This window comes from Lentzea xerophila (assembly GCF_051094245.1).
Taxonomy (GTDB): domain Bacteria; phylum Actinomycetota; class Actinomycetes; order Mycobacteriales; family Pseudonocardiaceae; genus Lentzea; species Lentzea xerophila.
Map to the genome: position 1 here is coordinate 619,891 of NZ_CP194934.1, position 451,918 is coordinate 1,071,808.

A 451,918-nucleotide genomic window follows, 5' to 3' on the forward strand; every position below is an offset into this window, starting at 1 on the left:
AACTGTCGGTGTCGGCTGGGATAATTGAAATCAGGGGTCCCCCTGGGCGGGGGACCCCTGCGAAGCGTGTGGTGTCAGGACTTCTTGGCCGGTTGCGGGCGGGTGAGCTTGGCCGTGGGGCCGTCGACCTGAGGCTTCTGGGCCTGGGGCGTCTGGCCGGGCTTGCTCGGTCCCGCGGGCGTGGCCTGCTGGGACTGGGGAGGAGTGGCCGGCGCCTTCGGAGCGGCCTGCGCCGGAGCAGTCTGTGGGGCCTGCGCGGGAGCAGCCGGACCAGGCTGGGCCTGAGTGGACTGCGCCTGGCCAGGCTGCGCCGGACCACGGCCCTGCGCGGCGGCAGCCTGAGCGGGCTGGCCGGGAGCGGGCTGGGCCGGAACCGGGCCGCCACCCTGAGCCGGGCCGCCCTCCTGAGCCGGGGCGCCATCCTGGGCCGGGGCTGAGGCGCCACCCTGAGCCGGGGCCGTGGACGCCTTCTCCTCCTCCACGGGGTCGAGCAGCGGCACGACGTCCTGCAGCGCCGTCCGCACGTTGTGGAGCTGGTGCGAGAGGCGGTTGCGGAGGTTGCGGAGCTGTTCGACGCGCTGCGTGGCGGCGGCGGTGCGGCGGTTGGCTTCCTCGGTGGCCTCGCGGACTCGGCGGTTCGCCTCGTCCGTGGCTTCCTGGATGCGGGCGGTGGCCTCGGTGATCGCGTCGTGGCGGCGGCGGTTCGCCTCTTCGGTGGCCTCGCGGACTCGGCGTTCGGCGTCGGCCTTCGAGGCGGTCTGCTCGGCGGCGATCGCGGCTCGGACGCGGGCGGCTTCCTCGGCGGCCTCGCGCAGGCGGCGGTCTGCCTCGGACTTCGAGGTGGCCTCCTGGGTGGCCAGGGTGGCCATCGCCTCGGAGCGGCGGGCGGCCATCGCGATCTCGAAGTCCTCTTCGACGGTCACGCGGCGCTGCTCGGACTCGTCGGCGATCTTGCGGGCGGCGGCCTCCGCCTCGGAGACGATCTTCTCGGCCTCGGCGCGCGCGGTCTCCAGCACGCCCTTGTGCTCGGCTTCCATCTGCGCACGGCGCTCGTCCAGCTCGACGATCAGCTTCTCGTAGCGCTGGCGCAGCACACCCGCGTCGGCTTCCGCCTTGGCGCGGATGTGCCCGCCCTCCGCTTCGGCGCGGGCCTTGATCTCGTTCGCCTCGTCCTGGGCCAGCCGCAGCATGCGCTGGAGGCGCTCGGAGAGCCCCTCCAGCGTCGTCGGCGGCAGCGACAGGCGCTCCACCTGGTTGCGCAGCTCGGTCATCTCCGAGCGTGCGGCTTCCAGCTGGCGCGCCAGATCGGACGTCTGGGACACAGCGGCATCGCGGTCCGCGGCGAGCAGCCGCAGGTCCGAGTCGAGGCGTTCGAGATGATCCTCGACCTGAGCGCGGTCGTAACCGCGCTTGACGATGTCGAAGCCGGATCCCAGTGGGACGAGGTCACGGTCGTCGGCGAGGCCCATGCCCCTCACGCTACCCGTTCGGGTAACCCCGGAAGGTCACACACCCCGGAATCGATTGATAGCTGTGAGGTGCTTCGCGCGCAGTTCGTGATCGAGCACACCAAGACCCTCTTCCGGCGCAAGGCACAGCACGCCGACCTTGCCCTGGTGCGCGTTGCGGTGCACATCGAAAGCCGCCTGACCCGTTTCGTCCATTGAGTACACCTTGGACACCGTCGGGTGGATCTTTCCCTTGGCGATCAAGCGGTTCGCCTCCCACGCCTCGCGGTAGTTCGCGAAGTGGGACGAGAGGATGTGCTTGAGGTTCATCCAGAGGTAGCGGTTGTCGTACTGGTGCATGTACCCGGACGTCGAGGCGCACGTCACGATCTTGCCGCCCTTGCGCGCCACGAACACCGACGCGCCGAACGTCTCGCGGCCGGGGTGCTCGAACACGATGTCCGGGTCCTCGCCGCCCGTCAGCTCGCGGATCTTCGCGCCGAACCGCTTCCACTCGCGCGGGTCCTGCTCGTGCTCGTTCTTCCAGAACTTGTAGCCCTCGGCGGAACGGTCGATGATCAGTTCGGCGCCCATCGAACGGACGATCGCCGCCTTCTCCGGCGAGGAGACGACGCAGACCGGCGTCGCGCCACCGTTCAGCGCGAACTGCGTCGCGTACGAACCCAGACCGCCGGACGCGCCCCAGATCAGGACCGTGTCGCCCTGCTTCATGTTCGCGCCGTTGGTCGACACCAGCTGCCGGTACGCGGTGGAGTTCACCAGACCCGGCGACGCCGCCTCCTCCCACGTGAGGTGCTTCGGCATCGGCATCAGCTGGTTCGATTTCACCAGCGCGAGGTCCGCGAGGCCACCGAAGTTCGTCTCGAAGCCCCAGATCCGCTGCTGGGGGTCGAGCATCGTGTCGTTGTGGCCGTCCGGCGCCTCCAGCGGCACGTCCAGGCAGTGCGCGACGACGCGGTCGCCCGGCTTCCACGCGGTGACGCCGGGACCGGTGCGCACGACGACGCCGGCCAGGTCCGATCCCACGACGTGGTACGGCAGGTCGTGGCGGCCGCCCAGCTTGCGCAGGAAGCCGAACGTGGACACCGGCTCGAAGATCGAGGTCCACACGGTGTTGTAGTTGATCGCGGACGCCATGACGGCGACCAGCGCCTCGCCAGGACCGAGCTCCGGCGTGGCGACCTCGTCGACGTGCAGCGACTTGCGCGGGTCCTTGTCCCGCGTCTCGAGACCGGAGAACATGTCGGCCTCGTCCGCGTGCACTGTCACGCCCCGATAGCTCTCCGGAACGTCCAACGAACCGATCGCGTCCAGCTCTCCGGCCAGGATCGCATCAAGGATCTTCTGCACGGCGGCATTCCTTCCCAGTGAGGGATAGTCGCAGGTTGCCGGAGGTTACTCATCAGTAAACGATCCAGAATCACGCCTGTGAGGGATCCCACCCAGATTTCTTGACCGGGCGGCCAACCAAGGAGGACGATGGAGGGCGTCCGAGAAGGAGGAGGTGTGTGGAGATGACCAAGGCGTGGACCAGGTGGCAGGACTGGGCCGAAGTTGCGATCGGCGTGCTGGTGCTGCTCTCTCCGCTCGTCATGGACACCTCGAACGCGGCCATGTGGACGATGATCGTGCTCGGCGCGCTCATCGCGATCGACGGGCTCGTCGATCTCGCCAGGCCCGCGATGATCTACGGCGAGTACCTGCAGATGGTGCTCGGAGCACTGCTGTTCATCTCGCCGTGGGTGATGGGCTACACCGACATGATGGCGGCCTCGTGGGTCTCCTGGGTCGGTGGTGTGCTCACCGTGGCCGCGGGGGCGCTGGCGATGCCCGCGGCGAACGCGGCACACACGGCCGCGGCGCAACCGCACTGATCAGTCAGGAAAGCTGTGGGCCCAGGAGTGTTCCCGGGCCCACACACCCGTGGAGGAACGCGTGGACGATTCGGCCAAGGAGCGCATCCTGGCCGCGGCCGAGGAGTTGTTCGCCGACTCGGGCTTCGACGCCACCCCGACCTCGCGGATCGCCGAACGCGCCGGCGTGCCCAAAGGCCTGGTGCACTACTACTTCAACCGCAAGAAGGACCTGCTCGCCGCACTGGTCGCGCGGTTGCCGGACAGCACGGTCGACCAGCGCAGGGTCGTCGTCGCGGGAGACGTCGCCGAGTCGTTGCGAAGGCTCGTCGCGGCACTCGACGCGCGCTTGAACGCCTCACCGCTGCTGTCACACCTGTTGTGGCGTGAAGCGGATACGCATTCGGCGGTGCGTGACGCGATGCAGGCGCGCTACGACAACGTCGCCGCGCAGATCAAGCAGGTCATCCTCGCCGCGGGCGGTGCCGCCGTCGCGATCAAGGACGTCGAGGCGGCCGCGGCTCTCCTCGCGCTGGCCGTGAGCTACCGGCACTCGGTGGCGCGGCACAGCGACGAGGACGACCCGATCGACCGGGAACTGACGTTCGTGGCCAGTGCCCTCGTCGCTAATGCTTCGCCGCGGGTTCGACCAGCTCGATGAGCACGCCGCCCGCGTCCTTGGGGTGCACGAAGTTGACCCGGCTGTTCGACGTGCCGCGCTTGGCTGCGTCGTAGAGCAGGCGCAGGCCCTTGGCCCGCAGCGCGTCGGCCGCGACGTCCACATCGGACACCCGGTAGGCGAGCTGCTGCAGGCCGGGCCCGGAGCGGCCGATGAACTTGGCGATCGTCGAGTCCTCGTTCAGCGGCGCGAGCAGCTGGATCGCGGTGCCGCCGTGGTCGCCGGGCGCGTGCAGCATCGCCTCGCGCACGCCCTGTTCCTCGTTCACCTCTTCGTGAGCGACCTCGAGGCCGAAGTTGTCGCGGTAGAACGCGATGGCGACGTCGAGGTCGGGCACGGCGATGCCCACGTGGTCGATCGCGGTCACGAATCGAGCGAGCTCTGCGTTCATAGCGGGGAAGGGTATCCACCTGATCGGTGCAGGTGCTCCTGTGCGGGGTCTCACACGATTACCGCCCGGTAGCCCCAGGTATGGTGCTTAGTTAACGACCGTTCGCTCTTCCAGCCGTTCGCTCTTTCAATGGAGGCAGTTGTGTCCGGTTCCGTGATCGTCGCCGGGGCGCGTACCCCGATGGGCCGACTGCTGGGGTCGCTCAAGGACTTCTCCGGCGCCCAGCTCGGTGGCGTCGCGATCAAGGCCGCACTGGAGCGCGCGGGCGTGGCGCCCGAGCAGGTGCAGTACGTGATCATGGGTCAGGTCCTGACCGCCGGCGCCGGCCAGATCCCCGCCCGCCAGGCCGCGGTGGCCGCCGGCATCCCGATGAGCGTCCCGGCGCTGACCATCAACAAGGTCTGCCTGTCCGGCATCGACGCGATCGCCTTGGCCGACCAGCTGATCCGCGCCGGTGAGTTCGACGTCGTCGTGGCCGGTGGCCAGGAGTCGATGACCCAGGCGCCGCACCTGCTGCCCAAGTCGCGCGGCGGGTTCAAGTACGGCGACGTGACGATGGTCGACCACATGGCGCACGACGGCCTGTTCTGCGCGTTCGACCAGGTCGCCATGGGCATCTCGACCGAGAAGTACAACGGCCGCTACGGCGTCACGCGCGAGGAGCAGGACGCGTTCTCCGCGCGTTCGCACCAGCTCGCCGCGAAGGCCGCCGAGAACGGTGTCTTCGACGCCGAGATCGCGCCGGTCGCGATCCCGCAGCGCAAGGGCGACCCGATCCTGTTCAGCACGGACGAGGGCGTGCGCGGTGATACGACCGCCGACACCCTCGGCAAGCTGCGCCCGGCGTTCGCCGCGGACGGCACCATCACCGCGGGCTCGGCGTCGCAGATCTCCGACGGCGCTGCCGCCGTCGTCGTGATGAGCAAGGCCAAGGCCGAGGAACTGGGCCTGGAGTGGATCGCGGAGATCGGCGCCCACGGCGTCGTCGCGGGTCCCGACGCCTCGCTGCACGAGCAGCCGTCCAACGCCATCAAGGCCGCCTGCGCCAAGGAGGGCATCGAGCCCGCCGACCTCGACCTGATCGAGATCAACGAGGCGTTCGCGGCGGTCGGCATCGTCTCCTCCCGTCAGCTCGGGATTCCCGAGGACAAGGTCAACGTCAACGGCGGTGCCATCGCACTAGGCCACCCGATCGGCATGTCCGGCGCCCGCATCGCCCTGCACCTCGCTCTCGAGCTGCAGCGGCGCGGTGGCGGCGTGGGTGCGGCGGCGCTGTGCGGTGGTGGTGGTCAGGGCGACGCTCTGATCATCCGTGTTCCCTCCAGGGCCTAGTGTCCTCGGCTGTGGCCACAGCTGTTGACGTGAAAGGACTGGTCGACCGCGCGCGTGACGGCGAACCGCGCGCGGTCGCCAGGCTGATCTCGCTGGTGGAACAGGGAAGTGCGCAACTACCGCAGGTGGCTGCCGCTCTCGCTCCCCACACGGGTCATGCGCGGGTCATCGGCCTGACCGGAGCTCCCGGTGTGGGCAAGTCGACCTCCACCAACGCACTCGTGCGCGCCTTCCGGGAGGAGGGCAAACGGGTCGCGGTGATCGCCGTCGACCCGTCCAGCCCGTTCTCCGGCGGCGCGCTTCTCGGCGACCGCGTGCGCATGGGCGACCACGCCACCGACCCCGGCGTCTTCATCCGCTCGATGGCCACCCGCGGCCACCTCGGCGGCCTGTCCTGGGCCACCCCTCAGGCGTTGCGCGTGCTCGACGCCGCCGGTTTCGACGTGATCCTCGTCGAAACGGTCGGCGTGGGGCAGTCCGAGGTCGAGATCGTCGCACTGGCCGACACGACGCTCGTCCTGCTGGCCCCCGGCATGGGTGACGGCATCCAGGCAGCCAAGGCGGGCATCCTGGAGATCGCCGACGTCTTCGTCGTCAACAAGGCCGACCGCGACGGTGCCGACCAGACCGCGCGCGACCTCAAGTACATGATCTCCCTGGGCCGCCGCGACCGCTCCGGCCCGCTCTGGCGCCCGCCCGTCGTGAAAACCGTGGCCGCACGGATGGAAGGCGTGGACCGCGTGGTCGGGGCGATCGCCGAACACCAGTCGTGGATGGCCGAACACGGCGAACTGGAGGAACGCCGCCTCCGCCGAGCCGGCGCCGAGATCGAGGCGATCGCCGTGGAACGCGTCCGGACCCGCTTCGCGCCCGTCGACCAGCTCGCGAAGCGCGTGGTCGAGGGCGAGCTGGACCCTTTCGCCGCCGCCGAGTTGCTGATCAGCGGTAACCTGCCCCAATGACCGCTTGGGGAGCGCCTCCACCTGTCGTCATCGACCTCGGTAAGAGCGACACCCGCAAAGTCCTGCTGGGCGGCAGCGTGGCCGGCGTTCTGGGCATTCTCGCCCTGGTCGGCGCCGTCACCGCGTTCATCGACGGCGAACCGGTCGGCGGCAGCATCGCGGCCGTCATCGGCGTCGCGTTCACCGGCATCGGCGCGATGGCCGTCGTCAGGTGGAAGACCATCTCCCGCCCGCGCAAGCTCGTCATCGAGCAACAGGGCATCCGGCTCGACGATCCGCAGGGCGTGCCGTGGGCCGTCGCCTGGCAGGACCTGGGCGCCATCTCGATCTCCCGCACGCGGGAGCGCGCCGTCCAGCTGGCCGACGCCCTGGTCCGCCGCACCCTCGTCCGCGTCGACCTCCACCCGCGCGACCCCCGGCAGTTCCGCCCCGCGCACCCGGCCATGGAACCCCTCTGGGAGTTCCACCACGTGCAGAACGGGTACCGGCTGCCGCTCGGCGACTCCGCCGGGTTCATCGGCCCGATCGACCACGCGTTGCGGACGTTCGCTCCCCAGATCTACCGCGGCGTGATCGACGAGGGCTTCACCGTCGGCCTGCACTAGCGTGACGAACCTCTACTCTCAGTAGTCTCGAATTTCACTGCTTGCAGTGATGGTCTCCCCGTTGACTACTGAGGGGAGTTACCCTCAGTCGTTCGTACGGTGTCACTTCTCTCCCCCAAAGGGGTGAAGCCGTGGGCGGCAACGTGAGCACAGAACAGCGAGTGCTGGACGTCGTACTGTCCTTCGCCGACGACGACACCCTCCCCGACCTGCTCCACCACGTGGTCGAGTCCGCCTGCGACCTGATCGACGCCCCCTACGGCGCCCTGGCGGTGATCAACGGCCACAAGGAGCTCACGGAGTTCACCGCGCATCACGACGGCCAGGTGCACATCACGTCCGGTGACCCGCGCTCCCTCGGCGTGGCCGACTTCCTGGGCGCGCCGATCAAGGTCCACGACGAGACGTTCGGCAACCTCTTCCTGAGCGGCAAGGCCGAGTTCACCCGCCGGGACCGCGACGTCCTCACCGCCATCGCCACCGCGGCGGGTTCGGCCATCGGCCACCTCGACCGGTATGAGAAGACGCACGAACGTGAGGTCTGGCTACGCGCGGCCGCCGAGGTGACGACCAACCTGCTGACAGGCACCAACGGCCGTGATGCGCTCTACCTGGTAGCGAAGACGGCACGCCAAACAGCCGACGCCGACTTCACGGCCGTGGTGCTCCCGGACCACAACGGCGACCTCGTCATCGAGGTGACCGACGGCGGCTCGTACGACGCCGAGGGCATGCGGGTGCCGAAGGAGGGCACGGTCAGCTACCGGGTCTACGAGTCGGGCCAGGCCGAGTGCCACGACGAGGGCACGGTGCCGATGGTGCCGGGGCCGTGCGCGGTCGTGCCGCTCACGGTGGGGGACAGGACGATCGGCGTCCTCATCCTGGCCCGGCCGCAGAACGAGCCCGGCTTCGACTCGCCCGAGCTCATCGAGGCCTTCGCGGCGCAGGCCGCGCTCGTCCTCGAGTTCACCAAGGCGCAGGGGGACACCGAGCGGATCGCGGTGCTGGAGGAACGCGACCGCATCGCGCGGGACCTGCACGACCTGGTCATCCAGCGGCTGTTCGGCCTCGGCCTCGGGCTGCAGGGGCTGACCGGGCTGAGCGGGCGGCCCCAGCTCACCGAACGGATCAGCGGGTTCGTGGAGGAGGTCGACCACACGATCCGCGAGATCCGCCGCACCATCTTCTCCCTGCAGGAACCGCCGTCCGGCGGCACGAGCCTGCGCGGACAGCTGCTCAGCGCGGTGCACGAGTCCGCGCGGCTCCTCGGCTTCGAGCCCGACGTGTCACTGGAGGGGCCGCTCGACTCCGTCGTGCCGGACGAGGTCAGGCCCGATCTTCTCGCCACCCTCAGAGAAGCGCTCACGAACGTCGTGCGCCACGCACGGGCGAGCCACGTGGCTGTCACCGTCAGCGTCGACCGGACGGTGACGAGTGTCGAGCTCATGGTGAAGGACGACGGCAGAGGCTTGCCGTTGGCTGACGATTCGCCGGGAGTGCCCCATCACGCGGGCGGACTCGCGAACATGGCGGCTCGGGCGCGGCGTCACCACGGCGACTGCGCGGTGGACTCGATCCCCGGCGCGGGGGTGAGCATCACCTGGTTCGTCCCACTGGTGCTGCAGGAGGCGAGATGGCGATAGCGGTGCTCTTGGTGGACGACCACGAGATCGTGCGGCGCGGGCTGGTGCAGTTGCTGGCACAGGCCGACGACATCATGGTCGTCGGGCAGGCGGACAGCGCGACGGCCGCGGTCGCGCAGGCACCCCGGCTCAAGCCGGACGTGGCGATCATCGACGTCCGGTTGCCCGACGGCGACGGCGTCACGGTGTGCCGGGAGATCAGGAGTCTGGTGCAGCCGCCGCCCGCGTGCCTGATGCTCACGTCCTATTCGGACGACGAGGCGCTGTTCGGCGCGATCATGGCGGGCGCCTCCGGCTACATGCTGAAGGAGGTCTCCGGCAACGACCTCGTGGCCGCGGTCCGCACTCTCGCGTCCGGCGGCTCACTGCTGCACGCCGGCGTCACGGCGACTGTGCTGCAACGGCTGAGGGGCGGGCCCGAGGAAGACCCGCGCTATGCCGCGCTCAGCCCGCAGGAACGCCGCATCCTCGACCTCATCGCCGAGGGCATGACGAACCGGCAGATCGCGAACCGCCTGTTCCTCGCCGAGAAGACCGTCAAGAACTACGTGTCGAGCCTGCTGCACAAGCTCGGCTTCGACCGCCGCACCGAGGCGGGCGTCTACGCGGCCCGGCGCAGACGCGCCCACCCCGGCTCGTTCTGAGCCCCTGGCGGTGAGGTTGATGGGGGGAGCTTTCCTAAACCTCAGGTTTAGGAAAGCTCCCCCCATCAACGTTGTTTCGCGGTGGGTGTCACCAGCCGAGCTGAACCGCCAGCCTCCGCGCCTGCTCCAGCGGCCCGGCCTGCTGCGTGCCCGGTTCGGGCAGCGGCACGCCGGGGCAGGACAGGTCCTTCGCGGGCGTCACGCGGTCGACGAGGTAGCGCTCGACGACGTCGTTGACGCAGGCGTTGTCGAACCCGTAGATGCCGTGGTCACCCTCGTCCTTCACGGTCAGCATCCGCGAACCGGCGAACCCGGCGTGCGACCTGCGCGCACCCTCGATCGGCGTCGGCGCGTCCCGCTCGGACTGCACCATCAGCGTCGGCGTGACGCCGATGCCGGTGGGGCGCTTGAGGTTCACGTCCGGCCTGTCCCAGTACGCGCAGGGACCCATGATCTGGTAGTAGCCCATGAGCGGCCACTTGGCGCCGTCGCGGGCGGCGTCGCGCTCCAGGTACTTCCGGCCACCGCGGAACGGCGTGTCGTTGCACAGAATCGTGTTCAGCGTGGCGGTCTGCGCGTCCGGGTAGCTGGCCTGCGCCGTCAGCTGTGCGGGCACCGCCCCGGCCAGTTCGGCCAGCTTGCGCGCCGCGCCGTCGAAGGCGTACTTGCTGTACTGGCCCTGGATCAGCACGAGGTCGAGATTGACCGGGTAGTACGTGCCGTCCGGCAGGGTGACGGGCTGCTGTCCGAGCTTCGCCCGCGTCCGCTCGTAGGACTGGCGCACTGCCTCCGCGGTCTTGCCGAGGTGGTAGACGTCGTCGTACTTCGCCACCCACGGCAGGAAGTCGACCCGGAACCGCCGCTCGAGGCCCATGCCGAAGTCGTCGAACACCGGTTGCCACGTGCCGGTGAAGTCGACGTTGGAGTCGAGCACGATCTTGTCGAGCGTCTTGGGGAAGTAGGTGGCGTAGTACGCGCCCATCCAGGTACCGCCCGAGTAGCCGATCCAGTCGACCTTCTTGCGCCCCAGCACCTGGCGCAGCAGGTCGAGGTCCTTCACGGTCTGCTCGGTGGTGACGTACTTGCCGAACTCGCCGGACTTGGTCTGGCAGAACCTGGCCTGCAGCTCCATGCCGCTGTAGATCAGGTCGAGGTTGGCCTTGCTGCGGTCACGCGGGTCCGTCGCGCCGAGCGTGTCGAACCCGCCGCAGGTGATGTTGCTGCTGGCACCCGTTCCGCGCACGTCGATGCCGTAGATCTCGGCGTTCTCGCTGAGCTTCGGACGGCTCTGGTAGACCAGCGGCAGGGTGCGCCCCGCACCGCCGGGCCCGCCGGGGTTGGTGAAGACGGCGGTCTTCGCCTTGCCGTTGACCGGTTTGGTGCGGCTCACGGCGATGGTGATGGTCTTGCCGTTGTTCTGGTTGTTCCAGTCCATCGGCGCGGTGAAGCTGCCGCACTCCAGGCGTTCCGCGCCGGGCGGTACCGGGTCGAAACACTTCTGCCAGCTGATCTCCTGCGCGGCGAACGTACTGGCCTGCGCCTGTGGCGCGATCAGCAGTGATGTCGCCGTGGCGACGGCCAGGGCCGCCGCGATCTTCTTGCGATGCATCGGTTTCCCTCCTTTACCAGCCGAGCTGGGTGGCGAGCTTGTGTGCCGTGGTGAGCGAGTTCTGCGCGCTCTGCTCACCGGGAGCGGGCAGCGGAACACCGGGGCACTTCAGGTCCTTGGCGGGAGTGACGCCGTCGACGAGGTAGCGCTCGACGATGTCGTTCACGCAGGGGTTGCCGAACCCGTAGATGCCGTGGTCACCCTCGTCCTCGACGGTGAGCAGCACGGAGTTCCGGAAGTTCCGGTGTGCCCGTTGCGCCTGCTCGATCGGCGTCGCCGGGTCGCGCACCGACTGCACCATCAACGTCGAAGCGACGCCGACCCCGGTCGGCTGCTTGAGTTTCACGTTCGGCCGGTCCCAGAACGCGCACGGGCCGGCGATCTGGGTGTAGCCGACGAGCGGCCACCGGGCGCCGTCGCGGGCGGCGTCGCGCTCCAGGAACTTCCTGCCACCCTGGAACGGCGTGTCGTTGCAGATGATGGAGTACGCGGTGCCGGTCTGGGCGTCCGGGTAACTGGCCTGTGCCGTCATCAGCGCGGGCACCGCACCGGCCAGTTCGGCGAAGATCTGCGCGCCGCCGGCGAAGTTGTCCTTGCTGTAGAGCGTTCCTCGCAACAGGAGGTCGAGCGTCACGCCGTTGTACACGCCTTCCGGCCGCGTTACGGGCTGCGCGTTGAGCTTGGCGCGCGTGCGCTCGTAGGACTGACGAACCTCCTCGCCGGTCTTGCCGAGGTGGTAGACGCCGTCGTACTTCGCCACCCACGGCAGGAAGTCGACGCGGAACCGGCGCTCGAAGGCCATCCCCCAGTCGTCGAAGATCGACTGCCACGACGTGGTGAAGTCGACGTTGGAGTCGAGCACGACCTTGTCGAGCGTCTTCGGGAAGTAAGTGGCGTAGTAGGCGCCCAGCCAGCTGCCGCCGGAGTAGCCGAGCCAGCTGACCTTCTTCTTGCCGAGCACCTGGCGCAGCAGGTCGAGGTCCTTCACCGTCTGGTCGGTGGAGACGTACCTGCCGAACTCGCCCGACTTGGTCTGGCAGAACTTCGCGAGCAGCTCCATGCTGCCGTAGAGCAGGTCCAGGTTGGCCCTGCTGCGGTCACGCGGATCAGCCTGCCCCTCGGCGTTGAAGTTCCCGCACGTGACGTTGCTGCTGGCGCCGGTGCCGCGCACGTCGATGCCGATGATCTCGGCGTTCTCGCTCAGCTGGGGCCGCTCGAGGTAGAGCAGCGGCATCGTGCGGCCGGCACCACCCGGTCCGCCGGGGTTGGTGAAGACGGTGCTCTTCGCCGTGCCGGTCTTCGGCCTGAGCCGGCTGACCGCGATCGTGATGGTCTTGCCGTTGTCCTGGTTGTTCCAGTCCATCGGCGCGGTGAAGCTGCCGCATTCGAGGCGTTCCGTGCCCGGCGGAGCTCCCGGTGGCGGTGTCTCGAAGCACTGCTGCCACTCGATGTCCTGCGTGGCGAACGTCGACTGTGCCTGGGCCTGCGGCGCTGTCAGCAGACTCGCGGAGATGGCGGCGGCCAGTGCCGCCGTCAGTTTTCTGCGGTGCATTCGGTTGTTCCCCCTTCTGCCGGTCGAATACGACCGGCACCACAGCTCATCGCTTCGCGGGGCTGGGAGCATCGGCCTTTGGGAGGCAACCGGGTACAACTCTGGTCTTACGCCGACCTGGGCAGGCCCTGATGACGTTCGTCATGCGACGCAGTTGGGGCCGCCCTGAGGACCGCCGACAGCACGGAGGGCCGTCCCCGCACCGGGAACGGCCCTCCGCGAACCAGACCTCAGCAGGACTGCTTGTAGAAGTACTTCGAGTTGGCCTGCGCGTCGTCCTTAATGATCGCCACCAGGTCCGTCTCGATGTCGCGCTTGGTCTCCTTGCCCTCGATCGCGGCGATCGCCTGCTCGACGCCCTGCTTGCCGATCGCGGCCGGGTCCTGCGCGATCAGGGCCTGCACGGTGCCGGCCTGCAGGTCCTGCACCTGCTTCGGCGAGGCGTCGAAGCCGACCAGGTTCACCGCGCCGGTCTTGCCCGCGTTGCGCAGGCCGGTCGCCGCGCCCTCGCCGGAGTTCAGGTTGGTCGCGAACACGCCGATCAGGTCCGGGTTCGCGGCCAGGGTCGCGGTCACCTTCGAGGCCGCGGTGGCGGGCTCGTTGTCGGTGTACTGCTGGCCGATGTACTTGAGGTTCGGGAAGTTCTTGATGGCGTCCTCGAAGCCCTTGGCGCGGGCGTCGGTCGTGGACGTGCCGGCCTTGGTGTTCAGCACCAGCACCGAGCCGGTCTTGCCGGCCGTGAGCTTGTTCAGGGTCTCGGCGGCGAGCTTGCCGCCCTGCTCGTTGTTGGACGAGATGGAGGACACGGCGATCGAGGTGTCCTGCAGCTTGGTGTCGACCTCGACGACCTTGATGCCCGCGTCCTTGAGCTGCTTCATCGGGCCGGCCATGGCCTTGTCGTCGGTCGGCGCGATCAGGACCGCGGCGGGCTTCGAGGCGAGGATGCCCGTGACGATCGGGGTCTGCTGGGCCGCGTCGAACTTGGCGGGCGCCTGCGTGTCGACCTCGTAGCCCGCGGCCTTCGCGGCCTCCTCGAACCCGCACTGCATCGAGATGTAGAACGGTTCCGCGGTGATACCGGGGATCAATACCAGCTTCTTGTTCGTGGCGGAGTCGCCCGAACCCGAGTCGCCGATCTGCCCACCCCCGCCACACGCGGCGAGCAGGAAAGCGGCTGAGACTGCCACTGCGGAGCGGATCTTCATTGGTCCGGCACCTTTCCCTAACGTTGGTTGCGCGCCCGCCGCCGTGTCTGGTCCAGCCACACGGCGGCCACCAGCACGATCGCCACGGCGATCGGCTGCCAGAACTCCTTGACCCCGATGATCACGAGGCCCTTCTCCAGCACCGCCGGGATGAACACGCCGAAGACCGTGCCCAGCACCGACCCCATGCCGCCGAAGATGCTGGTTCCTCCCAGGACGACGGCGGCGATCGCGTTCAGGTTGTCCGTCTCGTGGCCGGTGACGACCGCGACCCGGAAGAACGCGTTGCCCATGAAGCCCGCGAGGCCCGCCAGGGTGCCCGCGAGCAGGTACACCTTCGTCAGGTGGCCGCGCACCGAGATGCCGACGCGGCGCGCCGCCTCCTCGTTCGACCCGACCGCGTAGGTGTAGCGGCCGAAGCGCGTGGTGGACAACAGCAGCGCGCCGAGGGCGGTGACGATCGCGGCCACGATCACGATGTTCGGGATGCCGAAGTACGTGCCGGAGCCGAAGGTGCGGTTCAGCTTGTCCGGGATGCCCGAGACGTTGGAACCGTTGTTCAGCAACAGGGCCGCGCCCTGCGCCGCGCCGAACGTGCCCAGGGTGACGATCAGCGCGGGGATCTTCGCCCGCGAGATCAGCAGGCCGTTGAGCAGGCCCCAGGCCGCGCCGCTGACCACCGCGACCAGCAGGCCGAACCCGATCACGCCCCAGCCCGCGTTCGTCGCGTCGCCGCCGGATACCGAGTTCATCGCCATCGCGGAACTGACGCTCGCGAACACCAGCACCGAACCGACGGACAAGTCGATGCCGGACGTGATGATCACGAACGTCATGCCGACCGAGAGCACCAGCAGCACGGCGGTTTCCGCGAGCAGGAACTGCAGCGTGGTCACCTGGAAGATCGCGTCCGGGCGGATCGCGCCGAACATGCCGACCAGGACCAGCAGCACCAGGCCGATCCACAGCGTGTTCGCGCCGGTCAGACGTTTGAGCAGCGGTGTGCGCTGGTCGTCCGGCAGAGCTGACATCGTTGTCTTCTCGTCCGTGGTCATTACGCCGCGTCCTCCTGGGACAGTGCGCCGGTCATCGCGCCGACGAGTTCTTCGACGCTGGTCTCGGAAGCCTTGAACCGGGCCACGCGACGGCCGAGGCGCAGCACCTCGACGCGATCGGAGACCGACAGCACCTCGGGCATGTTGTGCGAGATCAGCACCACCGCGATGCCCTCGTCGCGCACGCGCTTGATCACCTCCAGCACGCGTTCCCGTTGCACCACGCCGAGTGCGGCCGTCGGCTCGTCCATGAACACGAGCTTCGACGCCCAGGCGACCGAACGGGCGACCGCGACGGACTGGCGCTGACCACCGGACAGCGCCGCGATCGGCACGTCGATGCTCTGCAGCGTCGCGCCGAACCGGGTGAAGTGCTCGGCGGCCTGCTTGCGCATGGCCTTCTTGTCGAGCACGCCCAGCAGTCCGAGGACGCCGGGCTTGAGGATCTCCCTGCCCAGGAACATGTTCGCGGCCGGGTCGAGGTCGGGCGCGACCGCGAGGTCCTGGAACACGGTCTCGATGCCGCGGTCGCGGGCGGCGTTGGGGGAGTTCAGGATGAGCGGCTCGCCCTCGAACAGCAACGTGCCGCCGGTCGGCTGCTCCACCCCGGAGAGGCACTTCACCAGGGTGGACTTGCCCGCGCCGTTGTCGCCGATCAGCGACACGACCTCGCCGGGGTAGGCGGAGAAGGAGGCACCGCGGAGAGCTTCCACGGTGCCGTAGCTCTTCGTGAGATCCCGAGCCTCGAGCAGGGGCCCGCTCATGGCGATACATCCTCCACAGTGGACAGAACGGGTGGTCGGCAGCGGATCGCCACCAGGTCGCCGGACAGCCCCAGCTCGCCGGCCGCGTGCGGCACGACGACGGTGCTGCCCTTGCGCACCTCCAGCTCACCGAGCTGGCCGGCACCCTCCAGCACCACCAGCACGGCGAACGACGGCTCCAGCGCGAAGGAGCCCTCCACGTGCAGGCGGTCGGCCTGGAAGAACGGGTCCGCGTCGGGGCCGAGCAGGTCGACCGACGGCGCCCACTTCTCCGACGTCTGGCGCACCAGCCGGTCGAGCTGACCGCTCCAGCCCTGCCGGTCGACGCAGTCCAGCGCCACGTCGTAGCCGAGACCGAGGTGACCGGCGTCGTCGTTGGCGAGGAAGCCCTGCCACTCCAGCGTCACCGAGAAGTCGGTGGGCTGCTGTAGCTCGACGATGAACACGCCTTCACCGATCGCGTGCGGCACACCGGCGGGCACGAAGACCGTGTCACCGGGCCGGACGCAGACGGGGTTGAGCGCGTCGAGCATCGCCTTCGTGTTCTGCGTGGCGACCCACTCGGCGACGGTGCCGGCGGGCACGTCGTCGCGGAATCCGATGTAGACGGTCGGGTCCGGTCCGGTCGTGCCGACGACGATCCACGCCTCCGTCTTGCCGTGACGGCAGTTCAGGTGCGAGGACGCGAAGGCGTTCGACGGGTGGCAGTGCACGGGCAGGCGCTGGCCCGCGTCGAGCAGCTTCACCAGCAACGCCGTGTCGGCGCCGAACTTGGCCGCGTGGTCCGCGCCGAGCCATCCGGTCGGGTCCGCCGTCACGGCGTCGCGCAGGAGTACGCCGTTCGGCAACGTTGTCAACCCGGCGTCACTGCGTCCGAAGAGCGTCGTCGTCGACGCCACCCAGTCCTCGGGGCCGAAGTCGCCGCTCGTCCCGCCGCGCAGCGCGGCGATCGCCTCCCCGCCGCGGTAGAACTGCTTCGGTTGGTTGGCAGGCAGGTTGACAGGCTGGTGGAGAACACCAGAACTCACGCGTGGACCTCCCCGGATCCTCGTGGCACCAAGCGCACCGGCAGCACGACGCGGCGCGGTGGTGAGTTGTCGCCGTCCAGTCGGGCGAACAACAAATCGGTGGCCGCCTTGCCGAGCGCGCTCGCGTCGTGCGCGATCACGGTCACCGGCGGCGACAACAGGTCAGCGAGTTCGAAGTCGTCGAAGCCCACCAGGGCAGGCCGTTCCGCGACCCCCGCGAGAGACCGCAGGATGTACACGGTGATGCGGTTGTTTCCGGCCACGACCGCCGTGGCGGGCTCACGCATGCTCTGCAACCGCCGCAACGTGGTCGCCACGCTGCTCTCGTCGTGCGGCCCCATCGCCACGAGTTCCTCGTGGTAGCCGATGCCCGCCCGCACACACCCCTCGCGGTACCCGCGCAGGCGCTCGTTCGCGGTGAAGATGTCCGGCGCGTCCCCGAGGAACGCGATCCGCCGATGCCCGTGCGCGGCCAGGTGCGTGACCGCCTCGACGGTCCCGCCGATGTTGTCCACCAGCACGGTGTCGGCCACGACGTCACCCGCGGGCCGGTCCAGGAACACCACCGGCGTCCCCGCGCGCATCTCCGGCACCAGGTAGCTGTGCTGCAGCCCGGCGGGCACGATCAACAGCCCGTCCACGCGCCTGCTGCAGAACTCCAGCGCCAGCTCGCGCTCACGTCCGGGATCCTCGTCGGAGGACCCGGAGATCACCTGTCTGCCGCGCAGCCGGGCGATTTCCTCGACAGCACGGGTCACGCCGGAGTAGAACGGGTTGCCGACGTCCTCCAGCACCAGCCCGATCGTGCCGGTGGACGACCCCCGGCGCAGGTTGCGGGCACTCAGGTTCCGCCGGAACCCGAGCTGGTCGATGGCCGCGAGCACGCGCTCGGCGGTGGACGGGTGCACACCCGGCTCGTCGTTGACCACGCGTGAGACGGTCTTGATGCTCACGCCCGCGAGCCGCGCGACGTCGTTCATCGTCGCGCGACGTACCTTGCGTTGACCGGCCACGGGCCCGCTGGGGGACAACGTTGTCATAGTGGCCGTATCTCACCTCGGCTTTACGTCCTTGTCAACAGTTCCGGACCGGTCAAGCGCCGTTCCGTTCGGCTGCCTGATGTCCGAAACCGGACAAGTGAGAGCGCTGATCTTGACCTGGCCCGTGTGCGCTCCGCGATGATCAGGTGACGGACAGCGTTGTCAGCCCGAGGGTGGCTTCCGGCTCCGGCGACAGACCCCCGGGCCGGGGTGCGCATGCGGCGGCGGATGCACCCCGGTCCGGTCCCTACACCGCTGGAACCCGACGATCCGCCACACCACCCGACCGGACCATCCGGCCATCCCGCCGCGGCCCGGAATCCCCTCTAGGGTGAAACCCGTGGACGCACTGGATCCGATCGAGTCGGTAAACACGTTCATCGGCACCAAGGACGAGGGCAACACGTTCCCCGGCGCGTCCATGCCGTTCGGCAAGGCCCACAGCAGCCCGATCGGCTCCCACTACGCCGGTTACCGCTACGACGACCAGCGGATCCGGGGCTTCGGCCACTTCTTCCTCTCCGGCGCGGGCTGCTGGGAACAGGGCGGCCTCGTCCCGATCCTCCCCGTCACCGGGCTGCCGCAGGCCTTCGACCACAAGCGCTACGCCAGCGGCTACACGCACGACGGCGAGATCGGCAAACCCGGCTACTACAAGGTCAAGCTGGACCGTGACATCACCGTCGAGTGCACCGCCACGACGAGGGCGGGGGTGGAGCGGTACACGTTCCCGGGCGGCGTCGGCGGCACGCTGCTCGTCAACGTCGGCCAGGCCAACGACAAGGAGCCGGTCAGCGCGAGCTCCGTCCGGGTCGTCGACGACCGCACGATCGTCGGAACCGTGGAAACGCAGGCGTTCTGCGGCGGCCGCCCCTACCTCACCCACTTCACCACCAGGTTCGACCGCCCGTTCACCCGGTTCGGCACCTGGGGCCCGGCCGGTCCCAAACCGGACCACCGCGAGTCCGCAGGCGGCGCGGGTCTCCGTGGCGCCTGGGTGACGTTCGAACCTGGCCCGGTCACGGCCACCACGGCACTGTCCCAAGTGGATGAACAGGGCGCCACGAACAACCTCGAGGCCGAGACCACCGGCAAGACCTTCGACGACATCCGCAACGAGGCCCAGGCGGCCTGGCGCGCCGAGCTCGGCTGCATCGAGATCGACACCGAGGACTGGGACGAGCGCGCGGTCTTCTACACCGCGCTCTACCACGTGCTGCTCCAGCCGCTGACCGGCAGCGACGCGGACGGCAGGTACCGCGGCTTCGACAACCAGGTCCATCTGGCCAAAGACTGGACCTATTACGAGTACTACTCGCTCTGGGACACCTACCGCGCGCACAACCAGTTGCTCGCGCTGATCCGCACCCAGCGGTCGAAGGACATCGCCAGGAGCATCCTGGCCATCCACGAGCAGGGCGGCTGGCTTCCGCGCTGGGCGTACGCGAACCAGGAGACGAACTGCATGACCGGCGACCCGGTCACGCCGTTCCTGGTCGACCTGTGGCGGTTCGGGCACCTCGAAGGCCTGGAGGGGAAGGCCTACCAGGCGCTGATCCAGAACGCCGACGGGATTCCGCCGCAGGCGTCCCGTTTCCAGGGCAGGTCCGGCAACCCGAGCTACCTCGCCCAGGGGTTCGTCCAGTACGACAAGCGCTTCCCGAAGAAGGGGCAGGACACCGATCCGCACCACGGCGCGTCGGCGACCCTGGAGTACGCGCTGGCCGACGCCACGCTCGCGATCATGGCTGAGGCGCTCGGTCACCAGGAGGACGCGGAACGGCTCAGGGCGCGGGGACTGAACCACCGCGGCCTCTGGGACCACAGCGTCATGGACCGCGGCTTCACCGGATTCCCTCGGCCCAAACTGCAGAGCGGCGCCTGGCTGGACCCGTTCACGCCGCAGGGACCGGAGGGGTTCCACGAGGGCACGGCCTGGCAGTACCAGTGGCTCTGCCAGCACGACGTCACCGGGCTGATCACCGCGCTCGGCGGGAAGGCGGCGGCCGAGGCGCGGCTGGACGACTTCTTCGCGTACCCCGACCTCCTCCAGGATCCCGCGAGGACGGTCCGCGAGAAGTGGGTTGTCGGGCCGTACGACTACTACAACCAGTTCAGGTACAACCCGAACAACGAGCCGGACCTGCACGCCCCGTGGATGTACGCGCTCATCGGCAAGCCGGAGAAGACGTCGGTGGTCGTCAGGGCCGCGCAGACGTTGTTCGTCAACGGACCGGCGGGCGTCACGGGCAACGACGACCTCGGCACCATGTCCGCCTGGTACGTGTTCAGCGCGCTCGGGATGTACCCCGTGGTGCCGGGAACCGGCGAGTTCGTGCCGCACGCGCCCAGGTTCAGGAAAGCCGTGGTCCACCTGGAGAACGGCAGGGACATCGTGATCGAGGCAGAAGCCGCCGACGTCACCAGGCCGCAGGCCGTGCAGCGGGTGCGCAGCGGCTGGCTCGCCAAGACCAAGGACCGGATCGAGATCGCGCAACTGTGGTCGGGGACCACTCTCGAGGTTGACCTCCACACACTTTCCATTTGAGACGCACAAACGGTCGTACGCTCCTGCGATGGGGACCTGCGCGAGCTGTGGCACGGTTTTCGCGCCCATGCCGTCGCGGGCGCGGTACTGCTCGAACGCGTGCCGTCAGCGTGCCTACCGCCGGCGTTCCGCGGGTACGTCCACTGTGGTCGCCGAGCTGCCGGTCTACGACGACGCGTTCGTCGGCAGGGAGAGTGAGCTGGCGGAGCTGCTTTCGTTGCTGCGCGGGCGCAGGATGCTCACGCTCGTCGGGTCGGCCGGGGTCGGGAAGACGCGGCTCGCGTCCGAGCTGGCCAGGCGGGCGAAGAAGGCCGAGGTGCGCACCGTCGAGCTGGGCAGGCTGAGCAGGCCCGGTCAGGTGGTGCAGGCGATCGCGGAAGCCGTTGGGGTGTACCAGCACGCGGGCGTCGCGCTGCGGACGACGTTGCTGCAGGAGCTGGCCGGCCGCCGGATCCTGCTGCTCGTCGACAACTGCGAGCATCTCGTCGAAGAGTGCTGCGACATCGTGGACGCGCTCCTCGCACGGTGCCCGCACGTCCAGGTTCTCGCCACGAGCCGTGAAGCGCTCAGAGCTATCGGTGAGGTCGTCTACCCGTTACGTGGCATGGAGGACGACGCGGTCCGGCTCTTCACCGACCGCGCCGGGGCACAAGGCGACCAGGACGCGATCACGGCGATCTGCGCGCGGCTCGACGGTGTACCGCTCGCGGTGGAGCTGGCCGCGAAGCTGTCCAGGTCCGTACCGCTGACCGAGCTCGCGAACAACCTCGACCACCGCCTGGACCTGCTCAGCGACTCGGGCGAACAGGCACGGCACCAGAGCCTGCGCGCGGCCATCGCGTGGAGTCACGACCTGCTGACCACACCGGAGAAGCAGCTGTTCCGCCGGCTCGCGCTGCTGCCGGGCGGGTTCGGGGTGGAGATCGCCAGGGTCGTGCACGACGGCCCGGTGATCGGCCTGCTCACGGCGTTGCAGGCGAAGTCGTTGGTGGTGCGGGAGAACGACGGCCGGTTGCGGATGCTCGAGTCGGTGCGCCTCTACGCCGAGGAACGGCTCAGGGAGCACGGCGAGCACGAGGTGACGGCGGAGCGGATCATCGCGTGGCTCTGCGAAAAAGGCGAACCCGGCGTCTCGTCGTCGATCCTCGCGCCGGAGCAGGTCAAGGCGCAGCACCACGAGTACGACAATGTGGTGTACGCGTTCGCCCATCTGGTGGCACCGCAGGACGATCGCCGGCTGATGCTCGCCACCATGCTGCTCCGGGTGTGCTTCGACCGCGGCTACTTCACCGAGGCGGGCTCGGTCCTGCTGCAGGTGCTGCACCAGTCGCCCGCCGATGCGCGCTACCGGATCCTCGCGCTGGAGTACGCGTCCCTGCTGGCGGGACACGAGGAACGGCACGACGAAGCGGTGAAGTACGCCGTCGAGGCGGTGGAAACGGCGGTGGCGGGCGGGCAGGACCACATCATGTGCCGGCTGTTCCGGACGTTAGCGAACGCTTACGACGCCATGGGCGATGTGCCGAACACCGCATGGGCGTTACGCCAGTCGATCCAGCACGGCGTACGTAACGGCAACGACGTGAGTGTCGCTGTGTCGAGCCAGAACCTCGGCTGGCTGCTGCTCGTCCAGGGTGACGTCGACGGCGCCGCCGGCCTGGTGGAGACGGCGTTGCCGGTCCTCAGAGTCCATGCACGGCAGGACGTTGTCGCCGTCGCGGTGCACACGTCGGGCTGCATAGCGCTGGAGCGGCAGGATCTGGCGACGGCCGGCGCCCGGTTCGCCGAGAGCGCGCGGATGATGGCGGACACCCCGCGTGCCGTGCTGGAGTCGGTCGAGGGCCGTGGCCTGGTCGCGATGCTGTCCGGACGGCACGAGCTCGGCGTGCGCCTCCTGGCCGCCTGCCAGCAGATGCGCACGACGTGGGTCGTCCCGTCGGATCCCTGGTGGCGGAGCAAGGTGGTCGCGGCACTGGACCTCGCCCGGGAATCCCTGTCCAGGAAGGCTTTCGGCAGAGCCCTCAACGCGGGCCGGGCGATGGACGTGCGGCACGCCCTGGAAACCGCGCTGGGCGAGGAGATCGTGCAGGACCCGGTGCTCAGCGACCGGCAGCGCATGGTCGTCGAACTGGTGGCGCAGGGTCTGACCAACGCCCAGGTCGCGGCGAAGCTCGGCATCTCGCATCGGACCGTGGAATCCCACGTGCACAACGTGAAGACAACGTTGAACCTTTCGTCTCGCGCGCAGCTCGCCGCGTGGGCCCAGTCGAACTGACATGTCCAACTGAGACGTAACGCTGTGCTCTATCCGGATGACTTCCGGCCGCATGCCGTTCATCGTGAGGACAAGAACGCCGAAGAGAGGTGACGTGGAGCCGTTCCGCTTGCTGCACCCCGATCTCGTGCCGCAGCAGCGCGAGTCGCTCCAGCACGCCGCGTCCGTGCTCGTCCAGATGGGGCTGGACGACACCGTGCTCTCGGCACCGGCCGTGCACCAGCGGCTCGCCAGGGTCGTGCTCGCGAGCAGCGGCGTGATCCAGTGGGCGCCCGGCTGCTGGGTCCCCGACACCGGCCAGGACGAACGCTTCGGTGTCGTCCGGGTCGGCGGCGACCGCGGCGGCGTCTTCCTGTCCGGCATCCTGATCGCCTACCTCGACGTGCTGGAGAACGCGGCCAGGATGGACACCTCGATCAGCGAGGACTCCTGGCGCACGCTGCTGTGGGCGCCCACCGCGCTCTTCGACCACGTGCTGCGCCGTCCCCAGGTCGGCATGACGGTCGTGACGCCCGGCCCCGGCGCCGAACACCTCCCGCACGAACGCGCCCTGGCCGGCCAGCGCCTCCACCTCGCGCTGATGCAGGCAGTCCGGTTCGCCATCGCCGGTGTGCTGCGGGAACAGGACGACCGCACGCTGGTCGAGGACTGCGTCACCCTCGCGACGGCCTGCCTGCGCGCCGCGGCGGTGGCGCTCGTGTTCGCCGCCGACATCGGGGACCAACCGGCGCCGCCGCTCATGGAGACCGCCGAGCACCGGTACCTCTGGCAGGTGGTCGGCGAGGTGCGGGCGGCCGTTCCCCGCGCCAGGTTCGACCAGTTCGCCGCGGCGCTGCGCAGGCTGAACGACCTCTACGCCACGAGCCCGCTGCTGGCGGCGAACTACTGACCGCTTCCGCGTCTTCGGCTGGGAGAAACAGGACATACCTGACAGCCCCGGTGGCCGTGTGCTCTCCGTCACGGTTCATGATGGTGAGCCATGACGTTCTCCAGCGTGGTCGGACGGTTCCGCATCCTCGCCCTCGCCGAGGCGATCTCCTGGGCGGGCCTGCTGCTCGGGATGTTCTTCAAGTACGTCGTCGTGCAGAACGAGATCGGCGTGAAGATCTTCGGCCCGATCCACGGCATCGTCTTCGTCGGCTTCATCCTCGTCACCCTGATGACGAAGGAGCCGCTGAAGTGGGACGGCCGCACGCTGGTCCTCGCGCTGCTGTCGAGCATCCCGCCGTTCGGCACGGTGATCTTCGAGCGCTGGGCCGCGAAGACCGGCCGCCTCGACGAGACCGCTACCGCGCGAGCTTCCGAACAGCCCTGAGCTCCGCCTGCGGATCACCTTCGTGGTAGATCCGCTCGGAGGCCTCGATGTTGTCCAGGAACGCCTGGTACTTCACCGCGTTGTGCAGGTGTGCCGCGCGGCGGGCGACGTCGAGCGCTTCGAGCGGCCTGCTGTCCGGGCGGTGTTCCAGCCACGCCTCGCTCCACACCCGCCGGATGTGGTCGTGCAGCGCGGGTTCGCTGTACTCCAGCACCCGGCACGCGTCGAGCGCCGGGTGGCCCCACACGGCGTCGGACCAGTCGATGACCTCGCCGCCGCGGCGCCAGTTGCCGGGGTGGAAGTCGCCGTGCGTCAACGTGTCCGGCAGTCCGAACGACGGCATCGGCACGGCGGTCGGGCGCAGCCGTGGCTCGCCCGCCAGCGCGTTCTGCACGGCCACCCAGCGCGGCACGATCAGGTCGACGTGATCCGGTGTGACGGGCCAGCACTTGTCGCCCGGTGCGTCGGCGAGCAGGACCCGTTGCGGTGCCGCGGCGATCACCTCCGGGACCAGCGTCGGGTCGTGCGCCGCGACCATCTCGATCACCGCGCCCTCGTCGGCGAAGAACGGCGGGATGGCCTTGAGCCACACCGGGCCGTTCGCCGTGGGAAGCCGGTGCACGGTCGAGAGGTTCCAGGTGCGGACCTGGACGGCGGGCCCGGTGCGGTCGATCTCGGTGTCGGCCCACGCGACCAGCTCGGCCGGTCCGCCCATCCGCGCGTACGGCAGCCGGAACTCCGCGTCGGCCTCGGGTTCCCGAGCCGGGCGGAGCCGCGTGCGGTCGGGTTCCCCGAGGGCCTCGACGTGGTAGGTGACGAGGCCACCGCGGAAGGAGCTCCCGCCGCCCTCGACGGAGATCAGCCGCAGCACGTGCGTGGGCACGCCGAGCAGCTGCTCCAGCACCTCGTTGACCGGCTCGACGTGGTTCCAGTCGAGTGAGTCGACCCCGATCGCCTCGGTGCGGCCCGCGAACCCGCTCGGCGCGCTGACCAGGGCGATGATCGTCCGGCCCGTCATGCGGTCACCAGCCGGAGAGCGGCCCTGAGCTCCTCCGCCGGGTCGTCGCGGTGGTAGATCCGTTCGGATTCCTCGATGTTGTCGAGGAACTCCTGGTACCGCACCGCGTTGTGCAGGTGCGACGCGCGGCGGGCGACGTCGAGCGCTTCGAGCGGCCGGCTGTCCGGGCGGTGTGCCAGCCACGCCTCGCTCCAGACGCGGCTGATCACCTCGTTCAGGTCCGGGCTGAACGACATGAGCCGGCACGCGTCGAGCGCCGGGTGGCCCCACACCGCGTCGGACCAGTCGATGACCACTCCGCTGCTGCGCCAGTTGCCGGGGTGGAAGTCGCCGTGCACCAGCGTGTCCGGCAGCCCGAACGACGGCATCGGCACGGCGGACGGCGGCAGTTGAGCGTCGCCTGCCAGCGCGTTCTGCACGGCGACCCAGCGCGGCACGACGCGCTCGACCAGTTCGGGCGTCAGCTGCCAGCAGTTGCCGCCCTCGGCCTGGCTGAGCAGCACCCGGCCGGGTGCGGAGGCCAGCACCTCTGGCACCAGGGTCGGATCGTGCGCGGCGACCATCTTGATCACGGTGCCCTCGTCGGCGAAGAACGGCGGCACGGCCTTCAGCCACACCGGGCCGTCCGCGGTGGGCAGGCGGTGCACGCTGGAGAGGTTCCACGTCCGCACCTGGACCGCCGGTCCGGTGCGGGTGACCGCGGTGTCCGCCCAGGCGACGAGCTCCGCCGGTCCGCCGAGCCGTGCCCACGGCAGCCTGTGCTCGGCGTCCGGCTCGGGTGCGTCGGCGGGCTTGAGGTGCGTGCGATCCGGTTCACCGTGTGCTTCGACGTGGTAGGTGACGACACCGCCGACCGGCACCCGGCCGCCCTCGGCCGAGACGAGCCGGAGCACGCTCGTCTCCACGCCGAGCAGGTCCCGCAGAGCCGCGTTGACCGGCTCGACGTGGTTCCAGCTCGGCGTCTCGACCGCGATGGCCCCGGTGCGGCCCGCGAACCCGCTGGGGGCGCTGACCAGGGCGATGATCGACCGTTCCGTCACGCGACCATCATCGCGGCGCGCTCAACCGGATTTCAGTCCTCGAAGTCGCCGCTCGCCCGGCGGACCTTGGCGAGCAGGTCGGTGAGCTGCTCGGTCTGCCGGTCGGTGAGGCCCTTCAGGCCCAGGTTGACCTCGACGACCGCCGCGGTCGCGCTCTCCCGGCGCTGCAGACCGGCGTCGGTGATCTCCACCAGCGTGGTGCGGCGGTCGGTCGGGTGCGGCGTGCGGCGGACCAGGCCGTCGCTCTCCAGCCGGTCGACGATGTTGGTCACGCTCGTGGGGTGCAGTTGCAGGCGCTCACCCATGACGCGCATCGGCAGCGCGCCCTTGCGGGAGAAGTAGAGCAGCACCAACGCCTCGTAGCGCGCGAACGTGAGTCCGTGCGGCTTGAGGGCTGCGTCCACGGCGGACTGGATGATTTGCTGGACACGCATGACGCTCGTGACGGCGGCCATCGAGGTGGAAGAGCCCACCCGGTCGTCCCACAGCTCGGCCGCGCGGGCGATCGGATCGAACGGCAGCGGTGTCATGTGCACGGAAGCTACCAGTCAGTACAACTCGTGGATCAGCAGGAGGCACGTGTGCTTGTCGCGTTCAGCGTCGCTCCGTCCGGTTCGGACTCGTCGGGAAGCGTCGCCAAGGCCGTCGCCGAGGCGATCCGGGTCGTGCGGGAGTCCGGCCTGCCCAACGAGACGAACGCGATGTTCACCTTGATCGAAGGCGAATGGGACGAGGTGATGGCGGTGGTGAAGAAGGCGACCGAGGTCGTGCAGGCCAGCGCCCCACGCGTGTCGCTCGTGCTCAAGGCGGACATCCGGCCCGGCTACACCGGGCAGCTGAAGGCCAAGGTGGACCGGATCGAGGAGCACCTCACCGACATGCCCTGACGCCGCCGGTCTCCCCGGATGGCCGAACGTTCTACGCCGCCCCGGTGAGCGCACCCGTGCGGCGGCGCCCGCTGGGTTAGCGTGTCGGGCGTGGACGCGAGGCAGCTCTGGTTGAGGTTCGAGCCCTACCACGACGTCACGTACTTCACGCCCGAATCGCGCGCGGCGACCGACGCGCTGGGGTGCAAGGGCGGGTGGATGGGCTACTTCGGCATGCGCGCCGCCCCGCTGGGCGCCGCGTCACCCGAACTGGTCACGGCGGTCTTCTACAACTTCGCGCCGCGCAAGGTCTCGCGCGCTCTCCCGGACGCGTGGGCGGTCGCCTCGCCGGCCACGTATCTGGAGGCGCGGCTGAAGGGCGTGGACGGGGCGCTGCGGCGTCTGCTCGGGGAAGTGGGCACACCCGAGATCGCCGAGGCCGCGTCGCTGGCGCGTGCCGCTGCTCTGGCCGCTCCCGTGGCCGGGCGCCCGCTGGCGGCCGCGAACCGGTCGCTCCCCTGGCCTGCCGAGCCCCACCTGCAGCTTTGGCACGCCTGCACGATCCTGCGCGAAGCCCGCGGCGACGGCCACGTGGCCGCGCTGGTGGCACATGGCGTGGGCCCGTGCCAAGCGCTTGCGCTCTACGCCCGTGAACATTCCCTCGATCCGGCATACATGCGCGCCGCGCGTGGTTGGACCGTCGAGGAGTGGGAAGCCGTCTCCGATCTGCCCGGCGACCTCCCCGCGGTGGAACGTGCGACCGATGCGGCCGCGCTGGCCCCGTGGGAAGCGCTGGGTGCGGCCGGAACGTCGCGGTTCATCGACCTGATGACACCGCTCGCTCTGCGCATCGCTTCGGCCAACGAGGCGATGCGCGTCAACCCGATGGCCCTGGACCCGGTCCGGGAACTAGCCGTGCCAGGATGGAACACGTGACAAGGCCTGATCCTCGCAAGACCGCCGCACTGTCCGCCGCGCTCTCGGGCGCCGTCGATCTGGGCGCCCTGAAGGCCCGGGCCGACGCGGCCCGCCAAGCGCCCGCAGCCGCCGCCGGTGCCGCTCCGGCGCCCGACAACGGCTCCACGCCGTGGATCGTGGACGTCACCGAGGCCTCCTTCCAGGCCGTGGTCGAGCAGTCCCTGCAGGTGCCCGTCGTGGTCCTGCTCGGCGCCTCCTACAGCCCGGAGTCGCAGCAGCTCGCCGCCTCCCTGACCCGCTTCGCCTCGGCGTCCGGCGGCGCGTGGATCCTGGCGCGCGTCGACCTCGAGTCCGCACCCCGGATCGGGCAGGCCTTCGGCGTCCAGTCGGTGCCGACGACCGTCGCCGTCGCCGGCGGCCAGCCGATCGACGCGTTCGCCGGCCCGATCGCCGACGCGGAGCTGTCGCAGTGGATCGCCCGGTTGCTGGACGCGCTGCGCGACCGGCTTCCCGGCATCCGCGCCGGTGAGGCACGGGCCGGTGCCGCCCCCGTGGCCGAGGAGGAGGTCGTCGAGGACCCGCGGATCGTCGCGGCCGAGGAAGCCTTCGAGCGCGGCGACTACACGGCCGCCCAGGGGTTCTACGAGCAGATCCTGGCTTCCGAACCCGCGCACGAACTGGCCAAGGAAGGCCTGGCGCAGGCGCGGTTCGCCGAACGGGCCGAGGGCGTCGACCCCGCGGTGATCGCCAAGGCCGACGGCGCGCCCGAGGACATCGACGCTCAGCTGGCCGCCGCCGACGCCCAGGTGGCGGTGCAGGACGTCGAGGCGGCGTTCAAGCGGCTGGTCGACACCGTGCGGCGGGTCTACGGGGACGATCGGGACCGGGTTCGGCAGCACCTGGTGGGGCTGTTCGAGCTGTTCCCGGCCGATGATCCTCGGGTGGCGGCGGCTCGGCGGAACCTGGCTTCGGCGCTGTACTGACCCGGTCGCACCGGGTGCGTTCCCAGGCGTCGGTGGTGGCTCACCGTCCAGCGGGGCCGTCTCTGGTGCGCCAGGCGGGAGTCACCACTTGGCTTGTTCTCGACGCGATGACTCCGCGGCTGCCTGGGATGATCCGGTCTTCGGCGCGCGAGAGGGGAAGCTGTGCACAGCCCGTCCCTCCGGCTGCCGTCCCCGATCGAGGAGTTGCGCGACGAGCGGCTTGGCCATCGTGGTGTGCGGCTCTACCTCAAGCGTGATGACCTGATTCATCCGGAGCTCATCGGCAACAAGTGGCGGAAGCTGCGCTACAACCTCACTGCCGCCAAGGAGCAAGGGCACTCCCGGCTGCTGACCTTCGGCGGCGCCTACTCGAACCACATCGCCGCGACGGCGGCGGCAGGCCATCATTTCGGATTCGAGACCGTGGGCGTGATTCGTGGTGAGGCCCACGTCCCGCTCAACAACGTCTTGGCCTTCGCCACCGGCAGGGGAATGGCGCTCAGGTACCTCGACCGGGCCACGTACCGGCGCAAGACGGACGTGGAGCTGCTCGATCGGCTGCGCGCCGAGTTCGGTGACTTCTACCTTTTGCCTGAAGGCGGCAGCAACGCGCTGGCAGTCAATGGGTGTGCCGAACTGCCGGCTGAGATCGACATCGAGTTCGACACGATCTGCTGCGCCTGCGGTACCGGCGGCACGCTTGCGGGCATCGCGAGCGGCCTGCGGAAGAACCAGACCGCGATGGGGTTCGCCGTCCTGAAGGGCGGAGACTTCCTCGTTGAGGACGTCGAACGCCTGCAGCGTGAGGCGTTCGGTGTCGTGAGTCCCAACTGGACGGTCCGCACGGAGTTTCACTTCGGTGGGTTCGCGAAGCGGCGCGGTGAACTCGAAGCGTTCATCGACGACTTCGAGGCGCGCCACGGCATGCGCTTGGAGTGGGTGTACGTCGCGAAGATGATGTACGGCGTCTTCGCCCTGATCGAGCAGGGAGTTTTCCCTCCTGGCAGCCGGATCGTGGCCGTCGTGACGGGTGCGGATCAGAGCTTCAGCTCGTAGGCCTGCTGAGCGTCCTTCGAGACATCGCTTTCGCACCACTCCAGTTCCCAGCGACCGCTGTTGATCGAGAACTTGCGGTTGAAGCCCAGCCACATCCCGTGCATCCGCCGGCAGGACGGGTCCACCACCAGCTGCATCGTGCCGTGGTACTCCGCGCCCCGGTAATAGCCGGTCGGCGAGGTCGTCTCGCGCCACGTGCCAGTGACGACCGAGGCATCGGTGATCAGGTCGAGCAGCATGCTCGAACCTGTGGTGTGCCTAAGGCTTCGCGCGGTGATTCGGTTCTTCTGTTGGCGAAGGACCACGTAGTGCTTGCCGACGAACTCTTCGTTGCGGCCTTCGCTGTGGTAGTGGTACCGGCTCAGCCAGATGCCATCGAGGCGTCGGGGAGTTTCGCTGCCGTCAGCCGGCTGGAAGGCGAGTGCGTCTTCATCGCCGGCGAGGCTGGAAGCCGTCGAAGTCAGGGCTGAGGAGGCTTTCAACAGCACAGCGCGTCCGAGTTGGTCAACCAGGTCGGCGACGTTCAGGTCGGATCTCGCGTTCCCGATCAGCTCCAGTTGCCGCGCGGTGGTGAACGCGATGTCGGACGATCGGAAGTCGGCGCAGTCCGAGACGAGATCGCTCGTGCTGCACTCGTACAGTTCGGCGAGCCGGTTCAAGATGCCGATCGATGGCTCGTGCCCTGTTGGTGCGGGCCAGGTCTCCCAGTACGAGAAAGTCTTGGACGACTTGGGGTCGGCGGGCCACCTGGCGTTCCACCGCTCGGCTGCTTCGCGCTGGCTCCACCCTCGCGCGTGGCGGAAGGCGACGCGCATGTTGACGTTGTAGCGCTGGGAGAAGTCGCGTGCGATCTCGCACCAGGTCTTGTGCTGAGCTCGTGCCGCCGCGGACAGTGCAGCTTGTTCCTGGCGGAGACTTCGAAACGACGGTGACACCTCGCCGAATTTACAGCTTCTCCCTCTGAAACAGGGAGAAGTTGTAGCGCAAGATCAGTGTCCAGCAGGGTTCCTGAGCATTCTGACGTGCGGTTTTCTTGTGGCATGCCAAGGAGAGTCTCCACGGCGCGGGGGGACGAGTTCCTGAACGAGATCAGTTCGGATGCGGAGCTGTCCAAGCTCGTGATCGCTCGCCTTGCGGACGGGTGACGGCAGCCACCACGTCGAACAGTTGCGGATTCACGCGGGCCGAGGAAAACCGCACGAACAAGGAGAAGCAGCATGTCCACTGCAGTGACCCTGCGCGACCCGCGGACCTGTGTGCCGGCTGAGGTGTGGGACCGTGAGGTTCGCCTGATCATGCGCGACCACGACAGGGACCGCGCCATGGCCGAGCGGATCTTCGGTCAGGCCGTCGCTTACCTCGTGGTCGCGGGCGAAAACCCGGAAATCCCGATGGGGCCGACGCCGACCGTCGACGAGGGTGTGCACAGCTTCATGCTCGACACGCCCAATTACTTCCTGTTCTGCGACGAGAACAACGACGGCCGCTACATCCACCACATCCCCCACTTGCCAGAGGACGGCGCGGAGGGACCAATGGTGCTGAACAGCACGATCAGGGCCATCCGCATGGCCGGGTTCCCGCTCGACGTCGAGCTCTGGAACGCGCAGTCCGTCAATTGCAACCAGTGTTACGCGGGTTGTCACGACAGCCCTGGCCGCAAGTAACCCGCGCCCCGCGCGACCGCTGATACCGTCCCTCGTTGCGCGTTCCCGAACGCGGAACGAGGGACTTTCCACCGGAGGGATCGCTGATGAGCAGCTCTCCCGCTGCGATCTGGGAACGGTACGCCGCGAAGTACGAGCCACGCCGCTCCATCAACGCGGCCGGCGCGACCACCTGGCTCAACTGGACCCAGTATCCCGATCACGGACCCGACGAGACCGTGCTCGGCGACCTGCGCGGCAAGCGGGTGCTGGAGCTCGGCTCCGGCGCCGGGGCCAACCTGGCCCACCTCGCCACCCTGGGGGCGATCTGCACGGGCATCGACGTCGCCCCCAGCCGTGCCGGCCTCGCCCACCGGACGTGGGGGCATCTCGGCAGCCTGGAGTTCGTCACGGCCGACGCGCTCGACTACCTCACCGGCACGAACGCCACGTTCGACATCGTCTACTCGATCTTCGGGGCGGTCTGGTTCACCGACCCGGAAGCCCTCTTTCCGCTGGTGCGCAACAGAATGAACGACGGCGGCGTCTTCGCCTTCTCCCAACCGCCCGCCACCGAGCGGCAGGACGGGCCCGGTCAGGTCGTCCGGCAGCGGCACCTTCCCGTCCGTCAGTGGACCGAACAACTTGCTGCGGCACGGTTCGACGAGATCGTGGCGGAGGCCATCGAGGCTCCCGAACCCGGCAAGGCCGGAACCGTGCTCGTCCACGCCCGCGCCGCGTGAGTGTTACGGGCGGCGGCGTTCCAAAAGGACGGTGTCCCGCCATTCGCCGTGGTGCTGCGCGATCCGCTCCCGCAGCCCCACCGTGCGGAACCCCGCCTTGTGGTGCAGGGCGATGCTGGCCCGGTTCTCCGGGAAGACGACCGCCTGCAGGGTCCACAGGCCGTCGGCGTCGGCGGCGGCGACCTGGTGGTGCAGCAGGGTTTTGCCGACGCCGCGGCCCTGGGACGCGTCGGCCACGTAGATCGAGGTCTCGGCGACGCCGGCGTAGCACTCGCGGGCCGAGATCGGGGTGGCGGCGGCCCAGCCGGCGATGTCGCCGTCCACCACGGCGATCCAGCGGTGGTCCGGCAGCCACTTCGATTCCAGGGTTCGGCGGGACGGGACCTCGGTTTCGAAGGTCGCGTTGCCCGACGCTATGCCCTCGCCGTAGATGCGGCGGACGTCCGGCCAGTCGGTGGCGGTCATGGGCCTGATGATCACACCGGGGGCCGGGCGGAGGGAGCCGGTGGACAGGGCGCCCATCACCGCGTCGGCCGCGTGGGGGAGGCCCGTGCAGCACGCCGGGTTGACGGTGACGAGGGTGGTCGTGCCCTCGCGCTGGATGTGGAGGAAGCCGACCTCCGCCAGTTTCCGGACGTGGTGCGAGCAGGTGGACTGGCTCACGCCCAGCAACGACGTCAGTTCGCCGACCGTGACCGGCGCCGGAGCGGAGGCCACGTGGTGGAGCAGGCGGACTCGGGTCGGGTCGGACAGGCTCGAGAACCACGAGGCATAGGTCACGGCTTCATCGGTCAGCACCGAGCAAGTATCGACGAGTGTCGATGATCAGATCAAACCGAGTACTTCTTCACGCAGAACGAGAGACCCCGGAAGAAGCCGTCGCCGAACGCCTCGACCCTGGCGAAGCCGGAGGGGACCGCCTTGCCGTTCACGTCCGCCGCGATGAGGCTGTCGTCGGCCAGGAGCTCGGCCACGGCCTCGTCGAGATCGCCGGGGGACAGGCGCAGGCCCGCCGCGGCGTTGGGGCGGTTGGTGAGGCCCGCCCAGGCTCCGGTCAGGCAGGCGGTGCGCTGGCCCGCGGCGTCGTCGTCGAGCTTGAAGCCCGTGGCGTGCTGGATGGAGAGGGAGAAGCGGGAGGCGACGACGGCGAACGCGGCGAAGTCGCCGATGCCGCCCTTCGAGCCCTTCTTCGGGGGTGTGCCGATCTTGACCAGTGACGGCAGGTCGAGCTGGAGCTGGTTCACGGCGGGGCAGTAGGAGGCCGGGGACGTGGTCTGGGCGTCGGTGCAGGGCTTGATGCCGCCCCGGTCGAACGCGGGGAAGGCGGCGCCGCTCGACTTGTAGGCGTCGCGGAGGGACTCCTCCAGGGCCCTGAGGTACTTGTCCTCGTCGACTCGGGCGTTGCCGCGGCCGTGACCCTCGTCGGTGTCGGAGAGGTCGAAGGGGCGTTCGGTGATGCGCTTGGCGATCTCGGCCTCGTTGATCTCGGCGCAGCGGGCGGCGCCGCGGACGAAGCCGAACTGGAAGGCCGAGACGCGGTCGAACGCGCTGCCGTGGGCGCCCTGCTTCTCGAACGACGTGCCGGCGCTGTCGCGGATGAAGAACATCGTCTGCAGCACCTGGTTCAGGCCCTCGCCGGTGGAGAGCTCGAAGTGCTTGGACTTGTTCTCGGCGATCCAGCGCATGAAGACGCCGGTGTAGCAGTCGGCCTGCTGTTCCTTCACGATCGACGGGGTGTTGGCGCCGATGTTGGAGGTGGGGCCGAGCTTGTACTGCACGGCGTGGCCCATCTCGTGGGCGAGGACCGTCACGACGGCCATCGGGCCGAAGGAGTCCTCGAGCATCGGGAGCAGTTCGCCCCGGTCCCACGTGATGCTGTCGTCGAGCGCGCAGTAGAACGCGTTCGCGATGCCGGTGGTGTTGAGCTTGCAGACCTCGACGCCCTTGCCGTTGGAGTCGTAGGAGATCAACCGCTTCACCGGCTCGAAGGTCTTGCCGGGGAACGAGTTCGGGATCTCGGCCTTCCAGAACTCCTGCACGTCGGCGAGCGTGTTGATGGCGAGGCGGTCCATCTCGCCGCCGTCGCCGTTCTCCACGCTCAGGTCCGCGTCGGGCACGCCCTGCTTGGGGCCGGACGGGCCGTTGGAGATCTCGAGGCCCGCGACCTTCGTGGGGTCGGGTCGCTCGCCCTTCGGGTCGCCCTCGACCACGGAGGCGCACGCGGTCAAGGCTGCGGTCACGGCCAGCGCGACGGCGATTCGTCCGAATCCCATGAGGCCGAACCCTACTAAGCGGCGTTCGGCCACGTGCAGCAAGTACCAGAGGCCAAACGTGAAAGTTCCTCACTCGCTGGGGTGATTTCAAGACTGCGCGGACTCGCTTTCGTTGTCCCGCCGATGTTTCCGGGCGCACAGTCGCCCACGCAAGCCTTCAGCGTGGAAGGAGTCCGGGGGTATGGGTAGAACGCGCTGGGCACGGTTCGTCGGGGTGCTCGGGATCGGTGTCGTCGGTGCCGGAGCCCTCCTCTTCGGCATGTCCCAGGGAGCGCTGGCCGCCTCGTTCGCGGTGTCCGGCACCAATTTCAAGGTTTCCGCCGACAACCTGACGGGCCAGGGGTTCGTCCAGTTCGGCGGTGTGGACGCAGGTGCGGGCAAGGTTCACGTCGTCGCGGTCAGCGGTTTCAAGACGGCGCGGCTCGACAGGTTCTGCCAGTCGGTGTTCGTCGGCAACATGCCGATCGTCGGCGACGTGACGATGCGCATCACCGCGGACGGTGTGGGCGGCATGTCGGCCGACAACCTGGTCGTCAACCTCACCGACCTCAACGGTGACCTGGTCCTCGGCAACCCCGAGATCGGCATCGACGCCAACAAGGTGACCAAGGGACCCGAGAACCTCCGGGGCCTGCCGGGCTCGTTCGGTCTGCAGGCCGACTCGGCGAACATCACCTCGCTGCGGCAGACCGCCTGGGCCACGACGGCTCAGACCATCAGGTTCAAGGGCATGAACCTGACGATTCGCCAGGGGAAGCAAGAGTGCTTCTGAGGTTCTGGCGCGGCTTCACCGCGTGGCGACGTGGCCGGCCCTTCTGGGCCGGCCTGTTCGTGGCCGCGGGAGCGTTCGTCATCCTGTTCCCGCCGTTCGTCGGCGTGCAGCTCGGCGACATGGTCATCTCGATCAGGACGATCGGTGGCGTGTCCGCGTTGCTGGTCGGCTCGCTGCTGGCGATCTGCGCGGTCTCGCTGTGGGTGCAGCCGAAGTTCCGGCTGGCCGCGGGCATCGTCACGGTGCTGCTGTCGCTGGTCGCGCTGGTCGTGACCAACCTCGGCGGCTTCCTGGCCGGCACCATCCTGAGCCTGCTGGGTGGCGCGCTCGCCGTGGCGTGGACGGACGAGCCCAAGAAGCCCAAAAAGCCCAAGGAACCCAACGACACCGACGCGGAGAAGGAGCACACGCAGAGGGTTCAGCCCACATGACGCGACCTCAGCCGCTGGCCGCGGTCGCGCTGGTCGCGCTGCTGGCGCTGCAACCGCCGTCGAGCTCGGAACCCGCACCCACGTCCGCTCCCGGCACCAGTTCACCGGCTCCGACGAGCAGCGTTTCGGAGCCGCCACCCGCGTCGAGCACGAGCGCCACCCCACCGCCGACGTCTTCCTCCGTGCCGACGCTTCCGCCCGGCACGGAGCCCCCTCCGACGTCGGCGCCCCCGCCACCGGTCCCTGCTCCGGTGGCGGGGGGAGGGCGCGAGTGGACCCTGACGGCCTCGCGGCTCGACCTGGGCGGCCTCGACTTCGTCGGCGTCGTCGACGTGCTGCTGGGCGGGAAGGTCGTCAAGGTCCTGAAGTTCACGGCCGGCGACATGAAGATCAAGGACCTGGTGCAGACCGCCGAGGTCGCGCCGGGCGTCAAGCTCGTCACGGCGGCACGGCCGGGCAGCACGTCCACGGTGTCGCCGGGACGGATCGAGCTGTTCACGGTGCAGCTCAAGGGCAACCTGGACGTGCTCGGGGTCAAGATCCCGGTCGACTACACGGCCGCGCACCCGCCGTCGCTGAACGTGCCGTTCGTGACGTTCACCGAGGTCACGATCCGCAACACGGACCTGGTCGGCGGCACGTTGAGGATCCCGGGCGCGCGGATCTCCATCGTCTCCGACCAGGCACCGGTCACGCGGCGCTGACCAGGAAGGCGCGGTCTAGAGACCGCACTTCTTCGGGCCCTCGAACACGCCCTCCCGGAACCGCGCCACCCGCGCGAACCCCGGATCCACCGCGTTGCCGCCCCGGGCGTCACGCGCCGCGTAGTCGAACTGCAGCAGCACCGTCACGGCCTCGTCGAAGTCACCCGGCGAGAGCCCGAACCCATCCTTGCGCTGGAACACCTCGCCCGTGTACGCGCCGGCCAGGCACAGGGCGGCCGCGGAGGCGTCCTCGCCCTCCGTCGCCCTGCCCAGCACGGCCAGCTCGGCCATCGCGTACCGCGTCGCGATCAACGTGCCGGTCGCGTAGTCGCCGAGCTCCTTGTGCAGCGCCGGCAGCTCGTCCTTGGTGTCGATCTTGATCGACTTGTCCGACGGGCAGTACGCGACGGGTCCCTGGTCGCCGGAGCAGGTCGGTTCGGTCTGGGCGGCCTCGGCGCGCGGCGACGGCCAGGTCTTGCCCGCGGCCGTCGCGAGGCCCTTGAAGTAGCCGTCGAGGTCGGGCGTCACGGACTCGAGCATCTCCGAGAACGGCAGGTTGCCGCCGTTCGCGCGGTCCTTGACCGTGGTGAACGCGCGCTGCGTGAACGTGCGGTTCTGCACGCTCATCTGCGCGCAGAACTTGGTGCCCTGCTCGTAGCCGTCCTGGAAGGCTGCCACGCGGTCGAACGCGCTGCCGTGCGCCTGCTCGTCCTCCGGGGAGGTGCCGACCGGGTCGCGGAACGTTATCAGCGCGCCCAGCGCCTTGTCCAGGGCGTCCGCGCCGATGTCGAGGCGCTGCGACTTGCCGTCCGTCACGTTGCGCACGAACGCGCCCGCGAAGCAGTCGGCCTGCGCCTCGGTGAGGATCGTCGGGTACTTGTCCGGGTCGCGGCGCTCGGCCTCGGGGGTGATGCCCATGCGGTTCTGCACCGCGTGGCCGATCTCGTGCGCCAGCACCACGACCACCGCGGCCTCGCCGAAGCGGTCCTGCAGCACCGGCAGCAACGACGCGCGGTCCCAGGCGATCGCGTCGGCGGCGGGGCAGTAGAACGCGTTGCCCTCCACGTCCGCGGCCTTCTGCGTGCACGGCGGCGGCTTCGCGGTGGCGTCGGCCGTGTCGACCGAGAAGTAACCGCCGGTCAGCGGCTTCCACGGCTTGTTGAACGTCGACGGGAACGACTCGGTCCAGAACTCCTCGATGTCGGTGAGCGCGGTGGCGGCCAGCTTGTCGATCGGGCCGTTGTCCGAGCCGCGCACCTGGACGGTGGGGCTGGACGCCTCCTTCTTCACCACCTTGGCGGCACGAGGGCGCCCTGGGATCTCGGCGGTGCAGCCCACCGCGAGCAGGGCGGTGGCGACGATCAGCGCGATGCTCCGGTGCCGCATGGACCCATTGTGCCTGCCGGACGGCTCGGCGGGCGTCCTACTCGGCGAACTCAGGCGCATACAGAGGCCAACGTGTGACGGCCTGATCGGGTTCACCGGCCTGGGCGCCCGTGACGATCTCCGGCAGCGCTCCGCCGGAACGGAGCGCTGCCGCTGAGGTCAGTCGGTCGCGAGCTCGATCTCCGGCGCGAGCGCCGGCTCGGTCTCGGCGGCGGGGTCCGGAACCAGCCACAGCACACCGGCCGGCGGCAGCTGCAGCACCGCGGAGAACGGACGCCCGTGCCACGGCCTGGCCTCGGCCTCGACGCCACCGAGGTTGCCCACCCCGGAACCGCCGTAGTGCGCGGCGTCGGTGTTCAGCAGCTCCTTCCACCGCCCGGACGACGGCAGGCCGACCCGGTAGTCGTGGTGCGGCCCCCCGGAGAAGTTCGCCACGCAGGCCAGCGTCGATCCGTCCTCACCGATCCGCAGGAACGACAGCACGTTGCCGCCGGAGTCGTTCGCGTCGATCCACTGGAAGCCCTCGGGCGTGACGTCGTGCGAGAACAACGCCGCCGCCGTCTTGTAGACCGAGTTCAGGTCACGCGTCAGCGACTGGATGCCCTGGTGCAACGGCTCCTGCTCGACCAGGTGCCAGTCGAGCGACCGCGACTCCGACCACTCGTCCCGCTGCCCGAACTCGCCACCCATGAACAGCAGCTGCTTGCCCGGATGCGCCCACATGAACGCGAGCAGCGACCGCACGCCGGCGGCCTTGTTCCAGTCGTCGCCCGGCATCCGCGTCCACAGCGAGCCCTTGCCGTGCACCACTTCGTCGTGCGAGAGCGGCAGCACGAAGTTCTCGCTCCACGCGTAGACCAGCGAGAACGTCATCTCGTTGTGGTGGAACGAGCGGTGCACCGGCTCACGCGACAGGTAGTGCAGCGAGTCGTGCATCCAGCCCATGTTCCACTTGAACCCGAACCCGAGCCCGCCGAGGTGCGTCGGCCGCGTGACGCCCGGCCACGCCGTCGACTCCTCGGCGATCATGACCACGCCGGGGTGCCGCCGGTAGACGGTCGCGTTCAGCTCCTGCAGGAACCGCACCGCGTCGAGGTTCTCGCGGCCACCGAACTCGTTGGGCAGCCACTGGCCCTCAGGCCGTGAGTAGTCGAGGTAGAGCATCGACGCGACGGCGTCCACGCGCAGACCGTCGAGGTGGAACTCCTCGATCCAGTACAGCGCGTTGGCGACGAGGAAGTTGCGAACCTCGTTGCGCCCGAAGTCGAAGACGTACGTGCCCCAGTCGAGCTGCTCACCGCGCCGAGGGTCGGCGTGCTCGTACAGCGGCGTGCCGTCGAACTTCGCGAGCGCCCAGGAGTCCTTCGGGAAGTGCGCGGGCACCCAGTCGACCAGTACGCCGATGCCGCGCTGGTGCAGCGTGTCCACGAAGTGCCGGAAGTCGTCCGGGGAGCCGAACCGCGAGGTCGGCGCGTAGTACGAGGTGACCTGGTAGCCCCACGAACCGCCGAACGGGTGCTCCGCCACGGGCAGCAGCTCGACGTGCGTGAAGCCCATGTCCTCGCAGTAGTTCGCGAGCTCGGTCGCGAGCTCCCGGTAGCCGAGCCCCGGCTTCCACGAGCCGAGGTGCACCTCGTAGATCGACATCGGGGCGTTCGCCCACTGCGTGGCGGAGCGCCGGGCGTCCCACTCCGCGTCCTGCCACTGGTACTCGGACCGCGTGACGACCGAGGCGGTCTGCGGCGGGGTCTCCGTCGCGAACGCCATCGGGTCGGCCTTCTCGTGCCACACCCCGTCCTGGCCGAGGATGCGGAACTTGTACCGCGAGCCCACCACGACGTTCGGCAGGAACACCTCCCACACACCGCTGGAACCCATGGAGCGCAACGGGTTCGCGCGCCCGTCCCAGCCGTCGAAGTCGCCCGTCACGCGCACCCCGCGTGCGTTCGGCGCCCACACCGCGAACGAGACACCGGTGACGTCACCGGCAACCGTTTCGTAGCAACGGACGTGTGCGCCCAGCACGTCCCACAGCCGTTCGTGCCGGCCCTCGCCGATCAGGTGCAGATCGAGCTCGCCGACCGTCGGCAGCCACCGGTACGGGTCGTCGACCTCGACCGTGTGGTCGCCGTAGGACACCAGCAGCCGGTAGTCGCCGGGCGCCTCCGGCAGCTCGCCCTCGAACAGGGCGTCGGCGATGCGTGGCAGGTCGACCTGCTTGTCACCCCACGCCACCGCGACCGATGTCGCGCCTGGCCGCAGGGCCCGCGCGATCACCTGGTCGCCTACGGTGTGCACGCCCAGCACCGAGTGCGGATCGTGGTGGGCACCTGACAGGAGCCTGTCCAGGTCGGCCTTCACGGCTACTCTCCTCCAGAAGTCATCCGGGCGATCGACGACAGCGGAACCGTCAACCACTCCGGCCTGTTGGCGTGCTCGTAAGCGACCTCGTAGACCGCCTTGTCCAGCTCGAACGCGCGCAGGAGGTGCGCGTTGTCCCGCGGGTCGGCCGCCACCTCGGCGTAGCCGTCGCAGAACGCCGCCCGGTTGCGCTTCGTCCACTCCATCGCGCGGTAGGCGAGCTGGTCGTCGTCGGGCTGGCCGACGAGCAGCTGCCGGGCCGCGTAGTCGAACGACCTCAGCATCCCCGCCACGTCGCGCAACGGCGACCGCAACGTGTTGCGCTCCTCGACGCCCGCGGCCGGCTCGCCCTCGAAGTCGATCAGCAGCCAGCCGTGCACGGTCCGCAGCACCTGCCCGAGGTGCAGGTCGCCGTGGATGTGCTGGATCGGGATCTGCCCGATGTGCCTGCGCGCTTCCTCGAACGTGGCGCGCAACGGCTCCTCGTACCTGGTCAGCTCCGGCACGGCCGCCAGCACGGTGTCCAGGCGGCGCTGCATGCCCGCGATCGCGCGCGAGATCGCGTCGTCGTCGGCCAGGCGCGTGCCCAGCGCCTCGGCGAGGTCGGCGTGCACCTTCGCCACGGCGTGGCCGAGCCGCTGCGCCTCGCCGGCGAAGTCGCCGCCTACCTCGAACGCGTGCAGGTCGGCCTCGGCCATCAGGTCGCGGACCGAGGTCTTGGCCATGTCCCAGCCCTCGACCGCGTCCGGCAGGAACTCCTGCAGCATCGCGAGCGTGACCGGGTCGCCGTCGAGCTCGGTCGAGATCGAGCCCAGCGGCAGCGCGATGTGCTCGCAGCCGACCGACCGCAGCGCCCGGTGCAGCACCAGGTCGCGGTTCTCGCCGCGGGCGAGCTTGCGGAAGATCTTCAGGATGTACTGCTGGCCGTAGATCAGCGACGTGTTGGACTGCTCGACGCCGATCGGCCTGCCGCGCAACGAGGTGCGCAGCTCGACACCCTCCTCGTGCGCGAACGTGATGCCGTCGACCTGGTCGCCGGAGGCGATCTTGGCCAGCAGCACCCCGTTGCGCTCGGGGTCGGCCGTGGCGTCGTGGCCCTCGGAGTGCTCGCTGATGAACAGCTGGTACTCGTCGGTGCGGCCGGGCTGCTCGACCTCGACGATCACGTGCACCAGGTCGTCGGCGAGCGGTGTGGTCCGCAGTGGACGGACGGCGTTGATGGGGCGGTCCTTGCCACCGAACCAGCGCAGCGCGGGCAGAACGTCCGGCAAGGTGGTGACCAGCTTGTCGGTGAGCTCGTCGGGTTCGATCACGCGCGATTCACCTCATCTCGCTGTCGTCGCCCGCCTCTACCAGCTGGAACCAGTAGAAACCGTGACCGGGAAGGGTCAGCAGGTAAGGGAGTTCCCCGATCGCGGGGAATTTGACACCTCCGGTGAGCTCCAGCGGCGTGTAGTCGCGGTGCTCGGAGAGGTCCAGCTCGACGGGTTGCGGGAAGCGGGACAGGTTGTTCACGCAGAGCACGATGTCCTCGCGCCCGTCCGGCCGCTTCCACAGCCGCTTGTAGGCGAGCACGCTGGGGTTCGAGCCGCCGAGCTCGCTGAAGTCGCCCTCGGCGAACGCGTGGTGCTGCTTGCGCACCTCGATCATGTGCCGGGTCCAGTTGAGCAGCGACGACGAGCTGTTGAGCTGCGCCTCGACGTTCAGGCCCTGGTAGCCGTAGACCGGGTCCATGATCACCGGCAGGTAGATCCGGCCGGGGTCGCAGGACGAGAAGCCCGCGTTGCGGTCGGGCGTCCACTGCATCGGCGTGCGCACGGCGTCGCGGTCGGCGAGCCAGATGTTGTCACCCATGCCGATCTCGTCGCCGTAGTACAGGACGGGCGAACCGGGCAGCGACAGCAGCAGCGCGGTGAACAGCTCGTGCTGGTTGCGGTCGTTCTCGAGCAGCGGGGCGAGGCGGCGGCGGATGCCGATGTTCGCCTTCATCCGCGGGTCCTTGGCGTACTCCGAGTACATGTAGTCGCGTTCTTCGTCGCTGACCATCTCGAGCGTGAGCTCGTCGTGGTTGCGCAGGAAGATGCCCCACTGGGCGTTCTCGGGGATCGCCGGCGTCTGCGCCAGGATCTCCGAGATCGGGAACCGCGACTCGCGCCGCACCGCCATGAAGATCCGCGGCATCAGCGGGAAGTGGAACGCCATGTGGCACTCGTCGCCGCCGATCTCCGGGTCACCGAAGTACTCGACCACGTCCGACGGCCACTGGTTCGCCTCGGCGAGCAGCACCCGGCCCGGGAACTCGTCGTCCACGACCTTGCGGCACTTCTTCAGGAACTCGTGCGTGCGCGGCAGGTTCTCGCAGATCGTGCCCTCCTCTTCGAAGAGGTACGGCACGGCGTCGAGGCGGAACCCGTCGATGCCGAGGTCGAGCCAGAACCGCAGGATGTCGAGCATCGCCTCCTGCACTTCCGGGTTCTCGTAGTTGAGGTCCGGCTGGTGGCTGAAGAAGCGGTGCCAGAAGAACTGCCCGCGCACCGGGTCGTACGTCCAGTTCGACGTCTCCGTGTCGACGAAGATGATCCGCGCGTCCGCGTAGCGCGAGTCGTCGTCGCTCCACACGTAGTAGTCGCCGTACGGGCCGTCCGGGTTCTGCCGCGACTCCTGGAACCACGGGTGCGCGTCGGAGGTGTGGTTGAGGACGAGGTCGGTGATCACGCGGATCCCGCGCCGGTGCGCCTCCTCCAGCAGGTAGACGAAGTCCTCGACGGTGCCGAACTCGGGCAGCACCGCACGGAAGTCGCTGATGTCGTATCCGCCGTCGCGCAGCGGCGAGGCGTAGAACGGCGGCAGCCAGAGGCAGTCGACGCCGAGCCACTCCAGGTAGTCGAGGCGGGAGGCGAGGCCTCTGAGGTCGCCCGTGCCGTCGCCGTTGGAGTCGCTGAAGGCGCGGACCAGCACTTCGTAGAAGACAGCGCCCTTGAACCAGTTCGGGTTCGCCGATGCAGGTTTGGCCGACTTGAAGTCCTCAGCCTGAGGTTCGACCAGGAAGCCGTCGTCGTCGATGGCTTCGCCGGTGTGTGGTGTTCCTTCCAGCCCGAGCGCAGCGTCGGGACGGGAGTCGTCGGCCATGTTCCCACCTCGTCGGGGGTTGTGCGTGGTTGAGCGAGCTGAAGCGTGCCCTACGAGAAACGTCGTTGCAGGCTCACGACGTGCGCGGTGGCACGCCACGGCTCGAGGCGGACGTAGTTGGCCTGTCCCCAGTCCCACGTCTCACCGGTGACTTCGTCGTGCGCGATCACCCGCTCGTGCCAGTCGAACCCGAGCGCGGGCAGGTCGAGGTAGAGCGTGCCCTCCTGCGAGTTGTGCGGGTCGAGACTGACGACGACCACGACCGTGTCGCCCGTTTCCGGGTCACGCTTGGAGAAGGCGACCAACGCGTCGTTCTCGATGTGCTGGAACTTCAGCGTGCGCATCTGGTGGAGCGCCGGGTGCGCCCTGCGGATGTGGTTGAGCTTGCGCAGCCACGGTTCGAGGCTTCGCCCGTCCGCCAGTGCACGGGCGAAGTCGCGGGGCCGGAGCTGGTACTTCTCGGAGTTGAGGTACTCCTCGCTGCCGGGCTTCACGGCCTCGTGCTCGAACAGCTCGTAGCCGCTGTAGACGCCCCACGTGGGGGAGAGCGTGGCCGCGAGTGCCGCGCGGAGGCCGAACATCGCGGGGCCGCCGTGCTGCAGCGACTCGTGCAGGATGTCCGGCGTGTTCACGAAGAGGTTCGGCCGCGACTCGTCCCAGTGGTCGCGGATGTCCTCGCCGAACTCGATCAGCTCCTGTTTGCCCGTCCGCCACGTGAAGTACGTGTAGGACTGGGTGAACCCGAGCTTGGCCAGGCCGTAGAGCCGCGCGGGACGGGTGAAGGCCTCGGCCAGGAACAGCGTGTCCGGGTAGGCCTCCTTGACCTTCCAGATCAGCCAGTGCCAGAAGTCCGGCGGCTTGGTGTGCGGGTTGTCGACCCGGAAGATTCGCACCCCGTGCTCGGCCCAGTACAGGACGATCCTGAGCACCTCGTGGTAGAGGCCCTGCGGGTCGAGGTCGAAGTTGATCGGGTAGATGTCCTGGTACTTCTTGGGCGGGTTCTCGGCGTACGCGATCGTGCCGTCCGGCTGCGTCGTGAACCACTCCGGGTGCTTGAGCACCCACGGGTGGTCCGGCGCGCACTGCAGTGCGAAGTCGAGCGCCACCTCCAGGCCGAGGTCCTTCGCCCGTGCCACGAGCGCGTCGAAGTCCTCGATCGTGCCGAGCTGCGGGTGGATCGCGTCGTGCCCGCCCTCGTCCGCGCCGATCGCCCACGGCGAGCCGGTGTCCTCCGGGCCCGCGACGAGCGTGTTGTTGGGTCCCTTGCGGTTGACCCGGCCGATCGGGTGGATGGGCGGGAAGTAGACGACGTCGAAGCCCATCGCCGCGACCCGGTCGAGCTCCTTGGTCGCGGTGGCGAACGTGCCGTGCACCGACTGGCCGGTCTCGTCGATCCCGCCGGTGCTGCGCGGGAAGAACTCGTACCAGGAGCCGTAGGCGGCCTTCTTGCGGTCGCACCAGATCTTGTGCGTCTTGCCCTTGGTGATCAGCTCGCGCACGGGGTGCTCGAACATCACCTTCTGGACGTCGTCGGCGAGGGCCGGCGCCACGCGTTCGCTCAGCGGCCGGTCCACGTCCCGCAGCGCCGCCGCCGCGGAAGTGAGCAGTGCTCGCTCTTGCCTTCGATCGGGTCGCCTTGCCACTCGATCGAGTAGCAGTGCACCGATCTCCAGGTCGTTTGCGAGATCGCCGGGACCCTGTCCCGCCTCGATCTTCACCTCAACGGCGTGGTTCCAGGTGCCCCAGGGGTCACTCCACGCATCGATCCGGAACGTCCAGGCGCCTTCCTGGTCCGGAACCACCGTGGCGGACCACCGGTCGAGGCCGATGCCGACCTCGTACATCCGCGTCTGGCGTGCGACTCGGTCGTTCGGTCCTCTCCACGTGACTGTCGCCGCGAGTTTGTCGTGTCCCTCGCGCCACACCGTGGCTGAGACCGGAATGTGTTCTCCCACAACGGCTTTGGCTGGGTATCTGCCAGCCGACACCACCGGGGATACGTCATCGATACCGAGCCGTCCGCTCATCGGCAGTGCCCTTCCGCCGTGTCGCTCCGCGTTGCTGCATAAATCCTGCCTTGCTCGATAAAGCCGCCCAACAGCGGGTTACCCCCACTAGATCCGTACCCCGTCGCTCTCGATCGCACACCTTGAGCCGCTCGTGTGTCCAGGGTCTCTCGGCCACGTTGTGTGCACTTCGCGTCCATATCCAGTGGACCCTTCGCGTACAACTCACCGTGTTACAAGCGCGCTACGGGTACCGTGCCCGCGTGAACAAGCTTGGCGACCGCTACGTGTTGCTCGACCAGTTGGGCGCGGGTGCGATGGGCGTCGTGTGGCGCGCACGCGACGAGTTCCTGCACCGTGACGTCGCGGTCAAGCAGCTGCTTCTCACCGACGTCGAGTCGAACGAGTTCCACGAGGCCGTGCAGCGCGCGATGCGGGAGGGCCGCATCGCCGCCCGTCTGCAGCACCCGAACGCGATCGCGGTGTACGACGTCGTGGTCGAGAACGGCAAACCGTGCCTGGTCATGGAGTACCTGCCGTCGCGCAACCTCTCCGCGATCCTGAGCGAGCGCGGCACGATGCCTCCCGCCGAGGCGGCGCGGATCGGCTCGCTGGCCGCGTCGGCGCTGGCCGCGGCCCACAGCGCCGGGATCGTGCACCGCGACATCAAGCCCGGCAACGTCCTCATTGGACGTGACGGCACGGTGAAGATCACCGACTTCGGCATCTCGCGCGCGTTGGGCGACGTGGCCGTGACCAAGACCGGCATGCTCGCCGGCACGCCCGCGTACCTGGCGCCCGAACTGGCCCGCGGCGCCGAGCCCGCGCCGCCCTCGGACGTGTTCTCGCTCGGCGCGACGATCTACGCGATGACCGAGGGCGAACCCCCGTTCGGCAAGAGCACCAACGACCTGGGCCTGCTCTACAAGGTCGCGCGCGGCGAGACCCGCCCGCCGATGCGCTCGGGCCCGCTCACCGGCCTGCTGACGCGACTGCTGGCGAACGAGCCGGCGCAGCGTCCCACCGCCGCCCAGGCCGCCGAGGAGCTGAAGGCGATCGCGGCGGGCGTCCCGGTCCCGGTCACCCGCGTGATCCCGCCCCGACCGATGACGCCCCCGTCCGGCACCGCCGTGATGCCGTCCTCCGGCCCCGGCACCCAGGGCCCGCGCCCCGTCCCGCCCCCGGGCCCGCGCACAGGACCGCCGCAGCAGCCCCCGCGCACCCGCCCGCCCGCACCGCTGCCGGAGCCCGACCCGTACGACGACTACGAGCCGGAACCGAGGAAGAACCGCGGCCTCGCGATCGCCGCCGCCGTCCTCGGCGTGCTCCTGATCGCCGGCGTGGCCTACGCGATCGTCGACGCCAACAGCGGCGACGACAACGTGGCCAACCCCGGGACGTCGACCCCGAAGACCTCGGAACAGACGCAGGAGCCCACCAAACAGCAGACCACCCAGCCGACCGCGACCAAGACCCAGCAGACCACGTCGTCGCAGAACTACCCGACCCAGCAGACCTCGTCGAAGCCGCTGGCCACCAAGTTCACGGGGGCCCAGGTGGCGTCGTTCGTGGACCAGCACTACGGCAAGCTGCCGGACAACGTCGAGGGCGCCCGCGGTGACTGGGCGAAGGGCCAGGCGCCGAGCCTCGCCTCCGAAAAGGAGTACTGGGGCAAGTACGGCAAGGTCGCGATCAAGGGCAAACCGCTGGTCCAGCCCGGTGACGACGGCGTCTTCACCGTCACGACGACGCTGGAGCTCACCGAGGCGGAGACCGAGAAGGTCACGACCGCGGAGCACATCCTGGAGATCTCGGGCAAGAGCGACAAACTGCTCATCACGGGCGAGCAGAAGGGCTGACCGCTGCCGCGCCCGCGAACCGGGGCGCGCTGGTCGTTCAGTGCGGTGTGGACTCCGGCGGCGTCTTGGCTGGCCGGCGCGTATGGGCTGCTCAGGGCCTGTCCCCGTCTTGACCGGTTCTGCAAGTCGTTGCAGGTCTGACCGGGAACGTTGTCAGCCCCCGAGGGGTGGCAGGTAAGTTGCCTCGTCATGCGAGCACTTCGCCGGTTCACCGTCCGAGCCAGCCTGCCGGAGCCCCTGTCCGCGCTGAGCACGCTCGCCACCAACCTGCGCTGGACGTGGCATCCGCCCACGCAGGAACTCTTCTCCTCGATCGACCCCCGCGTCTGGTCCGAGGTCGGTGGCGACCCGTTGCGCCTGCTCTCCGTCGTCGACGCCGGAAAGCTGGAGTCACTCGCCAGAGACGAGCAGTTCCTGCTCAAACTCCGCGCGCTCGCCGCCGACCTGGAGCGGTACGTCGGCGGGGCGCGCTGGTACCAGCGGCGTCAGGACGAGATCAGCCAGCGGCGGGAGCACGGAGCACCCGACACACCGCTGCCCACGAGCGTCGCCTACTTCTCGATGGAGTTCGGGGTGCACGAGGCGCTGCCGAACTACTCGGGTGGCCTCGGCATCCTCGCCGGCGACCACCTCAAGGCGGCCTCCGACCTGGGCGTTCCGCTGATCGCGGTCGGCCTCCTCTACCGGTCCGGGTACTTCCGCCAGTCGCTGTCGCTCGACGGCTGGCAGATCGAGCACTACCCGGTGCTCGACCCGCGCGGGCTGCCGCTGGAGCTGCTGACCGAGCCGTCCGGGCTGCCGCTGCTGGTGCACGTGGCCATGCCGGGCGACCGGATGCTGCGCGCCAAGATCTGGAAGGCGCAGGTCGGGCGCATCCCGTTGCTGCTGCTCGACTCGGATGTCGAGCAGAACGACGAGGACCTGCGCGGCGTCACCGACAGGCTCTACGGAGGTGACCAGAACCACCGGATCCGCCAGGAGATCCTCGCGGGCATCGGCGGCGTGCGGGCCGTCCGCACGTTCTGCGAGCTCACCGGGCACGCGCAGCCCGAGGTGTTCCACACCAACGAGGGCCACGCGGGCTTCCTGGGCCTTGAGCGGATCCGCGAGTACATCACCAACGACGGTCTCGACTTCGACCAGGCGCTCACGGCCGCGCGCGCCGGTGCGGTGTTCACCACGCACACGCCCGTGCCCGCCGGTATCGACCGTTTCCCGGTCGACCTGGTCCAGCACTACTTCGGCGCCGAGAACCTCGTGCCCGGCGTGAACACGCAGCGGATCCTCGCGCTCGGTGCCGAGGACAACCCCGGCATGTTCAACATGGCCCACATGGGCCTGCGGCTCGCCCAGCGCGCGAACGGTGTGTCCAAACTGCACGGTGAGGTCAGCCGGGACATGTTCCGCGGCCTCTGGCCGGGCTTCGACACCACCGAGGTGCCGATCGGGTCGGTCACCAACGGCGTGCACGGGCCGACGTGGGCCGCGACCGAGATGAGCAAGCTGCTCGGAGCGTCCGAAGCGGACACCCAGACCAGCTCCGGCCTCGGCATCGGCTCGTTCGAGCCTGTCACCGACGCGGGCCTGTGGGAGCTGCGCAGCACCCTGCGCGGCCGCCTGGTCGACGAGGTGCGCCGCCGGCTGCGGGAGTCGTGGCTGCAGCGCGGCGCGTCGGCGCTGGAGCTGGGCTGGACCGACTCGGTCTTCGACCCAGGCGTGCTGACGGTGGGGTTCGCACGGCGCGTGCCGACGTACAAGCGCCTCACGCTGATGCTGCGCGACCCGGAGCGTTTGCGTTCGCTGCTGCTGCACCCCGAACGGCCCGTGCAGCTCGTGGTCGCGGGCAAGTCACACCCGGCCGACGACGGCGGCAAGGCGCTGATCCAGCAGATCGTGCGCTACGCCGACGACGCGGGCGTGCGGCACCGGATCGTGTTCCTGCCGGACTACGACATGTCGATGGCCCGGTACCTGTACTGGGGTTGCGACGTGTGGCTGAACAATCCGATGCGTCCCCTCGAGGCGTGCGGCACGTCCGGCATGAAGGCCGCGCTCAACGGTGGCCTCAACCTGTCCATTCGAGACGGCTGGTGGGACGAGCTGTACGACGGTTCGAACGGCTGGGCCATCCCGACCGCGGACGGCGTCAACGACCCGGTGCGCCGGGACGACCTGGAGGCCAACGCGCTCTACGACCTGCTCGGTTCGCAGGTCGCGCCGCTGTTCTACGACCGCGGCGAGGACGGCGTGCCGACCCGCTGGATGTCGATGGTCCGGCACACGCTGGCCTCGCTCGGCCCGGTCGTGCAGGCCTCGCGCATGGTCCGTGAGTACGTCGAGACGTACTACGCGCCGGCTGCCGCGTCCGCGCAGAACGTCGTCGGCGAGGGCTACCGGGGCGCGAAGGAGCTGTCCTCGTACCGGCACCGGCTGCGCGCGTCGTGGACGCGGGTGCGGGTGCTCGACAGCGACCTGGTGCTCGGCGGTTCGTCCGTGCCGGTGCTGGGCGCGCCGGTCATCGTGCGGGCACGCGTCGAACTGGCCGGGCTGGAACCGTCCGAAGTGGACGTCCAGGTCGTGCTGGGCAAGGTGTCGCACGACTCCGACGAGCTCAAGGACATCGTGTCCGCGCCGATGAACTACGCGGGCAACGGCAACTACGAGGCCGAGGTGCCGCTGCCGCACGCCGGTGCGCTCGGCTACACCGTGCGCGTGCTGCCGCGCCACGGCCTGCTGGCGTCCCCCGCGGAACTCGGCAGGGTCGTCCTGGCCAGTTGATCGCTGGACCGTCAGCGAGATCCGGGTAGCGACACAGGGCATTCAGTTCGCCTTCAAACGGCCGGACTGGATGCCCTGATGCGTTCTTCTTCCCTGTTTGCCGGTCACTGCTCGTAACGAGTGTCAGGCGCGTACCCCGCTCTGTCTCTACCTCAAACGACTGAGGCCTTTTTCGAGTGGGTGAATTCACGATCTCCGCTGGTAGGGGTCTGTGCGCGGCCTTACTCTTCGTCACATGGAATGAACCGCACCGAATTTCCTGGCAGGCATTTCCGGCGCGGCTCCAGTGAATTGCGCATTGAGGAAGAAGGTAGCCGTGAAGAAAACGATTGCCGCGTTCTCGCTCGTCGCAGCCCTGTTCGCCGCCTCCACGATTCCGGCCTCCGGCACGTCGGCCGCCGCGCCCGAACTGCCCGCCGCCTGCACCGGTCTCGTCACGGACCTCGCGGCGAAACTCAAGAAGACCATCGACAGTCTGCTGCCCCTGCCCAACGTGGGCGCCGTGACACCGTTGATCGGGGACATGCTCGGCATCGTGACCGCGATGCAGAACGCCGGATGCCTGCCGACACCTCCGGTGAGCGCGCCGGCCGTGCCGCTGCCGGCGAAGGCCGCCGAGTACGCCGGCCCGGTCGACCAGTGCCTGCCCGCCGTGCTGAACCTGATCTCGGCCGTCGCCGGGCTGGGCGGCGCGATCCTCGGTGCCGCGGGTGGCACCCCGCCCGACGCCGGCAAGGTCACCGCTTTGCTGACGGCGGTGCACAAGGCCGTCACCGACCTGTTGAACAAGTGCGGCCTGCCGGCGCCTCCCGGTGGCGTGCCCGCACTGCCCGCCCCGGCGCTGCCGGTGGAGCAGAGCTGATCTGTCCGCGGGGTGCGAAAGGTCCCGTCACCGGTCTCGGTGGCGGGACCTTTCCCTGTGTGCGCCGCGCTCAGCTGATCTGCAGGCGAGCACGGGTCGCCGCCACCCGCGGACTCCAGCCCGCGAGTTCGTGCGCTTCGGACGCGAGTTCGCGGGCCTTGGCGTTGTTACCGTCCGCCATCCACGCCCGTGCGATGGTGATCAGGTCGTCGGCACGGCCCTGGGCGTTCTCGCTCGACTCGGCGGAGTAGCCCGCGAGCTGCCTGGCCTTCGCGGTGTCACCCTCGACCAGCGCCATGATCGCCAGCGTCCCGTTCGCGCGGTGCTTGGGGTATCCGGCCTGGTAGGCGTTGTCGAACATGCTGCGGGCCGTCTCCAGCCCGACCTCTGCCGGGAACTGTCCCGCCTCCACCGCCAGCACGGCGACTCCGGCGGCGGTGGCCATGACGAACGCCAGTTCGCGCGTGTCGAGGTCGTACCGCTCGTTCAACCCGATCACGGTCCGCAGCGCGTCGAGGTAGCGCTCGCGGGCGCACGACGTGACGACCTTGAGCCCGACGATGGTGAGCAGGTCCGGGTGGTCCCGCGCCAGCTCCTCGTAGATCCGCTCGGCCTCGTCGAGGTCACCGCGGTGGTAGGCGTCCATGCCGGCGAGGAGCCGCGGCCGCACCTCCATCTCGGCGAGCGGCCGTCCGGTCAGCCTCGGCAGGGAGAACACGAACCAGCCGACGCTCGTGTGGCCCGGCTGCTGGAACGGCAGGAGCTGCAGCAGCAAGCAGGCCGTCGCGGCGAGCGCCATGCCCTTGCCGAACGCCGAACCGGTCGCGAGCCAGGCCGCCGCCGCGATCGCCGCGCAGAAGACCACCGTGAACGTTCCCGTCAGGACGGTCCGCGTGCGCACGCCCGGCTTCAGCCCGGTGATCCCGACCGTGGCGAGCACCGGGATCCTGCGCAGCACGATCCGCCGGTGCGCCGACGTCCACGACCTGAGCTCGCCGCCGAACCCGATGATCAGGTGCGTGATCCGGAGTCCGAACAGGACGGCGCCGAGCGCCAGGCCCGCCTGGACCGCGGTCAGCTCCACCAGCAGGCCGACCAGTGCGCCGGCCAGTCCGAGGTGGAGCTCCGGGAGGGTCCAGGCGATCGTCGCGGCCACCACGAGTGCCGTCACGACCCAGCGCACAACTGTCACGATCTCCAGACGCTACCGCCGTGGCAGCGGTTCCACGCCCGAGGTCCTCGATGCTCAGACCACCGGCTGCGAGCCGCCCGGCCTGACCGGCAGCCCGGCCGCGCGCCAGCCCCGGTATCCGCCGACGAGGTCCGTCGCGTTGGGCAGCCCGATCCGTTGCAGGTCTCGTGCCGCCAGCGACGACGCCCACCCCTCGTTGCACACGACGACCACGGTCGTGTCCGCGGTGACGCCCGGCAGCCGCCAGTCACCGGCCGGGTCGAGCCGCCACTCCAGCACGATCCGCTCGACCACGACGGAGTTCTCGATCTCGCCCTCGGCCAGCCGGTTGTGGGCCGGGCGGATGTCCACGACCAGCGCGTCCTCCAGCGCCAGCACCTCGTGCGGGTCCAGCCGCTTCAGGTGCGACCGCGCCTCGGCGAGGATGGTGTCGAGGTTGCTCACGGGCCCTCCTGGTCGGCCAGCTGACGCAGTTCGGACAGGGGAAGGCGCCGGGCGGGCAGCGGCGGGATCGAGTCGGGGATGTCGAGCAGCGAGGCGTACTCGCGGGTCGGCACGAGCGGCGGCGAGTAGGCGTGCACGGTCGCGGCCGGCGCCTCGGACGCGTTCGTGACCTGGTGCGCCCGCCCGGAGCCGAAGCCCAGCGCGTCACCGGTGCCGCGCACCGCGGACCGGATCGGCCCGGCGGGGTAGCGGTAGTCCTCCCGTAGCGTGCCGGTCAGCACCGTGAACGACCCGGCGGCGCCACCGTGGTCGTGCGGCTCGGTGCCCTGGCCGGGCAGCCACGACAGCAGCCACAGCTCCACGCCCTCGGTCAGCCCCAGCCGTGCCCACCAGCGGCGTTCGGGCGTGTAGTCGAGGATCCCCAGCAGACCCGTGGTCAGTTCGCTCGCCACGAACGAGGTCAGGTCGCGCAGCTCGCGCGGTGTCCACAGGGATCGGGACGGGTGGATCACGTCACGCAGCAGCCCGCTGTCCAGCGCCGGGTGCAGGTCGAATCGTTCTTGCTCGGCGTACGTCGAAGTCACGCACTCGCTCCTGAAGGCCGCGTCGGTACGGGGTAGCGATCAAGACGCGACGCAGGGCGCTGTCAGCGCGTGCGTCGCGTCGGGCTACACCCGCACGACGCCACGAGCACGAGGTCGATCGTGCGGTCGGTCCAGCAGTAGACGACCACGCCCGAGATGGTGCCAGACGCTCTCGGAACGTGGCTAGAGCGTCCACTGGCCGGAAGAACATCGGACACAGAGTCAAGTAGCCGCAAGGGATTCAGCGCGGAATGCGGAGCAGCAGCAACGAGCGTGCTGCCACCGTCACCTTCTCCCGCGGTGCGATCGAGCCGGGGGCGGCGGGAGAGCCGTCGGTGGTCGTCGTGTCCAGGAACGGTTCGTACGACGGCCCGTACCGCTCGTGCGGCAGCGTCACGGTGATCGGGTCCGCACCGGCGTGCATCAGCATCAGCCACGAGTCGTCCGACACCAGTTCGCCGTCCCGGGTGCGCGAGAGGCAGTTCGAGCCGTCGATGAACATCCCGAGCGTGCGGCGGCCCTCGTCGAACCAGTCGGTCTCGGCCATCTCCTGCCCGTCCGGCCGGAACCACACCAGGTCCGGGTTGCCGCTGGGCGTGGTGCGGCCCTCGAAGAACTGCGGCTGGCGCAGCGCCGGCGACGACGCGCGCAGGTCGATCAGCCGCTGGGTGAACCCGAGCAGCGCCTCACCCGCGTCGCTCGTCGTCCAGTCGACCCACGAGACCTCGTTGTCGAGGCAGTAGGCGTTGTTGTTGCCGCCCTGGGTGCGCCACATCTCGTCGCCCGCCGTCATCATCGGCGTGCCGGTCGACAGCAGCAGCGTCGCGAGCAGGTTCCGCGCCTGCTTCGCCCGCAGCGTGAGGACCTCGGTATCGGACGTCTCACCCTCGGCGCCGCAGTTCCACGACCGGTTGTCGTTCGTGCCGTCGCGGTTGTCCTCGCCGTTCTCCTCGTTGTGCTTGCCGTTGTAGGACACCAGATCGCGCAGGGTGAAGCCGTCGTGCGCGGTGATGAAGTTGATCGACTGCCACGGCCGGCGCAGGTCGTCCGCGTACAGGTCGCTCGATCCGGAGAGGCGGTACGCCAGGTCGCGCACGGAGGTGTGCCCACGCCAGAAGTCGCGGACCGTGTCGCGGTAGCGGCCGTTCCACTCGGCCCACTGCATCCCGAAGTCGCCGACCCGGTAGCCGTCGCCCGTCGCGTCCCACGGCTCGGCGATCAGCTTGGACCGGCACAGCACCGGGTCCGTCGTGATGGCCGTGAGCAACGCCGAGTCGCGGTCGAAGAACCCGCCGCCCGGCCTGCCCATGGTCGAGGCGAGGTCGAAGCGGAAACCGTCGACGCCCATCTCGTCCGCCCAGTACCGCAGCGAGTCCGTGACCAGCCGCACGACCTGCGGCGACCCGGCGTCCAGCGTGTTGCCGCAGCCCGTGATGTCGACCGTGCTGCCACCGCCGGCGTGCAGGTAGTAGCCGGGGGCGTCGTACCCGCGGAAGCAGATCGTCGGCCCGTCCGGCCCGCCCTCGCACGTGTGGTTGTAGACCACGTCGATCAGCACCTCGATGTTCGCCGCGTGCAGGGCCGCGACCATCGTCCGGAACTCCTGGACCTCGTTGCCCGGCTCGCTCGCATAGGCCGCGTGCGGCGCGCAGTACCCGAGCGGCGAGTAGCCCCAGTAGTTGCTCGCGCCCCGGCGCAGCAACGACGGCTCGTCCTGGAACGCCTGCACGGGCAGCAGTTCGACGGTGGTGACGCCGAGCCGCGTGAGGTGCTCGATCGCCGCCGGGTGCGCCAGGCCCAGGTACGTGCCGCGCAGCTTCTCCGGGATCTCGGGATGCTTCTTCGTGAAGCCCCTGACGTGCATCTCGTAGACGACGGCCTCTTCGAACGGCACTTCGGGCTTCACGCCCGTGTTCGCGCCGCCCGGCGAGCTCACGACGCTCAACGGCACGCTGCCGAGCGAGTCGACCGCGGACGGTGGCCCGTGCATCGGGTCGCCCACGTACCCGAGCGCGGCCTCCAGGTCCGTGATCCGGCCCTCGACCTGCCGCGCGTACGGGTCGACCAGCAGCTTCGCCGGGTTGCACCGCAGCCCGCGCCCCGCGTCGTACGGCCCGTGCACCCGGAACCCGTACCGCTGGCCGGGCGTGACGCCGGGGACGAGCCCGTGCCAGACGCCGAACGTCCGTTCGGTCAGCTCGACCCGTTTCTCCGTCCCGTCGTCGTCGACGAGGCAGACCTCGACCGCGTCGGCGACGTGCGACGTCACCGCGAACCGGACACCGCCTGCTTCGGCGTGTGCCCCCAGTGGGAACGGTCGGCCTGCCAGCACCTCGGACTCGGGTCGCGTAGCCATGCCCCCGATCTTGGCATCCGGGACCGACAAAAAACTTGAGAGTTCACACAGGAGGCGCAGCGGCCTCACCCGGCCCGAGGGACACCCCGATGGAGCACCCGTGGGTGGCCGTTCGGAAGAATGGAGCCGTGGCGGACGTCGACGTGACAGATCTGGTCGTGCACATGGCGGGCGTATCGGTCCGTCGCGGGAAGAACACGCTGGTCGGAAACATCGACTGGAGCGTGGAGCTGGACGAGCGCTGGGTGGTGCTGGGCCCGAACGGAGCCGGCAAGACGACCCTGCTACGGCTCTCCAGCGCCGACCTGCACCCGACCAAGGGCAAGGTCCATCTCCTGGGTGAACGCCTGGGCAAGACCGACGTCCAGGAGCTCAAGCCCCGGATCGGCCTGTGCTCCGCGGCGCTCAACGGCCGCGTGCCCGGCGACGAGACGGTCGTCGACCTGGTCGTCTCCGCGGGCTACGCCGTTCTCGGCCGGTGGCGCGAGGAGTACGGCAAGGAGGACACCGACCGAGCCCGCGAGCTGCTCGGCACGCTCGGCATGGCGCACCTCGCCGACCGCCTGTACGGCACGCTGAGCGAGGGCGAGCGCAAGCGCACGCTGATCGCCCGCGCGTTGATGACCGACCCCGAGATGCTGCTGCTCGACGAGCCCGCCGCGGGCCTCGACCTCGGTGGCCGCGAGGACCTCGTGGCGAAGCTGTCGGAGCTGGCGCTGGACCCGGACGCGCCCGCGATGGTGCTGGTCACGCACCACGTCGAGGAGATCCCGCCGGGCTTCACCCACGCCTTGCTGCTGCGCGAGGGCTCGATCGTCGCGCAGGGGCTCTTGGACGACGTGCTGACCGAGGAGAATCTGTCCAAGACTTTCGGCCAGGACCTGGAGCTGCAGAAAGCGGGAGACCGCTTCTTCGCCCGCCGCAAGGTCTGACAAGCTACCGCTAGGTAATGTGACGGCAGGCGGACGGAACCGCGAGTTCGCGTCGGTCGTCCGGCTGCCTCTTCGGGTCAACCGCCGCAGGCGATTCGGCCCGAAGCGGCAGCCGGGCGACCGACTCCCCGGCGAACTCGCCGCCGTCTGCGAAGCAGCGGCAAAGGAGCACAGTGGCTGAGTTCGTGAGGCTCGAGGTCGAGGACGGGATCGGCACCATCCGCCTGGAGCGGCCGCCGATGAACGCCCTGAACCGGCAGGTGCAGACCGAGCTCCAGGCCGCCGCGAAGGAGGCCTCCGAGCGCTCCGACGTCTACGCGGTCATCGTCTACGGCGGCGAGAAGGTCTTCGCGGCCGGCGCGGACGTCAAGGAGTTCGCACAGATCTCCCACGCCGAGATGACGCTGCGGGCCAAGGGCCTGTCCGACGCCCTCGGCGCGCTGGCCTCGGTGCCGAAGCCGACGGTCGCCGCGATCACCGGGTACGCGCTGGGCGGCGGCTTCGAGGTCGCTCTCGGCTGCGACCGCCGCATCGCCGGTGACAACGCGAAGGTCGGCCAGCCCGAGATCCTGCTCGGCCTGATCCCCGGCGGTGGCGGCACGCAGCGCCTCGCCCGCCTGATCGGTCCGTCGAAGACCAAGGACCTGCTCTACACCGGCCGGTTCGTCGGCGCCCAGGAGGCGCTCGAGATCGGCATGGTCGACGAGGTCGTCGCGCCGGACGACGTGTACGCCGCGGCCGTGCGCTGGGCCAAGCAGTTCGTCGGTGGGCCGGTGCTCGCGCTCGCCGCGACCAAGGCGGCCGTGGACGGCGGCCTCGACACCGACCTGGAGTCGGGCCTGAAGCTCGAAAGCCACCTCTTCGCGGCGTTGTTCGCGACGGAGGACAAGAAGAACGGCGTGGAGTCGTTCATCGCGAACGGTCCCGGAAAGGCGAAGTTCAGTGGCAACTGATCCGGCACCGAACCCGCACGCGACCGCGGAAGAGGTCGAGGCGGCCTACAAGGACACCAAGCTCGCGCAGGTGCTCTACCACGACTGGGAAGCGGGCACGTACGACGAGAAGTGGTCGATCTCGTACGACGACCGCTGCATCACCTACGCGACGGACAGGTTCCGCGCCGCCGCGGGTGACGTCGGCCCGTACGAGCACGCGCTGGAACTGGGCTGCGGCACCGGTTTCTTCCTGCTGAACCTCATGCAGGGCGAGGTGATCAAGAAGGGCTCGGTCACCGACCTCTCGCCCGGCATGGTCGAGGTCGCGCTGCGCAACGCCGAGCACCTCGGGCTGGACGTCGACGGCCGGGTCGCCGACGCCGAGCGCATCCCGTACGACGACAACACGTTCGACCTCGTCGTCGGCCACGCGGTGCTGCACCACATCCCCGATGTGGAGGCGGCGATGCGCGAGGTGCTGCGCGTGCTGAAGCCGGGCGGCAGGTTCGTGTTCGCGGGCGACCCGACGAACATCGGCAACTTCTACGCCCGCAAGCTCGGCCAGGCGACGTGGTGGCTCACCACGAACATCACCAAGACCGTGCCGGTGCTCGGCGACTGGCGGCGTCCGCAGGAGGAGCTCGACGAGTCCTCCCGTGCGGCCGCTCTCGAAGCCGTCGTCGACCTGCACACGTTCGACCCGGACCAGCTCGAGGCGACGGCTCGCCGCGCCGGTGCTGTTTCCGTTCGCGCGGTGACCGACGAGCTGTCCGCGGCTCTGTTCGGCTGGCCGGTGCGCACGTTCGAGGCCGCCGTGCCGCGCGAGAAGCTGGGCTTCGGGTGGGCCATGTTCGCCTACCGCACCTGGCAGAACCTGTCGTGGGTGGACCAGAACGTGCTGTCGAAGGTCCTGCCGCGCGAGGTCTTCTACAACGTGTCGATCACCGGCGAGAAGTCTTCCTGAGTTGGGCTACGCGTTCACCTCCGCCGACGTGGCGTTCCTGCGCTCCGCCGCCGGAACCGCCGCGTTGGCCGAGGTGGACGCGCTGCCCTTCTCTCCCACCTCGCACCTGCAGGACGTGGGGACCGCCCGCCGGCTGCTGGGCGCCTCCTTCGCCCCGGTCGTGGAAACCGTGCTGCTGCGGCGTCGCGCGGTGTCCAAACTGGACTCGCCGAGTTCCTGGCTCTTCACCGACGACGCCCTGCAGCAGGCGACCCCGTCCGCCGTCGCCCGGCATCGCGCCGCGCGGCTCGCCGGTCGCGACGTCCACGACGTGACATGTTCGATCGGTGCCGACCTTGCCGCGTTGAGCGCGGTGGCCGCTCGTTGTGTCGGCTCGGACCTCGACCCGGTCCGGCTCGCCATGGCACGCAACAACGTTCCGGGCCAGCTCGTCGTCGTCGCCGACGCCCTCCGTCCCGTTTCGCGGGCCGGCGCCGTCACCGCGGACCCGGCTCGCCGTGACTCGTCCGGCCGCCGCAAGTGGAACCCCTCGGACTTCGTGCCGCCGCTGGACGAGCTGTCCGAGGTGTACTCGGGCGTCGACCTGGCCGTGAAGTGCGCCCCCGGCATCGACTTCGCCGTCGCCCCGTGGGCCGGCGAGATCGAGGTCGTCTCGCTGGACGGCGCCGTCCGCGAGGCCTGCCTGTGGACGCGAGGCCTGGCCACGCCAGGGGTGTCGCGCCGCGCCTCGGTCCTCGGCGGTGGCTCGTCGTGGACTCTGACGGACGCCGAACCGGACGACTGCCCGGTCGCGGCACCGGGCGCGTGGATCATCGACCCGGACGGCGCCGTCGTACGGGCCGGCCTGGTGCGGCACTACGCGGCGCGGCACGGGTTGTGGCAGCTGGACGAGCGCATCGCCTACCTGAGCGGAGACGTGCCGCCTCCGGGCATTCGCGCGTTCCGCGTGCTCGAACACGGGCACTACACGGAGAAGTCGCTCAAGTCCCTGCTGAAGACGCGCGGGGTCGGCCGGTTGGAGATCCTGGTGCGCGGCCTGGACGTCGACCCGAACACGTTGCGCAAACGCCTCAAGCTCTCCGGTTCCGCCGAGGCCACGGTCGTGCTGACGCGGATCGGGTCAAGGCCGGTCTTCGTGCTGTGCGAGGCTGAGCGCACCTAGCAGCAGGTCGAGGCGGATCACGTCGTACTCCGGCCGCAGCCTCCCGCCCTGCACGAGCGTCGCGATGCCGTGCAGCGAGCTCCAGAAGACCTCCGTCAGCGGCTCCAGATCTCGTTCGCCTCGAACGGGTTCGACCGCGGCGACCAGTTCTCCGAACGCGTCGAGAAGTTCTTGTGGCACCTCGTCCGTGCCCCACGGGATGTCGGACTGCTGCACGAACATCGCGTCGTAGAGCGCGGGCCTCTCCCTCGCGAACTCCAGGTACGCCTCCGCCGCGGCCCGCAGCCGTGACTCCCCTCGGGAGGGACGGGCCTTCCGCAGCAGCCTGGCCAGATCACCGCACCCCTGGATGGCGACCGCGCGCACGATCGCGTCCTTGCCCTTGAAGTGGCTGTAGAGCACCGGCTGGCTGTACTCGACCTTCTCGGCGAGCCGGCGCGTGGTCACCGCGTCCCAGCCCTCCGCCTCGGCCAGGTCCCGCGCCGCGTCGATGATCAGCTGATGCCGCTCCGCACGCTCGCGTTCGCGCCGGTTCTGAATGCTCACGCTCCCGATTCTAGCACTGCTAGACATTCGAGCGTCCCTAATGTTAGCGTCGCTCTAGTAGCTAGCAACGCTAGAACCCCTTGGAGGACGCAATGAAGCTGACCCTGACCACCGTCATGTCCTGGCTCGTCGTGGCGGCGGGGCTGTACTTCGGCCTGGGCTACCTGCTCAACGGCGACGGCTCTGCGGCGGGCTTCGGCATCGTCGACCCGACCGGCTACTACGTCGTGAAGGGGGTGCGCGACATCGCGTACGCGCTGACAGCTTTGATTTTGCTGCTGATGAAGCAGCGCCGAGCGCTGGGCTGGGTGGTCCTCGCGGACTCGATCATCCCGATCGGCGACTGCCTGGCCGTGATCACCCACGGCGGAACCGTGGGCTACGCGCTCGCGGTGCACGGCTCGGCGGCCGTGCTGGTGCTGCTCACGGCCGGCCTGCTACTGCGGGAGACGGCGCCCGCGCGGCCTCAGCCCGTGCCGGCTCAGTGAACGCGGCGAGCAGTCGCCCGGTGATCGCGTGAGCCACCACCTCCCAGCGGCCCGTACTCCTCGCCCTCGCGCCACCCTCGCGCCGTCGCCACCCTCGCGTCCTCGCAGCCGAGGACGCGCTGCGACCCACCACCGATCCCGCAGCGTGCCGGGGCTGCTCTCCGCCGCGCTACCGCTCCGCAGACCGGCTGCCATTACCCACCGCATCACCGCAGCGCGTCCCCAGCGCCGTCACCCTGGCACCGTCCCCACGCTGCTCAACGCGGCGCCCCCACCCCAGGCGACAACGCCCGAACAGTCTCCCGCAACTCCGGCTCGTCGATCTCCCCGAGCAACAGCCCGGTCACCACATGAAACGCACGAGCCAGCTCATCGGGATGCGTGGACGACACCAAAGTCCCCGCGAACGCGCCGGCATCCCGCAGGTCGTCCAGCCCGCGCCCCTGCACCGCGTTCACGCCCTCCCGGAGGCACCACAGCGACATCACGTGGTCGCGCATCCCGTTGATCATGTAGACCGCCTGCCACCCGCGGCCGCGCGCGATGGACGACCGTGCGTGCAACCCGTGCAGCCAGGCCAGCCCGATGAGCTCGGCGCGGTCCGGCTGACCGGCCGGCGGCAACTGGTTGGCCTCACCGAACAGCAGGCGGAACGTGGGTCCCGTCGCACCGAACTCGGTGGACGGCCAGAACGCGATGTCCGCCTGCAGCGTCGAACGCATCAGGAACACGCGGAAGAGGACCTTGCCATGCCGCACGTCGAGGTGGCTGACGGCGCCGCACGTGTACATCAACGCGGTCCAGTCCGCGACCACGGCGTCGATCTCGCGGTCGACCGACAGCGCGAAGTCGAGGTCGGACCAGCGGTCTTCCCGGCCCACGGCCGTCGATCCCGTCAGCGCCGCCCCGACCACGCGCGGGTCGGTGCCGGCGGCGTTGACGAGGTCACGGCGCAGCTGGTCACGTTCGGAAACTGCGAACACCACCCAACCTTATTGGCCGCGGCTCGCGGGATCGACGCGGGCGAACGTGAGCAGGTCGACCATTCCGAACTGGCCGGCGGTCCGCGACGGCAGCGTCGGCTTCCAGTTCGGCTGCTGCCTCAGGTACGACTCGGGATCCAGCTGCAGCAGGCCGATGAACACCTCACCGACCAGCCGGGCGGAGGCGCCCGCGAGCGAGATGCCGTCACCGAGCGTCTCGGCCTCGCGCAGCGTGTAGTACCAGAGCGGTGTCGAGCGGTCGAAGCCGAACTCCCGCAGCTCCGGTACCGAGTCCAGCACCGGGATGCCCATCGCCCGAGCGATCTCCTGCCCGGACGGCAAGGACCACGTGAGGTGCCTGAGCAGGTTGCGCTGCGGTAGCGCGACAGGCGGCGAACCGTCCGGGATCGCCCCGAGCGGCAGCCGGAACAGCGGCGTCGAGATGTGCGTGTCGACTCGCTTGTTCGGCCGCACCTCGCCGTCCCCGAAGTCGAAGAACGTCTGCCACCCGATGAACCTCCGGCGTGCCCGCCGCCCGCCGCGCAGGTCCACAGGATCGCTCTGCCCCTCGGCCGCGGGGTCGAAGATGAAGCCGAAGAACGGCTGACCGTTGTCCCCCTTCAGGTTTGCGCGGTACGACGGCCGCACCTGGCTGTGCCCGAACCGGTAGCACGCGCCCTGGAACTCCACCGGCATGAAGTGCTCGCCCTGCGCCGGCCGGTAGAAGCGCCGTCCGTGGGCGAGGACGTCCTGCGTGACCCCGAACCCGATGATCTGCGGCAGGAACTCGTGCACCACGATCCACTGGTAGTGCCACACAACGGTTCTCTGCGCGTCAGCGAAGACCCGATCGCCGGGGACGCCGCCGGCGCGCAGCCGGTCCACGACCCGGTTGTGGAACAACAGGAACGCCGCGTGCAGCCCGGCGATCATCAGGTTCTCGTCGTTGCGCGGGTCCCCGATGATCGCCACACCATCGGAGCGCCGGGGCAGGTCCTCGAACAGCCCGCCGTTCTCCACCCGGAACTTGGCCCGGTCGCCGGAGTCGTACAGCTGGGGCGACTGGACGGGACCGCCGCCATACACGGAGTCCAGCGACAGCGTGGGGTTCCGCGTGTTCGGACTCTGCTCGGGCACGGCCGGCACCGCGAGCCGCGAGCCGAGGTCGAACGTGAAGTCGTGATCGATGAACTGCCCGAGGAACGTCGTTCCCGCGGTGTTGAAGGGGTTGTCGAGGTTGCCAGGACTCAGCTCCGGATTGGTGATGAGCCGGACAGGCCCTTCGTGCAACGGATCCTTGGCGTCCAACGGCCCGCCCGGTGCGCCCATCGCACGCAACGCGTCCTGAACGCGCGGCGTGTTCTCGGCGAACGGGGGCAGCCCGGGGAACATCCGCCCGAAGAACCGGGGCGAGGTGGCCGCCTCGGCGGCGACCACCCTCGCGGCGGCAGGGGAGGGCGCCAGTGTCACCGCACCGGCGCCCGCGACGCCTCCCAGAAATCCACGTCTGGTGAGATTGCCCATGTCAGCGCAGTGTTCTGCAAGATCACTCGCTTCCGCACGGACGAAGAACCATGCAGGGGACGCGAAACAACTACGTGAGCAGCCCGAGTCGCCGCGCCTCCGAGAGCGCCTGCGCCCGATTGTGCACTCGCAGCTTGAAGAACAGCTGCCGTTGCTCCGACTCCACGGTTTTCACCGCGATCCCCAGCGTGTGGGCGGTCTGCCGCACCGACTCACCCCGCGCGATCGAGTCGAGGATGTCGTGCTCCCGATGGGTGAGCGCGGGGACGTTCTCATGAGCGGCCGGGACCGAGCAGGACGAGCGCACCAGACCGAGCCGTGAGACCACCGCGGCCGCCTGAACCCGGCTCTGCACACCGAGTTTGGTGAAGATGCGGCGCTTGTAGTTGACCACCGTGTGCGGGGAGAGCCGCAGGACGGCCGCGAGTTGCGCGGCGGACAGTCCGGAGCAGACGTGGGCGAGCACTTCCATCTCGCGGTCGGTCAGCGCACCCGGCCCGCTTCGGCGCAGAGGCGGGAGCGAGATGCGTTCGAGTTGTGCGCGCAGAGACGCGAGCCCGCGGGTCGGGTACAACCGGACAAGTGGAATCTCCGGTAAGGATTCCGGTTCGAGCTGGCCGACGACGACGTCAGGAGGTCGGAGACGGCAGAGCAGCAGGAGATCGTCCTGTGAGCAGGCGGTGCCGACGACGAGCCAGCCGGGCAGCGCGTCGAGCCAGTTCGCGACGGCATCGGTGGTGAGCCGTTCCCGCGCGTGCACTGCGATTCTTGTCGATCGCACGCAGTTGGGCATGGCGCCTCACGCTCAGAGCGAGGCGGCGGCACTCGGGCTGGTCACACCATACATCCGGCTCAACGCCGCGCCAGTGGCCCGAGGGCGCGTCCGCGAGTACCACCGACCGCCGGGTCGGTAGTACTCGCGGACACCCGAACCCGCTAGGCGGTGGCGATGGCGAAGACGTGCATGTTTCCATCCTCCGGAAGTGTCACGCCCTGCAGCGTCTTGCCCTCCGGAGCCACGTACGTCTTCGTGGCGAAGATGTGCGTGGCGACCTTCTCGTTACCGCCGCCCAGCTGGTTGCGGTACGGCGTGGCCGCGACGATCACGTTGCCGTAGCTGGGGGCTGCCCCGCCGCCGCCGAGCGTCCAGTCGCTGAAGCCGATCTCGACGGTGGCGGTGGTGCCGTCCGTGAACGTCACCGTGGCCGGCTTGGTGCGCGCCCCGTTGGCGGCCGAACCCACGAACGCTAGCCGGGTTCCGGACAGGGCGAGCGTCTGCTTCGCGGCGGTCGCGTTGTCGGGGCGGCCGGGAGGTGACGACGGCCAGGTGAACGTGAGGCCGTCGACGGTGCCCGTGCCGCCCGGCGGGAGGCCGGCCGTGGCCAGTGCTTCCCGTGAGTAGCTGTAGCCGCCGCCGTCGAAGTCGCCCTCGCCGGTGGCGTCTGCGGAGGCGCCCACGTTGTTCACGGCGGCGAGCATGCTGCCCGCCGGCGCGACCTTCACCGTCTGCGGCAGCACGACGGGTTTCCCGGCTCCCTCGACGTTGATCGTCACCGTGATGTCGTAGAAGCCTTGCGCGGCATCGGCTCCGGCGGCGACCGTGAACTCCGCGGGCACCGTGCCGGTCGTCGGCGTGAACGTCAGCGCGTCCGATCCGGTGATCGTGTACGTCGCCTTCGGGTCGCCGTCGTAGAGCTTGACCGCGTTGATCTTCGCCGTGACCGACTTGCCGGGCTCGACCACGAGCTGGCGCGGCTCGACCGTCAGGTAGTACGGCTGGTCGTGCCTGATCGGCTGCTCGCCGTCGCGGAACGACGGCGGAGCGTCGGAAGCGCCTGTGCCCCAAGAAGAAGGCGACTTGCCCAGCACGAAGTCCAGCCTGCCGCCGCGCTGCACGAACGACTCCGGCAGCCAGGTCTTCGTGGTGGACCGGCCGTTGACCTTCAGCGACTGCACGTACTTCGTGGCGGTACCGGCCTGGGGCGCGTTGATCGTGATGTCCTTGCCGCCACCGCGGTTGATCTTCACCGACGTGAACAGCGGGGCGCTCAGCACCAGCTCGGCGCGCGACGGCACCTGCGGGTAGATGCCCATCGCGGTGAACACGAACCACGACGACATCGCGCCGAGGTCGTCGTTGCCGGGGATGCCGCCGGGGGCGTTCTTCCACAGCGTGTTGACCGTCTCGCGCAGCGTCTCCTGCGCCTTGGCGGGCTGGCCGGTGTAGTTGAAGAGCCACGGCACGTTCACCGACGGCTCGTTGTCCAGTTCGGACTTCGCCCCGCCGCGACCGGTGAGGGCCCAGCTGCCGTCGGCGTTGTGGAAGAAGTCGTCCAGCCGCTTGTTGGCGCGCTCACGGCCGCCCAGCGAGTCGACGAGCCCGGCGACGTTGTGGGTGACCATCCACGTGTACTGGGCGCTGCTGCCCTCGACGAACCCGTTGCCGGTGTCGGGCGTGAAGTCCTTGACCCACGTGCCGTCGGCGTTGCGGTTGCGGATGTAGCCACCGGTGGAGTCGGCGACCGGGTCGAAGTTGTTCTGCCACCACTGCGCGCGTTCGGCGAACGTCTTCGCGGTCTTCCGGTCACCCGTGCGCTCGGCGAGCTGGCTGATCGCGAAGTCCGCCGCGGAGATCTCCAGGGTCTCCGCCGCGCCACCCCAGGCGTTCGACACGGACGGCATGTACTTGTGCTTCAGGTACTTGTCGAGCGACGGCCGCTGCCCGACCGACATCACCGCCCAGCCGTCCTTGCTCAGGTCCAGCGGCGTGGGCACGGTCGCGGCCTTCACCAACGACTTCAACGACGACCTGATGTCGTACTGGTCGCCCCCGAACGCGGAGATCGCGGCCAGTGCGATGGGCGCCGGGTCGCCGTTCATCACGTGCGTGCCGCCGCCGTTGTGCGTCCAGCGGTCCCAGACGCCGTTGTTCTGGTTGGCCTGGTTGAGCAGCGACTGCGCGATGTCCGAGCCGATCTGCGGTTCGAGCATGGTGAGCAGCTGCAGTTGCGAGCGGTAGATGTCCCAGCCGGAGAACGTGCCGTACTGGGCCTTCTGCCTGCGCTTGTCGATCTTGTGCGTCTTGCCGTCGAACCCGGCGTACTCGCCGTTGACGTCGCTGTACAGGTTGGGGTGCAGCAAAGAGTGGTACAGCGCGGTGTAGAACTTGGTCCGCTCGTCATCGGAGCCGCCGCCGACCTCGATGCGCCTGAGCTGCTTCTGCCACGCGATGTACGCGTTGTCCCTCATGTCCTCAATGGACTGGCCCTTGTTCTCGGCCCTGAGGTTGGCCCGCGCGTTGTCGAGGCTGACGTAGGAGATGCCCACCTTGACGCCGACCTGCGAACCGGGCGCGAACCCGAGGTAGGCGCCGGAGCCCTTGCCCAGCACCGGCCAGCCGTTCGTCCCGTACGTCGTGCCGCCCTTGGAGGTGACGCTTCCGGGCGTGACAACGTTGTCCTGGTACGTGCCGACCTCGGTGAACTCCTGGTCGAACTCCGCCACGAAGTGCAGCGTGTAGTAGCTACGGCGGCCGACCTGGTTGATGTAGCCGCAGAAGTTGCCGCTCGTGACGCTGCCGGTGATCGTCCGCTTGTTCTTGTCGATCACGGTCTGGGCGTCGCTGGAGCCGACCTGCGACTTGGAGGTGTTGATCAGCACCGTCGCCGGCTTGTCGGCGGGGAAGCTGAACCGCGCCGCACCGGTGCGTTCGGTGGCGGACAGCTCGGCCTTCGCGCCGGACTTGAGCGTCACGTCGTAGCGGCCGGGCTTGGCCACCTCGTCGGCGTGCGAGAACTCGCTGGCGTAGACCGCGTCGGTCGCGTCCGTCGTCGGGCTCGTCGTGACGGTCCCGACGTGCGGGAAGATCGGGATGTCACCACTTCCGCCCGCGCAGCCCGTTCCGGACATGTGGGTGAGGCTGAAGCCGCGGATCTTCGTGGCGTCGTACCGGTAACCGCCGGGAGCCGCGGCGCGCAGGGTGTTGCCGCGACTCGCCTCCGGGCTGAAGGAGAACATGCCGAACGGCACGACCGCGCCGGGGAAGGTGTTCCCGAGGTTGGTCGTGCCGATGAACGGGTTCACATGTGCTGCCGGGTCCGGCACCACCTGGATCTGGGGCTGAGCGGAGGCAGGGACCACTCCGAACGTCATGGCCACCGCCACCGCAGCTGTCGTGAGGACTCTTCGCTGCATGCTCGCGGACCCTACTTTCCGTGCCCGCCCAACCCCAGAGAGCGACACGAAGTTGTCGTCAAACGGACAAGCGCTGCTCCATGAAGGCCCTCAGCGCGGGCCAATCGCAGTCCTCGGCGACCTCTACCTGGTGCTTTCCCTCGACCAGCGCACCCTCGTCGTCGATGTCGAGGTTGTGGGTCTTCAGGTGCAGGGTTCCGGGCACGATCGCCTCGGCCACAGCCACGGCGTCGTGGATCAGGATGCCCTCCTCACGCTTCGAGAGGTTCTGCTCGGAGTGCCGGGCGAGGTATGCCCGGTAGGTGCCGGTGAGGTTGCTCAGCACCGGGTCGACGTTCGCGAGGAACTCGGTGTCCGCGATGCACCGCTGGGTGAGGTTGAGCGGCACGATGATCGGGTTGCCCCTGCGGATCACCGTCTGGGCGGCCCGGGCGTCGGCCCAGAAGTTGAACTCGGCGCGCGCCGTCGTGTTGCCCAGCCCGAGCCCGCCGCCCATGACGATCAGCCGCGGGAACTCGATGCCGGCGTCGAGGGCGGCGGCGATGTTGGTGAGCGGCCCGATGGCGGCGACCACGGTGTCCGGCGTCAGGTTGTCCGCGAAGAACCGCACGGGGTCGTCCCCGCGGACGCCGGCGGGGTTCTCCGGCAGCGTGCGGCCCTGCCCGCCGAGCCCGTCCTCGCCGTGCACGTCCGCCGCGCCGGCCGGCCCCTCGAAGCCCCTGACCACGGGCACGTCGGTGCGGCCGAGGTGGGCGAGCAGGCGCAGGGCGTTGGCCGTGGTGTGCTCGAGCCCGACGTTGCCGAACACCGTGGTGAGGCCGACGAGGCCGACCTCGGGGCTGCGCGCCGCGAGCGCGATCGCGAACGCGTCGTCGACGCCGGGGTCGGTGTCGATGATGAGAGGAGTCGCCATGCTCCTCAGCCTGCCTCAAGGCCCCCGGCGCGCGCCGGGGAAGGTGTCGAGGTGCACGGCTCGTTGGTCAATGTCCCCAGGAGCACGTCCGACTCGGCCAGATACAGACGCCCAAGATCCATGAGCAGTACGCCAAGTTCCTCGAAGTGTCTTGCCCGCTCGAGATCCGGAACCGCACTGCACGTGCGCATCATGTGCTGTGTCAGCGGCTCGCCGAACTGGGGATACGTTTTCATGACCTCTCGCGACAACCGCATCAGCGAAGTGCGCAGCAGCTCCGCACTCAGGATTTCTGCGGCCACGACGAAGTTCCTTCCTTCTCAGTGCCCGTCCAACCCGCGTGCCAGCCGGTCCTCACGGTCCGCCCAGTACAGGGCTTCGTGGTGGTGGCCACGGTCCAGGTCAGCCACCCGCCGGTACACCGCCGCGCTCTTCTCGTGAAACCGCCGCAACCCGGTCAGATCCTTCTTGTCTGGCATCAACCGAGGCAGTACCTCGTGTGCCTCGCTGAGCCGCACGATCCGCTCAGCCTGAGCCCATGTGGCCTCACGACGCGCAGCTACCGTCACGTCAACCTCCCCGCTCCGGTTTCGCCATAGGTGTCGTGGTGCGACAACCGTTCGCGCGACTCCGCCTGGTGGTCGAACATCTCAGCGGCGTGCAGTGCAGCCGCCTTGGCCCACCAGGGCGTCTCCGCGTGACCGGCCAACTGCCGCCAGCACCACGCCACCTGTCGATAGGCGGGTGCGATCCGGGCAGTGGCCTCCAGATCATCAGCACTCGCGTAGCGATTCGCCTCGTCGGCAACCGTGAACCGCTGGTAAGCCTTCTGCCACTGCTCACCCAACGTCTGAAGATCTGCCACGGCTTACGCTGCCTTGGAGGCGTCGGGCGTGGCGTTGCCCTGCAGCTTCGCGCCACGGTTCGCCGACTGCGGAGCCAACATCTCGTCCGCCCACACGGTGTAGCTCACCCCGCCGTCCCGCACGTACGGCGTGACCTTCAGGCCGCAGAACACTGCCGGGCGGAATGGCGTGCCAGGCAGCACCTTCGGCGGGACGGGCTGGTACTCCGACGCGATCTTGACAACCTGTGCCGTGTTCTTGCCCTTCGCGGACGAGCCCGTGCCCTGGACAATCAACGCCGGGAGGCCCTTCAGCTTGTCCACGGCCGGACGAGGCTGCTCGCCCTCCGAGTACTCCGTCGCCCGCTCCACGCTCAACACGAAGAACCCCTGCGGGAACAACTCATCGAACGTGATCGGGAACCGATGGCCAGCGGGGATACCCACGTGGTTCTCCTTCTGTAGGACCGCTTAATCGCGGCTCGGCGCCACTTCTCGAACCTGCCTACCTAGATTCGATGCCGATTCGTCCCGTCCGCGTTCCGTCCCTGTCTCGTCTGACGCGCCGAGCACTCAGATAGTCTCGTCTTGGTCTCATGAGGTGCTACGTTGAGTCTGACTCGCACCACGGGGGAGAGGTCATGCCGACCGAATCGACGCTGTTGAGAGTGCTGCTACGGCAGCGCCACATGCAGGGTTACATGACATTCCGCAAGGAATACGACCGCGTCGCGAGGCAGCTCGACGGCGATCTTGTAGGCCAGTGGCCGAGCAAGGCGCAGTTCTACCGGTGGATGTCCGGTGACCTGTTGGGCCTGCCGTATGCGGACCATTGTCGCGTCCTGGAGAAGATGTTTCCGGGCTGGACCGCGCAGCAGCTCCTTGCGCCCCACGAGGGCGATGGCGAAAGCCTCGTGACTCCGCCGCAGCGCACCGCCAGGACTGCCCCCGCACCGCGTCCGGTGCAGCTACCCCAGCAAGCCCGCCTTGCCGACATCACCGCCGCCTATGCGACGCGGACCGAATTCCTGCACAATGTCACCCCGCGATCGCTGCTCGACGGCGCGAAGCAGATCAGCATGGCCGGCCTGTCGCTCAACATGTTGTGCCAGCAGTACTCGGACAAGAGCCTGCTGGACGCGATCGAGGATGGAACCGTCATCCGGGCGTTGTTCCTCGATCCGAACGGGGCCTACAGCACCGCCCGCGAGAGAGAAGAGGGGTTGCCCGCTGGGCACCTCAGCACGCTCACGCGGTTGAACATCGAGGCTCTACGCCGTGTCGGGTCTAAGACGTCGCCGAACGCCAAGGGTTCGCTTGGCATCCGCGTCTACGACGAGCCGATCCGCTACAACATCACGATTGTTGACCAGCGCAAGTGCGTGGTGCAGCCCTACCTGCCGGATGCACGAGGCGTCGAGTCGCCCACGCTCGTGATCGAGAAGGACGAGACCATGCCTGGTCTCTACACGACGTTCGCCCAGGTCTTCGAGTCCATGTGGGACCGCGCGCAGGAGGTTGCTTGATGTACCAGCTCGACCACCTGGCGGACGTGGCTCGCAACGCAGTCCGCATCGGTCATGAGCTGATCAGGACCGCACGCCCTGAGACTGTCACGGAGAAGACCGACCGCGACACGTTCACCGATGTGGACGTGAGGATCGAGCACGAGATCCGCGCTTACCTTGCCGAGGTGACCCCTGACATCGGGTTCGTCGGCGAGGAAGAAGGACGCAGCTCCGCAGCCGCCGACAGTGCGTACGTGTGGGGGCTCGACCCGATTGATGGCACCGCGAACTTCGTTCATGGCGTACCGCTGTGTGGCGTTTCTTTGGCGCTGATGCAGGGAGATCGCACGATCGCTGCTGCGGTTTCGTTGCCATACATGGAACTTAACTACTCTGCTGTTGCTGACGGAGGCGCGTTCGTCAACGAAAAGAAGCTCTCCGTGAGCAAGACGACGGAGCTGTCCAAGTCCATTGTGGCCATTGGCGACTACGCGCTTGGTGAGGGTGCGCCAGCGAAGAACCGCCAGCGAATCGCGCTCACGGCAGAGCTTGCTGCCCAGGTCGAACGCGTTCGTATGTTCGGGTCCGCAGCCCACGATCTTGTCTGGCTGGCCGAGGGACGCGTTGACGGCGCGATTGTTCTGTCGAATAAGTCGCTCGATCTTGCGGCCGGCATTCTCATCGCGCGAGAAGCCGGAGCGGTCGTCATGGACAGCACAGGTGACCAGCACACTCGAACGTCGACGCACACCATCGCTGCCGCACCAGGTGTCGCTGATCAACTCTTGTCGCTGGTGCAATCCACCATCTGACCTCCGGCTCTGCCTCAAGCGCCAATGACGCAATGCGCATACGCAGTTACGCAATGACCTCTTTGTATAATTGAGTCAGAACGGCGGCTCATCAGCAAAGGCCGATGCCCTCCGAGGCTCGTTGTCAATCGCTTGATTCCAGTGGTCCTTGAACTCCGCGCGATTCGAGTCGTATCTCTGAGTCTCGTCATCCGGGTCCACTCCGGCAAGGTTGCACAACGCCAAGAACACGGTGTGCGCCGTCTCCCACTGGGCGGGGACGGTCTTCCCCGTGAGCATGCGCCGGACCGTCTCCTTGCTGGCCGTGCCCGCGAGCTCGTCCGCATGCTCATCGATCCAGGCGCTGATCCTGCGCAGGGTCGGTCGCCCGGCTTCCCGGTAGTAGAAGAAGAGCAACTTGACGAGGTCACGACGTGGACCTCCCGGCAGTTCAGCCAGGGACGGGATGCGGATCGGTGACGGCACCACTCACCTCAACGTGACCAGGGAAGTCTTGTCATGTCAGGGTACGGCACTTCTTGGCAACTTACGGCACAGGACGCCACTCGACTGCTGCCTCCTCCTCGCGTGAACGCCTCCTCAGCAGGCGGCGACTCTTGAGATCAAGCCCTTCGGCGGAGACGGAGACTAGATAAGACCTGGTCATTCAGCTAACGGCTAAGTTGGGAGAAACCCATATGTGCGATGTCGGCCCTGCTGAGTGGCATGACATTCTCTGCCGCGCTCATGTTGCAGAGGGCGTGTTGATCGCACTTGCCGAGGCGATCTTGCGCGAGCACGACGAAAATCATCGAGAGCCCACCTGTTGGTGCTTGCCGTCATGCAGGGCAGCGCAGCGCGCCCTTCGCTCACAACGGTCATGACGTTTAGGGCTCCTGCCATCTGCGCTCATGCTTCCGCCGCTCTGTCGCGATGCCGTCCCGTTCGTGGTTGTGTTCGTGGTTGTCGGGCTTCAGGTGATGGTTGACGATTCGGCTTCACCTGATCCTTGATGTCGGACCTAGCCGATCTAGTGGTGCTGTGCCCGCTTGTGCGTGACGACGAGGCTGGTGGTGCGGGGTGCTGTGACCAGCAGGTGTGGGCCGTCGTGGACCTGGATGGTGGTTTCGTCGATGGTGACGGGCAGGACTTTGCGGGCCGTGCTGGTCGAGTTCCAGACCGTCTCCAGGCCGTCAGAGGTCCAAAGGCGACCGGATCTGACCGGATGCAACGAGGGGGAAACCAGCAGGTCAGGGCAAGGGTGCTTCGATTGCGGCACTGGTCAAAAGCTAAAGTGCCCGCATGACTTCGATGTGGGGTGCACCTGTGTGGACTCGCTGGCGCAGGTCGCGCCGGGACCCGATGCAGGCGCGCTTCCTCACGCTCGCCTCCCTGCGCTGGGTCCTGCGCCACCGCGCCTACACCCCCTGGTACCTCGTCCGGTACTGGCGCCTGCTGAAGTTCCGCCTGCTCAACCCGCACGTAGTGCTGCGCGGCATGGTGTTCTTCGGGAAGCGCGTCGACGTCATGGCGCGCCCCGGCTTCGGCCGGCTGGAGATCGGGCGCTGGGTGCACATCGGGGACGGCAACGCGATCCGGTGCCATGAGGGGTCGCTGCGCATCGGCGACAAGGTCGTGTTCGGCAAGGACAACACGGTCAACTGCTACCTCGACATCGAGATCGGCGCCTCCAGCCTGGTGGCCGACTGGGTCTACATCTGCGACTTCGACCACAAGGTCGAGGACATCACGCTGCCGATCAAGGACCAGGGCATCGTGAAGTCGCCGGTGCGGATCGGGCCGGACTGCTGGCTCGGCGCCAAGGTCACCGTGCTGCGCGGCACGCGCGTCGGCCGCGGGTGTGTGCTCGGGGCTCACGCGGTGGTGCGCGGGGAGATCCCGGACTTCAAGATCGCCGTCGGGATGCCGGCTCGGGTGGTGCGGGACCGGCGGGCCGACTACGAGGCCGACGCTCAGCGGCGGGCGGACATCGCGGACATGGCCCGCAAGGCCAAGGAGGCCTTGGCCAAGCGAGCGGAGGACGCCTCGGCCTGAGCGAGGTCAGCGAGTCGCGTGCTGCGGCAAGGACAGTGGCGCGAGCTCAGGGCGCTTGGGCACGAACCCGTCTCCTGGCTCCCGGCCGATCAGCTTGTTGCGCGTCCGCGTGTAGGCGACCGGCAGCACCTGGTCGCGCAGCCACCGCCAGTGGTCCCACAACGACGACGGCGCGGCCGACCCCTCCAGCGGCATCAGCCAGGCCGGATCGAACGGGATCTCCAACGCCGACAGCAGATGTCCGGCCAACCGCCGATGCCCCAACGAGGACAGGTGCAGCCGGTCCGGGCCGAAGTAGCGCGAGTCGTGCACGCACTCGTCGGCCTCCACGTCGACCAAGATCGCGCCGTAGCGGGAGGCGGCGGTGCGCAGGGCGGAGTTCAACGCGTCGATCCGGGGCCCCATGCGCCAGCCGAACGGCATGCGGTGCGAGATGTCGCTCAACGTGAAGACGGCGACGGTCGGCGCGAACTCCGTCACGGCGCGGACCATCGCGTCCGCCCGGTGCGCGATCTGGTCCACCGTCGCGTTGGACATCACGTCGTTGCCGCCACCGAACAGCACCACCAGGTCGGGCTCCAGCGCCGCGGCGGACGGGACCTGCTCCACCAGCATCTGGTCGAGGCGGCGGCCGCGCACGGCCAGGTTGGCGTAGCGGAAGCCCGGCGCGTCCAGCACGGACGCGACGCGGTCCGCCCAGCCTCGGTAGCGGCCGTCGGGCAGCAGGTCGTCCAGGCCCTCGGCGCAGCTGTCCCCGAGCGCCACGAAGCGTTGGTAGGTCATTCAGTCCTCGGTCACCTGTTGTTCATGGGACCGGCGACTGTAGCGGACCTAGGTGAACAGATTTCCGGTAGCGATCTTGGGGCGTCCCAGGACACGCGGTTCGCGCACGACGGCGGCCGAGTAGACCGAGGCCGTGCCGGACGCGATGGTGGCCCAGTCGAAGTCCGTGCCCAGGCGGTCCTTGGCAGCGCGTGCACGAGCGGCGGCCGACGTGGGATCGGAGAGCACGTCCCGCACCGCGCGGGTGAGTCCGTCGACGTCACCGGGGGCGAACGACAGGCCGGTCACCCCGTCCAGCACGACCTCGCCGAGCCCACCGGCGGTCGACGCCACCAGCGGTGTCCCGGCGGCGGCGGCTTCCAGGGCCACGATGCCGAAAGGTTCGTAACGGGACGGCAGCACAACGGCGTCAGCCGCGGTGAGCAACGCCGCCAGCGACCGGTCGGAGAGGTGTCCGACGAACTCCACCGCCCGCAGCACGCGGTGCTTGCGCGCTTGTTCCTGCAGCCACTCGGTCTGTGAGCCGCCACCGGCCACGACGACCCGCGTGCCGCGGTGGAAGCGGCGGATGCGGGGGAGGGCGGCGATCAGGTCCTGGATGCCCTTCTCCCACTCGATGCGGCCGAAGAACAACAGCAGCGGATCACCGTGCGGCGAGTAGGTGCGGCGCGCGGCGCCGACGTCCTTCGCGCGCACCTTCCAGCCGCCGGGCTCGATGCCGTTGTGCAGCACGGAAACGTCAGAGGTGTCCACATCGAACAGATGCGCCACCTCGCCCCGCATCGCGGACGAGCAGGTGATCAGCGAGTCGGCCCGGTTCGCCAGCCACCACTCCACGGAGTGCACCTGCTGGTTCAACGGGTGCGACAACCAGCCCGAGTGCCGGCCGGCCTCGGTCGCGTGGATCGTCGCCACCAGCGGTACGTCGAAGACCTCGGCGAGAGCGACGGCCGGGTGCGCGACGAGCCAGTCGTGCGCGTGCACGACGTCCGGGCGCCACGAGCCCAGCGCCAGCCCGGCGCGCGTCATCGCGTGGCCCATCGCGAGCGTCCACGCCAGTAGGTCCTTCTCGAACACGAAGTGAGCGGGGTCCTCGGCGACGCGGATCAGCCGCACGCCCTCGCTCACCAGATCCGTGGTCGGGTGCGTCACGGAATCGGTGCCGGACGGCTGCCGGCACAGCACGACGACGTCGTGCCCCTGCGCGGCCAGCTGTGTCGCGAGCGCGTGGACGTGCCTGCCCAGCCCGCCGACGACCACCGGCGGGTACTCCCACGACAACATCAGCACGCGCATCCCGTTACCCCATTCCTCGCGCGTCCAGGTGCCCGAACGGGCCGTCCGCCGCGCGGAGTTCCGCCGCCCTCGCCTGTCCGCGACCGTTTCGCGTCAACGCCGCGAGCTCGCTGAAGCGGTCGCTGTGAATCTTCGCGCGGTAGCGGGCGTAGTCGGCGGCCGAGTCCTTCGTGACCATGAAAGCCCAGTCGCTCGACAACGCCAGCAGCGCCTCGCGCACCGCCTGGTCCAGCACCGGATCCCTCACGTCGGAGGAGAAGTCCAGCTCCAGCAGTTCCTGCTGCACCGACGCGTTCAGCGACACGATGTCCGACACCTGCGCGCCGTCCCAGACCCGCCAGTCCTTGCCGCTGCCCCACGACGACGCCGGCAGCTCGACCGGCGCGCCCACGTGCCCTGCCTCGACGGCGCCCCGCAACGTCGTGACCCGCACGCCTGCCTCGGGCAACGCGCGCAGCACGGCCTCCAGCCACAGAGGACCCTCGTGCCACCAGTGCCCGTAGAGCTCGGTGTCGTAGGCGGCCACGACGAGACCGCCGTCGATCGCCCGCAGCCGTCGCACGACTGTCTCGACGAAGTCGGCCACGTGCCGGTCGATGGCCTCGCGCGCCAGCAGCGGGTCGTACGGCCGCTTGTCCTCCGGCGCCACGTTCTTGCCGGTCACCCGCGACGGCTTGAGGCCCGTCGGATGGTCGTAGGTGTGAAAATCCCGGTACGCGGCATCGCCCGGATAGCCGACCTTCGGCGACCAAACGCGATACGAGACGTCGAGATCGCGCCCGAACGCCAGCACGTCCGACGACCCGACAGGGTGCGCGGACGAGGTGTCGCCGTGCAGGGCGGGCCCGTCGACCAGGAACCGCCGCACGCCCGCCGCCGCGTAACCGGCCTCCATGCCGGGCGAGTAACCGCACTCGGGCGCCCAGATCCCCTCGGGCGCACGGCCGATCCGCAGCGCGGTGTCGTCCAGGCCGGTCCGCAGCGCGAAAGCTCGCACCCGAGGGTCCAGCAGTGGCTGGAAGGGATGCGTCGCCGGTCCGCCGAGCAGCTCGATCGTGGACGAGTCCACAAGGGACCGCAGGACGGGTGAAAAGCCGTGCCGCCAGTGGGTTTCGAACTTCTCCAGCGCCCATGAGGACGCCCGGTGCTCGTACGCGGACAGCTCGCGCAGCCGTTCCCCGGCGAAATGCGAGCGCAGATGCCAGTTGCCGAGCCAGTCGTGCATGCCCCGCAGGCAGTACGGATCGTCGAGCTGCGCGGCCAGGATCGGCGTGACGCCGAGCGTCAGGACGTCGGAGCGGCCCTCGTCGGCGAACCGGCGCAGCATGTCCACGACGGGCAGGTACGAGTGCGCCCACGCCTGGTAGAGCCACTCCTCGCCGACCGGCCACGCGCCGTGGTGCGCGAGCCAGGGCAGGTGGCTGTGCAGGACCAGGCAGAAGGTGCCCTCCGAAGCCTTCCCGGTCACGCGCGCACCGCCACGGCCACGAGGTCGAGGCACGTGTCCATGTCCTCGGGCGTGATGTCGAAGTCCCGCACCGTCACCGACTCCACAGCCTCCTTCAGCTCGGCGGGCCACGGCGCGCCGGACAGGGCGACTTCGACCTGTGCCTCGATGATCTGTCCGTTCAGGAGCGTGTCAAGCCTCTTGCCGTGACGCAGTCCCGTCAGTTCGTCAACCCGGAAACCTGCCTCGCGCAGCATCTCGTCCAGTTCGGACGGTGCGAGCTCCCTGGTGTGGAACGGGTTCAGCGGCGTGTCCTGACCGGGCGAGAACGTCAGCCTGTTCGGCGTGGTGACGATGAGTCTCCCACCGGGACGCAGCACCCGCCGGCACTCGGCCAGGAATCCCTCCTGGTCCCACAGGTGCTCGATGACCTGCAGGTTCGCCACGACGTCGACGCTGCCGCCGCGCAACGGCAACGTCGCGAGGTTCCCGCGCAGCACGTTCAGCTGCGGGTAGGCGCGCGAGACGTGCCGCGAGGTCAGCTCGTCGTAGTCGAGGGCGATCACCCGGCGGGCGACCGTGCGGATGAGCTGGGCACCGTAGCCCTCGCCGCAGCCCGCCTCCAGCACGACGGCGTCCGCGCAGTGTCCGATGAGGTGTAGATATGCCGCCTCGTGGCGCCGGAACCAGTAGTTCTCTTCCGAGATACCGGGCACCGTGCGTTCGCCGGTCAGGGGGAGGGTCACAGCGGCCAGGTTACTTGCCAGTAGAGCGCCTGCGAACTGCCTGGTGCGCGATGGCACTGGCGATACCGGCCGCCGCGAGGACGGCGGTCATCGCGGGGCTCATGTACTTCGACAGGCTGGGCGCCTCGCTCGGTCCGGTGAACCAGAGCGTCAACGGGGTGGCGTAGGCCAGCGCGAGTGCTCCCGTCCACCAGCGCAGCGCCCGTGAACGGCGGTCGCGCAGGCTCGTGACGAGCACGACGGCGATCGGGATCCCGGACAGCAGGCCGAACTGTCCGACGACCATGACCGGGGCGATCCAGGCCGCGACCAGCACGGACGTCGACGGGTAGACGGTGGTGCGGGTGGTGGGTATCGACGTCTCCTTGTCGTTATGACTTATCGCCTTTGTTATAGAATCTAACTCTCGTGAAGACGAAGCTAGAGTGTCGTCATGGCAGGTGTCAATAACGAATGTGAGAGGGTCTAACCATGACGGAGACGGCGCGGAACCCGCGCGAGCGCTACCGGGCTCAGGTGCGCGAAGAGGTGAAGCGGCACGCGTGGGAGCAGATCGCCTCAGCCGGCGTGACCGCGTTGTCGCTCAACGCCATCGCCAAGGAGATGGGTCTGAGCGGGCCCGCGCTGTACCGGTACTTCGCCGGGCGCGACGAGCTGATCACGGCTCTCATCCGGGACGCCTACCGCAGCCTCGCCGACACCGTCCGCGCCGCGCACGACGCCGGCACCACCGTCGTGGCACTCGCTGCCGTCATCCGGGAGTGGGCGCTGAGCGACCCGCACCGCTACCTGCTCATCTACGGCACGCCCGTGCCCGGCTACCACGCGCCGGACGAGATCACCGCGATCTCGGACGAGATCCTGGCCGTGCTGCTGGACGTCTGCGGCGGCTCGCCGGACGAGCCGCCGAAAACCCCGTTCGACGTCCTGCTGGGCATGAACCGCGGGTGGGCGGCCAATCTCCAGGCATCGTCGGCGACTGTGCATCGCGCGCTTTCCTTCTGGACGCGCCTGCTGGGCGTGCTCTCGCTCGAGCTGGCCGGCCACTTCGGGCCCATGGGGTTCGACGCCGGCCTGCTGCTCGCGGAGGAAGTGGCGGAGCTCTGATCAGAAGGGCGAGACCGTGACGGCCAGCGCGCCGGGGCCCACGTTCGCGCCGATCGCCGCGCTGACCTGCGTCAGGACGACGTCACGGGCGTGCGGGATCCGCTTCTGCAGCAGCTGGAGCAGCTCGTGGCCCTCCTTCTCGGCCGCGAAGTGCTCGACGGCGAGGTCCACGTTGCGCCCGTAGGCGAGTGCCACGGCCTTGTCGGCGAGCTTCGTCAGTGCCCGGTCGCGGCCCATCACCTTGTCGAACGGCTCCACCTCGCCGTTCACGACCGTGAGCAGCGGCTTCACCGACAGCGCGTCGCCGAAGAGTTTCGCCGCCGCGCTGACCCGGCCCGCTTGGCGCAGGTAGTGCAGGGTGTCGACGTAAATCAGCACGTGGGCGTCCCGTCCGCGCTGCTCGGCGACCTTGCGCGCGTTCTGGACGTTGCCGCCGCTCTGCACGATCCGCGCGGCCGCGAGCGCCGCGAACCCGAGCGTCATGCCCGACGAGTGCGAGTCGACGATGAACACCGGCACGCGCGACTTGGCCGCGGCCGCCTTCGCCGCGTCCGTCGCCGGGGAGAGCTTCGGCGTCACGTGCACCGAGACGATCGTCTCCGCGCCCTTGGCCCACGCGTCCTGGTAGGCCCAGAAGAAGGTAGACAACAAAGGTAACCACGACTAGCCTTCAACAGGAGAACCACAACAAACTAGGTGGGTTCACATGAGCCGGACGACCCTCTCTGACCACTGGTCGACTTACCGCACCCAGCGCTCGCGCAAGGTGGCCACCAACACGCTGGCGTCGGAAACCAGCAGCTGTTTGCGGTTCGTCCGTGCCTGGGACGGGTCACGTCGGTCGCCCAAGTCGATGGATGGCACCTGGGTGGAGGACTACCTCTTCGGCGAGGATGGGATCGCCGCGCAGATGCAGCCGGACTCGTACAACAAAACCGTGACGCACCTCCGGGGTTTCGTCACGTGGCTGCTGCGACGTGGGATCGTGTCAGGCGACGTTCTGGATGCGCTCGAGACGCTCAAGGCAGGCCCGACCAAGCAGTACCCGCGGCTTACGCTTGAGCAGATGGAAGAGATTGTCGGCAACGCCGCTGACCCGTGGGAGCGGTTTGTTGTCGCGCTCGGATTCCAGACGTTGGGCAGATGGAGTGAACTACAGGCGGTGCGATGGGCACACGTGAACCTGGCAGCAAGCCGGATCACGTGGTGGCGGGAGAAGACCGATGAGGCGGACGCCCTGCCGATCACCGCAAAGCTGGACCATGAGCTGCGCGCGTGGATTTTGTACTACGAGGCCTCCATTGGCCGGCCGCTGGAGCCGGACGACTTCATGGTTCCTCGACGCAAATGGATCATCAATGCTGGATGGCGTCTTCTTCCCAAGCTGCATTCCAACAAGGCGATCCTGACCACGGTGAAGTCCTACGCTGGCCCTTATCTCGGCGGAGCTGATGCCATTAAGGGCCAGGGCGTACACATTCTCAGGCGCAGTGCTGCGCGAGAGCTGTATGAGGCTCTCAAGCGGCAGGGCGAGCCTGACCCCATTCGTATCGTGATGGCGATGCTAGGTCACAAGAATGTGAAGACCACCGAGCGTTACATCGGTATCGAGCGTGACAGAGAAACCCGAGATGCGCTTCTGTCCGGGAGTGCGTTGCTGTCGATCGATAGATCCAACATGGTCGACCTGACTGACTGGAAGCTGAATAGGCATGGCGCGTGAAGAGATCATCAAGTGCGACAAGTGTGGGCAGGAGATCGTTCTCAAGCCCGAGCTCGGCGAGCGGCAAGGGGGACCGGTGATCATTCAATACCCAGGTCACCGCCGCCGGATGGAGCTGTGCGAGAACTGCGTGGCGCCACTGCATGATGACTATGCAGGTGTCGGAGTGATCGAATCTGTGGGCGCCGCCCCCGGTGCCGACCAGCTCCTGTACTTGCCTCGCTACGAGAACCTGCCGGGCCGCTCGCCTCGGCAGGATTAGCGGCAAAGACCACCGGCTGGGCCGTCGAGTTTGTCCGCCCAGCCCTTAACGGCGGTCAGAGCTAACACTTCGCCAAGCTGTGGCGATCTCTCGCATGGACCTGGGCAGGTACACCCGTGAACCGCTGCGGCAGCGCAGCGTGACGTCGAAGGCAGGCATGGCCCTGTCAAGGCCGAGAGGTGACGTGACGATGGCGAATACCAGACCTGACAGACTGCCCTATCTGTGGACCGTGATCGGGACGGTCCTGAGCCTGTTCCTGGCGCTCGGGTTGATCGGAAACCTAGTCGACCCGAACTTTGACCCGAATGAGGTCGTCCTGGCCCTGCTCGTGATTGCGTGCGCTCTGCCCGCTTGGGTGGGGTGGAAGCTGGACGCACGCCGCCGGCGGTGATCCCAGGATTGCGACTCCTTGAAACAGAAGACGCCACCGAGGTAGCCGGTGGCGTCTTCTGTTTCCGTGAGATGCTCGCTCGCCTACCCGGTGAAGGCCTCAGCCTTGACCGCGGCGATGAAGGTGGGCACATCCACCAGCACCGCAAGCTCGGGGTTCTTGCTGTCTCGCACGGCCACTAGGTTTCGGCCGTCTGTTCCGATCTCAACGCAGTCGCCGTTGTTGCCGGCGCTCCTGCTCGACTTCCTCCAACTCAGGTTCGGGATCATCCCGCACCCCTTCCGCTGCCCAGGTTCAAAGCTCGTTGACCAGGCTAGTCAAGGCAGCGACCGTCTCCTCGGGCGACAGCGCCAGTCGCGTCAGTTGATCGAACACTGCGCCGTACCGAGCAAGGTCCTGCTCGCGTTCTTGGTAGACGGCGCCGTGATCATGCTCGAGGTAGACGAAGTTCGGCTCGGCCTCGTCCGGCAGACGCAGCATGGTGAACGAGCCTGCTTGTGCAGGATGCGCGCCCGCGGAGAAAGGCAACAGCTGCAGCGCGAGGTAGTCCTGCTCGGCCATCTTGATCAGGTGCTGGAGCTGACCGCGCATGGCGTCCACTCCGCCGACCATGCGTCGGATGACCGCTTCGTTGAGGACGTAGTGCAGCGTCGGCGGGTTGAGCTCGAGGCGCCGCTGGCGGGCGACTCGGAACCGCACTGACCGGTCAAGCTCATCGCTGCTTACGCCGCTTCGACCAGCTGAGGTGATGCCGCGGATGTAGTCCGGGACCTGCAGCAGGCCCGGTACGTTCTCGGCCTGGTATGAGCGGATCTCGGCAGCGTCCGACTCGAAGGCTACGAAGTACTCGAACCAGTCCGGGACGGTCTCGCTGTAGACGGCGAACCATTCGGTGCCGTCGCTGGCAAGGGCGTCGCTCACGAGCTGCTCGGTGCCAGCCGCGTCGACTTCGTAGAGCTCGCACAGCCGGCGCACGTTGCGCTCGAGGATGGCGTGACGGCCCTTCTCAATGCGCGTGATCGTCGGCTGCTTGAGGTAGGCGAAGGTCGCGGCCTCAGTCGTGGTCTTGCCGGCCTGCTCTCGGAGGAGTCGAAGTCGTCGGCCGACCAGGTAGCGGCGAACGGTGATGCTGGACGCGTGTTCCATCGACTTGTCTCCAACCTCCATGTGCGGGCGCGTCCGTAAGTGTGCTCGATCCGACCCGTGCCACAGTTCGCCCGTTCGATGTATAGGCGTGACGTATATACGCGACGTATGGTCGTCGGGCCGGTGCAGTCAGGGCCGGCGGCCCGCCCCCTCGTTCCTGCCCAGGTTCCGAGGGGGCGGGTCCGACAGCTTGGAGGACGGTATGGGAGCAGACATGTGGTGCTTGGTGGGCACCATTGGCCTTATCGGCCTGGCGGTCGGAAGCCCGATGCTCTCGGCCGTGCTGCGAGGCCGCCGCGCCCGGAGGCAGACGCGCAGCGTCCAGGAGGGCATGGCGACCCACTCTCACGCATGGGCGGCTGTCGCCGTTGCTCGTGCGGTCCAGGAACTGGTGGCCGACTACAACGCGCCGGTCGGTCAGCAGGCGACGGCGGGCGGTTGCCCCCGACACCGCCCGCCGTCGCAGCCACTGATCAACGAAGAGGTGCAGCGCCACCATGGCCACTGACCACTGGACAGACAGCACGCCCGGCGGCGTGATCGGCAGTATCGACGAGGGCGTGACGGTGATCATGCGCTGCGGGCAATGCGACAGCACCTTCGGCCGCCCGCGGGGCAGCAGCGCGACCCACAGTCAGATGGACGACACCGTCTCGTGCGCGCCGGACGCAGAGGTCAACACGATCGAGAAGGTCGGCCGCTGGCGGCGACGCTGATGGCCGGCCGTCACTCGGCGGAACGTGCTGAGTCGGGACGCACGGTCGCTGAACTGCTCGACGTGGCAAACGCGGACGGATGGGCCACGAGCTTGCTTTCAGTGCACGCCCGACGGCATAGGCCGCACGTGAGGGTCGCCGCCCCTGCTCTTTCGAGCCGTTGGCGCTGGGCTGGCGGTCTTTACGACCCCCCCCCGTCGCTGATATGAGGCCTGGATAGGGCAGGTGATCGCGCGTGTCGGTTGAGTATTGCTGGTACTTGTCGGCGACCGATTCCAAGACTCACGCTTTCCCGGCATCGATCGTGGACAGCAGTGGAATGGATGTGGTATTTGCGGCTTGTGCTCTGCGAACCCCTCGGGAGATGCTAGTTCGCAGATTCATTTCGCCGGTGTGTTCTGCATGTCTTATTTCTGTAGTCGTCGGCTGTGACAATAAGAGCTGAGTGCGTTTGGGTTGAGCGGATGCGTAGCGCTCTCTAGCTATTTGAAGGCTCCCTAAGGTGGACCGTTATCGGGAACGCTGCATTCTCCGCAAAGAAATTCCAGAGCCTCTCCGCGCACTTCTCGTCGAGATCTCCGGCGGCGCCGAATCCAGGCAGTCGGATCTGTACCTTCTCTGCGCGAAGATCACCAAATTCTTCGCTGGGGTAAACAACATCTCCGCATATATCGCAGACTTTTACAAGCTTCTCTGCCATGAGTGCACCTCGGCTGTCTAATTTTAGGTAGTAGCGAACCGGGCCGCGCTGAGCCCGCGGAGACGCTACTCAAGCGAGCGGTGCAGGGCCAAGTGAGGGTTTCTCGAAAGTGGAGACGTCAGAATGGTATTGGGCGCCCACGCGACTTCAAGGGCAGTCAGTTTGCCCTGGTGGCCACGCCGTCGGCCATCGACTTTGCTCCGCGGCACTGCTCATCGACGCGCGAGTCGGTGTAGGCCCGGCAGTCGTTGCGGTTGCCGGGGGTGGGGTCGCCGATCGCGACGACCAGGCGGGTGTTGGCGTCGATGACGACCTGCATGTTCACCGAGTAGCGGTAGTTCTTCGACGACGCGGAGATGGTCCGGTCGTGGGTGGGCACCAGGGTGCCGTCCACGATCAGCACGGTGTCCAGGCTGTGCTTGCGGGTCACCGGCGCGAGCGCCAGCAGCGGCGCCAGGTGGTCCACCACGCGGCCCGCCGCGGACTTCGAGATCCCGAACAGCAGCGCGACCTGCCGCAACGTCAGGTTCGTCCGGTAGTACACCGCCACCAGCAACACCCGATCAGCCAGCGGTAAACCCCACCGCCTGCCGGTACCGGTCTGCTCGCCACCCCCGGCGGGTCGCGACACGCACGAGCTTGCGGAACACCCCGCACCGACAAGCCCGTGAACACCCCGGCACCATTCCGGCCGGCCCCACTCATCACCTGTTCCACACCATGATCATCACGGGACAACCTTCAGGTAGGCGCCTCTTCGTATTCCGAGCGTTTGTTCTTGTGTGGGCGCTGGGGGTGAGGCGTGGCCAGCAAACCGACACGAACGCGACGGTTCCCGTGAGCGAACAAGTCGATGATGGCTGTGGTTGGGCGTCCATGATCGCTACTTATTGTAGTGCGGCTCGTTGGCACCGATATCCGCGCGTGCCGAATCGGTGAAGTTGAGCACTGCGTGGAGTGTGCATCGTGGAGGCTTGGTTTGTCTTTGCGGAATCGAATGGCGCGCACTACGTTCAGCCACTTGGCATAGGGGCAGTTTGAGGTTCTTTGCCACGCGGGCGTGCTTCGCTGTGGCGAATGGGTTGGCCCATGCCGCGGCGAAGGCGCCGGTGAACACGACAGCGGCGTCTGTGATCGCGCGGTTGCGGCGTCTGGCTTGACTCCTGACCGGCTTCGTACTGGACTTACGGGATGCCGTGAGCGCGAGGCTCAACGTTACTATGGGCTGCCCATCAGCTTGTCGGCTTGCTTCACTGCCGATCGTCCTGAACGGTGTGCGGCGTGGGCAACATGGTGTTCAGCGTCGATGTCAACGTTCCCTTCATCGGCTGGGTCGATGCCGATGTATGGGGAGCGTGGGGCCAATGGGCAGGAGCGTTCGCGAGCTTCGCGGCCGCAGTCGTTGCGGTCGCCATCGCTCTCGGCGACGGTCGGCGCAGGGACCGTGAACGACGAGATCAGGAAATGGCGCAAGCAAGGACAATTACCGCGCACGTCGAGTGGACATCGGAGGCAACTGAACGTCGCCGCATGCTCGGGTGGCACGTCGTAGTCAGCAACCATGGAGACCAGCCGATCACGGATGCACTCGTGACGTCTGTTGCGGCAACAATGAAGACTGCGCCCAATTTTCGGCTGTCAGACTGGCGAATCGGTCGGAATGATCAACGATCGTATGAGGCTGGAGCCGTCATCGCACCTTTCGGGGTAAAGCGAACAGAAACGTTGGCGTTCAACGACAACGCCGTGAACGCGAAGTTGTCGGAGATGAACTTCAAGGTTGGAATCCGGTTCACTGACGCTCATGGACTCAAATGGGAGCGAGACGACAATGGTCATCCCCGGCGGGTGCTCGAAGAGGCGCCGAAGACTGGGTTCCTGAGACTTTTCAGGCGGAGGACGTGGCGAAGCCCAGGCGTCTAGACCCATCTTCCGCATATAGATGTGAGGGATCTGACCAGGCAGCCCGGTGGCTATCTGATCAGGGAATTATCAGGGGCCGGTCGTGGATCAACGTCGACAACGAGCCCGATATGCCACAGCGAGTCTGGAGAAGTCGTTGGGTGCGTTGCTGGTCGTGGACGACTACTGCCGTCGCATGAACCTGGCCGAGGTCATCGACCGGGGAACGCAAACTCGCCCAAGTCCGAGACGATCTCGAATGGCTGCAACGCCGACTGGGCAGCCGACATTATCCCGACGCCGCGTCCGGTCACCGCCCGGATCGCCGCGGCAGCCGGGCGCTGAACCGACCGCCCACTGCCAACGCGATTCGTTTGCAGAACCTGGCTCAGGCCGATACTGCGGCGGCCGTGCTTGGTGGTCAGTCCGGCGACCTGCTTGGCGGACGTCGTCCGCGCGCAGTGTTCGTTGCGGCAGAACAACCGCCGAACCCGCAGGTGGGTCACGGTCTCCTGGCCGCTGACCATGAGGTCGGACAATCGACGTTCGTAGCGGCTGGACACCCGTGGATCACGGCCCCGCGGGTGGTGCCTGGATCCGCGCCGTCCGGTCGGCGTTGAACACCCTCTCGATCCGCACGCCGAGCGGGTGAGGGAATGCGACACCGAGCAGCCCTCCGGCATCTGAGCACGGGTGGTGTAGGAAGTAGTCCATGCCCTTTGCTGCGAATGTCGTATCGGTCCTCATCGCATCCCCGAACGACGTAGCGCAGGACCGCGAAGCGCTCCGTCAGGCGATGTGGGACTTCAACGACGAGCATGCGTCGGCGCTGCAGGTGGTCCTCTTGCCGGTGTTGTGGGAGACACACAGCCGCGCCGAGCTCGGCACCGCGCCTCAAGACCTGCTCGACAAGCAGATCGTCGACAGCGCCGATGTCGTGATCGGCGTCTTCTGGACGCGGATCGGGTCACCCCTTCCTGACGGTGTACCTGCCACCGTGCACGAGCTCGAGCGGAGCGTGGAGGCGGGCAAACCCGTGATGCTCTATTTCTCGAACCTGCCTGCCTCGCCACTGACGATCGACACTGGCCAAGTCAAGGCTGTTCAAGACTTCAAGCAGCGCGCGAACTCGTGGGGCATCTACCGGGCCTACGACTCTGTCAACAGCCTGGTTGAGCAGGTCAAGCGTGACCTGCTCAGGACTGTCCGCGACCGTCTACATCTACCCACGCCCGCCCTGCCGGCAGGAGCCGTTAGCGGCGAACGTGGCCCTCGTCCAGTTGCCACAGTGGAGAAGGAGCGAGTTCAAAAGTTCGATTCCAAGGGACGGCCGAAGGTGCAAACTCATACCTACCTCGTGCTTCAGAATGACGGCGACGCGACCGCTGAGAACGTCGAGTGTGAATGGGTTGCGCCTGTGCCCGCCCCCGAGGGGTGGACCGCCCCTATGGTCCACGACCTCACTACGGTCGAATATCTTGCGCCGGGCGCCCCGGTCAGGTTCCCCGTTTTCACGACTTGGGCGTCAACTTTGAGCGCGGTGCTGAAGATTCGGTGGACCGCGGCGGGTGGAGACGCGCAGGAGTCGTTGCAGACGATTAGGTTTTGACTTTGCGCGCATGGCCGGCGCTGCCGACGGCCCTCGAGTTCCGCTGACTTGAGGGCCGTTCGCTGTCATTGACTCCGATGGTGTTCGAGGAAGCTCGCGTCGACTGTGATCGGCCCGCCGAGGCGCCATGCCCGCTTCTCGAAGGCCAGTTCGCCGGTCACCGTGAACGGAAGTTTCTCGCGGTGGGCGTAGATCGCCCACTCGTAGTCTTGGCCACTGAGTGGTACGTGAACCTTGCGAGAGCGACCGTTGACTTCGGCACTGAGGATGATCGTGGTTTCTTCTTGATCGTCCTCCTCCTCGCGGGTGAGCGACCGGACTCTGCCGATCAAAGTCTCCATGCGAGGAGGCTCTTCGCTGCGGATGAGCCGTTCCCGGACCCTGGGTAGTCCGGCCATCGCGTCGCGATCCACGACGATGCGGGAGGCCGGCACCTCCGGAGCAGGTAGTGAGGTCGACCAGTCGAACGACAGGTCTAGTTCGCGAAGTGTTCCGGTGTCCGTCAGTTCCTGTAGCGAAGCAACAAGGTTCGCGCTGAGCCCGTGTTCTGCGGCGCGTTCGATGACCTGTGGGTCGGGCTCCAGTGAGAGGCGCTTCGCCGTATGCAGCCCAGTGGCCAGTGTCTGCATGACGAGGCGCGGAAAGATGATGTCCGGCGTGCCGGCGGCTTGGGTCGGAGCCGGCTCGCCGAGACGTGCGACGACGGTGAAGACGAAGCTTCCGCGTTTGGTGTGCCCGAGCCGGATGTCGTCGTCGAGGAACTCGTTGACTGTGGAGGAGCGCTTCCCTCGATGGGAGTGCGTCGGGTCGTAAGCCGTCGTGGCCGCGGCCTTCATCATCTTGTAGAGGCTCTCAAGCGCGTCGTGCGCCTGCCTGAACGGAAGAGTCCCGTCGGTCATGACCTGGTCTAGGCGGACGTAGAACAGGTCCGCTCGAGTGGCGAGGATCTTCTGGATGAGTTCGTCCGCATCCCAGTCGTAGACGTCGGCCAGCATGAACAGCGTGTCGCGGAAACGGGGGACGAAGTCGGCATAGTTGGTGGCCAGCGGCAGCATGATCCGGGCGTCGTCGCCAAGCCGCCAGATCTCCTTGACGTGAGGAACCTCGAGTTCCAGCTGCCACTCGTTGGCCGCGAGGTACTGATGCACGGTGGCTGGCTGAAGTTCGGTGGAGAGTTCACTGATGGTGTCCAGCTTCACCACTCACCTCCGTCGCCGATCCTCTGCATGATGCCCTTCAAACCGTCTACATCGAAGAGGTTACTCGTCGGTAGCTTCACCGTCTTGGTGGCGACACCATCTGCGATGTCACCAAGCTCACTGGCGTGTTGCCAGTACATGCGGCTGCGGGTGAGCAGGTGCTCGTCGGTCACGTGAAGCACCGGTTCGTCGCGCGGGATGACCAGCACGCCGAGGAGTGCCGGGATGTACCGGTCGTCATCCACGAGCTTCAGGAACGGCTTGCGCTTCATCACCCAGGTCATCTCGCCATCACCGACGAGGTCTTGCTGGGTCGTGCACTTGAGCTGAAGCTCGAACTGAGGACAGTAAAACCGCTTGTACTTGGCAGAGGCCGCGATGGTGATGTCGACGCCGTCATAGTCGGCTGTGTGATCCTTGACGTAGAACCCAGCGGCCGACGCGACCATCCTCACGAAGGCGATGTGGAATTGCTCTTGGCGTGCAGTCTGGGGCAGACCGCCATCCTGCGCCTCCTCGATCGCATCCGGCTCGTCTTCGTCCATAGGCTCCCTCCCCGCTCGGCAGCGGAACGGCAGCACCCTAGTTCCGACAAGATCGGCATTTGGGGAACCCGACGGTAGTCACCCGAACGGACGAACTCGGCAGTCAGTTGGAAGACGCTGGGCGGCACGAGATACCTGTCGTGCGCGAACGGACAGGCTGCGTTCGGTCAGACCGAGTCCAGATCCGTGGGTAGCTCGTGTTCGGGGAGGAAGCAGAACCTCAGCGGTTGGTCCAAGCCGATAGCTCGTGCCCGGTCCTCGAAGCTCTTGACCAAGTCCCACGCCGCTTGCTGCGGCATCCCTCGCCGCTCAGCAAACTCCCGAAGGTTTCCTGCCCGGAGCACCAGGCGGACTACCTCCACCTTCTCGGCCGAGGTGAGGTCGCGGTTGACCTCTCTGCCCTCGTAGAAGTTGAGCACCACTACCCAGTCGTAGTTGCCGTGCGACGCCTGAACCCGGCGCGAGGCCCGATACCTAGCTTCAGCCTCCCGTTGCGTCTTACGCTTGCACTCTGCGCAGAAGGTACCGACCTGGCGCGGGCGGGACTCGCATCGTGAACATGGCGCCTCGCGCTTGGTCGACCCGCCCGCCTGCGGCTGGCCGCATGGCGCTAGTCCTGGTTGACGACCTTTTGCGCTAGCGCACTGCGTTCGTCCGCTTGGATTCGTGGCCGAGGTTTCTCGACGCTCTCGCGAGAACGGACGAAGCACGTCTACGGCGGGGAGGTGGCCAGTCACCCAGTGGGGCCTCCGTTTGATTAAAGATCATTCTGAGTGGACGCTGTTAATCAGGAAGCGGCCGACACCATCTGTCGTCTGGGCTTCACGTTTTGCAGGTCGGGACCGTCAGTCGTTCAGTGCGAGAACATGCTAGCGAGGCCGGTTTTTTGAACCGAGGATCACTGCGCGCGTTCGCCGCACACGCAAAGCGACCGTCCAGGCGTAGATCACACTAATTGCCATCGATCGGTCGTGGCTACCGCGATCACGCTTCGTTAACCTTCTCGTTCGTGTCCTCACGAGTAGCCGTCGTCACCGACTCGACCGCGTCACTTCCGGCCCGCCTGGCCAGCCGGTTCAACATCATCACGGTCCCGATGCAGCTCAAGATCGGGTCGGAGCTCATCGACGAGGCTTACGTGCCGACCGACCGGCTGCTGCAGGCGATGGAGGCGCAGATCCCGATCACGACGCAGCCGCCTGCGCCGGACGCGTTCTTTTGGGCGTATCAGGATGCTTGGGCCAGGGGCGCGGAGACGATCGTGTCGGTGCACGTGACGCCGAAGCTCTCCCCGGCGACGGACGCGGCGAAGGCGGCCGCGGCCAAGTCGCGCGTGCCGGTGTTCATCGTCGACTCGCACTCGTCGGGCATGACGCTCGGGTTCGCGGCGCTCGCGGCCGCGCGGATCGTGCAGAGCGGCGGCAACGTCCAGAACGCGCGCAAGGTCGCCGAGCAGCGCGGACGGGACGCCCACGTGCTGATTTACGTCGACACCCTGCACTACCTGCGCCAAGCGGGCCGGGTCAGCGCGGCGGCGAAGCTCTTCGGCGACGCGCTGTCGGTGAAGCCGCTGCTCACGGTCGTGAACGGCGAGGTGGAGCCGTTCGACAAGGTGATGGGCCGCGACCGGGCACTGACGAAGCTCGCCGACAAGGCCGTGGCACTCGCCTACGGGCGCAACGTGGACCTCGCCGTCGAGCACTTCGCGGCCGAGAAGGAGGGCCACGAGCTGCTCCAGCTGCTGCAGAAGCGGATCCCGCACGCCCGTGACGTCGTCCTGACGCAGGTCAGCGCGGCGATCGGCGCGAACGTGGGCCCCGGCGCGCTGGCCGTCACGGTCTCGCCGTTCTGAGTCGAAGTCTCGCGGCAGCTCGGCAAGGGCGCGGCGGTGGGGTTGCAGCAGCTCGCCTACCTGCCAGTGCTGGACTGAAAGCGAAGGGCCGCCCCGGAGGGCGGCCCGTTTCATTTCAGAATCGCTATCCCTATCGCCACGGCGGCGGCGATGAGCGCCACGTACAGCTGCCAGCGGCGGGCCTTCTCGCCTTCCCGCTCGGCCTTCAGGTTCGCCACGTCCTGCTTGAGCAGGGCGATATCGATCGCCGTCGACCGGGTGAACTGGACGAATTCGTCCTTCAACTCCTGCACCGCCTGGTAGATCTGCAGCGGGCCGATCTGGACAGGGTCGCTCATGTCAGGACGCTCCCTTCGAAGAAGGGCGTCCCGTGCGCCCAACTCTGTTGACGCGCTTGGGTCACACCAGTTTCAGGACGAGGTTGATTTTCCCGCCGACCCGGTCCGTTCTGGTGGGCGGGTGGGCCTGGCGGAACTGGCAGCGGCGGATGATCGCCTGGAACGACTGGTCGGTGAGGCGGTCGAACACCGTCACGATCGGGGAGCTTTCGGCGAGGGTTTCGAGCGCGGCGAGCCGGTCTGTGGAGAAGCCCTTGTAGCCGAGCTTGCGCCCGTGGAAGTCCCGCTCGTCGTCGTAGCAGTCCAGCGGCAGCACCAGTTCCCGGTACCGCTGCGGCACGGGCAGGGCTTTGATCTGCCATGACCGCAGGTGCACGTCATGCCCTGTCGCGTCGTCCCGCAGCGTGATGCGCACCCGGAAGGCTTGCGCCGGCGCCAGGCCGAACAGTCCGAACTCGTAGGCCGACAGCCCGCCCTCCACCGGGAACTGGGCGGTCTCGCCGGTGTCGGTCTCCACCTCCACCGTCAGCGGGTTGGTCACGCCGGCGATGACGGGGAAGTTGCCTTCCACGCGGACGTAGGCCGCACGCTTGGGCTCGACGGTGCTGAACCGCATCCAGCTGGAGGTGAGCACCGCGGGCGAGGTCGGCGCGTACGCGGGCTGGGTGATGATGTTGCCGGTGTTCATGGCGCCGAATACCAGATCTTGACCGTCGGCCTGGTAGACGGTGAGGTCCAGCACCGTGTCGGTGGCGTCGGCTGCGTTGACGTTGTCGGTGTAGGTGGCCCAGGCGTAGCGGCCGTTCGCGTCCACCGGTGTGGCGAGGTCGATCCACAGCACGCGGTTGACGCCCCCCACGTACACGAGGGAGCCCGCGGCGGCGATCGAGGTAGTCGGCATCCCCTGCGCCAGCAGCGCCCCGTACTGGGGCTGTCCGTAGGGCGTGAACATGCCGACCCGCACGCCGTTGGAGGTGGTGAGCACGAACAGGCTGTTGGTGTAGAACATCACCTGCTGTGCGATCTCACCGGTCGGCATCTTCAGCTGCACGATCGGCGGACCCAGCACGATCGTCCCGCCCGACTCGGTGACCGAGATCGACTGCACCTCCGACTTCGGCCCGGCGGCGCCCACCAGGTAGATGGCGACCGGGCCTTCGGCCACGCACGTGTAGCCCCAGTTCGCCGACGGGTGCGTGTAGTGCAGCACCGGCGCGGTAGCGGATGTGCCGGCGGTGTCGATGATGTAGACCTTGTTGGCGACCGTGAGAACCAGGCGCTGCTTGGCGTAGCCGAGAGTCACGGTGCCGGAGAACGTGACCGGTGAGCAGATCTCGGTGGCGACACCCGCGGTGTCGATTTTGTACACGCGGTCGTTGACCGCCACGTACAGGTTGGCGCCGTCGGAGGTCATGTCCTGGCACGTGCCCGTAGCCCCGCAGGCTACGGTCGTAGTACTGGTCAGCCCGGGCAGGTCGGCCACGTACACCTGGTGGTCAACGCTCGACATCATGGCGAGGCGTTGGATGCCCGACCACGTCACCTGCTCCACCCGCTTGCGGGACAGGTTCTGCAGTTCGAGCGCACCTGCGATCGACACCTTGCCGGGTGTCCACGGGTTGGCGTGGGTGGAGGTGTCGAACCGCAGCCTGGCGATAGCCGGGTCGGTGGCTGAGTCGAGGAACAGCTGCTCCGCCCCGCCGTGGAAGGAGGACTGCGACCGCAGCCACCAGTAGCCGAACGACTGTTCCCCCGCCTCGCGGGAGTTGTCGAACTGTTCCTTCTGGTCCTCTTGCAGGTCCCGCAGGTAGGGGCTGTCCTCTTCCGGGTTGGTGCGGAACGGGATGCCGCCCACCAGGAAGTCGTAGGCGAGCCCGCCTTGCACCATCTGCTGGACCTGTCCGGACAGGACGATCGGCAGGACGGTGTTGGGGAGGACGTTGCTTTCGTCAGCCACGGCAGACCCCGATCATTCGACGGGCCGGACTTGCAGCCGCTTGTTGGAGAACGAGCCGGTGTCGCCGGTCACGGCGAACATCTGCCGGATGTTGTAGGTCTCGCCCGGCGTCAAGCCCGTGACCGGCGTGACCGAGGTGGCGCGAACCGTCGGACCCGAGTACACGCCGTTCGGGATGTCGGCGGCGAAAGCGACTGTGCCGCTACCGACAACCGCCCCTTCCCGCACCTCGAAGGACACGATGGCGAGGTCGGCGGTGTCGCTGTTTCCGACCTGGGCGGTGTTGAAGACGTCAACGGCGCCGGACGCCGGGGCCACGAACGTGCCGCTGCACGTCGTGCCGCCGGTCAGGGTCGCTGTGAACGCGCCGCTCGTGGTCGTGCCGGCGGTGTTCTCGGTTGCGTTGAGGGCGGTTCCCACCAGGCCGTACTTGCCCACGGTTTCCCACGTCGTGCCGTTGTGCCGCTTCAGGGTGGAGTCGGAGTCGTCGAAGACCATCACCCGCGCCACAGGCGATGGGACTTGTGCGGTGCTGGTGACGTTCGCGACGACAGGCGAGTTCTTGTCGTGAATCCACCACTTCGCAGCGGCGACACCGCCGCCGTCGACACCGAGCGTGTAGGTGACGGTGCCTGCCTGGTCTTTGCCTTCGAGCAGGAGGCCGCCGGTGCGGGCGCGGATGTTCAGCCGCGGCGTGGTGCCTGCCGCGGGCAGGGGCAGGGTGACGTCACCGGTGAGGGTGGACGTGCCGGTCACGCCCAGCGTGCCGCTGGCTGTGGTGTTGCCTGTCACGTCGAGGGTGCCGGTGACCGCGGCGCTGGCCAGGGTCGCCGCCCCGGAGGTGGACAGTGTGGACAGCGACGTAGCGCCTGTCACGCCGAGGGTTCCACCGACGGTGGTGTTGCCGTTGCCGAGGGTTTCGAACGTGGTGGCGTTGCCGGCGCTGGTGTTCGTCACCCGTACCGCGGGCTTGGCCGAGCTGGTGTTGACCTCGTGGCCTGGCCGGGTGTGCGCCGAGTTCGGCGACGTTTTCACCGTGCCGTCCTGGTACACCTCGTGCCGCGGTGTGCCGGACTGTTCCAGCAGGAACGCCCGCCTCGCGGTGTCGGCTCCGGTGTTGGTGACCTTGAACCCGTCGCGGGCGATGGCCGACGAAGCCGCCACCTCGAAACCGGCGCTGAGACCGGCTGGGAGCGCGTCAGCGAACGCGTGGGTGTAACCACCCCGGTACGTCTTGTCTGTCAGCGTCTGAGCGCCTGAGGTGCCCACAACGCTGCCGCTGACACCGTGCACGTCAGTGCTGCCGGCGATGTGGCTTTCGAAGTCGGTGAACACCCCCGCCGGGACGATGTGCTCGAAGTACGCGCCGCCGCTGTGCGCCGACGGCAGGGTGCCGCCCTGACCGCGGGTGATGGTGAGAGTAGAGCCCGCACCGCCGGTGACTTCCACGATCTCGGCCGAGCCGGTGCCGCGGTCGATGATGGCGTAGTAGGGGAACGTCACCGGCCAGCCGGTGAACGAGGCGAGAGTGACGCTGACCGCGCCCGAGGCGATGCCGGACGCCAGCTGTGCCTGGCTAGCTGTGTTGACCCACGACGACATGGCGCGCCTATCCGTTCAGCTCGCGGTGCACCCGCGGCGGGTAGAGCTCGAGCAGCTTGCGCCGCTCCTCCTTGAGCCGGTCCTGGAACTGCTGCATCCACAACCTGGCAACCGATGTGGTGGTGCCGGCCTGGATGTACTTGCCCCGCTCCGACTGCTCGATCGACTTGGTCTGCGCGCGGGACGACTCCATCGACGCCACCAGGTGAGCTTTCGCGTACATCACCGGCAGATCCTCGGCCGAGTCGAGCAGACCGGACTCGGTGAACTGGAAGCTGCCGTCGGCAGGGTCCGGGACGATCGGCTTCGCCTTGTACGTCACGTCCAGCGTCAGGCCGCCCATGCCCACCGGGGAGATGTGCAGATACCGCTTGCCGTCCGGGTTGGTCGTCTTGATCGACCACGTGTTGACGGCACGCTGCGTGCCGCTCGCGTCGGGGTAGTGAAGCTGGATGTCGTGGATGTCATCGCAGTCGGCGGGCAGCTCGTAGCGCTGCTCCACGGCAGTGGTTGTCAGCGTGGTCGTCTTGACCTGGAACAGGTCCGGGTGCAGGGCGTGATATCCGGCCACCAGCTGCTGCACGATCGTCCAGTGCGACCACTGTGGACCGATGACGGCTACCGAGTCGGCGGGGTAGTCGTCGTTGGCCGGGGAGCCGTTGCGCTGCCGGAACCACGGCGGGCAGGTGGCGGTGAGGGTTTGCGAGTCGTAGGAGGTGACGTACACCAGTTCGTGCCCGAGCTCGACCAGCACGTGGCTGAGCCTGTCGCCCGCCATCACGTCGTCGAGCTTGATGCCGGTCTTGGGTGAGCCGACCTCGGGCAGCCAGCCTTTGAACGTGCACAGCTCTTCGGAGTTCGACTGGTTGAGTGCGTCGCGGACGCGCTCCACCTGCTGGGCGAGTGTCACTGCCACGGGTTGCCCACCCCCGTCGCGTCAGCGAACTGCCGGGCCGTGATCACAGACTTCTCGTCGGGTGCGGCAGGCTGCAGGCCCTCGTGCCGGGCGTCCGAGTAGGACTGCAGGTCGCGGTCGAACTGGTCGCGGTCGGGTGCGGCCATGATGCCCGGCTGGATCTGCAGGGCCTTGGCGCGCAGGCACGCGCCCCATGTGGAGTGGGTGCCGGGGGTGGGACAGCCGGAAGTGCACATCGTCAAACCGCCTCGACTTCGTAACCGTTCGCGAGCCACAGATCCCGGATCGCCGGGTTGTCCGTGGTGTTGAGGTAGCCGCCGCGCCACACGTACTGCGCGTCCGGCGGGATCGGGTCACCGTCCTGATGCGTCACCAGGCCGCTGTCGTCGCCGTAGACGGACAGCTCCACGGTGTTAGCGACCGTGAGATTGCCTTGGAACCGGTGGCGGTACTCGATGCGCGGGTGCACGAGCCGCCACGCCAGGCCGGACATCACCAGCGCCGGCAGGCCGAACGCTTCGCCGCTCGAGATCCCGACCGGGATGAGCACGACGCCGGTGGACGCCACCAGAGTGGGCGTCCCGAACGCTTCCGCCGAGGTGATACCGGTGGGCGCAACGCCGGCCGCAGCGACAACCACGACAGCCCCGAACGCTTCCAGGCTTGAGATGCCCGTGGGCGTCATCACCTGACCCGCCCCGGACTGGGACAAGGTCGGGGTACCGAACGCCTCTCCTGAGGCGATTGAGCCGGGCTGCAGCGTGGCTGCAGTAGTGACCGTCGGGGAACCGTGAGCCTCAGCCGAGGAGATGCCGGTAGGCACCATCGTCTGACTGCCGCCACCGGCGGCGCCCACGATCTCCACTGCGACGATCGCGTACTTCTGCCCGGACGGTGCGGACAAGCCGGTGGTCTTCGCCCCCGCCGCCCCGGCGTCGTTGTAGTAGGCGACGTAGACGGTGTAGGCGGACGCGTCCCGGAAGTACGTGGTCTCCAGGCTGTTGCCCGCCGACGGCGTGACGGAGTTGATGGTGCGCCACGTACGTGCCGTGCCGTCGGTCGCGTTCCAGTCGGCGTTGACGGCGACGATCGTCGAGTTCGCCGAGCCGGTAGTGAGACCCAGCGACGGCGCACCGGACGACACGTTCGTCTTCGACGACGCACCGGTCGAAGCGGCGGACGAGAACCGCAGCGCCGAGAAACCCCACGGCAAGGTGTTGTCGCCCGCGGCGCGGGACACCGACAGCGTGAACGTCTGCGAGGACGCGGGAAGAGCGGTCCACACGTACACCGCGCAGTAGGCCGACACCACCACCGACTGCTGCAGCGTGTAGGTGAGGCCACCACCGGTGGGTGTGGCCAGCGTCGCCCCCTGGTCGGAGACGACGCCGATCACCACCAGGGCGTCGCCAGAGGCGACCGTCACCGAGGCAGACTTCGGGGACGTGGCGTCAGACCACGCGTCCCCGTACTCGGCAACGAAAGTGGGCATCAGTACAGGCCAGACCCGATGAGGCGCTTGGCGAACGAGCGGAAGTCGCTGGCGCCAGCTTGGGCGCGGATGCCTTCGAACACCTGGCGCAGGTTGTCGAGGTCGATGAACGCCGACTTGATGTCGGCGACCTCGGCAGAGCTGAAGCCGAGTGCGACCAGGTCCTCGTCGGGCTTACCCGCCAGGGTGGCCTGGAGCTTGCGGACGTTGTCGAACGCCGCGTAGACCTGGCGGACCACCGAGCCGACGTCGTTGTTGAGTGAGTCCTTTGTGAACGGTACGCCCGCCACTGTTCCCCCTACAGCTTGAAGATCTTGTTGGCGCCGTTGTCCCAGGTGATGTCGATCGTTCCGCCGTTAGGCTGGATCGGGACGAGCGTTCCGGTGTCGATGTAGCCGATCAGCCGCTGCGCGGTGGCGGCCACGTCCGCCCCGCCGGTCACGGCCGAGGACTGGAAGATGAGGATGTTGTGGTTGGTGGCGTTGGCGGTCACCGTGCCGAGCGCGACATCGGCCGCGTCGGCGACGCCCGAGGTGAACGTCTTCGACGCCAGCGCCGACGAGGTGACGTGCAGCGTGCCGCCCGCACCGGTCACGTCGGACACGAACTTGTGGGCGGCGTTGAAGGTGTAGCCGCGCACCAGCGCCACCTTGATGGTCGCGGTGTCCCAGTCGATCTCGCCGACGAGGAAGCCTTCACGTCCCGGGTCGAACAGAGCGTTAGCCATGAGTCCTAACTCCTTTGCCGCTTAACGAAAAACCCCGGCCCCGTAGGGCCGGGGAATCCCGAGATGCGGATCACCGCCTAGGGTCAGGCGTTCGCGGCCGGAGTGCCGCCGACACCGTCCAGGGTGGAGATGGAGCGCACGATCTGGTTGGCGTTCTGGCGGTAGATGGAGGCGCCGAGCAGGCCGTACCAGCCGATGGGCTGGAAGCGCTGCAGCTTGTCCACCTTCGGCCCGACCCGCACACCCGGCTCAGTCGCGACCGCCTCGACGAGCGCCTCGCGCCCGAAGAAGTAGGTGTTGTACTGGTTGGGGGTGCCGGCCACGATCGTTGCCCGCGGGGTGGAGACGAAGCGGGTGCCGTGGAAGGTGCCGATCTCGCCGGCGTAGATGTTGGCGGTGTCGACGTACTGGTGCGGGTTGAGCCACGCGTTGCCGCCCACCTCGACCTTGAGGTCGAAGCCGCAGTCCGGGTGGACGTAGGCCAGCCAGTTGGCGCCGTCGCGCCGCTGCACCTTGCGCCGCTCCAGCAGAGAACCGGCCGCCGCCACCGACTTGGCGGAGAGCACGCCGGTGTTGGTGGTGAGGTCGGTGGTGGAGAACGCGCCGGTGGAGGTGTTCTGCCACAGCTTGTTGGTGGCGCCGTCCAGCACGGTCTTGTAGACCAGGTCCAGCGACTCGCCCATGTTGGAGGCGATCTCCTGGGAGATGTCCTGCAGCACGGTCTGCGTGAACGCGACCTTCGTCAGCTTCTCGGTGGACATCACGACGTTGCCGTACTCGAGCAGCGTCACGTTCAGCTGCCGGGCGTCCGGCATGGCGACCGCGTCCGGGTCCACGCCCTCGGTGAGGGGCGTAGCGTTCGCGGCCAGCTGGCCGTGCAGGGAGAGGGTGACGACGTTGGAAGGCATGGCCTGCGACACCGGCTTCTTGTCCGCGATGTTGCGGAACAGCGGCATGTCGTTGAGGTACCAGCCGACCGTGGTGTCGAAAGCCGTCTGGACGAAATCAGCCCAGACGGTGGTGTCGGTCTTGACGTCAGCCATTTCTCAGTCCTTCGGGGACAGGAGGGAGACGCCTGAACGGGGGACTGCGCTCAGATGACCTGAGGGGGCGTGTAGCCGCCCTGGGGGAGCATCCCGGCGAGCAGTTCGTTCAGCGCGTTGGGGTTGCGCTGAGCGCTCGTGTTCCTCACAGCCGCGGCCTTCGCCTTGAAGGCGTCGAGCTCTTGGGACTGTCCGGGTTCCTGGCCGAAACCGGCGGCTGACTGTGCCGCTTCCTGCTGTGCACGCACCTCGGGGGAAACAGTGGTTTCCGCACCGGTGGAGGTGTCGCCCTGTGGCTGGAAGTTGAACACGTCCTTGTAGGCTTCCTTCCAGGCACCAACCGCCTCAGCGGTGGGGTCGCCCTTGTAGAGGTCGCGCAACTTGGCCGGGATCTTGTGGGTGTCAAACGCGGACGTGAGGGTCTCCGTGTTGCGATCCTCGATCAGCTTGTTCAGCTTCTGCTCGAGCTCTTCCGCGCGGCGCTGCTGCGCCTCGGCGAACTTGCGGAGCTGGGAGCCGTCAGCGTTCGTGCCGGGGTCCGTGAGGAAATCGTCGCTCATGATTCAGTTCTCCTGACGCCCTCTTGAAGGCCGCCACGCACCGAGGGGTGGATGCGCGGGATTGCCGTAGACGCCCGATCGAAGTACGCAGCGGTCACCTCGGGCGCGTGACGCTGGAGCTGGGATGGAAGGACTCGAACCTTCAACCGGCGGATTAACAGTCCGCTGCTCTGCCTTTGAGCTACACCCCAGGAAAACCAGGCCGACGAGCGAACCTGGCGGGTATGGATATTGTACTAGAGCGCCGCTCTAGTACGAGCCGCTCTGCCTCGAGAGCGCGCCCTGGCCGGTGCCGAGGTAGTTCTCGGAGAACCGCCCCTGCTCCTGATCCAGCGCCCTGCGGCGCCGGGCACCCACACCCTGATCGTTGAGCAGAGCCTCGTTCTCCAGCTCTGTGCGGCTCGTCTCGTCGCCTGCCATGCGGAACAGCGCCTCGTCGTTGCGCTGCCGCTGAGCCACGTCCTGGAAGCCCTTACGGGCCTGCTCCGCGGTGACGCCGTACGAGGCGAGCTGCTCGGCACGGCCGAGGTCGAACTGGTAGCCGTCGTAGGCGTTCATCGCCTCACCGGTGATGGAGTAGGCGGAGAGCCTCCGCTTCAGGTCGGTCTCGGTGACCGACGGGTCAGCCACCACCCGGATGGCGTCGGCCGGGGTGAGTCCGTTGGCGGCCCACATGTCTTTCCACTCCTGCGGGCGGGAGTTGTAGTCCTCGCGGTACGCCTCGAACCGCTGGTTCAGCTCGACGGGCGAGGTGTTGGAGGCGAACCACTTCTCGAAGTTGTCCTTGGTGTCGTACGTGCCGGAGCCCACGTACTGACGAATGATCGACTTGTAGCTGCCCTCGATCGACAGATACTCCGCTTCGGACAGTGCCGCGTACCCGGCCCGGCGGCGAAGCTCGTTGCCGGAGAACCGCTCCTTGTACTCCTGGGTTTGCCGCAGCTTGATGGGAATCACGTCGCCGGAGTCACCAGCGATCAGCATGTCCCGCACCACGCCGGTCAGGGACTCCAGTCCCCACTCGCGCAGCTGCGCCTGCAGCATCTCGAAGGCGTTGTTGTCGAACGTCGGAGCCGGAGACGTCATCGGTTACCCCACCATCCCGAACGCGCGGCCGATGGCCTGCAATGTCTTGCCCGCCTCCTGGCGGGCGCCGCTGGTGTAGCCGTAGCGCTCGTCCTTGCGCAGCTCCTGCTGGAACTGCCACACCGGCTGCGCCGCCTGCCCGTCGCCCTGCAGCGCCTTCTGCACGAGGTTGTCGTTGAGGCCGACGTCCTGCACGTTGAGCTCGAGCGTCTGGGCGTAGGTGTCCAGGTAGGGCCGGGCGACGTCCATCACCGTCTCGCCGGCCCGGAAGCGGTCGGCGAACGCGCCGTACTTGGACGCGGCGTAGTTCTGCATCATGCCCTGCCAGGAGGTCAGCCCGACCCGGCCGGTGTCGCCGCCTGAGCCCATGATGTTGCGCGCTTCCTGGTGGATGCGCTGCGCCATGTCGGGAGTGTTGTAGCCGTACTCGGCGGCCAGCTTCCACATCCCGGTGACGAGGTCGCCGTACACCCCCGCGACCTGCCCAGGCTGGTCGCCGAGCAGCTGCCGCGTCAGGTGGGCCTTGGTGCCGATCTCGTCGAGGTCGAACATCCGGGTGTGGAGGTACAGCCCCTTAGCCTTCTCCACGTCCGGCTGGGGCAGGCCGAGAGCTGCCGACAGGTTGCGGATCTTGTCGGCTCCGGCCAAGAGTTCCTGCTGCGCCGACATCGGGTCGGCGATGTTCTTGACCGTCCACTGGCGTACCGCGTCCGGGGTGTTCTTCCACCAGTTGGTGTTGGCCAGCGACAGGCTGAACCGGTCGGGGGTCCACTGCTCCCGGACGGCCTGCTCCATGAGCGTGCCGATCTCTGGGATCTGCTGGGCGATGAGGGCGACAAACCCGTACGACGCCCGGACGTCCTCGGGCTTGGGCGGGTCGGTCCGCACCTGCAACGGCATGGACATCTAGGTCAGCCTCCCAGTGCGCCGGCGAAGCCGCCGGACCCGATTATCTGCATGAACCTCGCCGCCAGGTTGGCGTAGTTGTGGGCGCCGCGTTCCTGTGCGAACCGCGACTCCATCCAGCCGACCGCCTGGCCTTCGGGGTCGAGCTGGGTGTTGGACCCGCCGGCGTAGTACGCGGCGGTCATCGTCTCCTCGAGCTTGTGGTAGAAGGCGATGAACTCGGCTTTCTCCTCGGGGCTGAGGGACCGGCCCATGCGCTGCCGCGCGATGGCGTCGACTTGGGCTCCCAGCTGCTCGCTGTCGGTGTAGCGCACCGCCCCGGCACCAGAACCCCCACCGCCGTAACCGCCCCCGTAGCCGCCGCGGCCATAGCCACCACCGCTGCCGGAGCTTCCCGAGTACTCGAACTGCGGGTCGTTGACGACCGCCTGGGACTGCGCGGCGAGAGAGCCGAAGAAGTCCTCGAGGGTTTCCTCGTTGCCGACGCTCTGCGAGTTGACCGCCAGCAGCGCCATGTTCTTCAGCGCCGTGTAGTCCTCGTTGGAAATGAACGCCTTGATGGGGTTGCCGTTGGCGTCGGTGACGACGCGGGAGGCGGCATTGTTGGACGACGAGTCCGAGCCGTAGGCCTGGATGGACGCCAAGGCGGTGATGGTGTCCGCGGCCAGCTTCGGGTCTTTCTTCATGTCCGAGAGCTTGCTGTTGATCCACGTGTCCACATCGGTCACGTACAGCAGGCCGTTCTTGTCTTTCGCCACCATGAAGCCGGGCACGTTACCGGTGCCGGTCTTCTGACTGAACGATCCGGTCACCAGCGAGGAGAACGACCCGTCGCCGTTGTCCTCGGTCTCGGTGCCGAGCTTGTTTTTCTTCGCCTGCCACTCCGAGACGGCCTGCCGGTAGCGGGACCAGGTGGACAGGTTGGTGAGTTCGCGCAGGATCGGGTTGACCGCGAGGTCTTCGGTGTGCCAGACGCGGGAGTGGATGTCCTTGCCGAACAGGTCCACCATCTGCTTCACCACGGCACGGCGCTGCGTGGTGATCGTCGGGTCTTTGCCGATGTCTTCGACGATCTGTTCGATGTTGCGCTTCACCCACTGCTCGGAGCCGTACTGCCTGTCTCCGCGGGTGGGGATCGCGTCCATCGGGTCGCCGTCGGTGACAGGCCCGGTCTTCGGCTTGGCGGTGTTGATCGGCACGGGCATGCCGTACTCGTCACGGGTGATGCCACCCGCCGGGGCGTCCGACCCGAGGATGGGTTCGTCGTCGCCGAGCAGGCCGGGAAGCATGCGGCCACGTGAGGTCTGCGGCTGGGCGTACAGCGTCACCGCGGGCCTGGGTGGTGGCGCCGTCCGCTTGACGGCGTTGGCGATCGTCGCTTGCGCGTTCGGGTTGAACGGGTACATGGCGCGCTCGGCCGCGCGGTGCTGAGCCATCGCCGTCTGAGCGGTCTGCACCTGCTGGGAGATGGAGCCGGACGGAACCTTCAGCGGCTCCGGGCCTGCGGCGTCAACCGCTGCGAGCATGGGCATGGTTAGCGCATCCTTCCGCAGGACTGGTGCGCCGGGCGTGCAACTTCGTTGCTACGCATCAGTTCACCTCGTAGACGTTCATCAGGGACCAGAGGTGCTTGAGGGGGGTGCCGCTCCACTTCTGGTTGCCGGTCTCGCGGTAGTTCTTGTTGAGCCGGGAGCGGGTGGCGTTGTCGAAGAACGACACCTTCAAGTACTTGTCCCGGTACTCGGCCCAGTCGGTGTACATCTCGCCGATCTGCGAGCGGTAGGATTCCATGTTCTTCGGCAGGCTCGCCTGGCCGGCGGCGATGCGCTCCAGCGCGGGAGCCATCTCGGCGTGCACGAAGTGGGGTTCGGCCCGGCGGTCCAGCTCGGCGGAGGCGAGCGGGTGGGTGCGGCGCCAGCCGTCTTCCCACTTGTCCATCTTGTCGTAGACGGCTTTCGAGTTGCCGGTGCGTGCCGCCTCGAAGTAGCCGGAGCGAACCTTGTTGTACTCGTCGATGTCCGCTGCCAGCGTCACGTCATTGTAGAACTGCTCGAGATCCTTATGCGTGCGCAAACCCGCCTTCAGCTGCAGCTTGTACGCCTCGTTGTTGAAGTCGCCGCCGGTGGTGTCGCGCGGGATCAGCGCGAGAGCGACCGTCGGGTTGCTGCGGATCAGGTCGATGTTGTCGAGCATCCACCTGGTGCCGTCCATCGTGTACGGCACGCCCGACACGTTCTCCCCACCGACTTTGACGGTGCCGACGTTGAACGCGGCCGGGTTGACGATCAGTTCTCCGGGGTAGCGCTTCGCGAACTCGACGTGCGCCTCCGACAGGGCGCGCGGGTAGTTGTCCGGGTACTTCTTGGCCAGCTCGGACTTGATGGCGAACCATTCGCCGCGCAGGTTTGGCAGCTGTTGCATCCGGCCGATCAGGTCGACGTCGGGCAGGTTGTCGGACGAGTCGCCGTTCGGGTCGGCCGCCTGCGGCGAAGCGGGCAGGAAAACGCCTGTGAACGCCCGGAGGATCAGGATGTTGGTGGAGGTAGCCTTCAGCGCGTCCAGCGCCTTAGCGCGCTCCTCAGGGCTCGCATCGGGGCCTGGAAGCTGGCCGGCCGCCTCGGCGTAGATGGCAGCGGTGCGGAACGCGGAAGCGAACTGTCCGTCGGCGTCGTCCTTCTGCATGAGCGGGACGAACCGCTGCAGCGCTGCGGGCATCAACTGCTGCAGCGTCGACTGGCCGGCGCCGAAGTCTTCCCCGCCCTGCAGGCCGCGCCTGATCCGTTCCAGCTCGATCGTCGCCGACGGCCAGATCTTCTCCATGCCGTTGATCGCCCAGCCGAACACGGGGTTGGCCGAGAACTGGATGGGGTTGGCAGCACCAGGGTTGAGGAACCGGACCTGTGACTTCAGGCCGTCGTACTGGGGGACGCGCAAGACCTCTTCCGGGGCGAGGCCGAGGGCCACCATCGAGTCCATCAGCACCCGCTGCGCGAGCGCGGAGCCGGGGTAGGTGAACGTGAGGTGGTAGTCGGTGTTGCCCTGTTCGTCCTGCTGCGGCTCGTAGTGCACCGCGCCGGTGTGCGCGGCGGTGGTCATCATCAGGTTGGCACGGGCCAGCGCGCCGGGGTTGGCTTTGGTGGCGTTGACCAAGCGGCGGACGAAGTCTTCGTTGGCGCGCTGGAACATCAGGTACTTGTCGGCGAGCTCGGAGAACACCGACCGCTCGTTCGGGTTGTCGGTGACCATGAACGTCCGCGCGATGGCGCGGTTGTTCGCCATCGTCTCCAGGAGATAGGAGGCGTCACCCGGCGTCAGACCGCGGTTGATGAGTCCCTGCATCAGCGGCTCGACCTCGGCGTAGGCGATGCGCTTCTCCGCCAGGTACAGCGGCTGCAGCACCATGTGCGCGAGAGGTTTGGCCACGACGGCGCCGTAGGCCCTGCTCGACAGGTTCGCCATCTTCTGCGGCAGCGAGCCTGTGCCGCCCGGGATCGGCGTCTGGATGGTGTGCACGAGGCCTTCGGGGTAGACGTCGTGCGGGAGCTTCGCGAGGTCGTCGGCGGTCGGACGGGTGCCGGCCGCGAGGCTGTCCAGCAGCGGCGTGAGCCTGGGATCGAAGTTGATCGAGTCGAGGCTGCCGTCCGGGCGCCGGACGACCTCCCCGCCCAGGTGGTGCACGAGGTCGTCGACGGCGGTACGTGCCGCTGTCCCGGCGGCGATCTTACGATCGGCGTCGGATCGGGCGAGAGTGCCGTCCGGCAGGTACTGCATGCGTGCCGAGTTGGTGCGCATCGACGAGCCGAGGTCGTCGACAGCGAACAGCTGGTACATCATGTCGTCGATGTCGTGCGTGGCCTTGCCGGTCGCGTTCTCGGCGATGGCCTTGCTCACGCGCTCGCCGATCTCGTCGTCGAGGCGCTTGCCGAGCTCGATCATCCAGAGCTGGTTGTTGACCTTCCCACGCGGCCCCAGCCACTCGTACGCGTTCTTCAGCTTTGCCGGGCGGAGCGTCAGGCCCCGGCCCGCACCGGCGAACACCTGCTCCCGCGCCTGGCGGTCGATGCGTTCCGACGACGTGACGTAGTTGTCGGCCGCGGACCCGAGCTGCATGAACGCGTTCTCGGTGTAGGCCGCGATCGTCTCCTTGTCCAAAAACTTGGACAGCGGCGTGTCGTTGAGTTCGCCGCCCAGGCGGCGGGCACGCTCGGCGCGGACCTTGCGCACGAAGTCGAGCGGGCCGGCCATCGCGAGCTGGGCCACGCCCCACGTGTTCGACGACGCCAAGCCGGTGAGGTCGACATCCTCACCCAAGCGGACGAGCACGTCGGCGTGAGCCGGGTCGAAGCCGTTGCGCTGCAACAGTCCGGTCATGGCGATCGCGTACTTCTTCGGGCTTGCCTGGCGGGCCTTCTCGAGGATGTGCAGATCGCCCGCGCTGAAGTTGGTAACGTCGTTGGCCAGGCGGGCGAGGTCGTTGTCGTTGACCTTCCTGGTCAGCTTATCCGCCCGCACAGCGGCACGGGCCTTGCGGTAGCCGGCGAGTGCGGCCGGGTCACGCACGGCCGCAAAAGCGAACCCTTCCAGCGCCTGGCGGGCGGCGTTGGCCGGGGAGATCGTCTTGGAAGCCTTGTAGGTCTGGTTGAGGCTGTTGGCCCAGGGGCCGACCGTGCCCAGCACGGCGTTGAGCACCTTGCCGCGGTCCACCAGGGATCGCACCTCGCGCCAGTTCGGCAGCACCAGGCCTTCGTTGAGCTGCCAGGGATGCACCGCCGCGGCCAGCGTGTAATCCCCGACACGGATGTTGTTGTTGCTCGGCGTGGTGTACCACTCGTGGCCGCCGGCACGGTAGCCGTTGATGGCCTGGTCGGCGGGGATCATGCCCTTGGTGAGCCGTTCCACCAGCTCCTGCGCCTCAGGGGTGTTGCGCAGGTTCATGACGTTCAGGAACGACCCGACGGTCTGGCGCAGCATCGCGTACCGCTCACCAGGGTTGGCGGCGGCGTACTGAGACTGCACCATCTGGGCTTGGCGCTTCGGCATGAACTGGCTGACCAAACGTCCGAACGCCACCGCCGAGTTCGGGTCCACTGGGTTGATCGTCATGTCGGAGAAGGTGCGCTCGAACATCCGCCATCCGCGGGCGAACATGTGGGTGGCGCCGAACGTGTAGTTCTTGCGCATCCACTCCGCCGACTCCGGGCGAAGCAGCTCGTCGTAGGTGCCGGTCGGCGACGACGACACGTTGTTGAGGTTGACGACGTTCTGCGTCTCGTCCAGCTGACGCATGGCGCTCTTGTCGCGTCGCATCAGCAGGTCCACGCCCCACTTGCCGAGCTTGTCCCGCACGGCACCGTTGAGCGAGAGCTGGCCGGGCATGAGCAGCCGCGAACCGGTGATCTCCCGGCCGGAGGCGTAGGCCTCGGCGACAAGGAACGTGGACATCTCGTCCGCGAGCTTGGCCCGCTCAGCGGCGCGGAGGTCGGCCGGCAGCGGATTGCCGCTAGCGTCCACGAACGACCACAGAGGCTTGCCGTCGGACGGGGCCTCGATCATCCACGGCGCCGGGCTGCGGCCCGTCTCCAGCGCGCGGTCTGCTTCCTTGACCGCCTCGTCCTTGTTGCGCAGCGTCAGCTTGCCGATAGCGCCGGAGCGCATGCCGATGATGGTGTCGAACGCCCCGCGCATCGACGGGTAGCGCTTGATCCAGGACGCGTACTCCGCGCCCGCCTGCACCGCGTCCTCGGCTTTGCCGGACTGGTTGAGGCGAACGATGCGGTCGGCCTGCTCCATCGCCTGGTCGAACCGCTGCGCGATCTGACCGACCGGCTTGAACTCGTTGTCCGACGCACGGATCGCCACCGTGACGTCGTCGAGGTTGTCCATGTTCACGCCGTAGGCGTTGAACTTGTACGCCTTGTTGGCCGCACCGACACCCACCAGCGGGTCGGCGTACCAGTACACGACAAGGTCCGACAGCGCCGCGCCGATAGTGCGCTCGGTCGAGCCCTGCCCCCACATCTCGCCCACCTTGGGCGGCTCGGGAGCGGAGTTCTCGATGAGCCTGCCGCCGAACGACAACTGGCTGTTGTCCGCCATCGCCTTCAGCAGGTTCTCGGCGTTGCCGTCGCGCCGGGAAGCGCGGTCCAGCAGCCCGCGGGCAGCCTCCGAGAGAACAGGGGTCGAGCGGGCCAGGTCGTTGAGCGCCCCTGACGCCACGATCTCGCGCGCGGCGTCCACATCCGACGGGTTGAACTGCTGCTTCAGCTTCGCCACGGCGCTGTCGCTGACCGGGGAGCGCTTGTCGCCGATCTCCTGGAAGTAGTAGGCGTACCGGGACGTCCAGCTGTCCGGGTCGTACCCAGCCCGGCGCATGTCGGCCACCTGCTGGTCCGACAACTGCTGAGGTACCCGGCCGGTTTCGTCGGCCTGACCGAGCTGGGCGATGTTGTTCGCACCTTCGAAGACGTTCGCCGCGAACCCAGCCAGGCCCGTGACCGCGGCGACAGGCCCGCCGAACAGGTCGCCCACCACCGGCACGCCCCGCACAGCTTCGTTCGCGCCCTGCAGCGCGTCGTCCACAACAGACTCGGAGGCGTAGCCCGCCTGAACGCTGGCGGTGATCGGCGAGGCGATGATGTTGAGCGCATCCCCGATGGCTCCTACGGTGGCCTTGCCAGCGTCCACGACAGCAGTCGCCGCGTTCGCGACAACCTTGGTGACCGGGTTGAAGATGTTCGGACCCCACCACGGCATGCCGTCGCCTTCAGGCTTGGTCGCCTCGACAGGCTTGCGTTCCTGCTCCTGCGACTTCGAGCCGTAGCCCGCAGCCTGGGCGATCTCCGCCACCTTCTGCTTCTTGGTGGCCGAATAGCCCTGGAACGCGCGCATCGCCAGTGCGGTGGGGACGTTCGAGTTGACGAGCGCCTGAGCGACCTCGGGTTCGTCCTGGAACGCCCCGGCGTAACGGATCGCCGTGGCGGCGCGAATGCGCTGATCGGAGACGGGGGCAGTGGCGGCCTGGACCAGGGCATCAGGATCCCCGACCTTTTGGTACCAATATTTCTTCGCCATGACTCAGGCCTTCTTGCATCGGTAGTAGGAGGCCAACTTCTGTCGCCGATGGCACGTCGCGCAGCGTCGGCCACCAGTCGGGCGGAAGATCACGTTCGGACCCGAGAGCTCGTGCCCCCTGGAGCAGTGCGTCTTCTCGGCGTTGTGGGCGCGGTAGCGTCCGCGCCGAACGCAGTCCTGCATGTTCTCGGACTGGGTGCCCCAGTACAGGTGATCCGGGTTGCAGCAGGACGGCGTATCGCAGTGGTGGTTGACTTGATGCCTGCTGTTTGGCCGCGGGCCGTTCGCGAGTTCGCACATCGTGATGTGCGCCATGAGCGTCTTCTTGTCCCGGCGGAACTGGCCGTATCCGTAGTGACTCGTGCAGCCCCGCCAAAGCAGACAGCCTGTGTTCGGCTCTGGGACGGACCGCGACTCGATGTACTCGCGCAGCTCAACGGTCAACCACAACCACCCTTTACTGCCCCTGAGACTGGAGCATGTTCGCCAGCCAGGCGAGAGCTCCGGTGGGATCGGCGTTCGCGTACTCGCGCAGCTGCGTGGACGTCTGGTACGCCTCAGGCGCCCGCTCCGTGCCGATCGAGGATGGCCCCGGGCCGAAGGGCACCCCTGCCGTGATCGGCTCGTCAGGACGCTGCGAGGGGGCGAAAAGCGGGGGCAGAGGGCCGGTGGGGGCGGATGAAGGTGCAGCCATACCGGCCGAGGGTGGAGGCGTTTCCATCCGGGGAATACCGGGCGCCTGGCTGAGAGGAGCCGCTTTCTGCTGGTCGCGGAACGCCGTCGCCTCCCCGTACTCGGGGTTGGGCAGGTCGCGGATCGGCTGGCCGGGGGCGTCGGTGCGCTGCGAGAAGGCGCCGGGGCCAGAGATTGCGGCGGTCATCGGGCATCACCCGGCAGGTAGCCGGGGACGTCGTGATCGACGTCCAGAACGGGATCGGTCGCACGGGTGGGCGACAGCGACGCGTCCTCGGGCTGCACCCCCGCCTCGAAACCGAACTTCTTGGTGCCCGAGGCGCCGACCTCGCGCAGCATCTTCGAGGTGATGTTGGCTGCCCTGCGAGCCATCGACATGATCTCCGCCGAGGAGTAGTCGTCCGAGTCGGTCTTGATGGTGATGCTGCCCTTGCCTGCGGCGATGACTTCGATCTTCACGAGAGCCCCTCTCAGCCGTTGCCGATGGCCTGCTTGCGCATGACCGTGGCGCTCATCCGCGGTTCGCCGCGGCCACGCAGCTCCGCCATCAACGACGAGATGGCAGGCATGCCGCCCGGCGGCATCCCGGCTTGTCCCGGTGCGACCCCCTGTGTCAGCCCGTTGTCCCGGATTCCCGGCGGAAGCTCGCTCTCCGGTGCCATCCCTGGCGCCTGCGGCTCCGGCTCGGGCTTCTCCATCGCCTCCAGGATCGCCTGGTGCAGCGGCCTACCCTTGGTGCGGAGCTCGATCGCCTTCGCCGCGGAGGTCAGAACCATCGTCGGGTCCTGGCCCTGCATCGCCATCGGCCCCATCGCCTGCAGATACGCGGCGAAACCCTGCAGCAGACCGTCCTCCATCAGCTCCTGGTCGACCGCGCGCTGCTCCTCGTCCGGGTCGATCTCGATCGGGGCGTGACGGCGGGCCGTGTCCCGGCTGATCCACTTGTCGCCGCGGAGCTGCAGCAGCATCACAGCCGCCTGGGCGGGCGTCTGGCCGGCGGTGAAGCCATACATCACCTTGCAGGCCCACGACTCGCCGATGTCCTTGGCCGGCGTGTAGGTGATCTGGAACGGCTTGCCGGTGAGGAAGCCCTCGATGGTCTTCTTCATGCCCGGCCAGAGCGTCACGTCCATCTCAAAGCACAGCGACGTGACCTCTTCCAGCGCCCGCTTGAACACCACCTGCGCGGCCTGGACCTGATCGGACATCGTGTCCTGCAGCTCCTGGATGCCGCGGCCGGTGATGATGCTGGCCGACATGCCTCCGGTGCGGGAATCAGGATACCGAGCGCCTGTTTTCGACTCGCGGTCCAGGATTTCGGTCAGCCCGAACACCTGCTGCGGCAGCTCGAGGTTGACCCTCCGGATCGCCTGCGGGTTGTTGGTCCGCAGGATGGCGTCCGGACCGAGGTTCATCGCGTTGACGTCGTCCGGCATGGCGATCGGCGCCTCAACCGCCTGCTGCGCGCCCTTCAGCTGGAACAGCGCCATCACCGCGCGGGCCAGCTGGACGTACACCACGTCGTCGTAGGCGCCGCGCTTGGTGTCCTCCAGGTCCCAGCGCTCGGCGATCACCACGGGGCAGCGGGACAGCAGGTTGGGGACGTTGGCAAGAGTCAGGTTGCGGCAGGAGGGGACGTACACGACCTTGCGGTGGTCGTCGTAGTAGCAGATCTTCTCGACGACGGCGTTCGGGTCCTTGCGGTTGCCGTTCTCCCCCAGCAGGATCTGCGCGGCGTACTCGGGGTAGCGCGCGGCCAGCTCGCCCAGGGTCGTGTAGGTGACCTTCGCGTATTCGACGCAGCGGCCGAAACGGTCGCGGCGATAGTAGGCGCCGAACGGCGACTCCACCCGGATCTTCGGGCACGACTTCTTCCAGTCGGCCTCGACGACGTAGGGAGCGAACGAGTACGCGTTGTGGCCGTCCGCGGCCATGAACTGCTGCTCGGCCAGATTGGACTCGAGCCAGTAATACGAGCCGATCTTGTTCTTCTTGGTGGCCCGCGCCTCGTCGGCCGACGTCGTCATGTTGCCGGCTGTGCACGCCAGCGCGGGCATCGCTGCCATCTTCTCGGCGACGTTGCGGGCGGCCACGTCCACCAGGTTCGCCACCACCGACTTCGGCATGTCGTCGGCGAACAGGTCCGGGAACAGCATGTCGATGTCGCCCCGGCGGACCAGGCGCACCTTGTCCTGGGCGGCCACGCGCCGCACCGCGGCCGGTTCGGAGCGCATCGCGTCCACGCGACGGCAGATGTCACGGATGTCAGACGGCATGGATCAACCCCTGGTCAAGCAGCTCCCCGAAGGAGGCGCTGATACGCCGGGCGAGCGACCGGCGCGACGTGAAACGAGACCTCATGTGCGTGTTCTCCCCTGCCGCGCCACGCACGTACTCCCGCATCCCCAGCTCGCAGAACCACAACGCCATCACGAGGTCCTGCACGAGCTTCTTGTTCTCCGGCTCCCACGACTTGAGCTGCTCGCACAGCTCGTGCACGTGCGCGTTGGAACCCGCCCCCAGGCGGCGCGACGGCAGGTCGATCAGTCCGGTCCCGTCGGACTTGGCGCGGTTCGTCAGCGGGTCCACACACGACTGGAAGAGGGGAACAAGAGTCCCCTCAACACCCATGTGCGGGTCGTACTTGTTCGACGTGGTGGAGTGCTCGACCAGCCGGCAGCCGTTCTGCGACAGGAACGAGCGGATCTCCGGCAGCTGCGTGATGAACTGCTGCACCGCGTTCTTCTCGATACGCCACTCGTTGATGCCGTACTTGAGCGTGAGTTCCTTGAGCTTCGGGATGGTGTGCGCGGACGTGACGCCCTTCTTGTTCCACACGTCCAAGATCCAGCGCTTCTTCTCGTTCTTGTCGATGCCACCGACCACCATCGCGTTGCGTCCCGCCGATGAGGCGGGGTCCCACCCGGCCACGATGTACAGCCCCGCCATGCCCTTCTCGCGGTGGCCCGGCACGTGCGGCTGCATCACCGTCGCGAACCGGCGGCCGTTCACCGCCGCCTCCACCTGGTTGGGCGGGAAGACGGACATCTCGTTGACGTCCTCCTGCTGGTAGACGAACGAGAACCGGCGAGGGTCGGTCATGGCGGCCTTGGCGTCCTCGATGGCCTCCGCGTCGATCCGCTCCGGCCATAGCACCACCCACTCCGACGAAGGCTCCGAGGGAGACGAGAGGATCGCCGGCTGGGCGAAGTAGGTGTAGAAGCTCTTGCCGCCCAGCTTCGCTTCGTCGCGCAGCCAGCGGTAGATGTCCACCGCACCCACGCGGGTGCCCAGCACCATCAGCTGGCCGTGCTTCTTGTCCAGGCGGGAGAACACTTCCTGGCCGATCCAGTCGGCCTGCTTCTCGTAGTCCGACGCGGTCTGGATGTCGGCGATGTCGTCGAGCAGGATCAGGTCGGCGCGGGCACCGTAGATCTGCCCGCCGATACCCAGGGCCTGGACGGTGGGGTCCTTCTCCGCCATGTCCCGGCCCTTGACGTAGATCATGTCGTCACGCCAGGCGTCACCCGAGGACTTGTCCTCGTTCTTCCAGCCGCCCTCTGGGGCGAACGCGGCGTGCAGCGCCGGGAACAGCGCCGGATTCGACAGGTAGAACTTGATCTGACGAAGGAACTTCTTCGCCATGCCTTGCGACTTCGACACCGTGATGATGCGGATGTTCGGGTCCTTGATGATCCGCCACAGCGCGTATTGCACGTTCCAGACAGTGCTCTTCGCGTGATCGGGCGGGAAGTTCATCATCACGTACCGGCCGGGGTTCTTGCCCGCCTGGTACTGCATGCACTCCATGAAGTCGCGGGGCTCCCGGCCCTGCACCACATCCCACGCCCGCAGGTGATGCTCCGGCAACGGCTTGTCGAGGTACTTCGCGCAGAACTCCGGGAAGTCCGGTACGGCCGTCTTCGCCTTCTCGCCCTTGGCGATCGACTCCCGCACACCCTGCACCGCGGCCTTGAACTCCGGGTCGTCGCGCATCCACGCGCGGTACGTTTCCTTCGAGCGGTTGACCTTCAGCATCGCCGCGTTGACGGTCGCTCCGGTGGCGAGATGGTCCAGAACCACCCGCTTCGCGGTGATGACGTCAAGGGTCTTCGGCAACGACAACCGTCCTAAGAAGAAGGCCCCGGCGCGGTAGCGGACGCCGGGGCTCAATACCGGGAGGGGACCGGTTCTTCGCTACGAGGAGGCCATGCCTCGGAACTCGTAGGGCGAGTGGACGCCACAACGTCCACCCTCGTAATTGTAGAGATCAGGTGTTTCAGTACTGCGAAACAAGATCGACTGCGGGGCTATCCAGTTTGACGCTTCGGCGAGGGACTGGGGGTGGCGAGCGATCCACCCAAGCGAGCCGGGGGCTCTCGTCCTTCGGGTTGGAACTGGACTTGTCCTCGCGCGCATACGCGCGAACTAACCCTCTACTAAGGATCGGCCTTCGTGGATCGGCCGATCCGTCTACCTCTACTCCCCGGCCTTCAGGGGCCGGGGTAGGTGTTGGGGTGAGGCGCCTTCATGGGTCGGCGCCGAACTACTAGGGGCTTAATTCGCTTCGCTCATATTGTACTGGGAGGCCTTCTCAGAACCGGCCATCCGCGGATCCGCAGCGAGCCAGAGGCACCTCGAGGTCGTTGACGCAGGGACGATCACAACCCCCATGCCCTGACTGACGATAAGTCGCCTCGGTTGCGCCCACGGTCCCGTACTGAGGCACGGGTGGTAGGGCCCGGGAACCCGCACCACTGCTGCCATCGGTTGCCACCACCACGCCCAGGGTGGCGTACCAGCGGTGTTCTTACCGGCAATACCACCATTACTGCGAAAATTTATACGGAGAGTTATATATATACTCACACTCATTAACAAACACCCCGGTCGGTCCCTGGCCTGCGGCCGGCCTGGCCGCGCCGAGCTCTGAATCGTCACGAACAGCTGTTATGAGATGAACCAAGATCACTCCACCCCCTCCCCCCGACCCCATCCCCTCCCAGTCCTGCTTCTTCTAGGTCTACCAGGACACCTGTAGGTATGTGGACGGAGCGTGACGGCCACACTCGCGGCTGAACAGCCGTACTTTTCCACATCGTGGAAGTTGGATCGTCATTGCTGCTCCATCCGGGTGGCGCTAGTGACGGCCTGTTTCGGCTGCCGATGTAGCTGATGTGGGGCCAATCCGCCCAGGGTTTGTTGTGTACGAGCGCCCCATGTCGGGCTCCGACCTCTTCTAAGTGCAGCTCAGAGGTTTGTTGTGAGTCCCTCTTGACACACCTTTGTTGTGTCCCTCATGCTGTGTCCAGCGGTCAAAGGGTGAGGCCGGGGTGACGGAGGGCAGAGCGGTGAACGTTGAGGTGGCACTGAGCGGCGACCGGACGGTTGACGTCACGTTCGACTGGTCGGGCAACTGGTCGATGCCGGCGATGCTCGACCTGGACGACGTCGACACGTTGGTGCTTAGCGCGGTCACGGACATGGTGTCGGCGAACATCAACGCCTGACGCAGCTGTAGATCCCCCGCGGTGACGTTGACCCGTGGGCTAGGGGAGTGAGCCCCTGAGCGCGAAGCGGCCGGCCTAGGACGAAGACACCTGGGCCATTGACCCCGCGCGGTACCGGTGGCGTGCCGGTCGAACGAAACCACGCCGGTACCCAGCCGCAGCAACAGGTCCACGTGGCCCGGCTGCCGCGTGCTCGAAGAAAGCGAGGGCGAGACGGATGCAGCTGATCGGACGCGAGGTCAAGCACAAGCGGACCGGCCTGGAAGGCACGGCCACGGGTGAGGAGGGCTCTCACTGGTGGGTGGAATGGGAGGACGGCGACTGGGGCTGGGTACCGGCGGCGGATCTGCACATTGACGCCTGGCCTGCCTAGGCCTGACGTCTTGCCTCATCCACAGCCCGTCGGCTGTGCGTTGGGGTTGGACGCCAGGAAAGGGTGAGGACGATGGCAACTCGACACACGGTGACGCAGACGGCACCGGACGGCACGACGGTGGACGCGGACCTGTGGGGTGTCACCGACGCCGATGCGGAGCAGTACTGCCGCGACATGAAGGCAGACAACCCGGACTACCGCTACGCGTGGCGCCGTGAGCCGGCGCTGAAGCTGAACACGTACGGCCAGGTGTTGGCCGAGCAGTACCGGGCGCTCGGCCTCGGAGCCGAGCCGAACAGCTGATCGCCCATAGCTGGTGGTGCACGGGCCTGGTGTCCGTGCGCTGCCAAGGGTGAGCGATCTCCCCTGATCTTCCGACCGACACACGGGTGAGGTGTATCGAGATGGACCCGAACGCAGCACTGGAGTCGTTGCGACAACTGGTCGTCAAGGCCCACACGGGCTGGGACCACTTCAGTGAGGACGACCAGGACGAGCTCATTGAGAAGCTCGCCGGCCTGGACGAGTGGCTGACCAACGGCGGCTTCCTGCCCGAAGCGTGGTCCCGCTTCCGGTGGCAGCGCTTGAACGAGCGCGCACGGCAGCACGAGGCCGAGAGGGACGCCAACCCCGCCAGCATCAAGGGCAGTGTAGAGAACCAGCTCGCCGGGGCGTACCGCAACGCCATCAAGCTCGCCGGCCTGACGAAACTGGGCGGTTGAGCTGTGATGCGCCGCTACTTGATCGCCGTCGCCTTGGCTGTGCCGATGCTGGCCGGCGCGGCGGAGTGTGGCACCACGCCTGGCCCGACCGTGAGAACGACGGTCACGGACGGAGTGAAGGTGTAGACCCAGCAGGAGGATGACCCGAGAGCACATCTTCCGCAGGAAGATGAGCCGAACTGGGACTGCCGGACGATGGGCAACCGCGTGTGCGGTCCGGTATTGCCGTGAAGAAACTTGCGAAGCGGTTCACGTGCATCAATCGGGAACCAGGGCACTGGCAGTCCCAGTTCCACGCTAACGGGTTCGGCGCGCCGCCGAAGCGATGCCGGTACTGCCACGGTGAGCTGGTCGTGTCGGAGGGGCTGCACGGGGTGTTCAAGTGGTCGGGCGGCACCGGACGCTACGCCCAGGCGGACGCGGTCAAGACGTACACCTCGCCAACCGCTGCGCAGCGGTACGCGGACGCTCACAACCTTGTGGTTCGCTGGGTGCCGGTTGAGAGCGTCACCGATCCCGCCTGTCATGGGCGGTGACGAGGTGATGACGTCGTCGGAGCTGCGCCTTGACGTGGTGCAGCGGGACAGCCAGGTCTGCGCGTGTGCACATCGACGTGGCGCGCACAACTCCTACTCGCAGCAGACAGGCGAGTATCTCGGCCTCGGCCTGGCCGAGTGCAACTTCTGTTCTTGCCCGAGATTCAAGCGGGTGAAGGTGTAGACGTCGCCTCGCCACGTCGTGGCGGGAGTAGACAGCGCTGGCTGGGTAGCACTGACCCGATCGGTTAGCCGACGGGTGAGGTCCGAGGTTCAACCCCTCGGCAGCGCGCGAACGCAGGCAAGGGGTGTGCACCACCCGGTCAGGCGCCGGACTGGGTTGCCCTCGTGAGTTCTTTCAAGCTGAGCCGTCCTGCCTGCCGGCGAAGCGGACGCTGTGCGTGTAAGAGGGGCCATCGGCGGAGCCCCGTGGTGAACACGATCCCAGCCCGGGTTGGGGTTGATGCGGGTTCGAATCCCGTCAGCGTGCGAAGTGACGATCCGCTCCGAAGCTAAACCATTCCTCATTGGAGGGTGAGACCAATGACTGACACCAAGACCGACACCGTCACCGAGCGGGTGGCCCGTGGCGTGGCGCTGCTGGACGAGAAGCAGCCGAGGTGGCACGACCGCATCGAGCTGAGCCGGCTGGACATGGAGAGCGGGGATGCCTGCATCCTCGGGCAGCTGTACTGGAATCCCACCCTCGATCTGGGCTACAGCCTCGGGCTGGACGCCCTGGACATCTGGGGTCGCAGCTCGGCGCACGGGTTCAACGACGACGACGCCGAGTTCGGCGACCTCTACGCCGAGTGGGTGGCCGCGCTGCGGTCCGGCGAGTACCAGCAGGGCGCCGGTGCGCTGCGCTACGCAAGCCCGACCGGCGACAGGTTCTGCTGCCTGGGTGTGGCGTGCGAGCTGTTCGCCGAGAGGCTGGGAGTCGAAGTCTCCGGCCCTGCGGAGTGGAGCAGGAGTTACGACGGACGAGACTCGTTCCTCCCGCCGGCAGTCATAGCTCACTTGAGGATCGGCAACAGCGACCCGTACCTGCGCTTGCCCTCGAGGCGAAGCAAGTTGGCGTCCACCCTCAACGACGAGGGCAAGACGTTCGCTGAGATCGCCGACCTGATCGAGGCGACGTACCTGTCGTCCTCGTCGGAGACGACGGCGACCGAGGCGCCCTCTTCCGAGAGCGCCGACCTCGGAGAGGATGAGTCCGGTGAGTGAGCAGACCTTCCCGCCGCTGACGCTGGAGCGGGCGAGACAGCTGGCCGCCGAGGTGGTGGCGGACAAGGGTGCCGACTACGTGTACATGCCGCCGGACGGCGGCGTGAGGTGCAGCTACTCCTCCAGCGGCGAACCCTCCTGCCTGGTCGGGCACGTCATCCATGGGTGGAACACCAGGCTGTTCGAGGAACTGGGCGCTAAGCATGAAGGCGACGAGGTGGACTGGCTGCCCGAGGGCTGGTTCGGCCCTCAGGTGCAGGTGTTCCTGCACTGCATACAGGCGAGACAAGACGACTCGGAGCCGTGGGGCGATGCTCTCGAGTTCGCGCTGGCCATGCTCGACGAGCCAACGGATGAGAGCTGACCTCCGGCGCCGCCGATGTCAGAAGAGGATGGCCGAAAACGCGAAGTCCTCTCGCTACCCTTTGGTCTCTCACTTCGAGTAGGCCGGAGGCCGCCATATGTGAAGCAAGTCCCCCTCTCCAAGGGCTACGTCGCCCTCGTCGATGACGAGGACTTTGAGCTGGTAAGTGCGCACCGGTGGTGCGTCGTGATGCCAGGCAAGAACGTGTACGCAGTGCGGAAGGTCCGGCGGGGCGACGGCAGCTGGACAAACCAGTCCTTGCACCGGTTCCTGCTGGATGCCGGCCCCGGCGAACGGGTGGGCCACCTCGATGGCGACGGACTGAACTGTGCTCGAACCAACCTGCGTCGGGTGTCCCGCAGCGAAAGTTCCTACAACGCTTGCCGAACCCGCGGTCACGGTCGCCAGAGCAACAACAAGTCAGGCTTCATCGGTGTGAGCTGGGATGCTCGCCTCGGAAAGTGGCGGGCCCAGATCCAGGTTGCCGGCCAGAAGAAGCACCTCGGCCACCACCCCACTGCCGAGGATGCCGCCCGAGCTCGAGACCGCGCTGCGATCGAGCTTCACGGCGAGCTGGCTGTGTTGAACTTCCCTGGGGGACTCTCGTGACTGACACCCTCTCCCTCTTCGACGACCAGGCCGACGATGTGACAGGTGTACTCGGGATGTCGGGTAGGCAGCCTGCAGCGGGCAAGCTCGCGCTGTTCGAGTACTCCGGCCGGCAGGTCCGCACCGTCCAGGTGGACGGAGAGCCTTGGTTCGTCGCGGCAGACGTCTGCGCCGCTCTTGACATCGCCAACGTCAGCAACGCGCTCTCCCGTCTGGACGAGGACGAGAAGGGTTCCATCCGTCTGGCGGAGGGAACCTCCGGCAACCCGAACCGCTCGATCGTGAACGAGTCGGGGCTCTACACACTGATCCTTCGTTCGGACAAGCCGGATGCGAAGCCGTTCAAGCGATGGGTCACGCACGAGGTTCTGCCGCAGATCCGGAAGACCGGCGGCTACGGTGTGCCGGCTCTCCCGGACATGAGCACCCCGAGTGGACAGCTTGAGGTGCTCGACCGCTGGCGTGCCGCGGTTGCGCTGACAGTAGAGCAGGCGCGAGAACTCGAGGCTGCGAAGCCGAAGGCCGACGCCTTCGATGCCTACATGGATGCCGAGAATGCCCTTGGCATGGGCGCGGTGGCGAACCAGTTGGGCCTCGGTCGCAACATCATGATGCGTCAATTGCGTGACGCCGGCGTTCTACAGCGAGACAACCGCCCATATCAGCAGTACGCTCGCCACTTCAAGGTTGTTGCCGGCACGTACGAGGCACAGAACACAACCCATGCCACGTACACCACCTACGTCAGGCCGTCCGGCGTCGAACTGATCCGCAAGCGGTTGAGCTCGGCGGAAGCGGTGACCTTGAACGGCAGTAGCAGGGCGCAGTTGCCTGCGCCGGCACTTGACCAGGTGGCCGCTATGCGGTGAGGGAACTCCAACTGACCCGTGGTTACGCCGCCCTGGTCGACGAGTCGGACTGGGACCGTGTCTCGCAGATCAAGTGGCAGGCGCTGGTCCTGCGCAACACCGTGTACGGCGTCCGCACGGTTCGCCACGAGGGTAAGCAGGGGACTCAATACCTGCATCGGTTCTTGCTTGATGCCCCAAAGGGCCTCGAGGTCGACCACATCGACGGCAATGGGCTGAACAACCGTCGCAGCAACCTTCGATTGGGGACCAGAGCCGAAAACCGGCGCAACCGCCAGCGTCAGCGGCCGGGGCCAAGTGGGTACGTCGGCGTGCACTGGAACGCCCGCCTCGGCAAGTGGTGCGCTCAGATCAGGATCGACGGGAAGCGGAAGCATCTCGGCTACTTCATCGACCCCGCGCAGGCGGCCCGCGTGCGTGACGCCGCAGCCATCGAACTGCACGGTGAGTTCGCCTGGCTGAACTTTCCGGGAGGATCCCGTGTTTGATGTTCTCTCGCTCTTCGACTGCCCAGGCGACAACACGCTGACAACTGTCCCCAGCGAAGCGGACGGCGGGGCCCGTGTCGTGGTTCGTAGCTGTGGATGTTGTAGATGTGCTAAGTGTCGAACGCGTTCACCGCGCCCGTGCGTGCGCTCGAGGATGTTCCCGGAGATGCACGCAGCTGAATCGTCCGACCGAGGTCGAGGCATAGGACGGGAACGACGTCGGCCAGACGTCGTCCTCTCCCGTATTGAGGGGGGCGTCGGTGTTCTGGCCGCCGCCGGCGCCTCGCGCATTCAGCTGCCGGAGGCCGCCTCGGCACTGAACCAGGACACATAGATAGCAACGACCCTGCGCGATGTCCGATTATCGGGATAGTCGCCCAGCACGAAGAGGTGACCCTCCTCAACCTTGATCACTTCCCCGCCGGAGTGGCTAATGTCCTTGGGACGGGTCGGGTTGCCGACATCGAGGGTTGAGACTGTGACTGACATCCGATCATCTGCCTGCTGTGCACGTCGATCATTGTCACTCGAACAGGTGAACGTTTGACTGAAGGAACGTTTCTCAAGGCTGTCAAGATGCGGCAAGCATCAGCCTGACGCGCGGGTTGGATCCCTCACGACGAACATCTCCGACCCGTCCTCAGGGCGCCTGTTCGTGTACACGAAGCCGTGTTCGGTGTCGTAGGTGATGACACAGTTGAGCTGGTCCGTGATCTCTTTCAAGCGCTTGGCAAGCTGCAGCTGATCCGGCGTTACCTGCAGGCCAGCGGACCACCTCTTATAGGCCACCATCGCCTTGTAGTTGCGACCTTGGCGATGGGCGAGTTTCGTCGGCCACGGCCATGCCGGGAGCTCCCGGTCTTCGCTGCCCTCGGACTGCATCCTACGGATCGCGATGCTCACGCTCTGCTGGCGCACGTTGTACTTACGGGCGATGTCGCCCTGCGTCATGCCAGCCTCGAGGTGCTCGCGCAGCGTGTCGTCGTCCGGCAGCTTCCGTGGCCGTCCGCCAGTGCTCATGTCCCAACCCTCGTCTGAGTGGCGTGCCTTGGGCAGGCGCGTCGAGGCATCCTGCTTACCTGACATCTTGCTCACTCACAGGTTGCCACAACTTGTGGCTCTCCGCAATGGCTTCAAGTGGTCTGATCAGGCAAGCTTGGCAAAATTCGTTTGTTGTGACAACATCGTCCCAGCTAGTCGGTGGTGTCCTGGTAGGCCCAGAAGAACGCGTCCGGCGCCGGCGGCTGCGTCGTGATCGGGATCTGCGCCTCCATCGCCTGCAGCAGCCGGTCGGTCGGCACGTAAGCCTCGTCGATGAGCTCCGACCCGATCTTGAGCTGCATCGGGACCGTGATGATGTTGAACCGGCCGGCCAGGCGGGCCGGGAGTGACGCGGTCGAGTCGGTGACGACGGCTACTCGTGAGGACACGAACGAGAAGGTTAACGAAGCGTGATCGCGGTAGCCACGACCGATCGAAGGCAATTAGTGTGATCTACGCCTGGACGGTCGCTTTGCGTGTGCGGCGAACGCGCGCAGTGATCTTCGTGGAAAGGCGCTCCGCCAGACACAATCGGGTGACGCTCCTTCTTTGGAGTTGATCTACAAGCGTCAGGTTTACGCTGGAAAATGGCGCTGTTCCCGGTGGCGTGAGCACCCGTTTCGTCCACTGTCGACGCTGGTTGGCGGTACCAGCCCTGGGTAAGCTCGCACAATCTTCGGCCTGGTTGAGTGAGTAGGTGACCATGGGTGCAAAAGAGCAGGAACTAGTTCCGCTCCACGCCGGTTTCGACGTTGTATACCGTGGTTTTCATCGCCGTCAGGTCATCGAGCACATGGAGAATCTCGAGGAGCAGCTGCGCTTCACGAGCCTCGACCGGGCCGAAGCACTGGCGCAGGCGGCCGATTTGCGCAAGCTCCTGGAAATGGCGCGCCACGACCTCGAGGAGGCGCGCGCCAGGATCGAACGCCTGGAGACGACCTCGGGTTCACACGCGAGTGCCACCGAACGGATGCACCGCATGCTCCGCCTCGCCGAGGACGAGACCGCGGAGATGCACCTGCGGACCGAACGCGAGTGCGCCGACCTCCGCGCGCGCACCGAGGTCGAGCTGGCCGGACTCCGTGCCGAGGCCGAGCGCGAAGCCGCCGCCATGCGCGCGGAAGCCGAGTCCGAGCTCTACGCGGTCCGCCAGGACTGCGCCTCCCGCGCCGCGGCCATGGAACGGCGCGAGGTCGAGATGGAACGCCGGTGCGCCGACTTCGAAGCCCAGCACCGCCAGCGCGCCGACGAGGTGGAGCGCGAGTGCGCGGAGGCGGTCGCCCAGGCCCAGGCCGACGCGGACAGGTTGCTGCGGGAGACCGCGCTGCAGTGCAACTCGCTGGAGGCCGACTCCGAACGCAAGCGCGAGAAGGCACAGCACTTCTTCGAGCTCACCATGTCCCGCCGCCGCAACGAGGCCGCGCATCACCTGCAGGAGCAGGAAGCGCTGGCCCGCGCCCGCGCCGAGTTCGTGGTGAAGGTGGCGTGCCGCGAGGCGAACCGCCGTCTGGCCGAGGTAGCCGAACGCACCGATGAACTGCACGAGCTCCGCCGCGCCGTCCAGTCACAACTGTCCGCCGCCCGTACGGCGCTGTCCGCGGCCGCCGACCGCGTGGCCCCGGTGAAGATCCCGGAACAGGTGGCCGCGTCGTGAGGCGCTGGGCCCCACTGGCCCTCGGAGCGCTGATGGTGCCCGCGTCGGTGACGGCGTTCGGGTTCTCCGTGTACGGCGAGGAACTGGAGACGGCACTGTCGTCCTCACCGCCGCCACCCGCCGCCCCGGCGGGCCCGGTGCCGATCGCCGACTTCGTCGCGCCACTGCGGATGGAACCCGCGGCGCCGCAGGTGATGCCGGCGGCGGTGGCACAGCAGGCCGTGCGCGAGCTGTTCACGTCGCACTCGGTCAAGGGCATCACGTTCGCGCCCGGCACCGCGTCCCTCGTGGGCCGCGGCGAGGCCGTGCAACGGGAGTTGGCCAGCGTGTTACGCAACGCCACCGGCTCGGTGACGTTGGTGGCGCACGCGTGGAACGGCGAGACGGCGTCGCACCGCTGCGACGTGCTCGCGATGGAGAGAGCCGGCCTGGTGCGGCAGTACCTGGCCGAGCAGGGGGTGGACAGCGTCATCACCACACGGGTGATCGTGGATCCCGCGTGGGGCCCGCCCTCCGACTTCGGACCTCAGATCGAGGTCCTCGTCAGCTAGGAGCCTTCGCAATGGCAGGGGCAGTCGGGATCGTCTTCGGGCTGTGCGTGCTGTCCTTCACGTTGGGGGCGGCCCTGATGTACGTGTTGGTGCGACGCCGAGAGGACGCCGCCTCCGGCGAGCCCTCTCCCGGGGACGCGCCGGTGGAGCGAACGTGGGTGGAGAAGCCTGCGGCCGTAGAGCCGGCGCCGGACGACTACGACACGCGGCCGATCCACCGCAATCCCGTTGTGGGGTTGCCGCATCTGGAACCGGCGTTGGCGGTGTTCGCCGAGCCGGTGTCCGAGCCAGTGTCCGCACCAGTGTCTTCGCCGGTGGCGAAGCTTGTGGCGGAGGCGGGGCTGCCGGTGAAGCGGGATGTGGACCTGGGGCCTGTGGTTCCGGAGCCGGTCGATGAAGGTGGGCCGGCGCCTGGTGTCGAAGCCGGACCGAAGGTCGCCGAGGGCGGGCGAGCGCCGGTTGACGAGGACGGGCCGATGCCGGTCGCCGAGATCCGGCTGGAGCCGGTCGCGGAGGTTGGGTTGGAGCGCGTTGCCGACGTCGGGCCGGAGCCGGTCGCGGCAGTCGGGCTGGAACGAGTTGCCGAACTCGGGCTGGCGCCGGTCGCCGAGGTTGAGCCGGCGCCGCTCGCGGAGCCCGAAACTGTCGGTGCCGTTGGATACGATCAGGATGGGGATCTCGATCCCCCCATGGGGGAACTTGAAACCCCCGAACCAACCGTAGCGGCCGACACCGACACTTCTCAGTTGCCGCCGCTTGCCTCGCCCCAGCCCGTCGAGCACACGACGTGGGTGGAGCGGGAGGACTTCCGGCAGCGCTACCTGAGGACGTTCGAAGAGGTGCGCCGCAAGGCCGGCAGCAACTAGGACCGTCGGCCGTCCGCGCCCGGCCCCGGCGTTCGACGTGGGTAGCCGGTAGCGGACGCTGGGCGGTGACGCGGAACGACTGGTGCTCGTCAGGGCGTCCGGGTGACCGCTTCCGCGTCGATGGTCGCTGCCGGTGCTACGCACCTGCGGTGGCGCGCAACGAGCGTGCGCGCCGAAGTTCTGCGCGGCCGTCTTGCCAGCGGCGGTGACTGCTGCCGGTGACACGCGCCTGCCTCACGCCGAGAGCCCCAGCCGGGCCAACGCCGAACGGTGTCCGAAAACTCACCGGTACTGTCCGAAACCCGCCGGACCCCACCGGCCCCCTCCTGATATCAATCGATCATGACTTCCGCCCCTGATCGCACGGACCGCACGGACCGCACCGACCGCACGAAGCTCTTCCACGCCCTCCACCAGCCCGGCCCGCTCGCCCTCCCCAACGCCTGGGACGTCGCCTCCGCCCTCATCGTCGAGGCCGCAGGTGCCAAGGCCGTCGCCACCACGAGTGCCGGCGTGGCATGGAGCCTCGGCGCCCCGGACGGTGACGCGCTCGACCGGGACCTGGCGATCGCGCTCGTCGCCCGGATCGCGAAGGCGGTCGAGATCCCGGTGACCGCGGACATCGAGTCCGGTTTCGGCAAGGACGCGCGGGAGGTCGGTGAAACCGCGAGGGCCGTCAGCGAAGCGGGGGCGTCCGGTGTGAACATCGAGGACAGCCACAACCACAACCTGCGGGACGTGCGGGAGCAGGCGGACCGGCTCCGTGCGGCGCGCGAGGCAGCGCCGGACCTGTTCATCAACGCCCGGACTGACGTGTACCTGCGTGGAGTCGGCGAGCCGGAGAGCAGGCTGCAGCACACCATCGACCGCGCGCAGGCCTACCTGGAGGCGGGTGCGAGCGGCATCTTCGTGCCGGGGGTGACCGACCTCGAGACGATCAAGCAGCTGGCGCAGGCCATCGGCGCGCCGCTGAACGTGCTGGCCGGGCCGGGCGCGCCCGCGGTCGACGAACTGGCGACCGCGGGCGCGGCGAGGATCAGCGTCGGCACCGCGCTGGCGTCCGCGGCTTACGCGACAGCCAAGAAGGCGGCCGAAGAGTTGCTGACGAAGGGCACTTACGACAGCACCAGCGAGGGGCTGAGCTACGGCGAGCTCAACGCCCTCTTCAACAACTGAACTTCAAATACTGAACGCCGCTTCGGGCGTCAGAGAAGTACTAGTGCTTCTTGCCGCCGCGAAGCTTGCGCAGGAGCTGTTCGGCCTGCGCGCGCTTGCGCGGGTCCTGAGCCATCTGCCGTGCCTTGGACTGCAGCTTGTGGCCCTGCGGGCTGCGCAGGAACCTAGAGATCTTGTCCATGAACGAGGCCATCGGTCCTCCAGGTGTCCGTTTCGTCCATTTCAACGGACGAGACCGCACCTGGAGTTCCCCATGATCAGACCGGCGAAACGGTGATGCCCAACGCACCCGGACCCACGTGGGCGCCGATCGCCGAGCTGACCTGCGTCAACATGAACTGGCGGACGTTGGGCACGCGGCGCCGGAGGTTGCGCAGCAGGCGCGAAGCCTTCTCCTCGGCGTCGAAGTGCTCCACGGCGACGTCCACGGTGTCGGTGCCCGCGCGCTTGGTCGCGATGTCCAGCATCCGGTTGAGGGCGCGGTCGGCGCCGATCACCTTGTCCAGCGGGGTGATCTGGCCGTCGGCCATGGTCAGCAGCGGCTTCATCGACAGCACGCCGCCGACCAGTGCGGCGGCGGCACCGATGCGCCCGCCGCGGCGCAGGTATTCGAGCGTGTCGACGTAGATGAGTTCGGTGGACCTGTCGAAGCGGCGCCGCGCGGTCGCGAGCACTCTTTCGACGGCGCCGCCCGCCTCCGCCACCTTCGCGGCGGCCTGGACGGCGAAGCCGATGCTCATCCCGCAGGTGTGGGTGTCGATGACGTGTACTGGCACGCGGACCTGCGCGGCGGCGGTGCGGGCGGCCTCGACGGTCGCTGACTGGCGGCTCGACACGTGGATGGACACGATCGAGCGCACTCCCTGCGCGGCGAGCTCCGAGTACGTCCAGAAGAACGCGCCGGGATCGGGAGGAATCGTGGCCACGGGCACGTTCGACCGCATCGCCGAGACGAGCTCGGGAACCGGGATGCGGGACTCGTCGTCGGTCTGGTCGCCGATCCGCACCTGGATCTGGACCACTTCGATGCCGAGTTGATCAGTCAGCTGCGCCGGGAGGCATGCCGTGGAGTCAGTCACGATAGCTACTCGCCGGTACATGTCAGTGCAGCCTAGACCCCCGAATGGGGTAGGTCTCATATGGTGGCGTTAACGGGTGATAACTGTCACGCTAGCGGGGTGCTTGCTGCTGTTTGCAGGGGTGCTACTGGCGGGTAACATCCGGGTGATGGCAGGGTCGTGAACACCCGGCGGCGCAGTTCTACAGTCCTCTGCGTAAGCGTCGCCGCCCGTCCGCAGGAGGTCGAAGAGGACCTATGAACATTGTTGTCCTGGTCAAGCAGGTGCCTGACACCTGGTCCGAGCGCAAGCTCACCGACGCCGACCACACCCTTGACCGCGAATCCGCGGATGCTGTGCTCGACGAGATCAACGAGCGCGCCGTCGAAGAGGCCCTGCTGCTGCAGGAGGCCCACGGTGGCGAGGTCACCGTGATCGCGATGGGCCCCGATCGCGCCACCGACGCCATTCGCAAGGCGCTGTCGATGGGTGCGGACAAGGCGATCCACGTGAGCGACGAGGCGCTGCACGGCTCCGACTCGGTGGCCACGGCCAAGGTCCTCGCGAAGGCGATCGGCACGGTCGAGAACGTCGACCTGGTCATCGCGGGCAACGAGGCGACCGACGGTCGCGCGGGCGCCGTCCCGGCCATCGTCGCCGAGCTGCTCGGCCTGCCGCAGGTCACTCAGCTGCGCAAGGTCACCGTCGAGGGCACGACGATCAAGGGCGAGCGCGAGACCGACGAGGGCGTCGCGTTCCTCGAGGCAACGCTGCCCGCCGTGGTCTCCGTGACCGAGAAGATCAACGAGCCGCGCTACCCGTCCTTCAAGGGCATCATGGCCGCGAAGAAGAAGCCCGTCTCCACGCTCACCGTGGCGGACCTCGGCATCGACGCGTCCGAGGTCGGCCTGTCCGGCGCGTGGACCCAGGTGCTGGAGGCTTCCCCGAAGCCGCCGCGCAGCGCGGGTCAGCGCGTCGAGGACGGTGGCGACGGCGGATCCAAGATCGCCGAGTTCCTCGTCGGCCAGAAGCTCATCTGAGGGAGGGGAAATCATGTCTGAAGTACTGGTTCTGGTCGACCACGTCGACGGCGAGGTCAAGAAGGTCAGCTTCGAGCTGCTGACGGCCGCGCGTCGCCTCGGTACCCCGTCCGCCGTGGTCGTGGGCGCGCCCGGCACCGCGTCGAAGGTCCGCGAGTCGCTCGGCAAGTACGGCGCCGCGAAGGTCTACGCCGTCGAGTCCGACGACGCCGCCGGCTTCCTGGTGACCCCGAAGGTCGACGCGCTGGCCGCCCTCGCCCCGAACGCGTCCGCGGTGCTCCTCTCCGCGACCGTCGAGGGCAAGGAGGTCGCGGGTCGTCTCGCCGTGCGCATCGACTCCGGCTGGCTGGTCGACGTCGTGGACGTCGAGGCCGACGGCACCGGTGTGCAGTCCATCTTCGGTGGCGCGTTCGTCGTCAAGGCGAAGGTCAGCAAGGGCACCCCGGTCATCACCGTCCGCCCCGGCGGCATCGAGGCCGAGGAGTCGGCCGCGGACGCCGTCCTGGACGAGTCCGTCTCGGTGTCCGTGGACGCCGCCAAGGCCGCCCGCGTCACCTCGCGTGAGACCGTCGTCGGTGGCGACCGCCCGGAGCTGACCGAGGCCTCGGTCGTCGTCTCCGGTGGCCGCGGCGTCGGCTCGGCCGAGAAGTTCTCCGTCGTCGAGGAGCTCGCCGACTCGCTCGGTGCCGCCGTCGGTGCCTCGCGCGCCGCCGTCGACTCGGGCTACTACCCGCACCAGTTCCAGGTCGGGCAGACCGGTAAGACGGTCTCGCCGCAGCTGTACGTGGCGCTGGGCATCTCCGGTGCCATCCAGCACCGCGCGGGCATGCAGACCTCGAAGACGATCGTCGCGGTCAACAAGGACCCCGAGGCCCCGATCTTCGAGATCGCCGACTTCGGTGTGGTGGGCGACCTGTTCAACGTCGCGCCGCAGCTGACCGAGGACGTCAAGAAGCGCAAGGGCTGAGCATTTCCGCCCTGGTAAGGCCGTCCCGCCCTCGTGGCGGGGCGGCCTTTTTCGTCTCCGCTGTCCGTTTCCGATGCTAAGTGTCGTCAGGGATCTGTCAGGGCTTTCGCGAAGTCTGTCCCCATTCCAACCGATCGGAGGAGTCCAAGTGGGACAGCTCAAGCGTGTGGCGTCGGCGGCGCTCGGCCTCGTGATGGCCGCCGGTTTCATGACTCTCGCCGCGGCCCCGGCGTCTGCGGACCGGCCCTGCTCGCACCGTCAGCAGAAGCTCTACTTCATGGGTGAGAAGGACGCGAACTTCGGCGGCAGCGGCATCGTGACGCTGCTCAACTGCCACGCCACCAAGCGCAAGGCGAGCATCGACGTCTCGCGCGGCTTCGACCCCGCGTGCAAGAACATTCCGTTCGGCGAGACCCGCTCGTTCGAGTACAACCGGCTCAAGGGGCTCGCCGAGTACAACAAGCCGAAGTGGTGCTGAGTCCACGACACGCGACGCCCCTCCTCCGGGAGGGGCGTTTCTCACTGAGCGCGTCGAGCATGAGCTCAACTGCGACGGACAGACGGCGAAAGCCCTTCCCCGGCGAGCCGGGGAAGGGCTTTTCACTTGCAGCGGCTCAGATCCAGCGCATGTGCGTGGCCTGGTGGCACTCGAACTGGAAGACCGGCTTGCCCTTCTCGGTGAGGACGCCGTTCTCCAGGCACTTGTTCGAGAACTTGTTGCGGATCTGGAACTGGTCCGGGTTGTCCGCCAGCCGCTCGATGAACCAGATCTGGTTGCTGTCGTAGTGGCACGGGAACACGGTGACCTGGGTGTTGTTGTTGGTGTTCGCCGGAATGTCGAGGCAGTTGCCGTTGAACTTGATCTTCAGGGCATACTCGTTGTCGCCCCGCTTCTCCAGCGTGAACTTCTGGTTGGACAGGTTGTTGCAGTCCCACTGCACGACGGGTGCGCCGTTGGCCTGGTTGAAGCTGAGCACGTCCATGCACAGCCCGGACTGGACGTTCTTGAGGCTGATCACCACGGGGTTGACGATCGCCGAGGCCGGCTGGGCCGGCACGACGACCGCGGCGCAGGCGGCGAAGAACGCGACGAGTTTGCGAATCACGGTGATTTCCCTTCTACCGCTTGGTCTTCTTGACGGTGAACGTCGGCGCCGGGGCGTCGGCGGAGGCGGAGCGCGCCGCGATGGAGCTGCCCGAGGTCGTGGCGTAGGCGACGAGGATCTCGCCGAACTCGTTGCGGTAGCTCAACACCCAGTTGCCGTTGGACATCGCGACCGCACCGGCGTCGGTGTCCGAGGGCTCGGGGAAGTCGCTGCCGCGCACCAGGTTCCACGTGCGGTAGATCGCGCCGCCCGGGGTGGTGGTGCCCGTCTCGTAGATGTAGCGGTCCGTGCCGCGCGCGACGACGTAGGTGGTGCCGCCGGTCGAGGTCAGGATCGACGGCTGGCCGAGGAACGTCTTGTCGTGGATCTTGGTCCACGCGCCGGTCCAGGTGCCGTCCGTGCCCTGGCGCTTGGTGTAGACGCGGCCGTCGGTGCCGCGGGCCGCGAGCTGGATCGTGCCGTCGCGGGTGAGCGTGGCGGACGCGGCGGAGGCCAGGGTGGTGTCGCTGGGCTGGCCGAGCGCGGTCCAGCCGCCGACGAAGTTGCCGTTGCCGAAGTAGTTGGCGGTCCACGGCTGACCGTTGACGTCGGTGGCGATCACCACGATGGCGCCGTTGTCGGCGACGGCGGTCACCGCGCGGCCGGCGAACTTCGGCGTCGGGCCGGGAGTGGTGCCGGGGAACGAGGTGTAGCTCTTCACCCACGGGCGCAGCTCGGCGTTCGCCGTGTTCTGACCGCGGGTCCAGATGTCACCGTTCCCGTCGACGATGAACGCCGCGAGCAGGTTGTCCTTGCCCTTCACGACGGTCGGCGACGAGGCGGTGAAGCCGCCGAAGTCCTTGCCCACCGGGAAGAGCGCGTCCTTCGTGGGCTGCAGTGAGCTCAGGATCGACGAGTTCGTGCCGGACCCGAGGCCGAGCAGGCGGCCGTCCTCCTGGGTGGCGAGCGAGGCACCGCCGGTCAGGTTCTGCGACTGCGGGACCGTGTAGAGGTCGGTCGCGGTCGGGTCGACGAGGTCGCGCTGCTTCGCGTGGACGAGACCGCCCTGCGAGTCCACCCACAGGTGGTGCACACGGCCGTCGGAGGTCTGCACGAGGCTGGTGGCGCGGTCGAGGCCCTCGGTCAGGCCGGGGCGCTGCGGCACGGTGCCGCCCACCCACTTGCACGCGTCGGGCGCGCCGATGATCTTCCAGCCCTGGTTCCAGCCCCAGCCCAGGTACTTGCCGCCCTGCCAGGTGTTCGTCTCCGGTGCGAAGCGGTACCAGACGATCTGGTTGGGCTCGCTGCTCGGCGGGTGGTTCTCGAAACCGACGCCGTCCCTGGTGAAGCCGTAAAGGACGTCGGCGCCGACACCGATGATGCGCCAGTACATGTTCCAGCCGGCGCCGTCCGCCTTTACGGGCTGCGACCAGCGCTGCGAATCGGCGTGGTAGGTGAAGCGGTACATCCGGCCGTTGCTCTCACTGGGATTGCGCGCCCAGATCACGCCCTCACCGGACGTGAACACCTGGTCGAACCTGTTCCAGCCGGTGTCGAGGACCCGCTCCGACCACGTCCTCGTCGCCGTGTCGTACCTGGCCCACGTCAGCGTGCCGGCGTCGTCGACCTTGTAGAAGTCGCCTTTCGCATCGATTGAGATGCGGAAGCGCGCGGGCGTGTTGTTCCAGCCCGCCCAGGGCACCTGGATGATTTCCGGAGTGCCGTTGTTGTCGAAACTCGCGCCATTCCAGCGTCGCTTTTCGAGCCTTCCGTCGTGCACCGTGTAGATGGCGCCGTCGGGTCCTGCGATCATTGTCGCGTCAATCACCGCGGGGCCGAACACAGTCGGGTCCCACGGCGTGGCGCCCGTTTCCGGCTCGGCGTGCGGGTAGGCGCGGAAGTACTTGTCGCCCAATCCCGCGTAAACGGTCGCCGCGCTCTTGCACTGAATGGTCTCCGCGGCCACTGCCGCCGGAGCCGACTGGACGACTGTCAGCGCGGACGTCACCAGCGTGGCGCTGAGCAGCGCCATCTTGGTTCTGCGTGCATGACTGATGGCCATGACACCCCTCTGTCAGGTCATGTTCGAGATGGATCAACAAGGTTTGCGCTGCTGGCAAGATCGACATCTCGCCCCCAGATGCCCTGCGGCACGAAGTATGACCCGTGTGTCAACACTTGCGAATCCGTTGCGGTGTGATCAGGACCACCGGTCAATGTTGTAACGCAAACCTGTGCTTGCGCTGAGAGCTTCTGCGGCTTTACTGTCCGCTTACGGGGCAGTACGTCTGCCTTGACTGGGGTTCGGTCCGTCCGCTGGGGGAAGGTCCACGTGTTCAGGCTGCCGGGCGCTTTCGCGCGCCCTAATTTCGCACGCAACAAAAGATTTCTCGTCCTGGGTCTGCTCATGGCGCTGGTCGGCGGAATCGTCGGTCCGTCGTCGGGAGCAGTGCTCGAGGGCTGGTTCGCCCAGCGCGAGGCTCAGCGCCAGCTCGAAGAGGCGATGGCGGGCACTCCGCAGCAGGACTGGACGACCGCCGGCAAGGCCGCGGGGCGCATCAAGCACCGCGACCACATCGTCGACGACGGCGAGGCCAACACCGCCGAGGCGCGGTCTGAGCAGTCGAAGTACCCGCCCATCGCGCTGATGGGCCCGTGGTCGGAGCGCTCGAACGAGGGCAGGGTCCTCGACGCGCCGAAACCGCAGGTCAAGGGCTTCGACGAGAAGACGAGCCGGGAACTCCCGGACCGTCGTGACGAGCACAAGACCACCTACCGCAACGCGGACGGCACCGAGACCACCGTCTACTCGCAGAACCGGGCCAACTACCGGGACGGCGACGGCAGGTGGCAGCGCGTCGACACGAACCTCAAGCCGGACAACGGTGGCTGGCGCAACACGGCGGACGCCGTGACCACGCGGCTGGCCGGCCGCGCGGACGCCCAGCAGCTCGTGACGCTGGAGCTCGACCGCGACCACGCCATGAGCTACCGCCTGCAGGACGCGGCGCCGGCCGCCGGCCAGACCTCCGGCAGCGCGGTCACCTACCCCGGTGTGCGCGCGGAGTCCGACCTGCGGATCACCGCCACCCCCGGCGGCTTCAAGGAAGACCTCGTCCTGCACTCGGCCAACGCGCCGACGACGTGGCTCTTCCCGTTGCAGCTCAAGAACCTCAGCGCGAAGGTCGTCGACAACGCGGTCGTGCTGACCGACGGGAGGGGCACCGAGCGCGCGGTCATCCCGGCCGGCTTCATGACCGACAGCAACGTCGACGAGAACACCGGTGACCCGGCCACCTCGTACGGCGTGCGCTACGAGATCGTCGGCGGCAACACCCTGAAGGTCGACCTCGACCAGGCGTGGCTGAAGGACGGGAACCGCAAGTTCCCGGTCACGGTCGACCCCAGCGTGCTCGAACGCAAGGCCGCGACGAGCATGTACGTGCAGCGCACCGGCTCCTCCAGCTTCAGCAGGTCGGACGGTCTGGAGCTGAAGGTCGGCCACGCGTCCGGCGGCATCAACGCCACCACGTACCTGAAGTTCCCCGGCATCGAGAACGACCTGCGCGACCACCGGATCTTCGGTGCGCAACTGTTCCTGCTGAACTACTACTCCTGGTCCTGCCGCCCGGCGCCGATGAGCGTGCACCCGGTCACCCAGGACTGGAACGCGGGCCCCGGCCACAACTACCCCGGTCCCGGCGTGAGCGGCGCCATCGCGTCGAGCTCGTTCGCCCAGGGCTACCTCCCGCGCGGCGCCAACTCCTCGGCCTGCCCCGCGACCGGCCAGGCGATCAACCTCGGTGACGGTGGCCGCGACCTGGTCCAGCGCTGGGTCAACCACCAGCAGGCCAACTTCGGCCTGAGCCTGCGCGCGTCCGAGACCGACGCGTTCGGCTGGAAGAAGATCGCGGGCCACGGCAGCGCGGTCCCGCCGACCCTCTACGTCACCCACTCGCCGTACAACGCGAGCTACCACATCGAGAACGGTGTCCCGAGCCCGCCGGTCACGCGCAACCAGGACGGCGTGGTCAAGGTCAAGGTCACCAACCTGGGCAAGGACACCTGGCGGCCGGGCGAGTACTTCCTCGCGTACCGCCGGTTCGACGCCCGCGGTGGCTACCAGGCCGAGGTCGAGGCCGCGCAGGTCCCGCACGACGTGCCACGCGGCCAGTCCGTGACGCTCGACGCGAAGATCGGCCGGATCGAGCCCGGCCAGTACAGCCTCGAGTTCACCATGGTGCACAAGGGCGTCAAGGTCTTCACCGACGAGCAGGTGGCGCCCGCGCGCCTCGGCCTGCAGGTGTTCGACGTGCCGCCGATCGTCACCGGCCAGTACCCGCCGAACGGTCACTCCGCGCCGTCGCTGGAGCAGCAGCTCTGGGTGAACGCGACGGACGTCGACGCTCCCGGCGGCTCCACCCTGAAGTACCGCTTCGAGATCTGCGAGGCGGACAAGGAGAACAAGCCGATCGGCGGCTCCTGCTTCGACTCCGGCCGCGTCGACCGTCCCACGTGGACGATCCCCAAGGGCAAGATCCGCTGGAGCAAGACGTACCTGTGGCGCGCGTTCGCGTTCGACGGCAACTCCGAGAGCGAGGCGCTGCCGTTCAGCGCCCTGCTGACGAACGTGCCGCAGCCCGAGGTGACCTCGCAGATCGGCGCCGCTCCCTACAGCGGCGGTGACCGCGACTTCAACCCGGTCAACGGCAACTACACCTCGGCGGCGATCGACGCCTCCCTCGCCACGGCCGGGCCCGACCTGACCCTGGCGCGCACCTACAACAGCCTTGACCCGCGCCGCGACCTCGCGTTCGGCTCCGGCTGGGTGTCCCGGCTCGACATGCGCGTCGTCGAGGACACCGACGGTTCCGGCAACGTCGTCGTCACCTATCCGGACGGCCAGACCGTGCGGTTCGGCGCGCACCGCAACACCGACGGCACGTTCGACCGCACCTACGCGCCGCCGCCCGGCCGGTTCTCCACGTTCTTCCTGGAGACCATCGACGGCTCCGAGACCTGGGTGCTCATCGACAAGGCGGCCAACCAGTACAAGTTCCGCAAGCTCGACGGCCGGCTGATCGAGATCCACGACGCGCACCGGCGCGGCGTGAAGCTCACCTACGGCCTGCCCGACGTCGGCCCGACCCGCATCACCAGCACGGTGAGCAACCGCCATCTGCGCCTGGAGTGGGGCACCAACAAGCACGTCAAGCGCGCGTGGATCCAGGAGACCGACACCAAGGTCCTGGAGTGGAAGTACACCTACGACACCACTGACGTGCACAAGCTCCTCTCGGTCTGCAACCCGAAGAACGAGTGCACGAACTACGAGTACGAGCAGGGCTCGCACTACCGCAGCGTCGTGCTCGACTCGCGGCCGAAGCACTACTGGCGGCTCGGTGAGACCACCGGCGACAGCGCCCGCAGCGAGATCCTGACCAACCTGGGCAAGGACGCGGCCAAGTTCAAGGACGCCCAGCTCGGCAAGGTCAGCCCGATCGACGGCAACCAGAACCCCGCCGTGGGCTTCAACGGCACGTCGTCGGTCGTCGAGCTGCCGCGCGACGCGGTGCGCCTGAGCCGTGACGTCGCCGTCGAGCTGTGGTTCCGCACCACCGCCAACGGCCCGTTGCTCGGCTACCAGAACAAGGTGATCGGCGAGGACGCCGCGAACGGCGTGCCGATGCTGTACGTCGGCGAGGACGGCAAGCTGCGCGGCCAGTTCTGGAACGGCAGGGTCGCCCCGCTGACCTCCGCCGCCGCGGTCAACGACGGCAACTGGCACCACGTGGTGCTGACCGGCGCGGTCTCCAAGCAGCAGCTCTTCGTCGACGGCGTGCAGCAGGGCGGCGACCTCGACGGCGACATCGACCACGCCAACCTGAGCTTCGCGCAGCTCGGCGCCGCCTACGGGCCGGTCGAGGGCGACTGGCCGGGCTACGGCACGGGCAAGCGCCGGTTCTTCACCGGTGAGATCGACGAGGTCGCGGTCTACGAGCACTCGCTCGGCCTGCCCGCGGTCAAGGCGCACATCGCCGAGAAGGCACAGGCGCCGCACCTCACCAAGATCACGCTCCCGAGTGGACGGACGGCCAGCACGGTCGCCTACGACCACGGCAACGACCGGGTGCGCGAGGTCGTCGACGCCGACGGCGGCAAGTGGCAGATCGGCCAGCCGATCATGACCGGCTCCGAGGACAACCTGATCCGCACGATCCAGGTGACCGACCCCGGTGAGCGGCTGCACAGCTACGACTACGACGCGAAGCGCAGCAGGATCCTGCGCTACATCTCGCCGATCGGCATGAGCACGCGGCCGGAGGACCGGCTGCCGCAGCCCGCGACGCCGACGTCGAACCCGAACTGCCAGCCCGCGTCCGGGGTGGAGGACGGCGCGCCCGTCTTCTGCGTCGGCAAGGGCGGCACCACGCCGCCGCAGGTCGTCGACTCGAGCGGCAAGACGCGCGGCGTGCGGACCTACGACTACGACGCGTCCGGGTTCCAGAACACCATCAGCGACGAGCTGGGCAACCAGGTCAAGATGGTGAACGACGAGCGCGGCAACGTGAAGCAGACGACGAACTGCCGCCGCCACGGCACCGACTGCCACACCAGCTACGTCGAGCACTTCCTCAACCCGGCCGACTTCACCGACCCGCGCAACGACAAGGTGATCGGCGAGCGGGACGCGCGGTCGTCCGGCCCCACCGACAACACGTACCTGGACAAGTCCGAGTACGACGTCTGGGGCAACCTGCTCACCAGCACCGCGGCGGGCGGCCAGGTCGTGACCCACCGCTACTCGACGGAGAGCTCGGACGCGGCCGTCGACGGCGGCAACGTCCCGGCCGGCCTGGTGATGAGCACCGGCCAGACCGGTACCGGCCAGACCACCTACGGCTACTACCGCAACGGTGACCTCGCCTGGGCGAAGTCGCCGACCGGCCTCACCACGTCGTACAAGTACGACTCGCTCGGCCGCAAGATCGAGGAGACCGAGTCATCGTCGAGCACCCCGTCGGTGACGACGAAGTTCGCCTACGACGACCTGTCCCGCGTGGTGGCGACGACCGATCCCGGTGTCACCAACACGGTTTCCGGCGTCCTCCACACCAAGGAGACGCGCACCAGTTACGACGCCGACGGCAACCGCACGAAGCTGGAAGCCGTCGACCTGACCGGTGGGGACGCGGCGCGCGTCGCGACGTTCGGCTACGACGACCGCGGCCGCCTCGCGGAGGAGGTCGACGCCGAGGGCCGCAAGACCAGCCACGGCTACGACCACTTCGGCAACAAGATGTGGACGGTCACGCCGGGCGGTATCCGGACCGACTTCAAGTACACGGCCCGGAACAAGATCGCCGAGGTCTGGCTGCGCGGCTACACCGGTGACCCGGTCGACCCGACGAAGCCGAACGAGGACCAGAACGACCAGGAAGACGCCGACGCGCCCACGAAGCCGGGCAAGGACTCGCTCCTCGTCCACAGCTACCTGTACGACCTCGCGGGCCGGCTCTACGCCGACGTCGACTCGATGGGGCGCACGACCAAGTACGCGTACTACCGGGACAACTCGCTGCGCGGGATGGTCGCGGTCGGCGCGGGCCGGGACGCGGAGGGCAACCGCCGCGACATCACGGTGCAGGACAACGTCTACGACCCCGCCGGCCACCTCGTCCGGCAGACCGTCGCGGGCGGGCTCGTCACCGAGTACCAGGTCGACGCGGCCGGTCGTACCACGAAGACCGTGCAGGACCCCGGCGGTCTCGCCCGCACCACGACGCTGGCGTACGACGGCGCGGGCCAGGTCAAGCAGGTCGTCAGGACCGGTAACCCGTCGAACTACGTCCACACCGGCGGGTCGGTCACCGAGGTCGTCGAGTTCGAGTACGACGACTTCGGCCGGCAGACCAAGGAGATCGTCCACAAGGGATCGAACGAGCGGCTGGTCACCGAGCGGACCTACGACGTCTACGACCGGGTCAAGACCGAGATCGACCCGCGTGGCGTCGCGGACCCGGCTCGTCGTGCCGAGTACACCAACTCCTACACCTACGACGCGAAGCAGCAGCTCGTCCTGCTCACCGGTCCGCAGGTCCAGGCGGAGGAGAACGGCGCGGCCGCGACCACCACGCGCGGCAGGATCGCCAGCGGTTACAACACGTTCGGTCAGGTGACGCATCACCGCGACGCGAACAACCACACCACGCTGACGACCTACGACAAGCTCGGCCGGCAGGTGTCGAAGCGCTCGCCCGGCTACACCCCGCCCGGCGCGACCGAGGCGATCGTGCCCGAGGTCCGCACCGAGTACGAGCCGGACGGCAAGGTCAGCGCGGTGATCGACGCCGGCGGCGCGATCACCAGGTTCCGCTACAACCAGCTCGGCCAGCTCGTGGAGAAGGTGCTGCCCGCCGCGGACGCACCGACCCAGCCGGGCGCGAAGATGTCGTTCGTCCACACCCGCACCGGTGAGCTGCTGACCACGACGGACCCGTCGGGCGCGATCACCAAGAAGGTGTACGACGACCTGAAGCGCCCGATCGCCTCCACGACGATCGAACGCAAGCCCAAGGCCGCCGTGTTCACGTCGACGTTCGTCTACGACGACGCGGGCCGGATGGTGAAGTCGACCAACCCGACCGGTGACGTCACCGAGCAGGTCTACGACAAGCTGGGCCAGCGCATCCGCGCGATCGACCCGGACGGCGCCAAGACGGAGTTCGGCTACGACGGTGCCGGTCGCGAGACGCGCACGATCGACGGTGTCGGCCGCATCACCGACCGCCTGTACAACCAGGTCGGCTGGCTGACCGGCACGCTGAACATGGCGCCGGACGGCTCGTTCCTGCGCGGTGAGCAGCTCAAGCACGACGCCGTGGGCAACGTGATCGAGGAGATCGACGCGCTCGGCCGGTCCACGAAGTTCACCTACGACGCGGCCGACCGCCTGGTGAAGCAGGTGGAGCCGGTCTCGGCGACCGACTCGATCACCACGTCGTTCGGTTACAGCGCAACGGACCAGCGGACTCGCACGACCGACGGCCGTGGCAACTCGACCATCACGACGTACAACGCGCTGGGCCTGCCGGAGAAGGTGATCGAGCCGGCGACGGCGGCGCACCCCGGTGAGTCCGACCGCACCTGGACCACGACCTACGACAGTCGCGGGCTCGCGACCAAGGTCCAGGTACCGGGCGGCATCACGCGGGAACGCACGTACGACGCGCTGGGCAGGCTCCGCTCGGAGTCCGGTTCCGGTGCGGCGCACGCCACCCAGACCCGCACCCGTGACTACGACGAGCGCGGCCTGCTGGTCGGCGTCAACGCCCGCAACACCAAGAACGTCTACAGCTACAACGACCGCGGCCAGCTGCTGTCCGCGACCGGCCCGTCCGGTGACTCGTCGTTCGCCTACGACGCCGCGGGCAGGCTCACGTCGAAGACCGACGCGTCCGGCACCAACACGTTCACCTACCTGAAGGGTCGCCTGTCGACCGTCCAGGACGGCGTGACGAACGCGTTGCAGGCCTTCAGCTACAACGGCGCCGGCGACCTCGAGCGCGTGACGTACGGTCCGGACGCCATCCGGAAGTACGAGTACGACTCGCTGGGTCGCGAAGTCTCCGACAAGATCGAGACGTCGACCGGTGCGACGATCGGGTCGATCACCTACGGGTACGACCTGAACGACCAGCTGACGTCGAAGGTCACCACCGGCACCGCCGGGGCGTCCTCGAACACCTACGGCTACGACCACGCGGGTCGCATGACCTCGTGGACCTCCGGTGGTGTCACGACGGCCTACGAGTGGGACAAGTCCGGCAACCGGGTCCGTGCGGGCGACAAGGTCTCTGTTTTCGACGAACGCAACCGCCTTCAGTCCGACGGCGACTACACCTACACGTACTCGGCGCGTGGCACTCAGGAGTCGCGCACGTCGTCCGGTCTGACCGAGACGTACGGCTGGGACGCGTTCGACCAGGCCGTGCTGCGCGGCAGCACGTCGTTCACCTACGACGGCCTCGGCCGCATGATCGGCCGCAACGGCGGGACGTTCACCTACTCCGGCTTCGGGATCGACCCGGTGTCGGACGGCGAGTCGCTGTTCAGCCGCTCGGTCGACGGCTCACTGCTCGCCGTCGGCACCGGCACCGAGAAGAAGATGACCGTCAGCGACCGCCACGGTGACGTGATCGGCACGCTGCGGCCCGGTGGATCGTCCATTGAGGACTCCGTCGCGTACGACCCGTTCGGCAAGCGCATCGCCGGCTCCGGTCTGCGGGTCGGCTACCAGGGTGACTGGACGGACCCGGAGTCCGGCGAGGTCAACATGGGCGCCCGCTGGTACAACCCGTCGTCGGGTTCGTTCACCAGCCGCGACTCGATCAGCCTGCCGTCGTCGCCGTCGATCGCCATGAACCGCTACACCTACGGCGCCGGCGCGCCGATGAACTACGACGACCCGGACGGCCACTTCTTCGGCTGGATCGCCGACAAGGTGAGCAGCGGAGCCAAGGCCGCCTGGAACTGGGCCAAGAACGACGGCCTGAACTTCGTCAAGGAAGTCTCCGGCTACAACGACATCAAGGGCTGCATCACCAACCCCAGCTGGGGCGGGTGTGCCATGGCCGCGCTGAACTTCATCCCCGCCGGCAAGATCGTGAACCTCGCCGCCAAGGGCATCAAGGCAGGCGTCGGCCTGGTGAAGGCCACCAAGGTCGGCCGGGCGATGGACAACCTCGGCAGCGGCGGCTCGAAGCTGCTGCGCGGCGCCGGCGACATCCTGCGCGGTGCCGGCAAGATGATCACCGAGATCAAGTGGGTCAAGGTCGGCGGCAAACTCGTCAAGCAGACCGTGTCCCGCGTGGTCCGAGGCTCCGCCAAATACGGCGCGGGCGCGGCCAGAGCGGTAGCCAGATCCGCGGGCGACATCATCCGCGCGATGCCAGGCCACCAGTTCGCGAAGATGGCAGCCGAACAAGCGGCCAAGCGCATCCCGCCGTCGACCTTCGTGGCGCTGCGCAAGCCGATGGTCGCCGCCAAGGACCTGGTCGTGTCCTCGCCGTTCTCGCCGGCGAACATCGTCAGCCACGCTTTGGACAACGTGGTGGACGGTGGTGCGGTCCTGGACTTCTTCCGCACGATGGTGCTGAAGAACACCGATGACGTCATCAAGGAGGCCCCGGCTGCGGCTCGGATGGGCTCCGAGGTGGCGCAGGGTGCGGGCGCCAAGGTGGACGACTTCGCCCGGCCCGGTCGTTCGGGTGGCTCTTCGGCCGACGACCTGGCTGACGGTGCCGCGGGTGCTGCTTGTGATCTCTCTGCTCGCTTGGGCGTCACGAACAGCTTCGTGCCTGGCACGTTGGTGTTGATGGCCGATGGGTCGCGCAAGAAGATCGAGCACGTTCGGGCTGGTGACTGGGTTCTGGCCAAGGATCCGACCACTGGGAAGACCGGTCCGCGCAAGGTCACCGAGGTTCGGTCCAAGGTGTCGCTGCGGACCATGGTCGAGTTGACTGACTCGTCGGGCGGCAAGATTCAGGCGACCGATGAGCACCCGTTCTGGGTGGAGTCGGAGAAGCGCTGGGTCAAGGCTGTTGACCTGAAGCCTTCGTACCGGTTCCTGACTGCGGACAATCGGTCGGCTGAGGTCACGGGGACTCGGTCGTGGAGCGGGATCCAGAAGGTCCACAACTTCACGGTCGACGGGCTGCACACGTACTTCGTGGCGAGCTCCCGGGAGGCAGCGCCACTTCTCGTCCACAACGAGGACTACCCGGACCTCGGTGCCGGCTGCCCGATCAACCCGGTTCCCCGCGGTGCGGCAGGTAAGAAGGGCACGCCTTCCGAGGTGATCGCCGGTCCGGCGGGTTGGGATGCCGAGCGGGACATGGGCTCTCGACTCCAGCAGGCGTCGAACATGCTCAAGGGATGGTCGGTCAGCCATCGCAGCGGTGGCGCCCAGCGCACCTATGTCGCAGGTGTCCGTCAGTCGGACGGGGCGATAGCCTTCTCCGGGTCGGGCTCCCTCAAGGGGGGCTGTGGCTCGTCGCACTGTGCGGAGGGCAACGTCGTCCACCTGCTGGGCAACGACGCCACGGACGTGACCATGACGGCCGCGTACCAGGTCCAGCTCAACGAAGCGGGACTGTTCGCGCCGACGCGGAGGGATGTCTGCACCAAGTGCCAGGACGAGTATCCGAGATCGAACTTCGCTCGCGGTGTCCGAGGTGACCGGGGTGGCAGATGGTGAACGGGAGGACCCTGGAGTGAGCCTCGACCTCGTCAACCTGGAGATCAGCCGCTACGACTGGGCAGCCATGGAATGCGGCTGTGGCAAGTCGGCGCAACACCTCGTTGCCGACTTGCTGGCCATGTGCGAGGACGGGCAGGAAGCGCAGAACCTGTCGGATCATCTGCTGCCGGCGGCTGAGGTGCTCGTGGAACCGTCGCTGCCGGCTTTGCGGGTGCTGCTCGCGATCATCGCGAGCGAGCCACCAGGAGCCGACCTGTTCACGTGCTACTGGTTGGTGCAGGGTCTGGTCGGTGACAACGTCTCGCCTGGCGAGGACGACCTGGTGCCGGAACTCCGTGCTGCCGCACGGGAGGCACTGTGGTCGTTCTACGCCGAGATCCTGTCGGGGCGCAGTGTCAGAGTTGCCTCCACCGCCTTCGAGATCCTCCATCTGATCGACGGGGACTCCGATCGCCTGGAAAGCGTGCGCCTGACTGCTGGAGATCGACTGGCCGCGTACATCCACGCCGGGCAGTACGGGGAACGCGACTACTGAGCAGCACAGACTGGCCCCTCCGGCACCGCCGGAGGGGCCAGTCGCAACCCCAGCCCTCCCACGTCACCCACCCAGGCGAGCAGACCACCGGCGGTTAACCCACCTGCCACTGAGGCGTCATCGTTCTGACCTGCTGTCATTCGCCAACCCGGCTTCACCCTGGTCCCCATGACGCAGCCGGAACTGCTTGTCAGCACCCCTGTCCGACAGGACAAGGACGCCCCCCGCTACTCCCTCCTCGTCGCCCGTGACAGCGAAGAAGTCGTCGCCGCGCAGAGACTGCGCTACGAGGTGTTCGCCGGTGAGATGGGGGCGACGCTGCACACCAGCGTGCCCGGCCACGACGTCGACGAGTTCGACCGGCACTGCGACCACCTCGTGGTCCGCGACGACCGCACCGGCCAGATCGTCGGCGGCTACCGCATGTTGCCGCCGGAGCGTGCGAAGGAAGCCGGAAGGCTTTACAGCGACGGCGAGTTCGACCTGAGCAACCTCGCGGACATCAGGCACACCACGGTCGAGACGGGGCGTTCGTGCGTGCACCCCGACCACCGCAACGGTGCCGTCGTCAGCCTCGTGTGGGCCGGCATCGCGCGGTACATGTTGTTGAGTGGCCACAAGTGGCTCGTCGGGTGCGCCTCGATTCCGTTGCAGGATGGCGGAAGCTTCGCGGCGGGTGTGTGGGACACGGTGCACGCCAAGCACTTCGCGCCCGAGCAGTACCGCGTGACGCCGCACAACCCGTGGGACGTCGACAGTGTCGCGCGGCCGGACAAAACCGTGCTGCCGCCGCTGCTGAAGGGGTACCTGCGGCTCGGCGCCATGATCTGCGGGCGGCCCGCGCTCGACGCGGACTTCGGCGTCGCCGACCTCTTCATCCTGCTCGGCATGGACCACGTGGACCAGCGCTATCTCAAGTTCTTCCTGGGGGAGACGTCATGAGTCACGCCTGGATGCCCAGTTCGCCGTGCGGCGACGGGTGTGTCGGCAGCGCGCCGGGTGAGGTCGGCCGGTTCCGGCAGACGTGGCGCGCGGTCACGGCGGTCACCGCGATCCTGTGCGGCGCGATGATCGCGTTGGCGCTGCTCCTGCCCGGCAAGCAACGTGAGAGCGCTGTCCGGCTGTGGTTCCACGCCGTGCTCCGGGCGTTCGGCGTGCGGCTGGAAGTCCACGGCGCCAGGAGGTTCCAGGAGATTCCGAAGCGCGGCGTGCTCGTCGCGAGCAACCACGTGTCGTGGCTCGACGAGCTCGCGATCGACTCGGTGCAGCCGATCAAGCTCGTCGCCAAGAAGGACATCAAGAGCTGGCCGGTGCTCGGCCCGATCATCACCGCGGCGGGCACGGTCTACCTCGACCGCGAGAAGCTCCGCGAGCTGCCGCGGACCGTCGACGAGCTCGCCGCCAGGCTGCGGGGAGGCAGCGCGGTCGGCATCCACGCCGAGGGGACGACGTGGTGCGGGCTCGCGTCCGGGCACTACAAGCCCGCGCTCTTCCAGGCCGCGCTCGACGCCGGTGTGCCCGTGCGGCCGATCGTGCTGCGGTACCGGATCGGCGACCACCTGACGACGCAGCCCGCGTTCGTCGGCAGCGACACGCTCATCGACTCGATCCGGCGCGTGCTCAAGGTGAAAGGCCTGGTCGTCGAGGTGCACGTGCTCGACGAGATCGCTCCCGGCCGGGCGGAGACGCGCCGGGAGCTCGCGAAACTTGCCGAAGAGCAATCAAACCGCTTGACCTCGACCGAACTGGAGATAGCACCATCAACGCGTGACTCTCACCGCGCCCGCCCCATCACGCCTCTGGTCGCCTGACCGCCGCTGGCCCACGACGGGCATCCTCCTGCTGGTCACCCTGCTCGCCTTCGAGGCGATGGGGGTCGGCACGGCGATGCCCACCATGGTCCGCGAGCTCGAGGGCGAGGCGCTCTACGCGTGGCCGTTCCTCGCGAACCTCGCGGCGAGCGTCATCGCGACGGTCTTCTCCGGACGGCTGTCCGACCGGCGGGGCCCGAGGCCGTCGGTGCTGATCGGCGTGGTGCTGTTCCTCGTGGGACTCGTCGTCGCGGGCGTCGCCGAGACCATGACCGTGCTGCTCGCCGGCCGGGTCCTGCAGGGGTTCGGCGCGGGGTTCCTGATCGTCGCGATCTACGTGCTGATCGCGCTCGCGTACCCCGAGGACGACCGGCCCGCGGTCTTCGGGGCGCTGTCCGCGGCGTGGGTCGTGCCGTCACTGGTGGGTCCGGCGGTCGCGGGCTGGGCGACCGAGCACCTCACCTGGCGGCTGGTGTTCCTCGCGATCGTGCCGCTGGTGCTGGTCGGCAGCGTGCTGCTCGTCCCGGTGCTCAGGAAGCTGCCTCCGCACGACGCGACGCCACCGCAGCGCAAGCACCTGCCCCTCGCCGCGGTGGCCGTCGGTGCCGGTGTGGCCGGCCTGAGCTGGGCGTTGCAGCACCGCACGTGGTGGCTGCTCGCGGTGGCGTTGCTGCTGCTGGCTCCCGCGCTGCGGATCCTGCTGCCGAAGGGCACGCTGCTCGCCCGCCGCGGCCTGCCGGTCACGATCCTCGCGCGTGGCCTGCTGGCCGGCACGTTCTTCGCCGTCGAGGGCTTCATCCCATTGACACTGACCGTCGTGCATGGCTACTCGCCCCTGGAGGCGGGGATTCCGCTGACGCTGAGTGCGCTCGGCTGGGCGGGCGCGTCCATGTGGGCGTCGCGGCACCCCGAGATCGAGCGCCACACCCTCGTGCGCACCGGCTTCCTGTTCACCGCGACCGGCATCGCCGCCGTGACGCTCATCGCACCCTCGTGGGGTCCTGCCTGGCTGACGATGGTCCTGTGGGGCGTGGCGGGCGCGGGCATGGGCATGGCGACGTCCAGCGTCGGCGTGCTGATGATGGCCGCGTCGCCCGAGGCCGACCGCGGTTTCAACTCGGCCGCGCTGCAGATCAGCGACATGCTGTTCTCGGCGACCATGATCGGCATCGGCGGCGTGCTGGTCGTGGCGACGGCGCCGACCGCGGGCGTGGTGGTGCTGAACCTGTCGATGGCGGCGTTGGCCGTGGTGGGAGCGATTCTGACCGGGCCGCGCATGCGGGCTACCCTTGAGTCCTGATGGCTTATCTCGACCACGCGGCCACGACCCCCATGCACCCCGAGGCGGTCGCGGCCATGACCGAGGCGTTGTCCACCACGGGCAACGCCTCGTCGCTGCACACCTCCGGCAGGCGGGCGCGGCGGGCGGTCGAGGAGGCGCGCGAGAACATCGCCGACGCCCTGGGCGCCCGGCCGTCCGAGGTGCTGTTCACCGGCGGCGGCACGGAGAGCGACAACCTCGCGGTCAAGGGCATCTACTGGGCGAGCGGCCGCCGTCGGGTCGTGGCCTCCGCGGTGGAGCACCACGCCGTGCTGGACGCCGTCGAGTGGCTGGAGCAGCGGGGCGCCGAGGTCACCTGGCTGCCGACCGACGGCTTCGGGCGCGTGTCCGCCGAGTCCGTTTCCGAGGCTCTCGACGCTTCCGACGACGTTGCGCTCGTCACGGCCATGTGGGCGAACAACGAGGTCGGCACCATCAACCCGGCGCACGACATCGCCCGCGTGTGCGCTGAGCGCGGTGTGCCGTTCCACACGGACGCGGTGCAGGCCGTAGGTGCGATCCCGGTCGACTTCGCCGCCTCCGGAGCCTCCGCGCTGACCATGACCGGCCACAAGGTCGGCGGGCCCTACGGCGTCGGCGTGCTGCTGCTGGCGCGCGACGTGAAATGCGCGCCGTTGCTGCACGGCGGCGGCCAGGAGCGGGACGTGCGGTCCGGCACGCTGGACGTGCCGTCGATCGTCGGCCTGGCGCGCGCGGTGCGGATCGCGGTGGAGGAGCAGGAACAGCGCGCCGCGGAGCTCGTCGCGTTGCGCGAGGAGCTGATCGCGTCGGTGCGCGCGGTGGTCCCGGACGTAATTGTGAACGGCGACCCGGTCGACCGGCTGCCCGGCAACGCGCACCTGACGTTCCCCGGCTGCGAGGGCGACAGCCTGCTGATGCTGCTGGACGCGCGCGGCGTCGAGTGCTCGACCGGCTCCGCGTGCACGGCGGGCGTCGCGCAGCCGAGCCACGTGCTGCTGGCGATGGGCGTCGAACCCGCGCTGGCGCGTGGCTCGCTGAGGTTCTCGCTCGGGCATACGTCGACGCGCGCGGACGTTGAACAACTCGCGTCGGTCATCGGCCCGGTGGTCGAGCGCGCGCGTACGGCGGGTCTGGCAGGCATGAGGCGTTCCCGGAAGGTGGTCAAGCAGTGAAGGTCCTCGCGGCGATGAGCGGTGGTGTCGATTCCGCGGTGGCGGCGGCACGCGCCGTCGAAGCGGGGCACGACGTGACGGGCGTGCACCTGGCGTTGTCGGCGAAGCCCGGCACCTTGCGCACCGGCGCACGCGGCTGCTGCACGATCGAGGACGCCCACGACGCCCGCCGCGCGGCGGACCTGATGGGCATCCCGTTCTACGTCTGGGACTTCGCCGAGCGCTTCACCGAGGAGGTCGTGGAGGACTTCGTCGCGGAGTACGCGGCGGGCCGCACGCCGAACCCGTGCCTGCGCTGCAACGAGCGGATCAAGTTCGAGGCGTTGCTGGACAAGGCGATCGCGCTCGGCTTCGACGCCGTCTGCACCGGCCACTACGCGCGGCTGGAGATGGTGGACGGGCGTCCCGAGCTGCGCCGGTCGGCCGACCTGGGCAAGGACCAGTCGTACGTGCTGGCGTCGCTGACGGCGGACCAGCTCGCGCACGCGATGTTCCCGTTGGGGGACACGACGAAGGACGACGTGCGGGCCGAGGCGGCGGCGCGCGGGCTGTCGGTGGCCAAGAAGCCGGACAGCCACGACATCTGCTTCATCCCGGACGGCGACACGCAGAAGTTCCTGGCCGGCCGCATGGAGACCAAGCCGGGCCTGCTGATCGACGACGCGACCGGCGCGGTGCTCGGCCGGCACGCGGGCGTGCACGAGTTCACCGTGGGGCAGCGCAAGGGCCTCGGCCTCGACGGCCCCGCTCCGGACGGACGGCCGCGGTACGTGCTGGCGCTGGAGCCGGTGTCCGGCAACGTGCGCGTCGGCGCGGCCGAAAAGCTCGCGGTGACCGGGATCTCGGCGTCGTCTCCCGTCGCGCATGTGGACCTCGACGGGCCCGTCGAGTGCGTTGCCCAGGTGCGCGCGCACGGAGGCACGGCTCCGGCGGTCGCCGAGCTGGTCGACGGGGTGCTGGAAGTGCGGTTGCGGGAGCCGTTGAAGGGCGTGGCCCCCGGTCAGGCCGTGGCGATCTACCGCGAGGACGCGGCGGGCGACATCGTGCTGGCCAGCGCGACGATCGACGCGACCAGCTAACCTCACGCAGTCAACTTCAAGATCGCGAGTTGTCCACAGGCCGACGGCTCGCTGAACTGCGGTTTCGCAAAGTCGCGTAGCTTGTGGACAGTGCGGGAACCGAAATCACGATCTGTTCGTTCCGCAAGGCAAGGAAGCGCGGGGGCCGGACCGGAAGGCTCGGCACTCGCGATGATCTGCCAGTGTAGTGTCGCGGTTGAGGACCTGACCGTGTGGCGTCGCTGTTGAGTCGGTTGGCACGGCCTTGCGCCGCCGGTCTAGCTGGGACGCCACTCCGAGTTCGCCCCGCACAGGAGCACGCAGGGCAGCTCACTCGACACGTCGCCCCTGAGGAACGCCGCGAACGCCGCCGCGCCCGCCGGCTCGACCGCGAGCCGGAACTCCTCCCACAGGCGGTCGCGCGCCGCGAGGATCTCCTCGTCGGACACCAGCAGCGACGAAACGTTGTTGCGCTGCAGGATGTCCAGCGACAGCTCACCGGCGCGCGTGGCACCGAGGGCGTCCGCCGCCACGGAGCTCACCACGGAGTCGACGGGTTCGCCGGCGGCCAGCGCGTTGTGCATGGCGCAGCAGTTCTCGGGTTCCACGGCGATGATGTGCCGTCCGCCGGAAGCCAGTGCCGCGCCCGCGACGAGTCCGCCGCCGCCGACCGCGACGAAGATCGCATCCACGTCCGGGGCGTCCTCGACGATCTCCTGGGTGACCGTGGACTGGCCCTCGATGACCGTGAGGTCGTTGTACGCCTCGATGTAGGGCAGGCCGAGGTCGCGGGCGGCCGTGGCGGCCTCGGCGTAGGTGGCGCCGTGGCGGATCAGCTTGGCGCCCAGCGCTTCGATGCGCCTGGTCTTGGTCTCGGGGGCGGTCACCGGGACGAAGACGGTGGCGTGCGCGCCGAGCAACTGGGCGGCCTGGGCCACGGCGATGCCGTGGTTGCCCCCGGACGCGGTGACGACCTCGGAGACGTCGAGGGACAGCAGGGTGTTGACGGCGCCGCGGATCTTGAAGGAGCCGGTGAGCTGGAGGTGCTCCAGTTTGAACACGAGCGGTCGCCCGTCGACTGACACGCGCATGATCGGGGTACGGCGGACGTACTGCGACAGCGTTCTCATGTGACCAGCTTCCACAAGAACTGGGCGAGAGTCACGATTCCCAGCAGGAAACACGCCAGGACGAAGCCGCCGCCGACCATGACGATCAGGCAGGCGCTCCAGGAGGTCTCCTCGTCCGGGGTGGCGTCGAGCTCGTGTTGCAGTTCGGCGCGCGCGTCGAAGTGGAGGGACTCCAGGCGGCTCCTGGCGGTGTCGGTGGGGGCCTCGTCCACCCGGCCCTGCCAGGAGAGCGCTACCAGGCGGGCTTCGGCCCTGCGGTAGGCGCGTTCGAAGGCGAGGGTCTCGTCCGGGTCGCGATCTTCGGAGAGGTACGTCCAGCGGCCTGCCTGGGCCGGCTGGCCGAGTACTCGGTAGACCTCGGCGAGGCGTTCGCGGAGATCGAGCCGGTGCGGAAAGGTGCCGACGAGCCCGGCGACGCGCTGACGTGCGCGAAGCACGCTCGCGAGGTCGCCTCGTCGCAACTCCTCGGCCGCTTTGTGGAGCGTCAGCTCTACCGGCATGAACACAAGTTTTGCAGGTAGGGCTAGCTTTGACCCGTGTTTGGCCTATCGCTGCTGGTCTCCGGTCTCGCCTGGTGGCTGGGGCTTTACCTGCTCGCCCGCGATCCGCGCAAACCCCTGTTGTGGTGGGCGGGCGCGGGGATGATCGGTTATTCGGCGGCGGTCGTCGTGCCGCATCCCGTGCTGGTCGCGGTACCCGCGCTGGCCTGGACAGGTGCGATCCTGCTGCTCGCGCGACCCGAGTTGATCAGGTGGTGGGCCGGCGGGGTGGTGGTCTTCTTCGTCGCGTCGTTCTGGTTGCCGTGGCTCGTGCTGCTCCCATTGGCCGTGTCGACGGTCCTAGCCATAAGGAAACGTGCATATTTTTCACTCGTTGGAGTGATGTTCGGGCTGTCGGCCGCCGCCTTCCTGCTGCGGCTCCTGCCGGACGCGCTGACGTTGCCGTCGATCGGGTTCGACCTGGTGGTGTTCGGGGTGTTGGTCGCCGTCACCGACGCGGTCGAGGAGGGGGAGGCGATCCGCGCGGACATGCTGCGGTCGCTGGTGATCTCGGGGTTCACGGCCGTGCTGTTCGGGTCGCAGGTGGTCTTCTTCGGCGGTCCGGAACTACTCGCCTACACGACCGTCGGGGCGGCCATCGCGGTGCAGGTGCTCGCGAACCCGCTCGCGTCCGCGGTCGACCGTCTCGCCGTGCCCGCCGTCGCGGCCGAACGCGCCGAGCTCCGCGAGGCGGCCGAGTCGCTGCCCAAGCGCCGGCCGCTGGTCACCGAGGACGAGGCGGAGTTCGCCCGGCTCACGCGGAAGGCGTTGAGTCATTACGGCGATCTCGGAAAGCTCGTCGCCAGCCCGTTGATCGCTCTGACCGACGACGGGCCGCCACTCGACCGGGCGGCACAGTTGAAAAGCATGTTGCTGGCGAGTATTCAACGGCTCAAGCCCGCCGGCGGCGAATTCGGCACGAGCGACGAATGGCGTTACTACAACGCCGTGTACTTCTACTACGTCAAGGGAATCAGGCCGTATTCGGTGCGGACCAAACGCGAGGACCTCGACGCCGAGGATCGCCGCGCGCTGCAGTGGTTCGTGTCACAGGTGCCGGAGCGGACGCTGCACAACTGGCAGAACGCGGCCGCGCGCCTGGTCGCGGCGGACCTGATGGCAGGAGTTGGCAGCGCTTGACGTGGTGTTGGCAGCGTTGGGCGGGCGATCGTCATGCCATGTTGAAATTCGCCTTGAAACTCGACGGTGTCGCTTCGTTCGCTCTCGGTCTGCTGACTCTGCTGGTTCGCCCGGAAGTGGGAATGCCCATGGGCTGGCAGATCGGGCTCGGCTCTTTCTGCGTCGTTTACGGCATGGGTGTCTTCTTCCTGGGCACCCGAGCCACTCCGGATCGCCGGATCGTGCTCCTGGTCATCATCGGCAATACCGTCTGGGCACTCGACAGCATTCTCACGGCGGAACTGAAGTGGTTCCCGCTGACCGGCATGGGCGTCGCGCTGGTGCTGGCCCAGGGGCTCGCGGTGCTCGGGTTCGCCGTGCTGCAGTTCATCGGCCTCAGGCGCGAGGCGTCTTCAGGGTCCGTGAGCGGCCACGGAACTCAGCCACGATCTCAGTCCCTCGCCTGACCGTGATGTCGTAGATCCCGCTGCGGCCGAACCGGGTCCGTTCCACCGCCTCCGCCACCAGCTCGTCGCCCTCGTGCACGGGCTTGATGAAGTCGATCTCGGCCGTGGCGGCGACGGTGACGGACCCGGTCCTGTTGCAGGCGCAGGCGAACGCGCTGTCGGCCAGGAGGAAGACGTAACCGCCGTGCGCGATGCCGTGACCGTTGATCATGTTCTCGGCAACGGTCATCCGCAGCACCGCGTAACCGTCGCGCAGCTCGACGGGCTCGATGCCCAGCGCGGTGGACGCCTTGTCGGCGGCGAGCATCTCGGCAGGACCGGCAGGACCATTCATTCGTGGCAGCGTAATCACCCTGGCGGTGGTGTCACGGTGCGTTGGAGCCGCCTTACTGTCCGACATGCTTGATCGCTCAACATCGGAGGTGGTCATCATGGCTGGATGCTCTTGCTGCGGCTCGTGCACGGGTCCGGGCTGCGGGTGCTGCAGCGGCTGTTAGAAGCCTCGGACGGATGACGAAGGCCGGCGTGGGGACGGAAGATCCCTCGCCGGCCTTCGCTCCGCAGAGGTGATTCAGCCCGTGTAGGTCTTGAACATGTTCGTGAACTCCCAGTTGGTCTGCGAGATTCCGCTGCACGTGGGCGAAACTCCGCCGCCGGCGCACGAACCGTTGTCACGGCCCGCCGACCAGAACGCGATCCGCCCGACGCGGTTGGCCTTCGCGTAGTCGACGACCTTGCGGGCGTCGGCCTGGGTCGTCGTCATACCGGTGTCGTTGCGTCCGATCATCGGCGTGAGGCCCAGCAGTGCCTTCAACTGCGCGTCGGACTTCGACGGCCAGATAGTGCGCATCTGCCCGAGGGTGGCGTTGGAGGCGGCGACCATCGCGTCGCCCCAGTTGCCCGTGTAGCCGAAGTTCATCAGCATCGGGTTCACCAGGACGGTGACGCCCTTGGCGGCGGCGTCCTTCAGCACGTCCACCGAGTACGGGTCCATGCCGTAGTCCTGGCCCTGGATGCGCATCGTGTAGCTGACGGTGGTGCCGCGGGTGTCCTGCAGCCGCTTCAGGGCCGTGTTCACGATCGCCTGCGGGATGGTGGCTTCCACGTCCACGTCGATGCTGTTCGACCCCACGGCGTCCAGCACGGCCACGTAGGCGTTGTACAGCGAGTCGGCGGTCGAGCAGACGTGCTCCAGGTACGGGCCCATGGCGCCGCCGGTCGCGACGATGACGCTGCCGCCTTGTGCCTTCAACGCCTTGACGTCGTTCACGATGCGGCTGTCGTTCAACGGGACCGTGCCGCCCCACGCGGGTGCGCAACCACTTGACGAGCCGAGGGCGAACGCGAGCGTGAAGTGCTTCTGGCCGGTCGCGTTGGCCACGTCGACCAGTGACGGCGTCGGCATCGTGATGTCGATGTACGGCGCGACGCGCGCGCTACCGGGCGTCGGCGGTACGTCGGAAGTCGTCGTGGTGGTTGTGGTCGACGTTGGGGTCGAGCCGCCGCACGGAACGCCGTTGAGCTTGCAGTTCGTCGGCACCGCCGAGCCGTTCACCAGGAAACCGAAGCTGGTCGACGCACCCGCGGCGACGTTGCCGTTGTATTCGCGGTTGGTGAACGTGTGGTGGTTGCCGCTGCTCGTGAGTGTGGCGTCCCAGTAGGAGCCGACGGTCGCGCCGGCCAGGTCGAACTCGAGCTTCCAGCCGGACAGTGCGGTGGAACCCGCGCTGACCGTGTACTTGCCCTGGTAGCCGGAGCCCCAGACGGAGTCCTGGCTGAACGCCGCGGACTCGCCGGCGGCGGAGGCGGTGGGAGCGATGGCGACGAGTCCGGCCACCAGTGCGGTGGCGGCCCCGGCGGCGAAAAGAGCGAAGCGGGCCATCGGGTGGTCCTTCCGGCAGGGGAGGAAGGGAGTGGTGCAGGACCGCGGGGCGCGTCGCGGTCCTGCACCACGTACAGGGAGGTGCTCGTACCCTCAGCACCTGCTCAATCACGGTAAGTGGCCTAGACCATAGCGTCAATGGGTCTAGACCTCTTCTGTCTGACGGACAGTGGAACAATTCGGCGGGTGCGTGGAGCCACTGGAATCGGATCGCTGCCCGGAACCGACATCGACGAGGCGGCGAGGGTCGTCGTCGGCGAGCTGCCGGAACTGCCGCACGTGCCGGAGCTGCCTGGCCGGGGCGTCGGCGCGGACATGGTCGGCCGCACCGCCGGCCTGCTCGTCGACCTCGCGATCGAGGTGATCACGTCCGGCTACCGCGTGACCCCGCGCCCCGGCCGTGACCACCGTCGTGCCGTCGACCTGCTGCGCGGCGACCTGGACGCGTTCGACGAGGCGCTGGAACGGGCGGGTGCGCAGCCGTCCGTGGTCAAGGTGCAGGCCGCCGGGCCGTGGACGCTGATGTCGAACATCGAGCTGATGCGCGGTCATCGGGTGCTGACGGACCCCGGCGCCGTGAAGGAGTTCTCCGAGTCGCTGGCCGAGGGGCTGCGGCAGCACGCCGCCGAGGTCGCCAGGCGCACCAGGGCGAAGGTGGTCGTGCAGATCGACGAACCGGGCCTGCCCGCCGTGCTGCAGGGCCTGCTGCCGACGCCGTCGAAGCTCGGCACCGTGCCCGCCGTGCCGGTGCCGGACGCCCGCTCGGTGCTGGCCACCGTGATCGAGGCCCTGAAAGACCACGAGGTCATCGTGCACTGCTGCGCGCCGCACCCGCCGTTGACGCTGCTGCGGGAAGCGGGCGCGACGGCGATCGCGTTCGACGCGACGCTGGTCAAGGGGGCGGAGGCGCTCGACGAGATCGGCGAGACCTGGGAGGCGGGCACGACGCTGGCGCTGGGCCTGGTGCCGAGCACCGATCCCGGTGTGCCGGTGACGTTGAAGGACGTCGGGCAGCGGGCGTTCACCCTGGTCGACCGGCTGGGCTTCTCGCGGTCGATCCTCGCTGAGCAGGCACTGCCCACTCCGACGTGCGGTCTGGCCGGTGCGACGTCCGGCTGGGTCAAACGCGCACTGTCGCTGACCCGTGACCTCTCCGCGTCGTTTTTGGAGCCACCTGAGGGCTGGTGATGTCCGGTAGGTGGAGCTAGTCTGCTGCGAACTATTAGGAAACTTTCTTAACCGAAGGCCGATCGCCGAGGCCTGGACCGGGAGTTCCTCTCATGCGCATCAGACGTGCGGCCCTCGTCGCCGCAGTGCTCACAGGTGTGGTCGTGGCGCCTGCCCAGGCCGCCCCCGCCGGGCAGATCAGGCTGGACCAGGTCGGGTTCGGGACCTCCGAGCAGAAGCACGCGTACGTGCTCGGAGGCGCCGCGAACGCCAGGTTCTCCGTTGTGGACAGTCGCGGGCGGACCGTGCTGACCGGCAGGACCGGCGCCTCGACGGGCTCGTGGAGCGAGAAGTTCCCCGCGGTGCACCCGATCGACTTCTCCTCCTTGAAGAGGTCGGGGACCTACCGGATCAAGGTCGGTTCCACGACCTCCCCGGCGTTCAAGGTCGACTCGCTGAAGAAGCTGTTCTCGCCGGTCGCGCACAACACCGTCGAGTTCTTCCAGGCGCAACGCGACGGCGCCGACGTCATCCCGGGGCGCCTCGACCGCAAGCCCGCGCACCTCACCGACCGCGAGGCCCTGGTCTACGAGACGCCGGTGTTCGCGGGCGAGGGCGGCGACCAGATCGCGGCGCCGCTGAAGCCCACGGGTGCGAAGGTCGACCTCGAAGGCGGCTGGTTCGACGCCGGTGACTTCGTGAAGTTCACGCACGCCTCGTCGTACTCGACCGCGTCGATGCTGCTGGCGTTGCGCAACAAGCACAACGACGCGCTGTACGAAGAGGCCAAGTTCGGCCTCAAGTGGCTCGACAAGGCCTGGGACGAGAAGACCGGCACGCTCTACGCCCAGGTCGGCATCGGCACCGGCTCCGAGGAGTTCGGCTTCGTCGGCGACCACGACGTGTGGCGCCTGCCCGAGGCCGACGACAAGCTCGACGTGAAACCGGGCGACAGCGAGTACTTCATCAAGCACCGCCCGGTGTTCCGCGCGAACGTCGCCGGCGAGAAGATCAGCCCGAACCTGGTCGGCCGCGTGGCCGGGTCGTTCGCGCTGGCCGCGCAGATCGAGGCGCGCAAGAACCCGCGTCTCGCGTGTGCCTACCTCGACAAGGCCGCCCAGCTCTTCGCGCTGGCCAAGACCGAGAACGTCGGCGAGCTCGTGACGGCGTTCCCGCACGCGTACTACCCCGAAGAGTCGTGGACCGACGACATGGAGTTCGGCGCCACCCAGCTCGCACTGGCCGCGAAGGCGTTGAACGACAGGCGTTACGGGCAGTTCGCGCGCGCCGCGACGCACTGGGCCAAGGAGTTCCTGGCGACCCAGGACCCCGACACGCTCAACGTCTACAACATCTCCGCGCTCGGCCACGCCGACCTCGCCGGGTTGCTGCGCAAGGGCGTTCCCGGCGCCGAGGTGACCGAGCAGCAGGTCGTCGGCGACATCCGGCGCCAGCTGAAGAAGGGCGCCGACGCCGCGCAGGCCTCGCCGTTCCGCACCGCCGCCAACGTCGAGACCTGGGACGTCGGCTCGCGCACGTTCGGCTACATCACCACGGCCGCGCTGTACCGGAAGCTGACCGGCGACAGGTCCTACGAGACCTTCGGCACCCAGCAGCGCGGGTTCGCCCTCGGCACCAACGCCTGGGGCACCTCACTGATCGTCGGCGTCGGCACGAAGTTCCCCGAGTGCCCGCACCACCAGGCCGCGAACCTCTCCGGCTCGCCGAACGGTGGTTCGAAGGTGCTGGTCGGCGCCGTGATCAACGGCCCGAACGACGCCTCCCTGTTCGGTGACCTGGGCGAGATGCCGCCGGGTTCGGTCGACTGCACCAAGCCGTACACGCTCGAGTTCAACTCCGCGAAGTCCGTGTTCGCCGACGACCTGCGCTCGTGGCCGAGCTCGGAGCCCGCCATCGACTTCACGGCGACGGGCGTGCTCGGCTTCTCGCTGATCGCCAACTCCTGAGTGGCGCCGGCGCGGGCCTGGGTGTCCAATTCGGACTGTGCTCAGGCTCGTGCTGGTTTTCACGCTGCTCATGAGCGGTACGGCGCATGCCCTGCCGTCGGCGGAGCGGTGCCGAGTCCCCGGCGTGCACGACCCGGACGTGATCCGTGTCGTGCACGCCGTTGGTGTCTCTCTGGACGTCAGCGACAAGGTGATGCTCGCCGGGTTCGAGGCCGGGTGGGTCGAGTCGCACATGAACAACCTCACGTGCGGCGATCGCGACTCCCTGGGCGTCTTCCAGCAGCGGCCGTCGATGGGATGGGGCACGCCCGAACAGATCATGGACGTGTCCTACGCCGCGCGCCGCTTCTTCGAGTACGCGGTGCGCGTCGACCGGCCGGAGCTCTCCGCGGGGCTGCTGGCGGACGCCGTGCAGCGGTCCTGCTGCCCGGAGCGCTACGACCAGGCCGAGGCACGTGCGTGGTCGATGCTGCGGCAGGCCCGGCAGGCCGAGGTGCTCACAGCCGGTTGAACGGCTCCGCGTACCGGAACGCGCCGGCCGGAACGTCACCGAACAACCGCGCCTGGAAATACGGCGCCCAGTCGGGAACCGGCGGCGTGATCCCGAACTCCGCGGCGAGCCGGAAGCCGAACCTCGAGTAGTAGTCCGGTGAACCCAGCAGGATCACCGCGCACTCGCCGCGTGCCTCCGCCGCCCCGAGAACGGCGTGCATCAACGCGGAACCGATACCGGCCCGCTGGTGCGAAGGTTGCACGCTGATCGGCCCCAGTCCCAGAGCCGGGACGTCGCCGACATACCCGCGCGTGCACACGACGTGCCCCAGCACCCCGTCCGCGACGAGCGACAACTCCGGGATCCAGCCGGGGTCCTCCCGCAACCAGTCGATCAGCTGGGCCTCGGGCCCGTCCTTGAACGCGAGGTTCGTGACGGTCCGGATGGCGTCGATGTCTGCGGGTGTCTCCCGCCGGATCAGCATGAGGCGCACTGTGGCCAAACCCGTCGCCGCGCGCCACTCAGTTTTCGCCGCCATAATCCGCAACGTGGTCGTGAGACAGACCGTGATGGTGTGCGTACTTGCCGTGGTGGCGTATCTCGCCGTGTGGTGGGCGTTCAGCGATACAGAACCAACGCCCGCGGCACCGGCATCGATGTTCCTCACCGACTACTCCAAGGCCGGCGAAGGCAGTTGCGTGAAGTTCGACGGCCCCGGCGAGAACGATCTCGGCCTCACCGTCGTCGACTGCAACGGCGACCGGGCCGCGTTGAAAGTCGGGACCGTGCTGAGCAACACCAACGGCGAATGCCCGCGCGGTGAGTACAAGGTGTTGCGCGACACCAGGCACAACGCGGCGCTGTGCCTGCTGCCCAACGCCGAGCGGGGCGACTGCTTCGAGCTGGACACCGACGACCTGCAACGCTCCGTCGTGTCCAAGTTCGACTGCGCGTCGCCGCGGGTGAACGTGCAGGTCGTCGACGTAGTGGAAGGAAGTTGCCCCGAAGAGGCCGAACTCGGTGTTCCCTATGAGGAGACGACGCTGTGCCTGAGGAGGGTGCGTTGATCATCTTCGAGGATCCCGCTCAGTTCGACGCCTGGCTGCACGACAACGGCGACAAGGAGACCGAGCTCTGGATCAAGTACGCCAGGAAGGGCTCGGGGATCAGGACGATCACCTACGCCGAGGCGTTGGACATCGCCTTGTGCCACGGGTGGATCGACGGGCTCGTGCGGTCCGTGGACGAGACCTACTACTCGCAGCGGTGGACGCCACGAACGCCGCGCAGCAAGTGGTCCAAGCGCAACTGCGCCAAGGTCGAGGAACTGATCGCGGCGGGCAAGATGCTGCCGGCGGGCCTCAAGGAGATCGAGAAGGCCAAGGCGGACGGGCGCTGGGACGCGGCGTACGCGGGTCCGGCCACGATCGAGGTGCCGGCCGACCTCGTCGAAGCGCTCGACGCCAACCCCAGGGCCGCCGAGTTCTTCAAGACGTTGAACAGCCAGAACCGGTACGCCGTGCTGCTGCGCATTCACGACGCGAAGAGGCCGGAGACACGGCGGAAGCGCATCGCCCAGTTCGTTGAAATGCTGGCGGAGGGCCGCAAGCTCTACTCTTGAGCATCATGAAGTGGTTCCGCCGCCGCAAAGCCGAAGACGTCGCCCCCGCCCACCTGCCGAACGCCGACGAGGCGGCGCAACGGTTCTGGGAGCGGTGGTTCGAGCTCGTGCCGGTGGTCAGCGCGGCGCTCGGCGACGGCGAGCCGCACCGGATCGAGGACGAGCTGCGGGACCTCGTCGACGCGTTGCACCCCGACCTGATGTTCTCGCTCGAACAGGGTCACATGGCGATGTACGCGCTGGTCGTCACCGGCCAGGAGGACCCGCGGCTGCGCCCGTACACCGACGCGTGGATCAAGGCCGCGCCGCCGTCGGACATGGTGTGGGAGTTCCACGACTCGGTGCCACCGGTGCCCGACCCGACCGAGGTAATCGTCAACCTCGGACAGGTGAAGATGCGGCTGGGCGACTACCGCGTGGTGGCCCAGGTGGACGGTGACGTCGTGGACGTCGCGGTCTACCACCCGGCGCTGGCCGAGCTGAGCGAGCAGCAGCGGCAGACGATGACGTTCCTGCCGCTGGACGTCACTCTCGGCGAGCGGCTGGCGGGGGAGCGGCTGCGGCGAGTGGAGACCGCGGAACTGGAGCCGCAGGGCACGATCAGCCTGCTGGAGCTGCGTTCGCTCGTTCGCGGACTCGCCGCGGATTCGGACGGCTGAAAACTGTCAGACCTGGTCACTAAGCTGTTCATCGTGACCAGCGAGAGCCTTGAAGACGTCCCCGCAGAGGTGCGCGAGCGGCATGCCGTGCTCGCGGAAGAGGTGCGCTCGCACCAGTTCCGCTACTACGTGCTGGACGACCCGATCGTCACCGATGGTGAGTTCGACGCGCTGCTGAAGTCGCTGGAGGCCCTCGAAGCGGAGCACCCCGGCCTCGCCACGCCGGAGTCGCCGACGCAGCTCGTCGGCGGCACGTTCTCGACCGAGTTCAAGGCCGTCGACCACCTGGAACGCATGCTCAGCCTCGACAACGTCTTCACGCAGGACGAACTGTCCGGCTGGTTCGAGCGCGTGCGGAAGGAGATCGGCTCCGGCACGCATTTCCTGTGCGAGCTGAAGATCGACGGTCTCGCGATCAACCTGCTGTACGAGAAGGGCAGGCTGACGCGCGCGCTGACCCGCGGCGACGGCCGCACCGGCGAGGACGTGACGCTGAACGTCCGCACGATCGCGGACGTCCCGGTGGTGCTGAAGGGGTCTGCCGACTACCCGGTGCCGGACCTCGTCGAGGTGCGCGGTGAGGTGTTCTTCGCGGTCGAGGACTTCCTGGCGCTGAACGCCTCGCTGGTCGAGCAGGGCAAGCCGCCGTTCGCGAACCCGCGCAACACCGCGGCGGGGTCGTTGCGGCAGAAGGATCCGAAGGTCACCGCGTCGCGCAGGCTGCGGATGATCTGCCACGGCATCGGCAGGACCGAGGGTTTCTCGGTCGCCCGCCAGTCGCTGGCCTACGAGGCGCTGAGGTCGTGGGGCCTGCCGGTGTCCTCGCACACCGAGGTGCTCACGGACCCGGCGGACGTCCGCAAGAAGGTCGAGTACTGGGGCGAGCACCGGCACGACGCGGTCCACGAGATCGACGGGCTGGTCGTGAAGGTCGACGAGGTGGCGCTGCAACGGCGCCTGGGCACGACGTCGCGTGCCCCGAGATGGGCGATCGCGTACAAGTACCCGCCGGAGGAGGCCACCACGACGTTGCTGGACATCCAGGTCCAGGTGGGGCGCACGGGCCGGGTCACGCCGTTCGCGCTGATGGAGCCGGTGAAGGTGGCCGGCTCGACGGTCGCGCGGGCCACGTTGCACAACGGGTCCGAGGTCAAGCGCAAGGGCGTGCTGATCGGCGACCGCATCGTCATCCGCAAGGCGGGCGACGTGATCCCCGAGGTGCTCGGCCCGGTGCTGGCCGCGCGCCCGGCCGACGCGCGTGAGTTCGTGATGCCGGTCCGCTGCCCCGAGTGCAACGCCGAGCTGCGCCCGATGAAGGAGGGCGACGTCGACATCCGTTGCCCGAACGCCCAGACGTGCCCTGGTCAGCTGCGGGAACGCCTGGCGTACCTGGCTTCCCGCTCCGCGCTCGACATCGAGGTGCTCGGCTACGAGGCGGCCGCCGCGATCACCGAGTCCACGGTGTACACGAACGAGGCCGACCTGTTCGACCTCGACGCCGAGGCCCTGCGGCAGGTCGAGCGCTTCACGACCAAGAACGGCGAGCTGTCCGCGAACGCGGTGAAGCTGCTGGACAACCTGGAGGCCGCCAAGTCGCGTCCTCTGTGGAGGGTGCTGGTCGCGTTGTCGATCCGCCATGTCGGCCCGACCGCCGCCCGTGCGCTGGCCCAGCAGTTCGGCTCGATGGACGCGATCGTCGAGGCCGAGGAGGAGGCGCTCGCCGGTGCGGAGGGCGTGGGCCAGACCATCGCGACGGCCGTCGTCGAGTGGCGGGAGACCGAGTGGCGCCAGGAGGTCGTGCGGCGCTGGCGGGCCGCGGGCGTGCGGATGGAGGACGAGCGCGACGCCTCGATCGTCCGCAACCTCGAAGGTCTGTCCATCGTGGTCACCGGCTCCCTGACGGAGTTCTCGCGCGATTCTGCCAAGGAGTCGATCCTCGCCCGCGGCGGCAAGGCGGCCGGCTCGGTCTCCAAGAAGACCGCGTTCGTGGTCGTCGGCGACTCACCGGGATCGAAGTACGACAAGGCCATCTCGCTGAGGGTCCCGGTCCTCGACGAGGCGGGCTTCCGAGTCCTGCTGGAGCAGGGCCCGGACGCGGCGCGGGAGGTCGCTCTCCCCGGTGAGGAGGGCACGGATGGCTGACCTGGTCATCCGCCCGGCGACGGAGGCCGACCTGTCCGTCGTCGGTGCGATCACGGTGGAGGCGTACCGCGCCGACGGCTTCGTGGACGCGCACGACGACTACGCGAGCACCCTGGCCGACGCGGCGTCCCGCTACCGCGACGCCGAACTTCTCGTGGCCGTCGACAGCGTCTCCGCCGTGGTTCTCGGCTCGGTCACCGTCGTGCGTCCCGGCACGCCCTACGCGGAGGTCTCGCGGCCGGGCGAGCTGGAGTTCCGGATGCTCTCGGTCGCGTCGGCGGCCCGCGGCCGGGGTGTGGGCGAAGCCCTGGTGCGGGCGGTGATCGCCAGGGCCAGGGCCGCCGGTGCCGGCTCGGTCGTGCTGTCGTCGTCGGAGAGGATGCTGGCGGCGCACCGGCTGTACGAGCGGCTGGGGTTCACGCGCCTGCCGGAGCGCGACTGGTCGCCGTTGCCCGGCTTGAACCTCAGGGCCTACGCCTACGGAATGCCGCTGTGACGCGCAACCAGCACCCCCGCCGGACCGTCCACCGGGTGGTTGCCGACGAATGGGGGTTCGCGCGTGAGAACGACCGCTGTCCTGCTCGTGTCCGCGTCGCTGATGAGCGCCTCGGCCACCCCGGCCGCACTGGCTGAGGCGGACCAGGACCAGATCGCCGGACTCGCCCAGCAGTACCTGGAGAACCGGGCGCGGAAGGTGACGACGGGTCCGCAGACTCAGGGTTTCGGGGTGCCGGTCACGCCGGCGCTGGCCGCGAAGCTCGACGTCCACGAGTCGGAACTGGAAGCCGCGAGGGCGTCGGCCCGCACGCTCTACCGGTCCGCGCGGGTCAGGACGTGGGTGGACCGGCTCGACGTCGACCCGAACGGCAAGGCCGTCGTCGCGCACGTCCGCGAACACGCCGAGCTGCACTTCGAAAGCGCCAGCGCGGTTCCGTTCACCGGGTACGGCCTGTCACACCTGCTGACGTTCATTCGCGCGGACGGCGGCTGGGCGCTCGCCGACGTCGCGCTGGGGCACTACAAGCACTGCGCGCTGCTGCCGGAAACCCAGCAGCCGTCAGAGTGCTGAGATGATCCGGGCCCGCAGCTTGAGGTCACCCGCCGCCTGCTCGTACAGCAGGTCGCGCAGCACCTCCGCGGGCAGGGCTCTCAGCACGTCCTTCAGCTCCACGTCCTCGGCGTCCGGCGGCGGCACCGTCTCGCCCCGGTCCAGCAACACCAGCCCGACCGCCACGCAGTGCTTGCAGAAGAACCCCTCCGACCCGTGCGGGCAGGTGCACGCCCCCACCAGATGCGTCCCCGACCAGGACAGTTCCACCACGTAGGCCACCTCGTCGCTGCCGCGCACCCGCGCCGCCACGTGCCTGCTGTGCACCCGCAGGGACAGCACGGCCTCGCGGTAGGTCAGGCCGCGCCAGTACGACTTGGTGCCCGCGCGGTGCAGCAGCAGCTCGGTGGTGAGGGTCGTCGACACGGGGTCATCCAACCGGGTGACCGCAGAAAGGATCAACATGATCGCGATCGGTCCCCTCGAACCCGCGGACCGCTCCAGGTGGCAGGAGCTCTTCGAGGGCTACAACACGTTCTACGAACGCACGCTGCCGCCGGAGACCTACGACGAGAAGTGGCGAGCGTTCCAAGAGGACAAAAGCATCCACGCCCTCTGCGCACGCGCCGGCGGTGACGTCGTCGGCATCACGCACTTCTTCAAGCACCCCAGCACGTCCGGCCCGGACGTCTGCTACCTGCAGGACCTCTTCACGGCCCCCGAGGCACGCGGCCGGGGTGCCGGTGGCGCGCTCATCGAGGCGGTGGTGGAGTGGGCGAGGCAGCAGGGCTGCTGTCGCGTCTACTGGCACACCAGCGAGTGGAACGAGACCGCCCGGCGGCTCTACGACCAGGTCGCGGAGAAGACGCCCTTCGTCCACTACCGAATCATGCTGTAGCAGGGCGCTAGCGCTTGCGCTTGAGCGCCACCACGATCACGCCCGCCACCGCCAGCAACCCGACCAGGCCCAGCGCCAGGTCACCCATCGCCGGGGCGTTGCCTTGGGCCAGCACCAGAGCCAGTCGCATGCCCTCAAGGTAGCCCTTGGAGCAACGCCGCGGCGAGGATTGTGTGGGACCGTATGAGGTGTGCTGCAAGCCTGTCTGAACGGCTCCCGCACCGCCGAGGAGCACCCGGCCCTGCCGTTGTCGCCCAAGCGGCTCGCGGAGGACGCCGCCGACGTCGCCGCGTTCGGGGTCACGTCGGTGCACCTGCACCCGCGTGACGTCATCGGCGGGCTCACGCTCGTCGGGCCCGAGGTGGCCACGACGATCGCCACCGTCAGGGCCGCCGTGCCGGGCATCGAGATCAGCGTCTCGACGGACGTTCCCGGCAACCGAGCCACGCTGATCGGCAGTTGGGTGGCGCTGGCGGCGGGCAAGCCCGACATCGCCCGCGTCCACGTCGCGGATCCTGGCTGGCGTGAGCTGGCCAGGGCCCTGCACCAGGTCAACGTCGGCATCGAGCTCGTGGTCGAGACTCCGGCGGAGCTCGGTGAGCTGCCGGCGGGCACCAGCAGGATCGCCGTCGCCGCGACGCGGGAGACCGCGGAAAGCGTGCTGCGGACCGTGGAACCGCTCGGCCTGCCGATCCTGCTGCACGGCAGGGACGCCGACGCCTGGCCCGTCCTCACCTACGCCGCGCGGCTCGAACACCACGTGCGCATGGGCCTGGAGGACACGCTGCTGATGCCGGACGGCCGCACGGCCAGGAACAACGCCGAGCTGGTCGCGATGGCCAGGAGGAACCAGAGGTCCAAGGCTCCCAGCTAGGCCCTAGTCGGGCAGCACGACCGCGACGATCCCGGCCAGGTGCGCCAGGCGGGCCACCTCGGCCGCGCGGAACATCGGGCCCCCAGGACGTCCGACGACCAGCACCCGGTCCGGCTTGCCCAGGGGAGTGGCCGCGAGCTCGGTGCCCAGCTCACGCCAGGTCTCCGGCACCCACTCCTCCTCGCCGTCGAGCACGGTCGCGCGCTCCAGCGGGAACCACGGCACGTTCGCCATGCGCGTCTCCGGGGCGGCCGACGACGCGGTCAGCCGGTTGATGCCGGTGCCCTCCGGCCCGACCACGACGGCCCAGCCGGCCCGGATGATCTTCGGGACGCCCTCGGTGAAGACCTCGAGGCCCTTGTGCGGCGCGTCGGCGATCTCCTCCACCAGTTCGAGCTCGCGGTGGGTGTCGAGGATGCCCGCGTACGGGCGCACCGCGTCGACCTCCACACCCTCGACGGACTCGGCCGCGGTGATCAACGTGTCCGGCAGGCGGCCGGACGGGAGCTCCACCACGAGGTCGTCGATGGCGAGGCCGGAGCCGCGTTCCACCACGTCGACGCTGAGTATGTCCGCCCCGATCTCGCCCAATGCCGTTGCGACCGCGCCGAGGGTGCCGGGACGGTCCGGGAGCTGGACCCGGATCAGGAACGACAAGGTGAACGCCTCCATAGCTCGTGCGAGAGACCCCGCGCCTCGCGCCGTTGCCGGTCGGTGATTCTCGCAGACGCATCGTCGACGCATGACCTGCTGTCCGCGTTGCGGAACGGTTAAGTTGACGTGCCGGTCAGCCCCGGAGGCGGTAACCCGTTCGAAGGCGCGCCTGACCAGCCCATAGACTCACGGGGTTCCCGATTCGAATCCCGACCCTACGGGGGTTGACAGGAGTGCCCAGCATCTCCCGCGACGAGGTCGCGCACCTGGCGAAGCTCGCCAGGCTGGCTGTTACCGAGGACGAGCTCGACTTGTTCGCCGGCCAGCTCGACGTGATCCTCCAGTCGGTGGCTTCCGTTGGCGACATCGCCACGGCCGACATCCCGCCGACGTCGCACGCCGTTCCGCTGACCAACGTCTTCCGCGAGGACGTGGTCCGTCCGAGCCTCGGTCAGCAGCAGGCGCTCTCCGGCGCTCCTGAGGCCGAGGACGGCCGGTTCCGCGTGCCCCGCATCCTGGGTGAGGAAGCATGACCAACGACCTGATCCACGCCACCGCGGCCGAGCTCGCCGCGAAGATCCACAGCGGCGAGATCTCCAGTGTCGAGGTCACGCAGGCCCACCTGGACCGCATCGCCGAGACCGACGGGAAGGTCCACGCCTTCCTGCACGTCGACACCGAGGGCGCGCTCGCGCAGGCCCGCAGGGTCGACGAGGCCGTCAGGGCGGGCGAGCAGGTCTCGCCGCTCGCCGGTGTGCCGTTGGCGCTCAAGGATGTCATGACCACCGAGGGCGTGCCGACCACGGTCGGTTCCAAGATCCTCGAAGGCTGGCTGCCGCCCTACGACGCGACGGTGACGCGCAAGCTCAAGGAAGCCGGCGTCGTCATCCTCGGCAAGACGAACATGGACGAGTTCGCCATGGGTTCGTCGACCGAGAACTCGGCGTACGGCCCCACGCACAACCCGTGGGACCTCGACCGCATCCCCGGCGGCTCCGGCGGTGGCTCGTCCGCCGCGCTGGCGGCCCTGCAGGCGCCGCTCGCGATCGGCACCGACACCGGTGGCTCGATCCGCCAGCCCGGCGCTGTCACCGGCACCGTGGGCGTGAAGCCCACCTACGGCGGTGTGTCGCGCTACGGCCTCGTGGCGTTCTCGTCCAGCCTCGACCAGGCCGGTCCGTGTGCGCGCACGGTGCTCGACGCCGCGCTGCTGCACGAGGTCATCGCGGGCTACGACGAGATGGACTCCACCTCGATCAACGAGCCGGTTCCCGCGGTCGTCGCGGCCGCCCGTGAGGGCCTGAACGGCGACCTGACCGGTGTGCGCGTCGGTGTCGTCACGCAGTTCAGCGGCGAGGGCTACCAGCCCGGCGTGCTGCGCAGCTTCCAGGCCGCCGTGTCGCAGCTCAAGGAGCTCGGCGCGGAGATCGCGGACGTGTCGTGCCCCAGCTTCGACTACGCGCTGCCCGCCTACTACCTCATCGCGCCGAGCGAGTGCTCGTCGAACCTCGCCCGGTTCGACGCGATGCGCTACGGCCTGCGCGTCGGCGACGACGGCACGCGCAGCACCGAGGAGGTCATGTCGCTGACCCGCGAGGCCGGCTTCGGCCCGGAGGTCAAGCGCCGCATCATGATCGGCACGTACGCGCTGTCGTCCGGCTACTACGACGCGTACTACGGCTCGGCGCAGAAGGTGCGCACGCTGATCACGCAGGACTTCCAGAAGGCGTTCGCGACGTTCGACGTGCTCATCTCGCCGACCACGCCGACCACGGCGTTCAAGATCGGTGAGCGCGCGAACGACCCGATGGCCATGTACAAGGCCGACCTCTGCACCATCCCCGCGAACCTCGCGGGCACCCCGGCCATGAGCGTGCCGAGCGGTCTGTCCGATGAGGACGGTCTGCCGGTCGGCCTGCAGATCATGGCGCCGGCGCTGCAGGACCACCGCATGTACCGCGTGGCCGCCGCCTACGAAGCCGCGCGCGGCGCGTTCGGAGGTCCGTCGCTGTGAACATCAAGAAGGCAAGGGGCCTGCTCGGCCTCGCCGGCGCCGTCGCGGGAGCCGTGGGAGCGTTCTCCGGCTTCAAGGCCGCCCGTGCGAAGAACGACAAGCTGGCCCTGGCGAACGCGATCGCGAGCATCGCCGTGGCGATCACCGGTGCGGCCCTGGCCGTCCGTGCTCTGCGGAAGGACGAGTTGGCATGACCTCTCTGGTTGAGCTGATGGACTACGACGAGGTCGTCGAGAAGTACGACCCCGTCCTGGGCCTCGAGGTGCACGTCGAGCTGCACACCAACACGAAGATGTTCTGCGGCTGCGCCAACGCCTTCGGCGGTGAGCCGAACACGAACACCTGCCCGACGTGCCTGGGCCTCCCGGGCTCGCTGCCGGTGGTGAACGGCAAGGCCGTCGAGTCCGCGATCCGCATCGGCCTCGCGCTGAACTGCGAGATCGCCGAGTGGTGCCGGTTCGCGCGGAAGAACTACTTCTACCCGGACATGCCGAAGAACTTCCAGACGTCGCAGTACGACGAGCCGATCGCCTTCAACGGCTGGCTCGACGTGACGCTGGACGACGGCGAGGTCATCCGCGTCGAGATCGAGCGCGCGCACATGGAGGAGGACACGGGCAAGTCGCTGCACGTCGGCGGCGCCACCGGTCGCATCCACGGCGCCGAGCACTCGCTGCTCGACTACAACCGCGCCGGCGTGCCGCTGATCGAGATCGTCACGAAGATGATCCCGGGCACCCGCGAGCGCGCCCCCGAGGTCGCCCGCGCGTACGTCACGGCCCTGCGCGACCTGCTCAAGGCGCTCGACGTGTCCGACGTCCGCATGGACCAGGGCTCGCTGCGCTGCGACGCGAACGTCTCGCTGTCGCCAAAGACCACCGGCGCGCTGGGCACCCGCACCGAGACCAAGAACGTCAACTCGCTGCGCAGCGTCGAACGCGCCGTCCGCTTCGAGATGACGCGCCAGGCCGCCGTGCTGGAGTCCGGCGGTTCCGTGACCCAGGAGACCCGCCACTTCGACGAGTCGTCCGGCAGCACGTCGCCGGGCCGCAAGAAGGAGACGGCGGAGGACTACCGCTACTTCCCGGAGCCCGACCTGGTCCCGATCGCGCCGTCACGCGAGTGGGTCGACGAGCTGCGCGGCACCCTGCCCGAGCTCCCCTGGGAGCGCCGCGCGCGCATCCAGAAGGAGTGGAACCTCACCGACGAGGTCCTCCGCGACCTGGTCAACGCGAACGCGCTGGACCTCATCATCGCCACCGTCGAGGCGGGCGCGAAGGCGGACGAGGCCCGCTCCTGGTGGGTGTCGTACCTCGCCCAGCAGGCGAACACCCGCGGCGTCGACCTGCCCGACCTGCCCATCACCCCGGCCCAGGTGGCACGGGTGATCGAGCTGGTGAACGCGGGCGCGCTGACCAACAAGCTCGCCCGCGAGGCCGTCAACGGCGTGCTGGCGGGCGAAGGCTCCCCGGACGACGTCGTGGAGAAGCGCGGCCTCAAGGTCGTCTCCGACGACTCGGCCCTGGAGAAGGCCGTCGACGAGGCCCTCGCGGCCCAGCCGGACGTCGCCCAGAAGATCCGCGACGGCAAGGTCCAGGCCGCCGGCGCCATCGTCGGCGCGGTCATGAAGGCCACGAAGGGTCAGGCCGACGCGGCCCGCGTTCGCGAGATCGTGCTCGCACGCTGCTCGTAGATACACATTCGCCAGAAAAATCACAAAGGGTCACCTGTTTGTGCAGGTGACCCTTTGTGATCTTAGGCCGTCCGAGTGGCTGTTAGCTAATTGAGACGCATGGTTGTAGCCGTGTGTGCGACTCTCTTCGTGCGTCCATCTGGGGGGATGGATCGTAAATAGTCCAAACGAGGGGGGAATTCCTCATGACTGTTCAGCGCGACAACCTGGATGTGGCCGGGGCCGAGGCAGAGGTGGTCCAGGAAGCCGAGTCCGTGCTCGAGGGCACGCCGGTCGTGGAACCGGCTCCGGTTGAACCGGCGCCGCCGACCGAGGTGCCGCAGCCTCCGAAGAAGGAAGAAGACCCCGAAGTCACGCCGATGTGCTGCGGCGGTACGCCGGGCCAGCCGTTGATCGGGCGGTTCGACGTCGTGCACGAGCCCGGCTGCGAACGCTACCGGGCCTCGTAGTCACCGAGCGTGTGCTGTCCGCCAACCAGGCCTCTGCCTGGTTGGCGGACAGCGGCGCTCGACCGGGTGTGGTGTGATGATCACATGCCTGCTCGTGCTCTGGAAAGAGCGCGCGAGTTGTACCAGAGAGGGTGGGCCGAGCAAGCGAGGTTCCGCTTCCCATCGGCCATCCGGCTTCTCAAGCGTGCTCTCGTGCACGCCGATCACGCGGACGACACTCCGGAGCGCACGGAGGTACGTACGCGGATCCTCTATACCCTTGGACTGTGCGTTGGCGAGACGAGCGGCATGGCCGCTGCGGTCGAGGTCTTCGACGAGGCGCGCACGACGATCGCCGGACACCCTGATCCCAGGGTTCGCGCGCTGCTGAGCGGGAGCACTGACAGCAACCAGGGTCTGATGGTCATGCGTATGGGTCAGCCAGACCGGGCCGTCGAGTGGTTCAGCCGGCACATCCAGGTCGCGGAGCAGGAGATGGAGGGGTCCCCGGACGAGCGGCTGGTGCTCGGCATGGTGATGTCGCTCATGAACCGGGGATTTGCCTACGCTGCGGTCCGCAGGCGCGAACCGGCGATCGCGGACCTGGAACGGTCGATTGCTCTCACCCGCAAGCACAGTCAGCACCAGATGTACCCGTTCGCCGTGCATGCGCTGGGCAATGTGCACAAGCAGAGCGGAGAACTCGCGGAGGCGTTGCGGCGCTACGAGGAGGCCGAACGCATCTTTCGCGCGGACGACCAACCCGGTCTGCTCGCGCGGCTGCAACTGGACCAGGCCGAGGCCATGCTCATGATCGGACTGTCCGATGAGGCCGGTAAGCACCTCGACGAGGCACTTCCGGTCATGCGCAAGGAGAAGTTCGGCCAGGAGATCGCCGAGGTCGAGATGTTCCGCGCGTCGGCGGCGTTGCTGGACGGTCAGCTCGATCTCGCGCGCCGGATGGCGAAGCGGTCGGAACGCAAGCTCATCCGCCGGGGCAGCACCTGGTGGATGATGGCCGGCCTGATCGAGCTGTGGGCGCACGGCAGGCACGCCATGCGCACCAAGCGAATCTCGAGCGCTTTGGTGCAGAAGGCGTTGACGCTGTCCGCCGAGCTGGCCGCCAACCATCTCGTGGACGAGTCCCGGCTGGCACTGCTCCTCGCGGCCCGGCTGGAGATCCGCCGGGGGCGGCTGGCCGACGCCGAGGAGCTGCTGAGGAGGGTGCCGGGACCCCGTACGGTCACGCCGCTCGACCACCGCATGCAGCGTCGCCTCGTGCTGGCCGAACTGGCGCTGGCGAAGGGGAGCAAGCGTGCCGCGTTGACGCACGCGCGCAAGGCGTTGGACGAGCTCGGCCGGGTGCGTGATCAGCTCGGCGGGTTGGAGCTGGTGTCCGCCACCGCTGTGCACGGCCGGGAACTGAGCGAGCTCGCGATCAAGCTCGTGCTGGAGGACGCGGACGCGCGCAGGCTCTTCGCCTGGCTGGAACGCACGCGGGCGCAGACCTACCGGTACGAACCGCTGGAGTCGATCGAGGACAACGAGGTCGCCGAGCGGATCAGCGAGGTGCGCAACCTCAGCTGGGCCATCCTCCGGCACGGCCTGTCCGGCCAGCCGACCGCGGAGCTGCGGGGCAAGCTGGTGAAGGCGCAGCGCGAGGCCAACCGGCTCGGCTGGCACTCGCAGCGATGGGGCAAACCGCGGCCGGTCGCCGGTATCACCGAGGTGATTGCCGAGCTCGGGGAGAAGGCCCTGATCAGCTTCGTCGTGTCCGGCGGGGAGATGGCCGCTGTCGTCGTCGCGGGTGGCCGAGTCAGGCTCGTGCGGCTGGGTGCCGCGGCGGAAGCGCTGGAAAGCGCCCAGAAGCTCCACTTCGACCTCAACGCCCTCGCTCCCGACCACCTGCCCGCGCCACTCGTGCAGGTCATCGGCCTGTCCGCGCACAAGCAGGCCGATCGCCTCGACGAGTTGCTGATCAAGCCGCTCGCGCACCTCATCGGGGACCGCGAGCTGGTCATGGTGCCGACAGGGGCCTTGTACGCGGTGCCGTGGGGTGTCCTGCCGAGCCTGCACGGCCGGCCGGTCGCCACCGCGCCCTCGGCCACCGCGTGGCTCGCCGCGGCTCAGGCGGGCAAGGCGTCCACGGACCGGGTGCTGGTCGTGCGCGGACCTGGGCTGCTCTTCGCCCATGGTGAGGTCGAGCGCCTGGCGACCCACCACAACAAGGCCACGGTCCTTTCCGACGACACCGCGACAGCGGCCGAGGTTCTCGCCCACCTGGATGGGGCCGACCTCGTGCACGTCGCGGCCCACGGTGAGCACGAGAACGAGAACGCGTTGTTCTCGCGGCTCGAACTCGTCGACGGGCCGCTGTTCGCCCACGAACTCGGGCGACTCCGAACGCCACCCGCGCACGTCGTGCTGGCGGCCTGCTCGCTGGCCCTCAACCGCATCAGGCCTGGTGACGAGGCCCTCGGCTTCGCCGGCGCGATGCTGGCGGGCGGCACCAGGACCGTGGTCGCCGCCGCCAGCAAGGTCGGCGACGAGGCCAGTGCCGCGGCCATGGCCGACTACCACCGGGCGCTGGTGGCCGGGGCCGCGCCCGCGGTGGCGCTGGCCGAGGCGATGGCGAAGGACCCGTTCCGCCGGCCGTTCCTCTGTCTGGGGTCCGGCTAGGCCGATCGAGTGGTTGTCTTGCCCAAAGCGGTGTGAAGGTGCTGGTCAGCGGTGACTTCTGACCTGGCCGTGAACGTGATTGGTGAACTTCTCTCACCTCTGTGCCATCGTGGTCTGGACCGAGGGGATGCAACGGCCCGCCTATCGGCTCTAGTCGATGAGCGGGCCGTTGTGCGAGAAACGTCCACATGCGCAGAACTCTGCTCGCTGTTCTCCTGGCCGCCGCCGCGGTGATAGCGGCACCCGCAACCGGAACAGCGCAACCGTCGAGTCCAGACCGAGAGCCGGGCAATGGGCCTGAGCGCAACGAAGTCGCCACCCTGGACGACGCTTTCCAGGCGAAGCAGTCAGTCCTGGCTCAGGGGGAGAACCAGGCCGACAGACACCAGGGCTACCCGCGCAGGACGAAGCTGCGGACGTACCCGGAGAACGCGGCCGACAAGTCCATCAAGCTCGGTCTCGCGCCGTACCACTCGCTCGCGCCGAAGCTGAACGCGTTGCAGCAGAAGAGCAACAGGATCTCGGTCGAGGTCGTCGGCCAGTCAGGACTCGGCCGCGACCTCTACCTGGTCACGCTGACCGCGCCCGAGAGCGCGACGGAGACCCGGATCCAGGAACGGTTCCGCGCCGCCATCGAGGAGGGGCGCAATGTCCCGGCGGGACTGTACAAGGCGCCGATCTGGATCAACAACAACATCCACGGTGACGAGTGGGAGGGCACCGACGGCGCGTTGCGCGTCATCGAGCATCTCGCCACGAACAACGACAAGGAAACCAGGAACCTGTTGCAGCGCAGCAGGGTCTACTTCAACCTCACGGCGAACCCGGACGGCCGCGTCGCCGGCACGCGGGCGAACAGCGCGGGTTTCGACCTCAACCGCGACTTCGTCACGAGCTCCCAGCCGGAGAACCGGGTGATGCAGGACATCGTCGAGCGCACCCAGCCGTTGATGATGGTGGACCAGCACGGGTACGTGGCGAACACGCTGATCGAGCCGACCACGCCGCCGCACGGGCAGAACTACGACTTCGACCTGTACATCAAGCACGGCTACGAGAACGGCCTGTTGATGGAGAAGGCCGTGCAGGCGCTGGGGCATCCCGAGGCGGCGAAGCCCGAGATCCCGTTCCGCGACTACCCGGTCGGCGAGTGGGACGGCTGGGCGCCGATCTACACCGCGCAGTACTCGATGTACCACGGCGCCGTCTCGTACACGATCGAGATCCCGATGCGGGTCAACCGCGGCGACTACGACACGCTGCCGGCGGCCGAGCTGCAGCGGCGTTCGGAGATCAACACCGATGTCGTCGAGGCCACCATCAAGACCACGCTCGACTACGTGGACGACAACCGGCGCAGCCTGATCGCCAACCAGACGGAGATGTTCCGCCGTGGTGCCGCCGGTGAGGCCCAGCGGTTCATCCCGGACGGGTTCGTGCCCGGTTTCGGGCCAGAAGACCGCTTCCGCACGGAGTTCCCGCGCGCCTACGTGATCACGAACGACCGGTCCGCGCCCGCCACGGCCCGTCTGGTCGACCAGCTCGTCCGGCACGACGTCCGCGTCGAACGAGCGGAAAGGGCGTTCACGCTCGGCGGTAAGCGTTACCCGGCCGGGTCGTACGTCGTGGACATGCATCAGCCCAAACGCGGCCTCGCGAACGTGATGCTGGAGCAGGGCAGCGACATCTCCGACAAGGCTCCGGTCATGTACGACATCTCCGGCTGGAGCCACCGCCTGCTGTGGGGCGCGTCGGTCGACGTCTACCGGAGTGGACAGTTCCGGTTCGACGGCAAGCCCGTCACCGCGGCCTCGCCGACCGGTGACGTCGGCGCGTCGCCGGGTGCCGACCTGGCTCTCACGCTGACCGACCAGAAGGACGTCAGCGCCGTCAACGACCTGCTGGGCCGGGGTCTCGAGCTGCGCCGCCAGGACGACGGCACGGTCGTCGTCCCCGCGAAGGACAGGGCCGCCGCGCAGGAGGTCGCCGACCGCTACGGCGTGCGCTTCACCACCGCCAAGGGCGGCGGCGTCGCGTTGCAGCGCAAGGTGGTCGCGGCCGCGGTCTCCGCCGACGAGCTGCAGGTGCTGCGCGAGTCCGGGTTCGACGTCCGGACGATCTCCACGGCCGTGCTGAACGCGGGCTTCGACTGGTCGCGGATCGACGCGCTGTACGTGGGAGCGGGCCTGAACTACGGCCAGCTCAACGCCACCGCGAAGGCCGGGCTCGACGAGTTCCTCAAGCGCGGGGGCGTCGTCACGCGCGGCGCGACGGGCAGCAGGTTCAACGTCGACGCCAAGCTCCTGCAGGCCACTCCGGTCGCCGGCTGGGAGGACGCCAACGGCGTGGTGAACGTCGTCAACGGCACCGGTCCCGTCGGCACCAACGCGTTGCCGCACTCGTTCGTCTACGGACCGCAGTGGTTCACGAACCTCGGCACCGGCGTGACGGTCGAACAGCGCTACGGCAGCACGGTGATCGCCGCGGGCCACTGGCACGCACGCGACAACGGCACGGGCGGCCAGGACGCTGCCGCGGGCCAGGCGGCGGTCGTCTCCGGCACGGCGGCGAACGGCGCTCGCGTGGTTCTCTTTGGCACGGAACCGATGTTCCGCAACCACCCGAAGGGCCTCTACGCCCAGGTAGCGCGCGCTCTCTTCTGGACCAGCACCCGCTAGCCACCCTGCTTCAAGTAACGCGGGGGCCCTGCGTTTCCCAGAAGGAAACGCAGGGCCCCCGCGTGCCGGGAAGTCAGCGGCCGGGCGGCAGGAAGCCGTGGGCGGACAGGTCGAACCAGTTGCCCTCGGGATCGATGGCGCGGTACTCGGCGAACGGGCGGTCGCCGCCGCGCAGGGCGGGGCGTGGGTCGAGCGAGTCGAGATAGGGCTCGACCGAGTCGACCTGGAACCCGAAGTGGTTGAAGCCGGCCGGCACGTCACCGTCGAGCCGTTGCTGGATCAGTGCCAGGTTGATGTACCCGTCGGTGACGAAGTGGCTGCCGTCCGGGTCGGTGTGGAAGAGCTCCATCCCGAACCTGGACGTGTAGAAGCCGGCCATCTCCTTGGCGTCCCGCACGACGAACGCGATGTGCCGCAACCGGGGCCTGCTCATGACTTTCCTTTCGGGATCATGTTGTGGAACGCGGCGATCTCCCACCCGTCCGCACGGTGCACGACGACGGCCTGCGCGTGGGTGGTGATGCCCGCCGGGGCGATGGAGGACGTGACGTGCACGACCGAGATCTCGGAGGTCAGCGGCCTGATCAGGCTGATCTCCGCGCTGAGCTTGGTGTCGCGGTACGGGCCGGCGAAGAGCTGGGAATGCCCGAGCGCCACGGCCCGCCGCCCCAACAGCTCCTCGCCGCGCACGGTCACGAAGTCGACGTCCTCGGCGAAGACGGCGGCGAACGCGTCGCCGTCGCCGGCGGCCCAGCCCTGTTCCATGCGCTGCCAGAGCGCGTAGATCTGTTCGGTCATGTGTGGTTCATCCTCAACGGCAGGCGCAGGCACTCGGCGTCCCACGCGGCGAGCGAGTAGTAGAGGCCGCCATGGCGGCGTTCGAGGTAACAGACGACGTTCACGGGCCACCCGCTGTTGCGGAACATGTGCTCGTCCATCGGCGTCGGGCTGTCGCTCAACGGCCGGTCGCGCTCGCATTCCGGACCGAGCCGGTGCCAGTCCGGGTGCAGGTGGATCGAGCCGAGCACGTCCAGACCGGCGGCCTCGGCCCTGCGCGTGATCGTGAGCAGGTCGGCGGGGTCGAGCCACCACGCCCGCACCGGGTTCTCGTACGCCGTGCCGAACCGCGGCACGATCGTGGACGAGAACTCCTCCCGCGCCGCCGGGTCCGTCAGGCGCGCGTTGCGGCCGAACGCCACCTCCCGCACCACGGCCTCCGAGCCCGCGGCGAGACCGAGCAGCACCGCGAAACACGGTCTCGGTTCATCCTCGGTGATGAACGAGTATTCGGCGGACGCGGCCTCCAGGAACGTTTTCACTGCGCGATCCGAAAACAGCACCGCGTCGGTGCGCGCCGGGCGCTCGGCCAATTCCATCACGCCGCCGAACGTATCGAGACCAAGTCGTCTCACGCGAGATTCCGAAGGGTATTGGCCCTATTACATTGAGCGATAACATCAGGCGTATGCGTCTCGAAGTGCGACACCTCGAACTGGTCGTGGCGATCGCCGACTGCGGCAGCCTGCGCAAGGCCGCCGCGCGCCTGCACCTCACCCAGCCCGCGGTGACGACGCAGCTCAAACGCATCGAGGACCACTTGGGCGGCGTCTTGTTCCTGCGCACGGCCGAGGGCGTCAAGCTCACCCCGACCGGTCAGGATTTCGTGCAGGAGGCGCGGTCGATGCTCACCCAGCTGGTCACGCTGGAACGCGTAACGCGCCGTAACACGCAATCCGCCGGCGCTCCCACCAGGCTCGCCGGAATTCCCGCTCACCACTTCGGACTACTCGTCGGCGCGCTGAAGGACAACGTCACCAGTCGCACCATCAAGGAAACCGCCACGCTCACCGCGTTGCTCACGACCGGCGAACTCGACGTCGCTGTCATGCGTCAATTTCCCGGTACTCCGCTCACCCTCCCGCCGAACGTCGGCCACCGCCTGCTCACCCGCGAACCGCTGTTCGTCGGCGTGCCCGAGCACCACCCGCACGCGAAGGAGCCCGAGATCCGGCTCGAAGCGCTCGCCGGCGACAAGTGGGTCATGCCCGAACCGGACGACAGCGGCATGAACACCCACTTCGCCCGCGAGTGCGCGGCGGCCGGGTTCGAGCAGCGGATCGCGCACTTCAGCAGTGAGGCGCACGTCGCACTGGCGTTGATCAGGGAGTCCGGCGCGGTGTGCCCGCTCTACCCGGTCGGCGGGACCCCGTCCGGCATCGCGCGACTGCCGGTCACCGGGAACCCGCTGGTGCGCGAGGTCGTGCTGGCCTGGCGCACGGACGCGCCGGTCGCGGACCGGATCGACGACCTGTGCGAGCAGGTCGCCGCCGGATACCTCAAGCTCGTCGAGGAGAGCGAGGTCTACGCGCGGTGGTGGCGGGACGGAGGAGAGGAGTTCGCTCTCAGTCCTTGGAGCCGCCGCCGTTGTCCGGGCGCACGATGATGACGACCCGGTCGTCCGACGACACGGGCTGGCCCGCGGGCTTGTTGACCGTGCCGACCAGCGACGCCGACTCGTTCAGCATCTCCATCGGCCCCAGCAGGCCGAAACCGTCCTCGTGCATCGAGGGGACCGGTTTGCCGGTGAACGCGCCGTCGGCGTTCATCGACAACGACTGCTGGCCAGGAGTCTTGGAGGTCGCCACGATCATCAGGTCCGAGTACGACGAGCAGCCCATGACGCCGGGCCGGTCCGGCCAGCTCCACGCCGCCTCGCTGAGCTTGCCCGGCACGACGCGGTAGAGCACGTCGGCGTTCGCGGCCCAGTCCGTCACCCAGATCTTCGACGTGTCCGCCGAGACGCACAGGCCGCCGGGCAGCCTCAGCCCGGACGAGACGACGGCGGAACCCGCCGTCGGGTTGCCCTGGGCGGGCTGACCGGAGCCGTCGATGCGCAGCACCTTGCCCGCGAGGGAGTTCGGGTCGGCGGCCAGCGCGGGGTTGCCGGCGTCACCGGTCGCGACCAGGATCGCGCCCTTGCGGTCGCTCGCCAGCACACCGCGGTTGCCGGACGGACCCTTCGGGATGCCGGTGAGGATCGGCTTGGGCGTGTCACCCGGCGCGATCCGCAGCACCCGGTTGTCCGTCGCGGTCGTGACGTAGACGTACGCGAGCTGGTCCTCGGCGAACGTCGCCGACAGCGCGAGCCCGGTCAGCCCGCCGTCGGTCGACGTGTCGACCTCCAGCTGGGCGATCACGACCGGGTCGACGTCCTTGGTGACCTTGACCAAACGCCCGCCGCGTTCGGTCGCGTACGCCGCGACCCCGCCCTTGGCGTCCGCGCCGATCGGCGCGACGCCGGTGACGGTGCTCAGGCACGTGCCGATGACGGCGGGGTGGTAGTCCTTGCAGCCCTGCGGCGGCGGCACGCTCTGCGGCGTCTGCCCCCGGCCCTGCTCGCCCGGCGCGGGGCGGTACTCGCCCGGCAGCTCCGGCTTCGGGCCCGCCTGCGGGGTCAGCTGTGGTTGCGCGCTCCACTGCGTCGGCGCCGGCTCGTCGGGAAAGCTCGCGCAGCCCCCTGCCAGCAGGCAGACGGCGGTCAGCAACGCAACGGAACGAACCACGGCTCCCAGGCTAGGTGCGCGGCCGTGAACCCGAAGTGAATGCCTCGGAAGTGGCGAAGTCGACCGAGCTCACGCGGTCGAGCAGCAGGTCGAGCTCGGCGCTGACGACCTCGGGCGCCTCGAGCGGCAGGTAGTGGCTGCACGGCAGCACCCTCAGCCGCGCCTGGGGCAGCGCGCCGACGGGTCCCGACATGCTCTCCGTGGTCGCCAGGACGTCGTCACGACCGGCCAGCAGTGTGACCGGGCACACGATCGAGCCGAGGTTCTGCCGCGGTGTCGCCCCCAGCGCGAGCGCCAGCGTGAAGTACCAGCGCCAGTCATGCTGCAGGAACCGGCTCACCGCGCTGGTGACGGCCTTCGGGTCGCTGGACGGCTTGATCACGCCGCTGTGCCGCAACAGGAACGTCGTCGCGTCGGTCACCGGGATCCGGTGCAGCACCTTGTCCAGCACGGGACCGGCCTGCCGCAGCAGCTTCGTGCCGGTCAGCCCGACGAACCGGCGCACGTTCCTGGGCACCAACGGCAGCATGGCGTCGAACGAGTCGCCCGGCGCACCCGCGACGAGCAGCAGGCCGGCCACGCGTTCCGGATGACGCAATGCCAGCTCGGCCGCGATCGTGACGCCCATCGACCAGCCCATCACGACGCAGCGCTCGATGCCCGCGTCGTCGAGCACGGCGATCGCGTCGGACACGTGGTCGTCCAGCGAGACGTTGCGCTCGTCGACCGGCCGGTCCGAGCCCATCGTGCCGCGCATGTACCAGCTGAGCAGCCCGCCGCGACCGGTCAGCGACGGCCACGACTCGGGCCCGGAACCCACGCCGGGGCACAGCAGCACGGGTGTGCCCTCACCCGGCGCCTGCCAGGTTCGGATCTTCGTGCCGTCCCAGGAGATGACGTCGTGCTCCCGCATGGCCGACATTCTGACGTACTTTGCACTGGTGACGCTCATCGTGCTCGTGCCAGATGATTTCGGAGTTCAAGCGCTGTCCCAGGTGGACGGTGTCCAGCCGGTCCGTTATGCGCCGGGCGAGCCGCTGCCCGCCGAGGCGGCGGACGCCGAGGTCCTGATCCCGAGGTTCCTCGCCGGCACCGACCCGCGCGAGGTGTTCGCGCAGCTGCCGAACCTCAAGCTCGTGCAGTTGCTCAGCGCGGGCGCGGAGAACTTCATCGGCAAGGTGCCCGAAGGTGTGATGCTTTCCACGGGCCGTGGCGCACACGGTGGCAGCACCGCGGAGTGGGCCATCGGCGCGTTGCTCGCGATATACCGAGACTTCTTCGTCTTCGAACGCGCCCGCGCGGAAGGCCGCTGGGACTACCACCTCACCGACACGTTGCAGGACAAGAAGGTCCTGATCGTCGGTGCCGGCGACCTCGGCGAACAGCTGAAGCGCCGCCTGGAACCGTTCGACGCCACCGCCGTGCTCGTCGGCCGCACCGCCCGGGACGGCGTGCACGGCCAGGACGAGCTGCCGGCGTTGCTCCCGGAGTTCGACGCGGTCGTCGTCTTCACACCGATGACCGAGGAGACCCGCCACCTCGTCGACGCCAAGTTCCTGGCCGCGATGAAGGACAACGCGATCCTGGTCAACGGCGCTCGCGGCCCGGTCGTGGACACCGATGCGCTGCTCGCCGAACTGAGTTCCGGGCGGCTGCGCGCGGCCCTGGACGTGACCGATCCCGAACCGCTGCCGGCGGATCATCCACTGTGGACCGCACCGGGGTTGCTGCTGACCCCGCACGTGGCCGGGTCCTGCACCGGGCATGCGCAGCGGGCGTACGCGATCGCGGCCGCGGAGATCTCCAGGTATGCCGCAGGGGAGCGTCCACGCAATCTTGTGAACGGAACTTACTAGGAAACGGCTAGTCCATCCGGGTGAACCTGGGCTGCCGTTCGGCTCTCGCGCGCCCGCACGTGTGCCCCTAGCGTGCGGGCGTGGCTACTCACGACAAAGGCTCGACCACATCGAGCGCTTTCTCCGACGACTCGTTCTACTCGAGCAGCGGAGGGGGAGTGCACCACTTCGACGACGGCGCGACCAGAGTCGGCTCGGACGCCGTCTCGCCGTTCGACTCGACGACGAACTCGTTCGACACGACGGCCTACACGCCGCTGGACAAGTCCACTGTGGACGCGCCAGCCGACGACCTGTTCGACGACGACCGCAAGAAGTTCGGCTGGACGGCCGGCCCCGACATCGGCCTGCTCGGGCTGCGCGCGGTGCTGGGCGGCATCTTCGTGCTGCACGGCCTGCAGAAGGTCTTCGGCCTGTTCGGCGGCCCCGGTATCAACGGTTTCGCGCAGTCGCTGGAGAAGATGGGCTACCGCGAGTCCGTGGTCCTCGCCTGGGTCACCGGCATCACCGAACTCGCGGGCGGCGCGTTGCTTGTGCTCGGCCTCTTCACGCCGCTGGCCGCTGCGGGCCTGCTCGCGGTGATGGCCAACGTCATCGCGTTGCAGTACAAGGGCGGCTTCTTCGGTCCCAACGGCGTGGAGCTGGAGCTGGCACTCGCGGGCATGGCGTTCGCGGCGCTGTTCGCCGGACCCGGCCGGGCCGCGCTCGACTACAACCGCAGCTGGTTCCGCCACCCGCTGGCAGCCGGTTTCATCGCACTGGTGATCGGAATCGGTGGCGCGGCGGTGACCTTCTTCGTCTTCCGGTAAGAACTGCCGGATGCGGAAGAACCTGACGGGAGCGCTGCTCCAGCTCGCACTACTGGTGATCGGGATCCCGGTCGTCTACCTGGTGGCGTTCCCGCTCGGCCTTGCCGCGAAGTCCCTGCTACCGCCGGTCGGCCTGCTCGCGGGTCTGATTGTCGCCGGAATCATGGTCAGAAGAACGGACCAGCCCGTCAGCGGTCCGCTGACGGGCTGGCTCGTGTTCGGCGCCGCTATGGCACTCGCATTCGCTCTTTAGAGGTCCGGGTTGCGCACGGCACCGGTCGACGCGTCCGTCGCCATCCGCGCGTATGCCCGCAGCGCCGCCGTCACCGGACGGATGCGGTCCACCGGCTGCCACGGCCGCTCCGAGGCTTCCATCTTGGCGCGGCGCTCGGCCAGCACCTCGTCGTCCACCAGCAGCTCCAGGCGCCGCTCGTGCACGTCGATCAGGATCCGGTCGCCGTTCTCGACGAGCCCGATCGTGCCGCCGCCCGCCGCCTCCGGCGAGATGTGGCCGATCGACAGGCCCGACGAACCGCCGGAGAACCGGCCGTCCGTGATCAGCGCGCACTTCTTGCCGAGGCCCGAGCCCTTGAGGAACGCGGTCGGGTGCAGCATCTCCTGCATGCCGGGGCCGCCTGACGGGCCCTCGTAGCGCACGACCAGGACCTCGCCCGCCTGGATCTCCTTGTTCAGGATCGCCGAGACGGCCTGCTCCTGGGACTCGACGACGCGCGCCGGGCCCTCGAAGTGCCACAGTTCCTCGTCGATGCCCGCGGCCTTGATGATCGCGCCGCGCTCGGCCAGGTTGCCGCGCAGCACGGCCAGACCGCCGTCGCGCGTGTAAGCGTGCTCGAAGTCGCGGATGCAACCGCCGGCCGCGTCGGTGTCCAAAGAGGACCAGCGGTTCGACGTCGAGAAGGCCTCGGTCGTCCGCACACCACCGGGAGCGGCGTGGAACAGCTCCAGAGCCTCCGCGGACGGGTTCTCCGCCCGGATGTCCCACTTGCCGAGCCACTCGGCCATGGTCGGCGTGTGCACCGACGTCACGTCGTCGTTCAGCAGCCCGGCGCGGTAGAGCTCGCCCAGCAGCGCCGGGATTCCGCCGGCCCGGTGCACGTCCTCCATGTGGTAGTCGGAGTTCGGCGACACCTTCGAGAGGCACGGCACGCGGCGGGACAGGTCGTCGATGTCCTGCAGCGTGAAGTCGATCTCGCCCTCCTGCGCGGCGGCGAGGATGTGCAGCACGGTGTTCGTCGAGCCGCCCATGGCCATGTCGAGCGCCATCGCGTTCTCGAACGCCTTGCGGTTCGCGATCGAGCGCGGCAGCGCCGACTCGTCGTCCTCGCCGTACCAGCGCTTGCACAGCTCCACGACCACGCGGCCGGCCTCGGAGAACAGCTCGCGGCGCGCGGCGTGCGTGGCCAGCGTCGAGCCGTTGCCCGGCAGCGACAGGCCCAGCGCCTCCGTCAGGCAGTTCATCGAGTTCGCGGTGAACATGCCGGAGCAGGAGCCGCACGTCGGGCACGCGGAGCGCTCGACCTCGGAGAGCCCGTCGTCGCTCACCGCGGGAGAAGCCGAGGCGGAGATGGCGGTGATCAGGTCGGTCGGCGCGACGGCGACACCCTCGACGACGACGGCCTTGCCGGCCTCCATCGGACCGCCGGACACGAACACGACGGGGATGTTGAGCCGCATCGCCGCGTTGAGCATGCCGGGGGTGATCTTGTCGCAGTTCGAGATGCAGACGATCGCGTCGGCCTGGTGCGCGTTGACCATGTACTCGACGGAGTCGGCGATGATCTCGCGGCTGGGCAGCGAGTAGAGCATCCCGCTGTGGCCCATGGCGATGCCGTCGTCGACCGCGATGGTGTGGAACTCGCGTGCGACGCCGCCCGCCTCGCGCACGGCCTCGGCCACGATGTCGCCGAGATCGCGCAGGTGCACGTGGCCGGGCACGAACTGCGTGTAGGAGTTGGCGATCGCGATGATGGGCTTGCCGAAGTCGCTGTCGGTCATGCCGGTCGCGCGCCAGAGGGCGCGGGCACCCGCTGCGTTGCGGCCGTGGGTGGTGGTGCGAGAGCGGAGCTGAGGCACTGCTCCTCCAGATTCAGTTCAAGAAAAAACGCGCGGGACGCGGGGGTGAGGCGTCCACCAGTCTGGGAGCGGTGCCTCAAAGGTTACTTGTGCGCAGACTCGCCGAGACCAGCAGATAGGCCAGAACGAGCGTGATCACGTGCACAACGGTGCACCACAGGCAGATCTTGCCGATGATGAGGATCTCGGCCGCTACCAGGTAAACGACCATGAGAACGCCGACCCCGACCGCGGCGAGACGCACCCATTTCAGGGCGTCGATCCGCCACGCGAACGGGAGGCAGATCACGGTCAGGAACGCGAAGAAGGCCAGTCCGAGGAACGCGACGGGGATACCGAACAGCTCCGACTGCTCGCTCGTGGTCACGGTCTCGCAGTCGATGACGGCGTCCGCCGAACACAGCAGCGCGTTCGCGTCAAAGTGCGTGTACGTCAGATAAGCCGAGGTCAGCAGGCCTGCGATGGACAGCAGCAGGCTCAGCAGCGGAACTCGTTCGATCACTTCTCCGACTCTACGACCTCGTCCGCGGCTTCTTTCTCGGACTCCTCCTCGACGGGCTCTTCCTCGACGGGCTCTTCCTCGACGGGTTCTTCCTTGACCGTGGGATCGGGCACGCGGCCACCGCTGACGAGTGACAGCGCCGGCAGGTGCATGAACCGCACCGCGGGCAGCGTCACCTCGGAGTCGTCGTCCTTCACCGCCTTGAGCCAGCCCTTGTGGGCCAGCCGGATCGACTTCACCTCGGACCACTTGAGCGTGGTCGTGCCGAACACGCCGCGGGCGACGAGCTCGTCCTCGGTGACGGTCGTGCGGTTGCGGATCACCCAGTACGCGTAGGCGAGCGGGAGGACGTAGAGCGCTTGCAGTCCCGGAGCGAGCCACGCCACAGGGGTGACGCAGATGGCGATCAGACCCGCTGCGAGCAGGGCCGTTGCCGGGATGCGAAAGACCAGCTTCTTCACTCGAAGGATTGTTCCACGTCCACGATCCGGGAATTCCGTCCCGCAGAGTTGACGCCCTCTTGCCAGAGGCGATAACGTCCCGGCCATGCAGCGCACGCTCGTTCTCGTACTTCTCAGGCGCGTCGACGCCTGAGCCGAACAGCCTGCGTCGACGCGCGACCCTCGCACGACCCATCTTCGGGTTGTCGAGGGTTTTTTCGTGTCCGGACCCCGATACCCACGAGGCAATGATGACCAGCGCACCATCGCGACAGGCTCCCGAGCCCACGTCGCCACGTCCAGGTCCGCGGCCCAAACCGGCCCCGCCGACGGGCGCACCGATTCGTGTAACCGGTGCTCAGTCGCTCGTCCGGTCGCTCGAGGCGGTCGGCTGCGAAGTGGTCTTCGGCATTCCCGGCGGGACGATCCTTCCCGCGTACGACCCGCTGCTGGACTCCACGAAGGTCCGGCACATCCTCGTCCGCCACGAGCAGGGCGCAGGGCACGCGGCGACCGGATACGCGCAGGCCACCGGCAAGGTCGGGGTCTGCATGGCGACCTCGGGACCGGGGGCGACCAACCTCGTCACCCCGCTCGCGGACGCGAACATGGACTCCGTGCCCGTCGTCGCGATCACCGGCCAGCAGTCGCGGCCGCTGATCGGCACGGACGCCTTCCAGGAGGCGGACATCTGCGGCATCACGATGCCGATCACCAAGCACAACGTCCTCGTGACCGACGCCGCGGAGATCCCGCGGGCGATCGCGGAGGCGTTCCACATCGCGTCGACCGGCCGACCCGGCCCCGTCCTCGTCGACATCCCCAAGGACGTGCTGCAGGAGCAGACCAGCTTCTCGTGGCCGCCCGAGCTGCGCCTGCCCGGTTACCGGCCGACGACCCGGCCGCACGGCAAGCAGGTCCGCGAAGCCGCCAAGCTGATCGTCAGCGCCCGCAAGCCCGTCCTGTACGTGGGCGGCGGCGTCATCAAGGCGGACGCGCACGCCGAGCTGCTGCGCCTGGCCGAGGACACCGGCATCCCGGTCGTCACCACGCTGATGGCGCGCGGCGCGTTCCCCGACTCGCACGAGCAGCACCTGGGCATGCCCGGCATGCACGGCACCGTCGCGGCCGTCGCGGCGATGCAGAAGTCGGACCTGCTGATCGCGCTGGGCGCCCGGTTCGACGACCGAGTGACCGGTCAGCTGAACTCCTTCGCGCCGGACGCGCAGATCATCCACGCCGACATCGACCCGGCCGAGATCTCCAAGAACCGCCGCGCGGACGTCCCGATCGTGGGCGACTGCAAGGAGATCATCACCGAGCTGATCGACGCCGTCCGCACCGAGCGCGAGACGGCCAAGGCCGTCGACCTCACGCCGTGGTGGGACACGCTGAAGTCGCTGCGCGAGACGTTCCCGCTGGGTTACGACTGGCCGGAGGACGGCACCCTGTCGCCGCAGTACGTCATCGAACGGATCGGCGCGATGTCGCCGGCCGACACGATCTACACCGCGGGCGTCGGCCAGCACCAGATGTGGGCCGCGCAGTTCGTGAAGTACGAGCACCCGCGCACGTGGATCAACTCCGGCGGTCTCGGCACGATGGGCTTCGCCGTCCCCGCCGCGATGGGCATCAAGGCCGGTGAACCCGACCGCACGGTGTGGGCCATCGACGGCGACGGCTGCTTCCAGATGACCAACCAGGAGCTCGCCACCTGCGCCATCGAGGGCCTGCCGGTGAAGATCGCCGTGATCAACAACGGCAACCTGGGCATGGTCCGGCAGTGGCAGACGCTGTTCTACGGCGAGCGGTACTCCAACACGGATCTGGGGACGCACAAGCACCGCATCCCAGACTTCAAGCTCCTGGCGGAAGCCCTCGGCTGTGCGGGCCTGCGCGCCGAGTCGCGCGAGGAGGTGGACGAGGTGATCGCGAAGGCGCTGGAGATCAACGACCGGCCGGTCGTGGTCGACTTCGTCGTCGGCAAGGACGCCCAGGTGTGGCCGATGGTCGCGGCGGGCACCGGCAACTCCGAGATCATGGCCGCCCGCGGCATCCGCCCCCTGTTCGATGAGGACCTGTGATGACCAGGCACACGCTGAGCGTTTTGGTCGAGGACAAGCCCGGTGTGCTCGCACGCGTCGCCGGCCTGTTCTCCCGCCGCGGCTTCAACATCGAGTCGCTCGCGGTCGGCCGCACGGAGTACCCCGACATCTCGCGCATGACCATCGTGGTGTCGGTCGACGAGCTGCCGCTGGAGCAGGTGACGAAGCAGCTCAACAAACTCATCAACGTCATCAAGATCGTCGAGCTGGAGCCGGCCGCTTCGGTTCAGCGGCAGCTGGTGCTGATCAAGGTTCGCGCGGACGCGACGGTGCGGTCGCAGGTCCTCGAAACCGTTCAGCTCTTCCGCGCGAAGGTCGTCGACGTGTCGCCGGAGGCGGTCACGATCGAGGCCACCGGCACGTCTGAAAAACTCGACGCGCTGCTGCGCATGCTGGAGCCCTACGGGCTTCGCGAAATCGTCCAGTCCGGCATGGTCGCCATCGGCCGTGGCGCTCGTTCCATCACCGCCACCGCGGTTCGATAAATCCAGAAAGTAGGGAATTACAGTGAGCGTCGAGATCTTCTACGACGACGATGCCGACCTGAGCATCATCCAGGGCCGCAAGGTGGCCGTGATCGGCTACGGCAGCCAGGGCCACGCCCACGCGCTGTCCCTGCGCGACTCCGGCGTCGAGGTCCGCATCGGTCTGCAGGAAGGCTCCAAGTCCCGCGCCAAGGCCGAGGAAGAGGGCCTGGAGGTCGGCACGCCGGCTGAGGTCTCCGCGTGGGCTGACGTGATCATGATCCTGGCGCCCGACACCGCGCAGCGCCACATCTACGCGAACGAGATCGCCGCGAACCTCAAGGAAGGCGACGCGATCTTCTTCGGCCACGGCTTCAACATCCGCTACGGCCTCATCACCGCGCCGTCCGGCGTGGACGTCGCCATGGTCGCCCCGAAGGGCCCCGGCCACCTGGTGCGCCGCCAGTTCGTCGACGGCAAGGGCGTTCCGGCGCTCATCGCGGTCGAGCAGGACGCCTCCGGCAACGCGCAGGCCCTCGCCCTGTCCTACGCCAAGGGCATCGGCGGCACGCGCGCCGGCGTCATCAAGACGACGTTCAAGGAAGAGACCGAGACGGACCTCTTCGGCGAGCAGGCCGTCCTGTGCGGTGGCGCGTCCGCGCTCGTCCAGGCGGGCTTCGAGGTGCTGACCGAGGCGGGCTACGCCCCCGAGGTCGCGTACTTCGAGTGCCTGCACGAGCTCAAGCTGATCGTCGACCTCATGTACGAGGGCGGCATCGCCCGCATGCGCTACTCGATCTCCGACACCGCCGAGTTCGGTGACCTGACCCGCGGCCCGCGCGTCATCACCCCCGCGGTCAAGGAGGAGATGAAGAAGATCCTGGGCGAGATCCAGGACGGCACCTTCGCGAACGAGTGGGTGGCCGAGGACGACAACGGCCGCGCGAACTACAAGAAGTTGCAGCAGGAGGGTGAGAACCACCCGATCGAGGCAACCGGCAAGAAGCTGCGCGACATGATGTCGTGGGTGGACCGGCCGATCACCGAGACCGCCTGAGTCTTTTCGGCGAAAGGGAGGCCCGTGGAGCGTGTGTGACGCTCCGCGGGCCTTTCCGCTTTTCGAAGTCGATCATCCGCTAGCTTCTGGGGCATGACCGACAGCGCGCCGATCTACGACGACAAGGCCCACGTGCGCGGCAAGCTCGACCTCCGCAACGCGGAGTGGAAGCGCCCGCCGGAGCCGGAACCGGAAGACGGCCACGTGGAGATCGCCTTCATCGAGCACACGGACGGCGCCACGTACGTCGCCATGCGCAACTCCAAGCAGCTCAAACCCGTCCTGACCTTCACGATGGCCGAGTGGGACGCGTTCGTGCTGGGCGCCAAGGACGGCGAGTTCGACGAGCCCTGGTAGGCAGGGGCCTAGGCGCGCCGGGCCCAGGTTCGTTCGAGGTACCGCATGAGCGCCGGATAGACGATCGCGTAGCGGAACGGCTTGATGAAAGCCATGTATGCCTTGCCGATGGCACCGCGCGGCTTGACGTAGACGGTCATCTGCGCCTGGTACCGGCCGTCACCCTGGTCCACCCAGGCCAGGTGCATCACGCCGTACATCGTCCGGTTCGAGATCTCGTCGGCGAACTCGGTGGCGGTGAGGTACAGCGGCCGGAACGGCTTTTCCTTGAGGCGGGAGTCCGTCGCCGTGCCGCGGAGCTCCTCCGGCAGGCGCTCGGTCAGCGACCGCTCGCCGGTTCCGGGGACGGGCGGCCAGGCGCCGGCCTCGTCCGCCGACGTCGAGACGCGGCCGAGTCCGAACAGGCGGCCGAGCAGGTCGCGAACCTCCCACAGCAGCCGCACCGGCAGCGGCGCGGACGCGGGGAAGTCCATGAAACTCATGAGATCGATGACGGCCGGAAAGTCGTCCGGCCCACCCTCGATGGGCAGCGCCCAGACGTCCTCGGCGTCGAAGTCGTGGACGATGTCGGCGATGACCCACCGCTGGGTTTTCAGCACGTCGTTGGGAACTCTCATTTGCCTTGCGCTCCTTTTGCGCTGAGAAAGCGGATCGGGCGGATGAGGGCGCGGTAGAACGGCCGGACCAGCCGTCCGGCGATGCGCCCGTGGCGTTCCTCGTGCCAGACGCGCGCCCGCAGGTGCCCTTCGAGAAGCCGGTCGATAACGCCCGTTCCGAGCCGGTGCGTCGGCAGCGCCGTACACACTTCGACGACGCACAGGTGCTTGATGCTCATGTAGCCGTACTGCGCCGGGCTGACCAGCCGGATCGGAGCACCGTGGTCGCCGTCGAGAGGGCGTCCGTTCAGCCGTTGGGCCAGCAGAACGTCGCCGGCGAGCGCGTCCTCCATCTCGACCACGGAGACGGCTCCGTCCAGACCCTCGAACACCAGGTGCGTGACGGTGACCCCGGGTTCCAGCACGGGTTCGACGAACCGGCGGTAGAAGTCGGCGAACCGCACGCCCTCCCAGCGCAGGTCGCTCGCGGTCCACCCGGCGACGCAGTGGAAGTCGGCCACGATCTCGTTGCGCGGCAGCTCGGACAGGTCCGCCAACCGCACCTCGGAGGGTCCGCTCACCGCGCCGTTGATCGTGATCAAGGGGTCGTCCGGCACGGGCGGTGGCGGCTGGTGCAGATGCGTCCCGAACCGCGGGAATCCGTCGATGCGACGTTGTCCGGGCGGCAGCGTCCTCTGCGCGGGTGGATGTGTCCTCACCGTTTACCCCCTTCACCGACCGACGGTCGGTCACCGACTGACGGTCAGTCTTTAAGATGGTCCGGTGACTGTCAAGCGGCTACGGGAACGGCAGGCGGAGGCCACGCGCGCGCTTCTGGTCACGATCGCGCGGGAGCTGTTCGTCGAGCAGGGCTTCGCGGCGACCGCGATCGACGAGATCGTGCAGAGGGCCGGCCTTGCGAAGGGCGCGCTCTACCACCACTTCGGAGGAAAGGACGCGCTGTTCAAGGCGGTCTTCGAGGTCGTGCTGGACGAGACCGCCGAGGCCGTTCTGTCCGCGGCGGTGGCGGAGGACGATCCGTGGGACGCGGTGCGGGCGGGTCTGTCCGCGTTCCTCGACGCCTGCCTGCGGCCGGACTTCCGGCGGATCGTGATCATCGACAGCGTGGCGGTGATGGCCGCCAACTCGTGGGAGGGCGGCATGGAGGGCATCGAGCTCCCGATGTTGCGTGTCGTGCTGACCCCGCTGGTGGCCAGCGGCGCCCTGCCGGGTGTCACGGTCGACCCGTTGGCACACGTCGCGCTGGGAGGCCTCTACGGCTCAGCCCTGTACATCGCCAAAGCCGCCGATCCGCAGGCTGCTCGTGCCGAGGCCGAGGTGGTCATCGACGTCGTCCTTCGCGGCGTTCGAGCCGTTGCCACGGGGTAGCCGGAAAGGTCCGTCCCAACGCCTGGGCGTCACACTGGCGAGTGAACGGCACGTCCAGCGCCACCCGTCCCATGGTGCAGGACGCGGACGGTGACCTGAGCCACCCGGCGGAATGCGCGCGCAAGACCCCTGACTATGCTCGTTAACAGTCCGGACACATTGCGGTGCCCGGTCGGCGCGGGCCAGCCGCCCCCGACCACGCCCGCGCCCCACGATCCGACCCTTCCTGGGAGCGATGTCCGTGAGCAACACGAGCCGACCCGTTGTCCTCATCGCCGAGAAGCTCGCGCCGTCCGTGCTGGACGCTCTCGGCGACGGCGTCGAAGTGCGCCACGTGGACGGCACCGACCGACCGGCCCTCCTCTCCGCCGTCGCGGACGCGGACGCGCTGCTCGTGCGGTCCGCCACCCAGGTGAACGCCGAGGTCTTCGCGGCCACCCGCAAGCTCAAGGTCGTGGCCCGCGCGGGTGTCGGCCTGGACAACGTCGAGGTTCCGGCCGCCACGCAGAACGGCGTGATGGTCGTCAACGCGCCGACGTCCAACATCGTCAGCGCCGCCGAGCACGCCGTCGCGCTGCTGCTGAGCGTCGCGCGCCAGATCCCGGCCGCGCACGAGACGCTGCAGAACCACGAGTGGAAGCGCTCCAAGTTCAACGGCGTCGAGATCAACGGCAAGACGGTCGGCGTGGTCGGCCTCGGCAAGATCGGCCAGCTGTTCGCGCAGCGCATCGCCGCGTTCGGCGTCGAGCTCATCGCGTACGACCCGTACGTGTCCGCCGCGCGCGCCGCCCAGCTCGGCATCGAGCTCGTCAGCCTCGAAGAGCTGCTCGAGCGCGCCGACGCCATCTCCATCCACCTGCCGAAGACGCCGGAGACCAAGGGTCTCATCGGCGCGGAGCAGCTGGCCAAGGCCAAGCGCGGCGTCATCATCGTCAACGCCGCCCGCGGTGGCCTCATCGACGAGCAGGCTCTCGCCGATGCCGTGAAGGAGGGCCAGGTCGGCGGCGCCGGCATCGACGTCTTCTCGACCGAGCCCACCACCGAGAGCCCGCTGTTCAACGTGCCGGGCATCGTCGTCACGCCGCACCTCGGCGCGTCCACGGCCGAGGCGCAGGACCGCGCGGGCACCGACGTCGCGAAGAGCACCATCCTCGCGCTCGCCGGCGAGTTCGTGCCGGACGCCGTCAACGTCCAGGGCGGCGCGGTCGGCGAGGAGGTCCGCCCGTACCTGCCGCTGGTGCAGAAGCTCGGCACCGTCCTCAGTGCACTGTCGCCGAAGGCCCCGACCAGCGTCACCGTCGAGGTCCGCGGCGAACTGTCCAATGAGGACGTCGCGATCCTCCCGCTCGCCGCTCTGCGCGGGGTGTTCTCCAAGGTCGTCGAGTCGCAGGTGACGTTCGTGAACGCGCCGAGCCTCGCCGCCGACCTCGGCGTCAGCGTCGAGCTCGTCAAGGAGACCGAGAGCCCGAACCACCGCAGCCTCGTCACGGTCAAGGCCGTGCACGCGGACGGCACGACCAACAGCGTCTCCGGCACCGTCAGCGGCATCGCGCAGGTCGAGAAGCTGGTGAACATCAACGGCCGCAACTTCGACCTGAGGGCCGAAGGCACCGTGCTGCTGCTGGAGTACCCGGACCGTCCGGGCGTCATGGGCACGGTCGGCACGCTGCTCGGCGAGGCCGGCGTGAACATCGAGGCCGCGCAGATCAGCCAGACCGGCAGCGACGCGGTCATGGTGCTGCGCGTGGACCGCCCGGTCGACACCCAGGTGCTCGACCCGATCGGCGCTGCCGTGGGCGCGCGCACGGTGCGGAGTGTCGACTTCGGATAGTCACGACAAACCGGGAAGGGGACGCAAAGTCCCCTTCCCGGGTCTATCGCTGTTCACAACGAAGTCGTAACAGGCAACTTTCCGTAGACAACATTCATACTTTCGGGGCAGTCGCAGAGACACGATCAGCGATTAGCGTCCCCACGAGGTTGACCCGGTGCCGTAGAGGGCGCGGCGCTGTTCTTTCGGGTCGAAGTCACACACCTCGGTTGGGGCAACGTTGTGAAGAGACGATCGAGTCTGGTGGTGTTCTCTGCCATCACCACACTGCTGATCGCACCCGCCACGGCACAGGCGCAGGGCGAACCGCTCGCGCAGCCGGTCAAGGGTGCGCACGGGTTGGACGCGAAAGCGTTGCACCTCAAGGTTTCCCCCAGGCTGAACTCCAGCGGCACGGTCACCGCGTTCGTCGCGCTCGACCGCAAGCCGGCCGTCGACGCGTTCGACGAGAAGCGCAGCCAGGGCAAAGAGGTCGCGAAGCAGGCCGCCAAGCAGGCGCGCAACGACGTGTCCGCCACCGCGGACCAGGTCGTCGGCCAGCTCAGGAGCGCCGACACCAGGACCAAGGAGCTGTACCGCACCTCCAACGGCGTCCCCGGCGTCGTCGTGAAGGCGGACGCGCAGAAGGTTCGTGAGCTCGCGCAGCGCCAGGACGTTCTCGCGGTCTACCCGGTCGTGCCGAAGAAGCGCCAGAACTCGAACGCCGTCCAGCTCACCAGGACGCTCAACGTCTGGCAGCAGTACGGCAAGCTCGGCGACGACATCCGGGTCGGCATCATCGACACCGGTGTCGACTACACGCACGCGAACTTCGGTGGCCCCGGCACGGTCGAGGCGTTCCGCGCCGTCGACCCGCGCGCCGCCGACCCGAACTTCCCGACCGCGAAGGTCGTCGGCGGGTACGACTTCGTGGGCGAGGAGTACGACGGCTCCAGCGAGGACCCGGCGCTCAACACGCCGAAGCCGGACCCGAACCCCCTCGACTGCAACGGCCACGGCTCGCACGTCGCCGGCACCACGGCCGGCTTCGGCGAGAACGCCGACGGCAGCACGTTCCAGGGCGACTACACGAAGCTCGACGCCGCGAAGCTCAACGAGATGAAGATCGGCCCCGGCACCGCGCCGAAGGCCCTGATCTACGCGCTCAAGGTCTTCGGCTGCGACGGCTCGACCAACGTCACCTCGCAGGCGCTCGACTGGTCGCTCGACCCCGACGGCGACGGCGACTTCTCCGACCACCTCGACGTGGTCAACCTGTCGCTCGGCTCCGACTACGGCGCCCCGGACGACCCCGACAGCCTCTTCGTCAAGAAGCTGTACCAGGTCGGCGTCCTGCCGGTCTTCTCGGCGGGCAACGGCGGCGACCTCTACGACATCGGCGGCTCGCCGGGCAACACGCCCGAGGCGCTGACCGTCGCGTCCGTGCGCGACTCCTACGTGCTGCGTGACGGCGCCGAGGTGGCGGGCCAGGGCCTGAAGCCCGGTCAGTACAGCCAGAACTTCACCGGCTACCTCGGCTACCGCAAGACCCTGCCGGTCGTGAAGCTGACGCAGGCGGGCAACCTCGACGGCTGTCAGGCGATCACCGACGCGGTCGCGGGCAAGTTCGTCTGGCTGGAGTGGGACGACAACGACGCCACGCGCCGCTGTGGTTCCGGCGTCCGGGCCAACAACGTGCAGGCGGCGGGCGGCCAGGGCGTGCTGCTGTCGTCCACGCTGAACAACTTCGCGGCGGGCATCGCGGGCAACGCGGCCATCCCGATGTTCCAGTTCACCGGTGATGCCACCGCCCAGGTGCGCCCGGCGCTGGACGCGGGCACGCTGACCGTCACCCTCGCGGGCGACCTGCGGACCTCGACGCCGACGTACGACCAGTCCATTTCGGACACCCCGAGCGCGTTCACCAGCCGTGGCACGCGTGGCCAGTCCATCAAGCCGGACGTCGCGGCCCCCGGTGACACGATCTCGTCGACCGCCGTCGGTTCCGGCAACGACCGCTCGGTGATCTCCGGTACGTCGATGGCGGCCCCGCACGTGGCCGGCATCGCCGCCCTGGTCCGCCAGACGCACCCGGACTGGACGCTGGAAGAGGTCAAGGCCTCGATCATGAACACCGCCGGTGCGGACGTGCAGGAGGACGGCAAGACCTTCGCGCCCAACCGGGTCGGCACCGGCCGCGTCGACGGCAAGTCCGCGATCGACAACCAGGTGCTCGCCTACGTCGAGGACGACAACGGCTACGTCAGCGCGAACTTCGGCGTCGTCGAGGTCTCGAAGCCGGTCTCGAAGACCAAGACGATCAAGATCGTCAACAAGTCGACGAAGGCCGTCGAGTACCAGCTGGGCTACACCGCCGCCACCACGATCCCCGGTGTGAGCTACGTGCTCTCGCAGGACAAGGTGAGGCTGAGCCCGCGCGGCGTCGCCCGCGTCAAGGTGACGCTGAAGATCGACGACCCGAAGGCGTTGCGCAAGACGGTCGACTCGACCGTTGCTCCGACGCACCTCGACGTGCCGCGCCAGTTCATCGCGGACGCCTCCGGTCGCGTGACCCTCACGCCGACCGCCGGTGCCACGGTGCCGCTGCGCCTGTCGGTCTACTCGGCGCCGAAGCCGGTCGCGGACATCACCACCGCGTCCGCGCTGAAGTTCCGGGGCAACGACAAGCAGGCCGTGCTGAACCTGACCGGCCGTGGCGTCGACCAGGGCACGGGCTCGCAGGCCTACCGCTCGCTGATCAGCGTCCTCGAGCTGCAGGCCCGGTCGCCGAAGCTGCGCGACTGCCGCCGCAACGTCACCGAGAACTGCGCGCTCAACGACACCGCCAAGGGCGGCGACCTGCGCTACGTCGGCGCGGCCTCCACGGCCCCGCTCGCCAAGGCCCAGGGCAGGCCCGAGGAGTCGTTGCTCGCGTTCGGTGTCGCGACGTGGGGCAACTGGTACAACCTCGGCGTCAACACGATCCCGTTCGTCGACATCGACACCAACGGCGACGGCACGGCGGACTTCGAGACGTACGCGAGCCGCCTCACCGACACCGACCTGCTGGTCGCGACCACGGTCGACCTCAGGACGGGTGACACGGTCGACATCCAGGGCGTCAACGGCCTGTTCGGCGACGTCGACGCGAACGTGTCCGACACCAACGTCGTGGTCCTGCCGGTGCTGTTGACGGCACTGGGCATCGACCCGGCGAAGGACACCTCGCGCATCACCTACACCGTCGGCACCGCGGGTTACTACCCGGCGCCGGGCAACGCGAACAAGCTGACCGACGTCATCGACCGCCGGCTGTCCTATGACCCGCTCAAGCCGGGCCTGTGGGCGCAGGGCGGCGGCGACGCGGCGCTGTCGTACCTCGCGAAGCCGGGCACGGCGCTCGTGGTCAACAAGGACGACGCGGCACTGAAGGCCGACAAGTCCGAGGGCCTGCTGGTCCTCAACCACCACAACGCCGACGGCGATCGCGCCACGGTCGTCACGGTCCGCTCTTCCGGCCGGGCCTCAGCCCACTAACCCACCCTCTCCTCCGACGTTTCCTGACGTCACGCGGGGGCCCCGCGTTACCCCAGAGGTAACGCGGGGCCCCCGCGTTCCTTTTTGTGAGCAGGGGGTGTCACCCCTTGACGGGACAGCGGTACTGCTGTCGAGTGACACTCGAAAGTCGGGAATGGGCCGTGTGGGTGTCCCGCAGTACGGGAGAGATAACCCCTAAGGGGTGTCCGGCATGCGGCGAGTGGCCGCGATGCCGGTAGCCTTTCGCAAAGGAAAGTAGTCCCACCAATTGGGGACTGACACCTGGGAGGTGTGTGGATGCGGCTCGCAGTGATCCCAGGAGACGGGATCGGGCCCGAGGTCATCGCTGAGGCCCTGAAGGTCCTCAACGAGGTCGTTCCGGCGGCCGAGATCACTCGTTACGACCTCGGCGCGGCGCGCTGGCACGCCACGGGAGAGTTGTTGCCCGAGTCGGTGCTCGGTGAGCTTCGCCAGCACGACGCGATTCTGCTCGGCGCGGTGGGCGACCCGTCGGTGCCGAGCGGAATTCTGGAGCGAGGGCTGCTGCTGCGGCTGCGCTTCGAACTCGACCACCACGTGAACCTCCGCCCGGCTCGTCTCTACCCCGGTGTCCGCAGCCCGCTCGCGGACCCGCCGGAGATCGACATGGTGGTGGTCCGCGAGGGCACCGAGGGCCCGTACGCGGGCAACGGCGGTCTGTTGCGCAAGGACACGCCGCACGAGATCGCCACCGAAGTCTCGCTGAACACCTCGTTCGGCGTCGAGCGCGTGGTCCGGGACGCCTTCGCGCGTGCGTCGGCCCGTCCGCGCCGGCACCTGACGCTGGTGCACAAGACGAACGTCCTCACGCACGCCGGCTCGTTGTGGTCGCGCGTCGTCGAGGAGGTCTCGTTGCAGCACCCGGACGTCACCGTGGCCTACCAGCACGTGGACGCGGCGACCATCCACCTGGTCACCGATCCGGGCCGCTACGACGTGATCGTGACGGACAACCTGTTCGGCGACATCCTGACCGACCTCGCCGCCGCCGTCACGGGCGGCATCGGCCTGGCCGCGTCGGGGAACATGGACGTGACCCGTCGCAACCCCTCGATGTTCGAGCCGGTGCACGGTTCGGCTCCGGACATCGCGGGCCAGGGCATCGCCGACCCGACGGCCGCCGTGCTGTCGGTCGCGTTGCTGCTCGACCACCTCGGTGAGCACGAGTCGGCGCGCCGGATCGAGGCCTCCGTGGCGTTCGACCTGGCGACCCGCGACCACCAGTCGCCGGGCGCGACCTACGCGATCGGTGACAGGCTCGCGGCTCTCGTGTCGTCGAACGTGCGCACGGGCTGAGTTTCTCTGCCAGACGTTTTGAAGCCCGGCCGGAAGATCCCGGCCGGGCTTCGGCGTTCCGGCGCCGATCAGAGCTGGCCGGTGGCCTCACGCCACGCGCGCTCCTTCTGGATCCACTCGTTGTCCTGCGGGAACTCGTCGATCGTCGGCACCCGGCGGATCTCGGTCTTGAAGCCGGGACCGGTCATCGGGGCACGCTTGGCCCACTCCACCGCCTCCTCGATCGAGGCGACGTTGATGATGTAGAAGCCGTTGAACAGCTCCTTGGTCTCGCCGTACGGCCCGTCCGTGACGACCGGGGGCTCGGAGGCGAAGTCGACGATGACGCCCTCGGACGGGTCCGCGAGGCCCTCGGCGGCCAGTAGCACGCCGGCGCGGATCATCTCCTCGTTGTACCGGCCGACCGTCTCCAGCATCTTGTCGAAGTCGAACTCGCCCATGTTCGCGAAGGCCTCGTCGGTGGCGCGCCAGATCATCATGAACTTCACGGTGTGTCTCCCTGTTCTCGTCCTGCTCGCTGACACCCACAGGTCGAACGGGCCGCACACCGGATCGACATCACACCCAGAAGATTTTCGGATTTTCTGTTTTCGCAGGTAGGGTCACCGAAGTCGTGCGTGGGGGAAGTCCGGTCGAAGTCCGGCGCTGACCCGCAACGGTAGGTCCCCGACCAGGGACGAGCCCGAACACCCGCTCACGGTGGACCGAGGAACCAACTCCTGCCGTGGACTGCGGGAAGGGCATCAGTGATCTTCAGGATCAGCGCGCTCGTCGGCGTGCTCGCCGTGAGCATCGTCGCGGGCGTCGCGCTCGGCCCCGTCTCCGTTCCGTTCGACGTCACCGTCGAACTGCTCTGGGAGGCGATCACCGGCGGCACGGTTCCCGCCGGCCTCGCCGGGCAGTACCACATCGTCTGGGACATCCGGCTGCCCCGAGTCCTGCTGGCCGCCGTCGTCGGCGCGGGGCTCAGCGCCGTCGGCGTGGCGATCCAGGCGATGGTCCGCAACGCACTGGCCGACCCGTACGTCCTCGGCATCTCGTCGGGCGCGAGCGTCGGCGCGACGGCCGTGGCGACGCTGGGCATCCTGTCCGAGCTCGGCGTCTTCGCGCTCTCGACCGGTGCCTTCCTGACCGGCCTCGGTGCCACCGCGCTGGTCTACATCACCGCGCGGACGAGCCGGGGGCTGACTCCGTTGCGGCTGGTGCTCACCGGGACGGCGCTGGCGTACGGGTTCTCGGCCGTGGCGATGCTGCTGGTGTTCCAGGCACCGCGCGGTGAGGCGGCGCGGGCGGCGATGTTCTGGTTGCTCGGCAGCCTCGGCGGGGCGAACTGGCAGTCGTTGCCCGTCGCCACCGTCGTGACCGCGGCCGGCATCGTCTACCTGACCACCAGGGCGCGTCAGCTCAACGCGATGGCGATGGGCGACGAGACCGCGACGACCCTCGGCGTGGCGGTCAACCGGTTCCGCACGCACCTGTTCATCGTCACCGCGGCCATGACCGGCGTGCTGGTGGCGGTCAGCGGCGCCGTCGGCTTCGTCGGGCTGATGCTGCCGCACCTCACACGCATGGTCGTGGGTGCCGACCACCGCAAGGTCCTCGCCCTGGCACCGCTCGCCGGCGCTTCGTTCCTCGTCTGGGTGGACGTGGCCGCGCGGATGCTCGCCGCACCGGAAGAGCTGCCGCTCGGCGTCATCACGGCCGCGCTCGGCGTGCCGTGCTTCATCTTCCTGATGCGTCGCAGGTCCTACGTCTTCGGAGGCCGCTGATGCGCGTCGAGCTCACCGGGGTCACCGTCCGGGACATCGTCTCCGGCATCACGCTGCACGCCTCGAACGAGGTGGTCGGCATCGTCGGCCCGAACGGCAGCGGCAAGTCGACGACGTTGCGCTGCGTCTACCGCGCTCTGAAACCGGACGCGGGCACCGTCCTGCTCGACGGCGAGAGCGTCCACAAGCGACACGACGTCGCCCGCGACCTCGCCGCGCTGACCCAGGAGTCGCAGGTCGAGTTCGACTTCACGGTAGCCGAGGTCGTGGAGATGGGCAGGCTGCCGCACGACCGGGACCCCGCGCGGGACGCGCGCGTGGTGTCCGACGCACTGGCCACAGTGGACGTCGCGCACCTCGCGTCCCGCAGCTTCCTCAGCCTCTCCGGCGGTGAACGCCAGCGCGTCCTGATCGCACGCGCGATCGCCCAGCAACCGCGCGTGCTCGTCCTGGACGAGCCGACCAACCACCTCGACATCCGCCACCAGCTCGACGTCCTGGCCCTGGCGCGCGGACTCGGCGTCACGATCATCACCGTCCTGCACGACCTGAACCTCGCCGCGTCCTACTGCGACCGTCTCTACGTCCTCGACGAGGGCCGCATCGTCGCGTCCGGCACGCCGGAGGAAGTCCTCGTGCCCGAGCTCATCGCCAAGGTCTTCCACGTCACCGCACACGTGGTCGCCCACCCCACCACGGGAGTCCCACAGCTCCTGTTCGACCAGGAGGACATCTCTTGAGAACCGTCGTCTGCGCCGCCCTGCTCCTGCTCTCCGGCTGCGGCGCCACGGTCGCGCAGGACGCCTCCGCGTCCGACCCGGTGACCGTCACGAACTGCGGTCAGCAGGTCACGTTCGACAAGGTGCCGTCCAAAGTGGTCACCAACGACACCGGCATCACCGAGCTGATGTTCGCGCTGGGCCTCAAGGACCGCATGGCCGGTTACGTCGTCGACGGCGACAACACGGCCGACCTCCGGACCTCGCCGTGGAAGGCGGACTTCGACAGCACCCGCAAGCTCGCCGACAAGATCTCCAAGGAGGTCGTGCAGGGCGCGAACGCGGACCTCGTGTTCGCCGGCTGGAACTACGGCTTCAGCGAGAGCACCGGCTTCACCCCGGACTCGCTGAAGCAGCTCGGCATCGGCACCTACCACCTCACCGAGGCGTGCCGGAACGGCGTCGGCAAGCAGCGCGGCATCATGCCGGCCCTCGAGGCGCTGTACACGGACCTGCGCAACCTCGGGAAGATCTTCCGCGTCGAGGCCAGGGCCGAGGAACTGATCAAGGGGTACGAGCGGCAGATCGAGAACGCGGGCAAGCTGATGGCCGGCAGGCCGCGCCCGAAGGTCTTCCTCTACGACAGCGGCCAGGACCAGCCCTTCACGTCCGGCCGGAACGCGGCGCCGCAGGACGTGATCTCGAAGGCCGGTGGCGACAACATCTTCGGCGACCTCAACGACAGCTGGACCACGGTCAACTGGGAGACCGTCGTGCAGCGCAACCCCGACGTCGTGCTGATCGTCGACTACGCGGACGGCGAGGCGAACACGCCCGCGCAGAAGCAGGCGTTCCTGGAGGGCTTCGCGCCGCTCGCGAACTCGCCGGCGATCAGGAACAAGCGGTTCTACTCACTGCCGTACGCGGCGCTGGTGGAGTCGCCGCGCAACCCGGCGTCCATCGAGGCCTTCGCGAAGTACCTGGCACAGGCGTGACTGTCACAAGCATGAACGGGTGACCAGATAGTGGGAGATTTCCTCCCGTCGCTTGGTACGCCGTGCTGAGCTGTGGCAGCATCCCCGTCATGGCTCAGCACACCGCCATCATTATTGACGAGCGCGTCGGGTAGTTGCCGCCCCAGGCACCCGACGCGCAGACCTCTCGCATCCCGCGGGGGGTCTTTTTGTTTGCCCGGATGAGGAGATGACCCCGATGGCCGGCCCGACCGACGAGTTCCACGTCTACGACACGACGCTGCGCGACGGCGCACAACGTGAGGGCATCTCGTACTCCGTCACGGACAAGCTCGCGGTAGCGCGGCTGCTGGACGGGCTCGGCGTCGGGTTCATCGAGGGCGGCTGGCCCGGCGCCATGCCCAAGGACACGGAGTTCTTCGCGCGTGCGGCGGCCGGCGACCTGGAACTCAAGCACGCCAAGCTCGTCGCGTTCGGAGCGACGCGCAAGGCAGGGGTCAGGGTCGAGGAAGACCCGCAGGTCAAGGCACTTCTCGACGCCCAGGCGCCGGTGATCACGCTGGTGGCCAAGTCGGACCTGCGCCACATCGAACGCGCACTGCGCACGGACACCGAAGAGAACCTGAAGATGGTGCGCGACACCGTCCGGTTCCTCAAGGACCACGGCAGGCGCGTCTTCCTCGACGCCGAGCACTTCTTCGACGGCTACGCCTTCTCGCCGGACACCAGCCTGAGGGTGCTGGAGTCCGCTGTGGAGGGTGGCGCGGACGTCGTCGTGCTGTGCGACACGAACGGCGGACAGCTCCCCCTGGGACTCGCCGAGACGGTCGCGGAGGTCGTCGAGAAGACGGGCTTCCGAGTAGGCATCCACTGCCAGGACGACACGTCCTGCGCGGTGGCGAACACCATCGCGGCCGTCCAGGCGGGCGCGACGCACGTTCAGTGCACCGCCAATGGTTATGGCGAGCGAGCAGGCAACGCGGACCTGTTCGCCGTCGTGGGAAACCTCGTGACCAAGCTCGGCATGGAGGTGCTCCCGACCGGGGCACTGGCCGAGCTCACCCGTGTCTCCCATGCGTTGGCCGAGATCGCGAACATCGCACCCGACACCCACCAGGCCTACGTCGGGTCGTCAGCATTCGCTCACAAGGCGGGTCTGCACGCGAGCGCGATCAAGGTGGATCCGGAGCTGTACAACCACATCGATCCGGACACCGTCGGCAACGACATGCGGGTGCTGGTCACCGAGATGGCCGGTCGGGCGAGTATCGAGCTCAAGGGACGTGAGTTCGGACTCGACCTGGCCGGCCGGGGGACCGAAGTCGGCAGTGCGCTGAAGCGCGTGAAGGAACTGGAGGCGAAGGGCTGGTCGTTCGAGGCCGCCGACGCCTCCATGGAACTGCTGCTGCGCTCCGAGCTGTCCCAACTGGACACTCCGCCGTTCACGCTGGAGTCCTACCGGGTCGTGCTGGACCACCGCTCGGACGGCGAGATCGTGTCCGAGGCCACGGTCAAGGTGCACGTGGCGGGGGAACGAGTCATCGCGACCGCCGAGGGAAACGGCCCCGTGCACGCGCTGGACGCCGCCCTGCGCAAGGCGTTGCTGCCACACCTGTCCTGGTTGGACACCGTGGAGCTGGCCGACTACAAGGTGCGCATCCTCACCGAGCACCCCGGCACGGACGCGGTGACGCGCGTTCTGGTGGAGTCGACGGACGGCGAGCGCGAGTGGACCACGGTGGGCGTGCACGGCAACATCGTGGAGGCGAGCTGGCTGGCCCTGTGTGACGCACTAGTGCACAAGGCTGTGTCTGTGCTTGGAACGAGTAACCAGTACTGATGAGGGGCTGCCCCAAGATGCGCCGGGGCGCCAGCGAGTGCCAGCATCGCGGCGTGGGCGCCGAATCTCCCTCGCGGTGCTCCGGTGTGCTTCCAGGGGCTCCGCCGGTGGCCTTTGATGCGCCCCGGCGCTCCTCCGGGTGCAACCCCTCACCAGTACTGCCTACTCGTAAACTGACACAGTGCGTATCGCCCGAATTGCTCACCCGCAAGGCGTGGCCTTCGTCGCCGTTCAAGGCGAAGAAGCCGCGGAAATCGCCGAACACCCCTTCGGCACGCCTACCTTCACCGGTCGGAAGTGGCCGTTGGCCGACGTCAGGCTGTTGGCGCCGATTCTGCCGACCAAGATCATCGGGGTGGGCCGGAACTACGCCGACCACGCCAAGGAGCTCGGCAACGAGGTCCCCGCGGAGCCGTTGCTGTTCTTCAAGCCCAACACGTCGGTGATCGGCCCGAACGTGGAGATCAAGCTACCGGCGGTCTCGGAACGCGTCGACTTCGAGGGCGAGGTCGCTGTCATCATCGGCCAGCCGTGCCGGGACGTGCCGAGGGCCAAGGCCGCGAGTGTGATCATGGGCTACACGATCGCCAACGACGTCACGGCGCGCGACCTGCAGAAGAAGGACGTGCAGTTCACGCGTGCCAAGGGCTTTGACACGTTCTGTCCGTTGGGGCCGTTCATCGAAACCGAGTTCGATGCCTCCGACGTCCGTGTCGTCACCGAGCTCGACGGCGAGGTCAAGCAGGACGGCCGTACTTCGTTGATGGTGCACGACATTCCGTCGCTCGTGGAGTACGTCTCGGGGATCATGACGCTGCTGCCCGGCGACCTGATCCTGACCGGCACCCCGGCCGGCGTCGGGCCGATGGCGGCCGGACAGACCGTCTCCGTGACTGTGGACGGCCTTGGCACGCTCACCAATCCGGTCGCAAATAGGTAGCCGTACGGAGCAATCCGGCGTCCGGTAGCTTACGCACTCGGGTACCCGCGAGTAACTTCCCGGTGTCATGACGGACCAGGCGTCCACCCGTGTGTTGCTGGTCGACGGTTCGCAGCTCATCACCGAGGGGCTGCGGATCTCGCTGCACCGCACGCATTGCTTCCGCGTTGTGGGGATCGCCCACACCGTGGCCGACGCTGCGCGCAGCCTGCGCGGCACGCTGGTGGACCTGGTCGTCACGGACTTCGACGTGCCGGGCGCCGGACCGCTGCGCACCGTGCGCGACACGGCGCAGTACCGGCCGGGCGCCCGCGTCGTCGTGCTGTCCAATGCGGACAGTCCGAGCTGGGCCCGCGCGGCGCTGGACGCCGGCGCGGTGGCCTACCTGCTGAAGACCTCACCGGTGGCCGAGTTGCTGCCGCTGATCGCGGCCGCGGTGCGGGGCGCCCCCGCCACCATCGACGCGCGGGTGGGGTCGCTCGCCCGCCTGCCTGCGCGGATGCCGCCGCCCGCGTCGCTCGGCCAGCTGTCGGCTCGTGAGTTCGACGTGCTGGCCGAGATGGCGAAGGGGATGGACAACGCGCGCATCGCCCAGCGGCTCTTCATCAGCAACGACACCGTGAAGACCCACGTGAAGGCGATCCTGCGCAAGCTGGGCGCACGGGATCGGGCGCACGCCGTGGCGATGGTGCTCGGTGAGTCGTCCGAGGCGTTCGTCACGACCTAGCGATCGTCTGGGGCTTGCGGCGCGCGAACTCGGGGGCGTGCTCCGGGCGTGGGCCGATGGCGACCAGGTAGGCCGGAATCACCTGCAGCGCCGGCAGCTTCCGCGCGATCCTCAGCGGCAGCGGCACGCCGGTGGACGAGACCGTCTCGGTGCTGTTCAGCTTGCGGCCGAGGAACAACCGGTGGATCACCCGCTGCACGGTCTGGATCACCACGGTCGGGAACAGCCTGCGCTCGCGCACCTTCGCGAGCGTCGCGCTGGTGACCCGGCCCTCCCGCAACGGCTTCGCGAGCAGCGTGGCCGCCGCCACCGCGTCCTGCACGGCGAGGTTGATGCCGACGCCGCCGACCGGTGACATCGCGTGTGCCGCGTCACCGATGCACAGCAGCCCGTCGACGTGCCAGCGCCGCAACCGGTCCAGTTTCACGTCGAGCAGCTTCACCTCGTCGAGGTCGGTGAGGTGCTGGACGCGATCCGCGAGCCACGGGACGAGCGTGACGACGCGTTCGCGGAACTTCTCGACGCCCTCCGCGCGCACCGCCTGGTCCGTTCCCTTGCGGATCAGGAAAGCGCACTGGAAGTAGTCACCGCGTGGAATCAGCACCAGCCCACTGCCCGCGCTGAACCTGCCGGCGCCACCCTTGACCGGGTCGCTCTCGTTGCGCGGCAAACGGAACCACCACACGTCCATCGGCGCGCCGAAGCTGTAGACCGGGAGCTCCACGGCCGCGCGCAGGATCGAGCTCCGCCCGTCCGCCGCGACGACGAGGTCCGCGGCGATCTCGCCCTCGTGCCCGTCGGCCCGGTCCCGGTACTTCACGCCCGTGACCCTGTTGCCGTTCCTGGTGATCGCGGTGACCTCGGTGTTCATCCGCAGCGTGAACGTGGGTTCGAGCCTGCCCGCGTCCGCCAGCAGGTCCAGGAAGTCCCACTGCGGCACCATCGCGATGCGCTTGTTCGGCCCGGGAAGCCGGGACAGGTCGGCGATCGCCGCCTTGGCGCCGCCGTCGAGCAGCACCTCGATCTTGTCGAGGTCCTGGTGCGGCACCTGTGCGAACGCCGGTCCGAGCCCCAGCTCGTCCATCAGCGTGAGCGTCGACGCGTGCACCGTGTCGCCGCGGAAGTCGCGCAGGAAGTCGCCGTGCTTCTCCAGCACCGTGACCTCGACGCCGCCGCGGGCCAGCAGCAGCCCCAGCACCATCCCCGCAGGTCCGCCTCCGACGACGAGGCAGGTCGTCCTCTCCATGTCGATCCCCTCTTTTCAACCAGTGTTGAATAAACCCAGCATGCTCCTGATCGTCAGGTCCGTCAAGCGGAGTTCCGGCCCCTCTTCGACTGGGATCCACTGTGGACAGTCTGGTGACCCAGGCCTCGAAAAGGTTGCGACCGGTGTGAAATGTCGCCCTGCGAGCTAAAGTGCCGCGCTCGCGGAGTCGATTGGCGATCCAGTGACGGTTGCGTCGCCGAACAACACTCGACCGGGTGATTGCGCTCGGCGCTCGGCGGAGTCTGACTGGTTCGTTCGGGGCCTCAAGGTCTGCTTGATCGTGCAAGGACCTAGAGGAATCACCTCGTTAGCCGAATCGGACGAGGCCTCAACGCACCTAACCTTCCGGGGTGACAACTGCGTCCCCGACTTTCACGCGTAAGAGAACCGGCGAGATCCGCGCTGTGTGCCTGGACGTCGACGACACACTTGTCGACTACAGCACTTCTTCGCGAGCCGCGTTGGCCTCGATGGTCGGTAACGCCGACGCCTGGTCGTTGTGGCAGCGCATCACCGACGACCACGTCTCCCGCCAGCTCGCCGGCGAGCTCCAGTACGACTCGATGCGCAACATCCGCACCCAGGCCTTCTTCGCCGCACTGGGTGAGGACCTGACGCTGGAGGAAGCCACCCGCCGCGAAGTCGGCCGCCAGGAGGTCCTCACCGCCGGCTGGTGTCTGTTCCCGGACGCCATCCCGATGCTCGACTGGCTGCGCGCCACCGGCCTGCCCATCGCCGCGATCAGCAACGCGTCCGGCCGCCACCAGCGCGTGAAGATCGCCCAGCTCGGCCTCTCCGAGTACTTCGACGCGGTCCTCATCGCCGGCGAAGTGGGCTGCGCCAAGCCGGACCGCGTGATCTTCCACACCGCGTGCCTCGCACTGGGCGTCCCGCCCGGCGACACCGTCCACGTGGGAGATCGCCTGCACGCCGACGCCATCGGCGCCCGCGACGCGGGAATGCACGGCGTCTGGATCAACCGGACAGGCCCGACCGGCGGCTCGCTGCCCGCCGGCCTGTCGTCCATCACGTCGCTCGCGGAACTGCCGGAGCTCCTCGTGTGCGAGCTCTCCACCGCCAGCGCCTGAGACACCCCTCGAACCGGCCTCTACCTGCGCGTTTGCGCGTGGGTGGGGGCCGATTTCACTTCTGGTGGGGGCGTGGTCTAGTATTTCTCACGGCAGCAACGAGGGCCTCGGAACTCCCGCGGGACAACGAAGCCGATCGTGAAAGCCAATGGGGTATGGTGTAATTGGCAGCACGACTGATTCTGGTTCAGTTAGTCTAGGTTCGAGTCCTGGTACCCCAGCTGCAACGGAAGAACTGCCCTCGGGCGGAGATTCCGGAGCAAAGCAAGAAAACGAACTGAATAGCCGGATTTGGACCGGACAGAATGATCTGATAAGGTTCAAGCCAGCAAGAAGTTCTAGGGCCCCGTCGTCTAGCGGCCTAGGACGCCGCCCTCTCAAGGCGGTAGCGAGGGTTCGAATCCCTTCGGGGCTACAGAGGTGGGAGAGGCCTGTCAGCGGAAAGCGCTGACAGGCCTCTTTCGCTTTGTCCTCTGGGGGCCGAGCCCCCAGACCCCCAGCCGGCGGGCTCCGCCCCCGGACCCCCGAGCGGGGTTGCCCATTGTTGCCTGGGGTGGGCTTCGCTTCGCTCGCCTTCGGGGTGGGGGACTTCGCTTCGCTCGTCTCGTGATGGTGGGCACATAAGAATGCGTGCTCGCTTCGCATCGCGGGTTTTTTTTGGAAAGGCTGCTCATTGCATCGCGCGCAGCCGCTGCCGCGTCCACACCCCCCGTCCTCACCCGTATCTCGCTGCGTGTCCCAACTCGCTGCGCACCTTGCGTCCCCGTTGGGCTTCCGCGTGTCGGCTTGGTTGGGGCGGCGTGTCGTGGGTGGAAAGTGGGGCCGGCCGCCCTCCTGGTGTGGAGGGCGGCCGGTTTGGGGTTGGTGCTTTAGAGGCGGCTTTGCAGGGCCTCGGCTGCTGCTAGCAGGTCTGCTGCCCAGCGGGCTCCTGGGCGGCGGCCCATGCGGTCGATCGGGCCTGAGACTGAGACTGCGGCCACTACGGCTCCCGCGGAGTCTCGTACCGGGGCTGAGACTGATGCCACGCCTGGTTCTCGTTCTGCCACGCTTTGTGCCCAGCCTCGGCGGCGGACCTCCAGGAGGGTGCGTTCGCCGTAGACGGCGTCGGCCAGGACCGCGCGTTGGGTGCCTGGGTCCGACCACGCTGCCAGGACCTTGGCGCCTGAGCCCGCCGTCATGGGGAGCCTGGCTCCGATCGGGACTGTGTCCCGCAGGCCCGAGGGGGGTTCTGCTGAGGAGACGCAGACGCGCTGCATGCCGTCGCGGCGGTAGAGCTGCACGCTTTCGCCTGTGATGTCGCGCAGGCGTGGCAGCACCGAGGACGCCGCGTCCAGCAACGGGTCCGTCGCGCCACCGGCCAGTTCGGCCAGAGCCGCGCCGGGGCGCCAGCGGCCGTCCGAGCCGCGGCGCAGCAGCCGGTGCACCTCCAGGCCCACGGCGAGGCGGTGCGCGGTTGCTCGCGGCAGGCCGGTGCGATTGCACAACTCGGCCAGACCGCACGGATCTTTTGCGACGGCGTTCAACACGGCCACTGCCTTGTCCAGCACGCCGATCCCGCTATGCTGTCCCACAAGCCGATACTAACTTCCCAGACAGTGAGAAGTCCAGATCTGTCGGCACGTCCATACTGTGGGAGATGTCGCGATGAGCCGCACGCTCGCGGAGAAGGTGTGGGAGGCACACGTTGTGCGCCACGGAAGTGGTGCGGAGCCGGACCTGCTCTACATCGACCTGCACCTGCTGCACGAAGTCACCAGCCCCCAGGCGTTCGACGGGCTGCGCCTTGCCGGCCGCAGGCTGCGCAGGCCCGATCTCACGATCGCCACTGAGGATCACAACGTCCCGACCGTCGACATCGACAAGCCGATCGCGGATCTGGTGTCGCGCACGCAGGTCGAGACGCTCAGGCGCAACTGCGCGGAGTTCGGGGTGCGGCTGCACCCCATGGGGGACTTCGAGCAGGGCATCGTCCACGTCGTGGGCCCGCAGCTCGGCCTCACGCAGCCCGGCATGACGGTGGTGTGCGGCGATAGTCACACGAGCACGCACGGAGCGTTCGGCGCGCTGGCGTTCGGCATCGGCACGTCCGAGGTCGAGCACGTGATGGCGACGCAGACGTTGCCGTTGCGTCCGTTCAAGACGATGTCCATCACCGTCGACGGCGAGCTCGGCCCCGGCGTGACGGCGAAGGACATCATCCTCGCGGTCATCGCGAAGATCGGAACCGGTGGCGGACAGGGCTATGTGCTCGAGTACCGCGGCTCGGCCATCGAGAACCTTTCGATGGAAGCGCGCATGACCGTCTGCAACATGTCGATCGAAGCGGGTGCGCGCGCCGGCATGATCGCGCCGGACGAGACGACTTTCGAGTACATCAAGGGTCGTCCGCACGCACCGTCCGGCGCGGACTGGGACGCGGCCGTGGAGTACTGGAAGACGCTGCGCACCGACGACGACGCGACTTTCGACGCCGAGGTGCGCATCTCCGCCGACGAGCTCACGCCGTTCGTCACGTGGGGCACCAACCCCGGCCAGGGGCTGCCCCTGAGCGCGACCGTCCCCGACCCCGAGCAGATCGTGGACGAGAACGAGCGCGTGGCCGCCGAGAAGGCGCTGACGTACATGGGCCTCGAGCCCGGCACGCCGCTGCGCGACATCCGCGTGGACACCGTCTTCCTTGGCTCGTGCACCAACGGGCGCATCGAGGACCTGCGCGCCGCGGCGGACGTGCTCAAGGGCAAGCACGTCGCTACTGGAGTACGGATGCTGGTCGTCCCCGGTTCGATGCGGGTGCGCAAGCAGGCCGAGGACGAGGGCCTGGACAAGGTCTTCCTCGACGCGGGCGCCGAGTGGCGGCAGGCCGGCTGCTCGATGTGTCTTGGCATGAACCCGGATCAGCTCGCGCCCGGCGAGCGCAGCGCCTCGACCTCCAACCGCAACTTCGAGGGCAGGCAGGGCAAGGGCGGCAGGACGCACCTCGTGTCACCGCTCGTCGCCGCTGCCACGGCCGTGCGCGGCACCCTGTCGGCCCCCGCAGACCTGGAGAACTGACCATGGATGCCTTCACCACCCACACCGGCGTCGGTGTGCCGCTGCGCAGGTCCAACGTGGACACCGACCAGATCATCCCGGCCGTCTACCTCAAGCGCGTGACCCGCACCGGGTTCGAGGACGGGCTCTTCGCCGCCTGGCGCGGTGACGAGCAGTTCATCCTCAACCAGGAGCCCTACAAGGCGGGCAGCGTCCTGGTCGCCGGCCCCGACTTCGGCACCGGGTCCTCCCGGGAACACGCCGTCTGGGCGTTGATGGACTACGGCTTCCGCGTGGTCGTCTCCTCCCGGTTCGCGGACATCTTCCGGGGCAACTCGGGCAAGCAGGGGCTCGTGGCGGCGCAGTGCAGCCAGTCCGACGTCGAACTGCTGTGGAAGCTGCTCGAGGCCGAACCCGGCACGCCGGTCACCGTCGACCTCACCGACAAGACCGTTCGCGCCAAGGACTTGGTAGCCCCGTTCGAGATCGACGACTACACCCGCTGGCGCCTTCTCGAAGGCCTCGACGACATCGCTTTGACGCTGCGCCACGAGCCCGAGATCAGCGCATTCGAGGGCAGTCGCCAGACTTGGCTGCCTACAACGGATCCGCTTCCGGCGGTCTGAGAGGGGGCCGGATTCTCCCCTTGAGAGGGGCGAATCCGGCGCCCGGAGTCCCTCGAAGGGGCGCAATTAGCCACGCCACAACGAAAAATCTGGCGTGGCGATTGGTATTTCTCGCGTTTTGGGCCTACCGTTGCGTTCTAGTCGGCCCGTCTCTTAGGGCCGTGAGCGTCCTGGGAGGGACTGACGGTGAACAAGGCCCAGCTCATCGAGGCGCTCGCCGAGCGCCTTGGAGACAAGAAGACCGCCGGTGCTGCTGTTGACGGCCTCGTGGACGTGATCGTCCGCAGCGTCAACAAGGGCGAGAAGGTCAACATCACGGGCTTCGGCGTGTTCGAGAAGCGTGCCCGTGCGGCTCGCACCGCGCGCAACCCGCGCACGGGCGAGACCGTGAAGGTCAAGAAGACCAACGTGCCCGCGTTCCGCCCCGGCTCGACGTTCAAGGACGTCATCAGCGGTGCGAAGAAGCTGCCGAAGGCCGTTGCCGCCAAGGCCGCCGCCAAGCCCGCCGCCGCTGCCGCCGCGAAGCCCGCGGCCACCAAGGCTCCGGCGACCAAGGCCGCGACGACCCGCGCGACGACCACGCGTACCCGTACGGCCGCGGCCGCCACCAAGGCGCCCGCGACCCGTCGGACCACCACGGCCGCCGCGACGAAGACCGCTGCTGCCAAGGCGCCCGCGAAGGCGACCGCCACCAAGGCCGCCGCCACCAAGACCGCGGCTGCCAAGGCTCCGGCCAAGCGCACCACGGCTGCTGCCAAGCCGGCCGCTGCCAAGACCGCTGCCGCCAAGCCCGCCGCGAAGACGGCGGCGGCGAAGCCGGCTGCGCGCAAGACGGCTGCCAAGAAGAAGTGAGACGGGCCTCCTGAGGGAGGCTGCGCTACTTCAGCAACTACGCGAAAGGCCCCGGTGTGCGCACACCGGGGCCTTCGTGCTTTTTGGCCGCTGCTCCGCAGACGGCGGCGTTCGCCGGGCCCTTCGTCTTGCGGGATTCGCTTGCGTCAGGGGCTTTCGCAGGCGTGAAAGCGTTATTTCTATTGGAGCGCCAGGCGTTCTCACCCCCGCGTCCGATCCGCGAGTTCGCGCTGGTCGTCCGTTCGCCTCTTCGTCGTGATTCGGCGAAGCCCAATCACGACGAAGCGGCGGGCGGATGACCAGCTTCCCGGCGAACTCGCCGCCCCGCCGGAGGCGGGGCCAAAGCTACGGCCAGGTAGTGCGCCGATACCAGGGTTGGCCAGCGCGAAGGCGAGTCCGAAGTGGACCACGTGCCGAACGGCCGGGTGAAGGCCAGCACCCACACGCTGCCCTTCTTGCAGGGGACCTCGTCGAGCCGCAGCCCGCCCAGTTCGGCCAGCGTCTGCACCACCGACGGGATCACGCCGCCCTGCGAGGACACGACGGCCCGGCCTTCCTCGGCCGCGACCTCCAGCAGCCGCACGAGACCGGCCTCCGGGTCGGGCCAGTAGCCCTCCTCCGACAGGCGCGGCTCCTCGACCATCTCCACGGCCAGATCGTCGGCGACGGCCCGCACGGTGTCCACGCAACGCACCCTGGGAGCCGCGTGGACGCGCGCCGGCGACCACAGGGGCAGCAAAGAGCGGAGTGCCGAGGCCTGCCGCCAGCCGGCGTCTGAGAGGGGACGGAGGTCGTCGTCGCCGTCCCACTCGGACCGCTTTCCCGCCTTGGCGTGCCGCACCAGCAACACCAGCAACAGGTCGGCGGGCAGACGGGCGAATTCCTTCAGCACCACTCGGTCGGGTTCGTAGGTCAGCAACGCGGACGCCTCGGCGAGCGGCAGCCACCGCAGTTCGTCGACCTCCTCGTTCGCGGCGAAAGAACCGGAAACGGCCTCCGCGGCGTAGTAGTCGACGGTTTTCGGCACGCCCTTCACCGCGTACGAGACCTGCCGCAGATGGCGGCCGAGCACACAGGAGTAGCCCGTTTCTTCCTCGACCTCGCGCGCCGCACAGGCGGGAATCGTCTCCCCGTTGTCGAGTTTGCCCTTGGGCAACGACCAGTCGTCATAACGCTGGCGGTGCACTACCGCGACTTCGACGTCACCGTCGGCAGCGCGCCAGAGCACCGCCCCAGCAGCTTTGATCACCCAAGAGCTCCGTGCTTGTGCAGCAGTTCCATTTGGTGGTCGCGCACCGACGACCCGTCCGACGGCGACGCTTCCCATTCTCCGTCGGCGCGCAGCACCCAGCAGCGCGTGTGCGGGTCGAGCGCGGACTCGAACATGTCACCCAGCTGCTTGGTCAGCCGCGGGTCCGCAACGCGCACGGCGACCTCGACGCGGCGGTCCAGGTTGCGGTGCATCATGTCCGCACTGCCGATCCAGTACTCGTCGCAGGCGACGAAGTGGAAGACCCGCGAGTGCTCCAGGAACCGGCCCAGGATCGAGCGCACCCGGATGTTCTCCGACAGCCCCTTGATGCCCGGCTTGAGGCCGCAGATGCCGCGCACGACCACGTCGACGGGCACACCGGCCTGCGACGCCCGGTACAGCGCGTCGATGACCTGCTCGTCCACGAGCGAGTTCACCTTGATGCGCACACCGCAGGGCTCACCCGCCTGCGCGCGCTCGATCTCCGTGTTGATCCGGTCCACGATGCCCTTGCGGACGCCGTAGGGCGCGACGAGCAGTGAGCGGTACTCGTCCTGACGCGCGTAGCCCGTGAGGACGTTGAAGAGGTCCGTGAGGTCCGCGCCGATGGTCGGCTCGGCCGTCAGGATGCCGACGTCCTCGTACAGCCGCGCCGTCTTCGGGTTGTAGTTGCCGGTGCCGATGTGGCAGTAGCGCCGGATCGTCGAGCCCTCCTGGCGCACCACGAGCGAGGTCTTGCAGTGCGTCTTCAGGCCCACCAGGCCGTAGACGACGTGCACCCCCGCCTTCTCCAGCGTGCGGGCCCACTTGATGTTCGCCTGCTCGTCGAAGCGCGCCTTGATCTCCACCAGCGCCACGACCTGCTTGCCCGCCTCGGCCGCGTCGATCAGCGCGTCCACGATGGGGGAGTCACCCGAGGTGCGGTACAGCGTCTGCTTGATGGCGAGCACGTGCGGGTCGGCCGCGGCCTGCTCGATGAAGCGCTGCACCGACGTGGAGAACGAGTCGTACGGGTGGTGCACGAGGACGTCGCCCTCGCGCAGCGTCGCGAAGACGCTCTTCGGCGTCTCGCGCTCACCGAACGCCGGATGCGTCGCCGGCACGAACGCCGGGTCCTTCAACGTCTTGCGGTCGATGCCGTAGAGCTGCCACAGGCAGGACAGGTCGAGCAGGCCGGGCACCGTGACGACGTCGTGCGGGTCGACCTCCATCTCCCGCAACAGCAACTCGAGCATGTGCTCGGTCATGTCGTCGGCGACCTCCAGGCGCACCGGCGGACCGAACCGGCGGCGGGCGAGCTCACGTTCCAGCGCCTGCAACAGGTCCTCGTCGCGGTCCTCCTCGACCTCGAGGTCCGCGTTGCGCGTCACGCGGAACGCGTGGCACTCGATGACCTCCATGCCGGCGAACAGCTCGCCCAGATGCGCGGCGATCAGTTCCTCCAACGGCAGGAAAGTCGCCGAGGAGGACGACCTGTCCGCTTCGACCCGGACGAGACGCGGCACGTTGTCCGGCACCTTCACGCGGGCGAACCGCTCGCCGCCGCCCTCGGGATCGCGCACGGTCACCGCGAGGTTCAGCGACAGCCCGGAGATGTAGGGGAACGGGTGCGCCGGGTCGACGGCCAGCGGTGTCAGGACCGGGAAGACCTGCGCGCTGAAGTAGTTGGAGAGCCGCAGCCGGTCGTAGTCGGTGAGGTCGCCCCACGTCACGATGCTGATCTGGTGCTGTTCCAGACCGGGCCGGATGTGGTCGAGGAACGTGCGGGCGTGCTGCTCGACGAGCTCCTGCGAGCGCTTGGAGATCCCCACGAGCTGCTCGAGCGGCGTGAGCCCGTCCGCGCTGCGCACCGTGAGGCCGGTCTCCGCGCGCCGCTTCAGGCCCGCGACCCGGACCATGTAGAACTCGTCCAGGTTCGAGGCGAAGATCGCGAGGAACTTCGCGCGCTCCAGCAGGGGCTGCGAGGAGTCCTCGGCCAGGGCGAGCACGCGGGCGTTGAAGTCCAACCAGGACAGTTCACGGTTGAAGTACCGGTCGTCCGGGAGGTCGGTGGGCAGGGCGCTCGACGTCACGGCGGGCGGTGCGGAGGGCACGCCGCGCAACGGGGCGGCGGCCGCGGGGGCTCGCTCCACCTTCGCTCGCGTCGTGGAAACCCGCCGCGTCGCGGCACGTGGCTGCTTGCGCGGGGTCGCCGCTTCCGCCTTCGCGCGTGGCGTGCGGCGTCGGGAGGGGGTCGCCTTGCCGTCGTTGTCGTCCGTGCTCACGTCCCGCATTGTTCCGCACTATCGCCGTGAGCGCCCCCAAGCGGGACGACCGTCTGGTGAACTCCTCGTCACAGGACAGGCAGGCGCAAGGCGGTAACGACCCCATCGGGACTACGTTCGAGGGTCACCCGCTGCCCCGGACGCAGCATTCGCCAGCCACCCGCGGTGACCGCCTCCGCGCTCACGTCGAGCAGAACGCCGTCATCACGCAGGACGACGGCGGAACCGTCACTGTTGAACGTGGACACAGTCGCCTGCATGGAGCAGAAGCGTAGACGTTCGGACCTACACGTCCTCCGCGGCGCGCTGCCAGGGTCGACCCATGAAGGTTATTGCCACTCTGACAGCGGCGACCCTGCTGGCCTTCACCACGGCAGGACTGGCGACGGCCGCGTCGGCCGAACGCAGGACTCCCAAGGTGGACAAACCACGACTGCAGGCGGCGGCCAAGAACGTCCGCCTGAAGGCCTCACTGCCCGGCACCGAACGGGCGATCTCGATCGCGTTCGCCCAGTACGGGCCGCGCGACGTCGCGTTCGTGAGCATGGAGACCGGGCTCAAGACGTTCGACGTCACGGACCTCGACGAGCCCAGGCTCCTCGACCACCTCACCAAGGAGGAGATGGCGCTGCCGGGCGACGACCCGGCGAAGCGCTTCTGGGAGAACGAGGACATCAACGTCGACCCCGACCGCAAGCTCGCGTTCCTGGCGCGCGAGGTCAACTCGTTCGGCCGCGCCCTGCCCGGCGACCGCCCGACCGGCAACTACATCGTGTCCGCTGTGGACCCCGCGGACCTCAAGATCCTCAGCTTTCACAGGCAGAACACCGGTCACACCAGTACCTGTATCAACCGCTGTTCCTTCCTGTGGACGGCCGGACTGGACAGGTCGGACGCCAGGACCGGCCGGATCTTCGTCACCGACATCCGCGATCCGAGGAACCCCAGGGAGCTCCCGGTCTCCGTCGACGTCCGCGGCAAGGCGGGCGAAGGCAAGATCACGCACGACGTCCAGGTCGACGCCAGGGGCATCGCGTGGGTCGCGGGCGACGACGGCACCCGCGGCTACTACACCCAGGGCCGGCACCGCGACCCGTTGAGCGGCAGGTACCGCGAGGCCACGGCGTGGGATCCCGTCCCGTACGCGGGCGGAACGGTGCCGAAGGCGGACATGCCGACCTCGTTCACGCACAACTCGTTCCGCCCGGTCGGCCGCACGCTCGACGACGGCCCGCGCCCCACGCGGGAACACCCGCCCGGCTCGCTGCTCCTGCACACCGAGGAGGCGTTCGGTTCGCCCACCTGCAAGACCGAGGGCCGGTTCGTCATCTCCTCGCTGCAGGGCACGCACAACGGTGAGGGCTGGGGCGAGACACCCAAGGAGATGAAGACAGTCGGCATCTGGAGCCCGGACGACCAGGAAGGCACGATTCCCGGCAACGTCACGTGCTCCGCGCACTACTTCGACGTGCAGAAGCGGATCGTGGCGTACTCCTGGTACAACCAGGGAACCCGGTTCCTGGACATCTCCGACCCGGCCAGGCCGATCCAGATCGGCTACTGGCGGCCGGACACCGCGACCTCGTGGGCGCCGTACTGGCACCGCGGCACGGTGTTCGTCGCGGACATCTCCCGCGGCGTCGAGATCCTGCAACTGGAGAAGGGCGCTTACGACGCCCAGGCGAGCGGCACGCCGGTGACGCTCACATCGCACCACGCGAAGGAACTGGCCAGGGAGAGCGACCGGGAACCCGTGCCGCTCGCCCCGAACCCGTTCTACGGCTGGGCCTGCCCCATGGTCGCGAGCCGCGAGGACTCGGCCGACTGCGGAGTGGGAGCCTGCGGCGCGCCCTGCTGAGCGACGGCTGCCCTGACGGCGGCGGTGGCGCGCCGGCGGGTGATCACGAGCCGGCCGAGGTTGATCATCGGGATCTCCACGGTCGCGTAGAGGACACTCGCCAGCGCCAGCCCCGCCGCCGTGACCACCACGGACTGCCCGAGACCGGACAAAGCGGGCCAGAAGAACGCGACGATGGTCGCCGCGATCGTCTGCACCAGGTAGAGCGAGTACGAACGTTCACCGACGAACTGCATCGGCTTCGTCGACAGGAATGTCGTGGCCGGTCCCGGCGCGATCATCGCGGTGAGCAGCACCGCCGTCGCGATCGCGTACACCGGGATGACCAGCACGTGACCGGCGATTCCGTTGATGCCGTCGAGGAATCCGGCGATCGGCTTGACGCTCAGGTGCACGGCGACGAATCCGATCGCGACGATCACCTGTGCGACCGGATTCGTGAGCGGGCGCAGCAGGGCGAATCCGCGCGGGCTCTGCAGTGCGACCGCGAGCAGCACACCGATCAGGATCGAGAAGTAGTGCACCGGCCAGCCGGGATTGCTGTGCGAGACGGTGAAGTTGACGACCACGAGCGCGAGCAGCATGCCGAGGAGGGCGGCACCGGCGCGGCGCTTGAGCACGACGGTGCCCAGCGCGATCGCCACCAGCGGCCAGACCAGGTAGAACTTCTGCTCGATGCCCAGCGACCAGGACTGCCCGTACGGGCTGGCGCCGGCGAACTCGTTGGTGAACGTCAGGAAGTACGTCAGCGCCGGGCCGATGCCGTTGCTGACGAACGTGCCCGCGACCGCCGAGGCGACGACCGTGACGAGCAGCACCACGAAGTAGACGGGCAGAATCCGGAACGCCCGCCTCAGATAGAACTCGCTGAGCGAAATGCGGCCGGTCGCGCGCTCCTCGCGCAGCATCAGCGTGGTGATGAGGAATCCGCTGAGGACGAAGAACATCTGGACGCCGGCCCAGCCCTGAAGCCGATCGGGGCCTCCGTAGTGGAAGAAGACGACCAGTACCGCCGCAATGGCACGCAGGCCGTCCAGAGCCGGAAAGCGGCGCAACGCCAGGTAGTCGGCGTGCGTCAACGACTTCATGCAGGTACACCTCGGGGCAACGCGTCGGGGAAACGACGTCGGGGGTTACGTCGTCAGCATTGGGGGATACGGACGTAAAGGTGCAGGGGTTCCCCACTGAGTTGCCTTGACTAACATTTTCGTGTCGTTCGTCACGATCTCAACAGCCGTTAAGCGGTGAAAGCTCGGACAATGGCGCGGCCGACGCCACCTGCCATCCCTGCTGCGTCAGCGCTCCGCCGTGGACCTCCAGCCAGTAGGCGCCGTCGGTCGTGTGCATGGTCGCGCCGCTGCGGATGTCCGTGACGTACGACGACTCCGACTGCCACGACACGAAGTCGCCGCTGACCCGGGGGAACACGATGCCCTCCGTCCTGGGCACCGGTTTGATCGCGGCTAGCTCGCGCGCCTCGGGCCACCCCTCGCGCCAGCCGCGCAGCTCCTCGCCTCGTGTCCACACCACCGTGCGGCCGTCCGAAGCCACGCTCCCGCCCGGCTCGGCGTCGCGCAGCGGCTCAGGCAGCGTTCCCTCGGCGCGGAACCTCCCGTCCTGCAGCCACACGACCGCGTCACCGACGAACACCGGGTTCCTGCCCTGGCCGACGATCCTGTCCTTCTTCTTCGCCAGGTCGAAGACGTGCACGCCGTTGCTGTCGGTCCAGGCGGCTTTGCCGTTGTGCACCACGGCACCCTCGGAGCCGATCCGCACGGGCGCGCCGTCGTTGCGCGAGTCCCACGCGTAGGTCGTGGCGGGATCGGATGGGCTCGGCCTCGTGGAGAACGTCACCCAGCGGCCGTCGAACTCGACGCCGAACAGCGACGCGTCGTTCTGCACCGCCATGACCTGCTGGCGCTTCCGGTCGTCGCGCAGCACCAGCTCGGTGGTTCTGTTGCGGGTGGTCTTCACCAGCAATGCGCCGGCGTCCGCGTTCGCGGCGACGACGGTGACCTTCTCGTGCGAACCGGTCTCGGTCCTGTTGCCCGCCAGCCGGTCCTTCCAGTCCTGGGGCAGGTCCACACGGCATGTCTCGAGCTTGCTCTGTGCCGTGTAGTCGGACGGTCGGTCGATCGGAACGGCGGCCACACAGCCCGCGATGGCCGTGATCGCCGCCAGCGCGATGAGCGCTCGCATCAGTCTCCCAAGTCGTGATCACCCCGGCGCCCCGGAAGACGTGTGGCGGCTGTTCAGGTTGTGCGGGCGGGCAAAGCCGCTGCGGTGTGCGTGCCGAGACCGAGCACGAGAGCGAGCCGCAGATCCTCCTCCGTGTCCACGTCACTGCGCAACGACAGCCACGGCCCGATCAGCGTCACCGCGCCGGAGAGCCGGTGGTGCCCGGCCGATCCGATGCCGAACCGCGGGTCCAGGTCGCCTCCGGGCGCGGCGAGGAGCATGGTGGTGCCGGTGCCCTGGCGGTCCGGGACGAACGCGCGGCGTCCGGCGGCGGCTTCGAGCGCGGCCTGGAGCTCGTCGGGCCGGAGCGCCGGCAGGTCGGCCTGGAGCGCGCCGACGCGTGCCGAACGGAGCGTGCGCGCGCCGTGCCTCAGCGCCTCGTTGAGTCCGGGCTGGGACGGCTCCGGCAGTGACTCCACACCGAGCGCGGCCATCTCCGCCGCCACCGCGGGGTCGGATGTGATCGTGACCACGTGACGGACACCGGGCGTGCTCAGAGCCGCGCTCACCGTGTCGAGGGCGAGCGCGAGCGCCAGTGCCGCGTGTGACACCGGATCCCCGCCTGTCGCGCTGGTCAGCCTGGTCTTGGCCCGGTCGAGGGTCTTGACCGGGACCAGGAGGTCAACTTCATCCCGCACCTCGCCATAGTCCACGATTCGCGGACTACTGTGCTCAGGGGCGCAGGTCCGGGAGTGAGGAGAGGTGCACGTGGCCAAGGAGAAGGGCGGCTTCTGGGTGGGGGTCGCCGCGGCGATCGTCTACCCCATGTCGTTCGTGCTGGGCAGGCACCGGATCCTGCACGGCGAGCGCATCCCGCGTCAGGGAGCGGCGCTCCTCGTCATGAACCACATCTCGCACCTCGACCCGTGCTACGACGCGGTGTTCGTGCACCGCAACGACCGGGTCCCGCACTTCCTCGCGAAGCACAGCCTGTGGAACGTGCCGATCATGGGCAGCATCCTGAAGGGCGCGAAGCAGATCCCGGTCTACCGGGGCACCACGGACGCCCAGCAGAGCCTGCGCGCGGCGCACGAGGCGCTGGCGACCGGTCAGGTCGTGGTGATCTACCCGGAGGGCACGATCACCAGGGACCCCGACGGCTGGCCCGCGAACTCCCGCACCGGCGTGGCCAGGCTCGCGCTGCAGCACGACGGCCCGGTCATCCCGGTCGCCCGCTGGGGCACGCTCGAGCTCTACAACCACTACCAGAAGAAGTTCCGGCCGTTCCCGCGCAAGACGATCACCCACTTCGTCGGTGAACCGGTCGACCTGTCCGCGTACCGCGGCAAGGAGGAGACGCTGCCGTTGCTGCGCGAGGTGACGGACCTGCTGATGGGCAAGGTCAAGGACCACCTCGCCGAGGTGCGCCAGCAGGAGGCCCCCGAGGGCTTCCACGGACCGAGGAAGGCCTGACCATGGCGATTGAACGCGTTGCGGTGCTGGGCGCCGGTTCGTGGGGCACGACCTTCGCGAAGGTCATCGCGGACTCCGGCCCCGAGGTCGCGCTGTGGGCGCGGCGGCAGGAGGTCGCCTCGGCGATCACCGAGACCCGCGTGAACACCGGCTACCTGCCCGGCATCTCGTTGCCGGCCAACCTGGCGGCCACCTCCGACCCGGCGAAGGCGCTGGACGGGGCGGACGCCGTGGTGCTGGCCGTGCCGTCGCAGACGCTGCGGGTGAACCTGTCGGCGTGGAAGGACCTGCTGCCGCCGGACGCGACGCTGGTGTCGCTGTCCAAGGGCGTCGAGCTCGGCACCCTGAAGCGGATGAGCGAGGTGATCCGCGAGGTCGCCGGCGTCGACGAGTCGCAGGTGGCCGTCGTGTCCGGGCCGAACCTGGCCAAGGAGATCGCCGTCGAGCAGCCGACCGCGACCGTCATCGCGTGCACGGACCACGACCGCGCGGTCGACCTGCAGCACGCGTGCTCGAACTCGTACTTCCGCCCGTACACCAACACCGACGTGGTCGGCTGCGAGCTGGGCGGGGCGTGCAAGAACGTCATCGCGCTGGCGTGCGGCATGGCGGCGGGCATGGGCTACGGCGACAACACGATGGCGTCGATCATCACGCGCGGCCTCGCCGAGACCGCACGGCTGGGCGCGGCTCTGGGCGCGGACCCGCTGACGTTCGCCGGACTGGCGGGCCTGGGCGACCTCGTGGCGACCTGCGCGTCGCCGTTGTCGCGCAACCGGTCCTTCGGCGAACGGCTCGGCCGGGGCGAGACCCTCGCACAGGCGCAGGAAGCCGCGCACGGACAGGTCGCCGAGGGCGTGAAGTCCTGCTCGTCGATCCGTGAGCTCGCGGCGGCCCACGGCGTCGACATGCCGATCACCGAGGGCATCCACCAGGTCTGCCACGACGGGCTGAGCGTGCGCGAGCTCGGTGCCGCGCTGCTGGGCCGCGACCGGAAGCACGAGCGCCAGTGAACGACGAACTCGGTGACGGCACGCGGGTCGTGCACGCGGTTCAGGGTGCGCCGGGCGAACCGTTCGGCGCGCAGCCGGTGTTCGCGTCGGCGTACCACCTGGGCGGCCAGGACTACTACGGCCGTGCGGGCAACCAGACCTGGCGCTCGCTCGAAGCCGCTCTCGGGTCGCTGGAAGGCGGGGAGTGCGTCGTCTTCCCGTCCGGGATGGCGGCGATCTCGACGTTGCTGCGGGCGGTTCTGTCCACTGGGGACACTCTGGTCGTCCCGTCGGACGGCTACTTCCTGACCCGCAGGTTCGTGTCCGAAATGGACGTGGACGTGGTCGAGGTGCCCACGGCCGGGCCGTACCCGTCCTTCGCCGGGGTGAAGCTCGTCCTGCTGGAGAGCCCGTCGAACCCCGGCCTGGACGTCTGCGACATCGCGGAGCTCGCAACCCAGGCGCACGCCGAGGGCGCGTTGCTGGCGGTGGACAACACGACGGCGACACCGCTGGGGCAGCGGCCGCTGGAGCTGGGTGCCGACATCGTGGTGGCGTCGGACACCAAGGCGGTCGCGGGGCACAGCGACGTCCTCTTCGGACACGTGACGCTGGCTTCCGCCGAGCTCGCGGCGAAGGTGCGCGACGCGCGGACGTTGAACGGCGCGATCCCCGGGCCGTTCGAGACGTGGCTCGCGTTGAGGGGCCTCGGAACGCTGGACCTGCGGCTCGCGCGGCAGGCGGAGAACGCGGCGGCGATCCACGCGTTGCTGAAGGGCCGCGTCGAGGGGCTGCGCTGGCCGGGGGCGCCGGACGACCCGGCGTACCTGGTGGCGGCGCAGCAGATGCGGCGGTTCAACGGCGTGCTGACGTTCGAGCTTCCCGATGCCGAGGCCGTGGCGAGGTTCCTGGAGCGTTCGAAGCTGGTGTCGGCGGCCACGTCGTTCGGCGGCCTGCACTCGACCGCGGACCGGCGCGCCCAGTTCGGCGACCCGGTGCCCGAGGGTCTGGTGCGGTTCTCGGCCGGCTGTGAGGACACGCGGGACCTGGTCGCGGACGTGTCCCACGCTTTGGGACTGGATTGACGGAGGGTCCCGGTTCCGGGACCCTCTGCCGCATGTCCTTCAACGCATGTTGCTGTTGTACCTGGCGATAGTCCCGCGTCCTCTTTCGCGCACTCGCCTGGTTAGGACCTTTTCCCGATGTTCGCCGTTCCTGAGAACAGCGTCGTTCTGCCCGAAAACTCCGCACTGCTGCACCCCGTTCGGGTGGCTTTGTCGTGGGCGGCCGACCGCGACCGCTGGAAGCACCTGCTCCGGTACGACCCGGATGAGCGCTTCTCGGCGTTGGTCGACAAGACCGCCGACCAGGAGATCTGGCTGATGAGCTGGCTCCCCGGTCAGACGGCCTCGCTGCACGACCACGACACGACCTCCGGTGCGTTCACCGTGGTCAGCGGGCTGCTGACCGAGGTCGTGACGACCCGCATCCAGGTCGTGCACTCCCTGCGCGCCGGTCAGTCGCGTGTGTGGGGGTCCGGTTACGTGCACCAGGTACGCAACGACGGTGTGGATCCGGCCGTGTCGATCCACGTGTACCGCCACGGCACACGCGCGATGACCTCGTACCGCTACGACCCGGTCAACGGCCCCGTTCGCTGACGTGTGGCGGCACGGACCGGTCCGTCTCGTGAGGCACCGGCGCGCCCCAGGTCTGGACGAGCGGCATGTGCCCGGCCCACACCAGGTTCGCCTCGAGGTCCGACGGCTCCTCGCCCGGCCCGCCCTCGCGCACCTTCACGCTGGCCTCGGTGAGGTCGATCTCCAGCGCGACGGTCTGCGCGAGCTCCTTCCTGGACGGCCTGCGCGCGTAGTCCCAGCTGCCCGGCGTGACGTGCTCGACGATGACCTTCAGCGCGTGCTCGGGGTCCTCGGCGACCTTCGCGGTGCCGTGGATGACCGCCGACCGGTAGTTCATCGAGTGGTGGAACACCGATCGCGAGTAGACGACGCCGTCGACGAGCGTGACCGCGACGCAAACCGGCTTGCCCTCGATCATGCTCCTGATGGATCGTGATCCCGTGGATCCGTGCAGGAAGATGCGGTCGCCGTCCCGCCCGTACGCGGTGGGGACCAGGAACGGCGCTCCGTCGACCTCCACGGCGAGGTGGCAGACCAGGCCCGCGTCGAGGATGTCGTAGAGCACCTGGCGGTCCTGGACGGCTCTCTTCTTGCCGCGGACGACGGTGCTGCGCGGGGTGGGGGAGAGCGGCGTGTCGATGGTCATGGTCTTACCCTGAAGGCAGAAGTGGCATCATTGAAGAGCCATTTTTCGTCGATCTGAGAAGGCCACTTTGGCTGAGACCGCGCTTCCCGTCGCGCTGGACCGCGAGTCCGCCGAACCCCTCGCCGTCCAGCTGGCCGACGCCCTGCGCTCCGCGGCGTCCGAGGGGCGTCTGCGCGCGGGCGACCGCCTGCCGTCCACGCGCGCGTTGGCCGACAGCCTCGGAGTCTCCCGCACGGTCACCGCCGCCGCGTACGAGCAGTTGCACGCGGAAGGCTGGATCGCGGGCCGGCACGGCTCCGGCACCTACGTCACCACAACTCCGCCGGGCCCGCTGCGCAAACGTTCGCGCAAGCCCGTCGTGCCCGTCATCACCGACTTCGTCGACCTCGGCACAGGCGCGCCGTGGGCAGGCGGTCTCGACCGCGCGGCCTGGCGCCGGGCGTGGCGCGCGGCGGCCGACGCACCGCCGTTGTCCCGCCCCGAACGCGCGGGTCTGCCCGAGTACCGCGAGGCCATCGCCGAACATCTCCTGCGCCACCGCGGCCTGGCCGTCAACGCCGACCCCGTGCTCGCCACCGGCGGCACGACCGCGGTGCTGACCGAGATCGCGGTGGCCGTGCTGAAGCGCGGTGACGCCGTGGCCGTGGAGGAGCCCGGCTACCAACGGGCGGTGGGCGTCTTCCGCGCGGCTGGCCTGCGAGTGGTCCAAGCCGCCGTCGACGCCGAGGGGTTGCTGCCGGACGCCGTGCCGGCGGGCGTTCGTGCCGTCTACTGCTCACCCGCGCACCAGTACCCGTTGGGCGGCCGCATGTCGGCGGGCCGTCGCGTCGCACTGGTCGAACGGGCCCGGCGCGACGGCTGGCTCGTCATCGAGGACGACTACGACGGCGAGCTCCGCTATGACGTGGCGCCGCTGCCCTCGCTGGCCGCGCTCGCCCCGGACGTCGTGGTCCACCTCGGCACCACGAGCAAGATCCTCACGCCGACGCTGGGCGCCGGCTGGATGGTCGCTCCCGAGCACATCGCCACGGCCGTGCTCGAACACCGCGACCTCACCGGCACCAGCCCGGCCGCGGCGGGCCAGCGGGTCGTGGTCGAGCTGGCACGGATGGGCGACCTCGGCCGGCACCTGCGCAAACTGCGGCGGGAGCTGTCCGAACGGCGCGCGCTCATCACCGACACGTTCGCCGACGCCGGCATCGAGGTGCTGGGCGACGACGCGGGCGCGCACGTCGTGGTGCTGCTGCCGAGCGCCGAGCGGGAGCGCGAACTCATGAGGGCGGCGCTGGAACGGGGACTGCGGGTGGACGGCCTGGCCAGGCACTACGTGAACCGGCCCAAGCTCTGCGGACTCGTCATCGGCTACAGCGCCTGCTCGCGCGAACAGCTGAGCAGCGCGTTGCCGGTGCTGACCGAGCTGCTCAGAACCGACGGCTGACCACCACCGTGTTCTGCCGGCGCGTGTGCGTCGTGTCGTTCGGATGGAGCGGCACAACGGTCAGCGCCACGACGACACCGGTGGCTTCCTCGACTGCGGTCCTCCAGTACGAAATGACCTTAAAGAGGTCGATCTGGCGGGTAAGCACAATAGCCCAAACGGGTAGGGTCGCCCGCATGACGCAGCGCAAGACAAGGGTGGCCGTGGTGTTCGGCGGCCGTAGTTCGGAGCACGAGGTCTCCTGCCAGTCCGCCAAGAGCGTCCTGCCCTACCTGGACGCGGACCGGTTCGAGGTGGTGCCGGTCGGCATCACGCCGCAGGGGCAGTGGGCACTCGGCACGGACCCGAACGCGCTGGAGTCCGGCATCGGCAACTTCCCGACGCTGCGCAACACGACCGTCGCCGCGACCGAGCCCGGTCAGGCCCTGAAGGACGTCGACGTCGTCTTCCCGTTGCTGCACGGCCCGTGGGGCGAGGACGGCACCATCCAGGGCCTGCTCGAACTCGGTGGCCTGCCGTACGTCGGGGCCGGCGTGCTCGCGAGCGCCGCGGCCATGGACAAGATCTTCGCCAAGAAGATCCTCCAGGCCGAGGGCCTCAACGTCGGCGAGTTCGTCGCGCTCGACCGCGCTGCCGCCACGCTGACCCTCGACGAGCGCGAGCACCTCGGGCTGCCGGTGTTCGTGAAGCCGTCACGCGCCGGGTCGTCCGTCGGCGTCTCGAAGGTGAACGACTGGGCGGACCTCGACGCCGCGATCTTCGAGGCGCGCCAGCACGACCCCAAGGTCATCATCGAGGCCGCCGTGCCGAACGTCCGTGAGATCGAAGTGGCGGTACTGGAGTTCCCGGACGGCCGCGTCGAGGCCTCGCTGCCCGCCGAGCTGCGCCCGGTCGGCGAGAACGTCGAGTGGTACGACTACAACGCCAAGTACGTCGACGACTCCTACGAGGCCGACATCCCGGCGAAGCTCGACGACGAGACCACCGCCCAGCTGCGCGAGCTGTCCGTCACCGCGTTCAAGGCGCTCGACTGCCAGGGTCTGTCCAGGGTGGACTTCTTCCTCACCGAGCAGAACGAGCTGATCGTCAACGAGCTCAACACCATGCCCGGCTTCACGCCGATCTCCATGTACCCCAAGGCGTGGGAGGCGACCGGCATCGACTTCACGACCCTGCTGACCACGTTGATCGAGACCGCCATCGCGCGCGGCTCGGGTCTCCGTTAGGGCGAAGTCTTGACCGGCTGCTTGGGCAGCAGGTCGCGCACCGTCGTGGAGATGTCCTGCAACGGTCCGGTGCCCGCGTCGTCGGGCACCGTCAGCGCCACGTACACGCCGCGGTCCACGATCACCCACGTCGAGCTGCCCGAACCGGGCAGCTGCAGCCACTGGACGTCGGAGATCACCCGCAGCTGCGAGGTCGCCGACAGCTCGGACGGCCGCGGCAACCCGCAGCGCAGCACGACCGGGTCGTGTTTGGCGTCACCCCACGCCACCGTGGCGGGCGGCGCGGGCGAGGCGATCTCCCGGCGCGGCAGCATGTCCTTCCCGGACGGCAGCCCCACCGGCAGCTTCCCGACCAGGGAAGCGCATTCCGGGGAGCCGGCGGACGGCGCGTCGATCGAGACCAGCGCGAGGGGACCCGTGCGGCCGGGCACGTCCTCGACCTGGTTTCCCGTGCCCAGCACGAGACCGAGCCCGGCGACACCGATGGCGAGCAGCACGGCGAGCCCGACCGCCGCGAGCAGTGGCCGGGACAGCGCCGACGTGGTTTCCTGCTGAGTCACCCGGTTATGACAACACGGGTCAGAGATGGACCACCGGGCAGGTCAGCGTCCGCGTGATGCCCTCGACGTTCTGGATGCGGGCGACCACGAGCTGGCCGAGCTGGTCGACGGTCTCCGCTTCGGCGCGGACGATGACGTCGTAAGGACCGGTGACGTCCTCTGCGGTTGCTACCCCGGCGATTCCGGAAATCTCGGAGGCGACTGCGGCGGCCTTGCCGACCTCGGTCTGGATGAGGATGTATGCATGCACCACGGCGTGCCCCTTCGTCGCGACAGGTTGGGTCGAGGTAGGAACGTGTCACGCAACGTACCCCAGTTGGGGTTCCGAATGCTCAGATTGGGAGGCAACTTTGCGTCCGGAGCCGCCGCGCGACGCGGAGACGGTCGCCGATGTGGGTGAGTTCAATCTCATCCACCGGGTGACGACCGGTCGGGCGCAGCCGGAGACGACCATCCTCGGTCCCGGCGACGACGCGGCCGTCGTCGCCGTGCCGGACGGACGGGTCGTCGCCTCGATGGACGTGCTCGTCGAGGGTGTCCACTTCAGACTCGACTGGTCCAGTCCTGAGCAGGTGGGCCGAAAAGCGGCGGCGGTGAACCTCGCCGACGTCGTCGCGATGGGGGCGCTGCCGTCCGCCCTGCTCGTCGGTTTCGCCTGTCCCGCCGACACCCCGGCGTCGGTCGTCGAGGGGATCATGTCGGGCCTGTGGGAGGAGGCGGCGGTGGCCGGCGCGGGCATCGTCGGGGGCGACATGGTCAGCTCCGCCACGCTGGTGATCTCCATCACCGCCATGGGCGACATGAACGGGCTCGAGCCGATCACGAGGTCCGGCGCGCTCGTCGGGGACGTCGTGGCGGTCACCGGGAGGCTCGGCTGGGCGGCGGCGGGACTGGCCGTGCTCGGCCGCGGGTTCCGTTCGCCGGTCGGCATCGTGAACGCCCAGCGCACCCCGGAGCCGCCGTACGAGGAGGGGCCCAGGGCCGCGGAGGCGGGCGCCACGTCGATGATCGACATCTCGGACGGCCTGCTGCAGGACCTGAGCCACATCACGGACTCCTCGGGCGTGGCGATCGACATCCGCACCGAGCTGCTGCCGTTGCACCCGCGCCTGCTCGACGTCGCGTCGGCGCTCGGCGGGGACGCGCGGCACTGGGCGCTGACCGGAGGCGAGGACCACGCCCTCGCGGCGACGTTCCCCGGGCCGAAGGCGGTTCCGCCGAACTGGACGACGATCGGCACGGTCCGTGCGGGCGAAGGAGTGACGGTCGACGGCAGGGTTTACGAAAAACCTCCTGGCTGGGAGCACTGGCGGGCGTAGACTCCACGGTCGTGGAACTATGCACGCGCACGTATGACCATCCAGACTCGGTCAAGATGATCGCCGACCTCCAGCAGGTCTACGTCGAGCGCTACGGCGACGTCGACGTCACGCCGGTCGACCCGGCGCAGTTCGCCGCACCGCTCGGCTACTTCGTGATCGGCTACCTCGACGGGGTGCCGGTCGCGTGCGGCGGCTGGCGCATCAACGACGAGATCGAAGGCGCCGCGGAGATCAAGCGGATGTACGTCGTCGAGTCCGTGCGGGGCAGGGGCCTCTCGCGGCTCGTGCTCGCCCACCTGGAGGTCACCGCGCGCGAGGCGGGCCTGCGGCGGATGGTGCTGGAGACCGGCCTGCGCCAGCCGGAGGCGATCAGCCTGTACACGACCAGCGGCTACGACCGGATCGACAACTTCGGCGTGTACCGCGACCACCCGGAGAGTCGTTGCTACGGGAAGTCGTTGTAGGTTCGGGCGCATGGCCATTTATGCGTTGGGGGACTACACGCCGCAGATCCACCCGGACGCGTACGTGCACCCGGACGCGACGGTGATCGGCGACGTGCGCATCGGCGCGTTCTCGTCGGTCTGGCCGCAGGCCGTGCTGCGCGGTGACTACGGGCGCATCGTCGTGGACGAGCGCACGTCGATCCAGGACGGCACGGTCATCCACTGCACCGAGGTCCACCCGGTGCACATCGGGTCGTCGTGCGTCATCGGCCACAACGTCCACATCGAGGGCGCGACGGTCTCGGACGAATGCCTGATCGCGTCAGGGTCGGTGGTGCTCAACGGTTCCATCGTGGAGAAGGGCGCGATCGTCGGCGCCGGCGCGGTGGTCTCGTTCGACGGCCACGTCCGCGAACGCACGATGGTGCTGGGTGTTCCCGCCCGTGAGCGCCCCGGACACGTTGTGCCGGAACGGGCCTGGGAATTCATTGTGGAGAAATACGTGCAGAACATCGCCCTGTACCGGGAGAAGCTCCGTCGTTTGGACTGAGTGGGATAGGGTTCACAGCCGTGGCTCGTCCCCTCAACGAAGTTGTCGAAGCCGGTTGGGCTGAAGCTCTCGCCCCCGTTGCTGACCAGATCGCCGCCATGGGTGAGTTCCTGCGCGCGGAGGTCGCCGCCGGCCGCACCTACCTCCCCGCGGGCGAGAACGTGCTGCGTGCCTTCCAGCAGCCGTTCCACCAGGTGAAGGTGCTGATCGTCGGGCAGGACCCGTACCCGACGCCCGGTCACGCGGTCGGCCTGTCGTTCTCGGTGGCCCCCGATGTGCGGCCCATCCCCAAGTCGCTGATCAACATCTACAAGGAATACGCCGAGGACCTCGGTCACCCGTTGCCGTCCAACGGCGACCTGACCCCGTGGGCCGAGCGCGGTGTGCTGCTGCTCAACAGGGCGCTGACCGTGCAGCCCGGCAAGGCCAACTCCCACCAGGGCAAGGGCTGGGAGAAGGTCACCGAGCAGGCCATCAAGGCTCTCGCCGCCCGTGACGCACCGCTGGTCTCGATCCTGTGGGGCCGCAACGCGCGCAACCTGCGCCCGCTGCTCGAACCGTTGCCGGCCATCGAGTCCGCGCACCCGTCGCCGTTGTCGGCGCACTCCGGGTTCTTCGGTTCGAAGCCGTTCAGCCGTGCCAACGACCTGCTGGAGAAGCAGGGCGCGGATCCGATCGACTGGAAGCTGCCGTAGTTCCGCAGGCAAGACGTGATCTCCGGCTGACGGCCGCGGGAGCGGCCGTCTCCGAGTTCGGCAACTCGTTGTCGTTGCTCGTCCTGCTGTTCTGGGCGACGCCGATCAGCCCGCTGCTGGTCGCCGCGATCCTGGTCGCCGAACTGCTGCCGCTCGTGCTCGGCGCACCTCTCGCCGGCATGCTCGTCGACCGGCTGCCGAACCGCCGTCTGCTGATCATCGCGTTGCTGTTCCAGGGCGTCGCGATCGCGGCCATCGCGCCGTTGATTGGGGCAGCCGGCCTTCGTGGTGGCGCTGGTGTTCGTATCGGGCTGCGGCCGCGCGGTCGCCGTGCCCGCCACCTCCGCTCTCGTGCCGCACATCGCGGGTGAGGAAGAGGCGACGCGTGGTTATGCGTGGCTCGGCACCGCGCGCAGCGTCGGCAACATCGCGGGTGTGACCGGTGGCGCGGTGCTCGCTGGGATCTTCGGCCATCCCGCCGCGTTGCTCATCGACGGCTGCACCTTCATCGCTTACGCAGCGCTGCTTGTGTTCGTGCGGTCGGAACGCAGGCCGTCAGGCGACCACGCGAGGCGTCCCAGTGCCCTCGCGGGCATCCGGCACGTGCGGCGGGATCCCGTGTTGTTCGCCTCGATCATCGGGCTGGCGTTGGTCGTCGGCGCGGTCGTCGTGATCAACGTCGCTGATCCCGCGTTCGTGCGGTACGTGCTGCACGGCGACGAGTTCGTGCTGGGCGCGATGCAGGCGTGCTGGATGGTCGGAATCCTGCTCGGCAACCGGCTGGTGGCGCGGTTGAAGACCGTGCCGGAGGTCGCCTACTGGCTCGCGATCTCCGGTGTCACCACGGGCGTCGCGGTGTTGATCCCGGCGACGTTCCCGCTGGTCGTAGCGGCGGGAGTCGGCTGGTTGATCGGTGGCGTGTCGAACGGTGTGGGCAACGTGACCATGAACGCCATCGTGCGGTTGCGCACGCCCGAGGAGATGCGCGGCCGTGCGTTCGCCGCGGCCGGGTCGATGGTGATCGGGGCGAACCTGCTCGGGACGGCAGCCGCAGGTGGGCTGTTGCTGGTCATGGGGCCACGAGCGGTGTTCGCACTCGGCGGCACCGGGGCGTTGCTCGTCGGCGTGGCCTGCCTGGTGTTCGTGCACCGAGCCCTGAAACGCGAGAAGAGCCCGGCCGAAGCCGGGCTCTTCTCGAACTAGAAACGAACTGTGGCGGTGATCAGCCGCGCACGACCTTGCCGGCCTTCAGGCAGGACGTGCACACGTTGATCCGCTGGCGCTGCGAGGCCGAAACCTTTGCGCGCACAGACTGGATGTTCGGGTTCCAGCGGCGGTTCGTCTTCCGCTGGGAGTGCGAAACCGAATGGCCGAAGCCCGGCCCCTTGCCACAGACGTCGCACACGGCAGCCACGTCAGCCACTCCTTCAGGTTCCTCAAGCGGTAAGTCTCGCGTCCCGGTGGGCGCGCAAGCGTGCACAAGCCTCAACCGGGCACGGCAACTCAACGAGGGTAGCCGGTGGCCTCACCCGCGACCAAACCGGGTGGATACTCTCGCCGCCATGCAGGTCATGGATGCGGTCGCGGTGCGCAGATGGGCAGACGCCTGCGTGCGGTCGTTGGACGCCAATCGGGAGTCGATCGACCAGATCAACGTCTTCCCCGTCCCGGATGGTGACACAGGGACGAACCTGCTGCACACGATGCAGTCGGCGCTCGACGCGCTGCTGCGCTCGCCCATGTCGACGGTGGGGGACGCGCTGTCGGCGCTCGCCCGCGGCGCGCTGGCCGGTGCCCGCGGCAACTCGGGCGTGATCCTGTCGCAGGTGCTCAGGGGCCTGGCGGAGACCGTCCAGGAGGTTTCCCTGGTCACCGGCTCGGCGCTGCGCAAGGGCCTGCACCGGGCCGACGAGCTGGCCACCGCCGCGGTGTCCAAGCCCGTTCCCGGCACGGTCCTGTCGGTGCTGCACGCCGCGTCCGAGGCGGCTCGTGACTGCCCGTCCGACGAGCTGGACGAGGTGGTGATGGCGGCGTCGCGCGCGAGTGCCGTCGCATTGGCCGACACGCCGCGTCAGCTCGCCGTTCTGGCCAAGGCCGGGGTGGTCGACGCGGGCGGTCGCGGACTCGTTGTGTTCTTGGACACATTGGCCGCGGTGATCACCGGCCAGCAGGTGGAAACACCGATGGACGCGCCTCTGCTGGCGCGCACGCCGGAGTCGCTGACGACCGAGCGCGAGAGCGGGTCTTCGGAGTTCGAGTACGAGGTCATGTACCTGATCGACGAGACCTCTGACGACCTCGTGGGCGAGCTCCGCGCCACGTTGAACGGGCTGGGCGACTGCGTGTCGGTCGTGGGCGACGGAGCCTCGTTGTGGACCGTGCACGTGCACTGCAACGACATCGGCGCGGCGATCGAGGCGGGGGTGCGCGCGGGACGTCCGCACCGCATCACCGTGGCGCGGTTCGCCGACCAGATCGCCGCGCAGGCCTCTCGTTTCGTGCGCGACCGGGCGATCGTGGTGGTGGTGAGCGGCGCTGTCGACCTGTTCCGCGCCGAGGGCGCCACGGTGTTCGACCTCGCTTCTACTTCGGCGACGCCCACGGACCTGTTGTCGGCCATCGTGTCGACGCGCGCGCGGCACGTCGCGGTGCTGCCCGGTGATCCGGCTCTCCGTGAGGTTCTTGATGAGGCCGTCGCGTACGCCCAGGCTGCTGGGCAGGACGTAGTGGTGGTGCCGACGTTCTCGCCCGTGCAGGCCCTCGCGGCGTTGGCGGTGCACGACTCCACTCGCCGCGCGGGTGACGACGTCGTCGCGATGGCCGAGGCCGCTGCCGCCACCCGCCGCGGTGAGCTCTCCATCGCGGCCGACGAGGCGCTGACCTGGGTGGGCCGCTGCCAGCCCGGCGACCTGCTCGGCATGCTGGACGGCGAGGTCGTGCTGATCGAGCCCGGCCCCGCGGCGCCGGAGTCGGTGATGGACCTGTCCTGCCGCCTGGTCGACCGCATGCTGGCGGGCGGCGGCGAGCTGGTGACGGTGATCCTGGGCGCGGACGCGCCGGACGGCCTGGCCGAGGTGGTGGAGGACCACGTGCGCGTCACCCATCCGGAGGTCGAGGTGACGGCGTATCCGGGTGGCCAGCCGGACGCGGTCATTTTTGTCGGTGTCGAGTAGTTCAATGGGAAACGATGATCTCCTTCGACGACAAGCTGCAGCCGTTGCTCGGCAAGAAGACCGCCGACGCACTGGAGACCGGCCTCGGCCTCACGACGGTCGGTGACCTGCTGCGCCACTACCCGCGCCGCTACGACGAGCGCGGGAAGCTGACCGACATCCGGTCGCTGGAAATCGACGAGCACGTGACGGTGCAGGCCGAGGTCCGCAAGTGCGTGAAGCGGCAGATGAAGGCGCGCCGCGGCCAGATGACCGAGGCCGTGATCACCGACGGCACCTCCGAGCTGCACCTGGTGTTCTTCGGCAAGCCGGCCTTCGTCGCCGAGCAGGAGCTGCTGCCCGGCACGCGCGCGCTGTTCGCGGGCAAGGTCGGCCGCTACCGGCAGAACCTGCAGCTGGTGCACCCGGCGTTCGAGGTCCTCACCGCGGAACGGGACGGGTCGTCGTTCCTGCAGGCGTTCCTGCCCGTCTACCCGGCGTCGCAGCACATCAACACGTGGAACATCGCGAACTGCGTGAAGCAGCTGCTGGAGATCTGGGACGGCGTGCCGGAAGACCCGCTGCCCGCCGACTTCCGCGCCGAGCAGGGCCTGATCGGCCTGGAGGAGGCGTTGCGGTCGATCCACCGGCCGGACAGCTGGGCGGAGATCACCGTGGCGCAGCAGCGCCTGAAGTGGGACGAGGCCCTCGCCGTGCAGCTGGCCCTGGCGCAGCGCCGCAAGGCCTCCACGGCCCGCCCGGCGCCCGCTTGCGCGCGTAGATCCGGCGGGATCCTGGACGCGTTCGACGCGCGGCTGCCGTTCACGCTGACCAACGGCCAGGTCGAGGTCGGTGCGCAGATCTCGGCGGATCTCGAGTCCACCGTGCCGATGAACCGGTTGCTGCAGGGGGAGGTGGGTTCAGGAAAGGCACAACCGCTCGACTCGCTCGTGCTCACGCCGACCGGCTTCATCCGGATGGGCGACGTTCGGGTTGGGGACGAGGTGATCGCGGCCGGCGGCGAGGTCACCGTCGTGACCGGCGTCTTCCCCCAGGGTGAGCGAGACGTCTACCGCGTCGTGCTCTCGGACGGGCGCAGCGTGGAGTCTGATCTCGAGCACCTGTGGGCGGTGCACACGAGCGACCGGTGGAATCCGCTCGAAGTGCTGACGTTGCGTGAGATCCGCGACGACCTGACGACGGCGAGCGGCGCATCGAAGTGGCATCTGCCTGTGGTCGAGGCACCCGAGCTGGACTGTGTGACCGAACGACCGCTGGACCCGTACGCGTTGGGGCTGTTGATCGGTGCCGGCTCGCTGCTCACCGGCGCTGATCCTGAGCTGCTCGAAGAACTGGCGGCGGCTCTCCCGAAGGGCGCACCGCGGACTCTCGGGGTGCACGGCCGCCGTGCCGAGGACAAGTTCCTGCCGGAGAACTATCTGATCGCCCCGGTGAAGGTGCGGCATGCGCTGTTGCAAGGGCTGCTGGACATCGATGGCGCGCTCGACCATGGCTCGCACGTGACCTTCTCGCCGGCGTCGCCACGGCTCGCTGACCAGGTGTCCTGGTTGGCGGAGTCACTGGGGGGCACGGGCAGCGTCCGTCCCGTCGAACAGATGGGAAACACGTACCACCAGGTCAGCCTTCGCCTGCCGAACGAGTTCCCGCCGTTCCGTCTCGCCCGGAAAGCGGAGCTCGTGCGGGAGCGCACCGAGTACGAGAAGCCCGTGCGCGCGATCCGTGCGGTCGAGTTCGTCGGGCGTAAGCCGGTGCAGTGCATCTCGATCGCGCACCCAGACCAGCTCTACGTCACCGACCACTTCGTGGTCACCCACAACACGATGGTCGCGTTGCGAGCAATGCTCCAGGCCGTCGACGCCGGCCGTCAGTCGGCGATGCTCGCGCCCACGGAAGTCCTTGCGGCGCAACACGCCCGCTCGCTGACCGAGATGCTCGGCGACCTCGCCCAGGCGGGCCAGCTGGGCGGCGCCGAGGACGCGACGCGCGTGACGTTGCTGACCGGCTCGATGAACACCGCCCAGCGGCGCCAGGCGTTGCTCGACATCGTGACCGGCGAGGCGGGCATCGTCGTCGGCACGCACGCGATCATCCAGGAGAAGGTGGAGTTCCACTCGCTGGGCCTCGTCGTGGTCGACGAACAGCACCGCTTCGGCGTCGAGCAACGCGCCGCCCTGTCGGCGCGCGGCGAACGCGAGAACCCGCACGTGCTGGTGATGACGGCGACCCCGATCCCGCGCACGGTCGCGATGACCGTCTACGGCGATCTGGAGGTGTCCGCGCTGCGTGAGCTGCCCGGCGGCCGCTCGCCGATCAAGACCTCGGTCGTGCCGGTGCGCGAGAAGCCCGCGTGGCTCGACCGCGCTTTCGCCCGAGTGCGTGAAGAAGTCGCGGCCGGCCACCAGGCGTACTTCGTCTGCCCGCGCATCGGCGACGAGGAGCCCGCGAAGTCCGACGACGAGGACAGGCGCCCGGCCCTGTCCGTGATCGACGTCGCGACCATGCTCGCCCAGGGCCCGTTGCGCGGCCTGCGCATCGAGATCCTGCACGGCCGCATGCCTCCAGACGAGAAGGACGCCGTGATGCGCGCCTTCGCCGCCAACGAGGTCAACGTCCTGGTCGCCACCACCGTCATCGAGGTGGGCGTCAACGTCCCGAACGCCACCGTCATGGCGATCATGGACGCCGACCGCTTCGGCGTCTCGCAGCTCCACCAGCTCCGCGGCCGCGTCGGCCGGGGCAGCGCGCCGGGCCTCTGCCTGCTGGTCACCGAGATGCCGGAGATGACGGCCACGATGGAACGCCTGCGCGCCGTCGAGTCCACTCTGGACGGCTTCGAACTGGCCCAGCTGGACCTGGAACTGCGCCGCGAGGGCGACATCCTGGGCGCCGCCCAGTCAGGCCGCCGCTCGGGCCTGAAGATGCTCTCCCTGCTGCGCGACGAGGACATCATCGCGGACGCCCGCCAGGCGGCGCAGCAGGTCGTGGACGCGGACCCGGACCTGGAGAAGCACCCCGGGCTGGCGGGGATGGTGGCGACGCTGCTGACGGAGGAGCGGGCCGACTTCCTGGAGAAGACCTAGGAGGCGGTCCGGGCGCGGCTGGTTGGCTGCGGTTGACGTGGAGGTCCGAGGGCGAGCAGGTCGTGTCCCGGTTGGAGGCCACGCTGGTTCGCCCGTGACCTCGTCTGGCCTCCGGCCCACCCGTGTCCTGGGGGGACCGCCGGCAGCGTTCGCGCCCGGTTTCCGCAGTTGGGTGACCGCGCCCGGCAGCGTTTCGCGACCCCGGCCGCCACCGCAGCCTGAGGCCGTGCCCGAAGGCGATCCGCGGCCTGACCGGCGACCGCCCGCAACCCGGCGAACGGCAGCGGCCACGCCACCCAGGCGACGACCAGCCTGCCGCCGCCCCGCTCGAACGCGAGCTCAGCCCTTCTGCCGCGGCTTCGGCAGTTGCTCGGTCTTCTGCTCCGAGGACGAACCAGCCGAATCAGCCGGAGCGGCCTCGGTCTCGTCGGCGTCGGCCTCGGCGGCGCCGTCCTCCAGCGGCTTCAGCACCGACATCGCCGCCTCCACCGCGGCCTGCGCGGCGTGGAACTGCGTGGCGAGGTTGTCGTGCGCCGAACGCAGCGAGGCCTCCTTCTCGGCCGCGGCGGCCGCGCGCTGGTCGGCCTCGGCCACGGCGGCCGCCGACTTCTCCTCGGCGTCGCGGAGGAGCTTCGTCGCCTTCTCGTCGGCCTCGCGCACCGTGGTGGCGGCCTTCTCGTCAGCCTCGCGGACCGTGGTCGCCGCATGCTGCTCGGCGTCGCGGACGAGCTTCGTGGCCTTCTCGTCGGCCTCCCGCACGGTGGTGGCGGCCTTCTGCGTGGCCTCCGCGACCGTCGTCGAAGCCTTGTCCTCGGCCTCGCGCAGGGTCGTCGCCGCCTTCTCCTCCGCGGCGCTGACCAGGGCCACTGCCTGCGCGGACGCGTCGGCGGTGGTCTTCTCGGCGCGGGCGAGCGACTCGGCCTCCAGTTCGGAGAGGGTCTTCTCGGCCTCCGCCTGCTTGGCCTTCAGTTCGCCGTCGAGCTTCCGCAGCGCCTCGGTCCGCTTGGTCTCGGCGTCGGTGACGATGCTGTCGGCCTCGGCCCGCGCGTCCGCCAGCACCTTCTGGTGCTCGGCGGTCAGCTTCGCCTTGAGGCCGTCGTACTCCTTGTCCAGCTCGTCGTGGTACGCCTTGTACTTCTGGTCGAGCTCGACGCGGTGGGTGTCCAGGTCGGCCGACTTCTTCTCGAACTCGGCGGCGACGCGCTCACCGTTCGCGCGCACCTCGGCGACCAGCGCCTCGTGTTCGGCGGTGAGCTTCGCCTTCAGCGACGAGTGCTCGGTCTCCAGTTCGGACCTGCGAGCGGCGAACTGCTGGTCGAGTTCGGCGTGGCGCTGCTGGTAGGTGACCTCGAGCTGTTTGCGGCGGGCCTCGGTCTCGGCGAGCAGGCGCTGGTGCGCCTCACGCTGTTCCGCGGCCCACTTCTCGGCCTCGCCGCGCGTCGCGGCGGCCTTGTCGAGGGCGTCCTTGCGGATGTCCGCGATCTCTTCCTCGGCCAGGCTCATCATCACGCGGACGCGCTCGGTGACGTTCGAGGCGCTCACTGGGCTGTTGGCGAGGTTCTGGAGCTGGATCTTGCTCTTGTCGAGGTCGGCGCGCATGGAGTTCAAGAGCTTCGTGAGCTCCGCCACCTGCGCGGCGGCCGCGTCACGGGAGCGGTTCGAGTTCTTGAGGTCGAACTCCAAGCGGGTGACTCGTTCGTTCACCTGTCGCTGGTTGTAACCACGAAGGACAACGTCGAAATGCGGTGTGCGGGCAGTAGGCTGCCCGGCTCCATCAGCCCCGGCCATATGGCTCACCCTACCGAGATAGTTACCAAGATCGTCACTCGATCTGGTTAAACCCACTACCGGCCGGAGTCTGACCGGGTGGCGGGTGTCCACCTGGTTCCCACCAGGCGAGAATTCAGGCGTGCAAGACCGATCAGGATGACACCCATCACGTGGGACAGTCCTCCCACCTGGCAAGAGCTGCACGGTAACGTGCCTGAACTGACCGTCGAGTAACTCCGGGAGGGCTACGGATGTTCCGCAAGGTTCTTGTCGCCAACCGCGGCGAGATCGCGATTCGCGCGTTCCGAGCCGCCTACGAACTGGGCGCGGGAACGGTCGCCGTTTTCCCTCACGAGGACCGAAACTCGCTGCACCGCTTGAAGGCGGACGAGTCGTACGAGATCGGTGAGCCCGGGCATCCCGTCCGCGCCTACCTTTCCGTCGAAGAGATCATCAAGGCCGCCCGCAAGGCCGGCGCCGACGCGATCTACCCCGGTTACGGCTTCTTGTCCGAGAACCCGGAGCTCGCGCTGGCGTGCCGTGAGGCAGGCCTCACCTTCGTCGGCCCCGTCGCCGAGGTGCTGGAGCTGACCGGCAACAAGGCGCGCGCCATCGCGGCGGCCCGTGAGGCCGGGCTGCCGGTGCTGGAGTCGAGTGCGCCGTCGTCGGACGTCGACGAGCTGCTCGAGGCGTCGAAGACCATGCGCTTCCCGGTCTTCGTGAAGGCCGTCGCCGGTGGTGGCGGCCGGGGCATGCGCAAGGTCGACGACCCGGCCGCGCTGCGTGAGGCGCTGGAGGCGGCGTCACGCGAGGCGGAGTCGGCGTTCGGCGACCCGACGGTGTTCCTCGAACAGGCCGTGGTCGAGCCACGCCACATCGAGGTGCAGATCCTCGCCGACGGCCAGGGCAACGTGATCCACCTCTTCGAGCGCGACTGCTCCGTGCAGCGGCGCCACCAGAAGGTCATCGAGATCGCGCCGGCGCCGAACCTCGCACCCGAGCTGCGCGACCGCATCTGCGCCGACGCGGTGAAGTTCGCGCGGCACATCGGCTACCGCAACGCCGGCACCGTCGAGTTCCTCCTCGACCCCGAAGGCCACTACGTCTTCATCGAGATGAACCCGCGCATCCAGGTCGAGCACACGGTCACGGAAGAGGTGACCGACGTCGACCTGGTGCAGTCGCAGATGCGCATCGCGTCCGGCGAGACGCTGGAGGACCTGGGGCTGTCCCAGGACACCGTCCAGCTGCGCGGAGCGGCCCTGCAGTGCCGCATCACCACGGAGGACCCGGCCAACGGGTTCCGCCCGGACACCGGCACGATCAGCGCCTACCGCTCGCCGGGTGGTTCCGGCATCCGCCTCGACGGCGGCACGGCCGGTGCGGGCATGGCGATCAGCCCCCACTTCGACTCGATGCTCGTGAAGCTCACGTGCCGCGGCCGCAACTTCGGCCTCGCCGTCGCCCGTGCGCGTCGTGCGATCGCGGAGTTCCGCATCCGCGGTGTGTCCACGAACATCCCGTTCATCCAGGCCGTGCTGGACGACCCGGACTTCTACGAGGGCCGCGTCACCACGTCGTTCATCGAGAAGCGCCCGCACCTGCTGACGGCGCGCCACTCGGCCGACCGCGGCACGCGCCTGCTGACCTACCTCGCGGACGTCACGGTCAACCACCCGAACGGCACCCGCCCGACGGCGGTGGACCCGCGCGAGAAGCTGCCGGTCATCGACCTGAACGCCGAACCGGCTCCCGGGTCGAAGCAGAAGCTGGTCGAGCTCGGTCCCGAGGGCTTCGCGCGGTGGATGCGGGAGAACAGGGCCGTCGGCGTCACGGACACGACGTTCCGCGACGCCCACCAGTCGCTGCTCGCCACCCGAGTACGCACCAAGGACCTGCTCGCCGTCGCGCCGCACGTCGCGCGCATGACGCCGGAGCTGCTGTCCCTGGAGTGCTGGGGCGGCGCGACCTACGACGTGGCGCTGCGGTTCCTCGCGGAGGACCCGTGGGAGCGGCTCGCCGCGCTGCGCGAGGCCGTGCCGAACATCAACCTGCAGATGCTGCTGCGCGGCCGCAACACGGTCGGCTACACGCCGTACCCCGAGGCGGTCACCAAGGCGTTCGTGCAGGAGGCGACGAACACCGGCATCGACATCTTCCGGATCTTCGACGCCCTCAACGACGTCGAGCAGATGCGACCGGCGATCGAGGCCGTGCGCGAGACCGGGACGGCGGTCGCCGAGGTGGCGCTCTGCTACACCAGCGATCTGTCCAACCCGGACGAACGTCTGTACACACTGGACTACTACCTCAAGCTCGCCGAGCAGATCGTCGGTGCCGGCGCGCACGTGCTGTGCGTCAAGGACATGGCGGGCCTGCTGCGGGCTCCGGCCGCGTCGCGCCTGATCACGGCGCTGCGCAAGGAGTTCGACCTCCCGGTCCACCTCCACACGCACGACACGGCCGGTGGCCAGCTGGCCACCTACCTCGCGGCCATCCAGGCGGGCGTGGACGCGATCGACGGCGCGACCGCGTCGATGGCGGGCACCACGTCGCAGCCGCCGCTGTCGTCGATCGTGGCGCTGACCGACCACACCGAGCACTCCACCGGCCTCGACCTGCAGAACGTCTGCGACCTGGAGCCGTACTGGGAGTCGGTGCGCAAGATCTACGCGCCGTTCGAGTCCGGCATCCCCGGCCCGACCGGCCGCGTCTACCACCACGAGATCCCCGGTGGTCAGCTCTCGAACCTGCGGACCCAGGCCGTCGCTCTCGGTCTCGGCGAGAAGTTCGAGGAGATCGAGTCGATGTACGCGGCCGCCGACCGCATGCTCGGCCACCTCGTGAAGGTGACGCCGTCGTCCAAGGTCGTCGGTGACCTCGCGCTGCACCTCGTGGGCGCGGGCGTCTCGCCGAAGGAGTTCGAGGAGAACCCCGGCAAGTTCGACATCCCCGCCTCGGTGATCGGCTTCCTGCACGGCGAGCTGGGCGACCCGCCCGGCGGCTGGCCGGAGCCGTTCCGCAGCAAGGCCCTCGAGGGCCGGCCGGCCCCGAAGCCGGTCGAGGAGCTGTCGGCGCAGGACGAGGCAGGGCTGGTCGACGACCGGCGGGCGACGTTGAACAGGCTGCTGTTCCCGGCGCCCACCAAGGAGTTCCGCGCGCACCGCGACGCTTACGGCGACACGTCGGTGTTGCGCTCCAAGGACTTCTTCTACGGTCTGCGTCCCGGCGAGGAGTACTCCGTCGACCTGGAACCCGGTGTGCGCCTGCTCATCGGCCTGGAGGCGATCTCCGAGGCCGACGCGCGCGGCATCCGCACGGTCATGGCGACCCTGAACGGTCAGCTGCGGCCGATCCAGGTCCGCGACCGCTCGGTGGCCGCCGACATCCCGGCCGCCGAGAAGGCCGACCGCACCAACCAGAACCACGTCGCGGCACCGTTCGCGGGCGTGGTGACGGCGGCGGTGGCCGAGGGCGACAGCGTCGACGCCGGGCAGACCGTCGCGACGATCGAGGCCATGAAGATGGAGGCCGCGATCACCGCCCCGAAGGCGGGCAAGGTGCAGCGCCTGGCGGTGCGCGGTGCCCAGCAGGTCGAGGGCGGCGACCTCCTGATCGTCCTGGAGTAGTAGTCGTGCACGCGAAGGGCCCGGCGCGCGCCGGGCCCTTCGTGCTGCCCGGGCCCTTCGTGGTGCGGGGAGCGAGGAACTCCACGACGATTCCGTGCGTTGCACCGGGCACGGGGTTACAGGGGAAGGGAATCGCATGAAGAAGGCGTTGGCCGGCCTGCTCGGACTGGCGGGCGTGGCGTGGGCTTTGCGGGACGTGCCGAAGCAGCTGGGTGGCAAGCCGGATCCGGTGCGGATGGCGCGTTCACCGCACTACCGCGACGGGAAGTTCCACAACGAGAAGAAAGTCCGCACGGTCCCGGACCGCGAGTCCCTCCCGTTGCGCGACCTCGTCTTCGGCGGCGCCGGCCGCAAGCCGTCCGTCGCGGTCCCGCTGGTCGGTCCCGCCGCGCCGGTGTCCGAGGGCCTGCACATCACCTGGTACGGCCACGCTTCCGCGCTGATCGAGATCGACGGCGCCGCGGTGCTGGTCGATCCTGTGTGGAGCGACCGCGTCTCACCGTCCTCCCGCGTCGGTCCCAGGCGGCTGCACCCGGTTCCGCACCAGTTGTCCGATCTGCCTGCGGTGAGCGCCGTGGTGGTCTCGCACGACCACTACGACCACCTCGACATGTGGACCGTGCAGGAGCTGACCAGGTCGACGTCCGCGGTGTTCGTGGTGCCGCTCGGTCTCGGCGCGCACCTCGCGCGGTGGGACGTGCCGGCGAACCGCATCGTCGAGCTGGACTGGGACGAGTCGCACTCGGTGGACGGTTTCACGCTCACTTGCACTGCGGCACAACACTTCTCGGGCCGTTCGGTGCAGCGCGACGTCACGCTGTGGGCCTCGTGGGTGATCAAGCGCGGCGACCGGTCGGTGTTCTACAGCGGCGACACCGGCTACTTCGCCGGCTACCAGGCGATCGGTGCGGCGCACGGGCCGTTCGACGCGGTGCTGATGCAGGTCGGTGCGTACGGGGACGCGTGGCCGGACATCCACATGACGCCGGAGGACGGTGTCCGTGCGTTCGACGACCTCGGCGGCGGGCTGCTGATCCCGGTGCACTGGGCCACGTTCGACCTGGCACTGCACCCGTGGGGCGAGCCGATCGACCGGGTGTGGCGCGAGGTGAAGGCGCGCGGGATGAAGCTCGCCGTGCCGCGGCCGGGTGAGCGGGTCGACGTGGACGCTCCCGGTGACGTCGACGGCTGGTGGCAGGCTCTCGCCTGAGGGCTCAGGACCCCTCTGGGACGATGTCCGCGTGACACGAATCGTTGCCGGGACCGCGGGAGGCCGCAGGCTCAAGGTGCCGCCCAAGGGCACCAGGCCCACGTCCGAGCGGGTCAGGGAAGCCCTCTTCAGCTCGCTGGAGGCGATGGTGGACCTCGACGGCGCGCAGGTCCTGGACCTCTACGCGGGCTCCGGCGCGCTCGGGTTCGAGGCCCTGAGCAGGGGTGCGGAGCACGCGACGTTCGTGGAGTCGGACAAGCGGGCGGCCGACGTGCTCAAGGCCAACGCGCGCGACCTGGGCTTCACCAACACGACGATCGCGAACCGGACGGCCGAGGCGTACGTCACGGCGGAGGGGGAGAAGTTCGACGTCGTGTTCGCCGATCCGCCGTACGCGGTGAGCGACGACGAGCTCGCCAAAGTGTTGCGGGGGATCGCGCCCAGGCTCGCTGGTGATGCCATCTTGATCGTGGAACGTGCTTCGCGAAGCAGCGAACCAGCCTGGCCTGAGGAAGTGGAACCGTTGCGTGCCAAGCGTTATGGGGACACGGCCGTGTATTGGGGTCAGGCGCGTTCTGATGGGTGACGAGAACCACGGACACGCCTGGAGGCATCCGATCGGGTGCTAACGTCCGCTCCATGACGCGTGCCGTGTACCCCGGCTCCTACGACCCGGTAACCAACGGCCACCTGGACATCATCGGGAGAGCCGCGCACCTGTTCGACGAGGTCGTCGTCGCCGTGCTGATCAACAAGAACAAGCGCACTCTTTTCGACGTCGAGGAACGTCAGGAGATGCTGCGCGAGGTCACCTCCCAGTGGGACAACGTGCGTGTCGACTCGTGGCACGGCCTGTTGGTCGACTACTGCCGCGAGAACAACATCAAGGCCATCGTGAAGGGCCTGCGCGCGGTCAGCGACTACGACTACGAGCTGCAGATGGCGCAGATGAACCACCAGCTCACCGGCGTCGACACGCTGTTCATGCAGGCCAGCCCGCAGTACTCCTACCTGGCGTCCTCGCTGGTCAAGGAGGTCGCGACGTACGGCGGCGACGTGTCGACGCTGTTGCCTGCCTCGATCGAGCAGCGGCTGCAGCAGCGCCTCGCCGAGACCCGCTAGTGGTGTGACTCGGAACGGTGCCGCGAGGCGCCCTGCTGACCGCGAATTACCCAGCCGACGTTCCGGGCCGCGCCACTAGCTCAGGGTCAGCTTCATCCCCACGTGCGACGCGGTGAACCCGAGCCGCTCGTAGAACCGGTGCGCGTCCACGCGTGACGCGTCCGTCGTCAGCTGCACCACACCACAGCCGCGTGCGCGTGCCTCGTCGATCGCCCACCTCATGAGGTGGGCACCGAGGCCGCTGCCGCGCTGGTCGGAACGCACCCGCACGGCCTCGACTGTCGCGCGGGTCATGCCCAGGCGCGACAGGCCGGACGTGAACGTGAGCTGCAGCGTGCCCACGACCTCGTCGCCGGAGACCGCGACCGCGAGGTACTGGTGCGGATCGGCGTCGATCACCTCGAACGCCTTCAGGTAGGCGGGGTCGCCCGGCCGCTCGCGTGCGGCGCCGAGCGGGTCGTCGGCCAGCATGGCCACGATCGGGTGGACGTCGGCGGCGACGGCTCGCCGGATTGTGATCTTCACGGTTCCCCCAGGTCGATGTGCGGAAATCCTGACACGCCCTGCCGATCTCCCTGACCGGGGGAGATCGGCAGGGCACACTTGTGGGTGGGAGTCACAGGGGTTAGGGAGTGAGACGTGTACCGGGTGTTCGAGGCACTCGACGAGCTCGTCACGATCGTCGAGGAAGCGCGCGGAGTTCCGATGACCTCGGGGTGCGTGGTGCCGCGCGGCGATGTGCTCGAACTGCTCGACGACGTGCGTGACGCGATCCCCGCCGAGCTCGACGACGCGCAGGACGTGCTGGACCACCGCGACGAGGTCGTCGGCAAGGCCAAGCACGAGGCCGAGACCGGCGTGTCCAAGGCACGCGCGGACGCGGACCGCATGCTCGCCGAGGCGCAGGCCGAGGCCGAGGCGATGCTGTCCGACGCGCGCGCCCGTGCCGAGCGGATGATCGCCGAGGCGGAGGACCAGGCCGAGCGGACCGTGGCCGCGGGCCGGCAGGAGTACGACGACCTGGTGGGTCGTTCGCACGCCGAGGCCGAGCGGATGATCCAGGCGGGCCGGGCGAACTACGAGCGCGCCACCGAGGACGGCCGCGCCGAGCAGGCCAGGCTCGTCAACGAGCAGGAGGTCGTCCGTGCGGCGCACGCCGAGGCGGCACGCCTGCTCGACTCCGCGCAGAGCGAGTCCATCCGGCTGCGGTCGGAGTGCGACGCGTACGTGGACAGCAAGCTCGCGGACTTCGAGGACCTCCTCGCGCACACGCTCAGGTCGGTCGGCAAAGGCCGTTCGCACCTGCGCGGACCGGCCGTCGCGGGTGCCGCGGCGCCGTTCGACTACGGCTCCTGACGAACCAGGGCGCTCCGGCGTCGACTGAACGTGTGATTCGCGCTACGTCGGACAGGTGCGATCACCTGCCGATTTCACGTGCGGGGGCGTCGTCCCGTACCCTGGACCGGCTGGACGTGGTAGGTCCCCGCCGGCAAAACCCGAAATCATGACTGAGCATCGTCACGCGCCCACGCGTCCCACAGCATCCAGTCCCTGGGTCATCGACACCAGGGACATCGGCCGTCGAGCCGGTCTGAGCCGACCCCTCGTGAGGTCGGTCCCCGGCGAAGGTGTGGGGCTGCTCGGGGTGATCGCGGTGCCCGAAGGCGGGGAAGTCGAGCTCGACCTCCTGATCGAATCGGTCGTGGAGGGCCTGCTCGTGTCGGGGACGGCGTCCGCGAAGGTCGAAGGGGAGTGCTCGAGGTGCCTCGAGCCGCTCGCCGAAGAGGTTGAAGTCCGGATCACGGAGCTCTACGCGTGGCCGGACAGCACCACGGACGAGACCACTGATGAAGACGAGGTCAGCCGGATCGTCGACGATCTGATCGACCTCGAGCCTGTGGTGCGGGACGCCATCGTTCTCGCGCTGCCGCAGGCGCCGCTCTGCGAGCCGGACTGCAAGGGGCTTTGCTCCGAGTGTGGTGGCAGGTGGGCGGAGCTCGGGCCCGACCACGGGCATGAGACGATTGACCCTCGTTGGGCCGCGTTGCAAGAGCGGTTCAGCGATGACAACTCGGAGGAGAAGTAGTCGTGGCCGTCCCGAAGCGGAAGATGTCGCGTTCGAACACCCGTGCGCGGCGTTCCCAGTGGAAGACGTCTGCCGTGCACCTGGTGGCGTGCTCCAACAAGGCTTGCCGCCAGCCGAAGCCGCAGCACGTCGCCTGCCCGGCCTGTGGTCAGTACGCTGGCCGCCAGGTCGCTCAGCCGGCCTGATCTCCTCGGCGACGTAGTGGGGGGAAAGCCGCCGCGCGCACCGCAAGCGGACCGCGCGGATCTGCTCGAAGCGCTCGGCGTCCACCTGGACGCCGAGCTGCTCGTGCTGTCACTCACCCACAGGTCCTACGCGTACGAGAACGGCGGCTTGCCGCCGAACGAGCGTCTCGAGTTCCTGGGAGACGCGGTGCTGGGGCTGGTCGTCACAGACCACCTCTACCGCACCCACCCCGATCTTCCCGAAGGTCAGCTCGCGAAGCTCCGCGCCAGCGTGGTCAACATGCACGCACTGGCGGGCGTCGCGCGCAACCTGGGTGATGGCGGGCTCGGTGCACACCTGCTGCTCGGTCGCGGCGAAGAGCTGACCGGCGGCAGGGACAAGGCGAGCATCCTCGCCGACGGCCTCGAGGCCGTCATCGGTGCGGTGTACCTGCAGTTCGGTATCGATACCGCACGAACGTTCGTTCACCGGCTGTTCGATCCGCTCTTGGCCAAAGCTCCGCTTTTGGGTGCTGGACTGGACTGGAAGACAAGCCTGCAGGAGCTCACCGCTCAAGCCAGCCTCGGCGTCCCGGAGTACCGCGTGGACGACCAGGGGCCGGACCACCGCAAAGAGTTCACCGCAACGGTGCTCGTCGGTGGCCAGCCTTACGGCAAGGGTGATGGGCGCACCAAGAAGGAAGCCGAGCAGAAAGCCGCCGAAGCGGCTTATCATGTTCTGTCGGAGCGGGTCAAGGCCGAGCAGGAGCCGGTCCGATCCGCGAACGGACAGAATGGCGCCTCGGTGACGCCAGGGACCGCCCCAACCGAGGAAGACTGAGACACGCAATGTATGCGACCAGGTACCGCACGAACCGCCGCACGCGTTCCGCTCGCGGCCCGGTGAACACCTCCCGCAGTGGAGGAATCCAGGGACTTGTGCTGGTCAGGGACACGAGCCGTGCGGGAGTGTGGGTCCTCAAGCCCACCAAGCCGCAGGCAGCCGTGATCGAGGCGCAGCCCGTCGACGAGGGCAAGTCCGAAGCCTGACGTGCCCGAACTCCCAGAGGTCGAGGTAGTACGCCTCGGCCTTGAAGCCCACGTCGCCGGCCGGGTCATCTCCTCGGTAGAGGTGCTGCACCCACGTGCCATTCGCCGGCACGACCTGGGTTCCTTGGACTTCTGCGCGCGCCTGGCGGGCCAGCCAATGGCCGCCGCCAGGCGCCGCGGCAAGTACCTCTGGGTAGAACTGGCCGACAAGGCCGCCATGCTCGCGCACCTGGGCATGAGCGGCCAAATGCTCGTCCAACCCTCGTCGGCCCCCGACGAGAAGCATCTGCGCGTCCGTTTCCGGTTCGACGACGGCGGACCAGAGCTCCGTTTCGTCGACCAGCGCACCTTCGGCGGCCTCGCTCTGGCCGAACTGGTCGAGGTCGACGGAACCCTCGTGCCCGACTCGGTCGCGCACATCGCGCGCGACCCCATGGACCCGTTGTTCTCCCGTGATGCTGCCGTGCGCGCGTTGCGCCTGCGTCACACGGAGATCAAGCGTGCTCTGCTGGACCAGACCCTCGTGTCCGGGATCGGCAACATCTACGCCGACGAGGCGCTGTGGCGCGCGAAGCTGCACGGCACCCGCATGACGGACAAGTTGACCAAGGCCAAGGCCGCTGAGCTGCTGGACCACGCCACCGACGTGATGCGTGAGGCGCTCGGGCAGGGCGGCACGTCGTTCGACGCCCTCTACGTCAACATCAACGGGCAGTCCGGGTACTTCGACCGCTCCCTGAACGCTTACGGGCAGGAGAACCGGCCCTGCAAGCGGTGCGGGGCGGCGATGATCCGGGAGCCGTTCATGAACCGCTCGTCGTTCTCGTGCCCGCGTTGTCAGCCTCGCCCCAGGGCTTGAGGCGGTGGGCTCGGCGTAGGCTTTTCCAGCCTTTCGCTGTTCGGCTGGCCGTTGTGGTTCAGGTTCGGCACTGTTCGTGCTGGTCGGCGCCGCGCTGACAACCGTCGCGCGGGCTCGAACGTCCTGTAGTCGATCCAGTCCTTCCACGCTGAAGTCTCGGTGCAATAACGCGCGTTCGACAGTAGTGCGCAGTGCGTAGTAGTGTCCACGGCGCAACAGTGCTCCTGGAAGACGGAGCGCTTTGGTGGTCGGAACGGCTTCGCCGATTTCGGCCCACCAAGCCCGGGGTCGGAGGGGCCATGGACACGAGTCAGCTGCTCAAGGGGGTGCTCGACCTGGCCGTCCTTGCGGTTCTGCGCAAGGACGACGGGTACGGGTACGACGTGGTGCGCAGACTGCGCGCCGGGGGATTGAACGACGTGGGGGACGCGTCGGTGTACGGCACGCTGCGCCGGCTCTACAACGCGGGGTTGCTGACCTCGTACGTGGTGCCGAGCGAAGAGGGGCCGCACCGCAAGTACTACAGCATCAACGAGACCGGGCGGGCGCGCCTGGCTGAGTCGAGGGAGACGTGGAGGTCGTTCGCCAGCACGCTGGACGGCCTGCTCGAGGAGGTCGCAGCATGAACACGCAAGCGCTCGGTGTCGAGTACTACCTGGCCGGGATGCGTGCCGCCCTCGACGACCTGCCGCCCAACGAGGTCTCCGAGATCATGGAGGACGTCGGGGCGCACGTCAGCGAGCTGTCCACCGAGCTTGGCGAGAACGAGACCCTCGAGCAACGGCTCGGGCCGCCCGAGCAGTACGCGCGGGAGCTGCGGCAGGCCGCCGGGTACCCGCCGCGGACCGAGCGGTTGCCGGTCACCACGAAGAAATCCTGGCTGAGCAGGCCGCGCGCGGCGGCGTGGGGGCTCGCGGTGGCCACCGGCATCACGCTGCTCGCCGGAACCGCGGCGTTGCGGGCGACCGCGGTGCTTCTGCTGCCGGGTGTGATCCTCGTGCTCAGCCTCGCGCTCGTGCACGACCGCGGGCCGACCCAGCAGGAGATCATGAACCTGCCGGAGACGCAGAAGCTCAAGAAGTGGCTGACGCCGGAGCGGGGTACGCCGGCGGAACGGGCGTTGACCTACCTCAGGTCGTTGCAGCCCGCGTGGTGGCTGGTGCGGGCGGGCCTGATCGGGCTAGGGGCCGTGCTGCTCGCCGGCCGCGACATCATCGGGTTCCTGGCGCTCGCCGCGATCGCGGTGGGCTCGGTGTTCGCCGGGCCGCGGGCCCAGGTCGACCGGCGGTGGCTGTGGTTCAGCCTGCCGGCCTCGGCGCTGGCGGTGGGTCTGCTCTTCCACGTCATCGACGTGACCGCGGGGCAGCTCGCGTACAACCCGTCATCGTCGTCGTACCAGGCGCCGATCGTGCAGAACCACGAGAACATCTACGCCTACGACGAGAACGGCAAGTTGCTCACGAACGTGCTGTTGTACGACCAGGACGGCAATCCCATCAACGCCCCGCGCCAGTACTACGGCTGTGGTCGTGGTGGCGATCCGCAACCGATGATTCCGGCCAACAGGTATCCGCGGCCGACGGTCGACTATGAAAACGGAACCTGTTACACGGTGACACCGAGCGTGTCCGCTCCGTCGTCGGCATCCAGTTCGCCGACGTCGAGTGCACCGGTGTCGACTTCGGAAAGCGCAACTCCGAGCTCGGTGGCACCCACTTCTGTGTCACCCAGCAAGTAAATCCGGGAGCGGGACCTCGTCGGGGGGTCCCGCTCCTACTTGTTCTCCTGCGGTTCGGCCAGGTGGCGCAATACGGGCATGGCCGAGCGCAGGTGTTCTCTGTCTTCCGGGGAAAGCTCCGCCATTCTTTCACTCAATAGTTCGGCTTCGCCGTGAGCGAGCGACAGGATCGTCTCGCGACCGACTTCGGTGAGCACGACTATCGTCGCCCTGCCGTCGGCAGCGTCGGGCTCGCGACGTACGAGGCCGGTGGACTCGAGGCTGGTCACGACGGTTGTCGCGGTCGGCTGTGAACACAGCGCGCGCACCGCGATCTCGCCGATCCGCATCGGGCCGTGGGCGCTCAGTTCGGATAGCACCAATAACTGGGTGGGTTGCAGACGACGGGCCGGAGCGGCCTGTCGAAGACTACGCACCAGCCGGTGCACGGCCACCACGAGTTGAAGTGCCTCGTGGTTGGTGACGGTGGTGGGCATCGTTTCTCCGCGCGCATGTGATTGTCCGAATTCGGACACGAACCCTGGCACTTTCCCTCATTCACGCTCCGCGCGCTATCCGCCAAGTGCCGATAACCCATTCGGCCGTTGTGGTGACGCGAGGTGTCACCGCCCGCGTCCGCCACACTTGAATGTGCTGGTAAACAGCGTAAAAAGCGCAGCGAACCTCACTCGAACGGGCGCCGGGCTGAAGCATGGTTCAACAAGACAGATCTGCTGTCAGAACTGTGGGAAGGCGCACTCGTCTGCCCGTGTGGCTCAGTGCGTACCTCCGAACGGTCGATGCCTGACCAGGAGCAGACTGGGCTGGTGAGTGCGAAACGCAGGCGTGGCGAGCTCCGCATCTATCTCGGTGCCGCTCCCGGTGTCGGAAAAACGTTCGCCATGCTCAGCGAGGCGCATCGACGGCGGGAACGCGGCACCGATGTGGTCATCGGATTCGTGGAGACGCACGGCCGGGCGAAGATCGCCGGACTGGCCGAGGGCCTGGAAATCGTGCCACGCGGGCACTTCACGCATCGCGGCGCCGAACTCGCCGAGATGGACGTCGACGCCGTGCTGGCCCGCGCGCCCGAGGTCGCCGTCGTCGACGAACTCGCGCACACGAACGCGCCGGGATCCCGGAATGCGAAGAGGTGGCAGGACGTCGAGGAACTCCTCGAGGCGGGGATCGACGTGCTGTCCACGGTCAACGTGCAGCACCTGGAATCGCTCAACGACGTCGTTCACCGCATAACGGGCGTGCCGCAACAGGAAACCGTGCCCGACGAGGTCGTGCGCAAAGCCGATCAAACGCAGCTCGTCGACCTCACGCCGGAAGCGCTGCGCCGCAGGCTCGCGCACGGTGACGTCTACGCGGCGAACAAGATCGACGCCGCGCTCGGCAACTACTTCCGCGTCGGGAACCTCACCGCGTTGCGTGAACTCGCGCTGCTGTGGGTCGCAGACCAGGTCGACGTCGCGTTGCTGCGTTATCGGGCGGAGCAGCAGATCACCGACACGTGGGAGACGCGCGAACGTGTCGTCGTCGCCATCACCGGCGGCAAGGAGAGCGAGACGCTCATCCGCCGCGCGCGTCGCATCGCCACGCGCGCGGGTGGCGACCTTCTGATCGTGCACGTGCTTCGCGGCGATGGCCTCGCAGGTGCGGACCCGCACTCGTTGCAGAGGTACCGCAAGCTCGCCGAGGACGTCGGCGCCACCTTCCACACGGTCGTCGGCGACAACGTGCCGACGGCGCTGCTGGAGTTCTCACGCGGCGTCAACGCCACTCAGCTCGTGGTCGGCACGTCACGCCGTTCGCGGTTCGCGCGCGTGTTCTCCGCCGGTATCGGCTCCACGGTCGTGCAGGAGTCCGGCGCCATCGACGTCCATATGGTCACGCACCCGGCGACGACCAACGGCTGGCGCGCTCGGGTGGCGTCGAGCCCACTCGAACCGAGTCGGCAGGCGTGGGGCTGGTTCCTGGCCCTGGCCGGCCCCGCGCTGGTCACGGCGGCCGGCACGTCCATGCGGGGCAGCCTCAACTTCTCCACCAACGTCATCGCGTACCTGCTGGTCACACTGGTCGTGGCGATCGTCGGCGGACTGGGTCCGGCGATCGCTGTCGCGTTGGTCAACGCGTTGCTGCTGAACTTCTTCTTCACCGAGCCCTTCCACACGTTCACCATCGACGCGCAGCAGAACGTGCTCACCTTCTTCGCGATGATCGTCGTGGGCGTCTCCACGGCGTTGGTGGTGAACTACGCCGCTCGCCGTGCGACCCAGGCAGCGCGCGCACGCACTGAGGCCACGCTCCTCGTGTCGTACGCGCGCACCGTGCTGACGAACCCGTATCCGCTGGCACGGCTGTTGGAGAAGGTGAAGGAGAACTTCGGACTCACGTCCGTCGCGCTGCTGGAACGCACCGATGGCACCTGGGAGCGCGTCGCCTGCGTTGGTGCGCGCCCGTGCGACGAGCCGGACGAGGCGGACGTCGACATCGCCGTGACGGCGGACGTGCACCTGGCGTTGCGCGGCCGCTCACTGCCCGCGTCCGACCGGCGTGTGCTGGAGGCGGCCGCGGGCCAGGCGCTGCTCGCGCTGAGGCAGCAACGCATGACCGAGCAGACCCTGGAAGCCCAGCGGCAGGCATCGCGCACCGAGCTGCGGACCGCCCTGCTGAGCGCGGTCGGGCACGACCTCCGCACGCCGCTGACGTCGATCAAGGCGTCCGTGGGCTCGTTGCGCGACCCGGAGCTGACGCTGTCGGACTCCGACACCGCCGAGCTGCTGGAGGCCGTCGAGGAGTCGGCTGACCGGCTCACCGGCCTCGTCGACAACCTGCTGGACTCGTCGCGCCTCGCCACGGGCGCCGTCGAGCCGCAGTTCCGCGCCGTCGGCTACTACGAGGCCGTGGCACGGGCGCTGAGCGGCCTGACCGGGGACATCGAGGTCGACGTCCCCGAGTCGCTCCCGCCCGTGCGCGCCGACGTCGGCCTGCTCGAACGGGTGATCGCGAACGTCGCCGGCAACGCCCTGCGCTACGCCGGTGCCGTGGCGCTGCGGGCGTCGGCGCACGGTTCCGAGGTGGAGCTGCGCGTCGTCGACCACGGCCGCGGCCTGCCCAGCGGCGCCGCGGCGGAGGTGTTCGCCCCGTTCCAGCGCCTCGGCGACCGCACGCCGGGTGGTGTCGGTCTCGGTCTGAGCGTGGCGAAGGGCTTCACCGAGGCCATGGGAGGCACGATCACCATGGAGGACACGCCCGGTGGCGGCCTCACCGTGGTGATCTCGCTCCCGGTCGATGAGAGGGTCTCGTGACGAAGGTTCTGGTGGTCGACGACGAGCCGCAGATCGTGCGCGCGCTGCGGATCAACCTCTCGGCACGCGGGTACGAGGTGCTCACGGCGTACGACGGCGCGTCGGCGCTCCGGCTGGCCGCCGACGGCAAGCCGGACGTGGTGGTGCTGGACCTCGGCCTGCCGGACATGGACGGCACGGACGTCATCGCCGGCCTGCGCGGCTGGACCACCCTGCCGATCATCGTCCTGTCCGCTCGCACCGACTCGAGCGACAAGGTCGACGCCCTGGACGCCGGCGCCGACGACTACGTGACGAAACCGTTCGGCATGGACGAGCTCCTCGCCCGGTTGCGCGCCGCCGTACGCCGCTCGGCCGTCGCGGGCCCCGAGGACGAGCCGATCGTGAAGACCGCGTCGTTCACCGTCGACCTGGCGGCCAAGCGCGTGCTCAAGGACGGTGCCGAGGTCCACCTCACGCCTACAGAGTGGGGCCTGCTGGAGGTACTCGCGCGCAACACCGGGAGGCTCGTCGCCCAGAAGCAGCTGCTCCGGGACGTGTGGGGGCCCGGCTACGAGAAGGAGACCCACTACCTGCGGGTGTACCTGGCCCAGCTGCGGCGCAAGCTCGAACCGGAGCCCGCGCGACCGCGGCACCTGCTGACGGAGCCCGGCATGGGGTACCGGTTCGAACCGTGACCGGCCGGTGGGTCAGGGCTTTGTGGCAGGCGCGGACGTGCTCGAGGACGAGGACACCGGCGGCTCGGAGCTCGACGACGCCGAAGAGGAGGGGGAGGTCGACGACGGTGGCTCGGTCGCGGACGAGGGCGGGGTGCTCTGGGTCTGCGTCGGCTGGGCCGGGTTCGTGGTGAGCCGCGGCTGATCGGGCGTGCCGGGCCGCGGCTGTTCCTGCGGGCGCGCGGCCTGCCTGCGGTCGGGCCTGTCCGACGACGGCGCGCCGGAGGACACCGTGACCATGACGGTGCTGCCGTCCGGTGCCACGCTCGTGATCGTCTGCACGATGTCGGCCGACGCTTGCTCCGGGCTCGCCTCGCGGCCCGACGCGGCGAGCATGGAGGCCACGGTGGCGAACATCGTCGCCACGACCACGCCGCCGGCGGCCAGCATCACCGCCGTGCCCACGCGCTTCTTCGGGGCTGTGGCCGGTGACTGCGGATGATCTTCCTCGAACACACCCATCTCCTCGTGGGAAACCCGGTCGGATGGACTTGCGTTCGAGTTATCGGCGGAAACGAACCAACGCCTCAGTCACGCCACACCTTCGTGTAGCACTGCGTCACTTCGCGGTGACTGGCGTAACTCTACGGCTACGAAGTCGTTGTCGGCGGGACCGTCGTGGTGGGCGGCGGCGTGGTGGTGGTGGGGTCCGGGTCTGTGGTGGGCGGCTTCGATGTCGGCGGGTCCACCGGAGGTTTGGACGTCGGCGTCGGCGGCGGGTCCTCGGTCGTGACCGTGGTCGTGGTGCCGTCCGGGCGCGTGATGGTCGTGACGCGCGTCGGCCTCTTCGACGTGGTGGTCGTCGGGGTCGTGGTCTCGGTGGTCGACGACGTGAGCTCGGCGGACGACGTCGGCGCGGACGTCGGCACGATGCTCAGGGCGTCGCTCACGGCCTCCTTGCGCGGAGACTGGGTCGACGGGGTCTCGGTGGCGGTGTCCGCGCCCGCGGCGAGTGAGGCGACGGCGGCGAAGACGGTCGCCAGCACCACGCCGGACGCGGCGAGGATGACCTGCGGCGCACCCCTGCGCAAGCGCGAGCGCGAGTCCGGTTCCGGGCTCTCGTACACGAAGTTTCCCCTGCTCGAACGGTCAGCGGCCGAAGTTCTGGGTCCAGTAGTTGCCGCGGGTGTCCAGTCCCAGGCCCATGGTGGTGAAGCTGCAGTTCTCGATGTTCTCGCGGTGGCCGGTGGAGTTCATCCAGCCCTTCACGACGGCCTGGGCGTCGGGGTAGCCCTTCGCGATGTTCTCGCCGCCCGGCCTCGGGTAGCCGGCTTCCCTCATCCGCACGTCGAACGTCCTGCCGTCCTGCGACGTGTGCGAGAAGTAGTTCTTGGTCGCCATGTCCGTGCTGTGGGCCTGCGCGGCGGTCGTGATGCGGTCGTCGATCACGAGGGCCTTGCACCCGGCCGCGGCACGGGCGTCGTTCACGAGCGCGAGCACTGCCTGCTCCGGCGTCCGGCCGGACGGCTGCTGCGTCTGCGTCTGCGTCTGCGTGGGCTGCGGCTTCGGCGCTTCGGGAGGCGTAGTCGTGGTGGTGGGAGCCGCTGACGAGGAGGTGGAGGAGGGCGTCGCCGTCGTCGACGAGGTGGTGGGAGCGGAGGAGGACGACGAGGCCGTGGGAGCGCCGACACCGGTGTTGTCGTTGGGCGGGCTGTTTCTGCCAGGTGCGGCGGCGCTGCCCGTTCCGAACTGGTTCGCCGCGTCGGGGCTCTCCTGCTGTGCGGCGTTGGTGAAGCTGATGCCGAGAGGAGAGGCGCCGGTGGCGGCGAGCCCGCCGATACCGGTTGCACCGATCAGCAGGCCGAATAAGAGGCTGCGGGCACTCACGGGTCGGGACCGTACCACTAATGGGTGACAACCCCAGAGTGCGTCATTGGTCACCTGGTGTCACTGCGCCACCATTCGGAGGTGGACGTGCGACTGAACGCGTGGGTGCGTGGACGAGTGCAGGGTGTCGGATTTCGCTGGTGGACGAGAGCAAGAGCGCTGGAACTGGGCCTGGTCGGCAGCGCTTCGAACCGGCCTGACGGACGGGTCGAGGTCGTCGCCGAGGGTCCGCGCGAGAAGTGTGAACAATTGCTGAAAGCTCTTCGTTCGGGTGACACCCCCGGCCGGGTCGACTCCGTCGGTGAGCAGTGGTCCGCCGCCAGGGGCGACCTGACCGGGTTCGTCGAGCGCTGAACCTTTGTGACGGAGATGGCGTAGTAGGAGATCGTGGACTCCTCGGAAGACGTCCTCATCCAGCTGTACGACCGCTGGAGAGCGCCGCTGCAGCACTACGTGCTGCGGCTGGTCGACGGCGACTACCAGCTGGCGGAGGACGTTGTACAGGAGACGTTGCTCCGCGCGTGGCGGCACCACGACGAGTTGAAACCGGACGACGCGGCGCCGTGGCTTTACACGGTCGCCCGCAACCTGGTGATCTCCGGATACCGCCGCCGCAACGCACGCGCGACCGAGGTGCCGCTCGAACCGGTGAACCTGCCACCGGTGAGTGACCAGGTCGAACACGTGCTGCAGACGTGGCAGATCGCGTCGGCGCTGCGGGCGCTCACGCCTGAGCACCGGACGGTCGTCATCGAGCTGTACTACCGCCGCCGCACCGTCGCGGAGGCCGCCAGGACGCTCGGCATCCCGCCGGGCACGGTCAAGTCGCGCTGCTTCTACGCACTGCGGGCGCTGCGCGACGCACTGGAGGAGAGAGGGGTGACCGGGGCGTGAGCTGCCAGCACACCGTCGACGTCGGCGCCTACCTCTTCGGCTCGCTCGACCTCAAGGAACGAGCCGCGTTCGAACGCCATCTCGGCACCTGCGAGAGCTGCCAGGCCGAGATGCTGCGCCTCGCCCCGCTGCCGGGCCTGCTCGGCCGCCTGAGCCCGGAGGACGTAGAGAAGCTCGACGAGATCCCCTCCCACCCTCCCGCACCGAACCGCCGGCGTCGTGTCGCACTGGTCTGCGCGGCCGTCCTGGTGGCGTTCGCGCTGGCCGGCGGGATCCTGTTCCTGCAGTCCCCGCCGCCGCCGACGTGGGAGGCCAGTGACCCCGGCACCGGCGTGGACGGCGAGGTCTCGATGGTCTCGAAGTCCTGGGGCACCGAGATGTGGTTCAAGCTCGGCGAGGTCAAGCCGGGTGCGCGCTGCAAGGTCGTCGTGTTCGACCGGCGGGGCCAGCGGGAGGTCGGTGGCTGGTGGGGGTCCGATCACGGCCCTGACGAGCGCATTCCCGGCTCCACGTCGTTCCGGGTCGACCAGATCGATCGCCTGGAGGTGTCGGACGAAAGCGGTCTGCTGGTCACTCTCCGTCCCTGAGCACCTGTGCCCAGCCGGCCCGGCTGTCCGGCCCGGTTGTGAGGTTGATGAGGGGAGCTTTCCCAAACCCCAGGTTTATGAAAGCTCCCCTCATCAACGTTGTCTCGCGCTTGGACGCGCAGGTCACGACCCGCCTCCCGCATTCAGCGCAAGCGTTTGGGTACTCTGCGCGGCGTGCATCTCAAGAGCCTGACGCTGAAGGGCTTCAAGTCCTTCGCCTCGGCTACCACGCTGCGCTTCGAGCCCGGCATCACCTGTGTGGTCGGCCCTAACGGGTCCGGCAAGTCCAACGTGCTCGACGCGCTGCGCTGGGTGATGGGCACGCAGGGCGCCAAGGACCTGCGCGGCGGCAAGATGGAGGACGTCATCTTCGCCGGCACGTCCGGCCGCGCGCCGCTCGGCCGCGCCGAGGTGACGCTGACGATCGACAACTCCGACGGCGTCCTGCCGATCGAGTACACCGAGGTCTCGATCACGCGGCGGATGTTCCGCGAGGGCGCCACGGAGTACGAGATCAACGGCAACTCGTGCCGCCTGATGGACATCCAGGAACTGCTGTCGGACTCCGGTATCGGCCGCGAGATGCACGTGATCGTCGGTCAGGGCCAGCTCGCCGCCATCCTCGAGTCCAAACCGGAGGAACGGCGCGCGTTCGTCGAAGAGGCCGCCGGTGTCCTCAAGCACCGCAAGCGCAAGGAAAAGGCGCTGCGCAAGCTGGAGGCGATGCAGGCGAACCTGACGCGCCTCACCGACCTCACCGCCGAACTGCGCCGCCAGCTCAAGCCGCTGGGCAAGCAGGCCGAGATCGCCCGCCGCGCGCAGGTCGTCCAGTCCGAGCTGCGGGACAGCAAACTTCGCCTGCTCGCCGACGACCTGGTGACGCAGCGGGAGGCCATCGCGCAGGAGGAGCACGACGAGGCGAAGGCCCGCGCGCGCCGCGCCGAGGTCGAGAAGTCGTTGCAGGCCGCGCAGTACCAGCAGAACGAGCTGGAGGAGCGGGTCGCGGCCGACTCGCCGAAGCTGCAGGCCGCACAGGACACCTGGTACCGGTTGTCCGCTTTGGAGGAACGCCTGCGTGGCACCGTCCGCCTTGCCGCCGAACGTGCCCGGCACCTGTCCGCCGACGTGGACGCGCCTTCCCGCGGCCGCGACCCCGACGACCTCGACCGCGAGGCCGAGGAGACCGCCGAGATGGAGCTGGAGCTCCAGGAAGGCGTGACCGAGGCGCGCATCGCGCTGGCCGAGGCCGTGGAGACGCGGGCCGAGCTGGAACGCATGGTCTCGCAGGCGGAGAAGGCGCACATCGCCGCCGTCCGCGCCATCGCCGACCGCCGGGAGGGCCTCGCGCGGCTCTCCGGTCAGGTGGAAGCGTTGCGCAGCAAGACGAACGCGACCGCCGAGGAGATCGAACGCCTCTCCGTCACCCTCTCCGAGGCCACCGAACGCGTCGAGTTCGCGTCGATGGAACTGGCCGAGGCCCGCGAGATCACCGGCACCGAGGACGAGGACGACCACGGCCTCGACGAACGCCACCGCCAGGCCGTGCAGTCCAACGACGCGGCACGGCAGCGCGTCGAGGAACTGGTCAAGGCCGAACGCACCGCCGAACGTGACATCGCGTCGTGGCGGGCCCGCGTCGACGCGCTCTCGCTGGGCCTCACGCGCAAGGACGGCGCGGGCTTGCTGCTCGCGTCGGACGTGCCGGGCCTGCTCGGGTCCGTCGCCGCGCTGCTGACGGTCGAACCCGGCTTCGAGGTCGCGCTGGCCGCCGCGCTCGGCCCGATCGCCGACGCCGTCGCCGTGTCGTCCGGCGACGGTGCGCTCCAGGCGCTGAAGCTGTTGAAGGAGAAGGACGCCGGCCGCGCGGGTGTGCTGATCGGCTCGGGCGGGTCCACTGTGGACACGTCGCAGTGGGGCCACCTGCCGCACGGTGCGAGGTGGGCGATCGACGTCGTGCACGCGCCGGAGGCGTTGCGCCCGGCACTCGCTCGCGCGCTCGACCGTCTCGCGGTGGTGGAGGACCTGGACACGGCGGCACGGCTGAACGTGCGCGCGGTGACCCGTGACGGCGACCTGTTCGGCACGGACTGGGCCGTCGGTGGCTCCGGCGGCCAGGGCCAGAGCGTGATCGAGGTGCAGGCCGCGGTCGACGAGGCCCAGGAGCAGCTCACGACGGCGGAACGCGCGCTGGAGCACGCCTCGGCGGCGCTGGAGGGTGCCCGCGCCGAGCAGCAGGCCCGTCGCAAGGTGCTCGACGCGGTCAAGGAGGCCATGCAGGAGGCCAAGGTTCGGCAGGCCCGCTCCGGCGAGCGGCTGAACCGGATGGCCACGGCCGTGCGGTCCGCGGAGGCCGAGGTCAACCGCATCGCCGAGCAGCGCGCCAAGGTCGAGCGGTCGCGCGAGGAAGCCCTGATGAAACTGGGCGAGCTCGAAGAGCGGCTGCTGATGGCCGAGGAAGAGCAGACGCTGGAGGACGAGCCGGACACCGACCAGCGCGACGCGCTGGCCGCCGAGCTCGCTCAGGCACGCCAGGGCGAGATGGACGCCCGGCTCGTGCAGCGCACGGCTGAGGAGCGCGCACGGGCCGTGCAGGGCAAGGCGGAGAGCCTGCGTCGCGCCGCGCGCGCCGAGCGTGAGGCACGTGAACGCCACGCCCGCGCCACCGCTCACCGTGCGCGTGGTGCGGTGGTGGCCAAGGCCGTGGCCCGCGGCGGCGAACAGGCGTTGGAACGCATCGAGATCTCGCTGGCCCGCGCCGCCCGCGAGCGCGACCAGGCCCAGGAACGCCGCTCGCAGCACGAGCTGCTGCTGACCCAGGTGCGCAACCTGGTGCGTGAGATGTCCGGTGAGCTGGAGAAGCTCGTCGACGCCGTGCACCGCGACGAGGTCCTGCGGGCCGAGCAGCGCCTGCGCATCGAGCAGCTGGAAACCAAGATCGCCGAGGACTTCGGCATCGGCCTGGACGACCTGATCAACGAGTACGGGCCCGACGTCATGGTGCCCGCCTCGGCCGCGGAGATGGCCGAGTACCAAGCCGCCAAGGAACGCGGCGAGCAGGTCTCCGAGCCGCAGCCGATGCCGTACGACCGCGACACCCAGGCCCGCCGCGCCAAGCGCGCCGAGCGCGACCTGTCGTTGCTGGGCAAGGTGAACCCGCTGGCGCTGGAGGAGTTCGCGGCGCTGGAGGAGCGCTACAAGTTCCTCTCGACGCAGCTCGAGGACATCAAGGACACCCGCCGCGACCTGCTCACCGTCGTGAAGGAGGTCGACGACAAGATCCTCGAGGTCTTCACGCTGGCCTACGAGGACGTGGCGCGCGAGTTCGAGATCGTCTTCAAGGTCCTGTTCCCCGGCGGCGAGGGCCGCCTGGTGCTGACCGAGCCCGACGACATGCTGACGACCGGCATCGAGCTGGAGGCCCGCCCGCCCGGCAAGAAGGTCAAGCGCCTGTCGCTGCTCTCCGGCGGCGAGAAGTCGCTGGCCGCGGTTGCGATGCTGGTCGCGATCTTCCGTGCCCGCCCCTCACCGTTCTACGTGATGGACGAGGTCGAGGCGGCGCTGGACGACACGAACCTGCACCGGCTGATCGGCCTGTTCGAGCAGCTGCGGGAACGGTCGCAGCTGCTGATCATCACCCACCAGAAGCCGACCATGGAGATCGCGGACGCCCTGTACGGCGTCTCGATGCGCGGTGACGGCATCTCGCAGGTGATCTCGCAGCGGCTGCGCACGACCGGTGACGAGCCGGCTCGTGCGGCGGCGGAACCCGCGAAGGCCGCCGAACCTGTGGAGGCCGTGGAGCCTTCGCCAGAATCGGCGGACGCAGAGGCCTGAGAGGGCGGCCGGAGCGGTGCCCGAGGGCGTGAACCGGCTCCGGCCGCGGCCCGGCACCGCAGGTCAGAGTGGAGTTTCGACCTGGTACCAGCGCTGGTAGGGCAGGACGTTGCAGCCCCAGGTCCGCACGCCCTTCTCGCTGTTGTCGAGGCAGCGGTTGTCCCACCTGCTGAAGAGACGGAAGTCCCCGGTGGACAGCCACTCCAGCCTCCAGCGCTGATACGGCAGCTCGTTGCACCCCCAGCCGCGCACGCCCTTCTCACTGGCGTCGAGGCACATCTTGGTGGCGACGTTGAGGAACCGGATGGTGCCGTCGCCATACCGGATGAACTGCCACTGTTGCCATGGCCCGCCGTTGCACGCCCGCGTGTGCACGCCGTTGGTCGGGTTGTAGTCCAGGCAGCCGTTGTTCCACTGGTTCTTCAACAGCCAGGTCTCCGCTGCCTGGGCGGGTGGCGCCAAGCCCACCGTTGCGGTGATGACCGCGAGCAGCGCCGCGATCCGTCCGATCCTCACTCCGGTTCCCCCTCGTCGAGGCGTTTCGTTGACGAGGGGACTCTGTCGAGGCGGCCTTTCAGCGATCTTGCTCGGACCTGGCACGGATCTTCGCGCGCAGCCGGCCGGCGATGTGCGAGTCCGCCCGTTGTTCGAGCAGTGCCAGCGCACGCCGGTAGGTCTCGTCGGCGTCCCGGCCGAGCTCGAGGTGGGTGTCGCCGAGTTTCTCCAGCATCTCGGCCTCCTGGAAGTTGTTGGCCTGGTCGTGGAAGAGGGCTGCCGCACGCTCGAACACGCTGAGCGCGTCCTGGTGGCGGCCGGTGACGTGCAGGACGGATCCGAGGCTTCCGAGCGTTTGCGCCTCACCGATCGCGTCACCGGACTCGGCGCAGATCGCCAGGGCGGCCTGGCAGTGCTCCTCGGCGAGCGCGAACTCACCGCAGGCCGTCGCGTGCCTGCCCGCGGTACCGAGGGCTTCCGCTTCCCAGAGCGGGTCGCCCAGGGTGCGGGCCAGAGCGAGTGCCTGAAGGGCGTGGTCCAGCGCGTCGCGGTTCTTGTCCTGCTGGCGTTCGACGTGCGAGAGCGTCATCAGCGCGCTGACCTGCCGCCACGTGTCCTTCTGGGCCGCCGCGCAGGCGAGCGCCTGGTGCAGGTGGTGCTCGCTCTCGGTGAAGGCGTTGCAGGACAGGCAATGCTGGCCGAGCATCAGGTGCGTGATGGTGAGAGCGGCCGGGTCGTTCAGCCGTTCCGCGGCCTTCACCCCGTTCCTCAGCGCGGTCGTGTAGTCGTCACGGTGCCCGTAACCGAGGTGGTAGTAGCCGTGCAGCACCCAGCCCAGGTGCCAGACCGCGGCGTCGTCGGCGACCTGTTGGAGCCCGAGAACCGTGCGGTGTTCGGCGTCGAACCACGCCACCGCGGCCTTGTGGTCCGCAATCGCGAGCGGTTCGGCGGCGGAGGGTGCGAGCGTGATCGGTCTGCGGCCGGGAGTGATCAGCTGATCCGCCGAACGTGCCGTGTGCAGGACGAAGCCGGTGAGTCTGCGCAGCGACTCGTCGAGGTCCGGCGGAGCGGCGTGCGCCTGCCCGTAGAGCCGCACGAGGTCGTGCAGGCGCCACCGGCCGGGGAGGTGCTCCTCGGCCAGCGAGACCCGTTCCAGCGTGCGGAGATCGCCGCGCACGCGTGGATCTCCCGTCAACGCCTTGGCGCAGGCCAGGCTGATGTCCGGGCCCGGCGCCGCGGCGAGGAGGCCGAACGTGCGGGCGTGCCTGGGTTCCAGCGCCCGGTACGACGAGGACAGCACGACCGTCAGCGACGCCGCCGGATCGTCGAGATCCATGGCGTCCAGGCGATCGGAGGAGTCGCGCAGGTCGTCGGCGAGCACCCCGAGCCCGAATCCCGGCCGCATCCGCGCGTGACCGGCGACGGCGCTGAGCGCCAGCGGCAGCCCGGCGCACCAGGTGAGCAGCTCTTCCACGGCCTGCGGAGCGGCGTCGAGGCGAGCGGTGCCCAGCCGTTCGCCGAGCAGCAGCCTGGCATCTGAAGTGGACAGTGCGGCCAGCGGGAGTGACCTCGCCCCAACGGTCGTGACGACGCCGTGCAGCCTGTCCCGGCTGGTGATCAGCACGGCGCACGACGCCGTTCCCGGCAGCAGCGGCATGACCTGCGCGCTGTCGGCCGCGTTGTCCAGCACGAGCAGCATCCGCCGGTCGGCGACGGTGCTGCGGAACAACGCGGCCCGCGCGTCGACGCTCTCGGGCACGTTCGTAACGCCGAGGCCGGCGAGCAGCCGCTGCAACGCGTCAGCCGGTGTCACGGGCGTGCCGGATGGAGTGAACCCGAGCAGGTCGACGTGGAGCTGGCCATCCGGGAAGAGGTCCAGGTGGTCGTGCGCCCAGGACAGCACGAGCGCGGTCTTCCCGACGCCGCCGGGCCCGCTGACCACCACCCGTCCGGGTCCTTCGGTCACCGCGCCGGTCAGTGCGGCCAGCTCCGCGGTCCTGGCGCTGAAGTAGCCGGGCCTCGCGGGCAGTTCGCGGGGCACCCCGCACGACGCCGGCCGCCCGTCCAGGATCCGCTGGTAGACCTGCTGCGTCTCCGGCGCGGGATCCACGCCGAGTCCGTCGGCGAGCCGCTCACGAAGCGCGTGGTAGTGGTGCAACGCGTCGTGCTGCCGTCCGCAGGCGGTGAGTGCGAGCAGCAGTTGGCGCGTGAGACGTTCGTCGTGCGGATGCTGCTCGGCCAACGGCTGGAGCACGGGCACCAGTTCGGCGTGCTGGCCCAGCCGTAGCCGTGCGTCGTGCAGGTCGAGCACGGCGGCGAAGTGTTCGGCCGCGAGTGCGGGCCTCATCGCGTCCAGACCCGGCGCCGTCAGCCCGGTGAAGGGCTCGCCGGACCACAACGCGAGCGCTCGCGTGAGCGTCTCGACCCGCTGCTCGTCGTCGGCCGGCGCCGTGGCGACCAGCGCACGGAACTGGTGCAGGTCGACCGATCGGGGATCGGCCTCGAGCACGTACCCGCCTGAGCGCTGCCGCACCGCGACGTCCGGAGGCAGCACGGCGCGCAGCCGGGACAGGTAGCTGTAGAGGGCGTCACGCGGTCTGGCCGGCAGCCGCTCACCCCAGAGGCCGTCCACCAGGCGATCGGTCCGCACCACGCGGTCCACGTCGAGCAGCAGCAACGACAGCACGCTCAGCACGCTGGAGTGCGTGGTGGCGAGCGGGCGGCCGTCGGCTGTCACCTCACCGAGCAGGCGGAACCGGGTCACGCGCCGCGAGCGTCCAGTTTCGCTGCCATTTCGGGCGTCGGCGCGCTGCCGCCGAGGTGCGCCGGCGCCCACCAGGCACCCGGCTCGTTCGGGTAGGAGGCCTGCGCGGTGTCCAGCAGGTCCTGCATCCGCTTGCGCAGCACGCCGTCGCCGGAGTCGCCGGGGGAGGGCTCGAACGGCTCGCCGATGAGGATGGTGATCGGGACGTGCCGCTGGGTCAGGTTCTTCGGACGGCCCTTGGTCCAGAGCCGTTGGGTGCCCCACAACGCGACGGGGATGAGCGGCACGCCGGCCTCGTCCGCCAGGCGGTTCGCGCCGGACTTGATGTCCTTGACCGTGAACGAGCGGCTGATGGTGGCCTCGGGGAAGATCCCGACGACCTCGCCGGTGCGGAGCGCGGACAGGGCCTGCTGGTAGGAGGCCTGGCCCGCGCTCCGGTCGACGGGGATGTGGTGCATGCCGCGCATGAGCGGGCCTGCGATCTTGTTGGCGAAGATCTCGTGCTTCGCCATGAACCGCGTGAGACGCCCCGACGGGTGCGCGCCGTAGCCCGCGAAGATGAAGTCGAGGTAGCTGACGTGGTTCGACGCCAGCACCGCTCCACCCGTGCGGGGTACGTGGTGCGCCCCTTCGACGGTGATCCGCAGGTCCAGCACCTTGAACATGAGCTTGGCTGCGGCGACCACCGGGGGATACACGCGATCCGACATGCTTCCGAACGGTAGCCGTAATCGCTACTGACCGGTAGCGGCCCTTTCGTTGTCTCGGATGACCTTCGGCACACCCGCGAGGTCCTCGTCGTTGCACAGCAACTTGAGGTCGTAGTACGGGTTGCCCTTGGTGTCGTCGTAGTCGAGATGAACTGCGATGACGTCCACGGGTTCGCCCAGCCAGTCCTGCGTCTGCCGCAGCCAGGTGGCGGCACGTTCGAGGGCAGTGGGCAGATCATCGTCTCGGAATTCGACCGGCCGGTAGGGAACACCCTGGACGCTGTCCCGGTTGTTCGCCGGCAAGGGCAGGTCGACGGCCACCCCGGATTCGTTGAGATCGAGTTGGATCGTTTCCTCACTCACTGTAAAAGAGTCCCCCACCCTCACCAGCCCTGCAAGCCCGAATCTGCGGGAAGGTGCGAGTGTCGTGCCCCACGTCAGGCGGAACGCTTCAGGAACGCGATGTCGCGCTTCAGCTGGGTGATCCGCTGATGAGTGGGCATGAGCACGTGTGACAAAGCCGTCAGCAACAGCTCCAGCTCCCCGGCCGCGCCCTCGGTGTCACCGGTCGCGTAACGCAGGTTGGCCAGCAGCTGCCGGGTCTCCAGGGTGTCGGCGTGGCCGGGACCGAGCACGCTGACCTGGGCATGGAGCAGGGGCTCGCAGACGCTGACGGCCTTGGCGAACTGCTTCGCCGTGCCGAGCACCTTCGCCAGGTTCAGGCGGACCGCCAGCGTGCGGGGATCGTCCGCGCCCGCCGCGGCTGTGTGGTCCTTCACCAGTGCCCTGAACTCGGTGATCGCACCTCTGAAGTCGCCGACGTGGGCCTTGGCCTCGGCCAGGTCGCCGCGGGCGGACAGCGTGTCGGGGTGCTCGGCGCCGAGTGCGGCGCGCTGGGCGGCCACGCGTTCTTCCAGTTCCCGGACGGAGGACATCCTCGCGATTTTACGTCAGCCGGGTGCCCGCACGTCCGTGGCTTGGGCCGTTCGGAAAACTCCCTCGCTTCGAACGGCCGTGCGAGCAACCATTCTTCTATGTACGACATCCGTTTCGCCGAACCTGGCGACCTCGGCGCCACGATGGCGCTGTTGGTCCGGCTCCAGGCCGACAAGGCGCACCACATCGGGTACCTCGGTGAGACAGTCGAAGAGCTCCGCGCCGAGCTCGGTGAGTTCGAGCCCAGCTGGGCCGAGTGCACGGTGGTGGCCATCGACGCCGACGACAACATCACCGGCATGCTCAGCGTGGAGATCGACGCCGAGCTGGGCCGCGCGTGGCTGCACGGGCCGTTCGTCGACGTACCGGTCAACCACCCCGCGGGCAGCCGCATCTGGGACCAGACCGCCGACGCGATGTTCCGGCGCGCCGCCGAGCTCCTCACCGGCATCACCGACCTCGAGCTCTACGGGCACACCGCCCACCGGCGGCTGGCGGCGTTCGCCGAACGGCACGCCTTCAGCGCCGGCAAGGCCAGTGCCATCCACATCCTCGACAACGGGGACCTGCGCACGTTGCTGCTCAGGGACGCCAAATGTCCCAGCGACCGGGAGATGCGCGTCCTCCCGACCGACCGGTTCGTGCACGAGGCCGTCGCCGTGCTGCACGAGCGATGTTTTCCGCGGACGTACCTGTCCGGCCAGAAACTCGTCGAGTCCGATCCGAAGACCCGCACGGTCGTCGTGGCCATGGACGGTCAGCGCGTGCTCGGGTACGCCGCGGGCAAGGCCCAGCCCGAGGAGTACTACGTCGACTTCGTGGCCGTCGAACCCGACGTTCGCGGTCAGGGCGTGGGCGCTGCTCTCGTCACCGAACTGCTGTGGAAACTCGCGGCGGACCACGGTGCCCGGCCGCAGGCCGCCGCGTCGATCCACTCGGGCAACGAGTCGTCGCAGAACATGTTCGCCCGCCTAGGATTCCGCCTTCACATCGAGCTCGTCTCGTACCGCCACACCGCGTGAGTGCCGCAGTGACAACAACCCACCCACGAGCAGGGTGACCGCCACTCCCAGGGGCGTGTTCCACCAGCCGGTCAGGGACTTCAGGTCGGCCGTCGCCTTCCCGAAGTTGATCGTCGGCGTGCTGCCGGCGAACTTGACCCCGAGAATCACGAAACCGACGACCAGCACCGTCGACACGAACGCGATGATCGCGTCCGCCTGCGTGACGCGCTTGAAGATCAGGCCGAGGAGGAAGGCCCCGAGCAGCGCGCCGTAGGTGTAGCCGGCGATGCCGAGCGCCTGCACCACGATCGGATCCGCCGTGGTCTTGTTCGAGGAGGCGAACAGGCCCGCGCAGACGATCAGCAGACCCGCCCACACCAGGGTCCACATCCGGCCGTGGCGCAGGCGTTCCTCGTCGGTCATCGGGGTCTTGCGGACGCGTTCGTAGACGTCGGTCACCGTGCTGGAGGCCAAGGCGCCCAACGACGACGACAGCGCGGCCGCGAGGATGCCGGCGATCACGAAGCCGGACAGGCCCGACGGCAGCGAGTCGACGATGAAGTGGCCGAACAGCTCGTCCTTGTTGCCGAGCCCCAGGTCCTTCACCGGGTCGACGCCGTTGTAGAAGGCCCACAGCATCACGCCGATGAACAGGAAGAACGCGAACTGCAGGAACACCACGAAACCGGAGGCGATCAACGCCTTCTGCGCGGACTTCACGTCCTGGGTGGACATGAGCCGCTGCACGATGAGCTGGTCAGCGCCGTGCGAGGCCATCGACAGCAGCGCGCCGCCGAAGAACGCCGCGATGAACGGGTACGCGCCCGTGAGCGGTGACGAGGTGAAGTCGAAGATCTGGAACTTGTCGACGTCGACGGCCTTCGCGAACCAGCCGTCGGGCAGTTGACCGGACAGCCACCAGATCACGACGAGGCCGCCGAGGACGTACCAGAGCATCTGGATGGCATCGACCCACACGACCGCGCGCACGCCGCCGAAGAAGCTGTAGAAGACCATCGCGATGCCGAGCGCCAGGATGATCGTCCAGTACGACGCGTCGATGCCGTACTCGCGCAGCACCAGCTTGATCGGTATGGCCGTGGCGAAGAGCCGGATGCCGTCCGCGAGCAGGCGGGTGAAGAGGAACGTCACGGACGCCGTGGCGCGCATGCCGCCGCCGTACCGCTTGCCCAGGAACGCGTACGCCGTCACGAGGTCACCGGCGATGTAGCGCGGCAGCAGCACGAAGCTGACGATGATGCGGCCGACGATGTAGCCGAGCGCGAGCGTCAGGTACGTCATGCCGCCCTGCGCGGGCGTCGCCATGTACGCGATGACCGGCACACTCAGGACGGTGAGCGTCGACGTCTCCGCGGACACGACCGACAGGCAGACCACCCACCACGAGATGCGCTTCTCGCTGACGAAGTAGTCGGTGGACGACTTCTGCCTGCCGCCGATCCACGTGCCGAGCAACGGCATGCCGACGAGGAAAAGGACGATGATCGCGAGGTCTAGTCCGCGCATTTCGGTTCCCCCACATTCAGCTTGGTCACTGGACCGGTCACGGGTTCCGGCAGTCGCAGCGGCCCGTCGCCGGGCGTGATGCTGCCGAGCAGCCGCGGCCCGGACGCACCGGTCGCGGACGGCGTGTTGCCCGCGACCCCGTGCCACGTCAGGAATCCGAGCAGGGCGGCGAGGTAGGCCTCCTTGCCGTCGCGCGGCAGGCCCAGGGAGTCGCTGATCCGCAACGGGATCGGGTCGAGCGCTCGCGTGAGCGCCTCGACCAGCACCGGGTTGCGCATCCCGCCGCCCGACGCGACGACGGTGCTCGCGTCGTGCGCGCGGCAGGCGTCCGCGATGGTGCGGGCGGTGAGCTCGGCGAGGGTTCTGAGCATGTCCTCGGCCTGGACCGTGGGGAAGCCGTGGAGGTACTCGGCGTTGAAGTGCTCCTTGCCCGTCGACTTGGGCCACGGCTTCGCGTAGTACGGGTCGGTGAGGAGCTTCTTGAGGACGTCCTCGCGGACGGTGCCTCTCTTCGCGAACTCGCCGTTGGTGTCCTGGCGTCGTTCGCCGTTGGAGAGGACCTCCATGACGGCGTCCATCAGCGCGTTGCCGGGGCCCGTGTCGTAGGCGACGGGCGGGCTGCCGGGCCTGACGACGGTGATGTTCGCGATGCCGCCGATGTTCAACGCGATCGCGGGCGCGTCCCCGGCCAGCCAGAGCGCGTCGAGGGTGCTCGCGAGCGGAGCCCCCTGGCCGCCCGCGGCGACGTCGCGCACGCGCAGGTCGGCGATGACGGGGACGCCGGTCCGTTCGGCGATCCACGCGGGCTGCCCGAGCTGCAGCGTGCCGAGGCAGTCGCCGTCCTGGACCTCGTGGTGCACGGTCTGCCCGAGCGAGCTGATCAGGTCGGCCGGCAGGTAGCCGGCGGCGACTTCGCCGAAAGCCTGTCCGAGCGACGTGTCGAAGGCGCACACTTCAGCGAGGTCCCGCGGCTTCTCGAGCAGGTCCTTCGGAAACGGGTGCTCGGCGCACTGCACCGGCACGAGCTCGACGACGTCACCGTTGATCGACAGGTCGGCGACGGCGACGTCGATGCCGTCCATCGACGTGCCGGAAATCAGTCCGATCACCCTCACGACGTGTGGTCTATTCCACACGTAGGCTGGACGCAAGGGCTTTGGTGAAATTTTCGCCTAAATGAGCAGTAGCTGGTTGGCAGATCACATGCGGGTCTGTGAAACCATGAGCCCGTGTCAACGTCTTCCCTTGTCCTGATCCTCGTCGTCGTGGCGGTCGTGCTGATCGCCGCGCTGGTCACCGGTGTGGTGCTGACGCGTCGTCGTCGCATCAGCCTGACCCAGAAGGAAGAGGGTCCCCGCCCCAGCGGCTACCAGGCGTCGTCCGGGATCTCGCTGACCCCTGCCGCACCTGACGCCACCGAGGCCGAGGCGGTCGCCGTCACCGAGGTGGCGCCCGTCGAACACCCGGTGGCCGAGCGGACCGAGGTCGACGGCCAGCCCGGCGTGGGCGACGACGCCTCCGTGCCGCGCGACTCGGTGAAGCGCGGCTTCGTCGAGGTCGACCTGCCCGTCGAGGCGTCCGAGGTCGAGGAGATCGAGCCGACCGAGGGCCGGCTGGAGCGGCTGCGCGGCAAGCTGTCGAAGTCGCGCAACGCGTTCGGCTCCTCGCTGCTGGGCCTGCTCGGCGCGGGCGACCTGGACGAGGACTCGTGGCAGGACGTCGAGGACACGCTGCTGATCTCCGACCTGGGCGCCGCCACGACCACCGAGATCGTCGACACGCTGCGCTCCAGGATCGCCGGCTCGGCCGTCCGTACCGAGGCCCAGGCGCAGGCGCTGCTGCGCTCGGTCCTGGTCGACGCACTGGGCCCGAAGATGGACCGCTCCCTGAAGGCGCTGCCGCACGCCGGCAAGCCCGCCGTGCTGCTCGTCGTCGGCGTCAACGGCGTCGGCAAGACCACCACCACCGGCAAGCTCGCCAGGGTGCTGGTGGCCGACGGCCGGACCGTGCTGCTGGGAGCCGCCGACACGTTCCGCGCGGCGGCGGCCGACCAGCTGGAGACCTGGGGCAAGCGCGTCGGCGCGGAGACCGTGCGCGGCCCCGAGGGCGGCGACCCAGCCTCGGTGGCGTTCGACGCGGTGAAGCGCGGCATGGACGCGGGCGTCGACACGGTCCTGATCGACACGGCCGGCCGCCTGCACACCAAGGTCGGCCTGATGGACGAGCTCGGCAAGGTCAAGCGCGTCGTCGAGAAGCAGGCCGTCGTGGACGAGGTCCTGCTCGTGCTGGACGCCACGACCGGCCAGAACGGCCTCACGCAGGCTCGGGTGTTCGCCGAGCAGGTCGACATCACCGGCATCGTGCTGACCAAGCTGGACGGCACGGCCAAGGGCGGCATCGTGTTCCAGGTGCAGCGCGAGCTCGGCGTGCCGGTCAAGCTCGTCGGCCTTGGCGAGGGTGCCGACCACCTGGCCCCGTTCGAGCCGGGCGCGTTCGTGGACGCGCTGCTCGGCTGATCTTGTCGGACCATCTGAGTACGGTGAAACGCAGGGGCTCCCAGTTCGGGGGTACCCCTGCGCCAGCCTGCTCAGGCGGTCAGGGCTGGGGTTGACGGGTCCGTCCCAGCCGCCGGGTTTCGCCTGCGGGACAGCATGACGCTCGCGTCGGCACACCTTCCGCCGACGCTTCTACCCGCTCGGCACAGTGAGTCACCGACGCCAGCTCATGATCACATCGCCGCCATGCGGGACGACCGGCCTCGCCCTGGTCAGAGGCGACTCGACCACGAGTCGGTGGTACCGAGGTCCCCTGCTCAGGCAGTTGAGGCCTGGTCCGCGAGCCTCTTCGCGACCGCCAGTACCTCGGGCAGGATGCGGTTGACCGCGTCCTTGGTGAGCCGCCCCTCCGGACCCGACACCGACACCGCGGCCAGCGCCGGCCCGCCCACCACCGGCACCGCGATGCACCGGACGCCCAGCTCCTGCTCGGACTCGTCCAAAGCGAACCCGCGCTCCGCGATCTCGTCCAGCGAGTCGAGCAGTTCGGTGGCGTCGGTGATCGTGTTGGACGTGTAGGCGGGTAGTCCTGTGCGTTCCAGCAGGGCACGAACGTCGGCGCGCGGCAGTTGCGAGAGCATCGCCTTGCCGACGCCGGTGCCGTGCGGGAGCAGGCGGCGGCCCACCTCGGTGAACATGCGCATCGAGTGCTTCGAGGGAACCTGGGCGACGTAGACGACCTCGTCGCCGTCCAGCACCGCCAGGTTCGCCGTCTCCTCCACCGAGTCGACCAGTTGCGACAGCAGTGGCCTGGCCCAGGTGCCGTACTGGCGGGAGGCGGTCTCGCCGAGGCGGATCAGCCGCGAGCCGAGGGTGTAGCGCCGGTTGCTGTTCTGGCGCACATAGCCCAGCGTGACAAGGGTGCGGATGAGGCGGTGGATCGTGGGCAGGGGCAGGCCGGAGGAAGTCGCCAGCTCCGAGAGCGATGCTTCGCCGCCCGCGTCCGCCAGGCGTTCCAGCAGGTCGAAGGCTCTTTGCAGGGACTGCACGCCACCTGTGGACACGTGCGGCTCCTTCCATTGCAGTTCCGCAATGCAAAAACTATAGTCCACACAGCAAAACCGAGAGAGGTGGATCCAGGTGCAGGTCCTCACCGAAGAGGCTCTTGAGTTCGTCGCGAAGCTGCACGAGGCGCACGCCGCCCGCAGGGACGAGTTGCTCGCCCTTCGTCAGGAGCGCCGGCCCCTCGGCTTCCTGCCCGAGACCCAGGACGTCCGTGACGGCGAGTGGCAGGTGGCGCCGGCGCCCGCACCGCTGCGCGACCGGCGTGTCGAGATCACCGGGCCCACCGAGCGCAAGATGACGATCAACGCGCTCAACTCCGGTGCCAAGGTGTGGCTCGCGGACCTGGAGGACGCGAACACCCCGCACTGGGACAACGTCGTGCAGGGCCAGGTGAACCTCTACGAGGCGGCGCGCGAGACGATCGAGTACACCTCGCCGGAGGGCAAGGAGTACAAGCTCAAGGGCGGGCCGTATCCGACGATCGTCGTGCGGCCGCGCGGATGGCACCTCGACGAGCGCAACCTCCAGTTCAGTGGCAAGAACGCCGTTGGCGCGCTCGTGGACTTCGGGTTGCACTTCTTCCACAACGCCGAGTTGGGCAGGCCCTACTACTACCTGCCGAAGATGGAGTCGCATCTCGAAGCACGGCTGTGGAACGACGTCTTCACGACGGCGCAAATGCTCAAGGGCGTGCCGCACGGCACCATCAGGGCGACGGTGCTCATCGAGACGATTCCGGCCGCGTTCCAGATGGAGGAGATCCTCTACGAACTGCGTGACCACGCGTCGGGGCTCAACGCCGGTCGGTGGGACTACCTCTTCAGCGTCATCAAGTACTTCCGTGACGCGGGTGCGGACTACGTGCTGCCGGACCGCAACAGCGTGACGATGACGGCGCCGTTCATGCGCGCGTACACCGAGCTTCTGGTGAAGACGTGTCACAAGCGCGGGGCGTTCGCCATGGGTGGCATGGCGGCGTTCATCCCGAACCGGCGTGACCCGGAGGTCACCGAGAACGCGTTGCGCAAGGTTCGCGAGGACAAGACGCGTGAGGCGACGGACGGTTTCGACGGGTCGTGGGTGGCGCATCCTGATCTCGTGCCGATCTGCCGGGAGATCTTCGACGGGGTGCTGGGCGACCGGCCCAACCAGATCGACAGGCAGCGGCCGGAGGTCTCCGTGACCGCCGAGCAGCTGCTGGACTTCAAGTCCGCGGGTGGCGCGGCGACGCGGGCGGGGCTGGAGTCCGCCGTCGACGTCGGTGTGCGGTACATCGCGTCCTGGCTGGGCGGCAACGGCGCGGCGGCGATCCACAACTTGATGGAGGACGCGGCCACCGCGGAGATCAGCAGGTCGCAGATCTGGCAGTGGATCAACAACAAGGTCGTGCTCGACGACGGCACCCAGGTCACCGCCGACGCGGTGCGGGAGGTCCTGGCGCGGGTCGGCGGCGAGCTCGAAGGCCCGCACGTCGCGGCGGCCGTCGAGCTGTTCGAGCAGGTCGCGCTGTCGGAGGACTTCGTCGACTTCCTGACGTTGCCGGCGTACGAGCGCATCTGATGTACGAGACATCGCTGTCTCCCGAGGACATCGCGCGGGTGACCGCGCGGTTGTCCACTGTGGAACGCAGCTTCCCGGCGGGCCGTCAGCCCGTGCACACGTGTTACGTGCCCGCCGGTCGCATCATCGCGTCCACGGTCGCCGACTGGGGGCGCGAGGCCCTGGAGTCGATCGAACCGGACCTGCTCCCTGACCTGCCCGGCGGCGTGCTGGAGCGGGTCGAGGCCAAGCTCCGCAGAGAGCCGATCGAGGACCTGCGGATCGACTTCGAGGACGGCTACGGCGCGCCCGAGGACGACGTCGAGGACATGGACGCCGAGAGTACGGCGAACCTCCTGTCGCGCTGGATCGCCGACGGCACCGCGCCGCCGGCGTCCGGGCTGCGGATCAAGTCGTTCGACACTCCCGAGCTGCGGGAGCGCGGACTGCGCACGCTCGACATCTTCCTGACGGCACTGGACGAGATCCCGCCCGGTTTCGTCATCACCCTCCCGAAGGTGACGTCCGTCGACCAGGTCGAGGTGTTCGGCGAGGTGCTCGACCTCTTCGGCGGCGACCTGAAGTTCGAGATCCAGGTCGAGACCACGCAGTCCATCGTGGACGGTGAGGGCCGGTTGGCCGTTCCGCGGTTCATCGCGGCGGGCCACGGCCGGGTGACGGGCCTGCACTTCGGCACCTACGACTACACGGCGGGCTGCGGGCTGTCCGCGGCGCAGCAACACCTGGCGCACGGGGCGTGCGACTTCGCCCGGCACGTCATGCAGGTGTCCGCTGCTGGCACGGGCGTTCGCCTGTCCGACGGCTCCACGAACGTGCTGCCGGTCGGCGACCAGAAGAAACTCGGCTGGGACACGCATTACCGGCTCGTGCGGCGGTCGCTGGAGCACGGTTTCTACCAGGGCTGGGACCTGCATCCGGCCCAACTGGTGACGCGATACGCGGCTGTGTACGGCTTCTACCGCGAAGGCCTGGAGGCGGACGCCGCACGGCTGAAGTCCTACGTGCAGCACGTCTCGGGAGGCGTCCTGGACGAGCCGGCGACCGCCCAGGCGTTGTCGTCGTTCTTCCTCCGAGCGGTGGACTGCGGTGCGCTCGATCCGGTGGAGGTGCAGGTGGCGACAGGGCTGGACGAGGCAGCGCTGAGAAGGCTCGCCACCCGGTCGGGCTGAGGTTCAATGGGCTGATGAAGGCCGTGGTGATAGGCGGGGGAATCGCCGGCTTGCTCGCAGCTCGGGTGCTGACCGAGACGTGCGACGACGTGGTGGTCCTGGAGCGGGACAAGCTGTCCGGGGAACCCGAGTACCGGGCGGGAGTGCCGCAGGGCAGGCACGTGCACGGGTTGCTGGTGCGCGGCGGTGAGATCATGGAAGACCTCTTCCCCGGACTGCGCGAGGAGCTCGTGCGGGCGGGAGCGCACCTGTCGGACGCGGGGGACGTCCGGTTGCTCAACCCGCTGGGTGGGTGGCGTCGGCCAAGACCGGGATGCCGTTGCTGACGGTCAGCCGGCCGTTGCTGGAGACACGGATCCGGTTGCGGGTCACGGCGAAGGTGCTGGACGGCGTGCACGTGACCGGGTTGTCGTTCAACGGCTCCGTGGTGGACGGCGTGCTGACCCGTGACGGCCGGATCGACGCCGGCCTCGTGGTGGACGCGTCCGGGCGTTCGTCGAAGCTCGGCGCGTGGCTGGCCGAAGCCGGGGTCACGGTGCCGGAGCCGGTCGAGGTCGACTCGCGGACCGGGTACGCGACCCGGCTCTACACCGCGCCGGCACGGTTTCCCGCGTTGGTCGGTGAGTCGTTGTCGGCACCGGACACTCCGCGCGGCTGTGCGGTGATGCGCGTCGAGGGCGACCGGCTGATGGTCACCGCGCAGGGCGCCGGCGGCGACCACCCGCCGCGTGATCCCGAGGGCTACCAGGCGTTTCTCGACTCGCTGCGCGGCCCGATCGCGGAGATGCTGCGTGCCGCCGAACCCGTCACGCCTGTGTACCTCTTCGCGCGCACGGCAAGCCGTCGCACCGCGTTCGAGAAGGCGGAGGGCTGGCCCGGTGGGCTCGTCGCGATCGGTGACGCGGTGTGCGCGTTCAACCCCGTGTACGGGCAGGGGATGACGGTGGCCGCGATGGAGGCCCTGTTGTTCCGGCGGCACAAGGACTTCAGCGCCAGGGGTTGCCAGGCGTTCCAGCGGGCGGTCGCGCGAGCCGCGCACGGGTCGTGGGCGATGTCCAGCAACGCCGACCAGGGCTGGGTGAGTGGTCAGCGGAGGCGCGGCGTGCTCGGCTGGTTCATGAAGAAGTGGCAGGTCGGGATCGTGCACGATCCCGACCTGTTCCGGCGTTTCGTCCGCGTGGTGCACATGCGGGCGTCACCGGCGTCGCTGATGAACCCGGTGGTGTTCAGAAGGCTGGCAAGGTACTCCAGGCTTGACCAGCGCCGGGGGCGTCGTCCCGCAGGATCGAGCCCTCGATGAGGCCGTACGGGCGGTCCGCGGCGTAGAAGACCTCGTTGTCGTTCTCCAGGCCGAACGCACTCAGGTCCACCAGGAAGTGGTGCTTGTTCGGCATGGAGAGCCGCACCTCGGCGACCTCGGAACGGGCGTTCAGCACCGCCTCGCCCATCGCGTACAGCGTCTGCTGCAACGACAGGGAATGCTTGTCCGCGAACGTCTTCAGCATGATCGACCGGATCTCCGCGAACGACTTCGCCCAGTCCACGTCGGTACCGGCGTAACGCCACCGCGCCGTCACCGACGTCGCCAGGATGCGGTCGTCGGTCTCCTTCAGAGTCGTGTACGGGTCCTTCGGGTAGCCGTGGAACTCCGACCCGGTCGACTTCAGCACCACCATGTCGCGCACGCCCGACACGACCCACGCCTGCGAGCCGTCGATCGTCACGGCCGTCGTGCGCTTCTCGTTGGAGCCCTGGACGAACGAGTGGTCGTGGCCGTCGATGCGGTCCCAGGCGTGCTCGTCGATGAGGATGCGCGCACCCGTGATCGGCTCCTGCGAGCCCACGAAGTGCCGGCCGAGGCGCAGCGCGAAGTCCTCGATCTCACCGACCGGCGCCTGCTTGGCGAACGCGTAGACGGTGTTCTTCTGCGTGTCGGTGGCGAGCACCTTGGCGTTGTCGCCGGTGAGGTGCGTGTCGGCGAGGTCTCCGCGCAGCGAGGTGCTGACGGTCAGGTCTTTGATCGTGTGCACGGACCCGTTGCGCGACACCGTGACAAGGCGGTTCTCCGCCTTCCCGTACTGGTTGGGGCCCAGGACGATGGCCATGTTCTCAGCTCCCGATCAGCTTCCGCAGCCGCAAGGCGGCGATCTTCGCGAGTTCGTCGTTGACGACGCGGAGCTCGACGTCCGGCGGGTTGCCCATCCGGGAGGACAGGTCGCCGAGCATTTCCGCACCGCTCAGGCCGGTCGCGCACACCAGGTAGATGTGCCCGAACCGATCCTCGTACGCGGCGTTCGCAGCCGCCAGGCGATCAGCCTGGGAGCTGTCCACACCGGACTGTTCGGACCGCGACCACCTCGCCGACACCCCGCCTGTCTTCTGCCGTTCGCCGATGCGCGGGTGCCCGGCGATGGCGCCGAGCACCTCCTCGTCGGAAAGTCCTTGTGCGGCAACCGAAGAAGCCGCGAGGAGAGCATCGATCGACGCGTACGGCCTGCCCGCCACTATCGCGTCGACCCAGCGGGGTACCGCGAGGCACTCGGTGAGCAGAGGCCTGAGTTCGGCTTCCGGGGCGCTGTTGAAGCTCTCCACGGCTCTCCAAGTTTCTGTATCGCGGAATCTAACTTCCACATTCTTGACCCGGGCCGAGTGAGATGTCTAGTGTCTCCATAGGGTGAAATCCAACTTCCGCAATGTGGAAGGACATGCCACCGATGTTCGACGCAAACCTGTCCATGCTCTTCACCGAGCTGCCGTTGCTGGAGCGTCCGGCCGCGGCACGCGCCGCCGGGTTCGACGCGGTCGAGATCTGGTGGCCGTTCGCGGACGCCGTACCCGAGACACGCGAGATCGAGGCGTTCGAAGGCGCCATCGCCGACGCGCGGGTGCGCCTGGTCGGCCTGAACCTCTACGCGGGCGACATGCCCGCGGGAGACAGGGGACTGGCGAGCTGGCCCGGCCGCGAGACGGAGTTCCGGACGAACGTCGAGATCACCGCGGCCATCGCGGCCCGCCTCGGCTGCCGCACGCTCAACGCGCTGCACGGCAACTTCGAGACCACCGCGCAGACCATCTCCAACTACCGCTTCGCCGCCGACGTCGCGGCCGAGGCCGGCGCGCAGCTCGTGATCGAACCGCTGAGCGGCGCGCCGAAGTACCCGATCAGGACCGCCCACCAGGCGTTCGAGCTCATCGACGAGATCGACCGCGGCAACGTGAAGCTGCTCGCGGACCTCTACCACCTCGCCACGAACGGCGACGACCTCGACACCCTCGCCGACCACGTCGACCGCATCGGTCACGTGCAGATCGCCGACGCTCCAGGACGCGGTGAGCCCGGCACCGGCGAGCTCGACCTCTTCGGGCACCTCGCGAAGCTCCGCGCCAACGGCTACACGGGCTTCGTCGGCGCCGAGTACAAGCCCGTCACCCACTCCTTCGCTTGGAGGGATCAAGCATGACCCGCATCGGTTTCATCGGACTCGGCATCATGGGCTCGCCGATGGCGGCTCACCTCGTAGCCGCCGGGCACGACGTGACGGGTTTCGACCTCAGCTCCGGGGCACTGGAGAAACTGGTCGCCGACGGTGGCAAAGCCGCGTCTTCAGCACAGGAAGCAGTGAGCGGCGCCGAGGTCGTCATCACGATGCTGCCGAACCACCCGCAGGTCGAGGCGGTGATCGACGAGGTCACGTTCGACGACGGCACGTTGCTGATCGACATGAGCACGATCCGCCCGTCCACGTCGATCGAGATCGCGAAGAAGCTGACCAACGTCCGCGTGCTCGACGCGCCGGTGAGCGGCGGTCAGACCGGCGCGGTCCAGGCGTCCCTCAGCATCATGGTCGGCGGCAACGAAGCTGACTTCGCCGCCGCCAGGCCGTTCCTGGAGGTCGTCGGCAAGACGATCGTCCACGTCGGGCCGCACGGCGCCGGCCAGGTCGTGAAGGCGGCGAACCAGCTGATGGTCGGCGGCATCTACGCGCTGGTGGCCGAGTCGATCGTGCTGCTGGAGGCGTCCGGCGTCGACCCCAAGGCGGGCCTCGATGTGCTCGCCGGTGGTCTCGCCGCGAACCGGATCCTCGACCTCAAGCGGGAGTCGATGATCGCGCGCGAGTTCCAGCCGGGCTTCCGGATCGACCTGCACCACAAGGACATGGGCATCGCGCTGGACGCGGCACGTGCCGCCGACGTCGCGCTGCCGGTCACCAGCCAGATCGCCGCACTGGTCGCGGCGGCGCGCGCGCAGGGTTACGGGTCGCTCGACCACTCCGCGCTGCTCAAGGTCGTCGAGAACTTCGCGGGAAGGTCGTAGAACATGCCGAAGATCCCAGTCATGCAAGCGGTCGTCGAGGTCCTCAAGTCCGAGGGCATCGACACCGTGTTCGGCTGCCCCGGCGCCGCGATCCTGCCGCTGTACAAGGCGATGGAGCAGGACGGCTCGATCGAGCACCTCATCGTGCGGCACGAGGAGGGCGCCACGCACATGGCCGACGGCTGGTCGCGCACGACCGGCAACGTCGGTGTCGCGATCGGCACGTCCGGTCCGGCCGGGACGAACATGATCACCGGCCTGTACACCGCGCAGGCCGACTCCGTGCCGATCCTGTGCATCACCGGCCAGGCCGCGGTGTCGAAGCTGCACCAGGAGGCGTTCCAGGCCGTCGACATCGTCTCGATCGCCGCGCCCGTCACGAAGTGGGCGGTGCAGGTCAAGGAAGCCGCGCAGATGCCGTGGATCTTCCGCGAGGCGTTCCGGATCGCCCGCTCCGGCCGTCCCGGTCCGGTCCTGATCGACCTGCCGATCGACGTGCAGAAGCAGGAGATCGAGTGGGACTCGACGATCGACGAACCGTTGCCCGTGCCGAAAAGCGCTCCGAGTGACGCACGCGTGGAACGGGCGCTGGAGATGCTGCTGGCCGCCGAACGCCCACTGCTGCTCGCCGGTGGCGGTGTCATCCTCGGCGAGGCGTCTGATGAACTGCTGGAGCTGGCCGAGCTGGTGCAGATCCCGATCCAGGCCACGCTGATGGGCAAGGGCGCCATCGACGAGGACCACCCGCTCTACGCGGGTATGACCGGCATCCAGACCTCGCAGCGCTACGGCAACGCGTCGTTCCTGGAGTCCGATCTGGTGCTGGCGCTGGGCGCGCGGTTCGGCGACCGGCACACCGGCGATCTCGCGACCTACCGCGGTGACCGGAAGTTCATCCACGTCGACGTCGAACCGACGCAGATCGGCAAGGTGTTCGGACCCGACCTCGGAATCGTGGCCGACACCAAGCTGTTCCTGCGGGCGTTGCTGGAAAAGGCGAAAGCACGCGGACCACGACCGGCCGGCGAGTGGGTCGACCGCTGCCAGGAGCTCAAGCGAACCTTGTTGCGGCGCGAGGACTTCGACACCGTGCCGGTCAAGGCGCCGAGGGTGTTCAAGGAGATCAACGAGTTCTACGGCCCGGACACCTACTTCGTCACGGCCATTGGGCTCTACCAGATCTGGTCCGGCCAGCACCAGAAGGCGCACAAGCCGCGGCACTACCAGGTCTGCGGCCAGGCGGGTCCGCTCGGCTGGGAGATCCCGGCGGCCATCGGCGTGAAGAAGGCGCGACCGGACGCCGAGGTCGTGGGCATCGTCGGCGACTACTCGTTCCAGTTCCTCGTGGAGGAGCTCGCGGTCGGCGCCCAGTACGACGTGCCGTTCGTGCTGATCATGCTGAACAACGAGTACCTCGGCCTGATCCGGATGGCGGAGGACCACGGTGGCTACGACATGAAGTACGAGGTCGACATCCACTACGACACCACCGGCTCGGACAACGTGAAGATCATGGAGGCCTACGGCTGCTCCGGCGTCCGCGTGGCCGATCCCGGCGAGATCCGCGGTTCGCTCGAGTGGGCGCGCAAGGAGGCCGACCGCACGCAACGGCCGGTGCTCGTGGAGATCATGATCGAGCGCGAGGGCAACACCGCGAACGGCACGTCGATCGCCGCCATGCGGGAATTCGAGCCCATCCCGTGATCGTCGTCGCGCCGGACAAGTTCAAGGGTTCGCTCACCGCCCCGCAGGTCGCTGCCGCTCTCGCGCGCGGCCTGCGGGAGGCGGCCCCGGACGTGGACGTGCGCCTGCTCCCGGTGGCCGACGGTGGCGACGGCACGGTCGACGCCGCCGTCGCCGCCGGGTTCCTGAAGGTCGGGCGCTGGGTCACCGGGCCGGTCGGCAAACCAGTGCCCGCGTCCTTCGCCGTCAAGGGCATGACCGCCGTGGTCGAGGTGGCGTCGGCGGCCGGGCTCACGTTGCTCGACGAACCCGCGCCGCTCGACGCCACCAGCCACGGCGTCGGCGAGCTGCTGAAGGCCGCGCTGGACATCGGCTGCTCCACGATCGTGCTCGGACTGGGTGGCAGCGCGTGCACCGACGGCGGCGCGGGGATGCTCGAGGCCCTGGGCGGGGCGTCGTTCGGCGGCGTCGACCTCGTGCTGGCCTCGGACGTGGACAACCCGCTGCTCGGGCCGTCCGGCGCGGCGGCGGTCTACGGGCCGCAGAAGGGCGCCTCGCCCGGGCAGGTGGAGGTCCTCGAAGCGCGACTCGAAGCGTTCGCGCAGCGAATCGGACAGGAGTACGCGTCACTGCCCGGCGCGGGCGCGGCCGGTGGGATCGGGTTCGCGGCACTCGCCGTGCTGGGCGGGCGGTTCCGGCCGGGCATCGAGGTGGTGCTGGAGCTGGCCGGGTTCGCCGAGGCCGTGGCGGGAGCGTCGTTGGTGATCACCGGCGAAGGCTCGCTGGACGCGCAGACCCGCCACGGCAAGGCACCGTACGGGGTGGTCAGGGCCTCGGGTGACGTGCCGGTCGTCGCGGTGGCGGGGCAGTGCTCGGTCGACCCCGGTGACCTGGGGTTGAGGGCCGCCTACGCGCTGTTGGACATCGAACCGGACGTCACGCGCTGCCTGGCCCATGCGGATTCGCTGCTGGGTGTTCTCGGCGGTCGCATCGCGCGCGACTGGGTGTCACAGTGAGTGCCATGGACCTGGTCTTCCGCGCCCGCAGGGTCATCACCCCGCAGGGCGAGATCGCGTGCGACGTCGGTGTCGCCGGCGGCCGGATCGTGGCCGTCGAACGGCGCATCGACTCGCCGAACGTCGTGCACCTCGCGGACGACGAGGTGTTGCTGCCCGGCCTGGTCGACACCCACGTGCACGTCAACGACCCCGGTCGCAGCGAGTGGGAGGGCTTCGAGACCGCCACGAGGGCCGCCGCCGCCGGTGGCGTCACGACGATCATCGACATGCCGCTGAACAGCATCCCGCCCACGGTCGAGACCGCCGCCCTGGAGATCAAGCGCAAGGCCGCGGCGAACGTCTCGGTCGACGTCGGGTTCTGGGGCGGGATCATCCCCGGCAACCTCGCCGACCTGAAGCCGTTGCACGAGGCCGGGGTCTTCGGCTTCAAGTGCTTCCTGCTGCACTCGGGCGTCGACGAGTTCCCGGCCGTCACCAAGGCCGAACTGGAAGCGGCCCTGCGGGAACTGGCCACGCTCGACGCGTTGACGATCGTGCACGCCGAGGACGCGCACACGGTTCGTGACTCCGAGCCGGACTACGCCGGGTTCCTGGCGTCGAGGCCGCGCGAGGCCGAGAACCGGGCGATCCGCGACGTCGTCGACCTGACCCGCAGGACCGGGGCTCGCACGCACATCCTGCACCTCTCGTCGTCGGACGCGCTCTCGATCCTGGAGGCCGCCAAACGGGAGAGCCTGCGGATCACGGCCGAGACGTGCCCGCACTACCTCACGTTCACCGCCGAGGAGATCCACGACGGGCAGACGGAGTTCAAGTGCTGCCCGCCGATCCGTGAGGCGGAGAACCGCGAGGCGTTGTGGCAGGGCCTGCGGGACGGGGTGATCGACCTGGTCGTCAGCGACCACTCGCCGAGCACGCTGGAGCTGAAGGCGGGCGACTTCGCCACGGCGTGGGGCGGCATCGCGTCACTGCAACTCGGCCTGCCCGCGGTGTGGACGGGTGCCCGGGAACGGGGCTTCCACCTCACCGACGTCGTCCGCTGGATGGCGACGCACCCGGCGCGCCAGGCCGGGCTGGAGACCAAGGGCGCCATCGAGGCCGGCCGGGACGCGGACCTCGTGGTGTTCGCGCCGGATGAGACGTTCGTGGTGGACAAGGACAGGCTCCACCACCGCAACCCCGTCACGCCCTACCACGGTCGCACGCTGCACGGGGTGGTGCGCCAGACGTGGTTGCGCGGCAAGGAAATCAGCACGACACAAGGAAAGCTGCTCAGAAGAGGAGAAGCATGACGGAGTGGACCCGGCTGCCCGATCTCGCCTCGCGCGCTGTCGGTGGTGGTGTGGTGTGGGCGAACGACGAGCTGTTCGCCGAGCGGGAGAACCTGATCAAGCCCGCCGAGCCGGTCTACCAGACCTACACCTTCGGTCACAAAGGCCAGATCTACGACGGCTGGGAGACCCGCCGCCGCCGTGAGGCCGGCGTGGACCACGCCGTGGTCCGGCTCGGCATGCCCGGAGTCGTCCGCGGCGTCGTCGTCGACACGGCGTTCTTCAAGGGCAACTACCCGCCGTTCTGCTGGGTCGAGGGCGCCCAGGTCGACGGCTACCCGCCCGCCGACGAGATCACCGAGTGGTTCCCGCTGGTCGAGCGCACCGCGCTCAAGGGCGACGAGAAGCACTTCTTCGACGTCAGCGAGCGGCGCCGCGTCACGCACGTCCGTCTCACCATCGACCCGGACGGCGGCGTCGCGAGGCTGCGCGTGCACGGCGAACCGGTCGCGGATCCCCGGTTGCTGATCCCGGCCGTCGACCTCGCGGCGCTGGAGAACGGCGCCGTCGTCACCGGCTGCAGCAACATGTTCTACAGCTCGCCCAACAACCTCATCGCCCCTGGTCAGGCCACGGTCATGGGGGAGGGCTGGGAGACCGCGCGCCGGCGTGACGACGGCAACGACTGGGTGTCGCTGCGGCTCGCCGCGCCCGGTGTCGTGAATCTGGTCGAGCTCGACACCAGCCACTTCAAGGGCAACGCGCCCGGCTGGGCGTCCGTGTCGGCGTGCGACGAGCGCAAGGATCCCGACGCGTGGTTCGACCTCCTGCCGCGCACCCGGCTGCAGCCCGACACGCGGCACCGGTTCGTCGTGGACGCGACCGAGGCGACGGCCGTCCGGCTCGACATCTACCCGGACGGCGGCATGGCACGCCTCCGCGTCCTTGGCACCCCTACGAGTGATGGCCTGTCACACCTTCGGAAGGTGTGGACCGAAACGACTAACTGAAGGTGGTTGTACGACCACAGGCTGATTTCGATCCCTACCTCAGTCGGTTGTCTGCGTCACACGATCGGTGGAAGCGTTCTCCTCGCAAGATCGGGGATCTAGGGAGGACATCCATGCAACCGATGGTGCGCGTCTTCGGCGCCGCGCTCGCGAGTTCTGCATTGGTTCTAGGCGCGAGTCAGGTCGCGGTCGCGGCTCCGGAAGGGCAGCCGGAGTACCAGGTCGGCGCGATCGACTGGAAGCCGTGCGAGGAGGTGCCGACGATCGACTGCGGCTTCCTCGAGCTGCCGATCGACTACGCCAAGCCGGACGGTGAGAAGTTCCAGCTGGCCGTCTCGCGCCGCAAGGCGAACGACACGGCCAACCGGATCGGCGTGATGGTGATCAACCCGGGCGGACCGGGTGGTTCCGGCGTCAACTTCTCGTTCGGTGCGGACGGCTACTTCAGCAAGGAGATCGTCGACAAGTTCGACATCATCGGGTTCGACCCCCGCGGTGTCGCACGCAGCGCGCCGATCAAGTGCTCGGCGGAGGTGCTCGAGAAGCAGCCGTCGATGTACCCGAAGACCAGGGCCGAGTTCGACGCGCTGGTCACGTACAACAAGGCGCTGCGTGAGGACTGCCGCAAGCAGTCCGGCGCGATCTTCGACAACGCCTCGACCGCGGAGGTGGCGCAGGACATCGACGCCATCCGCCGCGCACTGGGCGAGCAGAAGATCAACTACTACGGCATCTCGTACGGCACGATCATGGGCCAGCACTACGCGGAGCGGTACGGCAAGAACATCCGCGCCATGATCATCGACTCCAACATGGACCACAGCCTGGGCACCAGGCAGTTCGTCGCCTCCGAGGCGCGCACCGCCGAGGACTCGTTCAACGAGTGGGTGAAGTGGAGCGACCGCACGCCGTCGTCTCCGTTCCACGGCCAGGACCTGCGCAAGATCTGGAAGGACCTGCTGGCGAAGGCCGAGCGCGGTGAGGTGCCCGCTCCGTGGGACCCGAACGTCAAGATGACGCCGGAGGACCTCGGCGGCGGTGTGGTCAGCATGGCCTACGGCCCCAACTGGAAGCCGTTCGCCGACCAGATCAAGCAGATCATCGACGGCGCGCAGGCTCCGCAGTCGGCTTTCTCGGCCTTCGCGGCCGAGGAGACGTTCCCGAACCCGTTCCCGGGCATCTTCTGCAACGACTACAACCTCCGCGTGAGCTCGTGGGGCGAGTACCAGTCGTTGACGAAGATGGAGAACAAGATCGCGCCGAACACCCGTGGCTCCTCGCTCGGCCACAGCGCCACGATGGGCTGCGTCGGGTTCCCCAAGGCCACGAACCCACAGCGCACGCTGAAGATCAAGAACTCGCCGAAGATCCTGCTCACCAACGCCAAGCACGACCCGGCGACGGCGTACGAGTGGGCGGTCAACGCGCATCGTCAGTCCCGTGACACCACCGTCTTCGTGACCTACGAAGGCTGGGGCCACGGCGTCTACGACCGCAGCGAGTGCACGCTGAAGATCAACAACGAGTACCTGGTCTCGCTGAAGCTGCCGCGCAACGGCACCTCGTGTGCCGCGGTCGAGCCTCCGGTCACCGAGGCCGGCGTGCTGTCCGCGAAGCCGCGCGTCCCGGCGGGTCCCTACTCGATCGGGTGATTGATGGGGGGAGCTTTCATCAACCTCAGGTTTGGGAAGGCTCCCCCCATCAACAGCCGCGGTCACGTGCCGTGAGGACGCGGAATCGAGGGCGTGAACCGCGCGAAACGCGGACGTAACAACGTCGGGCCCACAGTTCACCTCCGCGAAACGTTCCACGTGGGCGCGTGAAACAGGACATACCGATGCTCCCTGCAACCGACGTGCAGTGGAGGTCGAAGTGGATACAGGGGACACCGCCTGGGTGCTCACCAGCGCCGCCTTGGTGCTGCTGATGACGCCTGGCCTTGCCTTCTTCTACGGAGGCATGGTCCGTTCGAAGAGCGTGCTCAACATGATGATGATGAGCCTGGGCGCGATGGCCGTGGTCGGTGTCCTGTGGGTGCTGTTCGGGTACTCGACGGCATTCGGCGCGGACGTCGGCGCGGGCCTGCTGGGCAAGCCGTTCGAGTTCTTCGGCCTCGACGGGCTGCTGGCCGCCGACTCGCTGTCGGGCACGATCCCGAGCACCGTGTTCGTGGCGTTCCAGGCGATGTTCGCGATCATCACGGTCGCGCTGATCTCCGGAGCCATCGCCGACCGCGCCCGTTTCGGGCCGTGGCTGCTGTTCGCGGGCCTGTGGGCGACGATCGTGTACTTCCCGGTCGCGCACTGGGTCTTCGACTTCGACGGCAAGGACGAGGCCGGCAACGTCGTCGACCCCGGTGGCTGGATCGCCAACAAGCTCCTCGCGATCGACTTCGCCGGTGGTACCGCGGTGCACATCAACGCCGGTGCGGCGGGTCTCGCCCTGGCCCTGGTCCTCGGCAAGCGGGTCGGCTGGCCCAAGGAGCCCATGAAGCCGCACAGCCTGCCGCTGGTCGTGCTCGGCGCCGGTCTGCTGTGGTTCGGCTGGTTCGGGTTCAACGCCGGTTCGGCTCTCGGCGCGAACGGCACCGCGGGTGTCACGTTCATCAACACGCTCGTCGCCACCTGTGCCGCGATGCTCGGCTGGCTGCTGACGGAGCGCATCCGTGACGGCAAGGCCACCACGCTCGGTGCCGCGTCCGGTGTCATCGCCGGTCTGGTCGCCATCACGCCCGCCTGTTCCGCGGTCACCCCGATCGGCGCCATCGCGATCGGCGCGATCACCGGTGCCCTGTGCGCCCTCGCCGTGTCGCTCAAGTACCGCTTCGGTTTCGACGACTCGCTCGACGTCGTCGGCGTGCACCTCGTCGGTGGTCTCTCCGGCACGATCCTGATCGGTCTGTTCGCCAGCGAGGCGGCCCCGGCCAAGGTCAACGGCCTGTTCTACGGCGGCGGCTTCGACCAGCTGTGGCGCCAGGCCGTCGGTGCGTTCGCGGTGCTCGGGTACTCGTTCGTGTTGAGCCTCGCGCTCGGGTACCTGGTGAAGTTCACCGTCGGGTTCCGTGCGCCGGAGGAGGCCGAGGTCGCCAGCATCGACGAGGCTGAGCACGCCGAGCGCGCCTACGAGTACGGCAGCCTCACCAGTGCGCGTGGTACCGGCAAGCCGAGCGTGGCCGCGGGCGCGACCGCGGTTCTCGAGGGGAGCAACAAGTCATGAAGCTGGTCACCGCGATCATCAAGCCGTTCACGCTCGACGACGTGAAGGGCGCCCTGGAACAGCTCGGGGTGCTGGGCATGACCGTCAGCGAGGTGCAGGGCTACGGCCGCCAGAAGGGCCACACCGAGGTCTACCGCGGCGCCGAGTACTCCGTGGACTTCGTCCCCAAGATCAAGATCGAGGTCGTCATCGACGACACCGCCGTCGACAAGGTGCTGGAAGCGGTGGTCGAGGCCGCCCGCACCGGCAAGATCGGCGACGGCAAGGTCTGGGTCACTCCGGTCGAGACGGTCGTGCGCGTGCGCACGGGCGAACGTGGATCGGACGCGCTCTAACAACTGTGCCAAATCTTGGGGAGACGGCCCGTGGAGAACAACGAAACGGCCGTCGTCACGGCTGACGACCTGGTGCGAGCACGCGAACGGCTGCTCGTGCCAGGTCGTCGTCGCTTGGCCGCCGAACCTCTGCGTGAAGCACTCGTGGACCTGCACGAGTTCTGGTTGACCAAACACGCGGGGACAGCGGGGATATCCGGATCGGGTGTCGCCCTCGTGGCGGTCGGCGGGCTGGGGCGGCGGGAGCTCGTGCCCTACTCCGACCTCGACCTCGTGCTGGTGCACAACGGCGTCAAGAACATCGACGAGGTCGCCGAGAAGCTCTGGTACCCCCTGTGGAACTCCGGCATCGGGCTCGACCACTCGGTCCGCACGGTCGGCGAGGCCCTGCGGGTCGCCGCCGGTGACCTGCGGACCGCGTTGGGGCTGCTGGACATCCGGCACATCTCCGGTGACGCGGAAGTCACCCAGAAGCTCGCCGACGGCGCGCGGCAGGCGTGGCGCGGCAACGTCCGCAACCGGCTGGACGAGATCGCCGAGTCGTCGCAGAAGCGCTGGGCCCGCGGCGGCGAGATCGCCCACCGCGTCGAACCCGACCTGAAGCACGGCCGCGGCGGGTTGCGCGACATCACGATCCTGGACGCGCTGTCCGTCGCGCAGGTCGTGGACCGGCCGTCCGCCGACGTGGACGAGGCCCGCCGGCTGCTGCTGGACGTGCGCACCGAACTTCGCCGCGTGGCGCGGAAACCTCGTGACGTGCTGCGGGCGCAGGACGGCGACGAGGTGGCGTCGGCTCTGGGGCTGGCCGACCGCTTCGCTTTGGCCCGTTCACTTTCCTCTGCCGCACGCACTGTCGTCTACGCGTTCGACGTGGCGATGCGGACCGCTCGGGCCGCCGCGCCGAAACGGGGGCTCGGGGCGTTCCTAAGAGGACAGCCGCCGCGCCGACCGTTGGACGAAGGTGTTGTGCTGCACGGCGCTGAGGTGGCTCTCGCGCGTGACGCGATTCCCAGCCGCGACCCCGCGTTGTTGTTGCGGGTCGCCACGGCCGCGGCGCGCAGCAAGCACCCGATCGCGTCCGGGACGTTGGGCCGGCTCGCCGACTCGGCGCCGGAACTGCGCCAGCCGTGGCCGCGCGAGGCCCGCGAGGAGCTGCTGGCGTTGCTGGGCAGTGGCAACGGACTCGTGGACGTCGTGGAAGCGCTGGACCGCACGGGTTTGTGGGGCCGGCTGTTCCCGGAGTGGGGTGCGGTGCGGGACCTGCCTCCGCGCGACGCCGCGCACATGTGGACGGTCGACCGGCACCTGGTGCAGACGGTCGCGCACGCCGCGCGGCTGGCGACCACGGTGGCGCGGCCCGACCTGTTGCTGCTGGGCGCGTTGATCCACGACATCGGCAAGGGCCGGCAGCAGGACCACTCCGAGGTCGGGGCCGCGCTGGCGACCCAGATCGGGGAGCGGATCGGGTTGTGGCCGCAGGACGTCGAGACGCTGTCCGCGATGGTCCGCCACCATCTGCTGTTGCCGCACACCGCGACCAGGCGTGACGTCGAGGACGAGACGACCGTGCGCCGGGTGGTGGAGACGCTCGGCGGCGACGCGGTGCTGCTGGAGCTGCTGTACGCGCTGGCGGAGTCGGACTCGATCGCGACCGGGCCGGGGGTGTGGACGGACTGGAAGGCCGCGCTGATGGCCGACCTGGTCGCCCGCTGTCGCACAGCGATGGCGGGGGAGGCGTTGCCCAAACCCGAACCGCTCGACCCCGTGCACGTGGAGATGGCCGAACGCGTTGCGGCGGCGGGAAAACCGGACGTGCTGCTGGAGAAGCAGGACCACGCGGCGGTCGTGACGGTGCTCGCGCCGGACCGTCCGGGCATGCTGTCCAAGGCCGCGGGCGTGCTCGCGTTGAACTCGCTGGAAGTGCACGCGGCGACGTTGCGCTCACACGGCGGTGCGACGGTGGACGCGTTCACGGTGTCGCCCCGCTTCGGTTCGCTGCCGGACGCGTCGCTGCTGCGCGAACAGCTGTCCAGGGCGATCGAGGGCTCGTTGCCGCTGGCGGACAAGCTCGCCGCGAAGGAACGCGACTACGGCGGCCCGCCGCTCGACCCGCCGCCCGCGAGGGTGCTGTGGTTCGACGACGAGGCGACTGGCGCGGTGGTGCTGGAACTGCGCGCGGCCGACCGGATCGGGCTGCTGCACCGCGTGGCGGGTGCGTTGGAGCAGTGCGGGGCCGACGTGCGGTGGGCACGCGTGTCCACGTTGGGCGCGACGGTCGTCGACTCGTTCAGCATCTCCGGCGACGGCCTCGACCGGCGGCGGATCGAACGGGCGGTGCTCGCCGCGGCCAGGTAGAGGTTGAGTAGCACTACGCACAACCTCTCCGGGTGCTCACGCTCCTGCGCGATTGCGAAACCCGGCAGTCTTCGTGGTGTCCGGGAAGCGTCTTCGAGGGGTGGACCACTTCCCGGACGGGCAAGGCGGTGGTGACGAGTGACGGCGCCGGGGGAGGTATCGGGCACTCGCACCACCGCCGACGTTCCTCCTCCCATGACAACGAGACAGGTTCCTGGACAACGCCGGTCCGGCCTGGGCAGGGTCGAGTTCTCGTTGTTCTGACTGGGGAGGAAGAACGTTGAGAATCGCCATGGTGGCCGCCGTCGTCGCGGCCCTGATCGTCCCTTCGACCGCGCAGGCCGCTCCGCTGGCCGTGGAGGACCTCGGCACGTTGCCGGGTGATCTCCGGAGCACCGCGCAGGACATCAACGAACTCGGCTCCATCGCAGGGGTTTCGATGGGAGCGGGCACCTCGCAGCACGCCGTGCGCTGGGACCGTTCCAGCCCGATCAAGAAGCTGGACGACCTCGGGTTCGACTCGTGGGCCTCCGCCATCAACGGGGCGAGCACCGTCGTCGGCTACGTCGTCGACGCCGCCGGCGAGGCCCAGCCCGCCCGGTGGGACGTCAGCGGCGCGTTGACGGTGCTGACCGTTCCCGGCGCGACGAACGGGGTCGCCTACGACGTCAACGACTCCGGCGCCGTGACCGGAACCGCGACGGTCGGCGGTGTCTCCCAGGCCGTCGTCTGGGACAGCGCCGGTACTGCCACGGTGCTCGGTGCGGGCAGGGGCCAGTACATCACCGGCACCGGCACGGTGATCGGCTACTCCGGCAACCAGCCCGCGCGCTGGACCGACGGCGGCGGCCTCTACGTCTACGACAACCCCGGCGCACAGCTGTCAGGCCACAACCAGGCCGCCGACGCCGTGGGCACCTCGGGCGGCGAGGGCGTGCTCTGGCTGGGCCGCCGTCGTTCGCTGCTGGGCGCCGGCACCAGCCCGCGTGACATCTCCGACACCGGCTGGGCGGTCGGCGTCGCGGGTTCCCAGGCGGTCCGCTGGGAGGCTTCGGAGTTCACCTCGGCCCAGCCGCTCGCCCCGGCGCCGTCCACCGCGAGCGACGTCAACGACGCCGGCGTGGTGGCGGGCACGGTCGGTTCGTGGGCCGCGACCTGGGATTCCGCCGGGGTACAGACGATGCTGCCGGTCGTCTCCGGTTCCAACCGCAGCCTCGTGTCGGGCCTCACCGAGAACGGCCAGGTCATCGGAATAGCAGGTTTCGCCAGCGGGGAGTACCGGGCAGTCGTGTGGCGCTGAACCCAGTGCGTTCGGTGATAAACAGGACCAAACTGAACGAGTAGGAAGGTCCGGACGTCTTCTAGGACATGACCGCCGTGTTGAACACGCAGACCGCAGTCGTCCGAGTGCCGCCGCGCTCGCTCGTAGTCCTCGGCGGCATCCCCGGCGCGGGCAAGACGACGTTGCTCACCCGCCTGGCCGCGGACGAACCGGTCACCGTGCTCGACTCCGACCAGGTGCGGATGTGGCTGGAGCCACGGGTGCGCCTACCGTACCGGTACTGGCGCGTCCTCGTGCACCTCACGCACCGGTTGCGGGTGTTCTGGGCAGCGCTGTTCTGCGCGGGCCTGCTGGTGGTGCACGAGCCGTCCACCCGTCCCGGCACGCGTTTCATGCTGGTGCTCGCCGGCCTGCTGTCGGGGCGTTCCCGCCACTTCCTGTGGCTGGACGCCTCGGCGGCCCAGGCCCTCGACGGCCAGATCGCCCGCAAGCGAGTCATCCGCACGCACGCGTTCGAACGCCACGTCCGCCGCGGCGGCGAGATGCGCGAGCGGTTCGAGGCGGGCTGGGTGCCCTTCGGGTTCGGCAGCGTGACGCTCCTCACCCGTGCGGGCACCTCGGGTGGTCTGCGCATCATGGTGCCGTGATCAAGGCTGTCCTCTTCGACTTCGCGGGCACCCTGTTCGGGCGTCCGACCCACCGGTGGCTCTCGCCACAGCACCTCTCGGTGCTGCGCGCTCCAGGGCCCTACATCGCCCGCATGAACGCCGCCGAGCGTGCCGTGTGGGACGCACGGGACCTGACGGCGCTGGCGAACCGTTCGGCCTACTGGACCCTGTTCCGGCTGGCAGGGCTGTCGATGACCGACGAGTTGTTCCAGCGCCTGCACAACCCGGCGTTCTGGCTGCCCTACTCCGACACGGCCGCGGCACTTGCCGCCGTGAGGCCGTTGAAGGTCGGGGTGCTGAGCAACGTCTCGTGGGACATCCGCCGCGTCTTCGCGCGCGAGTCGTTGTCGGTCGACGCCTTCGCGTTGTCGTACGAGATCGGCTTCTCCAAGCCGTCCGCCCGTGCCTTCGACGCGGCCTGCGTGCGGCTCGACGTCGATCCGTCCGAGTGCCTCTACGTCGGCGACGACCCGGTCGCGGACGGTGCGGCGGTGCAGGCGGGGCTGCGGTTCGCGCAGATCTCCACCGCTCCGGTCGGGCGCCGTGAGCCCGTGCTGCTGGAGGCCCTGGCGAGCCACGGGATCAGGTGACCGCGAGGTTGGCTAGTCTGGGGGCGTGTTCTCCACGCTTTCCGACCGGCTGACCACGGTTCTCCAGGGCCTTCGCGGCAAGGGCCGGCTCAGCGACGCCGACATCGACGCGACCGCCCGCGAGATCAGGGTCGCCCTGCTCGAGGCCGACGTCGCGCTGCCCGTTGTGCGCAACTTCATCGCGAAGGTGAAAGAGCGCGCCAAGGGCGCCGAGGTCCACCAGGCGCTGAACCCGGCGCAGCAGGTCGTGAAGATCGTCAACGAGGAGCTCGTCAACGTCCTCGGTGGCGAGACGCGGCGGCTGAACCTCGCGAAGAACCCGCCGTCGGTGATCATGCTGGCGGGTCTGCAGGGTGCCGGTAAGACGACGCTCGCCGGCAAGCTGGCCCGCTGGCTCAAGGGCCAGGGCCACACGCCGCTGCTCGTCGCGGCCGACCTGCAGCGCCCGAACGCGGTGACGCAGCTCCAGGTCGTCGGTGAGCGCGCGGGCGTGCCCGTCTTCGCTCCCGAGCCCGGCAACGGCGTGGGCAACCCGGTCGAGGTGTCGCGCCGCGGCATCGAGGAGGCCAAGGCCAAGCAGCACGACATCGTCCTCGTCGACACGGCCGGCCGGCTGGGTGTCGACGAGGAGATGATGAAGCAGGCCATCGACATCCGGGCCGCGGTGAACCCGGACGAGGTCCTGTTCGTCGTCGACGCGATGGTCGGTCAGGACGCGATCAACACCGCCACGGCGTTCCGCGACGGCGTCGGCTTCACCGGTGTCGTGCTCACCAAGCTCGACGGCGACGCGCGCGGTGGTGCCGCGCTGTCGGTCCGCGAGGTCACCGGCCAGCCGATCCTCTTCGCGTCCAACGGCGAGAAGCTCGAGGACTTCGACGTCTTCCACCCCGACCGGATGGCCTCGCGCATCCTCGGCATGGGCGACGTCCTGACGCTGATCGAGCAGGCCGAGCAGCACTTCGACCAGGACCAGGCCGAGAAGGCCGCGGCGAAGCTGCACTCCGGCCAGTTGACGCTCGAGGACTTCCTGGAGCAGATGCTCGCGATCCGCAAGATGGGCCCGATCGCGAACCTGCTCGGCATGCTGCCCGGCGCCGGGCAGATGAAGGACCAGCTCGGCATGCTGGACGAGAAGCACCTCGACCGCATCCAGGCGATCATCCGCGGCATGACCCCGGCCGAGCGCGACGACCCCAAGATGATCAACGGCTCCCGCCGGCTGCGCATCGCGAACGGCTCGGGCGTCAAGGTCAGCGACGTCAACGACCTGGTCAACCGCTTCTTCGAAGCCCGCAAGATGATGTCGGCGATGGCCGGCCGGATGGGCTTTCCCGGCGGTGGCAGCAAGACCCGCAAGGGCAAGAAGGGGAAGAAGGGCAAGGGCGGACGCGGCCCGACGCCTCCCAAGATCAAGGGCGGCTTCCCCGGTGGCATGTTCCCCGGCGGCATGCCCGGAATGCCGCCCGGAATGCCGCCCGGTGGCGTGCCCGGCGGTATGCCGAACCTCGGTGGCGGCATGAACGAGCTTCCGCCCGGCTTCGACCCGTCGAAGTTCAAGTTCGACGGCGACGACAAGAAGAAGTGACCATGCACCTGCGCGGCGTCGTCCTCCCGGACGGCGAGCCGCGCGACCTGTGGGTCGTCAACGGCCGTGTGCGCACTCAGCCGGTGCCGGGCGCCACGACCGTCGTCGACGGTGGGTTCCTGGTTCCGGGCCTGGTCGACGCGCACTGCCACGTCGGCCTCGGCCCCCAGGGCGGCGTCGAGCTGCCCGAGGCCGTGGAGCAGGCGATCACGGACCGCGACGCGGGCACGTTGCTGATCCGGGACTGCGGCTCGCCGATCGACACCACGCCGTTGCAGGAGCGCCTCGACCTGCCGCGGATCATCCGCGCGGGCCGGCACATCGCCCGGCCGAAGCGCTACATCCCGTACATCGGCGTGGAGATCGAGTCGGACCTGGCGGGCGCGGTGGCCGAACAGGCCGCGAACGGCGACGGCTGGGTGAAGCTCGTCGGCGACTGGATCGACCGCGGCGCGGGCGACCTCGCTCCACTGTGGACGGACGAGGAGCTGGCCGCCGCCATCAAGGTCGCCCACGACGCCGGTGCCCGCGTGACCGCCCACGTCTTCGGCGAGGACGCGCTGCCGGGCCTGATCAACGCGGGCATCGACTGCATCGAGCACGGCACCGGCCTGACCGATGACACGATCTCGCTGATGGCCGCGAACGGCACCGCGCTGGTGCCCACGTTGATCAACATCGAGACGTTCCCCGGCATCGCGGACAAGGCCGGCAAGTACCCCAAGTACGCGAACCACATGCGTGACCTGCACGCCCGTGTCTCGACCACGGTGGCGTCCGCGATCGAGGCGGGCGTGCCGGTCTACGCGGGCACCGACGCGGGCGGTGGCATCCAGCACGGCCGCATCGTCGACGAGATCGTCGCCCTGCACGGCGTGGGGATGAGCGCTCTGGACGCCATCGGCGCCGCGTCCTGGGGTGCCCGCGAGTGGCTGGGCTTCCCGTCGCTGACCGAGGGCGCGGCCGCGGACATCGTCGTCTACGACGAGGACCCGCGCGAGAACCTGGAGGCTCTCCGGACGCCGCGCATGATCATGCTCAGGGGCCGGATCCACTAGGGGCCGATACAGGTCCTAGTCCTGGAGCTGGGCCATCGCGCCGACCTGGTAGTCGCCGCCCTTCTGGTGGGTGATCACGGCCATCCGGTTGGCGGCGTTGATCAGCCCGACCAGGCAGATGAGCGCGGCGGTCTCCTCGTCGTCGTAGTGCTTGCGCAGGTTCGCCCAGGTCTCGTCGGTCACGCCCTCGTGCGTGAGCCGGGTGCCCTCCTCGGTGAACGCGAGCGCGGCCTGCTCGGCCTCGCTGAACACCGTGGTCTCGCGCCAGCCGGCCACCAGGTGCAGCCGCAGCGGGTCCTCGCCCGCCGCGATGGCCTCCTTGACGTGCATGTCCAGGCAGAAGCCGCAGCCGTTGAGCTGGCTGGCGCGCAGGCTGACCAGTTCGATCACGGTCTTCGGCAGCGGCGACTGGTGCAGCACCGTGCTGAGGCCGGCGAACCGCTTCGCGAGCTTGGTGCCGGTCTCGGTGGCGAAGAGGTTGATGCGGGGTTCCATGACTTCCTCCCTCGTGGTCCTGCTTGACGACCACGAGATGCCGGCGCCGCGTTCCGTGTGACTGTGATCCGCGCCACTGTCACAAACCGCGGCCGGATGGTGTCTTGTGACCATGGAGGCCGCTACCGACTCGTTCGTCAGCCATCGCAACCTGCTCTTCACGATCGCCTACGAGATGCTCGGCTCGGCGGCGGACGCCGAGGACGTGCTGCAGGAGACGTGGCTGAAGTGGTCCGGTGTGGACCTCGCGGTGGTCGAGAACCACCGGGCGTACCTGGTCCGCATCGTCACCCGCCAGGCGCTCACGAGGTTGCGGACCCTGGGCCGCCGCAAGGAGTCCTACGTGGGCTCCTGGCTGCCGGAGCCCCTGCTCACCGCCCCGGACGTCGCCGAGGACGTCGAACTCGCCGACAGCGTCTCGATGGCGATGATGCTGGTGCTCGAAACCCTCACCCCGACCGAGCGGGCGGTCTTCGTGCTGCGCGAGGTCTTCGACCTGGACTACGACGAGATCGCCGCGGCCGTAGACAAGAACCCCGCCGCCGTCCGCCAGATCGCCCACCGCGCCCGCTCGCACGTCGCCGCCCGCCGCCCGCGCGAGGTCGTGACGCAGGCGCAGTCCCGCGAGGCGCTGGCCGCGTTCCAGCGCGCCACCGAAACCGGTGACCTGCAAGGGTTGCTGAACCTGCTCGCGCCGGACGTCGTGTTCCTGGGCGACGGCGGCGGCGTGAAGCAGGCCGTGCCGCGTCCGGTCGTGGGCGCCTCGAAGGTGGCGCGCATGCTCCTCGGCGGTCTGCTGAAGGTGACCGGCTGGTCGATGGAGCCGACCCAGGTCAACGGTCACCCGGCGTTGGTCGTGCGGTTCGGCGGCGAGCTCGACACGGTGATCGCGGTGCGGATCGAGGACGGGTTGATCAGCGGGCTGTACGCGGTGCGCAACCCGGAGAAGCTGTCGCACATGGACCACGAGACGACCCTGCGCCGCTGATCACCGGGCGACTGCCTGGCTGCCTGCGACGTGCCGGTGCTTGTCGTGATTCCTCGACGATCTGCGCGGCCGCCTCCTTCATCGTGCCCAGCGGCGTCGTCCAGCTCCAGCAACGACGACACGTGCCGGGTCGGGATGACGACCACGTGGTCGGTGCCGAAGCCCGGGATCGGCGGCCGGAACGCCAGAGTGTTTCCGGTGCGCGCGAGCACTTCCACCTGCACACGACCCAGGATGACGTCATCGCAGTACCGGTCCGGTCCCATGCCTCAACGCTGGTGAACGAGGTTTAGCAGCAGCGTCTGAGCGCCGATCCGTTCATCAGGGAGTTGGACATCCGGCGGGAACCCGATCTGACCATCTTTTGGCCAGGTGCTTGGCCCGGTTTCCGTCAGTGCCGCACAGTAACCTCGGATTCGGGGGCGGCAAGCATCCCCCAAGGGGGATCGCGGTCCCCACTCCAAGCGTATCGCGAGGCACCGACAGCGCATCGGCGTCTCAGCAGCCGCCGATCGCGAGGTGATGATCATGAGGGTGTCGCAGCCAGCTGTTCACCGGCAGGTAGCCGAGGCGTGACTAGATTGCAGAGCGTGAGTGAGCCGGAATCCCTGAAGCCGAAGCGGAGCTTCCTCGAGAGCGTGCGGGACATCAGCCGCAACCCGGAGCCCGAGCGGGTCGGCCAGCGCTGGGGGTTCGGAGCGTTCTTACTGGTAGAGGCCGTTTTCCTGCTGTCAGCCGTGTTCATCCTGGCCGTGGGCGAGAGCTTCGGCGCGACGCTGGAGAACTCGACGACGCTCGTGCTGGTCGGGTCGCTGGTGCCGATCATGCTCGCCGCCGCCCTCGCCATCGTGATCACCTACGTCCGCGGTAACGGCCCAGTCGTCGACCTCCGGCTCAGCCTCACCAAGGAAGACGTCGCGATCGGTCTCAAGATCGGTATCGCGGGCCTGGTCCTCACGCTCGTCGCCGCCACCATCTGGGCCAAGATCGTCGGCGACGGCAACGCCACGAGCGCGGTCGGCGAGCTGTTCAGCGACGCGAACCTGCCGCTCGGGGCCGCCATCACGATGTTCGTGTACATGAGCTTCATCGGCCCGGTCTGCGAGGAGATCATCTTCCGCGGCCTGCTCTGGGGAGCCGTCGAACGGCAGGGCTGGAGCCGGTGGGCGGCCTTCGTGCTGACGACCGTGATCTTCGCGGTCAGCCACCTCGAGCCGCACCGCACGTGGCTGCTCCTCGTGATCGCCGTCCCGATCGGCATAGCCCGGCTGCTCACCCGCCGGCTGGGGGCGAGCATCGTGGCGCACGTGATGAACAACTTCCTGCCGGGCCTGACGCTCCTGCTCGTCTCCGTCGGGGTGATGTGATGGACCTGAACAGCGACCTCGGCGAGGGTTTCGGCATCTGGAGGCTCGGCGACGACAACGCGCTGCTGGGCATCATCACCAGCGCGAACGTCGCGTGCGGCTTCCACGCGGGTGATCCGTCGACCATGCGCAGGGTGTGCGAGGAGGCGGCGAGGAACGGCGTGAAGATCGGCGCCCAGGTGAGCTACCGCGACCTGGCCGGGTTCGGCCGCCGTTTCATCGACGCCGACCCTGCCGAACTGGCCGACGAGGTGCTCTACCAGATCGGTGCCCTCGACGCGTGCGCACGAGCAGCAGGCACCGAGGTCGTCTACGTGAAGCCGCACGGCGCCCTCTACAACGCGACCGTGCACCACGAGAAGCAGGCCGAAGCCGTGGTCGCAGGCGTCAAGGCGTTCAAGGACCTGCCGATCCTCGGCCTGCCCGGCTCCCAGCTGCTCGAGAAGGCCGCACGAGCAGGCCTGCGCCCCGTCCAGGAGGCGTTCGCCGACCGCGGCTACACCCCGGAGGGCACGCTGGTCCCGCGCAACCGGCCGGACGCCCTGCTCACCGACACCGCGCAGATCGTCGAACGGGCCACCCGGCTGTCGCAGGGGGAGCTCGTCGCGGTCGACGGCACGGTGATCAAGACGCGAGCGGAGTCGTTGTGCGTGCACGGCGACACGCCCGGAGCGGTCGAACACGCGCGTGCGGTGAGGGAAGCGCTCGGCACCGTGACGCCGTTCGCGTAGCCCCGATTCGGATCCACCGGTCCCCATCTGGCACAATTGCCCGCTGTCCGTCGTGGTCGGCCCCTCTGCCCGGGCCACGGCCGTGCGAACCATCAACACAGAGCTCTCGAGGAGTACCAGGCCAATGGCCGTCAAGATCAAGCTTCAGCGTCTCGGCAAGATCCGCCAGCCGTACTACCGCATCGTGGTCGCCGACGCGCGCACCCGTCGCGACGGCAAGGCCATCGAGACGATCGGCAAGTACCACCCGAAGGAAGAGCCGTCGTTCATCGCGGTCGACTCCGAGCGCGCGCAGTACTGGCTGGGTGTCGGCGCGCAGCCGACCGAGTCGGTCCAGCGCCTGCTGGAGATCACCGGTGACTGGCAGAAGTTCAAGGGCCTGCCGGGCGCCGAGGGCACCCTGAAGGTCAAGGAGCCGAAGCCGGCCAAGGCCGACCTGTTCGCCGCCGCGCTCGCCGCCGCGAACGAGGAGCCGATGACCGAGGCCACCACGCCGAAGGCGAAGAAGGCCCGCAAGGCCGAAGAGGCTCCCAAGGCCGACGCCGAGGCGCCCAAGGACGAGGCGTGAGTTTGTTGGCTGACGCCCTCGAACACCTCGTTCGCGGCATCGTCGACCACCCGGACGACGTCCGGGTGAACCTCGTCACGACCCGCCGCGGCCGCACCCTCGAGGTCCACGTCCACCCGGACGACCTCGGCAAGGTGATCGGTCGTGGCGGTCGCACCGCGACGGCTCTGCGCACCGTGATGGCCGGTATCGGCGGTCGTGGTGTGCGGGTCGACGTCGTCGACACCGACCGCTGAACGAACTTCAAAGGGCAAATGGACGTCGTTGTCGGCCGTGTGGCCAAGGCGCACGGGATCACCGGCGAACTCGCCGTTGACGTGCGCACTGATTCACCCGAAATGCGGTTCGCGCTCGGAGCCACGCTCCAGGCGAAGCTGCGTGACGGCACGTCCCGAAGCCTCACCGTGTCAGCCGCCCGGCCTCATGCCGGGCGGCTGCTCGTGCGTTTCGCCGAGGTCGTCACGCGCGACGTGGCGGAGGCGTTGCGCGGCACGTTGTTGCTGGGCAGCACCGACGACCTGCCGCCGACCGACGACCCCGACGAGTTCTACGACCACGAGCTCGAAGGGCTCGCGGCCGAACTCGTCGACGGCACGAAGATCGGCACGGTCAAGGAGATCCTCCACGGCCTCGGCGGCGAACTGCTCGTGATCACCCGTGATCACGGGGAGGCACTGGTGCCGTTCGTGCGCGAGATCGTGCCCACTGTGGACGTTCGCGGCGGCCGTGTCGTGATCGACCCGCCAGAGGGCCTGCTCGATGCGGATTGACGTCGTCACGATCTTTCCCGAGTACCTCGCGCCGCTGCGCGCGGCGTTGCTCGGGAAGGCGATCGACAAGGGCCTGATCAGCGTCGGCGTGCACGACCTGCGGGACTGGACCCAGGACGTGCACAAGGCTGTCGACGACAGCCCGTACGGCGGTGGGCCCGGCATGGTCATGAAGGCCGACATCTGGGGTCCTGCCCTGGATGACGTGTGCACGGACGAGACGCGCCTCATCGTGCCGACGCCGGCCGGACGCCCGTTCACGCAGGCGGTCGCGCACGAGTACGCGAACGAGTCGCATCTCGTGTTCGCGTGCGGTCGCTACGAGGGCATTGACCAGCGTGTGGTCGATGACGCCTCACGGCGCGTGCGCGTCGACGAGGTGTCCATCGGGGACTACGTGCTGGTCGGCGGCGAGGTGGCGGTGCTCGCGATCGTGGAAGCGGTCGCGCGGCTACTGCCGGGCGTGCTCGGCAACCCGAAGTCGCACGCCGAGGACTCGTTCCAGGACGGGCTGCTCGAAGGGCCGAGCTACACGCGGCCCGAGGTGTGGCGCGAGCTCGCCGTGCCGGACGTGCTGCGTTCCGGCAACCACCGGCTGATCGACCGCTGGCGTCGTGACCAGTCACTCGTCCGTACTTTCCAAAGGCGTCCTGACCTGCTGGAATCGCTGCCGGAGGACGCGTTCGACAAGCACGACCGAGCCCTGCTCGCGCGCCTGCGTGAGGGCGGGGAGTAGTCCGATTTCATTCCGGAGTGCCTGGTCTGGCACACTGGAACAGTTGCCGCAGCCGGTGTGCCATCGGCGTGCGCACCAAGCCGACCCCCATCATGTCGTGCACAGTCATGGAGCATGCTCTGGGGAGTTCAAGACATGTGAGGAACACCGATGAACATCCTGGACGCACTTGACGCCCAGTCGTTGCGCTCCGACGTCCCGGCCTTCCGCGCCGGCGACACGCTGAAGGTCCACGTCCGCGTCATCGAGGGCTCGCGCGAGCGCGTCCAGGTGTTCCAGGGCGTCGTGATCCGTCGCCAGGGTGGCGGCATCCGCGAGACCTTCACCGTCCGCAAGGTCTCCTTCGGCGTCGGTGTCGAGCGCACCTTCCCGGTGCACTCCCCGAACATCTCCGAGATCGAGGTCGTCACCCGTGGTGACGTCCGTCGCGCGAAGCTGTACTACCTGCGCGACCTGCGCGGCAAGGCCGCCAAGATCAAGGAGAAGCGCGAGGCCCGTCCGGTCTCCTGATCGGTGGCTTCGAGCCCAGAAGACTTCGAGGACGCCTCCGCACCGGATGAACCGGAGCGGGGGCGTACTCCTGTCTGGAGAGAGATTCTCTACGTCGTCGTGACGGCCGTCGTGCTGACGGTGCTGATCCAGGCGTTCGTGGCGCGGGTCTACGTGATCCCCTCGGCGTCGATGGAGCGCACGCTGCACGGCTGCACCGGTTGCGAGAACGACAGGGTGCTCGTCGACAAGATCACCTACCGGTTCGGTGACGTCGAACCGGGCGAGGTGGTCGTGTTCCGCGGCCCCGACGCGTGGACCTCGACCGACTTCCGCGGTACCCCGTCGGCGAATCCCGTCGCGCGTTTCGCGCAGCACATCGGTTCGTTGCTGGGTATCGCGCCCGCGAACGAGCGTGACTTCGTCAAGCGCGTGATCGCGCTCCCCGGCCAGACGGTGATGTGCTGCGATGAGCAGCACCGTGTCGTCGTGGACGGTAAACCGCTCGACGAGCCGTACGTGTACTGGCAGCCCGGTACGTCGTCGGCGGACCACGAGCCGTTCGCTCCGATCCGCGTGCCGGAAGGCCGGTTGTTCGTGATGGGGGACAACCGGATGAACTCCACCGACTCGCGCAAACAGGGCGGCGGGGGCGTAGCGGGCACGGTTCCGCTCGAGAACGTCATCGGCAAAGCCCGATACGTCGTTTTCCCGAAAGATCGGTGGAGTGTTGTGTCGGATCACAACCCCCAGCCCCTAGGCTGATCTCGTGGTTGACGTCGATCCAGAGCAGAACCCGTCCAGCGACGAGCCTTCGGACGCTTCGGATAAAGTCTCGAAGAAGAAGAAAAAGGGCAACTTCTGGAAGGAACTGCCCGTCCTCATCCTGGTCGCGTTCGGCCTCGCGATCGGCATCCAGATCTTCCTCGGCCGTGTCTACATGATCCCGTCGGAGTCGATGGAGACGACGCTGCACGGGTGCACCGACTGCTACGGCGACCGGGTGCTGGTGGACAAGGTCACCTACCGGTTCACCGAGCCGGCGCCGGGCGACGTGATCGTGTTCCGCGGTCCGCCGTCGTGGCAGAACGACTTCATCTCCGAGGAACCGGGCAACCCGATCACGCAGGGGTTGTCGTGGCTCGGGTCGCTGGTCGGGCTGCCGTCGGCGAACGAGGAGGACTTCGTCAAACGCGTGATCGCCGTCGGCGGGCAGACCGTGAAGTGCTGCGACGAGCAGAACCGCGTGACGGTGGACGGCAAACCGCTGGACGAGCCGTACAAGCACTTCGGCGAGGGCGTGCCGGCCGAGCAGGAGTCGTTCGAGGAGCTCAAGATCCCGGACGGCATGCTGTTCGTGCTGGGCGACAACCGCAACCACTCGTGCGACTCGCGGTGCCAGGGCCAGGGCGGCCTCAACGGGCTCGTGCCGGTGGACAACGTCATCGGCAAGGCCCGCGTCATCGTGCTGCCTCCGTCGAGGTGGGGCGGCGTGTCGGACCACAACCCGCAGGCCGTCTCGATGGGTGCGCCGGGATGGCAGGAGAACGCGCCGCTGGGCCTCGGTATCGTCGGCGCGTGGCCGCTTCTGCTGCTCGGGCGTCGAGTGCGAGACCGATTCCGCCGATGACCATGCTGATGCCGCCTCGCGCGGTGGTGCGGGGCTCGGCGGGGAACTGGGCGCTGCAGAGCACGCTGGAGCGCCGGGGCCTCGGGCCTGTCGCCGGTGTCGACGAGGCCGGGCGAGGCCCCTGCGCCGGACCGCTGGTGATCGCCGCATGCGTACTTCGACCGGGTGACGCGTCGAGGTTCGAAGGGCTGACCGACTCGAAGCTGATGACGGCGTCGGCGCGCGACCGGATGTACGACCTGGTGCTGAAGCGTGCGCTGGATCACTCCGTGATCGTCGTGTCGCCCGCCGACATCGACTGGCTGGGCATTCACGTCATGAACATCGAGGGCATGCGGCGTGCGGTGGCGCAGATGGCGACGCACCCCGGCTACGTCCTGACGGACGGTTTCAAGGTGCCGGGAATGCCCGCGCCGAACGTGGCGGTGCTCAAGGGGGACCAGGCGGCGGCGTGCGTGGCGGCGGCATCGGTGCTGGCCAAGGTCACGCGGGACCGCATCATGGCGGACCTGCATGATCGTTATCCCGAATACGGGTTCAACGTGCACAAGGGGTACTGCACGCCCGACCACACGGCTGCGTTGATGGCACACGGCCCGTGTGCGGAGCATCGCTGGTCGTATGTAAATGTGGCAGCGGCGGCTGCCAAGCACGGTCTCGCCGCGCCGCACAGGGTGGCGCGCAGCACGACCGCGGCGGCCGTGGTCCAGAATGATGCAGCCCCGGCTGACGCCGGGGAGCTCGCGACGAGGGAGGGCGCGGAGCAGATGACCCGCGCGGAGGCGTAATGAGTGCAGAGGATCTCGAGAAGTACGAGACCGAGATGGAACTGTCGCTGTACAAGGAGTACCGCGACATAGTCAGCCAGTTCTCGTTCGTCGTGGAGACCGAACGGCGTTTCTACCTGGCCAACTCGGTCGACGTGCAGGTGCGCAACGCCGACGGCGAGGTGTACTTCGAGGTGCGCATGTCGGACGCGTGGGTGTGGGACATGTACCGCCCCGCGCGGTTCGTCAAGAACGTTCGTGTCATCACGTTCAAGGACGTGAACGTGGAGGAGCTCGACAAGCCGGACCTCCGCCTGCCGGAGAGCGGGCCGTTCCCCACGTAGATCAGTGACCGCCGGTCTTCGCCGCGTGGTCGACGCTCGGACCTGCACCGCGGTGCTGCTGTCCGGTCGTCGAGCGCGGGGCAAGGGCCGGCGGTTGCCGTTGGAGCGGGTCGTTTTGTGCGTGGATCCGTGTTCGCTGGTTTTCGTCAGGTGGTGGACGCTCGGACCGGCACCGCGATCCTCCCGTCCGGTTGCCGTGCACGGGCAAGGGCCGGCGGTCGCCGTTGGGGCGGGCCGTTCCCCACGTAGTCCGTGACCGCCAGCCTTCGCCGCGTGGTGGACGCTCGGACCGGCACCGCGATCCTCCCGTCCGGCCGTCGAGCACGGGGCCCAGGCCGGCGGTCGCCGCTTTAGCACACCCCACCGACAACTCCGCCGTTTCAAGATCTACAACGGCCGACTTGTCCACAGCCGCCGAGTTGTCCACAGATTCCCCTCAGCCCCGCCACCCACCCCGCCCCACCCTGCAAGGTCGTACCCAACGACCCACAGGGAGGCGAGAGCAGTGGTGGCACAGGCGCTGGTCGAGACCAGGCAGCAGGAGAAGGGCCGTCAGGGCGAGGACCTGGCGTGCAGATACCTGGAGGACCAGGGCCTGGTCGTCCTGTCGCGAAACTGGACTTGCCGCGACGGCGAGCTCGACGTCGTGGCCGTGGAGGGCGATCGCCTGGTCGTCTGCGAGGTCAAGACCAGATCCGGTCCGGTCTGGGGCCGTCCGGACGAGGCGGTGGACCAGAGCAAGCTCTCCCGTCTGCGGCGAACAGCCCTGCGCTGGCTGGCCTCGCACGGCGTCGGCTGGTGCAACGTCCGCGTCGACCTGATCTCGGTCACCTGGCCTCCCGGCGGCGAGGCGAGCCTGCAACACCTGCGGGGAGCCTGACGTGGGCCTCGCGCAGGCGTGGTCCGTCGCTCTCTACGGCATCGACGGCCTCGCGGTGGAGATCGAGGCCGACGTGGGAGTGGGCCAGCCCCGCACCCACCTCCTCGGGCTTCCCGACGCGTCGTTGCACGAGTCGAAGGAGCGGGTGAAGGCCGCTGTCCGCAACAGCGAGGAGGAGTGGCCGAAGCAGCGCATCGTCCTGGGCCTGTCCCCGGCGAACCTCCCCAAGGGCGGCAGCAGCTACGACCTGGCCATCGCCTGCGCCACCCTGGCCGCCGCCGGCTCGATCCCGTGCGAACGCCTCGCCACCACCGTCCTGCTGGGCGAACTGGCCCTGGACGGCCGGGTGCGCACGGTCCGCGGCGTCCTCCCGTCCCTGCTGGCCGCCCGCCGCGCGGGCCTCACCACGGCCATCGTCCCCGTCGACGCCCTGCCGGAGGCCGCGCTGGTCGACGGTGTGGAGATCCACGGCGCACTGACCCTCTCCGAAGTCCTCGCATGGCTGCGCGGCGAAGAGGTGCCACTGCAGTCACCACCGGCGTCAGCCGACCCACCGCTGCCGGCCGTCCCGGACCTGGCCGACGTGGTGGGCCAGCCAGAAGCCCGCTGGGCACTGGAGGTGGCCGCGGCCGGCGCCCACCACCTCCTCCTGACGGGCCCGCCGGGCACCGGCAAGACGATGCTCGCCGAACGCCTGCCGGGCCTGCTCCCACCGCTGACCCGCCAGGAGTCCCTGGCCGTGACAGCGGTCCACTCGGTAGCGGGCGTCCTCTCCGCCGACTACCCGCTGGTCGCGAGCCCGCCGTTCGTCAACGTCCACCACACGACGTCGATGGCCGCCCTGATCGGCGGAGGCAGCGGCATGGCGAAACCAGGCGCCGCCTCCCGAGCCCACCGGGGCGTGCTCTTCCTCGACGAGGCCTGCGAGTTCGGCCAGAAGACGATCGACACCCTCCGCACGGCACTGGAAGACGGCGAGATCCGCATCCCCCGCCGAGACGGCATAGCGCACTACCCGGCCCGCTTCCAGCTGATCCTCGCCACGAACCCCTGCCCCTGCGCCCCACCGAAAGAGGTCGACTGCACCTGCACCGCCACAGTCCGCCGCCGCTACCAGTCCCGCCTCTCCGGCCCGCTGCTGGACCGCGTGGACCTCCGCGTCCGCATGAGAGCGACAACGGCCATGTCCAACGCCGACGCCGCCCCACCCGAATCCACAGCGACAGTCCGCGAGCGAGTGCTGAAAGCCAGATCCCGAGCCGCCACCCGCTGGTCCGCACACGGCCACACCTGGCCCACCAACGCCCAAGTGCCAGGCCCAGTCCTACGCCAGGAGTTCGCCCTCCCGAGGCACACCACAGCCCTCCTCGACCGAGCCCTCTCCACAGGCGCCCTGACGGGCCGAGGAGCCGACCGCTGCCTCCGCGTCGCCTGGACCCTCTCCGACCTGGCCGAATCCGACCGCCCCACCGCCGACCACGTGGCCGCTGCCCTCCAGTTCCGAGAACGCCGAGCCCCGTCCCCCTAACCCAAGACCTCCCCAACCACCGCCTACAGGACGCCCTCCCAATCCCCTGCCACTCGCTTAGCGAGATGTCCTCCCAACTTCGGGCCTCGCTTATCGAGGTGTCCTCTCGGCCTCCGGCCAACCGCCTCCCCTCAAGCAGCCGGTCGCGGAGCACCCAAGCCCCGACTCCGCGCCCGGCCCCAACGCGAGCGGGCGCTCGCCCACCCCCGCCAGCGCCCGCTCGCCCAAACCACCGCCACACCTACCTGACCACTCAACTTGGCGACCCGAACTGCGGCCGCCGGAATGCCGGCAGGGCTGACTCCAGCCCAGTCCAAAGCCGCCGGGCGCGGAGCCCCACTCCCACTCCGCGCCCGGCGCTCACCCCGCCAAGCCACCGTTTCCCGCCCAGGACGTTCGGGCGCCTGCCCCAAGCCAGGCCACCGAACAACCTGACCCGAGCCCTCGAGCCTCTGCTCGCGTCAGGTCCCCGAGCGGGCAGCCCGCCCATCCTCAGCGGGCGGCCCGCTCCCCAAACCGTCCGGACCATCAAGGAGCCCGACCATGACCACACTCCTCATCCCCGCCGCCACCACGCCCAGTTCCGCAGCAGCTGTCCTACCCACCCTCCTGCAACTCCTATCAGTAGCCCGCCGGCGTTCCTCCGGCGTCAGTCCGCCGAGCCCGTGGCACTCGGAACCCTGGTGTCGCTGGCTGCCCTGGTGGTGGTTCCGGTGACCGCTAGGCCGACCGATGCCGTTCGCCTGGCGAGGGCTTACCTGTCCCGCGTCGCCGAGCCCTACCCGGCGGCACTCGCGGCGCTGGTCGCCGAGGTCGGGCCGGTCGAGGCGGCGGAGCTGGTGCGTGCCGGCGAGGTGTCGCCGTCCGTTGCCAGTCAGACGTCCGCGCGGCGGGCCGAGGAGCGGGCTCACGAAGACCTGGCTCGTATCGCCGAGCGTGGCGGGCGGCTGGTCATTCCGGAGGACGACGAGTGGCCGCGGTGGCCGTTCGTCGCGCTTGAAGGTGTGGCGGCGCGGAGGTGCGGCGGTGAGCCGCTCGCGCTTTGGGTGCGCGGGCCGCACGACCTTGCCGGTGCGGTGGACAAGGCCGTGGCGATCGTCGGCTCCCGGGCTGCCAGTGGGTATGGCGAGCACGTCGCTGGTGAGTTCGCGTACGGGCTGGCCTTGGCCGGCGTGACCGTGGTGTCGGGTGCGGCGTACGGGATCGACGGCGCTGCTCACCGCGGGTCGCTGGGCGGCGGCGGGCTGACGGTCGCGGTGCTGGCGTGCGGGGCGGACTTCGCCTATCCCGGCGGGCATCAGGGACTGCTCGGCAAGGTGGCACAGGAAGGCTTGATCGTCAGCGAGTACCCGCCTGGCGTGATGCCTGCTCGGCACCGGTTTCTTACCCGTAACCGCCTCATCGCGGCGTTGGCCGGCGGCACCGTCGTGGTGGAGGCCGGGCGGCGCAGCGGGGCCAAGAACACGGCCGCGATCACGCTTGCGCTCGGACGGCCGTTGATGGTGGTGCCTGGTCCTGTCACGTCCGCGAGTTCGGTCGGGTGCCACGAACTGTTGCGGGACGGGCAGGCCGTTTCGGTGAGCTCGGTGGCCGAGATCGTGGAGTCGGTGGGGCGGTTCGGTGACGATCTCGCTACGGAGCCCGCCGAGAAGGAGAGTGAGCTCGGGGCGCCGCAAGGAGAGGCCATGCGCGTGTACGAGGCCATGGGGAAGCGGTGCGGGGTCAGCGACGAGGTCGTGTCGGTCGAGTCCGGTGTGCCGTTGGAACGGGTGCGCGCGTTGTTGCCCGAGTTGGAGCTCGCCGGGCTGGCGCTGCAGGTCGACGAGGGCTGGCAGAAGCTGGAGGTGCGGTGAACGTCCGTCCACAGTGGAGATAGCGGTCGATGTCCGGCGAGAGGTTCACGTTGCTCGCGAACGGGTTGCCCAGAGCGCGGCCGCCACGACCACGGCCGTGAGGATCGACCAGAAAGTGAAGCCGAAGTCCGTCGCGACCTTCAGCGCGATGTCGGACTGAGGCGACGGCGACTGGCAGATCGGCAGGTTCTTGGCCTCTTCGGCCGGACAACCGAGGTAGACGCCGCGGAGCCTTGCTGACCAGGTCCACAAGACCGCGAACAGCCAGCCGCCCACCAGGCAGGCCGAAGGCACGGCATATGTGAGGAAGGAGGGCATGCGGGAAGCGTCTGGGTCCTTGTGGCGCCATGACGTGCCCAGGGCGTCCAGCCACCAGCACAGGCCGGCCATCGCCACGGCGAGAGGAAGGAGCACGGAGGGCGCGATCGGAATGCCGATCGGGGCCTGGTCGAAGATCCGGGTGTACAGGGGCAGGTGGCTGCCGGTCACCAGTCCGCCGAACAGCGCGGCGGCGGTGAGCACCGGGCGCAGACGATTGCGGTCCTCCTGCCAGGCGCCGCGCCACAGGCCGAAAGCCGCGAACAGGGTCAGCGGAATGCCGAGCACCACGCCGGTGATGACCGGGGTGCTCCTGTCCTCGGTGCTGCCGCTGAGGAGGAGGTCCTGCAACGTGACGAGGCCCGCGCCCGCGGCCGCCGCGCCGAGGAGCACCTGACCGATCGGTGAGGCCAGCAGGCGCATGGGGTTGGCCAGAGCATCGGAGCGTTCGCCGGCGCCAGGATGCCGGCGCAGCCAGGCGCGGATGACCGGACGGGTCTGGTCGGTCTCGCGGACTTGAACGGCGGTCAGGAGGCCTTCCACGCCGAACTCGGCGGCGTGCAGGTCGGCGGCGTGTTCGCGGGCGCGGAGAAAGGCGCGTGCGATCAGTTCGGTGAGAAGGGTCAGTGCGGCCAGGCGCAGCGTGCTCACCAGGAAGGAGGTGACGTCACCGCGGTCGAGCAGGACGTCGAGCCACAGCACCAGCAGGGCGAAGAAGCCCGTGCTGAGGTTCGAGAACCTCAGCACGGTGGCCAGTTGGTACCACCAGAGGTCGCCGGCGTGCACGTGTGCGAGTTCGTGGCGCACCACGGCGTCGAACACGGCTTGCGGTCGCCGGGCATCGAATGCAGAGCCAGGAGTTCCGGTCCGAGCACGATGATCGGCTTGCGCGGTGGGCCGGTGACGTAGGCGCGGCTGCCCAAGTGCTTGCCGAGCCGCATGTCGACGTGGCGTGGAGGGTTCACCTCCAGCACCAGCGCCGTCACGGCCTTGCCTGCGTCGTGGAGGCCGGTGTCGGCGATCGGGGTGGAGCGGCGGATGCGGATGGCGGTGTAGATGCCGTAGACGGCCAAGCCCGGCGTCAGGAGCATCTGCAGTTTCTGCAGCAGGGTGCCGGCGCCGCCCTGTTCGAGGCCGGACAGCCAGGTCGCGACGAAGAAGACGTTGAGCAGCACCGTCACCGCGAGGAGCAGAAGCAGGAGGATCATCTCGGACGGTAACGCCCTTGGGTTGACCTGCGGCTTCGCTTCCGTCATCGGGAGGTGTCACCGGTCCCGCGGCCGGGTTCGTCGTCGAGGTCGGTGTCGTTGTCGCGCAGCACGAGGGCGGCGATGACGGCGTCCGCGAGTGCGTCGGCCTTCTGCTGCTTCATGCCGAGCGACAGAGCCCGCTCTAGTGCGATCTGGCGGACTTCGGCCAGTTGGGCCGTGGTCAGCGGTGTGGACGGCAGCTCGAGTGGCTCCGCAGGCTTGCCGCGGAGCTTTCGCCACGCCTTGCGCGCGGCGTTGGCGGTGCCGTCGCGCACGGCCCTGCCCACGCTGTCGGACACGGCCGTGATCACGCTGGCGGACACGAGGGCGATCACCGGGGTCGCCATCGCGACGATGTCACCTGGGCCGAAGCCCAGCGGGTCGTCGTGGGACTGGCGCAGCCGGCGTTCGGCCTGCCTGGGGCTTTCCAGGTAGGGAGCGGCGACGATGTCGAACGAAGGCAGCTCCTCGGGGGCGATCTTCCGCACGACTCGGCGGGCTAGTTCGTCGGCTGTTCGGACGGTGGTGCTGGCTACCATCGCTACTCCGAAAGGTGATCTGTACGTGCCACCAAACCCCTGGTCGTTACAGGGAGTTGAAACGTTATCGTGTTCCTGATCATGAGAGCGCTCTCAAACGGCGCGAGGGTGTGGCGATACTTGACCAAACGCCCCGACTGGCGCAGCGTCTTGGCCTATGTCCCCGCCGCCGCATGGTCGGACACGTCGTGTCGATCTCGTTCGCCTGCGCGAGAAACTGCCGGCGACCGTCGCCGACGTGTTGCGTCAGTACGAACGGCACTTGATGTTGGAGCGTGATCTCTCGCCACACACGGTGCGCGCTTACCTCGGCGATGCGGTGGCACTGCTCGGACACGTCGCGGGGAATATCCCGGAGAACGCCGATGTCGGACGCATCGACCTGACGAACCTGCGCTCCTGGCTTGCTGCGCAACGCACAGCAGGTGCGAGCCGTACGACACTTGCGCGACGTGCAGCTGCTGCGCGCGCGTTCACGTCGTGGGCCCACCGAACTGGTCATCTGCCAGCGGATCCAGGGCCTCGGCTCGCTGCTCCCCGGCCGCACCGGACGTTGCCGTTCGTGTTGCGCGAGGACCAGGCGAAGGACGCGATGAGCGCCGTATCCTCTGGCGCGTCCCAAGGCGATCCGGTTGCGCTGCGTGATCAGGCCGTGGTGGAGTTGCTGTACGCCACAGGTATCCGCGTGGCCGAACTCTGTGGTCTTGATCTCGACGACGTGGACTACTCCCTAAGGGTGATTCGGGTTCTGGGCAAAGGTGGACGCGAGCGCAGCACGCCGTTCGGCGTGCCGGCTGAGCGAGCGCTGCGGCGGTGGGTGGACGAGGGGCGAAACGCCCTGGTAGCACCGGATTCGCCGGCGGCGTTGTTCCTCGGTGCCCGCGGTGGCCGGCTGAACCAGCGGGCCGTGCGCACCTTGGTGCACGAGGTCGTCGCCGTGGTACCGGGCGCGCCGGACATCGGGCCGCATGGGTTGCGCCACTCCGCTGCGACCCATTTGCTGGAAGGAGGAGCGGACCTGCGCACCGTCCAAGAACTGCTTGGTCACGCTACGCTCGCAACGACTCAGCTTTACACACACGTCACTGTCGAACGGCTGAAGGCGATCCATGACCGAACCCACCCCCGTTCCTGACGCCGCAGGGGGAGGATCGCGTACGGCGACCGTGCCCCCTGACCCCGTCCTGCCCGCACCAGCTTCGAAGCAGGCGACCAACGGGCACCGTCAGAACGGCGCGCCGCGCACCGAGGCGAGCTCCGAGCCCGGTGCCGACACGCATGTCAACGGCACGCCCGCTGCCGCTCCGACTGCTGTGACGCGCGCGGACGTCAGGTCCGGTGACGACGTCGAGGCCGGCATCGTCGCGCTGTGGCGCAGCTACGGCGAGTCTCGTGACCAGAGCCAGCGCGACCGCCTGGTGCTGCACTACGCGCCGCTGGTCAAGGACGTCGCCGACCTGATCCAGTCCGGCATCTTCGGCCTGGTCGACGCGATCGAGAAGTTCGAGCCGGAACGCGGCCTCAAGTTCGAGACCTACGCCATGCAGCGCATCCGCGGCGCCATCCTCGACGACCTGCGCTCCCAGGACTGGGTGCCGCGCTCGGTCCGCAGCCGCGCCCGCGACGTCGAACGAGCCCTGGAGCGCCTCGGCGCCAAGCTGCAGCGCACGCCCACCGACCGCGAGCTCGCCGCAGAGCTCAAGATCGGCCTGGCCGAGCTGCGCGAGCTGTACGGCCAGCTCCAGCTCACCAGCGTCGTCGCCCTGGACGAGCTGATCGCCCCGAACAAGGGCGGCTCCTCCCTGGCCGAGTCGCTGCCCGACGACGCCGCGGAAGACCCGGTGGCGAGCCTCGTCGACCAGGACAGCCGCCGTCAGCTGGCCGACGCGATAGCGCAGCTCGCCGAGCGCGACCGCGTGGTCGTGACCCTGTACTACTTCGAGAACCTGACTCTCGCCGAGATCGGCAAGGTCCTCGGCGTGACCGAGTCCAGGGTCTGCCAGCTGCACACCCGCGCCGTCCTGCGCCTGCGCACGAAGCTCAACGAGCAGTCCGAGGCCTGACAGCGCCTCTTCCTCCCGCAACCCGGCCGGTGCCGGGCTGCCGTATTGCGGCACCCAGAAGGCGAACGGCCCTCACAAACAGGGCCTGAACCCCCTTTCCGTCCCTCGGCAGGGACTAATTCACTCGATTGGGTGGGTCTTGGACTGGGTCCAAACACACCACGTGCCCGCTCGGACATCCCGGCGAACGGCCGACTCGAGAAGCCGGCACCCCCTCACGCTCCCCATCGGCTTGCGCAGGACGGCGCGCGAGCTTGCCGCCGAACCGACGTGGGATGCGGTGCGCCTGCCTGCTGGAGTTGACGGTGAGTGCGGCTGGACGTCGCGGCCGGGCGCCAGACGGCGGCGTGGTGCTGTCGAGATGGCCGCTGAGTTGGCAAGACGCGTAGGTAGGAAGTGGGCGAGAGACGGGCTGTGCAGCGGACCGGTCGGCCCGGCGCACGTGGCGGTTGAAACGGCAGGTGTGGACCGGGAGGCGGCAAGACGTCGCTCCTGGGCGCCGGTGGCGGCCTGGTGCGGTCGGGAAGGCCTGGAGCTGGGCGAAGCGTTGGAGAGGTGGCTGTGCGGTAGGCCCGGTCAGGCTCCCCGCGGGAAGGGCATGGTCGGCCTGTGCGGCGAGGTCGGTCAGGCTCCACGCGTGAAGCGCTGTGCGGCCGTCCGGCCATCCGGCCGGTTCTGTACGCGCGGCGCTGTGTGGTGGGCCGGGCGGCTTCGGGTGTGAGCCGCTGGGGGGCGGGTTGGGTTGGGCGCGGGGCGCTGTGGTGTGCGGCGGCGGGGCGGTGGGAGTGGCGGGTGGGCCGGGAGGCGGCGGCGGGACGTTGCGCGGGCCGCCTCCCGGCACCTGGCGGGCGCTTGCGGCGCGCAACGGGGTCGCGCCGCTGTCCAGCCGCCGGAATCGGCCGGGAGCGCCCTATCGGAGCGCCGCGCGGTGGGTCGGGGTGGCCGCGGCGGCGGAGGGTGGTCAGCTGCCGCGGGCTGGGGCGTTCAGTGGCAGGAGGCGTACTCGGCCTGTCGACACCAGGCGCAGCGGGTCCAGGTACGTGTCGCCGCGGCGGGCTCCCCAGTGCAGGCAGGGGGAGGGGCAGTGGCCCTCCTGCAGGTGGCCGATGACCTCGCCGCGCGTCACGGAGCTGCCGGCGGAGACGGCGGGGGCGATTGGTTCGTAGGTCGTGCGCAGGCCGTTGCGGTGTTGCAGGGACACGAGGGTGCGGGCGGCCACGGCGCCTGCGTAGACCACCGTGCCGTCACCTGCGGCCAGCACCGGGGTGCCGGCCGGAGCGGACAGGTCCACGCCGCGGTGGCCGGGGCCGAACGGGGACGTGGGGGCCTCGAACGCGCGCACCACCGGGTGGGGTGGTGGCAGGGGCCAGGTGAAGCGCGCGGGGGACGGGGCCAGGAGCGTCGTGAGGATCAGGGCGGTGGGGAGGAGGGGCATGGGTCCACAGTGGTGGTGGGGGCGGGGTGGGGACCAGGGGGTATTGGGGGACTGTGGATTACTCGCCGGTTGTGGATAGGTGCCCCCTTTGGTTTGGGGGCGATTCGAAGTTTGTCGGGGTTGGGGAGTAGACTTTCGGGCGCGTCCCGTGTGTGCGCGGGGCGACTTCGCGTGCCAACGCAGATCCGACTGGCTGGTCCCAGCTGGGTCGAGTCACGACGTCCGACGGTCCTGACGGTGCAGAGATGCTCCGCGGGTGCGGACGGCGGCAATGGCACCAGGGCTGAAGGCCTACCGGCCTGAGGCGTCAACCGAACCGACGCGCATAGGCGAGACCTGGCGCGTCCGACAGATGAGGTGCGAACCGGCCATGGCCGTCGTAACCATGAGGCAGCTGCTTGACAGCGGCGTGCACTTCGGGCATCAGACCCGGCGCTGGAACCCGAAGATGAAGCGTTACATCTTCACCGAGCGCAACGGCATCTACATCATCGACCTGCAGCAGACGCTGACCTACATTGACAGGGCTTTCGAGTTCGTCAAGGAGACGGTCGCGCACGGCGGGTCGATCCTGTTCATCGGCACCAAGAAGCAGGCGCAGGAGGCCATCGCCAACGAGGCGCTCCGCGTCGGCATGCCCTACGTGAACCAGCGCTGGCTGGGCGGCATGCTCACCAACTTCTCGACGGTCCACAAGAGGCTTCAGCGGCTCAAGGAGCTGGAGTCGATGGAGCAGACCGGCGGCTTCCAGGGTTTCACCAAGAAGGAAATCCTGATGATGAACCGCGAGAAGGACAAGCTGGAGCGCACGCTCGGCGGTATCCGCGACATGTCCAAGGTGCCCAGCGCCGTGTGGATCGTGGACACCAAGAAGGAGCACATCGCGGTCGGTGAGGCTCGCAAGCTGAACATCCCGATCGTGGCGATCCTCGACACGAACTGCGACCCGGACGAGGTCGACTACCCGATTCCGGGTAACGACGACGCGATCCGTTCCGCCGCTCTGCTGACCAAGGTCGTGGCCGAGGCCGCCGCCGCCGGTCTCATGCAGCGCTCCGGTGCCCGCCGCGACGCCGCCGAGGGCCAGGACAAGCCCGAGGTCGCCGCCGACGAGCCGCTGGCGGAGTGGGAGCAGGAGCTCCTCACCAACACCACGGCCGAGGCCCCGGCCGAGCAGCCCGTCCAGTCCTGATTTCCCCACGAGGTGCCCGCGAACAGCGGGCACCTCGTGACTCAAGCGCGTACATCGCAGAAGGAAAACGATGGCGAACTACACCACCGCGGACGTCAAGAAGCTCCGCGAGCTGACCGCCGCCGGCATGATGGACTGCAAGAAGGCGCTGGACGAGGCTGACGGCGACTTCGAGAAGGCCGTCGAGATCCTGCGGATCAAGGGCGCCAAGGACGTCGGCAAGCGCGCCGAGCGCACCACGTCCAACGGCCTCGTCGCGGTCAAGGACGGCGCGATGGTCGAACTGCGCTGCGAGACCGACTTCGTGGCCAAGAACGCCGACTTCATCGCCCTGGCCGACGACATCGTCGCCATCGCCAAGGCCAACAAGGTCGCCGACGTCGAGGCCCTCAAGGCCATCGAGGTCGACGGCAAGACGGTCGACGCGCTGGTCCAGGAGTTCTCCGCCAAGATCGGCGAGAAGCTCGAGCTGGCCAAGGCCGTCGACTTCGACGGCACAGTGTCGGTCTACCTGCACAAGCGTGCCGCGGACCTGCCGCCCGCAGTGGGCGTCCTGGTCGAGTACACCGGTGACAACGCCGAGGTCGCCAAGGGTGCCGCGATGCAGATCGCCGCGATGCGCCCGAAGTTCGTGACCCGTGACGAGGTCCCGGAGGAGCTCGTCGCCAACGAGCGCCGCATCGCCGAGGAGACCGCTCGCGAGGAGGGCAAGCCCGAGGGTGCGCTCCCCAAGATCGTCGAGGGTCGCGTCAACGGCTTCTTCAAGGACGTCGTGCTCCTCGAGCAGGCTTCCGTGACGGACAGCAAGAAGACGGTCAAGGCTCTTCTGGACGAGGCCGGCGTGACGGTGACCCGTTTCGCTCGGTTCGAGGTCGGCCAGAGCTGATTCGCATGAGGGCGGGGTTGCAGGAACAGCGACCCCGCCCTTGGCGTGTCCACGGAAGGCTTCACTCGGGGTGAGGTAGCGCGAACGGAGTCGTTCCGCGCACCAGCGGGGGACACCCCCACACCCCCGGCCCAAGGTCAAAGGAGAGGACCTGTGAGCGAAGAAGGTAGCCACGGCTACAACCGGGTGATGCTCAAGCTCGGTGGCGAGATGTTCGGTGGTGGTGGCGTCGGTGTCGATCCCGACGTCGTCCAGACAGTCGCCAAGCAGATCGCGGCCGTCCACAAGTCCGGCGTGCAGGTGGCCGTCGTGATCGGTGGTGGCAACTTCTTCCGCGGGTCCGAGCTCCAGCAACGCGGTATGGACCGGTCGCGCGCCGACTACATGGGCATGCTCGGCACGGTCATGAACTGCCTGGCGCTGCAGGACTTCCTGGAGCGTGAGCACGGTATCGACACGCGCGTGCAGACCTCCATCCAGATGACGCAGGTCGCCGAGTCCTACATCCCCCGCCGCGCGATGCGCCACCTCGACAAGGGCCGCGTCGTGATCTTCGGTGGCGGCGCGGGCCTGCCGTACTTCTCCACCGACACCACGGCCGCCCAGCGCGCACTGGAGATCGGCTGCGAAATCGTCCTGATGGCGAAGGCCGTCGACGGCGTCTACACGGCCGACCCCAAGATCGACCCCGACGCGTTGATGTTCGACAACATCACCCATCGCGAGGTGCTGGAGCGCGGCCTCAACGTCGCCGATGCCACGGCCTTCAGCCTCTGCATGGACAACAACATGCCGATCCTCGTCTTCAACCTCCTCACCGAGGGGAACATCGCGCGCGCGGTGCGTGGTGAGAAGATCGGCACCCTGGTCAGCACCCCCGGTGGCCGCCCGGCCTTCTAGACCTGGTGGGATCTGTCCAGGACCGGGAATTGGGCACGAACACGCAGAGCAAGGAGCAGTCGTGATCGACGAGACCCTCCTCGACGCCGAGGAGAAGATGGAAAAGGCGGTTTCGGTGGCGAAGGAGAACCTCGCCTCCGTTCGGACCGGTCGTGCGACTCCCTCGATGTTCAACCGCATCCACGTCGACTACTACGGCTCGCTCACGCCGCTGAACCAGATGGCCAGCATCACGGTTCCGGAAGCGCGCATGGCGGTCGTGAAGCCGTACGACGCGAGCCAGCTGAACGCGATCGAGAAGGCGATCCGGGACTCCGACCTGGGTGTCAACCCGAGCAACGACGGTTCGATCATCCGTATCGTCATCCCGCAGCTCTCCGAGGAGCGCCGCCGGGACATGGTGAAGGTCGCGAAGCAGAAGGGCGAGGACGCGCGCGTCTCCGTCCGCGGTGTCCGCCGCAAGGCGAAGGAAGAGATCGACAAGCTCGTCAAGGACGGCGACGTCGGCGAGGACGACGGCGCGCGTGGTGAGAAGGAGCTCGACGCTCTCACCCACAAGTACACCGCGCAGGTCGACGAGCTCGTGAAGCACAAGGAAGCCGAGCTCCTCGAAGTCTGATGTCACTGATGGTTCGCCCGGCCGAGTCGCGGCAGGCGTGATGGCCCTGGCCGGGCGGAGGTCGTGATGGGAGCACAGGTGGCAGGCGGTCCCGCGGACGTGCCCGCGTCGAAGCCGTCGCGCGCGGGACGTGACCTGCGGGCGGCGATCCTGGTCGGCGTCGGGCTCGGCGCGGTGATCATCGCGTCGCTGCTGACGGTCAAGGAGACCTTCATCGGCATCGTCGCGGCCGCTGTGGCCGTGTCGACGTGGGAGATCGCCAGTGCCTTCCGCAAGGCCGGCATCAACGTCGCCCTGTGGCCCGCGTTGATCGGCGGCCAGGCGATCCTCTGGCTGTCCTGGCCGCTGGAGCGCGCCGGCATGATGACCGCGTTCGTGGTCACGGTGCTGGTGTGCATGATCTGGCGGTTCCGGGGCGGCTCGGACGGCTACCTGCGCGACCTCAGCGCGTCGGTGTTCACCATCGCGTACGTGCCGTTGTTCGCGGCGTTCGCGGCCATGCTCGTAGTTCCCGACGACGGCGTCGGCCGCGTGTTCGCGTTCATCGTCGGGGTGGTGCTGTCCGACGTCGGCGGTTACGCGGCCGGTGTCTTCCTCGGCAAGCACCCGATGGCGCCGACGATCAGCCCGAAGAAGTCCTGGGAGGGCTTCGCCGGCTCGCTGGCCGCCGGTGTGGTCGGTGGCGCGATCACGGTGACGACGCTGCTCGACGGCCAGTGGTGGCAGGGCGCGCTCTTCGGCGCCGCGCTCGTCGTCACGGCCACGGCGGGCGACCTGGTCGAGTCGCTGATCAAGCGCGACCTCGGCATCAAGGACATGGGCACGCTGCTGCCCGGCCACGGCGGCCTGATGGACCGGATGGACTCGCTGCTCCCGTCCGCCGTCGCCTCCTGGCTCCTGCTGCACCTCTTCGTCCCGCCGGCCCTCTGACGCGCTAGTCGTCGAACGGGTCGTCCACTTCGGTGCGCGGCTCGGCCTCGATCACGCGCGAGGCGTCGATCACGGAGAAGGCCACTCCCGCGTGGTCCTCCACCACGGTGATGCGCCCGAACGGGGTGTCGTAGGGCTCGACGGTCACCCGCCCGCCGAGCTCCAGCACCCGGTACGCCACGGAGTCGATGCCGATCTCGGGCGCGGCGTTGAAGTACACCATCCAGTGGGAGCGCTCTCCGTACGGGAACTCGCGGCCCATCTTCTGGCGGCCGATGACCTCCGTGCCGTCGACGGACCAGGAGGCGTAGTCGAGGCGGTGGCCGTCGCCGATCTGCGTGATGTCGTAGTGGCACAGTTCGCCGAAGAACTCGTCGGCCGCCGCGCCGTCACGGGTGTTGAGCTCGGCCCACGCGTAGGCGCCGTGCCCGCCCGTGCCGAACCGCCAGTCCGGCGGCACGTGCCGGAACCCGACGACGGCTCCGGTCGGGTCCGCGATCACCGTGCTCTGCGTGTGGTCGGCGGCGTCCTCGGGGTTGCGCAGCACGGATCCGCCGAGGTGAAAGGCCTTTTCGGCGGTGGCGCGCGCGTGCGGCGTGACCAGGTACAACCGCCATGCCTCTGGGGCACCCTGCGGAAGCCCGGCGACGGGAACGCCGTCCACCATCGCCACCGTGTAGCCGGCGTCGTCGGCGTAGTGCCAGCCGAACAGACCGGTGTAGAACTCGATCGCGCCTTTGAGGTCGTCGACGGTTCTTTCTACCCAGCACGGACTTCCGGATAGCAACGGCGCGAGCTGGGGCGTGTTGGGTGCGATCGACACGGCCGCCTCCTGCAGGGGAGAGATGCGATCACGCTACGCGGTGAATGCCCGAATTCGAACGGTCGCCCGCAAATCGAGGCCCTACAGTGTCTTCGTGAGGGGATTCGTACGGGCGGCGCTGAACGCGGTGCGTCCGGCAGATGTCGTGCCAAGTCCGAACATCTGGCATTGGCCTGATGTTTACGAGGTCGAGAACCGCGCGCAGGACGTTCACGGCGCGATTTGGGCGGAGCTGAGCGAAGAATGTCCGTTTGACGGCCAGGACGTGGTGGACATCGGCTGCGGCGACGGATTTCACCTGCCACTCTTCGCCGGGACAGCGAAGTCCGTCACGGGCGTGGAACCGCATCCACCTCTCGTCGTGCGGGCAAAGCAGCGGGTGGCCTCGTTGCCGAACGTGCGCGTCGTTTCCGGTCCCGCGCAACGGTTGCCGCTCGACGACACCTCCGCCGATCTGGTGCACGCCCGCACGGCCTATTTCTTCGGACCGGGTTGTGAACCGGGGCTGCGCGAGGCGGATCGGGTGCTGCGGCCGGGTGGTGCGTTGGCGATCGTCGATCTGGACGGCCTCGCCGCACCGTACGGGCCCTGGCTGCTCGCCGACGAGCCGCGCTACGACCCCGCGGCGGTCGAGAAGTTCTTCGCGGACAACGGGTTCTCGCTCCGGCGGGTCACCGCGGAGTGGCGGTTCGAGAAGCGTGAGGACCTGGAGGCGGTGCTGCGCATCGAGTTCTCGGCCAAGGTGGCCGAACGCGCGATCGCGTCCGTCAACGGCTTGAGCTTCCCGGTCGGCTATCGGCTGCATGTGCGACGCAAGCCGACGGGGCTGATCGTGTGATCCGGCACTAGGCTCAGGTTCGTGGAGAAGCGAATCGCAGGCAGGTTGAACCGCCAGGTCGGCGTCGTGGGACTGGGCTGCTGGCAGCTCGGCGCCGACTGGGGCGAGGTGGACGAGAGCGACGCGCTCGCGTTGCTGCACGCCGCCGCCGACACCGGTGTCGACTTCTTCGACACCGCTGACGTCTACGGCGACGGTCGCAGCGAGACGCTCGTCGGGCGGTTTCTGAAGGAGCGCAAGGACGACGGTGTGTTCGTCGCCACGAAGATGGGGCGGCGGCTGCCGGCGCAGACCACGGAGGGGTACAACCGGGAGAACTTCCTCGCGTGGAACGACCGGAGCCGCCGCAATCTGGGTGTCGACACGTTGGACCTCGTGCAGCTGCACTGCCCGCCCACGGCCGTGTACAGCAGTGACGAGGTGTACGACACCTTGGACGAAATGGTCGAGCAGCAACGGATCGCTGCTTATGGTGTGTCGGTGGAGAAGGTCGAGGAGGCGCTGGAGGCGATCAGGCGTCCGCACGTGGCCAGCGTGCAGATCATCCTGAACGCGTTCCGGCTCAAGCCTCTCGAGGAGGTGCTGCCCAAGGCGGCCGAGGCCGGGGTCGCGATCATCGCGCGGGTGCCGCTCGCGTCCGGGCTGTTGACCGGGAAGTACGACAGGGCAACGACTTTCGGTGCGGACGATCACCGCAACTACAACCGCAACGGTGAGGCCTTCGACGTCGGCGAGACCTTCTCCGGGGTGCCCTACGAGGTCGGTCTGGAGGCCGTGGAACGCCTCCGGCCGCTGGTGCCCGAGGGTGCCACGATGGCGCAGTTCGCGCTCAGGTGGATCGTGGACCAGGCCGGTGTCACGGTGGTGATTCCCGGTGCTCGCAACGTGGAGCAGGCGCGGGCCAACGCACAGGCGGCCTCGCTCGAACCGGTGGACGCCAAGGCCGTCGCGGCGGTGTACGACGAGCTGATCCGGCCGCACGTGCACGACCGGTGGTAGGTCACTCCTCGGCGAGGATGGCGTAGAGCTTGCGCCGCAGGTCGTTGTAGAGCTCGATCGCGCGAACCTTCTGCTCGGGCGTGCCCGCGTGGGAGATCTGCTCCATCGCGCTGCCCAGCAGCCGGACCGCCGACCGCAGCTCGCCGTCGGCCGGGTCGAGCTGGAACTCGATGTCGCGCCAGGGCGGGGCCGTGTGCTCCGTCCTGCCGTGCTCGGTGAGGTCGAACAGCTTCTTGCCTCCCTCTTCCTCCGCGGAGACGAGGCCTTCGCCGGCGAGCATCTGCAGCGTCGGGTAGACCGAGCCGGGGCTCGGGCTCCACACGCCGCCGGTGCGCCTGGCGATCTCCTGGATGATCTCGTAGCCGTGCATCGGCCGTTCTGCCAGCAAGGACAGCACGGCCGCCCGGACGTTGCCGCGCCTCTGGCGGCCGCCCCTGCCACCGCCCCCGAAGGGTCCGTGGCGATGCCTGTGGTGGTGGTTCCTGTGGTGTGGTCGCATCATCATGTCGTTAACGATATATCGGAACCTATCGCGATGCAACGGTCTTGTGTTGCTGAAGTTCGTGGGACACTAGATGTGCTATGACCTCGCTTCCCCTTGTCTTCGACGCGCCCAAGCGCGGCCTGCCGCCGCGCCACCTGGTCGACCTCTCGCCCGTGCAACGCGCTGAAGCCGTTGCCGCGCTGGGTGAGAAGCCGTTCCGGGCCAAGCAGCTGTCGAACCACTACTTCAGCCGCCTGACCGTCGACCCGGCCGAGATGACCGACATCCCGGCCACCACGCGCGACAAGCTGGTCGCCGACCTGATGCCGCCGCTGTTCACGGTCGTGCGCAAGGTCACCACCGACGAGGGCACGACCGCGAAGACCCTGTTGCGCGCGCACGACGGCACGCTCATCGAGTCGGTGCTGATGCGCTATCCGGACCGCGCGACGCTGTGCATCTCGTCACAGGCCGGCTGCGGCATGGCGTGCCCGTTCTGCGCGACCGGTCAGGGCGGCCTGCAGCGCAACCTGTCGACTGCGGAGATCGTGGACCAGGTGCGTCTGGGTGCCGCGGCGATGCGCGACGGCGACCTGCCCGGTGGCCCCGGCCGGTTGTCGAACATCGTCTTCATGGGCATGGGTGAGCCGCTCGCGAACTACAAGCGGATCATCGAGGCCGTGCACCGCATCTGCGATCCGGCGCCGGACGGCCTCGGCATCTCGCAGCGCCACGTGACGGTGTCGACGGTCGGCCTGGTGCCGGCGATCAGGAAGCTGACCGAGGAGAACCTCCAGGTCCGCCTCGCCGTGTCGCTGCACACGCCGGACGACGAGTTGCGCGACACGCTGGTGCCGGTGAACACCCGGTGGAACGTCGCCGAGGTGCTGGAGGCCGCGCGCGGGTACGCGGACAAGACCGGCCGGCGGGTGTCGATCGAGTACGCGCTGATCCGGGACATCAACGACCAGGGCTGGCGTGCCGATCTGCTCGGCAAGAAGCTGCGCAAGTACCTCGGGCAGCTCGTGCACGTGAACCTGATCCCGCTGAACCCGACGCCGGGCAGCAAGTGGGACGCGTCGCCGAAGCCGGTGGAGCGCGAGTTCGTGCGGCGGGTCCGGGAGCAGGGTGTCGAGTGCACCGTCCGGGACACGCGGGGTCAGGAGATCGCGGCCGCCTGCGGTCAGCTGGCTGCCGAAGGCTGACCGGAGCCCCCGCCCGGACCCGAGCGGGGGCCGATCCGTCAGGAGAGGCGCCAGTTCTGGTTGGTGCCACCCGTGCACGTCCAGATGACGAGCCGGGTGCCGTCGGCCGACGAGCCGCCGGACGCGTCCAGGCACTTGCCGGACTGCGGGTTGCGCAACGTGGTGCCGGAGACGGTCCACACCTGCGCCCCGGTGCCGTTGCAGCCCCAGAGCTGGACGACGGTGCCGTCAGCGGTACCGGACGAGGCCACGTCCATGCACTTTCCCAAGGCGCGCAACGTGTCCCCGGAACGTGACCACTGCTGGGCGCCGGTGCCGTTGCAGCCCCACAGCTGGATCACGGTGCCGTCCGCGGTGCCGGAGTTGCTGACGTCGACGCACTTCCCGCCGATGCCGACGATCGCGCCGGAGCCGGAGGCGATCAGGTACTGGCTGCGTGCCACGTTCCAGTGCGTCGCCAGGTAGGAGCCCGCCGGAGGGTTGGTGTGGAAGTAGTCGTCGCCGCCGCAGTCGATCTGGTTCTCGGGCGCTCCGGGACAGACGTTCATCAGGCCGCCGGGCGGGTTCGGGATGCCGCCGTCGTCGTAACACATGATGTCCTGGTCGTCCCAGCAGTGGCCGTGGGCTGAGGCGTGCGGCGCCGAACGCTGTACGGCGCCCAGCGTGTGCAGCAGCTCGTGGGCACTCGCCTGCCACGACCAGCAGCCCGTACCCACCGCGGCGTAGGAAGGTCCCGAGTTGTAGCCGTTGTCGGCGCCCGGACGGTCGTCGCCCGGCGCGCCCCACGCGAGGCCGCAGCCGCCGGAGTCGTGCCAGAACAGGTACTTGCGGTCCGTGCGGTTGTAGCCGCGGGCCGACAGCTGGTCCGCGATGGCGGAGGGCGAGGACATGGCCGACTGCGGGATGACAACGTTGTCGACCTTCGCGCGACAGTCGGGCTGCGTCACGAAGCGCACGTGCCGGACGCCGCCGCCCAGGCGTGCGGCCGCCTCGACGAACGTGTTGTCGATCTGGTCGGCGAACGACTGGAACTGGCCCACGAGCTGCGGATACCGGTCCGCGGACTGGTCGCCGCGCACGTAGACGGCCTGGACGCGCTTGCCGCTCACGCCGTCGCCGTCGCACACGACGGACTGGATCGAGACGGCGGGAGAAGGCTGCCGGAACTCGTCCGGCAGGTCGTCCACGATGGGGCTGAGCAGGGATAACGCCGCTATCAACACGCCAAAGGACATGAGAGGACCGCCTTCACAAGCGATGGCAGGGGAAGCGGTCTAGACCATCTCAAACGGTAGCGAACCCCACACGCACTGTCAGCGGACAGAACCGGACAGGAAAGAGGCGAGGGTCATCGCGTGACACCCGCGGACTCCAGCGGTTCCGCGTTGTCGAACGTCTCGCGCGCCTCGGCGACCGACTCGTAGTTCCGCTCTGCCCACGACCGCAGCGCGGCCAGCGGCTCGGTGACACTACGGCCGAGTTCGGTCAGCTTGTACTCGACGCGCAACGGCACCGAGGGGTAGACCGTGCGCGTGAGGAGCCCGTCGCGCTCCAATGTGCGCAACGTCTGGGTGAGCATCTTCTGGCTGATGCCTTCCAATCGGCGCTTGAGCTCACCGAACCGCTTGGGTCCGTCCTCGAGGCCACCGATCACCAGCGCCGTCCACTTCGACGCGACCATGTCCAGCAGGTCGCGGCACGGGCACATCTTGAGGTAAACGTCCCTGATCACGGGTGGTTTCTACCAGGTACCAGCATGCCGATCGGTGCCTGGCCGCTCAGAAACACGCCTGCCCTGGGTGAGACGGGTCTCACCCAGGGCAGGCGGTGTGCTCGAAGCCGGCTAGCGGCGCCAGGACGTCTTGCGCCGGGCGGCGTCCCACAGCAGCAGCGCGATGATCGTGACACCGGAGGCGATCAGCCAGATGTCCTCGGTCAGGCCGTGGTGGTTGCCGATCAGCATCAGGAAGCAGAAGATGGCGGAGAGCCAGCCGGCGATGCGGGTGCCCTTGGGCAGCGTGCCGTGCCAGCCCCACTCGTGCGACGGCTCCTCGTGAGGGTCGACGGCAGGACGCTTGTCCAGTTCCGAGGACGAAGCCACGGTTTCCTCCACTGCTCATCCGGATTACCCGGTCATCGTCGCACATGTGAGTGAGCACGGATGTGTGAGGTCACGCGCGTACGACTTACCGGCCTGGTCGTGCGGCGTCTACGCTCAGCGCGGCCCCACCCGTTCGACCTCGAAGGCGCCTCGACTTGACCGGCTTCTCCCCAGCTGAGGCCTCCACCCCGGACACGTTCGCCCCCGTCGAGATCGGTCTCCACGGCGTGCGCAAGCGCTTCTCCGACCAGGTGGCGGTCGACGGCATCTCGCTCGACGTCCACGAGGGCGAGTTCTTCTCGGTGCTCGGCCCGTCCGGCTGCGGCAAGACCACGGTCCTGCGGATGATCGCCGGGTTCGTCGACCCCGACGAGGGCCGCATCGAGCTCGACGGCAACGACATGGTGGGCGTTCCTCCCTATCGGAGGGATGTCAACACCGTCTTCCAGTCGTACGCGCTCTTTCCGCACATGTCGGTGTGGGACAACGTCGCCTACGGCCTGAAGCGCAAGAAGGTGCGCGGCGACGAGCTGAAGGAACGCGTCGGCGAGCACCTCGAACTCGTGCGGCTGTCGCAGTTCGCCAAGCGCAGGCCCGCGCAGCTGTCCGGTGGTCAGCAGCAGCGCGTCGCCATCGCCCGTGCGCTCGCGGCCGGTCCACAGCTGCTCCTGCTCGACGAACCGCTCGGCGCGCTCGACGCCAAGCTCCGCAAGGAGCTGCAGATCGAGCTGATGCGCATCCAGCGCGAGGTCGGCACGACGTTCCTCTACGTCACGCACGACCAGGAAGAGGCGCTGGTCCTCTCGCACCGGATCGCCGTGATGAACGCGGGCAGGATCGAGCAGGTCGGTTACCCGGAGGACGTCTACGAGCGTCCCGCGACCCGGTTCGTCGCCGGGTTCATCGGCACGTCCAACATCCTCGACGCCGAAGTGTCCGGTGTGGACGGTGGGCTGGTGTCGCTGAAGGCGCCGGGCGCCACCAACCTGCGCGCGAAGTTCTCCGGCAGCGTCAGCCACGGCCGGAAGGTCGCCGCGACCGTGCGTCCGGAGAAGGTGCACCTGTTCAACGAGACCGCCGAGCCGCCGACGGGCTGGTGCGTGCTCCAGGGCGTGGTTCACGACGTCGTCTACACGGGTGTGTCCACCCAGTTCGTGGTCGACACGCCGGGTGGCGAACTGGTGGCGTTCGTGCAGAACGCCCAGCGCATCGACGACGCGGGCGCGCCCGGCCAGCCGGTGCGGATGGCGTGGGACCCGGAGTTCACCGTGCTGCTGGAATCCTCGAATGGCTGAGCAGGTCCGGATCGCCCAGCTGTGGGACGTCGACAGCCCGCGGGTGACCCGGCGCACGATGCTGGGGTCGATGGCGTTCTTCGCGCTCGCCGCGTGCGCCGTCGGTCCGGCGCCCACGAACACCGGCGGGCCGAGCGCCGGCAAGGCCACGAACCTCGCGGACGAGCCGAAGCTCAACTTCTACAACTGGACCGACTACATCGCGCCGGAGACGTTGCCGGGCTTCACCTCCATCAGCGGCATCGAGGTGACATACGACAACTTCTCCACCAACGACGAGATGGAAGCCAAGATCGCCTCGGGCCAGGCGGGCTACGACCTGGTCGTGCCGAGCGACAACTTCCTGCGCCGCTTCCTGAGGTCCGGCCTGCTGCAGCCGCTGGACCACGACGCGATCCCGAACCTGCGCAACCTGGAACAGCGGTTCGCCGAGGCCGAGTACGACCCCGGGAACCGGTACTCCGTGCCGTGGGCGTGGGGCACAACGGGTCTGGCGTACTCGAGGTCGCAGATCGGCGGCGAGGTCACCGGCTTCGACGCGTTCGACCTGCCGAACGCCCAGGGCCGCAGCTCGATCCTCGACGAGGCCCGCGACGGCATGGCGATCGGCCTGCTCAAGCTCGGCCACGACCCGAACACCACCGACGCGAAGCAGATCGACGACGCGGCGAACTTCCTGCTGTCGTTGAAGAAGAAGCTCGGGCAGATCACCTCCGACGTGATCGAACCGCTGACCTCGGGCCAGGTGCGGCTGGCGCAGGCGTACTCCGGTGACGCGTTCCAGGCGCGCGAGACCAACGAGGACGTCGGTTACGCCATCCCGGCCGAAGGTGGACTGTCCTATGTGGACCTTCTGGTCATCCCGAAGGACGCGCCGCACGCCGGGAACGCGCACCGGTTCATCGACTACGTCCTGGGCGCGGAGGCGGGCGCGGCGCTGTCCAACGCCGTCCGGTACGGCAGCCCCAACGCCGCCGCGAAGCCGTTGATCGACAAGGAGCTGCTGAACGACCCGGCGGTCTACCCGCCGGACGAACAGCTGGCGAAGCTCCCGTTCACCAAGGACCTCGGCGACGACGCCGAGGCGAGGTACGCCGACGCCTGGACGAAGGTCAAGACCGGCTGACCGGGAAGCGCTTCAGCCCCCGGATCACCACCGAGTCGCGGAACGTCACGGGTCCGGTCTGCCGCAGGTCCGGCATCCGGCGGGCCAGCGCGCGGAACGCCACCTCGCCCTCCATGCGGGCGAGCGTCGCGCCCAGGCAGTAGTGGATGCCGCTGGAGAACGCGAGGTGCTCCGGCTTGTGCACGCGCATCACGTCGAACTTGTGCGGCTCCGGGTAGACCTCCGGGTCGCGGTTCGCCGCGCCGATGAGCAGCGTCACGACGTCGTCCTTGCCGATCCGGTGGACCTGCTCGTGCGCGATCCGGCTGGTCATCTGCACCGGCGGGTCCCACCGCAGCGTCTCCTCGACCACCGCGGACGCGAGTTCCGGGTTGGCCTTGAAGAGCTGCCACTGCGCCGGGTGGTCGAGCAGTGCGCGGGTGCCGTTGCCGATCAGGTTCACCGTGGTCTCGAAGCCCGCGACCAGCAGCAACAGCAGCGTGTCGCGCATCTCCTCCGTGGTGAGCTTCTGCTCGGCCTCGGCGGCGACCAGGGAACTGATCACGTCGTCACCGGGCGTCCGGCGGCGTTGCGCGATGAGCCGGTCGAACAGTTCGAGCACCTTGTCGTTGGCCTTGGCCATCTCCGGCGTGACGCCGGTGTCGATCGACGCGGCGACGAGCGCGCCGTAGTCGGCGAACTCGGCCGTGTCGGCGTCCGGGATGCCCAGCAGGTCGCTGATCACCGAGATCGGCAGCGGCGCCGCGAAGTCCTCGATCAGGTCGAACTCGTCGCGGTCCAGCAGCGCGTCGGCGATCTTCTCGACGCGCGCCCGGTACTCGGCGATCTTCTTCGGGCTGAACGCCGGCGTCGCGAGCCTGCGCAGCCGGGTGTGGTCGGGCGGATCGAGCTCCAGGAACGACTCGGACAGCAGGCTGCCGTTGGCCGGATAGCTGCCGTCGGCCAACCGGACGCCGAACCGCCGGTCGCGCAGGATCGTGTTGGCCACCGGGTGGCTCGTCGTGAACCAGAGGCCATCGCCACCGGTCAGCGGCCCGAGTGCGCGCAGCCGCTCGTAGATCGGATGCGGGTCTTCATGTCCGGTCAGTTGCTCCAACATCACTTACCCCCTCGAACACCGTGGTCAGCACGAACCGGGGAGCGTCCAGCGGCGCGAGACGGCCGTCGCTGATGGCCTCCCAGGCGTTGAAGAGCCCGGCGTAGAGGGTGTGCAGGATCCACCACGCGGGCAGGTCACGGCGCAGTCTGGTGCCCTGCAGCCGGGTGATCAGGTCGAGCACGGGCCGGTCCATCTCGCGGATCCGGGCCGCCAGTTCCTCGTCCCGCTCGAGGTTCGGGAACCGGAGCAGGAACTCCACCCGCGGGCCGAGCGTGACCAGTCGCGTCACCAGGTCCTCAAGCGCGTCGTCGCCGTCGAAGTCCACCTGGCACGACACGGAGTCGATCAGGTCCAGAGCGTCGTTCGCGACCGCGCGGACCAGGTCCGTGCGGGTGGGGTAGCGCTTGTGGAGTGTGGTCCTGCCGACACCTGCGGCTCTCGCGACGTCACCGAGGGACGCGGTCGGGTCCTTGAGCAGCACCGACGTCGCCGTCTGCAACAGGTGAACACTCATGTTCACAACGGTACAGCAATGTTCACGCTGGGACGGGTGGCAAGATGCTCGCTCGTGCTTCGACGCTGGCTTAAGGCCAACGCCCTCCTCGCCCCGACCGGGATCTGGCTCGGGATCTTCCTGATCGCGCCGCTCGTCGTGGTGGTGGAGTTCAGCTTCGCGACGCGCAACACCGGTGTCGCCCGCGCGGTGCTGCCGTGGACGACCCAGGCCTACCTGACGGCGCTGGACCCGGCGTTCCTGCCGATCTTCGGGCGGACCCTGGTCTACGCCGTCGCCACCACGGCCGCGTGCCTGCTGCTCGGGTTTCCGCTGGCGTGGTTCATCGCGCGCTACGGCGGGCGGTACCGGACGGCCCTGCTGGCGGCGGTGCTGATCCCGTTCTGGTCGAGCTACCTCGCGCGGATCTACGCGTGGAAGGCGCTGCTGGACGGCGAAGGGCTGGTCAACACCGTGCTCGGCTGGGTCGGGCTGGACCGTGACGGCGGTTTCCTGCTCACGCACGGAGCGGTGGTCCTCGGTCTGACGTACGGCTTCCTGCCGTTCATGGTGCTGCCGCTGTACGTGGCGTGCGAGCGGTTCGACATCCGGCTGATGGAAGCGTCGTACGACCTCGGGCACGGGCGCGTGTCGACGTTCTTCCGCGTGGTCCTGCCGGGGGTGATGAGCGGTGTGCTGGCCGGGTCGCTGCTGGTCCTGGTGCCCGCGGCCGGTGACTTCGTGACGCCGAAGCTGCTCGGCGGTGTCGAGCAGTCGACGTTCGGATCCGTGATCGACGACCAGTTCCGCGGCGGCAACAACTGGCCGCTGGGGTCGGCGATGGCGGTGCTGCTGCTCGTGCTGGTGGTGTTCGTGCTCGCACTGCGCGGGCGGCGTGGGGAGGACGTGCTGTGAACCGTCGTCCGTGGGCACTCGGCGCTGTCGTGGCCCTGGTCTTCTTCTTCCTGTACGCACCGATCGCGTGGCTGGCCATCGCGTCGTTCAACTCGTCACGGTCGTTGTCGCGCATCAGCGGGTTCTCGCTGCAGTGGTACGAGGAACTGGCTGACGACACGAGGGTCTTCGACTCGTTGCAGCTGACCCTGCAGCTCGCCGTGTCGTCCGCGGTGATCTCGACGGTGATCGGAACGCTGGCGGCGTTCGGGCTGCGGCGGGCGTTCCCCGGTCGTGGGTTGTGGACGGTGCTGCTGTCGCTGCCGCTCGTGGTGCCCGAGGTCGTCATGGGTGTGGCGATGCTGGGTTTCTTCGTGAAGCTCGCCGGGATCCCGCTCGGGTTCGGGGCGTTGCTGTTCGCGCACGTGGCGTTCTCGCTGAGCTTCGTGGTCGTCGTGGTGCGGTCGCGGGTGTCCGGGATGGACGCCAGGATGGAGGAGGCCGCCGCGGACCTCGGGGCGTCGCCTCTCGTCGCCTTCCGGACCGTGACGCTGCCGCTGGTGGCACCCGCGGTGGCGGCAGGGGCGGCGTTCGCGTTCCTGCTGTCCTTCGACGACGTGGTCATCTCGTCGTACCTGACCGGGGTCGGGTCGACGACGCTGCCGGTGTTCGTCTACGCGCAGGCGTCCAAGCGCGGGATCTCGCCGGAGATCGTGGCGCTGTCGACGTTGATGGTGACGGCGACGGCGCTGCTGTTGATCATCGGGGTGCTCGTCGCTTCCTGGAGGGGCAGTGCTCATTCACGAGTAACCAGTACATGAGCGGTGTACGCCACGGAGGGAAGCGCTGGCGCGCGGACTGGCGTAGCCGCGTTGCGCTGGCCGGGTAGTTGACTTTCGTCGCGCGAATTCGATGTAGTCAACTTTCGTCGCGCCAATTCGATACTCCAGCGTGCCGCGCGAACATGGGACGTCTCGTAGCTTGAAACCGTGATGACTGCTGTGCGGACCAGGTCCGAGGCGTTCCGCGCCGACGTCCTGGCCCGGTTCCGAGCACTGACCCCGGTGCGGCTCGTCGGCGATCTGGTCGTCCTGGTCGCCGTGGTCCTGCTCGACCTGTGGCCGGGTCCGTGGGCGGAGACGAAGGCGTCGGGGTGGACGCTGGCCGCGTACTTCGCCGTGTACGTCGTGCTGTTCCCGCTGCGGCACGCGCTGCCGGCGACGGCGATGATCGGTGGCGCGGCCATCCCGTTCGTCGGACCCGGTTTGATGGTCGTGCTGAGCTACACGGCGGGCCGCCGGCTCGAGTCGTGGGTCAAGGCCGTCGTGTCGACCACGATCACGTTCGTCGTGGTGGTGGTCCTGTGGGACTGGGACGTGTGGCCGCTCGACATCGAACCCGTCTACGGGATGCTGATCCTGGTCACGATCTTCGGCGTGGGCGTGGCGCTGCCGTTCCTCGTCGGGCGGTACCTGGCGCAGCGCGAGGCGCTCGTGCAGGCCATGCAGGACCGCGAGGAACGGATGCGCGGCGAGCACAGGATGCTGTCGAGGCAGGTCCGCCTACGTGAACGCAGCCGCATCGCCCAGGACATGCACGACAGCCTCGGCCACCGGCTCTCGCTGATCTCGGTGCACGCCGGTGCGCTGGCGCTGGACCCGTCGCTGGGGGACAAGCAGCGCGAGGCGATCGGGGTGCTGCGCTCGGCGGCGCTGACCGGCATGGGGGAGCTGCGGGCCATCATCGGCGTGCTGCGAGCGGAGGACGGTCCCGACGACGACCCGGCGACACGGACCGCGGAGTCCATCGACTCGTTGGTGAGCGACGCGCGCAAGGCCGGTGTTCTGGTCAGTTTGGTCCGCGGTGGCCAGGCGCACCCGTTGCCGTCGCGTGTCTCTCACGCGGCCTATCGCGTCGCACAGGAGGGACTGACCAACGCCGCCAAGCACGCGCCGGGCGCGGCGGTGCAGGTGACGGTGAAGTACGAGCCGGACGCGCTGGTCGTGGAGGTGCGCAACAACCCGTCGCGCAACGGTTCGCCGGGTGGCGCGCCCGGTGTCGGGCTGATCGGGCTGACCGAACGCGTGCGCGTGGCCGGCGGGATCCTGCACGTCGGCGCGTTGCCGTCGGGAGGCTTCCGGATCGCGGCCGTGCTGCCGTACGAGGAGACGGCGCTGCCGGACGAGCCCGAGGCCGAGCAGGACGAGGCGGAGTCGCCGCGGGGGATCCGCAAGTGGGCGGGCGTCGGCTCGATCGCGGGCGCGTCGCTCGTGCTGAGCGTGATCATCGGCGGCTTCAGCTACCTCGGCACGCAGCCGGTGACCGACGTGGTGTCGCAGGAGAACCTCGACCGGATCCAGGAGGGCCAGCCGGAGTCCGAGGTGCTGAAGCTGCTGCCGGCCGGTGACGAACCGCTGGTCGCCGACGGTGAACGCAAGTCACAGGCCTCACCCGAACCGCCGGGCGCGCGCTGCGTCTACCACATCACCGACGAGCAGTCGTACCTCGCGAAGGGCACCAGGGTGGTGCGTTTCTGCTTCCGAGACGGCAAGCTGGTCGAGAAGAAGATCCACGTGCAGAGGACTGGTTCATGATCCGGGTGCTCATCGCCGACGACGAGCCGCTGATGAGGGCGGGCATCAAGGCCATCCTCGGTACCGCCGACGACATCGAGCTCGTCGCGGAGGCGGGCGACGGCCGCGAGGCGGTGCAGATAGTGCGAGAGCGCCGCGTCGACGTGGCGGTGCTCGACATCCGCATGCCGCGGATGGACGGCCTGGCCTGCGCCAAGGAGCTGCGGGTCGTCGCGCCGTCCGTGCGGGTCGTGATGCTGACGACGTTCGGCGAGGACGACAACATCGTGCGGGCCTTGTCCGACGGGGCCGCCGGGTTCCTGTTGAAGGACTCCGCGCCCGAAGAGCTGCTGCGGGCCGTGCGCGCGGTGCACAACGGCGAGGCCTACCTGTCGCCGATGGTCACGTCCCGCGTGGTCGGCATGGTGGCGACGTCCGGGCAGCCGAAGCGGCAGGAGGCGCAGAAGGCCGTCGAGGGGCTGACCGAGCGCGAGGTCGAGGTGCTGGCGCTGCTCGGGCAGGGCATGTCGAACGCGGACGTCGGCGCGAAGCTGCACATGTCCGAGGCGACGGTGAAGACGTACGTGTCGAGACTGCTGGCCAAGCTGGGGCTCACGAACCGGGTGCAGGCCGCTCTGCTGGCCCGTGACGCGGGCATCGCGACCTGATTCCGGGGACGCGGAAAGACGAAGGACCGTTCGGGTGTCACCCGAACGGTCCCAAATGTCTGTGCGGCTAAGCGTGGCTTCGCTTGCCCGTCACGAGGCGGTAGATCCCTAGCAGGACCAGCGATCCGACGATGGCCAGCAGCCACGTCCGCAGATCGAAGAACGAGCCGAGATCGGTCCCGAAGAGCGCGGAGCCGATGAATCCGCCGAGGATCGCACCAACGATGCCGAGCAGCATCGTGATGATGAAACCACCGGGGTCGTTACCAGGCATGATTGCCTTGGCGATGGCACCGGCCAGCAGCCCGAGCACGATCCATCCGAGGATGCCCACGGAGAGTCTCCTTCCATCCGCTTGTCGCGAACGGAATGCCCTCGAACCGGCGACTTCACACCTCCAAAACCACTCCGTTATCAAAGTAACGGGCTGTGCCGGGCTCTCAGGCACTCTCCGGAACAATGAGGGGCGATGAGTACTCCACGCACTGTCCTGATCCTGGGATCGACCGGCTCCATCGGCACCCAGGCGCTCGACGTCATCCGCCGCAACCGCGACCGCTTCCGGGTCGTCGGGCTGGGCGCGGGTGGACGTCAGCTGGACCTGCTCAAGAAGCAGGCAGCAGAGTTCGACGTACCCGTCGTCGCCGTGGCGAACGGCGCCGACGTGCCCGGCGTCAGGACGCTGACCAGCATGGTCGACCTGATCGATGCCGCCCCCGCCGACGTCGTCCTCAACGGCATGGACGGGTCCAGGGGGCTCGAGCCGTCGCTCAGGGCGCTGGAGACCGGCGCCGTGCTCGCGCTCGCGAACAAGGAGTCGCTCATCGCGGGCGGGCCACTCGTGCTGAAGGCGGCCAAGCCCGACCAGATCGTGCCGGTCGACTCCGAGCACTCGGCGCTCGCGCAGTGCCTGCGCGGCGGGGCTCCGCACGAGGTGCACAAGCTGGTGCTCACGGCGTCCGGCGGGCCGTTCCGCGGCAGGACCCGCAAGGACCTCGAGGACATCACCGTCGCGCAGGCGATGGCGCATCCGACCTGGTCGATGGGCCAGGTCGTCACGATCAACTCGGCGAACCTCGTCAACAAGGGCCTGGAGCTGATCGAGGCGCACCTGCTGTTCGGGGTCCCGTACGACCGCGTCGACGTGGTGGTGCACCCGCAGTCGATCATTCACTCGATGGTGACCTTCACGGACGGCTCCACGCTCGCGCAGGCGTCGCCTCCCGACATGCGGCTGCCGATCTCACTCGGGCTGGGATGGCCCGACCGCGTGGCGGGTGCGGCCCCCGCCTGTACCTTTGACACCGCCACCTCGTGGACGTTCGAACCCGTGGACAGCGTCACGTTCCCGGCGGTCGAGCTCGCGCGGCAGGCGGGCACCGCTGGTGGATGCCTGCCCGCGATCTACAACGCCGCGAACGAGGAGGCACTCGCCTCCTTCGTCGCCGGTACCACGTCGTTCCTGTCGATCGTGGACACCATCGGCCAGGTTCTCGGCGAGGCGAACGACTGGCACTCCGACCCCGCGGACGTCGCGGAGGTCCTGGCCGCCGAGGACTGGGCACGCGCACGTGCCCGCGAGCTGGTTGGAAGGAACTGAACTTCTCGTGAGCACATTCATCAACATCCTCGGGGTGCTGTTGTTCGCGTTGGGCATCGCGGTGTCCATCGCGCTGCACGAGTTCGGACACCTGCTGACCGCGAAGGCCTTCGGCATGAAGGTCACCCGCTACTTCATCGGCTTCGGCCCGAAGCTCTTCTCGTTCCGCAAGGGCGAGACCGAGTACGGCCTGAAGGCCATCCCGGCCGGCGGCTTCTGCGAGATCACCGGCATGACGGCGCTGGAGGAGGTGCATCCGGACGACCGGAAGCGCGCCTTCTACAACCACAAGGTGTGGAAGCGCGTCGTCGTGCTGTCCGCCGGCTCGATCACGCACTTCATCCTCGGCTTCATCATCCTGCTGATCCTCGCGATGTCGTTCGGCCTGCCGAACAACAAGGACCTGCCGGTCCTCGCCGAGATCACGCCGTGCGTCCAGGACCACACCGTCGGCTTCGACGCGCCGTGCGCACCGGGTGCCCCGGCGCCGGCCAAGGACGGGGGCCTGCAGGCGGGCGACGAGGTCACGGCCATCGCCGGCAAGCCGATCTCGACCTGGTCGGAGATGCTCACGCTCACCCGTGAGCTCAGCGGCCCGACCGAGTTCAAGGTGCTGCGCGACGGCAAAGAGGTCGCTCTCACGGTGAACGTGCCGAAGGTCACCCGCGAGGTGCTCGACGGCAAGGGCGGCCGCGAGGTCAAGGAGGTCGGCGCCATCGGCGTCACCTGGCAGCGGAACTTCGAGTACAGCCCGCTCGCCGCGGTCCCGGCCTCCATCGCGTTCACCGGCGACATGTTCGTGAACACCTGGAAGGGCCTCATGCGCTTCCCGGAGCGCATCCCGGCCGTGGTCAAGGCCATCGGCGGCGGCGAGCGCGACCTCGACACCCCGATCTCCGTCGTCGGTGCGTCCCGCCTGGGCGGTGACGCCGCCGAACTCGGTCTGTGGTCGTTCTTCATCCTCATGCTGGCGGGCCTGAACTTCTTCGTCGGTGTGTTCAACCTGCTGCCGTTGCTCCCGCTTGACGGTGGTCACATCGCCGTCAACCTCTACGAACGGGTGCGAGACTGGGTGAGGAAGCTGCGCGGGAAGCCCGCCGGCGCCCCGGTCGACTACATGCGCCTGCTGCCCCTCACCTACGTGGTCATCTTCATCGGCGGCGCCATCACGCTGCTGACCGTGACCGCCGACATCGTCAACCCGATCAGGTTGCAATAGTGATCCACGGAAAGGTGCACAACCCATGAGTGACGGCGTGATGCTCGGAATGCCGGCACTGCCGCCGCCGGTGCTGTCGGAACGTCGCAAGACCAGGCAGCTGATGGTCGGCAACGTCGGTGTCGGCAGCGAGTTCCCCGTCTCCGTCCAGTCGATGACGACGACCCTCACGTCGGACGTCAACGCGACGCTGCAGCAGATCGCGGAGCTCACCGCGGCCGGCTGCGACATCGTCCGGGTCGCCTGCCCCTCGCAGGACGACGCGGACGCACTCCCGGCGATCGCCAGGAAGTCGCAGATCCCGGTGATCGCCGACATTCACTTCCAGCCGAAGTACGTCTTCGCCGCGATCGAGGCCGGGTGCGCCGCGGTCCGGGTCAACCCGGGCAACATCCGCAAGTTCGACGACCAGGTGAAGGAGATCGCGGCCGCCGCTCGCGATCACGGCACGCCGATCCGCATCGGCGTCAACGCCGGGTCCCTGGACCCGCGCCTGCTGGCCAAGTACGGCAAGGCGACCCCGGAGGCCCTGGCCGAGTCGGCGATGTGGGAGGCCTCGCTCTTCGCGGAGCACGACTTCCACGACATCAAGATCTCCGTCAAGCACAACGACCCGGTGGTCATGGTGCGGGCGTACGAACTGCTGGCCGAGCAGTGCGACTACCCGCTGCACCTGGGCGTCACGGAGGCCGGCCCCGCCTTCCAGGGCACCATCAAGTCGGCCGTGGCGTTCGGCGCGCTGCTGCGCCAGGGCATCGGCGACACGATCCGCGTGTCGCTGTCCGCCCCGCCGGTCGAGGAGATCAAGGTCGGCCACCAGATCCTGCAGTCCCTGAACCTGCGCCCGCGCAAGCTCGAGATCGTGTCCTGCCCGTCCTGCGGCCGCGCCCAGGTTGACGTGTACACGCTCGCCGAGCAGGTCACGGCCGGTCTGGAGGGCATGGAGGTGCCGCTGCGCGTCGCGGTCATGGGCTGCGTCGTGAACGGTCCCGGTGAGGCCCGCGAGGCCGACCTGGGCGTCGCGAGCGGCAACGGCAAGGGCCAGATCTTCGTGAAGGGCAAGGTCATCAAGACCGTCCCCGAGCACGCGATCGTGGAGACCCTCATCGAAGAGGCGATGCGCCTCGCCGAGGAGATGGAGCCCGTCGAAGGCGGCACCCCGGCCGTCACCGTCGGCTGAGCCGACACGCGGGGGCCCTGCGTTTCCTCAGAGGAAACGCAGGGTCCCCGCGTTCCGTTGAACAGGTGCGGGCTGTCACGGGCGGTGCGCACTGTTGGCTGATGCCACACGCGCCGTTCATCTGGCACGCTGGTGGCGTGCTGAGGCTGGCCGGAGCGCGCGTTCTCGACGAACGCGACCTGATCGACGTGCGCGGGGTCTTCGACAACGACCCCGTGGCGGCGTGCATGGTCGCGGCAAGGGTGGAGGTGGCCGGCCTCGACCCGTGGCGGCTCGGCGGCGAGATGTGGGGCTCGGACTCCAGGCCGATCCGGGGCAGGGTGGACGGCCTGTGCTTCTCCGGGCCCAACCTGATCCCGCTCCGCGGCAGCGCGACGGCCATGCGCATGTTCGCCGACCGGGCCAGGCGCCGTGGCCGGATGTGCTCCAGCCTGGTGGGTCCGGCCGAGCAGGTCCTGACGCTGTGGGACGAGCTCCAGCCGGACTGGGGCCCCGCCAGGGAGGTCCGCGCGGAGCAGCCCCTCATGGCGATCTCGGCCGCCCCGAAGATCGCCCCGGACCCGCTGGTCAGGCAGGTGCGGCCGAGCGAACTGGGCCGCTACCTCCCCGCTGCCATCTCGATGTTCATCGAGGAGGTCGGCATCGACCCGTGCGCCGAGGACGGCGGCGCGGGGTACCGGGCGAGGGTGTCCGAGCTCATCGCCGCGGGCAGGGCGTTCGCCAGGTTCGAGAACGGCGAGGTCGTCTTCAAGGCCGAGATCGGCGCCATGTCGAGCCGGGTGGGCCAGATCCAGGGCGTCTGGGTGCGCCCGGACCGCCGGGGTGAGGGCATCGGCACGGCGGGAACGGCGGCGGTGGCCGACCGGCTCACCCGCGTCCTCAACCGCACGGCCAGCCTCTACGTGAACGGCTACAACCACGTCGCGCAGGCCGCCTACCGCAGGATCGGGTTCGAACAAGTCGGGCAGTACGCCACCGTCCTGTTCTGAACGGGCATACTCGCGCGGGTGCGCCTTCTCGCGACGATCACGGTACTGCTGGTGACGGTGAGCGGCTGTGGGCTGTTCAAGTCGGAACCAGGGCCACCGGAGATCACCAACGACTTCCTGGCGAAGCTCGCGTCCGGTGACGTGCAGGGTGCCGCCGGGATGACCGACAACCCCAACGAGGCCAAGGAGACCCTGGAGAAGTTCCGGGCGGCGCTGAAGCCGGAGGGCCTCTCCAGCAAGGTCGACCAGATCCGCAAGAACGGCGAGACGGCGTCCGAGGCGAGCGTCACGCTCGACTGGGACCTCGGCAAGAACCGCCACTGGACGTACCCGACCAGGTTCGACGTGCGCCAGGAGGGCGGCACCTGGAAGGTGCACTGGGCGTCGTCGGTGGCGCATCCGAAGCTCGCCGCGCAGCAGTCCGTCCGGCTCACCGAGCTCAAGCCGGACCCGGCGCCGGTGCTCGACCGCGAGGGCACGCCACTGCTGGCCCCCGAACGCGTCGTCTCGGTGACGCTCGTCGCGAAGGAGGCCGGTGACGTCCCGGCTGTCACGAAGGCGCTCGCGGACGCGCTGAACCCGATCGACCAGGAGATCACCCAGCAGACGATCACCGAGGGCGTCGGCAAGACCCCGGAGGGTCAGGCGTACCACGTGGCGTCGCTGCGGGAGCCGGACTACCTGTCCGTGAAGCCGAGGATCTACGAACTGCCCGGCGTGCGCTTCCCCTCACAGATCACGTTGCTGCCCCCGAGCCGCAACTTCGGCTCGCAGGTGCTGCCCGCCGTGCGCAAGCTGGTCGAGAACGACATCGCCGGCAACGCGGGCTTCCGCGTCAGCACGATCGACGCGCAGGGCGCCGAGATCGACGAGCTGCACTCGAAGGCACCGGAACCCGCGAAGGCCGTGAACATCGCCCTGTCGAGGACGATCCAGGCCGCCGCCGAGGACGCCGTCGAGCCGCTCACGCAGCCCACGGTCCTGGTGGCCATCCAGCCGTCGACCGGCGACATCCTGGCCGTCGCGCAGAACGACCCGGCCGACGCCCAGGGCGCTCTCGCCCTGACCGGCAGGTTCCCGCCCGGCTCGACGCTGAAGGCGGTGTCCGCGCTGGCCGCGATCCAGTCCGGCAAGGTCACCGCCGACACCCCGCTGCCGTGCCCCGGCAAGACCACCATCGACGGCCGCCGGATCGTGCCGAACGCGAACGAGTTCGACAAGGGCACCATCCCGCTGCGCTCGGCGTTCGCGTTCTCCTGCAACACCACGTTCGCCCAGCTCGCCGTCGACATGCCGGCGGACCTGCTGACGAACTCCGCGCTGTCGCTCGGGCTCGGCGTCGACTTCGAGATCGCGGGACTGACCACGATCACCGGTTCCGTGCCGCCCGCGACCGACGTCGTGGAACGGGCCGAGGACGCGTTCGGCCAGGGCAAGGTGCTGGCCTCGCCGTTCGGCATGGCGCTCGTCTCGGCGTCCATCGCGAAGGGCTCGATGCCGGTGCCGCAGCTGGTGCGCGGCAGGGAGACCAAAGCGGACAAACAGCCCGCCGGACCTCCCGCGACCGCGCTCGAACCGGTGCGCCAGATGATGCGCGAGGTCATCGACTACGGCTCTGCACCACAGCTCAAGCCGTACGGAGACGTGAGGGGCAAGACTGGCACCGCACAGTTCGGTGACGGCGTGCACTCACACGGGTGGTTCATGGGCTACCGCGGCGATGTCGCGTTCGCGACGCTCGTTCTCAGCGGGGAGACCTCGACACCGGCCGTGGAGGTGACGGCGAGGTTCCTCAAGGCGGTGCCGTGATGGGCAAGAGCAAAGACCTGACGATGCGCGAACGCCTGATCCGCGCGGGCGTGCTGCTGCCCGCGCCGCGCGTGCCGGAGCCGCGGGCGGAGGACCAGGCTCAGGGTGGTGCGCGCGCGGGCGGCTAATCTGGGGAGCATGGCTGTTCGTGCTCCCCTGCAACCCGGTGTGCAATCTCCGCGGCGTCAGGTGCCCTCGCGCATCGTGCGTCCCGAGTACGTGGGCAAGCCCGCGCCGACGCGCGGCACCGACCCGTGGGTGCAGACGCCGGAGATCATCGACGCCATGCGGATCGCCGGGCGTCTCGCCGCGCAGGCGCTGCAGGAGGCCGGCAAGGTCGTCGTGCCGGGCGTGACGACGGACGAGATCGACGCGGTGGCGCACGAGTTCCTGTGCGACAACGGCGCGTACCCGTCGACGCTGGGCTACCGCGGCTTCCCGAAGTCGTGCTGCACCTCGCTGAACGAGGTCATCTGCCACGGCATCCCGGACAGCACCGTCGTCGAGGACGGCGACATCGTGAACATCGACGTGACGGCGTTCATCGGCGGCGTGCACGGCGACACGAACGCCACGTTCCTCGCGGGCAACGTCTCGGAGGAGGCGAAGCTCCTGGTCGAGCGCACGCACGAGGCGACCATGCGGGCGATCAAGGCCGTGAAGCCCGGCCGCGAGCTCAACGTCGTCGGCCGCGTCATCGAGGCGTACGCGAACCGCTTCGGCTACGGCGTCGTGCGCGACTTCACCGGCCACGGCATCGGCCGCACGTTCCACAGCGGTCTCGTGGTCCTGCACTACGACGAGCCGTCGGTGAAGACGGTGCTGGAGCCCGGCATGACGTTCACGATCGAGCCGATGATCACGCTCGGCGAGTACGAGGGCGAGATGTGGGACGACGGCTGGACCGTCACCACGAAGGACAAGAGCTGGACCGCTCAGTTCGAGCACACGATCGTCGTGACGGAGACGGGCTCGGAGATCCTCACAGTTTGCTGAGCACGGACTTCAGTGCGGCCGCGACCGCCGAGGGTGACGTCGCGGCCGCGAGGTGGTGCGACTCGACGCGCTCGACCGGCCAGCCCAGCTCCGTCGCCCGGGCGGCCGCGTCCTCGTAGTGCGACGACAGCAGCACGTACCCGCACGGCCCGGCCCACTCGACGACCGGGCGCTGCTCCTTCAGGAACTCCCACGGCACCTCGGGTGCCTCGTCGCGCATCTCCTCGCGCAGCCCGGCGGGCACGAGCCGCAGCGGGTCCGAGTCGAACCAGCGGTCCCAGCGCGGCAGCTTGCCGTCGCGCACCGACGCCTTGACCTGGCTGACCAGCGCCGGGTCGACGGTGTCACGCCACGTCCTGCCCGGCGTGGGCAGGTCGGAGTCGAGGAACACCAGGCCCGCCACGTCCAGTTCGAGGGCGTCGGCGAAACCCGGCAGCAACGGTCCCGCGCCGCTGTGGCCGACCAGGACCAGCGGTCCGGCGACGCCGGAGTCCTCCAGGGCGTCCGCGAAAGCGCCGATCAGCCGCTGGTGCACCGGTGCCTCGTTGATCGTCATCTGCAGGTCGACCAGCAGGACGGCCACCCCGTCGGAGGCCAGTTCGTCGGCGAGCGGGCGCATGCTCGACGGGCCGAGGAACGGGCTGTGCATGAGCACGACGGTGAGCATGGGGGTGATGATGGCAGCATTGGCGTCCATGCGGGGCGCGATGTTGATCTGTGGGACGACCTCGGACGCGGGCAAGAGCGTCCTGGTGGCCGGTCTTTGCCGCTTTCTGGCACGCCAGGGCGTCGACGTCGTGCCGTTCAAGGCGCAGAACATGTCGAACAACTCGTTCGTCACACTTGACGGCGGTGAGATCGGGCGCGCCCAGGCGTTGCAGGCGCGGGCGGCTCGCAAGGAGCCCAGCGTCCGGTTCAACCCCGTGCTGCTCAAACCGGGCAGTGACCGCACGTCCCAGGTCGTCGTACTCGGCAAGGCCGTCGGCGAGGTGTCGGCGCTCAGTTACCGCGAGCGCAAGCACCAGCTGCTCGACACCGTTCTGTCCACTTTGGACGGGCTGCGGCGAGACCACGAGGTCGTCATCTGCGAGGGCGCGGGCTCGCCGGCCGAGATCAACCTGCGCGCCGACGACATCGCGAACATGGGGCTCGCGACACGGGCGAACCTGCCGGTGCTCGTGATCGGCGACATCGACCGCGGCGGCGTGTTCGCGCACCTCTTCGGCACGGTCGCGGTGCTGGACGCGGCCGACCAGGCGTTGGTCTCGGGCTTCGTCATCAACAAGTTCCGCGGCGACCAGCGCCTGCTCGAACCCGGCCTGCACCAGCTGCGGGCCCTGACCGGACGACCGGTGCTCGGCGTGCTGCCGTGGCGCGAGGAACTCTGGCTCGACGCCGAGGATTCGTTGTCCTACAACGCGGACGGCGTGATCGGCAGGCCGCGGCCGCCCGTCCGGGACTGGCTGCGCGTGGCCGTGATCCGGTTGCCGCGCATCTCCAACGCCACCGACGCGGAGGCCCTGGCCTGCGAGCCGGGCGTTTCCGTGCGGTTCGTGACCGAGCCGTCCCGGCTGGCCGATGCCGACCTGGTCGTGCTGCCCGGTTCCAAGGCCACCGTCTCCGACCTCGCCTGGTTGCGGGAAACCGGTCTGGCGCAGGCGATCCAGCGCTTCGACGGCCCCGTTCTCGGCATCTGCGGCGGGTTCCAGATGCTGGCGAAGAGCATCGAGGACGACGTGGAGTCCGGGTACGGCACGGTCGACGGCCTCGGCCTGCTCGACGTCGACATCCGGTTCCAGCCGCGGAAGACCCTCGCCACACCGTCGGACACCGCGTGGGACGAACCCGTCACGGGCTACGAGATCCACCACGGCCAGGTCGTCCGCAGCGCCGAGCGGCCGTTGATCGGCGAGGAGGGTGCGCAGACCGACAGGGTGCTCGGCACCCACTGGCACGGCCTGCTGGAGAACGACGCGTTCCGCCGCAGGTTCCTGCGCTGGGCCGCCGACCGCGCGGGACGCGACTTCGAACCGGGCGAGGTGAGCTTCCAGGCCGCCCGCGAGGCCCAGCTCGACCTGCTGGGCGACCTGGTCGCCGACCACCTCGACACGAAGGCCGTCATCGACCTGCTGGAACGAGGGGCTCCGGCCGGACTTCCGTTCGTGCCGCCCGGCGCCCCGCGAACTGCGGAATAGCGAGTCCCAGCAGCACGACGCCGCCCGCGGCCGCCCGCAGCACGGTCAGGTCCTCGCCGAGGAACGCCCACGCCGAGAACATCCCGAACACCGGCACCAGCAACGAGAACGGTGCCACGACGGACGACTCGTACCGGCGCAGCAGGAACCCCCAGATGCCGAACCCGAGCAGCGTCGAGATCCACGCGACGTACCCGATCGCACCGAGCCCGGCCCAGTCGATCTGGCCGAGTGCGCTCATGTCCTCGGTCAACGCCGACAGCGCGAACAGGGGCATCACCGCCACCGCGCTCACCCACACCATGAACCGCAACGTGTCCGCCGGCCGCGCGTACCGCATGAGCACGTTCGACACACCCCAGCACGCCGCAGCCGCGACCACCAGCAGGAACCCGAGCAGCGGTGACGACAGCCCGTAGTCCCAGGCGATCAGCCCGATTCCCGCGACGGCCAGTGCGATCCCGGCGATCTGCACGGGCTTCGGCCGTTCGCGCAACGCGACCGCCGCGAACACGGCCGTGAAGATCACCTGGCTTTGCAGCACGAGGCTGGAGAGCCCGGCGGGCATGCCCGCGTCGAGGCCGATGAACAGGAAGCTGAACTTCGCGACGCCGAGCACCAGCCCGACCGCGATCACCCAGCGCCACGCCACCGATGGCCGTCCGACGAAGAAGATCGCGGGCACCGCCGCCGCGAGGAAGCGCAGTGCGGAGAACAGGATCGGCGGGAACTCGTCGAGACCCACCTTGAGCACGACGAAGTTGAAGCCCCAGATGGCGGCGACCAGCACAGCGAGCAGAACGTGGCGGGGACTCATGCCCTCAAGCTTGCGTGCGACAACTATTTAGCACCAGTTCCGATTTCTAAGGTCTTGGGTTTAGCATCGCTACATGCTGGATCTGGGAAGGCTGAAGGCTCTGCACGCCATCGCCGTGCACGGCACGGTCGGCGCGGCGGCCGAGGTGCTCGGCTACACGCCGTCCGCGGTGTCGCAGCAGATTGCCAAACTCGAACGCGAGACCCGCACCACGCTGCTGGAACGCAGTGGCCGCGGCGTCCGCCTGACCGATGCCGCCCGCCTGCTCGCCGACACCGCGAGCCAGGTCCTCAAGCTCGTGGAGGAGGCCGAGGTGGCGCTGGAGGAACAGAGAGGCGCCGCCATCGGCCGCCTCTGCATCGGCTCGTTCGCCACGGCCGCCCGCGGCCTGCTGCCCGACGTCCTCGTGAGACTGACCGAGCGGCACCCGGCCCTCGACGTACGGCTCACGGAGATCGACCCGCCCTATGCCACCGAGGCCGTCGCACGCGGCGAGCTCGACATGGCGATCGTGCACGACTGGGCGAACACACCCCTGCCCGTGCCGGCGTCGTTGTCGCGCGCGTTCATCGTCAACGACGTCGCGGAGGTGCTGATCCCGGTCACGAACCCGTTGTCGCGCAAGGAGTTCCTCGAACCCGTCGACCTCGCCGGCGAGCGGTGGATCTGCCAGACGGAAGGGTCGATCTGTTTCGACTGGCTGGAGCGGACGTTCCACGGCGCGGGCATCGAACCGGTGGTGGCCTACCGGATCAGCGAGTACCGGACGCAGATGGCGTTGCTGGCCAAGGGGATCGGGGTCGCGCTGATCCCGCGCCTGGGCAGGGGAGAGATGCCGGGCAACGTGCACGCCGTGCCGTTGCGGCCGACGCCGACGCGGCGGTTGTACGCGGTGTGGCGGACGCAGGCGTCTCGCCGCCCGGCCATCACCGCCGCTCTCGACGTGATCAAGCAGATCGCCGTTTAGCCAAGTCGTTCGGCGAGTACTCGCAGCTCTCGTTCGAAGAGGGTGTCGGCGTCGAGGTGCATCGCCGCGAAGCCACCGCCCAGTTCGAGGCTGACGATGCCATGCAGGCGTGACCACACGGAGACCGCCAGCTGGAACTTCTCGGTGCCGGCGCTGCGGGCGGCGAGCACCTGCTCGCTGGTCACCGGACTGAGGTCTCCGGCCGGCACCGGTTCGGCGTCGTCGATGCCGTGCAGGGCCGCCAGCAGGACTTCCATCAGAGAGCGCGCCGCTGCCGCGAGTGGTTCGGTGTGCGCGTCGTACCCCGGCAGCGGCGGCTTGAACAGCAGCTCGTACCGGTGCGGTTCGGCCAGTGCCCAGGCGCGGTACTCGCGGGCCAGCCCCCGGACTCGTTCTTCCGGGTCACTCTGCGTCCGGCCGGCCTCGAACCCTCGTTCCAGCGCCTGGCGCAGGTCGCCGTAGGCGTCGACGACCAGGGCGGTCAGCAGCTCGTCGCGGTTGGCGAAGTAGCGGTAGAGCGCCGTGCCGGACACCCCGAGTTGCTTGGCGATGGCTTTGATCGAGATCGCCTGCGCCCCACCGGTGGTCAGCTGATCGAGCGCTGCCGCCTTGACGTCCTCTCGTACCTGCTCACGGAACCGCTCCCGCATCGGGCTGCGGGCGGTTGCTGGTTGCATCCGGGCCCCCTTTCCTGGTTGCCAACCCTACATCCGATCCCTTCTGTGAGAGGGTCACACAAACGGTTGAGTATCGATCGATAGTGTGTACTATCGCGTCTGGCAGATCCGCTCATCAACGGATCTGTATCACGCAGACATCGCCCCGAACCGAGGGAGAAGCTGGTCATGGGTGTGTCCGGACCGATCGAGGCGCGGTTACCCACGTCTCCGTTCGAGAAGCGCCGCCTCGCGCTGGGCGGTTTGGCCGCGGTGGTGGGCGTGGTGATCCTCGACGCGGCGATGGTGAACCTGGCGACACCGGCGATACGCGCCGGCCTGAGCCTGTCGCACGCCGAGTTGTCCTGGGTCGTCGACGGCTACCTGATCGCCTTCGCGGGTCTGCTGCTCTTGGGTGGCAGGCTCGCCGACGTGGCCGGTGGCCGCCGGGTGTTCATGGCCGGGCTGGCGGTGTACGTGGCCGCGTCGGCGATGTGCGCGCTCGCGGGCGACGGGACCGTCCTCATCGTCGCGCGGATCGTCCAGGGTGCCGGCGCCGCGATCCTGTCGCCGGCGGCGCTCTCCATCGTGCTCGGCCTCTACGCCGCCGGCGAGGAACGACGGCGGGTACTCGGCGTCTGGGGTGGCGTCCTCGGCGCCGGGAGCCTGCTCGGAGTTCTGCTCGGCGGAGCCGTGACCCAGCTACTGGGCTGGCAGGCGATCTTCTGGCTGCCGGTTCCGCTCGGCGTCGCCGTCGCTGTCGTCGTGTACTACGCGGTGGCACCCTCACCGGCTCGGCCGGGCGGTTTCGACCTGCCTGGGGCCGCCGCGATCACCGTGGGGATCTCGGCCCTGGCCCTCGGGCTGATCTCCGCGCCCGACGTCGGGTGGAGCTCGCCGCGGACCGTGGTCAGCCTGCTGGTCGGCGTTGCCGCCTCGGCGGCCTTCGTCGTCATCGAACGGCGTTCCGCTCACCCCCTGGTTCCGCTCGGGATCCTGCGGCGGGGTCCGGTCGTCACGGGCAACGTCGTGATGCTCCTGCTGGGCGCGGTCTCGGTCGGCCTGTTCTTCTTCCTGCCGCAGTACCAGCAGCACGTCCTGCAGATGTCCCCACTGGTGACCGGCCTGAGCCAGCTGCCGATCGCGGTGATGATCACGCTGGGCGGGTTCGGCGCGCCCTGGCTCGCCCGGCTGGTGGGATCGCGGACGGCGACGGCGGGCGCCATGGCCGCGCTCCTGGCAGGTCTGCTGTGGCTCACCCTGGCCGACGCCGACGCCGGATACCCCGTCGCGCTGCTGGGTCCCTTCCTGCTGATCGGCGTCGGTCTCGGCCTCGGATTCGTCTACGCCACCACGGTCGCCGTGGCCGGCGCGGCGGCGGCCGAGGCGGGCCTGGTCAGCGGTCTGATCACCGCCGCGCGACAGCTGGGCGGTGCCCTCGGGCTCGCTGCCCTGATCGCCGTGGCCACCGACACCGGACCCGGCGGCGAAGCGAGCGGGTTCGCCTACCAGGCGGCCTTCCTCGGCCTGGCGGTGCCCGCGTTGGCCGCCCTCGCGCTGTCCCTCCTCCCCGTCACCCATCGTCGAACCGAAGCGGAGCAGAGCTCATGACCACACCGACCGTGTTGGTGACCGGCGCGACCAGAGGGATCGGCGCGTTGCTCGTCCCCGCGCTGCAGGCCCGTGGGCTCTCGGTGCGCGCGATGGTGCGCACACCGGGCAAGGAGGCGACGTTGCCGGAAGGGGTCGGCTTCGTCTTCGCGGACCTGCGCGATCCCAAGTCGATCGCCGCCGCTCTTCACGGAGTGGACGCGGTGTTCCTGAACAGTCCCTCCACACCGGACGCCGCCGACCTCCAGATCCGGTTCGCCGATCTCGCGGTGCGGGCAGGAGTGTCCCGGTTGGCGTTGCTGTCCCAGTACGCCGCGAAGACCAACTCTCCCGTGCGCTTCCTGCGCTGGCACGCCGCGGTGGAGGAGCACGTGCGTGCGCTCGGAACAGAGCACATTGTCTTGCGCCCCAACCTTTTCCTGCAGGGGATACTGGCCTTCGCCGGCATGATCGGCGCGAGCGGGACGTTCGGTGCTCCGATCGGCGGCGCCGCGGTCAGCGCGATCGACACCCGTGACGTCGCCGACGCGGCGGCGGCCGTTCTGGCGGAGTCCGGGCACGGCGGCCGCACGTACACCTTGACCGGGCCACGCGCGGTGACGCACCACGAGATCGCCCACGCGCTGTCCCGCGCGACCGGCCGGACCATCACGTTCACCGACGTGCCCGGTCCGGCGTTCGCCGCTTCCCTGCGCGGGATTCTGCCGGAGTGGCAGGCCGACGGCCTGGTGGAGGACTACGCGCACTACGCCAGAGGTGAAGCGGCCACCGTCCACAGCGACGTCGCGATCCTCACCGGCCGTCCGGCGCGGGACCTGGCCGACTTCGCCCACGACCACGCCAGCGCGTTCCTCCCCAGCCGCTGAACCACCCCTGACGGCCTCGGGTCCGTTGCCGTCGTCCATTCCTTCTTCAGCACGGCAGTTTCCGGTGAATTGGAGCTCTGAATGATCACCTCATCCCTGTCCAGAACCGCCCGGCGTCGCTGGTGGTGGGCGTCGTGGGGGCTGACCGCGGTGCTGGCGATCGGCATCGCCGGCTATGCCGTCCCGCCGTACCTGAGCGGGAACCCGGAGGCCAGCAACGTGCCGGTCGACCCGGACGTGGCTCTGCACTACCTCACCCTCGCGGTGCACGCCCTCCCCGGAGGTCTGGCCCTGATCATCGGCCCGTTCCAGTTCGTGAGCCGGCTGCGTGCGCGCAATCCCCGGCTGCACCGGCTGCTCGGCCGGATCTACCTGATCTCCGTCGTGGTCGCCTCGGTCGCGTCGTTGTTCGCCGCCACGTTCTCGCTCGGCGGGTTCTCGATCCGGGTCGCGTTCTACATCCTCACCGTGGCATGGCTGTTCACCGCCGCCAAGGCCTACCGCACCATCCGGCGCGGTGAGGTGGCGCTGCACCGGGTGTGGATGATCCGCAACTACACCCTCACCTTCGCCGCCGTGACCCTGCGCATCTACCTGACCACCGGGCTCGCGGTGAAGTCGTCGTTCCCCGGGCTGGAGTTCGAGGAGATCTACGATGTCTCCGGGTGGGCGTCCATCCTGGTCAACGTCCTGGTGGCCGAGTACTTCATCATCCAGCGCACCCTGGCGCCCCTGGCCCGGTCGCGCAGGTCCGAGTCCGAGGGCTCAGGGAACCGGGCCGAGCGTGCGGTAGCTCCCGCGCAGTGAGCTGATCGACTGCGGCGTCGTGGGGGTGGGACCCCAGTCGTAGGGGGCACCCCACTGCACGACGGCGATGCGCAGGTCGGGGTTCCGCAGGCGCTGGTGCAGGGTCAGGAGCAGGCCGGTGCAGCTCGGGCAGGGGCTGTGCGAGATGTTGATCTGGATCGTGCGCACCCGTTTCGCCCAGCTCGGGTCGTTCGCGATGAACGTCGTGATCTGGGACAGCACCCGTGCTTCGGCGTGGGTGTCCGGTGTCGCGTCACCCGTGGCGCGCGTGACCAGTTCGAGCGGCTTCTCGACGTGGTGGGACGCGGCGGTCGCGCCGATCACGAACCCGCCCGTCTGCCCGGTCGTCGTGCTGTCCGAACGGTCCATGGGGTGTGCGGTGCGGTTCCCCGCGCCGCGGACCTTCCTGGTGTCGGTCTCGGTGCCCGCGGGTCTGCCGCCACTGGTCGGGTACGGCCCCTCTCCGGCGAGGCAGTCGACCAGGAAGGTCGCCACGCAGCGAACGCTCCCGGCGGCCTTCTTCCCCGCTCCGGTGGTGTAGGCGGGTACCTGACCGGCGAGCAGCATCCGTTGCCTGTGGACGGCGTCGAAGACGACCTTGAGACTCGCCCCGAGTGCCGACTGCTTGCGGGCCAGGCTGTTCTTGTGGTTGAACCTGTCGCGCTCGTCGTAGGGCATCTTCACGTCGGTGGTCAGGTTCTGCAGCCGGGAGCGCGCGGTGGCGACGTGCCCCTGGAGTTCGGTCCGCTTGGCCCGTTGCGCTGCCGAGCCGGTGGGGAAGCCGTTGATCTGGGCCGAGTAGTGGTCGAGCAACGCCCCCGCCTCGGTCGGCGTGCTCGCGACCATCACCCGGCGGGCACCGGTCTTCTCGATCCACACCTTGTGCGACTCACCGCCGCCCTGGAAGCCGAACAGACCGGGGATGGCCGCCGCCCAGTCCCTCACCTTCGCCTTGCCCGCCTCGACCTTGCCCCTCACCCACGCCTTGCCCGCCGCCACCTTGGCCTTCACCTTGCCGCTGATGCCCTTGGCGGCCCTGATGATCGGACCGGCCAGCGTCAGGCCCTTCTTGATCACCCAGTCCAGCGCCTTGTTCACCGGCCTCTGCAGGGTCTCGATGATCGACCGGATCTTCGCGCCGATGCCGCCCAGCCCGATGGCGCTCGCGAGGAAGCCGATGATGATCGGGACCATCTGGCCGAGCACGTCGTTGATCTTGTTGACGACGCCGCTCACGTTGCCGCGCACGATGTCGGCCACCGAGTCGATCACGGTGTTGACGAACTTCATGATGCGGCTGCCGTTGGTCACGAAGAACATCACGACGTCGTAGATGAGCTTGCAGGCCTTGATGAATGCCGCGGCGGGGTTGAGCAGGCCGATCAGCCACGTGAGGCCGGCGGTGATGATCTTCGTGATCACGAAGTCCTTCACCTGGGCGAGGATGGTCTCCTTGATGTCGCCGAGCTTCTCCATCAGCATCTGCCACAGGCCCGCGACGCCCTGCGACGTCAGGACCTGGAAGATCTCGACGCCCTTCTCGGCCGCGGCCATGGCCTTCTCGCCGATCTGGCGCACCAGGCGGTTGCGGATGTTGGCCCAGGTGAGGCCGAAGATCGACGCCAGCAGCTTGACGATGCCGCGCAGGTCGAACTTCTCCGGCAGCTCGACACCGGCCTCGGCCAGCGCGCCGAAGAGCCAGCCCATCAGGCCCTTGCGCAGGTGGTCGAGGATGTTGTCCTTGAACTTGAGGATGCCGCCCTTCACGCCGGCGATCAGGTTGCCGAGGAACTCGACGGGTTTGGAGATGATGTCGCCGACGACCCCGGCGGCGCGGGAGAGCACGTCGCGCAGCATTCCGGCGAGCTCGCGGATGGTGTTGACCACGCCCTTGACGGCGTCGATCGCGGCGTCGACGAAGCCCTTGTTCTCCGCCCGCATCGCCTCGATGCGCTCGTCGAGTCCCTGGTGTGCCTCGACGTACTTGCTGGCCAGCGTGTCGACGACGGCGTTCTGCTTGTCGGTGACGTCGCTTTCCAGTCGCTCGAACCTCGCGTTGATCTCCTCGGACGCCTCGGCGCCGACCTTGCGCAGCTCGGGCGACAGCGTCTTGACGAACGCGGCGATCTCGGCCTTGCCGGTCGCGATCCGTTGCTTGGCGGCGGAAAGGTCGCCGCCCACGATGTCGGCGACGCGGGAGATCACGCCGTCCATCCGCTTGAGGTAGAGCTCGCGGCCGGCCGTGTAGAACTCGTTCACCTTGTCCGGCATGCCGAGCAGCTTGTCCTTGGCCCAGCGGAAACCGCCGAGCCAGCCGCTGTAGCGGTCCTGCTTGTATGCGCCGACCTTGGCGGCCACGAACGACTCGAACGCCTGCTTCGCCTGCGCCTCGCCCTTCGCGAACTCCGCCTCCACCTTCGGGTCGATGCCGTCGAGGATCTTCTTCACCTCGGCCTCGGTCGCCGCGAAGATGCCCTGGATCTTCGTCGTCACCTCGGCGCGTTTGGCCTCGTCCTTGGTCTTCGTCTTTCCCTTGTCCGCCACCAGGTTCGCCAGCGCGGCACCCTTGGCGCCCTGCATCCCGGCGACGCCCGCGGCCGTCTCGGCGGTCGCGTCGGCCTTGGCCTGGCCGAGCAACTGCTGTTCCTGCGCGCGGAACTGGGCCGGTGCGGTGCCGGCGTGTGCGGCGGCGGTCTGCTTGGCGTCCAGCGCCTGCTGGAACTGCGGCTCGTTCGACTGCCGCAGCTGCTCGTCGGTGACATCGCCCTGTTCCTGGGCGACCTGCTGCTTGCCCGCGCTGAGGTCGGTCTGGGCCGGCGCCGCGGGCTTGGGCACGGCACCGGTGGCCGGGATCGGCACGGCCGCGCCGGGATTCTCCCGCGCCATCGGCGTGACGGGCTTCGGCACGGCCTTCGACTGGTCCGGCGGCGCGTCGGTGGCCGCCTCGATGTCCTTGGCCTGGCCCTCCTTGCCCTGGGAGACCATGCCCTTCACCTCGGCGCCGACGCCGTCGGCCTTGCCGGACGGTGAGGTCGCCTCCTGCAACGTCTTGGGCGACTTGGCCTCGATCGCGGTCTTCACCGCCGCGATGAACGCCTGCTTGTCGAACGAGCCCGCCTGCTGCGCGTCCATCGAGTCGACCTTGGCGGCCTTCGCCTGGCCCGCCAGGTCGTCCGCCGGCGCCTGCGCGGCGTCCTGCGCCTCCTTCGCCTTCGCCGAGGCGGGCGGATGCGCCTTCTTGGCCGCCGCGAACGCCTTGACCTTCTCGGTCACCTGCACGAACGCCGGGTCGGCCGCGGCGACGGCCGGAACCGCGGGCGCCGCGGCGGGTTTCGGTGCCGGGCCGCCGGTCTTGGCCGCCGGTTTCGCGCCCGCCTTGCCCAGCTTGGGCTTCGCGGGCACCGGCTTCGCGGGTGGTACCGGCTTCTTGGGCTGCACCGAGTTCGGCCCGAACCCCGTCGTCGTCACGGCCAGCGCGGACGCCGGTGGCTTCGGGCCCTCCATCGTCACCGGCACCCCGGCCGACTGCGCCGCCTTGAGGCCCTTCTCCACAGTGTCGATGTCGGGCTCGCCGCGTTTGACCTCCTTCAGCGCCGCGTCGATGTTCGCCTCGTCCGGCTGCTTCTGCTTGGCCGCCATGAGCGCGCCCACGGCCGCGTTGCCCGCGTCTCGTTGCAACGCGAGCAGGGCGTGCGGGGTCCCGGGTACAGCCGTCTTGCGTTTGCCGTCCGCGAGGGCGCTCGTGGTCTCGGCCTTCGCGTCGGCTTCCCGGCGTGCGGCGACCATGGTCCGAGCCTGAACCACCGCCCACGCGCGCGACACGGCCGCCAGACACCCGCAGGGGTACGAAAATCCGCCCTAAGGGGCAGCGACCACGTGCTCTTTCTTCGGTGCCATCACCTTCAGCACCGCCTTGGCCTCGCGGACCACACCGGCCATGTCCTTCTTCGTGGTCCTGAAATACGGCTCGATCGTCAGCGTCGCGGTGTCCTTGGTCTCCACCACGTTCCACGTGCCGCGCAGGAACCCGTCCACGAGGAACGTCGGCGGGAACACGCCGTTGCGCACCGCACCCCACCGCGAGCGCGCGTCCTCGCTCATGATCCGCGTCCGGTCGGCGTGCCCGAGCAACACGTTGTCGAACGCGGGCAACAACCGCGCGGGCGCCGGCACGTCCTCGGACACGATCACGCCGTCCGGCACGTCCAGCAGCACCTTGCCGGCCTCGTTGCGGTACTCGACGAGCTCCAGGTCCGCCGCGTGCGCCTTCAGCCCGATCAACCGCGACCAGGCCTGCATGTCCGCGAGCGTCGCCGGCCCGAACGCCCGCAGGTACCGCTTGATCAGCTCACCCACCGCGGCCCGCTCCGGCAGGTCCCGCCCGAGCCACGTGGCCATCGCGACGTTCTGCGGAATGCCGCCCACACCCCAGATTCCGCGCGGCGGCACCTGGATCATCGGCACCAGCATCTGCGCCTGCGTCGACAGCTCGCGCGCCTTCGCCTCGGGGAAGTGCTCCTCGAGGTGCGCGCCGATCTCCGCGACCGTGCGCGGTTCGGCGTCGATGTAGTCACGCGTGATCCGGGCCAGCTTGTCCAGGTCGATCTCGACGCGGGTCGCGGGCGGCATCACGATCTTCGCCCACTTGTCGAGCTCCGGCTGCAACGCCGTGCGCATCAGGTAGACGTCGTCGGCCGAGATGAGGTGCAACGTGCCGCGCCACAACGTCATCCGCACCAGCGAGCGGTCGATGATGAGCTTGCTCAGCGCGTCGACCCTGTATGGCTTGAGCCGCGTCCACAGCGCGAGGTAGGGCGGAACCGGTGCCTGCGCCTGCAGGCCGCCGAGGTGCTCGACGGCCTGCACGATCGGCATGTCGGTGCGCTCCAGCAGCAGCTGCCGGGCCAGCAGCGTCCGGTTCAGCGTGCGGTGGGAAAGTGTTGTGCTCACAGTGATCCGAAGAACTTCCTGATGTCTTGGACCAGCAGGTCCGGCTCCTCCATCGCGGCGAAGTGGCCGCCGCGGTCGAACTCCGTCCAGTGCACGATCGACGGGATCATCTTCTCCGCGAGCGACCGCACCGGCAGGCTGAGGTCGTGCGGGAAGACCGCGACACCGGTCGGCACCGTCGACGGCTGTTGCTGCCCCCAGGACGCCGCCTGTTCCTTGTAGAGCGCCGCGGACGAGCCCGCCGTGCCGGTGAACCAGTAGATGGACACGTTGGTCAGCATGTGGTCGCGGTCCACCGCGTCCTCGGGTACGCCCTCGTTGTCCGTCCAGTCGTGGAACTTCTCCGCGATCCACGCGAGTTGCCCGACCGGCGAGTCCGTCAGCGCGTAGGAGAGCGTGCGCGGCCGGCTGCGTTGCAGGTGCATGTAGCCGGAGAGCTCCTTCTGGTAGTGGTCCAGGGACTCCAGCGCCCGCAACTCCTCCGGCGACAGGTCGTTGACCCCGGACGGCCGGAACGTCTGCAGCATGTTCACGTGCACGCCGACGACCTGCTCGGGGAACACGCGGCCGATCTCCTGCGCGATGCCGGAGCCCCAGTCACCGCCCTGCGTGCCGTAGCGGTCGTAGCCCAGGCCCTCCATCAGCTTCGCGAACGCCCACGAGACGCGCAGGACGTTCCAGCCGGGCTTGCGCACGGGGCCGGAGAAGGCGAAGCCGGGAATCGAGGGGATCACCAGGTGGAAGTCGCGCGACAGCGGCTCGATCACGTCCAGGAACTCGGCGAACGAGCCGGGCCAGCCGTGGATCAGCAGCAACGGCAACGCGTCGGGGTTCTTCGACCGGACGTGCAGGAAGTGGATGCGCTGCCCGCTGATCTCGGTCGTGAACTGGGGGTGGGAGTTGATCCGCTCCTCCTGCGCGCGCCAGTCGAACCCGTCGCGCCAGTACTCGGCGAGCGGGCGCAGGTAGCTCAGCGGGATGCCGTAGGACCAGCCGACGCCCGGCAGGTCGTCCTCCGGCCAGCGGGTGCCGGCCAGGCGGGCACGGAGGTCGTCGACCTCGGCCTGCGGGATCTCGATGCGGAACGGCGTGATCTCCATGGCCCCCACGCTATGAGCTCATGCGGACACCTTCAGTCCGCGATCAGCAGAACTTCTCGATCAGCTCCTCGAAGAATCCGCCCGCCTCGATCGCCGCCTTCTCCTCGTCACCGTCACGGACCGCGTGCAGCAGCCCGGTGTGCGACACCTGGTCGGCGCCAGGCTGGCTGGTGTCGACAGATGCCGCCACCGAAGCCTTCACGGCCTCGGTCAAGCCCTGGTAGAGCTCGGCTAGAAGCGCGTTGTGCGAGCACTGCACCAGCAGCACGTGGAACGCGGTGTCGTGCTCGACCACCTCGGGCCACTGCTCGGCCTCCACGGCCGTGTCCCGCTTGCGCAGCAACTCGGTGAGACGTGCCAGCTCGGCGTCCGTGCGGTGCCTGGCGGCCAGGCGCGCGCCCTCCATCTCGAGGGTGCGGCGGACCTGCAGCACCTCCTTCAGTTCGGTGCCGCACATGCGGCGGACCGCGCCGGACAGCTCGCTGGTCGCGCGGACGAACGTGCCGTCGCCCTGGCGCACCTCCAGCAGGCCCGCGTGCGAGAGCGCCCGCACGGCCTCGCGGACCGTGTTCCGGCCCACCCCGAGCGCGGTGACCAGCTCGGGCTCGGGCGGGATGCGCTGCCCGACGGGCCATTCACCAGTCGTGATCGTGCTGCGCATTTGCTCGATCACCTGGTCGACGAGGCCCGCCCGTCGGGTAGTGGCCAACGGCACAGCGTGATCCTTTCATCCGAACATCCTACGTCTGCGATAGTAGTGCGCGTGACGATGAAGCAGCCGACTCTGTCCGCACACCCTGCCACCGATCGCGGTCGCAGGGTGGCGGTCGTCGAGAATCGCCACGTTCCGCTGGTCGGGTCGACGCTGCTCGCGATCGGGGTCGCCCTCGCTGCCGCGAATCTCCGCCCGGCGGTGACCAGTCTGGCCTCGGTGCTCGGCGATGTCCGCGCCGCCCTGGGCGTTTCGGCCGCTTGGACCAGTGCGTTGACGGCCGTTCCGGCGCTCTGCTTCGGCTTCGCGGCGTTCGCGGCCCCCTGGCTGAGTCGCCGCCTCGGCATGGCCCGCGCGATCGGACTCTCGCTGGGGGTGCTCACGCTCGGCCTGGTGCTGCGCGTGATCGACGGACCGTGGGTCGTGCTGGGCGGCACCTTCATCGCGTGCGCGGGCATCGCGGTGTCCAACGTACTGATCCCGGTGGTGGTGAAGGCGTCCTTCCCGAACAAGGTCGGCCTGCTCACCGGTGTCTACACGGGAACGCTCGCCGCGGGCGCCGCGCTGGCCGCCGCCGCGACACCGCGCCTGGAGGACTACCTCGGCTCGTGGCGGCTCGCGGTCGGCGCCTGGGCGTTGCTGTCGGCCGGTGCGGTGATCGTGTGGTTCGCCGGTGCGCGCCACGGTGCCGCGTCGACCGTCGTGCGCTCGGTTGCCCCGGCCGAGAAGCGCTCGTTGCTGCGCAGCCCGCTGGCGTGGGTGATCACCGTGTTCTTCGGCCTGCAGTCGTTGTTCGCCTACACCGTCATGGGCTGGCTGCCCGCGATGCTCGTCGACGCCGGCGTGGACCGGAATACCGCCGGCATGTTGCTGGCCGTGTCGATGCTGCTCGGCGTTCCGGTGAGCCTGTTCGTGCCGCCGATCGCCGCGCGGTTCTCGAGCCAGGTCCCGATGGTGCTGGTGCTCGGCGTGCTGTCGTTCGCGGGCATCCTCGGCATGCTGGTGGCGCCCGCCGCCGCGCCCGGCCTGTGGATGGTGCTGATCGGGTTCGGCATGGGCATGTTCCCGCTGGCGCTGCTCATCATGTCGTTGCGCACGAAGTCCACTTCGGACACTGCCAGGCTCTCCGCGATGGCGCAGAGCCTCGGCTATCTGATCGCGGCGTCCGGGCCCTTCGCGTTCGGTGTGCTGCGCGAGTCCACCGGCACGTGGACGGTGTCGCTGACGCTGCAGCTGGTGCTGCTCGCCGCGCTCACCGTGCTGGGCATGATCGCCGGACGCCCGCGCTACGTCTAGGGCCTGTATCGAGGTCCCGTTCGATGAGAGTCGCGCCTGAGGTGGTTTCTGGTGGTGCGGCCGGACGGGCCGCATACCGGTGTTGTATGTGGGTCGTCCGGCCGTGCCGCCAGGGGCCGCCTCAGGCCCGGCTATCGCGAACATGGACTTCGATATGGGCCCTGGTGGTCAGGAATCGAGAAGCACGGCGTTCTCGCTGGTCCTAGCGTTGCCGGCATGGACATCACCATTCACGCGACGTTCCTCCCGCACACCGACCCCGACGCCTCGCTGGCGTTCTACCGCGACCTGCTCGGCTGGGAGGTCCGCGCCGATGTCGGCCAGGGCACGATGCGCTGGATCACGGTCGCCCCGGCGGGTTCGGGTTCGGCCGTCGTGCTCGAACCACCGGCCATGGCCGATGGACTCACCGACTCGCAGCGCACCGCTATCGCCGAGATGATCCAGAACGGCTCGTACGCGTTCATCAACCTGTCGACGCCTGACCTGGACGGCGTGTTCGACAAGCTGCAGGCGGGCGGTGCGGACGTCGTGCAGGAGCCGGCGGACCAGCCCTGGGGTGCGCGTGACTGCGTGTTCCGCGACCCGGCGGGCAACACCGTGCGGATCCAGCAGGCCTCCTGAGCCGGGATCAGTTGGAGACGAAACCGCGGTGCAGCACCGTGAGCTGGTGGGCGAGGTAACGTGCCCATGCCTTCGCCCGGTCCCAGTCCGGTGCCGCACCGCCGAAGCTGACCGGCCCGGTCGCCCCGAGTCTCCGCACCATGCGCGTGACGTCGTTGGGCACGGGTGGCGTGCCGCGGTGGAACAGCCACGTGGGCGTGTGTTTGAGGTAAACCCTGTGTCGTCGTACGAACCGATGCGCGTCACGCGCGGCGGCATCGCCGAGGATCACGGCACCGAACCCGTGCAGCGTTTCGGCGGCGGCGACCGAGAGCACGGTGACTCTCAGCCCGCAGCCAGCGAGTTCGGTGCCGATGATCTCGGCGATCTCGTCCGTGGCGGCGATGGTCGAGGTGTAGGCGACGAGGACTCTGTCGGTCATCGCTGCATCGTGGCCGGTCGCGTGGCTTTCCGGCAGCGGCGGAAGTCCCTGTCGTGCTGGGCCTTCAGTCCAGCGGCAGGTTGAGCAGCGCGTTCTCGACGATTTCCGGCATCGCCGGATGGATCCAGTACTGCCCGCGCGCCATGGACTTCGCGTCCAGCCCGAAGCTCATCGCCTGGATCAGCGGCTGGATCACCGTCGACGCCTGCGGCCCGATGATGTGCGCGCCGAGCAGCTGCCCGGTGGTGGGGTCCGCGAGCAGCTTCGCGAAGCCGGTGGTGTCCTCCATCGCCCAGCCGTACGCGATGGACGCGTAGGCCTGGCTCGCGGTGACGTACCGGATGCCCTGTTCCTTCGCCTGCTCCTCGGTGAGACCGACGCTCGCGATCTGCGGGCTGGAGAAGACGGCGGCCGGCACGAACCGGTGGTCGCTGGCCTGGAGGTCGTCCGGGTTCAGCAGGTTGTGCTGGACGACCCTGGCCTCGTGGTTGGCCACGTGCTTGAGCTGGTGGTTCGAGCTGATGTCACCGAGCGCGAAGATGTGCGGCTGGGACGTCTGCTGGAACTCGTCGACCTTGACGCGGCCGTCCGGGTGCAGCTCCAGGCCGGCGTTCTGCGCGTGGAGCAGGTCGGTGTTCGGCTGGCGGCCGGTCGCGATCAGGAGCTGTTGCGCCTCAACGGTTTCCTCACCGTTGGGGCCCTCCAGGTGCAGGCGGACGCCGGTGTCGGTCTTCTCGGCGCGGGTGGTCTTGCGCTGGAGGCGGACGTCCCACTTGGTCTTGGCGATCGTCGTGAAGCGCTCGGCGATCTCCAGGTCCTCGTGGCGCAGCAGCAGGTTCGAGCGGGCGATCAGCGTGACCTTGACGCCGAAGCTGCTGAAGACGTGGGCGAACTCGGAGGCGATGAAGCCGCTGCCGACGATGACCAGGCTCTCGGGGAGCTCGTCGAGCCGCATGATCGTGTCGCTGGTGTGGAAGCCGGTGGTGTCGAGGTCCGCGATGTCGGGGATGCTCGGGCGGCTGCCCGCCGCGAGGACGATCCGGTCCGCGGTGATGGTCTCGCCGGTGCCCGTGTCGATCGTGTGGGCGTCGATGAACGTGGCGGTGCCTTCGTAGACCGTCACGTTCGCGTTCTCGTTGGCACGCCAGTTACGGCCGCCCTCGGCGATCGGGTCGATCCGGCCGAAGACGCGGTCACGGATCTCCGGCCAGTGGACCGCGTCCGTGTGCGCGTCCACGCCCAGCTTCTTGGCGTTCGCGGGGGCCGCGGCCTGGTCTGCGGTGTGGACGAACATCTTCGTCGGGATGCAGCCGACGTTCAGGCAGGTGCCGCCGAAGGTGCCTTTCTCCAGGATGGCGATCTGCCAGCCTGCCATGGCTTCGGTGGGGATGCTGTTGCCGGAGCCGGTGCCGATGATGACCAGGTCGAAGTGCCTCACGTGTCGATCCAACCATTTCGTGCCGGGTGATGTTCCCCGGTTGGTTGTTACGCGGGCCTTACGGAGTGCGCTGGTGGGGTCCCGTGACGGACCCCACCACTGTTGGTCTCCGGCTGCGCGTTCAGTGCTGGTAGGTCGGGGTGATGATCGCGCGGGCGAGCGTGTGGAACGCGAGGTTGAAGCTCACCACGGCCGGGGAGGCGTCGGCGTCCACGTCGAGCTTGTCCACGTCGACGGCGTGGACCACGAAGTAGTAGCGGTGCGGGTGGTCGCCCTTGGGTGGGGCGGCGCCGCCGAAGGCCCTGGTGCTGAGGTCGGAGCGGACGTGGAAGGCGTCACCTGGGAGCGTGGCGTCCGAGGCACCTGCACCGGTGTCCAGCTGGGTGGTGGTCGCCGGGATGTTCACGGCCACCCAGTGCCAGAAGCCTGACGGGGTGGGGGCGTCGGGGTCGTAGCAGGTCACCACGAAGCTGCGGGTTTCTGCTGGGAAGCCCGACCAGGAGAGCTGCGGTGAGGTGTTGCCGCCCTCGAGGAGCTGGGCGTCGGAAAGCTGTTCGCCGTCGCGCACGTCCGCCGAGGTGACGGTGAACGTGCCGACCTGCGGGAGCAGCTGGTAGGGGTCGGGAGCGACTGGGCGCTCGAGGCTCATGGAAGACCTCCTTTGTGATCAGTTCGAGCCTATCCCCGTGCAACCGGTGGGGCCCGCGCGACGTCTTTCGCGTGGAGGGGGAGATTGATGTCCAGGTTGCGGCTGCTTGCTGCGTTTGTGCTGGTCGCCGCGGTGGTGTCGTGTGGGGAGACACCTGCGTCGCAGTCCGGCGGTCCCGTTCTGACCACTTCTCAGCCGCCGGCGAGCACGACCACGCCGGAGCGGCCGAAGCGGATGTTCGAGCCCCCGTACGCGTACGGGACCGTGCAGGCGACGGCGCCTGCAGTTGTCGACGGGATGGTTCCCGTCGTGACGCGCATCCAGACGGACAAGCCGTACGTGTTCATCACGATCGACGACGGGGCCGTGCAACATCCGAAGGCTCGTGAGCTGATGATCGAGGCCGGTGTGTGGCCGTCGGTGTTCCTCAACACCAAGTACGCCGAGGGGCACAAGGACTACTTCAAGAACCTGCCCGTGACGGTGCACAGCCACACGACGAACCACCCGAACCTGAGCGGCAAGCCGCTCCAGTTCCAGCGGAACGAGATCTGCGGCAACGCCGACTTCCTGGCGGCGGACTACGGGAAACGGCCCACGTTGTTCCGGCCGCCGTTCGGCAACTACGACGCGACCACCCGGCAGGCCGCCGCGAGCTGCGGGTTCAAGGCGCTGGTCAACTGGACGGCCGCGGTCAACGACGGGCGGGTGCAGTTCCAGCAGGGGGACCGGCTCAACGCAGGGGACATCGTGCTCATGCACTTCCGCACCACGTTCGCCGAGGACTTCACGGCGTTCCTGAACCGCGCGAAGCAGGATGGGCTCATTCCCGTACCGCTGGAGGACTTCCTCGGGTAGACAACCTGGAGGGCTGCCCGCGCGTGAACAGGGGTGGGGCGCCTTCGCCGAAGAGGGGGAAGAGATGAAGCGAATCGCAGCAGCGCTCGTCGCCGCGGGCATGGCGCTGAGCGTCGTACCGGCCGCGGCGGCGGCCGAGGCCACCGAGCTCACGGGCATCCGGACCGGGCTGCACGCCGGGTTCGACCGGGTCGTGTTCGACCTCGCCGGGCCTCGGCCGAGCGTGTCGGAGTACCGCACGACCCAGCCGGACAACTGCGGGTCCGGCAAGCCGATCTCGGCCAAGGGCGACGAGTTCCTCGTCGTGAGCATGCAGCCGGCCAACGCCCACGGCTACGCCGGGCCGCGCGCCTTCGAGACGCCCGGCCTCTCGAAGGTCAGGAGCGTCTCGAACACGTGCGACTTCGAGGCCCACCTCGACTTCGCGATCGGCTACGCCGGCACGGGCAGGGCCTACACGATCTCGTTCCTGGACAACCCGACCCGTGTCGTGGTGGACATCGACAACAGCTGAAGGTCATTAGGGGGAGACAGATGAAGAAGCGTCTGACCGCGGTGCTGCTCGCAGTGCTCGCGGTGTTCACGTTCGTCCCGATGGCGTCGGCGAGCGGCCACGCCGAGCTCACGAACATCAGGACCGGCAAGCACGACGGCTTCGAGCGCATCGTGCTCGACATGAACGGCCTGCCGAGCAACTCGCTGTCGCGGGAGGCCACCGAGGTCTCGAACTGCGGCTCGGGCAACCCGGTTCCGGTCGGCGGCCAGGAGGTCCTCGAGACGATGCACTTCGGTGCCGCGTCGTACGACGAGAACTTCGACCCGACGTACACCGGACCGCGCAACTTCGTGCCGCAGGGCCTGACCAACGTCAAGGGCGTCGCCATCACGTGCGACTTCGAGGCGACGCTCGGCATCGCCGTCGGGTACGAGAACCCGGACTCGTGGCACAAGGTCTTCACGCTGACCAACCCCGACCGGGTCGTCATCGACGTCTACTCGTACTGACACCGACGCAACTGTGGCGCGGGTCACACGTCTTGAAGACATCGAGCGAGCCCTGAGAGGGGGCCGAAGATGAACAGACGTTTCGCCGCGGTACTTCTGACGGTGCTGGCGGTCTTCACGGTCGTCCCGATCGCGTCGGCGCAGAGCACGCCCACGCTGTCGAACATCAGGACCGGGCAGCACAACGGGTTCAGCCGCGTCGTGCTGGACCTGTCCGGTCTGCCGACGGAGCACCGGGTCAGTGAGGTCACCAGCGTGTCGCACTGCGCGACCGGCAACCCGATCACGGTCGCGGGCGGTCAGGTCAACGAGATCCTGTCGGTCACGTTGATCGGTGCGGCCGCGCACGACGACAACGGGAACCTGACCTACACCGGGTCGCAGAACTTCGCGACGCCCGGTTTGCGTGACATCCGCGGGGTCGCGCTCACGTGCGACTTCGAAGCCACGCTGGGAGTCGCTGTCGGGTACAGCAACACCGCGTCGTGGCACCGGGTGTTCACGCTGACGAGCCCGAACCGGCTCGTCATCGACGTTGGCCTGTAGCAACGAAAAGCCTCGTGGGGGCAGCAGTCGCCGCTACTGCCCCCACGAGGGGTCTACTTCGCGATTCCGTTACGCCGCAACGGTTGCGACGGCCTCCTTCGACAACGCGTGCTCCAGCACCTGCGCGACGTCCGAGACGAAGTGCACGGTCAGCTGCTCGCGCACCGACTCCGGCACGTCGTCCAGATCCGGCTCGTTGCGCTGCGGCAGCAGCACGGTCGTGATGCCCGCACGGTGAGCGGCCAGCAGCTTCTGCTTCACCCCACCGATCGGCAACACACGGCCGGTCAGCGAGATCTCACCCGTCATCGCCACGTCCGAGCGCACCGGGCGGCCCGACAGCAGCGACGCCAGCGCCGTCGTCATCGTGACGCCCGCGGACGGCCCGTCCTTCGGCACCGCGCCCGCCGGGACGTGGATGTGCACTCCCCGGTCGGCCAGCGCCGCGGCCCTGTCGTCGTGCGAACGCAGGTACGACAACGCGATCTGCGCGGACTCCTTCATCACGTCGCCCAGCTGGCCGGTCAGCGTGACGCCGGACGCGCCGGTGTCCTTCGGGGCCAGTGAGGCCTCGATGAACAGCACGTCGCCACCGACACCCGTGACGGCCAGACCCGTCGCCACACCGGGCACCGAGGTCCGTTCCGCCGACTCGGGCGTGTTCTTCGGGCTGCCGAGGTACGACTTCAGCGACGGCTGGTCGACCGTGACCGGCAGCTCCTGCTCGCCCAGGGCGACCTTCGCGGTCACCTTGCGCAGGACCCGCGAGAGCGCGCGTTCCAGTTGCCGCACACCGGCTTCCCGCGTGTACTCGCTCGCCAGCTGGTGCAGCGCGGGCTTGTCGAACGTGACGTCCTCCGGCGTGAGGCCGGCGCGTTCGATCTGCCGCGGCAGCAGGTGCTCGCTCGCGATCGTCACCTTCTCGTCCTCGGTGTAGCCGTCGAGCTGCACCAGTTCCATGCGGTCGAGCAACGGCGCCGGGATCGACTCCAGGACGTTCGCGGTCGCGAGGAACACCACGTCCGAGAGGTCCAGCTCGACCTCCAGGTAGTGGTCGCGGAAAGTGTGGTTCTGCGCCGGGTCCAGCACCTCGAGCAACGCCGCCGTGGGGTCGCCGCGGTAGTCGGAGCCGACCTTGTCGATCTCGTCGAGCAGCACGACCGGGTTCATCGACCCGGCCTCGCTGATCGCGCGGACGATCCGGCCCGGCAGCGCGCCGACGTACGTGCGGCGGTGACCGCGGATCTCGGCCTCGTCCCGCACGCCACCGAGCGCCACGCGGACGAACTTGCGGCCCATCGCCCGTGCCACGGACTCACCGAGCGACGTCTTGCCGACCCCAGGAGGACCGGTCAGCGCGAGCACGGCGCCGGAACGACGTCCGCCCACGACGCCCATGCCGCGGTCGGCACGGCGCTTGCGCACGGCCAGGTACTCGGTGATGCGCTGCTTCACGTCGTCGAGGCCGGCGTGGTCGGCGTCGAGGATCTCGCGCGCCGCCTTGATGTCGTAGGACTCCTCGGTCCGTTCGTTCCACGGCATCTCGAGGACGGTGTCGAGCCACGTCCGGATCCAGCCCACCTCGGGCGACTGCTCCGAGGTGCGCTCCAGCTTGTCGACCTCGGCCAGTGCGGCCTTGAGGACCTTCTCCGGCAGTTCGGCGGCCTCGACGCGGGCCCGGTAGTCCTCCTGCTCGGTGGCGGGCTTGCCGTCGAGCTCGGCCAGCTCCTTGCGGATCGCGGCCATCTGCTGGCGCAGCAGGAACTCCCGCTGCTGCTTCTCGACGCCTTCCTTGACGTCCTTGGCGATCGTCTCGTTGACGTCGAGCTCGGTCAGGTGCGCCTGACCCCACTCCACCAGCTTCTCCAGCCGGGTGGTGACGTCACTGGTCTCCAGCAGCCAGATCTTCTGCTGTTCGTCGAGGTAGGAGGCGTAGCCGGCGAGGTCGGCCAGCGCCGACGGGTCGCTGATCTGCTGCACCGAGTCGACCATCTGCCACGCGCCGCGCGTCTGCAGGATGTTCGTGACGAGCGCGCGGTACTGCTTCGCGAGCTCGCGCGTGCGGTCGGTGATCGGGGACTCGTCCGCGAGCGTCGCGTTCACCCACAGCGCCGCGCCCGGCCCCGTGGTGCCCGTGCCGATGCGCACGCGCTTGGTGCCGCGCACGACGGCGGCGCGCTCGCCACCGGGCAGGCGGCCCACCTGTTCGATCTCGGCCAGTGTGCCGACCGCGGCGTACTTCCCGTCCAGGCGTGGGACGAGCAGCACTTGATGATTCGCGGCGGTCGTCGCCGCGTCGACGGCCGCACGGGCCTCGGCGCTGGCGTCCGCACCGGAGATGCGGATCGGCACCACCATGCCGGGCAGCACCACGACGTCGTCCAGCGGCAGTACCGGCAGCGCCAGAGTCTCGCCCATCAGGTCACCCTCCAAAGTTGAGTCTGTACCGCTCAACCAAATGGAGTGGCTCGGTGTTTCCCTGGGGTGTTCGCTGTCAGCGAGCAGCGGCTCGCAAGCGCCTGACCAGCGAAATCTCGCCGGTCAGGCGGGCCAGTGCGGTGCTCGTGGGACACGTGGCCAGCACTCCCCGTGGCTTGCGCCGCAGGTCGAGCCGGTCCCCGCCGGGGAACCTGACCGAGCACCGGTTGGCCGCCGCGACGAACGGCACGAGCACCTCACCTGCCTCGACCGTACGCCCGCTCAGCACGACGGGGTGTGGCGTGCTGCGGGCCGGCGCGATGGGGATCGGGGTGTCGAACCGCAGCAACTCCTCGACGGCGTCCCCGGCGAGTCCGGGGGCGCTCCTGAGCAGTTCGGCCTGGCCGGGGTGCTCCCTCAGCGCGGTCAGCGCGTTGGTGAGGAACGCCTGCGTGGTCTCCACGGCTGTCGCGGCGAACGCCTCCACCCCGTGCGCGAGGGTGAACGCCTCCGCCGCCGCGGCCGCAAGCGACTGCGCGAACGTGACGTCGTCGACGTCCAGCAGCTCGACGGTGCACAGCGTGATCACGGGCCGCGCGACCTTCAAGGCGTGCGCGATCGCCCGTTTGGGTAACGGCTGCGGCAGCTCGGCATCGATGCCGAGCACGGTGAGTACGTCGTCATAACGGGTGATGCACCAGCCGCCGATATCGGCGTCGAAGTGCACAGGTGAGCGTTCCCTCAGGAAGCGGAACCTCGCGTGGCGCTCGGATGTGCTGGAAAGCATGTTCACCACACGTGGCCGACACCCATGTCGGTTCGGAGGTGTGGCGGTGGACACCCGTGCGGCGACGACGGAGGATGCGCACGTGATGGAAGAGCTGAAGTGGGTCCCGTCCACCGTCGACGTCACGCGGCCGAGCGTGGCGCGGATGTACGACTACTACCTGGGCGGCTCGCACAACTTCGAAGCCGACCGTGCCGCGGCCAAGCAGGTGGAGCAGATCTTCCCCGGCGTCGCCCAGAGCGCGCAGGCGAACCGCTCGTTCCTGCGCCGGGTCGTCCGCCACCTCCTGGCCGCGGGCGTCGACCAGTTCCTCGACCTGGGCTCGGGCATCCCGACCGTGGGCAACGTCCACGAGATCGCCCAGCAGGAGAACCCGGACGCCCGCGTGGTCTACGTCGACGTCGAACCGGTCGCCGTCTCGCACAGCAACGCCCTGCTGGCCGACAACCCCAACGCCACCGCAATCCTCGCCGACCTGCGCGCGACCTCCGCCGTCCTCGACGGCGCCCGCGAGACCCTCGACTTCTCCCGCCCGGTCGGCGTGCTGATCATCGCGGCGCTGCACTTCGTCCCGGACACCGACAGCCCGTACGAGGCCGTCACCGAGTACCTGTCGGCGCTGCCCTCCGGCTCCTACCTGGCCATCACGCACGCGACCTGGGACACCCTCAACGACGAGGAGCGCGAGGAGGCCATCCAGATCGCCAAGATCTACAGCAGCTCGGACAACAAGCTCACGATGCGCACGCGCGCGGAGGTGACGCGGTTCTTCGACGGCATGGAGATGCTGGAGCCGGGCGTGGTCGCGGTCAACGACTGGCGCCCGGACTCCTTCGACGAGTCCCACGTGGGCATCTACGGCGCGGTCGCCCGCAAGCCCTGAAGCAGGCGGTCCCGGATCTCGTTCGTCTCGCGGTCGGTGAGGGTGCGTTCCGGTGCCCTCATCGTCACGCGGAGGAGCACGTTCTTCTGACCCGGCTTGGCTTCCAGCCGTTCCCGCACGTGCCCGGGCAGGTCTTCCGAGGGCGTCTCGCCGATGATCTCGATCTCCTCGACCACGTCCTCCGGCACGAGCGCGCGGATCCGGTCGCCGAGCGTGTCGACGTCGTCGCTGCCGTGAGCCATGATCGAGATGTCCCTAATCGCGGCCGGGTGCCGGGAGATCGGCCGGTACTCGGTCAGGTCCAGCATCTGGGTCGCGATGCGCGGATCGTCGTTGCGCAGCAGGCGGATGTCCGGAATCGCCTTGCGCAGCATCAGGACCCGGTCCAGGCCGAGGCCCAGCGCGAGGCCGTGCGGGTGGTGTTTCAGGACGTGCCGCGCCGCCCGTCCGCACTCGCCGACCTCGACCCACCGGCCGTCGTGCTCGACGTCGATCTGCTTGCCGTGCGTGGTGTACGGGTGCTGTGCGTCGATCGTGCGGTAGCGCTTGCCCGGCAACAGTGTCGTGACGACCGTGTGGATGAGGTCTTCGAGTGGTTCTTCAGTGGTGGTGATCCGCCAGACGTCCAGTTGGTGCGGGGTGCCGGTGTGCAGGCGGTCGACCGTGTCGCGGCGGTAGACGAGACCGGGACAGAGCAACGTCACGTCCGGCGTGGCGTCCCTGAGCGCCGGCGGGACCATCGCCGTGGTGTGGCTGCGCAGCATGCACGTCTCGCTGACGTACCTGGTGTACCGGGCGTCCCGGGTGATCGCGTCGGCCGGATAACCGAGGTGCTCGTAGTTGTGCTCCACCGGGACGAGCGGGTGGTGGCGGACCTCGCGCGGGTTGTCGAGCACCTGGTGCAGGTCGGCGATCAGCAGTTGCAGCGCGTGCGGGCCCCGCGCGGGATCGGTGAGGTCGCGGACGTTCAGGGCGTGCACGAGTTCTTCGGTGCGGTACATGGGTTTCCCGTTCTCTGGCCTGGGTTCCTTTTGTGCGGAGTCCCCCGACCGGCGGGAAGGTCTTTCAGGCGCGCGCCACCCACGCGGGTCGGGGGTGGCTAAATCGCGTCATGAACCCAAGGTTAGCGCGCCTATTCGGGTGGCGTCAGCCGCAAATCCGGATCCACCGGAGGCACCCCGTCGAACGGCCCGTCGTCCTTCAGGCGTCCGACGTGGTCCAGCGCGACCTCGATCTCGGCCCGGAACGGGTCACCGTCCGCCGGGGGAGTGCGGAACCACTCGTGCAGCGCCTCGGGGATCTCGAACCGCTCGAGCAGCTCGTCGTACAGCGCGTCCCGGTCCGCCGCCTGCACGCCGAGCTCCTGGTACTCGCGCAGCGCCATGCGCAGCCGGATCCAGCGGTAGCGGTCGGTGTTGCGCTGCTGCTGGAACCGTTCGCGTAGCAGGTCGCCCGCCAGCCGGCCGCGCAGCGCCAGTCGCTTGATCGTGGCGGGCGGCATGAACAGGTTCGAACCGCCCTCGTCGGCGGCCTGCCGCACGTGCGCGATGCGGCCGCGGTAGCCCGGCAGCGCGGACTGCATGGTGTCGCGCCAGTCCAGGAACGTGTCCAGAATGGACGTCAGGAAGCGCGGCATGGAACCGATGGACGCGTAGGGCGTACCGGAGCTCGAAGCGTCCTGTTCCGGCAGCCACACCTCGTCCGTGTCGCCGTTCGGGTACGACTGCAGGCTCAGCCCGAACGTGGGCCAGCGCGGCAGCAGCGTGTCGAAGAAGTGAATCGGGAAGTTGCTGGTGATGCCGCCGTCGGAGAACCAGTGCACGCGCCCGTCCCGGCACAACGGGACCGCGGCGATCAGGCCGGGGAACGACAGCGACATCCGGACGGCCAGCACGACCGGCAGCCGCTCACGGGACGGCAGCGCGCGCAACGGCATGTGCTCGTGCAGCGGACACTTGGCGGTGTCGGAGGCACGGCCGTTCATCTGCTCGACGACCCGGCGCGGCAGCACGTAACCGAGGCACTCCTCGCAGTACTCCCAGTCCTCCTTGAACGGCAACCGGTACGGCCGCCCTTCGGACAGGTCCGTCGTCATCAGCACGAGGTTGATCTCGCCGAGGTCCCCGAACGTCAACGCCTGGTCGGTGCCGGCGATGTCGTCGAGCTGGTCGGCGATCCAGTCGGCCAGCGGCGGCACCCCCGTCGACTTCGGCACGCCCGCCAGCCGGTCGAGCCACGACGGCGTGAAGTCACCGGTGCCCGGCACGAGTCCGAAGTGGATGGATCGCGCGCTGTTCTTCAGGAACCGCTGCATCGCATACCCGTACGTGACGAACAACGCGCTGACCGCCGCAAGCGACAGCACCAGCCACACGAGCAGCACGATCGCGGCAGTCGCGTAGTGCCGCGAGAACGCCAGCCCGAGCACCAGCGGCACTGCCACGAAAACCCAGGCAGGCCAGGGCAAACTCGACCGCAATGGCCACAACGCCAGCACCAGGCACGCCACCGCGAGGACGACGACCAGCGCCGCCAGCCAGCCCGCGTACGCCGGCGGCGCCAGCCGCGCCGACCACAGCACCGGCCCGCCCAGCCACAGCAACGCCATCAGCGCCAGCACAGCCTTCGCACGCCACCCGACCGCGCCCAGCAACGCGAAGAACAGGCACGAGATCGCACTGCGCCCCGTGGTCTCGCGCCTCTGCATGGACGCGACGACGATCCGGTACAGCGCCCGCGTCTTCTCCCCTGGCTGGAAGAGCTGCGCCATCCGCCACCGCTCGGCACCGGAGCCGGACGTGAACCAGTCGATCAGCCCCGCCAGCTTCTCGAAGCCACCGGCGGCCCGCCCACGTTCGGCCGCCGCCGTGAACCCCGCGGCGATCGCCCCGGCGGACGCGCCGCCGATCTGCTGGAACTCGTAGTGGCGCGCCAGCGAGGCGACCGCGAGCGGGTACACGACGCCGCTGGTCGTGCCGCCCCGCATGGTCAGGTCGCAGTAGCGGTCGTACTCCATGTGCTCATGATCTCGCGATCACCGCGGTCCGTAGGAAAAGTTCACTCGGACGCCACAAACGCGCTGGCGTCATCCGCGAGCCGGCGCCGCCGGAAGTCGTTCCGCCGCCAGCCACCCCGCGATCACGTCCTGCGCCACCTCGGCCACGGGCTGGTCGGCGGCGACCACGAAGTCGTCGATCCAGGTCGACGTGAAGAGCATCTCGAGCTCGTCGGCGCGGTTCAGGTGCCACCGCAGGCGCGGCTCGTCGTGGTGCCGTCGAGTGAGCCGCTCGTGGACGACGGACAGGTCCGCCTTCAACCGGCAGACGTTGAGCTTCGCGCCGATCACCTCGGCGTACCGCTCGCGGTCCGCCCTGCTCTCCACGACTCCCGCCAGCACCAGCCGATGCACGCCGGCCTCGGCGTAGTTGCGCGCCACGGCCTGGAGGTTCCGCAGCTGCAGGGCGAAGTGGAACGGGTCGTCCGCCGGCGCGGGCCGGCAGGACGACAGCCAGTCGAGGTCGATCACGGCGTGCGGGACCTTCGCGTCGGCGAGGCGGTCGCCCACCGCCTCGGCCACCGTCGTCTTGCCCACCCCGACCGGGCCGGTGATGAGCAGCGCCTTCACTCCGCGACCTCCGCGACCTCCGCGAGCTCGGCCGGCGTGCCCGCCATGATCACGCGGACGTGCTCGGTCACCTTCTCCACCGGCCAGTCCCACCACGCGATCCGTTCCAGCAGCTCGATCTCCGCGTCGCTGTACCGCTTCTTCAGCAGCTTGGCCGGGTTCCCGCCGACCACGCCGTAGGCCGGGACGTCGGACACGACCACGGAGCCGGAGGCGATGATCGCGCCGTTGCCGATGTGCACGCCCGGCATGATCAGGCTGTTGTAGCCGATCCACACGTCGTTGCCCACCACCGTGTCGCCACGGCTCGCCGCGCCCAGTGCGATGTCCAGGGTCTTCTCGGCCCATAGCCCGCCGAAGATCGTGAACGGGAACGTCGACACGCCGTCGGTGCGGTGGTTGCCGCCGGACATGATGAACCGCACGCCCTCGGCCAGCGCGCAGTACCGGCCGATGACCAGCTTCTCCGCGCCGAAGTTGTAGAGCACGTTGCGGTGCTCGAACTCCTCGGCGTGGTGCGGGTCGTCGTAGTAGGTGTACTCGCCGATCTCGATCTGCGGGTTCTTCACCAACGGCTTGAGCAGCACCGTGCGGGGGAAGTCCGGCAACGGGTAGAGGTTGCCGGGCGAGGGGATGGTCACGGTGCTCCGATCGGTTCTTCGCTGAACTGCGTGCGGTACAACTTGGCGTAGTGGCCTTCCAGGGCCAGCAACGCCTCATGCGTACCACGTTCGACGATCTGGCCGCGGTCGACGACGAGGATCTGGTCCGCCGCCCGGATCGTCGACAGCCGGTGCGCGATCACCAGCGAGGTCCGGCCCGCCAGCGCCTCGACCAGCGCCTCCTGCACCGCGGCCTCCGAGCGCGAGTCCAGGTGCGCGGTGGCCTCGTCGAGGATCACCACGCGCGGCTTGGCCAGCAGCAGTCGTGCGATCGTCAGCCGTTGCCGTTCGCCACCGGACAGCCGGTAGCCGCGTTCACCCACGACGGTGTCCAGCTGATCGGGCAGTGACGACACCAGGTCCGCCAGCCGTGCCCTGGTCAGGGCGTCCCAGATCTCCTCGTCGGTGGCGCCGGGAGCCGCCAGCCGCAGGTTCGCGCCGATCGACTCGTGGAACAGGTGCCCGTCCTGCGTCACCATGCCCACGGTCTCGCGGATCGAGTCGAACGACAGGTCCCGGACGTCCACACCGGACAGTCGGACGGTCCCGGAGTCCGTGTCGTACAGGCGGGGCACCAGCGAGGCGATCGTCGACTTACCGGCGCCCGACGCACCGACCAGCGCGATCAGCGAGCCGGGTTCGGCGGTGAACGAGACGCCGCCGAGGATCTCCTCGCCGCCCCGCGTGTCGAGCGACGCGACCTCCTCCAGCGACGCCAGCGACACCTTGTCGGCGGACGGGTAGGCGAAGCGAACGTCCGCGAACTCCACGGAGACCGGCCCGTCGGGCACGGAGACCGGCGAGTCCTTCTCCTTGATCAACGGTGGCAGGTCCAGCACCTCGAAGACCCGCTCGAACGACACCAGCGCGGTCATCACGTCCACCCGTGCCCCGGCCAACGCCGTCAACGGCGCGTACAGACGCGTCAGCAGCAGCGCCAGCGTCACGATCGTGCCCGGCTCCATCTGCCCGGCGAACACGAACCACCCGCCCAGGCCGTAGACCAGCGCCAACGCCAGCGACGACACCAGGGTGAGCGCCACCAGGAACAGCCACTGCGCCACCGCGGTCCGCACGCCGATGTCACGCACGCGCCGCGCCCGCGCCCCGAACTCGGCGCTCTCCAGGGAGGGCCGGCCGAACAGCTTGATCAACGTCGCGCCCGGCGCGGAGAACCGCTCGGTCATCTGCGTCGTCATCGCGGAGTCGAGGTTCGCCGCCTCGCGATGCATGGACGCCAGCCGCTTGCCCATCCGCCGCGCCGGGATCAGGAAGATCGGCAGCAACGCCATCGCGAGCACCGTGACCTGCCACGACAGCGTCAGCATCACGGCCAGGGTCAGCATCAGCGCGATGACGTTCGTGACGACACCGGAGATCGTCTCGGAGAACGCCCGCTGCGCCGCGATCACGTCGTTGTTCAGCCGCGACACCAGCGCACCAGTGCGCGTGCGGGTGAAGAACGCGATCGGCATCCGTTGCACGTGGTCGAAGACGGCCTGCCGCAGCCGCAGGATCAGGTCCTCGCCCACCCGCGACGACTGCCACCGCTCGACCAGCGAGAAACCGGCCTCCAGCACCGCCACGCCCGCGATCGCCAGCGCGAGCCACACGACCAGCCCGTAGTCACGGCCGGCGATGAGAGTGTCGACGACGCGACCGGCCAGCACCGGTGAGGCCACCGCGAGCACGGCCGCCACCGCGCTGATGGCCAGGAGCCAGAACACGGCCCGCCGCTGCGGACGGGCGAACCGGGCGACACGCTTCAACGTCGCCCGGCTGACGCGCCGGCTTTGCTCGTCCTGCATCGCGCTTTCGAGCGCGTACCAGGCGTTGAAGTCGATGTTCATGACGACCAGTCTCGAACCTCGACCTACAACGAGGTCAAGCTGTTTTCAGGAACTCGTCCACCGCGGCGAGGGCGGCCGCCCGCACCGGCTCGGGTGACAGGAACAGGTCGTGCATGCCCGCCTTGATCTCCACGACCTTGACCGAGCCCCCGAGCTTCGGACCCCACTTGCGCATCCCCTCGACGTCGAGCACCGCGTCGGCCCTGGAGACGTCCTCGCTCCACTCGCGAGCGTTCAGCATGCTCTTGTCGGAGTGCAGCACCAGCACCGGCACGCGCACGTCGAGTCCGTTGTGGACCTTCTCCTGGGCGATGAGGACCGCCCGGATCCACCCGGCCAGCACCGGGAAGCCCGCGAGCGGCTTCCACTTCAGGTCGAAGTCCCACTCTCCGTTGCGCGAGCTGTGGATCGCCGCCCCGTACGCGTCACCGAGGTTCGCGCGGATCTTCACCTTCGGGGCGAGCCGGCCGACCAGCTTCACGATCTGCCGCATGAACGGTGGCTCGACGACGTCCAGCCACGGGCTGTTGAGCACCAACGCGTCGATCAACTCGCTGGAGCGCCGTTCGTGCGCCCATAGCGACGTGGTGAGGCCGCCGGTCGAGTGGCCCATGAGCACCACCCGCGAATGCTCCTCGCGCACCTTCGCGATCGCGGCGTCGATCTCCTCGAAGTACAGCCCGATGTCGGTCGTGTAGTTCGGCAGCTCGCCGTCGCGCATCGACCGGCCGTATCCGCGCAGGTCGACCGCGTAGAAGTCGTAGCCCTGCGCGGTGTAGTGCTCGGCCACGTGCTCCTGGAAGAAGTAGTCCGCGAAACCGTGCACGTAGAGGATGGCGCCCCGGTCGTTCGCCACGGCCTTGCGGCGGACCAGGGTGGCTGACGCTCCGCCGCGCAACGGCAGAACGGTGGTGTCTTCGTCGGTGCTCACCGCGCAAGTTTGCAACGGTCGTGGCTCGATTCCGTGCACCCTTGTCCCGATCGTGTCTAACCTGGGGACGTGACGGGGGATATTGAGCAGTCATCGAGGGTGCGGTTCCCGGGCATCAGCCCGCGCGCCTATGAACATCCTGCCGACCGAGGCGCCCTCGCGGTGCTGAGGGCGGTGCCCGCCGTGGCACCGATCCTCAAGGCGGTCGCCGGAGCCTTCACCGAACGGGGTGAGCGCCTGTTGCAGGTGGCGTCCTCCGTCCGGGTGGGCCCGAAGCAGTACCCGCTGCTCGACCGCATCCGCAACGAGGTGGCGGCGACGTTCGACCTCGACGAGGTGCCCGAGCTCTTCGTCGAGCGCAGCTCGCAGGCCTACGCCTACACCTACGGCATCGACAAGCCGTTCATCGTGATCAGCACCGGCTCGGTCGACCTGCTCGACCACGAGTCGCTGCGGTTCCTCATCGGTCACGAGACGGGCCACGTGATGTCCGGCCACGCGCTGTACAACACGCTGCTGCGCAGGCTGATCGACCTGACGACGTCGTTCGCCTGGGTGCCCGCGGGCGCGATCGCCATGCGGGCGGTCATCGCGGCGCTGCGCGAGTGGCAGCGCAAGACCGAGCTGTCCTGCGACCGGGCCGGCCTGCTGGCCTGCCAGGATCCGCAGGCGGCGTTGCGCACGCACCTCGCGCTGGCGGGAGACGTCGGCGGTCAGGTCGACATCGCGTCGTTCCTCGCCCAGGCGAAGGAGTACGAGGAGGTCGAGGACATCCGCGACAGCATCCTCAAGCTCCTGCACACCGAGCACCGCTCGCACCCGCTGGTCGTGGTGCGGGCCGCCGAGCTGCAGCGCTGGTCGGCGAGCGAGGAGTACCGCGAGATCCTCACCGGCACGTACGCGCGCCGCGAGGACGACAGGCCGTCGAGCAACCTCACCGACGACATCAAGGGCGCTGCCCGCTCGTACAAGGAGTCCATGGGCAACTCCGCCGACCCGTTGATCAAGACGATCAACGACATCGGCGAGACGGTCATGGGCGCCGCGGGCAGGGTCTGGAGCAAAGTTGCTCCAAACGGCGCAGCGGAGTAGCTACCATACGGAGTCATGAGACGACTCCTCGTGCTGGTTTTCTCCGCTCTGCTGGCTTCAACCGGTGTCGCCGCCGCCGACGTCCAAGTCGTCGGCGGCGAGCGGGCCTCCATCGCGGCCAACCCGTGGGTCGTCCATCTCACCGACGACCGCGGTACCCAGTTCTGCGGTGGCACGATCGTCGCGCCGACGAAGGTGCTCACCGCGGCGCACTGCGCGCTGGGCCGCTCGACCAGGGACCTGAGGGTCGTCGCCGGCCGCGAGGACAAGCAGGACCAGGGAGCCGGGATCTCGGTCGTGCCCGAGTCCGTCTGGATCCACCGGCAGTACGTCTCCGCCGACGCGGGCGAGGACGTCGCGGTCCTGACGCTCCGGGAGGCGCTGCCCTACACCCCGCTGCCGTTCGCGGAAGCCTCCGACCGCGAGCTCTACCGGCCCGGCACGCAGCTGCGCGTGCTCGGCTGGGGCCGCACCAGCGAGAACGGCAGGACGTCCCGCTACCTCATGCAGGCCACCGTGCCGGTGCTGGAGGACGAGTTCTGCGTCGACGCGTACCCGCAGTTCGTGAAGACCGACATGTTCTGCGCGGGCTACGAGAACGGCAAGGTCGACACCTGCCAGGGCGACTCGGGCGGCCCGATCGTCGCCGACGGCAAGCTCGTCGGCGTCACGTCGTGGGGCGAGGGCTGCGCGCGCAAGGCCAAGCCCGGCGTGTACGTCCGGATCTCCCGCTACGCCAAGGAGCTTCACTCGGTCGTGGATGCTTTGCCGTCTGAAGTTGTCGACCCGTAGCTCCCTGGGTTCAGTGGGTGCATGCGACTGCTGGCGGCGGTTCTGGCTCTGCTCGTGATCACGGTGACGCCTGCCCACGCTGCTCCGAGAATCGTCGGCGGCGTCGTGGTGGACAACCCCGACGAGGTGCCGTGGATGGTGGCGCTGACGGCGACGTCGTCGGGCACCCAGTTCTGCGGAGGCACGCTCATCGAGAGCGGGCAGGTGGTCACGGCGGCGCACTGCGTCGCCGGCAGCGCACCCGGCTCGATCACCGTCGTCGGAGGGCGGCTCGACCTGCGCTCCGGCGGCGGTTCCACCTCGGTCGTCACGTCCTACGAGCTGGCGGACGGCTACACGACGCCGTCGCGCGGCAAGGACCTGGCGCTGCTGACGCTCGCCGAGCCGATGCCGTACCCGGCGTTGCCCGTCGCGACGTCGCCTGACGTCTACCTGCCGGGCAGCGTCGGCGTCGTGTACGGCTGGGGGCGGCTGGCGGAGAACGACCCGACCAAGAGCCCGTTGCTGCGCAAGGCGGAGATCCCGATCATGGCGGACGAGCAGTGCGCGGCGGCTTATGCGCGGTACGACGCCCAGGCCATGTTCTGCGCGGGTTACCCGGAGGGCGGTGTCGACTCGTGCACCGACGACTCCGGTGGCCCGTTCGTGGTCAACGGCCGGTTGGCGGGCATCGTGTCGTGGGGCATCGGGTGCGCCCGTCCGTACAATCCGGGCGTCTACACGCGCGTCACGACGTACCTGAGCTGAGCTTCCTGATCAGGTCGGCCCGGTAGCGCAGCCCGACGCTCTCCGCTCGCTCGATCGCCCTGTCGTACAACGCCTTGTCCTTCGTGAGCGCGGCCTTGCCCGCCAGCGCGCGGACCTCGATGATGCGGAACCCGGCCTCGGCGGCGCGGCGCAGCACCTCGTCGTACTCGGCGACCGACCGGTTCACCTCGGCGAGCACGAGGCAGGCGTCGACCTCGATGAACAGGTCCTCGTCGCCAGCCAGTTCGAGCGCTCGCCGGGCCTGGTCACGGGCCTCCTCGCGCCGTCCGGTGGCGATGAGCAGCTCCGCGTACTCGACCCGCGCGGACATCTCGACGTGCCGCAACCCGTGCCGCCGCGCCAGGTCGAGGGCCTCGCCGAACGCGGCCTCGGAGTCCGCGGGCCGGTGCCGGGCCGCGAGCACGACGCCGAGGTTGTTGAGCCCGTTCGCGAGGTGCTGCCAGTCGTCGGTCTCCCGGGCCAGCTCGACGGAGCGGCGCAGCGCGTCCTCGGCGGAGGTGAGCCGGCCGAGTTCCAGCTCGACCAGCCCGAGGTTGCCGAGGCCGCCGATCAGCTGCGCCCGCATGCCGTTCGGGCCGTAGAGCTCGATCGCCGACGCGAGGTGCTCGCGGGCACGGTCGAGCTCGCCGATGTCGTGGTAGATCCCGGCGAGGGTGTTGAGCGCGCTGGCCTCCTGGGTCTGCGCGCCGGCCGCGCGGTACTCGGCGATCGCGCGTTCGCCGTGCTCGATCGCCCCGCGGTGCTCACCGGCGCGCCAGTCGAGGTACGCGAGGCACACCCGCATCGCCGCCGCCCGCTGCCCGGTCTCACCGCTGTCCAGCGCCGCTCGCGCGATCGTGCGCAGGTCGGCGTACTGGCCGGTGGTCAGCAGGTACGCCCTGGTGGCCGCGACCAGTGACGCGTCGGGGTGCTCCTCGGCGAGCGCGACGAGGTTCGGCCGTTCCGCCTCGAACCAGGCCATCGCCTCCTCGCGGTCCGCGAACCCGACGAGCTCCGGCGTGGGAGGCAGCAGGCGGGTGAAGCCCACGCCGACCTCGGCATCGGCGCCGTCCGCCCGCCTGAGGTACCAGTCGAACACCGTCGCCCGGTCCTGCTCGGTCGCCCGTTCGTGGGCGTAGAGCCGCAGCAGATCGTGCAGCCGGTAGCGGCCGTTGTCGTGCTGCACCAGGTTCGCCGCGACCAGTTCGTCGGCGGCGGGTCCAGCCAGGGCGCGCGGGATGTCGGGACCGGGCACCGCGCCGAGGAGGTCGAACGTCCGGCGCGCTCGTGGTGAGAGCTTCCGGTAGGAGAGGTCGAACGTCGCCTGCACGGCCCTGTCGTCGTCCTCGATCTCCAGCGCTCGGAGCGGGTGCTCCCGCAGTTCCTCGACGTAGTCGCGCAGGTGGCGCCCGGCGAGGTTCGCCCCGGCGATCCGCAACGCCAGCGGCAGCCGCGCGCACAGTCTGACCAGCTCGCTCGTGTCTCCGTCGACCCGCATGCCCTTGAGCAGCTCGCGGGCTTCCTGCTCCGCCAGCACGCCCAGCCTGACCTGCGCGAACTGCGGCAGGTCCTGCCGGCTCGTGATCAACGCGGCGCAGCCGGGCGTGGCCGGTAGCAGCGGCTCGACCACCTCGGCCGTCGCGTTGTCGAGCACGACCAGCACCCGGCGGTGGCGCAGGAGCGTGCGGTAGTCGTCGTCCGGCCCACCGCCCAGCGCCTTCACGAACCGCGCCAGCGCCTGATCCACCGTCATCGACGGCCCGCTCGAGAAGCCCCGCAGGTCCGCGTACAGCTGTCCGTCCGGGAACCGTTCACGCAGCCGGTGCGCCTCCCTGACCGCGAGCGCGGTCTTGCCGACACCGGGCAGTCCGGTGATCGCCCGCACCGGCGCGTCGATCAGCGCCAGCCGCGCGAGCTCCTCCTCCCGCCCGACGAAGTCCGGCAGGTCGGCGGGCAGCTGGCACGGCGCGGGAGGGCGCGGCACGAGCCGGTACCCGGCCGGTTCGGTGATCACCTGCGCGGTGGCGCGCAGCCTGCTGACCAACGTGCGCAACGCCCCGCGCGGGTGCTTCGGCGGCTCGTCCGGCCACACCTCGGCGGCCAGGACGTCGAACGGCACGGCCTCGCCGGGACGCGCGGCGAGCGCGTCGTGCAGGGCCCGCAGTCGATCCGCCACGAGATCGAGTGTGCCTCAGAGCACGAGACCCACGGACATGGTGAGGAAGACGGCCGCGCACACCGCGTCCAGGGCCGTCGTCACGCCGGGCCGCTTCAACCGGCCGGCCACCCGCGAGGCGGCCAGCACGATCATCAGCTCCCACACGGCGGCGAGTCCGAGGAACACCGCGGCGAGCATCGCGAGCTGCGGTGCCGGTTCACCCGATCCGATGAACTGTGGCAGGAACGCCAGCGAGAACAGGATCATCTTCGGGTTCGTGATGTTGGTCAGGAAGCCCTGCCGGAACGGCCGCGTGCTCATGACCTCCTCCGGCTCGCCGCCGGAGCGCTTCAGCAGGCCGCGCGTGATGGAAACCGCCAGGTAGAGCAGGTAGCCGGCACCGATCCAGCGCAGTGCCGTGAGCACCATCGGGTACTGCGCGAGCAACACGCCGAGGCCCGAGATCACCAGCGCCACCTGGACCGCGGCGGCCGTGTGGATGCCCGCCAGCGCGAGCAGCCCGGCACGGGTGCCCGAGCGCAGTGACGTGCGCAGCAACAGGAACGCGTCGACACCGGGGGTCACGATGACGACCGCGCACGCGATGAGAAAGGCCGGAACCTGGCCGAAGTCGAACAACACCCGTACATACCCCCGTGATCTACACCACTGACCGCAAAATCTTCGGTCCAACGGGACACTAACACGAGAATCTTCTGTTTTGACGCCGTCTTGTCGTGATCGCTACCGTTGGTGACCGATCGTCCACCTGGCGCAACGAGGAGTGGTCCGTGAGGGGTAAGCGGCTTGCCGTGCTGGTGGCGGTGATCGCGCTGGTCAGCGGCGCTTCGCCCGCTGACGCGATCGTGGGTGGGACGCCCGCGCGGGTGGCCGACACCCCGTGGGTTGTGGCGATCACCACCACGGACGGTCAGCTGGTCTGCGGTGGCGCGCTCGTCGCCCCGGACAAGGTCATGACCGCCGCGCACTGCGTGACGAAGAAGGGCGTGATCGGCAAGGACCAGCGCCCGGCCGAGCAGTTCCGCGTCGTCGCCGGCCGCACGGACCTCCGGGTGAAGGACGAGGGCGTCGAGGCGGCGGTCGCCGGTGTCTGGCGGCACCCCGGCTACGTCGAGGTCACCAAGGGCGACGACGTGGCGGTCCTGACCCTCGCGCGAACGCTGCCGTACCGGACGATCGCGCTCGGCGAGGCCGGTGGCGAGGGCGTGGTGCTCGGCTGGGGCCGCACCGCGGAGAACACCCCGCCCGCGATGACGCTGCGCAAGGTGACGGTGCCGATCCTGTCCGACGAGGAGTGCCTGCTCAAGGAGCCGGACTACCGGCAGGGCGCCATGCTGTGCGCCGGGCGCGGCGGCCGGGACGCGTGCACCGGCGACTCGGGCGGGCCGCTCGTGGTGCGCGGCCGGCTCGCGGGCGTCGTGTCGTTCGGTCGTGGCTGCGCGCGGCCGGAAGAACCCGGTGTCTACACCCGGCTCGCGCACTACCGGCAGACGCTGGGCTTCTGATATCCAAGGACCGGTGCGAACCACACAGTTTCCCGCCACCCTGCGCCGGCAGTGGGGCCTCGACCTGAGCCCCGCCCAGCTCTACGCGATCCTGCGGCTGCGGCAGGACGTCTTCGTCGTCGAGCAGAACTGCGTCTACTGCGACGTGGACGGCCGCGACCTCGAGCAGGGGACCCGGCACTTCTGGCTGGAGGCCGAGGGATCGCACGATCCGCTCGCGTACCTGCGGCTGCTGGAGGAGCCCGGCGGCACGTTCCGGATCGGGCGCGTCGTCACCGCGCGCATGGCCCGCGGCCGCGGCTACAGCCGCCGGCTCATGGAGGCCGTGCTCGCGGACGTGGGCACCACGTCGTGTGTGCTGGACGCGCAGACGTACGTCGCGGACTTCTACGCGTCGTTCGGTTTCGTCGCCGAGGGCGCCGAGTTCATCGAGGACGGGATTCCACACCTGCGGATGCGGCGCTCTCCCTGATCACGCGTACCGCGCGCGCGATGTCGGCCTCGGTCAGATCTGCACGCGCGGTGAGCCGCAGCCTGCTGATCTGGTCCGGCACCGACGGCGGCCGGAAGCACCCGACGAGCACACCGCTCGCGCGGCAGGCCTCGGCCCACTCGAACGCCTGCTCCGGGCCCGGTGCCCGCACGCTGACGACGGCGGCGGTGGGCGTGCTGGCCTGGAACCCGGCTTCCTTCAGGCGGTTGCTCAGGTCGTGCGCGACGGTCAGCGCGCGTTCGGGACGGTCCGGCTCCTCGCGCAGGATCCTGATGGCCGCGAGGGCCGCCGCCGCGCTGCTCGGCGCGAGGCCGGTGTCGAAGATGAACGGGCGCGCGGTGTCGATCAGGTGCCTGATCACCCGGCTCGGGCCGAGCACGGCGCCGCCCTGAGCGCCGAGCGACTTGCTCAGTGTGAGCGTGGTGATCACGTCCGGCGCCCTGATGATGCCCGCCTCGGCGACCGCGCCCCGGCCACCCGGCCCGACGACGCCGAGACCGTGCGCGTCGTCGACGACCAGTGCGGCGCCGGTCGCACGGCAGGCCTCGTGCAGTTCGGCGAGCGGTGCGATGTCGCCGTCGACGCTGAACACCGAGTCCGTGACGACGATCGCGCGCCGCTTGCCGCGGGTCTCCAGCGCGTGCCGGACCTTGCGCACGTCACAGTGGTCCGCGACGACCACGTCGGCCTTCGACAGGCGCGTGCCGTCGATCAGCGAGGCGTGGATGTGCTGGTCCGCCACGATCGCCGTGCCGGGACCGGTCAGCGCCGTGACCGCGCCGAGGTTCGCCATGTACCCGCTGCTGAACACCAGCGCCGACTGCGCGCCGCAGAAGTTCGCGAGCTCGTACTCCAGCTCGTTGTGCAGCTCCGTCGAACCGGTGACCAGGCGCGATCCCGTCGAGCCCGCACCCCACTTGAGCGTGGCGGCGGCCGCGGCACCCGCGACGCGCTTGTCCCTGGCGAGCCCGAGGTAGTCGTTGCTCGCGAGGTCGAGGTCCGTCGAGTCCGCCGTGCGCGGCCTCACGCGCCGGGTCAGACCGGCCTTGGCCCGCGCTTGGGAGCGGACGTCGATCCAGTCGAACGTCGACTCACCACCAGTGGAAATCACCTCGGTTGTGCTCACGGTCACCGCCTGAGTCTCCCATCCGCCCGCTAGCGTGCCGCTCGTGGACCTGTTCACCTTCACGCGCGCCGAACTCACCTCGCCGGTGCAGTTCGCCGACGGCCGCTGGGTGGTGTCCGCCTACGACGACGTGCGCGCGATCCTTGCCGATCCCGTGACGTTCCTGCCCGACAACGCACTGACCGCCGTCACCCCGGTCGCGCCCGCCGCGTTGCGCTCCCTGGTGAGGGCCCGCTTCTCGTTGCCGCCGACGCTCGCGAACAACGGCTCCTCGTCGCACGCCCACCTGCGCCGCCTGGTCGCGTCGTTCTTCACGCCGGTCCGCGTCGCCGCTGCGGAGCCTCGCATCCGGTCCCTCGTTTTGGAACGGCTGGGTGGCTCAGATCTCGTGCGCTCGCTCGCGTGGGACCTGCCCGCCATCGTGCTGATGGAGCTCCTCGGGCTGGAGAACGTCGACATCCCGACGCTGAAGCGCTGGAGCTCGGGTTCGCTGGAGTTCTTCTGGGGCGACATCTCCCGCGAGCGCCAGATGGAGCTGGTCGACGACGTCGGCGACTTCCACCAGTGGCTGGTCAAGCGCTACCACGCGCGGGACGGCGAGCTGTTCTGCGCCTTGGCCGACGCCGGTGTGTCCGCTGAGGACTCCGCCGGACTCTGCTACTTCCTGCTGATCGCGGGCCAGGAGACGACGACTCAGTTGTTGTCCACGGCGTTGCGCCGCGCGTTGCAGAATCGCGAGTTGTGGGCGCGGCTGCCGTTGCCCGGAGTCGCCGAGTCGTTCGTCGAGGACGTGCTGCGGACCGAGACACCGGTGGTGACCTGGCGGCGGCTGACCGCGCGTGAGGTCGTGCTGTCCGGTGTGCGCGTGCCCGCCGGTGCGGAGCTCGTGTTGTTGTTGAGCGGCAAGGAAACCGACCCGCGGCACCTGGCGTTCGGCTACGGCCGGCACTTCTGCCTGGGCGCGGGACTGGCGCGCCTGGAAGCCGCGGTGACCTTGCGAACCGTCGCCGAGCACGAGCCGTCGCTGCACCTGGTCGGTGACGAGCCTTCGTGGCTTCAGCTCCTGTCGTTCCGCGCGCCGAAGTCGGTGGCAGTGAGCCGCTGACCTGAGGTTTGATGCCGGGGTGATGAACCGCCGGCTGTCCGGAGTCCGCAAGAAGACGCTGCTGGAGTCGCTCGGCCCCGTGCCGGACGTCGACCCCGACCGCTACGGCGACGGCGGCCCGGTGGGTGCGCTGGAGACCCGCGTGGCCCAGCTGCTCGGCACCGAGGCAGCGCTGTTCGTGCCGACGGGAACCATGGCGCAGCAGATCGCTTTGCGCTGCTGGGCCGACCGCACCCACAACCCGATCGTCGCGATGCACCCGCAGGCGCACCCGCTCAACCACGAGGACGACGCGCTGACCGTGCTGTCCGGCCTCCGCCCGATCAGGGTGCGTGACTCCGAGGTCGCCACCTGCCCCGAGCCGTTCGGGACGCTGCTGCTGGAGGTGCCGGACCGCGAGGCCGGCTTCGTCCTGCCGGCCTGGGACGAGCTGGTCGCCACCGTCGACCTGGCCCGTGAGCGGGACGCGGTGGTGCACCTCGACGGCGCGCGGCTGTGGGAGAGCACCTACGGCCTGGGCAAGCCGCTCGAAGAGATCGCCGGCCTGTTCGACTCCGTCTACGTGTCGTTCTACAAGTCGCTGGAGGGCATCTCCGGTGCGGCGCTCGCCGGCACCCAGGACTTCGTCGACCAGGCACGCGTGTGGCGGCACCGGTACGGCGGCATGCTGTTCCAGCAGTGGCCGGCGGCGCTCTCCGCGGTGCACGGCCTGGACACCGTGCTGCCCCGGTTGGGCGCGTACGTCGAGCACGCCAAGGTGGTGGCCGACGCGATGGGCCTGCCCGAGCCGCACACCCACCAGTTCGCGCTGCACCTGCCCGGCGACCCGGCGAAGCTCACCGCGGCCAGCGGCGAGTTCCTCGGCACCTTCTGGCGGGACGGGATGCTCGCCAAGACCGAGATCACGGTCGCCGAGCCCGCGCTGGAGTGGACGGCGGACGAGGTGCGGGAGGCCTGGGCCCATTTTCTCGGCCTGCTCTGAACGCGCGAAACCCGGCCCACCCACCGTCCGGAAGGCTGCCGGGTCCACTTCACAGCGCTAGTGCGACTGCGCAGACCGCATTCCTGACGCGACGTCGCTCACCTGGCTGTTGGACGGGCGGGTGCGAAATGCGACGATGCGCGGAGCTGTGAGGGGAGCGCGAGGAAGCCGGTGCGAATCCGGCGCCGTCCCGCGACTGTGACCGGTCCGGAAAGAACCGGGAGTCAGGAACTCGTCCCCCTCTTCACCCACCGGCCACGGGCGTGGACACCCGAGGAAGGACTTCGCCGAGCATGTTCCCCTTTTCGGCTGTCGTCGGACATGACGACCTCCGGCTCGCCCTGCTGCTGAACGCCGTTCATCCCGGCATCGGCGGCGTACTCGTCCGAGGCGAGAAGGGGACCGCGAAGTCGACCATCGTGCGTGCCCTGGCCGCGCTCCTGCCTGAACTGGACGTCTCCGCGGGGTGCCGCTTCGGCTGCGTGCCCGGCAGCACGGACTGCCCCGACGCGCCGCACGAAGGTGGTGAACGGAGGCCGGCGAAGCTCGTCGAGCTGCCCGTCGGTGCCACCGAGGACCGGCTGGTCGGGTCGCTCGACCTCGAGAAGGCGCTGACCGAGGGCGTCCGGGCGTTCCAGCCGGGGTTGCTCGCCGCGGCGCACCGCGGCGTGCTCTACGTCGACGAGGTCAACCTGCTGCACGACCACCTGGTCGACCTGCTGCTCGACGCCGCCGCGATGGGACGGGCGCACGTCGAACGCGAGGGCGTGTCGGTCTCGCACCCATCGCAGTTCCTGCTGGTCGGCACCATGAACCCCGAGGAGGGCGAGCTCCGGCCGCAGCTGCTCGACCGGTTCGGGCTGACCGTGGCGGTGAAGGCGGCGCGGGACGTGGGCATCCGCACCGAGGTGATCAGGCGCCGGCTCGCGTACGAGGCCGACCCCGTGACGTTCGCGGCGAAGTGGGAGGAAGAGGACGTCAAGCTCCGGCAGCGGATCGCCGAGGCGAAGCGGAGGCTGCCCGGAGTGTCCCTTCCGGACGGTGAGCTGCGCCGGATCGCCGCCGTCTGCGCGGCTTTCGAGGTCGACGGCATGCGCGCGGACCTCGTCGTCGCCCGTGCCGCCACCGCCCATGCGGCGTGGCGGGGAGCGGACAGCGTCGCGGAGGCCGACGTCGAGACCGCGGTCCGGCTCGCCCTGCCGCACCGGCGCCGCCGCGACCCGTTCGACGAGCCCGGCATCGAGGAGCAGCAGCTCGAGGACGCCATGCGCCAGGCGGCCGAGCACGCGGAGGAGCCTCCTCCCGAGGGCCCTGACGACGACGGGCCCGGTGGCGGCGAGCTGCCCGAACCGCAGGAAGGCCCGAAGGGCAACGGGAACGCGCCGAACGACCGTCCGGCACCGGAACCCTCTCCCGCGTTCAAGGCACGGCTGCTGGAGGTCCCCGGAGTCGGCGAAGGCGCACCGGGCAAGCGTTCCAGGGCACGCGCCCGCACCGGCCGGATCGTCCGCTCGTCCAAAGTGGACGGAAGCGGCCTGCACCTGGTCGACACGCTCACGAACGCGGCGCCGCACCAGGCAGCGCGCGGCCGGACCGGTCCTGGCCTCCTCCTGACCGGCGGTGACCTGCGCAAGGCGGTCAGGGAGGGCAAGGAGTCGAACCTCGTCCTCTTCGTCGTCGACGCCTCGGGTTCGATGGCGGCGCAGAAGCGGATGTCCGCGGTCAGCGGCGCGGTGATCTCGTTGCTGCGCGACGCCTACCAGCGCCGGGACAAGGTCGGCGTGGTGACGTTCCGCGGCAACCAGGCCGAAGTCGCTTTGCCTCCAACCACTTCTGTCGACGCGGCCGCGACCCGGCTCAAGAAGATGAGGACCGGAGGCCGGACCCCGCTCGCGGACGGCCTGCTGAAGGCCCATCGCGTCCTGGAGATCGAACGGCTGCGCGATCCGCGCAAGCGCCCGCTCGTCGTCCTGCTGACCGACGGCAGGGCGACGTCGTCCGGGCTCGGTGGCGATCCGACGAAGGACGCGATCAAGGCCGCGGGCCTGCTCGAGCAGATCGCCGTCGTGGTCGTGGACTGCGAGCAGGGCCACGTCCGGCTCGGTCTCGCACAGAAGATCGCCGACGCGCTGCAGGGCGCCTGCGTCCGGCTCGACCAGCTCAGCGCCGACCACCTCGCCGGCGTCGTCCGGGCCGCGTGAGTTCGCGCCGGACGACCAGCTTCCCGGCGAACTCACCGGAGTCTGCGGAGCAGCGACCAACGAGCAAGGAGAATCCAGTGCCTCAAGGACAACCCACCGAGGTGCCGAAGGACGGCCTGACCACCCGTCAGCGCCGCAACCGGCCGTTGCTGATGCTGCACACCGGTGAGATGAAGGGGAAGTCGACGGCGGCGTTCGGCATGGCGCTGCGCGGCTGGAACCAGGGCTGGGACATCGGCGTGTTCCAGTTCGTGAAGTCCGCCAAGTGGAAGGTGGGCGAGGAGTCCGCGTTCAAGGCGCTCGGCCGGCTGCACGACGAGACCGGCGAGGGCGGCGCGGTCGAGTGGCACAAGATGGGCGAGGGCTGGTCCTGGACCCGCAAGCAGGGCACCGAGGACGACCACGCCGCGGCCGCGCGGGAGGGCTGGGCCGAGATCGCCCGCCGGATCACCGCCGAACGCCACGGCTTCTACGTGCTCGACGAGTTCACGTACCCGCTGCACTGGGGCTGGATCGACGTGGACGAGGTCGTCGAGACCCTGGCGAACCGGCCCGGCCACCAGCACGTCGTGATCACCGGCCGGTACGCGCCGCAGCAGCTGGTCGACGCCGCCGACCTCGTGGTCGAGATGACCAAGGTCAAGCACCCGATGGACGCCGGGCAGAAGGGCCAGCGGGGGATCGAGTGGTGAACAGGCTGGTCGTCGCGGCCCCGGCTTCGGGCAGCGGCAAGACCACCGTCGCGACCGGCCTGATGGCCGCGTTGCGCCGCGCCGGGTCGCGGGTCGCGCCGTTCAAGGTGGGACCCGACTACATCGACCCCGGCTACCACTCGCTGGCCACCGCCAGGCCGGGGCGCAACCTCGACCCGGTCATGGTCGGCGAGCACCGGATCCCCGGCCTGTTCGCGCACGGCTCCAAGGGCTGCGACATCGCCGTCGTCGAGGGCGTGATGGGCCTGTTCGACGGCCGCGTGGACACGGCGGGCGTCGGCTCGACCGCGCACGTCGCCAAGCTGATCAACGCGCCCGTGCTGTTCGTCGTGGACGCGCGCGGGCAGAGCCGGTCGCTCGCCGCGCTGCTGCACGGGTTCCGCGGCTACGACCCGACGGTCCGGCTCGGTGGCGTGATCCTCAACCAGGTCGGCTCGGAACGGCACGAGCAGGTGCTCCGGTCGGCGTGCGACGAAGTGGGGCTCGACGTGCTCGGCGTGCTGCCGAGGGATCCTCAGTTCTCCTTGCCGTCACGGCATCTGGGGCTCGTGACGGCGGCGGAGCACGGTGTCGAGGCCGTCGCCGCGGTCGACGCGATCGCCGCCGCTGTGGCCAAGCACGTCGATCTCGACGCGGTGCGCAGGCTCGCGTCGTCCGTGCCCGCGATGGCGGTCGCCGCGTGGGAACCCCAGGTCGAACCGGTGACCGGGGAGCCGCTGGTCGCCGTGGCGGGTGGGGCGGCTTTCACGTTCGGCTACGCCGAGCACGTCGAGGTGCTGAAGGCGGCGGGCGCGGCCGTGGCGGTCGTCGATCCGCTCAACGACGAGGACCTGCCGGAAGGAACAACGGGCCTCGTCCTCCCCGGCGGGTTTCCCGAGCAGCACGCGGAAGCCCTGTCGGCCAACGCGAGGTTGCGCGAGGCGGTGGCGCGGTTCGCTCGGTCGGGCGCGCCGGTGCACGCCGAGTGCGGAGGGTTGCTCTACCTCGCGAGATCACTCGACGGGCACCCGATGTGCGGCGTGCTCGACGCCGAGGGGTTCATGACACCGAAGCTGACCCTGGGCTACCGGGACGCCGTCGCGTCCACGAGCTCACCGCTGCACCCGCCCGGCAGCCGGGTGACCGGCCACGAGTTCCACCGGACCCAGCTGTCCACACCGGCCTCGGCCCCGCCCGCGTGGCAGTGGCGCGGCGTCGACTCACGGCCTGTCGCCGAGGGGTTCGTGGCGGGTGGCGTGCACGCGTCGTACCTCCACACGCACCCGGCCGGTGATCCGGAGGCGGTAGCCCGTTTTGTGCGCGCCTGCCACCCGTTCGTGGCCGGAGTGGCAGACGGTACGGTCTTCGCCTAAGCCTCTCTCCGAACCCCTGTGGAGCTGTCGTGACGACGACCGGTCGGGTCTCCTTCGTCGGCGCCGGTCCGGGCGCCGCCGACCTCATCACTCTCCGAGGCGCGCGCCGCATCGCGGAAGCCGACGTCGTCATCTGGGCTCCCAGCGCGGTGGACGCCGAGTGCGTCCGCGAGCACGCCCGTGCCGAGGCCGAGCTGGTCGACTTCTCCCGCGTCACGCCCGAGGAGATCACGGACCTGTACCGCCGTGCCGCCGCCTCGCGCCAGACGGTCGTCCGGCTGCACGCGGGCGACGCGGCGACCGGTGGCGGCGTGCAGGAGCAGCACGACCTGTGCGTGCGTCTCGGTCTCGAGGTCGAGGTCGTGCCGGGTGTCTCCGTGGTCGCCGCCGCCGCGGCGAAGATCGGCCGCGAGATCACGCTGACCGAGGCGTCGTCCGCGGTGCTCATCTCGCCGGAGAGCAGCGAGCTCGTGCGGGAGTTCGCCGCGCTGCAGACCACGATGGCCGCCACGGTCTCGGGCGCGCGCACCGGCCAGTTCGTGGAGAAGCTGCTGGAGGGCGGGTACGCGGCCGAGACCCCGGTCGTCGTCGCGTACAAGGTGAGCCAGGCCGACGAGCTCGTCGTGCACACCACGGTCGGCGAGCTCGAGTCGGTGGTGAAGCAGCACAAGCTGTACCGCCCCACGCTGTTCCTGGTCGGTGCCGCGGTGAAGGCGCCCACCCGCCGCGTCTCGACCTCGGCCACCACGTCGGTGGACGAACCGATCCGCGCCGCCCGCCCGACCCGCTGGTCACGCCGTGCCGCTTCGCGCATCGCGACGCGCACCGACGAGCCCATCCCCGCCTCCGTTCCGGCCGCCCCCGTGGCCGAGCCGAACCCGGCGTGGACCGCGGTCGAGGAGATACAGCAGTCGGTGCGCAAGCCCGCCGAGGAGGCCGCGCCGAAGCCGAAGCTGACGGTGGTCGCGGCCGAGAAGCCGAAGCCGCCGACGGTCCGCGCCTCGACGTCCACGGCGAAGAAGAAGCCCGCCGCCCGCAAGCCCAAGCGCACCGCGGGCAACTAGTGCCACGGCTACCGGGACACTAGTGCCGTGACAGTGGAGAAGCTGCTGGAGGTGGCGGGCCGTCCCGCCGAGGTCGTCGACGCCGCGGACGGCCTGCGCCCGGCGCTGAACGTGTGCCGCGCCCGGTCCGCCGTGGTCGTCAGGCTGGCAGAGGGCATCGGCCCCGCCGAGATCGGCGCCGGCCTCGCCGGGTGGCGTCGTTCGCTGGTCGTGTCGGACTCCGGCGAGCTGACCACTGTGGACCCGCGGGACGCGGTGACCCGTCGCTGGACCGCGCCGGACGCCGTGTTGTGCTTGGCGGACAACGAGTTCCTGCAGTCGAACGACGGCTGGGCGCTGCCGGACGACTCCTTCGCGAGCCGCTCGCACGTCCTCGGAGCCGAGGTCCGCGCGTTCGTGCTGGCCCGGCTGGCGCCCCGGTCCGGTGTGCTGGTGTGGGACGTGCTGGCCGGTTCCGGCGCGGTGGGCGTGGAGTGCGCACGGCTGGGTGCCGCGGTGATCGCCGTCGAGCCCGATCCCGTGCAGTGCGTGCGGATCATCGCGAACGCGTCCGCGCACGGCGTCGACGTCCGTGTCGAGGAGGCCGAGCTGGACGCGTCCTCGTTGCCGCGCCCGGACGCGGTGTTCGTCGGCCGCGGTGAGATCGGCGCGGTCAGGGCCTCGGCCGCCGTGTCCGCCCGGCGCGTCGTCGTCGCGACGGAGAGCGTGGACGAGATCGTGCCCGCGCGGGACGCGTTGCAGGCCGCCGGCTACGAGGTCGAGGGCGTGCACTGGACCGCCTCGCGCCTGCTCGACTCGGGTTTCGCTCCGGCGGTTCCGGTGACGGTGCTGTGGGGGAGCAAGAAGTGAACGGTGAGCTTGCATGATCGGTGTGTTCGCCGGCGCCGCGCACCGCGGTGACGCGGCAGACCTGGCGGGCCTGCTCGGCGCCGACGCCGTCGTTCCGGACGGTCCCGTCAAGCTCGCGGTCCACGGTCTCTGGCCCCGCCTCGGCGCCGCCGTGCTGTTCCTGGACACGGGATCCGCGGTCCGGCTGATCGCGCCGCTGGTGCGGGACAAGCGATCCGACCCCGCCGTGGTGTGCGTGGACGAACACTTCGTCGTCGCGCTGGCCGGTGCCGCGGACACGTTCGCCCGCCACGTCGCGGACCTGCTGGGCCGCACGGCCGTGGTGACGAGCGGCCCGTCGATCGACTCGGTGCTCGACGAGCTGGTCGAGCAGCTCGACGCCACCGCGGACGGCGACGTCGAGGCGTGCTTCGCCGCCATCGAGGCGGGCGAGAAGGTCGTGCTGCGCAACCCGTTGAACTTCCCGCTGCCCGCTCTGCCGCCGAACGTCGTGGCGGCGGGCGAGGACGCGACGTGGGTGATCGTCGTCGACGACCGGGCCGGCGCGGCCAAGGACAACGTGCTGCGGATCGTGCCGCGCACGCTCGTCGTCGGGGTGGGATCGACGCGTGGTGCGTCGGCCACGAGCGTGGGTGCCGCGTTGTCGGAACTGGACGCCCAGGGCGGTCTGGACCTGCGTGCCATCAAGGCGTTCGCGACGGCGGACGCGAAGGCGGACGAGCCCGGTATCGTCGATGCCGTGGAGGACTGGGGTTTCTGGCACGGCGACACCGCCGAGCTGCTGACGTTCCCGACCGAGGAGCTCGCCGGGATCGGTGTGCCGAACCCGAGCTCGGTGGTGCGGAACTCGATGGGTACCGCGAGCGTCGCGGAGGCGGCGGCGTTGCGCGGCGCGCGGTCGCTCGGTCACGGCGGCCAGATCGAGCTGGCGGCCGAGAAGTTCAAGCGGGACAACGTGACCGTGGCCGCGGCAAGGGTGCTGCCGCGCGGCCGGCTCGCTCTCGTGGGTCTGGGGCCGGGCTCCGCGGAGGAACGCACACCCCGTGCGGAGGCGGAGATCCGGCGCGCGGCGTTCGTGGTCGGGACGCCCGAGGCGATCGACGCCGTGGCACCGATCCTGCGTTCCGGCACCGAGGTCCGCCACGAGGGCGCGTCCGATCTGGCCTCACGCGGCGCGGCGGTCGCGTTCGTCGCTTTCGGAACCGGACCAACGCTGGACAATCCGGTCGAAGCCGACGTCGTTGTTGTTCCCGGAGTCTGGGAACGCTGATGCTTTTCCTTCTTTCGTAGGGTCTCCGCCGAAGTTTTCCCGATTAGCGTCGCCATGCACACGGCCCACCCCTGCCACGGGCCCGAAAGCACTGGAGACCGGCATGAGAGCCCGTCGTCTCGTCGCTGTCGCCTGCACGGCCGGCGTCGCACTGTCCCTGCTGACGATCACCGCCCAGGCGGCGGCCCTGAAGGACGGCCTGCGCCTGCTGGCCGTGCGCGACTCTCTGACCGCCACGCACACCTGGTACGAGCAGACCTTCGACGGAAAAGCCGTGCTGGGCGCCTACTACGTCGAGCACGTCGACAAGGAAACCGGTGCGAAGACCGTGGACGACGGCCGTCTCGTGGTCGGCTCGGTCGACGTCACTCCGGCCGTGACCGCGGAAAGCGCCAAGGCCAAGTCCGCGGGTGTGCCCGAAGGGGTGAACCTGAAGGTGCTGCCCGGTACGGGTCTCGTCTACGAGGTGATCTCCGACAACGGCAAGGGATCCGAGCGCACGCTGGTGCACGCGGAGACCGGTGCGGTCGTGCGGACCGAGAGCCTGGTCAAGCACGCCGACGGCACCGGCACGGTGTTCAGCCCGAATCCTGTTGTGTCGCAGCAGAACCAGAACCTGGCCGACGGTGACGACGCCGACTCGGCCGTTCCCGCCGCCGCGTACCGGTCGGTCACGCTGTCCGATCTGGACGGTTCGGGCTACCTCAGGGGCACGTACGCGCAGCTGACCGGCGCCAAGAGCAAGCTGGCGTACAACAAGAGCAACAAGTTCGACTACACGCGCGGCAACGACCACTTCGAGCAGGTCAACGCCTACTGGGGCGTGACGGAGGCGCAGAAGTACATCCAGAGCCTCGGCTTCACCAACGTGAACAACGAGGCCCAGCAGATCACCACGCTCGGCCTGACCGCGGACAACTCGTTCTACGACCCGAACAAGGACAAGATCACGTTCGGCACCGGCGGCGTGGACGACGCCGAGGACGTCGAGGTGGTGTGGCACGAGCTCGGCCACGCGATCCAGGACGCCCAGGTGCCCGGCTTCGGCTCCAGCACGGAGGCAGGCTCGATCGGCGAGGGCTTCGGCGACTGGTGGGCCTTGATCATGTCCTCCCGTGACGCCGAGGACACGGCGACGACTCCGTTGGCGTGCATCATGGACTGGGACGCCACGGCCTACACGACCGAGACGCCGCACTGCCTGCGCCGCACCGACACCGAGCTGAAGTACGCCGACCGCAACGGTTCCGTGCACCACGACGGCCAGATCTGGTCGCGGGCCCTGTTCGACGTCTTCCGGGAGTTCGGCCGGGACAAGTCGGCGAAGATCGTGCTGGAGTCGCAGTTCTCGTACTCGCCGTCGACCACGATGCTCGCCGCTTCGAAGGCCGTCGTCGCGGCGACCAAGAAGCTCTACGGCGACAAGGACGCGGCCACTGTCCAGGCAGCTTTCACGGCACGTGGAATCGCCTGAGTCAAAAGTGAAGTCGGACAAGCCCGACCATTGGCGGTTGTGCCGCTGAATCTCCGGCCGTGACGCTGTGTGTGCTGTTGTTCTACACCCTGCACACACAGTGTCATCGGGAAGGACTGCAACATGGCGAAAACCCTGCATCGCCTGATCGTGTCCGTCGTGGTGTCCGCGCTCGCGAGCATCTTCTTCATCGCCCCGCCGGCCAACGCGGACGACGTGTCGCCGATGATCGTCGGTGGCACACGGGCCAGCACGTCGACGTACCCGTGGGTCGTCTACCTGGCGTCGACCTCCGGTTCCCAGTTCTGCGGTGGCACGCTGGTGAAGGCCAACAAGGTCGTCACCGCCGCGCACTGCGTCAAGGGCCGCTCGGCCTCCAGCACGCGCGTCGTGCACGGCCGTGACGACAAGCAGAGCACCGCGGGCACGGTCGCGAGCGTCACCCGCATCTGGGTGCACCCGAGCTACCGCACCGCGACGGCCGGTTACGACGTGGCCGTGCTGACGCTGGACCGCAACATCAACTCGGCCACCCTGCCGCTCGCCACCCCCGCCGACACCGCGCTCTACGCGGCCGGCAACTCCGCGCTGATCCTCGGCTGGGGCACCACGTCCTCCGGTGGTTCGGCCTCGCGGTACCTGCTCAAGGCCAACGTGCCGCTGACCTCGGACTCGACCTGCAAGAGCGCGTACTCGCAGTACAGCAACACCTCGATGGTGTGCGCGGGCTTCCCGCAGGGCGGCGTCGACACCTGCCAGGGCGACTCCGGTGGCCCGCTGGTGTACGGCGGCAAGCTCATCGGTGCCACGTCCTGGGGACGCGGCTGCGCGGCGGCGGGCTATCCCGGCGTGTACGCGCGGATCGCGCCGTACAACTCGGTGATCACTGCTCAGCTCTAAGCGGTCTGTTGCGGGGTGCGCGTTCCGGCGCGCATCCTGCCCGCATGGCTGATCTGGAAGCTATGCCGGAAGACTGGTCGAACGCGCTGGTCGTCGTCGCTCACCCCGATGACATGGAGTACGGCGGTGCGGGCGCCATCGCCCGTTGGACCGCTCAAGGCAAGAAGATCGCGTACCTGCTCGCGTGCCGTGGCGAGGCCGGCATCGACTCGATGGAACCGGAGGCCTGCGCGCCGTTGCGCGTCGAGGAGCAGATCGCGTCCTGTGCGGCCGTCGGCGTGACCGACGTCGAGTTCCTGGACCACCCGGACGGCCTCATCGAGTACGGCGTCCCGTTGCGGCGTGACATCGCGGCCGCAATCCGCCGGCACCGGCCGGAGTTCGTGATCACCGGCAACTTCCGCGAGACCTGGCCCGGCGGCGGACTGAACATGGCCGACCACATCGCTGTCGGCCGCGCGGCCGTCGACGCGGTCCGGGACGCGGGCAACCGGTGGCTCTTCCGGGACCTGGGCCTGGAGCCGTGGAACGGCGTCAAGTACGTGGCGGCGGCGTCCTCACCGTTGTCGACACACGCCGTGGACATCACTGACTCGTTCGACGCTTCGGTGGCGTCGTTGCGTGCGCACAAGGCGTACCTGGAGGCGTTGAGCGGTGACATGGCCGATCCGGAGCCGTTCCTCCGTTCGATGGCAGAGACCGTGGGACAGCGGTTCGGAGGGGTCCTCGCGACCTCGTTCGAGCTGTTGCCGCTGTGACCATGTTCCCTTCGGCTGGACACGGCGTGTCCCGTGTGGATGCTTCTACGCATGCCCTTTGAACAGCACTACCTGGCCGGCCTCGACCTCCGGGGCCGGCGCGTCCTCGTGGTCGGCGGAGGTACGGTCGCGCAGCGCCGTCTACCTCGCCTGATCGCGTCCGGCGCCGCCGTCGATCTCGTGTCGCCGTCCGTCACCCCTGCCGTCCAGGGCATGGTCGACGCGGGGGAGCTGACGTGGCACAAGCGGCGTTATGAGGCCGGTGACGTCGAGGGCGCGTGGTACGTGGTGGCGTGCACGTCGAACATCGAGGTGAACGCACAGATCGGCGAAGAGGCGCTATCGCGGCGTGTGTTCTGCGTGCGCGCGGACATCGCCGTCGAAGGCACGGCCGTGACACCGGCGACCGGCACGCACGACGGCATGCTCGTCGGCGTGCTCGCGGGTGGCGAGCACCGCCGGTCGGCCTCCGTACGCGACGGGCTCGTCGCGGCGCTGCGCGACGGCCGCATCGCGGACCAGGCCGCCCCGCCCGCCGGCGTGGCGCTGGTCGGCGGCGGCCCCGGCGACCCCGAGCTGATCACCGTGCAGGGCAAGCGCTTGCTGGCCCACGCCGACGTGGTGGTCGCGGACCGCCTGGCGCCCCGTGAGCTGCTGGAGGAACTGCCCGCACACGTCGAGGTCGTGGACGCGGCGAAGATCCCCTACGGCCGTGCGGCGACGCAGGAGTTCATCAACCAGACGCTGATCGACCGCGCCAAGGAGGGCAAGTTCGTCGTCCGGCTCAAGGGCGGCGACCCGTACGTCTTCGGGCGGGGCTTCGAGGAACTGCTGGCGTGCGCGGAGGCTGGCATCCCGGTGACCGTGGTGCCCGGCGTGACGTCGGCGTTCGGCGTGCCCGCACTGGCCGGCGTGCCGGTAACGCACCGAGGCGTGGCGCACGAGGTAGTCGTCGTCTCCGGCCACGTCGCTCCAGACGACCCGCGCTCTCTCGTGGACTGGCCGTCCATCGCACGCCTTCGTGGCACCGTCGTGCTGATGATGGCGGTCGAACGCGCCGGTGCGTTCGCCACGGCGCTGATGGAGGGCCGCCCCGGCTCCACTCCCGTCGCCGTGATCCAGGAGGGCAGCACGGCATCCCAGCGCGTCTTCCGGTCCACTTTGGACTCGCTGGGCGCGGACGTGAAGACCTGGGAGGTCCGCCCGCCGGCGATCATCGTCGTGGGTCCGGTGGCCGACATTGCTTCCGTAAGTGGTTAGACGAGCTCTCCAGGTGAGCACGTAGCGGCTTCAGGCTGAGGTGGTGCGCAGCGCGAGGGCCGCGTACCACGGCGCCAACAGTCCGAAGTGGTCAGCCGTGAGCCACCCAGCAGCGCGCCGACCCGCTGAACACCTCAGGTGACCAGCGTCTGCGCGCTGCTGACGCGGCCGAGCAGCGCCGCCGGCACGACCCGCTGCCTGAGGGGCGACGTCGCCACCCCACACTGCGGCGCAGAACGAGTTCACCGCCGCGAACGCGTGACGGGTCCTGGCCAGAATCCGTTCGGCCAGCAGCGCGCCCGCGATCCCACCACACGCGAGCGTCGCGAGCAGCACCCCGAACCCCGCGGCGGCCAGCCCGAGCCGCTGCTGCGCGAACAACACCAGCGTCGCCATCGTCATCGCGAGGCACAGGTTCGCGGCAGGTACCAGTTCCGCCCCATGCCGCGGTGCCCACCCGCGCAGGTCCCGCCGCGCAGGTCCCGCCGCGCAGGTCCCGCCGCGCAGGTCCCGCCGCGCAGGTCCCGCCGCGCAGGCCCCGCCGCGCAGGTCCCGCCGCGCAGGTCCCGCCGCGCAGGCCCCGCCGCGCAGGCCCCGCCGCGCAGGCCCCGCCGCGCAGGCCCCGCCACGCAGGCCCCGCCACGCAGGCCCCGCCACGCAGGCCCCGCCACGCAGGCCCCGCCACGCAGGCCCCGCCACGCAGGCCCCGCCACGCAGGCCCCGCCACGCAGGCCCCGCCACGCAGGCCCCGCCACGCAGGCCCCGCCACGCAGGCCCCGCCACGCAGGCCCCGCCACGCAGGCCCCGCCACGCAGGCCCCGCCACGCAGGCCCCGCCACGCAGGCCCTGCCACGCAGGCCCTGCCACGCAGGCCCTGCCACGCAGGCCCTGCCACGCAGGCCCTGCCACGCAGGCCCTGCCACGCAGGCCCTGCCACGCAGGTCCCGCCCACCCTGGGGGCTGACCACCCACCTCCACCAAACATAACGACGATCCGGCCGTGTCAACCCACCGCTCACCGATCTGTGGACAACTCGCCCCGCACACGACGAAGGCCGCCTCCCCGCAGCGGGGAGGCGGCCTCAGCCGTTGATCAGATCAGTGCTGCGGTGCCCGGCGCGGGCGGCCGGTGCGCTCGGTCCGGCCGAACGTGCGGCCACCCTCGGAACGCTCCGAACGGCGCGGGCCGCCGCTCTCGGTGCGACGACCGGAGCCACCGCGGTATTCGCCGCGGGCGCCACCGGCAGCCGGGGCGCCGAAGCGACGGCCGCCGCTGCCGCTGCGACGGGCCGGCTTCTCGCGTTCCACGATCGGCTCGCCGCTCGGGATGCGAGCGCCGGTGATGCGGACCAGGTCGTCGTCGCCGGGGCGCACCTTCGTGCTCTCCGGACGGATGCCGGCGCGGGCGGCCATGCCCTGGACGGCGCGGCGCTGGTCGTGCGTGACCAGCGTGACGACCGTGCCGGACTGACCGGCGCGGGCCGTGCGGCCGGCGCGGTGCAGGTAGTCCTTCGGGTCGGCCGGCGGGTCGACGTGCACGACGAGCGAGACGTCGTCGACGTGGATGCCTCGGGCGGCCACGTCCGTCGCGATCAGGACGGGTGTGGTGCCCTCGCGGAACTCGCCGAGCACGCGGGTGCGCGCGCTCTGCGCCTTGCCGCCGTGCAGCGCGCCGGCGTTGACGCCCATCGAACGCAGCTTCTTGGCCAGGCGGTCCACGTGGTGCTTGGTGCGCACGAACATGATCGTGCGGCCCTCGCGCGCGGCCACCTCGTTCACCACATTCTGCTTGTCCTCAGCGGACACGAGCAGCAGGTGGTGCTCCATCGTCGTGACGCTCGCGGTGGCCGGGGCCACCGAGTGCGTCACCGGGGAGTGCAGGTACTGGCGGACCAGCTTGTCCACGTCGCCGTCGAGCGTCGCGGAGAACAGCAGCCGCTGGCCGTCCTGCGGGGTCAGGTCGAGGATCGCCCGGACCTGGGGCATGAAGCCCATGTCGGCCATCTGGTCGGCCTCGTCCAGCGCGGTGATCTCGACGGAGCCGAGGTCGCACGTGCCCTGGCGGACGTGGTCGGACAGGCGGCCCGGCGTGGCGATCAGCAGGTCGACGCCGCGGCGCAGGTGTTCGATCTGGCGCGGGAACGACGTGCCGCCGACGACGACGCGGCACCACAGGCCCAGCGAGCGGGCGTGCGGCATGAGCGCCGTCTCCACCTGCATCGCGAGCTCGCGGGTCGGGACGAGGATCAGGCCACGCGGCTTGTGCGGCACGGAGCGGCCGTTCGCGAGGCGGGTCAGCATCGCGAGGCCGAACGCCAGCGTCTTGCCGGAGCCGGTCTGGCCGCGGCCGAGGATGTCACGGCCTGCCATGGAGTCGGGAAGGGTGGCCGCCTGGATCGGGAACGGCTCGGTGATTTCGTTGGCGACGAGCGAGCGGATCAGCGCGTCGGCCAGGCCGAGCTCGGCGAACGAGGGCAGCGGGCCTTCCGGCAGCGTGCTCTCGAACGGCTCGGCGACGATCGGTTCCTCGACCCGCTGCTGCGGACGCGAGGAGTTGCCCTGGCGACCCGAGCGGCGCCGCGGTGACCTGCGGCTGGTTGAGCGCTCGGAACGGCCTTCGGACATTGATGGCAAAACAAACCTCCGGGACATGGCACGTCTCGAGGCTGCCCCGCGAGCTACCGCGGTGCCGATCACAAGGACGAGCCCGGCGTGGTGGTCACGCCGCTGATGAGTGGGTGGAAACACCGGTCAACGGCCGTCAAGCCTTCATCGGTGTACAGCACAGTCTAGCTGATCAATGGTGACGCCTTGCGCGCCCGGCAGTGTCGTTGGACACGGCCGCACGCGCAAGGTGGGTCACGCCATACCGGCCACGTCCAGCAACGTCGCCACCAGCGTGGACGGGTCGCCGATCTCATGCGGGAGGCCGCGTGAGGCGAACCACCCGCAGATGTTGCGGACGTCGCGGTCGAGAAACTCCACGCCGCGGGGGTTCGCGACGAGGTCGACCACCTGCGGCAGGTCGATCACGACCAGCCTGCCCTCGTGGACCATCAGGTTGTACGCGGACAGGTCGCCATGTGTGATGCCCGCCTCGGCGAACGTCATCAACGTGGAGACCAGCTGGCGCCACAGGTCGAGCAGTTCGTCCTCGTCGGGACGGGTCTGCGCGAGCCGCGGTGCCGCGTTGCCCTCGGCGTCCCCGATGAACTCCAGCAGCAGTTCGGTGCCACTGCGCTGCACCGGGTACGGCACGGGTGCGCCGATCTGCCACAGCTTGGAGAGCGCGGCGAACTCCGCGACCGCCCACTGCTCCGCGATCAGGTTGCGCCCGAACGCGGTGCGGTTCGCGATCGCCCGTGTCTCACGGGACTTCTTCATGCGACGGCCTTCGAGGTACCCGGCGTCGCGGTGGAACATGCGGTGGTCATTGCTGCGGTAGCGCTTGGCGGCGAGCACGCACGCCCTGTCGCCCATCGCGCGTTCCAGCAGGAAGACGTCCGCCTCCTTGCCGGTCTTCAGGATGCCCAGCTCGCGGTCCACCGCGGCCAGTTCCGTGATGAGCCAGTCCGGGTGCGGCTTGGGCCCCTGCTCGGCGTCGCCCCACGTCGACCAGCGATCGCCGTTCTCGGGGGTGTCAGCCGTGCTGAGCTGGTCCTCGCGCAGTCGTGAAACGCGGAGCTTCTCTTCTTCGGTCATGCGGCCGCGACGCGTGGGTCCCGCGTCGTCGGCGTTGCGGTTGGTACGCTTTCCCTTGCGCCGCATGGTGTCGTCGGCGCCATTGAAAGCAGACTCGTAGCGTTCGTAAAGATCGTGCTCGCGCACGGTGGGGTCTCCCAGATGGTGAAGGTGACCGCCCCACTGGCGCTCTGCGATCAAACGGTGCTGATCAGGCGCGAAGGGCGGCTGGACGGGTCGCGAGTGCGGTGCCACGTCCAAAGACAGGCTCTGACATCACGCACCTCCTCGATCCAGCTCCGTGTCACGCTTCGAGGCAGAAGTCTGCCGTGCGGCCCCACCGGCCGCAACCGAATTAATCGGTGATCAGGTCCGCGGTCTTCCCGCCCGTCGGAACGAGCTTGAGCCCGGCCTTCTGCGCGAGCTTGACCAGGCCTTTCAGATCGCCAGGCTCGGCGCTGGACCTCGCGATGGCGCGGGCCAGCAGGCCCTTGTGCGCCTTGTTGAAGTGGCTGACGACCTTGCCCTCGCTGGTGACCACCCGGACGACGACGGCGTGCGGGATCTTCGCGAGGCTCGAGTACGCCCCGGAACGCAGGTCCACGACGAACTCGTCGGCGTCCCGCAGAACCGGCTCCAGCGCCGGCTTCCACACCGCGCGCAGGCTCCCGTGCGAGGGGAGCGCGCTGCCGCCCGACAACCGGTACGCGGGCACCGGGTCACCGCCGCGAATCGCCCCGAACAGCGCCGATGCGACCGCCAGCCGTTCGCAGGCCCGTTGTTTCTCGGGCTTCTTGAGCGACGGGAAGTCGAGGTTGTCGTAGAGGACGCCGGTGTAGCGCAGGAGCGCGGGCGTGGTCTCCGACGTGCGCAGCTGTGCGTTGCGGTGCACCTCGTCCACCTGGCGCTCGGAGAGGTCGAGTGCCTTGAGACTCGCCGGGACGTCCCTCGCGAGGTCGGCCAGCGAGGACACCAGCTTGTCGCGCACGGGGTTGAGCTCGGGGAAGGACAGCGCGTCGAGGTCGAGCGGCGCACCCTCGCCGCCGATCGCCTTGGTTTCCGACGGGGGAAGCAGCACCAGCACGGTGGAAAGGGTAGGGCAAAGCCCGGAAACAGCTGGATAGAGCGCGGTGCTTCCAGACGGTGTGGACGCACTCGACTGACGGCATTGCTTGCGGGCGTGGCCGCTGGAACGCTTGTGGCGTCGGATCGCCGGGCGTGCGTGCCGCAGCGAACGTAGGTGGGAGATGGGTCCACGGCCGGCTTGAGCCGTGGTCGGCGCCCCGCTCAGCAACATCACGCGCGCCAGTCCGCCAACAAGCGCTACGGCCCAGCACGTGCGCTTGGTGCGGACACGCGCCGCCCGCACAGGCGGCGCGTTGGCTCCGATCCCTAGGGCGCCTGCAACGTCAGGTAGGCCAGGCCGAGCGTGCCGCGCCATCCGTGCAGGCGGTAGGTGCGTTGTGTGTCGGCCTTCGCCCTGATCTCGGCGGCGTGCTCCGAGTCCGGGTTGTCGCGCAGCCAGCGTTCCCAGGCGAGGCCGTGGCCGTTCTCGAAGACGTCCCACTCGTCGAGGCTCGCCTGCTCTGCGGCGAGGAGGCGGTAGCCGTGCTCGTGGGCCAGGTCCACCAGGCCGGCGAGCGAGCGGTACTGGTCGCGGGGGACCGGCATCGCGGCCAGTTGGTCCGCGGTGGGCTCGCGTTCCCAGAAGCTCTCGCCCAGCAGCAGTCTGCCGCCGGGGCGGAGCAGGCCTTTCGCCGCTGTCAGAGCGTTCGTGGTGTGGTGCAACGGGTCTCCGCCCCACACCTGGCTGGCGCCACTGACGACGACCACGTCGGCTGGTCTGTCCGGGTGCCATTGCGCCACGTCGGCCACCTGCAGGCTGACGCGGTCGGACAGGCCTCGGGCATCGGCGTTGGCTTGGGCCCGGGCGATGTCGACGGCGTTCCGGTCCACGCCGGTGCCGGTCGCGGTGGGCGCGGCTGCCAGCACTCGCAGCAGGAACTCCGCCCAGCCACAGCCCAAGTCGAGCACGTGGGCGCCGTCGAGCGGCTCCAGTGAGCGGATCAGGCGGGCGGCTCGTTCTTCGGACAGCGGTCCGTGGAACGTGACGTCCTCGTACAGCGGCGCGATCTTCGGTGGCGTCATCGCACGCAGGATGGCGCAGGTCGTTCGCGAAGGGCAACGGCTTATTCGGTTGTTGGGCTCATCACCTCCCCGTAGCTTCCCTTGACGTGGAACTTGTGTGGCGCCCGCTCACGATGGCGGACATCCCGGCGGTGGCCGCGCTCTACAACGCGGCCGAGGCGGTCGACGACACCGGCGAGCTGTTGTCCGAAGAGGACTTCGCGGAGTCGTTCGGTGAGATCGATCTGCTCGCCGGGTCGTTGGCCGTGCTCGCGGGCGATGAGCTTGCGGGCTACGGGCTTGTCGTGTCGCGCGACAACCCAGTGGGCACGCACCGCGTCCGTCTCGACGGTGTGGTGCGCCCGGAGTTCCGCCGCAAGGGCATCGGACGCGAGCTGTTGCCGCGCCTCGTCACGTTGGCGCGCGACTTGCACCTCGCACGGCACGAGGCCATGGCGCTCACCGTATGCACCATGGTCGAGAGCCGGTCCCGGGGGCACGTGGCACTGGCCGAGAAACTCGGCTTCAGCGCCGACCGCCACTTCTACGAGTTGGAGGTGGCACTGGGCGAGTCACTCGCCCAGGCGCCGATCCCGTCCGCCTACGAGATCGTGCCGTTCTCCGCGTCTCGCGACGAAGAGGTCCGCCGGGTGTGCAACACGGCGTTCGCCGGGCACTGGGGTTCGGTCGAGCGCAGCCCTGCGGAATGGGCGGCGTCGTTCACCAACAGCAAGCGGTTCGTGGGGGAGACCTCCTTTCTGGCGCTGTACGAAGGCGCCGTGGTCGGGTTCGTCCTCGGACGGCACTACCCGGTCGTCCAGGAGATGACCGGCGTCCGCGAACTGTGGATCGGCGACGTCGGCACGCTCGCCGAGCACCGCGGACGTGGTGTGGCCTCGGCCTTGCTGAGCTGGACGCTGGCTCAGGCGAAGGCGCAGGGCTACGACCGTGCCGGGTTGTCCGTGGACTCGGCCAACTCGACCGGTGCGCTCGGCTTGTACGAGCGCGCCGGGTTCGAGGTGGCGCGGACCTGGATCGACTACGGGCTGCCGGTGGGGCTTTAGGGCTCTTCGTCTGCTTGGCCGATGCAGAACTCGTTGCCGTCCGGGTCTGTCAGCACCGACCAGACGAGGCCGGGGACGTTGTGCGCTGCGGCCTTGGTGCGCGCCGGGTGGGACGAGCCGCGGTCGACTGCGGGCTGCCGGTGGGGCTTTAGGGCTCTTCGTCTGCTTGGCCGATGCAGAACTCGTTGCCGTCCGGGTCTGTCAGCACCGACCAGACGAGGCCGGGGACGTTGTGCGCTGCGGCCTTGGTGCGCGCCGGGTGGGACGAGCCGCGGTCGACTGCGGGCTGCCGGTGGGGCTTTAGGGCTCTTCGTCTGCTTGGCCGATGCAGAACTCGTTGCCGTCCGGGTCTGTCAGCACCGACCAGACGAGGCCGGGGACGTTGTGCGCTGCGGCCTTGGTGCGCGCCGGGTGGGACGAGCCGCGGTCGACTGCGGGCTGCCGGTGGGGCTTTAGGGCTCTTCGTCTGCTTGGCCGATGCAGAACTCGTTGCCGTCCGGGTCTGTCAGCACCGACCAGACGAGGCCGGGGACGTTGTGCGCTGCGGCCTTGGTGCGCGCCGGGTGGGACGAGCCGCGGTCGACTGCGGGCTGCCGGTGGGGCTTTAGAGTTCTTCGTCTGCTTGGCCGATGCAGAACTCGTTGCCGTCCGGGGCTGTCAGTACTGACCAGGCCAGGCCGGGGACGTTGTGCGCTGCGGCCTTGGTGCGCGCCGGGTGAGGCGAGCCGCGGTCGACTGCGGGCTGCCGGTGGGGCTTTAGAGTTCTTCGCCTGCCTGGCCGACGCAGAACTCGTTGCCGTCCGGGTCTGTCAGCACCGACCAGACGAGGCCGGGGATGCTGTGCACCGCGACCTCGGTGGCGCCGAGCGAGACGAGCCGTTCGACCTCGGCCCGGCGGTCCGGCACGTGTGAGTCGAAATGGATGCGGTTCTTGCCCGGCGTGGCGTCCGGCACCTGCTGGATGCCGACGGCGGGACCGTGTTCGGTGTTCGGCGCGAGGACGATGAACTCGCCCCAGTCGTTCTGGATTGTCGTGTTCAGCGCGGCCGTCCAGAACTCCGCGAGCTTGCGCGCGTCCGAGGTGTCGATGGTGATCATGGCGATCGTCAGAGGCATGGGACGGACGCTACTCAGGGGGTCTGACAATTTTGGTTCGCGCAGGTCAGGGCCCAGACCAAGCACCGCGCGCGATTTCGGGCAACGTCCAACCAGTACGCTGCTCCAACAGTCCGTGAACGAGGAGTACCCACCGTGATCACCAGGATGTCGTCGCTGTTCCTGCGAACCCTTCGCGAGGATCCGGCGGACGCCGAAGTGCCCAGCCACAAGCTGCTGGTGCGTGCCGGCTACGTCCGCCGCGTCGCGCCGGGCGGGTACTCCTGGCTGCCGCTCGGGCTCAAGGTCCTGCGCAACATCGAGGCCATCGTCCGCGAGGAGATGGACGCCTTCGGCGCGCAGGAGATCCAGTTCCCCGCGCTGCTGCCCAAGGAGCCCTACGAGGCGACGAACCGGTGGGAGGAGTACGGGCCCAACCTGTTCCGCCTCAAGGACCGCAAGGGCGCCGACTACCTCCTCGGTCCCACACACGAGGAGATGTTCACCCTCACCGTGAAGGGCGAGTACAGCTCCTACAAGGACTACCCCGTCACGCTCTACCAGATCCAGACCAAGTACCGCGACGAGGCGCGTCCCCGTGCGGGCATCCTGCGCGGCCGCGAGTTCCTGATGAAGGACTCGTACTCGTTCGACCTCACCGACGAGGGCCTGAGCCAGTCGTACCTGAACCACCGCGACGCCTACATCCGCATCTTCGACCGGCTGGGCCTGCAGTACGTGATCGTCTCCGCCACGTCCGGTGCGATGGGCGGCTCCGCGTCCGAGGAGTTCCTCGCCGTCGCCGAGACGGGTGAGGACACGTTCGTGCGCAGCACCGAGTCGGACTACGCGGCGAACGTCGAGGCCGTGGCGACCCCCGTGCCCGCCGAGCAGTCGATCGACGACAAGCCCGCGGCGCAGGTCCACCACACGCCGAACACGCCCACCATCGAGACGTTGGTGGACTTCCTCAACGCGAACACCGACCGCAAGTTCACCGCTGCCGACACGCTGAAGAACGTCCTGGTGAAGACCCAGCAGCCGGGTCAGAAGGACTGGACGCTGCTCGCGATCGCCGTCCCTGGTGACCGCGAGGTCGACTTCAAGCGCCTCGAGGCGGCGCTCAGCCCCGCCGAGGTCGCGATGGTCGACGAGGCCGACTTCGCCAGGAACTCGTTCCTGGTCAAGGGTTACATCGGCCCGGGCGCGATCCAGGCGAACGGCATCCGCTTCCTCGCCGACCCCCGCGTCGTCAAGGGCACCGCGTGGGTCACCGGCGCGGACAAGGCCGACCACCACGTCATCGACCTCGTCGCGGGCCGCGACTTCACCCCCGACGGCGTCATCGACGTCGCCGAGGTCCGCGAGGGCGACGCCTCCCCTGACGGCAAGGGCGTGCTGGTCGCCGCGCGCGGCATCGAGATCGGCCACATCTTCCAGCTCGGCCGCAAGTACGCGGACGCCTTCTCGCTCGACGCCCTCGGCCCGGACTCGAAGCCCGTCCGCATCACCATGGGCTCGTACGGCGTCGGCGTGTCGCGTCTCGTCGCGGTCATCGCGGAGCAGTCGCACGACGACCGCGGCCTGATCTGGCCCCGCAACGTCGCCCCCGCCGACGTCCACGTCGTCGTCGCCGGCAAGGACGAGACGCTGCTGGCCGCCGGCGAGGACTTCGCGAAGCAGCTCAGCGCCAAGGGCCTCAAGGTCCTGCTGGACGACCGCAAGGCGAGCCCCGGCGTGAAGTTCGCGGACGCCGAGCTCGTCGGCATCCCGACGATCCTGGTGATCGGCCGCGGCCTGAAGGACGGCACGGTCGAGGTCAAGGACCGCCGCTCCGGCGACCGCGTCGAGGTGCCGGTGGCCGAGGCCGTCGACCACCTGGTCCAGGTCGTCCGCGGCTGACCGGAACGCCGAGAGCGCCCGGCCGGGATTTCCCGGCCGGGCGCTCTCGTGTCTAGGGGCGAGTGCCGTTGCTGGTGCCCCGCAGGGTCTTCAGCGGGCCGACGGGTCGCACGCCTTCGGTTTGGCGGAGGCGAACCAGGATGTCGGCGGTACGGTTTACGTGAAGCTGAACGAGGTGCTTGTAGCCGAAGCTGTGCGGGATCCTGAAGTCCTGTGTGGCCGGTGCCGCGTCCCAACGGCGCGACGCAGGCGACCTACGAGGTCGGCACCAGCGAGTCGACCATCTTCTGCAGGTCGGCCTCCTTCAGCAGCGGTGGCGTGGTGCCACCTCCGCCGCCCTCCAGGTCGCCGTTGACGGCCAGCACGTGCAACTTGCTGGTGCCGTTGAGCACGACCACCTTGACCATGCCCCTGCTCGCCAGGCACTTGTTGCCGGACTGGGTGACGGTCGCGTCGACCTGCACGCCTTCGATGACGACCTTCTTGCCGTCCTTCTGCGTGTGCTGGATCTTCACCGGCTTCGGCTGGGCGGTCGTCACCTTGGGGTCGCCGCCCGACGAGTAGTACTGCTCCGACAGGGCCTTGGTGAAGTCGGTGGCGACGGTGTTGATGTCGCCCTTGGGCAGCAGCGTGCCGCCGTTGGTGCCCTTGGTGAACGACTTGCCCTCGCAGGTGTAGTCGCCGTAGGTGGTGACGCCGGACAGGGAGATGCCCTCGAACTTGTCGACCGGGATCCTGGCGTCGGCGATGACGTCCCAGTTCTTCGGGACCTCGTAGGTGTAGCCGAGCGTCGTCTCGACGCACTGCTGGCCGTCGTTCTTCGGGCAGGTCGCGTCGGTCGGCTGCGCGGAGGTGCCGGCCGTGGTGGACGGGCCGGGCTGGGCGGTCTTGTCGTCGTCCGAGTCCGAGAGCAGGAACCAGGTGAGGCCGCCGCCTGCGAGCAGCACGAGCACGACCGCGCTGAGCACCAGCCAGAGCGTCTTCTTGCTCTTGTTCGGCGGCTCGTCGTCGAAGCCGCCGTACACGCCTAGGCCGCCGTACCCGCCGTAGCCCTGCTGCGGGAACCCGCCCTGTTGCGGGAAACCACCGGTCTGCGGGTAGCCGCCGGTGGAGTAGCCACCGCTTTGGTAGTCACCCTGCTGCTGGCCCCAGCCTTGCTGGTCGTTCCAGCCGCCCTGTCCGCCGCCACCTGGGTAAGTCACGGGCAAACGGTACCTGGTGGGTCTGACAGTCCTTTAATTCATCGCTCGTTGACTTCCGGATCGTCCGAGGCGTAGCGTGCGCGCTAAATTCAACGCATGATGAACTTGGAGGCCGATGATGCGCACCGCGCTGGTCACCGCCGTCGCAGGCGCGGTGGTGGCGTTCTTGCTGGGATTGCTGACGTTCGGCGTGCAGGCGACCGCGCATCCGCACGACGTTCCGCTCGCCGTGGTGGCGCCTCCGCCGATCGCGGAACGTGTGACAGCCGCCGACTCGGCCGAGGTCGACATCAGAGTCGTGTCCGCCGGCGAAGCAGGGATCCTGTTGGCGGACAAGGAGGTCTACGGGGTCCTGGAGATCACGCCCGGTCAGGCGACGATCCGGCTCAACCCGGCGGTCAACCCGTCCGGCACGCAGGTCGCGCAGCAGGTGCTGACCGGCGTCGCGCAGGGCGCCGGGCTGCCGGTCACGATCGAGACCCGGGCGGTCACCGCCGCCGAACGCACCGCGCCCCTCGCGGTGAGTGCGTTGCTGTGGGTCGGCGGGATGGTCGCCGGACTGCTGTTCGTGGTGCTGAAAGGGCGCAGTCTGAGGTGGCTGTCAGCGCTCACCGCCGCCGTCCTGGTCGCCGGCTCCACGACAGGACTGCTGGCGTGGTGGGGCGTCACGTTCAACGCGACGGCGCTCGCCTTCCTGCTCGCCGTCGCCGTGTCGTTCGCGCTGCTGCAGGCCGGACTGTTCAAGCACCTCGGCCTCCGCGCGATGGGCGTCCTCGGCCTGCTCTACCTGATGGCGCCCGCCGTCGCCGGTCAGGTGCCCGAGCTGCTCGCCCCGGCCTACAAAGCGGTGCTGTGGTCGTGGACGCCGTTCCGGTTCTCGACCGAAGGCCTGCGCAGCCTCATGTACGACGGGTCGATCACCACCGAGTGGTACGTGTTCGGCGGGATCGCGCTCGTCGGGATCGTGCTGCTGCTAGCCGGCAAGAAAGCTCAGCCGGACCGTCCGGACGGGGTTGTCGACGTTGGTGTCGACCAGGCAGACGGACTGCCAGGTGCCGAGCGCCGGCACACCGCCTAGCACCGGGATCGTCGCGTGAGGCGGCACCAGGGCGGGCATCACGTGGTCACGGCCGTGACCGGGGGTGCCGTGCCGGTGCCGCCACTTCACGTCGCGGGGCAGGATGCGCTCCAGCGCGGTCAGCAGGTCGTCGTCGCTGCCCGCGCCGGTCTCGATGATGGCGACGCCCGCGGTCGCGTGCGGCACCCACAAGTGCAGCAGGCCGTCGCCGGTCTCGCCGTCGAGGAAACGCTGGCACTCGCGGGTCAGGTCGTAGACGACCTCGTCGGCACCGGTGCGGATCTGGATCTCCTCGCTGCGCATGACTTCAGATCTTACGAACGACCCGCGCCGGGCTGCCGACCGCGAGCACGTGAGCAGGCAGATCGCGCGTGACGACACTGCCGGCGCCGACCACCGTGTTGTGGCCGATGGTGACGCCGGGGCACACGATCACGCCGCCGCCGAACCACACCCTGTCCCCGATGACGATCGGCGCGGTCGTCTCCCAGCCCTCGATGCGCGCGTCGTGGTCCTCGATCGGGTGCAACGCCGTCAGCAGCTGCACGCGCGGGCCCATCATCACGTGGTCGCCGATGGTGACCGGGCCGCAGTCGAGGATGATGCCGTCGTAGTTCATGAAGCTGTTCGCGCCGATGCGGGTGTTGTAGCCGTACTCGATCTCCAGGCGCTGCATGAACGTCGTGTTCTCGCCGATCTCCGCGACGAAGCCCTTGAGGATCGAGTACATCCCGTCGGGGTCTTCCGGGTCGTGTGCGTTGAACCGGGCCATCTCCCGCAAGCCGCGCCGCCGGTCCGCCTCCAGCTCGGGGTCCGCCGGCAGGTAGGGCTCGCCGTTGATCATCTTCTCGCGGTTGGTTCCCATGAGGCCCCAGTATCGCCACTCCGAGCTGCGCGCGGCTGCGGAGGAGATACGTCACATTCCTCGCCGAAGGAGTTGGCGGCAGGTTGTGTAACACTGTTTTTTATGAAGGCAAGCCGCCTGCGCTTCGGGATGAACCTGTGGCCGCCGTTCCTGTTCGCCGGCATCCGCGTCGAGGAGATCTCGCCGGACTACCGGTATGCGCGCGTGCGGATGCGTCTGCGTCCGTGGAACCGCAACTTCTTCGGCACCCACTTCGGCGGCTCGCTGTTCGCGATGACCGACCCGTTCTGGGTGCTGCTGCTGTTCAACCAGCTCAAGGGCGAGCACGTGGTGTGGGACCGGGCCGGTGAGATCGAGTTCGTCGCGCCCGGTCGCGGCACCGTGCACGCCGAGTTCCGGCTGACCGACGAGCACGTCGAGCAGGTGCTGGAGCGGACCCGGGACGGCGAGAAGGCCCTGATCTGGTTCGACACGGACGTCGTCGGGCAGGATGGGACCGTGATCGCGAGGGTGAAGAAGCAGGTCTATGCGCGGCGCAAGCGCGACAAGCGGCTCGCGCATGCGTGAGGCCTTCGGTGCGGTTTTCGACGTCGAACCCGGTTACCTGAACACGGCGTCCATCGGCGTGCCGCCACGGCATGTCGCCGACGCGGTCGCCGCCTCCCACGAACGCTGGCGGCGCGGCCAGGACACCTCGTCCACGTTCAACGAAGTCGTCGAGACCTCCCGCGAAGCCTTCGGCCGGCTGGTCGGGGTGCCCGCGACGTCGGTCGCGTGCGGCGCCACGGTCTCGCAGTTCGCCTCGCTGGTCGCGCAGGCGTTGCCCGCCGGGTCGAAGGTCTTCGTCGAACCGGGCGAGTTCACCAGTGTCTCGTTGCCGTTCGTCGCGGCGGGGCACCAGATCGTGTCCACAGTGGACTCGGCGGATCTCGTCGCCGTGAGCGTGGTCCAGTCCGCCGACGGCAGGATCGCGGACCTCGAAGCGCTGAAGGCGTCGGGCAAACCGGTGCTGCTGGACGTCTCGCAGGCCGCCGGGTGGATGCCGTTGTCGTTGGCGTGGGCCGATTTCGTCGTCGGGGTGGCCTACAAGTGGCTGATGGCGCCGCGCGGCGCGGCCTGGATGGCGGTGCGGCCGGACCGGATGGAGCTCCTCAGGCCGTCGGCGGCGAACTGGTACAGCACAGGGGAGAACTACGGCACCGAGTTGGTGCTCCGTTCGGACGCACGGCGGTTCGACCTCTCGCCGACGTGGTTCTCCCACGTCGGTGCGGCGGTAGCACTTCCGTGGATCGCCACGCTCGACCTCGACGCCGTGCGCGCGCACTGCGTGAATCTGACGGATCACCTCCTGACCGGGCTGGGGCTCGAACCCGGCGGTTCGGCGATCGTCTCAGTCGGCGTGCCGCCCGTCTCGGGCGTCGTGTCCTCTGTTCGCGCAGGTCGCACGAGGTTCGCGTGTCACCTCTACAACACGATCGAAGACGTTGATCGGGTGCTCGAAGCGCTCGCCTGACCGCCGTCCGTTACCGTGGGTCCTTGTGTCGGAACCACGCCAGTCACCTGAAGAGGTGACCCAGAACCTGCCTCGCTTCCCACCGAGGCCTACCGACACCGCGCCGCTGTACCCGGCCGACGAGCTGATGAAGCTCCAGTCGATCATGAACAACCGTCAGGGGCACGTGCCCGCTCCGCCGCCCCCGCCCGCGCGCAGGATGACGTGGGTGGGCAGGGCGCTGGCACTCGTCGGTGTCGCGGTGGTGTCCGGGGTCGTGTGGTGGGTGTTGCAGCCGTCGGACCCGGTGGACCAGCCGGTCGCGCAACCGCAGAAGACCGCGGGCGAGTACGAGTTCTCCACCGTGCCGCAACTGCCGGAACCGGTGAAGGACAGCGACTGCGCGGCCCACGCCACGGGCCAGACGCAGGCCTTCTTCAAGACCACGCCGTGCCTGCAGCTGACGCGCGCCTTCTACTCGGCCAAGCTGCCCGACGGCCGCACCGTGTACTCGTCGGTGTCCGTGGTGAAGATGAAGTCGGCGGATGAGGCCCGGCAGCTGCGGGAGCTGACCCAGAAGGACGGCACCGGCAACGTCAAGGACCTGGTCCTCGACAAGGCCATCAGCGTCCCGCCGCTGACCACGCTGGCCAACGGCGGGTACGCCTCCGAGCAACGCGACAAGGAGGTCGTGATCGTCGAGTCCGACTCGCCGGTCAGGGGCTCCGACGCGCTCGCGCACAACAAGGACATGAAGAAGGTCTCCGCGGACGCGATCAGGCTGGCGTCCTCGTTCGCGTAGTGCCCGCGAGGAGCTCAGCCGGACGCCACGCCCGGCATCGTGATCGAGGCCGGGCTCGTGCCCGCGACCTTGCGCCAGCGCGTCGCCCGCACGGCGGCCGTGGTGAGCGCGTCCAGCGCCGACGTGCGCAGCGTGGAGTCGTCGGTCCGCTCCAGCACCCCGCGCCACGCGGCACAGGTGTCCTGCTCGGCGGCGACCAGCGCGGCGAGCGCGGAAGGCCCGTCGGACACCGGCGCCGGCGGCAGGTAGGCGGCGGCGGGCGGGTTCGGCGTCGCGCCGTGGTCGCGCAGCCACCTCTCGGTCGTGTCCCGGCGCGCCCGGTGCAGGTTCGCGCCCTCCGCGACGGCGGCCTGGTCGCCCAGGAACGCCGACACCAGGCCGTAGGTCCACAACGCCGCGTGCTCGGTTCCGAGCGCGGTCTGGACGGCGTCGACGTTCACGCGAGCACCTCCCGCAGCGAGGCACAACCGGCGGCCACCGAACCGACGAGGCCGGCGCGGTAGGACGGCAGCGAGGCGACGGCGGCCGAGGCGTCGCGGACGGCCTCGTCGAGCGCGGTCCGCAACGCCGCCATCGGGTCCGGCGGCGTGGACGGGGTGGTGGGCACGGGCGGCGCCGTCGAGGACAGCGGCGGACGTTCGCGGTCGACCTCCGCCTGCAGCAAGGTCGCGTGCGTCTCGCGGGCCTTGGCGATCTCCGCGGCCGCGGGCACCGCCGTCAGCGTCTGGGCCAGCTTGACGTCCGCACGCGCCTGCGCCGCGAGAGCGGACAACGGGTCCGGGGGCGGTGGCGACGACGGCTCTGTGGTGCACGCAACGGCGAGCGGTGCGGCGGCCACCGCGAACAGCACGCGACGGCGGCTGACCGATTCGGGGATCACGTCAAGCCATCTTGCCAGCAGGCGTGCGGCGCGGTGGGAGACGGGCGAACGAGATAGTCTGGTCGTCCACGGCCGCCGAAATACCGTCGGCCGGGGTTTTCATGCGTTCGAACGACAAGGAGACACCACGTGTCCAGCCCGCCGCGCGGAGAGCTTTCCGCGCAGCTTGCACCCGTTGTGCGGGAAGCTCTCGAAGCCGCCGGCTTCGACCTCGACGCGCTCGACGTGAATCAGGCTGGGCGCCGCCGTCTGGTCAAGGTCGTGGTGGACGGCGAGGACGGCATCGGGCTCGACGAGGTCGCCGAGGCGAGCCGCGTGGTCTCCGCGGCACTCGACGCGCACGACCATCTGATCAACGGTCCGTACACCCTCGAGGTCACCTCGCCGGGTGTCGACCGCCCGCTGACCCGCCCGCGCCACTGGAAGCGCGCGCACCTGCGTCTCGTGAAGATCAAGCAGCCGGACCGGGCCGAGTGGTTCGGCCGGGTCGGCGAGTGCGACGAGACCGGGGTCGAGCTGCTGCACCAGGGCGAACTGCGGCGCGTGGAGTACCGCCACATCGAACGCGCGGTCATGGAGATCGAGTTCAAGCAGCCGCCGGTCGAGGAACTGGCTCGGCTCACTCGGAAAGCACCGGAGGAGGAGCCGAGGTGAACGTCGACATCGCCGCCCTGAGGGCGATCGAACGTGAAAAGGACATCCCCTTCGAGACGGTCCTGGAGGCGATCGAGTCAGCACTGCTGACCGCCTACAAGCACACCGAAGGACACGCAACGCACTCACGCGTGGAGATCGACCGCAAGACCGGCGTCGTGCGCGTGCTCGCGCAGGACCTGGGGCCGGACGGGTCGATCCAGGAGGAGTGGGACGACACCCCCGAAGGCTTCGGCCGCATCGCGGCCACCACGGCGCGCCAGGTCATCCTGCAGCGCCTGCGGGACGCCGAGCACGAGCGCACGTTCGGTGAGTTCGCCGCCAAGGAGGGCGAGATCATCGCGGGCGTCGTGCAGCGCGACGCCCGCGCGAACGCCCGCGGCATGGTCGTCGTCCAGGTGGGTGACACCGAGGGCGTGCTGCCGCCGGCCGAACAGGTGCCGGGCGAGCAGTACAACCACGGCGAGCGCATCAAGTGCTACGTCGTGAGCGTGTCCCGCGGTGCGCGCGGGCCGCAGATCGCTCTCTCGCGCACCCACCCGAACCTCGTGCGGCGGCTGTTCGCCCTCGAGGTCCCGGAGATCGCGGACGGCACCGTGGAGATCCCCGCGGTGGCACGTGAGGCAGGTCACCGTTCGAAGATCGCGGTGAAATCAACGGTTGCCGGAGTGAACCCCAAGGGCGCCTGCATCGGCCCGATGGGTGCCCGCGTGCGCAACGTGATGCACGAGCTCGGTGGCGAGAAGATCGACATCATCGACCACTCGGACGACCCGGCCACTTTCGTGGGGAATGCTTTGTCACCAGCGAAGGTTGTGTCCGTACGGGTGCTCGACGAGCGTGCCAAGACGGCGCGTGTCGTGGTGCCGGACTTCCAGCTCTCGCTGGCGATCGGCAAGGAGGGGCAGAACGCCCGCCTGGCCGCCCGTCTGACGGGCTGGCGCATCGACATCCGCAGTGACGCGGAGGCTCCGGCCGCCGGTGCGGTCACATCCGGTTCGGCTGAATGAGCTCCAGGGGATAGAATTATCAACGGTTCAACGTCGGGAGCGGCTTCCCAGCACATCGGCCCTGTTCGTACGTGTATCGGATGCCGCGCACGGGCGTTGCCCTCTGAGCTGCTGCGTGTGGTCGCGGCGGACGGTTCGGTGGTTCCGGACGTCCGCAAGCGGCTTCCTGGTCGGGGTGCTTGGTTGCATTTCGATCTCGAATGTCTGCGCAACGCCGAGCGGCGACGGGCGTTCTCGCGGGCCCTCCGGGTCCAGGGGGCACTCGACGTCGCTTTGTTGCGCGAGCACCTGGAGCAGCACGGGACAACGATCGAGGGACAGCCTCTCGGTCAGCAGGAAACAAGGAAGCAGGTCGACCCGTCATGAGTCAGCCGTGAAGCTGAAGACATGAACGCGCGACGTTAAGACGAGGTCGATGGGACTTGCCCGCCGGCCTCACAACCAAGGAGAGCAGTGGCAGGCAAGGCCCGCGTACATGAGCTCGCGAAAGAGCTCGGTGTTACGAGCAAGGAAGTTCTCAACAAGCTCGCCGAACAGGGCGAGTACGTGAAGTCCGCGTCCTCGACCGTCGAGGCCCCCGTGGCCCGGCGGCTTCGTGACGCCTACGAAGCCAAGGCGAAGCCGTCGGCCCCCAAGCCGGCAGCCCCGAAGCCCAAGGCACCCGCACCCGCAGCTGCCGCCCCCTCCGCCCCGGCGGAGTCGAAGCCGGCAGCGACCGACAGCAAGCCCGCCGCAGCGCCCAAGGCCATGCCCGGCCCGCGCCCGGCGGCTCCGCGTCCGCCCGCGCCCAAGCCCGCTCCGGCAGCTCCTGCCGCGCAGGCTCCGGCTCCCGCGGCGCCCGCACCTCAGCAGGCCGAGGCTCCGGCCGCCGCACCGGCACCCGCCGCGTCGGCTCCGGCCGCCCCGAAGGCTGCCCCTGCTCCCGGCACCAAGCCGGGTGGCAGTCCGCGTCCGGGCCCGCGCCCGGCTCCGCAGCAGCAGCCCGCGCCCCAGCAGCCGGAGGCTCCGGCCGCGTCCGCTGGTGGCCAGTCCCCGTCCGTGGTGCCGCCGCGCCCGCAGTCTTCCAAGCCTGCCGGCCCGCGTGCCCCGCGTCCGGGCAACAACCCGTTCGGCGTCGGTGGCGGCAACGCTCCCTCGCCGCGCCCCGGGCCTCGTCCCGGCCCGCGTCCGGAGCAGGGCGGCGACCGCCCCTCCGGCCCGAAGCCCGGCGACCCGCGTCCGGCCACTCCCCGTCCGGGTGGTGCGCCCGGTCAGGGTGGTCAGCGTCCGGCTGCCGCCCAGGGTGGCGGCCGTCCCGGCCCCGGCCAGGGTGGTCCGCGTCCCGCTCCGGGTCAGGGCGGTCCTCGTCCCAACCCGGGCAACATGCCCCCGCGCCCGAACCCCGGCATGATGCCGGGTCGTCCGGCCGGTAACCGTCCTGGTCCCGGCGGTGGCGGCGGTGGCCGTCCCGGCGGCGGTGGCGGTGGCGGCGGTCGTCCCGGTGGGGGCGGCGGCGGTGGTGGCGGCGGCTTCCGCGGCGGTGGCGGCGGTGGCGGTGGCGGTGGCTTCCGTCCCGGCGGTGGCGGCGGCGGAGGCGGTGGCTTCCGTCCCGGTGGCGGCGGTGGCGGTGGCGGTGGCTTCCGTCCCGGCGGTGGCGGCGGTGCCGGTGGCGGCGCCCCGGCCGGTGGCGGCGGTTTCCGCGGTCGTCCCGGTGGCGGTGGCGGCGCTGGTCGTGGCGGCACCGCTGGTGCCTTCGGTCGTCCGGGTGGTCCGGCGCGTCGTGGACGCAAGTCCAAGCGGCAGAAGCGCCAGGAGTACATGGACAACATGCAGGCGCCTTCGGTCGGTGGCGTCCGCCTGCCCAAGGGGCAGGGCGAGACGATCCGCCTGCCGCGCGGTGCCTCGCTGACCGACTTCGCCGACAAGATCAACGCCAACCCGGCGTCGCTTGTGCAGGTGCTCTTCCACCTGGGCGAGATGGTCACGGCGACCCAGTCGGTGTCCGACGAGATCTTGGAGCTGCTCGGCACCGAGATGAACTACGTCGTGCAGGTCGTGTCCCCCGAGGAGGAGGACCGCGAGCTGCTCGAGACGTTCGACATCACCTACGGCGAGGACGCCGGTGACGAGGACGACCTGCAGGTTCGCCCGCCGGTCGTGACCGTCATGGGTCACGTCGACCACGGTAAGACCCGACTCCTCGACACCATCCGCAAGGCGAAGGTGCACGAGGGCGAGGCCGGTGGCATCACCCAGCACATCGGTGCCTACCAGGTGGAAACCGAGCTCGAGGGCAACCCGCGGCTCATCACCTTCATCGACACCCCCGGTCACGAGGCGTTCACCGCCATGCGTGCCCGTGGCGCGAACGCGACCGACATCGCGGTCATCGTCGTCGCCGCCGACGACGGCGTGATGCCGCAGACGGTGGAGGCGATCAACCACGCGCAGGCCGCTCAGGCGCCGATCGTGGTCGCGGTCAACAAGATCGACAAGGAGGGTGCGAACCCCTCCAAGATCCGCCAGCAGCTGACCGAGTACGGCCTGGTCGCCGAGGAGTACGGCGGCGACACGATGTTCGTCGACATCTCGGCCAAGCAGGGCATCAACATCGACAGCCTCCTCGAGGCCATCCTGTTGACCGCCGACGCTTCGCTGGACCTCCGGGCCAACCCGGACATGGAGGCCCAGGGTGTCGCGATCGAGGCGCACCTCGACCGCGGTCGTGGTCCGGTCGCCACCGTGCTCGTCCAGCGCGGATCGCTCCGCGTCGGCTCCTCGATCGTCGCGGGTGACGCGTACGGTCGCGTCCGCCGCATGGTCGACGAGCACGGCGATGACGTCACCGTCGCGACCCCGTCGCGTCCGGTGCAGGTCATCGGTCTGACCTCGGTGCCGCGCGCCGGTGACTCGTTCCTCGTCGTCGACGAGGACCGCGTCGCCCGCCAGATCGCCGAGCGTCGTCAGGCCCGCACCCGCAACGCCGCCAACGCGGCGAAGCGCAAGCGCGTCAGCCTGGAAGACCTGGACGCCGCGCTCAAGGAAACCAGCGCTCTCACCTTGATCATCAAGGGTGACAACTCGGGTACCGTCGAGGCCCTCGAGGACGCGCTCATGAAGATCGAGGTCGGCGACGACGTCGAGCTGCGCGTGATCCACCGCGGTGTCGGTGGCATCACCGAAGGCGACATCAACCTCGCCGTGGCCGGCTCCGCCATCGTCCTGGGCTTCAACGTCCGGGCCGAGGGCAAGGCGACCGAGCTCGCGAACCGCGAGGGTGTGGATGTCCGGTACTACACGGTCATCTACCAGGCCATCGACGAGATCGAGGCCGCCCTCAAGGGTCTGCTCAAGCCGGAGTACGAGGAGGTCCAGCTCGGCCGCGCCGAGATCCGCGACGTCTTCAAGTCCTCCAAGGTCGGCACGATCGCGGGTTGCATGGTCCTGTCGGGCGAGATCCGCCGCAACGCGCGTGCTCGCCTGCTCCGTGACGGCAAGGTGATCGCGGAGAACCTCCCGATCAGCTCGCTCAAGCGGTTCAAGGACGACGCCACCGAGGTCCGCGAAGGTTTCGAGTGTGGTCTCACGCTCGGCAACTACAGCGACCTCAAGCTGGAAGACATCATCGAGACCTTCGAGATGCGCGAGAAGCCGCGCTCCTAGTCGGTCGATGAGGGGGTGCGGAGCCATTTAACCGGTGGCTCCGCACCCCTTTCTTCTGGAGGATCTTGCCCATGTACTTGGGGGCTCTGGAACTGGACGTGCTGCTCGGTGACGTCCACTCGTTGAAGGAGAAGCGCTCGGTGGTGCGGCCCGTGGTGGCCGAACTCCGCCGTCGTTTCGAGGTTGCCGCCGCCGAGGCCGGTCATCAGGACCTGCATCGGCGCGCGTTGATCGGTGTCGCCGCGGTCTCGGCCGACGCGGCGCATGTCAGGGAAGTCCTGGCCGGCTGTGAAAGGCTGGTCGCCGGACGGCCCGAACTGGAACTGCTTTCAGCACGGACCAGGCTGGTGGGGCCCGAGGATGAATGACGGCGGCCCTCACCGGAACTGCACTGTGCCTATTGCCTTTCGGGCCCGGACGCGTCTCGTCGGGCCGGAGGACGACTAGGAAGGGGAGGCTCGTGGCCGACACGGCACGTGCCCGCAAGCTCGCCAAGCGGATCTCGCAGATCGTGGCATCTGCGCTCGAGCACGAGGTCAAGGATCCGCGGTTGGCCCGGGTCACGATCACCGACACGAAGGTGACCGGCGACCTGCACGACGCGACCGTCTACTACACCGTTCTGGGTGAGCGACTGGACGTCGAGCCCGACTACGCCGGCGCCGCCGCCGCCCTGGAGAAGGCCAAGGGTGTGCTGCGGTCTCTGGTCGGGGCTCAGACCGGGGTGCGGTTCACGCCCACGCTGACGTTCATGACCGACACCGTGCCGGATGCGGCGCGGAAGATGGACGAGTTGCTGGCGCAGGCTCAGGCCGCCGATGCCGAGGTGGCTCGGCGGGCGGTGGGGGCTTCTCCCGCCGGGGAGGCTGACCCGTACAAGGCTCCTCGCGAAGACGAGGACGACGACTGACCTCAGCGCATTGATTCGGCCCACGGGGCGCTTTCGTACTGCATGACGGTACGAAAGCGCCCCGCGTGCGCTTCTGCGGGCACGAAACCGGATGGAAACTGCCTTGTCTGAGGGTGCCGCAGAGCACTTTGCGACGATCAGCGGCTAACGTCTCCCTGTGGCAGACGACTTGAGCACCACCATTGCCGAGGCCGCGCGGTTGCTGGCCGACGCCCGCGATGTGACCCTGCTGAGTCACATCAACCCCGACGCGGACACGCTCGGGAGTGCCTTGGCGGTAGGGCTTGCGCTGCACCGGCGTGGGGTGGCGGTGCGGGTGGCCTTCGGTGAGCCGGAGGCCGTGCCCGAGAGTCTGAAGACGCTGGACACGGCTGGGCTGCTCGTCCATCGCGGCGAGGTGCCGGAGCGGCCTGAGTTCCTGGTCGTCATGGACACGGGCAGCGTGCAGCGGCTGGGGCCGTTGGGTGACCGCGTCGCGAATGCTCGTGGACCAGTCATCGTCGTTGACCACCACGTGTCGAACACGCGGTACGGGACGTTGCACTGCATCGACGAGCACGCTGAGGCCACGGCGCTCATCGCGCTCAAGTTGCTCGACGAGATGGACGTCGAGATCGACGAGCCGATCGCGCGCTGCCTCTATGCCGGGCTGGTGACCGATACCGGGGGTTTCCGGAAGGCCGGGCCCCAGGCTCACCAGATCGCCGCGCGGCTGCTCGAGACCGGTGTGGACGCGGATGCCGTCACGCGTCCGTTGATGGACTCGCACCCGTTCGCGTACCTCGGCATGTTGTCGCGGGTACTGGCCAAGGCTGAGCTCGACCAGGACGCCGCGGGCGGGGTGGGGCTCGTGCACGCGGTCGTGAGCCTTGAGGACGCACGTGGCGTGCGCAGCGAAGAGGTGGAGAGCGTCATCGACGTCGTGCGCTCCGCTTCCGAGGCCGAGGTCGCGGCGGTGCTGAAGGAGCTCAGGCCGGGGTACTGGTCGGTGTCGCTGCGGGCGGTGAGCCGGGTCGACGTCCGTGAGGTGGCGCAGGTGCTCGGGGGCGGTGGGCACCGGCTGGCGGCCGGGTTCACCTTCGACGGGTCCGCGGAGCAGGTCGTCACCGCGCTCAAGGGCGCGTTGGAGCGAGTGGGGTCATGACACGGACAGGAAGCCCGCGGCTGCTGCGGGAGATCAACGACCGGGCCGCCATCGAGACGTTGCTGCGCAGCGGGGCGATGACCCGGGCCGAGCTGGAAGAGGTCATCGGGCTGTCCAAGCCCGCCACGGCTCAGTTGCTGGCGCGCCTCGAAGAGGACGGCATGGTCGTCCGCACCGGGTTGCGTGGTGGCGGGCGTGGGCCTCGCGCGCAGATGTGGGCCGTCAACGGCGCCGTGGGGCATGTGGCCGCGGTGGCGTTGTCAGCGGAGCTGATCGACGTGGCGATCGCGGACATCACCGGGTCGTTGCTGGCCGAGCACAGTGCGCCGATGCCGAAGGAGAACACCCTCCAGGTCTTCCGCGAGGCGGTGCAGAAGGCGGCCGCGCTGGCCGGGTTGCGGCTCGACGCGTTGTCGCACGTGGTGGTCGGGACGCCGGGTGCGGTGGACCCGGCGACCGGGCACCTCGGGTTCGCGCCGCACCTGCCGGGGCTGGTGGACGTCGACCTGCCGTCGACGTTGCGGGAGCTGCTCGGGACGTCGGTGTCGATCGAGAACGACATCAACCTCGCCGCGCTGGAGGAGATGAGCTCCGGCAAGGCGGTCGGGGTGCGGAACTTCGTGCTGTTCTGGCCCGCGGACGAGATCGGGTCCGCGGTCGTGGTGAACGGCGTGCTGCTGCGCGGCGTCACGGGCGGTGCGGGCGAGATCGACTCGATGCAGATCCCCGGCGGGCGCTACGGGGACCAGGTCGACAGCGACGCGATCGTGGCGCTGGCGGCGGAGTACGGGATCTCGGAGCCGTCCGGGCTGGAGGCCGTGGCCCACGCGCTCACCGCCGGGACCGAGGGCAAGGCGTTCCTCACGGCGCTGGCGCACCGGATCGCGCTCGGGCTGGCGAACGTCGTGTGCGTGCTCGACCCGGAGCTCGTGCTGCTGTCCGGTGCGGTGGCGCACGCGGGTGGCGAGACGTTGTGCGACCTCGTGGCCGTCGAGCTGCTGAAGCTCGTGGTGCCGCGGACGCCGGTGTACCTGGCGCAGATCACCGCGAACCCGGTGCGGGCCGGGGCGTTGCACTCGGCGCTCGCCGTGGCGCGTGAGCAGGTGTTCGGGCTGCCCCAACGGTCCTGAGTGGCCGCCGTCACGGCACGGTCGTGCTCGTCAGCGCTTAGGTTCGACGGGTGGAGGATCGGGTTCCCGCTCGGCGGGTGATCGGGCTGGCGGTGCCCGCCCTGGGGGTGCTGGCGGCCGAGCCGTTGTACGTGCTCGTCGACACGGCGGTCGTGGGACATCTGGGGGCGTTGCCACTGGCCGGGCTGGCGCTCGGCGGTGTGTTGCTGACGCAGGTGTCCACGCAGCTGACGTTCCTGTCGTACGGCACAACGGCGCGCACGGCTCGGTTGCACGGGGCTGGGCGGCGCCAGGAGGCCGTCGAGGAGGGCGTTCAGGCGACGTGGCTGGCGTTGGCGGCCGGTGTGCTCGTCGTGCTGCTGGGGCAGCTGTTCGCACGCCCGTTGGCGGAGCTGCTCGCCGGTCCGGGAGCTGTGGCGGACGCGGCGGTGGAGTGGGTGCGCATCGCGTTGTTCGGTGCGCCGTTCATCCTCGTCACGATGGCCGGCAACGGATGGATGCGCGGTGTCCAGGAGACCAGAAGGCCCCTGAAGTACATCCTGATCGGCAACGGCATCAGCGCGGTGTTGTGTCCCGCGCTCGTCTACGGCGCGGGCTGGGGGCTTGAGGGCTCCGCGGTCGCGAACGTCGTGGCGCAGCTGCTCTCGGCCGGGTTGTTCTTCCGCGCGCTGTTCGCGGAGCACGTGTCGTTGAAGCCGCAGTGGCCCGCCATGCGCGCGCAGCTCGGCATGGGCCGTGACCTGGTGCTGCGGAGCTTGGCGTTCCAGGCGTGCTTCATCAGCGCGGCTTCCGTTGCGGCACGCACGTCCGTTGGTGCGCTGGGTGCGCATCAGATCGTGTTGCAGCTGTGGACGCTCCTCGCGCTCGTACTCGACTCGCTGGCGATCGCGGCCCAGTCCCTGGTCGGCGCGGCGTTGGGGGCGTCGAAGCGCAGGCAGGCGGAGAAGCTCGCGTGGCAGATCACGCGGTACGGGCTGGTGTTCGGCATCGGGCTCGGCGTCGTGTTCGCGGCGCTGTTCACCGTGCTGCCGCGGGCGTTCACGACGGACGCCGGTGTGCTGGCCGAGGTCCCGAACGCGTGGTGGTTCTTCGTTGCGCTGCAACCGATCGCGGGTGTGGTGTTCGCGTTGGACGGAGTGCTGCTGGGCGCCGGTGACGTGAAGTTCATGCGGACGGCGACGCTCGGATCCGCGGTGATCGGGTTCCTCCCGCTGGTGTGGGCCTCGTACGCGTTCGGGTGGGGGCTCGCGGGCATCTGGACGGGGCTGTCGGCGTTCATGGTGCTGCGGCTCGCGGCTGTGGTGTGGCGCGCGCGGTCGGGGGACTGGGCGGTCGAAGGTGCGGTCAGATAGATCGCTGACGAATGCTGTGTCCGACCTCACGGCATGAAATCGTTACCAAGAAGGTTGTTTAGGCGATGTAACTAATGTCTGCCTGCCTCCGACCTGGGAGAGTGCCGCCGTGCCGCCGGTCGATCGCGCCACCCGAACCTCGTGGCTGATCTGGACCACCGCCGTCTTCGTCTACTTCGCCGCCGTCTTCCACCGCACCACGCTCGGCGTGGCCGGGCTGGAGGCGAGCGAACGCTTCGGGCTCGGACCCGCGCAGCTCGGAATCTTCACCGTGCTGCAGATCGGCGTCTACGCCCTGATGCAGATCCCCACCGGCCTGCTCGTGGACCGCTACGGCCCGCGCAAGGTCCTCACCGTCGCCGCGTTGCTCATGGGTACCGGCCAGGTGCTCTTCGCCGTCGCCGACTCCTACGGGCTCGGCCTCGTCGCGCGAGCCGTGCTGGGCATGGGTGACGCGATGACGTTCATCAGCGTGATCCGCCTGGTCGCGACGCACTTCCCGCCACGCCAGTACTCGCTCGTCGTCGCGGTCACGGCCGCGCTGGGCGGTGTCGGCAACCTCGTCGCCACCGTGCCGCTGACGCTCATGCTCGGCTCGATCGGGTGGACGTGGGCGTTCCTCGTCGCCGGCGGCGTCACCGCGCTGTACTCGGCCGTCGCGTTCCTGCGGGTGCGGGACGTGCCCACCGGGTTCGTCGCGCCGAAGCCGGAAGTCGTGCCGTTCAGGAAGATCTGGCCGAAGGTCCGGCAGGCGTGGAGCGTGCCCGGCACCCGGCTCGGGTTCTGGGCGCACTTCACCACCATGTCGACGCCGGCCGTGATCGGCCTGCTGTGGGGCTACCCGTACCTCGTGCAAGCGCAGGGCATGTCCGCGAAGGCGGCGTCCTCCACGCTCGGGCTGCTCGTCGTCGGCTCGATCGTGGCCAGCCCGATCATCGGCGGGCTGTTCTCGCGCAACCCCGAGTGGCGCATGCCGATCGCGGGCGGCTTCCTGGCGTTCGCGCTGGCGGGGTGGGCCGTGCTGCTGCTGTGGCCGGGCGGGCACGTGCCGGTGCCGGTCATCGCCGTGGTGTTCGTCGTGCTGACCGTCGGCGGGCCGATCTCGGGCGTGGCGTTCGCGCTGGCGCGCGACTACAACCCGTCGCACCGCCAGTCCACCGCGAGTGGCCTGGTCAACGTCGGCGGCTTCCTCGCGGTGACCGTGGCCGCGCTGGGTGTCGGCGTGCTGCTGGACCTCGTCGAGGGCGTGCTGGCACCTGCCACGGCGTTCCGCGTCGCGTTGAGCTTCTGCGTGCTGGTGCTCGTGCTGGGCGGGTGGCGGATGCTCGTGTGGTGGCGGCGTGCGCGTGCGGCGGTGTTCGAGGCGGAGGCGCGTGGTGAGACGGTGCCGGTGCAGTTGCGGCGCCGCCGCTGGGACGCTCTGCGCGTCGCTTAAGCTTCTCCGCCGTGAAACCCTCTGTTGCACCGGGCCTGGTCGTCGTCGACAAGCCGGACGGCATGACCTCGCACGACGTGGTGGCGCGTGTGCGCAGGATCCTCGGCACCCGCAAGGTCGGGCACGCCGGCACGCTCGACCCGATGGCGACCGGCGTGCTCGTGCTCGGCATCGAGCGCGCGACGAAGCTCCTCGGCCATCTCGCCCTGGACAGCAAGGCCTACTTGGCGGCGATCGTGCTCGGCGCGTCCACCACCACGGACGACGCCGAGGGCGAGATCTTGTCCACTGTGGACGCCTCTGACGTGACCGACGACGCGATCGCCGCCGAGATCGCGAAGCTGACCGGCCCGATCCAGCAGGTGCCGTCCGCCGTGTCCGCGGTGAAGATCGACGGCAAGCGCGCGTACGCCCGCGTCCGTGCCGGTGAACAGGTCGACATCCCCGCACGGCCGGTGACCGTGCATCGGTTCGACGTGCTGTTCTCGCGCCGTGAGGACAAGAACGTGCTGATCGACGTGATGGTCGAGTGCTCGTCCGGCACCTACGTCCGCGCGCTGGCCCGCGACCTCGGTGCCGCGCTGGGCGTCGGCGGGCACCTGGGGGCGTTGCGGCGCACCAGGGTCGGCCCGTTCGACCTGCGGGTGGCCAGGACCCTCGCCCAGCTGGAGGAGACGCCGGGCCTGTCGCTGGACCTCGACGCCGCGGTCGCCACGGCGTTCCCGCGCCGCGAGATAGACCCTCAGGAGGCCTCGGCGCTCTCGCACGGGCAGCGGTTGCGCGCGGGCGGGATCGAGGGGACCTACGGGGTGTTCGGGCCGGACGGGCACGTCATCGCGCTGGCCAAGGACGAGGGCACCGCGTGCAAACCGGTGGTCGTGCTGAGCCCGGCCGGGTGACGCCGCCCGTCTGCCGAGGTGGGCGGGCACCGGTCCGGGCCGGAGACGTAGGCTGATCACCGTGCAACGCTGGCGCGGACTAGATCACCTTCCCGGCGGCTGGGGCCGCTGCGTAGTGACCATCGGCGTGTTCGACGGTGTCCACAAGGGGCACCAGGCCCTCATCGGCAGGGCGGTCGGGCTCGCGGAGCAGCGCGGCCTGCCGAGCGTGCTGATGACGTTCGACCCGCACCCCTCCGAGGTGGTGCGCCCCGGCAGCCACCCGGCGCAGCTCACCACGCTGCGCCGCCGGGCGGAACTGGTCGAGGAGCTGGGCGTCGACCACTTCGTCGTGGTGCCGTTCAGCCTCGAGACGTCCCGGATGCCCGCGGACGAGTTCGTGCACGAGGTGCTGGTCGAGAAGCTGCACGCGGCGGCCGTCGTGGTGGGGGAGAACTTCAGCTTCGGGCACAAGGCGGCCGGTACCGTCTCGTTGCTGCGCCAGCTCGGGCAGCGGTTCGGATTCGTGACCGAGGGGGCTGATCTGGTGTCCGCAGACGAGGTGACGTACTCGTCCACCTACATCCGCGCGTGCATCGACGCCGGGGACGTGAAGGCGGCGGCGGAGGCGCTGGGCCGGCCGCACCGGCTCGAGGGGATCGTCGTCAAGGGCGACGGGCGGGGCAAGGACCTGGGGTTCCCGACCGCGAACCTGTCGACGCCGAAGTTCGCGGCCGTCCCGGCCGACGGCATCTACGCGTGCTGGTTCACCGATGCCAAGGGCAAGACGCTCAAGGCCGCCGTCTCGGTGGGGACCAACCCCACGTTCTCCGGGCGGGAACGGCGGGTCGAGGCGTTCGTGCTGGACGTGGACGAGGACTACTACGGGCAGCGCGTCGCCGTGGACTTCGTCGAGCGGCTGCGCGAGATGGAGAAGTACGACTCCGTCGAGGCCCTGCTCGAACAAATGCATCGGGATGTGGACCGAACGAGGGAACTGCTCACCGAGTCGTGACCGTCAGATCAGTCGAAACGTGCATCTCCAAGCCTCTGTGCTGGCAGGATGCTCCCCAGAGTGACGGCTACCGGAGAGGCCAAGGTGGAGGACCACAAGATCGTTCAGCGCAACCTCGCCCTGCAACGGGAGTGGTACGGGGAGCCTCTGGGTGACCGGGTGCGTCGGCTGGTCGTCGCCTTCAACGTGTCCCAGGCCCAGCTCGCGGACGTGCTCGGGATCAGCGCGCCGATGCTCAGCCAGGTGATGAGCGGCCGTCGCGCCAAGATCGGCAACCCGGCGGTGCTCGCCCGGATGATCATGCTGGAGCGCAAGATCCTCACGCCGGACGTGGCGACCGGTGCTCCGGAGGCGTTGCAGCGGGCGCTCGACGACGTGCGCGAGTCCAAGCCGACCGTGTCCCGCGACTCGCTGCCGGTCAACGGCGACGAGAGCGTCGCGTACCCGGTGCTGCGCAGGGTCGCCGACCGCACCGAGCTCCAGCAGGCCGCCGACCTGCTGCACGAGGACTTTCCGGCGATCGCCGAGCTGTTCCGGCGCGCCATCCGTACCGTCACCAGGTGAAGTTCTTCACCGCCCTGTACCCGCCACCGCACGTGGTCGACGAGCTCGACGCCGTGCTCGACCGAAGCCTCGACCTGGAGTGGACGAAGCCGGAGAAGTGGCACGTCACCCTGTGCTGTCACGGCGAAACCGTAGATGAGGAACGTTTCCGGGCGCTCGAGGGCCACGAGGTGCCGGAAATCCGGCTCAGGGACTTCGGCGACTTCCGCGGCAGGGTCCTGTGGGCGGGAATAGACGGCGACCTAAATCGGTTGGCAAGGGCAGCGGGTGCGAACGACAATTGGCGGGCACACCTGACAGTGGCCTACGGGTACCGGGGACAGCCGATGCCGGCGTTCCTGAGCAGTCCGTGGCAGCCGTTCGAGGCGGTGCTCGTGAGCAGCGCCGACGGCGTTTACACACCCGTCGACCGGGTGGGGTTGCGCACGTCAGCGCGCCGTTGAGCACTGTGCCTGATAGCCTTCGCAGTTGGGTCTGGCTGCGGTCCGTGGCGGCCAGTACCGGCTACCCCCGGCCAGCAATTCGGCGGGCGTGGGGCCGCACGGACCTGAACAAGTAGGAGAAGTACCTAGTGGCACTGTCCACGGAGCAGAAGAAGTCCATCCTCGGTGAGTACGGTCTGCACGACTCGGACACGGGCTCGACCGAGGCGCAGGTGGCTCTGCTGAGCAAGCGCATCGCCGACCTCACGGAGCACCTGAAGCAGCACAAGCACGACCACCACTCCCGCCGTGGTCTTCTGCTGATGGTCGGCCGTCGCCGCCGTCTGCTGAACTACCTGACCAAGGTGGACATCAACCGCTACCGCGCGCTGATCCAGCGCCTCGGTCTGCGCAGGTGATACTTGCCGAGGGGGAGTGACCGCCGGTCACTCCCCCTCGGCGTACAACCGGGTGTATACAGAGCCCTGGTTGCAAAGAGGAACGAACAGGACCCGCGTCGCGCGAAGCAAGTTTCCGCGCCGGTCCTCGGTAGTGGCCTCCTGGTTGCCAAGAAAGTGTTGGCAGTGCCCAGGGGACTTCGATCGAAGACCGGCCTCGTCAAATCGCGTGTGCGGAGTCCAAAAGACGAGGAGTAACAAGTAAATGACGGACATCGAGGTCCACGAGGCGACTGCCGTTATCGACAACGGCAAGTTCGGCTCGCGCTCCATCCGCTTCGAGACCGGGCGCCTCGCGCGTCAGGCCGCGGGCAGTGTGGTGGCGTACCTGGACGACGAAACCATGCTTCTGAGCGCCACGACGGCGTCGAAGCACCCCAAGGAGCACTTCGACTTCTTCCCCCTCACGGTGGACGTCGAGGAGCGCATGTACGCCGCGGGCCGCATCCCCGGCTCCTTCTTCCGGCGTGAGGGCCGTCCGAGCACGGACGCCATCCTCACCTGCCGCCTGATCGACCGTCCGCTGCGCCCGTCCTTCGTGGACGGCCTGCGCAACGAGATCCAGGTCGTCATCACGGTGATGAGCCTGAACCCGAAGGACCTGTACGACGTCGTGGCGATCAACGCCGCGTCCGCGTCGACGCAGCTCGCGGGCCTGCCGTTCTCCGGCCCGATCGGTGGCGTCCGCGTGGCGCTCATCGAGGGCCAGTGGGTCGCGTTCCCGACCTACGAGCAGCTCGAGAAGGCCGTGTTCGACATGGTCGTCGCGGGCCGCGTGGTCTCCTCCGGCGACGTCGCGATCATGATGGTCGAGGCCGAGGCCACCGACAACGTGATCGACATGATCGCCGAGGGTGCCACCGCCCCGACCGAAGAGGTCGTGGCCGCCGGTCTCGAGGCCGCCAAGCCGTTCATCAAGGTCCTCTGCGAGGCCCAGGCGCAGCTCGCCCAGGTCGCCGCGAAGGCCACCGGCGAGTACCCGACGTACCCGGCCTACCAGGCCGACGCGTTCGAGGCCGTCGAGGCGTCCGCTTCCGGTGAGCTCGCCCAGGCGCTGACCATCGCGGGCAAGGCCGAGCGCGAGTCCAAGCTCGACGAGGTCAAGGCCGCCACGCTGGAGAAGCTGGCCGAGCAGTTCGAGGGTCGCGAGAAGGAGGTCGGCGCCGCGTTCCGCTCGCTGACCAAGAAGCTCGTGCGCCAGCGCATCCTGCGCGACAACGTCCGCATCGACGGCCGTGGCCTCACGGACATCCGTGACCTCGGTGCCGAGGTGGCCGTGATCCCGAGGACGCACGGTTCGGCGCTGTTCGAGCGCGGCGAGACCCAGATCCTGGGTGTCACCACGCTGAACATGCTGCGCATGGAGCAGCAGATCGACTCGCTGGCTCCCGAGACGCACAAGCGCTACCTGCACCACTACAACTTCCCGCCCTACTCGACCGGTGAGACCGGCCGCGTGGGTTCGCCGAAGCGCCGCGAGATCGGCCACGGCGCGCTGGCCGAGCGGGCGATCATGCCCGTGCTGCCCAAGCGCGAGGAGTTCCCCTATGCGATCCGCCAGGTGTCCGAGGCGCTGAGCTCCAACGGCTCGACGTCCATGGGCTCGGTCTGCGCGTCGACCCTGTCGCTGCTCAACGCGGGTGTCCCGCTGAAGGCGCCGGTCTCCGGCATCGCGATGGGTCTCGTCTCCGACGAGGTCGACGGTGAGACCCGTTACGTGGCGCTGACCGACATCCTCGGTGCCGAGGACGCGTTCGGCGACATGGACTTCAAGGTCGCGGGCACCAAGGAGTTCGTGACGGCTCTGCAGCTCGACACGAAGCTCGACGGCATCCCGTCCGAGGTGCTGGCGGCGGCGCTGGGCCAGGCCCGCGACGCGCGCTACACCATCCTGGAGGTCATGGCCGAGGCCATCTCCGACCCGGACGAGATGAGCGCCTTCGCTCCGCGCGTGACGTCGGTCAAGATCCCGACCGACAAGATCGGCGAGGTCATCGGCCCGAAGGGCAAGATGATCAACTCGATCACCGAGCAGACCGGTGCCGACATCTCCATCGAGGACGACGGCACGATCTACGTCGGTGCGGCGGACGGCCCCTCGGCCGAGGCCGCGATCGGCATGATCAACGCGATCGCGAACCCGCAGCTGCCGAAGGTCGGCGAGCGCTTCCTGGGCACCGTGGTGAAGACGGCCGCGTTCGGCGCGTTCGTCTCGCTGCTGCCCGGCAAGGACGGCCTCGTCCACATCTCGAAGCTGGGCAACGGCAAGCGCATCGCGAAGGTGGAGGACGTCGTCAAGGTCGGCGACAAGCTCCGCGTCGAGATCGCCGACATCGACCAGCGCGGCAAGATCAGCCTGGTCGTCGTGTCCGATGACGACGCTGCGGACGCCAAGCCGGCTGACGCCCCGGAGGCCGTCGAGGCCACCGAGGCCACTGAGGCGGCTCCCGCGCAGTGAGTGCGACAGACAACAACGTGACGGCCGCGGGTGCATCCACCCGCGGCCGTCCGCGTACCGGTCGGTTGGGCCACCTCCAGCGGCCGGGCAGCACGCGGGTGCTCGAGATGTCCGCGGGGTCCGAGGTGCGGCGCAGCATGCTGCCCTCGGGCCTGCGGGTCGTCACCGAGCGCATCCCGGGCGTGCGGTCCGCCTCGGTCGGGCTGTGGGTGCAGGTCGGGTCCCGTGACGAACGGCCAGAGGTCGCGGGTGCCGCGCACTTCCTGGAACACCTGCTGTTCAAGGGAACGGCGCGGCGTACGGCGGCGGCCATCGCGGAGGAGATCGACGCGGTCGGCGGCGAGCTGAACGCGTTCACCGCCAAGGAACACACCTGCTACTACGCGCACGTCCTGGACGAGGACCTGCCGCTGGCGGTGGATCTGGTGGCGGACGTGGTGTTCGAGGCGATCTGCGGTCCGCGTGACTTCGAGACCGAACGCGGTGTCGTGCTCGAAGAGATCGCGATGCGCGACGACGACCCCGAGGACCTGCTGCACGACGCGTTCATCGAGGCGTTGTTCGGCGGACATGCGTTGGGGCGTCCCGTTCTCGGTTCTGAGAAGTCTATTCAGGACATGGACCGCGACGCGCTCTACTCGTTCTACAAGAAGCGGTACACGTTGCCGCGCATGGTGTTCTCCGTCGCCGGCAACATCGAGCACACGCACGTGATGCGCCTGGTGCGCAAGGCGGTCGGCGAGCGGCTGTCGCGGGAGGGCAGCGCGGTCGCGCCACGAGCGGGTCGCGCGCGCATCGCCGACGCCCGCAAGCTGGTGCTGCACACCGACGACACCGAGCAGGCGCACATGATGCTCGGCATGCGCGGACTCGACCGCCACGACGAACGCCGGTTCGCGCTGAACGTGTTGAACGCGGCCGTCGGCGGCGGCATGAGCTCCCGGCTGTTCCAGGAGGTCCGCGAGCGGCGAGGCCTGGCGTACCAGGTGTACTCGTCCGTCGGCCTGTACGCGGACACCGGCACGTTCGCCGTCTACGCGGGCTGCCAGCCCGATCGGCTGGGCGAGACCGCCGGCGTCATCCGCGAGGTGCTCGTGGACGTCGCGCGCGGCGGCCTCTCCGACGCGGAAGTGGCGCGCGGCAAGGGACAGCTGCGCGGCGCTCTCGTGCTGGGCCTGGAGGACACCAGTTCCCGCATGTCGCGCATCGGCAAGTCCGAACTGAACTACGGCGACCACCTGAGCGTCGAGGCGACTCTCGCGCGCATCGACGCCGTGTCGTCCGACGAAGTGGCGCTGCTCGCACGTGATCTGCTGCGCCGACCCGTCGCCGCGGCGGTGGTCGGCCCCTACGATCACGCCGACGATCTGCCGGACCAGGTACACGAGGTGATTGCATGATTCGCGTCGGAGTTCTCGGCGCGCGGGGCCGCATGGGTTCCGAGGTGGTCCGCGCGGTCGAGGCCGCGAAGGACATGGAGGTCGTGGCGGCCATCGACGCCGACGACCCGTTGCAGGCGCTCGTGGACGCCGACGCACAGGTCGTCGTCGACTTCACGCACCCCGACGTCGTGATGGGGAACCTGGAGTTCTGCATCGCCGCCGGGATCCATTGCGTGGTCGGCACTTCTGGGTTCGACGCCGAGAAGCTCGCCGCAGTGGAACGGTTGTTGGAGGGTCGTTCCGAGGTCGGTGTGCTGGTGGCGCCGAACTTCGGCATCGGCGCTGTCCTGCTGATGCGTTTCTCGGAGATCGCGGCCCGCTACTACGAGTCGGCCGAGATCATCGAGCTGCACCACCCGCGCAAGGCGGACGCGCCCTCGGGCACGGCGGCGCACACCGCGCGGCTGATCGCGGCTGCCCGATCCGGGATGGACCCGATGCCCGACGCGACCACGCAGGAGGAGCCTGGCGCGCGCGGTGCTCAGGTCGACGGTGTGCGGGTCCACTCGCTGCGGATCTCCGGGATGATCGCGCACCAGGAGGTCGTGTTCGGCGGCGAGAGCGAGACCCTGACGATCCGCCAGGACTCGTTGCACCGCACGTCGTTCATGCCGGGCGTCGTGCTGGGCGTGCGCGAGATCGTCGGTCGTCCCGGGCTCGCTGTCGGCCTCGACAAGTACCTGGACCTGTGAAGGTCAGGGTCACCGTCGGGCTGCTGATCGCGGCTCTCGCGGTCTACTTCGTCCTGCTGGCCGGCCGGGCTGTGGCTTTGCTGCAGACCGGCGAGTTCGTCGGCGTGCTGCTCGGCGTGGGCGTGCTGATCCTGCCGCTGCTCGGTGTGTGGCTCGTGTACTCGAACCTGCGGTTCGGGTGGGAGACCGAGAAGATGGCCCGCGAGCTCGACGCGGACGGCCTGATGCCGGACGTCTCGCACCTGCCGCGCCGCCCGTCCGGGCGGGTCGACCGGGCCGCTGCGGACTCGTGGTTCGAGGAGCGGCGGGCCGAGGTGGAGGCGTCGCCCGAGGACTGGCGGGCCTGGTTCCGGCTGGCCTACGCCTACGACGTCGCGGGGGACCGCGGGCGGGCGCGCGAGACCATGCGCAGGGCGATCGAGCTGCACTCCTGATCTGGTCGGGCTCCAGGGCCCGCCGACATCGGAACCTGGCGGGTGCCCAACGGCACGCGGGCACCCGCCAGGCACCAGGGACGGCGCGGCTTCGCCCCACCCGCCAGATCAGCCGGCGGCCGCGACCGCCAGTTCCGCCGCCAGGTCGCCCTTCTGCACCACCAGCACGTCCTCCAGGCCGAGCCAGTCGGCCATGTGCCGCAGCTCGGCCGCGAGTTCCGCCGCCACCCGTGGCCGATCGACGCCGTCCTCGGCCCACGCCGACTGCACGCGCAGCACCCCGGCCGCGCGGTCGGCCTTGATGTCCACGCGCGCGACCAGGGAGCCGTCCAGCAGGAACGGGAACACGTAGTAGCCGTGCACGCGCTGGGGCTCCGGCACGTAGATCTCGATGCGGTACCTGAAGCCGAAGATGCGCTCGGTCCGCGCCCGTTCCCAGATCAGTGGGTCGAACGGGCACAGCAGAGCGCGCCCCAGGACTCGGCGCGGGGCTTTGGCGTCCACGTGCCGGTAGCCGACGGCACGCCAGCCCTCTACCGACACCGGTTCGAGCACGCCGTCCTCGACCAGTGACGCCACGGCCGCCTGGGAGCGGCGCGGGTCCAGCCGGTAGTAGTCGCGCAGGTCGGGTTCGGTGGCCACGCCCAGCGCGACCGCGGAACGGGTGACCAGCTCGCGGGCGCCCTCGTCCGGTGTCCACCTCTGGGCCAGCACGTCGGCGGGGATCACGCGCTCGCTCAGGTCGTACAGGCGCTCGAACGAACGACGGGTGCCGGTGGTGAGGACGCCGACGCCGAACAGGACCTCGCAGATCCGCTTGACCTCGGACCAGTCCCACCACGGGCCCTTCGCGCGGCCAGAGGCGCCTGTCAGGGCCTTCTCCAGGGCGCCGGCGCCGATCGGGCCGAGTTCCTTGACGGCGGCCAGCACCTCGTCGACCAGCTGGGGCGAGCGTTCGAGGATCGTCTGGTAGTTCTGCCACCAGCCGCGCTTCTTGGCGCCGGAGTGGAAGAGCGGCCAGTCGAGGACCGGAACCAGCGACGCTTCGTGGGCCCAGGTCTCGACGAGCATGCGGGGCTTGCGCGACGAGTGCGTCCACGCGGCGTCGTCCAGCAGCGAAGGGGCGTAGGCGCCCAGGCGGGAGAACAGCGGCATGTAGTGCGCGCGCACGGCCACGTTCACCGAGTCGATCTGCAGCAGCTGCACGCGGGACAGCACCCGCTGCAGGTGCCTGCGGGTGGCCGACGACGGCCTCGGGTCGGTGAAACCCTGGGCTCCCAGCGCGATTCGACGGGCTACGTCGGCACTCATCCTCTGCACGGGGCCGATGTTGCCACGCACCCCTGACAGTTCTGCGACGTGGCGTCGATAAGGTGCGCCTATGGCCGACGCCGGCGTGCACACCGCCACCGCTGCTGACCTTTCGGAGATCGTCCGCATCCATCGGGAGACGTGGCGGCTCGCCTATGCCGAACTCCTCCCGCCCGACGTGCTGGACACGCTCGACGCGGACGAGGCGTGGGCGCTGGCCGTCCGCGGTGGCGCGGTGCTCAAGGCGATCGAGGGCGAGTGGATCGTCGGGTTCGTCGTGGCGAGCAAGGCTCCGGACGAGGAGGTGGCCAAAGCGGACGGGTCACTGCCTGAGGACGCCGCCACCACCGCACTGCTGAGCGTCCTCGTGGAACCTCGCTGGGGTCGTCGGGGGCACGGGACGCGGCTCGTCGCCGAGGCGGCCAGGCGGCTGGCGGCGACGGGTGCGACGCGCGGCATCGCGTGGGTGCCGGAAGCCGACAAGGCCTCCCGGAACTTCTACGAACGACTGGGCTGGACGGGTGACGGCACGGTGCGCACGCTGGACGCGGGCGGGCGTCCGGTGCGCGAGGTCCGGGTCTCCGGTCCGCTGACCGTCCCGCTCGACGTCTGAGATGTGTGTAGCCTCGGCACGGTGCTTGCCTTGGTTGGCCTCATGTTCGGGGTCGCGCTCGGCTCGGCGGTAGTCCCCCTGATCAGCATCGAGATGTTCGTGCTGGGACTTTGCGCGCGCTGGCCGGACGTCTCGTTCTGGATCGTCGGCCTTTCCGTGGCCGTCGGCCAGGTGCTGGGCAAGCTGCTCTACTTCTACGCCGCGCGTGGCGACATCCATCTCCCGAAGTTCCTGCACCGCAAGCCGAGCGACAAGCCGGGCCGCTTCCGGCGCTGGTTCGGGCCCGGCACGCGGATACACCGCTGGGGCGACTGGATCCACGTGAAGTGCCGGGCGCACCCGAACTGGATGGCGGGCACCCACGGGGTGAGCGCGCTGGTCGGGGTGCCGCCGTTCATGGCGACGAGCGTGCTCGCCGGACTCGCGGGCATGTCCACGCTGATGTTCGTCGCCACCGGCATGGTGGGCCGCTTCGCGCGGTTCAGCTTCCTCGCGGCCTCACCGGCCGTGGTCATGGCGTGGTTCTAGCCGCGAGTCCGACGGCAATCCCAAGAAACAGAGGTTGACCTGCAGCGATGCGTGCGTGCTTGACACTTCGGACTATAGTTGTCAAGTACGTCAAGCGAATGGTGGGTGGCCAGGTGTCCCAGTGGAGCGTCAACGACATTCCGAGCCAGCACGGCCGAACGGTGATCGTCACGGGGGCCAACACAGGCCTGGGGTTCCAGGCCGCGGCGATGTTCGCGGCCAAGGGCGCGGACGTGACGTTGGCCTGCAGGAACGCGGCGAAGGCGGAATCGGCGGTCACGCGGATCCGGGCGCGCCGGCCCTCCGGAACGGTTCGCGCCGCGACGCTCGACCTCGCCGATCTCGACTCGGTCCGAAGCTTCGCCGCCGACTTCGGCGACCGGCAGGACCGCCTCGACGTTCTGGTGAACAACGCAGGCGTGATGTGGCCGCCGCTGTCGCGCACGACGCAGGGCTTCGAGGTGCAGTTCGGCACCAACCATCTCGGGCACTTCGCACTGACCGGCCACCTGCTGCCGCTGCTGCTGCGGACTCCTGAGGCGCGCGTGACGACCGCGACCAGCCTGGCGCAGGTCACCGGTCGCATCGACTTCGAGGACCTGAACTGGCACGGGCGCCGGTACTCGACGAGTGCCGCCTACGCGCAGAGCAAGCTGGCCAACATGATGTTCGCGCTGGAGCTGGGTCGCCGGCTGCGGGCGGCGGGTGCTGACGTGGTGTCGACCGCGTTCCATCCCGGCTGGACCTTCACCGACCTCACCCGTCATTCGGCCGCCGTGCTGCGGAAGGTGAGTCCCCTCATCGGGATGTCCGCGGAAGTGGGGGTGCTGAACACGATGCGAGCGGCTACGGACCCGGACGCGTCCAGTGGCAGCTATTGGGGCCCGGCCCGCCTGTTCGGCACGAAGGGACATCCGGCCCGCACCCGGATCCCGCGGCACGCGCAGGACACGGCCGTCGCGGCCCGGTTGTGGGAGGAAAGCACGCGGTTGACCGGGGTCCGGTACCCCCTTGCGGCACCGACCGGCCAGGAGGGCTGAAACCGTGGACAAGAACGCGGCCAACGGCTCGGAGCGGCGCGAACGCATCGTCCGCGCGGCCATCGAGGTGTTCCTGCGCTTCGGGTTCCGCAAGACCTCGATGGACGACGTCGCCAAGGCGGCGGCGATCTCCCGGCAGGGTCTCTACCTGCACTTCGAGACGAAGGACATCCTGTTCCGGGCCGTCGTGGACCAGATGCTGGCAGACCTGCGAGCTGCCACCTGGGGAGCGCTGGATCAGGACGCCAGGACCGAGGACCGGCTGGCCGAGGCCTTCGAGGCGTTTCACGGCGTCACGGTCGGCACCGTGGTGAACCGGGAGGTCTACCACAAGCTGCTGAGCTCGGCGCAGTCCTTCGCGCTGGACCGGATGGCCCGGATGGAGGAGGAGCTCATCACCGCCGTGGCCGCGCTGCTGACCAGCACCGGGCACGCCGCCGCGTGGAAGGAAGCGGAGCTCTCCGCCACCGAGCTCGCCCAGAACCTCTTCGACGCCTCGGCGGGCGCCAAGTACGAATCCGGTTCGCTCGACGACTACCGCCGGCGCGTCCGTGTCGCCGCGCGGATCATCACCGGCCTGCTAGTGGAAGAGGATCGACGCCAGTACGGAGAAGGCGATCAGCACAGCGGCGACGGTGATTCGGGCTGATTCGAGCACGACCCCGAAGATATCGATGCTCTGCCGATGAAAGCCAGGCGCGAACGGGTGAGAGCCGAATGATCTGGCTCTCACCCGTCGTTTCGCGCTCGATTATTCGAGAACGAGCATTCCGTCGGGCAGGCCGGGAGCTTCGTAGGAGTGCCACATCGGACGCCAGTCCGGCAGCTCCAGCATCCGGCGCAGGTCCGCGAACCCGGACAGCCAGCCCATCCACGAGCCCAACGGCGGTTCCGCGGCGTCGAACCCACTCTGTACGAACGTCAGCCGCGTCTTGCCCTCCGAGCCCTTCAGCTCCCAGGACGACACCATCCCGTCGGGGAACTCGATCGCGAAGTGCTCGCCGTCCAGCGCGATGATCTTCGCCGGGGTCTCCTCGTCCTCGAAGCTCCCCATCGCCCACCGGCCGCCGACGTGCGGCTCGATCGAGCACCGGGCGCCGAACCACCGCGCGAACACGTCCGCGTCGGTCAGCGCGTCGATGATGGCGGCCGGCGGCGCCGCGATGTCCACCTCGAACCGCTGCTCCGTCGTCGTGAAGTCGCAGAACCCGAACACCTGCCGGCCCTCGACGTGCTCGACCAGGTTCGCGAGCACCAACGACCAGAACGTCTGGACGACGCCCGCGTGCGCCTCGTCCGTGATGGCGGCGCCCCACTCCGGGTACGGCGACTTGGACATGGAGATGAGGGTCTCGCCGTCGCGCTCCTCCACGCCGAGCTCGACCGTGTAGTCGACGCCGTGCAGGAACCACGAGAACCGCACCGAAGAAGAGGTGACCTCCAGCAGCTTCTGCCGGCCACGCTCACCTTCGGGCGTGTAGCGCCCCCAGAACTCGAACGTGCCCTGGTCCAGGTCCACGGCGGCATGCTCGGCGAGCCATCCTCGCAGGTCCTCGGCTGTCGTCAGGGCCTGGTAGACCCTCGCGGTGGGTGCGGAAGTCCGCACGCGGACAACTCCGGTGCTCATCTGTCGTCTCCCTTCGGGTAGCAGGCGAGCGCGATGCGGAACGCATCCCCCTCCGCGCCGCCGTATCGGGTGAAGAGGTCCTGCAACGTCGTCTGCAGCTCGGCCAGGAACTCCTGGCGTTCCTCCGGCCGCACCCGGATCTCGCCGGACACGCCGACGGACGGCAGCTCGCTCGACCTGTCGAGCGCCGCCACGTCGACCTGGATCTGCTCGGCGAGGTCCACGAGGTGCCCCAGTGCCAGTTCGTCGCGTGACCCGATCCGGCCGACCAGCCGTGGCGACAGCCAGTACGACCGCGCCACGGCCTGGTAGAGGCCCTCCTGGACGCCGCGCACCCTGCGTTCGGCGACCTGGGCGACCAGACCGGCCTTGACCAGCTGTTTGACGTGGTAGTGCACGCGTTGCGGCGTCTGGTCCAGCACCTCGGCGACCTCGGTGCACGAGCGCGGCGCGGCGAGCTGCCGCAACACCTCCACGCGCTGCGGCTTGAGCAGGGTCTCGGCCTGCTCCATCCGGTCCAGATAGATCACGTCTCTCATCGCAAAAAATACTTTGAACGTTCAAAACAATTTTGTCAATCGAGCGAACAAGTATGGACTGACAGATATTGAAATCTGTCAGTCCATCGGGCATGGTGGAGGGACCACAGACGAAGGGGTTCGAAATGCAGAAGCGTCAGCTCGGAGCCACCGGCCCGGTCGTGTCCGCCATCGGCCTGGGCTGCATGGGCATGTCCAATGCCTACGGCCCGGCCGACCGCGAGGAGAGCATCGCGACCATCCACGCCGCCCTCGACGCGGGCGTCACGTTGCTCGACACCGGCGACTTCTACGGCCAGGGTCACAACGAGCTGCTCATCAGCGAAGCCATCAGGGGCCGCCGCGACGAGGTGCAGCTCAGCGTCAAGTTCGGTGGAATGCGCGACGCCGACGGCGCGTTCGTCGGGTTCGACACCCGCCCGGCCGCCGTGGCCAACTTCCTCTCGTACTCGCTGCAGCGCCTCGGCACCGACCACGTCGACATCTATCGTCCGGCGCGGCTCGACCCGACCGTGCCGATCGAGGACACCATCGGCGCCATCGCGCGGCAGATCGAGAAGGGCCACGTCCGGCACATCGGCCTGAGCGAGGTCGGCGCCGAGACCATCCGCCGGGCCCACGCCGTCCACCCGATCACGGACCTGCAGATCGAGTACGGCCTGCTGGAGCGCGGCGTCGAGCGGGAGATCCTGCGAACGACCCGTGAGCTCGGCATCAGCATCACCGCGTACGGCGTGCTGTCGCGCGGCCTGATCTCGGCCACGCCGCTCACCCTCGACGCGAGCGACTGGCGCGGCCACGCGCCCCGGTTCCAGGGCGACAACCTGACCCGCAACCAGGCGCTCGTCGGCAAGCTCAACGAGATCGCGGAGGACAAGGGCGTCACGGTCGCGCAGCTCGCGATCGCCTGGGTCGCGGCACGCGGGGAGGACGTGGTGCCTCTCGTCGGCACGACCAAGCGTGCGAGGCTGAACGAGGCGATCGGTGCCGTCGACGTGACGTTCACCGAGCGGGAGTTGCAGGAGATCGAGGCTGTTGTTCCGGTCGGGGCGGCCGCGGGCACGCGGTACGCGGCCGAGCAGATGGCCATGCTGGACAGCGAGAGGTGAGTGGGAAGTGGCGGAGACGCTGACCGCGGAGGCGATCCTCGCGGCGACCGAAGAGGTGCTGCGCAGGTACGGCCCTGCCAAGGCCACGGTGGTCGACGTCGCCAAGGCGCTCGGGGTCAGCCACGGCAGCGTCTACCGCCACTTCGCGACCAAGGCCGCGCTGCGCGAGGCGGTGACCCGGCGCTGGCTCGACGCGATCCACGACGAGATGACGCCGGCGTTCGACCAGGGTCTCACCGCAGCCGAGATGCTCAGGGCCTGGCTGCAGAAGCTCTTCGACAAGAAGCGGGTCTCGCACTCCGAGGACCTGGAGCTGTTCATCACGTTCCGCACGCTCGTCAGCGAGAGCAACGGCGTCATCGACTACCACCTCGAGCACCTCGTGGGTCAGCTCGCACGCATCATTTCGGCGGGAGTGGAAACCCACGAGTTCGTGACGGACGACGTCGCGAGGACGGCGCAGGCGGTGTGGGACGCGACCGACAGGTTCCACCATCCGGCGCACGCCCAGGAGTGGGGAGATCCTCACATTCAGGACGCGTTCGACGCCGTCGTCTCACTGGTCGTCGCCGGACTGAGGTACAACCGAAGCCCAAGTGCCACAGGCGATGCTTGAGGGTCACGGAGGTGAACGGTGCCGCCTGACGAGTGGATCGACCTGCTGGGAGCGCCCGAGAGGCGTCCTGACCCGGTTGACTGGGACGCGGTCAACGCACGGGTCGGCACGGTGTTACCCAGCGACTACGTGCATCTCGCTGACGCCTATCCGCCGCTGATCGTCGGCGGGTACGTCAGGATCCTGCACCCCACCGCCCGCGCCGGGTTCATGAACTGGATGTCGCAGGCGCCCAAGGTCCTGCGGGCGCTGCGCAGGCAACCGGGCCTGCGGGTGCACCCGGACTCGCCGGGCCTGCTGCCGTGGGGGATCACCGTCAACGGCGACCACTGCCTCTGGTACACCCGCGGTGAGCCGGACGAGTGGACCGTCGTGATCACCGACCTGCGGCAGAGCTGGTCCTACGACGGGAACTTCTCGAGCTTCACCAGGAAGTTCCTGACCGGCGAGATCCGCTGCCCGATCTTCCCGGACGACGTTCCCGGCGGCTCCAAACCGTTCCAGGAGCCGTAGCCGGCGACTGCTTTTCGGGAACGCGGGGGCCCTGCGTTTCCTTGTGGGAAACGTAGGGCCCCCGCGTTCCCTACCCGACCCCCCGGTCAGTTCGCGGCGGCGGTCACCAGGGCGTTGCCGCTGCTCGTGCGGCCGGTGACCGTCAGCGTGGCGTCGCCCAGCGGTTGCGCCGAGACCTCGAAGTCGCTGCGGGCGTTGCCGGACGTGGACACCAGGTCGATGCGCGCGAGCGTGCCCTGGCGGATGCCGACCCGGATGTGGCCGGAGCCGGTGCCGAGCTGGATCTCGCCGGACGCCGCGTCGGCCACGGTCAGGTCGCCGCTGCCGGTGCGCACCTGGACGTTGGCCTGCACGGCACCCAGCCACACGTCACCGGTGCCGGTGATCAGCGTGGCGGTGCCGCCCACCGACGACACCTCGACGTCACCGCTGCCTGTCTTGGCCTTCAGCGAGGAGAGCATCGTGCCGAGCCGGACCGTGCCGGCGCCCGAGTTCACCTTGGCCTCGTCGGTCGCGCGGTCCGCGGACACGCTGCCCGTGCCGGTGTTCAGGTCCAGCCGGCCCGCACCGCCGGTCACGACGACGTCCGCCGCGCCGGTCCGTGACGTCACGTGCGATCCCACTGGAGCCGTCACCACCACGGAGAGCGGCACGGCACGCAACGGCAGCGCCTTCGACGACTCGACGCGCAAGCGGTTGCCCAGCAGTTCGACCCGTGCGTCGCGCACGGCCTCTTCCGGACCGGCCTGCGGAGCGCTCTTGTCGGGACCGAACTGGCCGCTGACCCAGCTCAGCACGCTGGACAGGCCCTCGGTCCACGAGTTGCCCGCGGCCGGGTCGTGCCGCACCTCGACGTGCACACCCGGCGCGTCGACCAGCTGCACCTGCACCCGGCCGCTGAGCAGCGAGATGTCGATCTCGGCGATGCCCGCGAACTCGAAGCTCTGCTGGCGCACGACGCCGGCCGGTTCCGTCGGTTCCGAAGCTGGTTCTGACGATTCGGTCATTTCGCTCACCCCTGCACCCATCCGCGGACCCGCGAGCCCGAACCGGCGTTTCCGCTCCACCCCTTGTGCTGATGCTTGTGCTTGGCGTGCACCGCGCCGCCCACGGCCTGCTGGATGAACGAGTTCAGCGACACGCCCTGAGCCGCCGCGGCGGCCTCGGCCTTCGACTTGAGCTCGTTGATCATGCGCAGGGTGATGCGGCTGATGTCACCCGTGGCGTCACCGAGCGGCACCTCGTGCCGCGGGGCCGGTTCCGGCTCCGGTTCGGCGGACCCGGTGACGACCACCTGGACGTCCCTGCCCGCGAGCCGGACGTCCACGACCTGGCCGTCCAGGGCGGCGGTGACCTCCGCGGCCAGGTCGGACAGTGCGTTCATGATTGCCAGTCGCGCGGCTGGTTCGAGCGCTGCGGACAACGCGGCGGCCGTTCGACGGGTGTTGTCGTCCCCCGCAGATGCGGCCGTCGCCAGGTCCTCGCGCAGTGACGCGATGTACGGCGACAGATCCATGACACCAATATGACGTCACTTCCGACATCGTGCAACCAGCAGTTGGTGTCAGGGCTAATGTCGGATTATGCCGAGAGTGCGCTTGGTGGCGAAAACCGAGTTCATCCCGCCGGACGACGTGCCGTGGACGACCGACGCGGACGGTGGCGCGGCGCTCGTCGAGTTCGCCGGCCGAGCCTGCTACCAGTCGTGGGACCGCTCCAACCCCATGACGAACACCAACGCGACGTTCCTGCACCACCTGCTCGACGTCGGGCACCTCGCCGCGTTCGAGCACGGCAGCGCGACGCTCTACCTGACCGAGCTGCCCCGCTCGCTCACCCACGAGCTGATCCGGCACCGGCACTTCTCGTACTCGCAGCTCTCCCAGCGCACCGACCCGACCGACGTCGTCGAGCCGGACCTGATCGCGCGGGACCCCGAGCTGCACGCGCGGTTCGCCGCCGCGACCGAGGCGAGCCTGCGGGCGTACGAGGACCTGGTGCAGAGCCTGGAGAAGACCGTCAACGGCCGGCGCGCGCGGCAGATCGCACGGTCCGTGCTGCCCAACGCCACGGGCACCGAGATCGTGGTGACGGGCAACTACCGCTCGTGGCGGCACTTCATCGCGATGCGCGCCACCGAGCACATCAACGTCGAACTGCGTGAGCTCGCCGTCGCCTGTCTGCGCGAACTGACGAAGGCGGCGCCGAACGCGTTCGCGGACTTCGTCATCTCGACACTCCCGGACGGCACAGAAGTTGCCTCCAGCCCGCTGGTGGTTGAAGGCTGACATCCATGAAGCGGCTCATCGTGGACGTCCGGCCTGGCGAGTACACCGTGACGCGCAACCACCCGGGGGCGGGAGTTCCGGCAGGGCTGCTTGACCTCACCGACTGCCTGGTGTCCGTGACCAGGACTCCGGACGAGCTGTCGATCATCGCGCCGTCGTCGTACAGGATCGCGGGCGAGGTGCCGGCGTATTCGGTGGAGAAGGGCTGGCGGCTGCTCACCGTGCGTGGGCCGCTGGAGTTCACCCTCACCGGCATCATGGCCGCGCTCGCGGGTGAACTGGCGGCGGCGGGCGTCTCGTTGTTCGCACTGTCCACCTACGACACCGACCACCTGCTCGTGAAGCAGGCGGACCTGGGGCGCGCGGTGAAGGCGTTGCGTGCCGCAGGTCACGAACTGGTTGTAGCGCCGGAAGTGTAGGAACCGATCCTCCAGTCGGCGGGTCTCAAGTACCGTCATCGCCCTCGGTTCCCCCGTCGTAGGAGCGCACGTTGCACGGACAGGCAGTCGAACCGCGCGTCATCGCGGGCAGGTACGCCCTGGTGGCGGAGCTCGGCCGCGGTGGCATGGGCATCGTGTGGCGTGCCCAGGACCGCCACATCGGACGCTTCGTCGCGATCAAGGAACTGCACCTGCCGGACGGCATCGCGCACGAGGAGCGCCGGGTGCTCGAAGAGCGCGCTCTGCGTGAGGCGCGCACCGCCGGCAAGCTCAACGACCCCGCCGTCGTGACGGTGTTCGACGCCATCAACGAGAACGGCACCACGTACATCGTGATGGAGCTCGTCGAGGCGGCGACGCTGTCGACGTTGATCAGCACGCACGGCCCGATGCCGCCGAACCAGGTCGTGTCGATCGCCCTGCAGACGTTGTCGGCGCTGGAGACCGCGCACGCGGCCGGGATCGTGCACCGCGACGTCAAGCCCGGCAACCTGATGGTCCGCCCGGACGGCAAGGTCAAGCTCACCGACTTCGGCATCGCCCAGGCCGTCGACGACCCGCGCCTCACGACCAGCGGCAGCCTTATCGGCTCGCCCGCGTACATGTCGCCGGAGCGCATCCACGGCCACGAGGCGGGCTCCGCGTCCGACCTCTGGGCGCTGGGCGCGACCCTGTGCTACGCCGTCGAGGGCTGGAGCCCGTTCGAGCGCTCCTCCACGGCCTCGACGCTGCACGCGATCATGAGCGAGACCCCGCGGCTGACCCGCGCGACCGGCGTTCTCAGTGCCGTCATCACCGGTCTGCTGATCGCCGACCCGAACGCCCGGCTGTCCGGCCCGCAGGCCCGCGCCATGCTCTCGAGCATCGGCAACCAGCCGACGCCGCCCACCGGGATCTCGCCGCAGGCCACGCAGCAGTACCAGCAGGCTCCTGCCGCCGACCCGGCGAAGAAGAAGCGCAACCGCATCCTCGCGCTGGTCGCCGCCGTCGTCATCGCCGCGGCGGCGTTCACCGGCGGCATCTACGCGCACAAGGCGTTCACGACCCCCGGCGGCAGCGACGGCCAGGCGCTGACCTACGGGGAGGGAGGCGAGGTCCCCGTCTTCGGCCTGTCCGAGAACGCGTGCGGCAACGGGGCCGTCGCGCCGACCAAGCAGCTCGACTCGGACGTTCGCGAGGAGTGCGACAAACCGCACGACTTCGAGGTGTTCGACGCGGCCGAGACCCTGCCGGTGAGCTCGAGCCTGCCCGACGCGGCCTACCCCGGCGTCGAGGCGCTGAAGAGCCTCGGTGTCGCCCGCTGCGAGCTGACGCTGAGCTCGCAGTGGGTCAAGGACGGCGAGAACCTCAAGCTCACCACGCTGGTCCCGACCGAGACGGCGTGGCGCAAGGACAAGAACGACAGCGCCGAGCGCCGGATCTACTGCGTGGCGAGCAAGAAGGACGGCAGTCAGTTGGACGGCACCATCAGCGCGAAGAAGGACAACTAAAGGTGAAGAGAAAGATCGTCTCCGTCCTGCTGGTCCTCGGCAGCGCGAGCGTTTTGTCGGCCTGCTCCGGCAACGAGGACAAGTTCGTCGCCGAGCTCAAGGCCGCCGGTTTCACCACCGTCGGCGAGCCGAGCACCGAGAAGGAGAAGAAGTCCAAGAAGGTCGGCAAGCGCACGGTCAAGTCCTCGCAGAGCACCATCGAGGTGATGGTGCGGGTGAAGGGCTGCGACCTCGAGTTCGCCAAGATCTCGGGGCAGTCCGGCTACTGGCTGGACGAACTGCACGTGGGCGGGCAGGAACCGGACTGGCCGGGATATCCGGAGAACCTGAACCGCGACCAGGTCGTGAAGCTGCTCGCGGACAACTCGGCCAAGCCGGAGGGCTTCCAGGGCTGCTACAAGCCGAACGAGGCCTGAGCCGGTGTGTGGTGCAATGGTCGGGTGAGTCTCGCCCGCGATGAACGCAAGGCGCTCGTCGACCTGATGACCGAGCTAGGCCCGGACGCGCCCACGTTGTGCGGCACCTGGTCGGCCAAGGACCTCGCCGCGCACCTGGCGATCCGGGAGAGACGCCTGGACACCGCGCCCGGCATCCTCCTGGCGCCGTTCGCGAAGTACGCGGAGAAGGTGCAGCAGGACTACGCCCACAAGACGTGGGGAGACCTGCTCGACCTCGTGCGCACGCCGCCGTTCTGGGTCGCCCCGATCGACAAGTGGGTCAACACCACCGAGTACTTCGTGCACCACGAGGACGTACGGCGGGCGCAGCCCGGTTGGGAGCCGCGCCCGTACGACGCGATGCGCGAGAACGTGCTGTGGAAGTACCTGCCGTTCACCGCGAAGTTCACCTACCGGTCGTCGCCCGTCGGCGTGACGCTGGTGCGGCCCGACGGCGAGCACGTCGTGGCCAAGCAGGGCGCGAACGGTGTGGTGATCACCGGTGAGGTGACTGAGCTCGTGATGCTCGCGTTCGGGCGCGACGAGGTCCGCGTCGAGTACAGCGGTGACGCCGACGCGGTGCAACGGGTGCGGTCGTTGAACCGAAGTGTGTGAACTCGGGTAGTTTCTGCGCATGCCAGGAAGCCCGTACGCAGGGCCGGACCGCCCGTTCGGCCGCGTTCTCACCGCTATGGTCACGCCGTTCGACTCGCGGGGTGAGGTCGACCTCGCCAAGGCGCAGGAACTGGCGAAACACCTGGTGGACCTGGGCAACGACGGCCTGGTCGTGAACGGCACGACCGGTGAGAGCCCGACGACGACCGATCGCGAGAAAGCCGCGCTGCTCACCGCCGTCGTCGAGGCCGTGGGCGACCGTGCGACCGTGGTCGCCGGTGCGGGCACGTATGACACCGCGCACAGCATTCACCTCGTGCAGCAGGCTTCGAAGGCCGGTGCGCACGGAGTGCTGGTCGTGACGCCGTACTACTCGAAGCCTCCGCAGGAGGGCCTGCTGGCCCACTTCACCGCCGTCGCCGACGCGTCGGAACTGCCGGTGATGCTGTACGACATCCCGCCACGCGCGGTCGTGCCGATCGAGGTCGACACCCTCCTGCGCCTGGCGGAACACCCGCGCATCCTCGCCGTGAAGGACGCCAAGGGCGACCTGCACGCGGGCAGCCGGGTGATCGCGAGCACCGACCTCGCCTACTACTCGGGCGACGACCCGCTGAACCTGCCGTGGCTGTCCGTGGGCGCCGTCGGGTTCGTGAGCGTCATCGGCCACCTCGCGGCCGATCGCCTGCGGGATCTCGTTGAAGCGTACGAAGCCGGAGACGTGGCCCGGGCAAAAGAAATCCACGAGTCGCTGCTGCCGCTGCTGCGACCTTTCCGCCGGGTACCCGGCGTGACGTACACGAAGGCTGCGCTACGCCTGCGCGGACTGGACGTGGGTGAACCCCGTCTGCCGCTGGTGCCTGCCGCCGCCGAGGACATCGAGGCCATCGCGGCCGAACTGGGAGTCAACGCGTGACCCAATCGACCGAATTGCCGCCCGCACTGCCGGAAGGCGGCCTCCGCGTCGTCGCACTCGGCGGAATTGGCGAGATCGGCCGCAACATGACCGTTTTCGAGCACGCCGGCCGGCTGCTCGTGGTCGACTGCGGCGTTCTGTTCCCCGAAGACGACCAACCGGGCGTGGACCTGATCCTGCCCGACTTCCGCGCCATCGAGGACCGGCTCGACGACATCGAGGCCATCGTCCTGACGCACGGCCACGAGGACCACATCGGCGCGGTCCCGTTCATGCTGAAGCTCCGCCCCGACGTGCAGGTCGTGGGCTCCCGCTTCACGCTGGCGCTGCTCGCCGCCAAGTGCCGTGAGCACCGCCAGACCCCGCGGCTCGTGGAGGTGAAGGAGGGGGAGCGGCGCTCGTACGGGCCGTTCGAGCTCGAGTTCTTCGCCGTCAACCACTCCATCCCGGACGCGCTGGCCGTCGCGATCAGGACCAGTGCGGGCCTCGTCCTGCACACCGGCGACATCAAGCTCGACCAGCTGCCACTGGACGGCCGGCTGACCGACCTGGCGGGCTTCTCGCGGCTGGGCGACGAGGGCGTCGACCTCTTCCTGGTCGACTCGACCAACGCCGAGGTGCCCGGCTTCGTGGTGCCCGAGCGCGAGATCGGCCCCGTGCTGGAGAACGTGATCCGCAAGGCCGACCAGCGGGTCATCGTGGCCTGCTTCGCCTCGCACGTGCACCGCGTCCAGCAGGTGCTCGACGTCGCCGTGCAGTACCAGCGCAAGATCGCGTTCGTCGGCCGGTCGATGGTCCGCAACATGGGCATCGCGTCCGACCTCGGCTTCCTGAACGTGCCGGACGGGCTGTTCGTCGACCTCGACGTCGCGATGCGGATGGAGGAGAACGAGGTCATCTTCGTCTCCACCGGTTCGCAGGGCGAGCCGCTCTCGGCGCTGTCCCGCATGGCCCGCGGTGATCACCGCCAGATCTCGATCCGCGAGGGCGACACGGTGATCCTCGCGTCGTCGCTGATCCCCGGCAACGAGAACGCGGTCTTCAACGTGGTCAACGGCCTCGCCAAGCTCGGCGCGACCGTCGTGCACCAGGGCAACGCCAAGGTCCACGTCTCCGGCCACTCACCGGCCGGCGAGCTCCTGTTCCTGTACAACGCCGTCCGGCCGTCCAACGTGATGCCCGTGCACGGCGAGTGGAGGCACCTGCGCGCGAACGCGGCCCTCGCGGTCGCGACCGGAGTCGCCGAGGACCACGTGGTGATCGCCGAGGACGGCGTCGTCGTGGACCTGATCGATGGCAAGGCCGCCGTGTCCGGCCGAGTCGTCGTCGGACACGTGTACGTCGACGGTCTGTCCGTGGGTGACGTCGGCGAGTCGACGCTGTCGGACCGCCTGGTGCTGGGCGAGGGCGGCTTCATCTCGATCTCGGTCGCCATCGACCGGACGACGGGACGCGCCGTCGTGGCGCCGACGATCTCCGGCCGTGGCTTCTCCGACGACCCCAAGGCGTTGGAGGCGGTCGTGCCGCTCGTGGAGATGGAGCTGGCGCGGACCGAGGCCGAGGGCATCACCGACACGCACCGCATCGCGCAGGCCGTGCGGCGGGTCGTGGGGCGCTGGGTGGCGGAGACCTACCGCCGCCGGCCGATGATCGTGCCCACCGTCATCCCGGTCTGACACCAAGCTCGTCCGGCACGCCACCGTCGTGATCAGTTTGGTGGCGAACGAGCCGCTGGGTACTGTCGTCCCCTCCTGGGAGGGGACGACATGGCGGAACCGCCTGCTGCATGGCTCGTGCGCGGAGGCAAAGACGGTGAGCGCGAGGCCGATGCGCTCGATCAGGGCCTGTTCATCGCGGGCTGGCCGGGTCTGGGCGACATCAGCGGGTGCGCGGACCGTGACGAACTGAGGTTCGCGCTGCGCGCCGCCTACCCGGAGTCCAAGAAGGGCTCGATCGACAACTGGGTCGGCCAGCTGTGGCGTCTGCTTCGCGAGATTCAGATCGGCGACCACGTCGTGATGCCGTTGAAGAGGACGCGCCTGATCGCGATAGGCCGGGTGAGCGGCGAGTACCGGTACCGGGCGACGCACCCGCCAGGGTTTCAGCACGTGCGGCCGGTCGAATGGCTGCGCACCGACCTGCCGCGTGCCGCGGTGGGGCCGGACCTGCTGGCGAGCCTGGGTTCGTTGCTCACGATCGCCGGGCTGCGCAAGTTCGGCGCCCCGCGCAGGATCGCGCTGCTCGCCGAGTCGGGTGTGGATCCGGGTTCCGGCGCGGACGATGCGGTGAGCGGTGTGCCGGCCGATGCGGTGTCGTTCCTGGCTGACGCGCTGCAGTCCGCCCCGGAGAGGCCCGTGCGGATCACGGTGCGGCGGCTGCTGGAGCTGTTCGGCGCGCACCGCAAGTCGCCTGACGTGTCGGCCACGATCGAGCTCGCGCTGGAGGAGAAGGGGCTCGTCGCGAGACCGTCGATCATGCGGAGCGACGCGGACGGCGTGGTCGTCCTGGAGTCGGCCGTCGACGACGGTGCACCGATCGAGCCGGAAGCGGCGGACCCGGTGGAGGCGCGTCTGATCAAGTTGCACGTCGGCAGGATCAGGTCTGCCACGGCCGGTGTGGTGTCGGTTCGGCTGCACGATCCCTTGGTCAAGGCGCGGACGCTCATGCTCACCCACAACTTCTCGCAGCTCGCGGTGGTCGAAGAAGATGGCGAGCTGCGCGGCGCGGTCAGCTGGGAGTCCATCGGCCAGGCGGACATGACCGAGCGCGCGGTGCAGGTCGAGGACGCGCTGGTGCACGTCCGGGTGGTCGAGCACAACGAGGACCTGCTCAACCAGATCGCCGAGATCTACGCGACCGGCTACGTGTTCGTTCGCGGGCCGGATCGCGTGATCAGCGGAATCGTCACCACGGCCGACCTCACGCAGCAGTTCGACGGTGTGGTGCGACCGTTCGTGTTGCTGGAGGAGATAGAGCAACGTCTGCACCGGACCTTGGGCGTCGCCTTCACCGTCGAGGAAGTGGCAGCCAAGGCCACCCCACGACAGCGGCAGCAGGTCCTCAACGGCCAGAAGCCGATGCTCGGCCTCTACCAGCAGGTGCTCAAGGATGAGCAGATGTGGCGGCGGTTGCGGTGGCGGCTCGACCACGAGGCGTTCCTGCGGCTGTTCAACGAGGTCCGCGAGATGCGCAACAGCCTGATGCACTTCAGCGGTGGCGCGCTGTCCGACGACGAACTGGCGCCGCTGCACGGGTTGCTGCGCATGTTGCGCGTGGTCGATCCGCTGCCGTGATTCGGCGTGCACGCGGTCGTTTCGTGACCCTGCTGTGACCTGCGTCCCCCTCGTCCGCTAAGGTCTACTCCCAGACCATGGACGAGGGGGTTCGCCCAATGGCCGATGTTTTCGCACCTCCAGGCAAAGACGACATTCTTCTGCCGCCCATCTTCACCTGGTACGAGCCGTTCGGCCTGCCGTTCGACTTCGCACCGACCAAGCCGCAGGTGCTGCTGGTCGCGTCGGTGGCGATCATCCTGACGTTCTTCCTGGTCACGACCAGGAACATGAAGCTGATCCCGTCGCGCTGGCAGTTCGCCGCCGAGTCGGTCTACGACTTCGGCCGCAACACCATCGCGCGCGAGCAGATCGGCGCGAAGGAGTTCGCGCCGTACGTGCCGCTGATCGTCAGCATCTTCTGCTTCGTGCTGGTGAACAACGTCTACGGGTTGATCCCGTTCGTGCAGTTCCCGACGTTCACGCACAGCGGTTTCCCGCTGGCGGTGGCGCTGCTCATCGTGTTCCCGCTCTACCACTTCGTGGGCATCAGGAAGTTCGGCCTGCGCGGCTACCTGCGCAACCAGTTCATCGTCGCGTACGTGCCGAAGCCGGTGCTGTGGGGTCTGCTGATCCCGACCGAGGTCATCCTGAAGTTCTTCTTCGACCCGCTGACGCTCGCGATCCGGGTGTTCGCGGCGATGTTCGCCGGCCACCTGCTGATCCTGGTGTTCACGCTCGGCAGCGAGTTCGTGCTCCTCAGCGCGCCGATCTACCTCAAGCCGGTGTCGCTGGTGGGCTTCGCGATCGCGATCGCGCTGTTCTTCCTGGAGGCGCTGGTGCAGGTCCTGCAGGCGTACATCTTCGCCCTGCTGTCGGCGCACTTCATCGGCCGCGCGCTGGCCGAGCAGCACTGACCCGCCAGGGTCAGGCGGGGTTCGGGCCGACACCCATCTCGCGGTAGTGCCCGGCGGCCTCCTCCGTGAACCCGAGCCCGTGCAGCGCGTGCGCGAGCTCGATCCGGTACTCGATCCGCCGGGCCAGCTCCAGGGCCTGCTCGAACGACCGGGCGGCCTGTGCCGAGCCCAGATCCCGTTGCACCGCACCGAGAACGTTCCACGCGCTGGCCAGGTGGTCGACCAGCGAGCCCCGGCTCAGGTCGTCGACCACCTCGGACGCGACGAGGAGAGCCCGGTCGAGGTGCCCCGCTCTGCGGTGGCCGTCGGCGAGCTTGATCCGGCCGCGCACGACGTAGTCGGTGTTGCCGACCTCCCTGGCCAGCTCCCAGCCCTCGTAGAGCAGCCGCAGCGCCTGGTCGTGGATGCCCTGCCTGCTCAGGGTCGCGCCGAGGCCGGAGCGAACGGAGGCCTCCTCGCTTCGTTCGGAGATCTCCTGGCTCTGCACCAGGGCCTTGCTCAGCGACCGGTACGCGGTGTCGAGGTCGCCGGTCGCGAGCGCGATGCGGCCGAGGTTGCCGACGCAGATCGCGACGAGGCGGTAGTTGTCACTGTTCGAGAACAGCGACAACGCACCCTCGTTGCACTCGCGCGCTCGGGCGTAGTGGCCGAGGCGCTGGTGCACCAGGCCGAGCATGACGAGCGCGAACGCCTGTCCGGTCGGGTCGCCCAGTGACCGGGTGAGCTCCAGGTTGCGCTCGGCGTGCCGCAGGCTGTCGCGGTAGCGGCAGGCCATGTAGTACGTCAGCGCCACCTGGGTCTGGTTCACCGCCTGGCCCCGCGTGTCGCCGAGCCTGCGCACCGCCTCCAAGCCCGCCTCCTGCAACGCGACGAGCTCGTCGATGCGGTGCGAGATGATCAGGTAGTGGCCGAGGTGGCGGGGCAGGTCGCGCACGTGCCGGTCGACGCCTTCGCGGACCGCGTGCGCTCCGGCGGCGAGCAGGTTCGGGTGCTCGGCGGCGAACCAGGCCAGCGCGTCCGGCAGGGTGAAGACGTCCGGCACGGACGCGGGAGGGCGCAGGATCTCCGGCTCGGCCCGGCGCCTGCCTGGTTGCAGCGAGTCCGCCGCGCGGTCGGTGACGGTCAGGTAGTAGTCGAGGAGCCTGGTGCCCGCCTCCGCCGGTTCGTCCACTTCGGACACCAGGCTGGTGGCGTGCACGCGCAGCAGGTCGTGCAGCTGGAACCGGTCGCGGACGCGCTGTTCGAGCAGATGGTGGTCGAGCAGGTCCTCCAGCAGATCTTCGGCGCTGGTCAGCGGCAACGCGGCCAGCGCGGCGGCGGTGTGCCGGTCGACGTCCACTCCGGGGTGCACGCCGAGTAGCCGGAACATCCGCTGCTGCGCCGAGTCCAAATGCTGGTAGGACAAGGTGAACGCCGCCGCGACGTCCCTGCCGTCGAGTGCCAGCTCGGATAATCGCGCCTGCTCGGTGCGCAGGCGCTCGACCAGGTCCGCGACCGTCCACTTCGGACGGTGTCGCAGCCGTGCCCCGGCGATCCGGACGGCGAGCGGGAGGTGGCCGCACAACGCCACCAGCTCCGCGGCGCCTTCGCCGCGGTCTTCCCCCACGACCAGCCGGAAGAGCTCCTCGGCGTCGGCGGGCGGCAGGACCTGGAGCGACAGCGGCACGGCGCCGTCGAGGTTCGGCAGGCGGCGTCTGCTGGTGACGACGACCACGCAGCCGGGTGAACCGGGTATGAGCGGCGTGACCTGCTCGGCGTCGGCGGCGTTGTCGAGCACCAGTAACGCCCTGCGGCCCGACATCGCGGTGCGCCACGCGACGAGCCGGTCGTCGGGCTCGCTCGGGATCTCCTCGGACGGCACGCCGATCGACCGCATCAGCACGCCCAGCGCGGCGTGCGGCTGGACCGGAGCGCGGGACGGCGTGAACCCGTGCAGATCGACGAACAGGCGCCCGTCGGGGAAGCGGGAGGCGAGCGAGTGGCCCGCGCGCACGGCCAGCGCTGTCTTGCCCACGCCCGCCATGCCGTCGATAGCGATGATCCCGCCGCGGTCCGTGGCCGTGCCGAGCAGCTTCGCGAGCTCCTCGGCGCGGCCGGTGAAGTCGGGCAGGTCGAACGGCAGCGAATCCGGTGCCTTGGCCGGCGCCGGGGTGACCGGTGCCGTGGGCGCGGGTGTCGCACTGCTCAGCGCCGGGTCGGAGCGCAGGATCCGCTGGTGCAACGTCCGCAGCTCGTCGCCGGGGTCGACGCCCAGGTCGTCGGCGAGGAGCCGGCGGAACTCCTCGTACCGGCGCAGCGACTCGGCCTGCCGGCCGCACCTGTGCAGCGCGAGCATCAGCAGGCCGACGAGCCGTTCCTGGTAGGGGTGCTCGGCGCAGAGGGTGGTCAGCTCGCCGACCACCTCCCGGTGCCGGCCCAGTTCGAGCTCGTGCTCCACCCACTCCTCGGTGACCGCGAGGTGCTCCTGCACCAGTCCGTCGCGCAGCCTGTCGAGTGCGGACCCGCCCGCGGCGCCGTCGAACGGCGTGCCCCGCCACAGCGCGAGTGCCTTGAACAGTCCCGGCGCCGGGTGCTCCGCGGCACGCGCCTTCACCACGAGGTCGCGGAACACGTGCAGGTCGACCTCGGCGTCCAGCGCGTAGCCGGGGGAGCGGCGCACGATGCCGAGACCGGCAGGCTTGAGGATCTTGCGCAGCCGCGAGACGTAGCCGTGCACGAGGCCGCGCCAGTCACCCGGCGGCTCCTCGCCCCACAGCACCTCGGCGAGCCGTTCGACGGACACGCCCTGGCCCGCGTTCAACGCCAGCACCGCCAGCACGCACCGCTGCTGCGGAGCACCCGCCGCCAGCCGTTCCCCGCCGTGCCAGACCTCGACCGACCCCAGGATCCCGATCTCCATGACGCCGGTCAGGATAGCCGTCCAGGTTTCGTGCAGACCGCGCTTCTACTGTCTCTCCCGACCAGTTCAGATGCTCCGAACGGGGGACAGAGCACCATGTCCGGAAGATTCAGCGCCCTGCTCGTCGCCGCGGTCCTGCCACTCGCCGCCCTGGCGGTTCCCGGTCAGGCCGTCGCCGCCGGCAGCGGTCCCGAGGTGTGCGCCTACTACGCCGACCAGGCGGGCTTCAAGGGGGACGCCCTCGTCGAGGCGATCGCGGTGGGCATGACCGAGTCGCACTGCCGTCCGGACGCCACGCACCGCAACGAGAACGGGCAGCTCGACCAGGGGATCTACCAGATCGGTGAGAGCAACGGCGAGGTGAACCCCTGCTACCTGAACCCGGCGTGCAACTCCGAGGTCGCGCACGGCATGTACGAGGCGCAGGGCAACAAGTGGCTGCCGAAGTGGAAGGCGAGCTACGGGACCCAGCGCTACCAGGACTGGCTGCCGGTGGCTCGCGAGGCGGCGGCCCCGTACCTGGAGCCGCGGATCGGCCGCATCGGCGTGCTGACCGGCACCACCCTGTCGGTCAAGGAGGGCGACCTGTGGGCGGGGTGGCTCGAGCAGCGCGGTGACGTGGCGAAGTTCGAGATCGACGGCAACCGGATCGGTGTGCTCACGACCGGCGGCGAAGTGATCGTCAAGGAGGGCGACCTCTACGCGTCGTGGCGGTCCCAGGTCGGTGACGCGGCGGACTTCCGCCTGGCGGGCAACAGGATCGGGGTGCTGCGCCGCGACGGCTCGCTGGCCGTGAAGGAGGGCGACCTCTACGCGCCCTGGACCGAGCAGACGAACCAGGTCGCGGACTTCGACCTCACGCCGAACCGGATCGGCGTCGTCTTCGCGGACGGTCAGGTCGCGGTCAAGGAGGGCGGCCTGCGGAACGGCTGGGTCGGCCAGACCGGCGACGCCGCACGCGTCCGGCTCGCCGGCGACCGGATCGGCGTGCTGCGCACCAACGGCACCCTCGCGGTGAAGGACGGCACGCTGTGGGCCGGCTGGACCGAGCAGAGCGGTGACGTGGCGGACTTCGCTCTCACGTCCACGCGCGTCGCCGTGGTGCACAGCGGCGGTCTCCTGCGGGTCAAGGACGGCGACCTCTACGCGGACTGGGTGAACCAGATCGAGCAGGCCGCGGGCGTGGAGCTCTCCGGCAACCGCATCGGTGCGCGCCAGACCCACGGCGCCTTCCAGGTGAAGGAGGGCACGCTCTGGGGTGCCTGGACGAACCAGGCTTCCCCGGTCTCGCAGGGCGGACTGACCCATCGCCGGTAGGACTTTCCGGACAGCACCGAACCGCTCCCCGGCTGCCGGGGAGCGGTTCGGTGCATGCGGCAGTCCTCGCTCAGTGTCGGTAGCAGGTGATCTGGGACTCGGCGACCGGCATCGTGCCGCCGTTGAAGTAGCGCAGTGCGGACTTGAAGTCGTTGCAGCGCTCCAGGTCCTCGGCCGCGCTGGCCCGATAGCCGACGTAGCGCGAGATCAGGCCCATGTCGTAGTGGTCGGCCGCGTTGTTGGAGTCGGCGCGGGCCACCGTCCAGTACCAGCGGGCGATCGGAGCGCTGTACTGCAGGCTCCTCGCGAGCTCCGGGTTGGCCAGCAGGTCCACGCCGAGGTGGGCGCCGGCTCCCCGGTAGTTCGCGTCGCCGGTGAGCTGGATGAAGCCACGACCCCGGAGGTGGTCGGTCACGCTCTCCAGCGCGTTGTAGCGGAACCCGCTTTCGTGGCGCAGGGTCGCGAGGAACGCGGCCTTGCGCGCCGGGGTGGTGATG

445 protein-coding genes, 3 tRNA genes, 4 pseudogenes and 2 riboswitches (1 of these 454 cut by a window edge) are annotated in these 451,918 nt (G+C 68.9%); of the genes and pseudogenes, 275 read left to right on the forward strand and 177 right to left on the reverse strand.

Annotated features, from left to right (window positions below):
• Window positions 1-74: 74 nt before the first annotated feature.
• Window positions 75-1,469: a chromosome segregation protein gene (locus ACRSBM_RS03065; RefSeq protein WP_434439515.1), complete on the reverse strand. Its 1,395-nt coding sequence runs from the start codon at window positions 1,467-1,469 to the stop codon at window positions 75-77.
• Between the two features lie 36 nt (window positions 1,470-1,505).
• The gene (gene ccrA, locus ACRSBM_RS03070; protein WP_434439518.1) at window positions 1,506-2,819 is read right to left on the reverse strand and encodes a crotonyl-CoA carboxylase/reductase; all 1,314 of its coding nucleotides are present in this window, start codon (window positions 2,817-2,819) and stop codon (window positions 1,506-1,508) included.
• Window positions 2,820-2,983: 164 nt separating this feature from the next.
• On the opposite strand from ccrA, the gene ACRSBM_RS03075 reads away from it, so the two are divergent.
• A complete protein-coding gene (locus ACRSBM_RS03075; RefSeq protein WP_434452941.1) occupies window positions 2,984-3,343 on the forward strand; it encodes an SPW repeat protein in 360 nt (119 codons plus the stop codon).
• Window positions 3,344-3,404: 61 nt separating this feature from the next.
• Window positions 3,405-3,983: a TetR/AcrR family transcriptional regulator gene (locus tag ACRSBM_RS03080; RefSeq protein ID WP_434439520.1), complete on the forward strand. Its 579-nt coding sequence runs from the start codon at window positions 3,405-3,407 to the stop codon at window positions 3,981-3,983.
• Here ACRSBM_RS03080 and mce read toward each other — a convergent pair.
• Window positions 3,949-4,392 carry a methylmalonyl-CoA epimerase gene (gene mce, locus ACRSBM_RS03085; protein WP_434439523.1) on the reverse strand — a complete coding sequence of 148 codons (444 nt, stop codon included), beginning with the start codon at window positions 4,390-4,392 and terminating at the stop codon, window positions 3,949-3,951. The genes ACRSBM_RS03080 and mce overlap by 35 nt on opposite strands.
• Before the next feature lie 141 nt (window positions 4,393-4,533).
• Between mce and ACRSBM_RS03090 the strand changes: the two genes are divergently transcribed.
• The 5 genes from ACRSBM_RS03090 to ACRSBM_RS03110 all read left to right on the forward strand — a co-directional run bounded on the left by ACRSBM_RS03090 (window position 4,534) and on the right by ACRSBM_RS03110 (window position 9,578).
• Window positions 4,534-5,724 carry an acetyl-CoA C-acetyltransferase gene (locus tag ACRSBM_RS03090; protein ID WP_434439526.1) on the forward strand — a complete coding sequence of 397 codons (1,191 nt, stop codon included), beginning with the start codon at window positions 4,534-4,536 and terminating at the stop codon, window positions 5,722-5,724.
• An 11-nt stretch (window positions 5,725-5,735) separates the two neighbouring features.
• On the forward strand, window positions 5,736-6,686 hold the full coding sequence (gene meaB / locus ACRSBM_RS03095; RefSeq protein ID WP_434439529.1) for a methylmalonyl Co-A mutase-associated GTPase MeaB: 951 nt from the start codon (window positions 5,736-5,738) through the stop codon (window positions 6,684-6,686).
• The gene (locus ACRSBM_RS03100; RefSeq protein WP_434439531.1) at window positions 6,683-7,291 is read left to right on the forward strand and encodes a hypothetical protein; all 609 of its coding nucleotides are present in this window, start codon (window positions 6,683-6,685) and stop codon (window positions 7,289-7,291) included. Before meaB ends, ACRSBM_RS03100 begins: the two co-directional genes overlap by 4 nt.
• Window positions 7,292-7,422: 131 nt before the next feature.
• Window positions 7,423-8,934, forward strand: coding sequence for a sensor histidine kinase (locus ACRSBM_RS03105; protein ID WP_434439534.1), 1,512 nt, complete (start codon window positions 7,423-7,425; stop codon window positions 8,932-8,934).
• On the forward strand, window positions 8,925-9,578 hold the full coding sequence (locus ACRSBM_RS03110) for a response regulator (RefSeq protein ID WP_434439537.1): 654 nt from the start codon (window positions 8,925-8,927) through the stop codon (window positions 9,576-9,578). Before ACRSBM_RS03105 ends, ACRSBM_RS03110 begins: the two co-directional genes overlap by 10 nt.
• Before the next feature lie 88 nt (window positions 9,579-9,666).
• Here ACRSBM_RS03110 and ACRSBM_RS03115 read toward each other — a convergent pair whose 3' ends face one another.
• From ACRSBM_RS03115 to ACRSBM_RS03145, 7 genes are all read right to left on the reverse strand, one after another.
• Window positions 9,667-11,187 (reverse strand): alpha/beta hydrolase, encoded by a 1,521-nt coding sequence (locus ACRSBM_RS03115; RefSeq protein ID WP_434439540.1) that lies wholly within the window; start codon window positions 11,185-11,187, stop codon window positions 9,667-9,669.
• Between the two features lie 13 nt (window positions 11,188-11,200).
• Window positions 11,201-12,739: an alpha/beta hydrolase gene (locus tag ACRSBM_RS03120; RefSeq protein WP_434439543.1), complete on the reverse strand. Its 1,539-nt coding sequence runs from the start codon at window positions 12,737-12,739 to the stop codon at window positions 11,201-11,203.
• A 230-nt stretch (window positions 12,740-12,969) separates the two neighbouring features.
• Window positions 12,970-13,944 (reverse strand): ABC transporter substrate-binding protein, encoded by a 975-nt coding sequence (locus ACRSBM_RS03125; protein WP_434439546.1) that lies wholly within the window; start codon window positions 13,942-13,944, stop codon window positions 12,970-12,972.
• 17 nt (window positions 13,945-13,961) lie between these two features.
• Window positions 13,962-14,975: an ABC transporter permease gene (locus ACRSBM_RS03130; RefSeq protein ID WP_434439549.1), complete on the reverse strand. Its 1,014-nt coding sequence runs from the start codon at window positions 14,973-14,975 to the stop codon at window positions 13,962-13,964.
• A 23-nt stretch (window positions 14,976-14,998) separates the two neighbouring features.
• Entirely contained in the window at window positions 14,999-15,763 is a 765-nt protein-coding gene (locus tag ACRSBM_RS03135; protein WP_434439552.1) for an ATP-binding cassette domain-containing protein, read from the reverse strand.
• On the reverse strand, window positions 15,760-16,791 hold the full coding sequence (locus ACRSBM_RS03140) for a class I mannose-6-phosphate isomerase (RefSeq protein ID WP_434439554.1): 1,032 nt from the start codon (window positions 16,789-16,791) through the stop codon (window positions 15,760-15,762). The genes ACRSBM_RS03135 and ACRSBM_RS03140 overlap by 4 nt, the downstream gene beginning before the upstream one ends.
• Entirely contained in the window at window positions 16,788-17,771 is a 984-nt protein-coding gene (locus tag ACRSBM_RS03145) for a LacI family DNA-binding transcriptional regulator (protein ID WP_434439557.1), read from the reverse strand. Before ACRSBM_RS03145 ends, ACRSBM_RS03140 begins: the two co-directional genes overlap by 4 nt.
• A 400-nt stretch (window positions 17,772-18,171) precedes the next feature.
• Between ACRSBM_RS03145 and ACRSBM_RS03150 the strand changes: the two genes are divergently transcribed.
• The 5 genes and pseudogenes from ACRSBM_RS03150 (at window position 18,172) to ACRSBM_RS03170 (ending at window position 23,969) form a co-directional block, all read left to right on the forward strand.
• Window positions 18,172-20,379, forward strand: a complete 2,208-nt coding sequence (locus ACRSBM_RS03150; protein ID WP_434439559.1) for a GH92 family glycosyl hydrolase — start codon at window positions 18,172-18,174, stop codon at window positions 20,377-20,379.
• Window positions 20,380-20,446: 67 nt separating this feature from the next.
• Window positions 20,447-20,926: pseudogene (locus ACRSBM_RS03155) on the forward strand (AAA family ATPase); the annotation flags it as partial.
• A gap of 1,491 nt (window positions 20,927-22,417) precedes the next feature.
• Window positions 22,418-22,654, forward strand: coding sequence for a response regulator transcription factor (locus tag ACRSBM_RS03160; protein WP_434452942.1), 237 nt, complete (start codon window positions 22,418-22,420; stop codon window positions 22,652-22,654).
• A gap of 94 nt (window positions 22,655-22,748) precedes the next feature.
• The gene (locus tag ACRSBM_RS03165) at window positions 22,749-23,543 is read left to right on the forward strand and encodes a hypothetical protein (RefSeq protein WP_434439561.1); all 795 of its coding nucleotides are present in this window, start codon (window positions 22,749-22,751) and stop codon (window positions 23,541-23,543) included.
• A gap of 90 nt (window positions 23,544-23,633) precedes the next feature.
• Window positions 23,634-23,969 carry a DUF3817 domain-containing protein gene (locus ACRSBM_RS03170; RefSeq protein ID WP_434439564.1) on the forward strand — a complete coding sequence of 112 codons (336 nt, stop codon included), beginning with the start codon at window positions 23,634-23,636 and terminating at the stop codon, window positions 23,967-23,969.
• Here the strand turns inward: ACRSBM_RS03170 and ACRSBM_RS03175 are convergent.
• The 3 genes from ACRSBM_RS03175 to ACRSBM_RS03185 are packed head-to-tail and all read right to left on the reverse strand — an operon-like array spanning window position 23,941 to window position 26,557.
• Complete coding sequence (locus tag ACRSBM_RS03175) at window positions 23,941-24,987, reverse strand: phosphotransferase (RefSeq protein WP_434439567.1); 1,047 nt, start codon at window positions 24,985-24,987, stop codon at window positions 23,941-23,943. The genes ACRSBM_RS03170 and ACRSBM_RS03175 overlap by 29 nt on opposite strands.
• Entirely contained in the window at window positions 24,984-26,027 is a 1,044-nt protein-coding gene (locus ACRSBM_RS03180; protein WP_434439570.1) for a phosphotransferase, read from the reverse strand. Before ACRSBM_RS03180 ends, ACRSBM_RS03175 begins: the two co-directional genes overlap by 4 nt.
• Window positions 26,028-26,059: 32 nt before the next feature.
• Window positions 26,060-26,557, reverse strand: coding sequence for a MarR family winged helix-turn-helix transcriptional regulator (locus ACRSBM_RS03185; RefSeq protein WP_355294623.1), 498 nt, complete (start codon window positions 26,555-26,557; stop codon window positions 26,060-26,062).
• Window positions 26,558-26,608: 51 nt separating this feature from the next.
• Here ACRSBM_RS03185 and ACRSBM_RS03190 point away from each other — a divergent pair, with 51 nt between their 5' ends.
• From ACRSBM_RS03190 to ACRSBM_RS03205, 4 genes are all read left to right on the forward strand, one after another.
• Window positions 26,609-26,914, forward strand: a complete 306-nt coding sequence (locus ACRSBM_RS03190) for an MTH1187 family thiamine-binding protein (protein WP_434452944.1) — start codon at window positions 26,609-26,611, stop codon at window positions 26,912-26,914.
• A 90-nt stretch (window positions 26,915-27,004) separates the two neighbouring features.
• Complete coding sequence (locus tag ACRSBM_RS03195; protein WP_434439574.1) at window positions 27,005-27,829, forward strand: SCO6745 family protein; 825 nt, start codon at window positions 27,005-27,007, stop codon at window positions 27,827-27,829.
• Window positions 27,826-28,794, forward strand: coding sequence for a tetratricopeptide repeat protein (locus ACRSBM_RS03200; RefSeq protein ID WP_434439577.1), 969 nt, complete (start codon window positions 27,826-27,828; stop codon window positions 28,792-28,794). The genes ACRSBM_RS03195 and ACRSBM_RS03200 overlap by 4 nt, the downstream gene beginning before the upstream one ends.
• A gap of 204 nt (window positions 28,795-28,998) precedes the next feature.
• Window positions 28,999-29,850: a 1-aminocyclopropane-1-carboxylate deaminase/D-cysteine desulfhydrase gene (locus tag ACRSBM_RS03205; RefSeq protein ID WP_434439580.1), complete on the forward strand. Its 852-nt coding sequence runs from the start codon at window positions 28,999-29,001 to the stop codon at window positions 29,848-29,850.
• Here ACRSBM_RS03205 and ACRSBM_RS03210 read toward each other — a convergent pair.
• Entirely contained in the window at window positions 29,832-30,785 is a 954-nt protein-coding gene (locus tag ACRSBM_RS03210) for a helix-turn-helix domain-containing protein (RefSeq protein ID WP_434439583.1), read from the reverse strand. The genes ACRSBM_RS03205 and ACRSBM_RS03210 overlap by 19 nt on opposite strands.
• Window positions 30,786-31,067: 282 nt before the next feature.
• Between ACRSBM_RS03210 and ACRSBM_RS03215 the strand changes: the two genes are divergently transcribed.
• Together ACRSBM_RS03215 and ACRSBM_RS03220 are read left to right on the forward strand one after the other, a co-directional pair.
• Window positions 31,068-31,517, forward strand: a complete 450-nt coding sequence (locus ACRSBM_RS03215) for a hypothetical protein (protein WP_434439586.1) — start codon at window positions 31,068-31,070, stop codon at window positions 31,515-31,517.
• 86 nt (window positions 31,518-31,603) lie between these two features.
• Window positions 31,604-32,239: a class I SAM-dependent methyltransferase gene (locus ACRSBM_RS03220; RefSeq protein ID WP_434439588.1), complete on the forward strand. Its 636-nt coding sequence runs from the start codon at window positions 31,604-31,606 to the stop codon at window positions 32,237-32,239.
• Between the two features lie 3 nt (window positions 32,240-32,242).
• On the opposite strand, the gene ACRSBM_RS03225 is transcribed toward ACRSBM_RS03220, so the two are convergent.
• Together ACRSBM_RS03225 and ACRSBM_RS03230 are read right to left on the reverse strand one after the other, a co-directional pair.
• A complete protein-coding gene (locus ACRSBM_RS03225; protein ID WP_434439591.1) occupies window positions 32,243-33,037 on the reverse strand; it encodes a helix-turn-helix domain-containing GNAT family N-acetyltransferase in 795 nt (264 codons plus the stop codon).
• Window positions 33,038-33,069: 32 nt separating this feature from the next.
• A complete protein-coding gene (locus tag ACRSBM_RS03230; protein WP_434439594.1) occupies window positions 33,070-34,512 on the reverse strand; it encodes a neutral zinc metallopeptidase in 1,443 nt (480 codons plus the stop codon).
• A 181-nt stretch (window positions 34,513-34,693) separates the two neighbouring features.
• Here ACRSBM_RS03230 and ACRSBM_RS03235 point away from each other — a divergent pair, with 181 nt between their 5' ends.
• Together ACRSBM_RS03235 and ACRSBM_RS03240 are read left to right on the forward strand one after the other, a co-directional pair.
• Window positions 34,694-35,284 carry a DUF6230 family protein gene (locus ACRSBM_RS03235; RefSeq protein ID WP_434439597.1) on the forward strand — a complete coding sequence of 197 codons (591 nt, stop codon included), beginning with the start codon at window positions 34,694-34,696 and terminating at the stop codon, window positions 35,282-35,284.
• A complete protein-coding gene (locus tag ACRSBM_RS03240; RefSeq protein WP_434439600.1) occupies window positions 35,275-35,715 on the forward strand; it encodes a DUF6114 domain-containing protein in 441 nt (146 codons plus the stop codon). Before ACRSBM_RS03235 ends, ACRSBM_RS03240 begins: the two co-directional genes overlap by 10 nt.
• Before the next feature lie 7 nt (window positions 35,716-35,722).
• Here ACRSBM_RS03240 and ACRSBM_RS03245 read toward each other — a convergent pair whose 3' ends face one another.
• Window positions 35,723-35,920 carry a hypothetical protein gene (locus ACRSBM_RS03245; RefSeq protein WP_434439602.1) on the reverse strand — a complete coding sequence of 66 codons (198 nt, stop codon included), beginning with the start codon at window positions 35,918-35,920 and terminating at the stop codon, window positions 35,723-35,725.
• 46 nt (window positions 35,921-35,966) lie between these two features.
• Here ACRSBM_RS03245 and ACRSBM_RS03250 point away from each other — a divergent pair, with 46 nt between their 5' ends.
• Complete coding sequence (locus ACRSBM_RS03250) at window positions 35,967-36,419, forward strand: hypothetical protein (RefSeq protein WP_434439605.1); 453 nt, start codon at window positions 35,967-35,969, stop codon at window positions 36,417-36,419.
• A gap of 15 nt (window positions 36,420-36,434) precedes the next feature.
• Here ACRSBM_RS03250 and ACRSBM_RS03255 read toward each other — a convergent pair whose 3' ends face one another.
• From ACRSBM_RS03255 to ACRSBM_RS03275, 5 genes are all read right to left on the reverse strand, one after another.
• Window positions 36,435-37,805 carry a neutral zinc metallopeptidase gene (locus tag ACRSBM_RS03255; protein WP_434439608.1) on the reverse strand — a complete coding sequence of 457 codons (1,371 nt, stop codon included), beginning with the start codon at window positions 37,803-37,805 and terminating at the stop codon, window positions 36,435-36,437.
• A 159-nt stretch (window positions 37,806-37,964) separates the two neighbouring features.
• Window positions 37,965-40,166, reverse strand: a complete 2,202-nt coding sequence (gene glgB / locus ACRSBM_RS03260) for a 1,4-alpha-glucan branching protein GlgB (protein ID WP_434439610.1) — start codon at window positions 40,164-40,166, stop codon at window positions 37,965-37,967.
• Between the two features lie 2 nt (window positions 40,167-40,168).
• Window positions 40,169-41,479, reverse strand: a complete 1,311-nt coding sequence (locus ACRSBM_RS03265; protein ID WP_434439613.1) for a maltokinase N-terminal cap-like domain-containing protein — start codon at window positions 41,477-41,479, stop codon at window positions 40,169-40,171.
• A 7-nt stretch (window positions 41,480-41,486) separates the two neighbouring features.
• Window positions 41,487-43,295 carry a maltose alpha-D-glucosyltransferase gene (treS, locus tag ACRSBM_RS03270; RefSeq protein ID WP_434439614.1) on the reverse strand — a complete coding sequence of 603 codons (1,809 nt, stop codon included), beginning with the start codon at window positions 43,293-43,295 and terminating at the stop codon, window positions 41,487-41,489.
• Window positions 43,296-43,345: 50 nt separating this feature from the next.
• Window positions 43,346-45,322 carry an alpha-1,4-glucan--maltose-1-phosphate maltosyltransferase gene (locus tag ACRSBM_RS03275; protein ID WP_434439615.1) on the reverse strand — a complete coding sequence of 659 codons (1,977 nt, stop codon included), beginning with the start codon at window positions 45,320-45,322 and terminating at the stop codon, window positions 43,346-43,348.
• 242 nt (window positions 45,323-45,564) lie between these two features.
• Between ACRSBM_RS03275 and ACRSBM_RS03280 the strand changes: the two genes are divergently transcribed.
• The 3 genes from ACRSBM_RS03280 (at window position 45,565) to ACRSBM_RS03290 (ending at window position 50,800) form a co-directional block, all read left to right on the forward strand.
• Entirely contained in the window at window positions 45,565-47,160 is a 1,596-nt protein-coding gene (locus tag ACRSBM_RS03280; RefSeq protein WP_434439616.1) for a serine/threonine-protein kinase, read from the forward strand.
• Window positions 47,161-47,349: 189 nt separating this feature from the next.
• Window positions 47,350-49,938, forward strand: a complete 2,589-nt coding sequence (glgP, locus tag ACRSBM_RS03285) for an alpha-glucan family phosphorylase (protein WP_434439618.1) — start codon at window positions 47,350-47,352, stop codon at window positions 49,936-49,938.
• A gap of 316 nt (window positions 49,939-50,254) precedes the next feature.
• On the forward strand, window positions 50,255-50,800 hold the full coding sequence (locus ACRSBM_RS03290; RefSeq protein ID WP_434439620.1) for a hypothetical protein: 546 nt from the start codon (window positions 50,255-50,257) through the stop codon (window positions 50,798-50,800).
• A gap of 70 nt (window positions 50,801-50,870) precedes the next feature.
• Here the strand turns inward: ACRSBM_RS03290 and ACRSBM_RS03295 are convergent, their stop codons facing one another.
• The 4 genes from ACRSBM_RS03295 to glgX all read right to left on the reverse strand — a co-directional run bounded on the left by ACRSBM_RS03295 (window position 50,871) and on the right by glgX (window position 55,376).
• A complete protein-coding gene (locus tag ACRSBM_RS03295) occupies window positions 50,871-51,992 on the reverse strand; it encodes a hypothetical protein (RefSeq protein ID WP_434439622.1) in 1,122 nt (373 codons plus the stop codon).
• A gap of 54 nt (window positions 51,993-52,046) precedes the next feature.
• Window positions 52,047-52,436, reverse strand: a complete 390-nt coding sequence (locus ACRSBM_RS03300) for a rhodanese-like domain-containing protein (protein ID WP_434439623.1) — start codon at window positions 52,434-52,436, stop codon at window positions 52,047-52,049.
• The gene (locus ACRSBM_RS03305) at window positions 52,433-53,020 is read right to left on the reverse strand and encodes a cysteine dioxygenase (protein WP_434439625.1); all 588 of its coding nucleotides are present in this window, start codon (window positions 53,018-53,020) and stop codon (window positions 52,433-52,435) included. Before ACRSBM_RS03305 ends, ACRSBM_RS03300 begins: the two co-directional genes overlap by 4 nt.
• A 241-nt stretch (window positions 53,021-53,261) precedes the next feature.
• Window positions 53,262-55,376, reverse strand: a complete 2,115-nt coding sequence (gene glgX, locus ACRSBM_RS03310; RefSeq protein WP_434439627.1) for a glycogen debranching protein GlgX — start codon at window positions 55,374-55,376, stop codon at window positions 53,262-53,264.
• Between the two features lie 89 nt (window positions 55,377-55,465).
• Here glgX and ACRSBM_RS03315 point away from each other — a divergent pair, with 89 nt between their 5' ends.
• The 4 genes from ACRSBM_RS03315 to ACRSBM_RS03330 all read left to right on the forward strand — a co-directional run bounded on the left by ACRSBM_RS03315 (window position 55,466) and on the right by ACRSBM_RS03330 (window position 59,369).
• Window positions 55,466-56,308, forward strand: a complete 843-nt coding sequence (locus tag ACRSBM_RS03315) for an ABC transporter ATP-binding protein (protein ID WP_434439628.1) — start codon at window positions 55,466-55,468, stop codon at window positions 56,306-56,308.
• Window positions 56,309-56,481: 173 nt separating this feature from the next.
• A complete protein-coding gene (locus tag ACRSBM_RS03320) occupies window positions 56,482-57,261 on the forward strand; it encodes an enoyl-CoA hydratase/isomerase family protein (protein ID WP_191301169.1) in 780 nt (259 codons plus the stop codon).
• Window positions 57,251-58,207 carry a methyltransferase domain-containing protein gene (locus tag ACRSBM_RS03325; RefSeq protein WP_434439629.1) on the forward strand — a complete coding sequence of 319 codons (957 nt, stop codon included), beginning with the start codon at window positions 57,251-57,253 and terminating at the stop codon, window positions 58,205-58,207. The genes ACRSBM_RS03320 and ACRSBM_RS03325 overlap by 11 nt, the downstream gene beginning before the upstream one ends.
• A gap of 1 nt (window position 58,208) precedes the next feature.
• The gene (locus tag ACRSBM_RS03330; protein WP_434439630.1) at window positions 58,209-59,369 is read left to right on the forward strand and encodes a THUMP-like domain-containing protein; all 1,161 of its coding nucleotides are present in this window, start codon (window positions 58,209-58,211) and stop codon (window positions 59,367-59,369) included.
• Here ACRSBM_RS03330 and ACRSBM_RS03335 read toward each other — a convergent pair.
• On the reverse strand, window positions 59,328-59,915 hold the full coding sequence (locus ACRSBM_RS03335) for a TetR/AcrR family transcriptional regulator (RefSeq protein ID WP_434439632.1): 588 nt from the start codon (window positions 59,913-59,915) through the stop codon (window positions 59,328-59,330). The genes ACRSBM_RS03330 and ACRSBM_RS03335 overlap by 42 nt on opposite strands.
• 92 nt (window positions 59,916-60,007) lie before the next feature.
• On the opposite strand from ACRSBM_RS03335, the gene ACRSBM_RS03340 reads away from it, so the two are divergent.
• On the forward strand, window positions 60,008-60,403 hold the full coding sequence (locus ACRSBM_RS03340; RefSeq protein WP_434439634.1) for a DUF4267 domain-containing protein: 396 nt from the start codon (window positions 60,008-60,010) through the stop codon (window positions 60,401-60,403).
• A 257-nt stretch (window positions 60,404-60,660) separates the two neighbouring features.
• Here the strand turns inward: ACRSBM_RS03340 and ACRSBM_RS03345 are convergent, their stop codons facing one another.
• The 9 genes from ACRSBM_RS03345 to ACRSBM_RS03385 form a co-directional block, all read right to left on the reverse strand.
• A complete protein-coding gene (locus ACRSBM_RS03345) occupies window positions 60,661-61,386 on the reverse strand; it encodes a nucleotidyltransferase domain-containing protein (protein ID WP_434439636.1) in 726 nt (241 codons plus the stop codon).
• Window positions 61,387-61,395: 9 nt separating this feature from the next.
• Window positions 61,396-62,910, reverse strand: coding sequence for a peroxidase family protein (locus tag ACRSBM_RS03350; RefSeq protein ID WP_434439638.1), 1,515 nt, complete (start codon window positions 62,908-62,910; stop codon window positions 61,396-61,398).
• 70 nt (window positions 62,911-62,980) lie between these two features.
• Window positions 62,981-63,691: a response regulator transcription factor gene (locus tag ACRSBM_RS03355; protein WP_434439640.1), complete on the reverse strand. Its 711-nt coding sequence runs from the start codon at window positions 63,689-63,691 to the stop codon at window positions 62,981-62,983.
• 155 nt (window positions 63,692-63,846) lie between these two features.
• Complete coding sequence (locus ACRSBM_RS03360; RefSeq protein ID WP_434439642.1) at window positions 63,847-67,104, reverse strand: GH92 family glycosyl hydrolase; 3,258 nt, start codon at window positions 67,102-67,104, stop codon at window positions 63,847-63,849.
• Between the two features lie 58 nt (window positions 67,105-67,162).
• Complete coding sequence (locus tag ACRSBM_RS03365; protein ID WP_434439643.1) at window positions 67,163-68,017, reverse strand: nucleoside hydrolase; 855 nt, start codon at window positions 68,015-68,017, stop codon at window positions 67,163-67,165.
• Between the two features lie 5 nt (window positions 68,018-68,022).
• Window positions 68,023-68,319: a hypothetical protein gene (locus tag ACRSBM_RS03370; protein WP_434439645.1), complete on the reverse strand. Its 297-nt coding sequence runs from the start codon at window positions 68,317-68,319 to the stop codon at window positions 68,023-68,025.
• 18 nt (window positions 68,320-68,337) lie between these two features.
• Window positions 68,338-68,586, reverse strand: a complete 249-nt coding sequence (locus ACRSBM_RS03375) for an AMED_5909 family protein (RefSeq protein ID WP_434439647.1) — start codon at window positions 68,584-68,586, stop codon at window positions 68,338-68,340.
• The gene (locus ACRSBM_RS03380; RefSeq protein WP_434439649.1) at window positions 68,583-68,882 is read right to left on the reverse strand and encodes a hypothetical protein; all 300 of its coding nucleotides are present in this window, start codon (window positions 68,880-68,882) and stop codon (window positions 68,583-68,585) included. Before ACRSBM_RS03380 ends, ACRSBM_RS03375 begins: the two co-directional genes overlap by 4 nt.
• Before the next feature lie 3 nt (window positions 68,883-68,885).
• Entirely contained in the window at window positions 68,886-69,308 is a 423-nt protein-coding gene (locus ACRSBM_RS03385; RefSeq protein ID WP_434439651.1) for a hypothetical protein, read from the reverse strand.
• Window positions 69,309-69,502: 194 nt separating this feature from the next.
• On the opposite strand from ACRSBM_RS03385, the gene ACRSBM_RS03390 reads away from it, so the two are divergent.
• The gene (locus ACRSBM_RS03390) at window positions 69,503-70,387 is read left to right on the forward strand and encodes a DUF5919 domain-containing protein (protein ID WP_434439653.1); all 885 of its coding nucleotides are present in this window, start codon (window positions 69,503-69,505) and stop codon (window positions 70,385-70,387) included.
• Window positions 70,387-71,181, forward strand: coding sequence for an inositol monophosphatase family protein (locus ACRSBM_RS03395; protein WP_434439654.1), 795 nt, complete (start codon window positions 70,387-70,389; stop codon window positions 71,179-71,181). Before ACRSBM_RS03390 ends, ACRSBM_RS03395 begins: the two co-directional genes overlap by 1 nt.
• 75 nt (window positions 71,182-71,256) lie before the next feature.
• Here ACRSBM_RS03395 and ACRSBM_RS03400 read toward each other — a convergent pair whose 3' ends face one another.
• On the reverse strand, window positions 71,257-71,646 hold the full coding sequence (locus tag ACRSBM_RS03400) for a hypothetical protein (RefSeq protein ID WP_434439656.1): 390 nt from the start codon (window positions 71,644-71,646) through the stop codon (window positions 71,257-71,259).
• Window positions 71,647-72,190: 544 nt separating this feature from the next.
• Window positions 72,191-72,439, reverse strand: coding sequence for a hypothetical protein (locus tag ACRSBM_RS03405; RefSeq protein WP_434439658.1), 249 nt, complete (start codon window positions 72,437-72,439; stop codon window positions 72,191-72,193).
• A 23-nt stretch (window positions 72,440-72,462) separates the two neighbouring features.
• Between ACRSBM_RS03405 and ACRSBM_RS03410 the strand changes: the two genes are divergently transcribed.
• Window positions 72,463-73,215: an acyltransferase gene (locus tag ACRSBM_RS03410; RefSeq protein ID WP_434439660.1), complete on the forward strand. Its 753-nt coding sequence runs from the start codon at window positions 72,463-72,465 to the stop codon at window positions 73,213-73,215.
• A gap of 6 nt (window positions 73,216-73,221) precedes the next feature.
• Here the strand turns inward: ACRSBM_RS03410 and ACRSBM_RS03415 are convergent, their stop codons facing one another.
• The 5 genes from ACRSBM_RS03415 to ACRSBM_RS03435 are packed head-to-tail and all read right to left on the reverse strand — an operon-like array spanning window position 73,222 to window position 77,803.
• On the reverse strand, window positions 73,222-73,998 hold the full coding sequence (locus ACRSBM_RS03415) for an SGNH/GDSL hydrolase family protein (protein ID WP_434439662.1): 777 nt from the start codon (window positions 73,996-73,998) through the stop codon (window positions 73,222-73,224).
• 48 nt (window positions 73,999-74,046) lie between these two features.
• Window positions 74,047-75,294 carry a glycosyltransferase family 4 protein gene (locus tag ACRSBM_RS03420; protein WP_434439664.1) on the reverse strand — a complete coding sequence of 416 codons (1,248 nt, stop codon included), beginning with the start codon at window positions 75,292-75,294 and terminating at the stop codon, window positions 74,047-74,049.
• A 4-nt stretch (window positions 75,295-75,298) separates the two neighbouring features.
• Complete coding sequence (locus ACRSBM_RS03425; RefSeq protein ID WP_434439666.1) at window positions 75,299-76,762, reverse strand: 1,4-alpha-glucan branching protein domain-containing protein; 1,464 nt, start codon at window positions 76,760-76,762, stop codon at window positions 75,299-75,301.
• The gene (locus tag ACRSBM_RS03430) at window positions 76,759-77,496 is read right to left on the reverse strand and encodes a class I SAM-dependent methyltransferase (RefSeq protein ID WP_434452946.1); all 738 of its coding nucleotides are present in this window, start codon (window positions 77,494-77,496) and stop codon (window positions 76,759-76,761) included. The genes ACRSBM_RS03425 and ACRSBM_RS03430 overlap by 4 nt, the downstream gene beginning before the upstream one ends.
• A gap of 1 nt (window position 77,497) precedes the next feature.
• The gene (locus ACRSBM_RS03435; protein WP_434439668.1) at window positions 77,498-77,803 is read right to left on the reverse strand and encodes a hypothetical protein; all 306 of its coding nucleotides are present in this window, start codon (window positions 77,801-77,803) and stop codon (window positions 77,498-77,500) included.
• Window positions 77,804-77,958: 155 nt separating this feature from the next.
• Here ACRSBM_RS03435 and ACRSBM_RS03440 point away from each other — a divergent pair, with 155 nt between their 5' ends.
• On the forward strand, window positions 77,959-78,594 hold the full coding sequence (locus tag ACRSBM_RS03440) for a TetR/AcrR family transcriptional regulator (RefSeq protein ID WP_434439670.1): 636 nt from the start codon (window positions 77,959-77,961) through the stop codon (window positions 78,592-78,594).
• On the opposite strand, the gene ACRSBM_RS03445 is transcribed toward ACRSBM_RS03440, so the two are convergent.
• Window positions 78,595-79,242, reverse strand: coding sequence for a DegV family protein (locus ACRSBM_RS03445; protein ID WP_434439671.1), 648 nt, complete (start codon window positions 79,240-79,242; stop codon window positions 78,595-78,597).
• Window positions 79,243-79,300: 58 nt separating this feature from the next.
• Here ACRSBM_RS03445 and ACRSBM_RS03450 point away from each other — a divergent pair, with 58 nt between their 5' ends.
• The 3 genes from ACRSBM_RS03450 (at window position 79,301) to ACRSBM_RS03460 (ending at window position 80,973) form a co-directional block, all read left to right on the forward strand.
• Complete coding sequence (locus ACRSBM_RS03450; protein WP_434439673.1) at window positions 79,301-80,317, forward strand: tyrosine-type recombinase/integrase; 1,017 nt, start codon at window positions 79,301-79,303, stop codon at window positions 80,315-80,317.
• The gene (locus ACRSBM_RS03455) at window positions 80,307-80,579 is read left to right on the forward strand and encodes a hypothetical protein (RefSeq protein WP_434439675.1); all 273 of its coding nucleotides are present in this window, start codon (window positions 80,307-80,309) and stop codon (window positions 80,577-80,579) included. Before ACRSBM_RS03450 ends, ACRSBM_RS03455 begins: the two co-directional genes overlap by 11 nt.
• A 94-nt stretch (window positions 80,580-80,673) precedes the next feature.
• The gene (locus ACRSBM_RS03460; protein WP_434439677.1) at window positions 80,674-80,973 is read left to right on the forward strand and encodes a hypothetical protein; all 300 of its coding nucleotides are present in this window, start codon (window positions 80,674-80,676) and stop codon (window positions 80,971-80,973) included.
• 83 nt (window positions 80,974-81,056) lie between these two features.
• On the opposite strand, the gene ACRSBM_RS03465 is transcribed toward ACRSBM_RS03460, so the two are convergent.
• Entirely contained in the window at window positions 81,057-81,242 is a 186-nt protein-coding gene (locus tag ACRSBM_RS03465) for a DUF397 domain-containing protein (protein WP_434439679.1), read from the reverse strand.
• Between the two features lie 25 nt (window positions 81,243-81,267).
• Window positions 81,268-82,119 carry a helix-turn-helix domain-containing protein gene (locus ACRSBM_RS03470; RefSeq protein WP_434439681.1) on the reverse strand — a complete coding sequence of 284 codons (852 nt, stop codon included), beginning with the start codon at window positions 82,117-82,119 and terminating at the stop codon, window positions 81,268-81,270.
• A gap of 226 nt (window positions 82,120-82,345) precedes the next feature.
• Here ACRSBM_RS03470 and ACRSBM_RS03475 point away from each other — a divergent pair, with 226 nt between their 5' ends.
• The gene (locus tag ACRSBM_RS03475; protein WP_434439682.1) at window positions 82,346-82,627 is read left to right on the forward strand and encodes a hypothetical protein; all 282 of its coding nucleotides are present in this window, start codon (window positions 82,346-82,348) and stop codon (window positions 82,625-82,627) included.
• Window positions 82,617-82,835, forward strand: coding sequence for a hypothetical protein (locus tag ACRSBM_RS03480; protein WP_434439684.1), 219 nt, complete (start codon window positions 82,617-82,619; stop codon window positions 82,833-82,835). The genes ACRSBM_RS03475 and ACRSBM_RS03480 overlap by 11 nt, the downstream gene beginning before the upstream one ends.
• Window positions 82,836-83,313: 478 nt before the next feature.
• Here ACRSBM_RS03480 and ACRSBM_RS03485 read toward each other — a convergent pair whose 3' ends face one another.
• A complete protein-coding gene (locus ACRSBM_RS03485) occupies window positions 83,314-83,535 on the reverse strand; it encodes a hypothetical protein (protein WP_434439686.1) in 222 nt (73 codons plus the stop codon).
• 178 nt (window positions 83,536-83,713) lie between these two features.
• Window positions 83,714-84,221, reverse strand: a pseudogene (locus tag ACRSBM_RS03490) (transposase family protein); the annotation flags it as partial.
• A gap of 595 nt (window positions 84,222-84,816) precedes the next feature.
• Here ACRSBM_RS03490 and ACRSBM_RS03495 point away from each other — a divergent pair.
• A complete protein-coding gene (locus tag ACRSBM_RS03495; protein WP_434439688.1) occupies window positions 84,817-85,458 on the forward strand; it encodes a hypothetical protein in 642 nt (213 codons plus the stop codon).
• A 191-nt stretch (window positions 85,459-85,649) separates the two neighbouring features.
• Here the strand turns inward: ACRSBM_RS03495 and ACRSBM_RS03500 are convergent, their stop codons facing one another.
• Window positions 85,650-86,000 carry a hypothetical protein gene (locus ACRSBM_RS03500; protein ID WP_434439690.1) on the reverse strand — a complete coding sequence of 117 codons (351 nt, stop codon included), beginning with the start codon at window positions 85,998-86,000 and terminating at the stop codon, window positions 85,650-85,652.
• A 149-nt stretch (window positions 86,001-86,149) separates the two neighbouring features.
• On the opposite strand from ACRSBM_RS03500, the gene ACRSBM_RS03505 reads away from it, so the two are divergent.
• Window positions 86,150-87,046, forward strand: coding sequence for a hypothetical protein (locus tag ACRSBM_RS03505; RefSeq protein WP_434439692.1), 897 nt, complete (start codon window positions 86,150-86,152; stop codon window positions 87,044-87,046).
• Window positions 87,047-87,111: 65 nt separating this feature from the next.
• On the opposite strand, the gene ACRSBM_RS03510 is transcribed toward ACRSBM_RS03505, so the two are convergent.
• The 3 genes from ACRSBM_RS03510 to ACRSBM_RS03520 all read right to left on the reverse strand — a co-directional run bounded on the left by ACRSBM_RS03510 (window position 87,112) and on the right by ACRSBM_RS03520 (window position 89,212).
• Window positions 87,112-88,245, reverse strand: coding sequence for a hypothetical protein (locus tag ACRSBM_RS03510; protein WP_434439693.1), 1,134 nt, complete (start codon window positions 88,243-88,245; stop codon window positions 87,112-87,114).
• Window positions 88,242-88,790, reverse strand: coding sequence for a DUF4365 domain-containing protein (locus ACRSBM_RS03515; protein ID WP_434439695.1), 549 nt, complete (start codon window positions 88,788-88,790; stop codon window positions 88,242-88,244). The genes ACRSBM_RS03510 and ACRSBM_RS03515 overlap by 4 nt, the downstream gene beginning before the upstream one ends.
• 167 nt (window positions 88,791-88,957) lie before the next feature.
• Window positions 88,958-89,212, reverse strand: a complete 255-nt coding sequence (locus tag ACRSBM_RS03520) for a hypothetical protein (protein ID WP_434439697.1) — start codon at window positions 89,210-89,212, stop codon at window positions 88,958-88,960.
• Between the two features lie 587 nt (window positions 89,213-89,799).
• Here ACRSBM_RS03520 and ACRSBM_RS03525 point away from each other — a divergent pair.
• Entirely contained in the window at window positions 89,800-90,642 is an 843-nt protein-coding gene (locus tag ACRSBM_RS03525; protein ID WP_434439698.1) for a DegV family protein, read from the forward strand.
• 110 nt (window positions 90,643-90,752) lie between these two features.
• Here the strand turns inward: ACRSBM_RS03525 and ACRSBM_RS03530 are convergent, their stop codons facing one another.
• From ACRSBM_RS03530 to ACRSBM_RS03625, 20 genes are all read right to left on the reverse strand, one after another.
• Window positions 90,753-90,980: a hypothetical protein gene (locus tag ACRSBM_RS03530; RefSeq protein ID WP_434439700.1), complete on the reverse strand. Its 228-nt coding sequence runs from the start codon at window positions 90,978-90,980 to the stop codon at window positions 90,753-90,755.
• A 61-nt stretch (window positions 90,981-91,041) separates the two neighbouring features.
• Window positions 91,042-92,937 carry a hypothetical protein gene (locus ACRSBM_RS03535; protein ID WP_434439701.1) on the reverse strand — a complete coding sequence of 632 codons (1,896 nt, stop codon included), beginning with the start codon at window positions 92,935-92,937 and terminating at the stop codon, window positions 91,042-91,044.
• Between the two features lie 12 nt (window positions 92,938-92,949).
• Complete coding sequence (locus ACRSBM_RS03540) at window positions 92,950-94,539, reverse strand: hypothetical protein (RefSeq protein ID WP_434439702.1); 1,590 nt, start codon at window positions 94,537-94,539, stop codon at window positions 92,950-92,952.
• A gap of 7 nt (window positions 94,540-94,546) precedes the next feature.
• Window positions 94,547-95,455: a hypothetical protein gene (locus ACRSBM_RS03545; RefSeq protein ID WP_434439704.1), complete on the reverse strand. Its 909-nt coding sequence runs from the start codon at window positions 95,453-95,455 to the stop codon at window positions 94,547-94,549.
• Window positions 95,446-95,691, reverse strand: a complete 246-nt coding sequence (locus ACRSBM_RS03550) for a hypothetical protein (RefSeq protein WP_434439705.1) — start codon at window positions 95,689-95,691, stop codon at window positions 95,446-95,448. The genes ACRSBM_RS03545 and ACRSBM_RS03550 overlap by 10 nt, the downstream gene beginning before the upstream one ends.
• A 2-nt stretch (window positions 95,692-95,693) precedes the next feature.
• Window positions 95,694-96,947 (reverse strand): hypothetical protein, encoded by a 1,254-nt coding sequence (locus ACRSBM_RS03555; RefSeq protein ID WP_434439707.1) that lies wholly within the window; start codon window positions 96,945-96,947, stop codon window positions 95,694-95,696.
• A complete protein-coding gene (locus ACRSBM_RS03560) occupies window positions 96,947-97,237 on the reverse strand; it encodes a hypothetical protein (RefSeq protein ID WP_434439709.1) in 291 nt (96 codons plus the stop codon). The genes ACRSBM_RS03555 and ACRSBM_RS03560 overlap by 1 nt, the downstream gene beginning before the upstream one ends.
• 8 nt (window positions 97,238-97,245) lie before the next feature.
• Window positions 97,246-97,674: a hypothetical protein gene (locus ACRSBM_RS03565; RefSeq protein WP_434439711.1), complete on the reverse strand. Its 429-nt coding sequence runs from the start codon at window positions 97,672-97,674 to the stop codon at window positions 97,246-97,248.
• Window positions 97,675-97,757: 83 nt separating this feature from the next.
• A complete protein-coding gene (locus ACRSBM_RS03570; protein ID WP_434439713.1) occupies window positions 97,758-98,717 on the reverse strand; it encodes a N4-gp56 family major capsid protein in 960 nt (319 codons plus the stop codon).
• 50 nt (window positions 98,718-98,767) lie between these two features.
• Window positions 98,768-99,277: a hypothetical protein gene (locus tag ACRSBM_RS03575; RefSeq protein WP_434439715.1), complete on the reverse strand. Its 510-nt coding sequence runs from the start codon at window positions 99,275-99,277 to the stop codon at window positions 98,768-98,770.
• 119 nt (window positions 99,278-99,396) lie between these two features.
• A tRNA-Asn gene (locus ACRSBM_RS03580) sits at window positions 99,397-99,468 on the reverse strand.
• Window positions 99,469-99,526: 58 nt separating this feature from the next.
• A complete protein-coding gene (locus tag ACRSBM_RS03585) occupies window positions 99,527-100,363 on the reverse strand; it encodes a hypothetical protein (protein WP_434439717.1) in 837 nt (278 codons plus the stop codon).
• A gap of 3 nt (window positions 100,364-100,366) precedes the next feature.
• Window positions 100,367-101,269, reverse strand: coding sequence for a hypothetical protein (locus tag ACRSBM_RS03590; RefSeq protein ID WP_434439719.1), 903 nt, complete (start codon window positions 101,267-101,269; stop codon window positions 100,367-100,369).
• 5 nt (window positions 101,270-101,274) lie between these two features.
• Window positions 101,275-102,801 carry a hypothetical protein gene (locus ACRSBM_RS03595; protein ID WP_434439720.1) on the reverse strand — a complete coding sequence of 509 codons (1,527 nt, stop codon included), beginning with the start codon at window positions 102,799-102,801 and terminating at the stop codon, window positions 101,275-101,277.
• Window positions 102,802-102,859: 58 nt separating this feature from the next.
• Window positions 102,860-108,340 (reverse strand): hypothetical protein, encoded by a 5,481-nt coding sequence (locus ACRSBM_RS03600; protein WP_434439722.1) that lies wholly within the window; start codon window positions 108,338-108,340, stop codon window positions 102,860-102,862.
• A gap of 3 nt (window positions 108,341-108,343) precedes the next feature.
• Window positions 108,344-108,655 carry an HNH endonuclease signature motif containing protein gene (locus ACRSBM_RS03605; RefSeq protein ID WP_434452948.1) on the reverse strand — a complete coding sequence of 104 codons (312 nt, stop codon included), beginning with the start codon at window positions 108,653-108,655 and terminating at the stop codon, window positions 108,344-108,346.
• A 142-nt stretch (window positions 108,656-108,797) separates the two neighbouring features.
• On the reverse strand, window positions 108,798-109,220 hold the full coding sequence (locus ACRSBM_RS03610) for a hypothetical protein (protein WP_434439723.1): 423 nt from the start codon (window positions 109,218-109,220) through the stop codon (window positions 108,798-108,800).
• Entirely contained in the window at window positions 109,217-109,492 is a 276-nt protein-coding gene (locus ACRSBM_RS03615) for a hypothetical protein (protein ID WP_434439725.1), read from the reverse strand. Before ACRSBM_RS03615 ends, ACRSBM_RS03610 begins: the two co-directional genes overlap by 4 nt.
• 11 nt (window positions 109,493-109,503) lie before the next feature.
• Window positions 109,504-111,309: a hypothetical protein gene (locus ACRSBM_RS03620; RefSeq protein WP_434439727.1), complete on the reverse strand. Its 1,806-nt coding sequence runs from the start codon at window positions 111,307-111,309 to the stop codon at window positions 109,504-109,506.
• Window positions 111,299-113,152: a hypothetical protein gene (locus tag ACRSBM_RS03625; protein WP_434439729.1), complete on the reverse strand. Its 1,854-nt coding sequence runs from the start codon at window positions 113,150-113,152 to the stop codon at window positions 111,299-111,301. Before ACRSBM_RS03625 ends, ACRSBM_RS03620 begins: the two co-directional genes overlap by 11 nt.
• Before the next feature lie 1,214 nt (window positions 113,153-114,366).
• Between ACRSBM_RS03625 and ACRSBM_RS03630 the strand changes: the two genes are divergently transcribed.
• From ACRSBM_RS03630 to ACRSBM_RS03675, 10 genes are all read left to right on the forward strand, one after another.
• A complete protein-coding gene (locus ACRSBM_RS03630) occupies window positions 114,367-114,543 on the forward strand; it encodes a hypothetical protein (protein ID WP_434439731.1) in 177 nt (58 codons plus the stop codon).
• A gap of 217 nt (window positions 114,544-114,760) precedes the next feature.
• On the forward strand, window positions 114,761-114,916 hold the full coding sequence (locus ACRSBM_RS03635) for a hypothetical protein (protein ID WP_434439733.1): 156 nt from the start codon (window positions 114,761-114,763) through the stop codon (window positions 114,914-114,916).
• 72 nt (window positions 114,917-114,988) lie between these two features.
• A complete protein-coding gene (locus tag ACRSBM_RS03640; RefSeq protein WP_434439734.1) occupies window positions 114,989-115,222 on the forward strand; it encodes a hypothetical protein in 234 nt (77 codons plus the stop codon).
• 101 nt (window positions 115,223-115,323) lie between these two features.
• On the forward strand, window positions 115,324-115,641 hold the full coding sequence (locus ACRSBM_RS03645) for a hypothetical protein (protein ID WP_434439736.1): 318 nt from the start codon (window positions 115,324-115,326) through the stop codon (window positions 115,639-115,641).
• Window positions 115,642-116,166: 525 nt separating this feature from the next.
• Entirely contained in the window at window positions 116,167-116,361 is a 195-nt protein-coding gene (locus tag ACRSBM_RS03650; protein WP_434439737.1) for a hypothetical protein, read from the forward strand.
• 359 nt (window positions 116,362-116,720) lie between these two features.
• Window positions 116,721-117,404 (forward strand): hypothetical protein, encoded by a 684-nt coding sequence (locus ACRSBM_RS03655; protein ID WP_434439738.1) that lies wholly within the window; start codon window positions 116,721-116,723, stop codon window positions 117,402-117,404.
• Entirely contained in the window at window positions 117,397-117,768 is a 372-nt protein-coding gene (locus tag ACRSBM_RS03660) for a hypothetical protein (RefSeq protein WP_434439740.1), read from the forward strand. The genes ACRSBM_RS03655 and ACRSBM_RS03660 overlap by 8 nt, the downstream gene beginning before the upstream one ends.
• A gap of 99 nt (window positions 117,769-117,867) precedes the next feature.
• On the forward strand, window positions 117,868-118,377 hold the full coding sequence (locus tag ACRSBM_RS03665) for an AP2 domain-containing protein (RefSeq protein ID WP_434439742.1): 510 nt from the start codon (window positions 117,868-117,870) through the stop codon (window positions 118,375-118,377).
• Window positions 118,374-119,246 (forward strand): phage antirepressor, encoded by an 873-nt coding sequence (locus ACRSBM_RS03670; RefSeq protein WP_434439744.1) that lies wholly within the window; start codon window positions 118,374-118,376, stop codon window positions 119,244-119,246. Before ACRSBM_RS03665 ends, ACRSBM_RS03670 begins: the two co-directional genes overlap by 4 nt.
• Window positions 119,243-119,734, forward strand: coding sequence for an HNH endonuclease (locus ACRSBM_RS03675; RefSeq protein ID WP_434439746.1), 492 nt, complete (start codon window positions 119,243-119,245; stop codon window positions 119,732-119,734). The genes ACRSBM_RS03670 and ACRSBM_RS03675 overlap by 4 nt, the downstream gene beginning before the upstream one ends.
• A gap of 291 nt (window positions 119,735-120,025) precedes the next feature.
• Here ACRSBM_RS03675 and ACRSBM_RS03680 read toward each other — a convergent pair whose 3' ends face one another.
• The 3 genes from ACRSBM_RS03680 to ACRSBM_RS03690 form a co-directional block, all read right to left on the reverse strand.
• Window positions 120,026-120,223 (reverse strand): hypothetical protein, encoded by a 198-nt coding sequence (locus tag ACRSBM_RS03680; RefSeq protein ID WP_434439748.1) that lies wholly within the window; start codon window positions 120,221-120,223, stop codon window positions 120,026-120,028.
• Between the two features lie 99 nt (window positions 120,224-120,322).
• Window positions 120,323-120,754 (reverse strand): hypothetical protein, encoded by a 432-nt coding sequence (locus ACRSBM_RS03685; RefSeq protein WP_434439750.1) that lies wholly within the window; start codon window positions 120,752-120,754, stop codon window positions 120,323-120,325.
• Window positions 120,755-120,927: 173 nt separating this feature from the next.
• Window positions 120,928-121,164, reverse strand: a complete 237-nt coding sequence (locus tag ACRSBM_RS03690; RefSeq protein WP_434439752.1) for a DegV family protein — start codon at window positions 121,162-121,164, stop codon at window positions 120,928-120,930.
• A gap of 404 nt (window positions 121,165-121,568) precedes the next feature.
• Between ACRSBM_RS03690 and ACRSBM_RS03695 the strand changes: the two genes are divergently transcribed.
• The 4 genes from ACRSBM_RS03695 to ACRSBM_RS03710 all read left to right on the forward strand — a co-directional run bounded on the left by ACRSBM_RS03695 (window position 121,569) and on the right by ACRSBM_RS03710 (window position 125,022).
• On the forward strand, window positions 121,569-122,429 hold the full coding sequence (locus tag ACRSBM_RS03695) for a hypothetical protein (RefSeq protein WP_434439754.1): 861 nt from the start codon (window positions 121,569-121,571) through the stop codon (window positions 122,427-122,429).
• A complete protein-coding gene (locus ACRSBM_RS03700) occupies window positions 122,426-122,980 on the forward strand; it encodes a hypothetical protein (protein WP_434439756.1) in 555 nt (184 codons plus the stop codon). Before ACRSBM_RS03695 ends, ACRSBM_RS03700 begins: the two co-directional genes overlap by 4 nt.
• Before the next feature lie 11 nt (window positions 122,981-122,991).
• Window positions 122,992-123,846 carry a hypothetical protein gene (locus ACRSBM_RS03705; protein WP_434439758.1) on the forward strand — a complete coding sequence of 285 codons (855 nt, stop codon included), beginning with the start codon at window positions 122,992-122,994 and terminating at the stop codon, window positions 123,844-123,846.
• Between the two features lie 342 nt (window positions 123,847-124,188).
• Window positions 124,189-125,022 carry an isocitrate lyase/PEP mutase family protein gene (locus tag ACRSBM_RS03710; protein ID WP_434439760.1) on the forward strand — a complete coding sequence of 278 codons (834 nt, stop codon included), beginning with the start codon at window positions 124,189-124,191 and terminating at the stop codon, window positions 125,020-125,022.
• 40 nt (window positions 125,023-125,062) lie between these two features.
• On the opposite strand, the gene ACRSBM_RS03715 is transcribed toward ACRSBM_RS03710, so the two are convergent.
• Window positions 125,063-125,203, reverse strand: a complete 141-nt coding sequence (locus tag ACRSBM_RS03715; RefSeq protein WP_434439762.1) for a hypothetical protein — start codon at window positions 125,201-125,203, stop codon at window positions 125,063-125,065.
• A 76-nt stretch (window positions 125,204-125,279) separates the two neighbouring features.
• Window positions 125,280-126,122 (reverse strand): DegV family protein, encoded by an 843-nt coding sequence (locus ACRSBM_RS03720; RefSeq protein WP_434439763.1) that lies wholly within the window; start codon window positions 126,120-126,122, stop codon window positions 125,280-125,282.
• Window positions 126,123-126,337: 215 nt separating this feature from the next.
• Here ACRSBM_RS03720 and ACRSBM_RS03725 point away from each other — a divergent pair, with 215 nt between their 5' ends.
• The 3 genes from ACRSBM_RS03725 to ACRSBM_RS03735 all read left to right on the forward strand — a co-directional run bounded on the left by ACRSBM_RS03725 (window position 126,338) and on the right by ACRSBM_RS03735 (window position 128,565).
• Window positions 126,338-127,120: an electron transfer flavoprotein subunit beta/FixA family protein gene (locus ACRSBM_RS03725; protein WP_434439765.1), complete on the forward strand. Its 783-nt coding sequence runs from the start codon at window positions 126,338-126,340 to the stop codon at window positions 127,118-127,120.
• Window positions 127,121-127,133: 13 nt separating this feature from the next.
• Window positions 127,134-128,087 (forward strand): electron transfer flavoprotein subunit alpha/FixB family protein, encoded by a 954-nt coding sequence (locus ACRSBM_RS03730; RefSeq protein ID WP_434439767.1) that lies wholly within the window; start codon window positions 127,134-127,136, stop codon window positions 128,085-128,087.
• Window positions 128,088-128,235: 148 nt separating this feature from the next.
• The gene (locus ACRSBM_RS03735) at window positions 128,236-128,565 is read left to right on the forward strand and encodes a hypothetical protein (protein ID WP_434439769.1); all 330 of its coding nucleotides are present in this window, start codon (window positions 128,236-128,238) and stop codon (window positions 128,563-128,565) included.
• Between the two features lie 136 nt (window positions 128,566-128,701).
• On the opposite strand, the gene ACRSBM_RS03740 is transcribed toward ACRSBM_RS03735, so the two are convergent.
• Entirely contained in the window at window positions 128,702-129,193 is a 492-nt protein-coding gene (locus ACRSBM_RS03740; protein ID WP_434439770.1) for an RICIN domain-containing protein, read from the reverse strand.
• A gap of 13 nt (window positions 129,194-129,206) precedes the next feature.
• A complete protein-coding gene (locus tag ACRSBM_RS03745; RefSeq protein WP_434439772.1) occupies window positions 129,207-131,204 on the reverse strand; it encodes a tachylectin-related carbohydrate-binding protein in 1,998 nt (665 codons plus the stop codon).
• Between the two features lie 375 nt (window positions 131,205-131,579).
• On the opposite strand from ACRSBM_RS03745, the gene ACRSBM_RS03750 reads away from it, so the two are divergent.
• The 7 genes from ACRSBM_RS03750 (at window position 131,580) to mnmA (ending at window position 147,334) form a co-directional block, all read left to right on the forward strand.
• Window positions 131,580-141,431, forward strand: a complete 9,852-nt coding sequence (locus tag ACRSBM_RS03750; RefSeq protein WP_434439774.1) for a polymorphic toxin-type HINT domain-containing protein — start codon at window positions 131,580-131,582, stop codon at window positions 141,429-141,431.
• Between the two features lie 16 nt (window positions 141,432-141,447).
• Entirely contained in the window at window positions 141,448-141,969 is a 522-nt protein-coding gene (locus ACRSBM_RS03755) for a hypothetical protein (RefSeq protein WP_434439776.1), read from the forward strand.
• A gap of 168 nt (window positions 141,970-142,137) precedes the next feature.
• On the forward strand, window positions 142,138-142,911 hold the full coding sequence (locus ACRSBM_RS03760; protein ID WP_434439778.1) for a GNAT family N-acetyltransferase: 774 nt from the start codon (window positions 142,138-142,140) through the stop codon (window positions 142,909-142,911).
• On the forward strand, window positions 142,908-143,780 hold the full coding sequence (locus ACRSBM_RS03765; RefSeq protein WP_434439780.1) for a lysophospholipid acyltransferase family protein: 873 nt from the start codon (window positions 142,908-142,910) through the stop codon (window positions 143,778-143,780). Before ACRSBM_RS03760 ends, ACRSBM_RS03765 begins: the two co-directional genes overlap by 4 nt.
• Window positions 143,737-145,080: an MFS transporter gene (locus tag ACRSBM_RS03770; RefSeq protein WP_434439782.1), complete on the forward strand. Its 1,344-nt coding sequence runs from the start codon at window positions 143,737-143,739 to the stop codon at window positions 145,078-145,080. The genes ACRSBM_RS03765 and ACRSBM_RS03770 overlap by 44 nt, the downstream gene beginning before the upstream one ends.
• Window positions 145,080-146,255 carry a cysteine desulfurase family protein gene (locus tag ACRSBM_RS03775; RefSeq protein ID WP_434439784.1) on the forward strand — a complete coding sequence of 392 codons (1,176 nt, stop codon included), beginning with the start codon at window positions 145,080-145,082 and terminating at the stop codon, window positions 146,253-146,255. Before ACRSBM_RS03770 ends, ACRSBM_RS03775 begins: the two co-directional genes overlap by 1 nt.
• On the forward strand, window positions 146,252-147,334 hold the full coding sequence (mnmA, locus tag ACRSBM_RS03780; RefSeq protein WP_434439786.1) for a tRNA 2-thiouridine(34) synthase MnmA: 1,083 nt from the start codon (window positions 146,252-146,254) through the stop codon (window positions 147,332-147,334). The genes ACRSBM_RS03775 and mnmA overlap by 4 nt, the downstream gene beginning before the upstream one ends.
• Before the next feature lie 257 nt (window positions 147,335-147,591).
• Here the strand turns inward: mnmA and ACRSBM_RS03785 are convergent, their stop codons facing one another.
• Both ACRSBM_RS03785 and ACRSBM_RS03790 read right to left on the reverse strand, forming a co-directional pair.
• Window positions 147,592-148,443, reverse strand: coding sequence for a serine/threonine dehydratase (locus ACRSBM_RS03785; protein ID WP_434439788.1), 852 nt, complete (start codon window positions 148,441-148,443; stop codon window positions 147,592-147,594).
• Window positions 148,440-148,943: a DUF6584 family protein gene (locus ACRSBM_RS03790; protein ID WP_434439790.1), complete on the reverse strand. Its 504-nt coding sequence runs from the start codon at window positions 148,941-148,943 to the stop codon at window positions 148,440-148,442. Before ACRSBM_RS03790 ends, ACRSBM_RS03785 begins: the two co-directional genes overlap by 4 nt.
• Before the next feature lie 36 nt (window positions 148,944-148,979).
• Here ACRSBM_RS03790 and ACRSBM_RS03795 point away from each other — a divergent pair, with 36 nt between their 5' ends.
• Window positions 148,980-150,122, forward strand: a complete 1,143-nt coding sequence (locus ACRSBM_RS03795; protein ID WP_434439792.1) for a hypothetical protein — start codon at window positions 148,980-148,982, stop codon at window positions 150,120-150,122.
• A complete protein-coding gene (locus ACRSBM_RS03800; protein ID WP_434439794.1) occupies window positions 150,119-150,568 on the forward strand; it encodes a hypothetical protein in 450 nt (149 codons plus the stop codon). The genes ACRSBM_RS03795 and ACRSBM_RS03800 overlap by 4 nt, the downstream gene beginning before the upstream one ends.
• Here the strand turns inward: ACRSBM_RS03800 and paaI are convergent.
• Together paaI and ACRSBM_RS03810 are read right to left on the reverse strand one after the other, a co-directional pair.
• The gene (paaI, locus tag ACRSBM_RS03805; protein ID WP_434452949.1) at window positions 150,498-150,875 is read right to left on the reverse strand and encodes a hydroxyphenylacetyl-CoA thioesterase PaaI; all 378 of its coding nucleotides are present in this window, start codon (window positions 150,873-150,875) and stop codon (window positions 150,498-150,500) included. The two genes, ACRSBM_RS03800 and paaI, sit on opposite strands and share 71 nt — an antisense overlap.
• A 264-nt stretch (window positions 150,876-151,139) precedes the next feature.
• Entirely contained in the window at window positions 151,140-152,450 is a 1,311-nt protein-coding gene (locus ACRSBM_RS03810) for a glycoside hydrolase family 18 protein (protein ID WP_434439796.1), read from the reverse strand.
• A 138-nt stretch (window positions 152,451-152,588) separates the two neighbouring features.
• Between ACRSBM_RS03810 and ACRSBM_RS03815 the strand changes: the two genes are divergently transcribed.
• The 3 genes from ACRSBM_RS03815 (at window position 152,589) to ACRSBM_RS03825 (ending at window position 156,095) form a co-directional block, all read left to right on the forward strand.
• Window positions 152,589-153,638, forward strand: coding sequence for a methionine synthase (locus ACRSBM_RS03815; protein WP_434439797.1), 1,050 nt, complete (start codon window positions 152,589-152,591; stop codon window positions 153,636-153,638).
• Between the two features lie 92 nt (window positions 153,639-153,730).
• Window positions 153,731-155,584 (forward strand): glycoside hydrolase family 9 protein, encoded by a 1,854-nt coding sequence (locus ACRSBM_RS03820; RefSeq protein ID WP_434439799.1) that lies wholly within the window; start codon window positions 153,731-153,733, stop codon window positions 155,582-155,584.
• 37 nt (window positions 155,585-155,621) lie between these two features.
• Window positions 155,622-156,095, forward strand: a complete 474-nt coding sequence (locus tag ACRSBM_RS03825) for a hypothetical protein (RefSeq protein WP_434439801.1) — start codon at window positions 155,622-155,624, stop codon at window positions 156,093-156,095.
• On the opposite strand, the gene ACRSBM_RS03830 is transcribed toward ACRSBM_RS03825, so the two are convergent.
• Window positions 156,082-156,561, reverse strand: a complete 480-nt coding sequence (locus ACRSBM_RS03830) for a GNAT family N-acetyltransferase (protein WP_434439803.1) — start codon at window positions 156,559-156,561, stop codon at window positions 156,082-156,084. The two genes, ACRSBM_RS03825 and ACRSBM_RS03830, sit on opposite strands and share 14 nt — an antisense overlap.
• A gap of 64 nt (window positions 156,562-156,625) precedes the next feature.
• Here ACRSBM_RS03830 and ACRSBM_RS03835 point away from each other — a divergent pair, with 64 nt between their 5' ends.
• The 6 genes from ACRSBM_RS03835 (at window position 156,626) to ACRSBM_RS03860 (ending at window position 161,568) form a co-directional block, all read left to right on the forward strand.
• Window positions 156,626-157,144, forward strand: a complete 519-nt coding sequence (locus ACRSBM_RS03835) for an LppU/SCO3897 family protein (protein ID WP_434439805.1) — start codon at window positions 156,626-156,628, stop codon at window positions 157,142-157,144.
• The gene (locus tag ACRSBM_RS03840; RefSeq protein WP_434439807.1) at window positions 157,123-157,698 is read left to right on the forward strand and encodes a YdeI/OmpD-associated family protein; all 576 of its coding nucleotides are present in this window, start codon (window positions 157,123-157,125) and stop codon (window positions 157,696-157,698) included. The genes ACRSBM_RS03835 and ACRSBM_RS03840 overlap by 22 nt, the downstream gene beginning before the upstream one ends.
• A 5-nt stretch (window positions 157,699-157,703) precedes the next feature.
• Complete coding sequence (locus ACRSBM_RS03845; protein WP_434439809.1) at window positions 157,704-158,357, forward strand: hypothetical protein; 654 nt, start codon at window positions 157,704-157,706, stop codon at window positions 158,355-158,357.
• A 33-nt stretch (window positions 158,358-158,390) separates the two neighbouring features.
• Window positions 158,391-160,499 (forward strand): NAD-dependent DNA ligase LigA, encoded by a 2,109-nt coding sequence (ligA, locus tag ACRSBM_RS03850; protein ID WP_434439811.1) that lies wholly within the window; start codon window positions 158,391-158,393, stop codon window positions 160,497-160,499.
• The gene (locus tag ACRSBM_RS03855; RefSeq protein ID WP_434439813.1) at window positions 160,492-160,995 is read left to right on the forward strand and encodes a GNAT family N-acetyltransferase; all 504 of its coding nucleotides are present in this window, start codon (window positions 160,492-160,494) and stop codon (window positions 160,993-160,995) included. The genes ligA and ACRSBM_RS03855 overlap by 8 nt, the downstream gene beginning before the upstream one ends.
• 63 nt (window positions 160,996-161,058) lie before the next feature.
• Entirely contained in the window at window positions 161,059-161,568 is a 510-nt protein-coding gene (locus ACRSBM_RS03860; protein WP_434439815.1) for a hypothetical protein, read from the forward strand.
• On the opposite strand, the gene ACRSBM_RS03865 is transcribed toward ACRSBM_RS03860, so the two are convergent.
• The gene (locus ACRSBM_RS03865; protein WP_434439817.1) at window positions 161,557-161,973 is read right to left on the reverse strand and encodes an SWIM zinc finger family protein; all 417 of its coding nucleotides are present in this window, start codon (window positions 161,971-161,973) and stop codon (window positions 161,557-161,559) included. The genes ACRSBM_RS03860 and ACRSBM_RS03865 overlap by 12 nt on opposite strands.
• Before the next feature lie 37 nt (window positions 161,974-162,010).
• Between ACRSBM_RS03865 and ACRSBM_RS03870 the strand changes: the two genes are divergently transcribed.
• A complete protein-coding gene (locus tag ACRSBM_RS03870; RefSeq protein ID WP_434452951.1) occupies window positions 162,011-162,445 on the forward strand; it encodes a GNAT family N-acetyltransferase in 435 nt (144 codons plus the stop codon).
• Between the two features lie 7 nt (window positions 162,446-162,452).
• On the opposite strand, the gene ACRSBM_RS03875 is transcribed toward ACRSBM_RS03870, so the two are convergent.
• On the reverse strand, window positions 162,453-162,575 hold the full coding sequence (locus ACRSBM_RS03875; RefSeq protein ID WP_434439819.1) for a hypothetical protein: 123 nt from the start codon (window positions 162,573-162,575) through the stop codon (window positions 162,453-162,455).
• 60 nt (window positions 162,576-162,635) lie between these two features.
• On the opposite strand from ACRSBM_RS03875, the gene ACRSBM_RS03880 reads away from it, so the two are divergent.
• Window positions 162,636-163,319: a 3-keto-5-aminohexanoate cleavage protein gene (locus ACRSBM_RS03880; RefSeq protein WP_434439821.1), complete on the forward strand. Its 684-nt coding sequence runs from the start codon at window positions 162,636-162,638 to the stop codon at window positions 163,317-163,319.
• A 3-nt stretch (window positions 163,320-163,322) separates the two neighbouring features.
• On the opposite strand, the gene ACRSBM_RS03885 is transcribed toward ACRSBM_RS03880, so the two are convergent.
• Complete coding sequence (locus ACRSBM_RS03885; RefSeq protein ID WP_434439823.1) at window positions 163,323-163,976, reverse strand: ACT domain-containing protein; 654 nt, start codon at window positions 163,974-163,976, stop codon at window positions 163,323-163,325.
• Between the two features lie 230 nt (window positions 163,977-164,206).
• Between ACRSBM_RS03885 and gatC the strand changes: the two genes are divergently transcribed.
• From gatC to ACRSBM_RS03920, 7 genes are all read left to right on the forward strand, one after another.
• Window positions 164,207-164,506 carry an Asp-tRNA(Asn)/Glu-tRNA(Gln) amidotransferase subunit GatC gene (gene gatC, locus ACRSBM_RS03890; protein WP_030467875.1) on the forward strand — a complete coding sequence of 100 codons (300 nt, stop codon included), beginning with the start codon at window positions 164,207-164,209 and terminating at the stop codon, window positions 164,504-164,506.
• A complete protein-coding gene (gene gatA, locus ACRSBM_RS03895; RefSeq protein WP_434439826.1) occupies window positions 164,503-165,987 on the forward strand; it encodes an Asp-tRNA(Asn)/Glu-tRNA(Gln) amidotransferase subunit GatA in 1,485 nt (494 codons plus the stop codon). The genes gatC and gatA overlap by 4 nt, the downstream gene beginning before the upstream one ends.
• Window positions 165,984-166,181 carry a hypothetical protein gene (locus ACRSBM_RS03900; protein WP_434439828.1) on the forward strand — a complete coding sequence of 66 codons (198 nt, stop codon included), beginning with the start codon at window positions 165,984-165,986 and terminating at the stop codon, window positions 166,179-166,181. Before gatA ends, ACRSBM_RS03900 begins: the two co-directional genes overlap by 4 nt.
• Window positions 166,178-167,680, forward strand: a complete 1,503-nt coding sequence (gene gatB / locus ACRSBM_RS03905; protein WP_434439829.1) for an Asp-tRNA(Asn)/Glu-tRNA(Gln) amidotransferase subunit GatB — start codon at window positions 166,178-166,180, stop codon at window positions 167,678-167,680. The genes ACRSBM_RS03900 and gatB overlap by 4 nt, the downstream gene beginning before the upstream one ends.
• Window positions 167,681-167,865: 185 nt before the next feature.
• Window positions 167,866-168,129 (forward strand): hypothetical protein, encoded by a 264-nt coding sequence (locus ACRSBM_RS03910; protein ID WP_434439831.1) that lies wholly within the window; start codon window positions 167,866-167,868, stop codon window positions 168,127-168,129.
• 288 nt (window positions 168,130-168,417) lie between these two features.
• Window positions 168,418-170,787, forward strand: a complete 2,370-nt coding sequence (locus tag ACRSBM_RS03915; protein ID WP_434439833.1) for a CHAT domain-containing protein — start codon at window positions 168,418-168,420, stop codon at window positions 170,785-170,787.
• Between the two features lie 188 nt (window positions 170,788-170,975).
• On the forward strand, window positions 170,976-173,465 hold the full coding sequence (locus ACRSBM_RS03920; protein WP_434439835.1) for a M14 family zinc carboxypeptidase: 2,490 nt from the start codon (window positions 170,976-170,978) through the stop codon (window positions 173,463-173,465).
• Window positions 173,466-173,538: 73 nt separating this feature from the next.
• On the opposite strand, the gene ACRSBM_RS03925 is transcribed toward ACRSBM_RS03920, so the two are convergent.
• The 3 genes from ACRSBM_RS03925 to ACRSBM_RS03935 are packed head-to-tail and all read right to left on the reverse strand — an operon-like array spanning window position 173,539 to window position 174,784.
• Window positions 173,539-173,898 carry a VOC family protein gene (locus ACRSBM_RS03925; RefSeq protein ID WP_434439837.1) on the reverse strand — a complete coding sequence of 120 codons (360 nt, stop codon included), beginning with the start codon at window positions 173,896-173,898 and terminating at the stop codon, window positions 173,539-173,541.
• Window positions 173,895-174,263: an SgcJ/EcaC family oxidoreductase gene (locus ACRSBM_RS03930; RefSeq protein ID WP_434439839.1), complete on the reverse strand. Its 369-nt coding sequence runs from the start codon at window positions 174,261-174,263 to the stop codon at window positions 173,895-173,897. The genes ACRSBM_RS03925 and ACRSBM_RS03930 overlap by 4 nt, the downstream gene beginning before the upstream one ends.
• The gene (locus ACRSBM_RS03935) at window positions 174,260-174,784 is read right to left on the reverse strand and encodes a hypothetical protein (RefSeq protein ID WP_434439841.1); all 525 of its coding nucleotides are present in this window, start codon (window positions 174,782-174,784) and stop codon (window positions 174,260-174,262) included. Before ACRSBM_RS03935 ends, ACRSBM_RS03930 begins: the two co-directional genes overlap by 4 nt.
• Window positions 174,785-174,930: 146 nt before the next feature.
• Between ACRSBM_RS03935 and ACRSBM_RS03940 the strand changes: the two genes are divergently transcribed.
• A complete protein-coding gene (locus tag ACRSBM_RS03940) occupies window positions 174,931-175,908 on the forward strand; it encodes a LysR family transcriptional regulator (protein ID WP_434439843.1) in 978 nt (325 codons plus the stop codon).
• Here the strand turns inward: ACRSBM_RS03940 and ACRSBM_RS03945 are convergent.
• Both ACRSBM_RS03945 and ACRSBM_RS03950 read right to left on the reverse strand, forming a co-directional pair.
• Window positions 175,868-177,028 (reverse strand): PQQ-dependent sugar dehydrogenase, encoded by a 1,161-nt coding sequence (locus ACRSBM_RS03945; RefSeq protein WP_434439845.1) that lies wholly within the window; start codon window positions 177,026-177,028, stop codon window positions 175,868-175,870. The two genes, ACRSBM_RS03940 and ACRSBM_RS03945, sit on opposite strands and share 41 nt — an antisense overlap.
• A 10-nt stretch (window positions 177,029-177,038) precedes the next feature.
• Window positions 177,039-177,941 (reverse strand): alpha/beta fold hydrolase, encoded by a 903-nt coding sequence (locus tag ACRSBM_RS03950; RefSeq protein ID WP_434439847.1) that lies wholly within the window; start codon window positions 177,939-177,941, stop codon window positions 177,039-177,041.
• Here ACRSBM_RS03950 and ACRSBM_RS03955 point away from each other — a divergent pair.
• The 3 genes from ACRSBM_RS03955 to ACRSBM_RS03965 all read left to right on the forward strand — a co-directional run bounded on the left by ACRSBM_RS03955 (window position 177,940) and on the right by ACRSBM_RS03965 (window position 179,946).
• Window positions 177,940-178,884 carry a 2-hydroxyacid dehydrogenase gene (locus ACRSBM_RS03955; protein WP_434439849.1) on the forward strand — a complete coding sequence of 315 codons (945 nt, stop codon included), beginning with the start codon at window positions 177,940-177,942 and terminating at the stop codon, window positions 178,882-178,884. The two genes, ACRSBM_RS03950 and ACRSBM_RS03955, sit on opposite strands and share 2 nt — an antisense overlap.
• An 80-nt stretch (window positions 178,885-178,964) precedes the next feature.
• The gene (locus ACRSBM_RS03960) at window positions 178,965-179,693 is read left to right on the forward strand and encodes a DoxX family protein (protein ID WP_434439851.1); all 729 of its coding nucleotides are present in this window, start codon (window positions 178,965-178,967) and stop codon (window positions 179,691-179,693) included.
• 10 nt (window positions 179,694-179,703) lie between these two features.
• Window positions 179,704-179,946, forward strand: a complete 243-nt coding sequence (locus ACRSBM_RS03965; protein ID WP_434439853.1) for a hypothetical protein — start codon at window positions 179,704-179,706, stop codon at window positions 179,944-179,946.
• On the opposite strand, the gene ilvD is transcribed toward ACRSBM_RS03965, so the two are convergent.
• From ilvD to ACRSBM_RS03980, 3 genes are all read right to left on the reverse strand, one after another.
• Window positions 179,943-181,787, reverse strand: a complete 1,845-nt coding sequence (gene ilvD / locus ACRSBM_RS03970; protein ID WP_434439855.1) for a dihydroxy-acid dehydratase — start codon at window positions 181,785-181,787, stop codon at window positions 179,943-179,945. The genes ACRSBM_RS03965 and ilvD overlap by 4 nt on opposite strands.
• 76 nt (window positions 181,788-181,863) lie before the next feature.
• A complete protein-coding gene (locus ACRSBM_RS03975; protein ID WP_434439857.1) occupies window positions 181,864-182,289 on the reverse strand; it encodes a vitamin K epoxide reductase family protein in 426 nt (141 codons plus the stop codon).
• Complete coding sequence (locus tag ACRSBM_RS03980) at window positions 182,286-182,750, reverse strand: PH domain-containing protein (protein ID WP_434439859.1); 465 nt, start codon at window positions 182,748-182,750, stop codon at window positions 182,286-182,288. Before ACRSBM_RS03980 ends, ACRSBM_RS03975 begins: the two co-directional genes overlap by 4 nt.
• A 230-nt stretch (window positions 182,751-182,980) precedes the next feature.
• Here ACRSBM_RS03980 and ACRSBM_RS03985 point away from each other — a divergent pair, with 230 nt between their 5' ends.
• From ACRSBM_RS03985 to ACRSBM_RS04000, 4 genes are all read left to right on the forward strand, one after another.
• Window positions 182,981-184,813 carry an acetolactate synthase large subunit gene (locus ACRSBM_RS03985; RefSeq protein WP_434439861.1) on the forward strand — a complete coding sequence of 611 codons (1,833 nt, stop codon included), beginning with the start codon at window positions 182,981-182,983 and terminating at the stop codon, window positions 184,811-184,813.
• Entirely contained in the window at window positions 184,813-185,319 is a 507-nt protein-coding gene (ilvN, locus tag ACRSBM_RS03990) for an acetolactate synthase small subunit (protein WP_045310681.1), read from the forward strand. Before ACRSBM_RS03985 ends, ilvN begins: the two co-directional genes overlap by 1 nt.
• Window positions 185,320-185,341: 22 nt before the next feature.
• Window positions 185,342-186,355 (forward strand): ketol-acid reductoisomerase, encoded by a 1,014-nt coding sequence (gene ilvC / locus ACRSBM_RS03995; RefSeq protein ID WP_086660705.1) that lies wholly within the window; start codon window positions 185,342-185,344, stop codon window positions 186,353-186,355.
• Window positions 186,356-186,448: 93 nt separating this feature from the next.
• The gene (locus tag ACRSBM_RS04000) at window positions 186,449-186,712 is read left to right on the forward strand and encodes a DUF397 domain-containing protein (protein WP_434439865.1); all 264 of its coding nucleotides are present in this window, start codon (window positions 186,449-186,451) and stop codon (window positions 186,710-186,712) included.
• 8 nt (window positions 186,713-186,720) lie between these two features.
• On the opposite strand, the gene ACRSBM_RS04005 is transcribed toward ACRSBM_RS04000, so the two are convergent.
• Both ACRSBM_RS04005 and ACRSBM_RS04010 read right to left on the reverse strand, forming a co-directional pair.
• Window positions 186,721-187,329 (reverse strand): DUF2867 domain-containing protein, encoded by a 609-nt coding sequence (locus tag ACRSBM_RS04005; protein ID WP_434439867.1) that lies wholly within the window; start codon window positions 187,327-187,329, stop codon window positions 186,721-186,723.
• Window positions 187,326-188,027, reverse strand: coding sequence for a molybdopterin-dependent oxidoreductase (locus ACRSBM_RS04010; protein WP_434439869.1), 702 nt, complete (start codon window positions 188,025-188,027; stop codon window positions 187,326-187,328). Before ACRSBM_RS04010 ends, ACRSBM_RS04005 begins: the two co-directional genes overlap by 4 nt.
• 64 nt (window positions 188,028-188,091) lie before the next feature.
• Here ACRSBM_RS04010 and ACRSBM_RS04015 point away from each other — a divergent pair, with 64 nt between their 5' ends.
• The 4 genes from ACRSBM_RS04015 (at window position 188,092) to ACRSBM_RS04030 (ending at window position 195,379) form a co-directional block, all read left to right on the forward strand.
• The gene (locus ACRSBM_RS04015) at window positions 188,092-188,697 is read left to right on the forward strand and encodes a TetR/AcrR family transcriptional regulator (RefSeq protein WP_434439871.1); all 606 of its coding nucleotides are present in this window, start codon (window positions 188,092-188,094) and stop codon (window positions 188,695-188,697) included.
• Between the two features lie 235 nt (window positions 188,698-188,932).
• Window positions 188,933-190,528, forward strand: coding sequence for a phosphoglycerate dehydrogenase (gene serA / locus ACRSBM_RS04020; protein ID WP_434439873.1), 1,596 nt, complete (start codon window positions 188,933-188,935; stop codon window positions 190,526-190,528).
• Between the two features lie 243 nt (window positions 190,529-190,771).
• Window positions 190,772-194,044 carry a S8 family serine peptidase gene (locus ACRSBM_RS04025; protein ID WP_434439875.1) on the forward strand — a complete coding sequence of 1,091 codons (3,273 nt, stop codon included), beginning with the start codon at window positions 190,772-190,774 and terminating at the stop codon, window positions 194,042-194,044.
• Between the two features lie 297 nt (window positions 194,045-194,341).
• Window positions 194,342-195,379 carry a 3-isopropylmalate dehydrogenase gene (locus ACRSBM_RS04030; protein ID WP_434439877.1) on the forward strand — a complete coding sequence of 346 codons (1,038 nt, stop codon included), beginning with the start codon at window positions 194,342-194,344 and terminating at the stop codon, window positions 195,377-195,379.
• Window positions 195,380-195,447: 68 nt separating this feature from the next.
• On the opposite strand, the gene ACRSBM_RS04035 is transcribed toward ACRSBM_RS04030, so the two are convergent.
• Window positions 195,448-195,867, reverse strand: coding sequence for a YciI family protein (locus tag ACRSBM_RS04035; RefSeq protein ID WP_434439879.1), 420 nt, complete (start codon window positions 195,865-195,867; stop codon window positions 195,448-195,450).
• Window positions 195,868-195,961: 94 nt separating this feature from the next.
• Window positions 195,962-196,089: riboswitch (cobalamin riboswitch) on the forward strand.
• A 36-nt stretch (window positions 196,090-196,125) separates the two neighbouring features.
• Between ACRSBM_RS04035 and ACRSBM_RS04040 the strand changes: the two genes are divergently transcribed.
• The 6 genes from ACRSBM_RS04040 (at window position 196,126) to ACRSBM_RS04065 (ending at window position 202,348) form a co-directional block, all read left to right on the forward strand.
• Window positions 196,126-197,148 (forward strand): FecCD family ABC transporter permease, encoded by a 1,023-nt coding sequence (locus tag ACRSBM_RS04040; protein ID WP_434439881.1) that lies wholly within the window; start codon window positions 196,126-196,128, stop codon window positions 197,146-197,148.
• On the forward strand, window positions 197,148-197,888 hold the full coding sequence (locus ACRSBM_RS04045) for an ABC transporter ATP-binding protein (protein ID WP_434439882.1): 741 nt from the start codon (window positions 197,148-197,150) through the stop codon (window positions 197,886-197,888). Before ACRSBM_RS04040 ends, ACRSBM_RS04045 begins: the two co-directional genes overlap by 1 nt.
• Window positions 197,885-198,862 (forward strand): ABC transporter substrate-binding protein, encoded by a 978-nt coding sequence (locus tag ACRSBM_RS04050; RefSeq protein WP_434439883.1) that lies wholly within the window; start codon window positions 197,885-197,887, stop codon window positions 198,860-198,862. The genes ACRSBM_RS04045 and ACRSBM_RS04050 overlap by 4 nt, the downstream gene beginning before the upstream one ends.
• A 217-nt stretch (window positions 198,863-199,079) precedes the next feature.
• Window positions 199,080-200,681 (forward strand): citramalate synthase, encoded by a 1,602-nt coding sequence (gene cimA, locus ACRSBM_RS04055; RefSeq protein ID WP_434439885.1) that lies wholly within the window; start codon window positions 199,080-199,082, stop codon window positions 200,679-200,681.
• A 181-nt stretch (window positions 200,682-200,862) separates the two neighbouring features.
• Entirely contained in the window at window positions 200,863-201,621 is a 759-nt protein-coding gene (locus ACRSBM_RS04060) for a fumarylacetoacetate hydrolase family protein (RefSeq protein WP_434439887.1), read from the forward strand.
• A 67-nt stretch (window positions 201,622-201,688) separates the two neighbouring features.
• Complete coding sequence (locus tag ACRSBM_RS04065) at window positions 201,689-202,348, forward strand: LuxR C-terminal-related transcriptional regulator (RefSeq protein ID WP_434439889.1); 660 nt, start codon at window positions 201,689-201,691, stop codon at window positions 202,346-202,348.
• On the opposite strand, the gene ACRSBM_RS04070 is transcribed toward ACRSBM_RS04065, so the two are convergent.
• Window positions 202,338-203,594, reverse strand: coding sequence for an FAD-dependent oxidoreductase (locus ACRSBM_RS04070; RefSeq protein WP_434439891.1), 1,257 nt, complete (start codon window positions 203,592-203,594; stop codon window positions 202,338-202,340). The two genes, ACRSBM_RS04065 and ACRSBM_RS04070, sit on opposite strands and share 11 nt — an antisense overlap.
• A 371-nt stretch (window positions 203,595-203,965) precedes the next feature.
• Between ACRSBM_RS04070 and ACRSBM_RS04075 the strand changes: the two genes are divergently transcribed.
• The 3 genes from ACRSBM_RS04075 to ACRSBM_RS04085 all read left to right on the forward strand — a co-directional run bounded on the left by ACRSBM_RS04075 (window position 203,966) and on the right by ACRSBM_RS04085 (window position 205,118).
• Complete coding sequence (locus ACRSBM_RS04075; protein WP_434439893.1) at window positions 203,966-204,703, forward strand: HAD family hydrolase; 738 nt, start codon at window positions 203,966-203,968, stop codon at window positions 204,701-204,703.
• 149 nt (window positions 204,704-204,852) lie between these two features.
• Window positions 204,853-204,924, forward strand: a tRNA-Gln gene (locus ACRSBM_RS04080).
• Window positions 204,925-205,045: 121 nt separating this feature from the next.
• A tRNA-Glu gene (locus ACRSBM_RS04085) sits at window positions 205,046-205,118 on the forward strand.
• Window positions 205,119-205,572: 454 nt separating this feature from the next.
• Here ACRSBM_RS04085 and ACRSBM_RS04090 read toward each other — a convergent pair.
• Window positions 205,573-206,274 (reverse strand): IclR family transcriptional regulator, encoded by a 702-nt coding sequence (locus tag ACRSBM_RS04090; RefSeq protein WP_176929766.1) that lies wholly within the window; start codon window positions 206,272-206,274, stop codon window positions 205,573-205,575.
• 73 nt (window positions 206,275-206,347) lie between these two features.
• On the opposite strand from ACRSBM_RS04090, the gene leuC reads away from it, so the two are divergent.
• The 3 genes from leuC to ACRSBM_RS04105 all read left to right on the forward strand — a co-directional run bounded on the left by leuC (window position 206,348) and on the right by ACRSBM_RS04105 (window position 209,211).
• The gene (gene leuC, locus ACRSBM_RS04095) at window positions 206,348-207,754 is read left to right on the forward strand and encodes a 3-isopropylmalate dehydratase large subunit (protein WP_434439895.1); all 1,407 of its coding nucleotides are present in this window, start codon (window positions 206,348-206,350) and stop codon (window positions 207,752-207,754) included.
• Window positions 207,755-207,756: 2 nt separating this feature from the next.
• Entirely contained in the window at window positions 207,757-208,359 is a 603-nt protein-coding gene (gene leuD / locus ACRSBM_RS04100; protein ID WP_434439897.1) for a 3-isopropylmalate dehydratase small subunit, read from the forward strand.
• A 186-nt stretch (window positions 208,360-208,545) separates the two neighbouring features.
• Window positions 208,546-209,211, forward strand: coding sequence for an HU family DNA-binding protein (locus ACRSBM_RS04105; RefSeq protein ID WP_434439899.1), 666 nt, complete (start codon window positions 208,546-208,548; stop codon window positions 209,209-209,211).
• A 274-nt stretch (window positions 209,212-209,485) separates the two neighbouring features.
• Here ACRSBM_RS04105 and ACRSBM_RS04110 read toward each other — a convergent pair whose 3' ends face one another.
• The 3 genes from ACRSBM_RS04110 to ACRSBM_RS04120 are packed head-to-tail and all read right to left on the reverse strand — an operon-like array spanning window position 209,486 to window position 212,987.
• Window positions 209,486-210,457, reverse strand: a complete 972-nt coding sequence (locus ACRSBM_RS04110; protein ID WP_434452952.1) for an NUDIX hydrolase — start codon at window positions 210,455-210,457, stop codon at window positions 209,486-209,488.
• Window positions 210,457-212,736, reverse strand: coding sequence for an RNA degradosome polyphosphate kinase (locus ACRSBM_RS04115; protein WP_434439901.1), 2,280 nt, complete (start codon window positions 212,734-212,736; stop codon window positions 210,457-210,459). Before ACRSBM_RS04115 ends, ACRSBM_RS04110 begins: the two co-directional genes overlap by 1 nt.
• Before the next feature lie 59 nt (window positions 212,737-212,795).
• A complete protein-coding gene (locus ACRSBM_RS04120) occupies window positions 212,796-212,987 on the reverse strand; it encodes a hypothetical protein (RefSeq protein ID WP_355565820.1) in 192 nt (63 codons plus the stop codon).
• 62 nt (window positions 212,988-213,049) lie between these two features.
• Here ACRSBM_RS04120 and ACRSBM_RS04125 point away from each other — a divergent pair, with 62 nt between their 5' ends.
• On the forward strand, window positions 213,050-214,585 hold the full coding sequence (locus ACRSBM_RS04125; protein WP_434439904.1) for a hypothetical protein: 1,536 nt from the start codon (window positions 213,050-213,052) through the stop codon (window positions 214,583-214,585).
• On the opposite strand, the gene ACRSBM_RS04130 is transcribed toward ACRSBM_RS04125, so the two are convergent.
• From ACRSBM_RS04130 to cofC, 3 genes are all read right to left on the reverse strand, one after another.
• On the reverse strand, window positions 214,504-215,673 hold the full coding sequence (locus ACRSBM_RS04130; RefSeq protein WP_434439906.1) for an acyltransferase family protein: 1,170 nt from the start codon (window positions 215,671-215,673) through the stop codon (window positions 214,504-214,506). The two genes, ACRSBM_RS04125 and ACRSBM_RS04130, sit on opposite strands and share 82 nt — an antisense overlap.
• A gap of 139 nt (window positions 215,674-215,812) precedes the next feature.
• Window positions 215,813-216,784 carry a hypothetical protein gene (locus ACRSBM_RS04135; protein ID WP_434439909.1) on the reverse strand — a complete coding sequence of 324 codons (972 nt, stop codon included), beginning with the start codon at window positions 216,782-216,784 and terminating at the stop codon, window positions 215,813-215,815.
• A gap of 53 nt (window positions 216,785-216,837) precedes the next feature.
• Complete coding sequence (gene cofC, locus ACRSBM_RS04140) at window positions 216,838-217,461, reverse strand: 2-phospho-L-lactate guanylyltransferase (RefSeq protein WP_434439911.1); 624 nt, start codon at window positions 217,459-217,461, stop codon at window positions 216,838-216,840.
• A 70-nt stretch (window positions 217,462-217,531) separates the two neighbouring features.
• On the opposite strand from cofC, the gene ACRSBM_RS04145 reads away from it, so the two are divergent.
• The 4 genes from ACRSBM_RS04145 to ACRSBM_RS04160 all read left to right on the forward strand — a co-directional run bounded on the left by ACRSBM_RS04145 (window position 217,532) and on the right by ACRSBM_RS04160 (window position 220,889).
• Complete coding sequence (locus ACRSBM_RS04145) at window positions 217,532-218,236, forward strand: lysophospholipid acyltransferase family protein (RefSeq protein ID WP_434439913.1); 705 nt, start codon at window positions 217,532-217,534, stop codon at window positions 218,234-218,236.
• Window positions 218,237-218,238: 2 nt separating this feature from the next.
• Window positions 218,239-219,249, forward strand: a complete 1,011-nt coding sequence (locus ACRSBM_RS04150; RefSeq protein WP_434439915.1) for an NAD(P)H-dependent glycerol-3-phosphate dehydrogenase — start codon at window positions 218,239-218,241, stop codon at window positions 219,247-219,249.
• On the forward strand, window positions 219,246-220,313 hold the full coding sequence (locus ACRSBM_RS04155; protein WP_434439917.1) for a cystathionine gamma-lyase: 1,068 nt from the start codon (window positions 219,246-219,248) through the stop codon (window positions 220,311-220,313). The genes ACRSBM_RS04150 and ACRSBM_RS04155 overlap by 4 nt, the downstream gene beginning before the upstream one ends.
• Before the next feature lie 117 nt (window positions 220,314-220,430).
• Window positions 220,431-220,889, forward strand: a complete 459-nt coding sequence (locus ACRSBM_RS04160) for a cysteine dioxygenase (RefSeq protein WP_434439919.1) — start codon at window positions 220,431-220,433, stop codon at window positions 220,887-220,889.
• On the opposite strand, the gene ACRSBM_RS04165 is transcribed toward ACRSBM_RS04160, so the two are convergent.
• Window positions 220,870-221,514, reverse strand: a complete 645-nt coding sequence (locus ACRSBM_RS04165; RefSeq protein WP_434439921.1) for a pyridoxamine 5'-phosphate oxidase family protein — start codon at window positions 221,512-221,514, stop codon at window positions 220,870-220,872. The genes ACRSBM_RS04160 and ACRSBM_RS04165 overlap by 20 nt on opposite strands.
• Window positions 221,515-221,581: 67 nt before the next feature.
• Between ACRSBM_RS04165 and ACRSBM_RS04170 the strand changes: the two genes are divergently transcribed.
• Both ACRSBM_RS04170 and ACRSBM_RS04175 read left to right on the forward strand, forming a co-directional pair.
• Window positions 221,582-222,952, forward strand: a complete 1,371-nt coding sequence (locus tag ACRSBM_RS04170) for a PLP-dependent aminotransferase family protein (RefSeq protein WP_434439923.1) — start codon at window positions 221,582-221,584, stop codon at window positions 222,950-222,952.
• Window positions 222,953-223,128: 176 nt separating this feature from the next.
• The gene (locus tag ACRSBM_RS04175; RefSeq protein ID WP_434439925.1) at window positions 223,129-224,178 is read left to right on the forward strand and encodes a D-alanine--D-alanine ligase family protein; all 1,050 of its coding nucleotides are present in this window, start codon (window positions 223,129-223,131) and stop codon (window positions 224,176-224,178) included.
• Here ACRSBM_RS04175 and ACRSBM_RS04180 read toward each other — a convergent pair.
• Window positions 224,175-224,738, reverse strand: a complete 564-nt coding sequence (locus ACRSBM_RS04180; protein WP_434439927.1) for a DUF3515 domain-containing protein — start codon at window positions 224,736-224,738, stop codon at window positions 224,175-224,177. The two genes, ACRSBM_RS04175 and ACRSBM_RS04180, sit on opposite strands and share 4 nt — an antisense overlap.
• A 19-nt stretch (window positions 224,739-224,757) precedes the next feature.
• The gene (locus tag ACRSBM_RS04185) at window positions 224,758-224,991 is read right to left on the reverse strand and encodes an Lrp/AsnC ligand binding domain-containing protein (protein WP_030467939.1); all 234 of its coding nucleotides are present in this window, start codon (window positions 224,989-224,991) and stop codon (window positions 224,758-224,760) included.
• 97 nt (window positions 224,992-225,088) lie between these two features.
• Between ACRSBM_RS04185 and ACRSBM_RS04190 the strand changes: the two genes are divergently transcribed.
• The 6 genes from ACRSBM_RS04190 (at window position 225,089) to ACRSBM_RS04215 (ending at window position 228,954) form a co-directional block, all read left to right on the forward strand.
• Window positions 225,089-226,057, forward strand: coding sequence for a thiamine-phosphate kinase (locus ACRSBM_RS04190; protein WP_434439929.1), 969 nt, complete (start codon window positions 225,089-225,091; stop codon window positions 226,055-226,057).
• A 56-nt stretch (window positions 226,058-226,113) separates the two neighbouring features.
• Window positions 226,114-226,524, forward strand: a complete 411-nt coding sequence (locus ACRSBM_RS04195) for a GNAT family N-acetyltransferase (RefSeq protein WP_434439931.1) — start codon at window positions 226,114-226,116, stop codon at window positions 226,522-226,524.
• A gap of 10 nt (window positions 226,525-226,534) precedes the next feature.
• Window positions 226,535-227,056 carry a gamma carbonic anhydrase family protein gene (locus ACRSBM_RS04200; protein ID WP_434439933.1) on the forward strand — a complete coding sequence of 174 codons (522 nt, stop codon included), beginning with the start codon at window positions 226,535-226,537 and terminating at the stop codon, window positions 227,054-227,056.
• Window positions 227,057-227,076: 20 nt separating this feature from the next.
• The gene (locus tag ACRSBM_RS04205; RefSeq protein ID WP_434439935.1) at window positions 227,077-227,751 is read left to right on the forward strand and encodes a uracil-DNA glycosylase; all 675 of its coding nucleotides are present in this window, start codon (window positions 227,077-227,079) and stop codon (window positions 227,749-227,751) included.
• A 68-nt stretch (window positions 227,752-227,819) separates the two neighbouring features.
• A complete protein-coding gene (locus ACRSBM_RS04210; RefSeq protein ID WP_434439937.1) occupies window positions 227,820-228,122 on the forward strand; it encodes a hypothetical protein in 303 nt (100 codons plus the stop codon).
• Entirely contained in the window at window positions 228,049-228,954 is a 906-nt protein-coding gene (locus tag ACRSBM_RS04215) for an MFS transporter (protein WP_434439939.1), read from the forward strand. Before ACRSBM_RS04210 ends, ACRSBM_RS04215 begins: the two co-directional genes overlap by 74 nt.
• Window positions 228,955-228,973: 19 nt before the next feature.
• Here the strand turns inward: ACRSBM_RS04215 and rpmB are convergent, their stop codons facing one another.
• Entirely contained in the window at window positions 228,974-229,165 is a 192-nt protein-coding gene (gene rpmB, locus ACRSBM_RS04220) for a 50S ribosomal protein L28 (protein WP_030467945.1), read from the reverse strand.
• A 148-nt stretch (window positions 229,166-229,313) separates the two neighbouring features.
• On the opposite strand from rpmB, the gene ACRSBM_RS04225 reads away from it, so the two are divergent.
• From ACRSBM_RS04225 to ACRSBM_RS04235, 3 genes and pseudogenes are all read left to right on the forward strand, one after another.
• On the forward strand, window positions 229,314-230,924 hold the full coding sequence (locus tag ACRSBM_RS04225) for a DAK2 domain-containing protein (protein ID WP_434439942.1): 1,611 nt from the start codon (window positions 229,314-229,316) through the stop codon (window positions 230,922-230,924).
• 14 nt (window positions 230,925-230,938) lie between these two features.
• A pseudogene (locus ACRSBM_RS04230) lies at window positions 230,939-231,436 on the forward strand (OB-fold nucleic acid binding domain-containing protein); the annotation flags it as partial.
• Window positions 231,437-232,741: 1,305 nt separating this feature from the next.
• Window positions 232,742-234,004 (forward strand): annotated as a pseudogene (locus ACRSBM_RS04235) (ATP-dependent DNA helicase RecG); the annotation flags it as partial.
• Window positions 234,005-234,343: 339 nt separating this feature from the next.
• Here ACRSBM_RS04235 and ACRSBM_RS04240 read toward each other — a convergent pair.
• Window positions 234,344-235,708 (reverse strand): hypothetical protein, encoded by a 1,365-nt coding sequence (locus ACRSBM_RS04240; RefSeq protein WP_434439944.1) that lies wholly within the window; start codon window positions 235,706-235,708, stop codon window positions 234,344-234,346.
• 317 nt (window positions 235,709-236,025) lie between these two features.
• On the opposite strand from ACRSBM_RS04240, the gene ACRSBM_RS04245 reads away from it, so the two are divergent.
• The 4 genes from ACRSBM_RS04245 (at window position 236,026) to coaD (ending at window position 241,735) form a co-directional block, all read left to right on the forward strand.
• The gene (locus tag ACRSBM_RS04245) at window positions 236,026-239,403 is read left to right on the forward strand and encodes a pyruvate carboxylase (protein ID WP_434439945.1); all 3,378 of its coding nucleotides are present in this window, start codon (window positions 236,026-236,028) and stop codon (window positions 239,401-239,403) included.
• Window positions 239,404-239,539: 136 nt separating this feature from the next.
• Window positions 239,540-240,613 (forward strand): MBL fold metallo-hydrolase, encoded by a 1,074-nt coding sequence (locus tag ACRSBM_RS04250; RefSeq protein ID WP_434439947.1) that lies wholly within the window; start codon window positions 239,540-239,542, stop codon window positions 240,611-240,613.
• Window positions 240,614-240,644: 31 nt separating this feature from the next.
• Window positions 240,645-241,199, forward strand: coding sequence for a 16S rRNA (guanine(966)-N(2))-methyltransferase RsmD (gene rsmD / locus ACRSBM_RS04255; RefSeq protein ID WP_434439949.1), 555 nt, complete (start codon window positions 240,645-240,647; stop codon window positions 241,197-241,199).
• A 53-nt stretch (window positions 241,200-241,252) separates the two neighbouring features.
• Complete coding sequence (gene coaD, locus ACRSBM_RS04260) at window positions 241,253-241,735, forward strand: pantetheine-phosphate adenylyltransferase (RefSeq protein ID WP_434439951.1); 483 nt, start codon at window positions 241,253-241,255, stop codon at window positions 241,733-241,735.
• A 75-nt stretch (window positions 241,736-241,810) separates the two neighbouring features.
• On the opposite strand, the gene ACRSBM_RS04265 is transcribed toward coaD, so the two are convergent.
• The gene (locus ACRSBM_RS04265; RefSeq protein WP_434452955.1) at window positions 241,811-242,206 is read right to left on the reverse strand and encodes a GNAT family N-acetyltransferase; all 396 of its coding nucleotides are present in this window, start codon (window positions 242,204-242,206) and stop codon (window positions 241,811-241,813) included.
• Between the two features lie 168 nt (window positions 242,207-242,374).
• On the opposite strand from ACRSBM_RS04265, the gene ACRSBM_RS04270 reads away from it, so the two are divergent.
• The 8 genes from ACRSBM_RS04270 to ACRSBM_RS04305 all read left to right on the forward strand — a co-directional run bounded on the left by ACRSBM_RS04270 (window position 242,375) and on the right by ACRSBM_RS04305 (window position 247,632).
• Window positions 242,375-243,091, forward strand: a complete 717-nt coding sequence (locus tag ACRSBM_RS04270) for a DivIVA domain-containing protein (protein ID WP_434439953.1) — start codon at window positions 242,375-242,377, stop codon at window positions 243,089-243,091.
• A gap of 148 nt (window positions 243,092-243,239) precedes the next feature.
• A complete protein-coding gene (locus tag ACRSBM_RS04275) occupies window positions 243,240-243,821 on the forward strand; it encodes a YceD family protein (protein WP_434439954.1) in 582 nt (193 codons plus the stop codon).
• A 2-nt stretch (window positions 243,822-243,823) separates the two neighbouring features.
• Window positions 243,824-244,006, forward strand: coding sequence for a 50S ribosomal protein L32 (gene rpmF, locus ACRSBM_RS04280; RefSeq protein ID WP_030467958.1), 183 nt, complete (start codon window positions 243,824-243,826; stop codon window positions 244,004-244,006).
• A gap of 16 nt (window positions 244,007-244,022) precedes the next feature.
• A complete protein-coding gene (gene rnc, locus ACRSBM_RS04285) occupies window positions 244,023-244,826 on the forward strand; it encodes a ribonuclease III (RefSeq protein WP_434452957.1) in 804 nt (267 codons plus the stop codon).
• An 8-nt stretch (window positions 244,827-244,834) separates the two neighbouring features.
• Window positions 244,835-245,035: a hypothetical protein gene (locus ACRSBM_RS04290; RefSeq protein WP_325517619.1), complete on the forward strand. Its 201-nt coding sequence runs from the start codon at window positions 244,835-244,837 to the stop codon at window positions 245,033-245,035.
• A 1-nt stretch (window position 245,036) separates the two neighbouring features.
• Entirely contained in the window at window positions 245,037-245,894 is an 858-nt protein-coding gene (mutM, locus tag ACRSBM_RS04295; RefSeq protein ID WP_434439957.1) for a bifunctional DNA-formamidopyrimidine glycosylase/DNA-(apurinic or apyrimidinic site) lyase, read from the forward strand.
• A gap of 299 nt (window positions 245,895-246,193) precedes the next feature.
• Window positions 246,194-246,520: a PadR family transcriptional regulator gene (locus ACRSBM_RS04300; protein WP_167976464.1), complete on the forward strand. Its 327-nt coding sequence runs from the start codon at window positions 246,194-246,196 to the stop codon at window positions 246,518-246,520.
• The gene (locus ACRSBM_RS04305) at window positions 246,517-247,632 is read left to right on the forward strand and encodes an HAAS signaling domain-containing protein (RefSeq protein WP_434439959.1); all 1,116 of its coding nucleotides are present in this window, start codon (window positions 246,517-246,519) and stop codon (window positions 247,630-247,632) included. The genes ACRSBM_RS04300 and ACRSBM_RS04305 overlap by 4 nt, the downstream gene beginning before the upstream one ends.
• A 35-nt stretch (window positions 247,633-247,667) precedes the next feature.
• Here ACRSBM_RS04305 and ACRSBM_RS04310 read toward each other — a convergent pair whose 3' ends face one another.
• Complete coding sequence (locus tag ACRSBM_RS04310; protein ID WP_030467971.1) at window positions 247,668-248,108, reverse strand: MarR family winged helix-turn-helix transcriptional regulator; 441 nt, start codon at window positions 248,106-248,108, stop codon at window positions 247,668-247,670.
• Between the two features lie 303 nt (window positions 248,109-248,411).
• Here ACRSBM_RS04310 and ACRSBM_RS04315 point away from each other — a divergent pair, with 303 nt between their 5' ends.
• Genes ACRSBM_RS04315 through ACRSBM_RS04330 form a run of 4 tightly spaced genes read left to right on the forward strand, consistent with a single transcriptional unit; the run spans window position 248,412 to window position 252,086 of the window.
• Window positions 248,412-250,928 carry a DUF4118 domain-containing protein gene (locus ACRSBM_RS04315; RefSeq protein ID WP_434439962.1) on the forward strand — a complete coding sequence of 839 codons (2,517 nt, stop codon included), beginning with the start codon at window positions 248,412-248,414 and terminating at the stop codon, window positions 250,926-250,928.
• Entirely contained in the window at window positions 250,925-251,605 is a 681-nt protein-coding gene (locus tag ACRSBM_RS04320) for a response regulator (protein ID WP_434439964.1), read from the forward strand. The genes ACRSBM_RS04315 and ACRSBM_RS04320 overlap by 4 nt, the downstream gene beginning before the upstream one ends.
• Window positions 251,606-251,612: 7 nt before the next feature.
• Window positions 251,613-251,789, forward strand: a complete 177-nt coding sequence (locus tag ACRSBM_RS04325; protein WP_434439965.1) for a hypothetical protein — start codon at window positions 251,613-251,615, stop codon at window positions 251,787-251,789.
• A gap of 6 nt (window positions 251,790-251,795) precedes the next feature.
• Window positions 251,796-252,086, forward strand: coding sequence for a hypothetical protein (locus ACRSBM_RS04330; RefSeq protein ID WP_434439967.1), 291 nt, complete (start codon window positions 251,796-251,798; stop codon window positions 252,084-252,086).
• Between the two features lie 148 nt (window positions 252,087-252,234).
• On the opposite strand, the gene ACRSBM_RS04335 is transcribed toward ACRSBM_RS04330, so the two are convergent.
• Window positions 252,235-252,711 carry a hypothetical protein gene (locus ACRSBM_RS04335; protein WP_434439969.1) on the reverse strand — a complete coding sequence of 159 codons (477 nt, stop codon included), beginning with the start codon at window positions 252,709-252,711 and terminating at the stop codon, window positions 252,235-252,237.
• Between the two features lie 22 nt (window positions 252,712-252,733).
• The gene (locus ACRSBM_RS04340) at window positions 252,734-253,471 is read right to left on the reverse strand and encodes a CAP domain-containing protein (RefSeq protein ID WP_434439971.1); all 738 of its coding nucleotides are present in this window, start codon (window positions 253,469-253,471) and stop codon (window positions 252,734-252,736) included.
• An 81-nt stretch (window positions 253,472-253,552) separates the two neighbouring features.
• Between ACRSBM_RS04340 and ACRSBM_RS04345 the strand changes: the two genes are divergently transcribed.
• The 4 genes from ACRSBM_RS04345 (at window position 253,553) to smc (ending at window position 258,786) form a co-directional block, all read left to right on the forward strand.
• Window positions 253,553-253,825, forward strand: a complete 273-nt coding sequence (locus ACRSBM_RS04345; RefSeq protein ID WP_434439973.1) for an acylphosphatase — start codon at window positions 253,553-253,555, stop codon at window positions 253,823-253,825.
• Window positions 253,826-253,858: 33 nt separating this feature from the next.
• On the forward strand, window positions 253,859-254,365 hold the full coding sequence (locus tag ACRSBM_RS04350; protein ID WP_434439975.1) for a sigma-70 family RNA polymerase sigma factor: 507 nt from the start codon (window positions 253,859-253,861) through the stop codon (window positions 254,363-254,365).
• On the forward strand, window positions 254,362-254,952 hold the full coding sequence (locus tag ACRSBM_RS04355) for an anti-sigma factor family protein (RefSeq protein WP_434439977.1): 591 nt from the start codon (window positions 254,362-254,364) through the stop codon (window positions 254,950-254,952). The genes ACRSBM_RS04350 and ACRSBM_RS04355 overlap by 4 nt, the downstream gene beginning before the upstream one ends.
• 174 nt (window positions 254,953-255,126) lie before the next feature.
• Entirely contained in the window at window positions 255,127-258,786 is a 3,660-nt protein-coding gene (gene smc / locus ACRSBM_RS04360; RefSeq protein ID WP_434439979.1) for a chromosome segregation protein SMC, read from the forward strand.
• Between the two features lie 63 nt (window positions 258,787-258,849).
• Here the strand turns inward: smc and ACRSBM_RS04365 are convergent, their stop codons facing one another.
• The 5 genes from ACRSBM_RS04365 to ACRSBM_RS04385 all read right to left on the reverse strand — a co-directional run bounded on the left by ACRSBM_RS04365 (window position 258,850) and on the right by ACRSBM_RS04385 (window position 263,690).
• Window positions 258,850-259,302: an RICIN domain-containing protein gene (locus tag ACRSBM_RS04365; protein ID WP_434439981.1), complete on the reverse strand. Its 453-nt coding sequence runs from the start codon at window positions 259,300-259,302 to the stop codon at window positions 258,850-258,852.
• Between the two features lie 58 nt (window positions 259,303-259,360).
• Window positions 259,361-262,045 carry a BTAD domain-containing putative transcriptional regulator gene (locus tag ACRSBM_RS04370; RefSeq protein WP_434439983.1) on the reverse strand — a complete coding sequence of 895 codons (2,685 nt, stop codon included), beginning with the start codon at window positions 262,043-262,045 and terminating at the stop codon, window positions 259,361-259,363.
• On the reverse strand, window positions 262,042-262,755 hold the full coding sequence (locus ACRSBM_RS04375) for a lysophospholipid acyltransferase family protein (protein WP_434439985.1): 714 nt from the start codon (window positions 262,753-262,755) through the stop codon (window positions 262,042-262,044). Before ACRSBM_RS04375 ends, ACRSBM_RS04370 begins: the two co-directional genes overlap by 4 nt.
• Window positions 262,756-262,779: 24 nt before the next feature.
• Entirely contained in the window at window positions 262,780-263,118 is a 339-nt protein-coding gene (locus ACRSBM_RS04380) for a hypothetical protein (RefSeq protein WP_434439987.1), read from the reverse strand.
• Between the two features lie 74 nt (window positions 263,119-263,192).
• On the reverse strand, window positions 263,193-263,690 hold the full coding sequence (locus ACRSBM_RS04385) for a tetratricopeptide repeat protein (RefSeq protein ID WP_434439988.1): 498 nt from the start codon (window positions 263,688-263,690) through the stop codon (window positions 263,193-263,195).
• A gap of 99 nt (window positions 263,691-263,789) precedes the next feature.
• Here ACRSBM_RS04385 and ACRSBM_RS04390 point away from each other — a divergent pair, with 99 nt between their 5' ends.
• The gene (locus ACRSBM_RS04390; RefSeq protein ID WP_434439990.1) at window positions 263,790-264,713 is read left to right on the forward strand and encodes a GNAT family N-acetyltransferase; all 924 of its coding nucleotides are present in this window, start codon (window positions 263,790-263,792) and stop codon (window positions 264,711-264,713) included.
• On the opposite strand, the gene ACRSBM_RS04395 is transcribed toward ACRSBM_RS04390, so the two are convergent.
• Together ACRSBM_RS04395 and ACRSBM_RS04400 are read right to left on the reverse strand one after the other, a co-directional pair.
• On the reverse strand, window positions 264,663-266,222 hold the full coding sequence (locus ACRSBM_RS04395; RefSeq protein WP_434439991.1) for a sodium:solute symporter: 1,560 nt from the start codon (window positions 266,220-266,222) through the stop codon (window positions 264,663-264,665). The two genes, ACRSBM_RS04390 and ACRSBM_RS04395, sit on opposite strands and share 51 nt — an antisense overlap.
• Complete coding sequence (locus ACRSBM_RS04400) at window positions 266,210-267,331, reverse strand: anhydro-N-acetylmuramic acid kinase (protein ID WP_434452959.1); 1,122 nt, start codon at window positions 267,329-267,331, stop codon at window positions 266,210-266,212. The genes ACRSBM_RS04395 and ACRSBM_RS04400 overlap by 13 nt, the downstream gene beginning before the upstream one ends.
• 120 nt (window positions 267,332-267,451) lie before the next feature.
• Here ACRSBM_RS04400 and ftsY point away from each other — a divergent pair, with 120 nt between their 5' ends.
• Complete coding sequence (ftsY, locus tag ACRSBM_RS04405; RefSeq protein ID WP_434439992.1) at window positions 267,452-268,738, forward strand: signal recognition particle-docking protein FtsY; 1,287 nt, start codon at window positions 267,452-267,454, stop codon at window positions 268,736-268,738.
• Window positions 268,739-269,034: 296 nt separating this feature from the next.
• On the opposite strand, the gene ACRSBM_RS04410 is transcribed toward ftsY, so the two are convergent.
• Window positions 269,035-269,781 carry an IclR family transcriptional regulator gene (locus ACRSBM_RS04410; protein ID WP_434439993.1) on the reverse strand — a complete coding sequence of 249 codons (747 nt, stop codon included), beginning with the start codon at window positions 269,779-269,781 and terminating at the stop codon, window positions 269,035-269,037.
• A 76-nt stretch (window positions 269,782-269,857) separates the two neighbouring features.
• Here ACRSBM_RS04410 and aceB point away from each other — a divergent pair, with 76 nt between their 5' ends.
• The 4 genes from aceB to ACRSBM_RS04430 are packed head-to-tail and all read left to right on the forward strand — an operon-like array spanning window position 269,858 to window position 273,811.
• The gene (gene aceB, locus ACRSBM_RS04415; RefSeq protein WP_434439995.1) at window positions 269,858-271,342 is read left to right on the forward strand and encodes a malate synthase A; all 1,485 of its coding nucleotides are present in this window, start codon (window positions 269,858-269,860) and stop codon (window positions 271,340-271,342) included.
• The gene (locus ACRSBM_RS04420) at window positions 271,342-272,511 is read left to right on the forward strand and encodes a DUF6986 family protein (protein ID WP_434439996.1); all 1,170 of its coding nucleotides are present in this window, start codon (window positions 271,342-271,344) and stop codon (window positions 272,509-272,511) included. Before aceB ends, ACRSBM_RS04420 begins: the two co-directional genes overlap by 1 nt.
• 14 nt (window positions 272,512-272,525) lie before the next feature.
• The gene (locus ACRSBM_RS04425) at window positions 272,526-272,837 is read left to right on the forward strand and encodes an NAD(P)-binding protein (RefSeq protein WP_434439998.1); all 312 of its coding nucleotides are present in this window, start codon (window positions 272,526-272,528) and stop codon (window positions 272,835-272,837) included.
• Window positions 272,804-273,811, forward strand: a complete 1,008-nt coding sequence (locus ACRSBM_RS04430; RefSeq protein ID WP_434440000.1) for an NAD(P)/FAD-dependent oxidoreductase — start codon at window positions 272,804-272,806, stop codon at window positions 273,809-273,811. The genes ACRSBM_RS04425 and ACRSBM_RS04430 overlap by 34 nt, the downstream gene beginning before the upstream one ends.
• Here ACRSBM_RS04430 and pucL read toward each other — a convergent pair.
• Both pucL and uraD read right to left on the reverse strand, forming a co-directional pair.
• On the reverse strand, window positions 273,738-274,616 hold the full coding sequence (pucL, locus tag ACRSBM_RS04435; protein WP_434440002.1) for a factor-independent urate hydroxylase: 879 nt from the start codon (window positions 274,614-274,616) through the stop codon (window positions 273,738-273,740). The two genes, ACRSBM_RS04430 and pucL, sit on opposite strands and share 74 nt — an antisense overlap.
• A 4-nt stretch (window positions 274,617-274,620) precedes the next feature.
• Window positions 274,621-275,142 carry a 2-oxo-4-hydroxy-4-carboxy-5-ureidoimidazoline decarboxylase gene (gene uraD / locus ACRSBM_RS04440; protein WP_434440003.1) on the reverse strand — a complete coding sequence of 174 codons (522 nt, stop codon included), beginning with the start codon at window positions 275,140-275,142 and terminating at the stop codon, window positions 274,621-274,623.
• A gap of 83 nt (window positions 275,143-275,225) precedes the next feature.
• Between uraD and ACRSBM_RS04445 the strand changes: the two genes are divergently transcribed.
• From ACRSBM_RS04445 to ACRSBM_RS04515, 15 genes are all read left to right on the forward strand, one after another.
• Complete coding sequence (locus ACRSBM_RS04445) at window positions 275,226-275,972, forward strand: hydroxypyruvate isomerase family protein (RefSeq protein WP_434440005.1); 747 nt, start codon at window positions 275,226-275,228, stop codon at window positions 275,970-275,972.
• On the forward strand, window positions 275,969-276,826 hold the full coding sequence (locus ACRSBM_RS04450; protein ID WP_434440007.1) for an NAD(P)-dependent oxidoreductase: 858 nt from the start codon (window positions 275,969-275,971) through the stop codon (window positions 276,824-276,826). The genes ACRSBM_RS04445 and ACRSBM_RS04450 overlap by 4 nt, the downstream gene beginning before the upstream one ends.
• Window positions 276,827-276,847: 21 nt before the next feature.
• On the forward strand, window positions 276,848-278,530 hold the full coding sequence (gene gcl, locus ACRSBM_RS04455; protein ID WP_434452961.1) for a glyoxylate carboligase: 1,683 nt from the start codon (window positions 276,848-276,850) through the stop codon (window positions 278,528-278,530).
• On the forward strand, window positions 278,527-279,525 hold the full coding sequence (locus ACRSBM_RS04460) for a glycerate kinase family protein (protein ID WP_434440009.1): 999 nt from the start codon (window positions 278,527-278,529) through the stop codon (window positions 279,523-279,525). Before gcl ends, ACRSBM_RS04460 begins: the two co-directional genes overlap by 4 nt.
• Before the next feature lie 5 nt (window positions 279,526-279,530).
• Complete coding sequence (allB, locus tag ACRSBM_RS04465; RefSeq protein WP_434440010.1) at window positions 279,531-280,820, forward strand: allantoinase AllB; 1,290 nt, start codon at window positions 279,531-279,533, stop codon at window positions 280,818-280,820.
• On the forward strand, window positions 280,817-281,809 hold the full coding sequence (alc, locus tag ACRSBM_RS04470; protein ID WP_434440012.1) for an allantoicase: 993 nt from the start codon (window positions 280,817-280,819) through the stop codon (window positions 281,807-281,809). The genes allB and alc overlap by 4 nt, the downstream gene beginning before the upstream one ends.
• Window positions 281,810-281,922: 113 nt before the next feature.
• Entirely contained in the window at window positions 281,923-283,461 is a 1,539-nt protein-coding gene (locus ACRSBM_RS04475; RefSeq protein ID WP_434440013.1) for an alpha/beta fold hydrolase, read from the forward strand.
• 220 nt (window positions 283,462-283,681) lie between these two features.
• Window positions 283,682-285,025 carry an ammonium transporter gene (locus ACRSBM_RS04480; RefSeq protein WP_434440015.1) on the forward strand — a complete coding sequence of 448 codons (1,344 nt, stop codon included), beginning with the start codon at window positions 283,682-283,684 and terminating at the stop codon, window positions 285,023-285,025.
• Complete coding sequence (locus ACRSBM_RS04485) at window positions 285,022-285,360, forward strand: P-II family nitrogen regulator (protein WP_434440017.1); 339 nt, start codon at window positions 285,022-285,024, stop codon at window positions 285,358-285,360. Before ACRSBM_RS04480 ends, ACRSBM_RS04485 begins: the two co-directional genes overlap by 4 nt.
• Before the next feature lie 30 nt (window positions 285,361-285,390).
• Window positions 285,391-287,715, forward strand: a complete 2,325-nt coding sequence (locus ACRSBM_RS04490; RefSeq protein ID WP_434440019.1) for a [protein-PII] uridylyltransferase — start codon at window positions 285,391-285,393, stop codon at window positions 287,713-287,715.
• A 280-nt stretch (window positions 287,716-287,995) separates the two neighbouring features.
• On the forward strand, window positions 287,996-289,015 hold the full coding sequence (locus ACRSBM_RS04495; protein WP_434440021.1) for a hypothetical protein: 1,020 nt from the start codon (window positions 287,996-287,998) through the stop codon (window positions 289,013-289,015).
• Between the two features lie 68 nt (window positions 289,016-289,083).
• Window positions 289,084-289,644 (forward strand): AAA family ATPase, encoded by a 561-nt coding sequence (locus tag ACRSBM_RS04500; protein ID WP_434440022.1) that lies wholly within the window; start codon window positions 289,084-289,086, stop codon window positions 289,642-289,644.
• Window positions 289,641-290,255, forward strand: coding sequence for an HAD family hydrolase (locus ACRSBM_RS04505; RefSeq protein WP_434440023.1), 615 nt, complete (start codon window positions 289,641-289,643; stop codon window positions 290,253-290,255). Before ACRSBM_RS04500 ends, ACRSBM_RS04505 begins: the two co-directional genes overlap by 4 nt.
• A gap of 25 nt (window positions 290,256-290,280) precedes the next feature.
• The gene (ffh, locus tag ACRSBM_RS04510; RefSeq protein ID WP_434440025.1) at window positions 290,281-291,843 is read left to right on the forward strand and encodes a signal recognition particle protein; all 1,563 of its coding nucleotides are present in this window, start codon (window positions 290,281-290,283) and stop codon (window positions 291,841-291,843) included.
• A 2-nt stretch (window positions 291,844-291,845) separates the two neighbouring features.
• Window positions 291,846-292,901, forward strand: a complete 1,056-nt coding sequence (locus ACRSBM_RS04515; RefSeq protein ID WP_434440026.1) for an amidohydrolase family protein — start codon at window positions 291,846-291,848, stop codon at window positions 292,899-292,901.
• A 15-nt stretch (window positions 292,902-292,916) separates the two neighbouring features.
• On the opposite strand, the gene ACRSBM_RS04520 is transcribed toward ACRSBM_RS04515, so the two are convergent.
• Window positions 292,917-293,396: a carboxymuconolactone decarboxylase family protein gene (locus ACRSBM_RS04520; RefSeq protein ID WP_434440027.1), complete on the reverse strand. Its 480-nt coding sequence runs from the start codon at window positions 293,394-293,396 to the stop codon at window positions 292,917-292,919.
• Between the two features lie 112 nt (window positions 293,397-293,508).
• Between ACRSBM_RS04520 and ACRSBM_RS04525 the strand changes: the two genes are divergently transcribed.
• From ACRSBM_RS04525 to dprA, 15 genes are all read left to right on the forward strand, one after another.
• Entirely contained in the window at window positions 293,509-294,384 is an 876-nt protein-coding gene (locus ACRSBM_RS04525) for an RNA polymerase sigma-70 factor (protein ID WP_434440028.1), read from the forward strand.
• 590 nt (window positions 294,385-294,974) lie between these two features.
• Window positions 294,975-295,751: a lysostaphin resistance A-like protein gene (locus ACRSBM_RS04530; RefSeq protein ID WP_434440029.1), complete on the forward strand. Its 777-nt coding sequence runs from the start codon at window positions 294,975-294,977 to the stop codon at window positions 295,749-295,751.
• A complete protein-coding gene (locus ACRSBM_RS04535) occupies window positions 295,751-296,482 on the forward strand; it encodes a LamB/YcsF family protein (RefSeq protein WP_434440030.1) in 732 nt (243 codons plus the stop codon). The genes ACRSBM_RS04530 and ACRSBM_RS04535 overlap by 1 nt, the downstream gene beginning before the upstream one ends.
• Before the next feature lie 124 nt (window positions 296,483-296,606).
• On the forward strand, window positions 296,607-297,050 hold the full coding sequence (rpsP, locus tag ACRSBM_RS04540) for a 30S ribosomal protein S16 (protein WP_434440031.1): 444 nt from the start codon (window positions 296,607-296,609) through the stop codon (window positions 297,048-297,050).
• Entirely contained in the window at window positions 297,047-297,286 is a 240-nt protein-coding gene (locus tag ACRSBM_RS04545; RefSeq protein WP_030468017.1) for an RNA-binding protein, read from the forward strand. Before rpsP ends, ACRSBM_RS04545 begins: the two co-directional genes overlap by 4 nt.
• 18 nt (window positions 297,287-297,304) lie before the next feature.
• Window positions 297,305-297,820: a ribosome maturation factor RimM gene (rimM, locus tag ACRSBM_RS04550; RefSeq protein WP_434440033.1), complete on the forward strand. Its 516-nt coding sequence runs from the start codon at window positions 297,305-297,307 to the stop codon at window positions 297,818-297,820.
• Window positions 297,810-298,556: a tRNA (guanosine(37)-N1)-methyltransferase TrmD gene (trmD, locus tag ACRSBM_RS04555; protein ID WP_434440035.1), complete on the forward strand. Its 747-nt coding sequence runs from the start codon at window positions 297,810-297,812 to the stop codon at window positions 298,554-298,556. The genes rimM and trmD overlap by 11 nt, the downstream gene beginning before the upstream one ends.
• Window positions 298,557-298,706: 150 nt before the next feature.
• Window positions 298,707-299,066 (forward strand): 50S ribosomal protein L19, encoded by a 360-nt coding sequence (gene rplS / locus ACRSBM_RS04560; protein WP_090095457.1) that lies wholly within the window; start codon window positions 298,707-298,709, stop codon window positions 299,064-299,066.
• 3 nt (window positions 299,067-299,069) lie between these two features.
• The gene (lepB, locus tag ACRSBM_RS04565; RefSeq protein WP_434440037.1) at window positions 299,070-299,810 is read left to right on the forward strand and encodes a signal peptidase I; all 741 of its coding nucleotides are present in this window, start codon (window positions 299,070-299,072) and stop codon (window positions 299,808-299,810) included.
• A gap of 4 nt (window positions 299,811-299,814) precedes the next feature.
• Window positions 299,815-300,675, forward strand: a complete 861-nt coding sequence (gene lepB, locus ACRSBM_RS04570) for a signal peptidase I (protein ID WP_434440039.1) — start codon at window positions 299,815-299,817, stop codon at window positions 300,673-300,675.
• A complete protein-coding gene (locus tag ACRSBM_RS04575; RefSeq protein ID WP_434440041.1) occupies window positions 300,672-301,463 on the forward strand; it encodes a ribonuclease HII in 792 nt (263 codons plus the stop codon). The genes lepB (ACRSBM_RS04570) and ACRSBM_RS04575 overlap by 4 nt, the downstream gene beginning before the upstream one ends.
• Window positions 301,463-301,786: a DUF2469 domain-containing protein gene (locus tag ACRSBM_RS04580; RefSeq protein ID WP_030468024.1), complete on the forward strand. Its 324-nt coding sequence runs from the start codon at window positions 301,463-301,465 to the stop codon at window positions 301,784-301,786. Before ACRSBM_RS04575 ends, ACRSBM_RS04580 begins: the two co-directional genes overlap by 1 nt.
• A 508-nt stretch (window positions 301,787-302,294) precedes the next feature.
• Window positions 302,295-302,666 (forward strand): YraN family protein, encoded by a 372-nt coding sequence (locus ACRSBM_RS04585; protein WP_434440043.1) that lies wholly within the window; start codon window positions 302,295-302,297, stop codon window positions 302,664-302,666.
• 1 nt (window position 302,667) lies between these two features.
• Window positions 302,668-304,194: a YifB family Mg chelatase-like AAA ATPase gene (locus tag ACRSBM_RS04590; protein WP_434440045.1), complete on the forward strand. Its 1,527-nt coding sequence runs from the start codon at window positions 302,668-302,670 to the stop codon at window positions 304,192-304,194.
• Window positions 304,195-304,907: 713 nt separating this feature from the next.
• Window positions 304,908-306,047 (forward strand): DNA-processing protein DprA, encoded by a 1,140-nt coding sequence (dprA, locus tag ACRSBM_RS04595; RefSeq protein WP_434440047.1) that lies wholly within the window; start codon window positions 304,908-304,910, stop codon window positions 306,045-306,047.
• Window positions 306,048-306,092: 45 nt separating this feature from the next.
• Here the strand turns inward: dprA and ACRSBM_RS04600 are convergent, their stop codons facing one another.
• The 3 genes from ACRSBM_RS04600 to ACRSBM_RS04610 are packed head-to-tail and all read right to left on the reverse strand — an operon-like array spanning window position 306,093 to window position 308,103.
• Complete coding sequence (locus ACRSBM_RS04600) at window positions 306,093-307,187, reverse strand: M48 family metalloprotease (protein ID WP_434440049.1); 1,095 nt, start codon at window positions 307,185-307,187, stop codon at window positions 306,093-306,095.
• Entirely contained in the window at window positions 307,106-307,573 is a 468-nt protein-coding gene (locus tag ACRSBM_RS04605) for a hypothetical protein (RefSeq protein ID WP_434440051.1), read from the reverse strand. Before ACRSBM_RS04605 ends, ACRSBM_RS04600 begins: the two co-directional genes overlap by 82 nt.
• A 44-nt stretch (window positions 307,574-307,617) precedes the next feature.
• Window positions 307,618-308,103, reverse strand: coding sequence for a hypothetical protein (locus tag ACRSBM_RS04610; protein ID WP_434440053.1), 486 nt, complete (start codon window positions 308,101-308,103; stop codon window positions 307,618-307,620).
• Between the two features lie 208 nt (window positions 308,104-308,311).
• Here ACRSBM_RS04610 and ACRSBM_RS04615 point away from each other — a divergent pair, with 208 nt between their 5' ends.
• Entirely contained in the window at window positions 308,312-309,289 is a 978-nt protein-coding gene (locus ACRSBM_RS04615; protein ID WP_434440055.1) for a tyrosine recombinase XerC, read from the forward strand.
• Window positions 309,264-310,217 (forward strand): FliA/WhiG family RNA polymerase sigma factor, encoded by a 954-nt coding sequence (locus ACRSBM_RS04620; protein WP_434440057.1) that lies wholly within the window; start codon window positions 309,264-309,266, stop codon window positions 310,215-310,217. Before ACRSBM_RS04615 ends, ACRSBM_RS04620 begins: the two co-directional genes overlap by 26 nt.
• Before the next feature lie 961 nt (window positions 310,218-311,178).
• Here ACRSBM_RS04620 and ACRSBM_RS04625 read toward each other — a convergent pair.
• Window positions 311,179-311,652 (reverse strand): M23 family metallopeptidase, encoded by a 474-nt coding sequence (locus tag ACRSBM_RS04625; protein WP_434440059.1) that lies wholly within the window; start codon window positions 311,650-311,652, stop codon window positions 311,179-311,181.
• A 370-nt stretch (window positions 311,653-312,022) separates the two neighbouring features.
• Between ACRSBM_RS04625 and rpsB the strand changes: the two genes are divergently transcribed.
• The 5 genes from rpsB (at window position 312,023) to ACRSBM_RS04650 (ending at window position 316,179) form a co-directional block, all read left to right on the forward strand.
• Window positions 312,023-312,844 carry a 30S ribosomal protein S2 gene (gene rpsB / locus ACRSBM_RS04630; RefSeq protein WP_434440061.1) on the forward strand — a complete coding sequence of 274 codons (822 nt, stop codon included), beginning with the start codon at window positions 312,023-312,025 and terminating at the stop codon, window positions 312,842-312,844.
• A 70-nt stretch (window positions 312,845-312,914) separates the two neighbouring features.
• Complete coding sequence (tsf, locus tag ACRSBM_RS04635; RefSeq protein ID WP_434440062.1) at window positions 312,915-313,730, forward strand: translation elongation factor Ts; 816 nt, start codon at window positions 312,915-312,917, stop codon at window positions 313,728-313,730.
• A 189-nt stretch (window positions 313,731-313,919) separates the two neighbouring features.
• A complete protein-coding gene (pyrH, locus tag ACRSBM_RS04640; protein ID WP_090096004.1) occupies window positions 313,920-314,630 on the forward strand; it encodes a UMP kinase in 711 nt (236 codons plus the stop codon).
• A gap of 61 nt (window positions 314,631-314,691) precedes the next feature.
• On the forward strand, window positions 314,692-315,249 hold the full coding sequence (gene frr, locus ACRSBM_RS04645) for a ribosome recycling factor (protein ID WP_434440063.1): 558 nt from the start codon (window positions 314,692-314,694) through the stop codon (window positions 315,247-315,249).
• A 66-nt stretch (window positions 315,250-315,315) separates the two neighbouring features.
• Window positions 315,316-316,179, forward strand: coding sequence for a phosphatidate cytidylyltransferase (locus ACRSBM_RS04650; protein ID WP_434440065.1), 864 nt, complete (start codon window positions 315,316-315,318; stop codon window positions 316,177-316,179).
• A gap of 4 nt (window positions 316,180-316,183) precedes the next feature.
• Here the strand turns inward: ACRSBM_RS04650 and ACRSBM_RS04655 are convergent, their stop codons facing one another.
• A complete protein-coding gene (locus tag ACRSBM_RS04655) occupies window positions 316,184-317,002 on the reverse strand; it encodes a VOC family protein (protein ID WP_434440066.1) in 819 nt (272 codons plus the stop codon).
• Between ACRSBM_RS04655 and ACRSBM_RS04660 the strand changes: the two genes are divergently transcribed.
• Together ACRSBM_RS04660 and ACRSBM_RS04665 are read left to right on the forward strand one after the other, a co-directional pair.
• The gene (locus ACRSBM_RS04660) at window positions 316,986-317,840 is read left to right on the forward strand and encodes a class I SAM-dependent methyltransferase (RefSeq protein ID WP_434440067.1); all 855 of its coding nucleotides are present in this window, start codon (window positions 316,986-316,988) and stop codon (window positions 317,838-317,840) included. The two genes, ACRSBM_RS04655 and ACRSBM_RS04660, sit on opposite strands and share 17 nt — an antisense overlap.
• 21 nt (window positions 317,841-317,861) lie before the next feature.
• Entirely contained in the window at window positions 317,862-318,839 is a 978-nt protein-coding gene (locus ACRSBM_RS04665; protein ID WP_434440068.1) for an aldo/keto reductase, read from the forward strand.
• Window position 318,840: 1 nt separating this feature from the next.
• Here ACRSBM_RS04665 and ACRSBM_RS04670 read toward each other — a convergent pair whose 3' ends face one another.
• Window positions 318,841-319,236 carry a PadR family transcriptional regulator gene (locus ACRSBM_RS04670; RefSeq protein WP_434440070.1) on the reverse strand — a complete coding sequence of 132 codons (396 nt, stop codon included), beginning with the start codon at window positions 319,234-319,236 and terminating at the stop codon, window positions 318,841-318,843.
• A 185-nt stretch (window positions 319,237-319,421) separates the two neighbouring features.
• On the opposite strand from ACRSBM_RS04670, the gene rlmN reads away from it, so the two are divergent.
• Window positions 319,422-320,528 carry a 23S rRNA (adenine(2503)-C(2))-methyltransferase RlmN gene (rlmN, locus tag ACRSBM_RS04675; RefSeq protein WP_434440072.1) on the forward strand — a complete coding sequence of 369 codons (1,107 nt, stop codon included), beginning with the start codon at window positions 319,422-319,424 and terminating at the stop codon, window positions 320,526-320,528.
• A 38-nt stretch (window positions 320,529-320,566) separates the two neighbouring features.
• Here the strand turns inward: rlmN and ACRSBM_RS04680 are convergent, their stop codons facing one another.
• The 3 genes from ACRSBM_RS04680 to ACRSBM_RS04690 all read right to left on the reverse strand — a co-directional run bounded on the left by ACRSBM_RS04680 (window position 320,567) and on the right by ACRSBM_RS04690 (window position 322,629).
• Window positions 320,567-321,763, reverse strand: coding sequence for an RICIN domain-containing protein (locus ACRSBM_RS04680; protein ID WP_434440074.1), 1,197 nt, complete (start codon window positions 321,761-321,763; stop codon window positions 320,567-320,569).
• A gap of 113 nt (window positions 321,764-321,876) precedes the next feature.
• Window positions 321,877-322,236, reverse strand: a complete 360-nt coding sequence (locus tag ACRSBM_RS04685; RefSeq protein WP_434452963.1) for a winged helix-turn-helix transcriptional regulator — start codon at window positions 322,234-322,236, stop codon at window positions 321,877-321,879.
• Between the two features lie 135 nt (window positions 322,237-322,371).
• On the reverse strand, window positions 322,372-322,629 hold the full coding sequence (locus ACRSBM_RS04690; RefSeq protein WP_434440076.1) for a DUF2631 domain-containing protein: 258 nt from the start codon (window positions 322,627-322,629) through the stop codon (window positions 322,372-322,374).
• Between the two features lie 155 nt (window positions 322,630-322,784).
• Here ACRSBM_RS04690 and ACRSBM_RS04695 point away from each other — a divergent pair, with 155 nt between their 5' ends.
• On the forward strand, window positions 322,785-323,924 hold the full coding sequence (locus ACRSBM_RS04695; RefSeq protein WP_434440077.1) for an ABC transporter ATP-binding protein: 1,140 nt from the start codon (window positions 322,785-322,787) through the stop codon (window positions 323,922-323,924).
• Window positions 323,917-325,050 carry an ABC transporter substrate-binding protein gene (locus ACRSBM_RS04700; protein WP_434440079.1) on the forward strand — a complete coding sequence of 378 codons (1,134 nt, stop codon included), beginning with the start codon at window positions 323,917-323,919 and terminating at the stop codon, window positions 325,048-325,050. Before ACRSBM_RS04695 ends, ACRSBM_RS04700 begins: the two co-directional genes overlap by 8 nt.
• Here the strand turns inward: ACRSBM_RS04700 and ACRSBM_RS04705 are convergent.
• Window positions 325,037-326,149, reverse strand: a complete 1,113-nt coding sequence (locus ACRSBM_RS04705; RefSeq protein WP_434440080.1) for a cytochrome P450 — start codon at window positions 326,147-326,149, stop codon at window positions 325,037-325,039. The two genes, ACRSBM_RS04700 and ACRSBM_RS04705, sit on opposite strands and share 14 nt — an antisense overlap.
• Window positions 326,124-326,663: a TetR/AcrR family transcriptional regulator gene (locus ACRSBM_RS04710; RefSeq protein ID WP_434440082.1), complete on the reverse strand. Its 540-nt coding sequence runs from the start codon at window positions 326,661-326,663 to the stop codon at window positions 326,124-326,126. The genes ACRSBM_RS04705 and ACRSBM_RS04710 overlap by 26 nt, the downstream gene beginning before the upstream one ends.
• Window positions 326,664-326,717: 54 nt before the next feature.
• On the opposite strand from ACRSBM_RS04710, the gene ACRSBM_RS04715 reads away from it, so the two are divergent.
• The 4 genes from ACRSBM_RS04715 (at window position 326,718) to ACRSBM_RS04730 (ending at window position 330,777) form a co-directional block, all read left to right on the forward strand.
• Window positions 326,718-327,557 (forward strand): ABC transporter permease, encoded by an 840-nt coding sequence (locus tag ACRSBM_RS04715; RefSeq protein WP_434440084.1) that lies wholly within the window; start codon window positions 326,718-326,720, stop codon window positions 327,555-327,557.
• Complete coding sequence (locus ACRSBM_RS04720; protein WP_434440086.1) at window positions 327,554-328,357, forward strand: ABC transporter permease; 804 nt, start codon at window positions 327,554-327,556, stop codon at window positions 328,355-328,357. Before ACRSBM_RS04715 ends, ACRSBM_RS04720 begins: the two co-directional genes overlap by 4 nt.
• Window positions 328,358-328,528: 171 nt before the next feature.
• Window positions 328,529-330,130 carry a sensor histidine kinase gene (locus ACRSBM_RS04725; RefSeq protein ID WP_434440088.1) on the forward strand — a complete coding sequence of 534 codons (1,602 nt, stop codon included), beginning with the start codon at window positions 328,529-328,531 and terminating at the stop codon, window positions 330,128-330,130.
• Entirely contained in the window at window positions 330,127-330,777 is a 651-nt protein-coding gene (locus ACRSBM_RS04730) for a response regulator (RefSeq protein ID WP_434440090.1), read from the forward strand. Before ACRSBM_RS04725 ends, ACRSBM_RS04730 begins: the two co-directional genes overlap by 4 nt.
• Window positions 330,778-330,844: 67 nt before the next feature.
• Here the strand turns inward: ACRSBM_RS04730 and ACRSBM_RS04735 are convergent, their stop codons facing one another.
• Complete coding sequence (locus tag ACRSBM_RS04735; RefSeq protein ID WP_434440091.1) at window positions 330,845-331,111, reverse strand: GlsB/YeaQ/YmgE family stress response membrane protein; 267 nt, start codon at window positions 331,109-331,111, stop codon at window positions 330,845-330,847.
• Window positions 331,112-331,246: 135 nt separating this feature from the next.
• Between ACRSBM_RS04735 and dxr the strand changes: the two genes are divergently transcribed.
• From dxr to map, 7 genes are all read left to right on the forward strand, one after another.
• Window positions 331,247-332,377, forward strand: coding sequence for a 1-deoxy-D-xylulose-5-phosphate reductoisomerase (gene dxr, locus ACRSBM_RS04740; RefSeq protein WP_434440092.1), 1,131 nt, complete (start codon window positions 331,247-331,249; stop codon window positions 332,375-332,377).
• 7 nt (window positions 332,378-332,384) lie between these two features.
• Window positions 332,385-333,596 (forward strand): M50 family metallopeptidase, encoded by a 1,212-nt coding sequence (locus tag ACRSBM_RS04745; RefSeq protein ID WP_434440093.1) that lies wholly within the window; start codon window positions 332,385-332,387, stop codon window positions 333,594-333,596.
• Window positions 333,597-333,645: 49 nt separating this feature from the next.
• Entirely contained in the window at window positions 333,646-334,776 is a 1,131-nt protein-coding gene (ispG, locus tag ACRSBM_RS04750) for a flavodoxin-dependent (E)-4-hydroxy-3-methylbut-2-enyl-diphosphate synthase (RefSeq protein WP_434452965.1), read from the forward strand.
• Window positions 334,777-334,913: 137 nt separating this feature from the next.
• Window positions 334,914-335,765, forward strand: coding sequence for a GNAT family N-acetyltransferase (locus tag ACRSBM_RS04755; protein ID WP_434452967.1), 852 nt, complete (start codon window positions 334,914-334,916; stop codon window positions 335,763-335,765).
• Window positions 335,766-335,783: 18 nt separating this feature from the next.
• Window positions 335,784-337,574 (forward strand): penicillin-binding transpeptidase domain-containing protein, encoded by a 1,791-nt coding sequence (locus tag ACRSBM_RS04760; RefSeq protein ID WP_434440094.1) that lies wholly within the window; start codon window positions 335,784-335,786, stop codon window positions 337,572-337,574.
• The gene (locus ACRSBM_RS04765) at window positions 337,574-337,702 is read left to right on the forward strand and encodes a hypothetical protein (protein WP_434440096.1); all 129 of its coding nucleotides are present in this window, start codon (window positions 337,574-337,576) and stop codon (window positions 337,700-337,702) included. The genes ACRSBM_RS04760 and ACRSBM_RS04765 overlap by 1 nt, the downstream gene beginning before the upstream one ends.
• Window positions 337,703-337,712: 10 nt before the next feature.
• Entirely contained in the window at window positions 337,713-338,570 is an 858-nt protein-coding gene (gene map / locus ACRSBM_RS04770) for a type I methionyl aminopeptidase (RefSeq protein ID WP_434440098.1), read from the forward strand.
• On the opposite strand, the gene ACRSBM_RS04775 is transcribed toward map, so the two are convergent.
• The gene (locus ACRSBM_RS04775) at window positions 338,557-339,237 is read right to left on the reverse strand and encodes a hypothetical protein (protein WP_434440099.1); all 681 of its coding nucleotides are present in this window, start codon (window positions 339,235-339,237) and stop codon (window positions 338,557-338,559) included. The genes map and ACRSBM_RS04775 overlap by 14 nt on opposite strands.
• A gap of 28 nt (window positions 339,238-339,265) precedes the next feature.
• Here ACRSBM_RS04775 and ACRSBM_RS04780 point away from each other — a divergent pair, with 28 nt between their 5' ends.
• The gene (locus ACRSBM_RS04780) at window positions 339,266-340,765 is read left to right on the forward strand and encodes a cobyric acid synthase (protein ID WP_434452969.1); all 1,500 of its coding nucleotides are present in this window, start codon (window positions 339,266-339,268) and stop codon (window positions 340,763-340,765) included.
• Here ACRSBM_RS04780 and ACRSBM_RS04785 read toward each other — a convergent pair.
• Window positions 340,689-341,582 carry an EamA family transporter gene (locus tag ACRSBM_RS04785; RefSeq protein ID WP_434440100.1) on the reverse strand — a complete coding sequence of 298 codons (894 nt, stop codon included), beginning with the start codon at window positions 341,580-341,582 and terminating at the stop codon, window positions 340,689-340,691. The two genes, ACRSBM_RS04780 and ACRSBM_RS04785, sit on opposite strands and share 77 nt — an antisense overlap.
• Window positions 341,583-341,655: 73 nt before the next feature.
• Between ACRSBM_RS04785 and ACRSBM_RS04790 the strand changes: the two genes are divergently transcribed.
• Window positions 341,656-342,549 (forward strand): LysR family transcriptional regulator, encoded by an 894-nt coding sequence (locus ACRSBM_RS04790; protein WP_434440102.1) that lies wholly within the window; start codon window positions 341,656-341,658, stop codon window positions 342,547-342,549.
• Here the strand turns inward: ACRSBM_RS04790 and ACRSBM_RS04795 are convergent.
• Entirely contained in the window at window positions 342,546-343,226 is a 681-nt protein-coding gene (locus tag ACRSBM_RS04795; protein WP_434440103.1) for a TetR/AcrR family transcriptional regulator, read from the reverse strand. The two genes, ACRSBM_RS04790 and ACRSBM_RS04795, sit on opposite strands and share 4 nt — an antisense overlap.
• 168 nt (window positions 343,227-343,394) lie before the next feature.
• On the opposite strand from ACRSBM_RS04795, the gene ACRSBM_RS04800 reads away from it, so the two are divergent.
• The 3 genes from ACRSBM_RS04800 to ACRSBM_RS04810 all read left to right on the forward strand — a co-directional run bounded on the left by ACRSBM_RS04800 (window position 343,395) and on the right by ACRSBM_RS04810 (window position 346,489).
• On the forward strand, window positions 343,395-344,816 hold the full coding sequence (locus ACRSBM_RS04800) for an MFS transporter (RefSeq protein ID WP_434440104.1): 1,422 nt from the start codon (window positions 343,395-343,397) through the stop codon (window positions 344,814-344,816).
• Window positions 344,813-345,682, forward strand: coding sequence for an NmrA family NAD(P)-binding protein (locus ACRSBM_RS04805; protein ID WP_434440106.1), 870 nt, complete (start codon window positions 344,813-344,815; stop codon window positions 345,680-345,682). Before ACRSBM_RS04800 ends, ACRSBM_RS04805 begins: the two co-directional genes overlap by 4 nt.
• 81 nt (window positions 345,683-345,763) lie before the next feature.
• Window positions 345,764-346,489, forward strand: a complete 726-nt coding sequence (locus tag ACRSBM_RS04810) for a DUF2306 domain-containing protein (RefSeq protein ID WP_434440107.1) — start codon at window positions 345,764-345,766, stop codon at window positions 346,487-346,489.
• Here ACRSBM_RS04810 and ACRSBM_RS04815 read toward each other — a convergent pair.
• The 4 genes from ACRSBM_RS04815 to ACRSBM_RS04830 all read right to left on the reverse strand — a co-directional run bounded on the left by ACRSBM_RS04815 (window position 346,448) and on the right by ACRSBM_RS04830 (window position 353,254).
• Entirely contained in the window at window positions 346,448-350,275 is a 3,828-nt protein-coding gene (locus ACRSBM_RS04815; RefSeq protein ID WP_434440109.1) for a hypothetical protein, read from the reverse strand. The two genes, ACRSBM_RS04810 and ACRSBM_RS04815, sit on opposite strands and share 42 nt — an antisense overlap.
• Window positions 350,276-350,347: 72 nt before the next feature.
• A complete protein-coding gene (locus ACRSBM_RS04820; RefSeq protein WP_434440111.1) occupies window positions 350,348-351,439 on the reverse strand; it encodes a winged helix DNA-binding domain-containing protein in 1,092 nt (363 codons plus the stop codon).
• Window positions 351,436-352,539 (reverse strand): epoxide hydrolase family protein, encoded by a 1,104-nt coding sequence (locus ACRSBM_RS04825; RefSeq protein ID WP_434440113.1) that lies wholly within the window; start codon window positions 352,537-352,539, stop codon window positions 351,436-351,438. Before ACRSBM_RS04825 ends, ACRSBM_RS04820 begins: the two co-directional genes overlap by 4 nt.
• A gap of 43 nt (window positions 352,540-352,582) precedes the next feature.
• Complete coding sequence (locus tag ACRSBM_RS04830) at window positions 352,583-353,254, reverse strand: FadR/GntR family transcriptional regulator (RefSeq protein ID WP_434440114.1); 672 nt, start codon at window positions 353,252-353,254, stop codon at window positions 352,583-352,585.
• 54 nt (window positions 353,255-353,308) lie between these two features.
• On the opposite strand from ACRSBM_RS04830, the gene ACRSBM_RS04835 reads away from it, so the two are divergent.
• Both ACRSBM_RS04835 and ACRSBM_RS04840 read left to right on the forward strand, forming a co-directional pair.
• A complete protein-coding gene (locus tag ACRSBM_RS04835; RefSeq protein WP_434452971.1) occupies window positions 353,309-354,547 on the forward strand; it encodes a CynX/NimT family MFS transporter in 1,239 nt (412 codons plus the stop codon).
• Window positions 354,548-354,763: 216 nt separating this feature from the next.
• Entirely contained in the window at window positions 354,764-355,171 is a 408-nt protein-coding gene (locus tag ACRSBM_RS04840) for a VOC family protein (protein ID WP_434440115.1), read from the forward strand.
• Between the two features lie 7 nt (window positions 355,172-355,178).
• Here ACRSBM_RS04840 and ACRSBM_RS04845 read toward each other — a convergent pair whose 3' ends face one another.
• The 3 genes from ACRSBM_RS04845 to ACRSBM_RS04855 form a co-directional block, all read right to left on the reverse strand.
• Window positions 355,179-355,592: a hypothetical protein gene (locus tag ACRSBM_RS04845; RefSeq protein ID WP_434440117.1), complete on the reverse strand. Its 414-nt coding sequence runs from the start codon at window positions 355,590-355,592 to the stop codon at window positions 355,179-355,181.
• A 64-nt stretch (window positions 355,593-355,656) separates the two neighbouring features.
• Window positions 355,657-357,030, reverse strand: coding sequence for a mycothione reductase (locus ACRSBM_RS04850; RefSeq protein ID WP_434440118.1), 1,374 nt, complete (start codon window positions 357,028-357,030; stop codon window positions 355,657-355,659).
• Window positions 357,031-357,151: 121 nt separating this feature from the next.
• Complete coding sequence (locus ACRSBM_RS04855) at window positions 357,152-357,679, reverse strand: YbhB/YbcL family Raf kinase inhibitor-like protein (RefSeq protein WP_434440120.1); 528 nt, start codon at window positions 357,677-357,679, stop codon at window positions 357,152-357,154.
• 87 nt (window positions 357,680-357,766) lie between these two features.
• Here ACRSBM_RS04855 and ACRSBM_RS04860 point away from each other — a divergent pair, with 87 nt between their 5' ends.
• The 4 genes from ACRSBM_RS04860 (at window position 357,767) to ACRSBM_RS04875 (ending at window position 360,088) form a co-directional block, all read left to right on the forward strand.
• The gene (locus ACRSBM_RS04860; protein ID WP_434440122.1) at window positions 357,767-358,537 is read left to right on the forward strand and encodes a polysaccharide deacetylase family protein; all 771 of its coding nucleotides are present in this window, start codon (window positions 357,767-357,769) and stop codon (window positions 358,535-358,537) included.
• Between the two features lie 64 nt (window positions 358,538-358,601).
• Window positions 358,602-359,051: an AMIN-like domain-containing (lipo)protein gene (locus ACRSBM_RS04865; protein WP_434440124.1), complete on the forward strand. Its 450-nt coding sequence runs from the start codon at window positions 358,602-358,604 to the stop codon at window positions 359,049-359,051.
• A 20-nt stretch (window positions 359,052-359,071) separates the two neighbouring features.
• The gene (locus ACRSBM_RS04870; protein WP_434440125.1) at window positions 359,072-359,542 is read left to right on the forward strand and encodes an AMIN-like domain-containing (lipo)protein; all 471 of its coding nucleotides are present in this window, start codon (window positions 359,072-359,074) and stop codon (window positions 359,540-359,542) included.
• A gap of 69 nt (window positions 359,543-359,611) precedes the next feature.
• A complete protein-coding gene (locus ACRSBM_RS04875) occupies window positions 359,612-360,088 on the forward strand; it encodes an AMIN-like domain-containing (lipo)protein (protein WP_434440127.1) in 477 nt (158 codons plus the stop codon).
• Window positions 360,089-360,157: 69 nt separating this feature from the next.
• Here ACRSBM_RS04875 and lon read toward each other — a convergent pair whose 3' ends face one another.
• On the reverse strand, window positions 360,158-362,506 hold the full coding sequence (gene lon, locus ACRSBM_RS04880) for an endopeptidase La (RefSeq protein WP_434440129.1): 2,349 nt from the start codon (window positions 362,504-362,506) through the stop codon (window positions 360,158-360,160).
• Window positions 362,507-362,582: 76 nt separating this feature from the next.
• Entirely contained in the window at window positions 362,583-363,293 is a 711-nt protein-coding gene (locus ACRSBM_RS04885) for a hypothetical protein (protein WP_434440130.1), read from the reverse strand.
• Window positions 363,294-363,339: 46 nt separating this feature from the next.
• Between ACRSBM_RS04885 and ACRSBM_RS04890 the strand changes: the two genes are divergently transcribed.
• The gene (locus tag ACRSBM_RS04890; protein WP_434440131.1) at window positions 363,340-364,176 is read left to right on the forward strand and encodes an SAM-dependent methyltransferase; all 837 of its coding nucleotides are present in this window, start codon (window positions 363,340-363,342) and stop codon (window positions 364,174-364,176) included.
• Here ACRSBM_RS04890 and ACRSBM_RS04895 read toward each other — a convergent pair.
• The 6 genes from ACRSBM_RS04895 to ACRSBM_RS04920 all read right to left on the reverse strand — a co-directional run bounded on the left by ACRSBM_RS04895 (window position 364,149) and on the right by ACRSBM_RS04920 (window position 371,244).
• Window positions 364,149-365,177, reverse strand: a complete 1,029-nt coding sequence (locus ACRSBM_RS04895; protein ID WP_434440132.1) for a hypothetical protein — start codon at window positions 365,175-365,177, stop codon at window positions 364,149-364,151. The two genes, ACRSBM_RS04890 and ACRSBM_RS04895, sit on opposite strands and share 28 nt — an antisense overlap.
• Before the next feature lie 131 nt (window positions 365,178-365,308).
• Window positions 365,309-367,192 carry a patatin gene (locus ACRSBM_RS04900; RefSeq protein ID WP_434440133.1) on the reverse strand — a complete coding sequence of 628 codons (1,884 nt, stop codon included), beginning with the start codon at window positions 367,190-367,192 and terminating at the stop codon, window positions 365,309-365,311.
• Window positions 367,193-367,261: 69 nt separating this feature from the next.
• On the reverse strand, window positions 367,262-367,801 hold the full coding sequence (locus ACRSBM_RS04905; protein ID WP_434440134.1) for a hypothetical protein: 540 nt from the start codon (window positions 367,799-367,801) through the stop codon (window positions 367,262-367,264).
• Window positions 367,798-368,442, reverse strand: coding sequence for a CatB-related O-acetyltransferase (locus ACRSBM_RS04910; RefSeq protein ID WP_434440135.1), 645 nt, complete (start codon window positions 368,440-368,442; stop codon window positions 367,798-367,800). Before ACRSBM_RS04910 ends, ACRSBM_RS04905 begins: the two co-directional genes overlap by 4 nt.
• Window positions 368,439-370,313 (reverse strand): ABC transporter ATP-binding protein, encoded by a 1,875-nt coding sequence (locus ACRSBM_RS04915; protein ID WP_434440137.1) that lies wholly within the window; start codon window positions 370,311-370,313, stop codon window positions 368,439-368,441. The genes ACRSBM_RS04910 and ACRSBM_RS04915 overlap by 4 nt, the downstream gene beginning before the upstream one ends.
• 34 nt (window positions 370,314-370,347) lie before the next feature.
• Window positions 370,348-371,244 (reverse strand): alpha/beta hydrolase, encoded by an 897-nt coding sequence (locus ACRSBM_RS04920; protein ID WP_434440138.1) that lies wholly within the window; start codon window positions 371,242-371,244, stop codon window positions 370,348-370,350.
• Between the two features lie 69 nt (window positions 371,245-371,313).
• On the opposite strand from ACRSBM_RS04920, the gene ACRSBM_RS04925 reads away from it, so the two are divergent.
• The 3 genes from ACRSBM_RS04925 to ACRSBM_RS04935 are packed head-to-tail and all read left to right on the forward strand — an operon-like array spanning window position 371,314 to window position 373,875.
• Window positions 371,314-372,336 (forward strand): M48 family metallopeptidase, encoded by a 1,023-nt coding sequence (locus ACRSBM_RS04925; protein WP_434440139.1) that lies wholly within the window; start codon window positions 371,314-371,316, stop codon window positions 372,334-372,336.
• 15 nt (window positions 372,337-372,351) lie between these two features.
• Window positions 372,352-373,128 carry a S1 family peptidase gene (locus tag ACRSBM_RS04930; RefSeq protein ID WP_434440140.1) on the forward strand — a complete coding sequence of 259 codons (777 nt, stop codon included), beginning with the start codon at window positions 372,352-372,354 and terminating at the stop codon, window positions 373,126-373,128.
• 21 nt (window positions 373,129-373,149) lie between these two features.
• Complete coding sequence (locus ACRSBM_RS04935; protein ID WP_434440142.1) at window positions 373,150-373,875, forward strand: S1 family peptidase; 726 nt, start codon at window positions 373,150-373,152, stop codon at window positions 373,873-373,875.
• Here the strand turns inward: ACRSBM_RS04935 and ACRSBM_RS04940 are convergent.
• A complete protein-coding gene (locus tag ACRSBM_RS04940) occupies window positions 373,856-376,051 on the reverse strand; it encodes an ATP-binding protein (protein WP_434440144.1) in 2,196 nt (731 codons plus the stop codon). The two genes, ACRSBM_RS04935 and ACRSBM_RS04940, sit on opposite strands and share 20 nt — an antisense overlap.
• 15 nt (window positions 376,052-376,066) lie before the next feature.
• Window positions 376,067-376,675 (reverse strand): LysE family translocator, encoded by a 609-nt coding sequence (locus ACRSBM_RS04945; RefSeq protein WP_434440146.1) that lies wholly within the window; start codon window positions 376,673-376,675, stop codon window positions 376,067-376,069.
• A gap of 149 nt (window positions 376,676-376,824) precedes the next feature.
• Between ACRSBM_RS04945 and ACRSBM_RS04950 the strand changes: the two genes are divergently transcribed.
• Together ACRSBM_RS04950 and ACRSBM_RS04955 are read left to right on the forward strand one after the other, a co-directional pair.
• Window positions 376,825-377,559 carry a serine protease gene (locus ACRSBM_RS04950; RefSeq protein WP_434440147.1) on the forward strand — a complete coding sequence of 245 codons (735 nt, stop codon included), beginning with the start codon at window positions 376,825-376,827 and terminating at the stop codon, window positions 377,557-377,559.
• A 13-nt stretch (window positions 377,560-377,572) separates the two neighbouring features.
• Window positions 377,573-378,031, forward strand: a complete 459-nt coding sequence (locus ACRSBM_RS04955; RefSeq protein ID WP_434440149.1) for a GNAT family N-acetyltransferase — start codon at window positions 377,573-377,575, stop codon at window positions 378,029-378,031.
• Here ACRSBM_RS04955 and ACRSBM_RS04960 read toward each other — a convergent pair.
• On the reverse strand, window positions 377,985-379,184 hold the full coding sequence (locus ACRSBM_RS04960) for an 8-amino-7-oxononanoate synthase (protein ID WP_434440151.1): 1,200 nt from the start codon (window positions 379,182-379,184) through the stop codon (window positions 377,985-377,987). The genes ACRSBM_RS04955 and ACRSBM_RS04960 overlap by 47 nt on opposite strands.
• Before the next feature lie 37 nt (window positions 379,185-379,221).
• Here ACRSBM_RS04960 and ACRSBM_RS04965 point away from each other — a divergent pair, with 37 nt between their 5' ends.
• The 12 genes from ACRSBM_RS04965 (at window position 379,222) to cobA (ending at window position 393,106) form a co-directional block, all read left to right on the forward strand.
• Entirely contained in the window at window positions 379,222-380,283 is a 1,062-nt protein-coding gene (locus ACRSBM_RS04965; RefSeq protein WP_434440152.1) for a hypothetical protein, read from the forward strand.
• Between the two features lie 22 nt (window positions 380,284-380,305).
• Complete coding sequence (locus ACRSBM_RS04970; RefSeq protein ID WP_434440154.1) at window positions 380,306-381,265, forward strand: threonine aldolase family protein; 960 nt, start codon at window positions 380,306-380,308, stop codon at window positions 381,263-381,265.
• Window positions 381,266-381,367: 102 nt separating this feature from the next.
• Window positions 381,368-381,519: riboswitch (cobalamin riboswitch) on the forward strand.
• Window positions 381,520-381,558: 39 nt separating this feature from the next.
• Complete coding sequence (locus ACRSBM_RS04975) at window positions 381,559-383,466, forward strand: putative cobaltochelatase (RefSeq protein ID WP_434440155.1); 1,908 nt, start codon at window positions 381,559-381,561, stop codon at window positions 383,464-383,466.
• A gap of 77 nt (window positions 383,467-383,543) precedes the next feature.
• Window positions 383,544-384,158 carry a cob(I)yrinic acid a,c-diamide adenosyltransferase gene (gene cobO / locus ACRSBM_RS04980; protein ID WP_434440157.1) on the forward strand — a complete coding sequence of 205 codons (615 nt, stop codon included), beginning with the start codon at window positions 383,544-383,546 and terminating at the stop codon, window positions 384,156-384,158.
• Window positions 384,152-385,531 carry a cobyrinate a,c-diamide synthase gene (locus ACRSBM_RS04985; RefSeq protein WP_434440159.1) on the forward strand — a complete coding sequence of 460 codons (1,380 nt, stop codon included), beginning with the start codon at window positions 384,152-384,154 and terminating at the stop codon, window positions 385,529-385,531. Before cobO ends, ACRSBM_RS04985 begins: the two co-directional genes overlap by 7 nt.
• 29 nt (window positions 385,532-385,560) lie before the next feature.
• Window positions 385,561-386,595, forward strand: coding sequence for an SAM-dependent methyltransferase (locus tag ACRSBM_RS04990; RefSeq protein WP_434440161.1), 1,035 nt, complete (start codon window positions 385,561-385,563; stop codon window positions 386,593-386,595).
• A 27-nt stretch (window positions 386,596-386,622) separates the two neighbouring features.
• On the forward strand, window positions 386,623-387,444 hold the full coding sequence (locus ACRSBM_RS04995) for a hypothetical protein (protein ID WP_434440162.1): 822 nt from the start codon (window positions 386,623-386,625) through the stop codon (window positions 387,442-387,444).
• A gap of 13 nt (window positions 387,445-387,457) precedes the next feature.
• Window positions 387,458-388,714 (forward strand): cobalamin biosynthesis protein, encoded by a 1,257-nt coding sequence (locus tag ACRSBM_RS05000; protein WP_434440163.1) that lies wholly within the window; start codon window positions 387,458-387,460, stop codon window positions 388,712-388,714.
• Between the two features lie 103 nt (window positions 388,715-388,817).
• Window positions 388,818-390,188 (forward strand): M36 family metallopeptidase, encoded by a 1,371-nt coding sequence (locus ACRSBM_RS05005; RefSeq protein ID WP_434440165.1) that lies wholly within the window; start codon window positions 388,818-388,820, stop codon window positions 390,186-390,188.
• A 123-nt stretch (window positions 390,189-390,311) separates the two neighbouring features.
• Window positions 390,312-391,088, forward strand: a complete 777-nt coding sequence (locus tag ACRSBM_RS05010) for a S1 family peptidase (protein ID WP_434440166.1) — start codon at window positions 390,312-390,314, stop codon at window positions 391,086-391,088.
• Between the two features lie 44 nt (window positions 391,089-391,132).
• Window positions 391,133-391,846, forward strand: coding sequence for a PIG-L deacetylase family protein (locus ACRSBM_RS05015; RefSeq protein ID WP_434440168.1), 714 nt, complete (start codon window positions 391,133-391,135; stop codon window positions 391,844-391,846).
• A 51-nt stretch (window positions 391,847-391,897) separates the two neighbouring features.
• The gene (gene cobA, locus ACRSBM_RS05020) at window positions 391,898-393,106 is read left to right on the forward strand and encodes a uroporphyrinogen-III C-methyltransferase (protein WP_434440170.1); all 1,209 of its coding nucleotides are present in this window, start codon (window positions 391,898-391,900) and stop codon (window positions 393,104-393,106) included.
• A 30-nt stretch (window positions 393,107-393,136) separates the two neighbouring features.
• On the opposite strand, the gene ACRSBM_RS05025 is transcribed toward cobA, so the two are convergent.
• The 5 genes from ACRSBM_RS05025 to ACRSBM_RS05045 all read right to left on the reverse strand — a co-directional run bounded on the left by ACRSBM_RS05025 (window position 393,137) and on the right by ACRSBM_RS05045 (window position 398,935).
• On the reverse strand, window positions 393,137-393,763 hold the full coding sequence (locus tag ACRSBM_RS05025) for a hypothetical protein (protein WP_434440172.1): 627 nt from the start codon (window positions 393,761-393,763) through the stop codon (window positions 393,137-393,139).
• A gap of 441 nt (window positions 393,764-394,204) precedes the next feature.
• Window positions 394,205-395,731 carry a DEAD/DEAH box helicase gene (locus ACRSBM_RS05030; protein ID WP_434440174.1) on the reverse strand — a complete coding sequence of 509 codons (1,527 nt, stop codon included), beginning with the start codon at window positions 395,729-395,731 and terminating at the stop codon, window positions 394,205-394,207.
• 234 nt (window positions 395,732-395,965) lie between these two features.
• Window positions 395,966-396,934: a serine protein kinase RIO gene (locus tag ACRSBM_RS05035; RefSeq protein WP_434440176.1), complete on the reverse strand. Its 969-nt coding sequence runs from the start codon at window positions 396,932-396,934 to the stop codon at window positions 395,966-395,968.
• A 208-nt stretch (window positions 396,935-397,142) separates the two neighbouring features.
• Complete coding sequence (gene yaaA / locus ACRSBM_RS05040) at window positions 397,143-397,871, reverse strand: peroxide stress protein YaaA (protein WP_434440178.1); 729 nt, start codon at window positions 397,869-397,871, stop codon at window positions 397,143-397,145.
• Window positions 397,872-398,179: 308 nt separating this feature from the next.
• Window positions 398,180-398,935, reverse strand: coding sequence for an SAM-dependent methyltransferase (locus ACRSBM_RS05045; protein ID WP_434440180.1), 756 nt, complete (start codon window positions 398,933-398,935; stop codon window positions 398,180-398,182).
• An 86-nt stretch (window positions 398,936-399,021) separates the two neighbouring features.
• Between ACRSBM_RS05045 and ACRSBM_RS05050 the strand changes: the two genes are divergently transcribed.
• Complete coding sequence (locus ACRSBM_RS05050) at window positions 399,022-399,978, forward strand: GNAT family N-acetyltransferase (protein ID WP_434440181.1); 957 nt, start codon at window positions 399,022-399,024, stop codon at window positions 399,976-399,978.
• Between the two features lie 756 nt (window positions 399,979-400,734).
• On the opposite strand, the gene ACRSBM_RS05055 is transcribed toward ACRSBM_RS05050, so the two are convergent.
• Window positions 400,735-401,094 carry a VOC family protein gene (locus ACRSBM_RS05055; RefSeq protein WP_434440182.1) on the reverse strand — a complete coding sequence of 120 codons (360 nt, stop codon included), beginning with the start codon at window positions 401,092-401,094 and terminating at the stop codon, window positions 400,735-400,737.
• A gap of 135 nt (window positions 401,095-401,229) precedes the next feature.
• Between ACRSBM_RS05055 and ACRSBM_RS05060 the strand changes: the two genes are divergently transcribed.
• Window positions 401,230-402,975, forward strand: coding sequence for a proline--tRNA ligase (locus ACRSBM_RS05060; protein WP_434440184.1), 1,746 nt, complete (start codon window positions 401,230-401,232; stop codon window positions 402,973-402,975).
• Between the two features lie 254 nt (window positions 402,976-403,229).
• Here ACRSBM_RS05060 and ACRSBM_RS05065 read toward each other — a convergent pair whose 3' ends face one another.
• A complete protein-coding gene (locus ACRSBM_RS05065) occupies window positions 403,230-404,177 on the reverse strand; it encodes a hypothetical protein (protein ID WP_434440186.1) in 948 nt (315 codons plus the stop codon).
• A gap of 118 nt (window positions 404,178-404,295) precedes the next feature.
• Between ACRSBM_RS05065 and ACRSBM_RS05070 the strand changes: the two genes are divergently transcribed.
• The gene (locus tag ACRSBM_RS05070; protein WP_434440187.1) at window positions 404,296-405,255 is read left to right on the forward strand and encodes an ABC transporter permease; all 960 of its coding nucleotides are present in this window, start codon (window positions 404,296-404,298) and stop codon (window positions 405,253-405,255) included.
• Here ACRSBM_RS05070 and ACRSBM_RS05075 read toward each other — a convergent pair.
• The gene (locus ACRSBM_RS05075) at window positions 405,151-405,558 is read right to left on the reverse strand and encodes a YjbQ family protein (protein WP_434440189.1); all 408 of its coding nucleotides are present in this window, start codon (window positions 405,556-405,558) and stop codon (window positions 405,151-405,153) included. The two genes, ACRSBM_RS05070 and ACRSBM_RS05075, sit on opposite strands and share 105 nt — an antisense overlap.
• Window positions 405,559-405,562: 4 nt before the next feature.
• On the reverse strand, window positions 405,563-406,120 hold the full coding sequence (locus ACRSBM_RS05080) for a sugar O-acetyltransferase (protein ID WP_434440190.1): 558 nt from the start codon (window positions 406,118-406,120) through the stop codon (window positions 405,563-405,565).
• A 102-nt stretch (window positions 406,121-406,222) separates the two neighbouring features.
• Here ACRSBM_RS05080 and ACRSBM_RS05085 point away from each other — a divergent pair, with 102 nt between their 5' ends.
• Genes ACRSBM_RS05085 through ACRSBM_RS05095 form a run of 3 tightly spaced genes read left to right on the forward strand, consistent with a single transcriptional unit; the run spans window position 406,223 to window position 408,414 of the window.
• Window positions 406,223-406,687: a DUF4442 domain-containing protein gene (locus tag ACRSBM_RS05085; RefSeq protein ID WP_434440191.1), complete on the forward strand. Its 465-nt coding sequence runs from the start codon at window positions 406,223-406,225 to the stop codon at window positions 406,685-406,687.
• Entirely contained in the window at window positions 406,680-407,633 is a 954-nt protein-coding gene (locus tag ACRSBM_RS05090; RefSeq protein ID WP_434440193.1) for an aminotransferase class V-fold PLP-dependent enzyme, read from the forward strand. The genes ACRSBM_RS05085 and ACRSBM_RS05090 overlap by 8 nt, the downstream gene beginning before the upstream one ends.
• Before the next feature lie 55 nt (window positions 407,634-407,688).
• A complete protein-coding gene (locus tag ACRSBM_RS05095; protein ID WP_434440194.1) occupies window positions 407,689-408,414 on the forward strand; it encodes a hypothetical protein in 726 nt (241 codons plus the stop codon).
• A gap of 14 nt (window positions 408,415-408,428) precedes the next feature.
• Here ACRSBM_RS05095 and ACRSBM_RS05100 read toward each other — a convergent pair whose 3' ends face one another.
• Complete coding sequence (locus tag ACRSBM_RS05100) at window positions 408,429-408,854, reverse strand: ferritin-like domain-containing protein (protein WP_434440195.1); 426 nt, start codon at window positions 408,852-408,854, stop codon at window positions 408,429-408,431.
• Entirely contained in the window at window positions 408,851-409,294 is a 444-nt protein-coding gene (locus tag ACRSBM_RS05105; protein ID WP_434440196.1) for a hypothetical protein, read from the reverse strand. The genes ACRSBM_RS05100 and ACRSBM_RS05105 overlap by 4 nt, the downstream gene beginning before the upstream one ends.
• Window positions 409,295-409,423: 129 nt before the next feature.
• On the opposite strand from ACRSBM_RS05105, the gene rimP reads away from it, so the two are divergent.
• From rimP to ACRSBM_RS05200, 19 genes are all read left to right on the forward strand, one after another.
• A complete protein-coding gene (rimP, locus tag ACRSBM_RS05110) occupies window positions 409,424-409,948 on the forward strand; it encodes a ribosome maturation factor RimP (RefSeq protein ID WP_434440198.1) in 525 nt (174 codons plus the stop codon).
• The gene (gene nusA / locus ACRSBM_RS05115) at window positions 409,945-410,958 is read left to right on the forward strand and encodes a transcription termination factor NusA (RefSeq protein WP_434440200.1); all 1,014 of its coding nucleotides are present in this window, start codon (window positions 409,945-409,947) and stop codon (window positions 410,956-410,958) included. The genes rimP and nusA overlap by 4 nt, the downstream gene beginning before the upstream one ends.
• A 117-nt stretch (window positions 410,959-411,075) precedes the next feature.
• Entirely contained in the window at window positions 411,076-411,324 is a 249-nt protein-coding gene (locus ACRSBM_RS05120) for a YlxR family protein (RefSeq protein ID WP_434440201.1), read from the forward strand.
• Between the two features lie 87 nt (window positions 411,325-411,411).
• A complete protein-coding gene (gene infB, locus ACRSBM_RS05125) occupies window positions 411,412-414,600 on the forward strand; it encodes a translation initiation factor IF-2 (protein ID WP_434440202.1) in 3,189 nt (1,062 codons plus the stop codon).
• A gap of 71 nt (window positions 414,601-414,671) precedes the next feature.
• Complete coding sequence (locus ACRSBM_RS05130) at window positions 414,672-414,968, forward strand: DUF503 domain-containing protein (RefSeq protein ID WP_434440204.1); 297 nt, start codon at window positions 414,672-414,674, stop codon at window positions 414,966-414,968.
• A 92-nt stretch (window positions 414,969-415,060) separates the two neighbouring features.
• Window positions 415,061-415,510 carry a 30S ribosome-binding factor RbfA gene (gene rbfA, locus ACRSBM_RS05135; protein WP_434440205.1) on the forward strand — a complete coding sequence of 150 codons (450 nt, stop codon included), beginning with the start codon at window positions 415,061-415,063 and terminating at the stop codon, window positions 415,508-415,510.
• A gap of 157 nt (window positions 415,511-415,667) precedes the next feature.
• On the forward strand, window positions 415,668-416,654 hold the full coding sequence (locus ACRSBM_RS05140; RefSeq protein ID WP_434440207.1) for a DHH family phosphoesterase: 987 nt from the start codon (window positions 415,668-415,670) through the stop codon (window positions 416,652-416,654).
• Window positions 416,651-417,784 carry an ROK family protein gene (locus ACRSBM_RS05145; protein ID WP_434440209.1) on the forward strand — a complete coding sequence of 378 codons (1,134 nt, stop codon included), beginning with the start codon at window positions 416,651-416,653 and terminating at the stop codon, window positions 417,782-417,784. The genes ACRSBM_RS05140 and ACRSBM_RS05145 overlap by 4 nt, the downstream gene beginning before the upstream one ends.
• 50 nt (window positions 417,785-417,834) lie before the next feature.
• A complete protein-coding gene (locus ACRSBM_RS05150; protein WP_434440211.1) occupies window positions 417,835-419,136 on the forward strand; it encodes an MATE family efflux transporter in 1,302 nt (433 codons plus the stop codon).
• Between the two features lie 109 nt (window positions 419,137-419,245).
• Window positions 419,246-420,571 (forward strand): MFS transporter, encoded by a 1,326-nt coding sequence (locus ACRSBM_RS05155; RefSeq protein ID WP_434440213.1) that lies wholly within the window; start codon window positions 419,246-419,248, stop codon window positions 420,569-420,571.
• An 11-nt stretch (window positions 420,572-420,582) separates the two neighbouring features.
• Window positions 420,583-421,470: a tRNA pseudouridine(55) synthase TruB gene (truB, locus tag ACRSBM_RS05160; RefSeq protein ID WP_434440215.1), complete on the forward strand. Its 888-nt coding sequence runs from the start codon at window positions 420,583-420,585 to the stop codon at window positions 421,468-421,470.
• A gap of 61 nt (window positions 421,471-421,531) precedes the next feature.
• On the forward strand, window positions 421,532-422,464 hold the full coding sequence (locus ACRSBM_RS05165) for a bifunctional riboflavin kinase/FAD synthetase (RefSeq protein ID WP_434440217.1): 933 nt from the start codon (window positions 421,532-421,534) through the stop codon (window positions 422,462-422,464).
• An 84-nt stretch (window positions 422,465-422,548) separates the two neighbouring features.
• Window positions 422,549-423,028 carry a helix-turn-helix domain-containing protein gene (locus tag ACRSBM_RS05170; RefSeq protein WP_434452972.1) on the forward strand — a complete coding sequence of 160 codons (480 nt, stop codon included), beginning with the start codon at window positions 422,549-422,551 and terminating at the stop codon, window positions 423,026-423,028.
• Window positions 423,025-423,471: a 2'-5' RNA ligase family protein gene (locus tag ACRSBM_RS05175; protein WP_434440219.1), complete on the forward strand. Its 447-nt coding sequence runs from the start codon at window positions 423,025-423,027 to the stop codon at window positions 423,469-423,471. Before ACRSBM_RS05170 ends, ACRSBM_RS05175 begins: the two co-directional genes overlap by 4 nt.
• 128 nt (window positions 423,472-423,599) lie before the next feature.
• Complete coding sequence (gene rpsO / locus ACRSBM_RS05180) at window positions 423,600-423,869, forward strand: 30S ribosomal protein S15 (protein WP_030471762.1); 270 nt, start codon at window positions 423,600-423,602, stop codon at window positions 423,867-423,869.
• Window positions 423,870-424,113: 244 nt separating this feature from the next.
• On the forward strand, window positions 424,114-426,366 hold the full coding sequence (locus ACRSBM_RS05185; protein WP_434440221.1) for a polyribonucleotide nucleotidyltransferase: 2,253 nt from the start codon (window positions 424,114-424,116) through the stop codon (window positions 426,364-426,366).
• A 107-nt stretch (window positions 426,367-426,473) separates the two neighbouring features.
• Window positions 426,474-427,766 (forward strand): M16 family metallopeptidase, encoded by a 1,293-nt coding sequence (locus ACRSBM_RS05190; RefSeq protein ID WP_434440222.1) that lies wholly within the window; start codon window positions 426,474-426,476, stop codon window positions 427,764-427,766.
• Window positions 427,763-428,500 (forward strand): 4-hydroxy-tetrahydrodipicolinate reductase, encoded by a 738-nt coding sequence (gene dapB, locus ACRSBM_RS05195; RefSeq protein ID WP_434440223.1) that lies wholly within the window; start codon window positions 427,763-427,765, stop codon window positions 428,498-428,500. Before ACRSBM_RS05190 ends, dapB begins: the two co-directional genes overlap by 4 nt.
• On the forward strand, window positions 428,497-428,934 hold the full coding sequence (locus ACRSBM_RS05200) for a hypothetical protein (RefSeq protein ID WP_434440225.1): 438 nt from the start codon (window positions 428,497-428,499) through the stop codon (window positions 428,932-428,934). Before dapB ends, ACRSBM_RS05200 begins: the two co-directional genes overlap by 4 nt.
• Before the next feature lie 108 nt (window positions 428,935-429,042).
• Here the strand turns inward: ACRSBM_RS05200 and ACRSBM_RS05205 are convergent, their stop codons facing one another.
• Window positions 429,043-430,245: a winged helix-turn-helix domain-containing protein gene (locus ACRSBM_RS05205; protein ID WP_434440227.1), complete on the reverse strand. Its 1,203-nt coding sequence runs from the start codon at window positions 430,243-430,245 to the stop codon at window positions 429,043-429,045.
• Window positions 430,246-430,315: 70 nt separating this feature from the next.
• Here ACRSBM_RS05205 and ACRSBM_RS05210 point away from each other — a divergent pair, with 70 nt between their 5' ends.
• From ACRSBM_RS05210 to ACRSBM_RS05225, 4 genes are all read left to right on the forward strand, one after another.
• Window positions 430,316-430,858, forward strand: a complete 543-nt coding sequence (locus ACRSBM_RS05210) for a GNAT family N-acetyltransferase (protein WP_434440229.1) — start codon at window positions 430,316-430,318, stop codon at window positions 430,856-430,858.
• Between the two features lie 30 nt (window positions 430,859-430,888).
• Window positions 430,889-431,386, forward strand: a complete 498-nt coding sequence (locus tag ACRSBM_RS05215) for a hypothetical protein (protein WP_434452973.1) — start codon at window positions 430,889-430,891, stop codon at window positions 431,384-431,386.
• 113 nt (window positions 431,387-431,499) lie between these two features.
• Entirely contained in the window at window positions 431,500-432,426 is a 927-nt protein-coding gene (locus ACRSBM_RS05220; RefSeq protein ID WP_434440231.1) for an oxidoreductase, read from the forward strand.
• Window positions 432,427-432,430: 4 nt separating this feature from the next.
• Window positions 432,431-433,075 carry a TetR/AcrR family transcriptional regulator gene (locus tag ACRSBM_RS05225; RefSeq protein WP_434440233.1) on the forward strand — a complete coding sequence of 215 codons (645 nt, stop codon included), beginning with the start codon at window positions 432,431-432,433 and terminating at the stop codon, window positions 433,073-433,075.
• Between the two features lie 102 nt (window positions 433,076-433,177).
• Here ACRSBM_RS05225 and ACRSBM_RS05230 read toward each other — a convergent pair whose 3' ends face one another.
• Both ACRSBM_RS05230 and ACRSBM_RS05235 read right to left on the reverse strand, forming a co-directional pair.
• A complete protein-coding gene (locus tag ACRSBM_RS05230) occupies window positions 433,178-434,053 on the reverse strand; it encodes an SRPBCC family protein (protein ID WP_434440235.1) in 876 nt (291 codons plus the stop codon).
• Window positions 434,050-434,592 carry an ArsR/SmtB family transcription factor gene (locus ACRSBM_RS05235; protein ID WP_434440237.1) on the reverse strand — a complete coding sequence of 181 codons (543 nt, stop codon included), beginning with the start codon at window positions 434,590-434,592 and terminating at the stop codon, window positions 434,050-434,052. Before ACRSBM_RS05235 ends, ACRSBM_RS05230 begins: the two co-directional genes overlap by 4 nt.
• Window positions 434,593-434,717: 125 nt before the next feature.
• Between ACRSBM_RS05235 and ACRSBM_RS05240 the strand changes: the two genes are divergently transcribed.
• From ACRSBM_RS05240 to ACRSBM_RS05250, 3 genes are read left to right on the forward strand one after another with little or no spacing between them, the layout of a single operon-like run.
• Entirely contained in the window at window positions 434,718-435,701 is a 984-nt protein-coding gene (locus ACRSBM_RS05240) for an aldo/keto reductase (RefSeq protein WP_434440239.1), read from the forward strand.
• Between the two features lie 7 nt (window positions 435,702-435,708).
• Complete coding sequence (locus ACRSBM_RS05245; RefSeq protein WP_434440241.1) at window positions 435,709-436,317, forward strand: TetR family transcriptional regulator; 609 nt, start codon at window positions 435,709-435,711, stop codon at window positions 436,315-436,317.
• Between the two features lie 18 nt (window positions 436,318-436,335).
• Entirely contained in the window at window positions 436,336-436,830 is a 495-nt protein-coding gene (locus ACRSBM_RS05250) for a hypothetical protein (protein WP_434440243.1), read from the forward strand.
• An 86-nt stretch (window positions 436,831-436,916) separates the two neighbouring features.
• Here ACRSBM_RS05250 and ACRSBM_RS05255 read toward each other — a convergent pair whose 3' ends face one another.
• Both ACRSBM_RS05255 and ACRSBM_RS05260 read right to left on the reverse strand, forming a co-directional pair.
• Window positions 436,917-437,837: a DUF4097 family beta strand repeat-containing protein gene (locus ACRSBM_RS05255; RefSeq protein WP_434440245.1), complete on the reverse strand. Its 921-nt coding sequence runs from the start codon at window positions 437,835-437,837 to the stop codon at window positions 436,917-436,919.
• Window positions 437,838-437,842: 5 nt separating this feature from the next.
• Window positions 437,843-438,346, reverse strand: coding sequence for a toxin-antitoxin system HicB family antitoxin (locus tag ACRSBM_RS05260; protein ID WP_434440247.1), 504 nt, complete (start codon window positions 438,344-438,346; stop codon window positions 437,843-437,845).
• A 67-nt stretch (window positions 438,347-438,413) separates the two neighbouring features.
• Between ACRSBM_RS05260 and thyX the strand changes: the two genes are divergently transcribed.
• The 9 genes from thyX to atpB all read left to right on the forward strand — a co-directional run bounded on the left by thyX (window position 438,414) and on the right by atpB (window position 447,205).
• Entirely contained in the window at window positions 438,414-439,118 is a 705-nt protein-coding gene (gene thyX, locus ACRSBM_RS05265) for an FAD-dependent thymidylate synthase (protein ID WP_434440249.1), read from the forward strand.
• 5 nt (window positions 439,119-439,123) lie between these two features.
• A complete protein-coding gene (locus ACRSBM_RS05270; RefSeq protein ID WP_434440251.1) occupies window positions 439,124-439,537 on the forward strand; it encodes an ACT domain-containing protein in 414 nt (137 codons plus the stop codon).
• Between the two features lie 71 nt (window positions 439,538-439,608).
• Window positions 439,609-441,048: a protein kinase domain-containing protein gene (locus ACRSBM_RS05275; protein ID WP_434440253.1), complete on the forward strand. Its 1,440-nt coding sequence runs from the start codon at window positions 439,609-439,611 to the stop codon at window positions 441,046-441,048.
• A gap of 2 nt (window positions 441,049-441,050) precedes the next feature.
• Window positions 441,051-441,464, forward strand: coding sequence for a hypothetical protein (locus ACRSBM_RS05280; RefSeq protein ID WP_434440255.1), 414 nt, complete (start codon window positions 441,051-441,053; stop codon window positions 441,462-441,464).
• 24 nt (window positions 441,465-441,488) lie between these two features.
• Window positions 441,489-442,100, forward strand: coding sequence for a TIGR03085 family metal-binding protein (locus ACRSBM_RS05285; RefSeq protein WP_434440257.1), 612 nt, complete (start codon window positions 441,489-441,491; stop codon window positions 442,098-442,100).
• Between the two features lie 19 nt (window positions 442,101-442,119).
• Window positions 442,120-443,016 (forward strand): 4-hydroxy-tetrahydrodipicolinate synthase, encoded by an 897-nt coding sequence (gene dapA, locus ACRSBM_RS05290; RefSeq protein WP_434440259.1) that lies wholly within the window; start codon window positions 442,120-442,122, stop codon window positions 443,014-443,016.
• Window positions 443,013-444,692: a ribonuclease J gene (locus ACRSBM_RS05295; RefSeq protein WP_434440261.1), complete on the forward strand. Its 1,680-nt coding sequence runs from the start codon at window positions 443,013-443,015 to the stop codon at window positions 444,690-444,692. Before dapA ends, ACRSBM_RS05295 begins: the two co-directional genes overlap by 4 nt.
• 90 nt (window positions 444,693-444,782) lie before the next feature.
• Window positions 444,783-446,309, forward strand: a complete 1,527-nt coding sequence (locus tag ACRSBM_RS05300) for a CBS domain-containing protein (protein WP_434440263.1) — start codon at window positions 444,783-444,785, stop codon at window positions 446,307-446,309.
• Window positions 446,310-446,407: 98 nt separating this feature from the next.
• Window positions 446,408-447,205, forward strand: a complete 798-nt coding sequence (gene atpB, locus ACRSBM_RS05305) for a F0F1 ATP synthase subunit A (RefSeq protein ID WP_434440265.1) — start codon at window positions 446,408-446,410, stop codon at window positions 447,203-447,205.
• A 10-nt stretch (window positions 447,206-447,215) separates the two neighbouring features.
• Here the strand turns inward: atpB and ACRSBM_RS05310 are convergent, their stop codons facing one another.
• Window positions 447,216-450,104 carry a BTAD domain-containing putative transcriptional regulator gene (locus ACRSBM_RS05310; RefSeq protein WP_434440267.1) on the reverse strand — a complete coding sequence of 963 codons (2,889 nt, stop codon included), beginning with the start codon at window positions 450,102-450,104 and terminating at the stop codon, window positions 447,216-447,218.
• A gap of 96 nt (window positions 450,105-450,200) precedes the next feature.
• Between ACRSBM_RS05310 and ACRSBM_RS05315 the strand changes: the two genes are divergently transcribed.
• Window positions 450,201-451,421: a hypothetical protein gene (locus ACRSBM_RS05315; protein WP_434440269.1), complete on the forward strand. Its 1,221-nt coding sequence runs from the start codon at window positions 450,201-450,203 to the stop codon at window positions 451,419-451,421.
• A 70-nt stretch (window positions 451,422-451,491) separates the two neighbouring features.
• Here the strand turns inward: ACRSBM_RS05315 and ACRSBM_RS05320 are convergent, their stop codons facing one another.
• On the reverse strand, window positions 451,492-451,918 hold the 3' end of the coding sequence (locus ACRSBM_RS05320) for a glycoside hydrolase family 19 protein (protein WP_434440271.1). 986 nt of this gene lie beyond the right edge of the window; the window shows 427 of its 1,413 coding nt (coding positions 987-1,413); its start codon lies beyond the right edge, outside the window; it ends in the stop codon at window positions 451,492-451,494.

Coding starts and splice junctions, on each gene's coding strand:
- ACRSBM_RS03830 (WP_434439803.1), bottom strand. CDS start 156,561: ATGCTGATCCGGCGGGAGACACCCGCAGACATCGACGCCATCCGGACC.
- rimM (WP_434440033.1), top strand. CDS start 297,305: ATGGACGTCGTTGTCGGCCGTGTGGCCAAGGCGCACGGGATCACCGGC.
- ACRSBM_RS03530 (WP_434439700.1), bottom strand. CDS start 90,980: ATGAGCGACCCTGTCCAGATCGGCCCGCTGCAGATCTACCAGGCGGTG.
- ACRSBM_RS04395 (WP_434439991.1), bottom strand. CDS start 266,222: ATGCGCGGACTAGACCTCGCGATCATCGTCCTTTTCCTCGTCGGCATG.
- ACRSBM_RS03415 (WP_434439662.1), bottom strand. CDS start 73,998: ATGACCTACCAACGCTTCGTGGCGCTCGGGGACAGCTGCGCCGAGGGC.
- ACRSBM_RS03705 (WP_434439758.1), top strand. CDS start 122,992: ATGGCAGGGGCAGTCGGGATCGTCTTCGGGCTGTGCGTGCTGTCCTTC.
- ACRSBM_RS05230 (WP_434440235.1), bottom strand. CDS start 434,053: ATGAGCACCGGAGTTGTCCGCGTGCGGACTTCCGCACCCACCGCGAGG.
- ACRSBM_RS04895 (WP_434440132.1), bottom strand. CDS start 365,177: ATGTACCGCACCGAAGAACTCGTGCACGCCCTGAACGTCCGCGACCTC.
- ACRSBM_RS04710 (WP_434440082.1), bottom strand. CDS start 326,663: ATGAGTGTTCACCTGTTGCAGACGGCGACGTCGGTGCTGCTCAAGGAC.
- ACRSBM_RS04810 (WP_434440107.1), top strand. CDS start 345,764: ATGATCACCTCATCCCTGTCCAGAACCGCCCGGCGTCGCTGGTGGTGG.
- ACRSBM_RS04475 (WP_434440013.1), top strand. CDS start 281,923: ATGCAACCGATGGTGCGCGTCTTCGGCGCCGCGCTCGCGAGTTCTGCA.
- ACRSBM_RS03220 (WP_434439588.1), top strand. CDS start 31,604: ATGAGCAGCTCTCCCGCTGCGATCTGGGAACGGTACGCCGCGAAGTAC.
- ACRSBM_RS05260 (WP_434440247.1), bottom strand. CDS start 438,346: ATGGATCTGTCGCCGTACATCGCGTCACTGCGCGAGGACCTGGCGACG.
- dapA (WP_434440259.1), top strand. CDS start 442,120: ATGCCAGGAAGCCCGTACGCAGGGCCGGACCGCCCGTTCGGCCGCGTT.
- ilvN (WP_045310681.1), top strand. CDS start 184,813: ATGACCAGGCACACGCTGAGCGTTTTGGTCGAGGACAAGCCCGGTGTG.
- dxr (WP_434440092.1), top strand. CDS start 331,247: ATGAGTACTCCACGCACTGTCCTGATCCTGGGATCGACCGGCTCCATC.
- ACRSBM_RS05310 (WP_434440267.1), bottom strand. CDS start 450,104: ATGGAGATCGGGATCCTGGGGTCGGTCGAGGTCTGGCACGGCGGGGAA.
- gatB (WP_434439829.1), top strand. CDS start 166,178: ATGACCTCTCTGGTTGAGCTGATGGACTACGACGAGGTCGTCGAGAAG.
- trmD (WP_434440035.1), top strand. CDS start 297,810: ATGCGGATTGACGTCGTCACGATCTTTCCCGAGTACCTCGCGCCGCTG.
- ACRSBM_RS04130 (WP_434439906.1), bottom strand. CDS start 215,673: ATGAAGTCGTTGACGCACGCCGACTACCTGGCGTTGCGCCGCTTTCCG.
- ACRSBM_RS03575 (WP_434439715.1), bottom strand. CDS start 99,277: ATGAGCGACGATTTCCTCACGGACCCCGGCACGAACGCTGACGGCTCC.
- ispG (WP_434452965.1), top strand. CDS start 333,646: ATGCCGGCACTGCCGCCGCCGGTGCTGTCGGAACGTCGCAAGACCAGG.
- ACRSBM_RS04065 (WP_434439889.1), top strand. CDS start 201,689: ATGACGGACCAGGCGTCCACCCGTGTGTTGCTGGTCGACGGTTCGCAG.
- ACRSBM_RS04245 (WP_434439945.1), top strand. CDS start 236,026: ATGTTCCGCAAGGTTCTTGTCGCCAACCGCGGCGAGATCGCGATTCGC.
- ACRSBM_RS03725 (WP_434439765.1), top strand. CDS start 126,338: ATGAACATTGTTGTCCTGGTCAAGCAGGTGCCTGACACCTGGTCCGAG.
- rpsP (WP_434440031.1), top strand. CDS start 296,607: ATGGCCGTCAAGATCAAGCTTCAGCGTCTCGGCAAGATCCGCCAGCCG.
- ACRSBM_RS03760 (WP_434439778.1), top strand. CDS start 142,138: ATGACGCAGCCGGAACTGCTTGTCAGCACCCCTGTCCGACAGGACAAG.
- leuD (WP_434439897.1), top strand. CDS start 207,757: ATGGATGCCTTCACCACCCACACCGGCGTCGGTGTGCCGCTGCGCAGG.
- paaI (WP_434452949.1), bottom strand. CDS start 150,875: ATGCTCGCCGCCGACAAGGCGTCCACCGCGCTGGGCATCGAGCCCGTC.
- ACRSBM_RS04045 (WP_434439882.1), top strand. CDS start 197,148: ATGCGCGTCGAGCTCACCGGGGTCACCGTCCGGGACATCGTCTCCGGC.
- ACRSBM_RS03130 (WP_434439549.1), bottom strand. CDS start 14,975: ATGTCAGCTCTGCCGGACGACCAGCGCACACCGCTGCTCAAACGTCTG.
- ACRSBM_RS03715 (WP_434439762.1), bottom strand. CDS start 125,203: ATGGACAAGATCTCTAGGTTCCTGCGCAGCCCGCAGGGCCACAAGCTG.
- ACRSBM_RS03480 (WP_434439684.1), top strand. CDS start 82,617: ATGGCCACTGACCACTGGACAGACAGCACGCCCGGCGGCGTGATCGGC.
- ACRSBM_RS04120 (WP_355565820.1), bottom strand. CDS start 212,987: ATGCAGGCGACTGTGTCCACGTTCAACAGTGACGGTTCCGCCGTCGTC.
- ACRSBM_RS03590 (WP_434439719.1), bottom strand. CDS start 101,269: ATGTCCATGCCGTTGCAGGTGCGGACCGACCCGCCCAAGCCCGAGGAC.
- ACRSBM_RS04825 (WP_434440113.1), bottom strand. CDS start 352,539: ATGGAGATCACGCCGTTCCGCATCGAGATCCCGCAGGCCGAGGTCGAC.
- ACRSBM_RS03100 (WP_434439531.1), top strand. CDS start 6,683: ATGACCGCTTGGGGAGCGCCTCCACCTGTCGTCATCGACCTCGGTAAG.
- ACRSBM_RS04275 (WP_434439954.1), top strand. CDS start 243,240: ATGACTGAGCATCGTCACGCGCCCACGCGTCCCACAGCATCCAGTCCC.
- ACRSBM_RS03160 (WP_434452942.1), top strand. CDS start 22,418: ATGGACGTGCGGCACGCCCTGGAAACCGCGCTGGGCGAGGAGATCGTG.
- ACRSBM_RS04310 (WP_030467971.1), bottom strand. CDS start 248,108: ATGCCCACCACCGTCACCAACCACGAGGCACTTCAACTCGTGGTGGCC.
- ACRSBM_RS04915 (WP_434440137.1), bottom strand. CDS start 370,313: ATGAACATCGACTTCAACGCCTGGTACGCGCTCGAAAGCGCGATGCAG.
- ACRSBM_RS03125 (WP_434439546.1), bottom strand. CDS start 13,944: ATGAAGATCCGCTCCGCAGTGGCAGTCTCAGCCGCTTTCCTGCTCGCC.
- ACRSBM_RS03235 (WP_434439597.1), top strand. CDS start 34,694: ATGGGTAGAACGCGCTGGGCACGGTTCGTCGGGGTGCTCGGGATCGGT.
- ACRSBM_RS04315 (WP_434439962.1), top strand. CDS start 248,412: ATGCCTGACCAGGAGCAGACTGGGCTGGTGAGTGCGAAACGCAGGCGT.
- ACRSBM_RS04680 (WP_434440074.1), bottom strand. CDS start 321,763: ATGTCCTTTGGCGTGTTGATAGCGGCGTTATCCCTGCTCAGCCCCATC.
- ACRSBM_RS04385 (WP_434439988.1), bottom strand. CDS start 263,690: ATGTCCTCCGTCCGGGAACTGGAAGAACGCGTGGCCGCCCAGCGCGCC.
- ACRSBM_RS03075 (WP_434452941.1), top strand. CDS start 2,984: ATGACCAAGGCGTGGACCAGGTGGCAGGACTGGGCCGAAGTTGCGATC.
- ACRSBM_RS04930 (WP_434440140.1), top strand. CDS start 372,352: ATGAGACGACTCCTCGTGCTGGTTTTCTCCGCTCTGCTGGCTTCAACC.
- ACRSBM_RS04785 (WP_434440100.1), bottom strand. CDS start 341,582: ATGAGTCCCCGCCACGTTCTGCTCGCTGTGCTGGTCGCCGCCATCTGG.
- ACRSBM_RS03915 (WP_434439833.1), top strand. CDS start 168,418: ATGGCCGCTGCGGTCGAGGTCTTCGACGAGGCGCGCACGACGATCGCC.
- ACRSBM_RS03930 (WP_434439839.1), bottom strand. CDS start 174,263: ATGACCGAACAGATCTACGCGCTCTGGCAGCGCATGGAACAGGGCTGG.
- ACRSBM_RS03110 (WP_434439537.1), top strand. CDS start 8,925: ATGGCGATAGCGGTGCTCTTGGTGGACGACCACGAGATCGTGCGGCGC.
- ACRSBM_RS04200 (WP_434439933.1), top strand. CDS start 226,535: ATGGCCATTTATGCGTTGGGGGACTACACGCCGCAGATCCACCCGGAC.
- ACRSBM_RS03465 (WP_434439679.1), bottom strand. CDS start 81,242: ATGATCCCGAACCTGAGTTGGAGGAAGTCGAGCAGGAGCGCCGGCAAC.
- ACRSBM_RS03695 (WP_434439754.1), top strand. CDS start 121,569: ATGGAGAATCTCGAGGAGCAGCTGCGCTTCACGAGCCTCGACCGGGCC.
- ACRSBM_RS03650 (WP_434439737.1), top strand. CDS start 116,167: ATGGGCGGTGACGAGGTGATGACGTCGTCGGAGCTGCGCCTTGACGTG.
- ACRSBM_RS04815 (WP_434440109.1), bottom strand. CDS start 350,275: ATGGTCGCCGCACGCCGGGAAGCCGACGCGAAGGCCGAGACCACGAGC.
- ACRSBM_RS03965 (WP_434439853.1), top strand. CDS start 179,704: ATGCGGAAGAACCTGACGGGAGCGCTGCTCCAGCTCGCACTACTGGTG.
- cimA (WP_434439885.1), top strand. CDS start 199,080: ATGGCCGGCCCGACCGACGAGTTCCACGTCTACGACACGACGCTGCGC.
- ACRSBM_RS03175 (WP_434439567.1), bottom strand. CDS start 24,987: ATGACGGGCCGGACGATCATCGCCCTGGTCAGCGCGCCGAGCGGGTTC.
- ACRSBM_RS04195 (WP_434439931.1), top strand. CDS start 226,114: ATGATCGCCGACCTCCAGCAGGTCTACGTCGAGCGCTACGGCGACGTC.
- ACRSBM_RS03570 (WP_434439713.1), bottom strand. CDS start 98,717: ATGGCTGACGTCAAGACCGACACCACCGTCTGGGCTGATTTCGTCCAG.
- ACRSBM_RS04575 (WP_434440041.1), top strand. CDS start 300,672: ATGACCATGCTGATGCCGCCTCGCGCGGTGGTGCGGGGCTCGGCGGGG.
- ACRSBM_RS04225 (WP_434439942.1), top strand. CDS start 229,314: ATGCAGGTCATGGATGCGGTCGCGGTGCGCAGATGGGCAGACGCCTGC.
- ACRSBM_RS04885 (WP_434440130.1), bottom strand. CDS start 363,293: ATGCTTTCCAGCACATCCGAGCGCCACGCGAGGTTCCGCTTCCTGAGG.
- ACRSBM_RS03135 (WP_434439552.1), bottom strand. CDS start 15,763: ATGAGCGGGCCCCTGCTCGAGGCTCGGGATCTCACGAAGAGCTACGGC.
- ACRSBM_RS05205 (WP_434440227.1), bottom strand. CDS start 430,245: ATGAGTGCCGACGTAGCCCGTCGAATCGCGCTGGGAGCCCAGGGTTTC.
- ACRSBM_RS03460 (WP_434439677.1), top strand. CDS start 80,674: ATGGACCTGGGCAGGTACACCCGTGAACCGCTGCGGCAGCGCAGCGTG.
- ACRSBM_RS03595 (WP_434439720.1), bottom strand. CDS start 102,801: ATGCCCATGCTCGCAGCGGTTGACGCCGCAGGCCCGGAGCCGCTGAAG.
- mce (WP_434439523.1), bottom strand. CDS start 4,392: ATGAACGCAGAGCTCGCTCGATTCGTGACCGCGATCGACCACGTGGGC.
- ACRSBM_RS03170 (WP_434439564.1), top strand. CDS start 23,634: ATGACGTTCTCCAGCGTGGTCGGACGGTTCCGCATCCTCGCCCTCGCC.
- ACRSBM_RS03340 (WP_434439634.1), top strand. CDS start 60,008: ATGAAGCTGACCCTGACCACCGTCATGTCCTGGCTCGTCGTGGCGGCG.
- ACRSBM_RS03655 (WP_434439738.1), top strand. CDS start 116,721: ATGACTGACACCAAGACCGACACCGTCACCGAGCGGGTGGCCCGTGGC.
- ACRSBM_RS04290 (WP_325517619.1), top strand. CDS start 244,835: ATGTATGCGACCAGGTACCGCACGAACCGCCGCACGCGTTCCGCTCGC.
- ACRSBM_RS05005 (WP_434440165.1), top strand. CDS start 388,818: ATGAGAGCCCGTCGTCTCGTCGCTGTCGCCTGCACGGCCGGCGTCGCA.
- ACRSBM_RS03680 (WP_434439748.1), bottom strand. CDS start 120,223: ATGTCAGTCACAGTCTCAACCCTCGATGTCGGCAACCCGACCCGTCCC.
- ACRSBM_RS04125 (WP_434439904.1), top strand. CDS start 213,050: ATGAAGGTTATTGCCACTCTGACAGCGGCGACCCTGCTGGCCTTCACC.
- cobA (WP_434440170.1), top strand. CDS start 391,898: ATGCCCTTTGAACAGCACTACCTGGCCGGCCTCGACCTCCGGGGCCGG.
- ACRSBM_RS05300 (WP_434440263.1), top strand. CDS start 444,783: ATGGCGGAACCGCCTGCTGCATGGCTCGTGCGCGGAGGCAAAGACGGT.
- ACRSBM_RS03730 (WP_434439767.1), top strand. CDS start 127,134: ATGTCTGAAGTACTGGTTCTGGTCGACCACGTCGACGGCGAGGTCAAG.
- ACRSBM_RS04445 (WP_434440005.1), top strand. CDS start 275,226: ATGTTCGACGCAAACCTGTCCATGCTCTTCACCGAGCTGCCGTTGCTG.
- rplS (WP_090095457.1), top strand. CDS start 298,707: ATGAACATCCTGGACGCACTTGACGCCCAGTCGTTGCGCTCCGACGTC.
- ACRSBM_RS03255 (WP_434439608.1), bottom strand. CDS start 37,805: ATGCGGCACCGGAGCATCGCGCTGATCGTCGCCACCGCCCTGCTCGCG.
- ACRSBM_RS04250 (WP_434439947.1), top strand. CDS start 239,540: ATGAAGAAGGCGTTGGCCGGCCTGCTCGGACTGGCGGGCGTGGCGTGG.
- ACRSBM_RS03940 (WP_434439843.1), top strand. CDS start 174,931: ATGCGTCTCGAAGTGCGACACCTCGAACTGGTCGTGGCGATCGCCGAC.
- ACRSBM_RS04725 (WP_434440088.1), top strand. CDS start 328,529: ATGACTGCTGTGCGGACCAGGTCCGAGGCGTTCCGCGCCGACGTCCTG.
- ACRSBM_RS04175 (WP_434439925.1), top strand. CDS start 223,129: ATGACGCAGCGCAAGACAAGGGTGGCCGTGGTGTTCGGCGGCCGTAGT.
- map (WP_434440098.1), top strand. CDS start 337,713: ATGGCTGTTCGTGCTCCCCTGCAACCCGGTGTGCAATCTCCGCGGCGT.
- ACRSBM_RS03635 (WP_434439733.1), top strand. CDS start 114,761: ATGCAGCTGATCGGACGCGAGGTCAAGCACAAGCGGACCGGCCTGGAA.
- ACRSBM_RS04840 (WP_434440115.1), top strand. CDS start 354,764: ATGGACATCACCATTCACGCGACGTTCCTCCCGCACACCGACCCCGAC.
- ACRSBM_RS03855 (WP_434439813.1), top strand. CDS start 160,492: ATGGCTGACCTGGTCATCCGCCCGGCGACGGAGGCCGACCTGTCCGTC.
- ACRSBM_RS05270 (WP_434440251.1), top strand. CDS start 439,124: ATGAAGCGGCTCATCGTGGACGTCCGGCCTGGCGAGTACACCGTGACG.
- ACRSBM_RS03685 (WP_434439750.1), bottom strand. CDS start 120,754: ATGAGCACTGGCGGACGGCCACGGAAGCTGCCGGACGACGACACGCTG.
- ACRSBM_RS03775 (WP_434439784.1), top strand. CDS start 145,080: ATGGCTTATCTCGACCACGCGGCCACGACCCCCATGCACCCCGAGGCG.
- ACRSBM_RS03875 (WP_434439819.1), bottom strand. CDS start 162,575: ATGCGACTGGCTCTGGTGCTGGCCCAAGGCAACGCCCCGGCGATGGGT.
- ACRSBM_RS04795 (WP_434440103.1), bottom strand. CDS start 343,226: ATGCAACCAGCAACCGCCCGCAGCCCGATGCGGGAGCGGTTCCGTGAG.
- ACRSBM_RS04030 (WP_434439877.1), top strand. CDS start 194,342: ATGCGGCTCGCAGTGATCCCAGGAGACGGGATCGGGCCCGAGGTCATC.
- ACRSBM_RS04515 (WP_434440026.1), top strand. CDS start 291,846: ATGCACCTGCGCGGCGTCGTCCTCCCGGACGGCGAGCCGCGCGACCTG.
- ACRSBM_RS03950 (WP_434439847.1), bottom strand. CDS start 177,941: ATGCGGGAGCACGACGTCATCTCCTGGGACGGCACGAAGATCCGAACC.
- ACRSBM_RS03410 (WP_434439660.1), top strand. CDS start 72,463: ATGACTTCGATGTGGGGTGCACCTGTGTGGACTCGCTGGCGCAGGTCG.
- alc (WP_434440012.1), top strand. CDS start 280,817: ATGACGGAGTGGACCCGGCTGCCCGATCTCGCCTCGCGCGCTGTCGGT.
- ACRSBM_RS04685 (WP_434452963.1), bottom strand. CDS start 322,236: ATGTGCCCGTGCCGCGACCTGCTGGACATGGTCGCGTCGAAGTGGACG.
- ACRSBM_RS04115 (WP_434439901.1), bottom strand. CDS start 212,736: ATGCGGGACGTGAGCACGGACGACAACGACGGCAAGGCGACCCCCTCC.
- lon (WP_434440129.1), bottom strand. CDS start 362,506: ATGGGCGAGACTCTGGCGCTGCCGGTACTGCCGCTGGACGACGTCGTG.
- ACRSBM_RS05000 (WP_434440163.1), top strand. CDS start 387,458: ATGATCGGTGTGTTCGCCGGCGCCGCGCACCGCGGTGACGCGGCAGAC.
- ACRSBM_RS04000 (WP_434439865.1), top strand. CDS start 186,449: ATGACCGACAGCGCGCCGATCTACGACGACAAGGCCCACGTGCGCGGC.
- ACRSBM_RS05185 (WP_434440221.1), top strand. CDS start 424,114: ATGACGGACATCGAGGTCCACGAGGCGACTGCCGTTATCGACAACGGC.
- ACRSBM_RS03620 (WP_434439727.1), bottom strand. CDS start 111,309: ATGCCGTCTGACATCCGTGACATCTGCCGTCGCGTGGACGCGATGCGC.
- ACRSBM_RS04165 (WP_434439921.1), bottom strand. CDS start 221,514: ATGACCATCGACACGCCGCTCTCCCCCACCCCGCGCAGCACCGTCGTC.
- ACRSBM_RS04300 (WP_167976464.1), top strand. CDS start 246,194: ATGGACACGAGTCAGCTGCTCAAGGGGGTGCTCGACCTGGCCGTCCTT.
- allB (WP_434440010.1), top strand. CDS start 279,531: ATGGACCTGGTCTTCCGCGCCCGCAGGGTCATCACCCCGCAGGGCGAG.
- ACRSBM_RS05235 (WP_434440237.1), bottom strand. CDS start 434,592: ATGAGAGACGTGATCTATCTGGACCGGATGGAGCAGGCCGAGACCCTG.
- ACRSBM_RS05210 (WP_434440229.1), top strand. CDS start 430,316: ATGGCCGACGCCGGCGTGCACACCGCCACCGCTGCTGACCTTTCGGAG.
- ACRSBM_RS05030 (WP_434440174.1), bottom strand. CDS start 395,731: ATGTCCGAAGGCCGTTCCGAGCGCTCAACCAGCCGCAGGTCACCGCGG.
- ACRSBM_RS04520 (WP_434440027.1), bottom strand. CDS start 293,396: ATGGAACCCCGCATCAACCTCTTCGCCACCGAGACCGGCACCAAGCTC.
- ACRSBM_RS03600 (WP_434439722.1), bottom strand. CDS start 108,340: ATGGCGAAGAAATATTGGTACCAAAAGGTCGGGGATCCTGATGCCCTG.
- ACRSBM_RS04855 (WP_434440120.1), bottom strand. CDS start 357,679: ATGAGCCTCGAGCGCCCAGTCGCTCCCGACCCCTACCAGCTGCTCCCG.
- ACRSBM_RS03750 (WP_434439774.1), top strand. CDS start 131,580: ATGGCGCTGGTCGGCGGAATCGTCGGTCCGTCGTCGGGAGCAGTGCTC.
- ACRSBM_RS04935 (WP_434440142.1), top strand. CDS start 373,150: ATGCGACTGCTGGCGGCGGTTCTGGCTCTGCTCGTGATCACGGTGACG.
- rlmN (WP_434440072.1), top strand. CDS start 319,422: ATGACCTCGCTTCCCCTTGTCTTCGACGCGCCCAAGCGCGGCCTGCCG.
- ACRSBM_RS05190 (WP_434440222.1), top strand. CDS start 426,474: ATGTCCGCGGGGTCCGAGGTGCGGCGCAGCATGCTGCCCTCGGGCCTG.
- ACRSBM_RS05070 (WP_434440187.1), top strand. CDS start 404,296: ATGCGCACCGCGCTGGTCACCGCCGTCGCAGGCGCGGTGGTGGCGTTC.
- ACRSBM_RS03820 (WP_434439799.1), top strand. CDS start 153,731: ATGCGCATCAGACGTGCGGCCCTCGTCGCCGCAGTGCTCACAGGTGTG.
- ACRSBM_RS03420 (WP_434439664.1), bottom strand. CDS start 75,294: ATGCGCGTGCTGATGTTGTCGTGGGAGTACCCGCCGGTGGTCGTCGGC.
- ACRSBM_RS04535 (WP_434440030.1), top strand. CDS start 295,751: ATGGACCTGAACAGCGACCTCGGCGAGGGTTTCGGCATCTGGAGGCTC.
- ACRSBM_RS03440 (WP_434439670.1), top strand. CDS start 77,959: ATGACGGAGACGGCGCGGAACCCGCGCGAGCGCTACCGGGCTCAGGTG.
- ACRSBM_RS03550 (WP_434439705.1), bottom strand. CDS start 95,691: ATGTGCACTTCCGGCTGTCCCACCCCCGGCACCCACTCCACATGGGGC.
- ACRSBM_RS03065 (WP_434439515.1), bottom strand. CDS start 1,469: ATGGGCCTCGCCGACGACCGTGACCTCGTCCCACTGGGATCCGGCTTC.
- ACRSBM_RS05075 (WP_434440189.1), bottom strand. CDS start 405,558: ATGCGCAGCGAGGAGATCCAGATCCGCACCGGTGCCGACGAGGTCGTC.
- ACRSBM_RS03485 (WP_434439686.1), bottom strand. CDS start 83,535: ATGGCAGAGAAGCTTGTAAAAGTCTGCGATATATGCGGAGATGTTGTT.
- ACRSBM_RS04870 (WP_434440125.1), top strand. CDS start 359,072: ATGAAGAAGCGTCTGACCGCGGTGCTGCTCGCAGTGCTCGCGGTGTTC.
- ACRSBM_RS04800 (WP_434440104.1), top strand. CDS start 343,395: ATGGGTGTGTCCGGACCGATCGAGGCGCGGTTACCCACGTCTCCGTTC.
- ACRSBM_RS05080 (WP_434440190.1), bottom strand. CDS start 406,120: ATGGGAACCAACCGCGAGAAGATGATCAACGGCGAGCCCTACCTGCCG.
- ACRSBM_RS03605 (WP_434452948.1), bottom strand. CDS start 108,655: ATGGCGCACATCACGATGTGCGAACTCGCGAACGGCCCGCGGCCAAAC.
- ACRSBM_RS04305 (WP_434439959.1), top strand. CDS start 246,517: ATGAACACGCAAGCGCTCGGTGTCGAGTACTACCTGGCCGGGATGCGT.
- ACRSBM_RS04420 (WP_434439996.1), top strand. CDS start 271,342: ATGTACGAGACATCGCTGTCTCCCGAGGACATCGCGCGGGTGACCGCG.
- pyrH (WP_090096004.1), top strand. CDS start 313,920: ATGCTCAAGCTCGGTGGCGAGATGTTCGGTGGTGGTGGCGTCGGTGTC.
- ACRSBM_RS04265 (WP_434452955.1), bottom strand. CDS start 242,206: ATGCTGGCCGACGACCCGCTCGGCGCCGCACGCGAGCGGCCGGGCGAC.
- ACRSBM_RS03145 (WP_434439557.1), bottom strand. CDS start 17,771: ATGAACGACGTCGCGCGGCTCGCGGGCGTGAGCATCAAGACCGTCTCA.
- ACRSBM_RS04775 (WP_434440099.1), bottom strand. CDS start 339,237: ATGCTCACCGTCGTGCTCATGCACAGCCCGTTCCTCGGCCCGTCGAGC.
- gcl (WP_434452961.1), top strand. CDS start 276,848: ATGCAAGCGGTCGTCGAGGTCCTCAAGTCCGAGGGCATCGACACCGTG.
- ACRSBM_RS03555 (WP_434439707.1), bottom strand. CDS start 96,947: ATGCCCACTTTCGTTGCCGAGTACGGGGACGCGTGGTCTGACGCCACG.
- ACRSBM_RS03765 (WP_434439780.1), top strand. CDS start 142,908: ATGAGTCACGCCTGGATGCCCAGTTCGCCGTGCGGCGACGGGTGTGTC.
- ACRSBM_RS03810 (WP_434439796.1), bottom strand. CDS start 152,450: ATGGCCCGCTTCGCTCTTTTCGCCGCCGGGGCCGCCACCGCACTGGTG.
- ACRSBM_RS03515 (WP_434439695.1), bottom strand. CDS start 88,790: ATGGACGAAGACGAGCCGGATGCGATCGAGGAGGCGCAGGATGGCGGT.
- ACRSBM_RS03640 (WP_434439734.1), top strand. CDS start 114,989: ATGGCAACTCGACACACGGTGACGCAGACGGCACCGGACGGCACGACG.
- gatA (WP_434439826.1), top strand. CDS start 164,503: ATGACCAACGACCTGATCCACGCCACCGCGGCCGAGCTCGCCGCGAAG.
- ACRSBM_RS04780 (WP_434452969.1), top strand. CDS start 339,266: ATGCGGGGCGCGATGTTGATCTGTGGGACGACCTCGGACGCGGGCAAG.
- tsf (WP_434440062.1), top strand. CDS start 312,915: ATGGCGAACTACACCACCGCGGACGTCAAGAAGCTCCGCGAGCTGACC.
- pucL (WP_434440002.1), bottom strand. CDS start 274,616: ATGGCCATCGTCCTGGGCCCCAACCAGTACGGGAAGGCGGAGAACCGC.
- ACRSBM_RS03920 (WP_434439835.1), top strand. CDS start 170,976: ATGCGCAGAACTCTGCTCGCTGTTCTCCTGGCCGCCGCCGCGGTGATA.
- ACRSBM_RS05045 (WP_434440180.1), bottom strand. CDS start 398,935: ATGACGCCACCGAAGATCGCGCCGCTGTACGAGGACGTCACGTTCCAC.
- ACRSBM_RS03910 (WP_434439831.1), top strand. CDS start 167,866: ATGACTGTTCAGCGCGACAACCTGGATGTGGCCGGGGCCGAGGCAGAG.
- ACRSBM_RS04730 (WP_434440090.1), top strand. CDS start 330,127: ATGATCCGGGTGCTCATCGCCGACGACGAGCCGCTGATGAGGGCGGGC.
- serA (WP_434439873.1), top strand. CDS start 188,933: ATGTCCGTGAGCAACACGAGCCGACCCGTTGTCCTCATCGCCGAGAAG.
- ACRSBM_RS04425 (WP_434439998.1), top strand. CDS start 272,526: ATGAAGGCCGTGGTGATAGGCGGGGGAATCGCCGGCTTGCTCGCAGCT.
- thyX (WP_434440249.1), top strand. CDS start 438,414: ATGCCGAGAGTGCGCTTGGTGGCGAAAACCGAGTTCATCCCGCCGGAC.
- ACRSBM_RS03565 (WP_434439711.1), bottom strand. CDS start 97,674: ATGGCTAACGCTCTGTTCGACCCGGGACGTGAAGGCTTCCTCGTCGGC.
- ACRSBM_RS04135 (WP_434439909.1), bottom strand. CDS start 216,784: ATGCGAGCGCTCATCGCGCTGGCGGCGATCACGGCCATCGCGGGCTGT.
- ACRSBM_RS05085 (WP_434440191.1), top strand. CDS start 406,223: ATGAAGGCAAGCCGCCTGCGCTTCGGGATGAACCTGTGGCCGCCGTTC.
- ACRSBM_RS05315 (WP_434440269.1), top strand. CDS start 450,201: ATGTCCGGAAGATTCAGCGCCCTGCTCGTCGCCGCGGTCCTGCCACTC.
- ACRSBM_RS03350 (WP_434439638.1), bottom strand. CDS start 62,910: ATGGGCAATCTCACCAGACGTGGATTTCTGGGAGGCGTCGCGGGCGCC.
- ACRSBM_RS03505 (WP_434439692.1), top strand. CDS start 86,150: ATGCCCTTTGCTGCGAATGTCGTATCGGTCCTCATCGCATCCCCGAAC.
- ACRSBM_RS05130 (WP_434440204.1), top strand. CDS start 414,672: ATGTACTTGGGGGCTCTGGAACTGGACGTGCTGCTCGGTGACGTCCAC.
- ACRSBM_RS04390 (WP_434439990.1), top strand. CDS start 263,790: ATGTACGACATCCGTTTCGCCGAACCTGGCGACCTCGGCGCCACGATG.
- ACRSBM_RS03360 (WP_434439642.1), bottom strand. CDS start 67,104: ATGCAGCGAAGAGTCCTCACGACAGCTGCGGTGGCGGTGGCCATGACG.
- glgX (WP_434439627.1), bottom strand. CDS start 55,376: ATGGCTACGCGACCCGAGTCCGAGGTGCTGGCAGGCCGACCGTTCCCA.
- ACRSBM_RS03315 (WP_434439628.1), top strand. CDS start 55,466: ATGGAGCACCCGTGGGTGGCCGTTCGGAAGAATGGAGCCGTGGCGGAC.
- ACRSBM_RS03450 (WP_434439673.1), top strand. CDS start 79,301: ATGAGCCGGACGACCCTCTCTGACCACTGGTCGACTTACCGCACCCAG.
- ACRSBM_RS03365 (WP_434439643.1), bottom strand. CDS start 68,017: ATGGCGACTCCTCTCATCATCGACACCGACCCCGGCGTCGACGACGCG.
- ACRSBM_RS04485 (WP_434440017.1), top strand. CDS start 285,022: ATGAAGCTGGTCACCGCGATCATCAAGCCGTTCACGCTCGACGACGTG.
- ACRSBM_RS03790 (WP_434439790.1), bottom strand. CDS start 148,943: ATGCCGGTAGAGCTGACGCTCCACAAAGCGGCCGAGGAGTTGCGACGA.
- ACRSBM_RS04875 (WP_434440127.1), top strand. CDS start 359,612: ATGAACAGACGTTTCGCCGCGGTACTTCTGACGGTGCTGGCGGTCTTC.
- ACRSBM_RS04860 (WP_434440122.1), top strand. CDS start 357,767: ATGTCCAGGTTGCGGCTGCTTGCTGCGTTTGTGCTGGTCGCCGCGGTG.
- atpB (WP_434440265.1), top strand. CDS start 446,408: ATGGCCGATGTTTTCGCACCTCCAGGCAAAGACGACATTCTTCTGCCG.
- ACRSBM_RS04970 (WP_434440154.1), top strand. CDS start 380,306: ATGAACCGCCGGCTGTCCGGAGTCCGCAAGAAGACGCTGCTGGAGTCG.
- ACRSBM_RS04450 (WP_434440007.1), top strand. CDS start 275,969: ATGACCCGCATCGGTTTCATCGGACTCGGCATCATGGGCTCGCCGATG.
- ACRSBM_RS03785 (WP_434439788.1), bottom strand. CDS start 148,443: ATGAGAACGCTGTCGCAGTACGTCCGCCGTACCCCGATCATGCGCGTG.
- ACRSBM_RS04765 (WP_434440096.1), top strand. CDS start 337,574: ATGGGCAAGAGCAAAGACCTGACGATGCGCGAACGCCTGATCCGCGCG.
- ACRSBM_RS04525 (WP_434440028.1), top strand. CDS start 293,509: ATGGAGGCCGCTACCGACTCGTTCGTCAGCCATCGCAACCTGCTCTTC.
- ACRSBM_RS03610 (WP_434439723.1), bottom strand. CDS start 109,220: ATGACCGCCGCAATCTCTGGCCCCGGCGCCTTCTCGCAGCGCACCGAC.
- ACRSBM_RS03745 (WP_434439772.1), bottom strand. CDS start 131,204: ATGGCGCTGCTCAGCGCCACGCTGGTGACGTCCGCGCTGACAGTCGTC.
- dapB (WP_434440223.1), top strand. CDS start 427,763: ATGATTCGCGTCGGAGTTCTCGGCGCGCGGGGCCGCATGGGTTCCGAG.
- rpsB (WP_434440061.1), top strand. CDS start 312,023: ATGGCCGTCGTAACCATGAGGCAGCTGCTTGACAGCGGCGTGCACTTC.
- ACRSBM_RS05255 (WP_434440245.1), bottom strand. CDS start 437,837: ATGACCGAATCGTCAGAACCAGCTTCGGAACCGACGGAACCGGCCGGC.
- ACRSBM_RS04375 (WP_434439985.1), bottom strand. CDS start 262,755: ATGTCGGATCGCGTGTATCCCCCGGTGGTCGCCGCAGCCAAGCTCATG.
- ACRSBM_RS03115 (WP_434439540.1), bottom strand. CDS start 11,187: ATGCATCGCAAGAAGATCGCGGCGGCCCTGGCCGTCGCCACGGCGACA.
- ACRSBM_RS03720 (WP_434439763.1), bottom strand. CDS start 126,122: ATGTACCGGCGAGTAGCTATCGTGACTGACTCCACGGCATGCCTCCCG.
- ACRSBM_RS03230 (WP_434439594.1), bottom strand. CDS start 34,512: ATGGGATTCGGACGAATCGCCGTCGCGCTGGCCGTGACCGCAGCCTTG.
- ACRSBM_RS04615 (WP_434440055.1), top strand. CDS start 308,312: ATGTCCCCGCCGCCGCATGGTCGGACACGTCGTGTCGATCTCGTTCGC.
- ACRSBM_RS03710 (WP_434439760.1), top strand. CDS start 124,189: ATGACTTCCGCCCCTGATCGCACGGACCGCACGGACCGCACCGACCGC.
- ACRSBM_RS04070 (WP_434439891.1), bottom strand. CDS start 203,594: ATGGAGAGGACGACCTGCCTCGTCGTCGGAGGCGGACCTGCGGGGATG.
- ACRSBM_RS04150 (WP_434439915.1), top strand. CDS start 218,239: ATGGCGATTGAACGCGTTGCGGTGCTGGGCGCCGGTTCGTGGGGCACG.
- ACRSBM_RS05055 (WP_434440182.1), bottom strand. CDS start 401,094: ATGCCTCTGACGATCGCCATGATCACCATCGACACCTCGGACGCGCGC.
- coaD (WP_434439951.1), top strand. CDS start 241,253: ATGACGCGTGCCGTGTACCCCGGCTCCTACGACCCGGTAACCAACGGC.
- ACRSBM_RS03645 (WP_434439736.1), top strand. CDS start 115,324: ATGGACCCGAACGCAGCACTGGAGTCGTTGCGACAACTGGTCGTCAAG.
- ACRSBM_RS05145 (WP_434440209.1), top strand. CDS start 416,651: ATGACACGGACAGGAAGCCCGCGGCTGCTGCGGGAGATCAACGACCGG.
- ACRSBM_RS05015 (WP_434440168.1), top strand. CDS start 391,133: ATGGCTGATCTGGAAGCTATGCCGGAAGACTGGTCGAACGCGCTGGTC.
- ACRSBM_RS03215 (WP_434439586.1), top strand. CDS start 31,068: ATGTCCACTGCAGTGACCCTGCGCGACCCGCGGACCTGTGTGCCGGCT.
- leuC (WP_434439895.1), top strand. CDS start 206,348: ATGAGCCGCACGCTCGCGGAGAAGGTGTGGGAGGCACACGTTGTGCGC.
- ACRSBM_RS04900 (WP_434440133.1), bottom strand. CDS start 367,192: ATGGAGTACGACCGCTACTGCGACCTGACCATGCGGGGCGGCACGACC.
- ACRSBM_RS03985 (WP_434439861.1), top strand. CDS start 182,981: ATGACCAGCGCACCATCGCGACAGGCTCCCGAGCCCACGTCGCCACGT.
- ACRSBM_RS03870 (WP_434452951.1), top strand. CDS start 162,011: ATGATCGCGATCGGTCCCCTCGAACCCGCGGACCGCTCCAGGTGGCAG.
- ACRSBM_RS03275 (WP_434439615.1), bottom strand. CDS start 45,322: ATGAGCGGACGGCTCGGTATCGATGACGTATCCCCGGTGGTGTCGGCT.
- ACRSBM_RS05090 (WP_434440193.1), top strand. CDS start 406,680: ATGCGTGAGGCCTTCGGTGCGGTTTTCGACGTCGAACCCGGTTACCTG.
- ACRSBM_RS04835 (WP_434452971.1), top strand. CDS start 353,309: ATGAAGCAGCCGACTCTGTCCGCACACCCTGCCACCGATCGCGGTCGC.
- ACRSBM_RS04705 (WP_434440080.1), bottom strand. CDS start 326,149: ATGTTGGAGCAACTGACCGGACATGAAGACCCGCATCCGATCTACGAG.
- ACRSBM_RS04005 (WP_434439867.1), bottom strand. CDS start 187,329: ATGAGAGTTCCCAACGACGTGCTGAAAACCCAGCGGTGGGTCATCGCC.
- ACRSBM_RS03540 (WP_434439702.1), bottom strand. CDS start 94,539: ATGTCGTCGTGGGTCAACACAGCTAGCCAGGCACAGCTGGCGTCCGGC.
- ACRSBM_RS03390 (WP_434439653.1), top strand. CDS start 69,503: ATGCCGACCGAATCGACGCTGTTGAGAGTGCTGCTACGGCAGCGCCAC.
- ACRSBM_RS03470 (WP_434439681.1), bottom strand. CDS start 82,119: ATGGAACACGCGTCCAGCATCACCGTTCGCCGCTACCTGGTCGGCCGA.
- ACRSBM_RS05240 (WP_434440239.1), top strand. CDS start 434,718: ATGCAGAAGCGTCAGCTCGGAGCCACCGGCCCGGTCGTGTCCGCCATC.
- ACRSBM_RS05010 (WP_434440166.1), top strand. CDS start 390,312: ATGGCGAAAACCCTGCATCGCCTGATCGTGTCCGTCGTGGTGTCCGCG.
- ACRSBM_RS03815 (WP_434439797.1), top strand. CDS start 152,589: ATGGGTCTAGACCTCTTCTGTCTGACGGACAGTGGAACAATTCGGCGG.
- ACRSBM_RS03395 (WP_434439654.1), top strand. CDS start 70,387: ATGTACCAGCTCGACCACCTGGCGGACGTGGCTCGCAACGCAGTCCGC.
- ACRSBM_RS04160 (WP_434439919.1), top strand. CDS start 220,431: ATGTTCGCCGTTCCTGAGAACAGCGTCGTTCTGCCCGAAAACTCCGCA.
- ACRSBM_RS04605 (WP_434440051.1), bottom strand. CDS start 307,573: ATGATCCTCCTGCTTCTGCTCCTCGCGGTGACGGTGCTGCTCAACGTC.
- treS (WP_434439614.1), bottom strand. CDS start 43,295: ATGGCCGACGACTCCCGTCCCGACGCTGCGCTCGGGCTGGAAGGAACA.
- ACRSBM_RS03120 (WP_434439543.1), bottom strand. CDS start 12,739: ATGCACCGCAGAAAACTGACGGCGGCACTGGCCGCCGCCATCTCCGCG.
- ACRSBM_RS04700 (WP_434440079.1), top strand. CDS start 323,917: ATGGCTGAGCAGGTCCGGATCGCCCAGCTGTGGGACGTCGACAGCCCG.
- ACRSBM_RS04625 (WP_434440059.1), bottom strand. CDS start 311,652: ATGCCCCTCCTCCCCACCGCCCTGATCCTCACGACGCTCCTGGCCCCG.
- ACRSBM_RS03455 (WP_434439675.1), top strand. CDS start 80,307: ATGGCGCGTGAAGAGATCATCAAGTGCGACAAGTGTGGGCAGGAGATC.
- ACRSBM_RS04845 (WP_434440117.1), bottom strand. CDS start 355,592: ATGACCGACAGAGTCCTCGTCGCCTACACCTCGACCATCGCCGCCACG.
- ACRSBM_RS04975 (WP_434440155.1), top strand. CDS start 381,559: ATGTTCCCCTTTTCGGCTGTCGTCGGACATGACGACCTCCGGCTCGCC.
- ACRSBM_RS04580 (WP_030468024.1), top strand. CDS start 301,463: ATGAGTGCAGAGGATCTCGAGAAGTACGAGACCGAGATGGAACTGTCG.
- ACRSBM_RS03845 (WP_434439809.1), top strand. CDS start 157,704: ATGAAGTGGTTCCGCCGCCGCAAAGCCGAAGACGTCGCCCCCGCCCAC.
- glgP (WP_434439618.1), top strand. CDS start 47,350: ATGCGAGCACTTCGCCGGTTCACCGTCCGAGCCAGCCTGCCGGAGCCC.
- ACRSBM_RS04865 (WP_434440124.1), top strand. CDS start 358,602: ATGAAGCGAATCGCAGCAGCGCTCGTCGCCGCGGGCATGGCGCTGAGC.
- ACRSBM_RS03925 (WP_434439837.1), bottom strand. CDS start 173,898: ATGAGCAGGCCCCGGTTGCGGCACATCGCGTTCGTCGTGCGGGACGCC.
- ACRSBM_RS04790 (WP_434440102.1), top strand. CDS start 341,656: ATGCTGGATCTGGGAAGGCTGAAGGCTCTGCACGCCATCGCCGTGCAC.
- ACRSBM_RS04500 (WP_434440022.1), top strand. CDS start 289,084: ATGACCGCCGTGTTGAACACGCAGACCGCAGTCGTCCGAGTGCCGCCG.
- ACRSBM_RS04650 (WP_434440065.1), top strand. CDS start 315,316: ATGGGAGCACAGGTGGCAGGCGGTCCCGCGGACGTGCCCGCGTCGAAG.
- ACRSBM_RS03185 (WP_355294623.1), bottom strand. CDS start 26,557: ATGACACCGCTGCCGTTCGATCCGATCGCCCGCGCGGCCGAGCTGTGG.
- ACRSBM_RS04620 (WP_434440057.1), top strand. CDS start 309,264: ATGACCGAACCCACCCCCGTTCCTGACGCCGCAGGGGGAGGATCGCGT.
- ACRSBM_RS03955 (WP_434439849.1), top strand. CDS start 177,940: ATGGCCGACATTCTGACGTACTTTGCACTGGTGACGCTCATCGTGCTC.
- ACRSBM_RS03585 (WP_434439717.1), bottom strand. CDS start 100,363: ATGACGTCTCCGGCTCCGACGTTCGACAACAACGCCTTCGAGATGCTG.
- ACRSBM_RS04805 (WP_434440106.1), top strand. CDS start 344,813: ATGACCACACCGACCGTGTTGGTGACCGGCGCGACCAGAGGGATCGGC.